This is a genomic window from Rathayibacter sp. VKM Ac-2804 (genome assembly GCF_009866655.1).
In the GTDB taxonomy this organism is placed as follows: domain Bacteria; phylum Actinomycetota; class Actinomycetes; order Actinomycetales; family Microbacteriaceae; genus Rathayibacter.
Map to the genome: position 1 here is coordinate 1293313 of NZ_CP047420.1, position 451445 is coordinate 1744757.

Sequence of the window (451445 nt, forward strand, 5' to 3'; positions counted from 1 at the left end):
CTTCTGCGGCGCGCCGTCCTGGTCTTCGCGTCGACGGTCATGATCCTCGTCGCGTCGGGTCAGCTCCTCCGCGGCGGCGGGGACGACTGGCCCGCCTGGGCGTTCTACTTCGACCAGATCGTGCTCTACTTCGTCATCGGCATGGTGATCGGCGGGATCGTCCTCCGGCCCGACGCGCGCCGACGGCTGCTCGTCGCGCTCGGAGTCGCCCTCGCCGTGGCCGTCCTCGGCGCCGTCGCCTCGGACGGGCCCGCCTGGCAGCACGACGGGCTCACGCGCAAGGGGATCATCGCCGCCGTCTTCCTCGCCGTGCTCCTGGCCGAGCCGCTCCTCCGAGGGCTACGACGGAGGCCCGCGGTCCACCGCTTCCTTCTGCGTCCCCTCCTCTACCTGGGTGACGCCTCCTACAGCCTCTACCTCTTCCACCCGCTGGTGGGGCCCGCCGTGCCCGCTCTCCTCGCCGTCCTCGGTCTGCGCTCCGGCGCGGTCTCCGTCGTCGGCTCCGTGCTGCTGGCGGTCACCGCGGGCGCGCTGATCCACCGCTTCGTCGAGAAGCCGATCACCCGCCGGCTGCGGGGGATGCGCTACGCCGGACTGCCGTCAAGTCCGCGCCGCTAGGGGAGGAGCCCACCATGACGAGACCGCCGCTCTTCGAGGGCGTCCAGGTCCTGCGCTTCGTCGCGGCTCTGCTCGTCGTCGTCACGCACGCCACGTTCTACGCACGGGAGCGCCTCGACGGCTCGATCGCCGTCTGGGACGGGGGCACCGCGGGCGTCGACGTCTTCTTCGTCGTCTCCGGCTTCGTCATGGCGGTCACCGCGGGTCCCTTCGAGGTGAGGGGCGGATGGCGGTTCTTCGCCGTCCGCCGCGTGATCCGGATCGTCCCGCTGTACTGGATCGCCACCACCCTCAAGATCGCGTCGATCCTCGTCCTGCCCGGGGCCGTCCTGCACGCCGCCCTCACTCCGTGGTCGGGAGTCGCGTCCTACCTCTTCCTCCCCAGCCGCAACCCGGACGGCGCGGTGGAGCCGCTCCTCGGCGTCGGGTGGACCCTCACGTTCGAGGCGGCCTTCTACGCGGTCTTCGCCCTCGGACTGCTCCTGCGGCGGAACGTCCTCGTCTTCGCCTCGGCGATCGTGCTGCTCGTCGCGTCGGGCCACGCGTTCCGGCCCGCGGAGGACTGGCCCACCTGGGCGGTCTACTTCGATCCGATCGTGCTGTACTTCGCGATCGGCATGGCGATCGGGAGGATCGTCGCTCTGCCGAACGCGCGCCGAGCCCTGCTCGTCGCGCTGGGCCTCGCCGCAGCGATCGCCGTCGTCGCGAGCGTCACGCCGGGCGGCGTCTCCTGGCAGCGCGACGCGCTCTTCCGGAAGGGAGTCGTCACCGCCGCGTTCATCGCCGTGGTCCTCGCCGAACCGCTCCTGCGGCGGCTCGCGCGGCGGCCCGGCGCCGACCGCGTCGTCCGGAGACCGCTGCTCGCCCTGGGTGACGCGTCCTACAGCCTGTACCTCTTCCACCCCATGATCGGGCCGGCCGTGCCCGCCGTCCTCGCGCTGGTCGGACTGCGATCGGGAGTGCTCTCCGTGGCGGGCACGATCGCCGTCTCGCTCGTCGCCGCGACCCTGATCCACCGCCTCGTCGAGAGGCCGATCACGCGGAGGCTGCGCGGACTGCCGTACGCGGGCCTGCCGCCGGACGGCTGGGAGCGCCGCAGTGCACGGGCGGAGGGAGCGGTCGATCGAGGGCGCGAGAGACCGAGACGGAGCCGACGACGGGACTTGAACCCGTAACCGCCCGATTACAAGTCGGGTGCGCTACCAATTGCGCCACGTCGGCAGGTGCGTCGCCGCACCGGGCCACCCTATCGCGGGGCCGAGAGCCGCTCCGGCCCCGGCCCGCGCCGCGGGATCACGGCTCGAGGATGCTCAGATGCCGCTCGGCCGGCGTCGGCCGCTTCGGGCCGCCGATCTTGCCGTCGGGCCGCCCGACGTAGAGCCAGCCGAGGAGCTCCTCGCCCTTCTCGAGGCGGTGCGCCTTCCGCACGGCCTTGGCGCGGGTGTAGGAGCCGGTGCGCCAGAAGACGCCCCAGCCCGCCTCGTCGAGCAGCAGGCTGAGCAGGTGCGCGACACCCGACGCGACGGCCTCCTGCTCCCAGGCCGGCACCTTGGACTTCTTGACGCTCACGACGACCGCGAGCAGGAGGGACGCGCGGTGGGTCTTCTCGACGTGCTTGCGCGCGTCCCTCTTCTCTCCGGACGCGGCGGCGAAGCTGCGGCCGATGCGGTCGCGGGCCGCCCCGCGGATCTCGATGACCCGCCAGGGCCGGAGCGAGCTGTGATCGGCGAGCCGCGAGGCGGCCGAGACGTACGCCGCGATCTCCTCGTGCCCCGGCGCCTCCGCGGTCACCTTCGAGCGGGAGCGCCGAGCCAGGACGGCGTCGAGCACGGGAGTCGCGGACACGGTCACTCGCCCTCGGTGGTGAAGTTCATCGCGATCGAGTTCATGCAGTACCGGTCTCCGGTCGGCGTGCCGAAGCCGTCGGGGAAGACGTGGCCCAGGTGCGAGCCGCAGTTGGCGCAGCGCACCTCGGTGCGGACCATGCCGAGGGTGCTGTCCTCGATCAGCTGCACCGCGTCCGGGCGGATGGACTCGTAGAAGCTCGGCCAGCCGCAGCCGGAGTCGAACTTGGTGCCGCTCTTGAACAGCTCGGCGTGGCACGCCGCACAGGTGTAGAGCCCCTCGCGGTGCTCGTCGAGCAGCTCGCCGGTCCACGGGCGCTCGGTGGCGGCCTGGCGCAGCACGGAGTACTGCTCGCGGTCGAGCTCCTCGCGCCACTCGGCGTCGGTCTTGTTGACGGAATACGACGACATGGGTCTCCCTAGGAATCCTGGTCAGTGTACGGGGGAGGATCCTCCCCTCTGCTCTCGTAAACTCTCCGCCGTGCAGCTGAATTCCGTGATCTCGAAGGTGTGGAGCGAACTCACGACCGAGGAGGTCTACGGCATCGCGCGGCTGCGGACCGACGTGTTCCTCCGCGAGCAGCGGGTCGACGACGAGGAGCTCGACGGCCGCGACCTCGAGCCCGCGACGCGGCACTGGTGGATCGCGGACGAGCGGGGCGTCGCCGCCTACCTCCGCACCCTCCTGGACGAGCGCGCCGAGCACCGCGACGCGCACCGCGTCATCGGACGCGTGGTGACGCGTGCCGACCGCCGCGGAGAGGGCCTCGCCGACCGCCTCGTGCGCGCGGTCGTGGAGCGGCACGGCGACGAGGCCCTCCTCCTGCACGCGCAGACCTACGTCGCCGGTCTGTACGCGCGCTCGGGCTTCGAGACGTTCGGCGACGAGTTCGAGGAGGCGGGCATCCCGCACATCGGGATGCACCGGAGCGCCTCACCGGCGCCCGGGGCGGCCCTGCCTACTCTGGAGGCATGAGCGGCACCACGGGCTTCGAGCGGACGACCGGCTCCGCCCTGTCCGAGCGGGACCGCCGCGTCCTCGAGTTCGAGGGCGAGTGGACGGCCCGCTCCGGAGACAAGGACGACGCGATCCGCGAGCGGTTCGGCCTCTCGGTCGCCCGCTACTATCAGGTGCTCAGCGCGGTTCTGGCCTCACCGGCCGCCCTCGCTCACGACCCGATGCTCGTCAAGCGGCTGCAGCGCATCCGCGACGGGCGCGCCGACGCCCGCGCCGCGCGCCGCCTCGGGCGTCCCGAGTAGACGAGCTGCTCGGGCCCACGAACGGAAGGCCGGCCGTACCGACGATGACCACCACCGCTCCGAAGGACCGCTTCGACGAGATCCCGGCCACCGAGGGGCGCGTGGGCGCCCATCGACGGCCGCCGGCCCCGCACGCTCGAGCGATCGCTCTGGCCTGGGCGGCGCTCGCCACCGGAGTGATCGTGCTGCTCGGGTTCATCGGACTGCTCGTGATCGACAACCGGGTGCAGTTCAACGACGTCTTCACGGCGCCGACCGGCATCGTCGACACGGAGGCGACCCCCGCGGTCACCCCGACCGTCGACCCGACCCTCGCACTCGCGGTCCTGAACGGGACGGCGACGGAGGGCCTCGCCGCGAGCGCGGGGGACGCGCTCGCCGCAGCGGGCTGGAGCGTGCCCACGGTCGCCAACGCGAACACCGAGGACGAGGCGGCCACGACCGTCTACTACACCGACCCGCGGCTCGAGGGCGCGGCGCTCGGCGTCGTCCAGTCGCTCGGCGTCGGGACGATCGTGCTGACCGCCGACTTCGTCGAGACCGGCGCCGTGGTCGTCGTGCTCGGATCGGACTACCCGACGCAGTAGCTCGGGACCCCGGAGGGCCCTCGGAGCGCGGCGGTCGAGCCGCTCCCCGGGGGCGCTCTGTTTCCGGCACGTTTAATTCATGTTGAATCCCGGACAACTCTTTCCCACGGGCGCATTCCGCCCCATTCCGGGCCGAAACGCTGGCTTATGCTCCCTAATCAGGCACCTGCGCATCGCTCGTGTCGCAGGCAGCACAGCACTTTGGGAGTGAGAGATGGCGAACGGAACCGTCAAGTGGTTCAACTCTGAGAAGGGCTACGGCTTCATCACGGTCGACGGCGGCGGACAGGACGTGTTCGTCCACTACTCCGCCATCGACATGTCGGGATACAAGGTCCTCGAAGAGGGCCAGCACGTCGCGTTCGAGGTCGGCACCGGGTCCAAGGGCCCGCAGGCCGAATCGGTGCGCGTGGTCTGAGGCCCCCGCCCTGCACTGGAGCCGTCGTCCGCCTCGCGCGGGCGGCGGCTCCTCGCGTTGCGCCAGGCGCCGGCGTCACTTGCACTCCTCCCGGGTGAGTGCCAGAATCGCTGTTGGCACTCGCTCCAGTCGAGTGCCAACGACGGAATTCCCCTGACGTCCGGGAGGGACGAAGAACACACATGGCCAAGATCATTGCTTTTGACGAAGAAGCCCGCCGCGGCCTCGAGCGTGGACTCAACACCCTGGCCGATGCGGTCAAGGTGACCCTCGGCCCGCGCGGCCGCAACGTCGTGCTCGAGAAGAAGTGGGGCGCCCCCACCATCACGAACGACGGCGTCTCCATCGCCAAGGAGATCGAGCTCGACGAGCCGTACGAGAAGATCGGCGCCGAGCTCGTCAAGGAGGTCGCCAAGAAGACCGACGACGTCGCCGGCGACGGAACCACCACCGCGACCGTCCTCGCCCAGGCGCTCGTCCGCGAGGGCCTGCGCAACGTCGCAGCCGGCGCCGACCCGATCAGCCTGAAGAAGGGCATCGAGAAGGCCGTCAAGGCCGTCACCGCCGAGCTCGTCGCGGGCGCGAAGGCGATCGAGACCAAGGAGGAGATCGCGGCCACGGCCTCCATCTCCGCCGCGGACCCCGAGATCGGCGCGATCATCGCCGAGGCGATCGACAAGGTCGGCAAGGAGGGCGTCGTCACCGTCGAGGAGTCGAACACCTTCGGCACCGAGCTCGAGCTGACCGAGGGCATGCGCTTCGACAAGGGCTACCTGTCGCAGTACTTCGTCACGGACCCCGACCGCCAGGAGGCCGTGTTCGAGGACCCGTACATCCTGATCGTCAACTCCAAGGTCTCGAACATCAAGGACCTCCTCCCCGTCGTCGACAAGGTGATCCAGGCGGGCAAGCAGCTGCTGATCATCGCCGAGGACGTCGACGGCGAGGCGCTGGCGACCCTGGTCGTCAACAAGATCCGCGGCATCTTCAAGTCGGTCGCCGTCAAGGCCCCTGGCTTCGGCGACCGTCGCAAGGCGCAGCTCCAGGACATCGCGATCCTCACCGGCGGCCAGGTCATCTCCGAGGAGGTCGGCCTCAAGCTCGAGAACGTCACCCTCGACCTGCTCGGCTCGGCCCGCAAGGTCGTCATCACCAAGGACGAGACCACGATCGTCGAGGGTGCCGGCGACGCCGAGGCCATCGCCGGTCGCGTCGCGCAGATCCGCGGCGAGATCGAGAACACCGACAGCGACTACGACCGCGAGAAGCTCCAGGAGCGCCTCGCGAAGCTCGCCGGTGGTGTCGCGGTCATCAAGGCCGGAGCCGCGACCGAGGTCGAGCTCAAGGAGCGCAAGCACCGCATCGAGGACGCCGTCCGCAACGCGAAGGCCGCCGTCGAGGAGGGCATCGTCGCCGGTGGTGGCGTCGCCCTCATCCAGGCCGGCAAGCTGGCCTTCGAGAAGCTCGAGCTCGTCGGCGACGAGGCGACCGGAGCGAACATCGTCCGCGTCGCCATCGACGCCCCGCTCAAGCAGATCGCGCTGAACGCGGGCCTCGAGCCCGGCGTCGTCGCCGCCAAGGTCCGCGAGCTGCAGACCGGTTGGGGCCTCAACGCCGCGACCGGCGAGTACGTCGACCTGATCGCCGCCGGCATCATCGACCCGGTCAAGGTCACGCGCTCCGCTCTGCAGAACGCCGCCTCGATCGCCGGTCTGTTCCTCACCACGGAGGCCGTCGTCGCCGACAAGCCCGAGCGGAACCCCGTCGCCGCGGGCGGAGACCCCACGGGTGGCATGGACTTCTAGTCCGACCCGAACGACGCAGAAGGCGGTTCCCCTCCGGGGGAGCCGCCTTCGGCGTTCCACGGGTCGGCGTCGGCGTCGGACCGGCGGCACCGGGGGAGCCGTCGCAGGCCTGCCGGGCGTGATCCCGGCCGTCGGCGGAGGGCCGGCCGGGATCACCTCCGCCGGGTCAGAACGCGAACAGCCGCGCGTTGGCCTCCTCGGTCTCGGCGTACTGCTGGCCTGCCGTGGCGAGCGCGAGCGCGATCGACTCGAGGCCGTCGTCGACCTGCCCCTGCGTGGTCCGCCAGAGGCCGACCACCCCCTGGAACGCGGTCGAGGCCTGGCCCGTCCACGAGCTCTCGAGACTGGTCAGCAGGCCGAGGAGGCCGGCGACCTCGGCGCGGATGCGGTCCGCGTAGCCGTGCATGGATCCGCTCGCGGTGCTGATCGCGTCGATGTCGGTCTGGAAGTGGGTCACTGCAGGTCCTCTCGCTGAGTGCGCCGGTCGGCGCGTGCGAGAGAACCTACGGCGGACCGGGAGGGCCGCGGGGGCCGTCAGACCGAAGCTGGGGAGGACTCGCCGTTCTGGTCGACGGTGAGGAGAGGCAGCGCGACGCGGAAGGTGGCGCCGCCGCCCGGGGTCTCGACGACGTCGACGCGGCCCTTGTGCGCGGCGACGATGGACGACACGATCGCCAGCCCCAGACCGCTGCCGCCCGTCTCGCGCGTGCGCGAGGTGTCGGCGCGCCAGAAGCGCTGGAAGATCTTCTCGCGGATCTGCGGCGGGATCCCCTCGCCGTGGTCGATGACCTCGAGGAACGCGAGGCGCCGCGCGCGGTCGACGGCCACGCCGACCTCGATCGGCGTGTCCTCGGGGGTGTACCGGACGGCGTTGCCGATCAGGTTGGTCAGCACCTGGCGGATCTTGTTCTCCTCCGCCATGACGAGCGCGGGGACCCCGACCTGCTCGGGCTCGGGCGCGGTGCCGGCGGCGATGTCCTCGGCCATCACGCGGCGCGGGCGGCGGCGGAAGCGCGCCAGTCGCGCGCCGGCGGCCGCGATCGGTCCGGTGAGGCCGGCGGGAGCGATCTCCATCGTCTGGGTCGGCGTGCCCGTCGGGTCGTCCATCTCGAGGGCCGGGGTCTCGACCGGGGTGTCGTCGCGGGTCTCGACGCCGAAGTCTCGATCGGGCCAGGAGGCCATCGCGTCCATCGCGGCGTCGCGGGCGAGCGGCATCAGGTCGACGGGGGAGAGCGCGAGCGGCTTGGTCTCGTCGAGGCGGGCGAGCTCGAGGAGGTCCTCGACGAGGCCGCCCATCCGGATCGCCTCCTTCTCGATGCGCTCCATCGCCTGGCCGACGGCCTCGGGGGTCTGCAGCGCGCCCATCCGGTAGAGCTCGGCGTAGCCCCGGACGGAGACGAGGGGAGTGCGCAGCTCGTGGCTGGCGTCTCCGACGAAGCGGCGCATCTGGTCGATCGTGCGCGCGCGGTCGCGGAAGGCGCTGTCGATCCGCACGAGCATCGCGTTGAGCGAGCGGTTGAGCCGGCCGACCTCGGTGTTGGGGGTGGTGCCGTCGAGCCGCTGGCTGAAGTCGCCGTCGGCGATGGCGGCGGCGGTCTGCTCCACCTGGCGCAGCGGTGCGAAGGTGGTGGTGACCAGCAGCCGTGTCAGCATCGCGCCGATGACCACGATCGCGACGCCGAACCCGAGGAAGATCGTCAGGTAGATCGTCATGATGTTGTCGATGTCGCGCGTCGACGTGGCGAGCAGCAGCGTCGTGATCTTGTTGCCGTCGGAGTACGTCGTCGCCACGTAGTGGTACTCGATCTTGCCGCTCGCGCTGTAGAGCGTCGCGCTGTCGTCGCCCAGCTTCAAGGCCTCGTCGATGGAGAAGGTGCCGGGGAAGACGGGGTCGCTGGGATCGATCGCGGTCGAGGCGAACTGCCTTCCGACGGCGTTGTACAGGGCGCCGACGTACTCCTTGTCCGAGTCGTCCATCGCCGCCTCACCCTCGTTGACGAGGATGTTCGCGGTCTCCTGCGCCTTCGCGCGCAGATCCACGTCGAGCTGAGTGACCAGCTGCGGTTTCAGCAGCGTCATCGTGCCGATGCCGGAGACCAGCAGGCCGAGCGTCAGCAGGAGGACGGTGACGGCGGTGATCTTCGTGCGCAACGAGATGGAGTTCCACCGCTCGGCCAGACCCTGGTGCATGGCGGTGGAACTCCCTCGAAGTCGTGCGGGCGCCCGCCCCCTCGCGGGGCCGGCACCGGGGCGGCGGAGGTCAGACCTTCGCGACCTTCAGCATGTATCCGAATCCTCGCTTGGTCTGGATGAGCGATTCCTCCGAATGCGTGTCGAGCTTACGTCGGAGGTACGAGATGTAGGACTCGACGATGCCCGCATCGCCGTTGAAGTCGTACTCCCAGACGTGATCGAGGATCTGCGCCTTGCTGAGCACCCGGTTGGGGTTGAGCATCAGGTAGCGCAGCAGCTTGAACTCGGTCGGGCTGAGCTCGACGGGCTCGTCGCCGACGAGGACCTCGTGGGTGTCCTGGTCCATCGTGAGCTCGCCGGCCCGGATGACCGCGTCCTCCTCGGCGTGCATCGTGCGGCGGAGGATCGCCTTGATGCGCGCGACGATCTCGTCCAGGCTGAACGGCTTGGTGACGTAGTCGTCGCCGCCGACGGTGAGGCCGGTGATCTTGTCCTCGGTGTCGTCCTTCGCCGTGAGGAAGAGGATGGGCGAGGTGTAACCGGCCGAGCGCAGGCGCTTGGTGACCCCGAAGCCGTTCATGTCCGGCAGCATCACGTCGAGGATGATGAGGTCCGGCTCCTCCTCGAGGACTGCGGAGATGGCCTGAGCGCCGTTGCCGACCGCGCGCACGGCGAAGCCGGCGAAGCGGAGGCTCGTGGTGAGCAGGTCGCGGATGTTGGGCTCGTCGTCGACGATGAGAATGCGGGGTCCGTCCATGCGGACAGTATCTGCGCGTGGCCTGGGTGGAGTCTGGGAGTCGCGTGACCGGCCGCTCGTCGCGGCCTCGGTGCCGCCGGAGAGGTCGGTGCGGGTCCGCGCTACGAGGCGCGGCGGCGGCGGACGCCGACCACGAGCATCGCGATCATCATCAGGAAGGCGATCGGCAGACCGACCAGCGGCAGGGCGATGACGAACTGCCAGAGGCCGCCGCTGTAGTCGCGGACGCCCATCATGGGCGCCACCAGGACGGCGATGAACGCGAGCACCGTCACGACGATGATCGCGACGAACATGTAGGCGAGCGTGCGCTCCGCGCGTCCGATGCCCGCAGGCTGCTGTGGCTTCACGGGTCAAGGATAGGGCGGGCGCCGTCCACTAAACTGATGGCTGCTTCATTTCCAGGAGGGGTTCCGCATGCCTACCGGCAAGGTCAAGTTCTACGACGAGGAGAAGGGCTTCGGCTTCATCAGCACTGATGACGGCCAGGAGGTCTTCCTGCACGCTTCCGCGCTGCCCTCCGGGACCGCGGTCAAGGCCGGCACCCGCCTCGAGTTCGGCATCGCCGACGGCAAGCGCGGTGCGCAGGCGCTCTCGGCCCGGATCATCGACACTCCTCCCAGCATGGTCAAGCTCAATCGCAAGTCCGCCGACGACATGTCGGTCATCGTCGAGGACACGGTGAAGCTGCTGGACGGGATCGGCACGGGCCTCAAGCGCGGCCGCTACCCCGACAAGGCGCACGGGCGCACGATCGCGACGCTGCTGCGCCGGGTTGCGGACGAGCTGGATGCCTGACGCCGACGAGACGACCGGCGACCCGTCGCCCCGGAACGACGCTCCGGCTCCCGAGTCCGAGCGGACGGCACCCGCGAGGGGCGCTGCCGACGACGTCCTGTTCCAGGACGGCACCGCCGAGGAGTCCGCCGTTGAGGAGACCGCCGCCGCGGACGCGCCGGCCGCCGACGCTGCGGCGGAGCGCGACACCGAGCCGTCGAAGCCGGTCTCGTCGCCGGTCTGGAGCGACGAGATCGACGAGGACGACGAGTCGGACGACGACGAGGCCGCCGAGGCGGGCGTGGATCCGGAGGCGGGGCCCGCAGCGGACGCCGGAGAGCCGGAGCCCCAGCCGGTCTACGAGCTCGACCCCGTGCTCGCAGGCTCCGAGGACCGTGCGCGCGAGGCGCTCCTCGACATCACGACCGCCGACACGATCGGCACCCTGGTCGCGACGATCGCCCAGGGCGAGCACGTCGTCTCGCTGCAGTTCACGAATCTGATGCGCGGCTACCCCGGGTGGCTCTGGACGGCGACGCTGTCGAGGATCGACGAGTCCGAGGGCGTCAACGTGCTCGAGGTCGAGCTGCTGCCGGGCGAGGGCTCCGTGCTCGCGCCCGACTGGGTCCCGTGGTCGGTCCGGCTCGCGGACTACCGCGCGGCGCAGGACGCCAGCGGTGAGCGCGACGAGACCGAGGACGACGAGTACGACGACGACATCGTCGTCGACGGCGACGCGGTGGCGGACGAGGACGAGATCCTCGACGACGACGACGAGGCGGACGACGACGACGTCTCCGACGACGACGAGGACGCCGACGACGACTCGGACGAGGACGACCCCGACTCCGACACCGACTCCGACGACGACACCGACTCCGACGAGGACGACTCCGATGACGACGACTCCGAGGGCGAGGACGCCGTCGCCGGCGCCTCGAACGACCGACGACGGGGCGGCAGCGGCCGCGGACGTCGGCGCCGCCGCCGCTGACGGCACTCGGCCGAGCGGGAACGCCCTCGCTCGGCCCGGGCGCTGAGGCGACGACGCTCCGCGCGGTGACGGATGTCGAGGCTCAGCGGCGGTTGCGGCTGTAGAAGAGGCCGATCGTCCCGAGGACGAGGCCGATCACGACGGTCGACAGGACGAGCGGCGCCACCGACGCGCCCGCCGCCGCGGCGATCAGCACGCCGATCAGGGCGAGCAGCCACACGACGCACCCCACGAGGAGCGCCGTCGCGTCGTCGGAGGCGTACGGCGGGGGAGCGGGGCGGCGCCCGTCCGGACGGAGCCAGAGCCTCACCGCGCGCCTCCCCGATCCGCCCGGTCGATCAGTCGGCCAGGCGCTCGACGACGTAGTCGATGCAGCGGAGCAGCGAGCGGACGTCGTCCGGGTCGATCGCGACGAAGGTCGCGACCCGCAGCTGGTTGCGGCCGAGCTTGCGGTACGGCTCCGTGTCGACGATGCCGTTGGCGCGCAGGATCTTCGCGATCAGCGCAGCGTCGACCGAAGCGTCGAAGTCGACGGTGGCGACGACCTGCGAGCGGTGCTCGGGCACCTCGACGAACGGGGTCGCGATCGGCGAGGCCTCGGCCCAGTCGTAGATCGCCGACGAGGACTCGAGCGTGCGCGCCGACGCCCAGGCCAGGCCGCCGCTCGTGTTCATCCACTCGAGCTGCGACTCCATCAGCAGCAGCGTCGAGAGGGCGGGGGTGTTCAGCGTCTGGTTCAGCCGGGAGTTGTCGACCGCGTTCTGCAGGCTGAGGAACTCGGGGATGTAGCGGCCGCTCGCCGCGATCCGCTCGATCCGCTCGATCGCGGCCGGCGAGAAGAGGCCGAACCAGAGGCCGCCGTCCGAGGCGAAGTTCTTCTGCGGGGCGAAGTAGTAGACGTCGGCCTCCGTGGCGTCGAAGTCGATCCCGCCCGCGGCGCTGGTCGCGTCGATCACCGTGAGGGCGCCCTCGTCGCCGTGCACGCGCCGCACCGGTGCCATGACCCCGGTGGAGGTCTCGTTGTGCGGCCAGGCGTAGACGTCCACGCCCTCAAGGATCTCGACCTCGCTGCGCGAGCCGGCCGGGGCCGACACGACGTGCGCGGGTTCGAGGAACGGCGCCGAGGCGGCCTTGGCGAACTTCTGGCCGAACTCGCCGAACGTCAGGTTCTCGGCGCGGCGGTCGATCAGCGAGAAGGCGGCGGCGTCCCAGAAGGCGGTCGAGCCGCCGTTGCCGAGCAGGACCTCGTAGCCCTCGGGGATGCGGAACAGCGTCGCGAGGTGCTCGCGCACGGAGCCGACCAGGTTCTTCACCGGGGCCTGCCGGTGCGAGGTGCCGAGGAGGTGCGCGCCCTGCGTCGCGAGGTGCGCGAGCTGGTCGTGCCGCACCTTGGACGGGCCGCAGCCGAACCGCCCGTCGTGGGGGAGGAGCTCGCGAGGAATGGTGACGTCCGGCATGCGTTAATACTAGGGTTCCCGGCCCGCCCCGCCTTCGACCATCGGAGGCCCTGCGCCCTGCCCCGTCGCCGATGACGGGACACGGTGCCCAGTAAGGTTGTGCGCGCTGAGACCGGAAGGCTGAGATGACGGATCTGATCGACACGACCGAGATGTACCTGCGCACCATCCTGGAGCTGGAGGAGGAGAACATCATCCCCCTCCGGGCCCGCATCTCCGAGCGGCTCAGCCACTCGGGCCCCACCGTCTCGCAGACCGTCGGCCGGATGGAGCGCGACGGCCTCGTCGTCGTCTCCGGCGACCGCCACCTCGAGCTCACCGGCGACGGGCGCCGCAAGGCGATCCACGTCATGCGCAAGCACCGCCTCGCCGAGCGCCTCCTCCACGACGTCATCAAGCTCGACTGGGAGTTCGTGCACGAGGAGGCCTGCCGCTGGGAGCACGTGATGAGCGAGCAGGTGGAGCGCCGCCTCCTCGAGATGCTCGACCACCCCACCGAGTCGCCCTACGGCAACCCGATCCCGGGGCTCGACGAGCTGGGGGACACCCCCGCCTCGCGCTTCGCGGACGGCGTCATCAGCATCCCCCGCTTCGTCGCCGGCTCGGCCGAGCCTCAGCGCGGCGTCGTGCGCCGACTGGGCGAGCCCGCGCAGGTGGACCCGGAGCTGCTGCTGCAGCTCAAGCAGGCGGGCGTCGTCCCCGGAGCCGAGGGCGAGTTCTCGGCGCTCAACGGCTACGTGCTCGTGCGCATCGACGGCGTGGAGGCGGGCATCGAGCTCCCCAACGAGGTCGCTGCGCACATCTTCCTCGTCAGCTGAACGTCCGCTCCACGCGTACTACTGCATCCGCGGGGTGGGTCGGGACACGATCCGGTCTCCGAATGGTGACAAATCGGTAACGGTCGCTTACGCTCTGTGGAGCCCTGCGGCCGAACCCCGGTCGTGAGGCGCGGAGTCCGACGTCCCTTCCCGTCTCGGGCCCCGTGAACACCGATGCTTCGCGCACGTGAGACGGGACAGCTGCCTGGGCTGACGGGACGTCGGAGGTCCTCCCCCTTGCCCCAGAACCCCGCCGGCCCCGCCGGTTCCCCCGATCGGTTCCGCTCCACCCACCCGGACAGCCCCCGCAACACGTCCTCCCTCGAGAACCGCCCGCCGGTCGTCCGCGCCCGCTACACCGACGAGGCGCCCGTCGCCCGCCGGGCCGTGCCGACGGCGCCGTCGCGCCAGGCCGATGTCACCGACTTCGTCCCGACGCCCGCGGGCTCGCCCCGCCGACGCAGCCGCGGTCGCACGATCGGCAAGGTCGCCATCGTCGGATTCGCCGGTGCCCTCGTCGCCACCATGGCGCTCCCCGCCTACGCCTTCTCGCCCGGCACCGAGAGCGACGGGCTCTTCGCCGCCTCGCAGGCCGACCTCCTCCGGCAGGGCGACGCGCAGACCGTCGCCGTCGCCGGGGGAGTGGTCCAGGCCGCGATCGCGCGCGACGGCTTCACCGCCGAGGCCGCGCCGCCGCCCCCGCCGCCCGAGCCTGAGCCGGTGGTCGAGCCCGTCGTCGACACCACCGACGTCGCCGAGGCCCGCGCGGAGACCGCGGAGAGCTTCAACTCCTACGAGGGCGCCTCGGCCAGCGAGCTCGCGGCCACCGCGCCGAGCACGAGCTACAGCCTCTCGGCCGTCTTCAACACGGCGCTGCAGTACCAGGGCGTGCCGTACGTCTTCGGCGGCGCCGACCCGAGCGGCTTCGACTGCTCCGGCCTCGTCATGTACGTCTTCGCGCAGTACGGCATCTCGATGCCGCACTCGGCCGCGGGTCAGGCGGCCATGGGCACGCAGATCCCGCTGTCCGAGGCGCAGCCCGGCGACCTGGTGATCATGCCCGGCCACGACGGCTTCTACGCGGGCAACGGCAACATCCTGCACGCGCCGTACGAGGGCGCGAGCGTCCGCGTGCAGCCGATCTGGACGAGCAACTACACGATCGTCCGCATCTCCGGCTGACGCCTGCGCGTCCGCTCCGCGAGAGCCCGTCCCGAGCAGGGGGCGGGCTCTTCCGCGTCCCGCGTGCGTCGTTCCGCGGCTGCGCGTGTGAAATGGTGATGACGAATAGCCGCCATCCCCTGGTGTTCCGTGCGCGAAGGGTTAATCTGAACCTCAGTCCGCTCGCGTGGCGAGCGGAGGATTCGTCGAGGGACGGAGTGCCGGAATGGCCGAGCGGGACGGGCACCACTGCGTGGGGCTGCGTTCGCGCGTGCGGCGCACCGACGCGATCCGGGCGGGGATCCTCCTCGCCGCACTCCACTCCGCCGACACTCGGATACGGCACCACGTCACCGCGCGGCTCCACGCCGCGGCCTCGAAGGGCGCCGTCATGACGACGGCGCCCTTTCGCGTGGTCGCGGCGTCTCCGCACGACGGCGTGCGACAGCACGGAGGTCACTGATGCGCACACTCGTCCTCAACGCCGGCTACGAGCCGCTCGCGGTGGTGTCCTTCAAGCGGGCGCTGGTGCTGCTGATGTCCGAGAAGGCGATGATCATCGTCGCCGACGAGGAGCACCCGGTGCACGGCGCGACTGGCGACTACGTCCGGCCCTCGGTGATCGTGCTCACGCGCTACGTCCGCATCCCGAGCTCGCGCAGCGTGCCGGTCTCGCGCCGCGGGGTGCTGCGGCGCGACAACCACCGCTGCGGCTACTGCGGTCAGCACGCCAACACGATCGACCACATCCAGCCGAAGTCGCGGGGCGGGCGGGACACCTGGGAGAACCTCGTCGCCTGCTGCCACCGCTGCAACAACCTCAAGAGCGACCGGACGCCGCTCGAGATGGGCTGGCAGCTGCGCTCGGTGCCGCGGATGCCGCGCGCCGGCTCCTGGCTCGTGCGCGGCGCGGAGCGCACCCAGCCCGAGTGGGACGACTACCTGACCGCTGCGGCGGCCTGACCCCTGCCGCGAGATGCCACGTGTGCACGCTCGACACGGCGTGTCGCGTGCACAAGTGGCATCTCGCGGAGAGCGGGCTACTCGTTGTCGCCGCCCGTGGCCTCCGAGGCGTTGCCCGAGCGGGAGCCGGACCAGGTCCAGTTCGCGACCTCGGGGATGTCCTCGCCGTGCTCGCGGGTGTACGCGCGGGCACGGATCCGTGCGTCCTGCATCTCCTGGCGGAGGCCCGCCGCCTTCGCGCCGAGGCCGGGAGTGCGGTCGATGACGTCCATCACCAGCGAGTAGCGGTCGAGATCGTTCAGCATCACCATGTCGAACGGTGTGGTCGTCGTGCCGTTCTCCTTGTAGCCGCGGACGTGCAGGTTGCCGTGACCGGTGCGCTTGTAGGTCAGGCGGTGGATCAGCCACGGGTAGCCGTGATACGCGAAGATCACCGGGCGGTCGGGCGTGAAGACCGCGTCGAACTCGCGGTCGGACAGGCCGTGCGGGTGCTCGGACTCCGACATCAGCCGCATCAGGTCGACGACGTTGACGGTGCGGATCGCGAGGTCGGGCAGCGCCTCGCGGAGGATGCTGACGGCCGCGAGGGTCTCGAGGGTCGGGACGTCGCCGGCGCAGGCCAGCACGACGTCCGGCGACTCGCCGCGGCGCTCGCTGCTCGCCCACTCCAGGATGCCGAGGCCGCGGGTGCAGTGCGCCACCGCCTCCGCCATGGTGAGCCAGGCGGGGGCGGGCTGCTTGCCGGCGACGACGACATTGACGTAGTCGACGCTGCGGAGGCAGTGGTCGTAGACCGAGAGCAGCGTGTTGGCGTCGAACGGCAGGTAGACCCGCACCACCTCCGGTTTCTTGTTGACCACGTGGTCGATGAAGCCGGGGTCCTGGTGGCTGAATCCGTTGTGGTCCTGGCGCCAGACGTGGCTGGAGAGCAGGTAGTTGAGGCTCGCGATCGGGCGGCGCCACTCGATGTCGCGGGTGCCGTCGAGCCACTTCGCGTGCTGGTTGAACATCGAGTCGATGATGTGGATGAAGGCCTCGTAGCAGGTGAAGAGCCCGTGGCGGCCGGTGAGCAGGTAGCCCTCCAGCCAGCCCTGGCACTGGTGCTCGGAGAGCACCTCCATCACGCGGCCGGCGCGGGCGAGGTGGTCGTCGAGCGGGCTGAGCTCGGCGTTCCACTGCTTGTCGGTCGCGGCGTAGACGCTCTGCAGGCGGTTGCTCGCGACCTCGTCGGGGCCGAAGATCCGGAAGTTCGTCGGGTTCTCGCGGATGACGTCGGCGAGCCACTCGCCGAGCACCTTCGTCGCCTCGGCGATGGTGCCGCCCGGCTCGTGCACGACGACCTCGTAGCGGCGGAAGTCCGGCAGCCGGAGGGTCTGGCGGAGCAGGCCGCCGTTGGCGTGCGGCGTCGCGCTCATCCGCAGCTCGCCCTCGGGCGCGAGCGAACGGACGCGGTCGGCGATGCCGCCCTCCTCGGTGAAGAGCTCCTCGGGGCGGTAGGACCGGAGCCACTCCTCGAGCAGGCGGGTGTGCGCCTCGGTGTCGCGGGCGTTCGCGAGCGGCACCTGGTGGGCGCGGTAGGTGCCCTCGACCTGCACGCCGTCGATCTCCGCGGGGCAGGTCCAGCCCTTCGGGGTCTTCAGGATGATCATCGGCCAGGCGGGGCGGGAGAGGTCGCCCTCCGCGGCGCGCGCCTTGATCGCGGCGATGCGGTCGAGCACGGTGTCGAGCACCGCGGCGAAGCGCTCGTGCACCCGCATCGGGTCCTCGCCGTCGAAGCCGCCCTCGACGGTGAACGGCTCGTGGCCGTAGCCGCGCATCAGGCTCTCGAGCTCCTCGTGCGGGATGCGGGCGAGGACGGTCGGGTTGGCGATCTTGAAGCCGTTGAGGTGCAGGATCGGCAGCACGACGCCGTCGGTCGCGGGGTTCACGAACTTGTTGGAGTGCCAGCTGGTGGCGAGCGGGCCGGTCTCGGCCTCGCCGTCGCCGACCACGGCGGCGACCAGCAGGTCCGGGTTGTCGAACGCGGCGCCGTAGGCGTGGCTGAGCGAGTAGCCGAGCTCGCCACCCTCGTGGATGCTGCCGGGGGTCTCGGGGGCGGCGTGGCTCGGGATGCCGCCGGGGAAGCTGAACTGGCGGAAGAGGCGGCGCAGGCCGTCCTCGGTCTCGTCGATGTGCGAGTAGATCTCGCTGTAGGTGCCGTCGAGGTAGGCGTTGGCGACCATGCCCGGTCCGCCGTGGCCGGGGCCGGTGATGTAGAGGGTGGGCTGCGCGCGCTCGGTGATCGCGCGGTTGAGGTGCGCGTAGATCAGGTTGAGGCCGGGGGTCGTGCCCCAGTGGCCGAGCAGGCGCGGCTTGATGTGCTCCCTCGCGAGGGGCTCGCGCAGCAGCGGATTGGCGAGGAGGTAGATCTGGCCGACCGCGAGGTAGTTCGCGGCGCGCCACCAGGCGTCGATCGTGTCGAGGGTGGCGGGGTCGAGCGGACTGTCGTCGCGGGCGGCCCAGACGTGCTGAGCAGCGGCGGTGGTGAGGGATGCGGCCATGCTGCAACGCTCCCAGGCGAGCGGGCGGGGCGGAAGGGCCTTGCGGGCGGCGGGGCGCCGTCGGCACGGGGCTGCTCGCCGCAGAACATCGGCTGAGAAGGGAGGGCATCGCTCCTCAGCGGAGGCCCCCCTCTCTCAGCTGTTGTTCTGCAGCGGGTCAGCCGCGCGGGGTGGCCCGGCGGAGGATCAGGGCGCCGAGGACCGCGGACAGGGCTGTCGGGACGAGCAGCAGGGCGAAGGCGCCGGTGAAGCCGATGGCCTGGAAGGCGAGCCAGACGGAGTCCCAGCTCTCGGTGAGGGTGAACAGGGCGATCAGGCCGACGATCAGCGCGGCGAGGGCGAGGAAGAAGACGGTCATCCCCGTGGCCCGCCAGCGGACGTAGACCGCGGCGACCGCCGAGCCTGCGAAGAAGAAGAAGAGGAACAGGCTGAAGGTGGCGAAGGTCTGGGCGAGCCAGGAGACGTCGCCGTAGGCGGCGGCGCGGAACATGTAGCCGCCGAGCCCCCAGCCGTTCGTCGCCTGCTCGAGCGCGGACATCGTGGAGTAGAGGACGGTCCAGGCGGCGGACAGGCCGACGAAGGTCATCGCCGTGCCGAGGGAGTAGTCGCGGCGGGTCGAGCCGTAGCCCAGCGCGAGGGCGAAGGTGACGTTGGTGGCCTGGACGGCGACGACCAGCATGTAGATGAAGATGAAGGTCGTGCCGCCGGTGATCTGCACGCCGGAGTCGCCGCCGGCGGCCGGGACGCCGACCATCCGCAGCACGAGCAGCCAGATGATCAGGCTGCCGACGAAGATCGCGCCGAGGATCGCGAGCGGAGTGACGAGCAGCGTCGCCGGGTTCGCGAGGTGCAGGCGGACGATGCTGAGCAGGCGGTGGCGCGCGACGGAGCGCTGCGGGGCGAGGGCGGTCATGAGGCGGCCTTTCCGGTGGTCAGCTGGACGACGAGCTGCTGGAGCGAGACGGGCTCGAGCTCGAGGCCGCGGTGGCGGGCTTCGTCGCGGTCGGCGGTGCCGAGGTGGGGGAGCGTCGCGGTGGCGAGGCCGCCGACTCCGCTGCGGGAGAGGACCTCGCGGCCCTCGGTGAAGGAGTCGACCGCGGCACGGCTGCCGGTGACGGTCGCGGCGGCTCCGCGGAGCTCCTCGGTGTCGCTGTCGACGAGGAGGCGGCCGTCGTCGATGACGAGGACGTGCTCGAGGAGGCTGCTGACCTCGTCGATCAGATGGGTGGAGAGGACGACGGTGCGCGGGTGCTCGCCGAAGTCGGCGAGCAGGCGGTCGTAGAAGAGCTGCCGGGCGACGGCGTCGAGGCCGAGGTACGGCTCGTCGAAGAAGGTCAGCGGGGCGCGGGAGGCGAGGCCGACGATGACGCCGATCGCGGAGAGCTGGCCGCGGCTGAGCTTCTTGACGCGGCGATCGAGCGGGAGGCGGAAGTCGACGATGAGCTCTTGGGCGAACTCCTCGTCCCAGCCCTCGAAGAACCAGCGGGCGCTGCGGAGGACGTGCGTGACCTTGAAGTCCTCCGGGTACTTCTGGCTCTCCTTGATGAAGCAGGTGCGGGAGAGGACGGCGGCGTTCTCGACGGGCGTCTCGCCGAAGACGCGGATGCTGCCGGTGCTGGCGAACTCCTGGCCGGTGAGCAGCGACATCAGGGTGGTCTTGCCGGCGCCGTTGCGGCCGAGGAGGCCGTGGATCCGGTTCTCCTCGAGGGTGAAGCTGACGTCGGAGACGGCGTGCATGCTGCCGTAGTGCTTGCTGAGGCCGGCGACCTCGATGACCGCGCTCATCGCGATCCCCCTTCGATGTCGGTGATCATGGCGGTGAGCTGCTCGCGGGTGAGGCCGAGCTTGGCGGCCTCCGCGAGGAGCGGTGCGACGAACTGCTCGCGGAACTGCGTGCGGCGCTTCTCGACCAGGCGGTCGCGCGCTCCCTCGGCGACGAACATGCCGATCCCCCTCTTCTTGTACAGGACGCCCTCGTCGACGAGCAGGTTCACGCCCTTGCCGGCCGTGGCCGGGTTGATGCGGTGGAACGCGGCGAACTCGTTCGTCGACGGGACCTGGTCCTCCTCGGGCAGCGCGCCCGCGATGATGTCGTTCTCGATCTGCTCGGCGATCTGCAGGAAGATCGGGCGGGAGTCGTCCATGGGGCTCCTTCCCTCGGTCTCGGGTGGTTCGTGGTGTGTTGGTTAGTTGGTGCAGTAGCTAACCAACCATGCGCTTTATACCGTGTCAAGGGCGACGGCTCCGGGCGATCGGTACACTGGACGACACCGGCCTCTGTAGCTCAATGGAAGAGCGACTCCGTCCTAAGGAGCAGGTTGGGGGTTCGAGTCCCTCCAGGGGCACCACTGCTCTTCTTTCGGCGATGTGCGTCCGGTCGTCCGGCGGCCCCCCGCCCGTCGGCTCGCCCTTTGCGTTCGTGGCGCTCAGGCGGCCACGGTCGATCTGGCAGCGTGAGGCGACGCCGTGCGCCAGTCCGGCGTACCTGAGGGAAGCTCGCCTACTGTCGTCCGCAGAGACAGCGGGTTCCTCGGTCAGTGGTGCGCCGTCCGCGGTCGGCGGAGGTGCGGATGCGCTGGACGGGGTGCGGCAGGAGTCGGCGGGCGTGCGGTGGGCGTCTCGCGTGGCTCCGGTCGCCGATCGTCCCTCTCGCGCTCCTCGCATTCGCGGTGTACTCGGTCTACTCGATCTCCCGGGCCGACCAGCTGCTCACGGCGGGGTACGACCTCGGCATCTTCGACCAGGGGGTGCGGGCGTACTCGCAGTTCCGTCCGCCGCTCTCGCCGCTGAAGGGCGATGACTTCACCCTGCTCGGCGACCATTTCCATCCGATCCTCGTCGTCCTCGCTCCGCTGTACTGGATCTGGGACGACGCGCGGGTGCTGCTCGTGGCGCAGGCCGCGCTGGTCGCCGGTTCCTCCGTCTTCGTCTGGCGCGTCGCGCGCCGGCGTGTGGGAGTGGGGGCGAGCTGCCTGCTGGCCGTCGGGTATCTCCTCGGCCGCCCGCTGCAGTCGCTGGCCGACTTCGATTTCCACGAGGTCGCATTCGCGGTGCCGGTCCTCGCCTGGGCGGTCGACGCCTTCGACAGGAGGAGTGATCGACAGCTCGTCGCGGCGTCGGCGGTCCTCCTCCTGATCCGGGAGGACATGGGGGCGGTGGTGCTGATCCTCGGCCTGCTGCGAGTGGCGAGGAGACCCAGGATCGTCGGGGTGCTGCTGGCGTGTCTGGGGGCAGCGGCGTTCGCGGTCGTCGTCGGGGTGGCGATCCCCTCGATCGGCGGACGCGGGTACGCCTACTGGGACTACGGAGCGCTCGGAGCCGACGGGGGCGAGGTGGTCCGGACGATGCTCGGGCGGCCGTGGATCGCGATCGGGCTCTTCTTCACGCCGATCGTGAAGACGATGACGCTTCTGGGGCTGCTCTCACCCCTCCTCCTGCTTCCGCTGCTCTCGCCGGTGTCGCTGCTCGCGCTGCCGCTCCTGGCCGAGAGGTTCCTCTCCGACCGGCCCGCGCTCTGGACGAGCGGGTTCCACTACGACGCGCCCGTCTGGGTCGTGCTGGTCCTGGGCGCTGTCGACGGCGGGGGGCGGCTTCTGCGGCGGCTTCCGTCCTCCGTGTGGAGAGCTCGGGTGGCGCTGGTCGTCGGCGCGGTCGTCTGTGCCGTGCCGGTGATCGGGACGATCGTGTGCCACGACGACGAGGTTCTCCCGCTGGCGCGGATGGTCACCGGGGAGGCGTGGTCGCGGACGGCGCACCGGAGAGATCAGGTCGCTGCGGTCGAGAGGGTGCCGGCGAGCACGTGCGTCGCGGCCGACGACCGGCTCGCGCCGCTGCTGACGCGGAGCAACCGGGTGTCGCTGCCTGGCGTCCTCAGCCGGCCGCCCGACTTCGTCCTCCTGGACCTGAGCCAGGAGGAAGCGGGATCGGTGCGCGGGCTGGAGCTGCGGACGACCACCATCCGCGACGACGCGCTGGCGGACGGGTATCGCGTCGTCGCGAGGTTCGGCGAGGTGGAAGTCCTCGAATCGGCCGAGTACCGGGCGCCGTCAACTGAGTGCGCCCGCTGACGCGTGGGGGCACCCGGCGCTGCCCGTGTCGGGTGAGGCCGATTCGTCGGCAGCCCGGTCACTCGTCGACTTTGTAGCCGGCGATCTGGTCGACGGTCACTAGGTGGTAGGTGTCGAGCTGCTCCTCGACGCCGTCGGGGCACTGTCCGTCGACGACGCGGACCCTCTTCGAACCGAGTTCACCGAGATAGCGGATGCAGAGGAGAACGCTCGCCGACCTCGAGCCGAAGATCTCCCCTGAGGAGGAGCCTTCGATGATGATGAGCGCGTCTGCGGTGATATCGGTCTTCGTCACACCCTGCTCGATGCCGATGATCCAGTTCCCGCCCCAGTTGATGTTCTGTTCATCGTCCTTCCACAGGCGGGCTTCTCCTGTCTCCGTTGAGGAGTAGTGCCCGACCTGGTCTTCGACGCCTGGAACGTCACTCCGAGCTTTGAAGATACGGCCGAGGTATTCACCGAGGAGCTGCACGCGCACAGCAGCTCTGTAGTAGACGAAGTCCTCGACCTCGCTCGATGCGCAAGCGCTGAGCCCGAAGAGGGTTGCGACGGTGACCGCCGCGGAGACGGTTCTTCGCCAGCGTTCCGCTCGTCGTGACTTCCGATCGGTCACTCGTCGACCTCGTAGTCGGCGAGCTGGTCGACGGTCACTCGATGGAAGGAGCTGAGCTGCTCCTCGACGCCGTCAGGGCAGTATCCGTCGACGACCTCCACCTTCTTCGAACCCAGCTCCCCGAGGTAGCGGACGCAGAGTAGGACACTTGCGGGTTCCCTTGAGAAGGGCCCGCCCGATAACTTGCCGGGGATGGTGATGAGCGCGTCCGCGGTGATGTCGGCGCTCGCTGCGAAATAGTCGAGGCCGGTGATCCAGTTGCCGCCGAAGGAGATGTTCGACTCTCCCTTCACCCAGAGATACGCTCCGCCGTACGCGGACTCAGCTTCGTTCTCCACCTGCTTCTCGACGCCCGCCAACGCATTCTGCTCGGCGAAGACCTTTCCCATGTAGTCACCGAGATGATCCACGCGATAAGCGGCGCTGAGATAGACGAAGTCTTCGACTTCCGTTGAGGTACAGGCTGATAGGGCGAGGAGAGTGGCGACACCAATAGACGAAGCCGCGATGGTGATCAGGGCGTCAGCGACGATGTGGGTCTCCGATGAGCCCTGGTCGATGCCTGTGATCCAGTTCCCGCCCCACGCGGCGTGCTGTTCGGTGTCGTCCCAGAGTCGGGCACGGGGGACCTCTGCTTCTGATTCGCGCCTGAGTTGCAGTTCGACGCCAGCGAAGTCGCTCTGTTCGGCGTAGACGTCGCCGAGGTACTCAGCGACGGTATGGACTCGGCGCGCTGCTCTGCCGAAGACGAAGTCGTCGATCTCGGTCGGTGCGCAGCCGGCGATGAGGAGCAACACACTCCCGACGGCGGTCGCGCTTGCGATCCTGCGTCGAAGCGGTGCTCTTCGATCCATCGGCCGTGGTACTTCTCGCGTCATCGCCTCCGCGGAGATGTCGTCGACGCCGTCGCCGTCGTGGGTCACGTTCGAGAGCGAGACCTTCGGAGTACCGGCGAAGTCCCAGCCGATGGAGGTCGATCCTGCCGAGGTACTGGCCCAGGGTGGACCGGACGCCCGGCGCGAGGGATGCGAGAGGACGCGCATCGAGATCTCCTGATCGATCGGCCGGCCGAGATGCGGCGATTCGGCAAGGGTCCGGCGCGCGACCAGGGGTACGGAAGGGAACGGGAGAGCGCCTGAGGGGAACTGCAAGAAGCACGGTGCCACGCGGTGGTGTCGCGGGGATCATTCGAGGCGGAAATGCATCACTGTGGCAGTTCGCCGCAGTATTGGCGGATTTCGTCGAATCTGTCGTCCGTCGACGAGATTCAGGGTCTCCCTGCGCGGGCGCTCCTTGCTTCCGGGTCGCGGAGGAGGTGGCGTTGATCGTCGATCGAAATGCACATCGGCTGCCAGAACATTGATCGGCGCCGCTTCTGCGATGATCGGGCACCATCGGATGTACGGTGTCCGCACCACGCAGAGTCCGCTCACAGTGCCGTTCGCGCTCGACGCGATGTCGAGCTCCTGGCGGCGTGCGGGCACGATCAAAGTGGCCGAATAGTCACTGGCAGACTTCCGGGAGCTTCGATGTCAATCGCGAAACGAATCATTGCTGTCTTCGGCATAGCAGGCGTTCTCGTGGCGTGTGCCGTCGCCGGTGTTCAGGTCGCCTTTGCCGGCCAGCAGGCGACTGGCGCGCGGTCCAGCGAGACCGTGAATCGCGTACCAAGGGCTGTTGCTGAGGACGAATCGGCTCCTGCTCCGAACGTCGCGCATCCTCCGGCAGCAGCGAGCAGCGCAAGCGCGGAGGACGGCGTGCCCCACTACGACGCCTCCAGTGACATCTCGCTGATCGCCTACCCCACGTCGTTCGACTCCGTCGAACTGGCGGCTGCGCGGGAGTGGGTCGAAGTTCAGTCCGAGACGGCGGGGTGCATGCGCGACAAGGGGTTCGATTACGACTTCGTGCTCTGGTGGGATCGACCGCTCTCTCAGAACGGAGAGGGTCTGCCCTCGTCCGACGAGAAGTACGGCTCGCCGGAATTCGAGGCGCTCTACGGCGACGTGAGCAGCGGCGCGGGTTGTCGCGGACAAGTCCTCGCGAGGAGAGACGGGTAGGAAGAGAACATCCGCGACCGGTTTGTGCGATGTCCCTGCAGCCGCGAGCGAAGTGGCGAGGGAGGGGGCTTTCAGCGCAGCGCCTCGCCGTGGAACTCGGCGCGGTACTCCGAGGGGCTCGTGCCGTTGATGGCGCGGAACTGGCGGGAGAAGTAGAAGGCGTCGGAGTAGCCGACGGCTCGGGCGATGTCGGCGATCGAGGCGTCGGTGGTGATCAGGAGCTCGCGGGCGCGGGCGCTGCGCAGGCGCTTGACGTACTCGACGGCGCTCATGCCGGCGGCCTTCTTGAAGAGGGCGGAGAAGTGCGAGGTGCTCATGCCGGCCAGCGTCGCGAGCTCAGTGATGCTGGTGGGGGAGTCGAGGTGCTCGCGGAGGTGGTCCTGGGCCATGCGGATCCGGTCGCCCGACTCGAGGGTGCCGCGGGCGCGGTCGGAGGCGAGCTGGGCCAGGAGGTTCCAAGCGGCGCCGCTCGCGGCGTAGAGGCTCGAATCGGTCTCGTCGCGCTCGAGGGCGGCGACGGCGTGCTCGATCAGGGCCTTCGCCGAGAAGGCGTCCCGCGCGGTGACGACGGGGGACGTCCGCTCCTCGATGACGGCCGACACCAGGGCAGCGGCGTCGGCTCCAGCGACGTGCAGCCACCAGATCGTCCACGGGTCGTCGAAGTCGGCCCAGTACCGGTGCGGGACGCCCGGGGCGATGATCGCGACCTCGCCGGTGCCGACCGGGGCCGTCGAATCGCCCGTGTCCACCCAGCCCCGGCCGGCGGTGCAGAGGATCACCACGGCCTCCCGCGTGCCCTCGGGGCGGCTGCGGCCGTGAGCGGCAGCGTGCGGGAAGTGTCCAGCATCGGTCACCAGCAGGCGCTCGGTGATCGGGGCCGCGAGCGCCTCGGCGACCCGCGGTTTCGGGAGGACATGCAGGCGCTGGCCGAGGAAGCCGTCGGGGATCAGCATGCCGACGAGTGTAGGTCAGAGCAGAGAATCGTCCAGCTAATGGCGTCCAACGCTTCATTGGTCGGCGCTGGGTGCGTGCCTAGGCTGGCGCCATGCTCACTGCGGAGTACTCCTCGACCCCCTATCAGCCGGTGCCGCTCGCGGATCGCCTCCCCGAGCGCCTCACCATCACCCTCTGGGACTTCTCCTGGTACGTCCGCACCGGACCGGGCGAGCCGTTCGAGGACCTCGACGCCGCCCTCGCCGGTGCCGTCGAACGGGGGTACAACACCATCCGGATCTGCGCGATGCCGTTCCTGCTCTTCGGGTCCGGACTCGACGCCCGGGAGCTGCGGCTCGGGCCGCTCGGCGGCCCCTACGCGCAGCGGGTGCGTTGGTACGACGTGGCCGGGCCGACCGTCCTCGACGGCCGCGCCCACCTCCTCGACCTGTTCGCCGCGGCGCAGCGGCACGGGGTGTTCGTCATCGTCTCGTCCTGGGAGTACCAGCAGTCCTCGTCCTTCGCGCTCGAGCGGGACTGGTTCGACGCTCTGATGGCGGTGCCGCCGGAGGACCGGGCCGAGAGGCTGGCGGAGGCGCACGCGGAGCTCGTCGGGTTCCTCGCGGAGCACGACCTCGACGACCGGATCGCCTTCGTCGAGCTGCACAACGAGGTGCAGGCGGGGCACCTCACCGAGGGGCTCGACTACGACCGCGCCGACCTCGACGCGGCGACGCTCGCCCTCACCCCGCGCCTCACCCGCGGCATCGACCGGTTCCACGAGCTGACCGACGGCGTCCCGTGCTCCGTCAACTACGCGCACGTGCCCGTCGGCGGGATGCGCGGGATCCCGTGGAACTCGGACGTGCTCGTCCTGCACCCCTACATCTACGGCGTGCTCAACGAGTTCATCGCCGACTTCGCGCTGCGCAGTCCGATCGAGGAGTTCGAGCAGGACCTCGCCGCCGAGACCTTCCTGCTCGAGGGGGCGCCGCCGATCGCCGAGTGGACGCTCCCCGCCGAGGACCAGTGGAAGCTGACCGCGACGATCGTCGGCAAGGGCGAGATCTACGCGCACGACTGGGGCGACGCCGAGCAGATCGACCGCTGGCTGTACGAGCGCTACGGCGCTCACCACCTCGAGATGCGCTCGACGTTGAAGATCTGGATCGCCGTCGCCGCCGACCACGCCGCCCTGCGCGGGGTGCCGCTCGTCTTCGGCGAGGGCTGGGTCGGCTACACGCCGCTCGAGGGCCGCTTCGAGGAGGGGCCGATCGGCGCCGAGTACTGCCGGCTCGCGATGCGCGAGTCGCGGCGGGTCGGCGCCCGGGGATCGATCGTCTGCTCGAACGGCGCACCCCAGCACCCGATGTGGGACGACATCGCCCTGCAGCGCGAGTGCAACGCGATCTTCGCCGCGCCCGCCTAGGCGGACCCGGCGACGGCACGACCGGCACGATCCACCACCAGCACGATCCACCACCAGCACGATCCACGACCAGCACGACGGCACGACCAGCACCGCAGCACGACCGGCCCCGCAGCACAGCACGGCCCCCCGGTTTCACGGAGTCAAGGAGGACACCATGACCACTGATCAGCGATTCCCGAACCTCACCCGACGAGGCTTCCTGTACGGCGCGACCGCGCTCGGCAGCACCGCGCTCCTCACCGGCTGCATGGGCGGTGGCGGCGGGGGCGGCGGCGCGGGCGGCGGCGGGATCGTCCTGCAGTCCTCCCTCTCCGACCCGGCCCCGAAGGCGGCGCTCGAGGCGCTCGTGAAGAGCTACTCGAGCGGCTCCGTCACCCTGAACACCGTGGCGATCGAGCAGTTCCGCGCGCAGCTCTCCACCTACCTCACCTCGGGCAACCCGCCGGACGTGCTCACCTGGTACGCCGGCTCGGTGGCCCGCGACTACGCCGCGCAGGACCTGCTGCTCGACCTCTCCGACCTCTGGACCGGCGACGGCGCCGCGGCCGGCTACTCCGCCGCGCTCAAGGACCTCTCGACCGACGCGAGCGGCAAGCAGATCTTCCTGCCGACGAACTACTACTGGTGGGGCGTCTTCTACCGCAAGTCGGCCTTCGAGGAGTGGGGCGTGGAGGTGCCCACCACCTGGGACGAGTTCATGGCCCTCTGCGAGACGCTGCAGGGCCAGGGGATCGTGCCGCTCTCCAACGGCATCGGCTCGACGCCGTGGATGGCGTCCGGCTGGTTCGACATCCTCAACCTCCGCGTGAACGGCGCGGACTACCACAAGGAGCTCCTGGCCGGGAAGTCGTCGTTCGACTCGACCGAGGTGAAGAACGTGATGAAGTACTACGCCGACATCGTGCCGTTCATGGATCCGAACGCCCCCTCCTACGCCTGGCAGGACGCGGTCACGCCACTGGTGCAGAAGAAGAACGCGATGTACCTCGTCGGCGCCTTCATCAGCCAGAACATGCCGGAGGGCGAGGGCGACGACCTCGACTTCTTCTCCGTCCCGGTCATCGACGCGAGCATCCCGACCGCGGAGGAGGCGCCGACCGACGGCTACTTCGCCAGCGCGAAGACCAAGGACGCGGACGCGACCAAGGCATTCCTCGCCTACCTCGCGGGGGCCGAGAGCCAGTCCGCCTACATCGAGGCCTCGCAGTCCTCGAACCTGCCGACCTCGCCCGACGTCGACACCTCGGTGTTCTCGCCGCTGGTGCAGAAGGGCGTCGCGCTGCTGGCCGGCACCGAGCAGATCACCCAGTTCTTCAACCGCGACTCCTCCGACGACCTGCAGACCACGGCCGATGCGGCGCTCACCAAGTTCATCGCCCAGCCGGGCGAGGTCGACAGCATCCTGAAGGAGTGGCAGACGGCGGCCGACAAGGTCTTCAACCCGTGACCGGGACGACCAGGGCGGCCGCTGTGGAGCGGCCGCCCGCTCCGGCGCCGGGGACTCCACCGGTGCCGCCGGCCCGCCCGCTGGTCCGATCGGGGAAGGGGCGCCGGATCACCCGGGTGCCCGCGGTGGTCTGGCTCTTCCTGCTCGTCCCGCTCGCGGTCGAGCTGGCCTGGGTCTTCTGGCCCGCGATCAACTCCTTCTACCTCTCGCTCACCCGGTGGAACGGGATCGGCGAGCCGGAGTTCATCGGCCTCGACAACTTCGTCGACCTCGGCTCCGACCCGATCTTCGCGACCGCGCTGGTCAACAACGTCATCTGGGTGATCGGCTTCGGCGGTCTCTCCGTGGCGATCGGGCTGGCGCTCGCCGTGGCGCTGAACAAGCCGAGGCGCGGGGTCGGGATCTACCGCAGTGCGATCTACCTGCCGATGGTGTTCTCGCTCGCGGTGACCGGCCTGTTCTGGCGGGTGATCTACCAGCCGGACGGCGTGGTCAACAGCTTCCTCGGCGGGATCGGCCTGGGCGACCTCGAGCGGCAGTGGCTCGCGGATCCGACGCTCGCGCTCTACGCGGTGCTGGTCGCCGCGGTCTGGCGGCAGTGCGGCTACATCATGGTGCTCTACCTGGCCGGGCTGAAGGGCGTGGACCCGAGTCTCGAAGAGGCCGCCCAGGTCGACGGCGCCTCGCGGACGCAGCGCTTCTGGCGGATCGTGATGCCGCAGCTGAAGGGCGTGAACGGCGTCGTCTTCGCGGTCACCGTGATCGACTCGCTGCGCACCTTCGACATCGTCTGGGCGATGACCCGCGGCGGTCCGTACAACTCGACGCAGCTGCTCTCGACCTACATGTTCCAGGAGAGCTTCACCGTGCTGAACCTCGGCTACGGCTCGGCGATCGCGGTCGTCATCTTCCTGCTCGCGATCGTCTTCATCATCAGCTACCTCGTGCGCGCCACGAAGGAGGAGGACTGACATGGCCGTCATCGCTCCGGTCGCGCCCGGTCTCGCCGCGCCGACCCTCCCGCGCCGCCGGGTGAAGGGCTCGTGGATCTTCCACGCGATCATGGCGCCGGTCGCGCTGCTCTGGGTGCTGCCGATGCTGTTCGTGCTCTTCGTGGCCGTCCGCAGCTTCGACGACATCACCGGCAACGGGCTCGGCGCCCTGCCGGCGAGCTTCAGCCTCGACGGCTTCGTCACGGTGTTCACGGCCGGGCTGGTCGGCGAGGCGCTGGTGAACAGCCTGATCGTCACGGTCTTCACCGTGTTCCTCTCGCTGCTGCTCGCCTCGTGGGCGGCGTTCGCGCTCAGCCGCTTCCACATCCCGTTCCGCCGGGGGATCCTGCTGCTGATGCTGGCGGGCAACCTGCTGCCGCCGCAGATCCTGCTGATCCCGGTCTCGCGGATCACCGAGAGCCTCGGCATCTACGACACGCTCTTCGCGCTGATCGTGGTGCAGGTCGGCTTCGGGCTGGGCTTCTACACCTTCGTGCTGCACGGCTTCATGCGGTCGATCCCGGCCGAGATCTTCGAGGCCGCGCAGGTCGACGGCGCGGGAGTGCTCCGCACCTACTGGCGGATCCTGCTGCCGCTGTGCCGGCCGTCGCTCGCGGCGCTCGGGGCTCTGGCGACGACCTGGATCTGGAACGACCTGATCTGGGCGGTCACCGTGCTGCGGACGGAGACGAACTTCCCGATCACGGCGGCGCTGCTCAACATCCAGGGCGGCTACGTGAGCCAGTGGAACGTGGTCGCCTCGGGGGCCGTGGTGGCGGCGATCCCGACCGCGATCGTGTTCTTCGCGTTCCAGAAGCAGTTCGTCTCGGGGCTGATGGTGGGCTCGAGCAAGTAGGGGGACGCGCGAGGAGAGGGCCGGCTGTTCGCAGCCGGCCCTCCTTCGTGTGCGCGGTGCGCGCTGCCCCGCTCAGTCGCGGTGGAAGAGCAGCAGCGCGGGCAGGCTCGTGGCGAAGTAGTCGGTGGAGCCGTCGTCGAGCGTCGCCTGCGGGGCGTCGTAGCGGGGACGCGCCTCGCCCAGCGAGGCCGGGGGAGTCGCCGTGCCGAGACCGAGTGCCGCCCGCGCCGCGTCCCAGGCCGCGAGGGTGCAGCCCTCGCCGCCCTCCCAGGGCTGGAAGCGGCGCGATTCCAGGAGCGAGAGCGCCTCCTGCGCGCGCCCCGCCTCGATCAGCAGGCCCGCGTACTCGACGGTCAGGTCGTCGCGGGCGAGTAGGAGCTCGCGCTCGCTCTCGAGGCGGGCGAGGCGGTCGGCGGCCGAGTGGCCGAGGCGCGCGGCGAGCTGGTCGAGCTCGTAGAGCAGGCGGGCGTCGCGCGGGGCGAGCTCGCGGGCGCGGAGGTAGTGCGTCCAGGCCGCGTCGTCGTCCGCCTCGTCGTTGTAGGCGGCGAGGCCCGCGTTGCGGTGGGTCACGGCGTCGCCGTCGCCGTCCGCGATCGCGCGGCGCCAGTGCTCGGCGGCCTCGGCACGGCGGCCGGCGTCGTAGAGGAGCATGCCGAGCAGCGACCGCGCGGTGCTGTCGGCGGGGTCCGCGGCGACCGCGGCCGTCAGCGCGTCGTGCGCGTCGAGGCCGGCGGGGAAGGCGCGGGTGAGGTCGAGCGCGCGGGTGTCGACGGGCTCGCCGAGCCGGGCCAGGAGGTAGGCGGCGGTCGGCGCGGCGTTGCCCGCTCCGGCGGCACCGCCGTCACCGTGCGCCACGGCGCGGAGCAGCCGGCGGGCCTCGCCGGTCTCGCCGAACGAGGCGAGGTCGAGTGCGACGTCGATGCTCTCGTGCGCGTCGGCGGGGTCGGTGCCGGTCAGCGTGCGGGCGAGCTGGTCGAGCGGATCCAGGCGCAGGGTCTCGTGCAGGATCCGCTCGGCGTCGACGGTGCGGCCGAGCGCGCGCAGGCAGACCGCCTGCAGGGCGCGGGCGCGGAGGTCGTCGGTGTCGAGGCGGAGCGAGGTGGCGAGATCCTCCAGGGCCGCTGCGCGGTCGCCGGCGGCGGCGGACAGCCGGGCGCTCTCGAAGAGCGCGGCGTGCGCCCACTTGCCGTCCCAGGCGGCCTTGCCGAACGCCGCGGCGGCCTCGGTCGTGCGGCCGAGGCGGCGCAGGATCAGGCCGCGCAGGTAGAAGGCCTCGGTGTCGGCCGGGTTGCCGTTGCGGGCGGTGAGCCGCCGGATCGCGGCGTCGGCGTGCACGAGCGCGTCCGCGTACTCGCCACGGCGGTAGGCGTGGTCGGCGAGGGCGAGGTGGACCCGGGCGTCGCCGGGATCGCGGCGGAGCGCCTCCCGCCAGTAGGGCAGCGGCGAGCGGGTCGGGTGCCGGTACTGCGCGAGGTGCACGCCGACGAGGTACAGCTCGTCGACCGACGCGGTCTCGGCGGGCGGGAGCGGCTCGGTCGCGACCTCGGGCTCGGTGTCGTCGAACTCCGTCGGCACCGTGTAGGCGAGGACGGTCGCACCCTGGGCGACGAGGGTGACGCCGAGTCCCTCCGGACCGACGCGAGCGGTCGGCAGATCGGCGAGCAGCGGCTGCCCGGGCTCGAGGTCGACGGTCCACTCGTGCAGGACGGTGCCGTCGGCCCGCAGCGTCACGGTCGCCCCCGGGAAACGACGCGTCGTCGCGACGCCGAGCCGGAGGCTCCCGGCCTCGACGTCGAGGTGCACGGCCACGTCGCGGGTCGCCTGGTGCGCCACTCCGATGCCGCTGATCGGGTACCAGTACTGCGAGAAGGTCTTGGTCTCGCCGGGCATCAGCCAGGAGAAGTCGGGCTGGTTGTCGGTGTAGACGCCGGCCATCAGCTCGACGTAGGGGCCGTCGGCGTCGGTGAGCTGCGCGTCCCAGGCGTGGCCGAACGGGGCGTCGCCCCAGGTCCACTGCTTCTTGCCGGGGGCGAAGCGGCGGTCTGCCCAGTGCACGAAGCCCGCGCCGGCGCGGTGGTCGTAGCCGCCGAAGAACGAGTCGTCGGTGCGGACGACCATGTACGAGGTGGGGACCGGGATGTTGCGGTACCAGTCGATGCTGTCGGCGGGCGGGCCGTCGGTGCTCTCGGCGGCGAGGGCCGGGTAGTCGACGCCGTAGTAGGGGCGGTCCGCCGCGGGGAAGGCCGTGATCGCGCGGCGGGCGTGATCGGCCACGTAGCGGACGTCGCGCGGGAAGAACGACTGGTAGTCGTCGTGCACCCGGGCCGCGACGTTCGCCCACCAGAGGAAGGTGTGCCGCTCGCTGGTGCGGTTGTGCAGGCGCACGTCGAGCTCGACGAGGCTGGACCCCGGGCGCAGGCGCACGCCGTGCAGGCCCTTCATCCGGCTGAACGGGTCGTGGTCGCTGCACCAGACGACGACCGAGCCGTCGTCGGCGCGCTCGAGGCTCCAGGCGGTGGGCAGGTAGGTGCCGGGGCGGTGGTGCTGCGGCCAGTTGAACTCGACGCCGCCGCTGATCCACGGGCCGGCCAGGCCGACGAGCGCCGGCTTGATGACGGTGTTGCGGTAGAAGAAGTCGTAGCCGGTGGTCTTGTCGTAGCCGGAGTAGATCCGGCCGCCGAGCTCGGGCAGGACGACGACCTGGACGAACTCGTTCTCGAGCACGACGACGCGCCACTCCTGGTCGACGGCGTCGGAGGCGATCCGGTCGATGAAGGGCAGCGGATACACCCGCCCGCTCGAGCCCTGGTAGACCCGGCGGTCGAGGAACATCGGCAGCTGCACCGGCTCCTCGGGGGTGTAGGTCGGGAGGGTGATCGTCGTCTCCCACACGGCCGCCGCGCCCCGCGCGAGGAGGTCGGCCGCCGCCGGCGGGGGCGCGATGAGCTGCGAGGCTTCTGCGATGACTGCCATGGGTCGAGGGTACGGAGCGCGGCGCGCGTGAAGGAATGGGCGATCTGCCGCGTCACCTGGACGATTCGCGGGCGGCCTCTCCCTCCGCCGACTGCTCCACCGGGTGTTCCGTGCGGCGGCCTGAACGAACCTGCTCAGTCGGAGTGGATGCCCCAGCGGAACTCGGCGCGCTCGCCCGGCTCCAGCCAGCGGAGCCCCTCGCCCGAGTTCAGGGCGTCGGGCGGGGCGGTCATCGGCTCGATCGCGATCGCGGGCGGGCGCCGGTCGCGGTCGATGTAGAGCTGCAGGGCGGTGAAGGACGCGTCGGCCCAGAGCGTGGTGCGGCCGTGGCCCGGAGCGCTGAGGTCGGCGCGGACCGTGCCGTCGGGGTCGCGGTCGAGGGCGGTGAAGCTCGCGTGCCAGGGCGCGTCCCGCTCGAGGACGCCGGCGCGGAGATCGAAGGGCGTGCCCGAGACGGGGCGGCGCTCACCGGTGGGGAGGTGGCGCTCGTCGAGGACGAGGCGCTCGCGGGCGGGGAAGCGGATCGTCGGCTCCTGCGCCTCACCGGCGCGGAGGTAGGGGTGGACGCCGAGTGCGACCGGGGCGCTACGGCCCGATTCGTTGACGAGGACGTGCCGGGCGTCGATCCCGGCGGGGCGCAGCCGGTAGCGGACGCTGGTGGCGAGCGCGAAGGGGTAGCCGGGCGGGGAGGCGAGGCGGGCGTGCAGGACGACGCTGTCGGCGGTGCGCTCGCCGACGCGGTAGCGGGTCGTGGCGAGGAGGCCGTGGTTGGCCGAGTGCGTCGCCGGGTCGGTGATCGCGAGCTGCTGGACGGCGCCGTCGAGGAGCCAGCGGCCGTCGCGGACCCGGTTCGGCCAGGGGGCGAGCACCGCGCCCGCGGCGCCGGGCGGCTGGTCGCCCGCGTAGGGCTCGACGAGGGCGCGGCCGCGCACCGCGAGGGTCCGGATGCTCGCGGCGACGGGGTTGATCGAGGCGCGGACGGAGCCGTCGGCGCTGACGAGCTCGATGTCGGGCATCAGACGGCTCCGTTCGGGAGCTCGACGATGAGCGCGGCAGGCATGCTCGCGAGTGTACGGGCGGCTCGCTCGGCGGGGTGGATCCCGGTGCTGAAGGCGCCGACGCCTTTCGAGGATTCGGTAGGAGCCTTCCGACCGGTGCGGTGCGGTGATCCTCTGTCGCGCGCACGATCTCGCGCCAGAACAGCGGCATCAATTGCCCGCATCAGCCGTCTTCGACTTCAATACGCGTATGGCGTTCACGACGGAAGTGGACCCTTCACAGATGGAGTCACCGACATGAAGAGATCGACGAAAGCACTGGCGACCGGCGGTCTCGTGGCCGCGCTGATAGTCGGAGCGACCGGCACCGCGTACGCCGGAACCAAGAACATCGCCTTCAACGAGACCCTTCCCCGCTTCCAGATCGCCGGGTGGACGAACAGCCAGACCAAAGAGGTGTCGAATCTCGCCGGCCATGTGAACGTCGGAACTGTCGGTGACGACTACTCCGTCGACGTCGAACTGTGTCAGAGCCTGCTTCTGGTCTGCAGTGAGAAGGTGCACGGTCTCCGCGATCGGGACGACACGGACCTGGCCAACAGCTTTCGAGCCGGCGCCGAAGTCAGGCTGCAACTGCGCGTCGGAAGCGGCAACGTCGTGCATGTCCAAGTTCAAGGAGCATGGCGCAGCAATTAGCGCCCGGCATCGTGAGAACTGCCGACTCGCCTCAACGACGTTCAGTTCGACGTGGAGCGGAAGGATTCGATCAGTGATTCCTCAGGGAGGGCGATCCGCTCGCGTTCTGGTCGGGCTGGTTCAGCGAGAGCTCGTCAGACGGCGTTGGCGCCTCACACTGTGCTTCGCGGGAAGCGTGGGGACGGCGGTCATCGTCCAGAGGATCTCCGCGAACGCGCGCTCGGTCTTCCGCGACGACGGTGATGTTCTGAGTTCACTGCTCGGCTCGCCGATAGGGATCGTCTTCCCCTTGCTCGTCACCCTGGTGGGCTCGCTGCCGTTCACGAGAGACGTCGCGAATCGCGGTGTCGTCAACGAACGTCCGCGACAGTCCTACTCGACCCTCGTCTCGAGCAAATTCATCGCTGCGGGGCTTCTCTCCTCGGTCGTCTTCTTCCTCTACGGTCTAGCGCTGACCCTCATCGCTTCGGTCGCGTGGCCCCTTCTCGGACATCCAGGGGTCAAGCCCTCCGTGTACTCGAACGTCACTCCGTTCCAGCAGCGGGAGACGTTCGCCGATCTCAGCGGTGGGAACGTCCTCGTGTTCGGGCTGCTGATGTCGCTCTGGTTCGCTTTCGCGGCGGCGGTCTACTCGGTGCTCACGTCGGCGAGTCTGGTCCTCGTCCCGAACAGGGCCGTCGCCCTGCTTCTGCCGTTCGCGTTCTATCTCGGGCTGACCGTCGTGCTGTCCGTGCTCCATGAACCGGCCTTGACGCCGATGTTCTCCGTCTTCCCCGCGGGTCTTGAGCAGTCCCCGTGGTTGATCGCGGCGTCCCCGACCCTCCTCACCGCTCTCCTGGCGGCCGCGCTCTGGGTGTTCGTCGTGCGGCGGCCGAGCGAGAGCAGGCACCTCCTGTGACGGGGCGGAGACTCACCGCGCTGGTCTTCCTCGGTCTCACCGGGGCGTACGCCCTCTACTCGCGCTTCTTCCAGGAGACGGCGACCGGCCGATCACCGGGGGTCTGGGACGTCCTCCTCGACGTCGCCGCCGATCCCTATTACCTCGGTCTCGTCGTCGTGCCCCTGTGGTCGGTGATGTCGGCGCTGCAGGTGACGCGGACCGGCTCGCCCGGAGCGCTGCTGCGCTACGGCTCGCTCCTGCGAGCGTGGGCCGGGACCCTCGTGATCCTGGCGAAGCTCTCCACGAAGGCGGCGGCGGGTGCCCTCGCCGTCTGCCTCGTCTGCAGCGCGGGTCTGCAGCCGACGGCGTTCGCCCGTCCCGAGAGCGTCGCCGCCGTCTTCCGAGAGCAGGGATTCGCTCCCGTCGCGGCTCTGGTCGCTCAGGTCGCTCTGCTGGGAGCGTCACTCTGCGCGGTGGCCGCTGTCGTGGTGTCCGTCCGGCTGCTCTCCGGCAGGGCCGCCGTCACCTGGGCAGCGGTCGGCGGCATCTTCCTCTGGGTCGTCCTCTCAGTGCTCGCTGTCGTGCCGCCGAGTGCGCCCCTCAGCGCCGCCGCCTTCCTCGACCTGGCGGTCGGCATGGAGAGGACGTCCCTGATCGGGACGGCGCTGAGGCCGCTGATCGTCCTCATCGGCGTCGGACTGGTGGTGCGGCTCGCCGCACGAGCCTCGAGCTGTGCGGACCGGGTCGCCGTCTCCGCTCTCCTGGCCGTCTCGACGCTGCTCGTCGTCTTCTCCTTCCTGCAGGCGTCCGCCGGCCGCGACCTGCTCGAGGTCGCAGGTCTCCTGGTGCCCAGTCCGCTCGGATCGATCGCGGAGTCGATGCAGTACCTGCTCGTCTTCCTCCCGTTCCTCCTGGTCGGCCTGATCGGCCGGGGGTCGCCGACACCTCAGCGCGAGCATCACGAGCTCATCAGATTCGGGAGTCGGGCCTCCCGGCTGCGACGCGAGGTCGTCCGGGGCTCGGTCGGCTCGTTCGCGGCGTGGACGGTCGCGGCTCTGCTCGTGCTCGCCGGCGTCCTCGGCGCGGCGCACGCGGTCGTCCCGCCCTCGCCGGAGTGGATCGCGGTGGCGGGTGCCGTCGCCGCGGGAGGAGTGTGCGCGGCCCTGTACGGCAGCGTCGGGGTTCTCCTGCGCTGCTCGATCGCGAGCGTCCCGTCGAGGTTCGTCGCGGTCTGCCTCGTCGCCGTCGCCGTCGTCCTGTCCCGCTCGATCTCCCCGGACAACCCCTTCCTCCTCGGCAGCCTCGCCGACGGCGGCCTCGGCGGTGATCGGGTCCTCCGGCGGATCGTTGTCCTCCTGGCGTCCCTGCTCGCCCCGCCGCTGCTCGGAAGCATCGGCTTCCTGGCCCTCACTGCACGAAGAAAGGTCGTGGTCTGGTGGACGTGATCACCCTCGCCGAGGTCGGCAAGAGCTTCGGCCGGAAGGAGATCCTGCGGGACGTGTCCCTCCGGATCGAGGACGGGCGGACCTACGGCCTCGTCGGGCCGAACGGCGCCGGCAAGTCGGTGCTGCTGCTCCTGATGTGCGGCCTGCTGCGACCCTCGGGCGGCACCGTGACGATCGATCCGGCCTACCTCTCCCGGGGTCGGGACTACCCCGATCGATTCGGCGTCTCGATCAACGGCCCGGGCTACCTGGCCGGCAGGAGCGCTCGCCAGAACCTCGCCGACCTGGCCTCGATCCGGAAGCAGGTGGGCGAGGACCGCATCGACGAGGTCCTCGAGCAGGTCGGTCTCTCGCCGACATCGCCGCTGAAGGCCCGGAACTTCTCGCTGGGCATGCTGCAGAAGCTCTCGCTCGCGCAGGCGCTGCTCGAGCACCCCGCTGTCCTCCTCCTCGACGAGCCGTTCAACGCCCTCGACGCGGAATCGGTCGAGCGCCTGCGGGAGATCCTCGTCGCGGAGAAGGCGAAGGGGACGACCATCGTGTTCACCAGTCACCGCGACAGCGACATCGAGATGCTCAGCGACGAGGTGCTGAGGGTCGAGGGCGGCCGGGTGACGGACGGGTGACGACCGTCTGATCGTCGGGCGGCTCGGTGGGCGACGTCCTCTTGGTCTCGGGCGGCCGGATCCGGGCGGCTAGGACCGCAGGATCGCCTCGAGCTCGGCGACGACGAGGTCGGGTCGGGAGAGGAAGGGGTGGTGGCCGGTCGGCAGGTCGATCGAGCGGGTGGCGCGCTCGGCGTGGACGCGCTGGAGGCCGACCGAGGTGCTGCCGTCCTCGGTGCAGACCAGGTACGTGGACTCGACGCCCTGCCAGCCGGCGACGGAGGTCGGGGTGGTGAAGGCGGCGATCGACTGAGTCGTGACGCGCTCCCAGGCGGCCCGCTGGGTCGTCTCGTCGGCGTCCTGAAGGAAGCGGCGGCCGAACGAGGCGGCGTCGTAGCCGGCGACGCCGAGCGTGCCGTCGTCGCCGGGCGCGATCGAGACGGGGTCCGTCTCCCCGGCCATGATGCCGCCCTGGGCCGAGCCGATGTCCGGGAGGTAGGAGGAGATGTAGACGAGGCGGGCGACGGCGGCGTGCGCTCCGGCCTCGGCGATCACCGTGCCGCCGTAGGAGTGGCCGACGACGATCGCCTCGTCGTCCTCGATGTCGTCGAGCGCGGCGCGCAGGGCGGCGGCGTCCTCGACCAGCCCGGCGCCGGCGCGGTCCGCCGCCGACTCGCCGCAGGAGGGCAGGGCGACGGCGCGGCTCGCGACACCGGTGCGCTCGAGGAGCAGCTCGGCGGTGCGGTGCCACCACCAGTCGCCGTCGCGGACCAGGGCGCCGTGCACGAAGAGCAGTTCCATGGCAGGAGTCTGCCTCCGATCGCCCGCCGTCGCCTCCCCGGAGGACCCGAGTCCGCTGACAGCGGAGCGCGGGGGCGACCCCTGGTCGGAGCGGGCGCTCTCGGCGTCCGGAGGGCGTTCCACCGGGCTTCGCTCAGGAGGGCCCGCCACTATCGAACCTGTTACCCGACGGAAGGTCCCCTGTGAGCACTCTCAAGCGCATCCTCAGCATGGCGTCGAAGGCGCTCGACTCCAAGAGCTCGTCGAGCTCCTCCTCGCGCCCCGCGACCGGTGGCGGCACGGACTGGCGCGACATGGTCCGCTCGGCCGCGAACGCGGTGACGGGCGACTCCCGATCCGCGTCCTCGAGCACGGCCGCGCCCAGCGCTCCCGCCTCGCGGACGCCCGGCCCCGCCCCCGCCTACGGCTCGCCGCACCCCTCGGCCCGTCCGCAGGACGCCCGACCGGCGGCCGCCATCGCGCCGGAGGACCGCGCGGCGATCGCCCGCTACGACTATCTGCTCCGCACCGCCGACCCCGAGCAGCTGGAGCAGGTGCACCGCGACGCGTTCGCCAAGCTGACCCCGGCCCAGCGCGCTCAGGTCGAAGGGCGCCTGCGCGACGAGCTGCCCGCGAACGAGCAGCCGCGCTCCTCCGCGCCCGACGATCTCGCCCGCGCGGCGACCAGAGGCGAGGCGCACAACCCCGGCTTCCTCAAGAAGATGTTCTCCAAGCCCGGGACCAAGGGTGCGCTGGCCGGTGCCGGAGTGGGCGCCGTCGCCGGCGTCGGCCTCGGTGCCGCGGGCGGACTGCTCGCGGCGGTCGCGGGCGGCGCGGTGCTCAGCGGAGTGGCCGGTCCGCTGCTCGCACAGGCGGCCGGGATGGGCGTGGACTTCGAGAACCTGGCCGGCGGGCTGGGCGAGTTCGGCGACCTCGGCGAGTTCGGCGACATCACCGGCGGCGTGGGCGAGTTCGTCTCCGGTGCCGGCGAGCACGTGTCGGGGCTCGGCGAGCAGGTGTCGGAGTTCGGCTCGAACTTCGAGATGCCCGACCTCGGCGGACTCGGGAACCTCTTCGACCGCTGAGTCAGCGGGCGCGGCGCCGCACGAGGAGTGCGAGCGCCGTGCCCACCACTCCCAGCAGCGCGAGTGCGGCGCCGGTGATCGCGACGGCGGTGGTCGACCAGTCCGGCGCGGAGTCGACGACGGTGCCGTCGAGCAGCTCCCAGCGGCAGGTGCCGCCGAGCGGCCACCAGGACCAGGAGCCGGCGACGAGCGAGCCCTCCTCGGCGGGCACGCGGCCGACGCTGGCGAGGCAGACGTCGTCGAAGCCCTGCGCGGCGAGGGTCGAGTACTGCAGCGCCACCAGGCCGAGGAGTGCCAGACCGACGACGAGTGCGGTCAGCGCGGCGATCAGCGCCACGCGGCGCGGGGTGAGGAAGCGGCGTCTCGCGGGGGCGGGGATCGGCGCGCTCATCCGTCGATGGTGTCACGCGGCGGCTGGGAGGCGGGTACGTCGTGCAGGTGGCTGTTCGTTCTGCAGGCGATCACGAGGCGAGAGCGCGTTCCGCCGCGTGGAGGTTTCCGGAACGCTCGGATCACCTGCAGATCGAACCGGTGGTGGTCGGGCGGAGGTGGTCGAGTGGGGCTCAGAGCCGGTGGCCCGCGAGCCGCAGGGCGACCGTGAGCAGCAGTGCCGTCGCCGCCAGGCCGACGGCGAGCAGGAAGATCCGCGGGTCGTAGCCGGTGACCGCGAGCGGGAGCAGGGCGCCGAGGACCGTGCCGATCTGCACGACGGCCATGTAGGCGCTCGCCCCGGCGCCGGGTCCGCCGCCGCTGGTCCGCTCGAGCAGGAGCAGGCCGATGCTCTGGTAGCCGGCGGCCGCGACCGCGTAGAGGGCCTGCGAGACGAGCAGCGCCGGATAGGACTGCGTGCTCGAGAGGATCGAGAACGCCAGGACCCCGGCGAGTGCGACGACGGCGAGCGTGAGCACGCTGCCGCGGGCGCTGCTGAGCCGGCTCAGTGCGGGCAGCGCCGCGAGCTCGAGGACCGCGGAGGCGAGGAGCACCGGCGCGACGAGCGCGGCGGGGACACCGGAGGAGACGGCGAAGAGCGGCAGGTAGATCGCCCGGAGCGTGTCGACCGACTTCAGCAGCGCGACCAGCGCCAGCGCAGCGAGGAAGACGAGGGCGAGGCGCGGGCGGGTGGAGCCGTCGCTGCGCGGCCCGTCCGGCGCCGCGAGGCGGGTCGACCGGCAGCCGGTCGCGCAGACCGCGGTCACCACGGCGGCGGCGACGGCGGCGAGCAGCGGATCGAGCCCGGCCTGCGCGAGCAGCGCGTAGAGGACGAGCCCGAGGATGTAGCCCGAGATCAGGACCGCGCGCATCCGGGCGATCGACGCCTCCTGAGTGTCGCCACCCCGCGCGGCGACGCGGCCGAAGAGCTGGGGGACGAGTGTGCTGACGAACAGCATCAGCGCCCCGCCCAGGTAGAGCACGACGACGTGGCCGCCGCTGGCGCGCACGAGGAGCAGCCCCACCGGGACGGCGAGCGAGGTGGCGACCAGGGCGGCCCTCGGGTAGCCGGCCCGGCGGATCCGGGGCACGAGGAGGGTGTTGTACGCGATCGCGATCGCGGCGTTCACGACGAAGAAGACCGCGATCTGCACCTTGGCGAGTCCCGCGGCATCGAGCGCGACGGGCACGCCGACGGCCGTGATGCCGCCGAACACCGCGTTGCTGAGCAGCGCGCCGGCGACCGGCCGGGGGAGGCGGATCGCGAGGGCCGTCGTCGTGCGGTCGTCGCTGGTCACTCGCACTCCTCCGGACGCGCCGGATCCCCTCGACGCGGCAGCAGCATCGGGTCTGCAGGCGTGATCGGGGATCCTCCGGTCGGCGGATGCCGACCCTCGGCTCGGGAGGAGACGCTAGCCGCGACCGCGCCCTGCTCGGAGGCCGCTGGCGCGCGGTACGCGGTCACCGCGGGACTCGAGGTGCACCGCCGCGGCGCCGGGCACGTCGGAACGGCGACTGCGAGGATCCTCAGGGGTTCGGCGACGTACCCTCGGACGCATGGGGTTTCTGTTCTCGCTGCTGACCGTCGTGCTGATGGTGCTGGCGCTCGTGGATGTCGTGCGTCAGCCGGACAACGTGGTCCGCAATCTGCCCAAGATCGTCTGGATCCTGCTGATCGTCTTCATCCCGCTGATCGGCGTGACGATCTGGTTCCTGCTCGGGCACGACTGGAAGAAGGGCGAGGGCGCCTCGTTCGTCCCGGGCGGGCGCACGAAGCGGCCGCGCCGCTCGAAGACGCCGCCCCCGCCGACGATGGTGGTGCGGCCGCCGACGAAGAGCACCGAGGAGCAGCTCGCCGACCTCGAGCGCGAGGAGGCGCACTACGCGCGGCTCGCCGAGGAGCAGCGCCGGCTCCGCGAGGGCGAGCGGCCGCAGGACGCCTGAGGCGTCGCGCGGCCGCTCCGGGCGCTAGCCCGCGGCTCCGAAGTTCGACGCCGTCCACTGCACCGAGGCGATCTTCGCCTGGCCCGCGATGCTGGGGTGGAAGTAGTCGGTGGTGCCGATCAGCGCCTTCGTGACGGGAGTCGCGGTGAGCGCGCCGCCGTCGTAGTCGCAGAGGGTTCCGGCCGCCGTGCAGGCCTTCTGCAGTGCGGTGTTGTACTGCGTCGTCCGGGTCTTCGCGGCGGTGGCCGAGGCCGAGGCGGCGGTGGTGCTGAGGCGGCCGCCGGTCGCGCTGACGCCGCGGGTGGTGCGGCAGAGGTTGCCCGAGGCCCAGACGACCGAGCCGAAGCCGCCCTTGACGACCGCCCACTCGGCGGCGACGTTCGGCATCGAGGAGAGGACGATCTTGGCGGCGGGCCAGGTGCTGCGGATCTTCGTGATCGCGGCGCTCGCTCCGGTGCTGAAGGCGGCGGCCGTGGTCATCGTGTAGCCGTCGGCGGCGACCGGGTTCTTCGCGGAGCAGAGGTCGTTGCCGCCGATCAGCAGGGTGACGACGTCGGGGCGGACACCGGCGGCGACGGCGGCGTCGATCCGGGCGGGGACGCCGGCGACGAGGTCGCCGGTCTGTGCGAAGTTGGCGGTGGTCACCGTGGTGCCGGGGTTGGCGGTGCGCAGGCGGCTCGCGAAGGAATTGACGGTCGTGTTCGTGCCGGTCGACCAGTTGTTGCGCGGGCAGTCGGCGAACTGGCCGCAGGTGCCGTAGGCCTGGGTGATCGAGTCACCGAGGCTGAGCATCGACAGGGTGGGGGTCGCGGCGGAGGCAGCGCCCGCGGGCACCACCGCCGCAGCGAGGGCGAGCACGGCGCCGACGGCGAGCGCGCGCACGCGGCGGCTCCCGGGACGGCGCGGGCGGAGGGAGGTGGGGAGGCGCATGAGGGGGAACCGCTCTCGGTCGGGGGACAGCGGTGGGGGCCGCCGATCCTGACGTTAGGCCTGCGGGGTCTCCGGCGGTCCTGCGCGCGTGGCCCCAGAACGGGGCCCGAGACGTCCGGCTCGATTCACTCGCGTCGGGCGCCGGAGGCCTGCAGGCGGCTGAGCGCCCAGACCACGGCGCCCGAGAGGACGAAGACGGCGGCGACGACCAGGACGTAGACCGCGACCCGGTCGTAGCCGATGCTGGGGCTCAGGAAGGGGTACGGCACCCAGCCGTCGGTCGCACCGCGGATCAGCACCACGACCAGCCAGACGATCGGGTAGATCGTGACGACCCAGAGGCGGCGCCAGGGCAGCGGCGGCCGGTCGGTGAAGAAGATCCAGTCGAGGAGGCCGTAGACCGGGAAGAGCAGGTGCATCACGGTATTGGCCCAGGGCAGCGTCACTCCGCCCGCGAGGCCGACGAGCAGCGTGTTGTAGACGAGGCCGACGACGATGATGTAGCTCGTCGTCGCCCCGCGGACCAGTGCCATGGTCCCGCTCTGCGCCCGGCCGGCGAGGGACAGCGCGGCGGTGATCAGGAGGACCGCGGCCATCAGCAGGTTGCCCTGGATCGTGAAGTAGCCGAAGAAGTTGACGGGGATCAGCGGCGTGCGCGAGGCGGAGTCGATCGCGGTGGCGGTGACCGCGGCGAGCACCGTGAGGGCGACCGCGATGCGCAGGACGGCGAGGAGGATCCGCAGCGCGCGGGTCCCTCGTGCGGGGGAGATCGGCGTCATCGCACGAGCGTAGCGAGCCGGCGGGAGGGGCGCGCCCGGCGGGTAGCCTGACCTGATGCTCACGATCGGTGTCGACCTCGCCGCGGAGCCCGTGCGGACGGCGGTCGCCGCGCTGGAGTGGAGCGGCGGCGAGGCGGTCGTCCGCTCGCTGGTGCTCGGCGCCACCGACGAGGACGTGATCGCCGCGTCGCGGGAGGCGACGACGATCGGCATCGACTGCGCGTTCGGCTGGCCGCTGGAGTTCGCGGCGTTCGTGTCCGCGCACACCCGCCGGGAGATCGCGCCGCGGACGCTCGCCGGGCGCGACTGGCGGCGGCGGCTCGCCTACCGGGAGACCGACCGCGCCGCGCGCGAGGTCACGGGGCGCTGGCCGCTGAGCGTGTCGACCGACCGGCTCGGCATGACGGCGATGCGCTGCGCCGAGCTGCTGGACGCCTTCGCGGCGGCGGGCGAGGACGTCGACCGATCCGGCGGCGGCCGGCTGGTCGAGGCCTACCCGGCGGCGGCGCTCCGGCTCTGGGGAGTCGACACCACGGGCTACAAGACGCGGCCCGAGGCGGTGGCGCTCGCCGTCGAGGCGCTGCGCCGGGCGGCGCCGTGGCTCGTGCTGCCGGTCGGCGCGGCGGCGCTGATGGCGCGCTCGGACGACGCCTTCGACGCGGTGATCGCGGCGCTGAACGCCCGCGCGCACGCCCTCGGGCGGACGGTGCCGGTTCCGGAGGAGCTCCGGGAGTCTGCGCTGGCCGAGGGCTGGATCGCGCTGCCGACGTGCGGGCTGGACGAGCTCGCCGGCTGAGGCGTCAGGCGGACAGCTTGCGGTCGGCGGCCGAGGTGATCGCCTCGGCGGCGCGCTCGGCCTCCTCGACGGTGGCGAAGGGGCCGGTGAAGGCCCCGGTCAGGACGGCTCGTCCGGGTTCGATCTCGAGTCGGAAGCGGGGCAGCTCCGCCCCGGGAACGACGACGATCCGGACTCCGTTGCGACTCCATCGTGCGGGCTGAAGAATGGGGATCTGGGTCATTGGTGCTCTTTCGCGTGCATCGTGCTCGGAAGGCTTCCGCCTCGACCGTGCGTCCTCACGCTAGGTCCGCGGGCGCCCTTCCCGAACGGGGTTGACCTCCCAGGTGCGCGGAGGTAGTCACCGACGGGACACCGTGTCCTGCCTCTCGGCGGCGAGGGCGGACTCGAGCTCCGCGTCGAGGGAGGAGTCCTCGTCCGGCTCGCCGCGACGGGGGAGCGGGGCGGTGAGACCGCGCTGCACGCGGAACCGGTGACCGAGCACGATCCCCAGGAGCGCGACCAGGAAGACGGCCAGACCGGTTCCCGCGATCGGGATCGCGACCGTGCCGAGCGCGCCCGGGACGGCGTCGCCCTCGTCGGTGACGGTGAGGGTGACGCGGATCGACTCCGGGACGCCCTGGGCGTCCTGCTCCCGCGCGATCCGGTCGAGGAGGGCCGTGGTGGCGGTGCGGGAGAGCTCGACGGCGCGAGCGGGATCGAACGAGGTTCCGATCACCGAGAGGAACGGCAGGGTGAAGCGGCCGCCGTTCGACTCGTCGCCGCGCGGCTGGGTGGTGCGGCGGACGGCGCCGACGCCGTCGCCCTCCTCGAGCGGACCGGCCTGCTCGGCGACGGCGGCGCGCACCTCCTCGCCGCTGGCGAGGTAGGCGTAGATCACCGCGGTGCTGCTGAGGTCGCTGACCTGGTCGTCCTCGACGCCGGGGACGCGCTCGACCCCGGGGATCTGGGCGACGAACGGGTTCTTCGGGCCGCCACCGAGCAGCACGGTCACGGCGGCGCTGTGCTCGCGGTCGCCGCGGAGGGTGAGCCCCTCGTCGGTGACGGTGAAGTGCACGGCGGTCGCGACGATCACGGCGAGGGCGGCGCTCGCGACGACGAGGAGCTTGCAGCGCCAGAGGACGAGGAGGTAGGTCGGCATTTCCACTGCTTCAGGGTGACCGTCGGGACCTTTCGCCAGCCTGAACAGCCTCGATGTCCCGCGGTCAGCCGGGAGCCGGCAGGCGGATCTCGAGCCGTGCGCCGCCGAGCGGGGAGTCGAGCAAGCGGGCGCTGCCGCCGCCGGCCCGCGCCGCCTCGGCGACGATCGCGAGGCCGAGCCCTGAGCCGCCGGTGTCGCGGGCGCGGGCGTCGTCGCGGCGCTCGAAGCGGAGGAAGACCCGCTCGCGGTCCCCGGCCGGCACACCCGGACCGTCGTCGTCGACCTGCACGACCGCGGTGCCCTCCTCCTGCCGGACCGTGAAGGCGACGGCACTCGTCGCGTGCCGCCGGGCGTTCTCGGCGGCGTTGCGGACCGCGCTGTGCAGCAGCGGCTCGTGCCCGTGCACTTGAGCGGGTCCGACGCCCTCGGTGCGCACGTCGACGCCCAGCGCGCGGAGCCGCGCGGCCTCGGCGAGGACGAGGTCGTCGAGGTCGACGTCCTGCTCCGCCACCGCCTCGCGCTCGTCGACCCGAGCGAGCAGGAGGAGGCTCGAGACCAGCTGCTGCATCCGCTCGCCCTCGTCCTCGACGACGCGGGCGAGGTCGGCGAGCGGCACCGCGGCCGGATGCTGCAGCGCGACCTGGGCGTGCTGCCGGATCGCCGCGACGGGCGAGCGCAGCTCGTGCGAGGCGTTGGAGACGAAGCGGCGCTGAGCGGTCTGCGAGCGCTCGAGGCGGCCGAGCAGTCCGTTCATCGTGCGGGCCAGGCGGGCGAGCTCGTCGCGGCCGGGCGGCTCCTGCACCCGCCGCTCCAGGTCGGCGGCCTCGATCGCCTCGACGTCGGCGCGGATCCGCTCGACCGGCCGGAGCGAGCGGCCGACGACGAACCAGACCAGCGCGCCGACGACCGCGGTGACGAGCGGGACGGCGACCGTGAGCAGCCGGACGGCCGAGCCCGCGGCGTCGTCGGCGCCGGCGAGTGTCCGTGCGACGACGACGGTCTCGCCCGGGTCGCCGCCGAGCTGGAGGCTCTCGGAGCCGACGACGAAGCGGGCGCCGTCGATCGAGGTGATCTGCGGCTCGTCGGAGACCGGCAGCGGCACGGCGTAGACGACGTCGTCGTCCGCGACCGCGACGACCGATCCCTCCCGCTGCAGCTGGATCACGACCTCGTCGGTGTTGAACGGCGGCAGCCGCCCGGCGCTCTCGGTGTCGGTCGCGATCTGGCGGGCCTGCTGGTTCGCGGTGAACGCCTCGGCGTCGACGAGGGACTGCTCGAGCAGGGCGGTGAAGGCGACGGAGCCGGCGACCAGGACGGCCAGGATCGCGGCGGAGACCAGGGCGGTCAGCCGCACGCGGATGCTCCAGGGCGGGCGGGGAGCCATCGGTCCTCAGCCTTCGACGAGCCGGTAGCCGGCGCCGCGGAGCGTGGTGATCGACTCCGTGCCGAACGGGCGGTCGAGCTTGGCGCGCAGCCGCGCCACGTAGACCTCGACGATGTTGAGGTCGCCGTCGAACGCGTCGTCCCAGACGCCCTCGAGGATCTCGCGCTTGGAGACGACCCGGTCGCGGTGGCGGGCGAGGAAGTCGACGACGGCGAACTCGCGCGAGGTCAGCCGGACCGGGACGCCGCCGCGATGGACCTCGCGCAGCGCCGGGTCGATCAGCAGCTCGCCGAGGCGGTGGACCACCGGCCGCTCCGGGCGTCCGCGCCGCACCAGCGCCCGGAGTCGCGCCACCAGCACGGAGTACTCCAGCGGCTTCACGACGTAGTCGTCGGCGCCGGCGTCGAGGCCCTCGATCTGGTCGTGGTCGCCGTCCTTCGCGGTCAGCATCAGGACCGGGGTCCAGTCGCCCTCGTCGCGGAGGGTGCGGCAGAGGGCGGAGCCGCTCAGGCCGGGCATCATCAGGTCGAGGACGATCGCGTCGTAGACCGTCTCGCGGGCGCGCCACAGCCCGTCCACGCCGTCGTGCGCGACGTCGACCGAGAAGCCCTCGGCCTCGAGACCGCGGCGGACGCCGTCGGCGAAGACCGCCTCGTCGTCGACCACCAGAATCCGCATCCCGTCGAGTATCGCCGGTGCGGGGCGGCCCGTGCACGGAGGCCGGGCGGTCAGTCCAGGCGGTCGAGCGTCGCGCTGATGGTGCGCAGGCACTCGATCAGGACGCCGATCTGGCGGGAGTCGAGGTCGGCGAGGACCTCGCCCTCGGCCGCGACGAGGTGGCGCATGGCGTCGTCGACGCGCTTCGTGCCGCGCGGGGTGAGCGAGACGATCTTGCTGCGCGAGTCGGCGGCGTTCTGCTCGCGGACGACGAGGCCGCGCGCGCCGAGCCGGTCGACGCGGCTGGCGAGGTTGCCGCTCGAGATGCCCAGGCGGGTGGACAGGACGGACGGGGTCATCGTGCCGGCCGGGTTCTGGCGCAGCAGCGAGAGCAGCTCGAACTCCCACGGGGCGAGCTCGCCGGCCGCGAAGGAGAGGCGCCGCACCTCCTGCACCCGCGGGCTGAGCCGGCGCAGGCGGGAGAGGACGTCGAGCGGGGCGAAGTCGAGATCGGGCAGGGCGTCGGCCCACGCGTCGATCACCAGATCGACATCGTCGTCTTCACGCATCCCCCGATTATCGTCGGCCCCGGCGGTGCCGGGCGACGGCTGGCCGCGGCGGCGCGGGAGGCCTACCCTGCCCGCCGCGGCGCACCTGCCGCTAGCCTGGTCGGGTCGGAAGGACTCCTGTGCGCGCGCACCTCGAGCAGCTCCTCGCTCTGCTGAGCGGGACGTTCCTGCTGCTCGCGCTCGTGTCGAGTCCCGACGCCGCGGTCGTGCTGGTCGTCACCACCACCGCGGTCGCCGCCCTGGTCCTCGGGGCGCGCTACCTGGCCGTCGGCGCTCGCCGGCCCGTGCTGTCGATCGGGAGGCGGGCCAGGGAGCACCGGCTCGGCCTCGCCGCGCAGCCCTCGCCGCAGCACCCGTGCACGCGGGGGCGCGTGCGCTCGCGGGCACCGGGCCTGCCGGGACTGGTCGCGTAGCCCGGAGCTCTGCCTCGGGAGGCGCGACCGTTCGCGACCGCGCTCACCTCCCGACGACAGGACTCCCATGAACTTCTACGACTTCCCGCCCATCGCGGCGGCGCTCGACGCCGCCTCCCACCTCGTCACCGGCCTCGCCTCGGCCCTGGAGCCCCTCGCGGGCGGCGCCTCGGCCGCCGCCGCGATCGTGCTGGTGACCCTCCTCGTCCGCGTGCTGCTGATCCCGGTCGGGATCTCGCAGGGCCGGGCCGAGATCACCCGCCGCCGCCTCGCCCCGCTGCTGCGCGAGCTGCAGCGGAAGCACGCGAAGAATCCGGAGGCGCTGCAGCGCGCCACCATGAAGCTCTACGCCGACGAGAAGGCCTCGCCGCTCGCGGGCTGCCTCCCGGTGCTGCTGCAGGCGCCCGTGGTCTCGCTGCTCTACGGGCTGTTCGTGCACCCGGACATCGCCGGTCACGGCAACGCACTGCTCGACGCGCGGCTGCTGGACGTGCCGCTCGGCCGGTCGTTCGTCACGGCGCTCGGCGGCGGCGACCCTGCGCAGCTCGGCGTCTTCGCGGTGCTCCTCGGGGTGATCGCGCTCGTCTCGTGGCTGGCGCGCCGGGTCGCGCTGCGCCAGGCGGCGCTCACCCCGGTGCCGGAGGGGACGCCCGCGGCCGTCGCCCAGCTGATGGGGGTGCTCAGCTGGATGCCGTTCCTCACGGTGGTGTTCGCGGCGTTCGTGCCGCTCGCGGCGACGCTCTACCTGACGATCACGACGACCTGGACGCTCTGCGAGCGCGTGATCGTGCGGCGGGCGCTGACGAGCGCGGCGCGTCCGTGAGGCGCCCGCTCACCAGCCCGTCGTCAGCACCTCGTCGAGCTGGTCCGCGAAGAAGTCGGCGCTCTCGACGGTGAAGCAGAGCGGCGGCTTGATCTTCAGCACGCACTGGCGATCGGAGGTGGGCTGCACGATCACGCCGCGCTCGCGGAGCCGCTCGCAGATCGCGCGCGTCTGGGCGGTCGCCGGCTCGAGCGACACCCGGTCGCGGACCAGCTCGAGGCCGAGGTACAGCCCGCTGCCGTGCACGGCGCCGATCAGCGGGTGGCGCTCGGCGAGCTCCTCGAGTCGGCGGCGGAGGTGCGCGCCGGTGGTCCGCGCGTTCTCCTGCAGCCGCTCGCCGGCGAGCACGTCCAGCACCGTCGTCCCCACGACGGAGCTGACCGGGCTGCCGCCCGCCGAGGAGAAGAACGAGCCCTGCGAGCGGTAGCGGTCGGCGATCTCCCGGGTGGTCACGACCGCGCCGAGCGGGTGTCCGTTGCCCATCGCCTTCGCGACGGCGACGACGTCGGGCACGACGCCCTGCTGCTCGAAGCCCCAGAACCACTCGCCGAGCCGGCCGTAGCCGACCTGCACCTCGTCGGCGATGCAGAGGCCGCCGTGGGCGCGGACGGCCGGGTAGACGGCGGCGAGGTAGCCGTCGGGCAGCGGGATGCCTCCGGCGTTGCCGTAGAAGGTCTCGGCGATGAAGCCGCCCGGGGGAGTGCCGGCCGCGGCCAGCTCCTCGATCCGGGCGACCGCCTCGGGCGCGTAGCGGTGCGCCTCGGCCCCGCGGTGCGTGCCGCGGTAGCTGTTGGGGGCGTCCAGAGTGTGGACCCAGGCGGGCCGCGTCGCGAGCGCGTCGGGGTTGTCGGCGACGGAGGTGGAGACCGCATCCGACAGGCCCGACCAGCCGTGATACGCCTCGCGCACCGCCAGCACGTCGTCGCGGCCCGACCAGGCGCGGGCGATCCGCAGCGCGAGATCGGCCGCCTCCGTGCCGCTGTTGACGAGCAGCACGGTGTCGAGCCCCTCCGGCAGCAGGGCCGCCAGCCGCTCGCAGAACGCGCCGATCGCGGGGTAGGAGAAGCGCGAGTTGGTGTTGAGCAGCCGCCACTGCCGCTCGACGCGCTCGACGAGCAGCGGGTGCGCGTGGCCGATCGAGGTCACGTTGTTGAGCACATCGAGGTGCACGCGGCCGGAGTCGTCGACGAGGTGCTCGCGCCAGCCGCGCAGCATCGTGGGCGGGTCCTCGAAGTAGTGCTCCTGGGCCTCGGCCAGGTGCGCGAGCCGCCGCTCGAGCACCTCGGGGTCCGGGCGCGGGGCGGGGAGGGCGCGCCCCAGGAGCAGCGGAGTCGGGTCGAGGAGGACGTCGAGCCAGGCGTCGGCCCAGCGCGCGCGCGCGAACGGCGGCAGGTCGGCCGCGTCGAGCAGGCGCGGCGCGGCCTGGGCGCGCAGGAGTCCGCGGGCGGTGCCGAGCGGGTCGCCCGCGGTGACCCGGGTGCCGGGCGCGGGCGGCTCGTCGACGCCGTCGAGACGCAGCCGGACGCCGTCGGCGAGCAGCGTGACTCCTCCAGGGACGCCGCCGCCCACCTCCGCGTCGAACGGGGCGCTCAGGGAGGTCCGCGCGGCGAGGTGGACCTCCACGACCAGCGCGGTCGTCTCGGGCTCGTGCGCGGTGTGCGGGCGGCCGCGGGTCAGGCGGCGCTCGCCGTAGCGCAGCACCGCGCCCCGGCGCCGCCCGCGAGCGCCGCGCGGGCGAGGGCGGGCTCGGCGTCGTCGTCGAGCCAGCGGCCGGCGTCGAGCGCCGGGCTCTCGGGCGAGAGGTCGACGACGACGGCGTCGAGGCCGCCGAGCACGGGGGCCGCGGCGGGCAGGGCGGCCGGTGCGCTCGGCCGGCCGAGGGCGCGCCGGACCAGCGCCTGGAGCACCGGCAGCGGCGCGGCGGTCGCCCGGTCGAGGATCAGGCGCTCGTGCTCGAGGTTCTCGCGGGCGTAGTCGTTGCCCGGGTCGCCGGCCAGGACGTCGTGGGCGCTGACGACGAGCACCGCCGCGCGGAGCACCACCAGCGGCCAGAGCGCCTCGACCTCGGCCTCGGCGAGCGGGCGCACGGCGTCGTAGGCGGTGGCGGCGCGGAGCACCGTGGCCGCGTCGGCGTCCGCGTGGTGCAGGAGCGAGGACAGCGTGATCGCGAGCTCGCCGACCGCCCAGCCCGCGCCGAGATCGCCGAAGTCGATGACGCCGTCGGGGAGGACACCCGCGTCCACCACCACGTTGTCGTCGGTGAGGTCGCCGTGCACGAGCTGCACCGGGAGCGCGGCGGCGAGCGGATCGACGACCGCCAGCGCCGCACCGACGGCCGTCCGGATCGCCCGCGCCGAGCGACGGGGCACCCGGCCGATCAACGCGTCGACGACCCTGCCCGCCCGGCGCAGGTCCCACTGGTCCGTGTCCTCGAGGCCGTCGAGCGGCTGCTCGGCGAGCGCGACGTCGACGCGGGCGGCGAGGTCGCCCATCGCCCGGACGACGGCGGGGGAGAGGTAGCCGGAGCCGGAGAGGGTCCGGCCGGGGACGAAGTCGAGGACCCGCGCGACGGCGGTCGTGCCGCCGAGGTCGAACTCGTGCAGGGTGCGGCCCTTGCGGTCCGGCCGGACGCGCGGGAGCCGGACGCCCTCGAGCCGGTCCGCCAGGCGGGCGACGGCCTCCGTCTGCGCCTCGATCCGCCCGATCGGTGTCGCGGGGTTCGCGATCTTGAGCAGCAGCCGCTCGTCGCCGCTGTCGACGAGGACGTTGCGGTCCTGATTGCTGCCCAGCTCGCGCAGCGCGCCGTGCAGCCCGTAGCGCTCGCGCAGCAGTGCGGCCGCGACCTCGTGGTCGAGCGCGGGCGGGGGCGGCGGTGCGGCGTCGGACGGCATGGCGAGGGTCCTGTCGAGCGGGGGATCGGGTGCATCCATGATCGCGCGTCGTCGCGGCGCCGCGTGTCCCGTCGGCCGCCGCTGCATGCTGGTCGAGGAGCCCCGGAGGGACGTATGGAGACCTGCCGTCCTCAGCAGTGCGGGCAAGCAAACCGGCTTCCGGCGATGGTGGATCTCGATACGCCCGCTGCGCGAGCTACTCGATCAGCATGCACTCCCTGCGGAGGACGCTCTCTGCGTGCTGGTCGAGGAGCCCCGCAGGGCGTATCGAGACCTGCCGTCCTCAGCAGGGTGGGTCTGCAGACTCGGCTTCTGCCGCTGGGGGATCTCGATGCGCCCGCCTCGCGGGCCACTCGATCAGCATGACTGCGCGAACGGACCCGCAACGGGCCCCGCACCCGGAGCAGCGCCCCGCCCGCGTCCAGTCGGAAGGGAGGACGCGCGCGAGTGGACCCGGACAGGGCCCTGGAGCTCCGCTGGGCACCGCCGCGCGTCCAGTCGGCCGCCGCTGCATGCTGGTCGAGGAGCCCCGCGGGGGCGCATCGAGACCGGCCGTCCTCAGCAGGGCGGGACTGCAGATCCCTCTTCTGGCGGTGGTGGATCTCGATACGCCCGCTGCGCGAGCTACTCGATCAGCATGATCCCGCGGGCGATCCTGCGAAGGGCCGAGTCCAGGGGCTCACCCGTGCATGGTGGTCGAGTAGGCCCGGAGGGGCGTATCGAGACCCGCAGTCCTCAGCAGAGGGCCGCCCGCTCCGCGGATTGCTCGATCAGCATGGTCAGTGCGCGTAGGCCGACGGGTCGAAGCGGCCGAGCTCCTCGCGGAAGGCGAAGGCGAAGTCGGGCCAGAGCAGGGTGAGGCGGTGGGAGGCGGCGTCGACGTACCAGCTCTCGCAGCCGCCGTTCGTCCAGACGGTGTCGGCGCTGAGCGCGTCGAGGCGGGCGAGGGAGGCGGCCTCGGCCTCGGCGGTGACCTCCAGGACGTCGACCCCGGCGCTCGAGCGGTGCTCGAGCGCGGCGAGGACGTAGTCGATCTGCGACTCGATCATGTGCACGGCGGAGTTGTGGCCGAGGCTCGCGTTCGGCCCGTTGATCACGAAGAGGTTCGGGAAGCCGTGCACGGCGGTCGAGTCGTAGGCCGACATCCCGTCGCCCCAGCGGTCGGCCAGCAGCTCGCCGCCGCGGCCTCGGATCCGGCGGGCGAACGGCGGGCGGGTCGCGAGGAAGCCGGTCGCGAGGATCAGCGCGTCGATCTCGTGCGGGACGCCGCCGTCGCCGATCGCCGCCGAGCCCTCGACCCGGCGCAGCGGGCCCGGCACGACCTGCACGTGCGGCTGCGCGAGCGCGGGGTAGTAGTCGTCCGAGAGCAGCACCCGCTTGCAGCCGATCTCGTAGTCCGGCGTGAGCACGGCGCGCAGCTCCGGGTCGGCGACCTGCGCGGCGAGGTGGCCGAGCGCCTCCGCCCGCAGCCGGTCGATGGCCTCGGGCACGCCGACCCGGCCGGCGAAGCCGAGCTCCGCGCGCCAGAACAGCTCGGAGCGCAGCCGCTCGACGGCGCCCGGAGCGCGGGCGAGCGCCCGGCGCTCCGCAGGCGGGTAGGCGCGGTTCCGGCGCGGGACGACGTACGGCGCCGAGCGCTGGAAGAGCACGACCTCGGCGGCGCGCTCGGCGAGGTGCGGCAGGATCTGCACCGCGGAGGCGCCCGAGCCGACGATGCCGACCCGCGCTCCGTCGAGGTCGACGTCGTCGCGCCAGCGGGCGGAGTGGAAGACAGGCCCGGCGAAGCCGTCCAGCCCCGGGACGTCGGGCAGTCGCGGCTCCGACAGCCGCCCGGCGCAGACCACGAGGACGGCCGCGTCGAAGTCCCCCCGCGAGGTGCGGACGCGCCAGCGACCGGCGAGCTCGTCGAAGGTCATCTCGAGCACGTCGGTGCCGAGATGCAGCTGCGGCGCGAGCCGCTCGCGCTCGACGACCCGCTCGAGATAGGCCTGGATCTCGGCGCCCGGTGCGTAGAAGGCCGACCAGTCGGGCTCGGGCGCGAACGAGTACGAGTAGAGGTGCGAGGGGATGTCGCAGGAGACGTTCGGATAGCGGTTGTCGCGCCAGGTGCCGCCGACGCGCTCGGCCCGCTCGAGCACCGCGAAGGAGACGCCGCCGCGGCGGGCGAGGCGCGCCGCCGCTCCGATGCCCGCGAAGCCCGCGCCGACCACGACGACGTCGACGGAGGTCGCCATCAGACGATCGTCCGGGGGAGCGTCGACCCGGCCGGGTCGCGGTGCGGGTCGGCGATGAAGCGCTCGACGAGCGCGAGCAGCTCGGCCGACCGCTCGGCCAGCACGCAGTGGCCCGCGTCGATCACGGCGTAGCGGGCGTCGTCGATCGCCCCGAGCAGCGCCTCCGCCCCCTCGACGCCGACGACGGCGTCGGCGGTGCAGCCGACGACCAGCGCGGGGACGCGCAGGCGGGCCGCGGCCTCGGTCGCGTCGGCGCGGGCGGCCGCGGTGAGGAGCGCGGCGGTCGCGGCGTCGGCGGCCAGGGGAGTCTCGCGCCCGGGTCCGAGGTCGGCGAGCGTGCGGACGCCGATCACGCGCGCCAGGTCCGCGCGGGCGTCGGGGAGGTCGGCCAGCGACTCCCACAGCCGGGCGACCGCGACCAGGCGCTCGGTGGGGTGCAGCCAGCCGGCGGCCAGCACCAGGGCGCCCACCCGCGGATCCGCCTCGGCGGCGGTGATCGCGGCCCAGGCGCCGAGGGAGACGCCGACGACGACCGCCCGCTCGGCGCCGAGCCGGTCGAGCGCGGCGGAGACGGCGCGAGGCGCGTCGCGCAGCGGATCCCGCAGGTCGGCGAGCTCGACCGCCGCCACCCGGTGCCGGCGAGCGAGCATCGGCAGCAGCAGCGCCCCGTCGGCCCGGGCACCGCGCCCTGGCCCGGTCGCGAGCAGGACGACGTCCGTCGCCGGCTCACCACCGGAGTAGAGGCGGACCGTGTCGTCGCCCACCGTCAGCGAGGACTCCTGGATCAGCGCGGCCTGCCGCTCGAGGTACGCCGACGACCGCGTCACGAGACGCGGCCGGCCTCGCGCACCGGGAAGCGCAGCCGGCGGGTCGCGGTGCTGCCGGGCGCCGGCACCGTCATCGCGCGCTCGGCGGCGACGTGTCCGTAGTCGGTGGTGCGCTGGCGCCAGGGCCGGCCGATCTCGCCGGTGAGGCGCGCGATGGTCGCGATGTCGAGCGAGCGGTGCGCCTCGGCGCCCGACTCCGGACTCATCGCGCCGTCGAGCAGCAGCCCGCCGAGGTCGTCCGCGCCGCCGCGCAGCAGCTCCTGCGAGAGCTGCAGTCCGAGCTTCGTCCAGGCCGTCTGCACGTGGTCGATCCGCCCGTGCAGCAGCAGCCGCGCCACGGCGTGCACCGCGCGCGTCTCACGCCGGGTCGGCCCGCCGCGGGTCTGCGCGACGACCGTCGCCGGCGCCTCGGCCGGCACGAACGGCATCGCGATGAACTCGGTGAAACCGCCCGTCTCGTCCTGGATCGCGGCCAGCGCACGGAGGTGGTCGATCTGCTGCTGCGGCGTCTCGACGTGCCCGTAGACCATGGTCGCGGTCGAGCGCAGGCCGCCGCGGTGCGCGGTCGTCACCGACTCCCGCCACTCGGCGACGCTCGGGTCCGCGCCCTCGCTGAGGAGCGCGCGCACCCGGTCGTCGAGGATCCGCGCCGCGGTCCCCGGAACGGAGTCGACGCCCGCCTCGCGCAGTGCGGCCAGCATCTCGGCGGGGGTGCGCCCGGTGCTCACGGCCGCGTCGAGGATCTCGCCCGGCCGGAACGCATGCAGGTGCAGCGTGGGGTGCCGCGCGTGCAGGGTGCGCACGATCAGCAGATGGTCCTCGCCCGGGGTCGCGAGCGGTCCCTGGAGGCACAGCTCGGTGGCGCCGAGCGCGACGGCCTCGTCGGCGAGCTGCTCCAGGGTCTCGACGGTGAGCCCGCCGGCGCCCCAGAGCGCGGTGTCGATGTTGCGGTTCGCCACCACGGTGACGGTGTCGCCCACGGCCGAGCGGCGGATGTCGTCGGCGAGGGCGGCCAGCGCGTCGAGGTCGTCGCCGTCGGCCGCGAGCAGGGCCAGGTAGTCGGCGTCGTCGAGGCCGGCCGGCTCGGCGGCGGCGCGCTCGAGGACGGCGGCGAGGGTCGGGGCCGCCGGGCGCGGGGCGGGCTCGAGCTCCTCCCGGTACGGGCGCGCCACGATCGGCGCGGACTCGTCGGCCAGCCACGACTCCCGATCGGCGAGCGCGAGCACGTACGGCGCGACCCGCGGGTCGATCCAGGTCTCCGCGTCGCTCAGGTACCGCGGGTGGGCGGTGAGGCGCTCGTGCAGCCGGTAGCCGGAGTCGGCGGTCAGTCGCGCGAGGTCGTCGATGTTCGGCCACGGCCGCTCGGGGTTCACGTGGTCCGCGGTCAGCGGGCTCACCCCGCCCCAGTCGTCGATCCCGGCGCGGAGGAGGAGCCCGAGCTCCTGCTCGTCGGTGAGGTTCGGCGGCACCTGGATGGTCATGTCGGCGCCGAGGACGAGGCGGGCGACGGCGACGTTCGCGACGTACTCCTGCAGCTCGAGGTCGACCTCGTTCTGCATCGCGGTCCGCGGCTTGGCGCGGAAGTTCTGCACGATGCACTCCTGCACATGGCCCCAGAGCGCGTGCGAGTCGCGGATCGCGAACAGCGCGTCGGCTCGCTCCGCCGTGTTCTCGCCGATGCCGAGCAGCACGCCCGTGGTGAACGGGATCCGGCTGCGCCCGGCGTCGTCGAGCACCCGCAGCCGCAGCGCCGGATCCTTGTCGGGCGAGCCGTAGTGCACCCCGCCCTTCTCCGACCACAGCCGTTCGGCGGTCGTCTCGAGCATCATCCCCATCGAGGGCGCGACCGGGCGCAGGCGCTGCAGCTCGGCCCAGGACATCACACCGGGGTTGAGGTGCGTGACCATGCCGGTCTCGGTCATCACGAGCACGGCCATCGCCCGCACGTACTCCAGCGTCGACGCGTAGCCGTGCTCGGCGAGCCAGGCGCGGGCGACGGGCCAGCGGTCCTCCGGGCGGTCGCCGAGGGTGAACAGCGCCTCCTTGCAGCCGAGCGCGGCGCCGGCGCGGGCGACCTCGAGGATCTCCTCCGGCTCCATGAAGGTCGACTCGCGCTTGAGGGCGAGGCCGCCCGGCGTCTCGACGAACACGCAGTAGTGGCAGCGGTCGCGGCAGAGCTTGGTCAGCGGCACGAAGACCTTGCGGGAGTAGGTGATCACTCCCGGCCGGCCGCGCCGGGCGAGCCCCTCGTCGCGCAGCCGCCCGGCCGCCAGCAGCACCGCGTCGAGGTCGTCCCCGCGCGCCTCGAGGAGCACCTCGGCGCTCGCGCGCGTGATCGGCTCGCCCTCGGCGAGGCGGGCGAGGAGGGTGGGCACGGTCATGCGGAGGCGGCTCTTCCGGAGGGGTCGGTCGGCGGGCGCCGACGGGTCGGGGCGCGGGAGGGTCGGACGGCCGACGGCACTGCGCCGGCCGGTCGCGACGGAATCAGAGGGCGCGCAGGCGCGGCGCGAGGTCGCGCTCGAACCCGTCGAAGAAGCGCTGCTGGTCGTCGCCCGGCGCGTGGAACACGAGGTGGTTGAAGCCGGCGTCGACGTAGGGCTTGATCTGGGCGACCGTCTCGTCCGGGTCCGAGCCGACGATCCAGCGCTTGGCGACCTGCTCGATCGGCAGCTCGTCGGCGGCGCGCTCCATGTCGACCGGGTCGGTCAGCGAGTGCTTCTGCTCGGGAGTGAGCGAGAGCGGCGCCCAGAAGCGCGTGTTCTCGAGCGCGAGCGCCGGGTCGGGGTCGTAGGAGAGCTTGATCTCGATCATCCGGTCGAGCGCGGCGGAGTCGCGCCCGCCCGCCGCGATGCCCTCCTCCACGGCGGGGAGCAGCTTCTCGGTGTAGAGCTCCATGCCCTTGCCGGAGGTGCAGATGAAGCCGTCGCCTGCGCGCCCGGCGTACTTCGCGACGACGGGTCCGCCCGCGGCGATGTAGACGGGGACGCCGTTCTCGGGCTTGTCGTAGATGGACGCCTCGTGGGTGGAGTAGTACTCGCCGTCGAAGGAGACGCGGTCGCCGGCCCAGAGGGCGCGCATGAGGCGCACGGCCTCGCGCAGGCGGGCGAAGCGCTCCTTGAAGTCGGGCCAGCTCTGCTCGCCCGCGCCCTGGTAGCCGGTGGCGACCTCGTTCAGCGCCTCGCCGGTGCCCACGCCGAGCATGATCCGGTCGGGGTAGAGCACGCCGAGCGTGCCGAACGCCTGCGCGATGACGGCGGGGTTGTAGCGGTAGTGCGGCGTCATCACCGAGGTGCCGAGCCGGATGGTCGAGGTGCGCTCGCCGGCCGCGGCGAGCCAGGCGAGCGAGAACGGCGCGTGGCCGCCGGTGTGGCGCCAAGGCTGGAAGTGGTCGGAGACCACGGCGCTCTCGAAGCCGTGCCGCTCGGCGCCGACGGCCAGCTCCACGAGCTCGCGCGCCCCGAACTGCTCCGCCGATGCCTTGTACCCGAGCGTGATCGTCATAGTGCCGCCTTCGTCAGAGGGAGGGGACCGCTCCGGACACCGGGCGGTCCCTCCATTCTGCGCCCGCGCGGGCGGCGATCGGGACGCTCAGGCGGACGCGCCCGAGATGTTGACCATCCAGTGCACGCCGAAGCGGTCGGTCAGCATCCCGAACCGGTCGCCCCACGGCGACGTGGTCAGCGGCTCCTGGACCGAGCCGCCGGCGGCGAGCCCGTCCCAGTAGCCGCTGAGCTCGGCGTCGTCGTCGCCGAAGAGCGCCACGGTGATGCGCGCCCCTTCCTCGAACGTCATCGAGCTCGGAGTGTCGGACGCCATCAGGATCAGGCCGCTCGGCGTGGTGAGCTGCGAGTGCATGAGCAGGTCCTGCTCGGCCGGATCCTCGCTCGCGTGGAAGTCCGCGAAGGTGCTCGACACCAGCTCCCCGCCGAAGACCGAGTGGTAGAACTCCATCGCCTCGCGAGCGTTGTCGCGGAAGCCGATGTAGGGGCTGAGACTCGTGGACATGACGGCGCCTTCCTGTCGAGGAGGGCCCCAGTATCGACCCGCCGGCGATCTCGCTGCAACGGCCTCCCTCCTGCTGATCGAGTAGCCCGCGCAGAGGGCGTCCCCCTGCTGATCGAGTAGTCCGCGCAGCGGGCGTGTCGAGATCCACGCGTCCAGCAGGGGCGGGTCTCGATACGCCGCCTTCGGCGGCTACTCGACCAGCATGAATGCCGCCACCTTCTGCTGATCGTCCCCGCATGCTGATCGAGTAGCCCGCGCAGCGGGCGTATCGAGATCCACCAGCGTCAGAGGCCGAGTCTGCAGACTCGCCCTGCTGATGCCGCGGGGCTCGACACGCCCCTGCGGGGCTGCTCGACCAGCATGTCTGCGCGCGTCTCTTCCCAGTAGATCCCCGTGTCCGGCAGGCGCGGACGGAGCGCCCCCTACAGTTCCGCGCGGGTCGGGGGGTTCGCGCCCGAGCGGGAGGTGGTGACGCCGGCGACGCGGGCGGCCCAGTGGCCGATCGCGCGCAGGGACGGCTCGTCGAGGAGCAGGCCGTTCGGGGCGCCGAGGCCCTGGCGGAAGGCCTCGTCGAGGATCGCGCCCATGGCGGAGTCGCCCGCGCCGATGGTGTCGGCGACGACGATGCGGGCGGCGGGGACCGTGGCCCGGGCGACGGCGGAGGCGAGCAGCAGGCCCTCGCCGCCGCGGGTCACGACGGCGAGCTGGGCGCCCAGCTCCAGCAGGCGGGTCAGCACCTCGTCGAGCTGCATCGTCGGGTAGAGCCACTCGGCGTCCTCGTCGCTGAGCTTGACGATCTCGCAGGCCGCGGCGACCCGCTCGAAGCGGGCCAGTGCGTCGTTGTGCTCGCCGACGAGCGCGGGGCGGATGTTCGCGTCGACGCTCGCGGTGACGCCGGCCGGCAGGGCCTCGAGCAGCTCGACGATCGCGGAGCCCCCCGGCTCGAGGTAGACCGCGATCGAGCCGGTGTGCACGTGGGTCGCGCTCGAGGGATCGGCGGCCGGCGGGTTCCAGGAGAGGTCGAAGTCGTACTCGGCGGAGCCGTCCTCCTGCAGGCGGGCCCGGGCGGTCGAGGTGCGCTCGGCGTCGCCGTGCAGCACGGTCACGCCGGAGGCGCCCAGGTGCTCGGCGATGCGCCGACCGCGCTCGTCGTCGGCGATGTCGGTGACGAGGGTCGCCTCGCGGCCCAGCCGGGCGAGAGTCAGGGCGACGTTCGCGGGCGAGCCGCCCACGTGCTCCGTGCTCGCGCCGTCGCGCTCGACGATGTCGATCAGGGCTTCGCCGATGACCAGGATGCGGGGCGCCGCGCTGTCGCGGACGTCGGTGGAGGACATCCCGCCATCATGCCGGTCCGCGCGGCGTCGTCGCGAGACCTCCCGGGCCTCGTCAGGCTCCCGTGCCGGAGACGGCCAGCACCTCGTCGACGGTGGTGAGGGTGATCAGGGGCGCGAACAGCGCCATCGCGTCGAGCGCGCGGGCGTGATCGGCCTCGGAGGCGCCCGCACAGGCGTCGGTCACGACCCGGACCTGCACGCCGGCGTCGGCCGCGGCGAGCGCCGTCGCGATCACGCAGCAGTCCGTCGAGACGCCGGTGAGGACCAGGGAGCGGGAGTCGTCGAGGAGCGCCTCGAGCTCGGCGCCCCACTTGCCGAAGGTCGGCGCGGTGATCGTGCGGTGCCCCTCGAAGCCGGGGACGAGCGCGTAGAGCGGATCGGCATCGGGCACGAGCGCGAACGGCCACTCGCGGTAGTAGGGGATCCACGCGCCGCTGGGCTCGGCCGGCGCGACGAAGCGGGTGGTGACCACTCGCTCGGCGAAGTGCGGGAGCAGCCGGGTCGTCCCCTCCGCCGCACGGGTGAACTCCGCCGACGCCCACGGCGAGGACGCGTCGGCGAAGACGTGCTGCAGGTCGACGGCGACGAGCAGGCTCACGCGTCGGCCTCCTGGCGACGCACGGCCGAGCGGGAGAGCACGAGCGTGCCGGCGAAGCCGATCACGAGGGCGACCAGCACGCCGAGGTTGGCTCCGGCCCACTCGCCGTCGCGTCCGCCGATCGGGCCGAGCAGATAGCCCTCCCACTCGAAACCGGGGGAGTAGTTGACGACGAGGCCCCAGCCGATCACGGCGCCGATCACCACGAGCAGCACCGGCGCGAGCGAGACGCTGCCGTAGCGGCCGCGCGAGGTGTAGAGCGCCTCCTGGTCGTAGTCGCGGCGGCGCAGGAGCAGGTCGGCCAGGAAGACGCCGAGCCAGCCCGCGATCGGCACGCCGAGGGTGATCAGGAAGCCCTGGAACGGGCCGAGGAAGTCGCCGGCGACGAAGACGACGTAGATCGCGCCGAGCACCATCAGCACGCCGTCGATGCCGGCCGCGACCGGCCGCGAGACCTTGAGGCCGGTGCTGAGCAGCGCGAGCCCCGAGGAGTAGATGTCCATCACGGCACCGCCGATGAGCCCCAGCAGGGCCACGACGATGAAGGGGAGCAGGAACCAGGTCGGCAGGATGCTTGCGAGCGCGCCGATCGGGTCGGCCGCGATCGCGTCGGACAGCTCCGTCGAGGAGGCGGCGAGCAGCAGGCCGACCACCACGAGCACGACGGGCGCGACGGCGCCGCCGATCGTGGTCCAGCCGATGACCCCGGCGGTGCCGGCGGTGCGCGGCAGGTAGCGCGAGTAGTCGGCCGCCGCGTTCACCCAGCCCAGCCCGAAGCCGGTCATCATGAAGACGAGTCCGCCGATCACGGCCCCCGCCGATCCCGAGGGCAGGCTGCCGACGGCGGCGAGGTCGATGCGGTCGAGCACGAGCACGACGTAGACCACGGTCAGCACGGCGGTCGCGATCGTGATCGCGAGCTGGAGCCGCATGATCAGCCGGAAGCCGGCGATCCCGGCGATCACGATCAGCGCCGCGACGACGATCAGCGCGACGACCTTGGTCAGCACGCCGCCGTCCCAGCCGAACTCCTCGAAGACGGTCGCGGTCGCGAGCACGGCGAGGGAGGCGAGCACCGTCTCCCAGCCCACCGTGAGCAGCCAGGAGATCACCGCGATCAGCCGGTTGCCGTCGACGCCGAAGGACGCGCGGCTGAGCACCATCGTCGGGGCCGAGCCGCGCTTGCCGGCGACGGCGACGAAGCCGCAGAAGAGGAAGGAGACGACGATGCCGATCACGGCCACCGCGGTCGCCTGCCAGAACGAGAGGCCGAAGCCGAGCAGGAACGAGCCGTAGCTCAGGCCCAGCACCGAGACGTTGGCCGCGAACCACGGCCAGAACAGGTCGCGGGGGCGGCCGTGCCGCTCCGACTCCTGGATGGTGTCGAGACCGTTGAGCTCGATGCCGCCGGCGGGGCGGGTGGTCGGTTCGGGAGAGGTCATGGCATCCCTCGTTCTCGCGCGGAAGGCCCGGGCGAACGCCGGATCCTGTCGAATGTAGTGCAGGATCGGCGCCCTATCGCGGCGGCGGAGAAGACCGGTGGACGGCATCGCGCGACCCGCTGCTGGGGAGGAGCTCCCCGGCCTCCGCCCGTCAGTCGTCCGCGCGCTCCAGCAGCCCCCGCAGCGTCTCGAGGTCCGCCGCGACCCGGTCGCAGTCCTCGTCCCATTGCTCGAGCGTCATCCCGTCGTGCCGGCGGACGGTGAAGGCGACCTCGGCGCCGTCGCCGTTGGCGAGGATCCGGAGCGGGTTGTCGAAGACCCGGCCGCTCTCGGTGATCACCCGATGATCCGCCACGCCGTAGGGGTTCCGCGGCGCGAAGACGATCTCGACCCGGCCCATCGGCGAGTCGGCGAACCAGTGGCCGTCCACCTCCTCGACGGACGCCTGCGCCAGCCCCGCCGCCCAGAGCGACAGGTTCGAAGGATCGACGACGAAGGAGTACACCTCGTCCGCCGGCGCGTCGATCACGACGCCGACCGGGCGCGACTCGTACAGGACCATCTCAGTCTCCCTCCGCGGCGAAGCTCGCCACGAGCAGCGCCGCGAGCGCGGTCCGCTCGAGCATCCCCTCGATGCTCACCGATTCTCCCCGGGCGTGCGCGCCCTCGCCAGGGGCGCCGAGCCCGTCGAGCACGGGGATCCCGAGCGCGGCGATCAGGTTGCCGTCGCTGGCGCCGCCCACCGCGGTCTCGGTCAGCGGCAGGTCCATCGTCTTCGCCACTCGCTCGGCCCGGCGGTAGAGCGCGCCGACGGCGGCCGTCCGCTCGAAGACGGGCCGCTGCCACGAACCGCGGACCTCGAACCGGATCCGCGGGTCCGACGCTTCGAGCGCGTTCATCTCGGCCTCCACCCGCGCCGCCTCGGCCGCGCCGCGGATCCGCACCTCGAGCTCGAGCCGCACCTTCGCGGTCGTCACGTTCACCCGGCTGCCGCCCTTGACCACGCCGATGTTGACGGTCGTGCCCGCCTCCGGCCGGGCGATCCCGAGCACCCGAGGGATCAGCGCGCCGAGCTCGTGGATCGCGCTGGCCCCCTTCTCGGGCTCGACGCCCGCGTGCGCCTCGATCCCGACGACGTCGACGACGAAGTTGCCGATGCCCTTGCGCGCGGTCTTCACCGCGGTGCCGATCGCCCCCTCGAACACGAGCGCCGCCTCCGCCCCGCGGCTCTGGTGCTCGAGGAAGCTGCGCGAGGCGAGGCTGCCCACCTCCTCGTCCCCGTTCATCACCAGGCGGACGGCCGGGTGGGCCAGGCGGGCGTGCCGCAGCGCGAGCACCAGCCAGACCATCTGCACGAGGCCGACCTTCATGTCGTAGCTGCCCGGTCCGCTGAGGCGGTCGCCGTCGACGGCGAACGGCCAGCCGCGGGTCGTGCCGAGCGGCCAGACGGTGTCGTAGTGCCCGACCAGCGCCACGAACGGCCGGGACCCGCGCGGTCCGCGCCCCGCGGCGCTGCCCGGGAAGGTCCAGCTCGAGGCGCTCGGGCAGTCCTGCTCGCGGAGGTGCTCGGCCTCGCCCGCGTGCCCGAGCCGCTCGCCGACCCAGTGCACGAGGAACGCGTGCAGCTCGTCGAGCGCGTCCAGCGAGTCGCTCGGGCTCTCCATCATCACGAGGTGCCGGACGTCGTCGAGGATGCGCGCGCGCTGGTCGCGGAGGAAGGTGCGGACGCGGGCGGCGTCGGCGGCATCGGGGAAGGTCACCGCTCCGGAGTACCAGAGTGCGGCGCCGCGCGCGAACCGGGAGCCGCGGTGAACCGGACGCCGCGCCTCTACGTTGAAGGAAGGAAGAGGTGGAGATGTCCGAGGATCAGGCCGAGATGCTGCGTGCGCTGCACGACGAGCACTCGGCGGCGCTGTGGCGGTTCGTCCTCCGGCTCACGGGCGATCGCCAGCTGGCGGAGGACGTGGTGCAGGAGGCGCTCCTGCGCGCCTGGAAGCACCCGGAGATCCTGGCGCAGGGCGAGGCCGCGGCCCGCTCCTGGCTCTACACGGTGGCCCGCAACATCGTCATCGACGACCGCAGGAGCGCCCGGCACAACCGCGAGTTCGGCACCGACGAGGTGCCCGAGCGCGCGCACGGCGACCGCACCGACCAGGTGCTCGACGCCTGGCTGCTCTCCGAGGCGCTGAGCACCCTCAGCCACGACCACCGTGCGGTGATCGTGCACGCGTACTACGGCGGGCGCACCGTCGGCGAGATCGCCGAGCTGCTGGGCATCGCGCCCGGCACGGTCAAATCGCGGATGCACTACGGAATGCGGGCGCTCAAGCTCGCCCTGGAGGAGAAAGGCGTGACCGAGCCGTGAGCACCGATCCGACCCGCGACGACGCCTTCCGCGACGACGCCTTCCGCGACGACGCCTTCCGCGACTGGGACGCGGCGTACCTCCTCGGCGCGCTCGCGCCCGCCGACCGCCGCGCCTACGAGCAGCACCTGCGCAGCTGCCCCGGCTGCCGCGAGGCGCTCGGCGAGTTCGTCGCGATCCCCGGCCTGCTCGCCCACCTGCCGAAGGAGGACGCGCTCGGCCTGCTCGAGACGGAGCAGCGCGCCGAGGAGTCCGCTCCGCCCGCCCTGCTCCCGCGGCTCGCCCGCGCCACCGATGCCGTGCGCCGCCGCACCCGGTTCCGGATCGCGGGGCTCGTGCTCGCCGCCGCCGGAGTATCGGCCGCCGCGGCCGTCGCCCTCCCGCTCGTCGTCGGCGCACCGCCCGCGGTCGTCGAGAACACGGTGGCGCTCGCCGCGGCGCCCGGCGTGCCGGTCGAGGCGTCGGTCCGGTTCGTGCCGGAGCAGTGGGGCACGCGGATCGAGATGGACTGCAGCTGGGGGGACGGCGGCCAGGAGGACGCAGGCCAGGATCCGGCCGGCGGCACGTCGCCCGCCGGCAGCGCGTCCGTCGGCACCGCGTCCGTGGGGTACGTCATGTACGTGACCGACACCGCCGGGTCCTCGGAGGCGATCGGCTCGTGGACGAGCACGCCCGGCTCGACAGTGGAGCCGAGCCTGTCGACCGGCCTTCCGCTCGCCGAGATCGCCTCGGTCGAGGTGCGTCTCCAGGGCTCCGACCAGGTCGTCCTCACCGGCAGCCCCTGACGCGGGGTCCGGTGCCGACCCCGATCTCCCAGGTGCGGGGCCACTGGACTGAGTAGCTTCTCAGTCATGACGATCGCGACCCTCGCCCTCGCCCCTGCCTCCGTGACGGCGGCCTCCTCCACCGACAGCATCGACGAGCTCTCCGGTCTCGTCGGCGTCGCCGCCCGCGTGATCGCGGCGCTCGGCGAGGCCGGTGTCGGACTGCTGACCCTGATCGAGACGGTCTTCCCGCCGATCCCGAGCGAGCTGGTCCTGCCGCTGGCGGGCTTCCTGGCGCAGCAGGGCCGGATGAACCTGGTCCTCGTCGTGATCACGGCGACCCTCGGCGCCTACCTCGGCGGGCTGGTCCTCTACTGGCTCGGCTTCCGCATCGGCACGGAGCGCTCGATCCGGCTGCTCTCGAAGCTGCCGCTCGTCGACCGCGAGGACTTCGAGAAGGCCGTCGGCTGGTTCCGCCGGCACGGCACCTGGGCGGTCCTCTTCGGCCGGCTGATCCCCGGGGTCCGGAGTCTGATCTCGCTGCCCGCGGGGGCCGAGCGGATGAACCTGCTGCTGTTCTCCGGGCTGACGATCCTCGGCTCCGGCGTCTGGAACGGCCTGCTGATCGGCCTCGGCGCGGCTCTCGGCACGCAGTACGAGCTCGTCGACCAGTACGCGGGCGTGCTCGACGCGATCATCTACGGCGCGATCGGCGTGGTCGTGCTGCTGCTCGTGATCCGCAGCATCCGCCGGCACCGCGCCGCCCGCGGCACCGGCGCGCGTCGCCGGCACTGATCCCGGACGGGGTCGGAGGGTAGCGCGCGCTCGCGTCGAGCGCGACGCCCCCCGTGTCCCGACCGCTGCGGCGCGGATGTGCCCTAGCGTTCGAGGGGTCAGCCCCCGACGCGAAGGAACGCCATGCCCGAGAACACCGTCGAGAACGGCGCCGCCACTCCCTCTCCCGCTCTCTCCCGCACCGCTGTCGAGCGCAGCTGGATCATCGGCGTCTCGCTGATCGCCATCGCGCTCGGCGTGATCGCGGTGCTGATCCCGGGCCCGACCCTGCTCACCGTCGCGATCGTCTTCGGCATCCACCTGATCGCCGCAGGCGTGTTCCGCCTCCTGCTGGCGTTCACGGCCACGCGCCTGCAGACGCGGGTGCGCTGGCTCGCCGGGCTCCTCGGCGCGCTGATCCTGGTCGCGGGCATCCTCTGCCTGTCGAACCCGTTCGAGTCGCTGAGCATCCTCGGCCTCGTGATCGGCCTGGGCTGGATCCTCGACGGCGTCTCGAGCATCACCAGCGGGCGCACCGTCGCCGGGCCGTCCTGGCTGCCGATCGCCGCGGGCATCGCCTCGGTGATCGCCGGCGTCCTCACGATCATCATGCCGGTGCTCGCGCTGTCCGCCTTCGTGACCGTCGCGGCGATCCTGCTGATCGTCGTCGGCGTCTCCGGCCTGCTGCTGCTGCCGGGCCGTACGAAGCCGACGCAGGAGAGCGCCGCGACGCACTAGGCGCCGGGCCAGAGACCGAGCATCGGCACCGTGATCGCGTAGGCGAACCAGGAGAGCGGTGCGAGGATCCAGGTCGCGAGGATCCGCCGACGGCCGTCCGCATGCGCGAGCACCACGGCCACCTCGGAGCGCGCGATCCGCGGCGAGTAGAGCAGCGGTGCGTTCACCACGATCGACAGCAGCGCGCCGAGGAGCACGGGCCCGCCGGCGAGGACGGCGATCCCCGGCACGATCTGCAGGGCGAGCGCCAGGGCGGCGACCAGCCAGATCGCGAGCAGGGTGACGGCGCTCGCCCTGGTCGCCCGCTGAGCGAGGCTCCGGCCGGAGGCGATCACCGGGTCGAGCGGCTCGGCGCGGTCCCGGCGCACGGCCGGCACGGCGCTGATCCGGAGCACGGCGGCGACGGCGAGCGCCAGCACCGCGTAGGGCAGCCCCGCCCGCGACAGCGCCAGCGGCAGCCAGGGCGTGCCGAGGAAGAGGACGGCGCCGAGGAGCGAGCCGGCCACCAGCAGGACCACCGGCACGACGACGGCGAGGCTGAACGGGAACCGCGGGGGACCGTCGAGCCCCGGGCGGAGGTGCTCCCGGCCCGCATGGCTGTTCGGGCGCTCGCCGGTCGCCTGCGGGGCGTCCGCGTCGTTCCCGTCGTCCCCGATCCCCGTGCTCTCCGCCCCCATGCCGTCGACCCTAGTCCGGGCCCCGCGCCGCTGCGCCGTTGCGGACCCGTGGCACGATGGCGCCGTGAGCGCCGCTGATCAGGTCCCCGACCCCGCCTTCGAGCCCGACCTCGTCCCCGAGCTCCTCGTCGAGGACCTCGAGCGCAGCCTCGCCTTCTGGTGCGGCCCCTGCGGCTTCGCGGTCCGCTACGCGCGGCCGGAGGAGGGCTTCGCGTCTCTCGTCCGCGGCAGCGCCCACGTCATGCTCGACCGGATCGGCAGCACCCGCGACTGGATCACCGCGCCGCTGGAGCGCCCATTGGGGCGGGGTCTCAACCTCCAGATCGACGTCGACGACGCCGACGCCGTCGCGACGGCCCTCGCCGAGGCGGGAGTGGCGCTGTTCGCCCCTGCCGAGACCCGCTGGTACCGGGTGGGGGAGGAGGAGGCGGGTGTCCGCCAGGTCCTCGTCACCGACCCCGACGGCTACCTGCTGCGCTTCCAGTCCTCGCTCGGGCGGCGCCGCGCGACGTGAGCCGAACGGCGCGCGCCATCATGCCAGCGGAGGACGCAGGAGACGGCCGCCGACTGGTTCCATCGGTTCCATGTCCACTCCGTCCACCGGCACCCTCGCGCTGCCGACCACCGATCCGGCTCCCGCCGCGCCCGCCGCTCTCCCCGACGACGACGAGGTCCTCCGCCCGGCCGATCTCGTCACCGCGCTGACCGGGATCACCCTCGGCTTCTTCGCCGTCTTCGTGCACGGCCTCGCCCAGTGGTCGTACGTCGGCCCCGCCGTCGAGCGGGCGAGCGTGCTCGGCTGGCTCGCGCCCGCGCTGGTCGGGCTGATCTGCGTGGTCACGGCCGCGGCGTCCGTCGCCGTCCGGGCCGTGCGCCGGGAGAGTCGCCGCCGGGAGAGCCGCCGCCGGGCGTCCGCGCCGGCCGGAGCCGACTCGTGACCGCCGTCCTCGCCGTCCCGTCCGCCGCCGCCCCCTCGGTCGCCCTCGCGCAGGAGCTGCTCCGGCGCACCGGCTGCGCCCGGCCCGGGCTGCCGTGGGTCGTCGGGACCGACGCCGGTCCGGTCGTCGACCTCGTGCTCCTCCGGTGCGGCGTGCACCTGCTCGACCTCTCCGAGGAGGCCGTCGCCAGGATCGCGCTGTCGATCGCCACCGGCCGCCCGGTCGACCTGCGCTCGGCCTTCGCGCATCTGACCCGCGACCACGCCGAGGCCGTGATGATCGCGGTGGCCTCGGCCGGCGGGCACGACCGGGTCGAGAGCCGCATCGTGCTCGTGGACGGCGAGCGCCGGGTCGAGAGCGTACCTCCGCTCGGCGTCTGGCCGGACCGGGGAGGCAGGGCCGGCCGCGACACCCGCGCGAGCCGTTCCTTCTAACCTGAGCCCGGCACCCCCCCCCCCAGACGCGGGTGGCACCGCGGTCGTCCGGCCGGTCCGCGTCGCTACGGCCTTTCGCAGATCCCCGGCTTAGGGTGTCCGTGTGCAACGTGTCGACGATTTCCCAGGAGCCGGACCGGTGGCGACCTCCCCCGAGTCCGGTGACCCGCGCGAGGCGTCCGCCCTCCAGCTCCCCTCCAACGCCGCGACGCCCGTCCAGGTGACGAGCGGCGAGGCCGGCTACCAGGGCGGCAACGCGGCCGACCCGGTCTGGCAGTCCTGGCGGGAGGAGCTCGCCAAAGTCGGCGGCCCCTCGCCCCTGCTGCACTTCGTCGACTCGCCGCGCACCCGCATCGAGCTGTCGACGACGCACCCCGGCGGGCTGCCGCCGTTCATCTCGGGCAAGACGACCCTGCTCTCCTCCCTGATCCGCGACGAGCTGGCGCTGCGCACGGCGAAGAACGCCGCCGCCGCCATCACCGACAAGGGGATCGAGCTGCGCTCGGTCCGCGGCATCGAGGGCGTGCACCTCGCGATCGGGCTCGCGCAGTGGCGCGCGGGCGAGACGGAGTTCACCGCTCCCGTCCTGCTGCGCCCGCTCGCGATCCGCCGCTACGGCCGCGACTTCGAGCTCAAGCTCAAGGGCCAGCCCTACTTCAACCCGCAGCTCGCGCGCGCGCTCAAGCAGCAGTTCGGCATCACGATCGACCCGGAGCAGTTCGTCGAGCTCGCGGTGCAGAACGGCGTCTTCAAGCCGCAGCCGGTGATCGACCAGCTCCGCGGTCTCACCTCGCACCTGCCCTGGTTCGCGGTGCACCCGCGCCTCGTGGTGTCGAGCTTCGCCGACGTCGCGGGCGACATGCTCCGCGACGCCCGGATGCTCGAGCACCCCGTCCTCGACGCGGTCGCCGGCAACCCGGCCGCCAAGCGCGCGCTGCAGCAGTCGCAGAAGGTGGCGTCGATCATCCCGCAGGACGAGCGTCCGCCGGCGACCGACAACCTCCTCCTCGACGCCGACGCCGAGCAGGAGCAGGTCATCGCGAACATCGCGGCCGGCAACTCGCTCGTCGTGAAGACCCTGCCCGGCACGGGCGGCACGCAGACGATCGTCAACGCGATCGGCGCGCTCGCCGCGCAGCACAAGCGCGTCCTCGTGGTCGGCGCCCGCCGCTCCAGCCTCGACAGCATCCACCAGCGCCTGCTCTCCGCCGGCCTCGGCGGCATCGCCGTCAGCCCGCGGACGCTCCGCCGCGACCTGATCCAGTCGATCGGCCGCAACGAGAAGGCCGCGCGCCCGTCCGTCAGCGAGATCGACGACGCGCTGCTGCGCCTGCGCAAGGTGCTGCTCGACTACCGCGGTGCCCTCTCCCGCCGCGACCCCAGCTTCGGCGTCTCGGCGCTGCAGGCCCTCGAGGAGCTGGCGCGCCTCTCGCAGCTGCGCACGCCGCCGTCGACCGCCGCCCGCCTCGACCGCCGTGCCGTCACCGCCCTCGCGCACAGCCGGCCCGAGGCGACCCGGATGCTGATCGAGTCGGCCCGCCTCGGCGAGTTCCGCTACGGCCCGGGCGACTCGCCCTGGTACGGCGCGCAGTTCGACTCCACCGCCGACGCCGAGGCCGCGCACGAGCTGGCCAAGCGCCTGCACCTGCGCGATCTGCCGCGCCTGCTCGACCGCGCCCAGGACGTCATCGCGCAAACGCGCATGCGTCCGTTCGAGTCGGTCGCCGAGCTCGGCATCTACCTCCGCCTGCTGCAGGACGTCCGCGAGACGCTGGACAAGTTCCAGCCCGCCGTCTTCGATCGCTCGATCCAGGACCTCATCGTCGCCACCTCGCCCCGCCGCGAGGCAGCCGAGATGTCGTCGACGAACCGCCGCCGCCTGAAGAAGCTCGCCCGCGAGTACATGCGGCCCGGCGCGCACGTGACCGACCTCAACGCGTCGCTGCGCCGCGTGCAGCAGCAGCGCACGCTCTGGCAGCGCTACGCCGTCGCGGGCACCGTCCCCGAGGTGCCGGTCGGCGTCGCCGATGTGCAGGTCGCGTTCCAGCAGGTGTCCGATCAGCTCGGCCGGCTCGACGAGCCGCTGGGCCGTCGCGGCGGCAGCACGCCGCTCGCCTCCCTCCCGCTCGCCGAGCTCGTCTCGATGGTCTCCGGGCTCGCCGAGGACAGCGAGGTGCTCGCCAACCTGCAGGAGCGCACGACGCTGCTCTCGACGCTGCGCGAGTGGGGGCTGGACCCGCTGCTCACCGACCTCTCGCGCCGCCACGTGCCGGCCGAGCTGGTCGCGATCGAGCTGGACCTCGCCTGGTGGCGCTCCGCGCTCGAGATCATGCTGACCGACGAGCGCGCCCTGCTCGGCGGCAACACCAGCGTGCTCGACCGGCTCGAGGCCGACTTCAAGCTCGTCGACGAGGCGCACGCCGCCTCGAGCGCCGAGCTGCTCGCCTGGAAGCTCTCGGAGACCTGGAAGATCGGCCTGGTCGACTGGCAGCTCGAGCGCGACGCGCTGCGCGCGCTGCTGCGCTCCGAGGCCTCGACCACGCCGCAGGAGCTGCAGAAGGCCGCGCCGCACCTCTCGCGCGTGCTCGCCCCGGCCTGGCTCGCCTCGCCGTACGAGGTGCACCGCATCGGCACCGAGACCACCTTCGACGCGGTCTTCCTCGTCGACGCCGGAGCCACGACACTCGCCGAGAACGTCGGAGCGATCCGCCGCGCCAAGCAGGTCGTCGCGTTCGGCGACCCGGTGACGCAGACGCCGACGCCGTTCTCGCTGCGCGTCGACGAGACCGTCGAGTTCGGCAGCGCCGCCTCGCGCACCGACGTCGAGGCGCTGCACGCGCAGTCGGCGCTGGCCCGCCTGGGCGAGCTCCTGAACACCGTCACGCTGACTCGCAGCTACCGCGCGGGCGGCGAGGACCTCGCCGAGCTGGTGAACCGCCGCTTCTACGGCGGCCGCATCGACTCGCTGCCGTGGGCCGGCTCGTTCCTCGGGCACGACTCGCTGCGCTTCCACTACATCGCCAGCGGTCACGGCATGCCCGAGAACGACTCCGGAGCGGTCGAGTCGGTCGACGCCGAGGTCGCGAAGGTGGTCGAGCTGGTGCTCGAGCACGCGGTCATCCGCCCGCGCGAGTCGCTGATGGTGATCACCGCGAGCCCGCGGCACGCCGTCCGGGTGCAGCAGGCCGTGCTCACCGCGTTCGCCAAGCGCGCGGACCTCAACGACTTCATCCTCGGCGACCGGCCCGAGCCGTTCGCCGTGGTGACGCTCGAGCAGTCGGTGGCGCAGAGCCGCGACCGGGTCATCTTCTCGATCGGCTACGGCCGCACCCCGCACGGGCGACTGCTCTCGAACTTCGGCGCGCTGGCCGAGCCGGGCGGGGAGCGCCTGCTCGCCGTGGGCATGACCCGCGCCCGCCGCTCGATGGACATCGTCTCCTGCTTCCGCCCCGGCGACATCGACGAGTCGCGGATGCGCTACGGCATGGTCGCGCTCGCCCAGGTGCTGCAGGAGGCGGAGGACCGCGTCCAGCCGAGCGACCGCGACGACTACTCCGAGCCGATGCTGGTCGACCTGGCCGCGCGCCTCGAGCGCCGTGGTCTGCGCGTCAACATCGGCCACAAGGGCAAGCTCGCGCTGGTCGCGGCGCACGGCACCCGCGCCGTCGTCGTCGAGACCGACCGCGACGTCAGCACGCAGAGCCTCCGGGTCTCGCTGCGGCTGCGACCCGAGCTGCTGCGCCGACTCGGCTGGCACTACCTCCGCGTACACAACTTCGAGCTGTTCGCCGACCCCGAGGCCGTGGCCGCGCGGGTCGCCGGGCTGATCGGCGCTCCGCAGGACGAGACGTCGACCGGTCCGATCGAGGTGCCGGTGGGTGCCGGCGCGCCGATCGTCGAGGACGCCGCTCCCGCGTCGAACGAGACGCAGCCGATCACGCCCCTGCCCGCCGACTGAGCGTGCCCGAGGACTCCCGGGCCGCCGCGCCCGCCGGCGCCGACCGACCGCTCCGGCGCTCGCGCGGCGGCCGGCGGGCGACCCTCCCCGCGAAGCCGGGCACCGACCCGTCCCCCCACGACGCCGTCGTCCCCGACCCCGAGGCTGCGCCCGCGCGCCCCGACACGGGCCCGAACGACGCCCGCCTCCGAGAGGACGTCCCCCCGCACTACTGACCCCCTCCGCGAGATGCCACTTGTGGACGCGACACGCCGCGAAAGGTGTGCACAACTGGCATCTCGCGAAAGGGGTCAGCAGGGCTCCCCGACACGGGAGCGGCCCGCCGCGCCGGAGCGCGACGGGCCGCCGTCAGGGCGTTCCCCGGCTCAGCCGCAGGTGCGGGCCGCGTAGGGGGCCTTCACCGTCGAGGTGACCGTCGTGCCGCCGACCGTGGCGGTCGCCGTCACCGTCGCCTCGCCGGCCGCGAGCTGGGCGGCCCGGACGGTGAAGGCGGCGGAGGCGTTCGAGCCCGCCTTGACGCCGGCGAAGGACTTCGTGCCCGCCGTCGAGGTGACGGTGACGTCCATCGGGACGGTGTCGCCGTTGGTCGCGACGACCGTCAGCACCACCTTGCCGGCGACGCAGCGGGTGGTCGCTGCGGCCGTCAGCTTCAGCGACGACTGGACGGTGACCGTGGCGGTCACCGGCATCCGCGAGTCGTCCTGCGCCACGCCGCGCACCGTGAAGGTGCCGGCGGCGGCGTAGGAGGCGGGGGCGACGGCGTCCCAGGTGACGGCGACGGTGCGCTTCGCGCCGTCCACCGTCGTGAGCTCCGCGCTCGGCAGCACCGGGGCGACGCCGACGGCGGTCGAGACCGCGATCGGAGCGACCGAGGTGACGGCGATGGCCGGAGCGTAGGCCTCGAGCATCCGCTGGTACTCGGCGCGGGTCACCGGGATGACCGTGCCGTGGCGGGGCTTGCCGCCGTCGGAGTTCTGCGGCAGGTTCTCCCGCAGCTTCGCTCCGAGCGGCTGCCAGGCGTCGGCGGCCAGGTCGTCGGTGCCGAACGGGATGTAGTGGTTCGGTCCCGCGTGGTAGTCCGGCTGGTCGATGAAGAGGAACCAGTCGAGGCCGTTCACGTCGCCCTCGTTCGCGGGGAAGACGTTCGGGCCCTCACCGCTGGTGAAGGTGCCGTTCGGCTCGCCGTTGGGCAGGCCGGAGGCGACGCGCTCCTTGACCAGGGTCCACTCGTCCGCGGGTCCGGAGGTGCCGGGCAGCGAGCCGCTGATCGTGGCGAGCAGGTCGGTGCTCTTCTCCTCGCGCAGCGTCATCGACGCCTCGTCCTTGGTGAAGCGGTAGTAGGTGTCGCCGTCCTTCGCGATGGTCGAGTCGATCGTGCCGCGGCCGGTGCCGCGCTTGACATCGATCCACGGCTTCGCCTCCGAGAAGGTGACGAAGTCGTCGGTGGTCGCGTACATCATCTGGTTGTAGGTGACGGCGGTGCGGTCGGCCGCGTTCGTCGTCGGGTACATGTTCGAGGCCCAGAACACGACGTAGGTGTCGAGCTCGTCGTCCCAGTACGCCTCGGGCGCCCAGGTGTTGCCGGCGAAGTCGGTCGAGACCTTCACGTGACGCTGCGCCGACCAGTTCACCAGGTCGGTCGACTCCCAGACCTCGATGTACGTCGAGCCCGACTTCTGCGCGGTGTCGAAGCCGCCGGCGAGGCCGTCGATCTTGAGGTCCGTCGCGAGCATGAAGAACTTGTCGCCCTCGTGCGAGCGGATCACGAACGGGTCGCGCAGGCCCTTGGTGCCCTGGTCGGAGGTGAAGACGGGCTGTCCGCCGTTCAGCGTGTTCCAGTCGAGGGCGTCGTTCCCCTTCGAAGCCGCGAGGCTGACGCGCTCGGCGCCCGCTCCCTCGCCGGTGAAGAAGGCCCAGACGTAGGCCTCGGTGTCGTCCTTGCCGGTGGGGAGCGGCTGGAGGCGGAGGGTGAAGTCGCGGGTGCGCGTCACCGATCCGCTCGTCGCGGTCGCGCGGACCGTCACGTCGACGGCCGGGCTGCCCGCGGCGGGGCGCTCGACGACGATGGTGCGGCTGTCGGCGGTGCTGCCGTCGCGGATCGACGCGGCGCTCGAGCCGACGACGCTCCAGGCGATGCTCGAGCCGAGCGCTCCGCGGGCCGGCACCGAGATGTTGGTGCGGACGTCGCCGGCCTGGGCGACGGTCACGGCGTCGAGGTCGCGCTGCACCTTGTCCGCGTCGGCGAGCTCCGCGGTGACGACCACGGGGTAGTCGACGGTGCGGGTGTCGCTGCCGGAGGTGAAGGTCGCTGTGAGTGTCACGGCGGCGTCGGGGGAGCCGGCGCCCGGTCGCGTGACGACGGCGCTGCCTCCGGAGACGGCGATGGCCGTGCTGTTCGAGCGCCAGGTCACGGCGACGCCGGCGCTGCTGGCGGGCAGAGCGAAGCCGGCGGTCGCGGTCGTCGGGATGCTGACGGAGGCGACGGCGCGGTCGATCGCCTGCGACGAGTACAGCGCGGTGACGGCGTCGGCGGTGAGCGCGCTGTCGTAGACCGCGAAGTCGTCGACGAGGCCGTTCCAGCCGGCGTCGTTGTAGGTCGAGCGCCCGAGGTAGCCGACCAGCGAGGCGCCGAAGGAGGAGACGTTGCGCGCGATCGCGTTCTGGCCGATGCGGCTGCCGTTGACGTAGACCGAGAGGGTGCCGTTCGTGCCGTCGATGACGGTCGTGTAGAGCGAATAGCCGGCAGGGGTGCGCAGGCCGGTGCTGGCGGCGTTCGTCGAGCCGGGGCCGACCTCGGTGCTCCACGGGGCGCCGGCGTTGGTCGCGTTGGTCACGACCGACTTGACGTAGCCGGCCGGGTTCGTCGGGTTCAGCAGGAAGTAGCCGGAGGAGAAGGAGGCTCCGGCCGCGACGGGGGCGCCGAGGAAGGCGGCCGCGGTGTTCGCGGGCCCGGTCCGGTTCGACAGCCAGGTGGAGACCGTGATGTCCTTCTTGCCGACCAGGCCGGCCGTCGGGATGTCGACGTAGGGGGCCGCGGCGGCGGAGCCGCCCGGCAGGCTGAGCGCGCCCGCGGCCACGGTGGCGCCGGTGCCGCGCAGCGTGCCGTTGTAGCCGTTGCCGCTCGTGTCGGCCACGGTGGTGCCGGTCGGGGCGGTGTCGAAGCTGTAGTGGAGCAGCGGCTGAGCCGTCGCTCCGGAGGCGGAGACCGGGAGGGCGGCTCCGAGCAGCGCGGTGGCTGCGATCGTCGTGGTCGCCAGAGCGGACCGCAACGTCGATCGTGATCGTCTCATGCAGGGTTCCTCGTCGTCGAGAGGGCGACGAGGCCGCGGACCCTCGGGCGAGGGCGCCGGTGCTCCGTCGCACGGGTGGTGAGGAACCACACACTAAAGGCTCGCGAGGGCGACACGCGAGCAGATTGTTACCGTTAACAAGATGTGCCTCGGAAGCGGCGGCGGGAGTGCGCTCCGCGGACATCGCCCGACGCGCGGAGAGGGGCGGCGACCTCGCGATCGCCGCCCCTCTCGCCGTGCCGGAACGTCAGTCGACGTGCTTGCCGGAGTTCGCGGTGGTCGCCGTGCCGCCGTTGGCGAGCAGGTCGCGGATGTCGGCGAGGAGCTCGAGCTCGGTGGGCGCCTTGTCCTCGGCGGCGGGCGCGTCGTCCATCTTCTTCTTGAACGCGGCGTTCTTGAGGTGGTTGATCGGCAGGACGAACGCGAAGTAGAGCACGAACGCGACGATCACGAACTGGATCAGCGCGGAGAGCACAGCGCCCCAGGCGAGAACGGTGTCGGGCTCGCCGTTCTCTCCCGTGCGCAGCGTCCAGCCGATCCCCTCGAGCGAGGAGGCGTCGAAGATCACGCCGATCAGCGGGTTGAAGATCCCGGTCACGATCGCGTTGACGATCGTGGTGAACGCGGCGCCGATGACCACGGCCACCGCCAGGTCGATGACGTTGCCGCGGAGGATGAACTCCTTGAAGCCGTTGATCATGGTCTGTTCCGTTTCTGCCGGCGGGCGGGGTGAGGTGCGCGGAGGCGGGTCGGCTCCCGGAGGAGTGGCGGCCCTAGGAGGAGGAGGAGGAGCCCGACCCGGAGGACGAGGGCTTCGAGGAGGAGGAGCCCGAGGACCCGGACGAGCCGGACCCCGAGGACGAGGAGCCGGAGGAGCCGGAGCCGGAGGAGCCCGAGCCCGAGGAACCCGACGAGGAGCCCGAGCCGCCCGAGGACGACCCTCCGGATCCCGAGCCGGTCGCGGCAGGTGCGGACGACCCTCCGCCCGACTCGCCCTTCGACTCCTTCGAACCGGAACCGGAACCGGAACCGGAGCCCGACGCCCGCGAGTCCGTCCGGTAGAAGCCCGACCCGTTGAAGGTCACGCCGACCGCGCTGAAGACCTTGCGCAGCGCGCCCTGGCAGCTCGGGCACTCCGTGAGGGTGTCGTCGGTGAACTTCTGCTGGATGTCGAAGGCGTTGCCGCACTGGGTGCAGCGGTAGGAGTAGGTGGGCACTGGTGCTCCTGAGGCGGGTGGCGGCGGCGGGGGAGGAGGAAGAGGAGAGCGGATCAGCGGCGGATGTCGACGATGCCGGAGGGGGTGACGACTCCGTCGACCGCCTGGTCGTGCACCTCGCTGGGCACGTGCTCGACGAACTCGCTGTCGAAGATCACCGCGTAGACCGGCGGGCACTTCTCCATCGAGCCCAGCGTCTTGTCGAAGTAGCCGCGTCCCCAGCCCATCCGCATGCCCGAGCGGTCGACGGTGGCGGCGGGGACGATGATCAGGTCGACGTCGTTGATCGCGATGGGGCCGAGCAGCTGCCCGACCGGCTCCGGCATCCCGAACAGGCCCTGCGTCTCGGTGTGGCCGTCGCCGACCGCCCAGTCGAGCAGTCCGTCCTGGCGGGAGATGGGGAAGAGGACGCGGATGCCGCGGCCCTCGGCCCAGCCGAGGAACGGCCGGGTGCTCGGCTCGTCCGGCGCCGACAGGTAGCAGGCGATCGAGCGGGCGCCGACCCGGGTCGCCAGCTCCTCGAGGTGCTCGGTGAGGTGCAGGGTGGCCTGCTCGCGGGCGGTCGCGGTCTGCGTGCGTCGGCGCTCACGGAGCTCGGCGCGCAGCGCCCGCTTCTCGTGGGTGATGTCGGCTGGCATGGAGCCCAGTCTAGATCCGGGGTGTCCGGCGGCTTCCCCGGCCGGAATCGCGCTCGCGAGGAGTGCCGGACCGCGATCGTGAGGAGTTCTTCGGCGGCTCTGTCCGCGAGCGGGGTACACGGCGGTCAAGCCCCCGATCCGGCCGAAACGTGCCGGACCACAGCCGCCGCTAGTATGGCGCCCCATGGGCACTCGAATCCGCAAAGCCGTCATCCCCGCCGCCGGTCTCGGCACCCGCTTCCTGCCGGCGACCAAGGCCATCCCCAAGGAGATGCTGCCCGTCGTCGACAAGCCGGCGATCCAGTACGTGGTCGAGGAGGCCGCGGACGCCGGACTCCAGGACGTCCTCGTCATCATCGGGCGCAACAAGAACGCGCTCGCCAACCACTTCGACTCGGTCCCCGAGCTCGAGCAGAACCTCGCCAAGAAGCTGGACGACGCCAAGCTGGCGCACGTCCAGTACGCGAGCGACCTCGCCGACGTGCACTTCGTCCGCCAGGGCGAGCCGAAGGGCCTCGGCCACGCCGTCTCCCGCGCGCAGCGCCACGTCGGCGACGAGCCGTTCGCCGTCCTCCTCGGCGACGACCTGATCGACGCGCGCGATCCCCTCCTCACCCGCATGATCGACGTCGCGGAGCAGCGCGACACCACGGTCGTCGCCCTCCTCGAGGTCGACCCCGACCAGATCCACCTCTACGGCTGCGCCGCGGTCGAGACCACCGATGAGGACGACGTGGTGCGCATCACCGGCCTCGTCGAGAAGCCCTCCAAGGAGGACGCGCCCTCCAACCTCGCGATCATCGGCCGCTACGTCCTCAAGCCCGACGTGTTCGGCGTGCTCGAGGACACCCCGCCCGGCAAGGGCGGGGAGATCCAGCTGACCGACGCCCTCGAGCGCATGGCGCAGGACCCGGCCGAGTTCGGCGGCGTCTACGGCGTCGTCTTCCGCGGCCGCCGCTACGACACCGGCGACAAGCTCGACTACATCAAGGCGATCGTGCAGCTCGCCTCCGACCGCGAGGACCTCGGCGTCGACCTCAAGCCCTGGCTGAAGGACTTCGTCGCGGGTCTCTGAGCGAGGAGCCCGCGGGGCGGGCGCTGCACTTCGAGCAGCCCGCTCCGCGGCCCGCACACGCTGATCGAGTAGCCCGCCCAGCGGGCGTTTGTTCCATGCTGATCGAGTAGCCCGCCCAGCGGGCGTATCGAGATCCACCGTCGCCAGCAGTCGGGCCTGCAGTGCCGCTCTTCTGGCGGACGTGGGTCTCGATACGCGCCGTAGGCGCTACTCGACCAGCATGCGGCTCGGCGTTGCTCGACCGGCATGCGTGCGGCTCCGGTCGCCGATGCCCCTGCCGCTTTCCGGCGCTCCGGTCCACCCCCTTCGACCGCCACTACCGCGCAGTAGGGTCAGCACATGCCGCTGCCGATCCCGACGCTCACCGAGGGTCGTGTCACCATCCGCCCGATCCGGGTCCGGGACGCCCGCCCCCTCGAGCGCGAGCTGATCGCGAATCGCGCCTGGCTGCGGCAGTGGGAGGCGTCCGACCCCCGCGGCGGCGCGGCCTTCGACGTGCGGGCCAGCATCCGCTCGCTGCAGCAGAACGCGCGCGCCGGCGGCGGCGTGCCGTTCCTGATCGACTGGGACGGCGAGCTGGCCGGCCAGCTCAACATCTCGAACATCGGCTACGGCTCGCTCTCCTCGGGCTCGATCGGCTACTGGGTCTCCGAGCGCTACGCCGGCCGCGGCATCACGCCGGTCTCGGTGGCGCTCGCCACGGACCACGCCTTCTTCGACCTCGGGCTGCACCGGATCGAGATCTGCATCCGCCCCGAGAACCGGCCCAGCCTGCGCGTGGTCGAGAAGCTCGGCTTCCGCTACGAGGGCCTGCGCCGCCGCTTCATCCACATCAACGGCGACTGGCGCGACCATTTCTGCTTCGCCCTCGTCGCGGAGGAGGTGCCGCGCGGCGTCCTGCGCCGCTACCTCGAGGGCCAGGTGCCGAGCGACGTCGGCGTGCCGACCGACGCCGACCAGCGCGCCTCCCGCCGATCGGGCCTCTCCGGGCCGCCCGACGGCGCCGGTGTCCCCCCTACGGGGAGCCGATTGATCCGCGATCCGCACGGACACACCTACCCGTAATCACGGACGGGAGCGCCCCGTGCTCCTAGCGTTGGTCGCATGAGTAGCGACTGGCTGGGCGGGGGCGTCGTCTGGGCGCTCGCCGCTGTTCTGTGGGTCGCCTACCTCATCCCCGCGTGGATGCGCCGGCGGTCGTTCTACGCGACCGAGCGCAACGCGGTGAGGCTTCAGCAGACCCTGCGGATCCTCGCCGAGACCGCCGAGGTGCCCGAGCACGTACGTGCGGAGGCGACGGCCCGCGAGGTCGCGCTGCAGCAGCGCACCCTCCGGGCGACCGAGACCAAACAACGAGCCGAAGAGAAGGCACAGGCGATGGAGCTGGCACAGGCGGAGAAGGCGGCGCGCGAAGCGCTGCGGCGAGCGGCCGCGAGCACGCGGCAGAGCACGCGGACGGCTCCCGGCGCGATGCGCTGGCGCCAGGGTGCGGCGCTGGCGGTGCTGATCGGCCTCGTCGTCGCCCTCGTCGGGCTGGTCATGCTGCCCTTCGGCGGCGCGGGCGTCGTGCCGCTGGTCGGCGTGCTGGTGCTCGCCGCCGGGCTGGGCACCCTCATCCTGCTCGCTCCGGGCCGGCAGCGCAGCGCCGCTCCCGCCTCGGTCTCGACCAGCACCGCCGAGGTGGCCCGCCGCCGCGCCGAGGTCTTCGAGGCCGAGCTCGCCGAGGAGGCCGCCGCCCCCGAGGAGGAGGCCGCCGCCGCCGAGGAGACGCGCTGGACGCCGCAGCCGCTGCCCAAGCCGCTGTACCTGTCTCGCGGAACCGTCGCGGCCAGCGCGATGGCCTCGATCGACGCCGTGGAGCGCCTCCGCGCCGCCGCCGCGGACGCCGAGATCGCGCAGCGCGCCGCCGCCGCGGCCCCCGAGGTCGCGCCGATCCGCTCGCCCCGTGCGACCGGCCCGGTCCCCGTCCCCGAGGCACCCCGCCCGTCCTCGCGCTTCGCCTCGATGGGCGTCGTCGAGGGCGTCGACGCGATCGACCTCGACCAGGCCCTGCAGCGCCGCCGCGGAGCCTGAGCGTTCCGACGCCCCCTTGGCCACGTGCTAGTGTGGACGAGTTGTTCGGGCCGGTGACGGCTCGGAAGGCACGGGTCCGTGGCGCAGTTGGTAGCGCGCTTCGTTCGCAATGAAGAGGTCAGGGGTTCGAATCCCCTCGGATCCACCACCACACGGAAGGCCCGCTCGGAAGAGCGGGCCTTCTTCGTTCTCCGGACCCGCGTGGTCTGATTCGGCCCGTTCTGTCGGTGGACCAGCCGCGGTGCGCGACTGCACCTCGCGCCAGATCGAACCCTCGGCACCATACTGGTATTTACTCTGCTATGAGCCGTTCGCTCGAACGGCTTCGAGATTCGGAGGGCGACGTCATGGAGAGAACAAGGTCGGGAACGGTCGCGCATCGTCGCCTCGCAAAGGGAGTCATCGCTGCTCTGGGGACACTGATCCTCGTCGTGGTACCGGTGGTTCCGGCGAACGCCGAGGCGACGGAGAGCGCCGCGCTCCTGGCTCCGGCGGACGACACCGCGGCCCTCATCGAGCGCGTGGCACCCGATCATGGGGGCGTCGAAGGTCTTCTCGAGCGCGACGACGGATGGACGGGATCCGATCGAGCAACGACCGTCCCGCGCGATTCCCACGACCCCCTCCTTCTCTCGACAAGCAGTGGCGGTGCTCTCAAGATCTCCCTCCCCAGCGATGTCGCCGTCGGAGCCGGGCAGGAAGCGGCCGATGGAACGGTCGTCTACTCCTCGCTATCGGGTGACGCGGATCTGGCGGTCCAGGTCTTGGAGAGTGGAGCGACGCGAGTGCAGTCCGTGATCAGAGGTGCGGGGAGTGCGCACGAGTTCAGCTACGCGGTCGGCGGTGATTTCGTCCCGGTTGAAGCCATGGACGGCACTTTCTGGGCAGTCGGCTTCTACGCTGAGGGACGTTATCAGGTGTACTCGATCGGTGCGGCATGGGCACAGGATGCGCGCGGTCAGGCCGTAGAGACGCACTACGAGATTCGCGGCAACGACTTGGTTCAAGTCGTCACACCGAGTCCGTCCACGGCTTACCCCGTCGTCGCCGACCCTACGTGGCAGTGGTACAGCGCGGCGTATGGAGCTGGATTCAGCAAGTCGGAGACTCGCGATCTCACCTCGTACGGCGCGATCACCGGCTTCTGCGCGGCGCTGCCAGGTCCGTTCGGCGTCGCTTGCGCCGTTCTGGGTGCCCAGTGGTTCCTTCAGGCGCAACTGGCTGCTGACGCGGATTCGTGCGTTTTCATCTCGGTCGTTCCGGCGCCCATCGCCCTGCGGTGGAGCTCGCCGGAGTGCCAGTGATCTCCACGTTAGGGACAACATGGTGACCGCCGCAGCAATGCTCATAGGACTCTTCGCCGGCCTGCTGGTAGGAAGAGGGCGCGCTCCGAGACGGCGGCCGGGCTTTCTCATGGCGGGCTGCGGCCTCCTTGCTGTGCTCATCGGAATACTCGCTCTCGAGGCCTTCGCCCTGGGGAACGCCCTGCTCGCGGGCGTCGCCGCGACCCTCGGCGCGACGGCCTATGCCGCCTCCGTCTGGAAGCGGCGCATCCCGGACCCGGAGATCTCCTGGGCAGGCTGGGCCTGGCGTGAGCTCATCCACCCGCGTTACGTCCGGGAGCAGTTCGAGCAGGTCGGCAGACGGTGATGCGTCTCTTCGCCCGTGCCGGTTCGCGCATTTCTGCTTCGACAGCGACTCCTGGCCTCGACTCGCAGAGGCAGCCCGGCCGAATGATCAGGAAGACGCTCCTCGTCCTGAGCGCCACGTTGCTCCTCGGCCTGACCGCATGCTCGAGTCCCACTGCTTCTGAGAGGCAGTCCGAACCGGCTCTCGAAAGGCCTGCCTTCAGCGGCCCGTGGGCCTCGGAGTTCGCCGCCTCCTACGACCGGGCGACGGACGACTTCACCAGGTCCGTCATCGAGGACGGGACCGTCTCGGAGGAGGAGCGCGCGGAGATGATCGACCGCTTCACCAGGTGCGTGGCGGATCTCGGCTACGGCATCGACGAGTACGCGCTCGACGGGTCTTTCCACTTGACGTTCGCTCCGGATACGGATGCCGATGCCGCCAACGAGGATGTGAAGGGCTGCTCCCGCAGTTCGGGCGAGACCGAGATCGGCGCCCTCTACAGCTGGACCCATCGCAACCCGGATCGGGCTGACGAGACCACGCTGATCGTGGAGTGCCTGATCCGCTTCGGGGTCGTGCCGCCCTCGTACTCGACATCCGACTACGCGAACGACGTCTCGAATGACGACTACCCCTTCGCCGAAGAGGACGCGGGCCGGGCGGCGCTGGAGGGCTGCCGCTTCGATCCGCTCGGAGGCGGCACCTGAGACGGATTCGTACGAGGCCTCCTCCTGTCGTCGTGTCGGAACGGCGGACGGGTGGACGACCGCTCAGCGGGCCGCCGCGTCCGGATCGCGCCAGTTCTCGACGGTCTGCAGGATCCAGAAGGCGGTGAAGAGGGCGAGGGCGACCGCCTCCACGATCAGCAGCCACTGCTCGCCGAGGAGCGCCGAGGCATGGCCGGTCAGCAGCAGGACGATCGCGGCGGCGTCGACCGCCGCCAGGAGGACGGCGAGCGCGGAGTAGGCGAGCGAGTAGGCGCGGAGCGAGCCCGGTCCGCGGACGCCCTGCGAGCGCACCGCGTGGGCGTGGATGCCGGCCACGGTGGCGATGAGCAGGAAGAAGAGCGCGGCGGCGGCGTAGTGGCCGAGGTCGGCGAAGGCCGCGGTGGTCGAGAACACGGCGAGGCCCGCGAGCAGCACGGCGGCACCGCCGGCGCGCAGCCAGGCGCCGCGGTCGAGCGCGCGGTCGACGGCGAGGAAGGCGAGCGAGGCGACCAGGGCCGCCGCGGCGACGACGAGGTAGGCGAGCATCCCGACGGCGATCGCGTCCTCCGTGCCGGGGGCGACGCAGCGCGCGACGCCCGCCGGGCAGCCGGTGCCCGTCAGCAGCTCGAGCTCGTCGGAGGGGATCGGTGCGGGCACCAGGGCGATGACGGGAGCGGTGAAGCCGGCGATCACGAGCAGCGTGCGGCGGAGGCTGCGCCCGGCGAGGACCACGAGGCCGACGGCGACGGCGAAGAGGGAGCCGACGAAGATCGAGCGCACGGGCGTGTAGTAGGCGGCGCTGATGGAGCGCAGGGGGCCGAGCGTGGCGAGGTGCCACGTCACTCCGACGCCGAGGAACAGCACGGCAGCGACGAGTGACACCCGGACGTAGCGGTAGGTCCGCAGCGACGAGACGGTGCCGTCGGCCCTCAGCGCGTCGGGGGAGTGCACGGGGCTACTCCGCGCGCAGGCCCGAGGAGGCGAGGGCGAAGTCGACGTCGATGCGGATCGCGACGCGGAGCGGGTTCTCGCGGGGCGTCCGGTAGCGCTGGGAGTACAGCTCGACGGCGTGCGCGACGGCATCCGGGTCCTCCTCGATCGAGGCCGGGCCGCCGAGGCTCAGCCAGCGGATGCCGTCGACCTGGCTGACGGTCGCGGTGCCGCCGCGGCGGACGTTGAGCACCTTCTGGCTCTCGCGCGAGGTGATCACGCGCACGACGCCGTCCTCGTAGGTGAAGCCGACGGCGACGACGTGCAGGCGGCCCTGCTGCCACGGGGTCGACAGGGTGGCCAGGTGCCGCTGGGTCACGAACTCGAGGCCGTCCGCGCTGAGGATGCTCATCCCGCGAGCGTAGCCGGGCGGGCTGACCCTCCCCGCGAGATGCCACTTGTGCACGCGACACGCCGTGGAAGGCGTGCACAAGTGGCATCTCGCGGGGGGCCGTCAGGCGCGGAGGAGGAGGGCCTCGCCCTGGCCGCCGCCGCCGCAGAGGGCCGCGGCGCCGAGGCCGCCGCCGCGACGGCGGAGGGCGAGCGCGAGGTGCAGGGCGAGGCGGGCGCCCGAGGCGCCGACGGGGTGGCCGAGGGCGATGGCGCCGCCGTCGAGATTGACGGACTCGGGCGGCACGCCGAGGTCGTCGGCGGACTGCAGGACGACCGAGGCGAAGGCCTCGTTGATCTCGATCAGGTCGAGGTCGGCCACGGTGCCGCCGCGACGGGCGAGGGCACGGAGGATCGCGGCGGACGGCTGGGAGTGCAGCGAGTTGTCGGGGCCGGCGACCTGGCCGTGCTCGGCGATCTCGGCGAGCCAGGGGAGGCCGCGCGCCAGGGCCCAGCCCTTGCTCGCGACGACGAGGGCGGCCGCGCCGTCGGTGATCGGGGAGGAGCTGCCCGCGGTGATCGTCCCCTCGGGGCTGAAGGCGGGGCGGAGGCCCGCGAGGATCTCGACCGTGGTCTCGGGGCGGATGCCGTCGTCCTCGGAGACCAGGAGGTCGGGGCCGCGGCGGTGCGGGACCTCGACCGGCACGATCTCCTCGGCGAGGACTCCGGAGTCGCGGGCCGCGGCCGCGCGCTGGTGCGAGAGCGCGGCGTAGGCGTCCTGGCGCTCGCGGCGGATCCCGCGCTCAGCGTTGCCGTCGTCGGTGACGCGGCCCATCATCCGGTCGTCGAAGGGGTCGAGGAGGCCGTCGTGCAGCAGCGCGTCCTCGAGGGGCCGCGCGCCGACGCCGAGGCCGGCGCGGGCGCCGAGCAGGAGGTGCGGGGTGTTCGTCATCGACTCCTGGCCGCCGGCGACGACGACCGACGCCTCGCCGGTGCGGATCAGGCGGGCGGCGTCGATCACGGCGGTGAGGCCGGAGAGACAGAGCTTGTTGATCGTGGTGGCGGGGACGTCCCAGCCGAGGCCGGCGCGGATCGCGGTCTGCCGGGCGGGGCCCTGGCCGGCGCCGGCCTGGATGACCTGGCCGAGGATCACGGCGTCGATGTCGGAGGGGTGCGCGCCGGAGCGCTCGAGGGCCGCGCGGACGGCGGCGGCGCCGAGCTCCACCGCCGAGAGCGGGGCGAAGGCGCCCTGGAAGCGGGCGAAGGGGGTCCGGGCGCCGCCGAGGATGACGGGGGTGGTGTCGTCGGTGGTCATGGCGGGACTCCTTCGTCGGCGGGGATCTCGATACGCCCGTTGCGCGGGCTACTCGATCAGCATGGGGTGCGCAGGTCGCTCGATCAGCATGAGGTGCGCGGGTCGCTCGATCAGCATGAGGTGCGCGGGTCGCTCGCCGCGGGTCAGGGGACGAGGAGGATCTTGCCGCGGGGGTGGCCGTCCTCGCTGAGGCGGTGGGCGTCGGCGGCGGCGTCGAGGCCGAAGCGCGGGCCGAGCTCGAGGGAGAAGCGGCCGTCGGCGGCGAGCTGGGCGGCGCGGGGGATGCCCTCTCGGCGCAGCGCCTTCTCCTCGTCGGTCAGCGGGACGGGGCTGCCGCCCATCCAGGCGCGGACGCCCAGCTCCGCCGCCCGCGCGCCGACGACGACGGTGCCGACGTGCTGCGGGTCGCTGACCAGCGCGAGGGAGGCGGCGAGCGCCTCGTCGGTGCCCGCGGCGTCGAGCACGCGGTCCACTCCGCCGGGCGCCGCCGCGCGCAGCCGCTCCTCGAGGCCGGGTCCGTAGGCGACGGGCTCGGCGCCGAGCTCGCGCAGCCGCTCGTGGTTGGCCGGACTCGCCGTCGCGATCACCCGCGCGCCGCGCTCCACCGCGAACTGCACCGCGGCCTGGCCGACCGCTCCCGCCCCCGCGTGCACGAGGAAGACCGAGCCCTCCGCGACGCCGAGCGAGACGACCGCCTGGTACGCCGTGCTGATCGGGACGCCGAGCGCGGCGGCCTCCTCGAAGCCGAGGCTCGCCGGCTTGCGGTCGAGGCTCTCGGGCGAGACGACGACGGACTCGCCGTAGGTGCCGACCGCGCTGCTCACGATCACCTCGTCGCCGACGCTCCAGCCGGAGACGCCCGCGCCGACGGCGGTGACGACACCGGCGCCGTCCGAGCCGAGGCGGCGGGGGAAGGGCGGACCGGGGCGGATGCCGGAGCGCATCTTCCACTCGATCGGGTTCACGCCGGCCGCGCGGATCGCGACGACGACGCCGCCCTCGGGGGCCTCGGGCTCCGGCGCCTCGACGACCTCGAGCACCTCGGGGCCGCCGTTCTCGGTGTACTGCACGAATCGCGTCATGTCGTTCTCCTTCATCGAGCCTTGTGGAGCAGCGGGGGCAGCGGGCCGGCTCAGCCCAGCAGCGTCTCGCGCACCTCGCGGCGCAGCACCTTGCCGATCAGCGAGGTCGGCAGCGCGTCGACCGTCACCACCCGCTTCGGCACCTTGTAGGCCGTCAGGTGCAGTCGGCAGAAGTCGCGCAGCGCCTCCGCCTCGACGACCGTCCCGGCGCGCAGCACGACCGCGGCGGCCACGCTCTCGCCGCCCTCCGCTCGAGGCAGGCCGACGACCGCGGCGCGCACCACGTCCGGGTGCGACTCGAGCACGCCCTCCACCTCGGACGGCGAGACGTTGAAGCCGCCCGTGATGATCAGCTCCTTCGCCCGGTCGACGATCGTGACGAAGCCGTCCGCGGAGACCGTGGCGATGTCGCCGGTGCGGAGCCAGCCGTCGGGCAGGAGCGTCGCCGCCGTGTCCTCGGGGCGCTTCCAGTAGCCCTGGAACACCTGCGGGCCCTGCAGCAGCAGCTCGCCCGACTCGCCGGGGCCGCGGTCGACGGAGGGGTCGTCGGGGTCGACCAGACGGATCCGCGTGCTCGGGAACGGGACCCCGACGGTGCCGGGACGGCGGCTCGGGCCCACCGGATTGCCCAGCGCGACGGGTGAGCTCTCGGTCATCCCGTAGCCCTCGACCAGGAGTCCGCGGCTCGCGCGCTCCCAGCGGTCGACGGTCGCGACGGGCAGGCTCATCGCTCCCGAGATCGCGAAGCGGATGCCGCGCAGGTCGAGCTCGTGCCGCTCGGAGGCTCGGGCCAGCGCGTCGTAGACCGGCGGCACGGCGGGCAGGAAGGTGGGCGGCGACTTCTTCGCGGCGGCCTTCACCAGGCCCACGTCGAAGGTCGGGAAGAGCACGACCTTCGCGCCGATGCTGATCGCGAAGGTGAGGCAGAGCGTCAGCCCGTAGGCGTGGAACAGGGGGAGGACCGCGTAGAAGGTCTCGTCGCCCTCGCGGAGCCCGGGTACCCAGGCCTGGCCCTGCAGCGCGTTGGCGCGGAGGTTGGCGTGCGAGAGGATCGCGCCCTTCGGCGTGCCCGTGGTGCCGCTCGTGTACTGGAGCAGGGCCGTGTCGGTGAGCGCCGGTCGCGGGTGCGAGCGGGCGATCCTGCGGCCGCCGAGGAGGCGGTCGAAGGGGATCAGCGAGCGGGTGCGCGGAGCCGTGGTCAGCTTGGCGCGCGCCTCGCGGATCTTCGGCAGTGGCAGCCGCAGGGCGAGGCGCTTGCCGAGCGGGAACGACGCGGTGAGGTCGACCGAGACGACCCGCTCGACGCCCAGGTCGGCGGGCAGGGCGGCGATGACGTCGGCCGTCTTGTTCCAGACCACCGCGACGCGGGCGCCGTGGTCCTCGAACTGCCGGCGGAGCTCGCGGGGTGTGTAGAGCGGATTGTGCTCGACGACGATCGCGCCCAGGCGCAGCACCGCGTAGAACGCGATCACGTGCTCGGGGCAGTTCGGCAGCACGAGGGCGACGCGGTCGCCGGCCTGCACGCCGAGGCGGCGCAGGCCCTCGGCGGCTCGAGCGACCTTCTCGCCCAGCTCGGCGTAGCTCGTCTCGGCGCCGAAGAACTCGAGCGCGATACCGCGCTTGTAGCGGGCCACCGAGTCCTCGAGCAGATCGACGAGGGTCTGCGTGGGCGGGTCGATCTCGGCCGGGACGCCCTCCGCGTAGGAGGTCAGCCAGGGCTTCATCGCCAGGTTCGGGGTTCCGGGGGTCACGCTGCGAGTATCCGGCACCTGCCTCCGGGGATGCTCTGAGCGCTCTCAGGGGGTGCCGCTCGACGAGTGCGACGACGAGACTGGCGGGATGACTGCAGCCATCGACCTCCTCCGCGACGCCTTCGACCGAGTGCACGGGACGGTGCACGCCGTCCTCGAGGACAGCACCCCCGAGCGGCTCGGGTTCCGCGCCGACGCGCAGGCCAACTCCGCCGCCTGGCTCGTCTGGCACCTGACCCGGGTGCAGGACGACCACCTCGCCCCGCTCGCCGACCGTGAGCAGATCTGGATCTCCGGCGGCTTCCACGAGCGCTCCGGGCTGCCGTTCCCGGCCGAGACCAACGGCTACGGGATGGAGTCGGCCGAGGTGGCGGCGCTCGCCGCGGTTCCGGCCGAGCTGCTCGCCGAGTACTACGACGCGGTGCACGAGCAGACGCTCGCCTACCTCGACACGCTCGAGGACGCCGATCTCGCCCGGGTGGTCGACGAGGACTGGGACCCGCCGGTGACGCTCGCGGTCCGGCTCGTCTCGGTGATCGACGACGACACCCAGCACGCGGGGCAGGCCGCGTTCTCAGCCGGCCTCGCGGAGCGCACCGGGCTCTGAGCCGGCCGGGCCGCCCCTACGGTGGGACGGTGCGGTGGGTGAGGGAGATCAGGGCGGACTCGATCCCGGCGAGCGCGTTCCTCGTCGCCGCGACGCTGCTGACCCTGATCGGCTCCTGGATCCCCTCCTACTGGAACGACGAGGCCGCCACCCTGCGCCTCGCCCGGCTGCCGCTGCCCGAGCTGCTCGCCTTCGCGCAGCAGAAGGACGCCGTGCACGTCGTGTACGCGCTGCTGATGCACGGCTGGATCGCGATCGCGGGGGAGTCGGAGCTCGCGGTGCGGGCGCCGTCCGCCCTCGCGGCGGGGGCGGGTGCCGCGGGCGTGCTGGTGCTCCTGCGCGCGCTGGGACGGCCGCGGGCCGCGCTGCCCGCCGCGATCGTGTTCGTTCTGCTGCCCAGGACGTCGTTCAACGGGACGGAGGCGCGCTCCTCCGCTCTCGCCACCGCCCTGGTCGTGTGGGCGGCGGTGCTCGTGGTCCGCGCCGCGCGGGACGGCGGGGCACTGCGCTGGGTCGCGTTCGTCGCGGTCGCGGGGCTCGCGAACGCCGTCTTCCTCTACTGCGTCCTCGTGCTGCCCGCCCTCGTCCTGCTCGCCGCGAGTGCCGCCCCGCGGCGCTCCCGGGGCTCCGGTGCCGGCTTGCTCGGCGCGGTGCTGTCGATCGGCGTCGCGAGCCCGGTGATCCTGACGGCGGCGGGCCAGAGCGGGCAGATCGGCTGGCTCCGCTCGCAGCCGGTCAACGCCTACACGGTGGTCGTCGAGTCGTTCTTCGGCGCGGCGTGGTGGCTGGCGGCGCTCGCCGTGGGGCTGCTGGTCGTCGCGGCGGTGCGCGCGCGGGCGATCCGGCCTCGAGCGACCGGAGCGCGGGCGGACTCGCCGCTCGTCCTCGTGCTGGCCGTCTGGCTGCTCCTGCCGGCCGCGGTGCTGCTCCTGGGCACCGCGCTGATCGAGCCGATGTTCACCCCGCGCTACCTCAGTCTCAGCTCGCCAGCACTGGCGACGGCGCTCGGGCTGGCGCTCGCCTCGTGGCGCCCGGTGACGGCGGGGGTCCTCGTCGGTGCCCTCGCCGTCGCGGCGCTGCCGGCCCTCGTCCTGATGCGCACGGAGACCGGGAAGCCGGCCGGTCAGGATCTCCGCGCCCTCGCGCAGACGGTTCGCGACGGCGCTCTCCCGGGAGACGCGTTCCTGCTCGGCGACAGCGGGACCGTGTCGCTGCGGCCGCGGATCGCCCTCGCGGCCTACCCGGAGGCGTTCGCCGGACTCGACGACGTCGCCCTCGAGCGCTCGTACGCCGAGACGGGCACCTACTCCGACGTCCTGCTCGAGGACGACGCGCTGCGCACGGCCCTCGCCGGCGAGCAGCGGGTCTGGACCGCCGCCCCCGCCGCCGACCCGGGCGCCTTCGACTGGCTCGCGGCGGAGGGCTTCGAGGCCGGCCGGAGCTCGACCGTGCCGACCGCGACGATCACGCTGTGGGAGCGGCGCTGACACGTCCGCGCCGCACCGAGCCGTTACCCTGGTCCCCGGCACCGTCGCTGAGCGGCGGGGCTCGCGGTGCGAAGACCGCGCCACCGGAAGGACCTGCTCACGTGACGCTGCCCACCACCCCCGCCACCTCCGGCGAGACCGGCCTCAAGCGGAAGGGGCGCGACGTCGCCCCCGAGATCGCCCGCTCCTGGCTCCTCGTCAACGCGACCCGCACCGACACCTTCGACGCCGCGCACGCCTCGCGCGCCGACCAGGTCGTCCTCGACATCGAGGACGCGGTCGACCCGAAGGCCAAGCCCGAGGCCCGTGCCGACGTCGCCGCCTGGCTCAGCGGCGAGAAGCGCGCGTGGGTGCGCATCAACGACCACTCCACCCCGTTCTGGTCGGACGACGTCGACGCGCTGAAGGGCCTGCCCGGCCTGGCCGGCGTCATGCTCGCCAAGACCGAGGCCGGCGAGCACGTCACCGAGACCTTCGACCGCCTCGGCGGCGCGACCCCGGTGCTCGCCCTGGTCGAGTCGGCCCTCGGCATCGAGGAGGCGGTCTCGATCGCCCGCGCCCGCGGCACCTTCCGCCTCGCCTTCGGCAGCGGCGACTACCGCCGCGACACCGGCACCAGCGCCGACGACCTGGCGATGGCCTACCCGCGCTCGCGCCTCGTCGTCGCCTCGCGCATCGGCGACCTGCCCGGCCCGATCGACGGCCCGACCGTGTCGAACAGCCACCCCGTGCTGCGCGAGCAGTCCGCGCTGACCGTGTCGCTGGGTCTCACCGGCAAGCTCTGCCTCGACACCGAGCAGCTCGCGGTCATCAACGAGGTCATCAGCCCGACCCCGTCCGACGTGGCGTGGGCGCGCGACTTCCTCGACGACTTCGAGGCCCGCGGCCGGGTCATCCGCGACGGCAGCGACCTGCCGCGCCTGGGCCGGGCGAAGAAGATCGACAAGCTCGCGACCGCGTTCGGCGTCAACCCGCTCTGACCGCTCCGGCCCGCGGCACGGCACACTGGGGATCGACGAGGAGGCCGGCATGGGTGCAGTCAGCACGTTCCTGTGGTTCGACGACCAGGCGAAGGAGGCGGCGGAGTTCTACACCGAGCTCGTGCCGAACTCGCGGATCCTGAGCACCGAGGTGCTGCCCGAGGGCTCGCCCGCGCCGGGCACCGTCACCGTCGTGACCTTCGAGCTCGACGGGCAGCTCTTCCGGGCGATGAACGCCGGCCCGCGCTTCCCGTTCACGGAGGCGGTCTCGATCGAGGTCTCGGTCGAGGACCAGGCCGAGGTCGACCGGCTCTGGGACGCGCTGATCGCCGACGGCGGCGAGGAGAGCCGCTGCGGCTGGCTCCGCGACCGCTGGGGGCTGTCCTGGCAGATCGTGCCGACCGCGCTCGCGACCGTGCTCGGCGGTGCGGACGCGGAGGGAGCTGCCCGGGCGCTCCAGGCGATGCTCACGATGACGAAGCTCGACATCGCCGCGCTCGAGGCCGCCTATGCCGGCGAGTGAGCGGGGGCGCCTGCGGCGCTCCTCCGCCTCGCTGCGCGCGGCCTACCTGCGCGACTACCGCTACGCCTACGGGTCGCGCTTCACCCATCTGCGCGAGGGCTGGGACGTCTCGAGCTACGCCTCGGGCGACGGCGCACCTGTCCTGCTGATCCCCGGGATCTACGAGACCTGGCAGTTCCTGCGGCCGATCGCCGACCGGCTGCACGCGGCCGGGCACCCGATCCACGTGCTGCCGGCGCTCGGCTACAACACCCGGCCGATCGTCGCCTCCGCCGCGCTCGGCCAGGAGTACCTGCGCGAGCACGACCTGCGCGGGGTCGTCGTCGTCGCGCACAGCAAGGGCGGCCTGATCGGCAAGCACATGATGGTCGTCGACGACCGCGACGAGGGCAGGATCGACCGGATGATCGCCGTCTCGACGCCGTTCAACGGCTCCCCGCTCGCCCGCATCGCGCCGGCCCGCGCGCTGCGCGAGTTCGGCCCGCACCGCCCCGTGATCCGGACGCTGCTCGCCGAGCGCGACGCCGACCGGCGCATCGTCTCGATCTACGGGATGCGCGACCAGTACATCCCGGGCGGCAGCCGGCTCGCCGGGGCGCGCGAGAACATCGCTGTCTCGGTGGTGGGGCACTTCGTGCTGCTGTCGCACCCGCGGGTGCTGGCGCTCATCGCCGCGCGGGTGGATCCGGAGGACGCTCCGGAGACGGAGGACGGCACTCCGGAGACGACCGTCGTCGCTCCGGAGTGACGGGCGGCCGGGTCAGGACCAGGGCGTGAGCAGAACGAGCGGGATCTGCCGGTCGGTCTTGGTCTGGTACTCCGCGTAGTCGGGCCAGGCCGCGACCGCGCGCTCCCACCAGGCGGCGCGCTCGTCGCCCTCGAGGACGCTCGCGGTGTAGTCCTTCTTCACCGGACCGTCCTGCAGCTCGACGTGCGGCTCCTTGACCATGTTCAGGTACCAGACCGGGTGCTCGGGCGCGCCGCCCTTCGAGGCGACGACGACGTAGGAGCCGTCGTGCTCGACGCGCATCAGTGCGGTCTTGCGCAGCTTGCCGCTGCGGGCGCCGACCGTGGTCAGGACGATGATCGGCTTGCCGCGGAGGAGGTTGCCCTCCGCGCCGCCGGTGGCCTCGTAGAGCTCCGCCTGCTCGCGGGCCCAGGCGGACGTGCTCGGTTCGTATTCTCCGGTGAGGGGCATGCCTCGATCGTATTGCGCGCAGAACATCAGCTGGGGAGGTCCTTCCTCGGCGATGAGCGATGAGCCCGGCTCTCGGCTGATGTTCTGCAGGGCCGCCGCGTCGTGCGCGCTCGAGGCGTGCACGAGGATGGAGCGGTGCAGCCAGCAGACCAGCTCGACCGAGCCCGCATCGCGCTCCTCGGCGACGACCTCTCCCGTGCCCGCTACCGCGTCGACGCCGTCCGCGAGCTCTGGGGCGAGGCCGCGGGCGAGGCGCTGCACCGCGGCGACCGCGTCCCCGCCCGGCGCGCCCTCGAGCGGGGCGGCGACGGCGGGCCCCTGGCCGCGCTCGCCCGGCTCTTCCTCCTCGCGGATCCCGTCTCGACCGAGCAGGCTGAGGCGGCGTTCCCGTCGCTCGGTCTCGACGGCGCCCTCGAGCTGGGGCTCGTGCGCTCCGAGGCGGGCGCGGTCGTCACCGCCGCGCTCGACCTGCGGCCCTACGACCTCGTCGACCTGCACGGCGCCGCCTCCTGGTGGATCGCCTCCGACCTCGGTGAGCTCGCACTCGGTCGGCCGCTCGACAATGACCACGTGCTCGGCGTCGGCGGCGCGAGCCTCACCCTGGCCGGGCTGATGATCCAGCGGCGGGTCGGCAGCGTGCTCGATCTCGGCACCGGCTGCGGGATCCAGGCGCTGCACGCCTCCCGGCACGCCGACCGCGTCGTCGCGACCGACATCTCGCACCGCGCGCTGGCGATCGCCGCCTTCAACGCGGCGCTCAACGGGATCGACTCGATCGAGTTCCGGCACGGCAGCCTCTACGAGCCGGTCGCGGGGGAGCGGTTCGACCAGATCGTCACCAATCCGCCGTTCGTGATCACCCCGCGCAGCGCGGGCGTCCCCTCCTACGAGTACCGCGACGGCGGCCTCGAGGGCGACGAGATCGTCCGCCGGGTGATCGTCGGCGCCGCCGAGCACCTGGTGCCGGGCGGCGTCGCGCAGCTGCTCGGCAACTGGGAGTACCGGGCCGACGCCGACGCGTTCGACCGGGTCCGCGCCTGGCTGGCCGACGGCCGCAGCCCGCTCGAGCAGGCGCTCGAACCCGGGCACGCGGGGCTCGCCGCGTGGATGGACGGCACCGCCTCGCCTCTCGACGTCTGGATCGTCGAGCGCGAGCAGCAGGACCCGGCGATCTACGCCGAGACCTGGATCCGCGACGGCGGGACCACCCGCGGCGCGGAGTCGGACGCGCTCGTCGACGCCTGGCTCGAGGACTTCGAGCGGCGCGGCGTGACCGGCGTCGGCTTCGGCTACGTGACGCTGCGGCTCCCCGCGACGCCCCGGCCGCCGATCCGGCGCCTCGAGCGGCTGGACGGCGCGGTCGCGACGGCCGGGCTGGGCGGGCACCTGGCGCACTGCCTCGAGGCGCTCGACGCACTGTCGGTGCTCGACGACGCCGACCTCGCGCGGCAGGCGCTCGTCGTCGCCGGCGACGTGACGGAGGAGCGGCACTACTGGCCGGGCAACGACGACCCGACCGTGCTCCGGCTGCGCCAGGGCGGCGGCTTCGCCCGGGTGGAGGAGGCGGACACGGCTCTCGCCGCGGTCGTCGGGGCCTGCGACGGCGAGCTGTCGATCGCGGCGATCACGGCCGCGGTGGCCTCGCTCCTGCACGTCGAGGAGGCCGCCGTACTGGACTCCGTGCTGCCGCGCGTGCGCGAGCTCGTCGCGACCGGGATGCTGCGGCTGCCCTGAGCGCGGGGTGCGCCCCCTCGGGTCAGAACAGGGTCGCGGGGGCGTCCTCGGTGTCGACGGCGGGGGTCACGGCGGGGGCGGCTCCCGGCCAGCCCGGACCGGCGTCGACGGCCGTGCGGCGCTGGTAGGCCGTCGCGGCGGCGCGGGCGCGCACGTCGGCGGCCTCGTTCATCCGGTGATTGGCGTGCCCCTTGACCCACTCGAAGGTGACGGCGCGGCCCTGCAGCTCCTCGTCGAGCGCCTTGATGATCTCGACGTTCATCACCGGCTTGCCGTCGGCCTTGCGCCAGCCCTTCCGCTTCCAGCCCGGCAGCCACTCGGTGCAGGCCTTGATGGCGTACTGGCTGTCGCAGAGGATGTGCACGGGCTCGCTCTCCTGCGCCGTGGCGCGGAGCAGCTCGAGCACCGCGGTGAGCTCGCCGATGTTGTTGGTGCCGTGCGACCAGCCGCCGGCCGCCCAGCGCTCGTCGTCGACGTACCAGGCCCAGCCTGCGGGGCCGGGGTTGCCCAGCGCTGATCCGTCTGCGGCGGCGATGATGCTCACGTGCGGTCCTCCTCGGAATCGGTGCGCCCTCGCGAGCGCCCTTCGAGGGTAGTCGCCCGCACAGACGCCGGTCGTCGGGCGCAACCGGGTACCCGGTGTCGGGGGCCGCTGGCAGGGTGGAGGGATGATCAGCATCCCCACCCTCACCCTCAACGACGGCACGAGCATCCCGCAGCTCGGGTTCGGCGTCTTCCAGGTCGACCCCGCCGAGACGGAGCGCATCGTCTCCGAGGCGCTCGAGGCCGGCTACCGGCACATCGACACCGCCGCGATCTACGGCAACGAGGAGGGCGTCGGGCGGGCACTCGCCTCCTCCGGGATCGCGCGCGACGAGCTGTACGTGACCACGAAGCTGTGGAACGACGACCAGGGCCGCGACACCGCGGCCGGGGCGCTCGACGCCAGCCTCGAGAAGCTCGGTCTCGACGCCGTCGACCTCTACCTCATCCACTGGCCGAAGCCGAAGCAGGACCGCTACGTCGAGAGCTGGGAGGCGATGCAGGAGCTGCAGGCCGCCGGCCGCACCCGCTCGATCGGCGTCTCGAACTTCCTCGTGCCGCACCTGGAGCGCCTGCTCGGCGCCACCGAGGTCGTCCCCGCCGTCAACCAGATCGAGCTGCACCCGTACCACCAGCAGCCGACGGTCACCGCGTTCGGCGCGCAGCACGGCATCGCGACGGAGGCGTGGGGCCCGCTCGGGCAGAACAAGTACCCGCTGCTCGAGCTGCCGGTGATCACCGGCGCGGCGGAGGCGCACGGAGTGACGCCCGCGCAGGTCGTGCTCCGCTGGCACCTCGACCGCGGCCACATCGTCTTCCCGAAGTCGTCGACCAAGGCCCGCATCGTGGAGAACATCGACGTCTTCGGCTTCGAGCTCACCTCCGACGAGCGCGACGCGATCACCGCGCTGGAGCGGGCCGGCCGCGTCGGCGGCGACCCGAACGAGGTCTGACGCGCGGTCTCCTGGGAAAGATCGCCTCGTACGCAGGGGGCAGCCATGCTGATGGAGTAGCCCGCGCAGCGGGCGTATCGAGATCCACCGTTCTGCAGACGCGGGTCTCGATACGCCGCTGTCGCGGCTACTCGACCAGCATGTTCTGCGCCCGCCGTGACGCCCGGCGGAGCAGGAGCGGCATCCCGCTAGGAGGCGCGGCGGGCCATCGTCACGCGGGTCGCGTAGGGCATCGCGACGCGGTCGCCGGGGAGCGCGTCGACGACCTCGGCGACGGCGGCGAGCACCGCGGCGCGCTCCTCCTCGGGCATCGCGATCACGTAGCTGCGGGAGGCGAACATGTCGAGCAGCGCCGGCCGGTCGAGCTCGTACTTCCAGTCGAACTCGGCGTAGGCGACGCGCTCGAGCGCGGAGCCGAGCGGCGGCTGCACGGTCTCGAAGCGTTCGGCAGCGGAGGAGCCGGCGACCTCGCCAAGGCGCCGCACCCACGGCACGGATTCGTCGCGGATGTTCCAGACCAGCGCGAGCAAGCCGCCCGGGACCAGCACCCGCGCGACCTCCGCGCTCGCGCGCTCGGGATCGACCCAGTGCCAGGACTGCGCCGCGGTGACCAGCTCGACGGAGGCGTCGGGCAGCGGGATCTCCTCGGCCGTTCCCGCGAGTGCCCGCACGGTCGGCAGCTGCGCCACCAGTCGCTCGAGCATCGCCGCGTCCGGCTCCACGGCCGCCACATCGAGACCGCGGGCCACCAGCGATGAGGTGAACTTGCCCGTGCCGGCCCCGAGGTCCGCGACTCGCACCCGATCGGAGGCGTCCGCCCCGGCTGCCCGCGCGCGCTCGGGCACGAAGGCACCGGCCACCCGGGCGGGAGCGTGCCCGACGAGCCAGTCCACCGCGTCGTCCGGGTAGCCCGGCCGGCCGCGATCGTAGGCGTCGACAGCGGAGCCGAAGGAGCGGCCGAGCTCGGCGGGAGAGGCGGAGGGTGTCGCGTCGGAGGGCGTCATGCTCCCGACGCTACGCCCCGGCGACTCGCCCCGGAGCTACGCGTGCGGAGCCGTCGCCCCCAGGGTCCGCGCGAGGACGTCGACCGCGTAGCCGTAGCCCGCGATGCCGGCGCCGACGATCACGGCGACCGCGATGTCCGACAGGTAGGAGTGCCGGCGGAACTCCTCGCGCCGGTGCACGTTGCTCACGTGCACCTCCACCAGCGGCAGCTCGGTCGCGAGCACGGCGTCGCGGATCGCGATCGAGGTGTGGGTGTAGGCGCCGACGTTGAGCAGCAGACCGGCGGCCGTGCCGCGCGCCTCGTGCAGGCGGTCGATGATCGCGCCCTCCGAGTTGCTCTGGAAGAACTCGATGTCGAGGCCGAGCCGCTCCGCCGCGCGGGTGGCGAGCGCCTCCGCGTCGGCGAGCGTGTCGGAGCCGTAGACCGCGGGCTCGCGGGTGCCGAGGAGGTTCAGGTTCGGGCCGTTCACGACGAGGATCTTCACGCTCCGACCCTAGCGACCCGGGAGTGCGGACCGGTCAGGCGAGCGTCGCCGCGATGCCGACCGGCAGCGCCGGCAGCTCGGCGCGCAGCCGGATCAGCTCGCGCGCGTGCTCGTCCAGCCGGCGGTCCTCGTCGCTCCGCGGCTGCAGCGCCGGCACCGCCTCGGCCGCTCCGTCGTCGCCGCGCACGACGAAGACGCTCATGCACTGCGTGGTCAGCTCGAGCTCGCCGGTCCGCGGGTCGCCGGAGCGCACGTGGATCGCGAGGTGCATCGAGCGCGGTCCGGTGTGGATCAGCCGCGCCTCCACCTCGACGAGGTGCCCGATCCGCACCGGCCGGTAGAAGTGGATGCCGCCGGAGTAGACGGCGACCGCGTCGCGCCCGCTCCAGCCCTGCGCGACGGCGTTCGCGGCCTCGTCGATCCAGCGCATCACGATGCCGCCGTGCGCGTTGCCGCCCCAGTTGACGTCGCCGGGCGCGGCGAGGAAGCGGAAGACGATCCGCGGGCCGGTCCCCGCCTCCGTGTACTCCTGCGCGCGCATCACCTCGTGCAGCGCGCGCCGGCCGTCGATGCGGGCCGCGGCGCCCTCGGCCAGGGCGAGGTCCTCGATCGTGCGCGGGGTCCACTCCGGCACCGGGCGCGGCCGCTTCTGCTCGTCGACCGCGACGAAGATGAGGAGGCAGTGCGTCGCGTCCTCGTAGCGCCCGGTGCGCGGGTCGGCCTGGGCGACGCGCACCAGCACGTGCATGCTCGTGCGCCCGGTGTGGATGACCTGCGCGGTCGCCTCGATCAGGTTGCCGACGGCGATCGGCCGGGTGAAGTGCACGTTGCCGACGTAGGCCGTGACGCAGTAGCCGCCGCTCCAGCCGACGGCGCAGGCGTAGCCGGCCTTGTCGATCCACTCGAGCACGCGGCCGGCCTGGGCGCTGCGGCCGTCGGCGGTGGCGTCCTGCGGAGCGGCGAGGAAGCGGAGGGTGATGCGGTCGTCCATGGTGCCCGTCTGGTCGTGCGGTCGGTGGGGGTCCCTGCTTGCTGGTCGAGTAGCCGCGGCAGCGGCGTATCGAGACCCACGTGCCCGGAGACGGTGGATCTCGATACGCCCGTGCGGGGCTACTCGATCAGCATGAGGGCGGCGGCGCGGGCGCTGCCGCGCGGAGGAGGGAGTGGACCCGCGGAGGGGGATGCGAAGAAGGGGATGATCCCCTCCGCGGGCCACAGGGGCGCCGGCGCGGGGCCGGCGGGATCGGGGGTCAGGCCGCGTGCGCGGCCGGCAGCTCCTCGGCGAGCAGCCGGAGCCGCAGCGCCCGCAGCTCGGCGGTCAGCTCGGGCGGCAGCCGGTCGCCGAAGCGGGCGAAGAACGCCTCCGTCAGCGCGCACTCGTCGAGCCACGCCTCCACCGGGACCGAGAACAGCTCCTCCTTCACCGCGGCGGAGAGGTTCAGCCCGTGCGTGTCGATCGACAGCGGCAGGTCGCCGATCGCGCTGGGCCGCGCCTGCGCCGACCCCTCCAGCCGCCGGACCAGCCACTGCAGCACCCGGGCGTTGTCGCCGAAGCCGGGCCAGAGGAAGGAGCCGTCGGCGCCCTTGCGGAACCAGTTCACCTGGAAGATCGCTGGCGCCTTCTCGCCGAGATCCGCGCCGACCGCGAGCCAGTGCGCGAAGTAGTCGGCCATGTTGTAGCCGCAGAAGGGCAGCATCGCGAACGGGTCGCGGCGCAGCTCGCCGACCGTCCCCTCCGCCGCGGCCGTCTTCTCGGAGGCGATGGTCGCGCCGAGGAAGACGCCGTGCTGCCACGAGGTCGCCTGGGTGACCAGCGGCACGTTGCTCGCCCGGCGCCCGCCGAAGACGATCGCGTCCAGCGGCACGCCCTCGAAGGCGTCCCACTCCCGCGAGAGCGTCGGGCACTGCTCAGCCGGCGCGGTGAAGCGCGCGTTCGGGTGCGCGGCCGGGGTCCCGGAGGCGGGCGTCCACGGCTCGCCGCGCCAGTCGGTCAGCCGCTCGGGCACCTCGTCGGTGAGTCCCTCCCACCAGACGTCACCGTCCTCGCGGAGCGCGACGTTGGTGAAGATCGTGTTGCCCCAGAGGGTGTGCACGGCGTTCGGGTTGCTGCTCTGCCCGGTGCCGGGGGCGACGCCGAAGAAGCCGGTCTCGGGGTTCATCGCCCAGAGGCGGCCGTCCTCGCCCTTCTTCATCCAGGTGATGTCGTCGCCGAGCGTCTCGACGCGCCAGCCGGGGATGGTCGGCTGCAGCATCGCGAGATTCGTCTTGCCGCAGGCGCTCGGGAAGGCGGCGGCCACGTGGTAGCTGCGGCCCTCGGGCGAGACGATCCGGATCAGGAGCATGTGCTCGGCGAGCCAGCCCTCCTCCCGCCCCATCGTCGACGCGATCCGCAGGGCGAAGCACTTCTTCGCCAGCAGGGCGTTGCCGCCGTAGCCGGAGCCGAACGACCAGATCTCGCGCGTCTCGGGGAACTGGGTGATGTACTTCGTCGGGTTGCACGGCCAGGCGACGTCCTCCCGGGTCGCGCCGTCGGCGTCGCGGAGCGGGAAGCCGACCGAGTGCACGCCGCGGACGAAGGCGGTCTCCTCGGTGAAGGCGGCGAGCGGCTCGGCGCCGACGCGGGCCATGATCCGCATGTTGAGCACCGCGTAGGCGGAGTCGGTCAGCTGCACGCCGAGCTGCGAGAGCGGACCGCCGACCGGGCCCATCGAGAACGGGACGACGTACAGCGTGCGCCCGCGCATCGAGCCGGCGAAGTGCGGCGCGAGCTCGGCCTTCATCGCGGAGGCCTCCCGCCAGTTGTTGGTCGGGCCGGCGTCGGCCTCGTCGGTGGTGCAGATGAAGGTGCGGTCCTCGACGCGGGCGACGTCGTCGGGGTCGGTGCGGGCGAGGAACGAGCCGGGCCGCCACTCCGGGTTGAGCGCGATCAGCTTCCCCTCGTCCACCATCCGGGCGGTGAGGCGGTACCACTCGGCGGGGGAGCCGTCGCACCACTCGATCGCGTCGGGCTGGAGGATCGCGGCCGTCTCGCGCACCCAGCGGCGCAGCGCGAGGGGAGCGGGCGGGACGACCGGTGCGTCGACCGGGGTCGGGGCGGTCATCGTGGTCGTCTCGAGAAGGAGGGTGTTGCTGTAGATGCTCATGCTGGCTCCGCTTTCAGTGCAGTCGTCGTCGACGGGGTGGGGAGTCGGTCCTCGCGGCGGTCGTGTCCGGACTCTCGAGGGGCGCTCTCTGGCGCCTGAAGCCAGGATGGAGGAGGATCGAGGGGTATTTGCGAGGCCAGATCCGTCAAGAAGTGCGGTTTTTGCGCCTCCGTCACAACCGATCGCTGGAGCTCGCCGTGACCGACACCACCGTCCCCGCCGCCGTCCCTGCTTCCGGGACCGATGCCGCCCTGCTCGGGCAGCGCATCCGCCACTTCCGGACGCGCCGCGGGCTGACCCTGGGGCAGCTCGCCGAGCGCGTGGGCGTCTCGGGCAGCCAGCTCTCGCTGATCGAGACGGGCCGCCGCGAGCCGCGGCTCTCGCTGATGCAGGCCCTCGCCACGGCGCTGGGCGTCGAGCTCGCCGCGCTGCTCTCGGACGAGCCGCCGAGTGAGCGCGCCGCCCTCGAGATCGAGCTGGCGCGGGTGCAGAAGGGGTCGCTCTACCGCTCGCTCGGGCTGCCGGAGTTCAAGGTCAACAAGAGCCTGACCACTCCCGTGCTCGAGGCGTTCCTCGGCGTCTACCGCGAGCTGGCGCGCCGCAAGAGCGAGGCCAGCGCGACACCGGAGGAGGCGCGGCGCGCCAACACGGCCCAGCGGCTCCAGCTGCGCGAGCGCCACGCCTATCTCCCCGAGATCGAGGCGGTCGCCGGCGAGATGCTCCGCACGGTCGGGCACCGCGGGGGAGCGCTGACCCACAGCTCGGTCTCGAAGATGGCGCGGCACCTCGGCTTCGAGATCATCCACGTCGGCGACCTGCCGCACTCGGCCCGCTCGGTGATCGACCTCGCGAACGGGCGGATCTACCTCCCGCCCGCCTCGATCCCCGGCGGGCACGGGCTGCGGGCGCTCGCCCTGCAGGCGATGGCGCACCGGCTGCTCGGCCACGAGCGCCCGGTCACCTACGCCGACTTCCTCCGGCAGCGGCTCGAGATCAACTACTTCGCGGCCGCCTGCCTGATGCCGCTGGAGCCGGCGGTCGCGTTCCTCGAGGAGGCCAAGCGCGAGCGCGACATCACCGTGGAGGACTTCCGCGACGGCTTCGGCGTCACGCACGAGGCGGCGGCGCTGCGCTTCACCAATCTGCTGACCTCGCACCTCGACATCCGGATGCACTTCCTCCGCGTGCTCGGCGACGGCTCGATCCAGAAGGCCTACGAGAACGACGGCCTGCCGCTGCCGACCGACGTCACCGGCGCGGTGGAGGGGCAGATCGTCTGCCGATACTGGTCGGCGCGCTCGGCCTTCAGTCGCACCAACCGCACGACGGAGTACTACCAGTACGTGGACACTCCGGCCGGCACCTTCTGGTCGGCCTCGCAGACCGGCACCACCGCAACGGAGGAGTTCTCGATCACCGTCGGCGTCCCCTTCGCCGAGGCGCGCTTCTTCCGCGGCCGCGACACCGACCGCCGCGAGCAGTCCCGCTGCCCCGACGAGTCCTGCTGCCGCCGCGCCCCCGCCGAGCTCGCCCAGCGCTGGGACGGCAACGCCTGGCCGAGCGCCCGCCTGCACGCCCACGTCCTCGCCCCGCTGCCCTCCGGCACCTTCCCCGGCATCGACGACGCCGAGGTCTACGCCTTCCTCGACACCCACGCCCGCGAGTCCTGACCCTCCTCCCCAGCCCTGCCCCCTCTCCGCGAGATGCCACTTATGAGGTGATTCCTCGGCGTGTCGTGCTCACAAGTGGCATCTCGCGGGAGGGGGCTGTGGAGAACGCGCACGGGGTAGCGCGGGGTGCGGCACCCTCCTCGCATGCAGGAGTACACAGAGACCCGGATCGTGAACGCGTCGACGAGCGAGCTCGCGCGGCATCGGCTCGTGGCGGAGTATCCGGTCGGCGTCTTCCGGGGTGCTCGTGCCGCGGTCGAGCCGGTGACGTACAGCGAGAGGATCGCGGCGTTCGCGGCGGTGATGCGGCCGGGCGAGTTCTTCTCGCACGCCACCGCCGCTCACCTCCTCCGACTGCCCGACCGGCGGGCCACGGAGACCACGCCGCTGCACGTCTCAGTCGCGCCCCCGATGCGCGCCGCTCGACGGGTCGGCGTGACGTCGCATCATCTCTGGGACGAGGCGGTCACCGTCGTCGACGCGGGTCACCCGGTGACCGATCCCGCCTCCACCTTCTGCCACCTCGCCGACTCGCGGTCGCTCGACGAGCTCGTCGTCCTCGGCGACGCGCTCGTGCGGCCCGATGAGGAGCTCGGTCGCCACGGCCTCCGCGTCGATCTGGAGATCCTCGCGGTGCGGGCGGCGCAGTACCGAGGTCGGGGCGGCCGGCGCGCTAGGGAGGCGGTCGGACTCGTGCGCGTCGGCTCCGAGTCGCCGAAGGAGACACTGCTCCGGCTGCTGCTGATCCGTGCGGGGCTGCCCGAGCCGGAGCTGAACGTCGAGCTGTACGACGCGGACGGTGTCTTCGTCGCGCGGGTGGACCTGCTCTACCGGGATCAGTGGGTCGTCGTCGAGTACGACGGTGATCAGCATCGGACCGATCAGAAGCAGTACGAGCGGGACATCGCGCGCAGCGAGGCGATCCAGGCGCTCGGCTACCGCCACCTCCGCGTGCGCCTCTCCGGCCTCGTCGGCCACCCCGAGGCCACGGCCGCCCGAGTCCGCCGCGCCCTCGGCCTCTGACCCACGCCGCGAGATGCCACTTATGACGAGTTTCTGCGGCGTGTCGTGCTCATAAGTGGCATCTCGCGGGAGGGGAAGGGGAGGGCGGGGTCAGCCGGAGATCAGGGCGCGGGCCGTGCCCTCGTCGAGGATGAGGTCGGTGAGGAGGCCGGCGGCGAGGGCGCCGCGCAGGCCCGGGAGCTTCGAGGCGCCCGAGACGACGCAGATCCGGCGGGAGGCGCGGCGCACGGTGGAGAGGTCCGGGCCGCTTGCACGTTCGTTCATGGGGATGTCGTCCCAGGTCCCGTCGGCACGGTAGAACACGGTGGCGACGTCGCCGACGACGCCGGACGCGCTGAGCGAGGTGAAGTCGCTCGGCTCCAGGTAGCCGCCGATGTAGACCTTCGAGGGCACCGCCGCGAACGGCGAGCCGAGGCCGAAGAGCGCGACGTCCATCCGCTGCTGCAGCTCGAGCACCCGCTTGGTCGACCGCTCGCGCCAGACCGCCTTCTTGGTCATCGGGTCGTCGAAGAACGCCGGCACCGGGAACTGCTGCACCTTCGCGGCGTACGCGTCGCCGAAGCGGCGCAGGATCTCGCTCGAGTAGTTGATGCCGGTGGTCTCGGTGTTGCCCGCGCCGTTGAGCTGCACGATCTGCGTGTTGTGCGTCTCCTTGGCGATGAGGTGCCGGCTCATCGCGCTCATCGTCGAGCCCCAGGCGATGCCGACGATCATGTTCGAGTCGATGAACGGACCGAGGATCCGTGCGGCCGACAGGGCGACGCGCTCGAGCCGGTCGATCTCGCTGGTGTGGTCGGGCACCGGGACGATGTGCGCGGTGATGTCGAAGTGCGCGCGCACCTCGGCAGACAGCGCGCTCGCCCGGTCGAGCGGCGAGCGGATCTGGATGTCGACCAGCCCCGTCGCCCGGGCGTGCGAGAGCAGCCGCGACACCGAGGAGCGCGAGGTGTGCAGCTCGTGCGCGATGGCGTCCATCGTCAGGTCCTGCATGTAGTACAGCTGCGCGGCCCGGAGCGCATCGCGCGTCTTGTCGGGGTGGGTCGCGTGCGTCGTCTCGTCCAGTTCGACGACCGGTCGGACAGGGGTCATAGCCACTCCTTGCACGTATTTCCACCCGTCTTGACCGGATGTGTTGTCGGGTCAAGGATGGCTGTATTCCCTCGCGATATCAACCGTCCATCTGGGGCGGTCACACTCGCACGAGGCACTCGACGCAACACCTACGACACGAAGGCGAGTACGAAGTGGCACAGTCTGTCGGAACTCCCGGAAGCTCCTCTCTCCGCGAGAGCGTCTCCGCCCTGCGGGACACCCCCCGCGCGACCGTCCTGGTGATCGGCGGTGGGATCAACGGCATCGGGACCTTCCGCGAACTCGCGCTCAACGGCGTCGACGTCGTCCTCGTCGAGCGCGGCGATTACGTGTCCGGCGCCTCCAGCGCGTCGAGCCACATGATCCACGGCGGCATCCGCTACCTCGAGAACGGCGAGTTCCGCCTCGTCAACGAGGGCGTGCACGAGCGCAACGGCCTGCTCAAGATCGCTCCGCATTACGTGAAGCCGCTGCAGACCACGATCCCGATCTACTCGACGTTCTCGGGCATCCTGGCCGCGCCGCTGCGCTTCCTCACGCACAAGTCGGGCAAGCCCCAGGAGCGCGGTGCGCTGCTGATCAAAGTCGGCCTCACCCTGTACGACTTCTTCTCCCGCGACGGCGGCGTCGTCCCGCGCCACCAGTTCCACGGCCGCAAGCGCTCGCTGAACGAGCTGCCGAAGCTCGACCCGAAGATCAAGTACACCGCCACCTACTTCGACGCCTCCGTGCACGAGCCGGAGCGCCTGGCGCTCGACGTGCTGCGCGACGCACTCGTCGGCGGGAAGAAGGCCCGCGCGGCCAACTACGTCGAGGCCGTCGGCACCTCGGAGGGCGGCGTGCTGCTGCGCGACCGCGAGAGCGGCGAGGAGTTCGCCTTCCAGGCGGACGTCGTCGTCAACGTCTCCGGACCGTGGACCGACTTCACCAACACGGCGCTCGGCACCACCACGAAATTCATGGGCGGCACCAAGGGCTCGCACATCGTGCTCGACAACCCGGAGCTGGTCGAGGCCTGCGAGGGCCGCGAGATGTTCTTCGAGCACAGCGACGGCCGCATCGTCCTGATCTACCCGCTCAAGGGCCGGGTCATGGTCGGCACCACCGACATCGAGGCCGACCCGAACGAGCCGGCCGTCTGCACCGAGGAGGAGATCGACTACTTCTTCGAGCTGGTGAACCACGTGTTCCCCTCCATCCCGGTGACCCGCGAGCAGATCGTCTTCAAGTTCTCCGGCATCCGCCCGCTGCCCCGTCACGACGACGAGACCCCCGGCTTCGTCTCCCGCGACTACCGCATCGAGCCCTCGACCCTGCCCGGCGGGAAGACCCCGGTGCTGAGCCTGGTCGGCGGCAAGTGGACGACCTTCCGCGCCCTCTCGGAGCACCTCTCCAACGAGGTCTTCAAGCGGATCGGCGTGACCCGCCGCGTCTCGACGGTCAAGACCGCGATCGGCGGCGGCAAGGGCTTCCCCCGCACGGACGCCTCGCGCGCCCAGTGGATCAGCCAGCACCGCTCCGGTCTGTCCTCGGCCCGCACCGGCCAGCTGCTCGAGCGCTACGGCACCCGTGCGCAGGAGGTCATCGAGGCCCTGGCCGACGGCCACGACGAGGCGCTCGACTTCGACAAGGACTTCACCACCGGTGAGATCCGCTACCTCGCCCAGCGCGAGAGCGTCGTGCACCTGATCGACCTGGTCATGCGCCGCACCAACCACGCCTTCACCGGCGGCCTCAGCCGCGAGCTGCTCGAGGAGCTCGCGCAGCACACCGGAGAGGTCCTCGGCTGGGACGAGGCCAAGCGCGCTCAGGAGGTCGACGCGACGATCGAGCACCTCAAGACGTACAACGGCGTCGATGTCGGCGGCACCGCGGTGCAGGCGCCGACGGCGGTCGCAGCCTCCTAGGCGGCAGGCGCGGATCGACGGGAGTCCCGGTTCGAGGAGAGATCTCGAGCCGGGACTTCCGTCGTGACAACGCACAAACGTGCACGCGGCGTTCCTTGTCGCCGGGACAGGGCGCCGATAACTTCACACTCGTCGGGCATCGATGCCCGACGCGGACGCGCTCGCGCGTCCGTCTGACGAAAAGGAAATGGTCAACGTGGACAATCTCGGAGTGGTGTTCCTCGCGGAAGTCGTGGGAACGGCGATGCTCGTGCTCCTCGGCTGCGGCGTGGTCGCCAACGTCGCGCTCGTGAAGAGCAAGGGTCTCAACGGCGGGACCCTGATGGTCAACATCGGCTGGGGCTTCGCCGTCTTCGCCGGTGTGATCGTCTCCTACAACTCGGGTGCGCACCTCAACCCGGCCGTCACGCTCGGCCTCGCGGCCAGCGGAGCGACGGAGTTCGGCTCGGGCGTCCCGGTCAACATCGTCTCGATCCTGATGTACATCCTCGCCCAGATGATCGGTGCCATCCTCGGCGCCGTCTTCTGCTGGCTCGCCTACAAGCAGCACTTCGACCAGGAGCCCGACCCGGCCAACAAGCTCGGCGTCTTCTCCACAGGTCCTGCGATCCGCAGCTACGGCTGGAACTTCGTCACCGAGGTCATCGGCACCTTCGTCCTCGTCTTCGTCGTCATCGGCTTCGGCGGCGGACGCCAGGGCGACGGCGGCCTCGCGGCGCTCGGCGCCCTGCCCGTCGCCATCCTGGTGATCGCGATCGGCGCCTCGCTCGGCGGCCCGACCGGATACGCCATCAACCCCGCCCGTGACCTCGGCCCCCGCATCGCCCACGCGCTGCTGCCGATCAAGGGCAAGGGCTCCAGCGACTGGAGCTACGCCTGGGTGCCCGTCGCGGGCCCGATCGTCGGCGGTGTGCTGGCCGGCCTCCTGTCGACCGCGCTGCTGCCGATCCTCTAGCCGCCGATCCTCCGGGCTCCGGCCCGGGTCGCACTCCACTTCACCCCGTTACGAAGGAGTAATCATTCATGGCTGACTACGTCATCGCTATCGACCAGGGGACCACGTCGTCCCGCGCGATCATCTTCGACAAGAAGGGCTCGATCGTCTCGACCGGCCAGAAGGAGCACGAGCAGATCTTCCCGCGCGCGGGCTGGGTCGAGCACGACCCGATCGAGATCTGGAACAACGTCCGCGAGGTCATCGGACAGGCGCTCTCCCGCGCCGACCTGACCCGCCACGACATCGCCTCCGTCGGCATCACCAACCAGCGCGAGACCGCGGTGGTCTGGGACAAGACCACCGGCAAGCCCGTCTACAACGCCATCGTCTGGCAGGACACCCGCACGCAGTCGATCGTCGACCGGCTCGCCGGCGACGAGGGCGCGGACCGCTTCAAGTCGATCGTCGGGCTCCCGCTCGCGACCTACTTCTCCGGCACCAAGATCGTCTGGATCCTCGAGAACGTCGAGGGCGCCCGCGAGAAGGCGGACGCCGGCGATCTGATCTTCGGCACCACCGACACCTGGGTCCTCTGGAACCTGACCGGCGGAGTCGACGGCGGCGTGCACAAGACGGACGTCACCAACGCCTCGCGCACTCTCTTCCTCGACCTCGAGACGCTCGAGTGGCGCGACGACATCCTCGAGGCCTTCGGGGTGCCGAAGTCGATGCTCCCCGAGGTGTGCTCCTCCTCCGAGGTCTACGGGCAGGTCGAGTCCTCCTCGCTGCTGCGCGAGGTCCCGATCGCCGGCATCCTGGGCGACCAGCAGGCCGCGACCTTCGGCCAGGCGGCGTTCGATCCGGGCGAGGCGAAGAACACCTACGGCACCGGCAACTTCCTGATCTTCAACACCGGCACCGAGATCGTGCACTCCAAGAACGGGCTGCTGACGACCATCGGCTACAAGCTCGGCGACGGCGAGGTGCACTACGCGCTCGAGGGCTCGATCGCGGTCTCCGGCTCGCTGATCCAGTGGCTGCGCGACAACCTGGGCCTCATCGGCTCGGCCCCCGAGGTCGAGGCGCTGGCAGCGACGGTCGAGGACAACGGCGGCGCGTACTTCGTGCCCGCGTTCTCCGGCCTGTTCGCGCCGTACTGGCGAGCGGACGCGCGCGGCGCGCTCGTCGGCCTCACCCGCTACGTCAACAAGGGCCACATCGCCCGCGCCGCCCTCGAGGCGACCGCCTTCCAGACCCGCGAGGTCCTGGACGCGGTCAACGCCGACTCCGGCGTCCCGCTGCAGGAGCTCAAGGTCGACGGCGGCATGATCGCCAACAACCTGCTGATGCAGTTCCAGGCCGACATCCTCGGCGTCCCGGTCGTCCGGCCGGTCGTGGCGGAGACCACCGCCCTCGGCGCCGCGTATGCCGCGGGCCTCGCGGTCGGCTTCTGGGAGAACCTGGACGACCTGCGCCAGAACTGGCAGGAGGACTCGCGCTGGACCCCGCAGATGGACCAGGACGAGGCCGCGCGCCAGTACCGCCTCTGGAAGAAGGCCGTCACGAAGACCTTCGACTGGGTCGACGAGGACGTGCAGTAGCACCGCATTGCTGAACGACGAGGGCCCGCGCACGCAGAGTGCGCGGGCCCTCGTGCGTGCTGCGCCAGACCGCTCTCCTGATCAACTCCGCGGTGGTCGCCGGCATTCTGGGCTCCTTCGGCTGGACGGCCGATCTCGAGCGCGGGGTCATCGCGCGACAGCTCGGCTTCCTCGCGCGGCTGCCCCTCCTGGGGATGCGAGCGGTGACGGCGACGCTGGCAGGCGCCGTGCTCGCCCTCGTCGCCGCGGGCTCCGGATCACTCGCCTTCGGAGTCGACGCCGGTCTCGCGGTGAGCGCGGCGGAGATCGCGGGCCCTGCAGCGACCGTCGGTGCAGCCGCGGGGTTCCTGGGTATCGCGGTGGGCGCCGTGGTCGGACGGCATCTGCTCGCGCTGTTCGCGGTTCCGATGCTGCTGGCCGGCGCGCTGCCGGTCGCCGGAATCCTGCCGTGGGCGCTCTGGGCGTCACCGCTCGGCACGTGGCTCCTGGCCCTGGACTCCGCTCCGTCGGGCTCCGGCGGTGCCGGCGACACGTCCGCTGGTGTTCTCGCCGGAGCGATCTGGCTGATCGTCGCGGCCGGCCTCGCGTCTCTCGCGGTCGTACGCAGGGACATCAGGTGAACGCATGCCGGAGCATTGCAGGGTCATACGAGTATGATCGACTCGTTTCGATGGATGCAGGGAGAGGGACAGCTATGGACGACGGAGGGACCCGGTCGGAGGAGGAGGCAACCAGCGGCACGGGAGATCGGCCGCGTCGACAGCCGCGGCGGTTCTGGTCTCTCGCGCTGGGAGTCGTGATGATCGTCGGCGCCGCCGTGGGGCTGACGACCTCGGGTCCGACCCCCGGCGCGGTCGCTACGGCAGCGGTGTGCGGCGTCTGCGCCGTCGTGGCGTTCGCTGCGGCGATCATGCGTCCGTGACCCCGGGTCCCTGCTGGTCGGTCTGCGTCGCGCGTCTCACGACCCTCGTCAAGATCCTGCGCCGGTACTCGGGTGTTCCGCGCCAGTGGGCGCCGGGCGCCGTACGGTATGAAACGGCCTCGGCATGACCGGCTCGAAAAAGGATGACGACCGCGCCCGCCGGAACATGATCGTCCTCCTTGGAGTGGGTGTGATTCTCGTCGGCGGGTCGACACTCGTCGGGGGGCTCGACGAGCCGTATGCGATCGTGTCGCTCCTCGTCTGCTGCCTCTGCGTCTCAGTGATGCTCGGCCTCTTCCTGGAGGACCGGTGATCGGCACCGCTGCGCGCCCGAAGGAGTAGCAACCCCCGCGTCGAGCTGCGAGCCAGGCCGCCGAGAGGTCAGCGCAGCCCCGCGAGCTCGTCCAGCTCGTCCAGCGACCCGATCCGCCGCACGCGGAGCTCGACGGCCTTCCGTAGCAGTCATCGCCCGTGCTTCGGACCACCGACGCGGTCGAGTCACACTTGCGGTGGCTGCCGTGAGATGCGGCTCGACCGCCGCCGCCCAGTCGGGCCGAGAGGCCGGCGACGCGCAGTAGAGCCGGAGGCGTCGGCCCGCGGCAGTGCCCACCGCGCGTCGACTCCCTCCATGCTGGTCGAGTAGCCCCGCAGGGGCGTATCGAGACCCACCGTCTTCAGAAGGGCGGTTTGCAGGCTCGTCCGCTGATGCAGGTGGCTCTCGATACGCCCGCTGCGCGGGCTACTCGATCAGCAAGGACACTGCTGGGCGGGCGGCGGACCGCTCCGCATGTTCCGAGACGCCCGACCGCGGCCGCTCAGCCGGTCAGCCCCGCGATCGCATCCAGCTCGTCCAGCGACCCGATCCGCACCACTCCGAGCTCAACGGCCTCCGGCGGCAACTCGCGCCCGTGCTCCGGCCCGCCGACGCGGTCGAGCCACACCCCGCGCAGCCCGGCGCGCGCCGCACCGATCGCGTCGGTGCCCAGCCGGTCGCCCACGTACAGCGCGTCGGCCGGTGCGACGCCGAAGCGCTCGCACGCCACGTGGAAGATCCGCGCGTTCGGCTTCGTCACGCCGACCTCGCCCGACGCCACGAGGTGCTCGACCCGCTCCGTCAGACCGATCGCGTCCGTCTTGGTCGTCTGGAAGTCCACATCGCCGTTGGTGATGACACCGATCCGGACACCCGCCGCGTCGAGCCGATCGAGCACCGGCAGGGCGTCGTCGTGCAGCGTCCACGCCGCGACGTAGTGCCCCAGGTAGGCGGCGAACCACTCGCTCGCCTGCTCCGGCGTCAGCTCGACGCCCGCGTCCGCGGCGAAGGCGACGGCGCGGGCACGGCGCTGCCCCTCGTAGTCGAGCTCGCCGGCGAGGTACCGGTGGTAGTGCTCCTCCTCCAGGGCGTACCAGCGCCGCTGCAGCGCGCCCGCCTCGCCCGCGTACGCGTCGCCGAGCGTGGCCGCGTACGCGACGATGCCCTCGCGCACCGCGCGGGCATGCGCGAAGAGCGTGTCGTCGAGGTCGAAGAGGGCGAGCCGGATCATCGAGGACTCAGCGGCTGCGGCGCAGGAAGCCGACGCGCTCGTACACGGTCGCGAGCGTGCGCTCGGCCGTCTCCGAGGCGCGGTCCGCCGCGCGGGAGAGCACCCGGTCGAGCTCGGCCGGGTCCTCGAGCAGCTCCGCGGTGCGCGCGCGGATCGGATCGAAGGTCGCCGCGACGACCTCGACCAGGCCCTTCTTCAGGTCGCCGTAGCCGCGGCCGGCGTACTCCTGCTCGAGCGACTCGATCGTGCGGCCGGCGAGGACGGAGTAGACGGTGAGCAGGTTCGAGACGCCCGGCTTGGCCGCGCGGTCGAAGCGCACCTCCGACTCGGTGTCGGTGACGGCGCGCATGATCTTCTTCGCGGTGACCTTCGGCTCGTCGAGCACGCTCAGCAGGCCCGCGTCCGACTCCGCGGACTTCGACATCTTCGCGCCGGGGTTCTGCAGGTCGTAGATCTTCGCGGTCTCCTTGGCGATGTACGGCTCCGGCATCGCGAAGGTCCTGCCGAAGCGGGTGTTGAACCGGCCCGCGAGGTCGCGGGTCAGCTCGAGGTGCTGGCGCTGGTCCTCGCCGACCGGCACTGCGTCGGTCTGGTAGAGCAGGATGTCCGCCGCCATCAGGATCGGGTAGGTGAAGAGGCCGACCGAGGCCGCCTCCGCGCCCTGCTTCGCCGACTTGTCCTTGAACTGCGTCATCCGGCTGGCCTCGCCGAAGCCGGTGACCGTGTTGAGGATCCAGGCCAGCTCGGCGTGCGCCGGGACGTGCGACTGGATGAACAGCGTCGAGCGCTCCGGGTCGATGCCGGCCGCGATGTACTGCGCGGCGGTCGCGCGGGTGCGCTCGCGCAGCTCGGCGGGCTCCTGCGGCACGGTGATCGCGTGCAGGTCGACGACGCAGAAGTACGCGTCGAAGTCGTCCTGCATCGCGACCCACTGCGTGAGGGCGCCGATGTAGTTGCCCAAGTGCAGCGAGCCCGAGGAGGGCTGCATGCCGGAGAAGATGACGGGCTTGGCGCCCGGAGTGCTGGGGGTCATGGTGAGGCCTCGTGTGCGATGGCGGCGCGGTCGGCGCCGGGGGAGAGAGGGGTCAGAGCTCGTAGTCGACGACGACGGGCGCGTGGTCGGACCAGCGCGTGTCCCACGCGCTCGCCCGGTCGATCTCGTAGCTGCGGGCCAGGGCGGCGAGCTCGGGCGTCGCCAGCTGATAGTCGATCCGCCAGCCGGTGTCGGTGTCGAAGGCCTGGCCGCGCTGCGACCACCAGGTGTAGGGCCCGGGCACCTCGCCGGCGAAGCGGCGGCCGAGGTCGACCCAGCCCATCCCCGCTCCGGCGTTGTAGCCCTCCTCGCCCTCGGCGCCGACGAAGCGGTCGAAGTAGGCGCGCTCCTCGGGGAGGAAGCCGGCCTTCTTGACGTTGCCCTTCCAGTTCTTGATGTCGAGGGTGCGGTGGCCGACGTTGAGGTCGCCCATCACGACGGCGAGCGGGTTGTGGGCTTGGAGCTGGGGGAGGCGCTCGATCATCGCGTCGAGGAAGCGCATCTTCTCGTCCTGCTTCGGCGTGCCCACGCCGCCCGAGTGCACATAGGTGGAGACGACGGTGACGGTGTGGCCGTCGCCGACCTCGTAGTCCGCCTCGAGCCAGCGGCCCGCGGAGTCGAAGTCGTCGGCGCCGAGCGCGACGCGGTGGATCGTGGCCCGCCTGCGCGAGGCGAGCGCGACCCCGGCGCGGCCCTTGGCGGTCGCCTCGTCGTGCAGCACGTCCCACTCGTCGCCGAGCAGGCCGGTGAGATCGTCGGTGGAGGCGCGGACCTCCTGCAGGGCGAGGATGTCGACGTCGCGGGCAGCGAGCCAGTCGCCCATGCCCTTGCGGAAGGCGGCGCGGACGCCGTTGACGTTGACGGAGGCGATGCGGAGCGGCTTTCGAGTCACCGGAGCAGTCTACGGAGGACCGCCGACAGCGCGCGGCGCACGGGGAGCGGCGGATCGGCGCACCCCGGACACGCGGAAGCCGGCGGCCCCGCCCCGCGCCGCCCCCTCGGAGGAGAGGGGCGACGCGGAGACAGGACCGCCGGCGGGACCGCTCAGGACGGTCGGTCGGTGCGGGTCAGACGGCGACGGGGCGGGCCGTGGCCGGCTCCGGGACCTCGGCGACGACCGGCGCGCGCTTGATGCTCTTCGCGATGATGACGCAGACCGCGGTGACCACCATGCCGACCAGGATCGCGACCAGGTAGAGCAGCGGCTGCCCCACCAGTCCGGTCACCCAGACACCGCCGTGCGGGGCGCGGAGCGTGGAGCCGAACAGCGCGACGAGCGCGCCGGTGACGGCCGAGCCGACCATGGCGGAGGGGATCACGCGCAGCGGGTCGACCGCGGCGAACGGGATCGCTCCCTCCGAGATGAACGAGGCGCCCAGCAGGTAGGCCGCCTTGCCGTTCTGGCGCTCGGCATCGGTGAACAGGCGCTTGCGGAGCGACGTGGCGAGGGCGAGGCCCAGCGGCGGCGTCATGCCGGCCGCCATCACGATCGCCATCACCTTGAACTGCACCGAGTTCGGGTCGCCGTCGGCGGGTACCGAGGCGAGCCCCGTGGTCGCGAAGGCGTAGGCCACCTTGTTGACCGGACCGCCCATGTCGAACGCCATCATCAGGCCGAGGATGATGCCCAGGATGATCAGGTTGCCGCCGGTGAGGCCGGAGAGCCAGGCGGACAGTCCCTCGCTCAGCGCGCGGAGGGGCGCTCCGAGGACGACGAACATCAGGAAGCCCGTGATGAAGGTCGCGATCAGCGGGATGATGACGACCGGCATCAGCGACTTGAAGGCCGCCGGCAGCTTGATCCGCGAGATGTAGAGCGCCGCGTAGCCGGCGATGAAGCCGGACGCGAGGCCGCCGAGGAAGCCGGCGCCGACGGTGACCGCCACGGCGCCGCCGAGGAAGCCGGGCGCGATGCCGGGGCGGTCCGCGATGCCGAAGGCGATGAAGCCCGAGAGCACCGGCACCAGGAAGGCGAAGGTCGCGCCTCCGATCAGGAACATCACTCCGGCCCAGTCGGTGATGTTCGCGATGTTGAAGCCGTTGTCGATGATCTGCTGCGGCGTGTAGCTGACGATCTGGTAGCCGCCGAAGAGGAACGACAGCGCGATCAGCAGACCGCCCGCCGCGACGAACGGGATCATGTACGAGACGCCGGTCATCAGGTTCTGGCGGATGCGGGTGCCGACGCCGACCTTCTTCGGGGCGGCGGGCGCCGCGGCCGGAGTCGAGCGGGCGGCGGACGGAGCCGTGCCGGTGCCGCGCAGGGCGAGCGCCCGGTCGAGCACCTCGTCGGGCTTCGAGAGCGCCTCGGCGACGCCGACCTGGAGGATCGGCTTGCCGGCGAAGCGGTCCTTGCCGCGGACCTCGAGGTCGGCGGCGAGGATGACGACGTCCGCGGCGGCGATGTCGCCCGCGGTCATCTCGTCCGAGCCGGCGGCGCCCTGGGTCTCGACGTGGATCGGGTAGCCGCGCTTCTTCGCGGCCTGCTCCAGCGCCTCGGCCGCCATGTAGGTGTGCGCGATGCCGGCGATGCAGCTCGTCACCGCGACGAAGCGCGGGGCGCCCGTCGAGGCGGCGGCGGGTGCGTCCTGGACCTTCGCCGCGGCGCGGTCGATGACGTCCGCGGCCTTGGCGAGCGCCTCCGAGGTGCCGACCTCGAGGGTCGGCTTGCCGGCGAAGCGGTCCTTGCCGCGGACCTCGAGGTCGGCGGCGAGGATCACGACGTCGGCGTCGGCGATCGTCTGGTCGGACATCGGGTCGGAGCCGGCCGCGCCCTGGGTCTCGACCTGGATCTCGTACCCCTTCTTCTTCGCGGCCTGCTCGAGGGCTTCGGCCGCCATGTAGGTGTGCGCGATGCCGGCGATGCAGCTGGTGACGGCGACGATCTTCACGAGACGACGACCTCTCGGGCGATGATGTCCGCGACTTCCTGGCCGCTGCCGGCGGCGCGGAGGGATCCGGTGAAGGACTCGTGGATCAGCTTGCGGGCGAGCTGGGCGAGGATCTTGAGGTGGGCCTGGTCGGCGCCGTCGGGGGCGGCGATGAGGAAGATCAGGTCTGCGGGGCCGTCCGGGGCGCCGAAGTCCACGCCGGACTTCGCGATGCCGACGGCGACGCTGGGGGAGACGACGTGGGACGAGCGGGCGTGGGGGATCCCGATGCCGCCGGGCATGCCGGTGGCCATCTGCGACTCGCGGTCGCGGACGTCGGCGAGGAAGCCGTCGAGGTCGGTGACGCGGCCGGCGTCGGCGAGCGTCTTCGCGAGCTGCGCGGTGGCGTCGTCCTTCGTGGCGGCGGTGAGGTCGACGATGACCGTCGACGCCTCGGTGAGAGCAGTCATGCGCTCAGTTCTCCAATCGGGAGGGTGGGGTCGGGGTTCTCGACGACGGAGACGTCGTCGAGGCGGAGGGAATCGGGACCCGGGGCTTCACTGCCCGGGAGGGTGACGGCGGCGGTGCCCCAGGCGACGGCCGTCCGCAGACGCTCCGCCTCCGAGGCGTCGGTCGCCGACAGGTAGCCCGCGAGGGTGCTGTCGCCGGCGCCGACGGTGCTGAGGGGCACGACGGGGGGCGCGCCCGCCCACCACGACGAGGTCGCCGTGACGAGGAGGGCACCGTGCTCTCCGAGGCTCACGAGCGCTCGCGCGTCCGGGAGGCGGAGGAGTGTGCGGGCTCCGTCGACGACGTCGCCGACGGTCGCGAGGGAGCGGCCGAGGAGCTCCTCGAGCTCCTCGAGGTTGGGCTTCACCAGCGTCGCAGTGCCGGCCGCGATGATCGCGGTCAGCGGTGCTCCGGAGGTGTCGACGGCGAGGGGGACGCCGAAGTGGGTGGCGAGGCGGCCGAGCGCCGGGTAGAAGTCGTCGCCGAGCCCGGGCGGGACGCTGCCGCAGGCGACGAGCCAGCGCGGGGCGGAGACGACGTGGTCGCAGATCAGATCGGAGAGCGCCGTCGCCTCCTCCGGGGTGACGGCCGGGCCGGGCTCGTTGATCTTGGTGGTCCGGCCGGTCGCGTCGTCGACGACGGTGATGTTGGTGCGGATCGGCTCCGCGATCGCGGCGCTGGCCGAGGCGACTCCGGCCGCCTCGAGCATGGTGCGCAGGTCGAGGCCGGTGGAGGCGTCGGCCGGGTAGATCGCCGTGGCCTCGACGCCGTTGCGGGCGAGGGCCCTGGCGACGTTGACGCCCTTGCCGGCCGGGTCGCGCCGCACACCGTGGGCGCGGTTGACCTCGCCGACGGCGAAGCCGCTCGTCGAGAGGGTGACGTCGATGCTGGGGTTGGCGGTGACGGTGACGATCATGCGCGGACGACCTCCGGGCCGGCGGACTCGATGTCGTCGGCGAGCTCGTCGTCGACATCGGTATCGGTGATGACGGTGTCGATCGCGGACAGCGGGGCGACGTGCCCGAAGTCCTGGCGGCCGAACTTGGAGTGGTCGGCGAGGACGACGACCCGGCGCGCGGCGGCGATGAGCGCGGTCTTGACGACGGCCTCGTCGAGGTCGGGGGTGGTGAGACCCCGCTCCCGGCTGATGCCGTTCGTGCCGATGAAGGCGACGTCCACCGAGACGGTGGGGATCACCTGGGCGACCCAGGGCCCGACGGCGGCCTGCGTCACTCCGCGCAGATGCCCGCCGAGCAGGTGGAGGTCGATGTTGGGCCGGCCGACGAGCGCCACCGCGACAGGGAGGGAATGGGTGACGACCGTCAGCCGGCGGTCCAGGGGGAGCAGCTCCGCGAGGCGGACCGTGGTGGTCCCGGCGTCGATGGCGATCGAGCCGCCGTCGGGGACCTCGGCGAGTGCCGCGGTCGCGATGCGGTCCTTCTCGGCCGCGAGGTGGCCCTCGCGGGCAGCGACCTCGGGCTCGATGCCCAGGCGCTCGACCGGGATGGCCCCGCCGTGGGCCCTGCGCAGCAGGCCGCGCTTCTCGAGGCTAGTGAGATCGCGGCGGATCGTCTCGGGCGTGACCGCGAGGGACTGCGCGAGGTCGCGGACCTCGACCCGCCCGTCGGTGCGGGCGCGATCCAGGATCGCCTGGTGCCGCTCCGGTGCGTACATGTGGACTCCGTCGTCTCGCGAGATGCTACGCCTCGTCCGCGGTGTCGGTGCCGACCTCGGATCTGCGTTTACATCTTTTTAGCCCCGTTCGTGTCCGATGTCAACAGAAACGGACATGTTCGACAGTCGTCGTTCCGCCTCGCGCCCGTCGGGGCGCGGGCAGGCTCGACTCGGGAGCGCCGCCGCGTCAGGCGGCGGACTCCTCCAGCTCGTCCTCGAGGCGGGAGAGCTGCTTCTCCAGACGCCGGCGCTTGAGCAGCGAGGCGTCCGGCAGGGCGGCGCGCAGGCGCTCGCGCTCCGCCTCGGCGAGCGTGCGGCGGGCGCGGCGCAGCTGCTCCTCGCGCTCCTTCTCCAGCTCGTCCGGCGTGAGCTTCCGCGCCGAGATGCCCGCGTCGCTCATGCCCACCGAGATCCAGGAGGCGACGATCAGGATCACCTGGCAGACCAGGTTGAACCAGATCAGCAGTCCGATCAGGACGGCGAAGGAGGCCAGCAGCGGGTTGCGCGAGGCGCCGCCGAGCAGCTGCGTCCCGAGCACCTTCAGCGCCCCGAGGGCGATGCCGCCCATCAGCGCGCCGACCCAGAGGTTCTTCCACGGGATCGGGATGCCGCTGAGGATCCGGAACGAGCCGGCGAGCGTCGCGGTGTCGAGCGCGAGCATGATCAGCAGGCCGACCACGGTTCCGGTGACGCGAGCGAGGGTGGAATCGCTGCCGATCCCGAGGACGTCGAACGCGACGTCGACGAACGAGGTCGAGAAGACCGAGAGCGCCGCCGAGACGACCAGAACGGCGCCGAAGACGAGGGCCAGCCCCGCGTCCTTGAGCTTGAGCAGCACGAACAGGACGGTCGGTCCCGGCAGGGAGAACAGGATCCGGACGGCCTGGCGGAGGCTGCCGAGGAAGTTGAGCGCCGTCCAGAGCAGTCCCGCCGCGGCGATCGCTCCGGTCCAGCCGAGGATCGAGGAGTCGAGCAGCGTGTCGATCGAGACCAGCGAGTTCTTCTCGCCGATCAGCCCCGGCACCGAGCTGGTGAGCAGCTGCAGCAGCGAGTCGCGCAGCGCCGCGTTGTCCCGCAGCACGAACCCGAAGACCGCGAAGAACACGAACAGCGCCGCGAAGATCGCGAACAGCGCCTGGAACGCGAGCCCCGACGCGAACAGCGGCCCGCCGCTCTCGGAGTAGTGCAGCATCACCCGCACCGGCCGCGTCCGCATGATCCGCTCGAACAGCGCCGGGATGCCGCGCGGAGCCTCGGTCGCCGCCTCCGTCATGCCCTCCAGCGTAGAGGCGCCGGGCGGCCGTCGTGCCCACCCCTTCCCGTCACGACGGCCCCGGGGACGACGAACGGCCCGCCGGATCCGAGGATCCGACGGGCCGAACAGGGGAAGAAGGGTCAGGCGCGGCCGCGGATGACGGCCTGCTTCACCTCGGCGATCGCCTGGGTGATCTGGATGCCGCGCGGGCAGGCCTCGGTGCAGTTGAAGGTCGTGCGGCAGCGCCAGACGCCCTCCTTGTCGTTGAGGATGTCCAGGCGGGCTCCGCCGGCGTCGTCGCGCGAGTCGAAGATGAAGCGGTGCGCGTTCACGATCGCGGCGGGGCCGAAGTACTGCCCGTCCGTCCAGAACACCGGGCAGGACGACGTGCACGCGGCGCAGAGGATGCACTTGGTGGTGTCGTCGAAGCGGGCGCGGTCGGCGACCGACTGCACGCGCTCCTTGCCCTTGGTGGGCGGGGTGTTCGCGATCAGGAACGGCTGCACCTCGCGGTAGGAGGCGAAGAACGGCTCCATGTCCACGACGAGGTCCTTCTCGAGGGGCAGGCCCTTGATCGCCTCGATGTAGATCGGCTGCGAGATGTCGAGGTCCTTGATCAGCGTCTTGCAGGCCAGGCGGTTGCGGCCGTTGATCCGCATCGCGTCGGAGCCGCAGATGCCGTGAGCGCAGGAGCGGCGGAAGGTCAGCGAGCCGTCCTGGTCCCACTTGATCCGGTGCAGCGCGTCGAGGACGCGGTCGGTCGAGAACATCTCGACGTCGAAGTCCTGCCAGCGCGGCTCGGTGTCCTGCTCGGGGTCGAAGCGGCGGATGATGAACGTGACGGTGAACGCCTCCGGGGCCGCGGGGGCGGCGGGGGGCTGCTCGAGAGTGGCGGTCGACACGGCTAGTACTTCCTCTCCATCGGCTGGTACCGGGTGATCACGACGGGCTTCCAATCGAGGCGGATGTGGTCGCCCGCGTCGGAGGAGTGCGCGTCTCCGGAGAGGTACGCCATCGTGTGCTGCATGTAGTTCTCGTCGTCGCGCTTGGGGAAGTCGTCGCGCATGTGGCCGCCGCGGCTCTCCTTGCGGTTCCGCGCGGAGTAGACGACGACCTCGGCGAGGTCGAGGAGGAAGCCGAGCTCGACCGCCTCCAGGAGGTCGGTGTTGAAGCGCTTGCCCTTGTCCTGCACCGAGATGTTGCGGAACCGGTCGCGCAGGCGCTGGATGGTGCCGGTGACCTGCTCGAGCGACTCGTCGGTGCGGAACACCTGGGCGTTCTTGTCCATCTCGTCCTGCAGCTCCTTGCGGATCGAGGCGATCCGCTCGGTGCCGGTCGCGCCGCGGAGCGAGGCGAGCATGTCGCGGATCGCGCCGGCGGGGTTCTCGGGCAGGGGGGTGAAGTCGACGGTCTGCGAGTAGTCGGCGGCGTTGTTGCCGCTGCGCTTCCCGAACACGTTGATGTCAAGGAGCGAGTTGGTGCCGAGGCGGTTCGAGCCGTGCACCGAGACGCAGGCGCATTCGCCGGCGGCGTAGAGGCCGGGGACCACGGTGCTGTTGTCCGAGAGGACCTCGGCCTTGACGTTGGTCGGGATGCCGCCCATCGCGTAGTGCGCGGTCGGCATGACCGGCACCGGCTCGACGACCGGGTCGACGCCGAGATAGGTGCGGGCGAACTCGGTGATGTCGGGGAGCTTCGTCTCGAGCACCTCGGCGCCGAGGTGGGTGCAGTCCAGCAGCACGTAGTCCTTGTGCGGGCCGGCGCCGCGGCCCTCCGCCACCTCCTGGACCATGCAGCGGGCGACGATGTCGCGCGGCGCGAGGTCCTTGATGGTGGGCGCGTAGCGCTCCATGAAGCGCTCGCCGGATGCGTTGCGGAGGATCGCTCCCTCCCCTCGCGCTCCCTCGGTGAGGAGGATGCCGAGACCGGCGAGGCCGGTCGGGTGGAACTGGAAGAACTCCATGTCCTCGAGGGGGAGGCCCTTGCGCCAGATGATGCCGACGCCGTCGCCCGTGAGGGTGTGCGCGTTCGACGTCGTCTTGTAGATCTTGCCGAAGCCGCCGGTCGCGAAGATGATCGCCTTGGCCTGGAAGACGTGCAGCTCGCCGGTGGCGAGCTCGTAGGCCACCACTCCGGAGGGCTTGTTCACGCCGTCGACCTCGGTCATCACCAGGTCGAGCACGTAGAACTCGTTGTAGAAGTTGATGCCGAGGCGGACGCAGTTCTGGAACAGCGTCTGCAGGATCATGTGGCCGGTGCGGTCGGCCGCGTAGCAGGCCCGGCGCACGGGCGCCTTGCCGTGGTCACGCGTGTGACCGCCGAAGCGGCGCTGGTCGATCTTGCCGTCCTCGGTGCGGTTGAACGGGAGGCCCATGTTCTCGAGGTCGATGACCGCGTCGATGGCCTCCTTCGCGAGGATCTCCGCCGCGTCCTGGTCGACGAGGTAGTCGCCGCCCTTGACCGTGTCGAAGGTGTGCCACTCCCAGCTGTCCTCCTCGACGTTCGCGAGGGCGGCTGCCATGCCGCCCTGTGCTGCACCGGTGTGCGAGCGCGTCGGGTAGAGCTTCGAGATCACGGCGGTCCTCGCCTTGGGCCCGGCCTCGATCGCGGCGCGCATGCCCGCTCCGCCGGCTCCCACGATCACCACGTCGAACTGGTGGTAGTGGACGCCGTCGTCTCCGACGGTCTTGGTGAAGGCGCTCTGTTCTGCGCCGCCGCTGTGGACGTGGCCTGGTGTGCTCACTGGGTGACTGCTCCGTTGAACGGGGTGGAAGGGCGGGAGTGGGGGAGGTGCGCTCCCGGGGCGTGACGGTGCCGCGCGGACGGACCGCGCGGCACCGGGCGCCTAGGCGGCGCAGAAGGAGGGAAGCAGGCTCGGGTCCGCGTCGGTGGGGCAGGGGTTGAAGCCGAAGACCACGTAGGTGCCGAGCGCGATCAGCGCGACGACCGAGACGAGGATGCCGCCCTTGAACACGCGGGCCAGCAGCGGCGAGGTCGCGTAGTCGTTGACGAGCGTCCGCATGCCGTTGCCGCCGTGGATGAGCGCGAGCCAGAGCATCGCGACGTCCCACCACTGCCAGAACGGGTTGGCGAGCTTGCCGCCGACGAAGCCGAAGTCGATGGCCTTGATGCCCTCGCCCAGCAGCAGGTTGAAGATCAGGTGCCCGAAGATCAGGACGATCAGCACGACGCCGGAGGCGCGCATGTAGATCCAGCCCCACTTCTCCCAGTTGGTGCCGGAGGAGCGGGTCGGGACGAGCGGAGTCCGCGGTGCGGCGACGGTGCTCAATGGGCACCTCCCTCGCTGAAGACGTTGATGAGATGGCGGGGCGCGAAGCCGAGCATCAGCACGACCCACAGGCCGATGACGACCCAGAAGAGCACGCGCTGGTTGCGGGTGGCCCAGCTCCAGAAGTCGACCAGGATGATGCGCAGGCCGTTCAGGGCGTGGAACGCGATCGCGCCCACCAGACCCGTCTCGCCGAGGCCCATGATCGGATTCTTGTACGTGCCGATGACCGCGTTGTACGCCTCGGGGCTCACCGCGATGAGCGCCGAGTCGAGGACGTGCACGAGGAGGAAGAAGAAGATGGCGACACCGGTGATCCGGTGCAGCACCCACGACCACATGCCTTCGCGACCGCGGTAGAGGGTTCCGGCCGGACGGCGGATCTTCCCCTGCTTCCGGGGTGCGAGGGTTTGAGCAGTTGAAACTGACACGAACAACCCTCCCTGGTTGACTGCTCCGTCGGCCTGACCTGACCCGCGACTCGTGGACGCGGGCGGGGCGGAGGAGCGGCGAGAACACTCGCTCGACGATTCTAGGCACCGGGCGGGATCGCCGCGGCTTAGGCGAGCCTTAGCTGCCGCGGGCCATCGAGACGGGTGCGCCGACCGTCGCGTAGTGGGCGAGGAGCTCGTCGGTGAGCGCGCTCCAGGTGCGGTGCAGCACGCGGCGCCGGCCCGCCTCGCCCAGCCGGGAGCGCAGTCCCGGATCGTCCAGCAGCCGCTCGACCTGGCGGCGCAGGTCGGAGTCGCTCTCCGGCGCGTAGAGCAGTCCGTCGACGCCGTGCTCGATCAGATCCGTCGGTCCGCCGGCATGCGGCGCGACGACGGCGGTGCCGGACGCCTGCGCCTCCTGCACGGTCTGCCCGAAGGTCTCCTCGGTGCCGGTGTGCACGAAGACGTCGAGCGCGGCGAAGACCGCGGGCAGGCGCTCGCCGTCGAGTCGCCCGAGCATCCGCGCCCGGGAGCCGAGCGCCGCTGCGACCCGGGAGGAGGAGGGGCCGTAGCCGCCGACGACCAGGTCCACCCCGGGCAGAGAGGAGAGGGCGCCGAGGCGCTCGACCCGCTTCTCGGGCGAGACGCGGCCGATGTAGCCGACGAGCGCGTCGCCGTCGCCGAGCGGCGCCCGCACCTCGGCGGCGTAGGGGGAGGAGCGCATCCGCGGGTGGAAGCGGTCGCTCTGCACGCCGCGCCCCCAGAGCGCGGTGCGCTCGATCCCGGCTGCGGCGAGGTCGTCGAGCGCGCTGGACGAGGGGGCGAGCGTGAGGTCGGCGCCCGCGTGGATCTGGCGGATCACCCGCCAGGCGAGGGCGCGAGCCCCGCGGATGCCGTAGCGGGCGGCGAAGCGGGCGACGTCGGTCTGGTAGATCGCGACGCTCGGCACCCCGAGCCGGTTCGCCGAGGCGATGGCCCGCGCCCCCAGAAGGAAGGGCGAGGCGACGTGCACGACGTCGGGCTCGAAGGCGGCCAGCTCTCGGGTGAGGGCCAGCGTCGGGATCCCGACGGGGAAGTCGCGGTAGGCGATCGCCGGATGCTCCACGACGCGGTGGCCGGCGTAGTGCCCGGGCGCACCCGCGGCGGGGCAGACGACGAGGGCCTCGATCCCCCGCGCCGCGAACTCGTCGAGGACCCGGAGGACGCTCGTGGTGACACCGTTCAACGACGGGAGGAAGCTCTCCGTGACGACCGCGACTCTCACCCTCCGGACGCTACGGGCGCCGTGTGAACGCGGGAGCGCACCCGGGTGAACGGACGGACACGTGCGGGCTCCCTTGTATCCTGCGGACATGACATCACCTGAGACCGATGGCCGCGCCCCGCTCGACCGCTTCTACAGCGTGATCCCGGCAGGCGGGATCGGCTCGCGGCTGTGGCCGCTCTCGCGGGCGGACGCCCCGAAGTTCCTGCACGACCTGACCGGCTCGGGCCAGACCCTGCTCCGCGACACCTGGGACCGGCTCGCGCCGATCTCGGGCGCCGACCGCATCATGGTCGTCACCGGTCGCGCGCACCGCGCCGCCGTCGAGCGCCAGCTGGAGAGCCTCGAGGACCTCAACGTCGTCCTCGAGAGCGAGCCGCGCGACTCCTCCGCCGCGATCGGCCTCGCCGCCGCGATCCTCGAGCGCCGCGAGCCCGGCGTGATCATCGGCTCGTTCGCCGCCGACCACGTGATCAGCGGTCAGCACCTCTTCCACGACGCCGTCGCCGAGGCGGTCGTCGCCGCCGACGCCGGCTACATCGCGACCATCGGCATCACGCCGACCGAGCCCGCGGTCGGCTTCGGCTACATCCGCACCGGCGCCCACCTCGGCATCGAGGGCGCCGCGCACACGCTCGCCGTCGACTCCTTCGTCGAGAAGCCCGACGCCGACACCGCTCGCACCTACGTGCAGAGCGGTCAGTACCTCTGGAACGCCGGCATGTTCATCGCCCGCGCCGACCGCCTGCTCGAGGAGCTCGGCCGCTCGAAGCCGAAGCTGCTCGCGGGTCTGCTCGAGCTCGCGGAGGCGTGGGACACTCCGGAGCGCGGCGCGGTCGTCGACCGCATCTGGCCGGGCCTCGAGAAGATCGCGATCGACTACTCGGTCGCCGAGCCGGCCGCCGCGGAGGGCAAGCTCGCCGTCGTCCCCGGCCACTTCTCCTGGGACGACGTCGGCGACTTCGCCTCGATCGCGAAGCTGCACGCGAGCGGCCTGCGCTCCGACCTGGCGATCCTCGGCGAGGACGCCCGCGTCCTGGCCGACTCCGCCACCGGCATCGTCGTCAGCGGCGGCAATCGCACCATCGCGCTGATCGGCGTGAAGGACATCGTCGTCGTCGACACCCCCGACGCCCTCCTCGTCACCACCACGGAGAACGCCCAGAAGGTCAAGGGCGTCGTCGACGCCCTCCGCCTCTCGGGCCGCACCGACGTCCTCTAGCCGATCGTCGAGAGATCCGTCCTCCTGGAACAGGTGGATCTCGAGACGCCCTCTGCGAGGGCTCCTCGATCAGCATGCCGAAAGGCCCTGCGGACCCCGTCATGCTGATCGAGCAGCCGCGCAGCGGCCCATCGAGACCGCCGTCCCCAGCGGGGAGCTCTGCAGACTGAGGTTCTGGAGCGGGTGGATCTCGATACGCGCGCTCCGCGCGCTGCTCGGTCAGCATGTGGTGGGTGCGCGCCCGAGGGAGTCGTGCCCTCACCTGCTGGTCGCGGAGCCGTCCGGGGGCGCCGCCCCCCCGGACGCCCTCGCCCGAAGGGTCGAGGGCCGCGAGCCGGAATCGCGAGCCAGCGATTCCGGTCAGCCCGACGCGACACGCTCTGCGGAACGCACCACTCCTGGTGGCCGACCGCGGGGGAGGAGCCGCTCGCGGCTCCTCCCCAAGATCAACACTGTGTAACGCTTCCTGACCTCGACCCTCTGGGCGGCTGAGGGTTCCGACACCTTGGGTAACGTGAGGTCATCGATGTCCTGCAGCGCCGATCGTGCGCGCGGGGCCGAATCTTGGAGGACGAATCTTGACTATCACCACGCGTAAGGCCGCGTTCGGCGGTCTCGCCGCTCTGGGCGTCACCGCGCTTCTCGCCGGTTGCGCCTCCGCCCCCGAGGAGGGCGGCTCTTCCGCCGCCGCCGGTGGCGACTTCCTGCCCTGCATGGTGTCCGACGCGGGCGGGTTCGACGACAAGTCGTTCAACGAGCTGGGCTACAACGGTCTCGTGAAGGCGTCCGAGGACCTCGGCGTCACCCCGAAGACCGTGACCTCGGAGTCCGAGACGGACTACGCCCCCAACCTGACGAGCCTCGTCGACCAGGGCTGCAACCTGATCATCACCGTCGGCTTCGCCCTCGCCGAGGCCACCTCGGCCGCGGCGGAGGAGAACACCGACATCGACTTCGCCATCATCGACGACGCGTCGATCGACCTGCCGAACGTCAAGCCGATCACCTTCGACACCTCGCAGTCGGCGTTCCTCGCGGGCTACGCGGCCGCGTCGTACTCGAAGACCGGTGTCGTGGGCACCTACGGCGGCCAGCAGTTCCCGACCGTCACCATCTTCATGGACGGCTTCGCGGACGGTGTGGCGTACCACAACGAGCAGAAGGGCACCGACGTCAAGGTCGTCGGCTGGGACGTCGCGGCGCAGACCGGCTCGTTCACCGGAGGCTTCGCGGCCGGTGTCGAGGCCAAGTCGGCCGCGCAGTCGCTGATCGACCAGAACGCCGACGTCATCCTCCCGGTCGGCGGCCCGATCTTCCAGTCGGCCATCGAGGCCATCCGCGACTCCGGCAAGGACATCGCGATGGTGGGCGTCGACGCCGACCTGTACGAGACCTACCCCGACGGCGGCGACCTGTACCTGACCTCGATCCTCAAGGGCATCGAGGCCGGAACGACCGACGTCACCGCCACTGCGGGCGCCGACGCGTTCGACGCGACCCCGTACGTGGGCACGCTCGAGAACGACGGTGTCGGCATCGCGCCGTTCCACGACTTCGAGTCGAAGGTCTCGGCCGACCTGCAGGGCGAGCTGGACACCATCACGGAGGGCATCATCGACGGCTCGATCACCGTCGAGTCGCCGTCCGCTCCCGCCGCGTCCTGATCTCCGGATCGATCGCAGCGCACTGACGAAGAGGCCGGTGGGCCCGAGTTCTGCTCGGGCCCACCGGCCTCTCGTCCGCTGTCCCGCCGGTCCTTGCGCGCTGGCACGCCGCACCGAAAGTTAGATTGGACCCATGAAGCTCGAACTGCGGGGCATCACGAAGCGCTTCGGCGCTCTCGTGGCCAACGATCACATCGACCTCACCGTCGAACCCGGTGAGATCCACTGCCTTCTCGGCGAGAACGGCGCGGGCAAGTCCACGCTGATGAACGTGCTGTACGGCCTCTACCAGGCGGAGGAGGGCGACATCCTGCTGGACGACGTGGTCCAGCGCTTCTCCGGCCCCGGCGACGCCATGAAGGCGGGCATCGGGATGGTGCACCAGCACTTCATGCTCGTCCCGGTCTTCTCGGTCGCCGAGAACGTCATGCTCGGCCACGAGGAGACGAAGTCGGGCGGCCGACTCGACCTGGCCGCCGCGCGCGCCCGCGTCCGCGACATCTCCGACCGCTTCGGCTTCGACGTCGACCCGGACGCGATCGTCGAGGACCTGCCCGTCGGCGTGCAGCAGCGGGTCGAGATCATCAAGGCGCTCTCCCGCGATGCGAAGGTCCTCGTCTTCGACGAGCCGACCGCGGTGCTGACCCCGCAGGAGACCGACGAGCTGATCGCGATCATGCGGCAGCTGCGCGCCTCCGGGACCGCGATCGTCTTCATCACCCACAAGCTCCGCGAGGTCCGCGAGGTCGGCGACCGCATCACCGTCATCCGCCTCGGCCAGGTCGTGGGCGAGGCGGCGCCGACGGCGAGCAACGCCGAGCTGGCCTCGCTGATGGTCGGCCGCGCCGTGGAGCTCACCGTGCAGAAGGAGCCGGCGCGCGCGGGCGACGAGGCCCTCGTCGTCAGCAACCTCACGGTCAGGGACGCGAACGGCCAGGCCGTCGTCGACGACGTCTCGTTCGAGGTCCGCCGCGGCGAGATCCTCGCGATCGCCGGCGTGCAGGGCAACGGCCAGACCGAGCTGACCGAGGCGATCATGGGGCTGCAGGAGCGCGTGGAGGGCACGGTGACCCTCGACGGCCGCCGGCTCGACGGCCTCTCCGTCCGCCGGGTGCTCGACGCCGGCGTCGGCTTCGTCCCCGAGGACCGCACCGAGGACGGCCTCGTCGCCGAGTTCACGATCGCCGAGAACCTGATGCTCGACCGCAGCGACAGCGGCCCCTTCGTCAAGGGCCTCGGCCTGCAGCTGAAGGCGCTGGAGACGTTCGCCGAGGAGCGGGTGCGCGAGTTCGACGTGCGCGCCCAGGGCATCACCACGCACGTCGGCCGGCTCTCCGGCGGCAACCAGCAGAAGGTCGTCCTGGCCCGGGAGCTCAGCCGCGAGCTGCGGCTGTTCATCGCCGCCCAGCCGACCCGCGGCATCGACGTCGGCTCGATCGAGTTCGTGCACAAGCGCATCGTCGAGACCCGCGACACGGGCGTGCCCGTCATCGTCGTCTCCACCGAGCTCGACGAGGTCGCCGCGCTCGCCGATCGCATCGCGGTCATGTACAAGGGCGGCATCATCGGGATCGTCCCCGCCGACACGCCCCGGGAGGTCCTGGGGCTCATGATGGCCGGGCAGTCGCCCGCCGAGAAGGGTGCGGCCGCATGAGCGACGCGCAGTTGCCCGCCGTCGATCCGGACGCCGAGTCCGAGAGGGCGACCGGCCTGGAGCCGGGCCAGAAGCCGGGTCAGGAGGCGCGGCCCGGTCCGATCGAGAGCGGGGCGTCCCGCGTCCTCCGCGAGATCCTCTCCGGCACCGCTCTGATGTCGGTGCTCGCCGTGCTGCTCTCGCTGATCGCGGGCGGCGTGCTGATCGCCGCGACCGATCCCGAGGTGCAGTCGGCGGCGGGCTACTTCTTCGCGCGGCCGCTGGACACGCTGCAGGCGATCTGGCAGTCGGTCGCGGGCGCGTACTCCTCGCTCTTCCAGGGCTCGGTCTACAACTTCCGCCGCGAGGGCTTCGCGAACGGCATCAAGCCGCTGACCGACACCCTCGCCTTCGCGACGCCGCTGATCGCGGGCGGCCTCGGCGTCGCCCTGGCGTTCCGGGTCGGGCTCTTCAACATCGGCGGCCGCGGCCAGATGCTGATCGCCGCCGCCTGCGCCGGCTGGGTCGGCTTCTCCTTCGACCTGCCGTTCGGCGTGCACTTGATCATCACGCTCGCCGCGGGGATCCTCGGCGGTGCGCTCTGGGGCGGGCTGGTGGGCCTGCTGAAGGCGCGAACCGGCGCGCACGAGGTGATCCTCACGATCATGCTCAACTACGTGGCGTTCTACTTCGTCTCCTACCTGCTGCGGACGCCGGGCGCGCTCCAGGCGCCGGGCTCGAACAACCCCAAGTCACCCGGGATGAAGGACACGGCGGTCTTCCCCGACCTCCTCGGCTCCGGCTACTCGCTCAACCTCGGCTTCGTCTTCGCGATCCTCGCGACCGTCTTCGTCTGGTGGCTGCTCAACCGCTCGAGCATCGGCTTCAAGTTCCGCGCGGTGGGCGAGAACCCGCACGCGGCCCGGGTCGCCGGCATCGACGTCAAGAACAGCTACGTCTCCGCCATGCTGCTCTCCGGCGGTCTGCTCGGCCTCGCCGGCAGCGCCCAGGTGATGGGCACCGTCACCACCGGCTTCACCGCCGGGATCGACGCCGGCATCGGCTTCGACGCGATCACCGTCGCGCTGCTGGGCCGCTCGCGGCCGTGGGGCGTCTTCTTCGCCGGCATCCTCTTCGGCGCGTTCAAGGCCGGCGGCTACTCGATGCAGGCGGCCGAGGGCGTGCCGATCGACGTGGTCCTCGTCGTCCAGTCGCTGATCGTCCTCTTCATCGCCGCGCCGCCCCTGGTGCGCGCGATCTTCCGCCTCCCGACGCCCGGGGTCGCCCCGAAGCGCCGCACGCGCCGCACCACGGAGGTGTCCGCATGACCACCGCAGTCTCCCGTGCCCCCGGGACGGCGTCCCGGGTCGCCGTCCGCAGCTGGAAGGCCCCGATCGCGTTCGGGATCTTCGCGCTGCTGGCCGTGATCCTGTTCGTCGCCCTCGGCCGCGACGGCACCAGCTCGTTCCGCCTCGCCTCCGGCAGCGACTTCTTCGCCCTGCCGGACCTGCCGTTCCCGACCCGCGCCACCGGCGTGGTCGTGGCCGTGGTCCTGGTCGGCCTCACAGCGGTCGCCGTGGGGTTCACCCGCTCGGCCCGGCGACTGCCGCTCTGGCTCTCGGCGCTCTTCGCGCTCGTCTTCCTGGTCGGCTTCCTGGTCTGGGCGTCCGCGGGCGCGACGCTGCCGCTGCCGGGTCTGCTGCTGGGCACCGTCGGCCTCGCGACCCCGCTGATCTTCGGCTCGCTCGGCGGGGTCATCTCGGAGCGGGTCGGCGTGGTCAACGTCGCGATCGAGGGCCAGCTGCTCGCCGGCGCCTTCACCGCGGCGATGGTGGGCTCGCTCACCCGCCAGCCCGTGCTCGGCCTGCTCGCGGCGATGATCGCGAGCGTGCTGGTGTCGTTCGTGCTCGCCGCCTTCGCGATCAAGTACCTGGTCGACCAGGTGATCGTCGGCGTGGTCCTCAACGTCCTCGTCACGGGGCTGACGAGCTTCCTCTACTCGCAGGTGCTCACGAGCGACGCCGCCGTCTTCAACTCGCCGGTCAAGTTCGAGCGGCTGCCGATCCCGGGGCTCAGCCAGGTGCCGATCCTCGGCCCGGTGCTGTTCAACCAGACGGTCATCGTCTACCTCATGTACCTCGCGATCTTCGCGGTGTGGTGGGGGCTGTTCAAGACCAAGTGGGGCCTGCGGCTCCGTGCGGTCGGCGAGCACCCGCAGGCGGCCGACACGGTCGGCATCAACGTGGCCAGGACGCGCTTCTGGAACGTCTCGCTCGCCGGTGCGATCGCCGGCATGGGCGGTGCCTACTACACGCTCGACGCGGTCGGCGCGTTCGGCAAGGAGATGACGGCGGGCGCGGGCTTCATCGCTCTGGCAGCGGTCATCTTCGGCCGCTGGGACCCGATCAAGGCGACCCTCGCGTCGCTCCTGTTCGGCTTCGCGACGAACCTGCAGAACGTGCTCGGCGTCATCGGCTCGCCGGTGCCGAGCGAGTTCATGCTGATGCTGCCCTACGTGGTGACGATCTTCGCGGTCGCCGGCCTGGTCGGGCAGTCGCGCGGGCCGGCCGCCGCCGGCAAGCCCTATCTCAAATCGTGAATGCAGTCTGAAATCGTGAGGACGGATCCGATGACCGACATCGACTGGGACGCGCTGCGCACCGCCGCGCTCGAGGCCATGGGCAAGGCCTACGTGCCGTACTCGAAGTTCCCCGTGGGCGTCGCCGCGCTCGTCGACGACGGCCGGGTGATCTCGGGCTGCAACGTCGAGAACGCCTCCTACGGGCTGACCCTCTGCGCCGAGTGCGCGCTGGTCTCGTCGCTGCACATGACGGGCGGCGGCCGGCTCGTCGCCTTCACCTGCGTCGACGGCAGGGGCGGCGTGCTGATGCCCTGCGGGCGCTGCCGCCAGCTGCTGTTCGAGCACTCGGCCGACGGGATGCTCCTGCAGACGGTGTCGGGCGTGAAGACGATCGACGAGGTCATCCCCGACGCGTTCGGCCCGCGCACCCTCGAGGCCTACGCGGCCGAGTAGCCCCGACCGTGCGCTCTCGCCCCGCCGCCTCCCGCTCCCACTCCTGAACCGAGGACCCCGCATGACCCCGTCCACTCCCGTCGAGGCGTTCGACGCCGTCGACGTCATCCGCACCAAGCGCGACCGCGGCACGCTCTCGACCGCGCAGATCGACTGGCTGATCGACGCCTACACCCGGGGCTACGTCCAGGGCGAGCAGATGGCCGCGTTCGCGATGGCCGTGCTGCTCAACGGCATGGACCGCGACGAGATCCGCGATCTGACGCTGGCGATGATCGCGAGCGGCGAGCGGATGAGCTTCGACGGCCTCGGCAAGCGGACGGTCGACAAGCACTCCACCGGCGGGGTCGGCGACAAGATCACGCTGCCGCTGATGCCGCTGGTCGCCTCCTTCGGCGTCGCGGTGCCGCAGCTCTCGGGCCGCGGCCTCGGCCACACCGGCGGCACGCTCGACAAGCTCGAGGCGATCCCCGGCTGGCGCGCGGACCTCAGCAACGAGGAGATGTTCGAGCAATTGCGGACCGTCGGCGGCGTGATCTGCGCGGCGGGCTCCGGGCTCGCTCCCGCGGACAAGAAGCTCTACGCCCTGCGCGACATCACCGGCACCGTCGAGGCGATCCCGCTGATCGCCTCCTCGATCATGTCGAAGAAGATCGCGGAGGGGACCGACGCCCTGGTGCTCGACGTCAAGTTCGGCTCCGGTGCGTTCATGACCGACATCGAGCGCTCGCGCGAGCTGGCGCGGGCGATGGTCGACCTCGGCAACGACGCCGGCGTGCGCACCACGGCACTGCTGACCAACATGAACGTGCCGCTCGGCCTCGCGATCGGCAACGCGAACGAGGTCCGCGAATCGGTCGAGGTGCTCGCCGGCGGCGGACCCGCGGACGTGCGCGAGCTGACCCTCGCGCTCGCTCGCGAGATGCTCGCGCTGGCCGGGCTGCCCGACGCCGACGTCGAGGGTGCGCTCGACGGCGGCGCGGCGATGGACACCTGGCGCGCGGTGATCCGGGCGCAGGACGGCGACCCGGACGGCGCCCTCCCCGTCGCCCGCGAGACGCACGTCGTCGTGGCCGCGCGCGACGGCGTCCTGGTCGAGCAGCAGGCGCTGCCCTTCGGCGTCGCGGCCTGGCGCCTGGGCGCGGGGCGCGCGCGCCAGCAGGACGCGGTGCAGCACGCGGCCGGCATCGACCTGCACGCGAAGCCCGGCGACCGGGTCCGCGCCGGGCAGCCGCTGTTCACGCTCTCCGCCGACGAGCCGTCGCGCTTCGACCGTGCGCTCGAGTCGCTCGAGGGCGCCTACCGGATCGGCGACGAGGGCGACGCCGTCCTCGACGGCGGCCCGCTGGTGGCGGAGCGCATCGCCTGACCCGTGCCGGGGCTGTTCCCACGTGCCGGAGGCCGGCCGCCCGTCGCCCGTCCACCGCGCGACCCGGACGGGGTGGTGGACGCGGCCGAGGGCGGCGCGGGCGGCACCGTAAGGTGGTCGGCGAACCGTCGTCCGACCCGAGGAGCACCGTGACCGACAGCACCGAGATCGGCAGCAGCCACGAGGAGTACCTCCTCCCGGGCGAGGGGATCCTCATCGACGACCTGCCCAAGGTGTCGCTGCACGACCACCTCGACGGCGGACTCCGCCCCGAGACCATCGTCGAGATCGCCGCGCAGACCGGTGTCGCCCTCCCCGCCGAGGACCCGGAGGCCCTCGAGCAGTGGTTCACGAGCACGGCCGACTCCGGCTCGCTCGAGGACTACCTCGCGACCTTCGAGACCACGATCGCCGTCATGCAGACCGCCGCGTCGCTCGAGCGCGTCGCCCGCGAGTTCGTGCTCGACCTCGCCGCCGACGGCGTCGTGCACGGCGAGATCCGCTGGGCGCCCGAGCAGCACCTCCGCTCCGGGCTCACCCTCGACGCGGCCGTCGAGGCCGTGCAGGAGGGGCTCGAGCAGGGCGTCCAGGAGGCGGCCGCGCACGGCTCCCGCCTCGGCGTCGGCCAGCTGATCACCGCGATGCGGCACACCGACCGCTCGCTCGAGATCGCCGAGCTCGCCCTGCGCCATCGCGAGCGCGGCGCGATCGGCTTCGACATCGCCGGTGCGGAGGCGGGCTTCCCCGCGTCGCGGCACCGCCCCGCGTTCGAGCTCCTCGCCGCCGCGCACTTCCCGACGACCGTGCACGCGGGCGAGGCCGACGGCCTCGACAGCATCCGGTCGGCGCTCCTGGACGGCCGCGCGCTGCGCCTCGGCCACGGCGTCCGGCTCGCGGAGGACATCCGCGTCGAGCGCCAGGACGACGACGCCAGCTACGTCACCCTCGGCGAGCTCGCCGAGTGGGTGAAGGACCGCCGGATCGCCCTCGAGCTGAGCCCGTCCTCCAACCTGCAGACCGGGGCGATCGCCGCGTGGGGCACCGAGCTCGCCGACCACCCGTTCGACCTGCTCTACCAGCTCGGCTTCCGCGTCACCGTCAACACCGACAACCGGCTGATGAGCGGCACGACGCTCAGCCGCGAGCTGGCACTGCTCTCGGACGCGTTCGGCTACGACCTCGACGACCTCGAGGCGTTCCAGATCAACGCCGCCGAGGCGAGCTTCCTGCCGCTCGACGAGCGCCGCGAGCTGATCGACACGATCAGCGCCGGCTTCGAGGCGGCCTGAGCATGCCCCTCGACCCGCTCTCCGACGCCGCGGTGGCCCTGCGCCACCCCGCCGCCAGCTGGCGCGAGGCCGTCATGGAGGCGGGACGCGCCCTCGAGCGCAGCGGCGCGGTGGACCCCGCCTACTCTCGCCGGATGGTCGAGCAGGTCGACGTGCTCGGTCCCTACATCGTGATCGCCCCCGGCCTCGCCCTCGCCCATGCCCGACCGGGCAACGACGTCCTCGCGGACGGGATCTCGGTGGTCACCCTCGCCGACCCCGTCGCCTTCGGCCACAGCACCAACGACCCGGTCTCCGTGGTCATCGGCATCGCCGCCACCCAGGCGCACGGCCACGTCGGCTTCGTCTCCGGCCTCGCCGACGTCCTCAGCAAGCCGGACGCGGTCGCGGCCCTCGCCGCCGCCCGCACCGTCCGCAGCATCAACGCCGTCCTCACCGACGACACCCCGCACCACGGAAGAAGCGCATGAAGATCGTCACCCTCTGCGGCGCCGGAATCGGCACCTCCGCCATCCTCAAGCTCGGCGCCGAGCGCGCCCTCGAGGCGCTCGACCTCGAAGCCGACGTCGTCGCCTCCGACCTCGCCTCCGTCGACGCCCTCGCCGCCGACGCGCAGGTCATCCTCACCTCCAGCGAGCTGATCGACAAGATCGGCAAGACCTTCGCCGAGGTCGTCGTCATCGACAACTACCTCGACCAGACCGAGATCACGGCGAAGATCGAGCGGGCGCTGGGTTGATCCGCCGATAGGCGGATCAACCGAGTGCCGTTTTCTGAGCCGCTCCCCGCGCGGCTCAGCGCGGTCGGTTTGTCGACGTGGGGCGTTCCGCAGAGCGGATTCCGTCGCGCTCCCGAATCGCTGGCACGCGATTCTCGATCGCGCGCTCTGCCCTGAGGGTGCTCGAGCACGTGTGGGTGGTTGTCCGGTTCAGGTCGCGAGATGCCAGTCGGGTACGCGACACGCCGGGGGAGGCGGGCGCACGTGGCATCTCGCGAGGAGGGGCGGTGGGTCAGGGCGCCAGGAGGGTGAGAGTCCGGGTGATCAGGGCGCGGGCGCGGGTGGGGGAGAGGCGGGGCGACTGCTCGGCGGCGCGGGCGACGGCGATGCCGTCGAGGACGGCGAGGAGGAGCGCGGCGTCGTCGGGGGAGAGCGACGCCGAGGGACGGGCGGCACGCAGCAGCTCCAGGACGACGTCCTCGGTGTGCGACCAGGCGGCGGTGTGCAGTGCGCGGATCTCCGGATCGGTGCCGGCCCGCGAAGCGAAGGCGGTCCAGACGACGGCGTCGGCGACGTCGGCGTCCTCGACGCAGGCGATCGCCTCGCAGAAGACGCGCAGCCGCGCCTCGGGTGACGGCTCCTGCTCGAACCGGGCCTGCAGGCGCAGCCGGAACCGCTCCTCCACTCGCGCCATCGCGCCCGTCAGCAGCGCCTGCTTGGTCGGGAAGTGGTGCTGCACCGCGCCCACCGAGACGCCCGCCTCGGCGGCGACGGTCCGGATGCTCAGCTGATCGGCGCCGCGGGTGGACAGCACCGTGACGACCGCCGAGAGGATGTCGCTCCTGCTCTCGCGCCGATCGGCCATCCGCGCTCCTTCCGATCCGCCCCTCGAGCAGGCTACGCTCTCGAGCATGACCAATACGACCGTATTGCCCGATCGATCGGAAGCCGGTCCGCGCATCGACTCCCTGGACGTCATCAGGGGCGTCGCGATCATCGGGACCCTCGGCACGAACATCTGGCTGTTCTCGCACCCGTGGGGGCTGCTCGGGCTGCTGACGGAGCCGGTGACCGCCGGGACCTGGCCGGGGGAGCGGACTGCGCAGCTCCTCCTGATGGCGCTGGCGCAGGGGAAGTTCCTCGCCCTGCTCTCGCTCACGTTCGGCATCGGCCTGGCGATCCAGCACGCGTCCGCCGTCCGCCGGGGGCGGCGCTGGCCCGGCCGCTATCTCTGGCGGGCGACCCTGCTCCTGCTCGACGGCGCGGTCAACTACGTGCTGATCGCCGAGTTCGACGTGCTGATGGGCTACGCGGTGACCGGGGCGGTGGTGGCCGGGCTGCTGCTCACCCGCCCGCGGGTGCAGTGCCGGACCGTGATCCTCCTCGGAGCGCTGCACGTCCTGCTGATCTCGGCGCTCGTGGCGCTCGTCGCGACTCAGCCGGACTCGACCGGACAGGGCCCCACCGGTCGCAGCCCCTACGCGGACGCCTCCTTCCTCGGCCTCGCGCTGTTCCGCCTGCAGAACGCGGGCCCCTTCCGGGCGGAGCCGGTGCTGATCGGGTTCCTGAGCCTGGCGATGTTCCTCCTCGGCGCCCAGCTCCTGCGCGCGGGCCTGTTCGCGCGGGAGGGGTGGTCGCTGCGGCGGCGGCTCATGATCCTCGGCGCGGTGGCCGCTCCGGCCGACCTGGCGCTCGGACTCACCGGGAGCGCGGCCGGCCTGCTGGCCGAGCGCTACCTCGTCCCTCCGCTGGTGGCGCTCGGCCTGCTCGCGCTCCTCGCCGAGCTGGGGCGGCGCCGGGGCGGCACGAGCTGGATCTCGCGACGCGCTCGCGAGGTGGGCCGCGTCGCCCTGAGCGCCTACCTGCTGCAGAACCTCCTCGCCGGCGCGCTCTTCTACGGCTGGGGACTCGGGCTCGCGGAGACCACAGCTCCGTGGCGAGTGCCGGTCACGATCGGCGCCTTCGTCCTCGTCGCGGCGGTCGTCGTGCTCGCCGCGCACCTCTGGCTCCGCCGGTTCCCGCTCGGCCCGGTCGAGTGGCTGTGGCGGCGCGGCGAGCGCATCGGGAGCGATCGCTCCCGCTGACGACGTCCGACGCCAGGCTCTGCGCCACGACCGCGTGCTCGTCTCTCTCGTGCGATTCTCCGATCCGGCTCCGATGAGGAGCCTGTTCTCCGAATCGATTGGATTGACATGCGCACTCGAATCCGCTGCACCATCGCCGGGCTCACCGCCCTCGGCCTCCTCTCGGGAGGCGCGGTCCTCGGAGCAGGGCCGGCCTCCGCCCGCGAGACCCTTGCGGCCGCCTCGTCGTCCTCCTCCGCGCCGCCGGCGTGGAGTGCGACGGCGACCCGCACCGCATCGGATCCCTTCCCCGGAGTCGCGGAGTGGAGCGCGACCGCGACGTACACAGGTGGCCAGCAGGTGGTGCGCGACGGGAGGCTCTACACCGCCGGCTGGTGGACCCGCGGCGCTGATCCCCGCGAGAACTCCGGGGCGATCGGCTCCGGCAGGGTGTGGCAGCCCGCGACCGCGGTGACGCCGACGCCGGCCTCCACGATCACTCCGGCCCCGGCGAGGACGGCGGTCCCGACCCCGGCACCCACGCCGGTTCCCGCCACGGACCCCGCCCGGGCCCCAGGGACCACGACACCCGACACCGGAACGGCACCCGCCGTCCTCCGCTCGGGCTACAAGGACATCACGATCAACATGGACTGGAACACCCACCAGCTGCGCACGATGCTCGACGGGAAGATCGTCCCGCTCGCGGGGCCCGACTCCTGGGCCAGCCGGACGGGCAGCGGCGCGGTCACCCTCGCGTTCGCCTCCGGCACCGGAGACGCCCCGAGCTGGGCGGGCGTGACGGCGGACGAGTTCCGCCACTCGATCGACCAGCTCGTCGACGCGGACGTCGACTACGTGCTCGCCACCGGCGGCGCCTCGGCGACGTTCACCGCGAACGCCGCTCAGCTCGACTCGTTCATCAGCCGGTACGCCTCGAAGAACCTGATCGGCATCGACTTCGACATCGAGCAGGGGCAGACTCCCGCGCAGATCCGGGAGCTCGCGGAGGCGGCCGCTGTCGCCGAGGGGAAGTACCCCGGCCTCCGCTTCTCCTTCACCCTCCCCACCTCGGCGGGATCGGACGGCCGGAAGGCCAGCCTGAACGCGACCGGCGTGGAGACCGTCGCCGCGATCGAGGCCGCGAAGCTCCGGAACTACACGGTCAACCTGATGGCGATGGACTACGGCCGGTCCGCCTCCGACGTCGCGGTCCTCGGGCCGGACGGCGCACCCGACATGGGCGCGTCCGCCGTGCAGGCCGCGCGCAACGTCCACGAGACCTTCGGCATCCCCTACTCGAAGCTCGAGCTGACGGTGATGATCGGCGTCAACGACACCCCGGGTGAGGTCACCACGGTCGCGGACCTCGAGCACGTCGCGGAGTTCGTAAAGACCCAGGGCCTCGCCGGTCTCCACCTCTGGTCCGTCGACCGCGACACCCCCTCGGCGACAGGGACGCTGTCCCCGTCGAGCTCGGGGACGAGCAACGCCTCGGGCGCCTACTCCGCGGTCGTCAACCGAGCCGGCTGACCCTCGCCCTGACGACACGGCCCCGGTCGCGGCGATCACGGCGACCGGGGCCGTGCTCCGCGCCGAGGCCGCACCCGGCCCGCACTCGGCGGGTCGACCGCGGCGCTGCCTCCCTGTGCGCCCGGCCGCGACGGCACGAGTCCGTCCGCCCGTGCACGGCACCGCCCTTCCCTCACCACCCACCTCGCCTCACATCCCCTTTCAGGAGTCCTCCCCGCCATGCCCGAGAACCCGCCCGTCCTCTCCACCCCGGATCTCCCCGCCCGCCCGTCACGCCCGAAGCGGGTCCTCCGCCGCGTGCTGACGGCGCTCGCGTCCGCGGCCGCCGTCCTCCTCGGCCTCGCCGGCTCGACGATCGCGGCGGCGTTCGCGCTGACCGTGTCGCTGCCGTTCGCGATCGCCGTCTGGATCGTCCTCTCCCTGCTCCTCGTCCTCCTGCTCGTCGCCGGGGTGCAGCGACTTCTCCCGCGCCGGCTGCGGCCGGTCCGGCGGTCGGTGCGGTGGCGCACCCCGCTGATCGTCGCCGCAGTCTCGACGGCCGTCGTCGGCGCGCTCGCCGGCGGGACCGTCCTCGCTCCGGTCGGCGGATCGTCCGTCGGCTCCACCCCCGTCGCTCCGCAGTTCTGGGACCTCTCCACCGGCTCGCACGTCGCGTACTGGAAGACCGCCGCGCCCGCCCCCGGCGGGTCCGACGTCCCGATCGTGTACCTCCACGGCGGCCCGGGCGCGTTCGTCGGCCCCACGGACTTCGACTCGCTGCCCACCCTCGCGGAGACCGGTCACGACGTGTACATGTTCGACCAGGCGGGCGCCGGCTACTCCTCCGACCTGCCCCTGCGCGAGTACACCTTCGAACGGTCCCTCGCGGACATCGACGCCGTCCGGGAGCAGACCGGCGCGGACCGGGTGATCCTCGTCGGCCACTCCGCGGGTGGCTTCCTCGCGGCCGCCTACGCTGCGCAGCACCCCGAGCACGTCGAGAAGGCGATTCTCATCGCCGCTGGCACCTTCGACCCGTCCGAGGACGGGCATCGCGCGGCCGACGCGGCGCGGGCGGTGGCCGACGCGCGCATGAGCGAGGACCCGAGCGCCGACCGGGCGACCCCTCTCTCCCTCGGCACTCAGCTGAGAATGACCGCCGGCCTGGGGCTCCTGCAGACGGTCGGCCCCGACGCGGCCGCGAACCTGCTCTCCCAGGACGACGGCAGACGGGCGACGGCGACGCTGACGGGCGGCCCCAGCGGTCTCAACATCTTCTCGAACACGCTGCTGAACGCCGACTTCGAATCCCACTGGGAGACGACGCTCGCCGAGCTCGGTGCTGTCCACGTGCCCACGCTGCTCGTCCGACCGCAGTACGACCACGTCGACTGGCGCGGCCAGCATCTGCTCGCTCGGGCGATCCCGGGTTCGCAGACGGTCTACGTCGCGGGCGCCGACCACGACCCGTGGGCCGCGGCGTTCGAGCGGACGCACGCCGCCGTGTCCGACTTCCTCCTCGACCGGGAGCAGCCGCTCTACACCGGAGACGCCGACCCGGGGCTCGGCGGGGCTCGCGACAACGGCTGACCTCGGTCAGCGCAGCAGCTCGGCGGCTCCCGTCCGCAGCGCGTCGAGGCGGGCGGCCACCGCCGACCGCCGGGCGTCGGCGTCCGCCTCGTGCGACCACGCGTCGAGGTAGAGCTTCACCTTCGGCTCGGTGCCGCTCGGCCGGGCGATCAGCCGGGCACCGTCGAGGGTGAACCGCAGCGCGTCCGTCGGCGGGAGCGCCCCGTCCGCCGCGAGCAGGTCCTCCGTGCGCTCCACGGCGAGACCGCCGATCGTGGCGGGCGGGGCGCTGCGCAGCCCCGCCATGATCCGGCCGATCTCCGAGAGGTCGGTCACCCGGAGCGAGATCTGCTCGGAGCCGAAGAGGCCGAAGCGCTCGGCGAAGGCGTCGAGCTGGTCGGCGATCGTGCGGCCGTCGCCGGCGAGCGACGAGGCCAGGTCGAGGAAGGCGAGCGCCGCCGAGATCCCGTCCTTGTCGCGGACCGTCTCCGGGTTCACGAGGTAGCCGAGCGCCTCCTCGTAGCCGAAGACGAGGTCCGGGACGCGGGAGATCCACTTGAAGCCGGTCAGCGTCTCGGCGAAGTCCAGCCCGTAGTCGCGGGCGACCGCGCCCAGGGCGGGGGAGGAGACGATCGAGCAGGCCAGCGCGCCGCCCGTCCGTCCCGCGGTGCGGGCGCGCTCGGCGGCGCGCCAGCCGAGCAGCGCGCCCACCTCGTTGCCGGAGAGGCGGCGGAAGCCCTCCTCGAGAGACGCGTCCGGGATCGCGGCGGCGAATCGGTCGGCGTCGGGGTCGTTGGCGACGATCAGCTGGGCGCGACCCGAGCGGGCCGTCGCGAAGGCGAGATCGAGGGCGCCGGCCTCCTCCGGGTTCGGGAAGGCCACCGTCGGGAACGCGGGATCGGGATCGATCTGCTCGACGACCACGGCCGGCTCGTCGAAGTCGGCGGCCGAGAGGACCCGGTGCGCCGTCTCCCAGCCCACGCCGTGCATCGCCGTGTAGACGACGCGCAGCGGCTCCGACTGCCGGCCGACGGCGGCCGTCGCGGCGATGTAGGCGTCGACGACCGACTCGTCGGCGACGCGGTACTCGCCGCGGGGCAGCTCGGTGACGCGGCGCTCCTCGGCGACCGCGAGGATCCGCTCGGCGATCGCGGAGTCGACCGGCGGCACGATCTGCGAGCCGTCGTCGTCGCCGCCGAGGTAGACCTTGTAGCCGTTGTCCTGCGGCGGGTTGTGGCTCGCCGTCACCATCACGCCGGCGGCCGCGCCGAGGTGGCGGACCGCGAAGGCGAGCACCGGGGTCGGCAGCAGCCGGGGGAGCAGCACGGCGTCGGCGCCCGCACCGGCCATCAGCGCGGCCGAGTCCTCGGCGAAGACGCGCGAGTTCTTCCGTCCGTCGTAGCCGATGACGATCAGCGGGCGCTCGAGGCCCTGCGCGCGCAGGTGGTCGGCGAGCCCGACGGCGGCCTGCGAGACGAGGACGCGGTTCATCCGGTTCGATCCGGCCGCGATCGCCCCGCGGAGCCCCGCCGTGCCGAAGGCGAGCCGCTCGCGGAATCGGTCCGCCAGCTCGGCCGAGGCGGCGGGATCGCCGGCCGCGTCGGCGGTGAGCAGGTCGACGAGCTCCTGCCGGGTCTCCGGGTCGGGGTCCTGGGCGAGCCAGTCCTCGGCGCGCGCGCGGACGTCCGCGGTCACAGGGTGCCCGTGATCCCGGTGAGGAGGCGGGCGAGGTCGTCCTCCGCGTTCCGCCCCGCCTCGAGGACCTCCTCGTGGCTCAGCGGCGTCTTCTGGATGCCGGCCGCCAGGTTCGTGATGAGCGACATGCCGAGCACCTCCATGCCCGCCTCGCGCGCGGCGATCGCCTCGAGGGCGGTCGACATGCCGACGATGTGGCCGCCGATGATCCGCGCCATCTGCACCTCGGCCGGGCTCTCGTAGTGCGGGCCGCGGAACTGCACGTAGACGCCGTCGTCGAGGTCCGCGCGGGTCTCGCGGGCCAGCGCGCGCAGCCTGGCGGAGTAGAGATCGGTGAGGTCGACGAACGTCGCGCCCTCGAGCGGGGAGTCGGCGGTGAGGTTGATGTGGTCGCTGATCAGGACCGGAGTGCCGGGGGTCCAGTGCTCCTTGATGCCGCCCGCGCCGTTGGTGAGGATCATCACCGAGGCGCCGGTCGCCGCGGCGACCCGGACGCTGTGCGCGACCCGGCGCACGCCGTAGCCCTCGTAGTAGTGGGTGCGGGCGCCGATGATCAGCGCGCGCTTCCCGGACGGCAGCAGCACCGAGCGGAGGCTCCCGCCGTGGCCGTGCACGGCCGACTTCGTGAAGCCGACGATGTCGGTCGCCGGGACCGTGGCCGTCGTCTCGCCGATCGCGTCGGCGGCCTTGCCCCAGCCGCTGCCGAGGGTGAGGGCGATGTCGTGCTTCTCGACGCCGGTCGCCTCGGCGATCTGGGCGGCGGCCTCGGCGGCGATCGCGAACGGATCGGCGTCGGCGGAGTCGAGCGGATTGGGGGTCTGGTCAGCCATTCCCCCACCCTATCCACGCGCGGTGCGAGGCCGGGCGAGGGCCGCCGACCCTCCCGGACGGCCGTCGATTGGGCGAACTCCCAGCACAGGGGGACAATGGAGGAATGCCTTACGAGTTCGAGCGCACGCAGCGGATCGCCGTCCTCGGAGGGGGACCGGGCGGCTACGAGGCCGCCCTCGCCGGAGCCCAGCTGGGCGCCGAGGTCACCCTCGTCGAGCGGGTCGGCGTCGGCGGCTCGGCCGTCATCACCGATGTCGTGCCGTCGAAGTCGCTGATCGCGACCGCCGAGGCCACCAACGCCATCGGCGAGGCCGCCGACCTGGGCGTGCAGTTCTTCACCCGCCACGAGCAGACCAACAAGCCGGTCCGGCCCGAGGTCGCGGTCAACCTCGCCACCGTGAACAAGCGCCTCCTCGGACTCGCCCGCCAGCAGTCGGAGGACATGCGCGCGAACCTCGTGCACCACGGCGTGCGCATCGTGCAGGGCGACGGACGCCTCGACGGCTCGAACGCGCTGATCGTCGCGACCGCCCCGGGCGACGAGGGCATGGACTTCGACCGGATCGAGGCCGACACCATCGTCGTGTCCGTCGGCGCCAGCCCCCGCGTCCTGCCGTCCGCCGCGCCCGACGGCGAGCGGATCATGAGCTGGACGCAGCTCTACAACCTCAAGACCGTGCCCGAGCACCTGATCGTGGTCGGCTCCGGCGTCACCGGCGCGGAGTTCGCCTCCGCCTACCGCGCCCTCGGCGCCAAGGTCACGCTGATCTCCTCCCGCGACCAGGTCCTCCCCGGCGAGGACGCCGACGCCGCCGCCGTGATCGAGAACGTCTTCAAGCGAAACGGCATGGTCGTGCTGTCGAAGTCGCGCGCCGACCGCGTCGAGCGCACCGAGACCGGCGTCCGCGCCGTCCTCTCCGACGGCCGCGTCGTCGAGGGCTCGCACTGCCTGATGGCCGTCGGCTCGATCCCCAACACGGCCGGCATCGGCCTCGAGGAGGCGGGCGTGCAGCTCACCGAGTCGGGGCACATCCGCGTCAACCGCGTCGCCCGCACCAGCGTCCCCTCGATCTACGCGGCCGGCGACTGCACCACCTTCCTGCCGCTCGCCTCCGTCGCCGCCATGCAGGGCCGCACCGGCGTCTTCCACGCCATGGGCGACGCGGTGAACCCCACCGAGGTCCGCAACGTCGCCGCCAACATCTTCACCCAGCCCGAGATCGCGACCGTCGGCTGGAGCCAGAAGGAGATCGAGGAGGGTCTCGCGCAGGGCGAGATCTACAAGCTCCCCCTCGCTGCCAACCCGCGCGCCAAGATGATGGGCATCCGCGACGGCTTCGTGAAGGTCTTCGCCCGCACCGGCTCCGGCACCGTCATCGGCGGCGTCATCGTCGCCCCCAAGGCCAGCGAGCTGATCTTCCCGCTCGCCCTCGCCGTCGAGCACCGCCTCACCGTCGACCAGGTCGCCCGCGCCTTCACCGTCTACCCCAGCCTCACCGGCTCCATCTCGGAGGCGGCGCGCGCCATGCACATCGTCGGCTGAAAGCCGACGATGTGCTCGCCTCTTTCTGAGCCGCTCCCTGCGCGGCTCAGCGCGGTCGGCTTCTCGACGTGGTGCGTACCGCAGAGCGTGTTGCGTCGCGCTGCCGAGAAACGCTGGCACGCGTTTCTCGGTCGCGGCGCTCTGCCTTGCGGGCGAGCGGCTCCGGCGGGTGCCCGCCTCATGCTAATCGAGTAGCGCGCGGAGCGCGCGTATCGAGATCCGCCCGAGCAGGGGACTGGAGCTATCAGGGTGTGCGGCGGTGGCGGGGCAGATCGGTGGGTGGGTCTCGATACGCCGCTGCGCGGCTACTCGACCAGCAGGAGGTGGCTGCGACGTGGCTTCCTGCGGCCGCGCGTCGGCCGTCCATGCTGATCGAGTAGCGCGCGGAGCGCGCGTATCGAGATCCAGCTCCGCCTGAAGCGCGGCGTCAGCTGTGGTGGTGGGAGCGGCATTCGACCGCACTGCTGGTCGAGGGCGGGTCTCGATACGCCGCTGCGCGGCTACTCGACCAGCATGAGTACGCCGCTGCGCGGCTGCTCGACCAGCATGTTCCGGAGCAGCCCGGAGCGGTGCAGTGTCAGGCAGAGCGCGTGAGCGAGAAACGCGTGTCAGCGTTTCGAGGCAGCGCGACGCGACCCGCTCTATGGAACGCACCACGCAAACGGGCCGACTGCGCTGAGCCGCGCAGGGAGCGGCTCAGAAAAAAGCTCAGCTCTCGATAGAGAGCAGCACGTGGCCCGAGGAGACCGTGGTGCCGGCTTCCGCGTTCAGGGAGCGGACGACGCCGTCCTTGTGGGCGGTGAGGGGCTGCTCCATCTTCATGGCCTCGAGGACGACGACGAGGTCGCCGGTGACGACGGTGTCGCCCTCGGCGACGGCGACCTTGACGATCGTCGCCTGCATCGGCGCGGTGACGGAGTCGCCGGTGACGGTGCTGACGGAGGCGGAGCCGCGGCGCTTGGGGGCGGCGGCGGCGGGACCGCGGGAGGGGCCGGAGCCGACGAGGTCGCCCGGCAGGGTGACCTCGACGCGGCGGCCGTCGACCTCGACCACGACGCTCTGGCGCGCGGCCGGGCCGTCGATCGCGCCGGGCTCGCCGCTCCAGGCCTCGATGGTGTTGTCGAACTCGGTCTCGATCCAGCGGGTGTAGATGGAGAACGGCTCGTCGCCGGCGGGCGCGAACGCCGGGTCGTCGACGATGGCGCGGTGGAACGGCAGCACGGTGGGCAGGCCGGTGACCTCGAACTCGGCGAGGGCGCGGCGCGAGCGCTCGAGCGCCTCGGCGCGAGTGGCACCGGTGACGATCAGCTTCGCCAGCAGGGAGTCGAACGAGCCCGAGATCACGTCGCCGGCGACGACGCCGGAGTCGACGCGGACGCCCGGTCCGCCGGGCGCCTTGAAGACGTGCACGGGGCCGGGGGCGGGCAGGAAGCCGCGGCCGGCGTCCTCGCCGTTGATGCGGAACTCGAAGGAGTGGCCGCGAGGCTGCGGGTCCTCGTAGTCGAGCAGGCCACCCTCGGCGAGACGGAACTGCTCGCGGACGAGGTCGATGCCGGTGACCTCCTCGGAGACGGGGTGCTCGACCTGCAGGCGGGTGTTCACCTCGAGGAAGGAGACGGTGCCGTCCTTGCCGATCAGGAACTCGCAGGTGCCGGCGCCGACGTAGCCGACCTCGCGGAGGATCGCCTTCGACGCCCGGTAGAGCTCGGTGTTCTGCTCGTCGGTGAGGAAGGGCGCGGGCGCCTCCTCGACCAGCTTCTGGTGGCGGCGCTGGAGCGAGCAGTCGCGGGTGGAGACGACGACGACGTTCCCGCTCGAGTCGGCGAGGCACTGGGTCTCGACGTGGCGCGGCTGGTCGAGGTACTTCTCGACGAAGCACTCGCCGCGGCCGAAGGCGGCGATCGCCTCGCGGGTGGCGGAGGCGAACATCTCCTCGACCTCGTCGCGCTCGCGGGCGACCTTGAGGCCGCGGCCGCCTCCGCCGAAGGCCGCCTTGATGGCGACGGGGAGTCCGTGCTGGTCGACGAACTCGAGCACCTCGGCGGCGCCCGAGACGGGGTTGAGGGTGCCGGGGGCGAGCGGAGCGCCGACCTTCTCGGCGACGTGGCGGGCCGAGACCTTGTCGCCGAGGCGCTCGATGGCCTCGGGCGACGGGCCGATCCAGATCAGCCCGGCGTCGATGACGGCGCGGGCGAAGTCGGCGTTCTCGGCGAGGAAGCCGTAGCCGGGGTGCACGGCGTCCGCGCCGGAGCGGCGGGCGACCGAGAGCAGCTTCTCGATGACGAGGTAGGTCTCGGCGCTGGTCGTCCCGCCGAGGGAGTAGGCCTCGTCGGCGAGGCGGCTGTGCACGGCGTCGCGGTCCTGGTCGGCGTAGACGGCGACGGAGGCGATGCCGCTGTCACGGGCGGCCCGGACGACGCGGACGGCGATCTCGCCTCGGTTGGCGATGAGCACCTTCGTGATACCTGGCATGGTCCCCAACCCTAGAGGGCGGCCCGCGGATGCCCGGCGCGGCTCACCACAAAGAAGAGCGAGCGCTTCGTCGGTTCCGCACAAGCCGGCGTCACCGCGCCGCCAGCACCGCGGGGCGCGAGGACGGCGTCAGCGGTTCCAGAGCGACGGCCAGGCGACCCCGAGCTCGCGCACCAGCGAGCGCAGCGCCGGCACGGACATCCCGATCACCGTCGACGGATCGCCCTCGATCGCCGTGATGAAGCCGGCGCCCCGCCCGTCGATCGTGAACGCGCCCGCCACCTCGAGCGGCTCGCCGGTGGCCACATAGGCGTCGATCTCGTCGTCGTCGATGTCGGCGGCGAAGGAGACGGCGGCGGAGGTGACCACCCCGGTCTCGGCGACGATCCGCCCGCCGCGGTGGTCGATCAGCCAGTGGCCGGAGTGCAGGCGCCCGGTGCGGCCGCGCTGCGCCCGCCAGCGCGCGCGGGCCCGCTCGGGCTCGTGCGGCTTGCCGTGCACGACGCCGTCGAGCACGAAGGCGGAGTCGCCGCCGAGGACGAGGCCGTCGACGTCCGGCCCGAGGACGGCCGTCGCCTTCGCCCGGGCGAGCAGCGCCACGGTCGCGTCGGCGTCCAGCGCCGCTCCGCGCTCCTGCTCGGCCCGGGCGACGGCGGCGGGCTCGTCGACGGAGGAGGGGACGACGACGGGCTCGATCCCGGTGGCCCGCAGCAGCGCGAGGCGGGCGGGGGAGGTGGAGGCGAGGTAGAGGCGCACGAGGGCTCCCTGCGATCGGGCCCACGCTGTGGGATGCTCGACGGATGGCACAGACCCCGCCCCGCGCATCCGACCCGGCCGCGGAGTCCGGCGGAGCACTCGGGACCGAGATCGAGCTCGACATTAGCAACGTGGCCCACGGCGGCGTCTTCGTCGCCCGGCACGAGGGCCGCGTCGTCTTCGTCCCGGACGTCCTCCCCGGCGAGCGGGTCCGCGTGCGGATCAGCGAGGTCCGCCACGACAGCTTCTGGCGGGGCGAGGCGCTCGAGGTCCTCCAGGCCTCGCCGCACCGCGTCGAGCACGTCTGGGCGCAGGCCGGCATCGACCGGCGGCCCGAGGAGCGCGTCGGCGGCGCCGAGTTCGGTCACGCCGCGCTCGCCTACCAGCGCGAGCTCAAGCGCGACGTGCTCGTCGACTCCTTCTCCCGCTTCGCCCGCCGCGAGGTCGACGTCGTCGTCGCGCCGGTCGCGGGCGACGACGAGTCCGGCGGCCTCGGCTGGCGCACGCGCAACCGCCTGCACGTGGACGACTCCGGCCGCGTCGGGCCGTACGCCGCGCGCAGTCACCACGTCGTCGACGTGGAGGGACTGCCGCTCGCGACCGCCGCCTCCTCGGCCGCGGCCCCGCTCGACCAGCGGCTGGCCCCGGGTTCCGTCGTCGACCTCGTCGACGCCGCCGGCTCGGACGGCGCGGCCGTGCTCGTGCACGACCCGTCCGACAAGCGCGCGAAGAGGGACCGCACGGTCGTCTCCGAGTTCGTCGCCGACCGCACCTTCCGCGTCGACCGCTCCGGCTTCTGGCAGGTGCACCGCGGAGCCGCCGCGACGCTGTTCGACGCGGTCCAGACCGCCGTCGACCCGTCGCTCGCCGACGTCCGCGCCGCGAACCACGACCTCTACGGCGGAGTGGGGCTGCTCGCCGCCGCGCTGGCCGACCACCTCGGCGCCGGCGTCCGCGTCACCAGCGTCGAGAGCGACTCCCGCGCGACCGAGCACGCCCTGGAGAACCTCGCCGACCAGGTCGGTGCCCGCGCGGTCACCGCCCGGGTCGACCGCTACCTCCGCGACGCGCTCGCCCAGGCCGACGCCCGCGAGCGCGAGCGCTGGCGGGCCGCGACGGTCGTCCTCGACCCGCCCCGCGCGGGAGCGGGCCGCTCGGTCACCGACGCCCTCGTCGAGCTGGCACCTGCGCAGCTGGTCTACGTCGCCTGCGATCCGGTCGCGCTCGCCCGCGACGTCGGCGCCCTCACCGCGGGCGGCTACGAGCTCGAGCGGCTCGACGGCTTCGACCTCTTCCCGCACACCTCGCACGTGGAGGCCGTCGCCCGGCTCGTGCGCCGAGACACCTGAGCGCGGCGTCGCCAGCATGAGCCCGAGGGAGACCACCGATGACCGCTGAGTCCGCAGCCGCGCCGAAAGTCCGGGTCGCCATCGTCGACGACCACGAGTCCGTCCGACTCGGCGTCGCCGCCGCGATCGAGGCCGCGGGGATGCAGGTGGTCGCCGCGGCCGAGACGGTGCGCGCGCTCGAGCAGGTCCTCGACGGCACCGAGATCGAGGTGCTCGTGCTCGACCTCTCCCTGAACGACGGCTCGAGCATCACCGCGAACGTCAAGTGGGGCCAGGTGCACGGCTCCGCCGTCCTGGTCCACAGCATCGCCGACCGCGTCGTGGCCGTGCGCGAGGCGCTCGCCGCCGGAGCGGCCGGCGTCATCCCCAAGTCCTCGCCGATGTCGACCGTGATCGCCGCCATCCGCACCGTCGCCCGCGGCGAGGTGCTGAACAATCTGGAGTGGGCCTCGGCGATCGACGCCGACGACGACTTCGCCCGGGCGGTGCTCGGCCGGCGCGAGCGCGACGTCCTGCACCTCTACGCCTCCGGTCTGCCGCTCAAGCTGGTCGCCGACCGCCTGCAGATCTCGGTCTCGACGGCCAAGGAGTACCTCGACCGGATCCGCGACAAGTACGTCGAGATCGGGCGGCCGGCGCCGACGAAGGTCGACCTGCTGCGGCGCGCCGTCGAGGACGGCATCCTCCCGGGCATCGATCCGGACGACGGCGATGCCGGCCGCTGAGATCGTCCCGGCCCGCGCCCCCGCGAACCGCGAGCGCATCGACCGGATCATCAGCACGGTCGTCTCCTTCTTCGGCTTCGGCTTCGCACTGCAGACCGTCCCGCCGATCCTCGGCCAGCTGCCGGTCCTGCGGCCCGAGGTCGCGTGGCCCGTGCTGGCCGTCGTCTTCGGAGCACTCGGGGCCTCGGTGGTCACGGCGGTGCTCCGCCGCGGCACGCAGGTCAGCGGGGCCGTCGTGGCCGCGTCGCTCCTGCTCGCGCTGCTCACCTGGCCGCTGACGATCCGCACCGGCGCCGCCCCCGAGGAGACGCCGTGGATCTGGTACCTGCTGACCATCGGCACGGCCTTCTGCACGATCGTCGCGCCGCTGCGGCTCGCCATCGCCTACGCCGCTGTCACCACCCTCCTGTTCGGCGTCCTCCGCGTGCTGCCCTCGGGCGGCGGCGCCTCGCCGACCCGCGCGGCCCTCGACGCCGTCTACGTGGGCATCGTCGGCTTCGTGATGCTGGTGCTGATCACCGTGCTCCGGCAGTCGGCGGACCGGGTGGACCGCGCGCAGCGCACGGCGATGGAGCAGTACGAGGGGGCGATGCGCCAGCACGCCGGCGAGGTCGAGCGCGTCGAGGTGGACGCCCTCGTGCACGACAACGTCCTGGCGACCCTGCTGGCCGCGGCGACGGCCGAGTCCGGCGCCGAGCGCGCGCTGGTGTCCTCGATGGCGCGGAAGACGCTCTCGGTGCTGCTCCCGGACGAGGAGTCCGACCTCGACGCGGGCGAGGTGCCGCTGGAGCTGCTCGAGCGCCAGCTGTCGCACGCGGCCTCGACGTTCGTCGCGGACTTCGAGGTGGTCGTCGACGAGGCGGCGGATCCGCGGACCACCACGATGCCGCGGCCGGTCGCCGAAGCGGTCCTCGGCGCGGTCTGGCAGGCCCTGACCAACAGCGTCCAGCACGCCGGGCCGAGCGACGCCGTCCGCCGGTCCGTCCACGGTCGCCTCTCCGCCTGCTCCGTCGAGGTGGTCGTCGAGGACGACGGCCGCGGCTTCCTCCTCGCCGACGTCCCGCGCGAGCGGCTCGGCATCCGGCTCTCGATCCTCGACCGCGTGCACCAGGTCCAGGGCTCGGCGCAGGTCCACACGGTCCCGGGCGAGGGCACCCGGGTCGTCGTCGTCTGGCCGGCCCCGCGGGGCGCCTCGTGATCACCTACCCGCGACCGCTCCTCTACGCCCTGGGCGGCGGATTCTCGCTCTACCACGTCGTCCTCGCCTTCTTCTCCTACCGCCTCGCGCCCGCGACGCCCGCCGATCTGCTCGCCGTCGGCCTCTACGTCGTCGCCACCGTGATCGCGCTCCTGCCGGGCACGGCCGCGCGGATGAACGCGGTGACCGCCTGGGCGATGGCGGGAGTGGCGGTGGCACTGCCGCTGCTCGTCTCGCCGTCGCTGGACCCCGGCGCCTCCAACGGCTACTCCACCTGGTACATCGCGGCCGTCGGCACGCTGATGACGATCGTCTGCGCGTGCCGGCGTCCGCTGGCGGCGTGGACAGGGATGGCGTTCCTGATCGTGCACACCAGCGTCTGGGCGGGCCCGGTCGCCCTCGCCACCCTCGGCGTCGTCGGCGGCATCGCCTGGGTCGGCATCGCGCAGCTCCTGATCATCGAGCTCGGCCGCGCCGGCTCCGAGGCGCGCGTGCTCGAGGCCGCCGAGCGGGCCGCCGCGTCCTGGCGGGCGGCGGAGGAGGCGCATCTCTCGGAGCGCGAGGTCCGGCTCGAGCAGACCCGTGCCATCGCCTCCGAGATGCTGCTGCGGATCGCCACGAGCCCGGTCGGCCTCAGCGACGAGGAGCGCCGCGAGTGCGCCCTGCTGGAGGCGTCGGTCCGCGACGAGATCCGGGGCAGGCGGCTGCTCGACGACGACGTCCGTCGGATCGTGCTCGAGGCGCGCCGCCGCGGCGTGACCGTGTCGGTGCTGGACGACGGCGGCCTCGACCGGACCACGGAGGCGGAGAGCCGCCGGGTCCTGGGCGAGCTCGCCCACGCGCTCAGCGGCATCGGCGAGGGAGTCGACCGGGTCGTCGTCCGCACCGCCTCGCCCGACTCGCCGTCCGCGGTGACGGTCGTGGGGCTGCGGACCGCCGGCGACGGCAGCGCGGGCGCCCTCGGCTCGGACGACGCGGGCGACGAGGTGGACGCCTGGGTCGAGATCCGCCGCGACGAGCAGCGCGTCCTCGAGGACTGAGCGTCCCCGGCCGAGTGGTGTGCGGGCGACCGCGAGCCGGACCGGTCGGACACGTCCGATCGTCCGGTGACACCGGACCTGGCACACACAGCAGATCGACCGGTTAAAAGAGTGCGGCGGGCTGTCCACTCCTCCGAAGAGGGGGCCCAGCCCGCCGTCAAACCCCGAGTGAGGGTGACAACCCGAATGTCACCCTCACTCGCCCCCAAAACACCCGCCTGCTTACCCTGGTCGGCGAGTGATTGGCGATGCCCCCTCCGAGGAGTGAACACCTAACACGGATAATCATGCCCAGGACCGGGAGTGGCAGGTAGTCGGCACTTTAGGGGACTAATCGGGGGACAAAATCCGCGTTCCGGTGGATCGTTCCCGGTGCGGCCCGCCCGGAGGGGTGGAAGCGCTCTCAGCCGGAGAACGAGCGCCAGGCCCCGGGCGCCGGCTGCAGGGGCGCACGGACGGCCGCGGCGCGGTCGCTCCAGCCGCCGCTGGGCATCACCGGCACCTCGGCGACGGGATGCGACTGCGCGGCGAGGGCGGTCACGACCGCGGTCACCGCGGCGATCTCGCGCGCGTCGAGTCCCGGGGTGCCGATGACGACGGCGGGCGAGGTGACGACGGAGGGGGCGGAGTCGGCTGCGCTCATCCCGCGACGGTACCGCATGCCGTTCACGGTCCCGCGCCCGAGCCGGTGACTATGCTGACGCCGGACGCCGCCGGAGCGACGCCCGTCCCGTCCCGAACAGGAGTGTTCCCGCATGCCGTCGTGGTCCCTCAAGCGCGGCCGCGCCTCCGTCCACCGCGTCGCCGCGGTGGTGCGCTCCTCTCCCGCGGCCTTCGCGACGACACTGGTCATCCTGCTCGCGAGCGCGGTCGCCGGCACCCTCGCCGGCCCGGCGAGCGGGGAGACCGGCTCGTGGTGGGCGGCGAGCGCCGGCACGATCCTCGGCGGCCGCCCCTGGGCCGCGGTCACCGGTCTGCTGATCGCGTCGGGACCGCCCGCGCTCCTGCTCGTCCTGCTCCTGCTGCTGCCGCTGCTGATCGCCGCCGAGCACCGGCTGGGCGCGCGCCGGCTGGTCGTCGCCTTCCTGCTCACCGGGGCGATCGGCACGGCCCTGGGCGCCGCCCTGCAGAGCATCGGCGCGTCGGTGGGCGAGTGGTGGGCGGGTGACACGGTGGGCGACCTCACCTTCGACCCGCTGATCGGCGGCGTCGGCGCACTCCTGGCCGCGACGGCCTTCATGGGCGGTCTCTGGCGCCGCCGGCTCCGGGTCACCGTGTTCGCGGTGGTGCTGATGTTCGTCCTCTACGCGGGCGACTCCGCGGACGTCTACCGCCTCCTCGCGGGCGCGGCGGGCCTCGCGATCGGCGCGGTGATGGCGCACGGGGTGAGCGGCCTGCGCCCGCGGCGTCCTGCGCCGAGCTCGCACCGGGAGTCGCGCGCCCTGCTCGCCTCGGTGGTCGCGGTGACCGCCCTCGGTCCGCTCGTCGCCGTGCTCTCGGACTCGGGCTACGGGCCGTTCTCCTTCCTCGGGCGGCTGCTGCAGAGCGCCTTCACCGGAGGCGGGGATCTCGACGATCCCTGCGGTGCGACGGTGCGGCACTGCGCGCACCACGTGCGGCTCAACCTGATCTCGCCCGGACCGATCCTGCTCACCTTCGTCCCGATGATCCTGCTCCTCGTCGCGGCCTCCGGGCTGCGCTCCGGGCGCCGCCTCGGCCTGCTGCTCGCGATCGGCGTGAACGCCGCCATCGCGATCCTCGACGTGGTGCTGCTGCAGCGCGCGGCACGGCACCCGGACTTCCAGTACTACGCCGAGTACCTGCTCTGGGTCGCCACCACGGTGATCGTGCCGGTCGGGGTGATCGTCCTCCTGGCGGTCAGCAGCCGGCACTTCACGATCCGGGCGCCGCGGGCGTCGGCGCGCCGCTGGTCGCTGGTGGTGGCGATCGGCTTCGTCGTCTCGCTCGGCGGCTACCTCGCGCTCTCCGCCTCGACGCGGACCAGCTTCGAGCCGGTGCTCGGGATCGGCCGGCTCCTGCTCGACGGGCTGCTGCGCTTCGTGCCGTCGAGCTTCCTCGGCGGTCACGGCCTGCTGGCGGTGCCGCGCGAGCCGCTCGCCAGGATCGGCTTCGAGTGGGTCGGGCCGGTCTTCTGGCTCCTGGTCGTCGTCGCGGTGATCTCGCTCCTGCGGGCGACCGACGTGCAGGGCGTGCGCGGCGACGAGGCCGTGTACCGCCGCCTGCTGGTGCGCCACGGCGCCGGCAGCCTCGGCCACCAGGGCACCTGGCAGGGCAACGAGCACTGGATCGCCCCCGACGGCGAGGGCGGCGTCGCCTACCGCGTCGTCGGCGGCGTCGCCATCACGCTCTCCGACCCGGCCTGCGCGCCCGAGCGGCGCGAGGAGGTCGTGGCGGGGTTCGTCGCGTTCTGCGACGAGCGCAGCTGGACGCCGGTGTTCTACAGCGTCCACGACGAGCTGCTGCCGGTCTTCGACGGCCTCGGCTGGTCGCGGATCTCGGTGGGCGAGGAGACGATCATCGAGCTCGGCGGCTTCGAGCTGACCGGGAAGCGCTGGCAGAAGGTGCGCTATCCGCTCACCCGCGCGATCAAGCTCGGCATCGAGCCGGTCTGGACGACCTGGCCGGAGCTGTCGCTCGGCATGGCCAGCCAGATCGTCGACCTGTCCGAGAAGTGGGTGTCCGAGAAGGCGCTGCCCGAGATGGGGTTCACGCTGGGCGGCATCGACGAGGCGCGCGACCCCGACGTCGCGCTGCTGCTGGCCGTCGGTCCGGACGGCGTGCTGCAGGGGGTGACCAGCTGGCTGCCCGTGCACCGCGACGGCCGGATCATCGGCTGGACGCTCGACTTCATGCGCCGCTCCGACGAGGCGATGCCCGGGATCATGGAGTTCCTGATCGCCTCCGCCGCTCTGCGCGCGCAGGAGCAGGGCGCGGAGTTCGTCTCGCTGTCAGGCGCACCGCTCGCGACGGCGCCGGTGCCGGAGGGGGAGCAGCCGCCCGAGCCGACCGCGCTCTCGGGCCTGCTCGAGTTCCTGGCGCGGACGCTGGAGCCGGCCTACGGCTTCACCTCGCTGTTCCGCTTCAAGGCCAAGTTCCACCCGCGCTACGAGGGGCTCTGGATGGCGTACCCGGACGCGCTGCAGCTGCCGCGGATCGGCGCGGCGATCGGGCGCGCCTACCTGCCGGACGTGTCCCCGCGCGAGGCGCTCGCCTTCGCGCGGGCACTGGGCGCCCGGCCGGAGGAGAAGGCGCCGCCCGCCGGGAAGCCGGCGGTGCAGGAGAAGCCGGCGCCGAGCGAGCCGACGGCGCCGGCGCACGAGAAGGCGCCGACGGCTCGCTGAGCGCGGCTCAGAGCGGGATGTTGCCGTGCTTCTTGGCCGGCAGGTTCGCGCGCTTGGTCCGCAGCGCGCGCAGGGCCTTGATCACCGACACGCGGGTCGCCGACGGCTCGATGACCCCGTCCAGCTCGCCGCGCTCGGCGGCCAGGAACGGGCTCGCCACGTTGTAGGTGTACTCGTTCGCCAGCCGGGTGCGGACGGCGGCGACGTCCTCGCCCGCCTCCTCGGCCTTGCGGATCTCGTTGCGGTAGAGGATGTTGACCGCGCCCTGGCCGCCCATCACCGCGATCTCGGCCGTCGGCCAGGCGAGGTTGATGTCGGCGCCGAGCTGCTTGGAGCCCATCACGATGTAGGCGCCGCCGTAGGCCTTGCGCAGGATGACGGTGACCAGCGGCACGGTCGCCTCCGCGTAGGCGTAGAGCAGCTTCGCGCCGCGGCGGATGACGCCCGTCCACTCCTGGTCGGTGCCGGGCAGGTAGCCGGGGACGTCGACCAGGGTGAGGATCGGCAGCGAGAACGCGTCGCAGAAGCGGACGAAGCGCGAGGCCTTCTCACCGGCCTCGATGTTCAGGGTGCCCGCCATCGCGCTGGGCTGGTTGGCGATGATGCCGACCGAGCGGCCCTCGACCCGGCCGAAGCCGATGACGATGTTGGGCGCGAACAGCGGCTGCACCTCGAGGAAGTCGCCCTCGTCGACGATGTGCTCGATCACGGCGCGCATGTCGTACGGCTGGTTCGGGCTGTCGGGGATGACGGTGTCGAGGAAGCGGTCGGAGTCCGTGGTCTCCAGGTCGACCTCGTTGTCGAACACCGGTGCCGGCGAGAGGTTGTTGTCCGGCAGGAAGGAGAGCAGGGTGCGGGCGTAGTCGAGCGCGTCGTTCTCGTCGCTGGCGAGGTAGTGCGAGACGCCGGAGATCTTGTTGTGGGTGAGCGCGCCGCCGAGCTCCTCCATGCCGACGTCCTCGCCGGTGACGGTCTTGATCACGTCGGGGCCGGTGACGAACATCTGGCTGGTCTTGTCGACCATGATCACGAAGTCGGTGAGGGCGGGGGAGTAGACCGCGCCGCCGGCCGCCGGGCCGCAGATGATCGAGATCTGCGGGATGACGCCGCTGGCCGCGGTGTTGCGGCGGAAGATCTCGCCGTACTTGCCCAGGGCGACGACGCCCTCCTGGATCCGCGCTCCGCCGGAGTCGAGGATGCCGATGATCGGGACGCCGGTCTTCAGCGCCAGGTCCATCACCTTGATGATCTTCTCGCCGGCGACCTCGCCGAGCGAGCCGCCGAAGATCGTGAAGTCCTGCGAGTAGACGGCGACCTGGCGGCCGTGGATGGTGCCGGTGCCGGTCACGACGGCGTCGCCGTAGGGGCGCTTCTTCTCCATGCCGAAGGCGTGGGTGCGGTGGCGCACGAACTCGTCGAGCTCGACGAACGAGCCGGGGTCGAGCAGCGTGTCGATCCGCTCGCGGGCGGTCATCTTGCCCTTGGCGTGCTGCTTCTCGATCGCGGCCTCGCCGCTGGCGGTGACCGCCTCGTGGTAGCGGGCCTTCAGGTCCGCGATCTTCCCCGCGGTCGTGAAGAGATCGGGCGCGGGACGTTCGATGTTCGCGGTCACCCGCCCACCCTATCGGCGCGGATGGACCCCTCCGTTGTCGCACCCGCACAGGGAGCGGGCGCTGCGGTGGGAGGGTCCGCACAAGCCGCGGCGCTCGCGTGCCGCCCCGGGTCTTCTCGCGGGGCCCGCCGGTAGCGTGGCCCCATGCAGCTCCCGCTCTCCCTCTCCGTGTCGCCGCAGGTCCTCTGGCTCGAGAGCGCCGGCTCGACGAACGACGAGCTCCGCGAGCGGGCGACGGCCGAGCCCGCGGCCTGGCCGCACCTCTCCGTCGTGGCGACCGACGACCAGCGCGCGGGCCGGGGACGCCTCGGGCGCGTCTGGCAGGCGCCGGCCGGCCGGACGCTCGCCGCCTCGACGCTCGTGGCCGCGGCGGCTCTGCCCGCCGGCGCGGTGGGCTGGCTGCCCCTGCTCGCCGGTGCGGCCCTGGCCCGGTCGCTCGCCCCGCTGGTGGACGGCTCCGTCGAGGTCAAGTGGCCCAACGACGTGCTGATCGAGGGGTGCAAGACGGCGGGGATCCTCGCCGAGCGCCTCCCGGACGGCCGCGTGATCGTGGGCGCCGGGATCAACCTCCTGCTCGCAGAGGAGGAGCTGCCCGTGCCGACCGCGACCTCCCTCGCCCTCGCCGGCGCGTCGACGACGGGCGCCGACGCCGTGCTCGCCGGCTTCCTCACCGAGTTCTCGGCGCTGCTCGCGCCGCTCCTCGCTCTCGGCGACGCCGAGTCCTCCGGGACCGCCGCCGTGGTGCGTGCGCACTGCGGCACGCTGGGCCGCACGGTCCGGGTCGAGCTGCCGGACGGCTCCGTGGCGGAGGGCACCGCGGTCGCGCTCGACGCCGGCGGCTCGCTCGTGCTCGAGCAGGACGGCGCCCGGCGCTCGTTCTCGGCGGGCGACGTCACCCACCTCCGCCAGTGAGGGCCGGGGCCCGGGACCGGCTCGCGGACGGGGACCGGGAGCTCGCCCGGCTCACGCCGCGCGCTCGACGCGCCGTCGCCCCGGTCGCCGGGTTCCTGCTGCTCACCTGGGCGGGCTTCTACTTCGCGGCCCAGTTCGAGCTGGAGCTGCAGCGCTGGATCATCGCCCTCGGCACCGCGGTGCTCGTGCACCTGCTCTGCGTCCCCGGCGTCGCGGGCTGGGCGAGCATCCGCTACCGGATCACGCAGCGCGGGCTGCACGCCCGCCGCGGCGTCCTGTCGGTGCGCCACGCCGACCTCGACTTCGACCGGCGGATGGCCGTCAGCGTCTCGCGGAGCCTCGGCCAGCGCATCGCCCGCTGCGGCGACGTGCGGATCACCCTGGACGGCGCCGAGTCGTTCGTGCTGCGCGACGTCGAGGACCCGGAGCTCGTCGCCGAGCTGCTGCAGGACGCGATCGCGTCGGCTCCGCTGCCGGAGTGGCCCGCGCCCGATCCGCTCTGAGCACGTCGTCACGGCTCTGAGCGCCCCCGGCGCGCCACCCGAGCGCCCCGCCCGCGCCACCCGAGCCCCGCCGCGGCGGCGCCCCTCGCTACCATGGAGCCGCCCCGCGCCCGCGGGCGGAACCAGGAGGAGCGCCATGCGCGTCGGTGTGATCGGAGGCGGCCAGCTCGCCCGGATGATGATCCCCGCGGCGGTCGAGCTCGGTCTCGAGATCGCCGTGCTCGCCGAGACCGAGGGCGCCCCGGCGGGCCTCGCCGCGACGCGCGTCGGCGACTACCGCGACGAGGAGACGGTGCTCGGGTTCGCCCGCACCGTCGACGTCGTCACCTTCGACCACGAGCACGTGCCCCAGGCGATCCTGCGCCGGCTCGTCGCCGAGGGCGTGGCGGTGCACCCGGGTCCGGACGCGCTCCTCTACGCGCAGGACAAGCTGATGATGCGGCAGCGCCTCACCGAGCTCGGCGTCCCCGTCCCCGACTGGGCCGCGGTCTCCTCCTCCGCCGAGCTGGCCGCGTTCCTCGACGAGCACGGCGGCCGCGGTGTGGTCAAGACCGCGCGCGGCGGCTACGACGGCAAGGGGGTCCGCGTCGTCAGCGGCGCGCACGAGGCCGACGACTGGTTCGCGGCGCTCGCCGAGGACGGCCGCGGCGGCGCGCTGCTCGTCGAGGAGCTGGTCGGCTTCCGCCGCGAGCTGGCGCAGCTCGTGGCGCGGCGGCCCTCCGGCGAGAGCATCCTGTGGCCGGTGGTCGAGTCGATCCAGCGCGACGGGGTCTGCGCCGAGGTGCTCGCACCGGCGCCCGCGTCGGCGGGCCGCCTGGCCGCCGCCGCCGCCGACATCGCCGAGACCATCGCCGAGAGCCTGGGCGTGACCGGCGTGCTGGCCGTCGAGCTGTTCGAGACGACGGACGACCGGCTGCTCGTCAACGAGCTGGCGATGCGCCCGCACAACAGCGGCCACTGGACGATGGACGGCTCCACCACCTCGCAGTTCGAGCAGCACCTGCGCGCGGTGCTCGACCTGCCGCTCGGCGCCACCGGCTGCCGCGATCCGTGGACCGTGATGGTGAACGTGCTGGGCGGCCCCGTGGGGGAGTCGCTGACCGACCGCTACCCGCTCGTGCTCGCCGCGCACCCCGCGGTGAAGGTGCACAACTACGGCAAGGAGCCGCGGCCGGGGCGCAAGGTCGGGCACGTGAACGCGACCGGCGACGACCTCGAGCTCGTGGTCTACGAGGCGCGTGCCGCGGCGGCCGTTCTCACGGACTGAGACGTACCATGGTGGCCGTGACCCGCCCCACGCCCTCCGCCACCCCCGCCGGTACCGCCCCGTGAGCGCCGACGCGCTCGTCAACGGACCGTCTCCGCTCGTCGGTGTCGTCATGGGCTCGGACTCCGACTGGACGGTCATGCAGGCCGCGTCGACGACCCTCTCGGAGTTCGGAGTGGCCCACGAGGTGCGCGTCGTCTCGGCGCACCGCACCCCGCAGGCGATGATCGACTACGGTCGCGGGGCCCGCGCGCGCGGTCTGCGCGTCGTGATCGCCGGTGCCGGCGGCGCGGCCCACCTGCCCGGGATGCTGGCCGCGGTCACCTCCCTCCCCGTCGTCGGCGTGCCGGTGCCGCTCGCGCGCCTCGACGGCCTCGACTCCCTGCTCTCGATCGTGCAGATGCCGGCCGGTGTCCCCGTCGCGACCGTCTCGATCGGCGGCGCCCGCAACGCGGGGCTGCTCGCGGTGAAGATGCTCGCGATCGGCGACGACGCGCTGTCCGAGCGCCTCGACGCGTTCGCGGCCGATCTCGAGGCGCAGGTCGCCGCCAAGAACGAGGCCCTGGTGGCCGGCCTGTGACGACGATGACCCTGCCGCTGCGGCACCCCGACGTCCGCTCGAGCACGGTGATGACCCGCCGCGCCTGGTGGCTCCTCATCGGCAACCTGCTCGTGCCCGGCTCCGCGCAGGTGCTCGCGGGCAACCGCCGTCTCGGCCGCCTCGGTCTCGGCTTCACCCTCGGGCTGTGGACGGCGCTGCTCGTCGGCGTGATCCTGTACTTCGTCTTCCCGACCGGGCTGTACACGCTCGCGACCTTCGACCTCTCGATGCTCGCCCTGCAGGCGGCACTGGTGGTCTACGGCGTGGTCTGGCTCGTGCTCACCCTGGACACGCTCCGGCTGATCCGCCTGGTGCGGGCGCGGCCGAGGATGCGGGCGGTGCTCGCCTTCGCGACCATCGCCCTGATGGCGGTCTCGGTCGGCTCCACCGCCTACGGCACGTACCTCATCGGGATCACCCGCGGCACGCTGTCGTCGATCTTCGGCGGCGGGGCGATGGAGCAGCCGATCGACGGCCGCTACAACATCATGCTGCTGGGCGGCGACGCGGGCGAGGACCGCGACGGCCTGCGCCCCGACAGCATCTCGGTCGTGAGCATCGACGCCTCCACCGGCGCGGCCACCACCATCGGCGTCTCGCGGGAGTTCGTGAACATCCCGTTCCCCGAGGACAGCCCGATGCACGAGCTGTACCCGGACGGGTACACGACCGACAACTGCGCCGTCGACGTCTGCAAGCTCAACTCGATCTACACCGAGGTCGAGCTGAAGCACCCGGAGCTCTACCCGGACGCGGTCGCCGAGGGCAGCGAGCCCGGCATCGAGGCGACCCGCGACGCGGTGGAGGGGATGCTCGGCGTGCCCATCCAGTACTACGCGCTGATCGACATGGAGGGCTTCGCCCAGCTGATCGACTCGCTCGGCGGCATCGACGTCGACTACCAGGGCACCGAGCCGCTGCCGCTCGGCGGGCTCCCCGGCGCGGACGGCACGATGCAGGGCGTCAACCAGTGGATCGATCCCGGGCCCTGGCACTTCAACGGCGAGCAGGCGCTCGCCTATGCCCGCTCTCGCTACACGACGAGCGACTACGACCGGATGGCGCGCCAGCGCCAGGTGCAGACCGCGCTGCTCGAGCAGTTCGAGCCGGCGAACGTCCTCTCGAAGTTCCAGGACGTGGCGGCGGCCGGCTCGCAGGTGATCAAGACCGACGTCCCGCAGGGCATGCTCGGCTACTTCGTGCAGCTGGGGCTGAAGACGAAGGCCCAGCCGGTCGGCGTCGTCGAGCTCGTCCCGCCCGCGGTCGACGTGGACCGCGACCCGGACTACGACGTCGTCCGCTCCCTCGTGCAGCAGGGCCTGTTCCCCGACGCCGCGGCGCAGTAGCGGGCAGTCCCTGCTGATCGAGTGGCCCGCGCAGCGGCCGTATCGAGATCCACCGGCATCAGGAGACGGGTCTGCGGACCCCCCCCCGCGGCTCAGAGGTCGGCGTGCAGCGCCCAGACGCGCTCGGCGGAGTCGCGCCAGCTGAAGGCGCGGGAGCGGTCGCGGCCGGCGACGGAGAGGCGCTCGCGGAGCCCGGTGTCGGAGAGGACGCTGCTCATCGCGAGCGCGAGCCGCTCCGGGTAGTGCTTCGCGTCGCCGCGCTCGACGGCGACGCCGGCGTCGGCCGCGACCTCGAGCAGCGCCGGGTCGTCCGAGTGCACGACCGGCACGCCGAAGTGCATGGCCTCGAGCACCGGGAGGCCGAAGCCCTCGGCGATGCTCGGGTAGACGAACAGCGTCGCTCGGCTGAGCACGAGCGCGAGGTCGGAGTCGCTGAGGACGCCGAGCGCGCGGACCCGCTCCTCGCCGAGGCCCTGCTCGTCCGCGACGGAGGCGATGTCGAGCTCGCCCCAGCCGGTCGGCCCGACGATCAGGAGCGGGATCTCCGGGGCGGACGCCTCGCCGAAGGCGGCGATCAGCGAGACCAGGCCCTTGCGGGGCTCCAGCGTGCCGACGCTGAGGACGTACTCGGCGGGCAGCCCCAGGGCCTCCGCCCGCTCGTCCGCGTCGTCGGGCAGGACGAGTCCCGAGCCGACGGCCCCGCCGATCACGCGGATCCGGTCGCCGAAGTCGAGCACCTGCGAGAGCTGCTGCGCGACCGCGTGCGTCGGGACGACGACCGCATCGGCGAACTTCTGCGCGCGCTTCGCCATCGCCCGGTGCCACTTGGCGCCGTGCGGGGTGAGGGTCTCGGGGTGCGTCCACGGCACCGTGTCGTGGATCGTGACGGCGATCTGCTCGCCCTCGCGGCCCTCGTGGTTGCGCAGCGGAGCGAACAGGCTGGGGGCGTGCATCATGCCGCCGCCGGAGGGGATGCCGATGCCGTACTGCCAGGCGCGGGAGAGCTCGCGGCGGCCCAGGTGCAGGCGGTGCAGGCGCGCGAGGCCGGGCAGCCGCTGCCGCAGCTCCTCCTCCTTCTCGGGCGGGTGCGCCGAGAGGACGGCCTCGACCTCGCAGTCGCGCGGGGCGGTGCGGATCAGCTCGCGGGTGAGCTCCTCGGTGTAGCGGCCGATGCCGCCCGGGACGCGGGCGAGCATCTGGTCGACGACCACCCGGAGCGTGGTCGTCACGGCGTGACCGCCTCGAGCGGAGCGGCGGCCAGCGCGTCCTCCCAGGAGCGCATCGGCGCGAGGCCGGCCGCGGCCCAGGCGTCGTGGCCGAGCACGGAGTAGGCGGGCCGCGGCGCCGGGCGGACGAAGCTGCCGCTGTCGGTCGGCCGGATGCGCTCGGGATCGAGGCCGGCTTTCTCGAACACCGCGCGGGCGAAGCCGAACCAGGTCGTCTCGCCGGCGTTCGTGCCGTGGTAGACCCCGGCCGGAGCTGCGGCGTCCACGAGCTCGACCAGGCGGGCGGCGAGATCGCCGGTCCAGGTCGGCTGGCCGCGCTGGTCGTCGACGACGGTGAGGGTGGGGTGCGACCCGGCGAGGCGGACCATCGTCTTGGCGAAGTTGCCGCCGTGCGCGCCGTAGAGCCAGGCGGTGCGGACGACGTAGCCCCGTCCGGGGTTCGCGGCCAGGACGAGCTCCTCACCCTCCGCCTTGGTCCGGCCGTAGGCCGAGATCGGCCGGCGGGGGTGCGACTCGGCGTAGGGGCTCGTCGCCGAGCCGTCGAAGACGTAGTCGGTGGAGACCTGGACGATCGCGGCGCCGATCTCGGCGGTGGCGATCGCGAGGTTCTGCGCGCCGAGAGCGTTGACGCGGCGCGCCTCCTCCTCGTCGCTCTCCGCGTCGTCGACGCGGGTGTAGGCGGCGCAGTTGAGCACCGCGTCGTGGCCGGCGACGGCCGCGCGGACGGCGTCGAGATCGGTCACGTCGAGGTCGCCGCGGCCGAGCGCCGTGACGGCTCGATCGCCGAGGGAGGAGCGGAGGTCGGTGCCGAGCATGCCGGAGGCGCCCGTGAGGAGGAAGGTCACCCGCTCATCATGCCGGAGGCCCCCGGCGCGCGGCCCCCGGCGCACCGGCGGCGACGGCGGGCCGCCGCACGCTCAGTACACTCGTGACCGTGCAGATCAGAGAGCTCGAGATCCCCGACGCCTACGAGGTCACGCCGCGGCAGTTCCCCGACGACCGGGGGGTGTTCTACGAGTTCTACCGCTTCGACCGCCTCGCGGAGACGGTCGGGCACCCGCTGTCGCTGCAGCAGGGCAACACCTCGGTCTCCAAGCGCGGCACCGTCCGCGGCATCCACTTCGCGCAGATCCCGCCGTCGCAGGCGAAGTACGTCTCCTGCTTCTCCGGTGCGGTGCTCGACTACATCATCGACGTCCGGGTCGGCTCGCCGACCTTCGGCCGGTGGGACTCGGTGCTGCTCGACGGCGTCGACCGCCGCTCGGTCTACATCGGCGAGGGCCTCGCCCACGCCTTCGTCGCGCTGACGGAGGGGGCGGTCGTCTCCTACCTCGTCTCCTCGACCTACGACCCCATCCGCGAGAAGGGCATCGACCCGCTCGACGAGCAGATCGGCCTCCGCTTCCCGGCCGAGGCGGGCGAGCCGCTGCTGTCGCCGAAGGACACGGACGCGCCGACCCTCGCCGAGGCCGAGGCGCAGGGGATCCTGCCCACCTGGGCCGAGGCGAAGGCGCTCTACGCCCAGCTGGACGGAGCGCACTCGTGAAGGGCATCATCCTGGCCGGCGGCTCCGGCTCGCGGCTCTGGCCGATCACCAAGGGCATCTCGAAGCAGCTGATGCCGATCTACGACAAGCCGATGGTCTACTACCCGCTGTCGACGCTGATGATGGCCGGGATCGACGAGGTCCTGATCATCACGACCCCCGAGTACAACGACCAGTTCCGCGCGCTGCTCGGCGACGGCTCGAGCCTGGGGATGACCCTCTCCTACGCGGTGCAGGAGTCGCCCGACGGGCTGGCGCAGGCGTTCCTGATCGGCGAGGAGTTCATCGGCGACGACTCCGTCGCGCTGGTGCTCGGCGACAACATCTTCCACGGCACGGCGCTGGGCACGGCCCTCGCGTCGAACACCGCCATCGAGGGTGCGGTGATCTTCGCCTACCAGGTGGCGGATCCCCGCGCCTACGGCGTCGTCGAGTTCGACGACGCGTTCCACGCGCTCTCGATCGAGGAGAAGCCGGCGAAGCCCAAGAGCAACTACGCGGTGCCGGGGCTCTACTTCTACGACAACTCCGTCGTCGGCATCGCGAAGACGATCGAGCCCTCCGCCCGCGGTGAGCTCGAGATCTCGACCGTGAACGAGCGCTACCTCGAGGCGGGGACGCTGAACGTGCAGGTGCTGGACCGCGGCACCGCCTGGCTCGACACCGGGACGTTCGACTCGATGATCGAGGCGACCGAGTTCGTCCGCGTGATCGAGCAGCGCCAGGGCTTCAAGATCGGCTGCATCGAGGAGATCGCCTGGCGCAACGGCTGGATCGACGACGCGGCGCTGGCGGAGCTCGCCGCCCCGCTCGTCAAGAGCGGCTACGGCGCCTACCTGCAGCGCCTGCTCGAGCTCGGTCGCTGACGCGGCGGGTCTCGAGACGCCGCTCCGCGGCTACTCGACCAGCATGTTCTCCTTGCTGAGCGAGTAGCCCGCGCAGCTGGCGTCTCGAGACCCCGGCGTCAGCGGCTGGGCCGCAGGCGCATCAGCGCGACGCGCACGCCCAGGCCGAGGCGGACCGCCAGGCGGACGGGCGCCTGGTACCAGGCGTCGTACTTCTGCGCGAGGTAGAGGTAGGCGCTGCGGTGGTGCACCGCGAGCATCCGCGCCGAGGCCAGCCGCGTCGAGTGCCCGCCCAGGTGCGACACCACGGCGTCGGCGAGGTAGACGTTCGACCAGCCGCGCTGCCCGAGCGAGTCGCCGAGCTGCACGTCCTCGAAGTACATGAAGTAGCGCTCGTCGAAGCCGCCGATCTGCTCGAACGCCGTGCGCCGCACCATCACGCAGGCGCCGGAGAGCCAGCCGGCCGTCATGCTGCCGTGCTGCATCGTCTCGACGGCGCGGGAGCGGCGGTAGCGGCGAGACCAGGGATTGCCGGGCCAGACGTGCGCGAGCAGCGCGTGGCCGACGCCCGTCCCTAGCGAGGGCAGCGCGCGGGCGGAGGGGTAGATCGTGCCGTCCGAGTCGAGGATGCGCGGGCCGATCGAGCCGATGCCGGAGTCGGCGGTGGCCGCGGCGTAGAGCGCGTCGATCGAGCCGGGCAGGAACACCGTGTCCGGGTTCGTCACCAGGATCCACTCGATCTCGGGGCCGAGCCGGTCGACGGCGTAGTTGATCGCCCTGCCGTAGCCGAGGTTCTCGCCGGTCTCGTGGAAGAGCACCTCGGGCCGGCGCTCGACGACGCGGCGGACGGAGTCGTCGGTGGTCGCGTTGTCGACGACGACGACGCTCACGTCGTGCTCGGTCGCCTCGGGGATCGACTCGAGGCAGGCGCGGAGGACCTCACCCGAGAAGTGGGTGACGACGACGACCGCGATGGGCAACGTCGAACGGGCGATGAGAGCCTCCGGGGGAGCGGCGTCGACGGGCGGGGGCACCGTCGGAAGAACTCGACGAGGCTAGCACGGGCCCCGAGCGGGGCTCCGGCGCTCAGCGCGCGGCGGACTCCACCTCGTCGACGACCTCGCCCAGCTCCGGGGCGATCGCCGCGGACGGCGCGCGGAACACGACGAACTTGTAGAGGCAGAAGTTCCAGACCAGGCCGACCATCACGGCGACGGCCTTCGCGGCGTTGATGGCGAGGAACGCCTTCTCGCCCGCACTGGGGAGGAAGAGGAGGGAGGTGCCGAAGCGGGTGTCGAAGAAGACCTCGAAGCCGTAGATGATCAGCGACTGCAGCACCAGCGAGCTGAAGCCGGTCACCAGGAAGAACTGCGCGAAGGTGCGCACCGTCGGCCGGTCGGGGTGCCGGAACACGAAGAAGTGGTTCAGGAAGTACGAGATCGAGATGCCGACGGTCACCGAGGCGACGTTCGCGACCAGGGTGGGCAGGCCGACGAGCAGGGCGAGCGCGTTGAGGATGAGGAAGTCGAGCGCCGTGTTCAGCGACCCCGCGACGAGGAACCGCACCTTCTGCGACTCCAGCCAGCGCGACGACCGCCACGGCGACGACGCCGGCGGGGCCGTCCTCGACGGGGACGACGTCGACCGGGCCGTCTTCGACGCGGACGAGCTCGACGGACGCGACACGGTGCTCCTCGGGGTCCTCGCGGCCCGGGCGGGAGCGATGAGGGCGACGGTACGCGACCGATCTGAACTCCAGCCCCTGATCGGGGGAACTGAATCTGAGAACGACGACGCGATGTCCCGGTTCCTCTCACACAGGACGGCATGGTGCACGCTGATACTGTTCCACCGCCTCCGCCCCGGCGGACCGTCCACGTCCCCGCCCGAATCGGAACCAGATGCTCTCGCTCACCATCGTCACCCCCACGTACAACGAAGCGGACAACATCGGCGAGCTGCTGCGCCGGGTCGCCGCCGCCGTGGCCCGCGAGTCCGACGTCGTCGTCCGCTCGGTCGTCGTGGACGACTCGTCCCCGGACGGGACGGCGGAGAAGGCGCGCGCTCTGGCGGCCGAGCTGGAGACCCCGGCGTTCTCCGTGCAGGTGCTCGAGCGCGCGACGAAGGAGGGTCTGGGCGCGGCCTACCTCTGGGCGTTCGAGCGGATCCTCGAGGCCGACGACGCCCCGGACTGCATCCTGCAGATGGACGCCGACCTCTCGCACGACCCGAAGTACCTCGCCGACTTCCTCCGCGAGGTGCGCGCGGGCGCCGACCTCGTCGTCGCGTCCCGCTACATCCCCGGCGGCGGCACCCCGGACTGGACGCTGGACCGCAAGATCCTCAGCCGCGGCGGCAACGTCTACGCCCGCGCGATCCTCGGCTCGCGCCTCACCGACTGGACCGGCGGATTCAACCTCTTCAGCCGCGAGCTGCTCGAGCGCATCCACTTCGAGACGGTGGACGCCACCGGCTACGGGTTCCAGATCGCGCTGAAGCACCGCGCCCTGACCGCCGCGCGGCAGGTGCGCGAGATCCCCATCGTCTTCCTCGACCGCACCGAGGGGACCTCGAAGATCCCGGGCAACACCCTCCTGCGCAGCCTGCTGCTCGTCCTGCGCATCCGCCTCGGACGCGACGGGTCGCGATGACGGCTGCCGCCACCGTCCCCTCCCGCCGCTGGGCCGTCGTCCTCGAGGCGTCGGGACTGCTGCTCGTCCTCGCGGCGACGCTGCTCGTGCTCGGCCGGCTCTCCTCGACGCCGTGGTGGGAGTACCTGCTCTCGGACGGCGACTCGCTCGCGCTGCCGCTCCTGGTGCGCTCGGTCGCCGAGGGCGAGCCGTTCCAGTGGGTGATGACGAGTCAGCTCCTGCTGTTCCCGGAGCTCCCGCTCTACCTGGTGAGTCTCGCGCTGGCCGGCGGGTCGGTCGTCGGCGCGCTCGTGGTGAACGCGTTCGTCAACGCCGCCGCGCTCTACGGCTGCGTCCGCTGGCTCGCCGCCCGCGTGCTGGCCGGGCGCACCCGGCCGTGGCGGGTGAGCGCCGCCGCGCTGGCGACGGGCGTCGTCGTCGTGCTCGCGGCCACCGAGGGCCGGGGCCTGATCAACTCGGGCGCCTTCGCGAGCGGGATCCTGCTGACCACCTACTACTCCGGCGTCGCGCTGGCCGCCGTGCTCGCGCTCGCCCTGATGGCGGAGGCCAGCGGCGGCTTCGATCCTGCGCGGCCCCCGTCGCGGGTCCGCACGACGGGAGCGCTGATCGGGGCCGTCCTGGTGTCGGCGGCGACGACGCTCTCCAATCCGCTGTTCGCGCTCCAGTTCACCGCGCCGGCCGTCGTCTCGCTGCTGGCGGTGGTCGTGCTGCGGCGGATGTCCTGGCGGCGGGCGCTGCTGATCTCGGCCGTGCTGGTCGCCGGGGCGGGGATCGGCTACGCGGCGCGGGACGCGGTGGCGCGGTTCGTCGCCGTCGACGCCGCGACCTATCTGCACCTCGAGCGCGCGGGCGCCGCGGTGGACGGGTTCGTCCTGCAGCTGCGCGACGTCGGATCGGCTCCCACCGGCAAGCTCGAGATCCTGATCGTCGGCGTGCTCCTGCTGGCCGCGCTGCTCACTCTGGTCCTCGCGGTCGCGACCCAGGTGCGGCCGGAGACGCCGTGGGCGGTCGCCGACTCGAGCGTGGTCCTGGCGACCTTCGTGCTCGTCGCCTCCGCCTCGCTGGTCCTCGGGCAGATCCTCACCGGCAGCCTGGTCAGCCGCTACCTGCTGCCGCTCGCGGTCTTCCCCGCACTGATGCTGCTGCCCGCCTCGCAGGACTGGATCCCGCGCAGGATCGCCGCACGCGTCCGCCTGCTCCGGCCGCGGACGTTCTCGACCCCCGTGCGCGCGGTGCTCGCCGGGGCCGTGGCCCTCGTGGTCGTCTCCTCGGCCGTCGTCGCCGGCCCGGCGGTCGGCGCGGCCGCGGCGCGGGCCGGCAGCACGCCGGAGCGCGCCTGCCTCGAGCAGTGGATCGACGGGCGGGACGTCTCGGGCGTCGGCTCGTTCTGGAGCACCCGGCCGCTCGAGCTGTACGGGGACGCTTCCGTCGACGTGCAGCAGGTGAACTTCGACTTCACCGCGCAGCTCTGGATGAACAACGCCGCCTCCTACCGCGACCGCGACTTCAGCTACGTGCTCGCCGACCGGGAGCCGGACTGGGCGGAGCTCGCCCTCGGCCACCTCGGCGAGCCCGCGGGGATCACCGCGTGCCCGACCTTCGACGTCTACGACTACGCGGGCACCCCCGGCGAGACCGAGCTGAACCGCATCGTCGGCGCGAGCATCGAGAAGGCGAGCGCCGAGCGTGGCTTCTGAGAACCGCGAGGCGGAGCGCCCCCGCCTGCGCCGGATCGGCCGTGAGCTGGCCTGGGCGGTGGCGGCCTCGCTCGTCAGCGTGCTCGCGGCGATGGTCGCGCTCGGCGCGACGCCCGGCTCGCTCGCTGAGCGCTGGCGGGCGGGCGGCGACGACCAGATCCTGCACTACCTGCTGTTCCGGAGTGCGACCCAGGTCTTCCCGTTCGCCGAGAACGGCGCGCTCGGCTTCCCCTCCGGCTACAACTCCTTCTACACCGCGCAGTTCGACGTCGCGTCGGCGCTGACCGCGTCGGCCCTCGCGCTGATGATCCACGACGGCTTCGCGCTGCTCAACGTGTTCTACCTGCTCACCTTCGCCTTCGTCGCGCTCACCGGCTACGCCTTCTTCCGCTGCCTGCGGGTGCCGGCCTGGTCGGCCGCCCTCGTCGCCGTCGTCTTCAGCCTCGCGCCGTACCACTTCCAGCGGATCGGGGCCGGGCACGCCTTCCTCGCGAACTACTGGGCGATCCCGCTGCTGGGCATCCTGATCCTGGTCGTCGCGGGCGAGCGCACCGATCCGTTCCTGGCCTGGCGGCGGCGCGGGGCGACCCGCCGGGCCCGCCTGCTGCGCGGCGCCGTCCCCGTGATCGTCCTGCCGCTGCTGGTCGCGACGACCGGCGGCTACTACTACGTCTTCAGTGTGCTGGTGCTCGGCGGCGTCTGGCTGCTCGGCGCCCTGGCCGGGCTCGCGAGTCGCGTCCCCCTGCGCGCGGTCCTCGCGCGCGTCCTCCCGCTCGGGGTGCTCGGCGTGCTCGTGGCGGGGGAGCTGGTCCTGCTCGGCGGCGACTGGGGGGAGCGCTACGCGCCCTACTTCGAGAGCCGCGGGGTGGGGGAGTCGGAGGACTTCGCCGGCAAGATCCTCTCGCTCTTCCTGCCGTGGCAGGGCACCGAGGTGCCGAAGATCGGTGCGCTGACGAACATCTACCAGGTGACCACGGCGGTGGCGGTGAACACCGAGCCGCCCGGGCTGCCGCTGATCGCGATCGCGGGGCTCTGCCTCCTGCTGGTCAGCCTGCCGATGCTCGGGCTGGTCGGGGGGCGCGCGCTCCGGGTCACCGCCTTCGGCCGCTTCGCCTCGGACGAGCACGTGCGGCTGCTCGCGGTGGCGGCGCTGTGGACGCTGCTGTTCTACGTGGTCACCGGGTTCGGGATGGCGGTCGCGCTGATCGCGGGCTCGACCATCCGGGCCTGGTCGCGGCTGTCCATCGTGCTGGCGCTGCTCGCGCTCGGCGTCGTGGCGATCGGGCTCGCGCGGATCGGCCGGCGCTGGATCCGGATCGCGGCGGTCGCCCTGATCGTGGTCGTCGGCGTGCTCGACCAGCTCGCGGGCGTGGCGCGGATGGTCCCGATCGCGCCGACCGAGGACGCCGAGATGACCTCGTTCGTCGCGCAGGCCGACGCCGCGCTGCCGGACGGCTGCGGCGTGGTGCAGCTGCCGATCAAGAGCTTCCCCGACAGCGGGTCGGTCGGGCGGATGGCCGACTACGACGAGGCGCTGCCGTACCTCTACACCGAGGGGGAGAACCTGGAGTGGAGCTACGGCGCGGTGCGCGGCACGACCGGCTTCGACGTCTTCGGCGGGGTCTCCACCCCCGAGGAGTTCGCCGCCGCCGTCGAGGCCAGCGGCGCGTGCGCCGTGTACGTCGACACGGCGGCCTACGTCGGCCGCGAGGGCGCCTGGTACGGCGACGTGCTGGCGGCGAGCGGCTCGCTCACGCCGGTCGCGCAGTCCTCGTCGGGGCGCTGGCTGGTCTTCGCGGTCGCGGGCTGACGGGGCGGGTCTCGAGACGCCGCTGCGCGGCTGCTCGACCAGCAGGAGAGGGGCAGGCATGCGCCTGCGTGCTGATCGAGCAGCCCGCGGAGCGGGCGTATCGAGATCCGCCGTCGTCAGGACTAGTACAGGCCCCAGGGCTGCGACGTGACGGCGAAGGGCTCGTCGTAGAAGTAGACGGTGTAGCCGCCGCGGACGATCCGCTCGTGCGGGGGCAGCAGGGTCGAGGTCCGCAGCTCCTGGTCGTTGTAGTCGCCGGTCGTGACGACGATCACCGGCGGGCCGTCGGCCTGCGCCAGGGCGTCGTAGCCCGGGTAGCGGCGGGTGACGAGGGCGGCGACGGTGACCTCCTCGTTCGTCGAGGCGGTCATCGCGTAGCTGAGCCAGTAGTCGCCCCAGACGTGCTCGGCGCCGCGGCGCTCGAGCAGCTCGACCACCGCGCGGTAGCCGCCGTCGAAGCGGTTCGAGGTGTCGCTCCGGAATCCCTCCGACCGGTCCCAGACCCCGGAGACGGTCAGCGCCGCCGCGACGAGCACCGCGACCAGGGCGACCGGTCGCCAGCGCGCGAGCAGCCAGGCGCCCGCGAGAGCGAACGCGGGCATCAGGAAGACGCTGTAGCGCACCGAGTCGTAGTCGAGGTCGAGTCCGGCGCCGAGGATCAGCACGGCGCAGAGCAGCATCGTGCCGGTGCCGACCAGCACCGGTGCGAGCCGCCGGCGGACGGCCCCGAGGACGACGAGTCCGGCGAGCAGGACGACCGCGATCCAGCCGACGATCGAGTCGGCCGGCTCACCCGGGGCGACCGCGAACGCGACGGGGAGCATGTCGTGGAAGAGCGCGGTGACGCTGTCGATCGTCGGCTCCCAGTCGCTGGTGCCGGCGCCGAGCGGCGCGGTCGCACTCGAGCTGCGCAGCGCCTCCAGGAGCCACGGCGAGCCGGCGACGACCGCCGTGCCGATGCCCAGCAGCCAGTGCAGCGGCCGGCGGATGTCGCGGACCACCAGCGCGAGGACGGCCGGAGCGGCGAGCGCGACGCTCATCGGCGAGGTCCAGAGCGCGAGGCCGCTGAGCGCGCCCGCGGCGATCCAGGAGAGGAGCGGTCGCCGCAGCGACGCGGTGGCGACGGCGACGACGCCGAGCGCGACCACGATGCTCGGCCCGTAGAAGCCCGGGTCCCTCGTCGACACCTGGAGCAGGACGACGCCGGGGAACCAGAACAGCAGCCCGGCCGTCGCACCCGCCACCGGACCGGCGAGCCGCCGGGCGATCACCCGCAGCAGGACGGCCGCGGCCAGGAACCACAGCGAGGACACGATCGCGAGCACCTCGATGTGCGCGCCGAAGACGAGCATCACGAGCCCCGCCGTGGTCTGCAGCAGGGTGCCGCCGTAGGACTGGCCCCAGAAGAAGGCCGGGAGCTCCCCGTCCGCGACGTGCTTGGCCATCAGGTAGACCACCGCGTGGTCCGCGTCGAAGGTGTGCGCGGGGCTGAGGATGAAGAGGACGCGCAGGGCGAGTCCGACGGCCGCCAGGATCCAGAAGGCGAGGCCCGCCGAGTGGGCGCCGATCCACCGCAGCGTCCGGGTGCCGCGACCGGGAGACGGCGTGTCCTCGGTCGTCATCGTCAGCTCCCTGGGCGCCCGGGCCGACGGATCGCAGCCGCAGAGAATCTAGTGCATCCGGGTGAGCGGCACCCTCGCCGGGCGCCGGCCTCAGGGCCCCCGGACCGGCCCCGTGCTAACCTCTCCGATTGCCCGGCAGACGGGCGACATCCCCCTCCCCCTCATCGAAAGGCAGCCGTGCCCGCATCGCGTCGCTTCCTCCTGGCCGGCGGGGCGGGCTTCCTCGGCTCGAACCTCGCCGCCGAGATCCTCCGCCGGGGCGACGAGGTCGTCGTGATCGACGACCTGATCACCGGCTCCACCCGCAACATCGGCTCGCTGCTGGCCCACCCGTGCTTCAGCTTCGTCCAGGACGACGCCGCGAACGCGCTCGCCGTGCCCGGGCCGTTCGACGTGGTGCTGCACTTCGCGTCGCCGGCCTCGCCGCCGCGGTACCTGGCGCACCCGATCGAGACGCTGCACGCCGGCTCGACCGTGACCGAGGCGCTGCTCGAGGTGGCCAAGCGCGACGGCGCCCGCTTCGTCGTCTCCTCCACCTCGGAGGTCTACGGCGACCCGCACGTGCACCCGCAGCACGAGGAGTACTGGGGGAACGTCAACCCGAACGGGCCGCGCAGCGTCTACGACGAGGCCAAGCGCTACGCCGAGGCGATCACGTTCGCCTATCGCCGCTACTTCGACGTCGACACCGGCGTGGTGCGGATCTTCAACACCTACGGCCCGAACATGGACATCGACGACGGCCGCGCCGTCCCCGCGTTCGTGAAGGCCGCTCTGGCCGGCACGTCGATCCCGATGCACGGCGACGGCACCCAGACCCGCTCGCTGCTCTTCGTCGACGACCTCGTCGACGGGATCCTGCGGATGGCCGACTCGAAGGACGCGGGCCCGATCAACCTCGGCAGCGTCGACGAGCTCGAGCTGGGCGAGATCGCCCGCCGCATCGTCGCGCTCGTCGGCAGCGACTCGGAGATCCACTACGAGCCGCGCCCGATCGACGACCCGGAGCGCCGCAAGCCCGACATCACCAAGGCGCGCGAGATCCTCGGCTGGCAGCCGACGGTGCCCCTCGAGGACGGACTGGCGCGGACCATCGCTTGGTTCCAGGCCACCGTCGTCGCCGCGCCGTAGCCCGAGAGCCCGCCGCACCCCGCACCCCACCGCGCGCCGCAGCCCGCCGGGCGCCGTACGAGAGAGAATCCCGACGTGAAGCTTTCCATCCTCATGCCCGTCTACAACGAGCAGGCGACCCTCCAGAAGGCGGTCGACCGCGTCCTCGCGATCGAGTTCCAGGACGGCGTCGAGATCGAGTTCGTCATCGTGAACGACGGCAGCCGCGACCGCACGAAGCAGATCCTCGACGCCCTGGAGGACCCGCGCATCCGCGTCTTCCACCAGAGCGTCAACCAGGGCAAGGGCGCCGCGATCAGCCGGGCCGTCCAGGAGGCCACCGGCGACTACGTCATCATCTGCGACGCCGACGAGGAGTACCGGCCCAGCGAGATCCCGACGCTGCTGCAGCCCGTCCTCGACGGCGAGGCGCAGCTGGTCTACGGCAGCCGCACCTTCGGCAGCCACACCTCGTTCTCCTACTGGTACGTCATCGGCAACAAGGGCGTGAACCTGATCACGAACGTCCTCTTCAACGCCTACGTCTCCGACGTCGAGACCTGCTTCAAGCTGATGCCGCTGAGCCTGTACCGCTCGCTCGAGATCAAGGAGAAGGGCTTCGGCATGGAGGCGGAGGTCACCGCGAAGCTCCTCGCCCGCGGCTACCGCCCCTACGAGGTCGGGATCAGCTACAAGGCCCGCACCCGCGAGGAGGGCAAGAAGATCACCGTCAAGGACGGCTTCGAGGCTCTCTGGATCCTGCTCAAGATCCGCGTCCGCGAGGGCTCCCGCACCCGCCCGCCGCAGACCGCGGGGATCTGACCCCATGGCAGGCAAGGGCCCCGTCGCTCTCGCGAGGGCGCTCTACAGCGGCCTGATCTCGTACGTGCTGAAGTTCGGCGTCGTCGGGATCCTCGGCCTCGTCGTCGACGTCACCGTCTTCAACCTGCTGCGCGTCGGCGGGATCGGCGGGGAGCACGTCCTCTCCGGGCCGATCGGGGCCAAGGTCGTGGCGGTGGCCGCCGCGACCGTCGTCACCTGGTTCGGCAACCGCTACTGGACCTTCCGCGAGCACCGCCGGGCGAACTACCTGCTCGAGCTCGCCGAGTTCAGCGTGGTCGCGGTCGCCGGCATGCTGGTCAACCTGCTGCCGCTCTACATCTCGCACTACGTGCTCGGCTTCGACAACCTCGTCGCCGACAACATCTCGGCCAACGTGATCGGCCTCCTGCTCGCCACCGCGTTCCGCTTCGTGCTCTACCGCTTCTGGGTCTTCGGCCACCACCGCTCCGGCGGCGTCGTCGAGAAGCGCGAGGCCGAGATGGCGGCGGCGGCGCTGTTCGAGGACGACGCCGCGGCGGCGAGCGACACCGCGGCGATCAAGCTCCGCTGACGTGCCCGCCTACAATGGCGGGGTGCCTGAAGAGACGACTGCCCTCACGCCCGCCGGCGACGGTCCGGACACCGCGACCGCGGCCGCCACGACTCCGGACGCCGCGACTCCGGACGCCCGGACCGAGACGCGGACCCCGGAGACCGTCGAGGAGCTCCGCGCCCGCCTCGACGAGCTGCTGAACGACCCGCTCGACGAGTGGGCCGCGAACATGCACTTCGGCGGTGGCGCCCACTACGTCGCCGACTTCGAGAGCACGCTCTCCTGGCGGGTCACCCGCCCGCTGCGCGCGGCGCGCACCTTCCAGATCCGCGTGGGCCAGCTCGGTCTCCCGGGAGCGGTGCAGCACTCGATCCGCTACGCCCAGCGCCGTTTCGGCGGTCGCAGCCGGTGAACGCCGCCGACCTCGCGGGCCGCGACGCCCGCCGCGCCTTCGTGGTGCAGCGACTCGAGCAGATCGCGCCGTTCGTGCTCGAGGACCCCGAGCAGGCGGCCGACCTCGCTCTGCGCGGGCCCGGCCCCTTCCTCGACGAGATCGCGCGCACCGTCCAGCGGCGCGACTCCGACGACCTGACCTGGCTGTCGCTCACCGCCTTCCTCGGCGTCTACCCGGTGCCGCACCTGTTCAGCTGGTTCAAGCGCTCGCTGCAGCTCGCGAAGCCGCACGAGGCGATGCGGGTGTTCCTCGTCGCCGGCACACGCGCCTCCACGGGGTACCACGACCTCTCGACCACGCTCTCCGTCGTCACCGGCGCCGTCGTCGTCGACGTCGACTTCTGCGCGCGCAACTCGCACGCCACCGGCATCCAGCGCGTCGTCCGCCAGACGATGAAGCGCTGGCACCGCGACTACGACCCGATCCTCACCGCCTGGGAGCACGGGTCGATGGCCCTGCGCCGCCTCGGCGAGGGCGAGCTCGAGCGCGTGATCGACTTCGAGAAGAGCAGCACCCGGGAGTGGGATCCGGGCCGCCCCGAGCAGGTCGACTTCATCGTGCCGTTCCGCTCCACGCTCGTCCTGCCCGAGGTGCCGGTGATGGGGATCTGCGCGCCCCTCGCCGCGCTCGCCGAGTTCTCCGGCAACACGGTCAGCCTGATCGGCTACGACGCCATCCCCGTCGTCAGCGCGGACACCGTGCCGCCGCAGGAGAGCCTGCGCTTCGTCAACTACCTCACGGTCGTCAAGCACTCCAGCCGCGTCGCGGGCATCAGCGAGGCCGCGACGCAGGAGTTCGAGGGCTTCAACGCCGCGCTCCCCGCGCAGGGCCTCGAGGGCCCCGAGCTCTCGACGGTGTCCCTCCCGGTCGAGGCGCCCCCGCTGGACGGCGAGCACATCGAGGAGGAGGACGACCTCCCGCTCGTGCTCTCGGTCGGCAGCCACGAGCCGCGGAAGAACCACCTCGCGATCCTCTTCGCCGCCGAGGTGCTCTGGCGCGAGGGCAGGAGGTTCCGTCTGCGCTTCATCGGCGGCGGCAACCCGTGGGCGACGCAGGTCTTCGACGTGCGGATCCGCGAGGCCCAGCGCCGCGGTCGCACCGTGGAGGTCGTCCGCGGGGCCGGCGACGACGTGCTGCTCTCCTCCTACCGCAACGCGCGGTTCTTCGTCTTCCCCTCGACCCACGAGGGCTACGGGCTCCCTGTCGCCGAGGCGCTCGCCCTGGGGATCCCCGCCATCACCTCCGACCGCGGCTCGCTGGCCGAGATCGCGGCCGACGGCGGCTGCATCACCGTCGACCCGTACGACGACGACCAGCTCACCGCCGCCATGCGCGAGCTGCTCGACTCCGACGAGCGGGTCGCCGAGCTCACCGCCGAGGCGCACGCGCGCCCGAAGCGGACCTGGAACGACTACTCCGCCGAGCTGTGGACGGCCCTCGTGCCGTCCGCCTCGAGCGAGCAGGAGGAGAACGATGCGTGAGTCCACCGCCCTGGAGCGCCTGACGCTGCTGCTCGAGACGCTCGAGCCCACCACCGCGCCCGCGCGCGAGGTGCCGGCGCTCGTCCAGCAGGTCGCCGACGCGGTCGGCGAGCCGAGCTTCGCGCAGACCTGGCTGCTGCTCGCCGTGGTGAGCGCCGAGCTGCCGGTCCGCGAGCAGGTCGTCGAGTCGCGCCGCAGCGCCCGTCTCGACGGCGTCGCCGCGCTGCTGACCGGTCTGGTCAAGCCGACGCCTGCCTCCCGCGTGCTGGACGCCGTCCGCGCGCCGAGCACCGTCGTCATCGCCCGGCACGCCGTGCTGGTCGACGTGCACCACACCGCGCGCACGGGACTCGCGACCGGCATCCAGCGGGTCGTCCGCAACACGATCGTCGAGTGGAACAGCCGGCACGACATCGGCCTGATCGTCTGGGACGACGCGATGACGGGCTTCCGCGAGGTCGGCAACGAGCTCCGGACCAACGCCCTCTACGGCTCCGCGCCGGACGCCAAGCTCGACGCCCACGCACCCGTGGTCGTCCCGTGGGAGTCGCTCTACGTCCTCCCCGAGCTCGCGATCGAGGACGAGCGCAGCGGCCGTCTCGCCGCCTTCACGGAGTTCAGCGGCAACGCGACCACGATGATCGGCCACGACTGCGTGCCGCTGACCACCGCCGAGACCGCGCACGGCGGCATCAGCGGCCAGTTCCCGCGGACTCTCGTCGCCGTCTCGCACATGGACCGGGTCACCACCGTCTCCCGCGCCTCCGAGACCGAGTACCGCGGCTGGCGCGGCATGCTCGAGGGCGAGAAGGGGCCGGAGATCGACGCGATCCAGCTGCCCGCCTCGGCCGGCGGCGACGACGACTTCGACGAGTCCGCGACCCGCCTGTCCCTCGGGGCCGTGGGCGACGAGCCGCTGGTGGTCTGCATCGGCAGCCACGAGCCGCGCAAGAACCACCTCGCCGTGCTGCACGCGGCCGAGCTGGCCTGGCGCTCGGGCGTCGAGTTCACGCTGGCCTTCATCGGCGGCAACGCCTGGAGCAGCGAGGAGTTCCAGGGGCGGATGCACGCCCTGCAGGACGAGGGCCGCCACGTCGACTCCTTCTCGGCGATCACCGACGAGCTGCTCTGGAGCGCCTACCGCAGCGCGACCTGCACGGTCTTCCCCTCGCTGAACGAGGGCTTCGGACTGCCCGTCGCCGAGTCGCTCGCCGTCGGCACGCCGGTGATCACCTCGGGCTTCGGCAGCATGAGGGACATCGCGGAGCAGGGCGGCGCGCTGCTCGTCGATCCGCGCGACGACCACTCGATCCGCGACGCGCTCGTCTCGCTCCTCACGGACGACGAGGTGCACGCCCGGCTCAGCGCCGAGGCGCGCGCCCGGGTCAACCGCACCTGGACCGAGTACGCCGACGAGGTCTGGACGTATGTCACGGCCGTCGCACCGGCGGGCGTCTCCACCCTCTGAGCGCGGGCTCGCGGGCGCTGGGCCGTCCGCGGGCTCAGCGGTCCTCGAGCTCCCGGGCGGCGCGCATCAGCGCCTCCGCGGCGTCGCTCCACGGGGCGATCGGGCCGGGCTCGATCCGCCGGGGCCGCGCGAGAGCGGTCTCGATCGCCCCTCGGAGGGCGTCCTCGTCGCCGACCGGGACGAAGGTCGCCGCCGCCTCGTGACCGCGCAGTGCGTCGTGGATCCCCGGGATGTCGGAGACGAGGACGGGCGTCCCGGTGGCGACCGCCTCGAGGGCGGGCAGACCGAAGCCCTCGTGCAGCGAGACCAGCGCGAGGGCGTCCGCGCCGGTCATCAGCGCCGGCATCTCCTCGTCCTCGACGAACACCGGGGAGAGCCGCACGTCGGCTCCCGCTGCGCGGGCCTGCGCGACCGCCTCGCGGACGTCGTCGTCGTCCCAGGCCGTCGCGCCGACGATCAGCAGCGTGCAGCCGGCCGGGCGCTCGGCGGCCGCGAACGCGCGGATCAGCGCCGCGACGTTCTTCCGCGGCTCGACGGCGCCTACGTAGAGCAGGTAGCGCTCGGCGCCGACGCGCGCGGTGACCGCGGCCACCTCGTCGGCCGGCCGCGGGCGGAAGTCGGCCGAGTCCACCGTCGTCGGCAGGATGCGGAGCCGCTCGGCCGCGACACCGAGGTGCCGCTCGATCTCACCGGCGGCCGAGGGGGTCCCGGTGGCGACCAGGTCGGAGCGGGCGAGCCAGCCCGGCATCAGGGCGGTCAGCAGCGCGCGACGTGCCGCGGGGACGAGGTCGGGGCGGACGGCGAAGCACGCGTCGTGGACGAAGGTGATCGCCCTCGAGCGGGAGCTGAGGGCCCAGTTGCGGTAGTTGGGGAAGAAGTACACCCCGCGGCCGAGCAGCGGGTCGATCGGCAGCCGCGTCCGGGTCAGCAGGCCGACCAGGCGCCGGGGGAGCGGGATCCCGCGCACCCGGAAGCCGAGTCCGTGCCGGGCGATCGCCGCGGTCTCGGACGCGGGGGCGAAGAGCACCACCTCGACCTCGCGGCGGAACCGCTCCTCGCCGAGGGCGCGGAGCGTCTCGAGCAGCACGTGCCCGACCCCGGTGAGCCGCCCGGCCGCGAGCGGGCTCGCGTCGACGAGCAGCCGCACCCGGCGCGCGGTCACGCCCGGGTGACGCCGTCGACGGTGGCCGAGGCGGCGACGCTCACGAGGCCGACGCGCTTGTCGCTGCGCTCGACGGTGAAGCGGGCGCCGACCGGCACGCGGACGAACTCGCCGTTGCCGAGCGTCGATGCGGAGGCGTGCACCGCGTAGGTGCCACCGCCGAAGCGGATGTCCGGGAGGGAGAACGTGATCGTGGTCTCCTCCGTCAGCGGCGGGTGCTCGAAGCCGAGGCGCATGGTGTTGGTGCCGAAGACCACCTGGCCGAGCGGGGTGTCGACGCCCATGCCCACGAACCAGTTCTCGACCGGGGCGCCGCTGAGCGGCCGCAGCGTGACCGACACCGTCAGGTCGTCGCCGGGGCGGAGGGTGCGGTTGCCCTCCTCGAGCGTCCCGCCCTCGAGCTCGACGCTGACGATCTCGGCGGCGGGCAGCGGCTCGGGCTCCTCGCCGGCCTCCTCGGCCTCGACGATCGCCTCGGCCGTCTCGCGCTCGACGCGCTCCTGACGGGAGTTCTCGAAGCCGTTGCGCAGCACCTCGAGGCCGCGCGCGGTCTCGCCGTCGTAGATGACGTTGCCGTGCTGGAGGACGACGGTGCGGTCGCAGAGCTCGCCGACCTGCTCGAGCGAGTGGGTGACCAGCACGATGGTCTTGCCCGCGCGCTGGAAGGCGCGGATGCGGTCCATGCACTTGCGCTGGAACGGCTCGTCGCCGACCGCGAGGACCTCGTCGACGAGGAGGAGGTCCGGGTCGGTGTGGATGGCGATCGCGAAGGCGAGCCGCACGTACATGCCGGAGGAGTAGAACTTCACCTGGGTGTCGATGAAGTCGACGATCTCGGAGAACTCGACGATGGAGTCGAACTTGTCCTCGAGCTCCTTGCGGGAGAGGCCGAGGATCGCGCCGTTGAGGAACACGTTCTCGCGCCCGGTGAGGTCGGGGTGGAAGCCCGCGCCGAGCTCGAGCAGCGCCGCGAGCCGGCCGCGGCGCTCGACGGTGCCGGTGGTGGGCTGGATGATGCCGCCGATGAGCTTGAGCAGCGTGCTCTTGCCCGAGCCGTTCGCGCCGATCAGGCCGACCGTCGAGCCGAGCGGGATCTCGAGGTCGATGTCGCGCAGCGCCCAGAAGTCGTCGCGGTGCTGCTTGCCGCGCCCGAAGTTGACGATGCGCTCCTTGACGCTCTTGTCCTTGCGGATGACGAAGCGCTTGGAGGCGTTCTGGACGCGGATGATCGTCGGCATCTCGACCGACTCGGGAAGGGCGACCTCGGACTCGAGCGTCATGGGATCAGATCTCCTGTGCGAAGTTGCCCTCGAGGCGGCGGAAGACGCGGTGGGCGAGCCACACGAGCACGACCCCGACGAGGAAGACGATGAAGAGGTGGAGGGCCATGTCGGCCGGCCACGGCTGACCGGCGACGGTGTTGAAGCTGCCGTCGGCCTGCTCGACCTGGGTCTCGCGCGAGCCCGGACCCCAGATCGCCCGCTGGAAGGCGAGCATCGCGTTGGTCATCGGGTTGAGCAGGTAGATCTGCTCGAGCCAGCCCGGAACGGTCTGCACGACGAAGGACCACGCGTAGGTGATCGGCGAGAGCCAGAAGAAGATCAGGAGGCCGACCTCGACGAGGAACTGGACGTCGCGGAGGTAGACGTTGAGCGCCGAGAGCGCGAGGGCGAGCGCCAGGCCGTAGACCAGGGTGACCGCGAGCGCCGGGATGATGAAGAGCAGCTGCCAGCTGACGTTGAGCGCCCCGAGCGCGACGGCCCCGACGATCAGCACCAGGAACTGCACGGCGAAGTTGAACAGCGCGGCGCCGATGGTGGCGACCGGGAAGATCTCGCGCGGCAGGTAGACCTTCTTGATCAGTCCCGCGTTGGCGAGGATCGAGGTCGTGCCGGTCGCGACGATCTCGCTGAAGAGGTTCCACAGCGTCAGGCCGCAGAAGACGAAGATCGCGAAGACCGGGATGCCGCGGGCCGCGCCGAGGAACTGGCCGATCGCCACGTAGTAGATCATCAGCATCACGAGCGGGCGGATGAGGGTCCAGACGAAGCCGAGGCTCGAGTCCTTGTAGCGCGCCTTCAGCTCGCGGTTGACGAGCAGGCGGAGCAGCTCGCGGTGCCGGAAGATGTCGATCAGCGACGAGACGAAGCCGCCGGAGCGCTGACCCGGCTGGGTCCCGCTCTGGTGGAACGGCTCCTGTGCGATCGCGTCGACGCGGTCGGCCGCGCGCGTGATCGTCGTTTTCCTGCTGCTCATCGGACTCCCAGCCCTAGCACTGCCGGGGCGGCAGCCAGATCATTGTACGTAACCCCTGCGCCGCCGTACCTCGACGGGCGCGGGACGGGTCGAGGTGCTCAGCCCGCGGCGCGGGCGAGCTCGAGGTCGTGCTCGACCATGCGGGCGACGATCTCCTCGAAGGCGACCGTCGGCGCCCAGCCGAGCTCGGTCCGGGCCTTCGACGCGTCGCCGCGCATCTCGGGGGCGTCGACGGGGCGGGCGAAGCGCGGATCGATGCGGATCCGGTCCTCCCACTCGTCGATGCCGACGGCCGCGAAGGCGGCGGCGACGAACTCGCGGACCGAGTGCGCGACGCCGGTCGCGACGACGTAGTCGCCGCTCGCCTCGGCGCGCGAGGCGCGGACGAGCGCGTCGACGTAGTCGGGCGCCCAGCCCCAGTCGCGGCGGGCGTCGAGGTTGCCGAGCGAGAGCTCCGTGGCGGTGCCGGCGGCGATCGCGGCGGCTCCGGCCGTGATCTTCCGGGTGACGAAGCCCTCGGGTCGGCGGGGCGACTCGTGGTTGTAGAGGATCGCGGACGACGCGTGCAGCCCGCGGCCGCGGTAGACGCCGACGAGGAGGTGCGCGAACGCCTTCGCTGCGCCGTAGGGGGAGACGGGGCGGATCGGCGTCGACTCCGTCTGCGGGTTGTCGGTCGCCGCTCCGAAGATCTCCGAGGAGGAGGCCTGCACGAAGCGCACCTCGCGGCCCGCCGAGTCCTGCAGGGCCAGCGAGGCCTCGAGCAGCGCGGCGACGGCCGTGCCGGTCACCTCGGCGGTCAGCACCGGCTCCTGCCAGGACTGCGCCACCGAGGAGATCCCCGCGAGGTGGAAGACCACGTCGGGTCGCGCCTCGGCGACCACCCGGCCGAGGCCGGCGGCGTCGCGGAGGTCGCCCTGGAACGGGCGGACGGCGGCGGGCAGGGACGCGTCCTCGTCGCGGACGAGCGCGGAGACCTCCCAGCCGTCGGCGAGCAGACGCTCGACGAGGTAGCCCCCGTCCTGTCCGCTCGCCCCGGTGACGAACGCTGCGGGCACGGCGGCTACTTGATCAGCGCGGACTGCTCGGCGAGGTCGTTCTCGACCATCATCGAGACCAGCTCCGGGAAGGAGACCTTGGGCTGCCAGCCGAGCACGTCGCGCGCCTTCGCCGGGTCGCCGATGAGCAGGTCGACCTCGGCCGGGCGCATGAACGCGGGGTTCTGCGTGACGTAGGGGGTCCAGTCCTCGATGCCGACGTGGTTGAAGGCGATGTCGAGGTACTCGCGGATCTCGTGGGTCTCGCCGGTGGCGACCACGTAGTCGTCGCCCTCGGGCTGCTGCAGCATCCGCCACATCGCGTCGACGTAGTCGCCGGCGAAGCCCCAGTCGCGCTTGGCGTCCAGGTTGCCGAGCTCCAGCGTCTCCTGGAGGCCGAGCTTGATGCGGGCCACCGCGAGGCTGATCTTGCGGGTGACGAACTCCGGGCCGCGGCGGGGCGACTCGTGGTTGAAGAGGATGCCCGACGAGGCGTGCATGCCGTAGGACTCGCGGTAGTTGATGGTCATGTAGTGACCGAAGACCTTGGCGACGCCGTAGGGCGAGCGCGGCCAGAGGAGCGTCTCCTCGCTCTGGGGGACCTGCTGGACCTTGCCGAACATCTCGGACGAGGACGCCTGATAGAACTTCACGCGCGACATGTCGTCGCCGGCGTAGAGGCGGACGGCCTCGAGGATGTTGAGCACGCCCTTGCCGGTCACGTCGGTCGTGAGCGACGCGTTCTCCCACGAGTAGGCGACGAACGAGATCGCGCCGAGGTTGTAGACCTCGTCGGGCTGCGAGGCGGCGAGCACGCGCACGAGGCTCGACACGTCGGTCAGGTCACCGGTGAGCAGCGTCACCTCGGGGACGGTGCGGCGGACGAGCTCGTACTTGGGGTTGTTCTGCCCTCGGACGAGCCCGAAGACCTCGTAGCCCTTCTCGAGCAGCAGCTCGGCGAGGTAGAGGCCGTCCTGGCCGGTGATTCCGGTGATCAAAGCGCGGGGCACGTGGTGGTCCGTTTCGTCGGGGTCGGTGACAGCGGGCTACATACTACCCACCGGCCTCTGCCGGGCCGGGGAGCGACGCCGCCGAGGGTCCGCGGGACGGCACCCGGGCGCGGGTATCCTGACCCGGCCCGCACCTCGACAGTGCCTCGACCCGATCGGACGCCATGCCGGAACGCCTCGCCGTCACGCTCGCCGTGCTCACCGTCGACCCCGGGGGGATGGGCGGCGGCGAGACCTACGCCCGCGCGCTGACCCGGCTGCTCGTCCCGAGGCCGGGGGAGGAGGGGCTGCGCGTGCAGGCGCTCGTCCCGGAGAACGCCCGCGGCTTCAGCGAGGGCGTGCCCGAGATCGTCGCCGAGGGCGTCGTCAGCGGGGCCGGCCACCGCCGCCGCGCGACCGGCATGCTGCAGGCGCTCGCCCGCACCGTCCGGCTCCGTCGGCTGCTCGGGCCGGACGAGATCCTCTACTTCCCCTTCACCGTCCCGCTGCCCTGGCCCTCGCGCCGGCAGGGGCACGTGCAGATGGTCTTCGACCTGCAGCACCGCGATCTGCCGCAGCTCTTCCCGCGCGTCGAGCGCGTCTTCCGGCGGATCGCCTACGAGGCCACCGCCCGCCGCGCCGACGCGATCATCACCATCAGCGCCTTCACCAAGGGGCGGATCGTCGAGCTGCTCGGGATCCCGGAGGAGCGGATCCACGTGTCGCACCTCGGTGTCGACACCGAGCGGTTCCGCCCGCACCTGGGCGAGCGCGAGGACTTCGTCTTCTACCCGGCGCGCGCCTGGCCGCACAAGAACCACGCCCGGCTGTTCGAGGCGATGCGGCTGCTCCGCGCCGACGGCCACGACCTGCGCCTAGTGCTCACCGGCGGCGACCTGGACAGGCTCGGCCCGCTGCCCGACTTCGTCGAGTGGCGCGGGCACGTGGGCGCCGAGGAGCTGGCGGAGATCTACCGGCGCGCCGCGGTCCTCGCCTTCCCGAGCCTCTACGAGGGGTTCGGCTTCCCGCCGATCGAGGCGATGGCCTCGGGCTGCCCGGTGGCGGCCGCCGACTCCGGATCGCTGCCCGAGATCTGCGGCGACGCCGCCGTGCTCGTCGATCCGCTCGAGCCGCGCTCGATCGCGGACGGGATCCTCGAGGCGATCGAGCGCTCCGCCGAGCTCGGCGCGAAGGGCGTCGAGCGAGCGGCCCGGTTCAGCTGGGAGCGCTGCCGCGAGGAGCACCTGGCGGTGCTGCGGGCTGTCGGGGGAGCCCGCCGGGCCGGTCCCCGGGGTGCAGGAGCCGCCGCCAGCTGAGACCCTGCGCGGCCCGCATCGCGCAGATCACCAGCAGCAGCCAGCCGGCGTCGACCAGGAGCGCGCTCTCGGCGAGCGAGGTGACGACGAGGACGCTCAGCACCATCACGGGCCAGACGTGCACGACGGCCTTGCGCTCGGAGGCGATGATCCACGAGCGCCAGAGGGCGAGGCCGACGAGCACGAGGAAGAGCGCGACCCCGACGACGCCCACCTGCAGCGCGAGGTCGAAGAGCGCGTTGAGGCTCGAGGAGTGCGGCCGGCCGGAGAGGAAGTCGATCGCGTTGAACGGGTAGAGGTCGGTCCGCCAGTAGCCGACCCAGCCCCAGCCGATGATCGGGGCGAGATCGGTGAAGCGCCAGACCTGCTGCCAGAGGGTGATCCGGAACTCGAACTCGCTGCCGGCGTTGAGCAGGTCGACGATCCGGAAGCGGAAGAGCCAGGCGGTGAGCGCGGAGGCGGCGACCACCGCGAGCGTCGCGTACTGCCGGCGCCGGCGCTGGTCGCCGGTGCCCCGGCGCACCCAGCGGAGGATGAGCGCCACGACCGCCGCGACGACGAGGACGCCGGCGCTGACCGCCGAGCGGGTGAGCACCAGCGTGACCACCGCGAGGGCCAGGGAGGCGAGCGCCGGGCCGCGCGCGACCGACCGGGTCATCAGCTCGACCGAGAAGGTGACGATCGCCAGGAGGCAGACCAGCCCGAGCTGGTTGCGGGTCCCGACGAGGCCCTGGATCGGGCCGCCGGCGGCGAGCAGGCCCTCGACGCCGAGGAAGCGCAGCGGCCGGTCGATCAGGACTCCGGAGAGCACCTCGACCGCCAGCGAGCCGATCAGCACGACGCGCATCACGTCGCCGACCGCGCGGATCACCTGGATGATGTCGCGGGTGAGCCCGATCGCGATCGCGAGGAAGGCGAGGGCGAGCTGGTAGAGCACGCTCGAGGCGGTCGCCCACTGATATCCGCTCCAGAGCGTGCTGAGGGCGATCCAGCCGAGGAAGACCAGGATGCTGGTCGGCAGCAGCCCCTCCCAGTCGAGCAGCTCGCGCCGCAGCACGAGCATGACGGCGGCGAGGGCGGTGAGCGTGGCGATCGCGGCGATGTAGCCGGGCCAGCCGATCATCCCCCGCACCGCGGGGGCGCAGAGCACGACGACGAGGGACGTCTGCGCGAGGGCCGCCGCGAACTGCGGGGACGCCAGCGCGTCCGCCAGGGCGGCGGGCAGAGCGGACGGCCGTCCGCCCGTCATCGGGCCGTGCGCTGGCCGGCGAGGGGGATGGGCTCGGCGGCGAGCGCGTCCTCCTCCTCGTTGGCGGGCTGCTTGGTCAGGACCGCCAGGGCCACCAGGAGGAGCCAGCCGCTCTCGATCAGGAGCCGGCTCTCGAACAGCGCCTGCGCGAGCAGGGCGACGATCAGCAGGAGCGGGGCGAGCGAGACGGCCGAGTAGGGCAGCGCAGCCGTCGCGCTGCGGCGGGGGCGGTCGACGGCGCGGAACCAGGCGCGCCAGAGGGTGGAGACGACGAGGGCGCTGAAGAGCACCAGCCCGACGATCCCGAGCTGGAACCAGACGTCGAGCCAGGCGTCGTGCGCCTGCAGGTACAGGACGCCCTTGCGCTCGGCGAGGGTGTCGAACGGCGCGGCCCAGGGCGCCCAGTAGCTGACCCAGCCCCAGCCGAGGACGGGCCGCTCGGCGGCCAGGGCCGAGACCGAGCGCCAGATGTCGAGGCGGCCCGTCGCGTCCTCGCTCTTGCCGAGCAGTCCCAGCAGGGTGCCCCAGCCGGCGAGCGCGCCGCCGGCGAGGACGACGGCGGTCGCCGCGGCCGTGACGTAGACGGGCCGCCGCTCCGACTCGCCGCGGCGCCGCGCCCAGAGTGCGAAGGCCGCCGCGGCCGCCACGGCGACGACGCAGAGCAGCACGGTGGCGGAGCGGGTGAGCAGGAGCGCCGCCGCGAACAGGACGATCCAGACGACGCCCCAGCGGGGACGGAGGCTGCGGGCGGCGAGCTCGATCAGCACGACGATCAGGCCGAGCAGGGCGAGGAAGCCGAGCAGGTTGCGGTTGCCGACGAGGCCCTGGATCGGCTCGCCGGTGAAGAGGGCGGCCTGCGACCAGTAGAAGGCGTCCGGGATGCGGCCGGCCGGCAGATCGATGACGAACGGCAGCACGGGCGCGCGGACCACGACGGCGACGACGAGCTCGAACAGGAGCGAGGCGCCGACGGTGATCCGCAGCGCGCGGCCGAGGGCGCTCACGAACTGCGCCGTGCTGAGCGTCAGAGCCAGCGCGACCGCGCCGAGGGACGTGGCGAGCTGCGCGACGACGCCGATGGCGCTCGCTCCGGGGTAGGCCGACCAGAGCAGCGAGAGCACGGCGAGGGCGAGGAACCCGAGGAGCGCCTTCGGGGTGCGGCTCCAGCGCAGGCGCGGCCGGACGCGGACCAGCACGACGACGACCCCGACGAGCAGCGCCGCGACGACGACGCCCCAGCCCCACCAGCCGGCGAGGTTCCGCAGCGCCTGACCGCCGAGCATCACGGTGAGCACGGCCACCGCGAGCGCTCGGGGAGCGGCGGGCGCGGCGCGTCGGATCATGGCGAACAGTCTAGGGAGCGGGGGGCCGGCGAGCGGGCGGGCCGCCGCTCAGACGAACGCCGCGCTGCCCGTGATCGCGCGGCCCACGATCAGCGTGTTCATCTCCCGGGTGCCCTCGTAGGAGTAGAGCGCCTCGGCGTCGGCGAAGAACCGCGCCACCCCGTAGTCGAGGACGATGCCGTTGCCGCCCATCACCTCGCGGCACCAGGCGACCGTCTCGCGCATCCGCGCCGTCGTGTACGCCTTCGCGAGCGCGGAGTGCTCGTCGCGCTGCTCGCCGGCGTCGAGCATCTCGGACACCCGCGTGGCCAGGGCGATGCTCGCGGTGATGTTGCCGATGCTCTTGACCAGCAGGTCCTGCACCAGCTGGTGGCCGACCAGCGGCTTGCCGAACTGCACCCGCTCGCGGGCGTAGCGCAGGGCGGCGTCGTAGGCGCCGATCGCGACGCCGATCGCCTGCCAGGCGACCTCGGCGCGGGTCAGCCGCAGGACCTTCGCGGTGTCGCGGAACGAGTTCGCGCCCTGCAGGCGCAGCGACTCCGGCACGCGGACCCCCTCGAGCACGATGTCGGCGTTCTGCACGGTGCGCAGGCTCTGCTTGCGGGCGATGGCCGTGGCGCGGTAGCCCGGCGTGGAGGTGGGGACGAGGAAGCCCTTCACCTGGCCGTCGGCGACGTCCTTCGCCCAGATGACGGTGACGTCGCTGAAGGTCGCGTTGCCGATCCAGCGCTTCTCGCCGTCGAGGATCCAGGTGTCGCCCTCGCGGCGGGCCGTGGTGCGCAGGCCCTGCGCGGAGTCGGAGCCGGAGTGCGGCTCGGTCAGCCCGAAGGCGCCGATCACCTCGCCCGAGGCGAGCTTGGGCAGCCACTCGGCGCGCTGCTCCTCGGAGCCGGCGACGCCGACCGTCCCCATCACGAGGCCGTTCTGCACGCCGACGTAGGTGGCGATGCTCGCGTCGACCCGGCCGAACTCGAGCGCGACCCAGCCGCGGAACACCGACGAGTTCTCGATCGCCCGGGTCTCGGGCCAGGAGAGGCCGATCACTCCGGTGGCGTGGATCCCGGGGATCAGCTGGCGCGGGAACTCCGCGCGCTCCCAGTACTCGTCGGCGATCGGCCGGACCTGCTCCTCGAGGAACGCGCGCACGCCGACCAGGAGCTCCTTCTCTGCGGGGGTGAGCCGCGCCTCGAAGCCGTAGAAGTCGGCGTCGAGCAGTTCGAAGGTCGTGCTGTCCATGGTTCATCGCTCCATCGCTCGGGCGCGCAGCGACTCGGCCCGCAGGAGCGGCGGCGGTGCGGCTCCTCCCAGCGTACGAAGGGGGTGCCCGGGCGGCACGGACGCTGGCGATCGGCGCCAAGCGGCGGCCGCTCCTCCGGGGCCGCTCTTGTAGATCCTGCTAGCGTCGGGCCCGGCCCGCCCCGGCAGGATCCGGACGGTGCCGCCTCGCACACCGCCCCCGGAACGGAAGGCCCTCGCCGTGTTCATCCCGATCGGCAACACCCCCCGCGACTACGCCTGGGGCTCGCTCACCGGCATCTCGGACGCCCTCGGCACCGCGGCGTCCGGCCGTCCCGAGGCGGAGCTCTGGCTGGGGGCGCACCCGGGCTCGCCGGCCCGCATCCTCGACCCCGCCTCGGTCGGCGCGTCGACCCTCGCCGAGTGGATCGCCCGCGAGCCCGAGACGGCGCTCGCCGGAGTGGCGGGGTCGGTCGACCCCGTGTCCGGCGCCCCGCGGCTGCCGTTCCTGCTGAAGATCCTCGCGGCCGGTGCGCCGCTCTCGCTGCAGGCGCACCCGTCGTCGGAGACGGCGCAGCGCCGCTTCGTCGAGGAGGACGAGGCCGGCGTCCCGCGCGACGCGGCCGAGCGCAACTACAAGGACCCGTTCCACAAGCCGGAGCTGATCTACGCGCTGACGGAGAGCTTCGACGCGCTCTGCGGCTTCCGCGAGCTCGTCGGCACGCGGGCCCTCCTGGCCGAGCTGGCCGGCCGTGCGACGGGGGAGCAGGCGGCGGCGATCGAGCGGTTCTCCGCGGAGCTCGACGGCGAGCCGGCGGTCGTCCTGCGCCGGGCGGTCTCGTGGCTGCTCGCCGACGGCGACCGCGACGAGGTCGCGGCGCTGATCGCAGCGGTGGTGGCGGCGTCCGAGGGTGACGACCGGCTCGAGACCGCGACGGTGCGCTCGCTCGCCGAGGCATACCCGGGCGACCCGGGCGTCGTGCTCTCGCTGCTGCTCAACCGCGTGCGTCTCGCCCGCGGCGAAGTGCTGTACCTGCCCGCCGGCAACATCCACGCCTACCTCGCGGGCACCGGGGTCGAGCTGATGGCCGCCTCCGACAACGTCCTGCGCGGCGGGCTGACCCCCAAGCACATCGACGTGCCCGAGCTGGTCGACGTGCTCGAGTTCTCGCCGCTGCCGGTGCCCTATCTGCAGGCCGAGGAGCCGGCGCCGGGCCTGCGCGTCTACCGGCCGGACGTGCCGGACTTCCTCCTCGCCGTCGTCGAGCCGGCCACGGACGAGCCGGTGCGCGTCGAGCTCGACGGGCCGGCGATCGCGATCGCCACCGCCGGGTCGTTCACCGTGCAGGGCGCGGAGGGCTCCGTCACCGTCGAGCGCGGCGGCAGCGTCTACATCACGCCGGCCGAGCGCGCCCTCTCGGTCGCCGGCAGCGGCACCCTCTTCGTCGCCACGGTCTGACCGGCGGCGGTCAGGAGGCGGCGGCGGCCGCCGGCGCGAAGGTGCGGCGGTAGGCGGCCGGCGTCGTCTGCAGCACGCGGGTGAAGTGGTGGCGGAGGACGGCGGCGGTGCCGAAGCCGACGCGGACGGCGATCGCCTCGAGCGTCAGGTCGGACTCCTCCAGCAGATGCTGTGCGCGGAGGAGGCGCTGGCGGTTCAGCCACGCGAGCGGCGTCGTGCCCAGGTCGGCGCGGAAGCGGCGGGCGAACGTGCGGGGCGACATCAGCGCGCGCCGCGCCAGGACGTCGATGCTCAGCTCCTCGTCGAGGTGGCGCAGCATCCACTCGGTGACCTCGGCGAGCGAGTCCGCGCGCGCCTCCGGCATCGGCGTCGGGATGAACTGCGCCTGGCCGCCGTGGCGCTGCGGCGGCACCACCATGCGGCGTGCGACGACGTTCGCGGCCGCGGCGCCGAGCTCCTCCCGGACGACGTGCAGGCAGGCGTCGATCCCCGCCGCGGTGCCGGCGCCGGTGACGATCCGGCCCTCCTGCACGAACAGGACGTCCGGGTCGACGTCGACGGCCGGGTAGCGCCGGGCGAGCTCGTCGGCGTGCATCCAGTGCGTCGTGGCCCGCCGCCCCTCGAGCAGACCGGCCTCGGCGAGCACGAAGGCGCCGCTGCACACGCTCAGGATCCACGCTCCCCGCTCGTGGGCGCGCCGCAGGAGGGCGAGCACCCGCTCGTCGACCGGGCCGAGCGGATGCGCGGGCACGGCGATCAGGTCGGCGTCCTCGGCCGCGTCGAGTCCCTCGGAGATCACCAGGTCGAAGCCGAGGGAGGTGCGCACCGGCCCCGGATCCGCGGTCGCGATCCGGAAGTCGAAGACCGGTCCGCCGTGGTCGCGACGATCGATCCCGAAGACCTCGCAGACCACGCCGAACTCGAACGGGGCGACACCGGGCAGGGCGAGGACGGCGACGGAGCGGAGCATGGCGGCAGGATATCCCCGCACCGCGAGATCCCGCCACCTGTGCGCCTCCGCCCCGCCGCTAGGGTTGCGTCGGTGCGCGCGCGGCGCCCCGTCATCGAGGAGGATCCACATGGCATGGCTGGTCACCGGCGGCGCCGGGTACATCGGAGCGCACGTGGTGCGCGCGTTCGCCGAGCAGGGCATCGACCCCGTCGTCCTCGACGATCTGTCGTCCGGCCACGAGGGGTTCGTCCCCGAGGGAGTGCCGTTCCACCGCGGCTCGATCCTCGACGAGGCGCTGCTGGACGAGGTCTTCGCGCAGCACGACATCGAGGGCGTCGTCCACGTCGCCGGCTTCAAGTACGCGGGGGTCTCGGTGCAGCGCCCGCTGCACACCTACGAGCAGAACGTCACCGGCACGATGCGCGTGCTCGCCGCGATGGAGCGCGCCGGCGTCCGCTCGATCGTCTTCTCCTCCAGCGCCGCGGTCTACGGTGCGGTCGACGTCGAGCTCGTCACGGAGAGCACCCCGAAGAGCCCGGAGTCGCCCTACGGCGAGTCGAAGCTGATCGGCGAGTGGCTGCTCGCCGACGCCGGCCGGGCGCACGGGGTGCGCCACGCCTCCCTCCGCTACTTCAACGTCGTCGGCTCCGGCTACCCCGACCTCTACGACACCAGCCCGCACAACCTCTTCCCCCTCGTCTTCGAGGCGCTCCTGGCCGGCCGCACGCCGCGGATCAACGGCGACGACTACCCAACCCCGGACGGCACCTGCGTCCGCGACTACATCCACGTCGCCGATCTCGCCCTCGCCCACGTCGCGGCCGCCCGCCGGCTCTCCGCCGGCGAGCCGATCGACCCCGTCTACAACCTGGGCAGCGGCTCCGGCGCCTCGGTCGGCGAGATCATGACGGCGATCGCCGACAGCACCGGCATCGCCTTCACCCCCGAAGTGGCTCCGCGCCGCCCGGGCGACCCGCCCCGCATCGTCGCGTCGGGGGAGACCGCCGCCCGCGACCTCGGCTGGGAGATGCGCCACACGGTCGCCGAGATGGTCGAGAGCGCCTGGCGCGCCCGCAGCGCCGCGACGTCCTGACGCCCGCCGGGAGCTTCGACACGGTCGCGACACGCCGGTGTGTCGTGAACCCTCCACGGCGGGTTGAGGGTTTATGGTCCGCGACTTGACCTCAGCGAATGACACCGATGTAATTACTGAGGCAGCCGCTCCGGGAGGAGCCGGTCGCCGATCATGTTCGTGGGCGGGGTAGGAGACGGTATGGCGATTCCCGACAGCGTCTCCGGACGTGACATCGGCGGCGGCAGCGGCTCCGAGATGCGGGCGGTCCCCGAGGACTGGTTCGTCGATCCGGTCCGGCTCGGCGTGCCCGGTGTCCGCCAGAGCATCGACTCCGACAGCCAGGCGCCCGGCGGCGTGCTGTCGTGGCAGGTCGACTCGCTCTGCGCCCAGACCGACCCCGAGGCGTTCTTCCCCGAGAAGGGCGGATCGACGCGCGACGCGAAGAAGATCTGCACCTCCTGCGAGGTCCGGGCCCAGTGCCTCGAGTACGCCCTGGAGAACGACGAGCGCTTCGGCATCTGGGGCGGTCTCTCCGAGCGCGAGCGTCGCAAGCTGCGCCGTCGGGCGTGACGACCGCCGCTCGCCGGGTGCGGCGAGCCGCCGCGGGGCGCCGCGCGCCCATCGCTTAGGGTGGTCCGCGATGTATCCACGAGTCACCGCCGTCCTGGTCGCGCACAACGGCGCGGCCTACCTGGAGCGAACCCTCGCGGCGCTGCGGGCCCAGACCCGTCAGCCCGATGCGACCGTGTTCGTCGACGGCGGCTCGAAGGACGCGACCGGCGAGCTCCTCTCCGGCTGGGGTCCGACGCAGTTCGTGCAGGTCGCCGAGAACCTCCCGTTCGGCCAGGCCGTCGCCCGCGCCGTGCGCGTGATGCAGGCGCCGACGGGCGAGGACGAGTGGCTGTGGCTGCTCGCCGCCGACTCGGCTCCGGAGCCGGGCGCGCTCGCCGCGCTCCTCGGCGCGGTCGAGGTCGCTCCCTCCGTGGCGGTCGCCGGGCCGAAGGTGATGGACTGGACCCGCTCCGGCTACATCCGCAGCTACGGCGAGTCGATCACCAACTACGGCACCACCGTCCACCTCGTCGAGGACGAGCTCGACCAGGGCCAGCACGACGCCACGCCCGACGTGCTCGCCGTCGCGGCCGGCGGCATGCTCGTCCGGCACGCGCTCTGGGAGGAGCTCGGCGGCTTCGACCCCGGGCTGCCCGTCGTCGACGACGCCCTCGACTTCTCGCTCCGCACCCGCCTCGCCGGGCACCGGGTGAGCCGCGTCCCGGACGCCCGGGTGACCACTGCCCGCATCGGCCTGCAGCGCCCCGACGGCCGCCGGATCGACAGCGGGGAGCGCCGGCGCGCGCGTCAGCACCGCACCGCGCAGCTGCACCGCCGCCTGGCCTACGCCCCGGTCGCCCTGCTCGTCGTGCACTGGCTGTCGCTCGTGCCGCTGGCCGTCGGCCGCGCCGCCGTCCGGCTCCTGCGCAAGCAGCCGGGGCTGGTGGGCGGCGAGCTGCTGGCCGCGTTCGTGGTCGCGTTCGGCGGCACCAAGGTCCTCCACGCCAGGAAGGTCCTGCGCTCGTCGAAGAACGTGGGCTGGAAGGCGATCGCCCCGCTGCGCATCCCGCTCGACGTCGTCCGACAGCTCCGCTCGGTCCGGCACGACGCCGTCCGGGTCCAGGCCAGCCGCGAGCGGCACCCGCTGCACTTCTTCCAGGGCGGTGGAGTCTGGATCGTGCTGGTCGCGGCCCTCGCCGGCCTGATCGTCTACACGCGCCTCCTCGCGGCCACGGCGATGGGCGGCGGCGGTCTGCTCACCCTCTCGCCCACGGTCGGCGAGCTGTGGCGCAACGCCGCCTACGGCTGGCGCGATCTCGGCTCCGGCTTCATCGGCGCGGCGGACCCGTTCGCCGCGGTGCTCGCCGTGCTCGGCTCGCTCACCTTCTGGGCGCCGAGCTTCTCGATCGTCCTGCTCTACCTGACCGCGCTGCCGCTGGCGACGATGGGCGCCTGGATGATGATCGCCCGCCTCACCGCGCGGCCGATCGCGCGCGGCGCCGGCGCCTTCGTCTACCTGCTGGCCCCCGCCTTCTTCGCCGCGCAGTCCGAGGGCCGCCCGGCCGCGATCCTCGTGCACGTCCTGCTGCCCTGGCTCTTCTTCGCCGGGTTCGGCGCCTACCGCTCCTGGTCCTCCTCGGCGACCGCGTCGATCCTCGCGGCGGCGATCATCGCCTGCGCCCCCGTGCTGGCCGTGCCCCTCGCGCTGATCTGGATCGTCGTGCTGGCCACCTCGGGTCGCCGCATCGGCCGCTTCGCCGGTCTGCCGATCCCGGCGCTCGCGCTGCTCTTCCCGATCATCGTCGCGCACGCCCAGCGCGGCGACTGGTTCGCGATCCTCGCCGATCCCGGGGTGCCGCTGCCCTCCGCCCACGCGGACTTCTTCTCGCTCGTGGCGGGCTTCCCGTCCGGCTTCACGACGGACTGGCTCGGGTTCCTCAGCGGTCTCGGCATCCCCGCCTCGGCGGCGGGCCTCGCCACCGCGGTGCTCGTCCTGCCGCTGGTCGTCTCGGCGCTCGCGGCGCTGCTGCTGCCGAACAACCTCTCGGCACTCGGGGGAGTCGGCGTCGCGGCGGCCGGTCTGCTCACCGCCGCGCTCGCCCAGGGCCTGCAGGTCACCACGGCCGGCTCGGAGACCGTCGCGGTCTGGAGCGGGACCGGTCTGAGCCTCTACTGGCTCGGCCTCGTCGTCGGCTTCTCGCTCTCGGTCGCCGCCCTGCCCTCCTACCGGACCGTGCCCGCGCTGGTCGTCACGGCCGCCGCGGTCGTCCTCGTCGCCCCGCTGGCCGTCCTCTTCCCGACGGACGCGAGCTCCGTCACCACCGCCGGCTCCGACCGCTCGCTGCCCGCCTACGTCGCCGCGGAGGCGCTCAACGAGCCGCGCGTGGGGACGATCGTCCTGGTGCCGCAGTCCGACGGCGGGATCCTCGCGCGCCTCGAGCGCGGCGCCGGAGCGACCCTCGATCAGCAGTCGACGCTCGCGGCCACCGGCACCGAGCAGACGGACGCGATCGACGAGCTCGCCGGCAACCTCGTCTCCCGCACCGGCTACGACGTCCCCGCGGCGCTGCAGGAGCTCGGCGTGCGCTTCGTCGTGCTCGCTCCGCCGGCCGGCGACGACGCGGGCGACGCCGCCTCGGCCGTCAGCGCCCGCGCCGCGGTGTCGCTCGACGGCAACGCCGCCTTCTCCGCGGTCGGCGACACCCAGTACGGCCTGCTCTGGACCGCGGTGGACGCCGAGGGCACCCGGATCGACGCCGCGCCTCGGGGCGTGGTCGGACCGTTCGGCGTCGCCTACACGATCGCCCTGCTCATCGTCTTCCTGGTCGCGCTCCTGCTGGCCGTCCCGACCGGCCTCTCGCTCGAGCGGTCCCGCTCGGGTGCCGCCGTCGCGGGGATCGACGACGAGCCCGGCGAGGCCACCGGCCAGTTCGACGACGGGACCGACGATGCCTGACCCCGTGGAGCCCGGATCCGCGACGCCTGATCCCGCCGACCAGGAGACGCGCATGACGCAGCCCCCGCCCCGCCCCTCGCGCGCCGACCGGCGTGCCGGGCGCGCCACCGCGGCAGCTGCTCCGGCTCGCCAGCCGGCGACGCGCGACCGCACCGTCTCGGCCGCCCGCCGGCGCCGCAGCGCACTCCCGCGGTGCGGCCGGTGCCGCGGGACTGGCTCTGGCGGCCGCCGCCGTCGTGCTGCCCCAGCTCCTGCCGTCGCCGCTCGCGAGCCGCGCCGCCGACGGCGTCGTCGTCACCCCGGTGGCGGCCGACAGCGCGCTGGTCTGCGCCGGCAGCCTGATCGACGCGAGCGACCCCGAGGAGCTCCGCGCCCTCGCCGACTCCGGCACCTCGCTCTGGCCCCGGGACGCGACGGGCGACCAGTCGGTCCTCGACGAGGCCGACGTGGCGGCCCCGGGGACCGGGATCACCCGCCTCGACGTCCCCGCGGAGTCCGACCCGACACCGGGCGGCGTGACGACGCAGTCGATCGCGACCGAGCAGCTGTCCGGGCTCTCCGCGCTCGGCTGCGCGGAGCCGTCGGCCGACAGCTGGCTCGTCGCCGGGTCGACCGACGTCGGCCGCACCTCGGTGCTCGTCCTCGCCAACCCGAGCGAGGTGGCCGCCACCGTCGACCTCTCGCTCTACGGCGAGAACGGCGTCGTCCCGGCGACCGGCGCCACCGGCATCGTCGTCCCCGCGGGCACCGTCCGCGCCCTCCCGCTCGCCGGGCTCGCCCCCGACGTCGTCCAGCCCGTCGTCCGGATGACCGCGCGCGGCGGCGAGATCGCGGCGAGCCTGCAGAGCAGCGCCATCTCCGGGCTCACCCCGCAGGGCGTCGAGACCACCGGACCCGCGGCCGCCCCGTCGACGCTCACCGTGATCTCCGGCTTCACCGTCGCGTCGCCTCCGGCGGACACCGCCGGCGACGACGGCACCGGCGGCGAGGGCACCCCTGTCCTGCGGATCCTCGCGCCCGGCGAGGCGGACAGCACCGTCTCGATCGAGGTCGCCAACGAGGACCCGAGCGGCATCGGCACCTCGACCCAGGTCGTCGTCCCCGCCGGCCGCGTCGGCGAGGTCCCGCTCTCCGGCCTCGCGGACGGCTCCTACCGGGTCACGCTCACCTCGGACCAGCCCGTCGTCGCAGCGGGCCGCACGACGTCGACCGGCCCCGCCGGGACCGACTTCGCCTGGTTCGTCTCGGGGACCGCCACCGAGGTGCCGTTCGGGGTCGGCAACACCGGCGAGGCCGGGGCCGTCCTGCACCTGGCCAACGGCAGCGACACCTCGGCGTCGGTGCAGCTCGAGTCGGAGGCGGGCAGCCGCACCCTCGACATCGGTCCGTTCGCGTCGGTGTCGGCCGAGCTGGGCGTCGACGCCGTGGTCGTCACGAGCGACCAGCCCGTGCAGGCGTCCGTCTCGATCGCGAACGAGGGTCGGATCGCGGGCTACGCGATCGTGCCGCCCGGGCCGCTGTCCTCGCCGGTCACCGTCTACTCGCACTGAGCGGCTCGCCCACGGCCCGCCGTGCGGGGCGGGTCAGTGGTGCCGGAACCGGTCCGGGGAGATGTCCCACGGGTCGCGGCCGAGCAGCTCGGCGACGGCGCGGAAGACGTAGCTCTCGATCATCATCCGCTGGTGCCACTCGTCGCGGCGGTGCAGCTTCGCCAGCCGCTCGATGGGGACGCGGTAGAGCGTGATGCGCCGGGCCGCGTGATCCACGCGCCAGCGGGCGATCCCCGTGCCCTGCAGCCGCGCCGGATCGACGTCCGGCGTGGAGGCGAGGTCGACGCGGATGCCGGCCAGCTCGTCCGGCCAGGCGCCGCGGAGGTAGTCGAAGGCCGAGCCGATCGTGGTCTCGAAGAAGTCCGCCCGGGTCTGCAGCGGCGGCAGGTGCGGACCGGTGACCGCTCCGCGGATGCCGCGGCCGTGCCGGTCGCGCGAGCCGCCGCGCACCGAGCTCGACTGACGAGCGGTGGAACGGCGTGCGCGGGGCATTGGACCAGCTTATTGCCCCGGAGCCTGTTGCTACTGTGGCGCGATGGACCGACGGCAGTGCTCGCGCACCGGGTGCAGCCTCCCCGCGGTCGTGACGCTGACCTACGACTACCGCGACTCGCTCGTCGCCGTCGGGCCGCTCAGTCCGCAGCCCGATCCGCACGGCTACGACCTGTGCGCCGAGCACGACCGGCGGCTGCTGGTGCCCCGGGGCTGGGAGACGGTCCGCTACCTCGAGCCGCCGCTGTCCTGAGCGGGCCGAGCGGGCTGAGCCCGCCGCGCCTCCTCGCGCACGGGGAAGCCTCGCGGCGCGTCCGCGAGCACCGGCGCGAGCCTGGTGATGTGCCGGTCGACGAGCTGCAGCGCGCGCTCCTCGCGCCGCCGGCGGAGTGCCGCGACGGCGAGCAGGAAGTCCTCGGCGGGGGCGGTCGGCAGCGGCGAGACGAACGGCGCGGCCTCCTGCGCGCGAGCGCGGCGGCGAGCTGCGACCGCGAGGGCTCGGTCATCCCGGAGCGCTGGCGGAGGAACTGCGCGAGGCGCCGCGCGAGGGCGTCCGGCAGGCGCGCCGCGTCCGCGGTCGCAGCCCAGCCCGCGAGCGGTGCGGGGACCTCGACGACCAGCGGAGGAGCGGCGGGCACGCGCTCGAGCCGGCTGTGGGTGCCGGCGAGCACGTCGCCGAGGCGGCGGGAGCGGCTCGACAGCAGACCGACCACCGCGGCGAGCCCGCCCGCCGTCATCACGATCTCGAGCACCCCGGTCAGCCCGCGGACGAGCGCGTGCCGGAAGCCGATCGACCCGCCGTCGTCGCGGACCACGCGGGCGCCGACGGCGAGCTTGCCGAGCGAGCGCCCGCGCGTGGCGGTCTCGACGGCGACGGGGACGAGCACGATCGAGACGACGAGGGCGGCGATCGCGACGGCGGCCGTGGCGGCGGGGTCGAGCCCGCCGTCGCCCGCGAGGACGGCGACGAGGTAGAAGAGGCCGAAGGCGAGCAGGACCTCGGCGGCGAGGTCGATGATCGCGCCGGCGGCCCGCAGGACGAAGGAGGTGACGGGGATCTCGAGGGCGATCGCCTCGCCGGTCACGAGGCCGGCGCTGTCGAAGGCGGCGTCGTCGCGGTCGTCGGACATGCAGCAGCTCCCTCGATCGTCGGCCCCGGCTATCATCTCAGCAGATGGACATCGACGCTCTCTCGGCCGCGCGCAGCGCCCAGTGGACCCGCCTCGACGAGCTCGCCCGGAAGCGCCGGCTGACCGGCGGCGAGGCCGACGAGCTCGTCGAGCGCTACCAGGCCGCCTCCGCCGACCTCGCCGCGATCTCCTCCACCGCGGGCTCGACCGCCGTCGGCACCCGCCTCGCCGTCTCGCTCTCGCGGGCGCGGGGCAGGCTCACCGGCACGCGGGAGGAGCCGCTCGCGGCCGTCGCCCGCTTCGCGGTCGTCTCGCTCCCCGCCGCCCTGTACCGGATCCGCTGGCTGACCCTGGCCGTCGCACTCGCCACCGTGCTGGTCGCCGGCCTCTACGCGGTGTGGATCCTCGGCGATCCGCGCCTGCTGGCCGCGCTGGGCGACGACGAGCAGCTGCGCCGCTTCGCCCAGGAGGACTTCGTCGACTACTACTCGGAGAACCCGGCGGCGTCCTTCGCCGGCCAGGTCTGGACGAACAACGCCTGGATCGCGGCGCAGTGCGTCGCCTTCGGCATCGTCGGCGTCTACGTGCCGTACATCCTGCTGCAGAACGCGCAGAACCTCGGCACCTCGGTCGCGGTGATGTTCCACGTCGGCGAGGGCGACACGTTCTTCCTCTACATCCTCCCGCACGGCCTGCTCGAGCTGACCGCGGTGTTCGTCGCGGCGGCGGCCGGTCTGCGGATCTTCTGGGCGTGGATCGCGCCGGGTCCGCGCACCCGCGGGCAGGCGCTCGCGGAGGACGCGCGGAGTCTGTTCACCGTCGCGATCGGGCTGGTCTTCGTCCTGCTCGTCTCGGGCGTGATCGAGGGCTTCGTGACGCCGGCGCCGTGGCCGTGGTGGCTGAAGATCGGCATCGGCGCGCTCGCGCTGGGCGGCTTCCTCGCCTACGTCCTGGTGCTCGGCCGCCGGGCCGTTCAGGCGGGCGAGACGGGCGACCTCGGCCGCTTCGACGCTGGCTCGCGCAGCATCAGCGAGGCCTGAGCGCGAGGGATCCGGGTCGATGCGCCGACGTCAGAGCCGGCCGGCCGCCTTCAGCGCGAGGTAGCGGTCGGCCAGGGCGGGCGGCAGCTTCTCGGGCGAGGCGAGCACCACGTCGCCGCCGAGCCGTCGCACGGCGGCCGCGAGCCGGTCCGCGTCGGCGAGCGCGCGCTCCGCGGCGGCGGCCGCGTAGACCGCGCCGCGGTCGCGGCGATCGGCGGCCATCCGCGCCAGCTCCGGGTCGAGCGCGCAGGCGACGACCACGGTGTGCCGCCGGGTGAGCTGGGGCAGGACGGCGAGCAGGCTCTCCGCCGCTCCCACGGAGTCGAGCGCGGTGAGCAGCACGACGAGCGAGCGCTGCGACACCAGCGTGCGGACCTGGCCCGGCACGGCCGACCAGTCGGTCTCGATCAGCTGCGGCTGCACGGGGGCGAGCGCGTCGACGACGCGGCTCAGCACCTCGGTGCCGGTCGCGCCGTGCACGCGCGCGCGCCGGGCGCGGTCGAAGGCCAGGACGTCCACGCGGTCACCGGCGGAGGCGGCCAGCGCGGACAGCAGCAGGGACGCCTCGATCGCCGTGTCCAGGCGCGGCTCGTCGTCGATCCGGGCGGCGGAGGTGCGGCCGGTGTCGAGCACGACCACCACTCGCCGGTCGCGCTCGGGGCGCCAGGTGCGGACGACGGGCTCGCGGCGCCGGGCGGTGGCGCGCCAGTCCAGCGAGCGGACGTCGTCGCCGCGGACGTACTCGCGCAGGCTGTCGAACTCGGTGCCCTGGCCGCGGATCATCACGCTGGTCCGCCCCTCCAGCTCGCGGAGCCGGGCGAGTCGGGAGGGCAGGTGCCGACGGGAGCGGAACGGCGGCAGCACCCGCACGACCGCGGGCGCGGCGATCGTCGCCTGCCTGCCGGCCAGCCCGAGGATCCCGTTCGAGCGGATCGTCGCGTGCAGCGCCCGGCGCTCGCCGCGGCGGCGCGGCTCGAGCACGGTGCGGACCGCTCGCCGCTCACCGGGGGGCAGCCGCAGCAGGGAGCGGGTCGAGACAGCACCGGCGGACGGCTCCCAGGCGTCGCGGACGACGCCGGTGATCCGGCGCCGCCCTGTGTTCGTGATCAGGAGGGTCGCCTCGGCGCGCTCACCGAGGCGCACCCGGTCGGGCGTCCGCCGCTCGAGCACGACGGCACGGGCGGAGCCGGCCACGGCCAGATCGATGCCGACCAGGACGAGCCAGACCAGCAGCCAGAGCCCGAGCACGGCGAAGGCGACCCCGGCCCGGCGCCCCAGCAGGACGACCGGCACGAGGCCGACGAGGAGGACGAGGACGGAGCGCCCGGTGAGATGCACGGCTCAGACCGGGACGCGGACCTGCTGCAGGATGCCGCCGAGGACGGCCTCCGTGCGCACGCCCTCGAGCTCCGCCTCGGGCTGGAGCTGCATCCGGTGCCGCAGCACGGGCAGCACCATCGCCTGCACGTGGTCGGGAGTGATCGAGCCGTAGCCGTTCAGCCAGGCCCAGGCGCGGCTCGCGGCGAGCAGCGCCGTCGATCCGCGCGGGCTGACACCGAGCTTCACGCTCGGGCTCTCGCGGGTCGCGCGGGCGACGTCGACGATGTAGCCGAGCACGTCCGGGCCCGCCCCGACCCGGCGGACGGAGGCCTGCGCCGCACGCAGCCGACCGGCGTCGAGCACGGGATGCACGCCGGCGGCGGCGAGGTCGCGCGGGTCGAAGCCCGCCGCGTGGCGCGCGAGCACCTCCACCTCGACGTCGCGCGGCGGCACGTCGAGCACCAGCTTGAGCAGGAAGCGGTCGAGCTGCGCCTCGGGGAGCAGATAGGTGCCCTCGTACTCGACCGGGTTCTGCGTCGCAGCGACCAGGAACGGGTCGGGGAGGCGCAGCGTCCGGCCGTCGACGCTCACCTGGCGCTCCTCCATCGCCTCGAGCAGCGCGGCCTGCGTCTTCGGCGGGGTGCGGTTGATCTCGTCCGCGAGCAGCAGGTTGGTGAAGACCGGTCCCTCGCGGAAGGCGAAGCCCGAGGTGGAGGCGTCGTAGACGAGGGAGCCGGTGATGTCGCCGGGCATCAGGTCGGGGGTGAACTGCACGCGCCGGGTGTCGAGGCCGAGCGAGACCGAGAGGGCGCGCACGAGCAGGGTCTTGGCGACGCCGGGGACGCCCTCGAGCAGGACGTGACCGCCGGCCAGCAGGGCGATCAGCAGCCCGGAGACGGCGCCGTCCTGCCCGACGACGGCGCGGCCGACCTCGGTGCGCACGCGGTCGAGCTCGCGGCGGAGCTCGTCGTCCGCGATCGGAGGGAGGGAGGAGTCGCTCATCGGAGGGGGCCTTCCGGTCGTTCGTGGTCGGGTCGTTCGGCGTCGGGTCGTTCGGTGTCAGGACGTTCGGCGTCGGATCGTGCGGGGTCGAGGCGGGGCGCGCGGGCGGCCCGGAGCGCGCGCTCGAAGCGCAGGAGCTCGTCCGAGGCGGCGACGAGGGCCGCGTCGTCGGCCGGCTCGTCGTCGACGAGGAGCCGGCGCAGGGCGCGCGGGTCGCGCTCGAGGAGCGCGGCGGCGCCCGCGACGACCTCGTCCACTCCGCTCGACGGAGCGAGGCCGAGCACCGCGGCGGCGCGGTGCAGCGTGCCGATGCGCAGCGCGTCGAGCGCGCGCACGCGGGTGGCGCCGGGCGTAGAGGCGGGCGCGCCGCGCGCCGTCTCGCTCGCGTGCACGACGACGGGCAGCGGCTCGACGGCGAGCGGCCCGAAGCGCCGGCCGCGCCAGACGGCGGAGGCGACGAAGACGCCCACGAGCAGCAGCAGCGCCGGCGTGACCCAGCCCGGGGCGAGATCGGCCGGGTCGACGGTCGCGGTCGCCGCGTCGGCCGCGCCGGCGCGGTACCAGACGAGGCGGTCCTCGGCGCCGAGGAGGCCGAGGGCGAGGGCGGCGCGCCCCTCCTCGGCGATCGCGCCGTTGCGCAGGAGGTCCGCGTCGCCGACGGCGACCACGTCCGGACCTGCGGCGGGGGAGTCGGCGACGAGCGCGAAGGCGTCGTCACCGGACGGGAAGCAGCCCACCGCCCCGCCCTCGAGGACGCGGAAGGTGCTGCCGCCCGCGGGGATCCCGCCGGCGCGCTCCGCGGCGGGCAGCGCGCAGGAGGCGGCGAGCACGCCGTCGTCCTGCGGAGCGCCGGCGAAGGCGACCCCGGGCAGGAGCGCCTCGAGCGCCGCGCCGGTCGGCTCGACGAGGACGACGGTGTCGGCCTCGTCCGCGAGCCGGGCGTACTGCTCCTCGTCCAGGGCGGACCCCGGGTCGTCGATCAGGAGGGTGCTGCCCGGGCCGAGCGCGCGGAGGGCCTCGTCGAGCCCGTCGGCGCGCACGACGTCGATCCCCTCGCCGCGCAGGACCTGGGCGAGGGCGCGGCCGCCGTCCGGTGCCGCACTGTCGACGTCGAGGTCGTCCGCGGGCACGGGCGAGCCGGTCGCCACGGTGAGCAGCACCGTGCCGACGGCGACGATCAGCGCGAGGAGCGCCCAGACGCGGCCCCGGCGCAGCAGGGCGCCGAGGGTGGGGGACGAGACGGTGTCGACGGGCCCGCCGGAGCCGGTCGGCGCGGTCATCGGAGCACCTCGAGCGGGACCGCCGCGGCCGAGAGCGCGCGGTCGAGCTCGGCGACGCGCTCGTACTCGGCGGGTCCGCTGGGCAGGCCCAGGTAGCGGACCCGGTCGAAGTCGTCGGCCGAGCGCCGCAGCGCGTCGGCCGAGGCGGGGAAGGCGGAGGCCGCCCGGCGGGAGAAGCCGTGCGCGGTCGTCCCGGGCGAGACGGTCAGGATCGTGCGCTCGTCGAGGGCGCGCACCAGGGCTCGGAACCGCTCCACCAGCGCCTCGTCCCAGGCGCCGCGCGCGGCCGCCGCCTCGGCGAGGGCGCGGAGGTCCGCGGCCGAGCGGCCGTCGTCGTCGGCCAGGACCGCTCCGGCCCCGCGACTGCGCTGCCGCAGTCGCGGGCGTCCCGCGAGGACGAGGGCCACCACGACGAGCGCCCCGAGGACGAGCACGCCGATCACCGCCGCGAGCGGCACGCCGACCCCGTCGCCCGGCAGGGTGAGCGAGGTGAACCAGTCGCGCACCGCCTGCACCAGGCGGTCGAACCAGCTCGGCTCGGCGGCGCGGTAGCGCGGATCGGCGAGCTCCTCGAGGAGCAGGCGCCGGGCCTCCTCGGCGTCGGGGTCGAGCGGAGCCGCAGCGAGGGCGAGTCGGATCACGGCGCGGTCCGCTGCGGCGCGGGGAAGGGATCGGGGGAGTCGCGCCCGGCGGCGCGCTCCTCGACGTGGCGCAGCAGCACGAGGTCGAACCCCTCGCGGCGGATCCGCCGGTCGAGGTAGACCAGCCCGGTGACGGCCGACTGCAGCACCGTGCCCACGGCGCCCACGACGAGGCCGACGGCGACCGAGAGGAGGGCGACCACGACCGAGGCGACGATCTGGGCGTTCGGATCGGTCGGCGCGACCAGGGCCCCGCCGATCGGGATCAGCAGGCTGAACGGCGTCGAGACGACCTGGCCGGCCGCCTGGATGATGACCACCATCAGCGCGAGCGCGCCGAACGTCCGCCAGAACCCGCCGGTGACGAGGCGCCACGAGCGCGCCACGGCCCGGCGCAGCGGCAGCCGCTCGAGCACCACCAGGCTCGGCACCAGCGCGAGCTTCGTCGCGAGCCACACGCCGACGGCGGTCGCGGCGAGACCGGCGAGCACGAGCACGATGATCCCGCCGATCACCGCGCTCGTCCCCGCGTCCTGCGCGCCGAGGAGGAAGAGCGGGACCGAGAGCCCCGCCGCGGCGACGACCAGCACCAGCACGCCGACGCCCTGGAGCACCGTCCAGCCCACCAGCGCCCAGAAGCGCCCGCGGAGCCGGCCGAGCAGCGCACGGAGCGTCGGCCGCTCGCCGAGGACGGCGCGCGACACCTCCAGCACGACGACGCCCTGCACGAGCGCGCCGGTGGCGAGGGTCACGGCGAGCGGGATCAGCGCGGCGAGCACGACGATCGCGAGCGATCCCGCGCCGACGGCGTCGCGGTCGGCGACCTCGGCCTGGGCGACCCGGCCGACGGCGAGCAGGGCGATCACGCCGTAGAGCACCAGCGCGACCAGCGACCCGACGCCCTGCACGAGCAGCGCGACGCCGAGCGTGGTGCGCGGGCTCCGGCGGAGCACGGCGAACGGCGCGCCGAGCAGGGTGCCGAAGCCGAGCGGCCGCAGCGGGACGAGCCCCGGCTTGGGCGGGGGAGTCCAGCCCTGCGGAGCCCGCGGTCCGGCGGGCCCCGCGAGCGGCTGCCAGGAGACGGGTGCGACCGGAGCCTCGGGAGGGACCGGGGAGACGGGCGCGATCGGCGCGGCGGGCGGCCGCACGTCGGCGCCCTCCGGAGCCCCGGCGGGCGGTGGCCACTGAGCTGCGTCGGTCATCCCTCCCATGCTGTCACAGCCCCGCCCGGGCACGACCGTCCCGGCGCGGCGCTGCTCCCACCCGCGTCGGTTAGCCTGAGCCCCATGAGCGCGCGAATCCTGGTGGTCGACGACGATGCGGCCCTGGCCGAGATGATCGGCATCGTCCTGCGCGCGGAGGACTGGGACGTCTCCTTCTGCGCCGACGGCACGGGGGCCCTCGAGGCCTTCCGCCGAGCCCGGCCGGACCTGGTCCTGCTCGACCTGATGCTGCCCGGCATCGACGGCATCGAGGTCTGCCGCCGGATCCGCGCCGAGTCCGGCGTCCCGATCATCATGCTGACCGCCAAGTCCGACACCTCCGACGTCGTGCAGGGCCTCGAGTCCGGCGCGGACGACTACATGGTCAAGCCGTTCGACCCGAAGGAGCTCGTCGCGCGGATCAAGACGCGCCTGCGCCCCTCCCAGGTCGCCGCCAACGCCGTGCTGCAGGTCGGCGATCTCAGCCTCGACGTGGCCGGGCACGAGGTCCGCCGCGGCGAGACCCGCATCGGCCTGACGCCGCTCGAGTTCGACCTCCTCCTGGCGCTCGCCTCGAAGCCGCAGCAGGTCTTCACCCGCGAGATGCTGCTCGAGCAGGTCTGGGGCTACCACTACAAGGCCGACACCCGGCTCGTGAACGTCCATGTGCAGCGACTGCGCGCGAAGGTCGAGAAGGACCCGGACGACCCGCGGATCGTGATGACCGTGCGCGGCGTCGGCTACCGCGCCGGCTCCGTGCTCTCGAGCTGACGTGAGCCTCGCCCGCCGCTTCCGGATGCCGTCGGTCCGGCGCTGGCCGCGGAGGGTGCTCCGCGCCTGGCGGAGCTCGCTGCAGTTCCGCGCCGTCGCCATCACCGTGCTGCTCAGCGGCATCGCGATCGGCTCGACGGGCGCGTACCTCTCCTACAGCATCAGCGACAACCTCTTCCAGTCGCGGCTGAACCAGGTCACCGGGGACACCTCCCGGGCGACCCGCGCCGCGCAGGGCTACCTCGACGCGGCGACCGTCTCGACGCGCCAGGACATGGAGGAGGTGATGAACTCGGTGCGCACCGCGGTGCGCGACGCCTCCTCCTCCGCGCTCATCGCCGTGGTGCGCGCCCCCGACCAGGAGCCGTCCTCGCTCGCCCCGCAGGACAGCTACAACCGCGAGCTGCAGAACGGCGTGATCAGCGACGACCTCCGCGAGCGCGTGCAGGCCGGTGCGGACGGGCAGTACTGGCAGTCGGTGACCCTCGGCGCCTCCGGGCAGCAGCTCCCCGGCATCGTCGTCGGCTCGACGATCGAGCTGCCCAGCTCCGCCGGGCGCTACGAGCTCTACATCGGCTACTCCCTCGCCGACGCGGAGCGGACCCTGCAGTTCGTGCAGCAGGTGCTCAACATCGCCGGCATCCTGCTGATCCTCCTGATCGGCGCGGTCAGCTGGGTGGTGGTGCGGATCGTGGTCGCCCCCGTGCGGGTGGCGGCCGAGACCAGCCAGCGCCTCGCCGCCGGCGACTTCGACGTGCGCATCCCGGAGAGGGGACAGGACGTGATCGCGACCCTCGCCCGCTCGTTCAACGGCATGGCCGACAGCCTCCAGGAGCAGATCAGCGAGCTCGCGACGCTCAGCCGGGTGCAGCAGCGCTTCGTCTCGGACGTCTCGCACGAGCTGCGCACCCCGCTGACCACGATGAAGCTCGCCGGCGACGTGCTCTACGACCAGCGCGAGGGCTTCCCGCCGGTCGCCGAGCGGACCGTCGAGCTGCTGCACGGCCAGATCGGCCGCTTCGAGAGCCTCCTCGCCGATCTGCTCGAGATCTCCCGCCACGACGCCGGCTCGGCCGAGCTCGAGCTCGAGCCGGTCAACCTGGTGCGGCTCGCGAGCGAGGAGATGGACGGCATGCGCGGGATCGCCGAGGCGAACGGCTCGCAGCTCACGCTCTCCGCCCCCGGCGGCTACTTCGACGCCGAGATGGACGCCCGCCGGATCCGCCGCATCGTGCGGAACCTGCTCGGCAACGCGATCGAGCACGGCGACGGCCGCGAGATCGTGGTGACCGTCGACAGCAACGCGACGGCGGTGGCGCTCGCCGTCCGCGACTACGGTCACGGGATGAGCTCCGAGGAGGTGGTCCGCGTGTTCGACCGGTTCTGGCGCGCGGACCCGTCGCGCCGCCGCACCCTCGGCGGCACCGGCCTCGGCCTCTCGATCGCGCAGGAGGACACGGCGCTGCACCACGGCTGGCTGCAGGTCTGGTCGATGCCCGGTCGCGGCGCCTGCTTCCGGCTCACCGTCCCGCGCCGCCGCGGTGAGCGGATCGACGCCTCGCCGCTCCCGCTGCCGCCCGTCGACGCCGGCGAGCAGGAGTTCACCGGCCCGATCGTCCTGCCGCCGCTGCCGCCGCTGCCGGTCGACGGCGTCCCCGAGCACGGGGTCGTCCAGTGAGGCGCGTGCGGTCCGCCGCGGCGGCGGTCCTGCTGCTGGCCGCCCTGGTCGGCTGCGCGGGCATCCCGCGCGGCGGCGACGTCGGCGTGGGTCAGCCCGACACCGCGCCGCAGGACCTGCAGTACGACTTCCTCCCCTCCGGCCCCGCCGAGGGCGCCGACCAGTTCGAGATCCTCACCGGCTTCATCGACGCCGCGTCGAGCCCGCAGAACAACTACAAGATCGCCCGCGAGTTCCTCTCCACCGGAGCCGACTGGACGCCGAGCGAGCACGTCACCGTCGACGAGGGCCAGCGCTCCTCGACCCAGCCGGGCGCCTCGACGCTCTCGCTCACGATCACGCCGGTGGCGGAGGTGGACGCGACCGGCGTCTACTCCGAGGTCGCCGCCGCCGCCGCGCTCGAGCTCGACTACGGCTTCGTCCAGGAGAACGGCGAGTGGCGGATCAGCGCGCCGCCCAGCGGCGTCGTCATCGACCGGACCACCTTCCAGCAGGTGTTCTCCACCTACGCCCTCTACTTCTTCGACCCCAGCTACAGCTACCTGGTGCCGGACCTGCGCTGGTTCGCCTCGCGCGCGGACAGCTCGACCAGCACCACGATCGTCACCGAGCTGCTGCGCGGGCCGACCCCGTGGCTCCGCGACTCGTCCGCCGTCGTCTCGGCCTTCCCGACCGGGACGGCGCTCGCCGCGGAGACGGTGCCGGTCGAGGCGCAGCGCGCCGTGGTCGATCTCAACTCGGCGGCGCTCGAGGCCGACGAGCGGCAGTGGCGCCGGATGGCGCTCCAGCTCGGCCGCAGCCTCGCCAACGTCTCCAATGTCACCGGAGTCTCGCTCTCGGTGCAGCAGAACCCGATCGAGATCCCGACCGAGGTCACGGGACTGCCGACCTCGCCGCGGGTGGACACCCGGCCGCTGGTGCTCACGGACGGCGAGTTCGGCTTCCTCGGCTCCTCCGGGCTCGCCGAGACCGCGGTCTCCGACCGGATCGCCGCGCTCGGGCCCCGCGCCGCAGTGCTGGGGGAGCAGCGGGGCGCCGACTCCAGCGCATCCGCGGCCGTCCTCACGGGGGCCGGGGTCTCGCTGGTGACCCCCGGGGTCGACGACGTGCTGCTCGACGCCCGGAGCGGCCTCGCCGCCCCCGGGATGGACCCCTTCGGCTACGTCTGGTCGGTGCCCACCGCCGCGCCGAACCAGCTCGTCGCCTACTCGTCCGACGGCTCCCGGTCGCTGCAGGTCGCCACCGCCTGGCCCGAGATCGAGTCGATCGCCTCGTTCGCGCTCTCGCGGGACGGCACGCGGATGCTCGCCCTCGCGCAGGACGGGCAGCAGGCGACGGTGCTCGTCGCCGGCGTCACCCGCTCGGCCAACGGCGATCCGATCGCGATCGGCGAGCCGGTCGTGCTCCGGTCGACGCTCGGCACGGCGGTCGCCGCCGCGTGGACCGACGAGCTCGACGTGGTCTCGGTCGTGCGCGGCTCCACGGGCGAGGACACCGTGACGACGAACCAGCTCGGCGGGGCGGACACCCCGCTCGGCACGACGACCGGCACCGTCCAGATCGCGGCCGGCAACGCCTCGACCCAGATCCGGATCCTCGCGGAGGGCGGCGAGCTGCGCCAGCAGCGCGGCTCGGCCTGGCAGACGGTCGCGACGGGCATCGGTCTTCTCGCGACGCAGACCGGCATGGGGTCCTGACACCGGGCACACTCGCCCGATGCTCCGCGATCACCTCCTCGACGCCCTCGCCGTGCTGCTGCCGGTGGACTGCCCCGCCTGCGGGCTGCCGGCGACGCGGGTGCCGTGCGCGGACTGCGCCTCGGCGCTCGCGGGGGAGGCGCGACCGCACCTGCGCCGGCTGGGCCCGGACGACGACCCGCTCGAGGTGCTCGTCGGCGCGGAGTACTCCGGCACGGTGCGCCGCCTCGTCCTCGCGCTCAAGGCGGAGGGACGGGTCGCCGCGGCGCGACCGCTGGGCGCGCTGCTGCGGCCCGTCGTCCTGGGGGCGCTCGACGGCGCTCCGGCGCTGCTGGTCGCACCGCCCCGATCGCGCCTGCGGCACCTGCGGCGCGGCTTCGACCCCGTCGACCTGCTGGTGCGCTCGGCCGGCGGGCGCCTCGCCCGGCCGCTCGCGCGGACGCGGCTCGCCCTCGACCAGGTCGGCCTCGCCCGGGCCGAGCGGCGCGCGAACCTCGACGGCGCGTTCCGCGCCAGGCGTCCGCTCGGCGGTGAGCGGATCCTGCTGGTCGACGACGTGGTCACCTCGGGCGCCACGCTGCTCGAGCTGCGCCGTGCCGTCCGCGCGGGCGGAGGAGCGGTCGCCGGCGCCGTCGCTCTCGCGGGCACTCCCCGGCGGCGGAGCGCGACTTCCTGATGAACTCCCGATGACGATCCGGCGACAGCGGGTCTACGCTCGGGGGACGGCGTGAACGGTCCGCCCGGAGAAAGGCGGCACGCCGTACTCGACTGGGAGGTTGTCATGGACATCGACATCACAGGCCGCAACATGGGCATCACCGATCGCTTCCGCGCCTACGCGACGGAGAAGTCGGAGAAGATCGCCCACCTCGCCGACCGGGCGCTTGCGCTCGAGATCAAGGCGAGCCGTCACAGCGAGGGCAAGGGCGCCGCCGCCGGCGACCGGGTCGAGCTCACGCTGATCGGCAAGGGGCCCGTCGTGCGGGCCGAGGCGAGCGGAGCCGACAAGTACGCCGCCTTCGACGTGGCCCTCGGGCGCCTGCTCGAACGGGTGCGGCGGGCCAAGGACCGCAAGAAGGTGCACCGGGGCCAGCATCGGCCGACCTCGCTGCGCGACGCGGCGGCCGACGACTTCAGCGTCGTCGCGATCCAGCCGGCCGACGCCGAGGTGCTGGAGCGCCTGAGCACGGGCGTGATCCCCGTGCAGGAGGAGCCGGCGCCGGTCGACGCCGCCGTCGACGAGGACGACGTGGAGGAGCCGTACTGCCCCGTCGTCATCCGCACCAAGGTCTTCCCCTCCGTTTCGATGAGCGTCGACGACGCCGTCGACTACATGGAGCTGGTCGGCCACGACTTCTACCTCTTCATCGACGCCGACACCGACCGCCCGAGCGTCGTCTACCGCCGCAAGGGCTGGGACTACGGCGTGATCGGCCTGGGCGACGAGGCGGACGCGCAGCCGGAGGCCGCGGCGGTCTGACCGTGCCCTCCGCGTGACGGAGAGCCCCCGGCGGAGGATCGCCGGGGGTTCTTCACGCCCTGTCGGACCGCGCACAGCCCGCCCCGGCTAGTGTGGAGCAGTCCGCGCTGTGCCGTCGGGCACCTGTCTTCTACGTTTTGGAGTACCCCGTGGCCTCAGTTCTCGAAAAGGTCCTTCGCGTCGGGGAGGGCCGGGTCCTCCGCCGCCTCGAGAACTACGCGAAAGCCGTCAACGCCCTCGAAGAGGACTTCACGCACCTCAGCGACGAGGAGCTGAAGAACGAGACCGTCGAGCTGCGCGAGCGCTACTCGAACGGCGAGTCGCTCGACGACCTGCTGCCGGAGGCGTTCGCCGCCGTCCGCGAGGCGTCGCGCCGCACGCTCGGCCTCCGCCACTTCGACGTCCAGCTGATGGGCGGGGCAGCGCTGCACCTCGGCAACATCGCCGAGATGAAGACCGGCGAGGGCAAGACCCTCGTCGCGACCCTGCCGGCGTACCTCAACGCGATCGCGAGCCGCGGCGTGCACATCGTCACGGTCAACGACTTCCTCGCGAACTACCAGTCCGAGCTGATGGGCCGCGTGTTCCGCGCCCTGGGCATGACGACCGGCGTGATCCTCTCCGGCCAGACCCCCGAGCAGCGCCGCGAGCAGTACGCGGCCGACATCACCTACGGCACGAACAACGAGTTCGGCTTCGACTACCTCCGCGACAACATGGCCTGGCAGGCGCAGGACATGGTCCAGCGCGGCCACTTCTTCGCCGTGGTCGACGAGGTCGACTCGATCCTCATCGACGAGGCGCGCACCCCGCTGATCATCTCCGGCCCCGCCTCGGGCGAGGCCAACCGCTGGTTCGCCGAGTTCGCGGGCCTCGCCAAGCGCCTCGTCGAGGGCGAGGACTACGAGGTCGACGAGAAGAAGCGCACCGTAGGCGTCCTCGAGCCCGGCATCGAGAAGGTCGAGGACTATCTCGGCATCGACAACCTCTACGAGTCCGCGAACACCCCGCTGATCTCGTTCCTCAACAACTCGATCAAGGCCCGCGCCCTGTTCAAGAAGGACAAGGACTACGTCGTCCTCAACGGCGAGGTGATGATCGTCGACGAGCACACCGGCCGCATCCTCGCCGGCCGCCGCTACAACGAGGGCATCCACCAGGCGATCGAGGCGAAGGAGGGCGTGCAGGTCAAGGCCGAGAACCAGACCCTCGCCACCGTCACGCTGCAGAACTACTTCCGCCTCTACGGCAAGCTGTCCGGGATGACCGGAACGGCCGAGACCGAGGCCGCCGAGTTCATGTCGACCTACAAGCTCGGCGTGGTCTCCATCCCGACCAACCGCAGGATGCAGCGCATCGACAACGCCGACCTCGTCTACAAGAACGAGCAGGTCAAGTTCGAGCAGGTCGTCGAGGACATCGTCGAGCGCCACGCGGCGGGTCAGCCCGTGCTGGTCGGCACGACCAGCGTCGAGAAGAGCGAGTACCTCTCCCGCCTGCTCGCCAAGAAGGGCGTGCGGCACGAGGTGCTCAACGCCAAGAACCACGCCCGCGAGGCCGCGATCGTCGCGCAGGCCGGACGCCTCGGCGCCGTCACCGTCGCGACCAACATGGCCGGTCGCGGCACCGACATCATGCTCGGCGGCAACGCCGAGTTCCTCGCGGTCACCGAGATGTCGACCAAGGGCCTCAGCCCGGTCGACACCCCCGACGAGTACGAGGCGGCCTGGGACGACGTGTTCGCCGGCGTCAAGGCGAAGGTCGCGGAGGAGGCCGAGAAGGTGCAGTCCGCCGGCGGCCTCTACGTGCTCGGCACCGAGCGCCACGAGTCGCGCCGGATCGACAACCAGCTCCGCGGCCGCTCCGGCCGCCAGGGCGACCCGGGGGAGAGCCGCTTCTACCTCTCGCTCACCGACGACCTGATGCGCCTGTTCAACTCCGGTGCCGCGGAGGCCCTGATGGGCCGCGGCAACGTGCCGGACGACATGGCGATCGAGTCCAAGGTCGTCTCGCGCGCCATCCGCAGCGCGCAGTCGCAGGTCGAGGCGCGCAACGCCGAGATCCGCAAGAACGTGCTCAAGTACGACGACGTCCTCAACCGCCAGCGCGAGGCGATCTACTCCGACCGCCGTCACATCCTCGAGGGCGACGACCTGCACGAGCGGACCCAGAAGTTCCTCGTCGACGTGATCGACGAGATCCTCGAGGTGCACACCGGCGAGGGCAACGGCGACGACTGGGACTTCGACGCGCTCTGGACCGAGCTCAAGACGCTCTACCCGGTCAGCCTCTCGATCGACGAGGTGGTGCAGGAGGCCGGCAGCCGCGGCCGGATCAACAAGGAGTTCATGCGCCGCGAGATCCTCTCGGACGCGAAGCTCGCCTACCAGGGCCGTGAGGAGCAGCTCGGTGCGCCCGCCATGCGCGAGCTCGAGCGCCGGGTCGTGCTCTCGGTGATCGACCGCCGCTGGCGCGACCACCTCTACGAGATGGACTACCTCAAGGACGGCATCGGCCTGCGTGCGATGGCCCAGCGCGACCCGCTGGTCGAGTACCAGCGCGAGGGCTTCACGCTGTTCCAGCAGATGATGGGCCAGATCCGCGAGGAGACCGTCGGCTTCCTCTTCAACCTCGAGGTCGAGGTCACCCAGAAGCAGGGCGAGGTCGCCGGTGTCGCCGCGAAGGGCCTCGCCGAGCCGGTCGCCCCGGTCGAGAAGCTCAGCTACTCCGCGCCGAGCGACTCGGGCGGTGTCGAGGTCCGCGACCAGCGCGGCCGCGTGCAGCAGGCGGCGACGGCCAAGGCCAGCGCCGCGGCCGCCCGCGAGGCGCGCCCGGACGACGCCGAGGACGCCTCGACCACCGGCGCCTTCGGCCAGCAGACCGGCGGCTCGGACGAGACGCCGAACAACCGCCAGGAGCGTCGCGCGCAGACCAAGCGCCGCTGATCCAGCGCCGACTGCACACGACGAAGGCCCCGGCTCCGGCCCTGACCCTGCTCGAGCGGGGTGCAGGATGCGGGGCGCGGGGCCTTCGCCGTCGACGGGGCCGGTCAGGCGCGGGAGCGCACCAGCGCCGAGACGAAGCCGCCGGCGAAGGTGTCGCCGAGTCCGATCGTGGTGGGGCGGTCGGTCTCGAGGACGAGGCCGGGGGTGCAGACCGCCGGCAGCCGCGCCGCCACCGCGGCGCAGACCGCGACGCCTCCGGGTTGCGGGGACAGCTGCGCGACGCGGTCGTAGTCGGCGGCGGTGATGCCGTCGCCGAGCAGGTAGCGGGTGCTCGCCATCGTGACCCCGCCGACGAGCGCCGCGCGGAACCGCTCGGCCTCCGCTCCGACGGCCGTCGACCAGTGCCGGGTGTGCACCACGAGCACGGGGCCGGGGAGCAGCGCGGCCGCCGTCGCCAGCGCCTCGGCCACCGCCTCCGGATCGAGCAGGTCGAGCCGGTCCCCGAGCAGGGCCTGCAGCTCGTCCTCGTTCATGCTGACGACGTCGACGCAGCCGAGCAGGGCCGAGCGGGCCCGGTCCTGCAGCGCGGGCAGGTGGAATCCCGCGTCCTCGTAGACGACGTCGGCCGATGCCGGGAGCGCCGCGAGGTGCCGCTTCAGCGTCTTCAGCCGATCCGCCAGCACCGCCTCGTCCTGGATGCTGTTGAAGCCGGAGACCAGGAAGACGCCCGCTTCTGCCAGCACGCCGCCGAGTCCCTCCGCCAGCAGCAGCTCGCGGTTGGGCGGGTCGTTCGCGAAGATCACCCGGTTCGGGTGCGGCGCCACCAGCACGCGGTCGCCGAGGCGGACTCGGGCGCCGCGCGGGAACTGCACGATCAGGTGCGGGTCGGTGGTGTCCGCGGTCGCGCTCGAGACGTACTCGGTCCCGGGAGGCAGGAGCCGGCGGACGTGGTCGTCGATGCTCACCAGATGCTGGGTGGCGGTGAGGCCGTGCACGGCGAGCGCGTAGCCGGCGCGCACCCCTGTCCCACCGAGGGTGATGCGGCGCGGGAAGCGCTGCGCGAACTCCTCGACGATGCGGGAGGAGGAGGCGAATCTCTCCCCTCCCGCACCGTCGACGAGGAACGCGAGGAGCGCCACGAGGAGCTCGCGCTCGGTGGTGACCGGCGCCGTCCTCGTCAGCTCGGCCGCGCGGATCCCGTGCTCCTCCGCGAGCGCCTGGACGACCGCGTCGTCCCAGTCGATCTCGTAGTCGACGGTCCCGCCCAGGCCGAGCACGATCCTCTCGCTCACGTCGCGCGCCGGGCCTAGTAGAGCTCGGCCTTGCCGGCGGAGCCGAACAGGTCGATCTTCTCGGCGGCCGTCTGCTTCATCGCGGCGATGGAGGGCGGCTGGATGGTGTTCGGCTCGCGGACCGAGGGGTCGGCGAGCACCTCCCGCATCTTGTTGTGGTACGAGGCCTTGATGTCGCTCGAGATGTTGATCTTGTTCACGCCGCGCTTCACCGATTCCGCGATCTCGGCGTCGGGGTTGTTCGACCCGCCGTGGAGGACCAGCGGCACCGCGACGCGCTTCTTGATCTCGGCGAGCAGGTCGAGCTTCAGCGCCGGCTTCATCGACGCCGGGTACAGGCCGTGGCTGGTGCCGATCGCGATCGCCAGGCTGTCGACCCCGGTCGAGGCGACGAAGTCGACGGCCTCCTCGGGCTCGGTGTAGATGATGTTCGCGGCTCCGTCCTCCGCCTCGTTGTCCGTCTTGCCGATGGTGCCCAGCTCGCCCTCGACCGAGACGCCGACGGCGTGCGCGGCGTCGACGACGCGCTTGGTGATCGCGACGTTCTCGTCGTAGGGGAGCATCGAGCCGTCGATCATGACGGAGGTGAAGCCCGACTTGATCGCGAGCAGCACCTGCTCGTAGGTGCCGCCGTGGTCGAGGTGGATGGTCACGGGGACGCTGGAGCGGTGGGCGCGGGCGATGATCGCGTGCAGGATGTCCACTCCGGTGTGGCTCAGCTCGTCGGGGTGGATCGCGATGAGCAGCGGGGAGTCCTTCTCCTCGCTGATCTCGAAGAGGCCGTTCATCATGGCGTAGTCGCTGACGTTGAACGCGGGGACGGCGAAGCCGTTCGCATTGGCGACGTCCAGCAGATCTTTTCCGGAAACAAGCATTCTCTGACTGTCCTTCTCGTGGTGGTGGTGGTGTTCCGGACGCGCGGACGCGCGCCTCAGCTCTTGACGGCCCCGGCGGTCATGCCGCCGATGAAGTACCGCTGGAAGAAGAGGAAGAGGAGGAGGACGGGAACGCATCCGAGGATGCTCATCGCCATCATCTCGTTCCACTCGTAGGAGTTCTGGCCCATCAGCAGCTGGATGCCGATCGGCACCGTGCGCATGTCGTCGGTGCGGGTCAGGGTGAGCGCGAAGAGGTACTCGTTCCACGCGATCATGAAGGTGTAGACCCCCACCGAGACGATCCCGGGGATCGCGATCGGAACCAGGATCCGCCAGAGCACCGTCATCGGGCCGGCCCCGTCCATCCGCGCCGCCTCATCGAGATCGCGGGGGAGGGTGTTGAAGTAGCCGGTCAGCATGATGATCGCGTAGGGCAGCGTGAAGACCAGATAGGTGAGGATCAGCCCCTGGTAGGTGTTGTAGAGCCGCAGCGTCACCATCAGCCCGAAGAACGGGATCAGCAGGGTGATCGGCGGCACCGCCTGCACGCTGACGATGATGATGTTGATCGGCCGCTTGAAGCGGAACTCGTAGCGGCTGAACGCGTAGGACGCGAGGATCGCGACCACCAGCGTCAGCGCGACGACCGCGAGGGCGACGACGTAGCTGTTGATGAAGAAGCGGACCTTGGTCGGATCATTCAGGATCCCGGCGTAGGCCGCGAACGAGAACGTGTCGGTGATCAGCCGGGGCGGGTACTCGAAGATCTCGGTGTTCGACTTGAACGAGCTGGCGGCCATCCAGACGATCGGCAGGCCCGCGAAGGCGGCGCCGATCAGGAGGAGGAGCCAGACCCCGGCCTTCGCGGCGAGGAGCCGCGGCGTGCGGACGGCCGGGCGGGTGGCGGTGGCAGTCACGTCAGTCCCTGGCTTTCTGGTTCCGCACGTAGAAGAACGCGAGGACCATGGTGAGGAGGAGGATCAGGACGGCGCTCGCCGAGGCCACCGAGAACTCGTAGCGGCTGAACGCGAGCTTGTAGGTGTAGGTGCTGAGCATCTCGGTCGCGTCGATCGGGCCGCCGCCGGTCGTCATCCAGATCAGCGCGAACTGCTGCGAGGTCCAGATGATGTCCAGGACCGACATGCTGATGATGATCGGCTTGAGCTGCGGGATCGTGACGTTCCAGAAGCGCTGCCAGGCGCTCGCCCCGTCGACCTTCGCCGCCTCGTAGAGGTCGTGCGGGATGCCCTGCAGACCCGCCAGCAGCGTGATCATGTAGAACGAGTAGCCCGCCCAGATGTTGATGAAGGTGACCGAGAGCAGTGCGGTCGCGGGGGAGGCGAGCCACTCGACGCCCTTGTCGGTGAGCCCGAGAGAGATCAGCGCGTAGTTGATGACGCCGTTGGGGTTGAGCAGCAGCCGCCAGAGCACCGCGATGATCGCGACGGTGAACAGCCACGGCAGGACGTAGACCACGCGGAAGAGCGACTTGGCGACGGTCGGCACGAGCGGCGAGTTCAGCAGCATCGCGAAGCCCAGGCCGAGCACCAGGTGCGCGGCGACGCTGACGCCGACGAAGACGACCGTGTTGCCGGTCGCCGTGCGGAACTTCGGATCGCCGAGGACCTCGAGGTAGTTCGCGAGGCCGACGAAGGCGGGCTTCGGGTTCGTGATGACGTTGTCGAAGAACGAGTACCCGATCACCAGCAGCACCGGCACGAGCATCAGGACGAGCATCACGATCGCCGTGGGAGAGAGGTAGAGGTAGGGCGCGAGGTCGCGGCGCTTCCGGCGCGGCGCACCGGCGGGGGCGGGGCTGCCGGCGGCGGGACGCTGCGGCGTGCTCAGCAGTGCGACCACGACGGTCCTCCTTGGATCGGGGGTGGGGTGAGGGGCGATCGCGCCGCGGGAGAGGACTCCCGCGGCGCGATCGGGGACGGACGCGTCACGGCTCAGAACTCGCCGAGCCAGGCTTCCTGGGACTTCTCCAGCGCCTCGTCGACGCTCTGGTCGCCGTTGAGGGCGGCCTGCAGCTGCTCGTCGAAGTCGCGCATCAGCTGCTCCGCGACGGGCAGGCCGACGAACTCGTTCGCCGGGTAGCCGGCGGAGTAGATGTCGAAGGCCTCCTGGTACAGCGGATCGCTGTCCGAGAAGTCCGGCGTGGAGGCGGTGTTGCCGGGGAAGGCGTTCGCCAGCGTGGACAGCTCCGAGTTGGTGTCGGCGCTCATCAGGAACGACACGAGCTTCGCGGCCTCGGCCGGGTGCTCGCTGCTGGCCGAGACCCCGATGCCCCAGGAGGCGAAGGGGATGCCGCGCTCGCCGCTGAAGCCGTCCTCGGCCGGGATGGCCGAGATGCTGAACGTCAGGTCGGGGTTCGACTCCCGGATCGTGGCGATGTGCGAGAGGGAGTCGATCATCATGCCGACGCGCCCGTTCGTGAACTCCTCGACCTTGTCCTGCTCCTTCATCGTCGCGGCACCGGGGGCGATCACACCGTCGGCGTCGAGCTGCGCGATGTAGTCGACCGCGCTGGTGACGGCGTCGTTGGTGAGGTCCGGCTTGCCGTCGTCGAGCATGCTGCCGCCGGAGGCCCAGACCCAGGACATGACGTCGTTCTGGATCCCGTTGGGGGCGTCGCTCGAGAGCGGGAGCACCCAGCCGCTGGTGTTGTCGCCGAGCGCCGTGATCGCCTTGGCCGCCGACTCGAACTCGCTGCGGGTCGAGGGGGGAGCGGCGACGCCCGCCTCGGAGAGCAGCGCGTCGTTGGTGAAGAGCGGGTAGACGAAGTTGACGACCGGGACCATGGCGGTCTTGCCGTCGACGACGACGGTCGAGGAGAGCTGGCTCTCGTCGAAGCCCGCGTCCGAGAGCAGCGGGCCGAGATCGGCCAGCGCACCCTGCTTCGCGAAGTCGCTGATCCAGGCGCCGTCGAGACCGACGACGTCGGACATCGTGCCGGCCGCGGCACCCGCGAAGAGCTGCTCCTTGGTCGAGGCGTACGGGCCGCTGAGGAGGTCGACCGTGATGCCGGGGTTCGCGGCCTCGAAGTCGTCCATCAGGCCGCGGAGGGCGCCGTCCGAGAGCTCGGGCTCCCACCACTGCGCGAATTCGAGGGTGATGTCTCCGCCTGCCGCGGAGTCGCCGCCACCCTGGCTGCAGCCGGTCAGCGTCGTCGCGGCGAACGCCGCGCTGACGGTGAAGACGACGGCTCTCTTGATGCGAGCACCTTTGCTCATGTCACTCCCTGCAACTCTGCAGTTATCTGCTGTTGTGTGCGCATTCTTGCGCTTGTGTTCTGCGAATGTACCTGGCGGTGCGTGGACTTGCAAGAACCGGCACGATATTGCTGAGTTGTGCGACAAATGCGCCCCAGTTCGCACGATCTGCGGCGATCCGGGCGCGACAAGTTGCAGCATCCGGCACGGCGGTGTTAGACAACCCCCATGCCCGACACCGACGACGCCCCCTCCGCGAACGACGCTCCGCTCCGTCTGCCGGCCGGCCGGAAGGCCGACCTGGCCGCCTACGTCGCCGAGGCGGGGGAGGTCACGGTCACCACGCTGGCCCGCCGCTTCTCGGTCTCCGCCGACACCGTGCGCCGCGATCTCGACCAGCTCGACGCGGACGGCTACCTCGTCCGCACGCACGGCGGCGCGGTGAGCCTCGCGGTGATGCCCGCCACCGAGAAGCGCCTCGACGTGCGCCTGGGGATCCAGCGCGGCGCGAAGGAGAAGATCGGCGCGCTCGCCGCCGGCCTCGTCGACAACGGGGCGGTGGTGATGCTGAACGCCGGCACGACCTCGCTCGCCGTCGTCCGGCACCTCAACGACCACCGTGAGCTGACGATCGCGACGAACAACCTGCGCGTCCCCGCCGAGATCGGCTCGAAGACCTGCCGCGACCTCTTCGTCTTCGGCGGCGCCGTCCGCCTCGGCGGCCAGTCGACGGTCGGCCCGGTGGGCTTCGCGGTCGCGGAGCAGGGCGCCGCGGTCGATCTGCACTGCGACATCGGCCTGATCTCGGTCGGCGCCGTCTCGGCCGAGAACGGCTACTCGACCAGCAACCTGGCGGAGGGCGTGATGATGAGCGAGATGATCGCGCGCTGCGAGCGGGTGGCGATCCTGGCCGACCAGACCAAGTTCGGCCGGACCCTCTTCGCGCAGGTGGCGGAGCTCGGACGGGCCGACTACCTCGTCACGGACGCCCCGCCGCCGCCGGAGCTCGAGGAGGCGCTGCGGGAGAAGGGCGTGCGCGTGGTGCTGCCGCCGGTGGCCGCCGCCCGCGAGCGCTGACCCCGAGCGCTGACCCGCGCGCTGACCCTTGCGCTGAGGCGCCCTACAGCACGTTGATCGCCGTCGCCCGCCAGCGGGCGTCGGTGCCCTCCAGCCGGATGGCGACCGCGCGGGTGCGCACCCGGTTGTGCACGAGGACGACGGCTTCGACGATCCCGTCCCGCGGCTCCGTGACGACGACCCGGCCGACGGTGAACGGGATGCGCTGCGCCGAGCGGCCCTTGACGCTCCGGGCGCGCGCGGCCATCACCACCCGCTTCTGCAGGTGCCGGTACACGTCGTCGCTCAGCCAGCGGGCGAGCTGGTCGATCTCACGCGAGCCGCCCAGGACCTCGACCACCAGCAGCGTCAGGCAGGCCAGGATCGGCTCGGGATCGGGCAGCTCCGCCCGCGTCGCCGGCTGGGGGGCGAAGAAGGCGGCGGCGGGCGTCGCGGGGATGATCGCGTCCGCCTCGAGCGGCAGGGTGCGGTAATCGAACGCATCGGTGGGGTGCATCATGCGGCGTGCTCCAAAGGCAGGACGAGCGACTCACGGTTCGGGTCACCTCTCGGCTCGGAAGGTGCGGGTCGTGCCGGGAGGGCACGACAGATGCCCTCATCGAAGCAGCCGAGCGATGCTCACGTCGGATCGAGCGCCGGTCTGTGGATAACCGGGCGCGGGGCACCGCAGGTGCGGTGCGCGCGACGACGGCGCCTAGGCTTGTCGGGTGTCGACCCTCAGTGATCTCGTCCTCTCCCACGGCCGCTCCACGGACGCGGACGTCGAATGGCTGCACCTCCTGGTCGGCGATCTGCAGCTCCTCGCCGACCTCGCCTTCGCCGACATCGTGCTGTGGGTGCCGACGGCGGAGGGCGGCTTCGTCGCGGTCGCGCACGCCCGGCCCTCGAGCGCGGCGACGCTCTTCTACCGCGACTTCGTCGGGCAGAAGATCAAGGCGGAGTGGCGCGCCCAGGTCGCCGAGGCCTTCGAGAGCGCCCGCATCGTCGACACCTCCGCGCCGGACTGGTTCGAGGAGACCCCGACCCGGGTGCGCGCCGTGCCCGTCATCCGGCGCCTCGGCGGCTCCGACAGCGCGACCACGGACCAGCCGATCGCGGTCGTCACCCGGCACACCAACCTCAGCGAGACGCGGACCCCCAGCCGCCAGGAGCTGACCTTCAACGACTGCGCGAACGACCTCTTCTCGATGATCGCCTCGGGCGACTTCCCCGATCTCGGCGCGCCGACCGGCCCCCGGCGCGGCGCCCCGCGTGCCTCCGACGGCCTGATCCGCCTCGACGTCGACGGCATCACCACCTTCGCGAGCCCCAACGCGCTCTCGGCGTTCAACCGCATCGGCTTCGCGGACGAGCTCGAGGGCGAGTCCCTCGCCGAGGTCACCACCGGCCTGGTCGCCGGCAAGGTCGTCATCGACGAGTCGCTGCCGCTGGTCGTCACCGGCCGGGCGCCCTGGCGCACCGACATCGAGGCGCGCGGCGTCACCGTCTCGCTGCGCGCGATCCCGATCCGCGACCGCGGCGAGCGCGTCGGCGCCGTCGTGCTCTGCCGCGACGTGACCGAGCTGCGGCACCAGGAGCGGGAGCTGATCACCAAGGACGCGACGATCCGCGAGATCCACCACCGGGTGAAGAACAACCTGCAGACGGTCGCCTCGCTGCTGCGCATCCAGGCCCGGCGGACCCACTCGGACCTCGCGCGGGAGGCGCTGACGCAGGCCATGCGCCGCGTCGCCGCGATCGCGGTCGTGCACGACACGCTCTCCGAGGGGCTCGCGCAGAACGTCGACTTCGACGCGGTGTTCGACCGCGTACTGCTGCTCATCGCCGAGGTCGCCTCGACGCACAACACCACGGTGCACCCCACCTTCACCGGCAGCTTCGGCGACCTGCCGAGCGAGTACGCGACTCCGCTCGCCCTCGCGCTGACCGAGCTGGTCACCAACGCGGTCGAGCACGGGCTGGCCGGCCGCGAGGGCGACGTCGAGATCGTCGCGACCCGCGGCGACGACGAGCTGACCGTCAAGGTGCGCGACACCGGCGTCGGACTGCCGGAGGGCAAGGTCGGCTCGGGCCTGGGCACGCAGATCGTGCGCACCCTGATCCAGGGCGAGCTCGGCGGGACGATCGACTGGCACACGCTGGTCGGCCGCGGCACCGAGGTCACCATCGAGGTGCCGCTGCGCTGGCTCAAGGGCCCGCGGGTCTGATCGCGGTCGTCGCCCCCCCGAGACGACGCGACCCCCGCTGCCGAGGGCGAGCGGGGGTCGGGGTGGGGCTGCTGCCGGACGGTGCCGGCGCGGGCGCTACGAGGCGCGGCGGGCGCGGGCGGCGCGGCGCTTGAGGGCGCGGCGCTCGTCCTCGCTGAGGCCGCCCCAGACGCCCGAGTCCTGGCCGGTCTCGAGGGCGTACTGGAGGCAGACCTCCGTGACGGTGCAGCGACCGCAGACCGTCTTCGCCTTCTCGATCTGGTCGACGGCGGGTCCGGTGTTGCCGACCGGGAAGAAAAGCTCGGGGTCAGCGGTGAGGCAAGCGGCCTTGTCGCGCCAGTCCATGCAGGTGCTCCTTGTGTGACAGCGTGCGTGGAGGAACCACGCAGTGTTCGGGTGGGATGATCGAGTCACACCGACGGTTCTGACCATCGGCATGCGCCGGGCACCTGCACCGGCGCACGCCACGAGACCTCACGCAGCTGCGCGAGGCGGTTCAGGGCGGGACCGGACGGTGCTCGGTTCTTCCCGATGGGAGATCGCTCCGATCGCAGTCGCGCCTCGCGGCGCAGCAGGATCGGAGAGTTCACATCGGCGGTAACCCACGACCCTGTGAGCGGTGAAACGAACTGCACTAGCCTGTCACGGAGGCAGGCTCGAATCAAGAGTGCTGGATGGGATGCAGCTGTGATCATGGACGGGAACCGGCCTCCGACCAGGCCGGGAAGCGGCTCGCGGCCCCTCGGCCTGCTCCTGCTCGTCGCTGTTCTGGCGCTGGAGACCGCCGCCGTGGCGTGCGTCACCGGGTGGCTCGTCCTCGAGCTGGTGACGACGCGCGCCGGTTCGGTCGGCGGCGGGATCGCCATCGTCGTGCTCTCCTTCATCGCGCTCGCCTGGGTCGCCGCGACCACCGTCGGCACCGCCCGGCGCCGCAGCTGGATCCGCGCCTCCGCCCTCACGATCCAGCTGGTGCTGATGGCCGTCGCCCTCGGCGCCTTCCAGGGGCAGTACGCCGTCCCGGACATCGGCTGGGCTCTGCTCGCACCGGCCCTGCTCGCCGTGGTGCTGCTCTTCCTGCCGAGCACGGTCGCCGCGACCCGTCGGGACCCCGGGCTGGGCTGAGTCCACCCTCGGCCCGACCGGCCCGGCCGGGACCCGGGTCGGCTAGCGTCGGAGGATGGACTCCACCCGACTCGGCCTCAGCGGCCTCCAGGTCTCCTCGATCATCCTCGGCTGCATGAGCTTCGGCGCCCCCGACCGCGGTGCGCACGGCTGGAGCATGGGGGAGGAGGAGTCGCGGCCCTTCCTCCGCCGCGCTCTCGAGCTCGGCATCACCACCTTCGACACCGCCGACGTCTACTCCGACGGCACGAGCGAGGAGTTCGTCGGCCGGGCCCTCGCCGACTTCGCCGTGCGCGAGGAGGTCGTCATCGCGACCAAGGTGCACGGCACGATGCGTCCGAGCGCCAACGGCGGCGGACTCTCGCGCCGGCACATCCTCAGCGCCATCGACGACAGCCTCCGCCGCCTCGGCACCGACTACGTCGACCTCTACCAGATCCACCGCTGGGACCCGCTGGTGCCGATCGAGGAGACGATGGAGACCCTGCACGACGTCGTCCGCTCGGGCAAGGCGCGCTACATCGGCGCATCGAGCATGTGGGCGTGGCAGTTCGCGAAGGCGCAGTACACCGCGGACCTCGGCGGCTGGACCCGCTTCGTCTCGATGCAGGACCAGTACAACCTCATCCAGCGCGAGGACGAGCGCGAGCTGCACCCGTTCTGCCTCGACCAGGGCGTCGGGGTCATCCCGTGGTCGCCGCTGGCCCGCGGGCGCCTCACCCGCGACTGGGACGCGACCACGTCGCGCACGGAGACCGACCTCTACGGCAAGACGCTCTACCACCAGCAGGAGGAGGCCGACCGCCGCACAGCGGGCACGGTCGAGCGCATCGCGGCGGAGCGCGGCGTCCCGCGCGCGCAGGTCGCCCTCGCCTGGGTGCGCCAGCAGGAGGCGGTGACCGCGCCCATCGTCGGCGCGACGAAGATGCAGCACCTCGAGGACGCGGTCGCCTCCGTCGACCTCGAGCTGACGCCCGAGGAGCTCGACGCGCTCGGCGCCGACTACGCCCCGCGCTTCAACGAGGGCTTCTAGCGGCGGCGGGACTCGATGCGCCCGCTGCGCGGGCTGCTCGACCAGCATGGACCGCCGGAACGGCGGGCGGCCGCCCTCCGTGGACCGCTGGAACGGCAGGCGGCTGCCCTGCATGCTGGTCGAGCAGCCGCCGGAGGCGGCGTATCGAGCCCCGGCGCCTCAAGCCAGCTTGAGCTTCTTCCGCAGCGCCTGCACGTGTCCGGTGGCGCGCACGTTGTACTGCGCGAACTCGAGGTCGCCCTCGGGCCCGACGACGAAGGTCGAGCGCAGGACGCCGACGACCGTCTTGCCGTAGCTGTTCTTCTCGCCCCACACGCCGTAGGCGCGGTGGACGGTCATGTCCGGGTCGCTCAGCAGCGGGTAGGCGAGGCCGTGCTCGTCCGCCCAGCGGCGCAGCGCCTCCGGGGTGTCGCGCGAGACGCCGAGCACCTCGTAGCCGGCCGCCTGGAGCGCCGCCGTGCTGTCGCGGAAATCGCACGCCTCGGTCGTGCAGCCGGGGGTGTCGGCCTGCGGGTAGAAGAAGAGGATGACGCGGCGGCCGCGGAGATCGGCGAGGTCGACCGGTCGGCCGTCCTGGTCGGGCAGAGAGAAGGCGGGCGCGGCGTCGCCGGCGGAGAGGCGCGCGTCGGCGGGGATCGGGGGGACTGCGGTGTCGGTCATCGTCTGCTTCCGTCGGTGGTGGCGAAGGTGGTCAGGAGGCGCTGGAGCGAGTCGAGGCGCTCCGGCCCGCTCGCCCCGAGCAGCCCGCCCTCGACGGCCTCGATGATCGCGCAGTCGGGGGAGTCGGGCAGGTGCGTGCAGCCGCGCGGGCAGTCCTCGGCGAGCACGGCGAGCGTCGTGAAGGCGCCGAGGATGTTGTCGGTGTTCACGTGGCCGAGGCCGAAGGAGCGCACGCCCGGGGTGTCGATGACCCAGCCGTGCCGGTCGCCGCGCTCGACCCTCAGCGAGACGGTGGAGGAGGAGGTGTGCCGGCCGCGCCCGGTCACCGTGTTGACCCGGCCGATCGCCCGGTGCGCGTCGGGGACGAGCTTGTTCACGAGCGTCGACTTGCCGACTCCGGAGTGGCCGACGACGACGGTCTCGTGACCGAGCAGCGCCTCGGCGATCTCGTCGACGGGCGGCTCGTCCTGGCTGGAGAGGAACACCCGGAGGTCGAGTCCCTCGAAGTTGCGGAGGAAGGGCGCGGGATCGGCGAGGTCGGTCTTGGTGATGCAGAGCATCGGGGTGATGCCGGCGTCGAAGGCGGCGACCAGGTAGCGGTCGACGAGGCGGGTGCGCGGCTCCGGGTCGGCGGCGGCCACCACGCAGACCATCTGGTCGGCGTTGGCGACGATCACGCGCTCGATCGCGTCGGTGTCGTCGGCGCTGCGGCGCAGCAGCGTGGAGCGCTCGCGGATCCGGACGATGCGGGCGAGGGTGCCCTCGTCGCCGCTGGAGTCGCCGACCACGTCGACGCGGTCGCCGGGGACGATCGCCTGCTTGCGCAGCTCCCGGGCGCGCGCCGCCGTGAACTCGTGCTCCTCGGGCGTGCCGTCGCCGATCATCACCGTGTAGCGGCCGCGGTCGACGCCGAGGACCATCGCGATCTCGGCGTCCTCGTAGGCCGGCCTGTTCTTCGTGCGCGGCTTGGTCCCCTTCGGGTTCGGCCGCACCCGCGCGTCCGACTCGTCGTAGCCGTCGAAGTCGTCGAGCACACCGTCGGCGTCGAGGCCGCTGTCCGTCCACCACGACACGGGTCAGACCCCGCCCGCGAGTGCGGTCCAGAGTTCGGGGAACTGCGGGAGGGTCTTGGAGGTCGTCGCGATGTCCTCGATCGCGACGCCCGGCACGACGAGGCCGATCAGCGCGCCGGCGTGCGCCATGCGGTGGTCGGAGTAGGTGCGCCAGCGGCCCCCGTGCAGCGGGGCGGGCTCGATGCGCAGGCCGTCCTCGAGCTCGGTGACGGCGCCGCCGAGGCCGTTGATCTCGGCCGCGAGGGCGGCGAGGCGGTCGGTCTCGTGGTGGCGGATGTGGCCGATGCCGGTGAGGGTGCTCGGACCGCTCGCGAGGGCCGCGAGGGCCGCGAGGGCGGGGGCGAGCTCGCCGCCCTCCGAGAGGTCGAGGTCGACGCCGAGGATCTCGTCGCCGCCGCGGACGACGAGGTCGTCGCCGTCGCGCTCGACGCTCGCGCCGAACATCGGCAGGATGCGCTCGAGGTGCGCGCCGACCTGGGTGGTCTCGGCCGGCCAGTGCCGGAACCGCACGGTGCCGCCGGTGACGAGCGCGGCGGCCAGGAACGGAGCGGCGTTGGAGAGGTCCGGCTCGATCAGGACGTCGGCCCCGGCGATCGGCTGCGGAGCGATCGTCCAGGCGCCCGGTGTCGAGGCGTCGACGATCACGCCGCGGGCCTCGAGGGCGGCGATCGTCATGTCGATGTGCGGCTGGCTGGGCAGCGCGCCGCCCTCGTGCCGCAGGCGCAGGCCCTCGTCGAAGCGCGCCCCGGCGAGGAGCAGGGCCGAGACGAACTGGCTCGAGCGGGTGGCGTCGACCACGGCGTCGCCGCCGCGGATCGAGCCGGAGCCGTGCACGGTGAAGGGGAGCGAGCCGCGGCCGTCATCGGCCACGTCGACGCCGAGCGAGCGGAGGGAGGCGATGGTGGCGCCCATCGGGCGCTTGTAGGCGTAGGCGTCGCCGTCGAAGGTGGTAGGCCCGAGCGCGAGACCTGCGAGCGGCGGCAGGAAGCGCATCACGGTGCCGGCCAGACCGCAGTCGATCGTCGTGGAGCCGAAGAGCTCCTCCGCCGGCTCGACGACGAGATCGGCGCCGAAGGAGCCGGTGGCGCCCTCCTCGCGGATCGTCGTGCCGAGGGCGCGCAGGCCCTCGATCATCAGCGCGCTGTCGCGGGAGTGCAGCGGTGCGCGCAGCACGGACGGGGCGTCGGCGAGCGCGGCGAGGACGAGCTCGCGGTTCGTCAGCGACTTGGAGCCGGGCAGCTCGACGACGGCGTCGAGGGCGCCGGCGGCGGCAGGCGCCGACCAGTCCTCCTCGCCGGGGAGCGCGCGGGCGTCGCCGTACGGATCGAACTCGGGAGCGGAATAACGCGAGAAGACCATCGGTTGTCAGAGTAGTCGGCGAACGGACCGACGGCAGGATCAGGCGGGAGGCGAGGCATGACGGCAGCGACGATCGACCTCGCGCGACCCCGGCCGGCGCGACCGGCTGCTGTGCGGCGGCGCGGCTTAGAATCGCGTGTGATGACTCGCGACGACAGCACACGCCCCAGCACCGCCGACGAGGCGCCCGCGACCGAGGAGGCCGAGACGATCGAGGAGACCGTCGAGGAGTCCCTCGACGACGTCGCTCCCGACGCCCCGGTGGATCTCCGCGCGCTGTTCGAGCAGCAGGCGCTGCCCTTCATCGACCAGCTGTACGCCGCCGGTCTGCGGATGACCAAGAACCCCTCCGACGCCCAGGACCTCGTCCAGGAGACGTTCGCGAAGGCGTTCGGCGCGTTCAAGCAGTTCGAGCAGGGCACGAACCTCAAGGCGTGGCTCTACCGCATCCTCACGAACACGTTCATCAACTCGTACCGCAAGAAGCAGCGCGAGCCCTACCAGAGCGCGATCGACGAGCTCGAGGACTGGCAGCTGGGCGGGGCCGAGTCGACTACCGCGACCTCGAGCCGCTCGGCCGAGGCCGAGGCCATCGACCACCTCCCCGACACCGCCGTCAAGGAGGCCCTGCAGGCGATCCCGGAGGACTTCCGGCTCGCCGTCTACTTCGCCGACGTCGAAGGCTTCTCCTACCAGGAGATCGCCGACATCATGAAGACCCCCGTCGGGACCGTGATGAGCCGGCTGCACCGCGGCCGGCGCATGCTGCGCGAACGACTCACCGACTACGCACGCGAGCGCGGGATCCGCGCCGCTTTCACCACCGGGAGCACGAAATGACCGACTGCGGCTGCACGAAGGCGAAGGCCGAGCTCGAGGAGTACCTCCACAACGAGCTGTGCAAGGAGGACGCCGCCGACATCCGTGAGCACATGGCGAACTGCCCCGACTGCTCCGGTGAGGCGAAGGTCGGCGTCGTGCTGACCGTCGCGGTCCAGCGCGCCTGCAAGGAGACGGCGCCGGAGGACCTCCGCGCGCAGGTGCTCGGCATGCTGCGCGACGCGCAGGCGAGCCACACGGCGGCTCCGGCGCGCGTCTAGCGCTCCGTCCCACCCGCTCGACGACCTCCGGCTCGCCCGAACGCGCTCGGCTCTCAGGAGCCGCCCGTTCCGGCGAGCCGGAGGTCTTTCCGCGCGCCGGAGCCGCCCGGTGAAGGGCGGCTCCGGGCGTCGTCAGCGCTGCAGCGCCCTGCCCAGCAGGTCGGCCTGCTCGGCGGCGTGGCGCTTGGCCGAGCCGGCGGCGGGGGAGGCGGCGGCCGGCCGCGAGACGACGCGCACGGGGCGGTCGAGCTGCGGAGCGACGTTCAGCGCGATGAACGGCCAGGCGCCCTGGTTCTCGGGCTCGTCCTGCACCCAGACGAACTCCGCGTCCGGGTAGCGCGCGGCGATCGCGCGCAGCTCCTCGATCGGGGCCGGGTAGTACTGCTCGACGCGCACCAGCGCGACACCGTCGTCCGGCTTCTTCTCCAGCTCGGACCGGAGGTCGTAGTGCACCTTGCCGGCGTGCAGCAGCACGCGGGTCACGGCTGCCGCGTCCTGGATCCGCGCGTCGTCGATCACCGGCTCGAAGCGGCCCGAGGTGAAGTCCTCGACCGGGCTCGAGGCCCCGCGCAGGCGCAGCATCGCCTTCGGCGTGAAGACCACCAGCGGGCGGCGGGGCCGCGAGTACGCCTGGCGGCGCAGCAGGTGGAAGTACGACGCCGGGGTCGACGGGCGCGCGACGGTCATGTTCCGCTCGGCGCACATCTGCAGGTAGCGCTCGATGCGAGCGGAGGAGTGGTCCGGGCCCTGGCCCTCGTAGCCGTGCGGGAGCAGGAGCACGAGCGACGAGCGCTGGCCCCACTTCTGCTCGGCAGAGGAGATGAACTCGTCGATGACGATCTGGGCGCCGTTCGCGAAGTCGCCGAACTGCGCCTCCCAGAGCACGAGCGAGTCGGGCCGCTCGACCGAGTAGCCGTACTCGAACGCCATCGCGGCGTACTCCGAGAGCAGCGAGTCGTAGATCCACAGGCGGGCCTGCGAGTCCGACAGGTTCATCAGCGGCAGCCACTCCTGGCCGTTGTCGCGGTCGTGCAGCACCGCGTGGCGCTGCACGAACGTGCCGCGGCGGGTGTCCTGGCCGACGAGGCGCACCGGGGTGTCCTCGAGCAGCAGCGAGCCCAGTGCGAGCAGCTCGCCGAACGCCCAGTCGATCGAGCCGGTGCGGCTCATCTCCTGGCGCTTGGTGAGGAGCTGCTGCAGCTTCGGGTGCACGGTGAAGCCCTCGGGCGGCGAGGTGAACGCGTCGCCGATGCGGGTGACGACCTCGACCTTGACCCCGGTCACCTCGGGCTCGCCGGGGTAGTCCTCGCCCTGCTGCGCGTCGGGCAGCTCGAGATCGGCCACGGAGTCGCCGTCGGCGCTGATCACCGGGATCGCGCCGGTCTGCGCGGCGTGCGTCTCGGCGAAGGCGCGCTCGAGGCGGTCCTGGAAGTCCTGGTGCGCCCGGTCGTACTCCTCCTCGGTGATGTCGCCGCGGCCGACGAGCGCCTCGGTGTAGAGCTTGCGCACCGAGCGCTTGGCCTCGATCAGGCTGTACATCAGCGGCTGGGTCATCGAGGGGTCGTCGCCCTCGTTGTGACCGCGGCGGCGGTAGCAGATCAGGTCGATGACCACGTCGCGGTTGAAGCGCTGGCGGTACTCGAACGCGAGCTGGCCGACGTGCACGACGGCCTCGGGGTCGTCGCCGTTCACGTGGAAGATCGGCGCCTGGATCGTCTTCGCCATGTCGGTCGAGTAGATCGAGGTGCGGGCCTCGTGCGGCGGGGTGGTGAAGCCGACCTGGTTGTTGATGTTGATGTGGATCGTGCCGCCGGTGCGGTACGCCCGCAGCTGCGACATCTGCAGCCCTTCGACGACCACGCCCTGACCCGCCATCGCGGCGTCGCCGTGGACGAGGATCGGCAGGGTGGTGAAGGTGCCGATCGGCTTGCGGTCCTGCTTGGCGCGGACGATGCCCTCGAGCACGCCGTTGACGGCCTCGAGGTGCGAGGGGTTCGCCGCGAGGTAGACGGGGATCTCCTCGCCGCCCGCGCCGCGGAAGGTGCCCTCGGTGCCGAGGTGGTACTTCACGTCGCCGGAGCCCTGGACCGTCTTCGGGTCCTGGGTGCCCTCGAACTCGCGGAAGATCTGGCCGTAGGTCTTGCCGGCGATGTTGGTCAGCACGTTGAGGCGGCCGCGGTGGGCCATGCCGATGGCGACCTCGTCGAGGTCCGCGTCCGCCGCGCCCTGCAGGACGGCGTCCAGCAGCGCGATCAGCGACTCGCCGCCCTCGAGCGAGAAGCGCTTCTGGCCGACGTACTTGGTCTGCAGGAAGGTCTCGAAGGCCTCGGCCTCGTTGAGGCGGCCGAGGATGCGCAGCTGCTCGTCGTGGCCCGGCTTCTCGTAGCCGCGCTCGAGCTTCTGCTGCATCCAGGCGCGCTGCTCCGGGTCCTGGATGTGCATGTACTCGACTCCGACGGTGCGGCAGTAGGAGTCGCGCAGGATGCCGAGGATGTCGCGCAGCTTGAGCTGGCGGGAGCCGCCGAAGCCGTCGGTGACGAACTCGCGGTCGAGGTCCCAGAAGGTGAGGCCGTGGCTCTCGATGGCGAGGTCGGGGTGCGAGCGCTGGACGTACTCCAGCGGGTCGACGTCGGCCATCAGGTGGCCGCGGACACGGAAGGAGTTGATCAGCTCCTGCACGCGCGAGGTCTTGGAGACGCGCTCGGCGAGGTCGACGGCGATGTCGGTCGACCAGTGGATCGGGTCGTAGGGGATGCGCAGCGCGGAGAAGATGTCCTCGTAGAAGCCGCGCTTGCCGAGCAGCAGCTCGTGCACGATCTTGAGGAACTCGCCCGAGCCGGCGCCCTGGATGACGCGGTGGTCGTAGGTGGACGTCAGCGTGATGGTCTTGCCGATGCCGAGCTCGACGAGGGTCTTCTCCGACGAGCCCTGGAACTCCGCCGGGTACTCGAGGGCGCCGGCGCCGATGATGCAGCCCTGGCCCTTCATCAGGCGCGGCACGGAGTGCACGGTGCCGATGCCGCCGGGGTTGGTCAGCGAGAGGGTCGTCCCGGCGAAGTCGCCGGCCGCGAGCTTGTTGCCGCGGGCGCGCTTGACGAGGTCCTCGTAGGCGGCGAGGTAGGCGGTGAAGCTCAGCGTGTCGGCGCGCTTGATGCTCGGGACGAGCAGGGCGCGGGTGCCGTCGGGCTTGGGCATGTCGATCGCGATGCCGAGGTTGACGTGCGCCGGGGCGACGACCGAGGGCTTGCCGCCCGGCTCGTCGTAGTAGACGTTCTGGCTCGGGAAGTCCTTGAGCGCGCGGATCAGCGCCCAGCCGATCAGGTGGGTGAAGGAGACCTTGCCGCCGCGCGTGCGGCGCAGGTGGTTGTTGATGACGATGCGGTTGTCGATCATCAGCTTCGCCGGGATGGTGCGCACGCTCGTGGCCGTCGGGATCGACAGGCTCGCGTCCATGTTCGTGGCGAGGCTCTTCGCCATGCCGCGCAGGGGCGAGACGACGTCCTCCTCGACGGCGGCGACGTCCTCGGCCGGCGTGCCGACGGGCGCGTCGGCCGGGATGGGCTGCGGCTTCGGCTGCTTGGAGGTCGTCTTCGACGTGGAGGTCGCCGACGTGGCGGGGTGGCTCACCGCACCGCCGGCACTGGTCGAGACGCGCTCGGCGACGGACTCCTTCGCGGGGGCGGCGGGGGCTGCGGCAGCGGGGGTCTCCGCGGCGGCGGAGGGCGCGGCACCGCCGAGCTGCTTGCCGTAGCGCTCGAGGATCGGCCACCAGGACTCGTCCACCGAGGCCCTGTCGGCGCTGTACTGCTCGTACAGCTCCTCCACCAGCCACTCGTTGGCTCCGAAGTCCTCCGAGCCCTGATCTGTTCCCGCTCCGGTCAACTGGCTCGACACAGCCGATCGCCCACTCTCTCCGTTGATTCGTTCTCGATCATCCGGACGGCACCGTCGCATCCGACACGCATCTGGGCGTCGTCGCCCGGTCCCGTCCCGGTCGTCAAGCCTAGCCCGGATCCTCCGGCGAACGTCCCCAGCCGGGCCGGAGTAGCGTCGTCTCCATGCGCTTCTACGGTGGAACCCCCTCCGGCGACCTCACCTACTCGGACGTCTTCCTCGTACCCGGCCGGTCCTCCGTGACCAGTCGGCTCGACGTGTCGCTCGCCCCCGGTGACGGCACCGGAGCCAGCATCCCGATCGTCTCCTCGAACATGAACTCGGTCACGGGGCCCCGGCTCGCGGCGACCCTCGCCCGGCGCCGCGGCCTCGGCGTGCTCCCGCAGGACATGCCGCTGCAGCAGCTCGACGCGGCGATCCGCTGGGTGAAGGACCAGCCGGTCGCCTTCTCCGGTGCGCTCACCGCCTCGCCGTCGACGACGGTGGAGGAGGCGCTCGCGATCCTGCCCGCCGTCGCGGGCCACGGCTTCGTGGTGCAGGAGGAGGACGGCACGATCCTCGGCTGCGTGCCGGCCTCGCGGCTCGCCGCGGCTCTGGAGGACGCCACGCTGGGGGACCTCGTGCACGGCGCGTCCGCCTCGATCGACGCCGACGACGTGCCCTCCGCGCGAGCGGCGTTCGACCTGATGATCGAGGCCGACCTCGAATTCGCCCCGGTGCTGCACCACGGCGCGCTGGTCGGCACGCTGTCCCGCACCGGCGCGCTGCGCTCCACCATCTACGATCCCGCCCTGGACGCGGACGGCCGCCTCCGGGTCGCCGCGGCGGTCGGCATCAACGGCGACGTCGCGGGCAAGGCGCGCGCCCTCGTCGCCGCCGGCGTCGACGTGCTCGTGCTCGACACGGCGCACGGCCACCAGGAGGGGATGCTCCGGGCGCTGCGGACCGTCTCCGCGCTGAAGCTCGGCGTGCCGATCGCCGCGGGCAACATCGTCACGGCCGACGCGGTGCACGACCTCGTCGACGCGGGCGCGGACATCCTCAAGGTCGGCGTCGGCCCCGGCGCGATGTGCACCACCCGGATGATGACCGCGGTCGGGCGCCCCCAGTTCTCGGCGGTGCTCGAGACGGCGGAGCGGGCCCGCGAGCTCGGCGCGCACGTCTGGGCCGACGGCGGCGTGCGCTACCCGCGCGACGTGGCGCTCGCGCTCGCGGCCGGTGCCGCCTCCGTGATGATCGGCTCCTGGTTCGCCGGCACCATCGAGGCGCCGGGGGAGCTGCGCAGCGACGCGTCCGGCCGGGTCTACAAGGAGAGCTGGGGGATGGCCTCGGCCAAGGCGGTGCAGGAGCGCTTCGACCGCCTCGACGCCTACGAGCTCGCCCGCAAGCGGCTCTTCGCCGAGGGCATCTCGTCGTCGAAGATCTACCTCGACCCGCTGCGCCCCTCGCTCGAGGACCTGCTCGACATGATCACCTCGGGTGTGCGCTCCTCCTTCACCTACGCGGGGGCCCGCAGCGTCGCCGAGTTCCACGAGCGCGCGCTGGTCGGCCTGCAGTCGGCTGCGGGCTACGAGGAGGGCAAGGCGCTGCCGGTCAGCTGGTGACCGTCAGCCGGTGACCGGAGCGGGCGTGCTAGAACCGAGCCCATGACGATCGTCGACAACGCCGTGTACGTCGGCGGCCACCGCATCCGCAACCCGGACTCGCTCGAGGACACCTTCGAGCTGATGCGCGACGAGCACGGCATGGCGTGGATCGGGCTCTACCGCCCGAGCCGCGAGGAGGTCGAGGCGGTCGCCCAGGAGTTCGGCCTGCACCCGCTCGCCGTCGAGGACGCGCTGAGCGGGCACCAGCGGGCCAAGCTCGAGCGCTACGACGACGGGCTCTTCGTGGTGCTGCGGCCCGCCCGCTACGTGGACTCGGCCGAGACGGTCGTCTTCGGCGAGCTGCACGTGTTCGTCGGGCCGGACTTCGTGGTCACCATCCGGCACGCCGATTCGCCGGACCTGGCGGCGGTGCGCAAGCGACTGGAGGAGGACCCTCGGCTGCTCGCCCGCGGGCCGGAGGCGGTGCTCTACGCGATCCTCGACCAGGTCGTCGACGAGTACGCGCCCGTCGTGCACGGCGTGCAGGGCGACGTCGACGAGATCGAGGACCAGCTCTTCGGCGACGACTCCGACGACGGCCTCTCGGAGCGCATCTACCGGCTCTCCCGCGAGGTCATCCACTTCCAGCGCTCGGTCCAGCCGCTGACGGCGCTGCTGCACGAGCTCGCCGAGGCGCCGGACGCGGCACCGGGCGCCGACGCCACGGTCGACCACGTCGAGCTGCACCGCTCGCTCCGCGACGTGCTCGACCACACCATCCGGGTGACGGAGGCGGTCGACGCGCTGCGGGCGATCCTCGACAAGGCGCTCACGGTGCACTCGACCCTGGTCTCGCGCCGGCAGACCGAGACCGGGCTGGCCCAGAACGACGTGGTCCGCAAGATCTCCTCCTGGGCCGCGATCCTCTTCGCGCCGACGCTCGTGGCCGGGATCTACGGAATGAACTTCGACGACATGCCGGAGCTGCACTGGCGGCTCGGCTATCCGTGGGCGATCGGGCTGATGCTGGTCTTCGGCTTCGTCCTCTACGCCGTGTTCAAGCGCAAGAAGTGGCTCTGAGAGCAGTTCTGCCGGAGCCCGGCTGCCGGTAGACTCGACGCCACAATGGACGACCCCCCTTCTGCGCATCCGCCCTCGCACCGGCTCGTTCGGCACTCCTCGATGCTCCCGCTCCTGCTTCCGGTGAGCGGGGGTGGTCTCCGTGGGCACTGAGTGGCTCCTGCTCGGCGTCGGCCTGCTGCTGACGCTCGGCACCGGCGTGTTCGTCGCCAGCGAGTTCGCCCTGGTCAACCTCGACCGCGCCGATCTCGAGGCCCGACGCGACCGCGGCGAGACCCGCCTCGGCATGACGATCGCCGCGCTCCGCGTCACCTCGACGCACCTCTCCAGCGCGCAGCTCGGCATCACGCTGACGACGCTGCTCACCGGCTACACGATGGAGCCGGCGCTCTCGTCGCTGCTGCGGGGCCCGTTCGGCGGACTCGGGATCCCGGACGAGGTGCTGACGCCGATCATGACGGTGCTCGCGATCGTCATCGCGACGCTGCTGTCGATGATCCTCGGCGAGCTGGTGCCGAAGAACTTCGCTCTGGCGCTGCCGCGCGCGACGGCGAAGCTGGTCGTGCCGATCCAGACCGCGTTCACCACCGTCTTCCGCCCGGCCGTCGCGCTGCTCAACGGCAGCGCCAACGCGCTGCTCCGCCTGGCCGGCATCGAGCCGAAGGAGGAGCTCTCGGGCGCCCGCAGCGCCGAGGAGCTCTCGAGCCTCGTCCGCCACTCCGCGAGTGCCGGGCTGCTCGAGGAGGACACGGCTGACCTGCTCGGGCGCACCCTGCGCTTCTCCGCCCTCTCCGCGGGCGACGTGATGACGCCGCGGCTGCGGCTCTCCACGCTCGAGCGCTCCAGCACGGCGCAGGACGTCCTCGATCTCGCCCGGACCACCGGGCTCTCGCGCTTCCCGATCACGGACGACGACATCGACGACATCGTCGGCGTCGTGCACGTCAAGCAGGCGGTCGCCGTGCCGCGCGGCAAGCGCTCCGAGGTGCCCGTCACCGCGCTGCGCTCGGAGCCGCTCCGGGTGCCCGAGACGATGAAGCTCGACGTGCTGCTCACCGAGCTGCGCGGCCGCGGCTTCCAGCTCGCCGTCGTGGTCGACGAGTACGGCGGCACCGCGGGTGTCGCGACGCTCGAGGACCTCGTCGAGGAGCTCGTCGGCGAGGTGGCGGACGAGCACGACCGCTCCCGCCCGGACGTCGTCAAGCTGCCCGGATCCACCACCTTCCCGGGCATGCTCCGCCCCGACGAGGTCCGCGATCGCGCCGGCGTCGTCATCCCCGAGGAGGGGCCCTACGAGACGGTCGCCGGCTTCGTGATGAGCGAGCTCGGCCGACTGCCCGCCGTCGGCGACGAGGTGCCCGTCGAGGGCGGCTCGCTGCGCGTCGAGCGGCTCGACGGCCGCCGCATCGACCGGCTCCGCTTCACCCCCGACCCCGACGCGGCGGGCGAGGGCATCCCCGATCCGCTCGCCGACGTCGGCCGGCCGCACCGAGGACGCCAGGAGGCCGACCATGAGTGACTGGGCAGGCATCGCCTGGCTCGTGGTGCTGCTCGCCGCGAACGCCTTCTTCGTCGGAGCGGAGTTCGCGGTGATCTCCGCGCGCCGCTCCCAGATCGAGCCCCTCGCCGAGGGCGGTCGCCGCAGCGCGATCACCGCGCTCGCCGCGATGGAGCACGCCACGCTGATGCTGGCGACGACCCAGCTGGGCATCACCGTCTGCTCGCTGCTGATCCTCAACGTCAGCGAGCCGGCGATCCACCACCTGCTCGAGGTGCCGCTGCACGCGGTCGGCATCCCGGACGAGTTCTCCGGCACGGTCGCGTTCGTGATCACGCTGGTGATCGTGTCGTTCCTGCACGTCGTGCTGGGCGAGATGGTGCCGAAGAACATCTCGTTCTCGATGCCCGACCGCGCCGTCCTGCTGCTCGCGCCGCCGCTCGTGGCGATCGCGCGCGTCATCAGCCCGATCATCGTCGCGCTCAACGCGATCTCGAACGCGGTGCTCCGGCTCTTCCGGGTCGAGCCGAAGGACGAGGCGAACAGCACCTTCACACTCGAGGAGGTGCAGACGATCGTCGACCAGTCGACCCGCGAGGGCACGCTGCGCAGCAACGGCACCCTCCTCGCCGCGTTCGAGTTCACCGAGAAGAAGGTGCACGACGTGGCGCTGCCGCTCGACGGCATCGTCAGCCTCCCCGCCGGGGCGTCGCCCGCCGACGTCGAGCGGGCCGTCGCCAAGCACGGCTTCTCGCGCTACGTCGTGCTCGGCGAGGACGGGCAGCCCGAGGGGTACATCCACCTCAAGGACGTGCTCGACCTCGACGGCGACACCGAGGGGCCGAAGTTCCGCCTGCCGATCCCGGCGAAGCGCATCCGCCAGCTCGCCTCGATCTTCGAGGCGACCGACCTCGAGGACGCCCTCGCGATCATGCGCCGCACCGGCGCCCACCTGGCCCGCGCCTTCGACGAGCAGGGCCGGGCGACCGGCGTCCTCTTCCTCGAGGACATCATCGAGGAGCTCGTCGGCGAAGTCGACGACGCCACCCGCCGCTGAGGCGCGGGCCGGGGAGGCGGCGCTCGCGGCGTTGTCGTCGGTCGCGATACCGCCGGTATCGCTCCCTCCTCCGCCTTGCGATCACCACCTCCCCGGCCCGCGCCTCCACTTCTGACGAGGGGGGGGGGGGGCAGCGGCTTCGCCGGCTGTGGAGGGGGGCAGCGGCTTCGCCGACTGAGGGGGCAGCGGCTTCGCCGACTGAGGTAAGCAGCGGCTTCGCCGACTGAGGTGGGCAGCGGCTTCGCAGACTGGGCTTCACGGCGGCAGCTTCGCCGGCTGCGGGGGCAGCAGCGGCGGCCCTTCATGCTGGTCGAGTAGTCCCGCAGGGGCGTATCGAGACCCACGGTCTCCAGCTGGGGCGGGTCTGCAGACTCGGGTGCTGACGGTGGTGGATCTCGATACGCCCTCTGCAGGGGCTACTCGATCACCATGCAGCGGATGCAGCGGATGCAGCGGATGCAGCGGATGCAGGGGCCCACATGCTGGTCGAGTGCCCGCAGGGGGTGTCGAGACCCGCCGTCATCAGGCGCAGGGCTGCCGACGTTCGGCTGGGGGCGGATCTCGATACGCCCTCTGCGAGGGCTGCTCGATCAGCAGAGGTGGCGGGGTCAGAGCGGCAGAGTGCTGTCGGGGGTGCGATCTAGGCTGGCCGGATGACGGATGGGCAGAGGGAGTTCGGACTCGCGGAGGCGGCGCTGGCCGTGCGGGTGCCGCGCGGCGACGACGACAAGTACAGCCGCGGGGTGCTCGGGATCGCGACAGGATCGGAGCGCTACCCGGGGGCGGCGGTGCTCGGCGTCGAGGCGGCGGTGCGCACCGGGCTCGGCATGGTGCGCTACGTCGGGCCGGAGCGGCCCTCCGCGCTCGTGCTCGCGCGACGGCCGGAGGTCGTCACCTCGGCGGGGCGGGTCCAGGCCTGGCTCCTCGGCTCCGGCACGAGCGCGGACGACCGCTCGGGAGACGAGCGCGCCGCCCTGCTCGAGCAGCTGCACTCGGGAGTGCCCGTCGTGCTCGACGCCGGCGCGCTCGATCTGATCGACGAGGCCCGCGGGCCGGTCGTCGTGACTCCGCACTACCGCGAGCTCGCCGGCCTGCTCTCCCGCGCCGGAGTGGACGTCGATGCGGCCGCGATCGCGGCCGACGCGAGCGGCTGGGCGCGGCGCGCGGCCGAGCGCTTCGGGGTCTGCGTGCTGCTCAAGGGCAGCACGACCCACGTGGTCTCCGGGAGCGTCGCCCACGAGGTCAGCGGCTCGACGCCCTGGCTCGCGACGGCGGGCAGCGGAGACGTGCTCGGGGGAGTCCTCGGCGCGCTGCTGGCCGGCCGGGCCGCGGACGCCGAGACCCGGGGAGCGACGCTGGAGGACGAGGACCTCGCGGCGGTCGCCGCCGCTGCCGCCGTCCTGCACGCGCAGGCGGGCGCCGCGGCCTCCGGAGGCGGGCCGATCGCGGCCCTCGACATCGCCGAGCAGCTGCCGGGCGTCGTCGCGCGACTGCTGAACTGACCCGCCTTCGACCTGACCCGCCTGCCGCACTGAACCGATCGCGCCCCCGCGCCGTTGTCCCAGGAGAGGCGTCCTCCCCGCGATCCGGGCATCGGAGCCGCACAGTCGCCTCATCGGAACCCCATAGCTCCCGGCCCTAGCGTCGGTGGCGACAGCCGCGTCCGCCCCCCACACAGGAGAACAGACATGACCGCGAAGACCACGACTCCCGTCCGCTACTCCCTCACCCTCCTCGCCGGAGCCGGCACCCTCGCCGCCCTCGCCGCCTGCTCGAGCACCGCCACCGCCGGGACCGAGGACGCCGGATCGAGCGCCGCCGCGACCAGCGCGCCCGCCGCGACCTCGAGCGCCGCCGCCTCCGAGTCGACCGGGGCCGCCGCGACCGGCGCCTACGCCGACGGCACCTACGAGGCCGACGGCTCCTACACCTCGCCCGGCGGCAACGAGTCCGTCGGCGTCGAGCTGACCCTCGAGTCGGGCGTCGTCACCGCCGTCACCGTGACCCCCGAGTCCGAGAACCCCACCGGCCAGGAGTACCAGAGCCGCTTCGCCAGCGGGATCTCGGGCGAGGTCGTCGGCAAGAGCCTCGACGAGCTCGACGTGACCAAGGTCTCCGGCTCCTCGCTCACCTCCGGCGGCTTCAACGACGCCGTCGAGACGATCAAGGCCGATGCCGCGGCCTGACTCGACGCACCCTGAGGCGGCGGCCCCCGGCACTGTGCCGACCGCCGCGCGGCGCGTCCTCGAGAGCGCCTGGACCTTCGACGCGATCGGCACCACCTGGCAGATCGACACGGACGCACCGCTCGACGCGGCCGTGCGCGAGCGTGTCGCGGCCCGCATCGAGGCGTACGACCGCACCTGGTCGCGGTTCCGCGGCGACTCCGCCGCGTCCCGGTTGCGCGGCACCCCCGGCGAGCACGTCTTCCCGGAGGAGTCGGTCGAGCTGTTCGCGCTCTACGACGCGCTCTTCGCGCTGACCGGGGGCGGCGTCACGCCGTTCGTCGGCGACGCGCTGGAGCAGCTCGGCTACGACCCGGCCTACTCCCTGGTGCCGCGCGGCCCAGTGGCGCCCGCACCGTCCTGGGCCGAGGCCCGCGGCGGCGGGGGAGCGACGCTCCGCACCGTGGCAGGGGTCGTCCTCGACGTCGGCGCTGCCGGCAAGGGGCAGCTGGTCGACCTCGTCCTCGACGAGCTCGCGAGCGCAGGCGTCGAGCGCGCTGTCGTGGATGCGAGCGGAGACCTGCGGGCCCGCGGTGCCGGCGCCTACCGCGTCGCGCTCGAGCACCCCTTCGACCCGACCCGGGCGATCGGCGTCGCCGAGCCGGGGGAGCGCGCGCTCTGCGCCTCGGCCGGCAACCGCCGGGTCTGGGGCGACGGACTGCACCACGTCCTCGACGGCCGGACCGGCCGCCCGGTCGACACGGTCGTCGCGACCTGGGTCGTCGCCGACAGCACCCTCGTCGCGGACGGGCTCGCGACCGCGCTCTTCGTCTGCCCGCCCGAGGTGCTCGCCGAGCGCTTCGACTTCGAGTTCGTCCGTGTGCTCAGCACCGGCCGGCTCCATTACTCGCCCCGCTTCCCCGGAGAGGTCTTCTGATGATCGGCACCCTCGATCGCGCCCTCGGTCGCATCACCATGTACCGGCTGGTCTGGCTGACGCTCGCCGCGCTCCTCGTCGTCGCGCTCGGCTACTCCGCCGCCGGGCTGATCTTCTTCACCCCGATCGAGATCGCGGCGACGGCCGTCGTGGCGATCGCCTCGACCACGGGGGCGACCTGGCTGATCGCGCGCCTGGTCCGCTCGCCCGCGCATCTCGAGTCCTCGCTGGTCACCGGTCTGCTGATCGCGTTCCTGCTCTTCCCGACCGCGGAGCCGCGCGCGCTGCTCGTCGTCGCGCTGATCGGCGTGATCGCCGCCGCCTCCAAGTACCTGCTGGTCTGGCGCGGGCGCCACCTCTTCAACCCGGCCGCCGTCGCCGTCCTCATCGTCGGCATCGCGCAGGGCCTGCTGCAGGACACGCCGTTCGCCGGCTCGCTGACCGCCGCGGCCTGGGCCCTGCCCACCGGCGCGCTCTGGCCCTGGGTGCTGCTGGGGGCGCTCGTCGTCGTCGCGCGGATGCGCCGCTGGGCGATCGTCGTCGTCTTCATCGCGGTCGCCGGCGCGGTCTCCGTGCTGAACTCGGTCATGAACGGCCAGGAGCCGGCCGCCGCGCTGTCGCTCGTCCTCACCGCGTACCCGTTCGTCTTCGCCGGCGCCTTCATGCTGACCGAGCCGCTCACCCTCGCGCCGCGCCGCTCGCAGCAGCTGATCGTCGCGGTCGTCGCGGCCCTGCTCACGACGGTCCCGTTCTCGCTCGGCCCGCTGCACGCGAGTCCCGAGCTCGGCCTGGTCGCCGGCAATGCGATCGCGTTCTTCTTCGGCCAGCGCCGCCGGCTCTCGCTCGAGCTGCGCTCCTCGAGCGTCATCGCGCCGGGCATCACGGAGTACCGCTTCGCCCCGCGGACCCCGGTGCGCTTCGAGGCCGGCCAGTGGCTCGAGCTCGACGTGCCGCACCGCTCCGACGGCCGGGGGAGCCGGCGCACCTTCTCGATCGCCTCCGCGCCCGCCGACGGCGAGATCGCCGTGGCCATGCGGCTGCCCGAGAAGGCGAGCAGCTTCAAGCGCGCGCTCGCCGGGCTCGAGCCCGGCGCCGTCGTCCGCGCGACCAGCGTCGGCGGCGACTTCGTGCTGCCGGCCGATCCGGCGACGCCGCTGCTCCTGGTCGCGGGCGGGATCGGCATCACGCCGTTCGCGAGCCAGCTGACGGCGATCGCCGCCGGACCGCAGCGGGACGTCGTCGTCGTCTACGCGGCGCCGCGGCTCGAGGACGTGGCCTACCGCGAGCTGCTGCGCGCCTCCGGAGCCCGCGTCGTGCTGGTCTCGCCCGAGGCGCCGACCCGGCTGCCCGAGGGCTGGACCCACGTGGCCGGCCGGATCACCGCCGAGCGCCTCGCCGACGCCGTCCCGGACGCGCCGCGTCGCGTCGGCTTCGTCTCCGGCTCGCCCGCGTTCGTGGATTCCGTCCGCGGCGCCCTGCGCTCGGCCGGTGCGAAGAAGGTCCGCACCGACGCCTTCGCCGGCTACTGATGCCGCCCGGGGGCGTTCAGGGGCGCGATCGAGAGGCCCTCTACACTAACGCGGTGCCGACCCCCGCCGCCTCCGAGACCGCCGCCCCCCGGGCCTCCTCGCGCCCGATCGCCTGGCTGCGCGAGAACCGCGACTCCGCCGCCGTGCTCTGGGGCGGCTTCGCCCTCGTGCACGTACTGCTCTCCCTGCTCGCTCTGTTCGCCCCGGGTCTGCCGATGGGCGACGTCAGCATCGTCTACAAGGGCTGGATGCGGACCGCCGTCGAGGGCGGCGGGCTCGTCGGCTTCGACACGGGCTGGGTCTATCCGATCCTCGCCCTCGTGCCGATCAGCGCCGCCTGGCTCTTCGGCGAGGCGGGCTACGACCTGACCTGGCTCGCCGGTGTGATCGCGGTCGACGCTGCAGCCTTCGCGCTGCTCCTGCACCGGGGGATCCCGGCCCGGCTCGCCGCGGCGCGCTGGTGGCTGCTCTTCCTGGTGCTCCTCGGTCCGATCGCCGTCGGCCGGATCGACGCGTTCACCGTTCCGCTCGCCATCGCCGGGCTGCTCTGGGCCTCGAGCCGCCCGGTGATCGCCGCGCTCGCGCTCACCGTCGCGACCTGGATCAAGGTCTGGCCCGCGGCCCTGCTGGGCGCCGCCGTCCTGGTGCTGCGTGGTCGCCCGCGGCTGGTGGCCGTCGGCGCCGGTCTCTCGGTCGCGATCATCGCCGGCGTGTACGCGCTCGGCGGCGGCGAGTACGTCTTCAGCTTCGTCACCGACCAGACCACCCGCGGCCTGCAGATCGAGGCGCCCGTCAGCACGATCTGGATGTGGCTCTCGATCGGCGGCTGGGCCGGCAGCTACGTCTGGTACGCGGCCGACATCAACACCTTCGAGATGCACGGCCCGTTCACCGACGTCGCCGCGGAGCTGATGAATCCGGCGCTCGCGCTCGCCGTCGTCGGCACCGTGCTGCTCGGCCTCCGGGCGCTGCGGGCCAAGGCGTCCCCGGTGCGGCTGCTGCCGCTGCTGAGCCTCGGACTCGTGCTGGTGCTGATCGACATCAACAAGGTGCTCTCGCCGCAGTACATCGTCTGGCTCGCGCCGCCGGTGATCGTCGGGCTCGTCGTCGCCGGTCGCGACTTCGCGACGCCGGCCAAGCTGACGCTGGCGATCGCCGTCTTCACGCAGATCGTCTACCCCTACCTCTACCTCTTCCTGCTCTACTCCAACGCGGGGATGGTGCTGGCGCTCACGGTGCGCAACGTCCTGCTGCTCGTGCTGCTCGGCTGGGTGCTCCGCGAGCTGTGGCGCACGGGCAGCCGCACGCCTGCCGCCGGCCTCGCCCGCGCCTAGGCTGGTCGGCGGGCCCGGTGGTCGGACCCGCTGGGAGGTCCCTCGTGCTCGTCGCATTCTCCGTCGCTCCGTCCGGTGGTGAGGCCCCCGACGCCTCCGTCCACGACGCCGTCGCCGCCGCCGTCCGCATCGTCCGCGACTCCGGCCTGCCGAACCGCACGACCTCGATGTTCACCGAGATCGAGGGCGAGTGGGACGAGGTCTTCGACGTGATCAAGCGTGCCACCGAGGCGGTCGGCGCCTACGGCTCGCGGGTCTCGCTGGTGCTGAAGGCCGACATCCGGCCCGGCTACTCGGGCGAGATCGACGCCAAGATCGAGCGTCTGGGTCGCGCGCTGGAGGAGTGATCCGCGCGGGAGCGCTCTCCGAGTCGAATCGTTTCGAGTCGCCTCTATTCCTCGCTATCGTGGTCCGGTGACCCACTCCCCGGCCCGGACCCGCCTCGCCCTGCTCGCCCTCGCGATGGGAGGCTTCGGCATCGGCTCGACCGAGTTCGTCGCGATGGGGCTGCTGCCGCAGCTCGCCGCGGACCTGCTCCCGGACGTCTACGCGGTCAGCTCCGAGCAGGCCAACTCGCAGGCCGGGCTGCTCATCTCGGCGTACGCGCTCGGTGTCGTCGTCGGCGCCCCGACCATCGCCGCGGCGGCCGCGCGCTGGCCGCGCAAGCGCCTGCTGCTGATCCTGCTCGCGGCGTTCACGATCGGCACCGTCGCCTCGGCCCTGCTGCCGACCTTCCCGCTCGTGCTCGCGGCGCGCTTCGTGGCGGCCCTGCCGCACGGCGCCTACTTCGGCATCGCGTCGCTCGTCGCCGCCGATCTGATGGGGCCGGGCAAGCGCGGCAAGGGCGTCGCCTTCGTGCTCTCCGGGCTCACCATCGCGAACGTCGTGGGAGTGCCGGCCATCACCTGGGTGGGGCAGAACGCGGGCTGGCGCAGCGCCTACCTCGTCGTCGCCGCGATCTTCGCGGCCACCGTCGTCGCGGTGTGGCTGCTCGTTCCGCTCCAGCAGGGGAACCCGGCGGCGACCATGCGCAACGAGCTGAAGGCCTTCGGCCGGCTGCAGGTGTGGATGACCCTCGCGATCGGCGCGATCGGCTTCGGTGGCCTCTTCGCGATGTACAGCTACATCACCCCGCTGTCGACGGAGGTGACCGGCGTTCCGCTGGGCGCGGTGCCGTGGATCCTCGTCGTCGTGGGCCTCGGGATGACGGTCGGCAACCTCGTCGGCGGCTGGGCGGCGGACAAGAACGTGCGGCTCGCCCTCATCGTGCTGTTCTGCGGGGTGCTCGTCTCGCTGACCGGACTGGCACTGACGGCGACCTCGATCGTCGGCCTCCTCGTGTTCGCGTTCCTCGCGGCCGGATGCTCGGCCGGCGCGTCGCCCGCGATCCAGACCCGGCTGATGGACGTCGCCCGCGACAGCCAGACGATCGCCGCGGCGCTGAACCACTCCGCCCTGAACATCGGCAACTCCGTCGGCGCGGCGCTGGGCGGCGTGACGATCGCCGCCGGCCTCGGCTACGTGTCGCCGATCTGGGTCGGCGTCGTCCTCACCGTCGCGGGCATCCTGCTCGCCTTCGCCAGCCTCGCCATCGACCGCGCCCGCGGCACCGTCGACCCCCTGCGCGACCCGTCCCGTCCCGCGACGGGCGGCGTCCCCGTCAACGCCCTCTAGGGCGGCGCGGCCGCACCTGCCGGCACCGGAGGGGGGGTCTGCAGGCCGCCCCGCTGACGCCGGTGAGTCTCGATACGCCCCTGCGGGGCCACTCGACCAGCATGATTGCGGCGCTGCTCGAAAGGTCTTGCCTGCAGACGAGCCGACCACGGAGCGGCGCCGTCGGAAATCCGCGTGCGAGCGGATTCTCCGCAGCCGCCGTATGACGCTCTGCGGGACGCGCCCACTTCGCGAAGCCGACCGCGGCGCGGCGGGCGGGGACCGCCGCGCAATCGAACTCAATCCGTTTCGATCAGAATCCCGTCGTGGATCGCGCGCTTGCGCAGGGCGACCTTGGTGCCGACGTCGATGCCGACGACGCGGTACTTCTCGCGGATCCGCTTGAGGTAGGACTTGGCGGTCTCCTCGGAGATGCCGAGCTCGAAGGCGACGGACTTGACGGGCTCGCCGCCGCCGTAGAGCGCCATCACGCGGCGCTCCTGCGCGCTGAGCTTGGGTGCTCCGTCGGAGTCGCCGGTGGAGAGCGCCATGTCGAGCTCGTGCGAGATGTAGGAGTGGCCGTCCTTGGCCGCGCGGATCGCCTCGACGATCATGTCGGCGTCCTCGGTCTTGACGAGGTAGCCGAGCGCGCCCGAGGCGAGCGCCTCGCGGACCACGGCCGGCTCGGAGTAGGTGCTCATCAGCACCGTCTTCACACCGGTGGTCTTCAGGGTCGACAGCTTGACCGAGATCGGGATGTTGTCCTTGAGGTCGAGGTCGAGCAGGACGACGTCGACGGGGAACTCGGGGTGGGTGAGCAGCTCCGGCCAGGAGGCGACCGCGGCGACCAGCTGGATGTCCGAGGCGGCGCCGCGGATCCACTCCGTGAGGGCACCGAGGAGCATCTTGTGATCGTCGACCACGGCGAGCGTGATCTTCGGTTCGGCGGTGGAGGTCATCGGTGTCCTTCGGCTCGGCGGGAGGGCGGGGCGGTCGTCACTGCTCAGCGGTCGGCCGGATTCTCGACGTGGCAGTCGATCTCGATCCGGAGCGCGTCGTCGTGGGAGGTGTCGCGGAACGATCCGACCTGTGCGATAGCCTCCCACGTCGCGGGATCGACTCCGCGCACGGGCACGCCCTCGGACTGCAGCGTGAGCGGCACCAGCAGTGTGCGCGGCGGTGCGCCGTCGCCGGGCTCGCGCGGTGCGCCGGCGTCCACGTGCAGGACGACGGTCAGTCCGGAGGCGCCGTCGAGGATCAGCCAGATCGCGGAGAGCAGGCCGTCGCGCTGCCGGTGGCTGAGGAGCCCCGCCGTCCCGTCGGGGTCGTGCAGCTCGACCAGCGGCGCGAGCAGCTCGGACTCCTGGATCGCGTGGTGCAGCCAGGTCTCGCGGCGTCCCTCGATCAGGTGCAGCCGGAGGCTGGTGGCGAGCGCCGCCGCGTGAGCGGCGCGCTGGGGATCGAGGGGGAGGACCGTCGTGCCGTCGCCGACCTCGGCGAGGAGGCGCTCCGCGGCGAGGTCGAGGCGGGCGAGCTCCTCCGAGGCGAGCATGCCGACCGCGTAGCGCGGGCCGAGGGTGGTGCTCTGCACGAGGGCGCGGTCGATCTCGAGCTGGACCATCCGCCGGAAGCCGCGCATCATTACCACCGCGACGACGGCGGGTGCCAGGGTGACGGCCATCGCGCTGACGCGCGCCGAGAACGAGGTCTCGTCGCCGGAGCCCATGGCGCTGTAGGCGACGAGCTCGGCGACCGCGATGACGAGGGCGACGGCGAGGATCTCGATGCTGCGGCGGTGCACGATCATCGCGGCGTGCGCGACGGCGGCGGCCACCGCGGCGGTGGGGACGGCGGAGGACGGGCCGTGCCCGGCGACGGCGATCAGATCGAGCACCACGGCCCCGGCGATGCCGACGAGCAGGGCGAGGTAGGCGGCCCGGGGCAGCCGCTGACCGCTGACGTGGATGGCGACGACGGTCGCGGTGAAGGAGGCCACGAGGAGCAGCCAGGCGAGGACGACCAGCCCGGGCCGGTCGTACTCCTCGACGGTGACGAGGAAGACCAGGAGCTCGTAGACCATCAGCGCCGCCGCGATCCCGTTCAGACCGCTGCCGAGGTAGCTGGTGCCCAGCGTCTCCTGCTGCCCCTTCCTCGCCCCCGCTGCCCGCGGCGAGCGACTGCGAGGCGCCGAACCGACACCGGTCCCGCCGAGGAGCGGTGACGCGTTCTCGGTGCCGGCGCTCACTTCGGCACCTCCAGCACCACGGTCGTGCCCGAGCCGGGCGAGCTGAACAGCCGGGTGCGGCCGCCGACGTCCGCGAGCCGGGCGACGACCGACTCCTTGAAGCCGAGCTTGGTCGCGGGCACGGTGGCGATGTCGAAGCCCGCGCCGGCGTCCGTGACCATCGCGCGGACGGTCTGCTCGTCCTCGGTGATCGTCACGTCGGCCGAGTCGACCCCGGAGTGCCGGCGCACGTTCTCGAGGCACTCGGCGAGGGCGAGCAGGAAGGAGTCGAGTGCGGCGCCCTCGAGGACGACCTCGCCCGAGCCGTGCAGGACGACCTCGAGTCCCATCCGCCCGAACCGGTCGCGGACGTCCTCGAGGGAGTTCGCGGCCGGCGACGCGGTGACGCTGGTGAGCTGGTACGAGCCGGACGCGCTCGGCGTCGGCGTCCCGCCGAGGCGCAGCTGGCGCAGCAGCTGGGCGTCCTGCGCGGCCTGGCGGCGCAGCGCGTCCTCGGAGACGCCGCGGCCGGAGTGGGCGAGCAGGGTGAGCGTCGCGAGCACCGTGTCGTGCAGGAGCCGCGCTCCCTGGCGGCGCTGCGCCTCCGTCTCGCTGGCCTGCCGCTCGACGCGGTGCGCGTTGCCGATGCTGTCGATGCGCCGGACGACCCGCGGGACCGCCGTGCTGATCCAGAGGGCGAAGCCGCAGAGCGTGCCCCAGGGGAGCAGGGTCTGCACGAGGGCGTTCGAGAGCATCGCGTCCGCCGCAACGATCGTGGAGACGAGGACGCTCGGCACGAGGACGGGCAGGAGCAGCAGCAGTCGGCGGACGGAGGTGGTCACCACCACGGCGACGGTGCTGGTGACGGCGTTGGCGGTGCCGACGAGCACGTAGCCCTCGAAGCCGGCGCCGGTGCCGACCGCCACGGCGAGGCCGACGCTCAGCAGCAGGCCGCCGGCGGCGAGGAGGAGCACCCAGAGCATCCGCCCGCTGCGGCCGAGCTGCAGGTGGACGACGGCGAGCCCCAGGATCAGCGCCACGGCGAACGGCACGGCGTCGGCCTGCAGGGCCGCGGGGCCGAGGACCAGCGCGAGCGCCGTCGCGTCGATGAGGAGGCCGATGCCGCACGCGGACTGGCGCAGGAGGCGGTCGCGCTCTCGAGCGCTGCGGACCAACGGCACGGGCACGCTCCTTCCGGTGGGCGGCGCGGGGCGGACCCCCTCCTCACGATAGTCACTGCCCGGGGAGCCGCCGGGAAGAGGGAGCGGATCGGCTAGACCGCGAGCAGCCTCGCCAGGTGCCCGCCGACCGCGTCGTCCTCGATCAGGAAGCCGTCGTGGCCGAACGTCGACGTGATCACCGCGACCTCGTCGCCGTCGATGTTGCCGCGAGCGTGGGCCGCGATGATCCGCTGCCCCTCGACGGGGAAGAGGCGGTCGCTGTCGATGCCCAGCACGAGCGTCGGGCTGGTGATCCGCTCGAGCGCCTCGGCCTCGCCGCCGCGACCGCGCCCGACGTCGTGCGAGTTCATCGCCTCGACGAGGGTGATGTAGCTGTTCGCGTCGAAGCGGCGGGTGAACTTGTTGCCGTGGAAGTCGAGGTACGACTCGACCGCGAACCGGCCGCCGCCGCCGAGCGGGCTGAGTCCGGACTGCCAGCTCCGCTCGAAGCGGTCGTTGAGCTCGGACGGGCTGCGGTAGTTCAGCAGCGCCATCCGGCGGGCGAGCGCGAGGCCGTGGTACGGGCCCTTGCCGTCGCCGGCGTCGTAGTAGGCGCCGCCCGCGAAGGCGGCGTCGTTGCGGATCGCCTCGAGCTGGACGAAGTTGAGCGCGATCTGATCCGAGGTGGCGCGCGGGGGAGCGGCGAGGACTGCGAGCCGGGCGACCCGCTCCGGGTGGTCGATGCCCCATTCCAGGGCCTGCATGCCGCCCATCGAGCCGCCGATGACGGTGTGCCAGCGGTCGATGCCGAGCCGGTCGGCGAAGAGGGTCTGCACGCCGACCTGGTCGCGGATCGTCGTGTACGGGAAGCGCGAGCCCCACTCGTGCCCGTCGGGGGCGAGGGAGGCGGGGCCGGTCGAGCCCTGGCAGCCGCCCAGCATGTTGGGGGCGACGACGAAGTAGCGGTCGGTGTCGATCACGAGGCCCGGGCCGACGAGTCCGGACCACCAGCCGTCGGTCGCGTGCCCCGGGTCGCCGCGGCCGATCAGGTGCGAGTCGCCGGTGAGGGCGTGCAGGACGAGGATCGCGTTGTCGCGCGCGGGGGAGAGCTCGCCCCAGCTCTCGTAGGCGACGCGGACGTGCGGGAGGCGACCGCCGGCCTCGAAGGCGAACGGGCCGATCTCGACGAAGCGGCGTCCGCCGGGGTGGTCGCCCTCGCGCCAGGCCCCGGTGGCGGGCGGCTTGCCGATCACCGAGCGGAGCTGGCGCTCGGTGACGAACGCCGAAGGGACGGTGTCCTCGAGTGTCTGCTGCCAGTCCATAGCGGTGTCCATCGTGGCAGAGTGCGGTGCGGGCCCGGCCTTTGTTACGCGGGGGTGACGCTCCGCTGCCGATCGAGTAGGCGTCGGCGGCAGCCGTGCGCCCCCTCGTGCTGATCGAGGAGGACGCGGAGCGGCCGTATCGAGATCCACCGTCCTGCAGAGGGTGGGTCTCGATACGCCGCTGCGCGGCTACTCGACCAGCATGAAGCGGCTACTCGACCAGCACGTGTCGGCCGTCAGGCGTTCGCGCGGGAGGCCTCGACCACGCTGCGGGCGGCCTGGAGCGCCTGCGCGAGGTCGGCGCGGAGGTCGTCGATGTTCTCGAGGCCGACCGAGAGGCGGACGAGCCCGGGGGTGACGCCGGCCGTGAGCTGCTGCTCCGGGGTGAGCTGCGAGTGCGTGGTCGACGCCGGGTGGATCACGAGCGAGCGGACGTCGCCGATGTTCGCCAGGTGCGAGAACAGCACGAGCGAGTCGACGAACGCGCGGCCGGCGTCCACCCCGCCCTTGAGCTCGAAGGAGAGGACCGCGCCGACGCCCTTCGGGGCGTAGTGGTTCGCCGCCGCGTACCAGGGCGAGGTGGGCAGCCCCGAGTAGTTGACCGTCGCGATGTCGGAGTGGTTCTCCAGGTACTCCGCGATCTCCTGCGCGTTCTGCACGTGGCGCTCGATCCGCAGCGACAGGGTCTCGATGCCCTGGATGAGCTGCCACGCGCTCGCCGGGGCGATCGACGCACCGAGATCGCGCAGCAGCTGGACGCGGGCCTTGATGATGTACGCCAGCGAGTCGCCCACCGCGGCGGTGTAGACCGCGCCGTGGTACGAGTGGTCGGGCGTGGTCAGTCCCGGGAACTTCGCGGCGTTCGCGGTCCAGGAGAAGGTGCCGCCGTCGACGATCGCGCCGCCGATGACCGTGCCGTGACCGCCGAGGAACTTGGTCGCCGAGTGCACGATGATGTCGGCGCCGTGCTCGAACGGGCGGATCAGGTACGGGGTCGCGATCGTGTTGTCCACGATCAGAGGGACGCCGGCCTCGTGCGCGACGTCGGCGACGGCGCGGATGTCGAGGATGTTGATCTTCGGGTTGCCGATGGTCTCGGCGAAGAAGAGCTTCGTGTTCGGGCGGACCGCGCGGCGCCACTCCTCCTGGTCGTCCTGGTTCTCGACGAAGGTCGTCTCGATGCCGAGCTTGGCCAGCGTGTACTTGAAGAGGTTGTAGGTGCCGCCGTAGATCGACGAGGACGAGACGAGGTGGTCGCCGGCCTGCGCGATGTTGAGGACCGCCGCGGTCTCGGCCGCCTGGCCGGAGGCGAGCAGGAGCGCCCCGGAGCCGCCCTCGAGTGCGGTGAGGCGCTCCTCGACGACGGCCTGCGTCGGGTTCTGGATGCGGGTGTAGATGTTGCCGAACTCGGCGAGCGAGAAGAGGTTCTTCGCGTGCTCGGCGTTGTCGAAGACGTAGGAGGTGGTCTGGTAGATCGGGGTCGCGCGCGCCTTGGTGACGGGATCGGGCGCGGCTCCGGAGTGGATCTGCTTGGTCTCGAACTGCCACTTCTCGGAGTCGGTCATGGTGCATCCCATCGCATCGTCGGTTCGGAACGGAGGCCGTTCCCCGTCGCGACGAGCCTAGGTGCGGGCCCTCGGCGCAGCCAGGGCGCTCGACACACGGGGTAACCGCGCCGGATCAGCGGCCGGTGCGGATCCCGGAGGTCGGATGCGGGTCGCGCTTGGACCCGGTCGGGTCGGCGCGGTCGGGCCGCTCGGGCCGCTCGTCGGCGACCGGCGCGAACAGCCACGTCGCACTCGGCTCGACGATCGTGTGGAAGACGGTGCGCGTCCAGCCGAGGGAGAGCACGATCGCGACCACGATGCAGAAGACGATCATCAGCACGAGCGCGAGCGTGCTCTCGGTCGCCGTCAGCAGCCCGGACTCGCGCAGCGGATAGAGGACGAAGCTGTGCAGCAGGTAGACGTACATCGTCGACTGCCCCCACGCCGTCATCGCCGTGCGGCGGCGCGGGATCAGGCTGAACAGCGCGAGCGAGAGCACGACCGCGGTCGCCATCAGCGCCAGCCGGACGAGCCCGGCCCACCAGGCGGTCTCGCCGAGTGCGTCGTACGGCCGGTCGTAGAAGAACCAGTAGCGCAGGTCCGCCGCGCGGAAGGCGTCGATGTTCACGGTCATCACGACGACCGTCGCCGCGAAGAGCGCGACCGCGATCACCCGGGAGAGCAGGATCTGCCGCGGCGTCAGATCGAGCCAGCGGTCCACGAGCAGCCGCGAGCCGGCCTTCCAGCTGCGCAGCCGCCAGCCGAAGACGAAGAACGGCAGGATCCCGATCGCGCGGGCCAGCGAGAACGTCGAGTCGATGTTGTCGTAGTAGCTGACGCCGACCGCGAGGACCACGCTGATCAGCAGCGGCCAGCGCAGCAGTGCGAGGTAGGGGAGGACCAGCCGGAAGATCCCGAGCGCGAGCAGGAACCACAGGGTCCAGCTCGGCTTGGTCGGGTTGAACTCCTGCTTGCCCTCGACGGCGAACTGCACCAGCGTCCAGATCGTCTCCATGATCAGGTAGGGCAGCAGGATGTCGGTGAGCACCCGGCGCATCGCGCGGGCGTTCGGCGCTCCGCCCTTGGAGAAGTAGCCGGAGATGATCGCGAAGGCCGGCATGTGGAAGGCGTAGATCGTCAGATAGACGATCAGCGACGTGTCGGAGTTGGCGGTGAGCCGCTGGATCCCGTGCCCGATCACGACGAGGGCGACGCAGACGAAGCGGGCGTTGTCCCAGAGGGGCACGCGGCGCTTGGGAGGAGTGGGCGACCCGGCGGTGGCGGGAGCCGGGTCGGCGGGCTGCATGCGGCCAGGCTAGCGTTGGCTCCGACGACGGAGTCGATGGTGTCCGAGGCTTGACGGAAAGAGGACGAGCGTGGTTCGACGCGTCGTGGTGACAGGAGCGAGTTCGGGGATCGGTGCGGCGACGGTCCGCCTGTTCCGCGAGCACGGCTGGGACGTGGTGGCGGTCGCCCGCCGCCGGGAGAAGCTCGAGGCGCTCGCCGCGGAGACCGGGGCGAGCGTGTTCGTCGCCGATCTCACCGACGCGGCCCAGGTCGACGCGCTGCGCGACCACCTCGCCGCCACCGGCGCGGTGCACGCCCTCGTCAACAACGCCGGCGGCGCGCTCGGCCTCGACTCGGTCGAGGCGTCCGACCCCGCCGACTGGACCCGGATGTTCGAGATCAACGTGCTCTCGGTCAAGCTCGTCACGAGCGCCCTGCTGCCGCTGCTGCGCGAGGGCATCGCCGACGGGGGCTCCGAGGGCTCGGCCGACGTCGTCACCGTCACCTCGATCGCCGGCCACGTCGCCTACGAGGGCGGCGGCGGCTACAACGCCGCCAAGTTCGCCGCGCACGCGCTCGTCGCGGTCCTCCGCCTCGAGCTCGCCGGCGAGCCGATCCGCGTGATCGAGATCGCTCCCGGCATGGTGCACACCGAGGAGTTCTCTCTCGTCCGCTTCGGCGGCGACAAGGAGCGCGCCGACAAGGTCTACGCCGAGGTCCCCGGCCCGCTGGTGGCGGAGGACGTCGCCGCGGCGATCGTCTCCTCCGTCGAGCTGCCGCCGCACGTCAACCTCGATCTGGTGACGATCAAGCCGGTGGCGCAGGCCGCTCCGCACAAGGTGATCAAGGGCGCGCTCACCCCGAAGGCGTGACAGGCACCGTTCGCGAGGCCCCGTGATGTGACGCGGGGCCTCGCGACGCTCTAGCCTGTCCCTCATGGTTTCCGACGCCGACGACTCCGCCGCCCTCCTCGCCGCCACGGAGAAGGAGGTCCTCGGCTGGCTCGAGTTCGGTGACGCCGCTCGCCATCTCGCCGACGACGTCGTCGCCTCCGGCTACCGCCCGGAGCTGGTCGTGGCCATCGCGCGCGGCGGTCTGCTGCTCGCGGGCGCGGTCGCGTACGCGCTGGGCATCAAGAGCTGCGGCGCGCTGAACGTCGAGTTCTACACCGGCGTCGAGGCGCGACTGGCCGCCCCCGTCGTGCTGCCGCCGCTGCTGGACGAGGCGTCGGTGCGCGGCAAGCGCATCCTCCTGGTCGACGACGTCTCCGACTCCGGCCACACCCTCGCCCTCTCGGTCGACCTGATCCGCGCGATGGGCGCGGAGGTGCAGACCGTCACGCTCTACACGAAGCCGCGCACGGTGCTCGAGCCGGACTTCTTCTGGCGGCGCACGCCGCGCTGGATCGTCTTCCCCTGGTCGGCTCTGCCCCCGGTGGCGGGAGCCCTCGCGGAGGACGACGAGTGAGCGTCCACCTGATCGGCGGCGGTGGCGGTGTCGAGCACGACCAGCAGCTCTACGGCGCGTTCCTGACCGAGGCGCACGACCGCGCCGTCGACGCCGGCCGCATCGAGGGCCCGCGGATCGCCATCGTCGTCGTGCACGACGGGCTCGGGCCCGAGGTCTACGCCGGCTGGGCCGCGACGCTCGCGACCGCCGGCAAGCTCCTCCCCGTGGCCGTGATGAAGCCCGAGGGCGGCCGGATCGACCCGGCGGTCTTCGACGACGTCGACGGGATCTTCGTCGGCGGGGGTCTGACTCCCGCCTACCGTGACGCCCTCGAGGCGTCGTTCCCGCGCCTGCGCGACCTCGTCTCCTCCGGAGTGCCCTACGCCGGCTACTCGGCGGGCGCCGCGGTGGCCGCCGACCGCGCGATCGTCGGCGGCTCGCGGATCGGCGGAGTCGCCGTCGCCCCGGAGCACGCGGCCGAGGAGCTCGACGAGGTGACGGTGCTCGAGGGCATCGGCCTGGTCGACGTCTCGATCGATGTGCACGCCGCCCAGTGGGGCACGCTCGGCCGGCTGGTCGCGGCCGTCGAGGCGGGGCTGGTCGACGGCGGAGTCGCGATCGACGAGTCGACCGTCCTCACCGTCGGCACGGGCGCGCTGCGCGTCCGCGGCGCCGGCTCGGTGTGGCGCGCGAGCGCGGGCGAGGCCGGAGTGTCGGTCGCCACGCTCGCCGCGAGCTGAGCGTGGACCTGCAGGAGCTGGCCGGTGCCGGCCTGATCGACGGCGGCTGGGCGGAGGCGCTCGCCCCGGTCGCCGGCGACATCGCGGCGATGGGCGACTTCCTCCGCGCGGAGACCGCGGCCGGGCGCCCCTACCTCCCGGCCGGCGCGCAGGTGCTCCGCGCGTTCGCTGCGCCGCTGGAGGAGGTGCGCGTGCTCATCGTCGGGCAGGACCCGTACCCGACGCCCGGGCATCCGATCGGGCTGTCCTTCGCCGTCGACCGGCACGTCCGGCCGCTGCCGCGGAGCCTGCAGAACATCTACCGCGAGCTCCGGGACGACCTCGGCGTCGCGCCGCCCGAGCACGGCGACCTCAGCGGCTGGACGCGCAGCGGCGTGCTGCTGCTCAACCGCGTCCTCACCGTCGCGCCGGGCGCTCCCGCCTCGCACCGCGGCAAGGGCTGGGAGCGGGTGACGGAGCACGCGATCCGCACCCTCGTCGCCCGCGAGCAGCCGCTCGTCGCGATCCTCTGGGGACGCGACGCGGCGAACCTCCGGCCGCTGCTCGGCGACTCCGGGATCGTCGAGAGCGCCCACCCCAGCCCGCTGTCCGCGTCGCGCGGCTTCTTCGGCTCGCGGCCGTTCAGCCGCGCGAACGAGCTGCTGGCCGAGCGCGGCGCCGAGCCGGTCGACTGGGCGCTCCTGGACTGACCCGCGCGCGGTCAGCCGCGCGTGCGGCGCTCCTCCGCCCCGGCTACGCTGGCCCGGATCCCGGCCGTCGCCCAGGAGCGCAGACGCCGACCACCACCGCTGAGAAGGAGCGAGATGCTCGAGGAAGAGTACGAGCAGCGCCGGACCCTCCCGCCGCACCTGCGGCGACGGCCCGCCCCCGAGCCGGAGTTCTCCTTCGAGATCCGCGAGGCGCGGGACGCCGATCTGCCGGACATCCAGGAGATCTACAACCACTACGTCCGCAACACCGTGGTGACCTTCGACGAGGACGACTCGACGCTGAAGGAGTGGCGCTCGAAGTTCGCTCGGAACCAGAAGCTCGGGCTGCCGTTCATCGTGGCCGTCTCGCCGTCGGGTCAGATCCTGGGCTACGCGATGGTGTCGCCGTGGTCGTCCAAGCGCGCCTACCGCTTCACCGTCGAGAACTCGATCTACCTCCGCGCGGCCTCGACCGGCAAGGGCCTCGGCAAGGCGCTGATGACCGAGCTGCTCGACCGCGCGAAGGCGGTCGGCATCCGCCAGGTCATGGCCGTCATCGCCGACAAGGGAGCGGAGGCGTCGCTCACGATGCACGCGAAGTACGGCTTCGTCGAGGTCGGCCGGATGGGCCGCGTGGGCTTCAAGTTCGAGCGCTGGCTGAGCACCGTGCTGATGCAGAAGACGCTGAAGTAGCGCCCGGCCGCCTCTCTGCGAATGCGCCGGACTGCCGAGGACGGCGCGGAGTCCTTCCCTACACTTGTCGGCATGGAATGGCTCGTCCCGCTCATCGTCGTCGTCGTGCTCGTGGTGATCCTCGGGATCTACCTCTGGGCGACCTACAACTCCCTCGTCACGCTGAACGTCCGCGTGGACGAGGCCTGGAGCGACATCACCGTCCAGCTGAAGCGGCGGGCGGATCTGATCCCGAACGTCATCGACTCGGTGAAGGGCTACGCCTCGCACGAGCGGCAGGTCTTCGACTCGGTGACCCGCGCCCGCGCCGAGACGCTCTCCGCGCAGGGGCCCGCCGAGGCGTCCGCTGCCGAGGACCACATGCAGAAGGCGCTGAAGTCGATCTTCGCCGTCGCCGAGGCGTATCCGCAGCTGCAGGCCAGCCAGAACTTCCTGCAGCTGCAGGGCGAGCTGGTCGACTCGGAGGACAAGATCCAGTCGGCCCGGCGCTTCTACAACGGCGGCGTCCGCGAGATGAACACCAAGGTCACCGTCTTCCCCAACACGCTCTTCTCCCGCCGCCTCGGCTTCTCCGAGCGCGAGTTCTTCGAGGTCGGCGACCTCGCCGCCATCTCGGAGCCGCCCCGCGTCCAGTTCTGACGCGACCGACCGCCGGTCGAGCAGCCCCGGAGGGGCGCCCCCTCATGCTGGTCGAGTAGCCGTGCAGAGGCGTATCGAGAGCTGCCGTCAGCGCGCCGCCGGGGCTCCGGCCGCGAGCGGGCCGCCGTCGAGCGTCGTGAGGTAGTCGTCGAACACCGGTGCCGGGTCCGTGCCGGTCGCGACGGCGTCCACCAGCGCCCGCCGCACCAGCGCCAGCACGACCGTCGCGAGCACGGCCGCGCGCGGCTCGTCCGCCGCCGGGAGGCCCATCCGCTGCGCGATGCTCGGCGTGAGCGCGGCCTCGCCGTCGTGCAGCGACTGCGCCCAGACCGCGCGCATGCCCGGCGTCTCGGTGAGCAGCGGCATCAGCCGCAGCGTGCGCTCCAGTTGCGGACCGGAGGCGGCCGCGGCGAACGCGGCACCCAGCGCGGTGTTCAGCGACTCCGACTCCGGCCGCGCCACGAGCTCGCGCCCCATGGCCGCGATCGCCGCGTAGAGCACGGGCCGCACGCAGTCCTCCTTGCCGCCGAGGTAGCGGTGGAAGGTGCGCAGCGAGATGCCGGCGGCGTGCGCCAGGTCGATCGAGCTGACGCCCTTCGTGGTCCCGCGCTCCAGCAGCAGGGCGACGCACTTCTCCGAGAGCGCCAGCGCGATCGGACCCTGCCGCTCCTGGGGGACGCTCATGCGAGGACCTCGCGGTGCCCTGCGGTGAGCGCGACGAGGAGCTCGGGCGCGAGGGTGCCCCGCCCGACGACGTCGACCGACTCGAGCCCCTGCCAGTGCGCGGCGGCGACGAGCAGCGCGGCGAGGCGCTCGGCGGTGTCCGGCGGCGCCCCGGGCTCGCGCCAGGCCGCCTGCACGCGCAGCACGCCGTTCTGGCGATCGCTCTTGAGGTCGACCCGCGCCGCCAGGACGTCGTCGAGCAGCACGGGCAGCACGTAGTAGCCGTGCACGCGCTGCGCCGCCGGCGTGTAGATCTCGATCCGGTAGTGGAAGTCGAAGAAGAGCTCGGCGCGCGGGCGGTGCCAGACCACGGGATCGAAGGGGGAGAGCAGCGCGTCGGCGCGGAGCTCCCGCGGCCGCCGCGCCGCGGTGTGCCGCCAGAGCGGCAGCGGGCGACCCGAGCGCTCCCAGCCGCGGACCTCGACGGGCACCAGCTCGCCGGCGTCGACCAGGTCGTGCACGGCCGCGAGCGTCGGCGCCTTCAGCAGCCGGTGATAGTCGGCGAGATCGCCGAGGGTGCCGACGCCGAGGGCGAGCGCGGAGCGGCGCACCAGCTCGCGGACCGCGTCCTCCGCGGAGACCTCGGCCGCCAGCACCTCGCGGGGCAGCACCTGCTCGGCGAGTGCGTAGGAGCGCTCGAAGCGCGTGCGCCCGGCGGAGACGACCTCGCCCCAGCGGAAGAGCACCTCGAGCCCGCGCTTCATGTCGGACCAGCCCCACCACGGACCGGTGCGGGTGTTGGCCTCGTGCTCGATCTCCGAGGCGCGCAGCGGGCCGTCCGCGAGAGCCGCGCGCAGCCAGTCCAGCGTGGAGCGGTTCTCGGCCGCCCAGCCCTCGTGCTCGGGCAGGCGCACGCGGCGGTAGTGCTCCATCCGCCAGCGGTAGAGCGGCAGGTCCGCGCGGCGGATCAGAGCCGCCTCGTGCGCCCAGTACTCCAGGTAGTGCCCCTTCGGCGAGAACGCGACGGCGTCGAGGAGGCCGCGGTCGTAGGGGCCGAGGCGGGCGAGGACGGGGAGGTAGTGGCTGCGCTCGAAGACGTTGACCGAGTCGAGCTGCAGCGGCCGGATCCGGTCGATCACGCCGAGGATCTGCCGCGTGCCGACGCTCGGCGGCGGCGCGGCGCCGAAGCCCTGGGCGGCCAGGGCGATGCGGCGCGCGAGCGCGGGGCTGAGCTGCTCGGTCATGGTGCCCCCACGCTAGCGAAGGCCGCCGACATCGGCCGATCCTGTCCCGCCGCCGAGTGTTCCCGTCCGGTTCATCGCAGCGGCCCCGGGACGTCGGGAGCAGCCCCTACGTTTCCCGAGGCGCCCGCAGGGGCCCACCCACCCGACTCCTGGAGGACTCTTGACGACCCAGCGCTTCCCCCGCGCCGGCGTGCTCGCCGCCGCGACCGCCGCTCTCGCTCTCACCCTGACCGCCTGCTCCGGCGACGCCGGCGCCTCGTCGGGGGACGCGTCCGTCGACGCCTCGACCGCGACCTCCGCCGCCGACCTCGGCGGGCTCGACGCCCTGATCGAGGCCGCGAAGGCCGAAGGCGAGCTCAACGTGATCGCGCTGCCCGACAACTGGGCCAACTACGGCGAGCTCATCTCGGGCTTCGAGGACGAGTACGGCATCACCGTCAACTCGGCCGACCCCGACGTCTCCTCCGCCGAGGAGATCAGCACCGCGCAGAACCTGGCCGGCCAGGACACCGCTCCGGACGTCTTCGACCTCGGTGCCGCCGTGGCCCTCGCCAACACCGACCTCTTCGCGCCGTACAAGGTCGAGACCTGGGACGACATCCCCGAGGGCAACCGCGAGGAGACCGGCCTCTGGGTGAACGACTACACCGGCCTGATGTCGATCGGCTACGACGCCGACGCCGTGCCCGCGCCCGAGGCGCTCGACGACCTGCTCGGCGCCGACTACCGCGGCTCCGTCGCGATCAACGGCGACCCGACCCAGGCCGGAGCCGCGGCCGCCGCCGTGCAGCTCGCCGCCCTGCAGTCGGGCGGCTCGGCCGACGACGTCCAGCCGGGCATCGACTTCTTCGAGAAGCTGAACGACGCGGGCAACTTCCTGCCGCTGGACCCGACCGACGCGACCATCGCCTCGGGCGAGACCCCGGTCGTCTTCGACTGGAGCTACAACAACCTCGCCGCCGCGACGGCGAACGAGGGCACCCGCGAGTGGACGACGACGGTGCTGCCCGGCACCGCGGTCGGCAGCTACTACAACCAGGCGATCAACGCCGACGCGCCGCACCCGGCCGCCGCGCGCCTCTGGCAGGAGTACCTCTACTCCGACGCCGCGCAGAACCTCTACCTCGCGGCCGGCGCCTACCCCGTGCGCCTGGCGGCCATGGTCGACGCGGGCACGGTCGACCAGCAGGCCCTCGACGCGGTCGGCGCCGCCCCCGAGGACCTCGTCCAGTTCACCTCCGAGCAGACCGAGGCCGCCTCGGCCCTGCTGGCCGAGAAGTGGGGCGCGGCGATCCAGTGACGACCGCCGCCGTCCGCGCCGTCCCCGAGGCCCGTGCGCCCCGGGGACGGCGCGGTCTCCCCGCAGCGCTCGGCGTCGCTCCGTTCGCGGTCTACGTCCTGCTCTTCCTCGCCGTGCCGACCGTCCTCGCGGTCGGCACGGGCTTCGTGGACGGCGACGGCCGGCCGACGCTCGCGAACGTCGCGGCGCTGGGCGATCCCGTCGTCCTGTCGGCCTTCGGCGCCTCGCTCGGTCTGTCGGCGCTCACCGCCGTCGTCGGCGCGATCCTCGGCGGGATCGTCTGCCTGGCCCTGCTCGGCGCCGATCCGCGCGGTCCGCTGCGCACGATCGTCGACGCCGCCGCGAGCGTGCTCGCCCAGTTCGGCGGCGTGATGCTGGCGTTCGCGTTCATCGCGACGATCGGCGTGCAGGGCCTCGTCACGACCCTCCTGGCCGGCGCGGGTGTCGACCTCTACGCCGACGGGGTCTGGCTCTACCAGCTGCCCGGGCTGATCCTGCCCTACCTCTACTTCCAGATCCCGCTGATGGTGCTGACCTTCCTGCCCGCCCTCGAGGGCCTGCGCCCCGAGTGGGCCGAGGCGAACGCCGTGCTCGGCGGGGGAGGGGTGAGCTACTGGTGGCGGGTCGCGGTCCCCGTCCTCGCGCCCTCCTTCCTCGGCTCGGTGCTGCTGCTGTTCGCCAACGCGTTCTCCTCGTTCGCCACGGCCGCGGCGTTGATCAGCCAGGGCGCGCAGATCGTGCCGCTGCAGATCCGCGCCGCCCTCGTCAGCGAGACGGTCCTCGGCCGGGAGAACCTGGCCGGCGCGCTCGCGCTCGGGATGCTCCTGGTGATGATCGTGCTGATGTCTGGCTACGCGCTGCTGCAGCGCCGCGCCCGGCGGTGGCAGCGATGACCCGCGCCCTCTCGCGCACCGTCCTGGTCGTCACCGGCCTCGCCTTCGCGGTGCCGCTGATCGCGATGGCCGAGTTCACCCTCCGCGGCGCCGGCGGCTACGACCTCTCGCACTGGACCGCGATCCTCGACCCGGAGAACGAGCGCGGCTACCGCGCGCTCTTCCAGGGCATCGGCAACTCGCTGGTCCTCGCGGTCGTCACCGCCCTGATCGTGCTCGTGCTGCTCGTGCCGACGATGCTCCTCGTCGAGATCCGCCTGCCGCGCCTGCGCCGGGCGCTCGAGCTGGTCTGCCTGCTCCCGCTGACCGTCCCCGCGATCGTGCTGGTCGTCGGGCTGGCCCCGGTCTACTCGGTGATCACCCGGCTCGTCGGATCGTCCCCCTGGACGCTCGCGCTCGCCTACGGCGTGCTCGTGCTGCCCTACGCCTACCGCGCGATCGCCGCCGACCTCGCGGGGCTGGATGCCATCACGCTCTCGGAGGCCGCCCGCTCGCTGGGCGCCGGCCCCGTCGGCGTGCTCACCCGGGTGCTGCTGCCGAATCTGCGCCGCGGTCTCGTCGCCGCCGCGCTGATCACGGTCGCGGTGGTCCTCGGCGAGTACACCATCGCCTCGCTGCTCAGCCGGACCACCCTGCAGACCGGTCTCGTGCAGGTGTCGAAGCAGGACGCCTACGTCGCCGTGATCTTCTCGCTCCTCTCCCTCCTGTTCGCCTTCGCCCTGCTGCTCGGGATCGGCCGCCTCGCGCGGATCGGACTCGTCGCCACCGGGCGCCGCGCTTCGAAAGGCACGCCGTGACCGCTCCTCTCTCCCCGGGCGCTCGCGTCCGCTTCCTCGACGTCGCGCGGCACTACGGCGCCGCCCGCGCCCTCGACGGCGTCAGCTTCGACGTCGCACCGGGGGAGTTCATCGCCCTCCTCGGCCCGTCCGGCTGCGGCAAGACCACGGCGCTGCGCGCGCTCAGTGGGCTCGAGCGGATCGACTCCGGCCGCATCCTGGTCGACGAGCGCGACGTCGCCGGCCTGCCGGTCGCCCGCCGCGACATGGGCATGGTCTTCCAGTCGTACTCGCTCTTCCCGCACCTGCGCGCCCGCGAGAACGTCGAGTTCGGCCTGCGCACCCGCGGTGTCGCGGCGAAGGAGCGGCGGACGGCCGCGCAGGACGCGCTCGACCTGGTCGGCCTCGGCGCTCTGGGCGACCGCTACGCGCATCAGCTCTCCGGCGGGCAGCAGCAGCGGGTGGCGCTCGCCCGGGCGCTCGTGACCCGTCCGCGGGTCCTGCTCCTGGACGAGCCGCTCTCCGCGCTGGACGCGAAGGTCCGCGTGCAGCTGCGCGACGAGATCAAGCGGCTCCAGTCCGAGATCGGCATCACCACGTTCTTCGTCACCCACGACCAGGAGGAGGCGCTCGCCGTCGCCGACCGGGTCGCCGTGATGAGCGCCGGGCGCATCGAGCAGCTCGGGGCACCGGAGGACCTCTACGCGCGGCCCTCGACGCCGTTCGTCGCGCACTTCGTCGGCCTCTCGAACGTCGTGCCGGGAGTCGTGTCCGCGGGCGGCGTCTCCGTGCTCGGGGCACGCCTGCCACTGGTGGATCCGGCGACGGGGGACGGCGCGGTGTCGGCGTTCCTCCGGCCGGAGGACATCGAGATCGTGCCGGGCGGTGCCCCCGGCGCCCTGCCCGCGGTCGTCGTCGCGACCAGCTTCCTCGGCCCGGTGCGCCGCTCGACGGTCCGGACCGAGCAGGGCGACGAGCTCGTCGTGCAGCACGCCGCCGGGATCCGGCTCGCACCGGGGGAGCGCGTCGGTCTCGCACTGGCGCTGCGGCCGGTGGCGGTCCGCGCCGCCGCGTGAGTCGTCGCGGATTCCGCCCGCGGAATGCGGCGGGGATTAGTCTGGGCGGATGAGACTCGGCCGGTCCCGCCGCACGTCCGGCGCCCGCGACGCCGCCCGCATCACCGCGGCTCCCGAGCGTCCGCCGCAGCCCCGCCCGCTCGACCCGGATGCGGCCTTCGTCAGCACCGGGATGCGCATCGCCGGGGCGTGGGCCTGGCGGATCCTCGTGGTCGCCGGCGCTCTCGCCGTGATCGGCCTGCTCGTGATCGAGCTGCGGCTGATCGTCATCCCCCTGCTGCTCGCGATCGTCATCGCGGCGCTGCTCGTGCCGTTCTCGACGTTCCTGCAGCGCCACCACTGGCCCAAGTGGCTCGCGATCGTGGTGGCCGAGCTCGGCATCGTCCTGGTGATCGGCGGGCTGCTCTTCCTCGTCGTCACCCAGGTCTACTCCGGCTTCGACGATCTCAGCCGCCAGACGGTGGAGTCCTACGACGACCTCAAGACCTGGCTGCTCGAGGGCCCGCTGCACCTGACCGAGACCGACATCAACCAGTACGCGCAGCAGGCGCTCGCGGCGGTGCAGCAGGACTCGGGGATGCTGGTCAGCGGCGCCCTCAGCGTCGGCTCGACGGTCGGGCACGTGCTCACCGGTGTGCTGCTGACGCTGTTCTCGACGCTCTTCATCCTGATCGACGGCCCGAACATCTGGCGCTGGGTGGTGCGGCTGTTCCCGCACCGCGCGCGCGGCGCCGTCGACGGCGCCGGCCGGGCGGGCTGGGTCACGCTGACCAACTTCGTGAAGGTGCAGATCCTGGTCGCCTTCGTCGACGCGGTGGGCATCGGTCTCGGCTCGTTCTTCCTCGGCGTCCCGCTCGCGATCCCGATCGGCGTGCTGGTCTTCCTCGGCTCCTTCGTGCCGGTCATCGGAGCCGTCGTCACCGGAGCGCTCGCCGTCTTCATCGCCCTGGTCTACAACGGCCCGGTCATCGCGCTGATCCTGCTCATCGTCGTCCTCGGCGTGCAGCAGCTGGAGGGGCACATCCTCCAGCCGCTGATCATGGGCTCCGCCGTCAAGGTGCACCCGCTCGCCGTCGTCCTCGCGGTCGCCGGCGGTTCGATCGTCGCGGGCATCGCGGGCGCCTTCTTCGCGGTCCCCGTGGTCGCGACCCTCAACGTCATGGTCAACTACGTCGCGAGCGGAGCCTGGCGCTCGCCGACCCGAACCCCCGAGAGAGTTGCCGAAGAGCATGCAGACTAGCCGCGTCGTCGGACCGACCCTGAGCGAGTTCGAGGCGGCCCGAACCGTCCTCGCCCCCGTGATCGCCAACACCCCGATGGAGACGAGCAGCTTCCTCGCCGAGGTGCTCGGCTCGCCCGTGTTCCTCAAGTGCGAGAACCTGCAGCGCACCGGCTCCTACAAGATCCGCGGCGCTGTGTTCCGGCTCTCGCACCTCTCGGCGGAGGAGCGCGAGCGCGGCGTCGTCGCCGCCTCAGCCGGCAACCACGCGCAGGGCGTCGCCTTCGCCGCGCGCGAGCTCGGCATCAAGGCGACCATCTTCATGCCCATCGGCGTCGCCCTGCCCAAGCTCGCGGCGACCCGCGACTACGGCGCGGAGGTGGTGCTGAGCGGGCACATCTTCAACGAGGCCCTCGCCGCGGCGGCCGAGTTCGCCGAGCGCACCGGCGCGGTCTTCGTGCCGCCCTACGACCATCCGGACGTCATCACGGGCCAGGGCACGATCGGCCTCGAGATCCTCGAGCAGGCGCCGGGAGTCGAGACCCTCGTCGTCCCGATCGGCGGCGGAGGGCTCATCGCCGGCGTCGCCTCCGCGGCGAAGCAGAAGGCGGCCCAGGAGGGGCGCACGCTGCGGGTCATCGGCGTCCAGGCGGCGAACGCGGCGCCGTATCCGCTCTCGCTCGCGGCGGGGGAGCCGATCGCGATCACGATCTCGCCCACCATCGCCGACGGCATCGCGGTCGCGAAGCCCGGGCAGCTCAACTTCGAGATCATCCGGGAGGTCGTCGACGAGGTCGTCACCGTCGAGGACGACGACACCGCGCGGGCGCTGCTCGTGCTGCTCGAGCGCGCGAAGCTCGTCGTCGAGCCGGCCGGCGCAGTCGGCATCGCCGCGATCCTCACCGGCAAGATCCGGAACGCGGGCCGCACCGCTGTCATCCTCTCCGGCGGCAACATCGACCCGCTGATGATGGAGCGCGTGATCAGCCGGGGGCTCGCCGCCTCCGAGCGCTACCTCAAGATGAGCATCGGGCTGCCCGACCGGCCGGGTCAGCTCGCGCGGATCGCGGACCTGATCTCGGAGGCGAACGCCAACGTCGTCGAGGTGCTGCACACCCGGCACGGCCGAGGCCTGCAGATCAGCGAGGTCGAGCTCGAGATCAGCGTCGAGACCCGCGGTCCCGAGCACGCCGACCGCGTCCTCCAGGTCCTCCGCGACGCGGGCTACTCCCCGCGCCTCTCGAACGGCTAGCCCGCCTGTCAACGCGAGATGCCACTTGTGACGGCCCGACACGGCATGTCGGGCGCACAAGTGGCATCTCGCGGAGTGCGTCAGCGCTGAGGGTCAGTGGCCGTTCCAGGTCTCGACGTTCGTGACCTTGACCGTGATGTTCCGGCCGTTGGGGGCCTCGAAGGTGGTGGAGTCGCCGACCTTCAGGCCCATGATGGCGCCGCCGAGCGGGCTCTGCGGGCTGTAGACGTCGAGGTCGCTCTCGCCCGCCATCTCGCGGTTGCCGAGGAGGAAGCGCGACTCATCGCCGGCGATCTCGGCGGTGATGATCGTGCCCGCCTCGACGACGCCGTGGCTCTCGGGCGGCGTGCCGATCTCGGCCTCGCGCAGCAGCGCGGTCAGCTGGCGGATGCGCGCCTCGATCTTGCCCTGCTCGTCCTTCGCGGCGTGGTAGCCGCCGTTCTCCTTGAGGTCGCCCTCCTCGCGCGCGACCTCGATGCGCTTGGCGATCTCGAGGCGGCCGTTGGTGGACAGCTCGGTGTGCTCCGCCTGGAGGCGGTCGTACGACTCCTGGGTCATCCAGGTGACCTGAGGCTGGTCGGCCATGGTGGGCTCCTCACATGACGGCCGCGCGCGACCGACGGTGCTGTCGGACGCCTGCGCCCGGCGACCGGATCGACCGAGGGCGTGCGGCGGGGGAAAAGACAAGGCCCCGACGAGTCCGTCAGGGCACCCCGACACCCTACGGGAGCCAGCAGGAGGAGATCAAACCTGTCGTGGCGAGCTCCGTGGTCCGCACCGTCTCGGTGTAGGAGCGGAAGCGCTCGGTCGACGCGGGGTACTCGACGACGAGCCAGCCGACGACGGCGGACTGCTCGTTGAGCGCCTGGACAGCACAGGCGGCGTCGCGGCCGGTCGGGACGGTCAGATCGAACGACACCTCGACGGTGCGGTCGTCGACCACCTGGTGCGCGGTGTCCTGCACGTCGACGCCGTCGCGGGCGCCGTCGAGGCCGGCCCAGATCACCCAGGCGGCGAAGACGGCGACGAAGGCGACGGCGACGAGGGCGAACAGCCGGCGGTCGCCGCGGCGGCTGCGGGGCGTCCTCCCGTAGCGGGAGGCGAGCGGGCCGGCGGCGCGGACGGCGTCCGGATCGAGGGCGGGGTCGCTCGCGCGCTCGTCGCTCTCGGACGTTCGGGCGGCCACGGAACTCCCTGGGTGAAGCGACTATTCTGGCGGGTGACGTGCGCCGGAGAGAACCCGGCGACGTCCCCCATTAAACCCCGAGGAATCGAGAGATCGTGTCCCAGGCCGTCCAGGTCTCCGCAGATTCAGAGGCGCACGCCGACGCTGCGCCGCGCGAGGTCCCGCGCCTGCTCGCCGTGCACGCCCACCCGGACGACGAGTCCAGCAAGGGCGCCGCGACCCTCGCCTCCTACGCCGACCGCGGCGCCGAGGTCATGGTCGTCTCCTGCACGGGCGGCGAGGCCGGCTCGATCCTGAACGAGGCGCTCTCGGCCCGGGCTCACGCCGAGCGCGACATGGGCGGCCTCCGCCGCTACGAGATGGCCGCCGCTCAGCGGGCGCTCGGCGTCGAGCACGCCTGGCTCGGCTTCGTCGACTCCGGGATGCCCGAGGACGGCGCCGTCGCCGCGGACTCCTTCGCCGGCCTGCCGCTGCCGACCGCGGCCGCGCCGCTGGTGCGGCTCGTCCGCCGCTTCCGCCCGCACGTGATCATCAGCTACGACGAGAACGGCGGCTACCCGCACCCGGACCACATCCGGGCGCACCAGGTCGCGGTCGAGGCCTTCCGCGCCGCGGGCGAGGCCGACGAGTACCCCGGCACCGGCGCCGCCTGGTCCGTCTCGAAGCTCTACTACGACCGCGTCTTCAGCTCGCAGAAGCTGCGCGCGATCGCCGAGCACATCCGCTCGATCGACCCGGAGGACCCGCTGCTCGCCTCGTTCGAGGAGATGAAGCGCTGGAACGAGGAGACGCCCTACCTCGCCACCACGAAGATCGTCGTCTCCGGCTTCCACGACCGCCGCGACGCGGCCCTGCTCGCGCACGCGAGCCAGGTCGCTCCCGACAACAAGTTCTTCTTCCTCCCGCACTCGGCGATCGACGCCGCGTGGCCGACCGACGACTTCCAGCTCGTGCAGAGCCGGGTCGACGCGCCGACCCCCGAGACCGACCTCTTCGCCGGGATCGACGTCGCGCTGCCGGCCGACTCCGCCGCCGCTGAAGACGCCGCCCCCGTCCCCGAGGAGCAGACCGCATGATCACCGCGACCGTGCTCGAGGCCGCCCACCTCGCGCTGATCCGCGCCGCCGAGGCGACGCCCGTGCCGACGACCGCGCCGGAGTTCAACGAGGACACGGTGACGCCCGGCCTGTTCGGCTTCATCACCATGTTCGTGATCGCGCTCGCCGCGGTCCTCCTGGCGCTCGACATGGTGCGCCGGGTGCGCCGGACGACCTACCGCGCCCAGGTGAACGAGCAGCTCGACGCCGAGGAGCGCGAGAGCGCGGACGGCGCCGCGGGGCGCTGAGCCCGCCGCGCTCAGCCGACGTTGTAGGTCGGGTGCAGGCAGACGATCAGCGCCGCCGTCCAGTGGCAGAGGAAGGCCACCGCGGTCAGCGCGTGGAAGATCTCGTGGAAGCCGAAGACTCCGGGCAGCGGATTGGGCCGCTTGATCCCGTAGATCACCGCGCCGACGGAGTAGCAGAGGCCGCCGACCAGGACGAGCACCATCATCGCCGCGCTCGCCTCGAACAGCGGTCCGAGATACATCACGGCCGCCCAGCCCAGCAGCAGGTAGAGCGGCACGTAGAGCCAGCGCGGCGCGGAGATCCAGAACACCCGGAAGCCGATCCCGAGCAGCGCCCCCGCCCAGACCAGCACGAGCAGCAGCGACCCCTGCGCGGGCGGCAGGGCGAGCGCGGCCAGCGGCGTGTAGGTGCCGGCGATCAGCAGGAAGATGTTCGCGTGGTCGATCCGCTTGAGGATCATCTTGGTCCGCGGCGCCCAGTCGAAGCGGTGGTAGAGCGCGGAGTTGCCGAAGAGCAGCAGCGACGAGACGGCGAACACGGTGGCCGCCCACTTCGCCGGAGCGCCGTCGGCGACGCTGACCAGGACGATGCCCGCCGCGATCGCCAGGGGGAACAGGCCGGCGTGGATCCAGCCGCGCCAGGTCGGTCGCGCCTCCGTCGCCGGGCCGTGCTCGATCTCGTCCTCGACGAGCGGCAGGGCGGGCAGCGGCGGATGCGCCGCCTCGTCCCGGGCCAGGGCGCGCGCGTCCGGATCGGGCGTGGGGGAGGTCGGCCGCTGGCTCATACGGACGAGGATACGACCCGCCGCCCGGCACGGACCCGGAGACGACGCTCGGACGGGTGAGCGGCCGAGGTCCGCTGACCGGTCCCGTCTTCGACTACCGTGGCAGGGTGCCGAAGCCGAGACTGCCTGTGGGAAGGGACCTCCTCTACGGCGTCTACAAGAAGCGCCTGCGCTCGAGTCTCGAGGGCGCCGCGCTGCCGAACCACGTCGCGATGATCATCGACGGCAACCGCCGCTGGGCCCGCCAGCGCGCACTGGAGACGGCCGCGCACGGTCACCGGGCGGGCGCCGCGAAGGTGCACGAGTTCCTGCAGTGGTGCGACGAGCTCGGCGTCCGGCACGTCACCCTCTACCTGCTCTCGCAGGACAACCTGGTCGGCCGGGACAGCTCCGAGCTGACCGAGCTGATCGCGATCATCGCCGACCTCGCCGAGGAGGTCTCGCAGCAGCCCGAGTGGCGGGTGCAGCACGTGGGCTCCGACGACGGGCTGCCGGAGTCGCTCGTCTCGGCGCTCGACCGCGCGGAGGAGCGCACCGCCGCACACACCGGCCTGCACGTGAACCTCGCTGTCGGCTACGGCGGACGGCACGAGATCGCGCAGGCGGTCCGCAGCATCCTGGACGAGCACGGCAAGCGCGGCTCGTCGATCGAGGACGTCGCGGGGCTGCTCACTCCCGAGCTGATCGGCGAGCACCTCTACACCAGCGGCCAGCCCGACCCGGATCTCGTAATCCGCACCTCGGGCGAGCAGCGGCTCTCCGACTTCATGCTCTGGCAGAGCGCGCACAGCGAGTTCTACTTCATGGAGGCGCTCGGGCCCGACATCCGCGAGGTCGACTTCCTCCGGGCGCTGCGCGACTACGCCGGCCGGCACCGCCGCTTCGGCAGCTGAGCCGCCCTCCCGCGCGCGCTGTTCACATAGCCGTTACACGTTCGTCTCGGCAAGAACCACACGGCTGTCATTTCCGGGATTAGGTTCGGATCATCAGGTGACGCACCTGGTCGAGTCGGCCACAGAAGTACGGCTCGAAGACCTGCCAGTGAAGGAACTGAGCGGTGCTGACACGCACCACCGGCCGACTCGCAATCCTCTGAAGTGAGTCGGGGGCTCCGGCCCCCGGAATGTGGAGAGTCGACGTGACAGTTCCCCAGGGTACGGATCCGCAGAACGGCACGCAGGGCGCGGTCCACCGCCGCGCGCAGCACGGCGCCTCGGATCGCACCGAGCAGCTCCAGCGCACCTACGTCCTCGACACCTCGGTGCTGCTGTCGGATCCCTCCTCGATGTTCCGCTTCGCGGAGCACGCCGTCGTCCTGCCGATCGTCGTGATCAGCGAGCTCGAGGGCAAGCGCAACGACCCCGAGATCGGCTACTTCGCCCGCCAGGCGCTGCGGCACCTCGACGAGCTGCGGGTCAAGCACGAGCGGCTCGACTTCCCGATCCGGGTCGGCCGGGGCGGGACCCTCCGCGTCGAGCTGAACCACTCGAACATGTCGGTGCTCCCCAGCGGGCTGCAGCTCGGCGACAACGACTCGCGGATCCTCGCCGTGGCGATGAACCTGCAGAGCGAGGGCGCCCTCGTCACCGTCGTGTCGAAGGACATGCCGATGCGCGTGAAGGCCGCCTCGATCGGCCTCGCCGCCGAGGAGTACCTCGCCGAGCTGGCCCCCGAGTCGGGCTGGACGGGCATGGACGACGTCACCCTCCGGGGCGACCAGATGAGCGAGCTGTACGACCGCGAGCGGCTCTTCACCGACGAGGTCGCCGACATCCCGATCAACACCGGGCTGGTCGTGCACTCGGACCGCGGCTCCGCGCTCGCCCGGGTGACCGGCAAGCGCCAGATCACGCTCGTGCGCGGCGACAAGGACGTCTTCGGGCTGCACGGCCGCTCGGCGGAGCAGCGGCTCGCGATCGATCTGCTGCTCGACCAGGAGGTGGGCATCGTCTCGCTCGGCGGCCGGGCCGGCACCGGCAAGTCGGCGCTCGCCCTCTGCGCCGGTCTCGAGGCCGTGCTGGAGAAGCGCCAGCATAAGAAGATCATGGTGTTCCGGCCGCTCTACGCGGTCGGCGGCCAGGACCTGGGCTTCCTGCCGGGCGACGCCGCGGAGAAGATGAACCCCTGGGCCCAGGCGGTCTTCGACACTCTTGGCGCGCTGGTCTCGCAGAACGTGCTCGACGAGGTGATCGAGCGCGGGATGCTCGAGGTGCTGCCGCTGACGCACATCCGCGGCCGCTCGCTGCACGACGCGTTCGTGATCGTGGACGAGGCGCAGTCGCTCGAGCGCAACGTGCTGCTGACGGTGCTGTCCCGGGTCGGCCAGAACTCGCGGGTGGTGCTCACGCACGACGTCGCCCAGCGCGACAACCTGCGCGTCGGCCGCTACGACGGCGTCGCCTCGGTGATCGAGACGCTCAAGGGGCACCCGCTGTTCGCCCACGTGACGCTGACCCGCTCGGAGCGCTCGGCGATCGCGGCGCTCGTCACCGAGATGCTGGAGTCGAACGAGTCGGCCTGATCCGCCATGCCGGAGGCGCGCGTCTGAGCGGCCTCCGGCTCGGGGAACCCGCTCCGGCTCGCCGGAGTCGCCGGTTCCCGCGAGCCGGAGGTCGTTCGGCGTGCCGGAGGTGCTCCGGGGGCGGGGTGCTCCACGACCGGGGCGCGTAGCGTGGGGCGGGTGAGCATCCTCGACGACGCGCTCCTCGAGCGCTTCCGCCTCCGCGCGGCCGACTACGACGCGCGCAACGTCTTCTTCGCCGAGGACCTCGAGGAGCTGAAGGCCGTCGGCTACCTGACGATGCTCGTCCCGGAGGAGCTCGGCGGCGGCGGGCTCGGTCTCGAGCAGGCGTCGGCCGAGCACACCCGGCTGGCGACCGCTGCTCCCGCCACCGCGCTGGCGACGACGATGCACCTGGTCTGGACCGGGATCGCGAAGGCTCTGCGCGCCCGCGGCGACGCCTCTCTCGAGCACGTGCTCGTCGACGCGGCCGCCGGGCACGTCTTCGCCTTCGGCAACAGCGAGCCCGGCAACGACCTCGTGCTCTCGGACTCGCTGACGCGCGCCGAGCCGCTGGGCGACGGCGGCTACCGCTTCACCGGCACCAAGATCTTCACTTCGCTCTCGCCGGCCTGGACGCGCCTGGGCGTCTTCGGCCGCGACGACAGCGGGCCGGAACCGCGGCTCGTGCACGGCTTCGTCGACCGTCCGTCGCCGGACGCGCCGGTGCCGGGACTCACCGTGCACGACGACTGGGACACCCTCGGGATGCGCGCCACCCAGAGCCGCACCACCGTGCTCGACGGCGTCGAGGTGCCGGCTGCGCGGATGTTCCACTCGCTGCCGGTCGGCCCGACGGCGGACCCGCTGGTCTTCGCGATCTTCGCCGACTTCGAGCTGCTGATCGCCTCGGTCTATCTCGGGGTCGCCCAGCGCGCCCTCGACCTCGGCGTGGCGTCGGCGCGGAAGCGGACCTCGCTCCGGGCGGGCGGACGACCGCTGTCCGAGGACCCGGACATCCGCTGGCGCCTCGCGGACGCGGCGATCCTGCTCGACGGGCTGCGGGCTCCGCTCGCGAGCGCGGCGGCCGACGTCGACGCGCTCGTGGACCGCGGGGCCGCCTGGTTCCCGTCGCTCGTCGGTGTGAAGATCCGCACCACGGAGGCGGCCCTGCGCATCGTCGAGAGCGCCGTCCGCGTCTCGGGCGGCTCGTCCTACCGCCGCGACTCCGAGCTCTCGCGGCTCTACCGGGACGTGCTCGCGGGGCTCTTCCACCCCTCGGACGACGAGTCCGCGCACGGGCTCTTCGCGAACGCGCTGCTCGGGCCGGTGCCGCCGCGGGAGTGAGGCGCACGCTCGCCGCCTGTGGACAACTCCGGCGGGGGCGGGGCGATCCGCTCTAGGGTCTCCGGATGCATGGCCTCCACGACCTCCCGGCGGCGCTCGGCGCGGCGGTCCTGCTCGGCGCGATCGGACTCACCCGCGTCGAGGGGCGTCCGGTGCTGGTCGTCCTCGTCGTCGCTGCGGCGACGGTGCCGCTCGTCCTCGCGGATGTGCGCGAGCGGCGTCTGCCGAACGCGCTGACGGGGCCGATCCTGCTGGCGGGGCTCGCGACGACGGTCGGCGGGGCGCTCGCCGGCCGGATGCCGGGGGAGCTGCCCGCCGTGCTCCTCACGGCCCTCGCGCTCGGGGTGCTGCATCTCGCCGGCGGGCTGGGGCTGGGGGATGTGAAGCTCGGGACGGGGCTGGCCCTCCCGCTCGCGGCGGTCGATCCGGCGCTCGCCCTCCAGGCGCCGGTGCTCGCGTTCGTCCTCGCCGGGGCGTGGAGTCTGCCGTCGGCGCTGCGGGGCGGGGGAGAGCGGATCCCGTTCGGGCCGTTCCAGCTCGCCGCGTTCTGGGTCGTGCTCGCTGCATCGTGAGGGGCGGGACCTCGACGCTGGCCGGGAGAGCCGCGGGGGTGTAGACCGGGTGCCGAGCGAGGAGGCGGACGTGGCGCACGGCGACGGAGACGACGGGGTGGCCGGCGGGAACGCGACACCGGAGCGGCGGACGACCTGCGCGATCGTGGGCGGCGGTCCGGCGGGGCTGGTGCTCGGTCTGCTGCTGGCGCGGGCCGGCGTCGAGGTGACGGTGCTGGAGAAGCACGCCGACTTCCTCCGCGACTTCCGCGGTGACACGGTGCACCCGACGACGCTGGGGCTGCTCGAGGACCTCGGCCTCCTCGACCGGTTCGAGGCGATCCGGCACTCGCGGGTGGAGCGGGTGACGATCCCGGGCCGCGACGGACGCGACGTGGTGATCGCGGACTTCGCGCGGCTGCCGGTGCGCCACCCGTACGTCGCGATGGTGCCGCAGTGGGACCTGCTCGCTCTTCTCTCCGAGGCCGCGCAGACCGAGCGCGGCTTCACGCTGCTCACCGAGCACGAGGTCACCGGAGTCGTCCGCGAGGGCGGGCGGGTCGTCGGCGTCGAGTACCGCTCGCCGGCCGGGGAGGGACGGCTGCTCGCCGATCTGACCGTCGCCTGCGACGGCCGCTGGTCGGCGGTGCGCCGGGCGGTCGGGCTGCGGGTGCACTCGCTGCCGGTCGGCTTCGACGTCTGGTGGTACCGCCTGCCGACGGCGCGGGCGGTGGGCGAGTCGCTCCTGCCGCGGATCGGGCGCGGGCGGGTGGCGATCGCGATCCCGCGCGACGGCTACCTGCAGATCGCGCGGCTGGGTCTGAAAGGCACCGACGCGGCGGTGCGGGAGCGGGGGATCGAGGCGTTCCGGGCGGAGGCGGCCGAGCTGCTCCCCGAGGTCGCCGAGGACGTGGCGGGGATCGGGTCGATGGACGACGTGAAGCACCTCGACGTCCGGCTCGAGCGGCTGCCGCGCTGGCACGCTCCGGGGGTGCTCTGCCTCGGCGACGCGGCGCACGCGATGTCGCCGGTGGGCGGGGTCGGCATCAACCTGGCCGTGCAGGACGCGGTGGCGGCCGCGCGGCTGCTGGCGGGGCCGCTGCGCCGCGGCGTGCTGCGGACGGCGGCGGGCGAACGGGTGCTCGCGCAGGTGCAGCGCCGGCGCGCGCTGCCCGCGGTGCTGATCCAGTCGCTGCAGGTGGTCCTGCACGCGCGCCTGATCCTGCCGGCGCTGGCCGGGCGGCTCTCGGGACCGCCGCGGGCGCTGGCCGTGCTGCTCCGGCTGCTGCCCGGGCTCGCCGTCGTGCCGGCGGCGCTGGTCGGCATCGGTCCCCGGCCCGAGCGCGCGCCGTCGTGGGCGCGGCGGCGGGCCGCGCGCTGACGGCCGACGTTCCGGCCGCGGTGGGTCTCGATACGCGCCTGCGGCGCTGCTCGACCAGCGTGCAGGGGGGCCCCGTCGCGCGGCGGCGGACCGCTCGTGTCGATCGAGTGGCCCGCGGAGCGGGCGTATCGAGATTCACCGGCGTCAGGACGTGAGTCTGCAGACCCGCCCTGCTGAGCACGGTGGGTCTCGATGCGCCCCTGCGGGGCCACTCGACCAGCGTGGAGGCGGGGCTCAGCCCGGGCGGGTCATCGACATGACGTCGAGGGCGCTGTCCAGCTGCGCCTCCGTCACCTCGCCGCGCTCGACGAAGCCGAGGTCGACGACGGACTCGCGGACGGTGATGCCCTTCGCGACCGAGTTCTTCGCGACCTTGGCGGCGGCCTCGTAGCCGATCACCTTGTTCAGCGGCGTGACGATCGAGGGCGAGGACTCGGCGAGGGCGCGCGCGTGCTCGACATTGGCCTCGAGGCCGTCGATCGTCTTGTCGGCGAGCAGGGTCGCGGAGGCGGTGAGCAGGCGGATCGACTCGAGCAGCGCAGTGCCCATCACGGGGATGGCCACATTGAGCTCGAAGGCACCGGAGGCGCCGGCCCAGGCGATGGTCGCGTCGTTGCCGATCACGCGGGCGCAGACCATCAGGACCGCCTCCGGGATCACCGGGTTCACCTTGCCGGGCATGATCGACGAGCCGGGCTGGAGGTCCGGGATGCTCAGCTCGCCCAGACCGGTGTTCGGGCCGGAGCCCATCCAGCGCAGGTCGTTGTTGATCTTGGTCAGGCTGACCGCGAGCACGCGGAGCGCACCGGACGCCTCGACGAGCGAGTCGCGGGCGCCCTGCGCCTCGAAGTGGTTGCGCGCCTCGGTGACGGGCAGGCCGGTCTCCTCGGCGAGGCGGGCGATGACCTTCGCCGGGAAGCCGGCGGGCGTGTTGATGCCGGTGCCCACGGCGGTGCCGCCGAGCGGGACCTCCGCGACGCGGGGGAGGGCGGACTGCACGCGCTCGATGCCGAGGCGGATCTGCGCGGCGTAGCCGCCGAACTCCTGGCCGAGGGTGACGGGCGTCGCGTCCATCAGGTGCGTGCGGCCGGCCTTGACGACCTCGGCCCACAGCTCGGCCTTCGTCTCGAGGGCCTCGGCGAGGTGCTCGAGAGAGGGAACCAGGTCCTGGATCAGCGCGCCCGTCACGGCGACGTGCACCGAGGTGGGGAAGACGTCGTTCGAGGACTGCGAGGCGTTGACGTGGTCGTTCGGGTGCACTGTGCGGCCGAGCGCGGTGGTCGCGAGGGTGGCGAGCACCTCGTTCATGTTCATGTTCGACGACGTGCCGGAGCCGGTCTGGTAGACGTCGATCGGGAAGTGCTCGCCGTAGCCGCCGCCGACGACCAGGTCGGCCGCGTCGGCGATCGAGCGGGCGATCTCGCCGTCGAGGACGCCGAGGTCCGCGTTCACGAGGGCCGCGGCCTTCTTGATCCGGGCGAGGGCCGCGATCTGGGCGGGCTCGAGGCCGGCGCCGGAGATCGGGAAGTTCTCGACCGCGCGCTGCGTCTGCGCGGCGTAGAGCGCGTCGCGCGGGACGCGGACCTCGCCCATGGTGTCGTGCTCGATGCGGAAGGCGTCGGTCGCGCCGGAGTCGGTCGGGGAGGTGTCCACCACGCTGTGTTCGTCCTGTTCTGTTCGGTTCATCGGTTCGGTGAGGTCGGGTCGGTCGTCCGCGGCCGGCTACTCGGCGGCCGGAGCGGTCGCGTCGGGGCTCGAGACGCTCTGGAGCGGGCTCGAAGTGCGCTCCTGCTCGGAGCGGTAGGGGCTCATCTGCGGCGGGTCGATGCCGAGGACCACGTCGGAGTCGACGGTGCCGTCGGACAGGCGGTAGTTGGCGCCGACGACGGCGAGCTCTCCCGCGGCGACCGCGTCGGCGATGAGCGGGGAGCGCTGCAGCAGCTCGGCGACGGTGTCGCGGAGGTGCTCGCGGCCGACCGCGAGGGTGTCGGTCGTGGACGGGTCGACGAGCACCCGGCCGTCGGGCTGCGGGCCGACGATGCGGCGGACGGCCGGGATGATCGGCTCAATCAGGTGCTCGATGTGCGGGGGGAGCCGCTCGGCGCCGGGCGCCTGCGACTGGATCGCGGCCTTGACCGCTCCGCACTCGTCGTGCCCGAGGACGAGGATCAGCTTCACGCCGAGCACGGCGACGCCGTACTCGAGCGAGCCGATGATCGAGTCGGCGATGACCTGGCCGGCGTTGCGGACGACGAAGAGGTCGCCGAGGCCGAGGTCGAAGATGATCTCGGCGGCGAGACGGGAGTCGCTGCAGCCGAAGAGCGCGGCGAGCGGCTTCTGCTCGGCGGCGAGCTCGTTGCGGCGCTCGACGTCCTGGCGGGGATGGCGGGGCTCACCGGCGACGAAGCGCTGGTTTCCGCGCAGCATCTCCTTCCAGACCCACGACGGCGGGCGCGATTCGCGCGCGACGGCGATGCTCTGCGGGACCTCGTGCTGGGGGCTCGACGGATCGAAGCTCAACGGGACTCCTCCTGGCCGATCTGCGGGGTGATGGCGTCGACGACCTGGCGGATCTCGTCCGTCGGCGCCGTGCCGTAGACGAGGTAGGTGCTGCCACCGGCCGTCGTCTCGAGAGCGTAGGGGCTGTTGCCGGTCTCGCCCGCCCCGTCGCGGTGGTCGTAGACCGTCCACTCGCGGCCGTCGATCTGCTCGACGCCCGTCGCGGCGGCGCTGTCGAGCTGGCCGGAGACCCAGCGCTCGTCGGCGTCGAAGCCCTGGCTGACGCCGATGTAGCCGTTCTTCGGCGTGATCAGGCCGACGTACCAGTACTCGACGCCGGCGTCCTCGCGCAGCTCGGCCGCGTTCGAGGACCAGGAGTCGGGCATGTCGGGCGCGGCGAGCGTCTCGCTCTCGCCGAGCTGGAACTGGGCGGCGACCGCCGGCACGTCGACCGGGTCGCGCACGGTGCCTTCGCCCCGGGGGACGATCAGGACGATCAGCGCGACCACGCCGACCGTCGCGAGCAGCGAGAACACGAGGTTGTTGACGGTCTTGCGCTGGCGGTAGAGCCGGCTGTTCTCGGCTTTGCGGGCCGCGGTCTCGGCGGCGGTCTCGGGCCGGCCGAGCTCGGCGACGACGCGGGGCGGCTTCTGGCGGCTCATCCGGCGCTCGATCCGCCGGCGGCCGACCCGCCCGAGCGGGCGGCGTCGAGCCGGGCGCGCGCGCCGATCAGCCACTCCTCGCAGCGGGCCGCGAGCGCCTCGCCGCGCTCCCAGAGGGCGAGCGAGCGCTCGAGGGTGGAGCTGCCCTGCTCGAGCTCGGAGACGACGCGGACGAGCTCGTCGCGCGCCTGCTCGTAGCTGAAGCCCGAGACGTCGCTCTCGCCGGACGGGGCGGGGTCGCTCGACTGCACGGCGGGGGAGTCGGTGCGGGCGTCGGCCATGGGGGTGATCCTATCGATCGGGGCTGCGAGGAGGGGCGCGGGAGGGTGGGTGCGGGCTGCTCAGCCGCGGCCGGCGGGATCGGCCGCGGGGCCGGTCGAGCGGGCGGCGACGGCGCCCTCGGCGAGCGTGAGCACGAGCGCCTCGCCCTCCGCCGCGTCCTGCGGCGCGCGGACCACGTGGCCGGCGCCGTTCTGCACGATCGCGTAGCCCCGGTCGAGGGTGTGCTGCGGCGAGAGAGCGCGGAGGTGCCCGTGCAGGCGCTCGACCTCGAGGTGGGCGCGCTCGATCCGCCGCTCGACCAGCTCCGCGCCGCGGGCGACCCAGCGGGTCAGCTCTTCCGAGCGCTGGTCGACGAGGACGCGGGGCTGCGCGAGGACCGGCCGGGAGCGCAGCTGCGAGAGGCGGTCGATCTCGTGCGAGACGAGCCCGCTGACCCTGGTGGTCATCCGCAGGCGCGCCTGCTGGACCCGGAGCAGCTCGTCGGAGACGTCCGGGACGACCCGCTTCGCCGCGTCGGTCGGGGTGGAGGCGCGGAGGTCGGCGACGTCGTCGAGCAGCGGGCGGTCGGCCTCGTGCCCGATGGCGCTGACGACGGGCGTGGCGCAGGCGGCGACCGCGCGCACCAGCGACTCGTCGCTGAAGCCGAGCAGGTTCTGGAAGTCGCCGCCGCCCCGGGCGATCACGATCACGTCGATGCTCGCGTCGGCGTCGAGGGTGCGCAGGGCCGAGGTCACCTCGGACACCGTGCGCTCGCCCTGCACGGCGGCGTGCACCACCCGGAAGCGGACGGCCGGCCACCGCAGCTGGGCGTTGCGGAGGACGTCCTTCTCGGCGTCGGAGTCCTTGCCGGTGATCAGGCCGATGCCGTGCGGGAGGAAGGGCAGCCGCTTCTTGCGCGCGGGCTCGAACAGACCCTCCGAGGCGAGCTGCCGGCGCAGGCGCTCGAGCTTCTCGAGCAGGTCGCCGAGACCGACGTGCCGCATCTCGAACACCTGCATCGAGAGCGTGCCGCCCTTGACCCAGTAGTTCGGCTTGACCAGCGCGATCACCCGGTCGCCCTGCTTGAGGTCCGCCGGGAGGCGGGCCCGGACCGAGGACCAGACGGTGAAGCCGACCGTCGCGTCGCCGGAGAGGTCCTTGAGCTTGCCGTAGACGTTGCCGCCGGAGACGCCCCACTGGGTGATCTCGCCCTCGACCCACGCCGTGCCGAGGCGCTCGATCCAGCCCTTGATCTTGCTCGCGAGCAGACCGACCGGCCAGGGAGCATCGGCGGTGGGAGGGGCGTCTGTCATCGGTGCCTTCGCGGGAGCGGGCGGGCGGGGGGAGCGGGTGGCGGACCCGCGACGACAACGGTACGGGATGCCTCCGACACCTCGGCGGCGTCGGCGCCGGGGGGCGCGCGGAGGCGTCCGCCGACCGGTCGGCACCGGATCCGGCTCATCCGCGGGGAGCACAGGATGCACCGCGTAGAATCGCGGGGTGAGTGAAGCCCCGATCAGCCTGCCCATGCCGCGCATGCCCCGCGCTACCGGGCGCCTGCGCGACGAGCCCGTCGACGGAGCCAAGCGAGTGCTCCTTGCCGCTCCCCGCGGCTACTGCGCCGGCGTCGACCGCGCGGTCGTCGCCGTCGAGAAGGCCATCGAGCACTACGGCGCCCCCGTCTACGTCCGCAAGCAGATCGTGCACAACGTGCACGTCGTCTCGACGCTCGAGAGCCAGGGCGCGATCTTCGTCGAGGAGGTCGACGAGGTCCCCGAGGGCTCGCACATCGTCTTCAGCGCCCACGGCGTCTCGCCGGCGGTCGTGCAGGGCGCGGCGGACCGCAACCTCCAGGCGATCGACGCGACCTGCCCGCTCGTCACGAAGGTGCACCGCGAGGCCGTCCGCTTCGCGCGCGACGACTTCGAGATCCTCCTGATCGGCCACGAGGGGCACGAGGAGGTCGAGGGCACCGCGGGCGAGGCCCCCGATCACGTGACCCTGGTCGGCAGCCCCGACGACGTCCCGAACATCGTGGTGAAGGACCCGGACAAGGTCGTCTGGCTCTCGCAGACCACGCTCTCGGTCGACGAGACGATGGAGACGGTCCGCCGCCTCCGCGAGCGCTTCCCGAACCTGCAGAACCCGCCGAGCGACGACATCTGCTACGCCACCCAGAACCGCCAGGTCGCGATCAAGAAGGTCGCCGAGCACGCGGAGCTGGTCATCGTGGTCGGGTCGGCCAACTCGTCCAACTCGGTCCGCCTCGTCGAGGTCGCCCTCGAGTACGGCGCCAAGGCCGCCTACCGGATCGACTACGCCAGCGAGATCAAGCAGGAGTGGCTCGACGGCATCCGCACCGTCGGCGTCACCAGCGGCGCCTCGGTGCCCGAGGTCCTCGTGCGCGAGGTGCTCGACGACCTCGCCGCCGCCGGCTACGGCGACGTCGAGGAGGTCAAGACGGCCGAGGAGGACCTGATGTTCTCGCTGCCGAAGGAGCTGCGCAAGGACGTCGCCGGCAAGCGCGACGCCCGCGGCGCCGGCGGACGCGTGAGCGCCCCCGTCCGCGCCTGACGCTCCGCACGCCGAACGCGGAGAAGGCCGCCGCTCCCGAGGGAGGGCGGCCTTCTCGCGTGTGCGGGTGCTGCGGCTAGACGTCGGTGCCGGTCCCGGCGGACATCCGCGAGACGTAGTCGGCGAAGGTCGGGTCGCCGAGGATCGCGATGGCGGCGACCGTCAGCGAGAGCACGACCGTCGCCGCGATGCCGAGGATCGGCACGAGGACGGCGCGCTTGCCGGCGCGGAGCCGGCGGACGGCGATCCAGACCGCGAACGCGACGATGAGCGCCTGCGCCAGCGCGACGACCAGTCCGAGGGTGCGGGCGAGCTCGGGCGAGGCGTAGGTGCCGATGCCCTGGCTCGTGTACAGCTCTGAGAGCGTGGTCGCGAAGCTCGACGGATCGAGCAGCGTCGGCACGGCGAAGAAGACGCCGAGCGCCAGCAGGATGATCGTGATCAGCCGGTCGACGGGGTGCGCCACGGTCTTCGCGGCCGGGGCGCTCGCGGGCCGCGGATCCGTCTCGGACCCTCGCGGGTCCGGGACGACGACGGCGTCCTCCGGAGGCGTCCACGACCAGCCGGGCGGCGCGTACTCGCCGTACTGCGGTTCCGGGCGCGGGGAGCCGCTCGGCTGGTCGTGTGCGTTCGTCACGGAGCGGTGCCCTACTTCCCGGAGTGGCCGGCGGAGCCGAGCTGGCGGGTGGCCTCGGCGACGCGGACGGCCATGGCGGACTCGGCGATCTTGCCCCACGAGCGCGGGTCGTAGACCTTCTTGTTGCCGACCTCGCCGTCGACCTTGAGGAAGCCGTCGTAGTTCTTCAGCACCGTGTCGGCGACCGAGCGGCTGAAGGCGTACTGGGTGTCGGTGTCGATGTTCATCTTCACGACGCCGTTGCGGACCGCCTCGGCGATCTCCTCGTCGGTCGAGCCGGAGCCGCCGTGGAAGACGAGGTCGAGCGGGAGCGCCTCGGTGCCGTACTTCTTCTGCAGGCCGTCCTGGATCTCGCGGAGCAGCTCGGGGCGCAGGCGCACGTTGCCGGGCTTGTAGACGCCGTGGACGTTGCCGAAGGTCAGCGCGGCCATGTAGCGGCCCTGCTCGCCGAACCCGAGGGCCTCGACGGTCGCGATCGCGTCGTCGAGCGTGGTGTAGAGGTGCTCGTTGATGTCGTGCGAGACGCCGTCCTCCTCGCCGCCGACGACGCCGATCTCGACCTCGAGGATCGCGTTGATCGCCTTCACGCGCGGCAGGATCTCCTGGGCGATCTTCAGGTTCTCGTCGAGGGGCACGGCCGAGCCGTCCCACATGTGCGACTGGAAGAGCGGCTCGCGACCGGCCTTGACCTCCTCCTCGGAGGCGGCGATCAGCGGGTAGACGAAGCCCTCGAGCGCGTTCTGCGGGCAGTGGTCGGTGTGCAGCGCGACCGTGACCGGGTAGTTCTTGGCGACCTCGGTGGCGAACTTCGCGAAGGCGATCGCTCCGGCGGCGCGGTTCTTGACCGTGTGGCCGGCGAAGTAGTCGGCGCCTCCGGTCGTGACCTGGATGATGCCGTCCGAGCCGGCCTCGGACAGGCCCTGCAGCACCGAGTTGATGGTCTGCGAGGAGGAGACGTTGAACGCGGGGTACGCGAAGCCGCCCTTCTTCGCCTTGTCGAGCATCTCTGCGTACTGGTCCGGGGTAGCGACGGGCATGGCATCTCCTTTGACGGATGAACGGGAGGGGGTCGGGCGAGGCCCGCGTCGGCGTCGAGTCTAGCGAGGCGGCTGCGGGGCGTCCCCCGGGCGCGGGGCGGGCCTCGGATAGACTCCGCTCCGGGATGGGGATCCGCTCCGCGGGTCCTGCGACGACGCCGTCTGCACGAACTCGAACGCGAAGGACTCCGCGCTGTGACCGATATCGACCACGACTCGCTCTACCTCCACCCGGACCGCAACCTCGGCATGGAGCTCGTCCGAGCCACCGAGGCGGCGGCGATCCGCGCCGTCCCCTTCATCGGCAAGGGCGACAAGAACGCCGCCGACGGCGCCGCCGTCGACGCGATGCGCACCTTCCTCGGCACCGTCAACTTCGACGGGGTCGTCGTCATCGGCGAGGGCGAGAAGGACAACGCGCCGATGCTCTACAACGGCGAGCACGTCGGCAACGGCTCGGGCCCCGCGGCGGACATCGCCGTCGACCCGATCGACGGCACCTCGCTGACCGCCGCCGGCCGGCAGAACGCGCTGTCGATGATCGCCGTCGCCGACCGCGGCGCGATGTTCGACCCGTCCGCCGTCTTCTACATGGAGAAGATCGTCACCGGGCCCGAGGGCGTCGGGATCATCGACATCGAGCGCCCCATCGGCGAGAACATCCGCGCGCTGGCGCGGGCCAAGCGCAAGCCCGTCGACGAGATGCGCATCGCGGTGCTCGACCGCCCGCGGCACGCGCAGCTGATCGACGACATCCGCGCGGCGGGTGCCGGGACGCGGCTGCTGCTCGACGGCGACGTGGCGGGCGGCATCAACGCCGCTCGGCACGACTCCCGGGTCGACATGTGCGTCGGCACCGGAGGCACGCCCGAGGGCATCATCACCGCGTGCGCCATCCGCGCGCTCGGCGGCGTGATCCAGGGCATCCTCCGCCCCAAGGACGACGACGAGCGCCAGCGCGCGATCGACGCCGGCCACGACCTCGACCGGGTGCTGCACGCGAACGACCTGGTCCGCAGCGACAACACCTACTTCGTCGCCACCGGCGTCACCAACGGCGGTCTGGTGAAGGGCGTCCGCAAGGAGGGCCACATCATCACCACCGAGTCGATCGTCCTGCGCTCGCGCTCGGGCACGATCCGCCGCGTGACGGCCCAGCACCTCGCGGAGAAGTGGGTCTAGGCAGCCGCTGACTCGTGCTGGTCGAGTAGCCGTGCAGCGGCGCACCCATGCTGGTCGAGTAGCCGCGGAGCGGCGTATCGAGATTCGGTGTCCCCGCGCGGGTGGATCTCGATACGCGCCCTGCGGGCGCTACTCGATCAGCATGTACGGCGCGCTCGGCCGCTGCAGGCACGGCGCGTGCGGCCGTACGACGCCGACGCGTTCCCTGCTGGTCGGGCAGCCGCGCAGCGGCGTATCGAGACCCGGCGCTCAGGCCGTGCGCTCGTCCGGGCCGAGGAGCTCGACGGCCGTCAGCCGCCGCGGGGACACCGTGACGCCGTCGGCGGGCGCGATCACGCGGGACTCGTCGAGGGTGTCGAACTGGCGCGCGGTGACGAGGACGCGGGTCTCGAGCGAGCCCGCGAACGCGTTGTAGGAGTCGACCGTCCTCTCGATCGAGCGTCGGAGCCCCTCGGCGTGATCGGCGAGCGTCGCGAGGCGCGCGTAGAGGGTCTTGCCGAGGTCGAGCAGGCGCTTCGCGTCGTCGGTCAGGACGTCCTGCTGCCAGGTGTAGGCGACGGTCTTCAGCACCGACCAGAGCGTCACCGGCGAGGCGAGGGCGACCCGCTTGCGGAACGCGTACTCGAGCAGCGTCGGATCGGCGTCGAGCGCGCTCGCGAGCAGCGGCTCGCTGGGGATGAAGGCGATCACGAACTCGGGGCTCGCCGGCAGCCCGGTCCAGTAGGCGCGGCCGGCGAGGGCGTCGATGTGCCCGCGGAGGGCGCGCACGTGCGCCCGCAGCAGGCCGGCGCGGCGGGCCTCCTCCTCGGCGCCCGCCCCGGCGGGGATGGCGCTCGCCTCGAGGTACGCGTCGAACGGCACCTTCGCGTCGACGGCGATCGCCTTGCCGCCGGGCAGGCGCACCACCATGTCGGCGCGGCCCTTCCCGCCCTCGCCCTCGAGCCCGAACTGCACGTCGAAGTCGACCCGCTGGGTCAGCCCGGCCGCCTCGACCACGTTGCGCAGCTGCGTCTCGCCCCAGGCCCCGCGGCTCGCGCTCGAGCGCAGCGCGGAGGCGAGGGTCTCGGTCGTCGACCGCAGCCGCTCGCCGGCGAGCCGCTGCCCCTCGAGCTGCTCGGTGATGGCGCCGAACTGCGCGGCGCGCTCGCTCTCGAGGCGGCGCACCGACTCCTGCATCCCGCGCAGGCTCTCGGCGACGGGGGAGAGGGTCTGCAGGATCCGCGCGTCGTGGCGCTCGCGCTCGGCGACGACGCGCAGCTGCTCCTGCAGCTCGCGGATCTGATCGCGGGCGGAGCCGAGATGCTCGCGGTGCTGCTCGACGACGGACTCGTGCCGCTCCTCGAGCCCCTCGGCGCGGGCCTGAGCGGTGGCCAGCTCGAGGGCGAGCGCGGTGTCGGGAGTGCGGGCGCGGGCGAGCAGCACCGCGACGACGGCGGCGAGGAGCGCGCCGACGACGAGGCCGAGGACGAAGCTGAGTTCCATGCGCCGAGGAGACCACGGACCTCCGACATCCGAGCGGCGGCGCTCCGGTAGGGCGCGTCTGACCCTCGGACGGGTGGCCGGAGCGGGAGGAGGCGGAGTCGGCGGTTGCCTCTAGGCTTCGGGACCATGGGGAATCACCGCCGTCCTTCGCGCCTGCTCACCGCCGCGCTCGCCCTCGCCGTCGGTCTCGGCACCGCTCTCGTCCCGGTCGCCGCGGCGTCCGCCGCCGACGAGACGCTGCCGTCCGCGACCGTCCTCGTCGATCCGGGAGCGGGGGAGGCTCAGGTCACCGCTGCCGACGGCTCCGTCCTCCCCGACGTCAAGGTCCAGTACGAGGCGAGCAGCACCAAGAGCTTCCGCGCCGGCTACATCTTCAGCGACGCGAACTTCTTCGACAGCGACGCCCGCTCGGCGCAGCAGATGCAGGCGCTCCTGGACGACAAGGGCCGCAACTGCTCCGGCACCCCCAACGGCGTGCCCTGCCTGAAGGCCTTCAGCCAGGTCACGCCGTCGAAGGCGGCCGACCCGATGTGCAAGGCGTACCGCGGCGGTGTCCTCGAGTCCGCGGCGTCGATCTTCGCCGGCGTCGGCGAGGCCTGCGGCATCAGCCCGCTCGTCCTCGCGGTCCTCGTGCAGAAGGAGACGAGCCTCGTCTCGACGACGAGCCCCACCGAGCGCCTCTACAACCGCGCGACCGGCTTCAACTGCCCCGACAGCACCGGCTGCGACAACGGCTCCGCCGGCTTCTTCACCCAGGTCTACGGCGCGGCCCGCCAGTTCAAGAAGTACGCGAACCCGCCCGGATCCGGCTCGAACTTCACCGCCTACGCCGCGGGAACCACGCCGAACATCCTCTTCAACCCGGACACGTCCTGCGGCTCGTCGCCGGTCGCCATCCGCAACCAGGCCACCGCGAACCTCTACTACTACACGCCGTACCAGCCCAACAGCTACGCGCTGACGAACACGGGCAACCAGGCCTGCGCGACCTACGGCAACATCAACTTCTGGTACATCTTCAGCGACTGGAACGGCTCGCTCGCCAACGCCGGCGTCGCCCCGGCCGGCCGCGTCGACGCCCCGAGGATCTCGGGCGGCACGCTGACCGCCTCCGGCTGGGCCGTCGACCCGACGACGCAGCGCGCGCAGCTCGCCACCACCGTCACCATCACCGCGCCGGACGGCTCCAAGACCGTCCGCACCCAGACCGCGACCGCCTCCCGCGGCGACATCCCGGGCGAGTACCCGGCCGCCGGCGGCAACCACGGCTTCTCCGCGACCGCCCCCGCCTCGGCCGCCGGCACCTACACGGTCTGCGCCAGCGCCGCCTCGGTGGACTGGAACCTCTGGACCGGCTCGGGCGACGCGAAGGCGCCCGGCACCAAGGATCTCGGCTGCACGAGCGTGTCCAACGGCACCACCGTTCCCGTCGAGCGCATCGCCGGCACCGACCGCCAGGACACGGCCGTCCGCGTCTCGAAGGCGACCTTCACGGCGAACGTCCCCGTCGTCTACGTCGCCACCGGCTCCGCCTTCCCCGACGCGCTGAGCGCCGCGCCCGCCGCGGCCAAGCAGGGCGGCCCGCTCCTGCTCGTCGACCGCGACTCGATGTCGCAGCCGGTCCGCACCGAGCTGACCCGCCTCAAGCCCGCGAAGATCGTCGTGGTCGGCTCCACGCTGAGCGTCAGCGACGCCGTGCTGCAGGATCTCAAGCAGTACGTGCGCGGCGGAGCGACCCCCACCCGCCTCGGCGGCGTCGACCGCTACGACACCGCGAAGAAGGTCGTCCAGTACGCCTTCTCCGACGGGTCGAGCCGGGCCTGGCTGGCCACGGGCGAGAAGTTCCCGGACGCCCTGGGCGCCAGCGCGGCGGCCGGCTCGGTGGACGCTCCCGTGCTCCTGGTCAACGGGACCCTCGCGACCGCCGACGCCACGACGAAGAGCCTCGTCTCGCAGCTCGGCGTCCGCTCGCTCACGATCGCGGGCAACGCGCTCTCGGTGAGCGACGGCATCGAGCGCTCGCTCGCCGTCGCCTCGAAGACCCGCATCGCCGGCTCGGACCGCTACGACACCTCGGAGAAGCTGAACAAGGCGGCCTTCCAGCGGGCCAACACGGTCTACCTCGCGACCGGTGAGAACTTCCCGGACGCGCTCGCGGGAGCGACCGCCGCCGGCTACACCTCGAGCCCGCTCTTCGCGGTCCCGCGGGACTGCGTGCCGCAGGCGGTGCTGAACGACATCACCGCGTTCGGTGCGAAGAAGGTCGTCCTGCTCGGCGGCCCGAACACGCTGTCGGACGCGGTCGCGCGACTCACGCCCTGCGGCTGATCGGCTCCGGCACGGCCGCTAGCGTGGAGGGATGAGCCCGGCCGATCCCTCCCCGGCTGCCGCCGCCGCCCCGTCCGTCGTGCGACGTCGACGGGGAGGGGCGGCGGCCCTCGGAGCCCTCGGGGTCGTGCTGCTGCTCACCGGCGCGACGGACCTCGGGGCAGCGGCCGCCCCCGCGACCGAGGTGCCGAGCATCCGGATGTGGACCGACCTGGCCGGCGGCGTGGACGGGTCGGGCTTCGATCCCGGCGACATCGTCTCGGACGAGCTCTTCTTCGACGGCGACGCCCTCGGCCCGCTGACGATCCAGGCGTTCCTCAATGCGCGGGTGCCCTCCTGCGCGGGGACCGACGTGCCGTGCCTGCGCGACTACGCCGAGGACACCGGCGACGTGGCCGCCGACGAGCAGTGCGCCGCCTACACCGGCGATGAGGACAGCTCCGCCGCGGAGATCATCGCCTTCGTCGCGGGCGCCTGCGATGTCAGCCCCGCCGTGCTGCTGACGCTGCTGCAGAAGGAGCAGTCGCTCGTCACCGACAGCGCGCCGAGCGAGCGCCAGTTCCGCAGCGCCACCGGCTACGGCTGCCCGGACACGGCCGACTGCGACACCGACTACTTCGGCTTCTTCGGCCAGGTCTACGGCGCGGCCTGGCAGTTCCAGCGCTACCGGAACCCGGAGAGCAGCTTCGACTGGTACCCGGTGGGCGAGACCAGTGCGATCCAGTACTCGCCCGACGCCGCCTGCGGGACGGCTCCGGTGCGGATCGAGAACGCGGCGACGGCGGGGCTCTACTACTACACGCCCTACCAGCCGAACGCGGCGGCGATGAGCGACCTCTACGGCTCGGGCGACGCGTGCTCGGCCTACGGCAACCGCAATTTCTGGCGCATCTTCAGCAACTGGTTCGGCGACCCGCGCGCGGGGGAGTGAGCGCGCAGGCTCCCGGATCGCCGCCCCGGGCGTCAGGCGGCGACCGGCGCCTTCGGCCGCAGGCGCTTGACCGACACTCCGGCCAGCTCACCGAGCTCGGCCAGGCTCCCGGCTCCGTGCCGGCGGGCGGCGTGCACGACGATCGCGGCGCAGGCCTCGGCGTCGGCCGATGCGTCGTGGTGGCGGAAGTCGTCGTAGCCGGCGGCGAAGGCGACGGACGGCAGGCGGTAGGACTCGAGCTCGTAGGTCTTGCGGGCGAGCTGGAGGGAGCAGAGGTAGTCGTAGGCGGGGAGCTCGAGCGCCGTCGCGGCGCAGGCGGCGCGGATCACGCTCATGTCGAAGCCGGCGTTGTGCGCGACGAAGACGTCCTGGCCGGCGAAGGTGACCAGGTCGTCGAACTGCTCGACCCAGGAGGCGGCCGCGTGCACGTCGTGCTTGCGGATGCCGTGGATGCGGGTGTTCCACTCGAGGAAGTCGTCGTAGCCGTACGGCGGGCGGATGAGCCAGCCCGCGCGGTCCACGACGCGGCCGTCGCGGACCTTCACGAGCCCGACCGAGCAGGCGGAGGCTCCGTGCGAGTTGGCGGTCTCGAAGTCGATGGCGGTGAAGTCGATGGGCACGCCCTCACCCTCTCACGCACCTCCGACGCCGCCCGGACCGGCACGCGGCGCCCCCGCGACCACGCCGTAGGATGGATGCCCGTGGCTCTCACTATCGCAATCGTCGGACTCCCCAACGTCGGCAAGTCGACGCTCTTCAACGCGCTGACCAAGAACACGGTGCTCGCCGCGAACTACCCGTTCGCGACGATCGAGCCCAACGTCGGGGTCGTGAACCTGCCCGACTCCCGCCTCGAGGTGCTCGCCGGCATCTTCGGCTCGGAGCGCATCCTCCCCGCGCCCGTCTCCTTCGTCGACATCGCCGGCATCGTCCACGGCGCCTCGGAGGGTGAGGGCCTGGGCAACAAGTTCCTCGCCAACATCCGCGAGGCCGACGCCATCGCCCAGGTCATCCGCGGCTTCGAGGACGCCGACGTCGTGCACGTCGACGGCAAGGTCGACGCCGCGAGCGACATGGAGACGATCAACACCGAGCTCGTCCTCGCCGACCTGCAGACCCTCGAGAAGGCCGAGGCGCGCTACGAGAAGGAGCTCAAGGGGAAGAAGATCGAGCCGATCGTGCTCGAGACGGCGAAGAAGGCGCGCGAGTTCCTCGACACCGGCAAGCCGCTCTCGGCGTCCTCGATCGAGCTCGAGCCGATCCGCGAGCTGGGCCTGCTCACCGCGAAGCCCTTCATCTACGTCTTCAACGTCGACGAGGCCGTGCTGACCGACGAGGCGCGCAAGGCCGAGCTGGCCGCGCTGGTCGCCCCCGCGCACGCGATCTTCCTCGACGCCAAGATCGAGTCCGAGCTGATCGACCTCGACGAGGCCGACGCCGCCGAGATGCTCGAGTCCACCGGCCAGACCGAGTCCGGCCTCAACCAGCTCGCGAGCATCGGCTTCGACACCCTCGGCCTGCAGACCTACCTGACGGCGGGCCCGAAGGAGACGCGCGCCTGGACGATCGGCAAGGGCTGGACCGCCCCGCAGGCGGCCGGCGTGATCCACACCGACTTCCAGAAGGGCTTCATCAAGGCCGAGATCATCTCGTTCGACGACCTCGTCGAGACCGGCTCCATCGCCGAGGCCCGCGCCAAGGGCAAGGCCCGCATCGAGGGCAAGGACTACGTGATGCAGGACGGCGACGTCGTGGAGTTCCGCTTCAACGTGTGACGGTCCGCCGGGTTCCGGCTCGCGGAACGGCCTCCGGCTCGCAGGATCCCCACGATCCGGCGAGCCGGAGGTGATTCCGCGCGCCCGAGGGCCGCGTCGGCCGACGTGCCGAGCCTCAGTTGAGGACGTCGCCGATGATCCAGCTGGAGAGGCCGACCAGCGTGCAGACGCCGACGACGACCCAGGCGACCGTCCGGCGGGTCGAACGGGCGACGGCCTCCGAGGTGCGCGGGGTCGGCCGCAGCGGCGCGACGTAGGCGGGTGGCGCCTCGGTGGCCCCCGGGACCAGCCGGGGGAGCGTCACCGGCCGGCCGTCGACCCAGTCCGCCGGCAGCTCGGCGGCGCGCGCCGCCTGGAGGGTCAGCTCGGCCTTCAGGGGCGAGCCCTGGAGCGAGCAGTAGGCGACGGCGGTGAGGCCGAGGCCGGCCAGGTGGCGGAGGGTGGGCGCGAACTGCTCGGACGTCGCGGTGGTCAGCTCGCCCACGCGGTCGCCGTCGAGGCGCACCTCCACGAGACCGCCGTCGAGGTGGAGCGTCACGAGGAGGAGGCCGCGGCCGCCCTGGGGGACCACGCCGGCCAGGCGGACGAAGTGCTCGTCCTCGCGCTGCACCTGCAGGGCGCGACCCCACGGCAGGATCGAGTAGCGCTCCTGAGGCGGCGCGTTGAGCGGCACGAGGAGCTCGGGGGCGACAAGGGCGACCTTCACCGAGGCGCGCAGGCCCTCCTCCGTCCGCTCGGCGCGCAGCCGGGCGGACGTCGTGGGGGCGGCGCGACCGGCGACGACGCGGGAGAGGCCGGTGAGCGCGGGGGCGCGGCGGTAGGCGTCGGGGAGATAGCCGATCACGCGGCCGCCGGCACGGACGGAGACGGCGGGAGTGCCGGTGGGGTGGTCGGGCTCGGGGACGAGGACGACGTCGAGGATCCGGTCGGAGATCTCGCCGACGCGCAGCGGGCGGCCGACGACGGCGGCGATCTCCTCGATCCGCTCCGCCTCGTCCGTGGCGTCGACGGTGGGGGTCCCGGCGGAGTTCGGGAGGCGGTACTCGACGTGCTCGGGGGCGGTGTCCGGGAGCCTGCGCTGCTCCTGCTCGTCCGGGTCGCCGGGCGCCGAGTCCTCCGCGGAGCGGCGGGCGTCGGTCCAGGCGGTGCCGTCCCACCAGCGCATCGACCCCGGGCGGGCGTCATCGCGGTACCAGCCCGCAGGTGCGGCGCGTTCGTCGTCCACCGGGTCCCCGTTCTCTCGGCCCGTCGAGTCTACGAGGGGCCCGCGGCGTCCCTCCGCTCGGCGGGGGAGGCCCCGACTCCGCAGAAGCCGCGGTAGTCGCGCTCGACTACCGCGACTCTCGGGGAGTGGAGCGAGGCCGGGAGGCAGAGGCACCTCCGAGTCCGCGGAAGTCGCGGTACTCGCGCTCGACTACCGCGACTTCTGAGGAGTGGGGCGAGGCGGTGAAGTGCCGGGTGACGCGGTGGCGGTCGGGGCGTTCAGAGGGCCGGGTTCTCGTCCGCCGGGTCCTCCGACGCGAAGGCGACGAGCTGGGCCGGGGCGCCGGCGCAGTCGCTGAGGGCCGGGGCGGAGTCGAGGGCGCCGGCGAGCAGTCCGCTCACGTGCCGGGCGTGCCCCGGGTTGATCGGCGCGGGGTCCTCGAGGACCTCCACCAGTCGGTGGAGCACGGCACAGGTGTCCGGACGCGACATGCCGACAACCGTATTGGCGCTCCTCGCGTCCCGGTAGAGGCGATCCGCGCCAGACCCCCCGTCTAGGCTTCCGGGATGACACGTTTCGAAGGCTCCGTCGTCCTCGTCCTCGGTGCCTCCGGCGGGCTCGGGCGCCTGCTCGCGGACGAGCTGGAGCGCTCCGGCGCGACGGTGGTCCGCTCGGGCCGGGACGGCGCCGCACTCGGCGACGCCCCGCTCGTCGCCGATCTGCTCGGCGAGGACGCTCCGCAGCGCCTCGTCGACGAGGTCCTCCGCCGTCACGGGCGCCTCGACGGCGTCGTCGTCGCGGCCGGCGTCGTCGCCTTCGGGCCGTCGGCCGAGCTCGACCCTGCGGTGCTCGAGGAGCTCGTCGACGTGAACGCGCTGGCGCCGATCCGCGTGCTGACGGCGGCGTTCTCCGCACTGTCCGCCTCTGAGCGCCGGCCCTTCGCGGTGACGATCAGCGGGGTGGTCGCCGAGGCGCCGACCGCCGGTCTCGCGGCCTACTCCGCATCGAAGGCGGCGCTGTACTCGTTCGTCCGGGCGTCGGCGCGGGAGTACAAGAAGGCGGGGATCCTTCTCCTCGACGCGCGGCCCGGCCACACCGAGACGGCACTGTCCCAGCACCCCCTCGCGGGCACGGCGCCGCGCTTCGGCGCGGGTCACTCCCCGGAGTCGGTCGCCGTCCGCATCGTCCGCGCGATCGAGGACGGCGAGACGGACCTGCCGCCCGCGGCGTTCGACGCCTAGGCGCCGCGAGGAGCTCCCCGCCTTCCACCTGCCGCCCTCCACAGGTGCCAGAACTCCCGCGCTCTCCACGGATGCAGCCATCGAGCGCCCGAGGGAGGAGCGTGCTCGGCAGCATCGACGCATGGGAATCCGTTATCACGCCTACGCGTTCGATGCCGACCAGACCGAGCGCGCGCTCGCCGATCCGCGGAGCGTCCTCAGCGACGATCCGCTCGCGGACGCCTGGGGGATGCCGAACGGTGCCGTCACCGCGTGCACCGACTTCCGGCGCTCCGTGCCGGAGGGCGACATGCTCCATCTCGACAAGGCGTGGTCGGCGCTGCAGACGCTGACCGCTCCGCGATCACCGGGGCAGCCGCCGCGCCCTGCGCATCGGATGGTGGAGGGGCGGGTCACCGTGCGCGGCATGGGCTGGGACCCCTGCGTGCGCGCCGTCCCTCCGGACGAGGTCGCCGAGATCGCCGACGATCTGATCGCTCTCCGGGCGGAGGTGGAGGAGCAGCTGGCGGAGCATCCCGAGGGGGAGTACGCCCGCCAGTGCCTCGACCGCGCCGTGGAGTTCACGACGGAGGTCGCGCGCTCGGGTCGCGGCTTCGCCTACCTGATCGGCTAGGCGCGTGCTCGTGAGGGTCAGGCCGTCGCGAAGCGCTTCGCCGAGCGCTCGCGGGCCTTCGCCGCCTCGACCTCGCGGTCCTTCGGCGGCGCGGTCGTCACCAGGTCCTCGAGGAGGTGGCCCGTGATGTGGGCGATCTCGGACACGGCGCGGTCGAAGGCCTCCTGATTCGCCTTCGACGGACTGGTGGCCCCGCTGATCTTGCGGACGTACTGCAGGGCGGCGGCGTGCACCTCCTCGTCGGAGGCGGCGGGCTCGAAGTTGTGGAGGGTGTGGATGTTCCGGCACATGCGACGAGGGTACGACCGGCCCGGCCCGGGCGCGAGAGGAGCGGACACCCGCCGTTCACCGGAGCGTCGTGCGGGCGCTCTAGCGTCGCTCCGTGCCCTCCGCCTCCGATCGTTCCCACCGCTCCGACGCCGTCCTCGATGCCGCTCCGGGCACTGCTCCCGACGGCGCGCTCGTGCCCTCGCCCGAGCTGCTCCGCTCGCTCACCCCCGAGGACGCCCGCGACCTCGTGGTGCTCGACGAGGACGACGACGATCCGGTGCTGCTGCGCCGCGACGGCACGCAGATCGACACCTGGCGCGAGGGCTACCCCTACGACGAGCGGATGTCGCGCGAGGAGTACGAGGCCGGCAAGCGGCTGCTGCAGATCGAGCTGCTCAAGCTGCAGAACTGGATCAAGAAGCACGGCCGGCGCCTCGTCGTCGTCTTCGAAGGGCGCGACGCCGCGGGCAAGGGCGGCACCATCAAGCGCTTCACCGAGCACCTCAACCCGCGCGGCGCCCGGGTCGTCGCGCTCGAGAAGCCGACCGAGCGGGAGGGCACGCAGTGGTACTTCCAGCGGTACGTCTCGCACCTGCCCGCCGCGGGCGAGATCGTGCTGTTCGACCGCTCCTGGTACAACCGGGCGGGGGTCGAGCGCGTGATGGGCTTCTGCACTCCGGAGCAGTACGACGAGTTCGTCCGGCAGACGCCGCTGTTCGAGAGCATGCTCGTCGGCGAGGGCATCGACCTGGTCAAGCTCTGGTTCTCGGTCTCGGCCGAGGAGCAGCGCACCCGGTTCACCATTCGGATGATCGACCCGGTGCGGCAGTGGAAGCTCTCGCCCATGGACCTCGCCTCGCTGGACAAGTGGGACGACTACACGGCGGCGAAGGAGGCGATGATGGCGGCGACCGACACGGCCGACGCCCCGTGGACCATCGTCAAGAGCAACGACAAGAAGCGCGCCCGCCTCGAGGCCATGCGCTACGTGCTGAGCCTGTACGACTACGACGGCCGGGACGACGAGGTCGTCTCGCCGCTCGGACCCGACCCGCTGATCGTCGGCTCGGCGGCGGACGTCTACGAGCGCGGCGAGCACGCGGCGACCGCGCGGGCGTCGGACTAGCGCGGGACCGGCAGAGGGAACAGGGGGACGGGATCATGGGGGACGGGACGAGGACGGTCGACGCCGTGCACGACCTGCCGGGGGTGCATCTGCGCTGGCTCGCGCTCGACGAGCAGAGCCTCGGCGCCGAGCGGCTGCTGCCGCTGCTCGGCCCAGCCGAGCGGGAGCGCTACCGCGCGACGGGGTCGGCCGCGGTGGCCGAGCGCTTCGTCTTCGGCCGGGTGCTGCTGCGGATGCTCGCGGGCGAACTGCTCGAGCGGCCGGCGACGGCGGTGCAGGTGACCGCCCGCTGCCTGCGCTGCGGCGGAGCGCACGGGCGCCCCTGGATCGAGGGCGCCGAGCACCTCTCCGTCAGCATCGCGCACTGCGCGGGCGCCGTCGTCGTCGCGGCGAGCAGCGCGGGAGTCGTGGGGGTCGACGTCGAGCCCGTCGAGGGTCCGGCCGAGCGCGGGATCGCGATCACGCGGATCGCCGGCGCCCCCTTCGCTACGGGCGGGTTCCGGGCAGCCGATCCGATCCTGCACTGGACCCGCATCGAGGCGGCGCTCAAGGCGGACGGCCGCGGGCTGGACGTCGATCCGCGGCGCGTCCGCATCCACGAGTCGCGCTTCGCCGCGGAGGCGCGGATCGACGAGTCGCGCTTCCGTCTCGCCGAGCCGCGGATCGACCCGGCGCTCCGCGTGAGCGTCGCGCTGGGTGACGCGGTGGGCGGCGCCGGTCCGATCATCGGCTGGCGCCGCGAGCACGGCGACGCGCTCGAGGACTCGCTCGCCTCAGTGGGCGGGCGGTAGCGGCGGCAGCCGCACCTCGATCAGCCACGCGTCGAGCAGAGCCTCGACGCCGGCGACCCCGGCGTCACCGGCGGCCTCGGCGCAGAGCGCGCGGAAGTCGTCCTCGGTGGCGGTGCCGCCGGCGTGCCGACCGGTCCAGGTGCGCAGCAGCCCGAAGAACGCCGCATCCCCGAGCCGGAGGCGCAGCGCGTGCAGCGCGAGGGCCCCGCGCTTGTAGACGCGGTCGTCGAAGAGATCGACCGGCCCCGGGTCGCCCAGCACGAGGTCCTGGGGCTGGAGCCGGAGCAGCGCGTGGTGGCGGCGCGCCTGCGCGTCGGCGGTGGGCCCGCCCGACTCCTCGGACCACAGCCACTCGGCGTAGCAGGCGAAGCCCTCGTTCAGCCAGATGTGCCGCCAGCGGGCGAGGCCGACGCTGTTGCCGAACCACTGGTGCGCCAGCTCGTGGGCGATCAGCCGCTCCGAGCCGCCGCGGCCGTCGACGTGGTTCGCGCCGAAGACGGCCATGCCCTGCGCCTCGAGCGGGATCTCCAGCTCGTCGGCCGTCACCACGACGGTGTACTGCCGGAACGGATACGGGCCGAACACCTGCGAGAAGAACGCGAGCATGCCGCCGAGCGGAGCGAAGTCGCGCGCGACGCGCGAGGCCAGGGCGGCCGGGCGCGCGAGGGTGACCGCGACTCCGGAGAGCAGGCGGTCCTCGAGCACGTAGCGGCCGATCTGCACCGACGCGAGGTAGCTCGCGGTCGGCTCGAGCTGCTCGTAGAGCCAGGTGCGCCGGCCCGAGCGCTCGCTCGTCTCGAGCAGCACGCCGTTCGCGAGCACGGAGTAGCCCTCCTCCGCGCTCACCCGGATCCGGTAGGTCGCCTTCTCGGCGACGTCGTCGTTGCAGGGGTACCAGGTCGACGCGCCGGAGGGCTGCGAGGCGACGAGCACGCCGTCGGCCAGCTCCTCCCAGCCGAGTTCGCCCCAGTGACTGGCGCGGGGACCCGGGTGGCCGCCGTACTCGATCTCGACGAGCGCGCTCGCGCCGGCCTCGAGCGGTTCGGCCGGCGTGATCCGGAGCTTGTGCGCGCCCTGCTCGGCTCGCGCCTTGCGACCGCCGACCCGCACCCGGGTCACTCGGAGGCGGCTGAGGTCGAGCGAGAAGCGGCGCAACGGCTGCAGCGCGAGGATCCGCAGGGTCGCGCGACCGGCGAGCCGGTTGCTCGACACCCGGTAGTCGAGATCGAGGTCGTAGGACTCGACGCGATACCCGGTGTTGCCGATCCCCGGCAGGTACGGGTCGCCCGCCGACTCCAGTCCGGTCTGCGCGGGGGTCACGCGACGGGCGCGTGGTAGTCGCCGACGCGCACCTCCCGCCACGGGCCGATCGGGTTGCCGCTCCAGCGGCTGCCGGCGGGCACGAGCTCGCCGCGCATCACGAGCGAGGCGGGGCCCACCGTGCCGTGCGCCGCGATCGTCGCCGCGGGGAGGATCACGCTGTGCGGGCCGAGAGTGGCGCCGGCGTCGAGACTCACGAGATCCATGCTCATGATTCGATCATGGAACAGGTGCGTCTGCACGACGCAGCCCCGGTTCACGGTCGCTCCGTCGCCCAGATCGACGAGATCGGCCTCGGGGAGCCAGTAGCTGTCGCACCAGACGCCGCGGCCGATCCGCGCGCCCAGGCTCCGCAGCCACCAGACCAGCGCGGGAGTGCCGGCCGCGGCGTGCGCGAACCAGGGCGCCGCGACCATCTCGGTGAAGGTGTCGGCCAGCTCGCTGCGCCAGACGAAGGACGACCAGAGCGGGTGCTCGCTCGGGCGCACGCGCTGGATCAGGAGCCACTTGGCCGCCGTCGAGACGCCCGCCGCGACTGCGCCGGCCGCGAGCAGGACGACCCCGCCGACCACCGCCGTCGCGAGCGCCCCGATCACCGGCACCAACGCCAGCAGCGCCACGACGACGCCGAGGCCGATCGCGATCGAGACGACGACCGGGACGAAGCGCAGCAGCTCCCAGACGATCCGGGCGGCGCGGAGGCGCGCGGCCGGCCGGAACGTGCGCGCCGACTCCGCCTCGACCACCGTGCGCCGCAGCCGCACCGGCGGCGAGCCGAGCCAGGACGAGCCCGCCTTCGACTTCCGCGGGGCGGAGGAGAGGACCGCCACCAGTCCGCCCGCCGGCACCGTGTGGCCGGGCGCGGCCATCCCGGAGTTGCCGAGGAAGGCGCGCTCGCCGATCTCCGCGCGGGCCAGCCGCATCCAGCCGCCGCCGAGGGCGTAGGAGGCGACGAGGGTGTCGTCGGCGAGGAAGGCGCCGTCGCGGATCGTCGTCATCGCGGGCAGCAGCAGCACGGTCGAGGCCTCGACGTCACGGCCGACCCTCGCGCCGAGCAGCCGCAGCCAGACGGGAGTGAAGAGGCCGGAGTAGAGCGGGAAGAGCAGCGCGCGGGCGTGGTCGAGCAGGCGCTCCGTCGACCAGACCTGCCAGCCGATCCGGCCGCGCACGGGGTGCGTGCCGGCCTGGACGCCGAGGCCGAGCAGGCGCACGAGCACGACGACGAGCCCGCCTAGCACGACGCCGGTGACGGCGACCGCGGGGACGAGGGCGGCGAGGGCGCGGGGGAGTGCCTCCGCGAGATCGGCGGAGCCCTGCGTGGCGAGGGCGAGCACACCCAGGCCCACCGCGAAGGAGACCACGGGCACGGCGGCCAGTCCCACCGCCGAGACGGCATAGGCCCAGACCCACGGCGTCGCGCGCGGCGGGCGCTCGGCGGGGAAGCCCGCGCTCGCCTTGCCGAGGCGCTGCGCGGGCGAGCCGCCCCAGCGCTGGCCGGCGGGCACCCGGCCGAAGACGGCGGAGCCGGGCTCGATCTGCGCGTTCTTGCCGATCCGCGTGCCGGGCAGCAGCGTGCTGCGGGCGCCGACCGTGCTGCCGGCGCCGACGCGGACCGCGCCGACCCGCAGGACGTCGCCGTCGATCCAGTAGCCAGAGAGGTCGACCTCGGGCTCGATGGCGGCGCCGCGGCCGAGAGTGAGCATCCCGGTGAGCGGCGGGAGCGAGTGCAGGTCGACGTCGTCGGCGATCCGGGCGCCGAGGGCGCGGGCGTAGAGCGCGACCCAGGGGGCGCCGGCGAGGCTGACGGCGCCGAGCTGGTGCGCGATCCGCTCGGCGAGCCACAGCCGCAGGTGCACCCCGCCGCCGCGCGGATGGTCGCCGGCGCGCACGCCGCGCAGCAGCGAGCGGGCGGCGAGGACGGTGAGGCCCATCCGGCCGAACGGGGTGCAGAAGAGCGCGAAGGCGACGACGAGCCCGGGCAGCGGCACTGTCGGCAGCCAGCCGAAGCCGGGCAGCAGGTCGAGGAGGGCGCAGACCGTGAGCACCACCGTCGTCCAGCGGGCGCCGCCGAGCACCAGCAGCGGGGCGCCGAGCAGGGTCTGCAGCACCTGCATCCGGCGCGGGACCGGCGCGATCCGGTGGGTCGAGACCTCGCCGGCACCGGTCGCACGGCTCGTGATCTCGGCCGACATCGCGGCGAGCCGTGGGTGCGCGTAGACGTCGGCGACGGTGAACTCCGGGTCGCGCTCGCGGATCCGGGCGACGAGCTGGGCGGCGGCGAGCGAGCCGCCGCCGAGGTCGAAGAAGTTCGCCCTCTCGTCGACCGGGACGCCGAGGACCTCGCGCCAGAGGCCGGCCAGCCAGGCCGTCTCGGCGTCGAGCCCCGGGTCCGCCGAGGTGCTCTCGGGCAACGGCCACGGCAGGGCCGCGCGGTCGACCTTGCCCGACACCCGGGTCGGCAGCTCGTCGACGACGGCCAGCAGCGGGACGAGGGCGGCTGGCAGCTCCTCGCGCAGGCGCGTCAGGGCGGCGTCGCGGTCGAGCTCGCGTCCACCGGCCAGGGCGAGGTAGCCGACCAGGACCTGGATCCCGGCGCCGGTGGTGCGGACCGCGGCCGCGGCGCCCGAGACTCCTGGCAGGCCCTGCAGCGCCGCCTCGACCTCGCCGAGCTCGATCCGCCGACCGCCGAGCTTGACCTGGTCGTCGGCCCGGCCCTGGAAGACGAGCCCGGCGCTCTCGAAGCGGACCAGGTCGCCGGAGCGGTAGGCGCGCTCCCAGCCGAGGGTCGGTGCGGGCGCGTACTTCTCGGCGTCCTTCGCCGGGTCGAGGTAGCGGGCCAGGCCGACGCCGCCGATGATCAGCTCGCCGACCTCGCCCTCGCCGACACGGCGGCCCTCCGGATCGACGACGGCCAGCCGCCAGCCGTCCAGCGGCAGACCGATGCGCACCGGGCCGGGCCCGCCGAGGGGAGCGGCGCAGGCGACGACGGTCGCCTCGGTCGGACCGTAGGTGTTCCAGACCTCGCGGCCGTCGACGGCCAGGCGCTGGCCGAGCTCCGGCGGGCAGGCCTCGCCGCCGAAGATCAGCAGCCGGACGTTCTCCAGCGACTCCGCGGGCCAGAGCGCAGCGAGGGTCGGCACGGTGGAGACGACCGTGATGCCGTGCGTGGTCAGCCAGGGACCGAGGTCCATCCCGCTGCGCACGAGCGAGCGCGGGGCGGGCACGAGGCAGGCGCCGTGCCGCCAGGCCAGCCACATCTCCTCGCAGGAGGCGTCGAACGCGACGGAGAGGCCCGCCAGCACGCGGTCTCCGGGCCCGAGCGGCTCGGCCTGGAGGAAGACGCGCGCCTCGGCGTCGACGAAGGCGGCGGCCGAGCGGTGGCTGACGGCCACGCCCTTCGGCGTGCCGGTGGAGCCCGAGGTGAAGATGATCCAGGCGTCGTCCTCGAGGGTCGGCGGCTGCAGCAGCGGGATCGAGGCGGTGCTGGGATGCGGCGCCGAGCCGGTGAACAGCCGCGCGGGTTCCGCATCGACGCGCTCGAAGCGGCCGGAGCCGGTGACGACGCCGCGGACGGCGGCCTCGCCGAAGACGAGTCGCGCCCGCTCCTCGGGGTCGTCGGCGTCGACCGGGACGTAGGCCGCGCCGGCGGCGAGGATGGACAGGATCGCGAGGTACAGCTCGCGCGAGCCGCTCGCCATCCGCACGCCGACCCGATCGCCGCGGCGGACCCCCGCGGCGGTCAGCTCGCCGGCGGCGGAGACGACGCGGGCGAGCAGCTCGCGATAGCTGAGCGCGCCGGCCGGGTCCTCGAGCGCGGAGGCGTCGGGGTGGCGCTCGGCGGTGTCTCGGAGCACGTCGATCAGGGTGCGCGGTGCCGGGGCGAGGGTGCCGGCGTCGAGGGGGTCCTGGGCATGCGCGGCCGTGCTCACGAGTGCTCTCCGTCCCGGTCGCGCCTCCGGGAGCGGGTCGACCGGGGCGCCACGGTAGGGGCACCCGGTGACGCGGAGGTGAACAGCCGGTGCCCCGCGCGGAGGCGGAGCACCGGCACGGGGGCTAGTGCGCGACCACCGGACGCGGCACGTCCGACTCGGCGGGCCGCTTCACGAAGAAGGCGGCGACGATCGCGGCGGTGGCGATGGAGGCGCCCCAGACGAACGCGGAGTGGATGCCGCCCGCCGTGGCGACGACCTCGTCGACGCCCTCGCGGGCGAGCGCGGCCGACTGGACCGACAGCACGGTGACGAACAGCGCCGTGCCAGCCGCGCCGCCGAGCTGCTGGACCGTGCCGATGATCGCGCTGCCGTGCGAGTAGAGCGCGGGGCGCACCGAGCCGAGGCCCGCGGTGAACAGCGGCGTGAAGACCAGCGCGAGGCCGAGGCTCAGCACCACGTGCAGGGAGAGGATGAACCAGGAGACCGAGTTCTCGTCGAGCGTCGTGTAGCCCCACAGCGCACCGGCGACGATGATCGAGCCGGGCACCAGCAACACCCGCGGGCCGAAGCGGTCGTAGCCGCGGCCGACGAACGGCGCGAGCAGACCCATCAGCAGCCCGCCGGGGAGCAGCAGCAGGCCGGTCTCGAGCGGGGTGAGGCCGAGCACGTTCTGCGTGTAGAGCGGGAGCAGGATCAGCGTGCCGAAGAGCGCCGACATGCTCACCGCCATCATCACGATGACCACGGTGAAGTTGCCGGAGGAGAAGGTGCGGAGGTCCAGCAGGGCGCGGTCGGTCTTCTGCAGCAGCAGCTGGCGGACGATGAACGCCGCGAGGCCGACACCGGCGACGACGAAGGGCACCCAGGGCGCGACGATCGCTTCGCCGCCCTCGCCCAGGCTGCTGAGGCCGTAGACCAGGCCGCCGAAGCCGAAGACCGAGAGCACGACGGAGAGCGAGTCGATCGGGATCTTCCGCGGCTCGGTCACGTTCTCGACCTTGCGGAGGCCGAGGAGGAGCGCGCCGACCGCGATCGGCAGCACGATCCAGAACATCCAGCGCCAGCTGAGGAAGTTGAGGATGACGCCCGAGATCGTCGGGCCGACCGCGGGGGCGACCGAGATGACGATGGAGATGTTGCCCATCATCCGGCCGCGGATCGCCGGCGGGACGAGGGTCATCACGGTGGTCATCAGCAGCGGCATCATGATCGCCGTGCCGCCGGCCTGCACGACGCGCGCGGCCAGCAGGACCTCGAAGGTCGGCGCGAGCGCGGCGGTCAGCGTGCCGATGCTGAACAGCGTCATCGCGGCGGCGAACAGCGTGCGGGTGTGCAGGCGCTGGATCAGGTAGCCGGTGATCGGGATGACGACCGCCATCGTCAGCATGAACGCGGTCGAGAGCCACTGGCCGACGTGCGCCTCGACGCCGAAGTCGCGCATGAGGTCGGGCAGCGCCACGCTCATGATCGTCTCGTTGAGGATGACGACGAAGGCCGACACCAGCAGGAGGCTGATGACGAGGCGGCTGCGCGGGTCGAGCGCCGTGGAGGGCTTGTCGGCCGCGGCGGCGGGCCGGGTCTCGGGAAGGGTGCGCTCGGTCACAGGTGCGTCTCCGGTCGTGAAGGGGATCGTCGTGAGGGGGCGCATCGCCAGGGTGACGTCGATGCGACGGGTCGTACGAGTCCCAGAACACTGCCGGTGACCTCCGACATTCCCGATCGGCCGACATCCGTCGCGCATCCGGCGTGTCGGGAGCGGGGTGAGCGGCGGCGAGACGGCGTGCCGCCGCCGCTTCGGGATCGCCGCCGCCCATCATGCTGGTCGAGTAGCCCTGTCGGGGCCTGCCGCGACTGCATGCTGGTCGAGTAGCCCTGCAGGGGCGTATCGAGACCCACCGTCCCCACCTGGGCGGGTCTGCGGCCTTCTCGTCTGCCGTCGGTGGATCTCGATACGCCCGCTCTGCGGGCTACTCGATCAGCATCACACCCGCGCGATCATCACTCGACGGGAACCGGGTCCCCGATCAGGCACCGACCGGTCGCGAGCGGCGCGACGACCGACCCGAGGTACCTCGGGCCGCCGTCCTCGCCCGAGGCCTTGTGCCGGTACTGACCCACGAGGCAGGAGTCGCCGACCCTCACCACGACGAAGACCGCATCGGCCCTCTTGTCGGCGGCCGTGATGTCGGCCGTGATCTCCAGACCGGCCCGGTTCACGCCACCGGCGATCAGCGCCCGGGTCAGATCCGCCCCGCTCGGATCGCCGATCGAGGCGACCGTCTCCCGGTTGATCGCATCGAACGCCTCGAGATCGAGAGGAACGGCCGGACCGGGTCCGTCGACACTCGGGACGGCGCTCGGAGCGGGCGGCGGCGGTGCGGATCCGTCGATCGGCGGCAGTCCGAGAGCGCAGCCGCTGAGGACCGCGGTCACGACCGCGAGGACGGTTGCCGCCCTGACGCCGGACCGGGAGGACGACTGCGTCCGCTCGCGCATCACCATCTGCACACCGACCGATCGTCCTTCTGCAGGATCGTCGTCGTCCTGGTCCGTAGAGGACCCTAGGCACGATCGACAGCCAGAGCCTTCCCGGCGCAAGAACTCGAGGACATCGGCGCGCTCTGTCCGGTCGTCGGCCCGCTCTGCGCTCCGTCGCCCTGGCGATCGAGCGCTGCTGAGCGCGCACCGGCCAGCTCGCTTCCAGGGCTCGTCTCCCGCTGCGCATCCGACGAGCCGGTCAGACGTCCTGGCAAAGACACCATCTGCGTATTGTCATTCAGACGGAAGTGAAGTATCTTCGCTTCCAAGAAGTGACCGACGAGACGGTGGGCCGTCATGGCTCTCGTCGAGTGCAACGATGCCAGGAGGTTCACGTGGAGGATCGTGATCGGTCGAGCTCCGTCAGGAGTAGTAGGAAGTCCCGACGCCTCCCTCAGGAGGAGGGCGTCTCCTCCGATCGCGATGACCTCGTCGTCGCTACTGGTCGGGTTCGGGCGGACGGCGGGCGCATACGCCTCGCGGCGATCGGCCGAGGGCATTACGACCACGTTCTGCAGCACGCGGCCGGCATCGAAGTCCTGACCGACCTTCCACTCGGCTTCCAGCGGGAGGGCGTCACCACCCTGCAGGGCTACTGGGACGGCCAGCAGATCTCCGACGCTCGAGTAGTCGCGGCGCTCGATCCCGTGCGTCTTCCGGAGCACCTCGGCGATCGGATCGATCGCTCGATCATTCCCACCGGGCGCGTCTCCCACTCCGATGCGCTCGCTCCTGATCTCCTCGCCGCCCTCGATCGGCTGCGAGCCGACGTTCTCGTCTCCTATGTCGCACATCAGCTGCCGGACGGTTGGGTCGGCGTCGCGAGTGCGACCGATTCGACAGCAGCCCGAGACGCGCTTCAGCCGTTCCTCGGTGACGCCTTCGCTCTCACACGGTCGCCCTGGGGGGAGGCCGATCTCGATGCCATCGACGAGATCTTCGAGTCGGGGGCTCTCCGCGACGAGCTGCTCGACATCGGTCGCTTCGTCGATCCCTTCGGACGTCTCCGGGTGTGCGCGCTCGTCCGCGCCCTCTCCGCGGATGCGGCGGCAGAGCTCGACATCGAGCACGCGGACGCAGTCGTCGTGTCCAGCTGGATGCACCCGATCGCCGGATCGACAGAAGTCGACCTCGGAAAAGAAAAGAAGAAGGAGATCTCATGATGAAAGGCGATCCACGCTCCCGGCGGGCGCGAGGGCTGACGCGTGTCGTGGTCGGAACCGCAGCACTCGTCGTCGTTGCGCTCACATCGACACTCCCGCCCTCCGCTGGTCCCGGTCGAGACGCTGCCGTCCTGGTATCGGCCGCAGGTAACGTCGTCGAACCGCCGGGCGGCACGGAAGTCCAGCTCGCGGCCGTCTACTACCACGGGTTCTATCCGACGAAGAAGGAGTGTGAGGCCGCGGTCAAAGCCAAGCTGGCAACTCGTCTCTACCGACTCGGTGGATGCACGCTCTTCAACCAGGCTCCGCACAAGGGTGAATGGCAGCTCTGGCTCGACGAGAAGGACTGCACGGATCGCGTTCTGAGAGCGCTGGAGGCAGTGAACGGTCGACCTGAGGTTGTCCTCTGACGGTGTCGCCCTTGAAGAGCAGACGAATGCTTCGTATCTTCACTATCTCCGTGTCGCTGTCGGCAGTTCTCTGTGGTTGCTCGCCGGAGTCCTCAGCCGTCCCACGATTCGAGGACGTGAGGATCGACGTCGATGGAGTCGAGCGTCACGTTGCACTGCACCGCCAGCAGGACGGCGTCGTCGCCCGTGCGCTCGTTCTGATCGCGGGCGGCGGCCCAGGGAGCGAGTTCGTCGAGGAATCGGCAGCGGAACTGTCAGCGAAAGGATACGCCTCCCTCGTCATCGACGATCCCGACGTGACGACGCCGGAGCAGATCAGGGCCGTCTTCGATCATGTCGCTGACAGCAGTGAAACGCCCGTGCCGCAAGCGATTCTCGGCTTCTCACCGGCCGGCCCCGACGTCTGGCGATTGATGGAGAGTGACGCTGAGCGCATCGACATGGCGTTTCTGGTCTCATGCGCCCTACCTCGAGGCGAGTTCGATTTTCAGCAGTTGCGTGCAACCGGCGTGCGTGCTGTCTTCGCCGAGGGCGGCGAGGTCTATCGCAGTAGTTATCAGCGGGCGCACGGTCCGATGAGCTCGATTCCCACACCTCACGACTTCCTCGTCTACGGGAACGGCATCACGGACATCTACTATGACCGTGCCTCGCAGGCTTTCCATGATGAGACGTGGAGGGCAACACTCGAATCCTTGGCGGACTGGTTCGATATCTGGGCGCCGGGATCGGCGTCAGCGGGAGCGCATCCCGACCACTGATGACGCCGTCGGAGATCAGCGAAAGAGGTCGACCAGGTTGACATCGGCAGGTGTCACGCCCGCGCGAGCACCGCCGCGAATGCGTCCGCCGCGGCAGCCGCGTCGGCCGGCGTCGACTCCGCGCCGAAGCTGAAGCGCACCGCCGTCTGCGCGACGGCCGGCTCGAGCCCGAGCGCCAGGAGCGTCGGGGACGGCTCGTCCCGGCCGGCGGCGCACGCCGAGCCGCTGGACACCACGACGCCGCGCTCCTCCAGCGCCAGCAGGATCGACTCGCCGCTGCGCCCCGGCACCACGAACGACGCGATCGACGGCAGCCGGTGCTCCGCCGACCCCAGCGGCACGGCCCGGGGCACCTCCGCCGCGACCCGCGCCGCGAAGGCGCCGCGCACCGCCGAGACGCGGTCGCCCCGCGCCGGATCCACCAGCTGCACCGCGACGCCGAGCGCCACCGCGAACGCCACGTTCTCGGTCCCCGAGCGCCGCGCCCGCTCCTGCCCGCCGCCGTGCACGAGCGGCTCGAACGGCACCCGGCTGCGCAGCAGCAGGGCCCCCACGCCCTTCGGCGCCCCGAGCTTGTGCCCCGAGATCGACACCGCGTCCGCACCGAGTCCGGCGAGATCCACCCAGCCCGCCGCCTGCACGGCGTCCACGTGCAGCGGGATCCGCAGCGGCCGGCACAGCGCCGCGATCGCCGCGACGTCCTGCACCGTCCCGATCTCGTTGCTCGCCGCCATCACCGAGACGAGCGCCGTGTCCGGCCGCAGCAGCGCGGCGAGCGCGTCGAGGTCGAGCCGCCCCTCCGCGTCCACCGGCGCGACCGAGATCTCGACGCCGTGCAGCCGGCGCAGGTGATCCGCGGACTCGACCGTCGCCTCGTGCTCGATCGCCGAGATCACGACGTGCCGATGGGACGGATCGAGCGCCAGACCGCCGAGAGCGATGCCCTTGACCGCCGTGTTGATCGACTCGGTCCCGCCCGAGGTGAAGAGGACCTCCGAGGCGCGCCCGCCGAGGAAGCGCGCCACGTGCCTCCGCGCCTCCTCCAGCGCCCGCGCCGCCGAGTCGCCCAGTGCGTGGCTGCTCGACGGATTGCCGTACTCGCTGGTAAGGAACGGCCACATCGCCTCGAGCACCTCGCGGCGCACGGGCGAGGTCGCGGCGTGATCGAGGTAGATCACGCCGCCGGAGCCTCGATCGCGATGTCGAGGCCGAGATCGAGCGAGCGGACGCTGTGCGTCAGCGCCCCGACGGAGATCACGTCGACACCGGCCTCGGCGATGGCGCGCACCGAGTCGAGGTTCACCCCGCCGCTGGCCTCCACCACGGCCCGGCCGCCGATCAGCGCGACGCCCTGCGCCAGCTGCTCGGACGTGAAGTTGTCGAGCATGATCGTGTCGGCGCCGCCGGCGAGGGCCGCGCCGATCTGCTCCAGCCGGTCGACCTCGACCTCGATGTGCGTCGTGTGCGAGACGGCCGCGCGGGCGGCGAGCAGCGCGTCCGTCAGGTCGAGACCGCGCTGGGCGAGGATCGCGAGGTGGTTGTCCTTCGCGAGGATCGCGTCCGAGAGCGAGAAGCGGTGGTTGTGCCCGCCGCCGCTGCGCACCGCGTGCCGCTCGAGGGCGCGCAGTCCCGGAGTGGTCTTGCGGGTGTCGACGATGCGCGCGCGGGTGCCCGCCACGGCCTCGACGTACCGCGCGGTCAGCGTCGCGATGCCGCTCATCCGCTGCACGAGGTTCAGCGCCACGCGCTCGCCGCGCAGCACTCCGCCGGCCGGACCGTCGATCCGCGCGAGGACGTCGCCGGCCGCGAAGACCGTGCCGTCCGGGACGACGTCCTGCACGCGGATCCGCGAGTCGGCCTGCAGGAAGGTGCCGAGCAGAACCGCGCCGCCGCTGAAGACGCCGGGCTCGCGCGCGACGAGCGCCGCGGAGGCCGTCGCGTCGGCGGGCAGCAGTGTGTCGGAGGTGAGATCGCCCCAGGGGGCGTCCTCCTCCAGGGCCAGGGTGACGATGCGCTCGATGCTCTGACGGGTCAGCACGGGACGGCGACCTTTCTCGTACCGGCGACGCGGTAGGCGCTCGCCGAGGGGTGGGGGTGGTCGGTGCGGTGGTGGGCGCCGCGCGACTCGGCGCGGGCCAGGGCGGCGTCGATCAGGGCGAGACCGCAGGCGCGGAGGTTCGCGTCCTCGAGGGTCGCCCGGGTCAGCGGCGCGGGGGAGCCGGCCGCGGCCAGCGCGGCGCGGGCCGACTCGAGGCCTGCGGCGTCGCGCGAGAGCCCGGCGCCCGTCCAGAGCGTCTCCTGCAGGAGCGCCCGGTCGAGGGCGAGCGGCACGAGGGCGGTGGGCGGCGCGGAGTCCGAGGCGGAGGAGGCCCGAGCCCCGTCGTCCAGCGCCGCAGCGACCCGTCGCGCGAAGACGACGCCCTCGAGCAGGCTGTTCGACGCCAGACGGTTCGCGCCGTGCACGCCGGTGCAGGCGACCTCGCCGACGGCGAAGAGCCCGGGGAGGCTGGTCCGCCCGTCGAGGTTGGTGGCGATCCCGCCCATCCAGTAGTGCGCGGCCGGCGTCACCGGGATGAGGTCGTCGGCGAGCGAGAGCCCGCCCGCGCGGCAGGCGGCGGAGATCGTCGGGAAGCGGTGCGCGAGCACCTCGGCAGGGATCGCCCGCGCGTCGAGGTGCACCGGCAGTCCGCCCTGGAGCCGCATCCGGTCGGCGATCGCGCGCGCCACCACATCGCGCGGCGCCAGCTCGGCGTCCGGGTGCACGCCGACGAGGAAGCGCTCGCCCGCGGCGTCGCGCAGCACCGCGCCCTCGCCGCGGACCGCCTCCGACACCAGGAACCCGCCCGGCAGGGCGAGCGAGGTGGGGTGGAACTGGTAGAACTCCAGGTCCGCCGTCTGCGCACCGGCCCGCAGCGCCGCCGCGAGCCCGTCGCCGGTGGCGACCGCGGGATTCGTCGTGTGCAGGTAGAGCTGCCCGGCGCCGCCGGTGGCGAGGACGACCGCGTCGGCGTCGATCCGCTGGACCCGGCCCTCCCTCAGCACGTCGACGCCGGTGACCGCGGCACCCGCCCGCACGAGGTCGACCAGCACGGTCTCCTCGAGCACGGTGACGGCGGCGGCGCGCACCGCGGCGACGAGCGCCTCCTCGATGGCGGAGCCGGTCGCGTCGCCGCCCGCGTGCAGGATCCGCGGCCGCGAGTGCGCGCCCTCGAGTCCGCGCGCCAGCCGGTCGCCGTCGCGGTCGAAGCCGACGCCCCACGCCACGAGCGCGGCGACCGCCGCCGGCCCCTCGGCGCAGAGCACCTCGACGGCCGAGCGCGAGCAGAGCCCGGCGCCGGCGGTCAGGGTGTCCTCGACGTGCAGCGCGACCGAGTCGTCGTCCGTCGTGACGGCCGCGATCCCGCCCTGCGCGGCGCGTGTGCTCGACTCCGCGAGCGCGCCCTTGGTGACGAGGAGCACCTCGTGCCGGCGCGAGGCCAGCAGGGCGACGACCAGGCCGGCGATCCCGCTGCCGACCACGACCGTGCGGGTCACGTCAGACCCCCGCGGCGGGAGTCGGGGCGACCGGACCGGCCGGCGGCACCGCGGCGAGCATGCGCTCGAGCGCCACCCGCGCCTGGTCCTGCACGGCGTCGTCGACCGAGATCCGGTTGTGCACCGTCCCGGCGACGAGCCCCTCCAGCACCCAGGCGAGGTACCCCGGGTGGATCCGGTACATCGTCGAGCACGGGCAGACCACGTCGTCGAGGCAGAAGATGGTGTGCTGCGGATACTGCACCGCGAGGCGCTGCACGAGGTTGATCTCGGTGCCGATCGCGAAGGTACTGCCCGCCGGCGCGGCCTGGATCGCCTTGACGATGTAGTCGGTCGAGCCGTACTCGTCCGCCGCGTCGACGACCGCCATCGGGCACTCCGGGTGCACGATCACGCGGACGTCCGGGTGCTGGAGGCGCGCGCGCTCGATCTGCGCGACTGTGAAGCGCTTGTGCACCGAGCAGAAGCCGTGCCAGAGGATGACCTGCGCGTCGAGCAGCGTCGCCTCGTCCGAGCCGCCGCCCGGCTTCCGCGGGTTCCACATCGGCATCCGCTCGAGCGGCACGCCCATCGCCTTCGCGGTGTTGCGGCCGAGGTGCTGGTCGGGGAAGAACAGGACCCGCTGCCCGCGCGCGAACGCGTCCTCGAGCACGGTGGTCGCGTTCGACGAGGTGCAGACCACGCCGCCGTTGCGCCCGCAGAACGCCTTGAGCGCCGCGGAGGAGTTCATGTAGGTCACCGGGATCAGCGGCACCCGGCCGTCGGCGTCCGGCTCGGTGCCGTAGAGCTCGGTCAGCTCGGCCCAGGCGTCCTCGACGGAGTCGATGTCGGCCATGTCCGCCATCGAGCAGCCGGCGGCGAGGTTGGGCAGGATGACCGCCTGGTCGGGGCGGGAGAGGATGTCCGCCGTCTCCGCCATGAAGTGCACGCCGCAGAAGACGATCGCCTCGGCGTCCGGCCGGTTCGCGACCGCTTTGGCGAGCTGGAAGGAGTCGCCGACGAAGTCCGCGTACTGCACCACCTCGTCGCGCTGGTAGAAGTGGCCGAGCACGACGACGCGCTCGCCCAGCGTCTCCTTCGCCGCGAGGATGCGGCGGTGCAGCTCGTCGGCGCTCGCCGCGGTGTACTCGTCGGGGAGGCGGCCCTGGACGGGCGACGCCGCCGGGATCGGGTCCGCCTGCGAGGCGCCGGGACCGTACGCGGGGACGCCGAGGTCGAACGACCAGGGCGCGTCGGCGAGCTCGGGCGCGCAGGTCTCGCCGGGGGCTGCTCCCCGCTCGATGAGCTGGATGGTGCTGTCGACCGATGTCACGGTGTCTCCTCGATGGTGCGGTTCGGACGGGGGCGGCGGCCGGTGCTAGACCGGCAGCGGCCCGTTGTCGACGAGTGCCACGGACCCGTCGTAGCGGTACAGCCGGGGCGGGCGGTGACGGGTGCCCGTCAGCCGCTGCTCGGTCGGCACCACGGTCTTGGAGGCCTCGATCGTCCGGCGGAAGTTCGCCGGGTCGAGGGGCTTCTGCAGGACGGCCTCGTGCACCTCGCGCAGCTGGGCGAGCGTGAACGTCTCGCCGAGGAAGGCCTGCGCGATGCGGGAGTACTCCATCTTGTTGCGCAGGCGCCAGAGCGCGTAGTCGACGATCAGCCCGTGATCGAAGGCCAGCTCGGGCATCAGATCGGTGCAGAGCCAGGCGACGTTCTCGTCCACGATCGCGGCGTCGGCCTCGGAGGTCCGCACCAGCGCCCAGTAGACGATCGAGACGACGCGGCGCTCGCCGCGGGAGCGCTCGGTGCCGCCGACGGCGTAGAGCTGCTCGAGGTAGCGCGGAGCGAGGCCCGTCGTCTCGCGGAGGGTGCGGCGCGCCGCCTCGGCGAGGTCCTCGTCGGGGCGGAGCGGGCCGCCGGGCAGCGCCCAGAGCCCCTGGTAGGGATCGCGCAGACGGCGGACGACGGGGATCCAGACGGCGGCGGCCCCGGTCTCCGGGTGCGGGCGCAGCGCGAAGATCACGGTCGACACCGCGAGCTGCGGCGCTGCTGCGTCCACCCGGACCCCCTAAAAGTCACTCTGACCCTAACGACTCCCTCGAGCTTAGTGTCACCCCGACCCGAACACCAAGTCCCTCCGCCGTCCGCGCCCGCGCCCGTTCCCCGCCGCGAGATGCCACGTGCGGACGCGACACGCCGAGAAAGCCGTGCACAAGTGGCATCTCGCGGCGGGGGACAGGACGTGCACCCGCCCGCTAGGGTGAGCGGACAACCGAATACCGGGCCGCATACGCGACGCGGGAGAGCCGACTCCGGTCGGCACCGAAGGAGCAAGCCTCCCCGCCAATCTCTCAGGTCTTGTACCGCGTCGAACTGGCCACTCTGGAAAGCGATCCGCACGAGGATCCGCCGATGGTGAAAGCGATCGCCCCGCGAGGGACGGCGTGAATCTCTCAGGCACCACGACAGAGGGGGAGTTCCCACGGCACTGCTGTGCCACGCATCACCGACCTGTGCGGGCGCGTGCGCAGCACTGCGACGAATTGGAGAACTCCCACATGTCCGAAGAGAACTCAATCGACGAGAACCCTGTCGACGAGAACGCTGTCGAAGGCACCTCTGCCCAGACGGCCCCCGCCGAGTCCGGCGCCCCCGAGACCGGCGGCATCGAGATCGACTCGCCCGACGCCACCGCGCCGAGCACCGAGCCCCGCCGCTCGCCGCTGCACGACGTGCACGTGGCCGCCGGCGCCTCCTTCACCGACTTCGCCGGCTGGTGGATGCCCGTCCGCTACACCGGCGACCTCGCCGAGCACCACGCCGTCCGCACCGCGGCCGGCCTGTTCGACCTCTCCCACATGGGCGAGATCCTCGTCGTCGGCCCCGAGGCGGTGGACGCCCTCGACTACGCGCTCGCGAGCGACCTCTCCGCCGTCGCCGTCGGCCGGGCGAAGTACACCCTCCTGCTCGACCGCACCGGCGGCGTGATCGACGACCTCGTCGTCTACCGCACCGGCGAGGACCGCTTCATGGTCGTGGCGAACGCCGCCAACCGCCACGTGGTCGCCGAGCAGCTGCGCGACCGCACCGCGATGTTCGAGTGCGAGCTCTACGACGAGAGCGACGACGTCGCGCTGATCGCGATCCAGGGCCCGCGCTCGCTCGAGATCCTGCAGAACCTCCAGGGGCTCGCGATCGAGGTCGACCGGGGCGAGGAGTCGGTGCTCGACACCGACGACGCGGCCCGCCTGCTCGAGGAGCTGCGCTACTACCGCGCCGTGCCCGCCAGCTTCGAGGCGCACCCGATCCTGATCGCGCGCACCGGCTACACCGGTGAGGACGGCTTCGAGATCTACGTCGCCCCCGACACCGCCCCCGCGCTCTGGGAGGCGCTCGCCGAGACCGGCGCCGGCGCGGGCCTCGTCCCCGCCGGGCTCGCCGCCCGCGACACCCTCCGCCTGGAGGCGGGCATGCCGCTCTACGGCCACGAGCTCTCCCGCGACGTCTTCCCCGCGCAGGCCGGCCTCGGCCGCGTCGTCGCGCTCGGCAAGCCGATCGACTTCGTCGGCCGCGCGGCCAGCGAGGAGGGTCCCTCCGGCGATGCGCCCGTGCTCGTCGGCCTGATCGGGGAGGGCCGCCGCGCCGCCCGCGCGGACTACAGCGTCCACGGCGCCGACGACGACGTGATCGGCGTCGTCACCAGCGGCGTCCTCTCACCCACCCTCGGCGTGCCCATCGCGATGGCCTACGTCGCGCCGGCCTCCGCGCAGCCCGGCAGCGTCGTCTCCGTCGACATCCGCGGCAGCCGGCTCCCGATGACCGTCACCGAGCTCCCCTTCTACTCCAGAAAGAAGAACTGACATGGCCGTACCCACCGAGCTCCAGTACACGTCCGACCATGAGTGGATCCTGGTCGAGGGCGGGACCGCGACCGTCGGGATCACCGCGTACGCCGCCGACAAGCTCGGCGACGTCGTCTTCGTCGAGCTGCCCGAGGCGGGCAGCCGGGTCGAGGGCGGCTCCGTCGTCGGCGAGATCGAGTCGACCAAGTCGGTCGGCGAGCTGTTCGCGCCCGTCGACGGCGAGGTCCTCGAGACCAACACCGCCGTCGTCGACAGCCCCGAGCTGGTCAACTCCGACCCCTTCGGCGACGGCTGGCTGATCAAGGTGCGCTTCGACGCGCTGCCCGACGGCCTGCTCGACGCGGCCGCCTACGACGAGCTGGTGGGCGAGTAGATGGCGGCCCGCACCCCCGGAGAGTTCGAGTCCCGCCACATCGGGACCGACGCCGACGCCCAGCGCACCATGCTCGCGGCACTCGGCTACGACTCGGTCGACGCGCTGGTCGAGGCCGCCGTCCCCGAGTCGATCCACGTCCGCGACCTCGCGCCCGTGCTCCCCGCGCCGGCCACCGAGACCGAGGCGCTGGCCGAGCTGCGCGCCCTCGCCGCGCGCAACACCGTGCGCCGCCCGCTGATCGGGCTCGGCTACCACGGCACGCTGACCCCCGCCGTGATCAAGCGCAACGTCCTCGAGAACCCGAGCTGGTACACGGCCTACACGCCGTACCAGCCCGAGATCTCTCAGGGCCGGCTCGAGGCGCTGATCAACTTCCAGACCATGGTCGCCGACCTCACCGGTCTCGACACCGCCGGCGCCTCCATGCTCGACGAGGGCACCGCCGTCGTCGAGGCCATGCTGCTGGCCCGCCGCGCCTCGAAGGCGAAGACCGACGTCTTCGTCGTCGACTCCGACGCGCTGCCGCAGACCCTCGCTCTGCTGCGCGGCCGGGCGGAGGCGGTGGGCATCCGCATCGTGGAGCTGCCGCTCTCGCGCACCGACGCGGACGAGGTGCCCGAGTCCTTCGGCGCCCTCGTGCAGTACCCCGGCGCATCCGGCCACCTCTGGGACCCGTCCGCCGTCCTCGGCGCGGTCAAGGCGCACGGCGGCCTCGCGATCGTCGCGGCCGACCTCCTCGCGCTCACCCTCGTCCGCTCGCCGGGCGAGCTCGGCGCCGATGTCGCCGTCGGCACCACCCAGCGCTTCGGCGTCCCGATGGGCTTCGGCGGACCGCACGCCGGCTACCTCGCCGTCCGCAAGGGCCTCGAGCGCCAGCTCCCCGGCCGCCTCGTCGGCGTCAGCCAGGACGCGGCGGGCAACCCCGCCTACCGGCTCTCGCTGCAGGCGCGCGAGCAGCACATCCGCCGCGAGAAGGCGACCTCGAACATCTGCACCGCGCAGGTCCTGCTCGCCGTGATGGCGGCGATGTACGCGGTCTACCACGGGCCGGACGGCCTCGCCCGGATCGCCGAGCGGGTGCACTCCCGCGCGGCGCTGCTGGCGCGGCTCCTGCTCGACCGCGGCCACGCGCTCCGGCACGCCGACTTCTTCGACACCGTCGCGGTCGTCGTGCCGCAGGGAGCGGAGGCGGCCGTCGCCCGCGCCCGCGAGGCCGGCTTCGACCTGCGCCTCGTCGACGCGGACACCGTCGCGGTGGCCCTCGACGAGACGGTCACCCCGGAGGAGGTCGTCGCGGTCGCCGTCGCGATCGGCGACCTCGACGCCCAGCACGGCGTCCTCGCCGGCGCCGCCCGCAGCATCCCCGGCGCTCTGGAGCGGACCACCCCGTTCCTGGTGCACCCCGTCTTCAACACGCACCGCAGCGAGACCTCGATGATGCGCTACCTCAAGCGCCTCGCCGACGCCGACTACGCGCTGGACCGCGGCATGATCCCGCTGGGCTCCTGCACGATGAAGCTCAACGCCGCGGCCGAGATGGAGGCGGTCAGCTGGCCCGAGTTCGCCGACCTGCATCCCTTCGCGCCCGAGGCCGACGTCCAGGGCTCGCTCGCCCTGGTCGACCAGCTCGAGCGCTGGCTCGCGCACCTCACCGGCTACGACTCCGTCTCGCTCCAGCCGAACGCCGGCTCGCAGGGCGAGCTCGCCGGGCTCCTCGCGATCCGCGGCTACCACCGCTCGCGCGGCGACGAGGCGCGCACCGTCTGCCTCATCCCCTCCAGCGCCCACGGGACGAACGCGGCCAGCGCCGTCCTCGCCGGCATGCGCGTGGTGGTCGTCGCCTGCGACGAGCTCGGCAACGTCGACCTCGACGACCTCCGCGCCAGGATCGCGGAGCACGCCGAGGGCCTCGCCGCCCTGATGATCACCTACCCGTCCACCCACGGCGTCTACGAGCACGAGGTCGCCGAGATCTGCCGGCTCGTGCACGAGGCCGGCGGCCAGGTCTACGTCGACGGCGCGAACCTCAACGCGCTGCTCGGCTTCGCCCGCTTCGGCGACTTCGGCGGCGACGTCTCGCACCTCAATCTGCACAAGACGTTCTGCATCCCGCACGGAGGAGGCGGCCCCGGCGTGGGCCCCGTCGCCGCGAAGGCGCACCTCGCGCCGTTCCTGCCGGGCCACCCGCTCGCGCAGCGGCTCGAGCACTCCGTCGGCCAGCACGGCGAGACGGTCGTCCACGGCGGCGCACCCGTCTCGGCGGCGCCGTACGGCAGCCCCGGCATCCTGCCGATCTCGTGGGCCTACGCCCGGATGATGGGCGAGGAGGGCCTGCGCGCCGCCACCGGCGCCGCGGTCCTCTCGGCGAACTACGTCGCGGCCCGCCTGCGCGAGCACTACCCGGTGCTCTACACCGGCGGCAGCGGCCTCGTCGCGCACGAGTGCATCCTCGACATCCGCCCGCTCACCGCGGCGACCGGGGTGACCGTGGACGACGTCGCCAAGCGCCTCGTCGACTACGGCTTCCACGCGCCGACGATGAGCTTCCCCGTCGCGGGCACGCTGATGGTCGAGCCGACCGAGAGCGAGGACCTCGCCGAGATCGAGCGCTTCATCGACGCGATGATCGGCATCAAGGCAGAGGCCGACCGCGTCGGCGCGGGGGAGTGGCCGGTGGACGACAACCCGCTGCGGGGCGCCCCGCACACCGCGGAGTGCCTCGTCGACGCCGAGTGGTCGCACCCGTACAGCCGCGAGGAGGCCGTGTACCCGGTCCGCTCGCTGGTGCGCGGCAAGTACTGGCCGCCGGTCCGCCGCGTCGACCAGGCCTACGGCGACCGCAACCTGGTCTGCGCCTGCCCGCCGATCGAGGCCTTCGCCTGATCCGCGCCTGACGCCCGCCGACGATCCGTCGCGAACCGTCGTGTCCGCTCCCTCGACACGACCGCTCGCGACGGACCGTCCGCTCGGCGTCGGCGTCGGCGTCGGCGGGGAGTCAGGGCGTCGGAGCGACCGTCGGCGTCGCGGCCGGCGTCGGCGCCGCGAAGAGCTCCGGCCAGAGGGCCACCGCCAGCGGGTAGCCCACGAACGACACGATGTCGATGATCGAGTGGGCGATCACCAGCGGCAGCGTGCGCCCGAAGCGCTGGTAGAAGAGCCCGAAGACCACGCCCATGATCACGTTGCCGATGAACGGCCCGATGCCCTGGTACAGGTGGTAGCTGCCCCGCAGCAGCGCGCTCGCGAACAGGATCTTCCAGCGACCCCAGCCGAGGTCGCCCAGGCGCGCGAAGAGGTAGCCGATCATGATGACCTCCTCCTGCACCCCCGCCCGGATCGCCGAGAGCACCAGCACAGGCACCGTCCACCAGTAGGCGTCCAGCGGCGAGGCGACCACCGCGACCGTGATCCCGAGCGCCCGGCCGAGCGCGTAGAGCCCGATCCCGGGAGCGCCGATCGCCACCGCGAGCACGACTCCCGTGCCGAGGTCCGGGAGCGGCCGGCGCCGGTCGAGCCCGAGCCGCCCGAGCGGACGCGGACCGCCCTGCCAGAGCAGGAAGACGCAGAGCAGCACCGGCACCAGGTCGAAGAACAGCGCGAGCAGCTGGTAGATCAGGTCGAAGGCGGGCCGGTCGCTGAGCGCCCCGTTGATCGTCGTGGACTGCTGCCCGAGCGCGACCGACCGGGTGAGCTTGTTGGTGATCGACACCACGGAGTAGACCGCCGACGCGCCGAGCGAGAGCCCGAGCACCAGGAGGACCTCGGCCCCGATCCGCCGCCGGGACTGGGTGGACGCTGGGGGAGCGGTGGACACGCGGGAGCTCCTTCCTGGATTCGCTACCGTGCGTGGAACGACACGCAGACGCACGTTTCGTGCACATCCGCGCAAGGATTCCACCTCCCGGTTACCGCTGTGTAACGGTTTCCCCATCGTTTTGTGGCGATAGGCAGTCGATACATAGTCTCGTCGGAGGCACTCGCGCGGTGGCCACCAGTCTCGCGCGCCGACGTCGTCGCCACGCGCACGGCACTCCACGCGTCAGGGAAACCACTTCTCGCGCGCCCCCACACCACTGGAGGAATTGTGAAAATCAGACGTTTCGGCCTCGGAGCTCTGGCGCTCGTCGCCGCGAGCACCCTGGTCCTGGCCGGCTGCAGCAGCTCGGGCGACACCGGCGGGGGTGACGCGGGAGGCGACTCCGGCGCGATCATCACCACCAACGGCTCCGAGCCGCAGAACCCGCTGATCCCGACCAACACCAACGAGGTGGGCGGCGGCAAGATCCTCGACGAGATCTTCGCCGGCCTCGTCTACTACGACGCCGAGGGTGCGCCGCAGAACGACGTCGCCGAGTCGATCGAGTCGGACGACGCGCAGAACTACACCATCACGATCAAGCCGGACCTCACCTTCACGAACGGCGACCCGGTCACGGCGAGCTCGTTCGTCGACGCCTGGAACTACGGCGCGAAGCTCTCGAACAACCAGCTGAACAGCTACTTCTTCGAGGACATCCAGGGCTTCAGCTACGACGAGGACTCCGAGCTCACCGGCCTCGCCGTCGTCGATGACACGACGTTCACCGTCGCGCTCAGCGAGCCCAAGTCGGACTTCCCGCTGCGCCTGGGCTACTCGGCCTACTACCCGCTGCCCGCCGCCGCGTTCGAGGACATGGACGCCTTCGGTCAGAACCCGATCGGCAACGGCCCGTACATGCTCGCGGGCGATGACGCGTGGCAGCACAACGTGCAGATCGACCTCGTCGTGAACCCCGACTACACCGGCGGCCGCACCCCGGTCAACGGCGGCCTCACGGTCACCTTCTACGCCACGCAGGACGCGGCGTACTCCGACCTCCAGGGCGGCAACCTCGACGTCCTCGACGCCATCCCGGACTCGGCCTACGGCACCTACGAGAGCGACCTGGGCGACCGTGCGGTCAACCAGCCCGCCGCCGTGTTCCAGTCCTTCACCATCCCGGACCGCCTCGCGCACTTCGGCGGTGAGGAGGGCCAGCTGCGACGCCAGGCCATCTCGATGTCGATCGACCGCGCGCAGATCACCGACGTCATCTTCGAGGGCACCCGCACCCCCGCCTCCGACTTCACCTCCCCGGTGATCGACGGCTGGAGCGACTCCCTCGAGGGCGCCGAGGTGCTCGAGTTCAACGCCGACGAGGCGAAGGCGCTCTGGGCTCAGGCCGACGCCATCAGCCCCTGGGACGGCACCTTCAAGATCGCCTACAACGCCGACGGCGGCCACCAGGGCTGGGTCGACGCCGTGTCGAACTCGATCAAGAACACGCTCGGGATCGACGCCGAGGGCGAGGCCTACCCGACCTTCGCCGAGGCGCGCACCAAGATCACGGACCGCACCATCGAGACCGCGTTCCGCACCGGATGGCAGGCCGACTACCCGGGTCTGTACAACTTCCTGGGCCCGCTGTACGCGACCAACGCCTCGTCGAACGACGGCGACTACTCGAGCGCCGAGTTCGACCAGCTCCTCGCGGAGGGCGCTGTCGACACCGACCTCGACTCGGCCAACGAGAAGTTCCAGCAGGCGCAGGAGGTCCTCCTGAAGGACCTGCCCGCCATCCCGCTGTGGTACTCCAACGTGACCGGCGGCTACGGCGAGACCGTGTCGAACGTCCAGTTCGGCTGGAACTCGGTGCCGCTCTACTACGAGATCACCAAGAACTAAGCTGCTAGAAACCGGGGCGCTTCGCCCGTGCGGTCGACTTCGGTCTTCGGTACGGGCGAAGCGCCCTGTTTCGGTCCGAATCGAATGAGGTCTCCCACCATGCGACACCGGAATCGGCAGGGCTGAGATGCTCGCCTACATCGTCCGACGCATTCTCCAAGCCGTCCCCGTGCTCATCGGCACGACGTTCCTCATCTACTTCATGGTCTTCGCCATGCCGGGGAACCCGCTCCTCTCGCTCTTCGGCGACAAGACGCCGAACCCGGCGCTCCTGGCCCGCCTCGAGGAGCAGTACCACCTGAACGACCCGTTCTTCGTCCAGTACCTCTACTACCTGGGCGGCGTCGTCCGCGGCGACTTCGGGATCTCGTTCTCGGGTCAGTCCGTCAACGACATCCTCGCCCGCACCTTCCCGGTGACGCTGACCCTCGCGATGATGGCGATCATCATCGAGATCGTGCTCGCGCTGACCATCGGCCTCATCAGCGGCCTGCGCAAGGGCTCGTTCTTCGACGCCAGCGCGCTGGTCGTCAGCCTGCTGCTGGTCTCGGTGCCGATCTTCGTGCTCTGCTTCATCGCGCAGACGTTCTTCGCCGTGCAGCTCGGCTGGTTCCCGCCCACGGTCGGCGGCCAGGCGACGTTCGAGCGGCTGCTGCTGCCGGCCATCGTGCTCGCGCTGTTCGTGGTGGCCTCGGCGATCCGCCTCACCCGCGGCTCCGTCATCGAGACCGCCGGCTCCGATTTCGTGCGCACCGCCTACGGCAAGGGGCTCTCGCGACGACGCGTCATCCCCGTGCACATCCTGCGCAACTCGCTGATCCCCGTCACGACCCAGTTCGGCGCCGACTTCGGCCTGCTGATCGTCGGCGCGACGGTGACCGAGGGCATCTTCAACGTTCCCGGCGTCGGGAACACGCTCTACCAGGCGATCATCCGCGGCGAGCGACCGACCGTCGTCTCCTTCGTCACGGTCATGGTGCTGTTCTACCTCGTGGTGAACATCCTGGTCGACCTGCTCTACGCCGTACTCGACCCGAGGATCCGCTATGCCAAATGAGTTCTCCGGCGGCGCGCAGAAGGCCCGCCGCATCGACCACTTCGTCGCCCCGCTCGAGGAGACGCCGATCGCCACGATCGACGCCGTCTCGCTCGACGACAAGCCCAGCAACCTCTGGACCGACGCCTGGCAGGACCTGCGCAAGCGCCCGATGTTCTGGATCTCGGGGGCGCTGATCCTGCTGATCATCGCCGTCGCGCTGATCCCGTCGCTGTTCACCTCCGTCGACCCCCGCGCCTGCGACCTCGGTCTCAGCAACCAGGGTCCCGGCGACGGCAGCGTCCTGGGCTACACGAAGCAGGGCTGCGACGTGTACTCCCGGATCATCCACGGCACGTCGACCTCGCTCTCCGTCGGCCTCATCGTGATCCTGATCACGACGCTCACCGGCGTCGTCGGCGGCGCGCTGGCCGGCTTCTTCGGCGGCTGGGTCGACACCGTGATCATGCGCGCGGGCGACATCTTCTTCTCGATCCCCTACATCCTCGCCGCGGTCGTCATCATGTCGGTCTTCTCGGCGCACCGGAACGTGTTCGTCATCGCCCTGGCGATCGGCGCGTTCGCGTGGCCCACCACCGCCCGCGTCCTGCGGTCGGAGGTCCTCCGGGTGAAGCAGTCCGACTTCGTCGGCGCCGCGACGGCCACCGGCCTGTCGAGGATGGCGATCCTGTTCCGCCACGTGCTGCCCAACTCCATCGCCCCCGTGATCGTCGTCACGACGATCTCGCTCGGCGCGGCCATCACCGCGGAGGCGACGCTGTCGTTCCTCGGCGTCGGTCTGCCGGGCTCGGTGATGTCGTGGGGCAACGACATCAGCCAGGCGCAGCGCGACCTGCGGACCAACCCGCAGACGCTGATCTACCCGTCCGCCGCGCTGACCATCACCGTGCTGAGCTTCATCCTGATGGGTGAGGCCCTGCGCGACGCGCTCGACCCGAAGGCGAGGGCCCTCCGATGACGAACACGACTCCCACCACGCCGAAGGGCCCGCTGCTCGAGGTCACCGACCTCGAGGTGGGCTTCCAGACCGGCAGCGGACTGGTCAAGGCCCTGCGCGGCGTCAGCCTGACGATCGAGCACGGCCAGACCGTCGCAATCGTCGGCGAGTCCGGCTCCGGCAAGTCGACGACCGCCGCCGCGATCATCGGTCTGCTCCCCGGCAGCGGCAAGGTCACCGCGGGCTCCGTGCTGTTCGACGGCAAGGACCTGGCGAAGGCGACCAGGACCGAGCTCGAGGACATCCGCGGCCGACGCATCGGCTACGTGCCGCAGGACCCGATGTCCAACCTCAACCCGGTCTGGTCGATCGGCTTCCAGGTCGAGGAGACGATCAAGGCCAACGGCCTCGCCTCCGGCCGCAAGGAGGTCCGCGCCAAGGCGATCGAGGTCCTGCAGAACGCCGGACTCGCCGATGCCGAGAAGCGGCTCAAGCAGTTCCCGCACCAGTTCTCGGGCGGCATGCGCCAGCGCGTGCTGATCGGCATCGGCCTGGCCGCGTCGCCGCAGCTGCTCATCGCGGACGAGCCGACCTCGGCGCTCGACGTGACCGTGCAGCGGCGCATCCTCGACCACCTCGAGACCCTGACGAAGACCGACGGCACCGCGCTGCTCTTCATCACGCACGACCTGGGCCTCGCCGCCGAGCGCGCCGAGAAGCTCATCGTCATGTACAAGGGCCGCATCGTCGAGTCCGGCGCCTCGGTGGAGGTGCTGCAGAACCCCCAGCACCCCTACACGCAGCGCCTGATCGCGGCGGCACCGAGCCTCGCCTCGCGGCGCATCCAGTCGACGGCCGGCAGCGCCACGGAGTCGGTGCCCGGCGAGTCCGCGGCCGTCCGCGAGGTCGACCTGGTCGGCGCGGCCGGCGCCCACCACGGCGGCGCGACCACCACCGCGCGGCCGATGATCGAGCTCGACGGCCTCACCAAGGTCTTCAAGATCCGCCGCGGCGGGCTGAAGGCCGAGGACTTCACCGCCGTCGACGACGTGTCGTTCGCGATCCCCAAGGGCACCACCACGGCGCTCGTGGGGGAGTCGGGCTCGGGCAAGTCGACGATCGCCCGCCTCGTGCTGGGGCTCGAGACGGCGACCAGCGGTGCGATCACGATCGACGGCCGTCGCACCGAGAAGCTCAAGGGCAAGGAGATGCTGGCGCTGCGCCGCTCGATGCAGCCGGTGTTCCAGGACCCGTACGGCTCGCTCGACCCGCTGCACAACATCGGCAACACCATCTCGGAGCCGCTGCGCGTGCACAAGGTCGGCGACCGCACCTCGCAGCGCGAGCGGGTCTTCGAGCTGCTCGACCAGGTGTCGCTGCCGCGCGTGATCGCGGGACGCTACCCGAACGAGCTCTCCGGTGGCCAGCGCCAGCGCGTGGCGATCGCCCGCGCACTCGCGCTCAAGCCCGAGATCGTGGTGCTCGACGAGGCGGTGTCGGCCCTGGACGTGCTCGTCCAGGCGCAGATCCTCCGCCTCCTCGCCGATCTGCAGGCCGAGCTCGGGCTCACCTACCTGTTCATCACGCACGACCTGGCGGTGGTCCGCGTGATCGCCGACGACGTCTGCGTGATGCAGAAGGGCCGGATCGTCGAGCACGCCTCGACGGACACCGTGTTCGAGTCGCCGGAGCAGGAGTACACCCGCGAGCTGCTCGCCGCCATCCCGGGCGCCGGCATCGAGTTCGCGGTCTGATCCGCTGAGGACACCCCGCTGAGGGCCCCGTTCCGGAGCCGGCGACACCCGATGTTCATCGGGCCGCCGACCGGAAACGGGGCCCTCCGTCGTCGCGGCGCGCGCCTGCGGTACGATGGAGGGTCCCCCTTACTGCACGAGAACACGAGACGAGTCCGTTCACATGGCAAGTGCCACCCGCTCCGACCTGCGCAACGTCGCGATCGTCGCCCACGTCGACCATGGCAAGACCACCCTGGTGGACGCCATGCTCAAGCAGACGAACTCCTTCGACGCGCACGCCCACGTGGACGAGCGCGCGATGGACTCGAACGAGCTCGAGCGCGAGAAGGGCATCACGATCCTCGCGAAGAACACCGCTGTGTCCTACAGCGGCAAGCACGCGGTCGACGGTCCCATCACCATCAACGTGATCGACACCCCCGGCCACGCCGACTTCGGCGGCGAGGTCGAGCGCGGCCTGTCCATGGTCGACGGCGTCTGCCTCCTCGTCGACGCGTCCGAGGGCCCGCTCCCGCAGACCCGCTTCGTGCTCCGCAAGGCGCTCGAGGCGAAGCTCCCCGTCATCCTCCTGGTCAACAAGACCGACCGTCCCGATGCCCGCATCGACGAGGTCGTCGCCGAGAGCCAGGACCTCCTCCTCGGCCTCGCCTCCGACATGGCGGACGACGTCCCGGACCTCGACCTCGACGCGATCCTCGACGTCCCCGTCGTCTACGCCTCCGGCAAGGCCGGCCGCGCCTCCGCGAACAAGCCGGAGGACGGTACGCTCCCCGACGCCGAGGACCTCGAGCCGCTGTTCGAGGCGATCCTCAAGCACATCCCGGCGCCGACCTTCGACGACGAGGCGCCCCTCCAGGCCCACGTCACCAACCTCGACGCGTCGCCGTTCCTCGGCCGCCTCGCCCTCCTCCGCGTCTTCAACGGCACGATCAAGAAGGGCCAGACCGTCGCCTGGGTCCACCACGACGGCTCGCACACCAACGCGCGCATCACCGAGCTGCTGATCACCAAGGCACTCGACCGCTACCCGGCCGAGACCGCCGGCCCCGGCGACATCGTCGCGATCGCGGGCTTCCCCGAGATCACCATCGGCGAGACCATCGCCGACCCGGAGGACATCCGCCCGCTGCCGGCCATCACGGTCGACGACCCGGCGATCTCGATGACCATCGGCACCAACACCTCGCCGCTGGTCGGCAAGGTCAAGGGCCACAAGCTCACCGCGCGCATGGTGAAGGACCGCCTCGACCGCGAGCTCATCGGAAACGTGTCGCTCAAGGTCCTCGACATCGGCCGTCCCGACTCGTGGGAGGTCCAGGGCCGCGGCGAGCTCGCGCTGGCCATCCTCGTCGAGCAGATGCGCCGCGAGGGCTTCGAGCTCACGGTCGGCAAGCCCCAGGTGGTCACCCGCCAGGTCGACGGCAAGGTGCACGAGCCCTTCGAGCACCTCACCATCGACGCTCCGGAGGAGTACCTCGGCGCGATCACGCAGCTCCTCGCCGCCCGCAAGGGCCGCATGGAGAACATGGCGAACCACGGCACCGGCTGGGTCCGCATGGAGTTCACCGTCCCCTCGCGCGGCCTGATCGGCTTCCGCACCGAGTTCCTCACCACCACCCGCGGCACCGGCATCGCGAACGCGATCCTGCACGGCTACGAGCAGTGGGCCGGCGCCATCGTCACCCGCAACAACGGCTCGATCGTCGCCGACCGCACCGGCGTCGTGACGCCGTTCGCGATCATCGCGCTCCAGGAGCGGATGACCTTCTTCGTGAACCCCACCGAGGAGGTCTACGAGGGCATGGTCATCGGCGAGAACTCGCGCAACGACGACATGGACGTGAACATCACCAAGGAGAAGAAGCTGACCAACATGCGTCAGTCCACCTCCGACACCTTCGAGTCGATGACGCCCTCGCGCCAGCTGACGCTCGAGGAGTGCCTCGAGTTCGCCCGCGAGGACGAGTGCGTCGAGGTCACCCCCGAGATCGTGCGCATCCGCAAGGTCGAGCTGGACGCGAACGCCCGCGCCCGCGCGACCAGCCGCCTCAAGAAGCAGGCCTGATCCCCGGGCGCCCCAGCGGCGCCCGCCACGACGCACGACCGGCCGGAGCCCGCTCCGCCGGTCGTTCGTCGTTCCGGCCCTTCATGCTGGTTGAGCAGCCGCGGAACGCGGCGTATCGAGACCGAGGTCCTGCAGAGCGTTGGTCTCGATACGCCCTCTCCGAGGGCTACTCGACCAGCATGGGCTGCAGCATGCTGGTCGAGTAGCCGCGGAGCGGCGTATCGAGACCACGGGCCTGCAGAGCGTCGGTCTCGATACGCCCTCTGCGAGGGCTACTCGACCAGCATGAAGCGCAGCGCCGTCGCAGACGGCTCGGCCGGCGTGGAGTGCAGCGCCCTCGCATGCTGGTCGGTCGGCCCAGCGCGGGGCCCGCTTCCTGCTGGTCGAGCAGCCGCGGAGCGGCGCATCGAGACCCGTCGTCAGCCCGCCGGCGTCGGCGCGGGCGTCGCGCCCTCCGCCTCCAGCGTCGCGGTGATGAACGCGACGAACGCGTCGGCGTCGTCCGGCTTGCCGGTGTACTGCTCGCCGTTGACGAGCACGGTCGGCGTCGAGCTCAGCTTCGCGACCGAGGAGTTCGCCAGCGCGCCGCTCGTCGCCCGCTTCGTGGCCGCCGCCACCCAGGGCCGGAACTCGCCGCTCGTGATGCACGCCAGCACGTCGTCGTCGGTCACTCCGGCCTCGGTCACCAGCGCCCGCAGCTCGTCGTCGCTCAGCCCGGTCGTCCCCTCGGCCGGCTGCTTCGCGAACAGCGCCTCGTGCACCGCGAGGAACCGGTCCGGATCCTCGTCCGCGACGCAGGCCGCGGCGTTCGCCGCGCGGCTCGAGTACTCCGATCCCGCCGAGGAGGAGTCCAGGATCGCGACCGGATGGATCTCGAGCGTGATCGCCCCCTGCGTCAGCCACGACTGCAGGTTCGCCGCGTTCGCCGTCTCGAACTGCCCGCAGTACGGGCACAGGTAGTCGACGTACAGGTCGACCGTGACGACGCCGCCGGCGCGCGTCGCCGCCTCGTCGGTCGGGACCGGCTCCTCGCCCGCCTCGAGGGGAGCGGTCGTCACCGGCGTGACCGCCGACTCCGCCCCCGCGAGCACGATCCCGTCGCTCAGCATGTTCGCCGGCCCGGTGCTCGCGATCTCCTGCTGCGACCACATGTTCCACGCCACAAGCGCCACGACGGCGAGCACGCCGACCGCCGCACCGCTCTGGCCGAGCACCCGGTTCCGCCGCTTCCGACGCCGCTCCTGCTCGCGCCGCTCCCGCGCCTCGAGGCGGGCGAGCTCCTGTCGCTCGCGCTTCGTCGGCTGGTTCTTCGCACTGTTCCCGGACATCGCCGTCGAGGCTAGGGAGCCGACCTTGCCGCGCTCGGAGAGGCAGCCGCCGACGAGCTGTGCCGGTATGGAGATCCCCTCAGGAACGCCGAGGGCTCAGGCGAACAGCCCCGAGCCGACGAAGTCGCCCTCGTCGCGCACCCCCGGCGGGACCGCGAAGACCGCCGAGCCGACGTGCTTGATGTACTCGTTCAGCGCGTCGCCGGCGAGGTTCTTCTGGATCGCGATGAACTGCTCCGGCGACCGCTGGAACGAGAGGAAGAACAGCCCCGCGTTCAGCCGCCCGAGCTCGTCGTTGCCGTCGACGAAGTTGTAGCCGCGGCGCAGCAGCCGGACCCCGTTGTTCACGGTCGGGTGCGCGAGCCGCACGTGCGACTGCTCGTCGACGAGGGGAGCGCCGGTCGCGCCGGCCGCCGCGAAGTCGGGCTCGGTGAACTCGCCGCCGCCCGAGAGCGGCGCACCGGAGCCTTTGCTCCGGCCGATCACGCGCTCCTGCTCGCCGAGCTGGCTGCGGTCCCAGGTCTCGATGATCATCCGGATCTTGCGCGCCACGAGGTAGCTGCCGCCCGCGAGCCAGGCCGGCCCGTCGGCGTCCTGCACCCAGACGTGCTCCTGCACGGCGTCCGGCTCCTCCGACTTGACGTTGGCCGTGCCGTCCTTGAAGCCGAAGAGGTTCCGCGGAGTCGCCTGCGCCGTCGAGGTGGAGGAGGTGCGGCCGAAGCCGAGCTGCGACCAGCGCAGCGAAGCGCGCCCGAAGGCGATCCGGCTGAGGTTCCGGATGGCGTGCACCGCGACCTGCGGGTCGTCCGCGCAGGCCTGGATGCAGAGGTCGCCGCCGCCCGCGGACGGCACCAGCGCGTCGCCTCGGAAGCGGGGGAGCGCCGCGAGCTCGGCCGGTCGCCGGTCGGCGAGGCCGAAGCGGTCGGCGCCCGACTCGTCGGTGAAGAGCGTCGGACCGAAGCCGAAGGTGAGCGTCAGCGAGGACGCGTCGAGACCGAGCGCCTCGCCCGTGTCGTCGGGCGGAGCCGTGTCCGGTCCGCCGACCGCGCCCTCCTCGCTGACGTCGAGCCCCTGGGTGAGGCGGGCGGCCGCGAGCGTCCAGTCCTGCAGCAGCTCGATCAGGTCGTCGCGCGTGACGCTGGAGGCCAGGTCGAACGCCGCGAAGTGCAGCCGGTCCTGCGCGGCCGTCGTGATGCCGGCCTGATTCGCGCCGAAGAACGGCACGACGCGGGTCGCCGCGGAGGAGGCGGTCGCGCTGGTCGCCGAGGTGACGGCGACCGTCCCGCCGATGCCCGCGGCCAGTCCTGCGGTGCCCGCCGAGACGAGCCCGAGCAGCCCGCGCCGCGAGAGGCGGCGGGGCTGCTCGTCGGGCCGGCCCGACTCGTCGGCGGCGCCGACGGTGTTCTGCTCGGGCTCCACTACTCCGCGGGCTCCTCGACGCCGAGCACCGTGTGCGTGAGCTGGGAGAGCGGCTCGGACAGGGCGTTCACCTGGTCGGAGAGCTCCTTCTTCTGCTCGGCGGTGACGCTCGAGTAGGCGACGAAGCCGGAGTCGATCGAGCCGTACTGCGCGAGCATCGCGTCGAGCTCGGCGAAGCGCCGGCCGATGTCCGCGGTCAGCGCCGCGCCGTCCTCGCCGGTGGCGGTCGCGATCGGCTCGACGTTGCCGAAGGCGACCTCCGCGCCCTGCACGTTGGCGGCGAAGTCGGTCAGGTCGGTGCCCGACCACCAGTCCTCCTCGCCGGTGATCTTGCCGGCGGCGACCTCGTCGAGCAGGCCGATCGCGCCGTTCGAGATGTCGCCGACCGAGACGGTGAAGTCGGGCGCGGCGACGAGGTCGTAGAGGTCCTGCACGTCGGAGACGAGACCGTCGGCGAACGCGGTCCGCTGCTCCGGGGTGGACCGCGCCCAGTCGAGCCAGGCGCTCGTGCCGTCGGAGTTCAGCGCGTCGGCGGCGGGGACCCAGAGGTCCTTCTCGATGCGGTGGAAGCCGGTCCAGTCCAGGCCCTCGGCGACGGCGTCGACCTCGCGGTAGTCGATCCTCGGGTCGAGGTCGCCGAAGGCCTCGGCGGTCGGCTCGATGCGCTCGTAGAAGACGCGGGTCGCGGCGAAGAGGCTGCGGGCCTTCTCGTCGTCACCGGCCGCGTAGGCGTCGGCGAAGGCCGTCACGGCGGGCAGCAGCTCGCCGGACTGCGACTGCACGTAGGAGACGTAGTTGGTGACGGCGGCCTCGGTCGCGGCCTGCTCGTCGGCCGACTGCTCGGTCGCCTCGCCGGTCACGGTGAACTCGGCGAGCCCGACGGGCGCGCCGACCTGCTGGAACTTGCAGGCCGTGTAGTAGGTGCCGGGCTCGAGCTGGGCGACGTAGGAGACGCTCTGCCCGGGGGTCACGTTCTCCTTCTCGCCGACGATGCGCAGCTTGTCCTCGGCGAGGATCTCGAACTCGTTGACGTCCGAGCCGGTGTTCTCGAGCGCGAAGGTCACCGCACCCGCCTCGGCCGTCGCGGCGGACACCGCGCAGGCGCCGTCGTCGATCGCGACCTCGAGGGCCGCGGCGGAGGAGGCGGCCGGGGTGTTCGGCACGCAGCCGGCGAGGAGCAGGGCGAGAGCGCCGGCACCGGCGAGGCCGGTGGCGACGCGGGGGAGGCGGGGTCGAGTGCGCGAGGGCATGGTTCTCCTGGTGGTGGGAGGTCGTTCCGGCGGCGCCGGAGCGGGATCAGACGGAGGTGGCGACGGGCGCGGCGACCGGGGCCGCGCTGCCCCGTCGCGGCCGGCGGGAGCGGACCTGGCGGACGAACAGGGACCCGACCACGACGAGGTAGAGCAGCCAGGCGGAGAACTGCAGCGCCGTCGGCTCGGGGGTGTAGTTGAAGAGGCCGCCGAGGATCGCGGCGACCGTGGCGGGCAGGATCGGGCCCAGATCGAACAGCGGGGTGCCCCAGCCGGGCAGCAGCGCCGCCTCCTGCAGGTCGCCGACGCCGTAGAGCAGCACGCCGGCCGCGACCACGATGAGGAACCCGCCCGTCCACGTGAAGAAGCGGCCGAGGTCGATCCGGACGAAGCCGCGGAAGATCAGGTAGGAGGCGACGACCGCGCTGAGGATGCCGAGGAAGGCGCCGATCGTGCCGACCCAGGCGTCCGAGCCGGAGGAGGCGCTGCTCGAGGACACGCTCGCCCAGACGAACAGCGCGGTCTCGATCCCCTCGCGCCCGACGCTGACGAAGCCGAGCACGACGATCCCGAGGGCGGAGCCGCTGACCGCGGCGTCGAGCTTGGACTCCAGCTCGCCCTTCAGGCTGCGAGCGTTCGCGCCCATCCAGAAGATCATCCAGGTGACGAGTCCGACGGCCAGCAGCGAGAGGCCGCCGCCGAGCAGCTCCTGCGCGGTGAAGCTGAGCCCGTAGGGGCCCCAGGTCAGGATGGCGCCGGTGACGAGGGAGAGGACGACCGCGGCGGCGATGCCGGTCCAGAGCCGGGGGAGGACGTCGCGGCGCTGCAGCTTCGTCAGGTAGGCGACGAGGATGCCGACGACGAGTCCGGCTTCGAGGCCTTCGCGGAGGCCGATGAGGTAGTTTGCGAGCACGTGTGTTCTCTTCGTCGTCAGCGCGGGAGGACGGGGCGGTTCCCGCCCCCGGACCGCATCCTCAGGTAAGCCTTGCCTAACCCGAGGACGACTGTAGTGGCCGTCCGCTCGGCTGTCCAGACATGACGCCGCGCGCCCGATGTGCGGGCGCCGGGCGGACGATCCGGGGCGCTCCGGGCGAGGGCCCGCGGCGCACGAGAGCACACGACGGACGAGAGGCGGAGAGTGGACGCGAGTCGAGACGGCGCAGGCGAGCGGGTCGTGGCGGTGCACGCCCATCCCGACGACGAGACGATCACGATGGGCGGAACGCTCGCGAGACTCGTCGCGGACGGTGCCGCGGTCACCGTCGTCACCGCGACCCGCGGCGAGTGCGGCGAGGTCATCCCGACCGATCTCGCGCACCTCGAGGGCTCGGACGAGCTCGCCGCGCACCGCACCACCGAGCTGGTCGTCGCCCTCACCGCGCTCGGCGTCGCCGACCACCGCTTCCTCGGCGACCCCGCCGCCCGCGCGGCCGGCCTCGCCCCGCGGATCTACCGCGACTCCGGCATGCAGTGGGGCCCCGGACGCGTCCCGGTCCCGCTCGAGCCGGCGGACCCGCGCTCCTTCACCTCCGCACCCGAGGAGGAGGCGATCGCCGACCTCGTCGCCGTGCTCCTGCAGACCGGTGCGACCCTCGTCCTCTCCTACGACGCCGGCGGCGGCTACGGGCACCCCGACCACATCCGCGCCGCCCTGATCGCCTCGACGGCGGCCGAGCGACTCGGACTGCGCTGCCTCGCCGTGCTGCCCGAGTCCGCCCCGGCGGAGCCCGGCGACGTCGCGATCGAGCTGGACGAGGACGACTACGCGCGCAAGCGCGCCGCCCTCGAGGCGCACCGCACCCAGCTGGTCGTGGAGAGCGACGAGCTCCGCCTCTCCAGCGGGCCGCCGTTCGCGATCGGCCGCCTCGAGCGCTTCCGCCCCGAGGGGGCGCCGGTCCCGCCCGAGCCGGTCGCCGAGGAGCGGCCCGATCCGGTCACCCGCATCGTCTCGGGCGTGCTCTCCGTCGTCACCGGGGCGGTGGTCGGCGCGATCACGACCGTCGCGCACCAGAGCACGGTGAGCGTCGGCGAGGCGGTGATCCCGGTCGGCCTGGCCGTCTCGCTCGCGGCGGTGCTGCTGCTCCTGCTCGGTCTGCGTCTCGTGATGGTCGACCGCTTCGTCGCCTTCTGCACCGCGATGGGCCTGCTCGGCGCGATCGGGCTGCTCGCGCTGCGCAGCACCGGCGGCTCGGTCCTCGTGCCCGCCAACGGGCTCGGCGTCGTCTGGACCTTCGCGCCCGCGCTGATCGCCCTCGTGGTGATCGCCTGGCCCCGGGTCCGCACGCCGGCCGCTCCTGCTCCGGTGGAGCCCGCGGCCGACAGCACCGCCCCGCCGCTCCCCGTACGATAGAGACCACTGTTCGAAGGGACGTCCACGACCGTGACCTACGTGATCGCACTTCCGTGCGTCGATGTCAAAGACCGCGCCTGCATCGACGAATGCCCGGTCGACTGCATCTACGAAGGCGAGCGCTCGCTCTACATCCACCCCGACGAGTGCGTCGACTGCGGGGCGTGCGAGCCGGTGTGCCCCGTCGAGGCCATCTACTACGAGGACGACCTCCCCGAGGAGTGGTCCGACTACTACAAGGCCAACGTCGAGTTCTTCGACGAGATCGGCTCCCCGGGCGGAGCCGCGAAGATCGGAGTGATCGCGAAGGACCACCCCGTCATCGCCGTCCTCCCGCCGCAGAGCCACTGAGCGCGCGTCCGTGGCACTCGGACCGCTGCCGGACTACCCCTGGGACCTGATGGGTCCCGCCACCCGGGTGGCCTCGGCCCACCCCGGCGGCATCGTCGACCTCTCGATCGGCTCGCCGGTCGACCCGACGCCCGCGCCGATCCGCCAGGCGCTCGCGCGGGCGACGGATGCGCACGCGTACCCGACCACGGTCGGCACCCCGGCGCTGCGCGAGGCGATCGCCGCCTGGTACGCCCGTCGGCGCGGCGTCCCGGGTCTGGGCCTCGACGAGGTCCTGCCCACGATCGGCTCGAAGGAGCTCGTCGCCTGGCTGCCGTTCCTGCTCGGCCTGGGCGAGGGCGACGTCGTCGTCCATCCGCGTGCCGCCTACCCGACCTACGCGATGGGCGCCGCGATCGCCGGCGCCTCGGTGCTCGCCTCCGACGACCCCGGCGAGTGGCCGGCCGAGACGCGGCTGGTGTGGCTGAACTCGCCGGGCAACCCGGACGGCGCCGTGCTCGACGTGGACGCGCTGCGGCGCGCGGTCGAGCGGGCGCGCGAGCTGGGCGCTGTCGTGGCGGGAGACGAGTGCTACGCCGAGCTCGGCTGGGACGGCCGCTGGGCCGCCGAGCCGATCCCGAGCGTCCTCGACCCCCGGGTGGCCGGCGAGGACCGCCGGGGCGTGCTCGGCGTCTACTCCCTCAGCAAGCAGTCCAACCTGGCCGGCTACCGCGCCGCCTTCATCGCGGGCGACCGCGAGCTGATCGCGCGGCTCGTGACCGTGCGCAAGCACGCCGGGATGATCGTCCCCGCGCCGCTCCAGGAGGCGATGGTCGTCGCGCTCGGCGACGACGGCCACGTGGCGGAGCAGAAGGAGCGCTACCGCGCCCGCCGCGACCTCCTGCGCCCGGCGCTCGAGTCCGCCGGCTTCCGGGTCGACCGCAGCGAGGCGGGCCTCTACCTCTGGGCGACGGAGGGCCGGCCGGCCTGGGAGTCGATCGACCGCCTCGCGCGCCGGGGGATCCTCGCGGGCCCCGGCGTCTTCTACGGCGACCACTTCACCGAGCACGTCCGGCTCTCGCTGACCGCGACCGACGAGCGCATCGCGGCGGCCGCCGAGCGGCTCGCGCACGGGCTCTGACCCGCCGCGCGCCCCGATCCTGAAGCATCTCCACAACGGACGGGGACGAGCACTGGGCGATGTCACAGTGCCCCCGCTTTGCCCATAGGCTGTATGCGGTTCGGTCAGCGTCGCCACAAACGGCCCTGGGTCCGGCCAGTTCCAGCCCCCGGCGCCGCCCGCTCCGCGCGAGCGCACCCGGGTGCGACCGATGACCTGGGAGGCGTTGTGACCGAATCCGGCACGCAGAGCGACGGAACCGCGACGGTGGAGACACCCGAGCCCGCCACGGAGAGTGCGCCGGCCGCGGCCGAGGTCCTGCCCGAGAAGGTGACGCTCACGTTCGGCGAGCGCACCGCGGAGTTCCCGGTGCTGCGCAGCGTCGACGGCTCCTCGAGCATCGACTTCTCCACGCTCTCCAAGCAGACCGGTCTGATGTCGCTCGACTACGGCTTCGTCAACACGGCCGCCACCAAGTCGAGCATCACCTACATCGACGGCGACCAGGGGATCCTGCGCTACCGCGGGTACCCGATCGAGGAGGTCGCGACCAATGCGACGTACCTCGAGGTGGCCTGGCTGCTGATCTACGGCGAGCTGCCCACCGCGGACGAGCTCGCCGGCTTCGACGAGCGCATCCGCCGGCACACGCTGCTGCACGAGGACCTCAAGCGCTTCTTCGACGCCCTGCCGCACAGCGCGCACCCGATGTCGGTGCTCGCCGCCGGCGTGTCGGCCCTGTCGACCTACTACGAGGACAGCTCGAACCCGAAGGACCCGGAGGCGGTCGAGCTCACCACCATCCGCCTCCTGGCGAAGCTGCCGGTGATGGCGGCGTACGCCCACAAGAAGGCGATCGGCCAGGCGTTCCTCTACCCGGACAACTCGCTGAGCTTCGTCGACAACTTCCTCCGGCTGAACTTCGGCACCATGGCCGAGCCGTTCGAGGTCGACCCGGTGCTCTCCAAGGCGCTCGACCGCCTGCTGATCCTGCACGAGGACCACGAGCAGAACGCGTCGACCTCCACGGTCCGCCTGGTCGGCTCGACCGAGGCCAACCTCTACGCGTCCGTCTCGGCCGGCATCAACGCCCTCTTCGGCCCGCTGCACGGCGGCGCGAACGAGGCCGTGCTCACGATGCTCGGCCGGATCCGCGAGTCCGGCGAGAGCGTCCAGACCTTCGTCGAGCGGGTGAAGAACAAGGAGGAGGGCGTCCGCCTGATGGGCTTCGGCCACCGGGTGTACAAGAACTACGACCCGCGCGCCAAGCTGGTCAAGGAGAGCGCGTCCGAGGTGCTGCAGGCGCTGGGCGTCAAGGACCCGCTGCTCGACATCGCGATGGAGCTCGAGGCGCTCGCGCTGGAGGACGACTACTTCAAGGAGCGCCGCCTCTACCCGAACGTCGACTTCTACACCGGCGTCATCTACAAGGCCATGGGCTTCCCGACGCGGATGTTCACCGTCCTCTTCGCCATCGGCCGCCTGCCCGGCTGGATCGCGCACTGGCGCGAGATGAACACCGACAAGCAGACCAAGATCGGCCGCCCCCAGCAGCTCTACACGGGCGCCCCCGAGCGCCACTGGCCGACCGACCGCTGACCCGGCCCGAGGAGCCCGTTCCGCGGGCCCGCACTGCCCCGCTGTGCGGGCTCTCTGCTGGTCGAGCAGCCCGCTTGCGGGCGTATCGAGACCCGGCGTCCGTCGGCGGGTGGGTCTCGATACACCGCGTCCCGCGGCTACTCGACCAGCATGTGCCCCGCCCCCGCGTCAGGCGTGCAGCGCCGTGTTCAGCTCGATGCCGGCGCCGGTGCGGGGGAGCACCTCGACCGCGCCGGTGAGCGAGTTGCGGCGGAAGAGCAGGTTCGGCACCCCCGACAGCTCGACGGCCTTGACCGTCTGCGGCTGCCCGTCGGCGCGCGGGGCGCCGCCGACCACGACGACCTTCGTCCCCGCCGTGACGTAGAGCCCGGCCTCGACGACGGTGTCGTCGCCGATCGAGATGCCGATGCCCGAGTTCGCGCCGAGCAGAGCGCGAGCGCCGATCGACACGCGCTGCACGCCGCCGCCCGAGAGCGTCCCCATGATGGAGGCGCCGCCGCCGATGTCCGAGCCGTCGCCGACGACGACGCCCTGAGAGATCCGGCCCTCGACCATCGAGCTGCCGAGCGTCCCCGCGTTGAAGTTGACGAAGCCCTCGTGCATGACCGTCGTCCCCGGAGCGAGGTGCGCACCCAGGCGCACCCGCGAGGTGTCCGCGATGCGCACCTTCGCCGGGGTGACGTAGTCGGTCAGCCGCGGGAACTTGTCGATCCCCGCCGCCTGGATCCCGTGGCGCCGCAGCGACGGCCGCAGCCGCGTGAACGAGTCCGGAGCGACCGGCCCCGCGTTCGTCCACACGACGTTCGGCAGGTGCGCGAAGATCCCGTCGAGGTTCACCGTGTTCGGCTGCACCAGCAGGTGCGAGAGCAGGTGCAGCCGCAGGTACGCGTCCGACGTCGACGCCGGCGCGGTCCGCAGGTCGATCTGCAGCGTCACCACGTCGATCCGCACCTCGCGCCGCGCGTCCTCGCCCGCGAGCGCCTCGAACTCGGCCGGCACGATCCACGGATCGCGACCCGCAGGGATCGAGCCGAGGCGCGGCTCGGGGAACCAGGTGTCGAGGACGGTGCCGTCCGAGGCGATCGTCGCCAGCCCGTAGCCCCAGGCGGAGGCGGGCGCGGGCACGGCGGAGTCAGCGGTGTTCTGGAGGCTCATGTCGCCCAGGGTAGCGCGCACGATCCGGCCGGTACCCTGGGCGCATGGCCGTTCCGACCTCCGCCCCGGCGCCCGTCGCGCCCCTCGATCTGCGCTCCGATCCGATCGCCCTGACGCGGGTGATCTGCGACGTCCCCTCCGTCTCCGGAGACGAGCTGGCGCTGGCCGACGCGGTGCAGCTGGCCCTCGAGCAGTACCCGCACCTGGAGGTCCTGCGCGACGGCCACACCGTCGTCGCCCGGACGAATCTCGGCCGCGAGCAGCGCGTCGTCATCGCCGGCCACCTCGACACGGTCCCGATCAACGAGAACCTGCCCGTGCGCGAGGAGACGATCGACGGCGTCGAGCACCTCGTCGGCCGCGGCACCACCGACATGAAGGCGGGCGTCGCGGTGCAGCTCGTCCTCGCCGCCGAGCTCGTCGATCCGGTCGTCGACATCACCTGGATCTGGTACGACAACGAGGAGGTCGCCTCCGACCTCAACGGACTCGGCCGTCTCTCCCGCCACCGCCCGGACGTCTTCGCCGCCGACTTCGCCGTGCTCGGCGAGCCGACCCGGGGCGAGGTCGAGGGCGGCTGCAACGGCACCCTCCGCGTCGACGTGATCACCCGCGGCCTCCGCGCGCACTCCGCCCGCAGCTGGGTCGGCGAGAACGCGATCCACGCCGCCGCGCCGATCCTGGACCGGCTGGCCGCCTACGAGCCGCGCGAGGTGGAGGTCGAGGGTCTCGTCTACCGCGAGGGCGTCAACGCGGTCCGCATCAGCGGGGGAGTGGCGGGCAACGTGATCCCCGATCTCTGCACCGTGCACGTCAACTACCGCTTCGCGCCGAGCCGCACCGGCGAGGAGGCGGTCGCGCACCTGCGCGAGCTGTTCGAGGGCTTCGAGGTCGAGGTCGTCGACCTGGCCGAGGGCGCGCGCCCCGGGTTGGACGCCCCGCTCGCGCAGGCCTTCATCGCCGCCGTCGGCGCGGAGGCGAAGCCCAAGTACGGCTGGACCGACGTCGCCCGCTTCTCGGCGATGGGCATCCCGGCGGTGAACTACGGCCCCGGTGATCCGCTGAAGGCCCACGCCGACGACGAGCACGTCGCCGTGCACGAGATCACCGCGTGCACCGACGGCCTCCGCCGCTGGCTGAGCGCCTCCGCGTGAGCGCCGTCCTGAGCGGCCGGCTGCCGGTCCGCCGCCGCGCGCAGCTGCGCCTCGTCCCCTGGTGGGCCCGCGTCCTCGCGGTCTTCGTCCTCACCCGCATCGTGACGACCGTGATCATGCTCCAGTTCGCCGCGAACCAGCAGGCGAACTCCTGGACCGGCCCGTCGCCCGCCTACGTCGACTTCGCGACGATGTGGGACGGCCGCTGGTACGAGATCATCGCGACCGCCGGCTATCCGACGGAGCTGCCCGTCACCGACGCAGGCGAAATCGGCGAGAACGCCTGGGCGTTCATGCCGCTCTACCCCGTCGTCGTGCGCCTGCTGATGGTGCTCACCGGCCTCGGCTGGGCCACCGCCGGCGTCGCCGTCTCGGTGATCTGCGCGGCGGTCGCCTGCCTCGTGCTCTACCGGTTGATGCGGCACTCGCTGAGCGAGTCGCAGTCCCTCGTCGCCGTCCTCTTCTTCTGCGTGGCGCCGACCTCGCCGATGCTGCAGATCGCCTACGCCGAGTCGATGGCGATGATGCTCACCGCGATCGTCCTGCTCCTGCTGGTCCGGCGCCGGTTCGCCTGGGTCTTCCCGGTGGTGCTCGTGCTCGGTCTGACGCGGCCGAGCGGGCTGGCGTTCGCCGCGGCGATGGGCCTCTACGTCGTCTACCGGTTCGTCCGGCGCGCGAAGGAGCCGTTCCCGCGGGCCGACGCCGTGCCCGCCGTCGCGCTCACGGTCTGGGGCCTGGTCGTCGGCTTCCTCTGGCCCGCGGTGGCGTGGGCGGTCACCGGCTCGCCGACGGCCTACACCGACACCGAGCTGGCCTGGCGCTCCTCCTACATCGGCTACCAGGAGCTCTTCCCCTTCACCTCGTGGTTCCAGGGCGGCGCGTGGTGGGGCGGCTGGTGGTTCGGCGCGCCGATGCTCGGCATCGCGCTGGTCGTCGTCCTGGTGCTGCTGTTCGTCGGCATCCTGGCCTCGCCGTGGACGCGGCGGCTCGACCTGTTCAGCCGCGCGTGGGTCGCCGGCTACGGCGTCTACCTCTTCGCCTTCTTCTTCCCGCAGTCGAGCACGTTCCGCCTGCTGGGCCCGATGTTCCCCCTCGTCGGGGCGCTCGCGGTGCCGCGCTCGCCCCTCTTCCGGAGCGCGCTGGTCGTCGTCTCGATCGCTGGTCAGATCGGCTGGATCACCATCGGCTGGGCCGTCGACGGCTACGACTGGACGCCGCCGTGATCGACGCCGCGTTTCCGAGGAAGGCGTCCGATTTCGTCCCTGGCGCGGATGCACGATAATAGACGGATACGTCACGAAAGGGGAACTCTATGGCGGCCATGAAGCCGAGGACCGGAGACGGACCGATGGAGGCTGTTAAGGAGGGGCGACTCATCGTCGTGCGCGTTCCGCTCGAAGGCGGCGGACGCCTCGTCGTCTCGGTCAACGATGCAGAGGCGAAAGAACTCCACGACGCACTCGCGTCGGTGGTGACTCCAGCCTGACCCACCAGCACCGTCGAGAACGCCCGCCGCATCCGATGCGGCGGGCGTTCCCTCGTTCCCGGGGCCGGTGCGACGCGGCCGGCGGTGCGGCTAGGCGCGGCGCTTGTTCGCCTGGAGCAGCCCGTCGCCGATCGGCGACAGCACGCTGACCACGGCCGGCGAGCCGCAGACCTCGGCGACCAGCGTCCGGAAGGCGGAGGCGATCTCGTCGCGCTGAGCGGGATTGGAGACGCGGCCGCGCCAGAGGGCGTGCGGCACGAGCACGGTGCCGCCGGGGCGCACCAGGCGCAGCGCGTGCTCGACGTTCTCGATGACCTGCAGCGGATCGCCGTCGACGAAGACGATGTCGTAGGAGTTCTCGTTCATCCGGGGGAGCACCTCGAGGGCGCGGCCGGGGATGAGGCGCAGGCGGTTGGGCGAGATGCCGGCCTCGTGGAACTGGGCCCGGGCGTGCTGCTGGTGCACCGCCTCCGAGTCGATCGAGGTGAGCATGGCCTCGGGGGCGCCGTCGATGAGCCAGAGTCCGCTGACGCCGGTGCCGGTGCCGATCTCGATGATCGACGTGGCCCGGGCGGCGGCCGCGACGAGGGCGGATTGCGCGCCGATCGAGGGCGCGATCGCGTCGATGCCCAGCTCGACGGCGAGCCGGCGGGCGGAGGCGATGGCCTCGGGCTCGACGACCGCGTCCTCGGCGTACTTCCAGTTGGCATCCTTGTCGGACACGGGCGGGCTCCTCTGGTGGTGGTCGCGGCGGGCGGATCGCGCCTGCGCATCGCCAGGGTACGGGGGTGCGCGGGGTCGTCGGCGCAGGCGCGGCGGGTTAGTGTTGTCCCGTGTTCGGTTTGACGTTCGACAAGCTCCTCATCATCGGAGTCATCGCCGTCTTCGTGCTGGGCCCTGACCGCCTCCCCTACTACGCCTCGCAGCTCGCTGCGCTGGTGCGGAAGGTCCGCGGATTCGCCACGCAGGCGCGCGAGCGCGTGAAGGACGAGATGGGCGACGAGTTCGACGAGGTCGACTGGCGCAAGCTCGATCCGCGGCAGTACGACCCGCGGCGCATCATCCGCGACGCCCTGCTCGAGGACGAGCCGGCCCCCACGGTGAAGCCGCCCTCGGCGGTCTCCGCTCCGGTCACGGCCGGCGGCGGCGCCTCCACCGCGGACAGCTACTACACGACGATGAAGCGATCCGCCGGTGCCGGCGAGCTCTCGACGGTGGCGCCCCCGCCCATCGACCTCGAAGCCACCTGACCCGCGCCCGAACCGGGCAGCGCGCGGAGCGGTCGCTGCATGCTGGTCGAGTATGCCGCCGAGCCGGCGTATCGAGACCCACCACCGCCCGAGCATGCGGCGGAAGGCTCAGCCGACCGACATCGGCAGCCGGCGGCCCGTCAGCCCGCGCGGGCGCGACGCGAGCGTCCGTGCCAGCTCCGTGATCGCGACGGCGGCCGGATCCTCCGGGTCGCCGATGACGACCGGCAGCCCGTCGTCGCCGCCCGAGCGCAGCGCCACGCTGATCGGCAGCCTGGCGAGCAGTGGCACGTCGTCGCCGCTCGCGCTGAGCCGGCGGGCCACCTCGGCGCCGCCACCGCTGCCGAAGAGCTCGAGCACGGACCCGTCGGACTGCGGCAGCCCGGACATGTTCTCGACGACGCCGATGATGCGCTGGCCGGACTGACGGGCGAGCGCACCGCTGCGCTCCGCCACATCGGCGGCGGCCGGCTGCGGCGTCGTCACGATCAGCACCTCCGCGTGCGGCAGGAGCTGGCCGATCGAGATCGCGACGTCGCCCGTGCCCGGCGGCAGGTCGAGCAGCAGCACGTCCAGGTCGCCGAAGTACACGTCGGTGAGGAACTGCGAGATCGTGCGGTGCAGCATCGGACCGCGCCAGGAGACGGCTGCGCCCCGGGTGTCGCCCTCGAGGAACATCCCGATCGAGATCACCTTCACGCCGTGCGCCACCGGCGGCAGCATGAGCTCGCCGACCCGAGTGGGCCCCGCGACCCGGCCGTCGTGCATCAGGCCGAGCAGTCCCGGGATCGAGAAGCCGTGCACGTCCGCGTCGACCAGCCCGACCGCGAGCCCGCGCCGAGCGAGGGCCACCGCCAGGTTCGCGGTCACGGTCGACTTGCCGACGCCGCCCTTGCCGCTGGTCACCGCGTAGACGCGGGTCAGCGAGTCCGGACCGAACGGCATCTCGCGCCGCCCGCCCCTCAGCCGCTCCGTCAGCGCCGTGCGCTGAGCCGGCGTCATCACGCCGACGTCGACCTGCACGGAGCCCACGCCCGCCGCCGACTCCGCGGCCGCGCGCACATCGCGCTCGATCGCGGACGCCGCAGGGCACCCGACGATCGTCAGGCGGATGGCCACGGTCACCGCGCCGTCATCGCCGACGGTCACCGAGTCGACCATGTCGAGCTCGGTGATGGGCTTCCGGATCTCGGGGTCGATGACGCGAGCGAGCGCCGCGAGCACGGCGCTCTCGAGGGCGGCGGGATCGACCGGGCCGGTCGTCCCGGCGTCAGGCATCGCGCCGCTCGCTCGCGATCGACTCCGCCCGGTCCTTCTCGAGCTCCTCGACGAGGCTGCGCAGCTCGGAGCGGATGAAGTCCTTGCTCGCCATGTCCCGGATCGCCAGGCGGAGCGCGACGACCTCACGGGCCAGGTACTCGGTGTCCGCGAGGTTGCGCTCGGCGCGCTGACGGTCCTGCTCGATCTGCACGCGGTCGCGGTCGTCCTGGCGGTTCTGCGCGAGCAGCAGGAGCGGTGCCGCGTAGGAGGCCTGCAGCGAGAGGATCAGCGTGAGCACGGTGAAGCCGAGGGCCTGGGAGTCGAAGCGCGACTCCTCCGGGCCGTAGGTGTTGAACAGCAGCCAGAAGACGCAGAAGATCGTCATGCCGACGAGGAACCACGGCGTGCCCATGCCGCGGGCGAACGACTCGGTCAGGCGGCCGAAGCGGTCGCTGCTCTGCCGGTTGCGCCGGGGGAGCACCCGCGTGCGCAGGCCCTTGGGGGCGTCGAGCCGTCGATCCTGCTTGGTGTCCCTAGCCACGCGCACCCCTCCGTCCTCGTCGTCCTGCCTTGAACCTGCCCGCCGCCGCCACCGGCGCGGCGATCGGTATGCCCTGGGTCGTCGTGCTCAGCGGCACGCGCGGTTCGTCGTCGCCGTCGTGGCTGCGCCAGTCGTCGGGGAGGAGGTAGTCGAGCACGTCGTCGATCGTCACGACGCCGACCAGGCGGTGCGACTCGTCGACGACCGGCACCGAGACGAGGTTGTAGCTCGCGAGGATGCGGGCGACCTCGGCCGCCGATGTGTCGGGCGTGATCGGGTCGAGGCTCTGATCGAGCAGGGTGCCGAGGCGCTCGTGCGGCGGGTAGCGGAGCATCCGCTGGAAGTGCACCATGCCGAGGAAGCGGCCGGTCGGCGGCTCGTACGGCGGCAGGGTCACGCAGACCGCGGCGCCGAGTGCGGGGGCCAGCTCGTGCCGGCGGATCATCGCGAGGCCCTCGGCCACGGTCGCCTCGGACGAGACGATGATCGGCTCGGTGGTCATCAGTCCACCGGCCGACTCGGGCGCGTAGGAGAGGAGCATGCGGACGTCGTCCGCCTCCTCCGGCTCCATCAGCTCGAGCAGGGCCTCGCCGCGCTCGTCGGAGAGCTGCGCGATCAGGTCGGCCGCGTCGTCGGGCTGCATCTGGTCGAGGACGTCGGCGGCACGGTCGTCGTCGAGGCGGCCGAGGATCTCGACCTGCTCGCTCTCGGGCATCTCCTCGAGGACGTCGGCGAGCCGGTCGTCGGAGAGCTCGCCCGCGACCTCGAGCATCCGCTGCTGCGGCAGGTCGAGGAGGGTGCTGGCGAGGTCGGCGGGCTTGAGCTCGGCGAGGCTCGCCACGTACTGCTCGGCGGACTGCGCCTCGGTGGACACGCTCTCGCGCACCTCGCGCCAGCCGGCGAACGTCGTCGCGCCCTTGGCGAAGGGGGAGGGGCTGGTCTTCGGGCGCCGGACGAAGAGCTGCGCGAGCTCCCACTCGCCCGGGCCGACCTCCTCGATCGCGACGTCCTCGACGATCGCGTCGCCGGAGCCGTCGACGAAGGTCATCCTCCGGCCGAGCAGCTCGGCGATCACGCGGACCTCGCCGCCGCGCTGCTCGAAGCGGCGCACGTTGATCAGACCGGTCGTGATGATCTGCCCGCTGCCGATGCTGGTGACCCGCCCGATCGAGACGAACACCCGGCGCCGGCCGGGGATCTCGACCACCAGGCCGACGACGCGCGGAGCGTCGTTCTGACGGGGGACGAGGAGGACGTCGCGGACCTTGCCGACGCGATCGCCCGCCGGGTCGAAGACGCTGCAACCGGCCAAGCGCGCTACGAAGACTCTGGCGGAACTCACGGCTACCAACCTAGACCCGGCCGCCCTCGCGGAAGCCGAGCGCGGAGCCTCCATGCTCTCGGCCCGCGCACGGGAAGCTCTCGATCCGCACCCAGAAGGCTCCAAGTCGGCTGTGACAGCCTGAACGGGTGACTCAGCAGATGCCCATGAACAACCGCCGGGGCGCCGCCTCCCCGACGATCCCGCGCGGCGAGATCCTCGCCACCTTCGACACCTACGAGAAAGCGCAGAAGGCCGTCGACGTCCTCGCGCGGGCCGACTTCCCGGTCAAGCAGCTGGCCATCCTCGGCAACGATCTGAAGAGCGTCGAGCGCGTCACCGGCAAGCTCACCTGGGGCCGGGTCGCCCTGGCCGGCGCCGCGTCCGGCGCCTGGCTCGGTGTCTTCCTCGGTCTGCTGCTCATCATCTTCTCGCCGACGACCGAGTTCTCCTTCCTGATCGCAGCCGTCCTGCTCGGCGCCGGCTTCGGCATGCTCTTCGGTCTGGCCTCCTACGCGGTCAACCGCCGCCGACGCGACTTCACCTCGACGATGCAGGTCATCGCGACGAGCTACTCGGTCCTCGTCGATCCGGAGGTGGTCAACCGCGCGCGCAACCTCCTCGACGGCACCCCCGCGGAGTCCGAGGCGCCGGTCTGGTCTCCGCCGCCCGCGAACGCGGAGCCCGTGCCGATCCGTCCCGAGGACGAGCGGCGCTGATCTCCTCGAAGGCCCCCGGAGCAGTCCGGGGGCCTTCGTCGCGCCGGGGGGAGTGCGACGTGGTGTCAGCGGGCCGCGGAGCCGACCGGCGGCAGGACGATGTCGACGGCGAGCCCGTGCGGCTCCCGATTGGACAGCGCGACGGTGCCGCCGCCGGAGAGCACCGTCGTGTGCACCAGGGCGAGGCCGAGTCCGCTGCCGCCCGAGGCGATGGTGCGCGAGTCGTCCGGGCGGGAGAACCGGTCGAAGGCGACGGGGATGAACTCCGCCGGCATGCCGGGGCCGTCGTCGGACACGGTCAGCAGCAGCCGGCCGTCCTTCTGCGCGAGCGCCGCGACGATCGTCCCGCCGCGGCCGATCGCCTGGATCGCGTTGCGGACGAGGTTGTCGATCACCCGGCCGAAGTCCTGGGTGGCGACCGCGTAGAGCCGAGCGGGCTCGCGCTCGTCGATCTCGTAGTCGATCTCGACGTCCGACTCGGCCGCGAGCAGCCGGGTGCGGTCGACCGCGCCGACCAGCTCGTCGACCAGCTCGGCGAAGGGCGACGCGGGCCGGGCCGACCGGCTCTCGATCCGGGAGATGTCCAGCAGTGCGGAGGCGAGACGGACCAGGCGGTCGACGCTCTTCTGCGCGTCGAGGATCACGCGGTCGACGGCGACCGGGTCCTCCACGCGGTGGTGCGCGATCTCGAGCTGGGCCGAGAGCGCCGCGAGCGGCGTCCGCAGCTCGTGGCTGGCGTCCGAGACCATCTGCTTCTCCCGCGCCAGGGAGGCCGTCTGCTTGGCGAGGAACGCGTTGAGCGTCTCGGCGAGCTCGTCGATCTCGTCGCGGGTACCGACGACCGGCAGCTGATCGCCGGGAGTGGGGTCGGCGGCGATCTGGTCGGCGCGCGCGCGCATCCGCCGGACGGGAGCGAGGGCCGCTCCGGTGAGGATCCAGGAGGCGAGTCCGAAGGTGACGACGAGGAAGATCGCGGCGTAGACGAGCACGTGCGCGAAGTCGTCGAGCACGAGCTGCGAGGCCGCCTGATCGCGTGCGGTGGCGACGCTCCAGGTGCCGTCCTCGCCGTCCACGGCGGCGATGCGAACGAGGTAGCGCGTGGTCGCGGTGGCGACCTCGGTGTAGCGGGGAACCGCGTCGGCCGCGCGATCGCGCAGCTCCGCCTGCACGGAGCGGCGCACCTCCGTCGGCATGGTCGTCGCGTCGACCGCGCCGTCCGGGGTGATCGCGAGGTAGAGCTGCCCGGTGGACGAGTCACGGACGCGCGGGACGTCGCCGGCCGCGATGTCGCGGCGGATCTCGTCCTCGATCGAGACCAGGATCGTCCGCTCGCTGCGCTCGACGATGCCGGTGACGACCTGGTAGAAGAGCATCGCGGCGAGGGCGAAGAGCACGGTCGCCACAGCGACCGAGCCGATCGTGATTCTGGCGCGGATCGACAGAGCACCCGAGCGCCGCCTCGCGGCGCGCGCCGCGGCGAGCGGGCTCGAGGCGGCCACGCGGCTACTCGACCGGGCGGAGGAAGTAGCCCTTGCCGCGCACCGTCACGATGCTGACGCCGGTGTCCTCGGCGGGCAGCTTCTTGCGGAGGTAGCTCACGTACTGGTCGACGATGTTGTTGTCGACGATCTCGCCGCCGCCCCAGATCTCGGAGAGGATGCGCTGGCGGGTGACCACCGAGCCGACCGGGGAGATCAGCAGCTTGAGGAGCTCGAGCTCCTTCGGGCTCACGTGGATGCGCGTGTTGTCGGCGGTGCGGCGGATGCTCGACCCGTCCACGGTGATGCGCCCGACCTCGATCGACGTCGACATCAGCGAGGGGCTGCGCCGCAGCAGCGCCCGCAGCCGCGCGTTGAGCTCGGTGAACGCGAACGGCTTCGTCAGGTAGTCGTCGGCGCCGGCGTCCAGGCCGAACACCCGGTCCTCGACGGAGTCGCGCGCGGTCAGCAGCAGGATCGGCGTGGAGCGGCCGAGCTCGCGGATGCGCCGGCAGATCTCGAAGCCCGACATCGCGGGGAGCATCACGTCGACGATGGCGGCCGAGAACTCGGCGTTGCTGAACGCGACGAGCGCGTCGATGCCGTTCGTCGTCAGCTCGGCCTCGTAGCCGGCGTCTTCTAGGCCGCCCACGAGCGCTTCGCCCATGGCTGGATCGTCTTCGACGACAAGGATCTTCACGCGCTCACCCTACGACGCCGCTCTCAGGAACGGCGTGCGCGCCGAGCGCGTTTCGGAGCAGGAGGGGCGGGAGCGTGCACCGCCGTCGACGCGATCGACCGCTCGCTCCAGCTCGACGGGCCTCGGCTGTCGCGGATGAACGGTGCGCGGACGCCGGTTCCTGCCAGTAGCTGCACGGGATTCCACTCTGTTCGGACCCCTACGGGGGTCGTAGAATACGTCGAAACGCGACGACCCGAAAGTCGCGTAGATACGGTGCGCTGATGCTCATGAAGATCTCTCGACCGCGCTCGATCCTGGCCAGGATCGTCGGCGCTCTCGTCCGACGGCCCTGCGAGTACTGCGGGGCGGTGACCCCTGCGGCCGAGCCCTACTGCTCGACCACGTGCGCTCGCCGCGCGCAGAGGTTCGACCTCAACCCCTGACGATCGCACGGGATCCTCGGGCGTCCGGCCGCGCCGGGCCGGGTCTCAGCCCAGGATCCTGACCCGGTCGAGTCTGCCGTCGGAGAAGGCGAGGTCGTCCGACGTGTCCGCGTCGTAGTACCACAGCGCGAGGTACGCGGTGATCACGCTGGCGGAACTCGCGTCGGGCAGGAAGCCGATCTCGAAGCGGCGCTCGACTCCGTCCGGCGCGAGCCAGCCGTTCCAGAGCAGGGGAGCCGCCGCGCCGGCGGCGATCGCTCCCGTCCAGCCGTCCGGCGAGGACAGGACGGCGATCCCCGTCTGCGGCGCGCCCGTCATCTCCCGCGGATCGTCGCCGACGCCGAGGAAGATCGATGTCCGGACGACGCGAGCTGCCCGAGCGCCTGACCGCCAGTACCGCCGTCCGCTCACCCGAGGCGAGCAGGTTCGGCCGCCACTGCACGAGCTCCACGGGCGCCTCGGGCTGACTCGCCGCTGCTCGCGGCGCGCCGACCGCCGAGCGCACCGTCGGAGACGCCCATGCCGGGCCGGTCCGGTCCAGCGGGAGTGCCGAGACGACGGCACCTGACGCGAGCGCCGCGGTCCCCGCGACGAACAGTCGCCTAGACCCCGGCCATGGTCGCTCGCCCATCGTGTCGCTCCTCGCCTGCCGATCGCCTCCGCTGCCGAACGTACTCCGCCGCAGCGCGGATCCTGCCCCTCTCCGCGACCACTCGTCGTCGTAATGCGACAGCATCCCGCAGCACGGAGTGAAGGGTCCGCCCGCTCGGCCCTCCTCGGCTAGCGTGTGCCGGATCCATGAGGGGGACGCCATGACGACGCACGCACCCGCTGGTAGCGCACGAGCAGCGACGACGCGACGACGGACGGACATCCAAGGGCTCCGCGCGTTCGCGGTGCTCGCCGTATTCCTCGAGCACCTGCTCGGCTGGCCCGCCGGCGGTTTCGTCGGAGTGGACGTCTTCTTCGTGATCTCCGGATTCCTGATCACGGGACTCCTGCTGCGCGAGTACAGCGCCACGGGCACGATCTCGTTCTCGGGCTTCTACGCGGCACGCATCAAGCGGATCATCCCCGCTGCGACCCTCGTCCTCGTCGTCACCGCGATCGCCGCGCATGCGCTGCTCCTCGCGAACCGCGCAGCGGCCATCACCTGGGACGCGGTGTGGGCGTTCCTCTTCTCCGCCAACTGGCGGTTCGCGGCCGAGGGCACCGACTACTTCGCGCAGGGACAAGCGGTCTCCCCGCTGCAGCACTTCTGGTCGCTGTCGGTCGAGGAGCAGTTCTACTTCGTCTGGCCCTGGCTGCTGCTCGCGATCCTCTGGGTCTACGCGCGACTCCGCGCCGCCCACACCGATCGCACCCTCCGCTTCACTGCGGGCGCCGCGATGCTCGTCATCATCGTCGCGTCCCTCGCATGGGCGTTCGTCCAGAGCGCGACCGGACCCACGATCGCCTACTTCTCCACCTTCACTCGGGCCTGGGAGCTCGGGGTGGGCGCGCTGCTCGCCGTCATCGCCCCCCTGTTCCTGCGGATGCGGCAGCCGGCCCGCGTCGTGCTGGCGTGGACCGGGCTCGCCGGAATGACGGCGTCGCTCTTCCTCGTCGACGGTGGTACAGGGTTCCCTGCGCCGGGTGCGATCCTGCCCGTCCTCGCGACGGTGCTCGTCCTCGCCTCGGGGATCGGCGAGCAGGCGCGCGGGCTCGTTCCGCTGGCGAACCCCGTCGCGAAGTACCTCGGCGACATCTCCTACAGCCTCTATCTCTGGCACTTCCCGACGGTCGTCTTCGGCGCCGCGCTGTTCCCGAACTCGGGCAGTGCCGGCTACATCGGCGTGCTCGTCGTGGGCTTCGGCATCGCGGCCCTCGCTTACCATCTCGTCGAGAGACCCCTTCACCGATCGCCTCTCCTCATCCCTCACGACGGCGCATGGGAGCGCCGGGAGGCGTGGGGGAGCTGGGCGAAGGAGCAGCTCGAGGTGCTGAAGCTGGCGCGCTGGTTCGGTCTCGGCGCCGCCGGTCTTGCGACCGCCGTCCTCCTCGGCTTCGCCTTCCTCGTCCCTGCCGACACCGCCAATCAGATGCTGTACGGCACCCGCGAGGCCGTCTCCGCTCTGCCTGCACCGACCGGCACGCCCGGTGCAGCCCTCGACGAGACGCCCGGTCCGGCCGCACCTGCCGTCGGTCCGGCGCAGAGCGAGCTCACCGCGAAGATCACCACCGCCCTCCGCTCGGCGGCCTGGCCCGAAGGCTTCGAGGACTCGTTCAGTCAGGGCGGCTGGCCGGCGGAGATCGAGGAGTGCGCCGACCCTGTCCGCATCTCCGGCACCGAGTGCACCTGGGGGGACGGGGACAAGCTCGCCGTCGTCGTCGGCGACTCCACCGCCGTCGCCTACACGGCTGCGCTGCGGACCGTCCTCAACAAGGCGGGCTACCGCGTCCAGGGCTTCGCGATGAACGGCTGCGAGTACTCGGACACCGTCATCGGCAACGCGAGCGTCGCCGACTCCTGCCCCGTCCGGAAGCAGGACGCGGTCGACGCGATCACCGAGCAGACGCCGGAGCTCGTCTTCGTGACGAACGCCTATCAGCAGCACACGCCGATCGGCGCCGACGATCCGCTCACGGGGCCCGAGTGGATCTCGAGCCTGCAGACCGCTGTCGAGCGCTTCAGCCCGGCCGCCGGTCAGGTCGTGTTCCTCTCTCCGCCGCCCTCCGACGTCAATGTCGGTGAATGCTTCACCGCGGTCTCGACCCCGACCGACTGCGTCGGCGCGATCACGGCCTCACACGAGAAGTACCTCGCCGCCGACGGGACGGTGGCCGGTGCCGTCGGCGGCGTCGTCGTCAGCTCGGTCCCCTGGTTCTGCGCCGAGGACCTGTGCCCCGCCTACGTCGAGGGCACCCCGACGAAGGGCGATCGTCTGCATGCGGCCCCCCGCTACCTGGACCTCATCGAATCGTCCATCGCGGAGTCGCTCCGGACGGCCGGAGTGCTGCAGTAGCGGCAGCACGCGTCCATCGACAGGCCTCAGGTCGCGCTCGGGACGATCGCCTTCTGGTGGCTGGTGAGGAAGTGCCGCTCCACGAGGCGGAAGAAGACCCACCCTGCGAGCCAGGACAGGGGCAGGACGAGAAGGAGCATCACGGCGAGACGGGCCGGGTAGGGCAGGTCGGCGTCGAGGAGTGCGATGTTGCCGGCGGCGAGGACCGGGCTGTGCACGAGGTAGAGGCTGTAGGAGCCGGCACCGATGCGGACGAGTGGGCGCGAGCTCAGCACGCGGCCGACCTGCGACGGCCGCTTCTCGCGCGCCCGGATCGTCAGCCAGTGGAGCAGCAGCGCGATCGCGATCCCGAAGGCCGACTCGTACACCCACGAGAGGCGGACGGCGACTGTCAGCGCCAGGGCGATGATCCCGGCGAGGCTCGCCCACAGACCCGCGCGCGGGAGCTCGATGTGCTGCGTCATCCACGCGGCGCCGGCCCCCATCGCGAAGAGTCCGAGGAACCACGGGTGAGCGCCGGCGATCGCCGGGAGCAGCAGCACGGGAACGACGCCGAGCAGGACCATCGTGCCGACGGCGACCGCCGGACCGAGCCGGCGCCACAGCGGCAGGAGGACGAGCGGGAACAGGAAGTAGATCTGCCATTCCGTCGCCACCGACCAGGCCGGACCGTTGATCTGGTAGATCCACGCCGGATTGAGGTTGTGCACGAGGAACAGGTGCGAGATCAGGCCGCCCGGGGTGACGGGGACCTTGCTGTCCCACTCCGTGCCGTGCCCGGTCTGCATCGCGGGGACGAACAGGATCATCGCGGCGATGATCGCGAGTGAGGCGAAGTAGGGAGGGAGGATGCGCCTCGCCCGCCGGCGGAGGTAGTCGCGGAAGCCGCCGCGCAGTTCGAGCGCTGCGCTGCGGGCGACGGGCAGCATCAGCACGAAGCCGGAGAGGACGATGAACACGGGCACCGCGAGCGTGCCGAAGCCGATCAGCCGACCCGCGATCGGGAAGGTGGAGAGGAATTCGCCGCTGCCGCCCGTGAAGAGCGCCGCGTGATAGACGGTCACCGCGATCGCGGCGAGGGCGCGCAGGCCGTCGGCGAAGCCCGACTTCGGTCGCACGACGGAGGGCTCCACGCGCTCAGCATGGCGTCCTCGCGCTGCCCCTCTCCGCCAGGAGGGAGGTTCTCGCCGACTCGTGGCGCAGATCGGCTGGCGGAGCGCTCCGACGGCGGCGAGCGTGACGTGTGGGACTGCTCGCCTCCGCGGCCGTCGCGCACGACGGCGCGGCGACCGGTCCGACGATGATCTCGACCGGATCTCAGCGGCCCTCGATCAGACCGTCGAGCGTGCGAGCGCTGCCGGACCGTCGCGCCGGAGGAGGTCCGGACGCCTCCGCTCACGCGGGGTTCCTGGCCTGTCGAGATGGTGCCCCCAGTAGGATTCGAACCTACGCCCCTGCCTCCGGAGGGCAGTGCTCTATCCCCTGAGCTATGGGGGCCAGGAGTGCCTGTCAACATTAGCACCCGGGGTGAGCGTCGCCGGACGCCCTGGCGGGTCACTCGGCCGTGCCACGATGGGGGCATGCTGCGCACCGTCTCCGCCTCGCTGGGCCTGCGACTGAACGGGCCGACCGACCTGATCTTCCTCGTGGCGGCGACGCCGACGGGGGACGCGTTCGAGGACTCCTTCACCGTCACTCTCGACGGCGAGCCCGTCCCGGTCCGCGAGTTCCCGGCGCGGCACGGTGCCCGCGTGCACCGGGTGGCGGCGAACGCCGGCGCGATGCAGGTGGAGTACCGCGCCCGCGTCTCAGGTCGCGGTGCACCGGACGAGCCGAGCGAGCTGGAGCTGGTCGAATACCTGCGGCCGAGCCGCTACGCGGAGACCGACGCGCTCGGCGGGATAGCGCGGCGCGAGTTCGGCCGGGCGAAGGGCTTCGAGGCGCTCGTCGCCGTCGAGGAGTGGGTGCACAGCCACCTCTCCTACGTCTACGGCTCCACGGTCGCGACCGGGGGAGCGGCGCAGGTGATCGAGAGCGGTCAGGGCGTCTGCCGCGACTTCGCGCACACGGTCGTCGGGCTGCTGCGCGCGCTCGACGTCCCGGCGCGGGTGACCGCCGTCTACGCTCCGGGGCTCGAGCCGCGCGACTTCCACGCGGTGTCGGAGGCGTGGGTCGACGGAGCGTGGCACGTGGTCGACGCGACCCGGCTGGCTCCGCGGCCGTCGATGCTCCGGATCTCCTCCGGCCGCGACACCGCCGACACGGCGTTCCTCAGCAGCTACCTCACCGACCTGCGGCTGGAGACGATGAGCGTCGAGGCGACCTGCGACGAGGTCGTCGAGGACGATCACGTCTCGCCGGTGCGCCTGGGCTGAGCGGGCCCGCCCGGTCGGCGCCGGTCAGCCCGCCAGGGCGTCGAGCGCCGCGCGCACGAGCGGCTCGGGATCGCCGGGCTCGACGAAGGACGCGCTCGACGCCTCGATCCAGTAGTCGCCGATGAAGGCGTCGGCCACGCCGCGGCCGTTCGCGATCTCGTAGTAGCCCTCGATCTCCGGCGGTCTGCCGTAGGTCGGCACAGCCGCGCTCGTGGTGAAGTACTCGTTCTTGAGCGCCTCGATGATCGCTGGATCCAGCTGCGCGACGGCGATCTGGAAGTCGGCGCCGTCCGGGCCGGACCAGCCACACACCTGTCCCTGGTAGCCGGCGATCTCGGTGGAGACCGCGGTCGGCTCGACGGCGTCGCTCGGGGTGAAGCCGGACCAGAGTCCGGTGAGCGCGGAGGCGGGGACCAGGTCGTCGCAGGCGATCTCGACGGGGGTGCCTGTGACGGCCTCGCTCGCGCTCGGCGCCGGCTCCGCGGCCGGTGCGCAGCCGGTGAGGGCGCCGACGGCGACGAGCAGGGCGAGGGCGACGGGTCGGCGCATGCGCTGCACCCTAGCAATCGCCGCGGGTGGGGCGGCTGCTCGATCAGCAGGGGAGGCGGGGCGATCGGCAGGAAGGAGGGGGTGGCGGGACGGCCGGTAGAATCGTGCCCCGTGACTCCCGAACAGCTCGCCGCCTCCCTGCACGCCCTCGTCCTCGACGCCGTGCAGCGACGAGGGAGCGACGCCGAGGTCGCGCTGGGCGAAGTCGTGCTCGAGCGGCCCAAGAACCGCGACCACGGCGACTGGGCCTCGAACATCGCGATGAAGATCGCCAAGAAGGCCGGCGCGAACCCGCGCGAGCTCGCGACCGAGCTCGCCGAGGGCCTGGGCGCCGTCGACGGCGTCGCCTCGGTGGAGGTCGCCGGCCCCGGGTTCCTCAACGTGCGGCTCGACGCCGCCGCCGCGGGCGCGCTCGCCGGCGCGATCGTCGACGCGGGCGAGGCCTACGGCACCGGCTCCGTCTACTCCGGTCTGAAGATGAACCTCGAGTTCGTCTCGGCCAACCCCACCGGCCCCATCCACATCGGCGGCACCCGCTGGGCGGCCGTCGGCGACAGCCTCGCCCGCGTGCTGATCGCGCAGGGCGCCGAGGTGACCCGCGAGTACTACTTCAACGACCACGGGGCGCAGATCGACCGCTTCACCCGGAGCGTCCTCGCCGCCTACCGCGGCGAGCCGACCCCGGAGGACGGCTACGGCGGCGCCTACATCGCCGACATCGCCGACCGCGTCGTGGCCGCCTACCCGGGCGACCTGTCGGTCCTCCCCGAGGCCGAGCTGAACGAGACCTTCCGCTCCATCGGCGTCGACCTGATGTTCGGCGAGATCAAGCAGAGCCTGCACGAGTTCGGCGTCGACTTCGACGTCTACTTCCACGAGAACTCGCTGCACGAGTCGCGCGCCGTCGAGCGCGCGATCGAGCGCCTCCGCGAGCTCGGCCACATCTTCGAGGCCGACGGAGCCACCTGGCTGCGCACCACGGACTTCGGCGACGACCGCGACCGCGTCATCATCAAGAGCGACGGCGAGGCCGCCTACATCGCGGGTGATCTCGCCTACTACCTCGACAAGCGCGAGCGCGGCTTCGACCGGGCGATCATCATGCTCGGCGCGGACCACCACGGCTACATCGGCCGGATGATGGCGATGTGCGCGGCCTTCGGCGACACCCCGGGCGTCAACCTCGAGATCCTGATCGGCCAGCTCGTCAATCTGCTCCGCGACGGCCAGGCGGTCCGGATGTCCAAGCGCGCCGGCACCGTCGTGACGATGGAGGACCTGGTCGAGGCCGTCGGCGTCGACGCCGCGCGCTACTCGCTCGTGCGCTCCTCCGCCGACTCCTCGCTCGACATCGACCTCGACCTGCTCACCAAGCGGAGCAACGACAACCCCGTCTACTACGTGCAGTACGCGCACGCCCGCACCCGCCAGGTGGCGGCGAAGGCGGAGGCGTCGGGCGTGCCGCGCGAGCCGTTCGCGCCCGAGACGCTCGTGCACCCGACCGAGTCGGCGCTGCTGGGCGGGCTGCAGGAGTTCCCCCGGATCGTCGCCCTGGCCGCGGAGCTGCGCGAGCCGCACCGCGTGGCCCGCTACCTCGAGGAGATCGCCGGCCTGTACCACCGCTGGTACGACAACTGCCGCGTGGTCCCGCAAGGCGAGGACCCGATCGAGGCCGTGCACTCGACCCGCCTGCGCCTCAACGAGGCGACCGCGCAGGTCCTGCGCAACGGGCTCACGATGCTCGGCGTGACCGCTCCGGACCGGATGTGACCGCCGCCGATGCCGGTGCGCCGCACCGCGGCCGCCGGATCGCGCTCGTCGCGGTGATCCTGATCGTGCTGCTGGCCGTGGCCGCCGTCGTCGGCGACGTGCTCGCCCGGCGCGCCGTCGCCGACACCGCGGCGTCGAGCATCCGGGAGGCGCTCTCGCTCCCCGCGGACCACCCCGTCGACGTCGAGGTCGCCGGCTGGGCCGTCCTGCCGCAGCTGATCGGCGGGTCGCTCGACCGGCTCGACATCCGCAGCGAGGACGTCGCGTTCGGCGACCTGAACGGCGACCTCGACGCGACGCTCGAGGGCGTCCCGGCGAGCGGCAGCGGACCGATCGACGCCGGACAGGCGACGGTGGCGCTCGACCCGGATTCGGTGAGCACTCTCGTCGCCGCGCGGAGCGAGGTGCCGATCGACGGTGTGACGCTCGACCCGCCGCTGGTGCGCGTGAACACCTCGGTGGACGTGCTCGGGCTCACGCTCGCCGCGGGGGTCGGCATCGAGCTGGGCGCGGCCGACGGCGCGATCGAGCTGACTCCGTCCGAGGTGACGGCGGGCGGCACGACGATCAGCGCCGCCGATGTCGAGGACCGCTTCGGCGCCGTCGCCGAGGGGCTGCTCGCCGCGCGCTCCGTCTGCATCGCCGACGCGCTGCCGCGAGGGCTCGCGCTCACCGACGTCGACGTGACGGCCGACTCGCTGAACGCCTCCTTCGACTTCTCTCCGACGCTCCTCAGCGACCCGGCGCAGCAGGAGACCGGCGTCTGCTCCTGACCCGAGACGGCCGAGGCGCGACCGACCGGTAGGATCGGAGCCCTGTGCCCGCGTGTCCCGCGGGCCGAACGCCGGCAGTGCGCGCACCGACAGCACTGTCATCGACAGCACTTCCAAGGATCTTGCTGGCTTCAGGGGTCAATCCGGACTCGCTCGCCACGCAGTGACGCTCCCACTCTCTCCTGTGAGGTCTCACCCGTGGCACACGCCGACGCACCCGTCCGCGCCCCCCGTCATCCGCTCGCTCCGGAGTGGCTCCACCGGCCCGACGACGCGAACGGGCTCGCCGACGGCGTCTGGTCCGGCGGCACCGTCCGCGCCGCGGACGGCGGCCTCGAGGTCGCCGGTGTCGCGGCGGCGGAGCTCGCCGCGCGCTTCGGCACGCCGCTCTACGTGGTCGACGAGGACGACGCCCGCCGCCGCGCGGTCGCGACCCGGGAGGCCTTCGAGCGCGAGCTCGGCCGGATCGGCACCGGCGTCACCGTCTACTACGCGGGCAAGGCGTTCCTCTCCACCGAGGTCGCGCGCTGGATGCGCGCCGAGGGCCTGAACATCGACACCTGCAGCGGGGGAGAGCTCGCGGTCGCGCTCGCCGCGGGCGTCGAGCCCGAGCGCATGGGCCTGCACGGCAACAACAAGTCGCTCGCCGAGATCGACCGGGCGGTCGAGGTCGGCATCGGGGCGATCGTCATGGACAGCGTGCTCGAGATCGACCGCGTCGCCGCCGCGGCCGAGCGCCACGGCCGAGTCCAGCCGGTCCGGCTCCGGGTGAACAGCGGCGTGCACGCGCACACCCACAGCTTCCTCGCGACCGCGCACGAGGACCAGAAGTTCGGCATCACGCTGGAGGACTGCCCGGCCGCCGTCGCGCGCATCCGCTCGCACGCGAGCCTGCGCTTCCTCGGCCTGCACTGCCACATCGGCTCGCAGATCTTCGGCTCGGCCGGCTTCGCCGAGTCGGCGTCGCGCCTGCTCGCCGTGCACGCGGCGCTCCTCGCCGACGGCCCCGTCCCGCAGCTCAACCTCGGCGGCGGCTTCGGCATCGCCTACACGAGCGCCGACGACCCGACCCCGATCGACGAGATCGCCGCGGCGATCGCGGACGCGGTCGGCGAGCAGTGCGCGACCCGCGGGATCCCGGTGCCGCACATCGCCATCGAGCCGGGCCGCTCGCTGATCGGGCCCGCAGGGCTGACCCTCTACGAGGTCGGCACCATCAAGGACGTCGCGGTCGGCACGGACGGCGTGCGCCGCTACGTGAGCGTCGACGGCGGGATGAGCGACAACGCCCGGCCGGCCCTCTACGGCGCCGACTACACGGCCCGGATCGCCAACCGCGTCTCCGACGCCGAGCCCGCCCTCGTCCGCGTGGCCGGCAAGCACTGCGAGTCGGGCGACATCGTCGTCCACGACGACTTCCTCCCCGCCGACGTGCAGCCGGGCGACCTGCTGGCCGTCGCCGCGACCGGCGCCTACTGCTGGTCGCTGTCGAGCAACTACAACTACCTGGGTCGCCCCCCTGTCGTCGCTGTGCGGGACGGAGTCGCGCGCGTGATCGTGCACGGCGAGACCGAGGACGACCTCCTCCGCCGCGATGCCGGCATCGAACGAAAGGCCATCCTCCGATGATCGAGTACCGCAGCCTCCGCGTCGCCCTGCTGGGCGCCGGGTCCGTCGGTGCCCAGGTCGCGCGCCTCCTGCTCGACCACGGCGACGAGCTCGCCCAGCGCGTGGGGGCGCCGCTGGAGCTCGCCGGCGTGGCCGTCCGGGACCTCGACGCGCCGCGCACCGCGGACATCCCGAAGGAGTACTTCACGACCGACGCCGAGGCGCTCATCCTCGGCGCCGACATCGTCGTCGAGCTGATCGGCGGGCTGGAGCCGGCGCGCAGCTACATCCTCAAGGCGATCTCCTCGGGCGCCGACGTGATCACCGCCAACAAGGCGCTGCTCGCCGCGCACGGCAACGAGCTGTTCGAAGCGGCCGACCAGGTGGGCGCCCAGCTGAACTACGAGGCCGCGGTGGCCGGGGCGATCCCGATCATCCGCCCGCTGCGCGACAGCCTCGCCGGAGACCGCGTGCACCGGATCCTCGGCATCGTCAACGGCACCACGAACTTCATCCTCGACCGGATGGACACCGAGCACTCCACCCTCGAGGAGGCGCTCGCCCTCGCCACCGAGCTGGGCTACGCCGAGGCCGACCCGACCGCCGACATCGAGGGCTACGACGCCGCGCAGAAGGCGGCGATCCTCGCCCGGCTCGCCTTCCACACCGACGTCCCGGTCTCGCTGGTGCACCGCGAGGGCATCACCGGCGTCACGCCGGAGCAGGTCGAGCAGGCCCGCGCCTCCGGCTACGTGATCAAGCTGCTCGCCATCTGCGAGCGCCTCGTCGACGCGAAGACGGGGGAGGAGGGCGTCTCGGCACGCGTCTACCCCGCACTCGTGCACCGCTCGCACCCCCTCGCCGCCGTGCACGGCGCCAACAACGCCGTCTTCGTCGAGGCGGAGGCCGCCGGCAGCCTGATGTTCTACGGCGCGGGCGCCGGCGGCGTCGAGACCGCCTCGGCCGTGCTGGGCGACGTGGTCTCGGCCGCCCGCCGCCACGTCGTCGGCGGGCCCGGTCTCGTCACCAGCGCGAGCTCCGGACTCCCGGTGCTGCCGATCGGTCACGTGACCACCCGCTACCAGGTGACGCTCGAGGTGCTCGACCGGCCCGGCGTGCTCGCCCAGATCGCCGGCGTCTTCGCCGAGCACGGCGTCTCCGTCGAGACGCTCGTGCAGACGCCGCCCGTGCTCGACCCGCTGGCCGAGGCCGGTGCGGAGCGGCGCGAGCCGACCGCTACCCTGGTCATCGGCACGCACGCCGCGGCAGAGTCCGATCTGGCGGCCACCGTCACCGCTCTCCAATCCCACGGGTTCGTCGGCGCCGTGACGTCCGTTCTACGAGTTGAAGGAGCCTGAGATGGCCAAGCAGTGGCGCGGAGTCCTGCACGAGTACGCGGACCGCCTGGATGTCACCGAGGCGACCCCCGTCATCACGCTCGGCGAGGGCGGCACCCCGCTCATCCCGGCGGCGGCTCTCTCGGCCCGCACGGGCGCGAAGGTCTGGGTCAAGTACGAGGGCATGAACCCGACCGGCTCCTTCAAGGACCGCGGCATGACCATGGCGATCTCGAAGGCCGTCGAGCACGGCGCGAAGGCCGTCATCTGCGCCTCGACCGGCAACACCTCCGCCTCGGCCGCGGCCTACGCGACGCACGCCGGCATCACCGCCGCGGTGCTCGTCCCCGAGGGCAAGATCGCGCTCGGCAAGCTCAGCCAGGCCATCGCGCACAACGCGCAGCTGCTGCAGGTGCAGGGCAACTTCGACGACTGCCTCGACATCGCTCGCGATCTCGCGAAGAACTACCCGGTGCACCTGGTCAACTCGGTGAACCCCGACCGCATCGCGGGTCAGAAGACCGCGGCCTTCGAGGTCGTCGAGGTCCTCGGTGACGCGCCGGACTTCCACATCGTCCCGGTCGGCAACGCCGGCAACTACACCGCCTACTTCCGCGGCTACTCCGAGGAGCTCGAGCGCGGCGAGTCGACGAAGCTGCCGCGCATGTTCGGCTTCCAGGCCGAGGGCTCCGCGCCGATCGTCCACGGCGCTCCGGTCCGCCACCCCGAGACCATCGCCAGTGCGATCCGGATCGGCAACCCCGCCTCGTGGGAGCTCGCGCTCAACGCGCGCAGCGTGAGCGACGGCTACTTCGGCGCCATCAGCGACGCGAAGATCCTCGAGGCGTACCGCATCCTCGCGGGCGAGGTGGGCGTCTTCGTCGAGCCCGCCTCCGCGATCAGCGTCGCCGGCCTGCTCGAGCGCGCCGAGGCGGGGGCGATCCCCAAGGACGCGACCGTCGTGCTGACCGTCACCGGCCACGGCCTGAAGGACCCGCAGTGGGCTCTGCGCACCGCGGACGGCGAGGACATCACTCCGACCGTCGTGCCCGTGGACACCGCCGCGATCGCCGACGTGCTGGGGCTGGCCGGCGCATGACCTCGGCGGTTCCCGTCGGCCGCACCGTGCACGTCAAGGTCCCGGCGACCTCGGCGAACCTCGGCCCCGGGTTCGACACGCTCGGCCTCGCGCTCTCGTCCTACGACGAGCTCGACGTCGTCGCCGTCGCGGCGACGGGCGCCCGGGTCGCGGTGCACGGCGTGGGCGAGGGCGAGGTGCCGACCGACGAGACGAACCTCGTCGTGCAGGCCATCGCCTACACCTTCGCCGACCAGCGGCAGGAGATGCCGGGCATCGACGTGACCGCGCGCAACATCATCCCGCACGGCCGCGGGATGGGCTCCTCGGGAGCCGCGATCGTCTCCGGGATCATGGCGGCCAAGGGGCTGCTCGACGGCATCGTCGAGCTCGACTCCGACGATCTGCTCCGCATCGCGACCGAGATGGAGGGGCACCCCGACAACGTCGCGCCGGCGCTCTTCGGCGGTCTCACCATCGCGTGGGTCGAGCCCGGTGCCGAGGGCGGACCCGAGGCGCCGCTGCGGCCGCGCTCCAAGAAGCTGATGGTGCACCGCGGCGTCTCGCCGGTCGTCTTCGTGCCCGAGCACACCATGTCGACCCGGCTGGCGCGCTCGCTGCAGCCGATCAGCGTGCCGCACGAGGACGCCGTCTTCAACGTCTCGCGCTCGTCGCTGCTGATCGCGGCCCTCATCCAGAGCCCCGAGCTGCTGTTCGCGGCGACCGAGGACAAGCTGCACCAGAACTACCGCGCGGCCGCGATGCCGCAGACCTCCGAGCTGATCGCGCTGCTGCGATCGCACGGCTACGCGGCCGTCGTCTCCGGCGCCGGACCGAGCGTCCTGGTGCTGTGCAGCGACCCCGCGCAGCGCCTCGCCGCCGCGGATCTGGTCGCGAAGGAGGCGCACACGCCCTGGCGCGCCCACATGCTGGCCGTCGACTTCAAGGGTGCTACAGTGGGGATCGCATCCCGAGGAGCCGCGTAACGAGCGGAATCTGTCCGACGGATCGTCCCGATAATCACGGCCATCACATCGTGTGAAGGGCGCCCCTGCTTCTCGTGCAGACCAGCGCCTGGTCGCTCGTGCCCTCTCTGCGCTTCCCAGGCAGGTCGAGCCGGCGACCGAGAGCATCGCGTGGATCAGAACTCGCGATGGACCCGCACGGCTGATGTGCTCTCCCGGTGAGCGATCGCTCCCGGGGGGAAGGAACCCCTCTCCAGTGACAGATGTCAACACCCGCGGCACCGCCGCGGACAACGCCGATCTCGCCGGCCTCCGCGTCGCCGAGCTGCAGGCTCTCGCGACGAGCCTCGGCATCGGCGGAGCCTCCAAGCTCCGCAAGGGCGAGCTCGTCTCGGCCATCTCGGACCTCCGCGCCGGCGCGGACTCCGAGGTCGCCGCCGAGCCCGCTGCTCCCGCCGAGGAGCAGGCGCCCGCCGAGCCCTCGGTCGCCGAGCAGGCCTTCGCCGAGCCGGCCGAGGCCGAGCCCGTCGTCGACGGCACCAGCGTCGAGGCCGAGCCCGCCGATGTGGCCGAGCAGAGCGCCCCGGTGCTCGAGGCCCCCGCCGAGGTGCCCGCGCCCGCCGAGAGCACGGAGGCGGACACCGCCGACGTCCTCGAGCAGGCCGCCGCCACGGTCGAGGAGCCCGCGCCCGTCGCCGCCGAGGCGGCTCCGGTCGAGCTCGAGCTCCCCGTCGCCGCCGAGCCGGTCGCCGAGCCCGCCGAGCGCACGCCGCGTCGCCGCGGCTCGCGTCGCGCCTCCAGCGGCACGGTCGCCGCCGGCGAGCACGTCAACATCCCGGCCGGCAGCGGTGTCGAGTCGCTCATCCCCGAGCTCCCGCCCGTCCTCGAGCAGGCCCCCGACGCCGAGCAGGCGCCGCGACCGGTCATCGAGATCGAGCTGCCCAACGGCCCGGAGTCGGACGACTCCTCCCGCGAGGGCGGCCAGCGCGAGCGTCGCGGACGCCGTCGCAGCCGCGGCGGCAGCGCCGAGCAGAGCGAGCAGCCCGAGACGACCGAGGCCGTCGAGTCCTCCACCGAGGACGCCGGCGACGAGTCGGACTCGGGCGACCGCCAGGACGACCAGCAGGGCTCCGGCGAGCAGCAGAACGGCGGCGACCAGCAGGGCACCGGCCGCGGCCGCAACCGCCGCAACCGCAACCGCCGCGGCGAGGACCGCCAGTCGAACGACGGCCAGCAGAACGGCCAGGGCGGCAGCGCTCAGGGCGGCAACGGCCAGAACGGCGGCGCGCAGAACGGCAACGGCCAGAACGGCGGCGGCCAGCACGCCGCCGCGCAGAACGGCAACGGCCAGGCGCCGTCGAACCAGGGCGGCCAGAACCAGGGCGGCAACGGCCAGAACGCGCAGGGCCCCTCGCAGAACGGCCAGCAGGCCGACGGCGAGGACGGCCGCCGCAGCCGCTACCGCGACCGCAAGCGCCGCGGGGGAGCGGTCGGCGACGACTTCGAGCCCGAGATCAGCGAGGACGACGTCCTCATCCCGGTCGCCGGCATCCTCGACGTCCTCGACAACTACGCCTTCGTGCGCACCACGGGCTACCTGCCCGGTGTCAGCGACGTCTACGTCTCGCTCGGCCAGGTCAAGAAGTACAACCTGCGCAAGGGCGACGCGGTCGTCGGCGCCATCCGCCAGCCCCGCGAGGGCGAGGGCGGCGGACGCCAGAAGTACAACGCGATCGTCCGCGTCGACTCGATCAACGGCCAGACCGTCGAGGAGGCCGCCGCGCGCGTCGAGTTCCACGACCTCACGCCGCTGTACCCGACCGAGCGCCTGCGCCTCGAGACGGAGCCGGGCAAGCTGACCCAGCGGATCATCGACCTCGTCGCCCCGATCGGCAAGGGCCAGCGCGGCCTGATCGTCGCGCCGCCCAAGGCCGGCAAGACGATCGTCCTGCAGCAGATCGCGAACGCGATCGTGCAGAACAACCCCGAGGTCCACCTCATGGTCGTGCTCGTCGACGAGCGCCCCGAGGAGGTCACCGACATGCAGCGCACCGTGCGCGGAGAGGTCGTCGCCTCCACGTTCGACCGCCCAGCGGAGGACCACACGACGGTCGCCGAGCTGGCCATCGAGCGCGCCAAGCGCCTCGTCGAGCTGGGCCACGACGTGGTCGTGCTCCTCGACTCGATCACCCGCCTCGGCCGCGCCTACAACGTGACCGCCGCTCCCTCGGGCCGCGTGCTCTCGGGTGGCGTCGACGCGTCGGCGCTGTACCCGCCGAAGAAGTTCTTCGGCGCGGCGCGCAACATCGAGAACGGCGGCTCGCTCACCATTCTCGCGACGGCGCTTATCGAGACCGGCTCGAAGATGGACGAGGTGATCTTCGAGGAGTTCAAGGGCACCGGCAACATGGAGCTCCGTCTCTCGCGTCACCTCGCCGACAAGCGGATCTTCCCCGCCGTCGACGTGAACGCGTCGGGCACCCGCCGCGAGGAGATGCTCCTCAGCTCGGACGAGGTCAAGATCACCTGGAAGCTGCGCCGCGCCCTCGCCGGTCTCGACCAGCAGCAGGCGCTCGAGATCATCCTGTCCCGCCTCAAGGAGACGTCGTCGAACGTCGAGTTCCTGATGCAGGTCTCGAAGTCCGCCGTCGGCCCGACCACCGCGAACCACGGCAACGGCCACCACTAGCTGCCCCGACGTCCGCGGTCGCCCCTCACCGGGCGGCCGCGGGCGTTTTCGCGTCCCGAGGCACCTGCGGTGCGGCTCCGCAGTCGAGAAGCCCGTGCAGCGGGCCGCCCTGTTCTTCATACAGCCCGCGAAGCGGGCCGCTCATGCTGGTCGAGCAGCCCGCGCAGCGGGCGTATCGAGACCCGCCCCGCCGAGCACGTCGGTCTCGATACGGCGCCTGTCGCACCTACTCGACCGGCAAGCACTGCCCACCACCCCAGACGATCCCCGGAAACCAGGAACCCCATGTTCGAATCCGTCAGCGTCCTCTTCGCCGAGCACGAGGACCTCCAGACGCAGCTGTCCGACCCCGCCCTGCACGCGGACGCCGCGCGCGCGAAGAAGGTCAACCGCCGCTACGCCGAGCTGAGCCAGATCAAGGCGGCCCACGCCGCCTGGATCCAGGCGGGCGAGGACCTCGAGGCCGCCCGCGAGCTCGCCCGCGAGGACGACGCCTTCGCCGAGGAGGTCCCGGAGCTCGAGGAGTCCCTCCGCGTCGCGCAGGAGAAGCTGCGCCGCCTGCTCATCCCGCGCGACCCTGACGACGGACGTGACGTGATCATGGAGATCAAGGGCGGCGAGGGCGGCGCCGAGAGCGCGCTGTTCGCGGCGGACCTGCTCCGGATGTACCTGCACTACGCGGAGGCGAAGGGCTGGAAGACCGAGATCCTCGATCGCGACGAGTCCGACCTCGGTGGCTACAAGAACGTCCAGGTCGCCATCAAGAGCAACGCGACCGACCCGTCGCAGGGCGTCTGGGCGCACCTGAAGTACGAGGGCGGCGTGCACCGCGTGCAGCGCGTCCCCGTGACGGAGTCGCAGGGCCGCATCCACACCTCGACCACCGGCGTGCTCGTCTTCCCCGAGGTCGACGCCCCCGAGGAGGTCGCGATCAGCCAGAACGATCTCAAGATCGACGTCTACCGCTCCTCGGGCCCCGGCGGCCAGTCGGTCAACACCACCGACTCCGCGGTGCGGATCACCCACCTCCCGACCGGCATCGTCGTCTCGATGCAGAACGAGAAGAGCCAGCTGCAGAACCGCGAGGCCGGCATGCGCGTCCTGCGCGCCCGCATCCTCGCCCGCCAGCAGGAGGAGATCGCCGCCGCCGCATCGGACGCGCGCAAGACGCAGATCCGCACGATGGACCGCTCCGAGCGCATCCGCACCTACAACTTCCCCGAGAACCGCATCGCCGACCACCGCACCGGCTACAAGGCCTACAACCTCGACGGCGTGATGAACGGAGCGCTCGACCCCGTCGTCGAGAGCGCGATCCAGTTCGACGAGGAGGCCCGCCTGGCCGACATCGGCTCCGACGAGTCGTGAGCACGGTGACGACGGATCTCGACGCGCGTGCGCTCCTCGCGGACGCCGTCGCCCGGCTGACCGCGGCGCGCGTCCCCACCCCGGACGTCGACGCCGAGCTGCTGCTCGGCCATCTGCTCGGCCTCGGCCGCGGGACGCTGCAGGCACGGCTGATCACCGGTCTGCCGCTCGACGAGTCGACCCGGGACGCCTTCGACCACGCCGTCGAGCGCCGGGCCTCGCGCGAGCCGCTGCAGCACATCACCGGCGTCGCGCCGTTCCGCTCGCTCGAGCTCGCGGTCGGCCCCGGCGTCTTCGTGCCGCGTCCCGAGACGGAGGGAGTCGCGCAGCTCGCCATCGACGCCCTCCGCGCCGTGGCCGACGAGTCGCCGATCGCCGTCGACCTCGGCACCGGCAGCGGAGCGCTGGCGCTCGCGCTCGCGCACGAGGTCCCGCACGCGCGGGTCGTCGGCGTCGAGAACTCCGTCGACGCCTTCCTCTGGGCGCGCGGCAACCGCGACCGCCTGGGCCTCGAGAACGCCCGGATCGTCTTCGTCGACCTCGCGGACGCGCTGCCCGAGCTCGACGGCACGGTGTCCGTCGTCGTCTCCAACCCGCCGTACATCCCGTCGGCGGCGATCCCGCGCGACATCGAGGTGCAGCGCTACGACCCGCCGGCCGCGCTCTACGGCGGCGAGGACGGGCTCGACGTCGTGCGCGCGCTCTCGCGGACGGCGCTCCGGCTGCTGCGGGCCGGGGGAGTGCTCGTGATCGAGCACGGCGAGCTGCAGGGGGCGGAGATCCGCGCGCTGCTGACGGCCGACGGCTGGCGCGGGGCGACGACGCAGCGGGATCTGACCGGGCGCGATCGGTCGACGGTGGCGGTGCGCTGAGGCTTCTCGCCGACATCGCGGCCCGCCCGTCCACCGCGACGGGAAGACCGCGGACTGCGGCAGGGGTTCAGACGAGGACGCCGTCGGCGGTGCGCCAGCGCGACCCGTCGGAGAACAGCGGCTTCTTGAGCACGGTGTCGTAGAACATCGACCCGGTGCCGGCGACGGCAGCGTCGGGACGAGTGCTGCCCGAGGTGATCTGGAGCAGCGCGTTCATGGTCACCCGGCCGTCGCTCCGGCGAGCCGTGAACGAGGGCGCGAGGGTGCCGTCGTCCTTGGCGTAGAAGAGCTGCAGGTCCGAGCCCTTGTCCGCGCCCGTCTCGGCCGCCGTGTTGGTGGCGAGGCGCCACCTCGGCGCGCCGGCCGCGGTGAACTCGAGGGCGGACTTGCCGCCGACCACCTTGTCGATCGTCAGGCTCGAGGAGAAGCTCGTCGCGTCGCCGACCGTGATGTACGGGCCGAGGCGCCGCGGCGTGACCTCGATGTGCCGCTGGCTCGCGCCGGCGACGATGTTGTCCCAGGAGTACCAGGTGTCGCTGCCGCCGGGGCGATGGATGCCGAAGCCCATCGAGGCCGGTTCGTTCACCGAGCCGTTCGACAGTCGCGAGCCCGACGGGGCGGACGTGCCGTCGCGATCGTCGATGACCATGTTCTGGGTGACGTAGACGTTCGACGTCTGGGTCGACGTCCCCGGCGTCGAGATGCCGAAGTTCTCGCCGCCGTACTGGACGTCCGCGGGTGCGCCGTTCGGCTTGGCGACTCGGCCCGGGCGGAGGATCAGGTTCGAGGTCACCAGGATGTTCGCGCAGCCCTCGTCGATCAGGATCCCGCCGCGGTCGCAGTCGATGAGGGTGTTGCCGGTGATCGTCGCGTTGGCGGTGAAGCGGTCGTCGTCCGTCTGGCCGTCGCCGTCCTCGTCGACGACGGTGGTGCCGTCGAGCTTCGCGAGGAAGATCCCGCAGCCCTCCCACCACTCGCGGACGCGCTCGACGCGGGTGACCGTGTTGCCCGTGATCGAGAGCGACTTGCTGCCGCCGGCGGCCCAGATCCCGTGCCGGGCGCTCCGGTCGATGACATTGCCGGAGACGACCACTCCGGCGGGGCCGGCCTCGCCCTCGTAGCCGCCGACCCAGACGCCGTTGTAGAAGCTGCCGATGAAGGTGTTGCCCGAGCAGTTCACGCGCTGAGTGCCCCGGGAGATCGAGACGCCGTTGTCAGCGCTGTACTCGACCTTGTTCCCGGTGAAGGTGACCGTCTCGTCGTCCCGGAACCCGAGATCGAAGCAGCGGAAGGCGGTGCAGTCCACCATGCGGGTCTCGCCCGAGATCCCGTAGAGCTGGACGGGCATCGATCGGAGTCCCCAGAACTCCACGCCGTCGACGGTCACGTTCCGCACGACCGGATAGGCACCGGTCTGGTACCTGCTGCCGAGGATGACGAGTCCCGACTGGAATCCCCGCGTGCCTCCCGTGCCCGTCGCGATCAGTCCCGCGGCGATGGTCCAGTTCGAGACGAACTCGCGGGACTCCCGCGAGTACGTGTCGGCGAGAGCGTCGGCGTTGGTGAGGGCGCCCTTGATGGTGAAGTCCTTGAAGACGATGTTGCTGCTCGCGACGCTGCCCGTCCGGAGGACGAAGGGTGCCGCGAGAGTCACGTGCAGCATCCCGGAGAGGATCGTCCGCCCCGCCCCGGCGCCCTCGATGGTCAGGTTCGAGTGGCCCTCGAGGGAGCACTGCTTGCTCAGCACGTACTCGCGGGCTCCGGCGCGGACGACCTTGGGCCGAGGGTCGGCCTTCGCCGCGGCGAGGGCCCGGTCCCAGCAGTACCAGTCCGAGGCGTCGCCGGCTTTGACGTAGTCGTCCACGTAGTAGATCGCGGTCCCGCCGACGAGCGCGTTGTTCGACTTGCTCGTCGGGTTCGCGAGGAGGGTGCTGACCTGGTTGTCCAGGTCCGTGCTGTCCACGGGCGCGGCCGATGCTCCGGGCGCGACCGCGATCGCCGCCGCGGACGCCATCCCGGCGGTCAACAGGAAGGAGCGGCGGTTCGAGGGCGCTGATGTCTTCGTCACGCGCTCATCGTCACCGGCCGGCGGGTCGTTCTCGCAGGAATGACGTTTTCTCCGGGACGGCGATACGCCCACGGGGGACATTCCGCCTCCACGTGCCGGCGGGCGGTGTCCCACTCCGAGGGACAGGGCCCGTGAGCCGTCCTACAGGAAGAGATGGCGTGTCGCGACGGACTCGCGAGCGCGGCCCGCCCGACGGGCGATCCGCTCGACGGCGATACGGCGCGCGTTCGCCGGCCCGGTGACGAGGCGGAGGAGGGAGTGCACCCAGACGCCGACCACCTTGACCGGCCGGTCGCGCGGCATGCCCAGCGCGGCGAGCTTGGTGTGCAGCCGCACGCTGCCCTGCCCGTACCGGAAGTTCTGCGAGTAGGCGCCTCGGGCGCTGTCCCGCTGCCGGTAGAGGATCGACGCCTCGGGGACGTTCCGCAGCTCCGCGCCCGCGGCGGTCGCCCGGTAGAAGAAGTCGATCTCGTCTCCGCCGCCGATGAAGCCCTCGTCGAAGCCGCCGAGCTCCGTGTGCAGCTCGCGGACGAAGCCGCAGTTCGCCCCGGTGGGGGACCCCACGGTGATCCCGGCCCCCGGCCAGCTGCGGAAGTGCACTCCCTCGGCCCGCTCGAGCACTCGGCCGTCGGGGTAGACCCGGTCGAGGGGCCCGCCGACGCACTGCGCTCCGCTGCGGAGGGCGCCCACCAGTGCGGAGACCCAGGTCGGCGACACCACGTCGTCGCAGTCGCAGAGGAGGATGTACGTCGCCTCGCTCGCTCGGACGCCGACGTTCCGGGCGTGGTTGATGCCCTTCGTCGCGCTCGAGTCGACGACCCGGAGGCGGAGTCCGCAGGCCTCGGCAGCAGCGACGGCGACGGCGGCCGAGCCGTCGTCCGACCCGTTGTCGCTGAGGATCACCTCGACCGAGGAGTCCACTTGAGCGCCGATCGCGGCGAGCTGCTCGGGCAGGAAATCGGCGCCGTTGTAGCAGGGGATGACGATCGAGGTCTCGACCGGGTCGTTCTGCGCGCGCGTGGGCGCATCAGGATCCTGGGGCACGACGCGATGATAACGGACGCTGTCATCGCGGGGACGGGCGGCGGTCCGGCCCGGCTTCGCGACCGCGGCGGGCCGTGGGGCCTGCGCTATGCTGACGCGAAATCCCGCTCCCGACTGGCGTCGGACGTCGGGTCAATCGACCACGTCCGGTCGCCTCGCGACCGCGTCTCCGCTGGCGAGCGCAACCGGCGTGACCCATCGTGGAAGGTGACATGGCTCTCTCGAGCAAGCTGCCGTCGGAGGTCCCCTCCGTCCGGCGCGGCCGCGACCCGCTCCGCTCACCGGCCGCTGCGCAGCGCGAACCGGTGTGGTCGACCCTCGTCTTCCTCGCGGTCGTCACCGTGCCCTTCCAGTACGCGCTCACCATCGACGTCGGCTCGCCGGTCAAGGTGTCCGAGATCCTGCTCGTCCTCGCGCTCGCGGCCCGGCTGCTGAGCCCTGGTTCGACGCGGACCCGGGTGCCCGGGCTCGGCTTCGTCGTGCTCCTGGCGGTGGCACTGGTCGTCTCCGGGCTCTACTGGCTGGGCTTCGCCGGTCCGGTCCGGGGGCTCGACTTCACCGGCTACACGCGCTCGCCGAGCACGGACCTGCTGTTCTACACCGCCTTCGGGCTGTTCGCCCTCCTCGGCTGGTGGATGTTCTCCCAGCTCGGGCGGGACCGCTTCGAGCGGGCGATCATCCTCTCGATCTGGCTGGCCGGGGCGGCGACCCTGCTGCAGTTCGTGGGCGCGCTCCTGGGCCTGGAGACCCTGCTCGCCGACCTCGGATTCCGGTCGACGGGCGGCAGCAACCTCAGCGTCACCGGCGTGAACCTGCGCAGCGGTCCGTTCCTCGAGGGGCAGCACCTCGGCTTCTACGCGGGGGCAGCGCTGCTGATCGCGCTGAAGCGCCGATCGTGGCTTCCCGCGATCGTCGCCGCTCTGCTCGTCTTCTACTCCCAGTCGACGACCGCCGTCCTCGGGATCGTGGTCGCCGGGGCGATCCTGTTCCTCCTGCGTCCGCACGTCCGCGTGCTCGCCGCGATCCTCTCGCTCACCCTCCTGGTCGGAGGGCTGGCGGCGTTCGTCGCGCCGGTGCGCCAGTTCGTGATCAACCAGGCGGCGAAGCTCGGTCTGGTCTCGCAGACGGCCGAGTTCCGCTTCGCCGGTCTCTCCTTCGACGTCCGAGAGGAGAAGGCCTCGATCGGCGCGCAGATGGGGATCGATCATCTCGCGCTCGGAGTGGGCCCCGGCCGCTTCGGCGCCTGGTTCTCCCAGTACGCGGACTACACCGTGCTGCCGGCGTACTACCGGACGACCGACCTCCGGCCCATCGCCGAGAACGTCTACCTCCAGATCTTCGCCGAGATGGGAGTGCTCGCGCTGATCGGACTGATCGGGCTCCTCCTCGTCCTCCTGGTGCGCGCGCTGCGCGCGACTCCCATCGTGTTCGCGATCGGGGTCTGCGTCGCGGTCGGCCTCTGGACGCAGTCGTCCTGGACGTTCCTCCCGATCTGGGTCTTCCTGGCCTACGTCGGCGTGGCGGCGTCCGACCCCGACGTCGACCGGAAGGCAGCCGTCGCGGTTCCGGAGCGCCCGAGCAGGGTGCCCTCGGACCGGCTGTGGCGCAGCGGCTCGTCCGCCGCGCGTCGACCGTCCCGCTGACGAGAAGGATCCTCCGCAGGTGCTCAAGAACATCCTGACGACCTACGCTGCCCGTTTCGCCGGGATGATCGCGACCGTGGCGATCCTGCCGATCGTCACGGCCGGCGTCGGAGCAGCCGGATTCGGCCTCTACTCCCTCACGGTCTCGATGGGACTCCTGTTCCAGCAGGACCTCGGGATGACCGCCGCGACGGTCAAGTTCGTGGCGGAGTCCCGCGCCCGCGGGAACCTCGAGCGGATGCGCCGGGTGATCGCGACGAGCGAGGCGTTCTTCGCCGTCCTCTCGGTGGTCGCGGCGGCGCTCCTCGCGCTCGCGTTCTCGCTGACAGCGCCGACGCTGTCGGTGCCCTCCGAGTTCGGCCCGCAGCTCGGTCTGCTCTTCGCCCTGGGCACCGCGAACGTCTTCTTCGCACTCCTCTTCGCTCCCGTGCGCCAGACGCTCACCGGGCTCGGAGCGCTGAACATCGTCAACGGATTCCTCACGCTCCAGGCTCTCGGCCGGGTCGTCCTCGCGGCCGTGGCCATGGCGCTCGGGATGCCGCTCTGGGTCGTGAGCGCCATCGACGTCTCCGCGATGCTGCTCGGCGGCATCGGCATGTACGTCTTCCAGCACGTGCGCTTCCCGGAAGCGACGACCTCGCTCCTGCGGGCGGAGTGGAGCGTCTTCCGCGACATCTTCGCACTGAGCTCCCAGCTGCTCGTCCTGAGCCTCGCGGGGGTCGTCATCCTGCAGTTCGGCTCGATCGTCGCGGGTGTGCTCCTGCCGCTGACCGCCGTCGCGGCCTACGCCGCCGCTCAGCGGGTCTACTCCCTGGTCAAGGAGGTGACCGCGTCACTGTCCTCCGCCGTGCTGCCCGCGGTGACCGAGCGCCAGGTCGAGGGCGGCTCCTCGGCCAACGGACGCGTCTACATCGGCGGCACGAAGTACGCGAACACCCTGATGCTCCTCGTCTTCGTCCCGATCATGGCGATGGGGCCGCAGCTGATCGACGTCTGGTCCGGCGGGCGACTGGAGGGCGCCGGTGCTGCAGCGCAGATCCTGGTGCTCTCGCTGCTCGCCAACAACAACCATCTGCTGGCGATCCCGGTCCTGACGGCGCAGCAGAACATCCGGCGGTTCGCCGTCCTGCACGTGATCTGGGCGGTGACGGCGGTGGGGTCGTCCTTCGTGCTCGCGCCGATCCTCGGTGTGGCAGGCATCGCGCTGGCCGTCTGCCTGCCCGTCGTGCTGCTCGAGTACTTCTACGTCCGCCACACCCTGCGCGCTCTCGGGCAGCCGTGGCGGTCCTTCCTCCTCGAGTGCCTGGCCCGGCCCTACGGGTCGCTCGCGGTGCCCGGCATCGTGGTCGTGCTCGTGGGGACGCACCTGCCGGCGAGCCTGCTCGAGATCGGCCTGCTCACCGGCGCCTGGCTGGTCGTGGCGCTTCCGCTGATCTACTTCCTCGCCCTCACCGCGGGCGAGCGCTCCCGCATCCGGCGGATCATCGGCCGTCGCTGACGGTGCCGCGAGGAGCGCGGGTCACACCTCGACGATGAAGCCGAGCGCGTGGAGGTGCTCGACGAAGACGGAGACGGCGTTCTGAAGACCGTGGACGTCGGTCCCGACGATCGACTCCATCCGGGCGATGACGTCCTCGGTGGACCGCTCCGGGAGGGCCCGCCAGATCTCGGCTCCGGACCCCTCCAGCAGCACGACTCGGCCCTGCGGATCGATCAGCGAGAGGCAGTAGACGCTCTCCGCCGATTCGACGAAGGCGACGTCGCCGCTGTACTGCCACACGCTGCGGATCCTATCGAGTTCCACCGCGGGGAACGGTGACGCGCTCCGCGGGCGACGTGCGGCTCAGAGCCACGTGATGTCGGCGCCGGTGTCCGAGAGCCAGGTGTCGTAGTACTTGCGCAGCTTGCCGATGCTGTTGTCCTTGACGACCACTCGGCGCCCGATCTGCAGAGCGATCAGCATCGCGTGCAGGCGGTCGGTCACCACGGTCTCGCCCCGCGAGAGGATCTCGACGCCGCGCTGGAGGCGCCGGGCGGATCGTCCCGACCAGAGCGCCGGGGTCGTCGGGATCACCGATCGCAGGGCGGGCAGCTCCTTCGTGCGGTGGGTCAGCCATGCCGTCGCGCGGTCGAGGGGGAGGTCCTTCGGCCAGTCGACTCCGTCCCCGAGCGAACCGGTCGCCTCGGGGTCGCGGCGCACGAGTCGGACCTCGCGCGCCACGGGATCGGGGGCGGGGAGGAGGCCGAGGTGATGCACCGCGTCGGGGGACAGGACCAGGTTCTCGACGTCCTTCTCGAGGGCCTCGTACGACTCGTGGTCCCGGACGGCGATCCGGAGACTCGACCTGCCGGCCATCCTGCGGCGGAACTCCTCGCGGTCGGCGTCCGACCTCCAGTGAACGGACTGCGGCCCCTGCAGCAGCAGCGTCGAGGAGGGCAGGCGCTCGGCGAGCGAGTGCCGGTGAGCACTGTGGACCGGGTAGAGGCCGCCGAAGTTCCCGCCGCCGTTGATGAACACCGGGTCCGCCGCGTCGTACACCCGAGCGGGCATCGTGTGGAAGCTCGAGACGCCGCGGACGCGGATCCCGGCGTCCTCCCAGAACCGGAACTGCCCGGCCGCGATCGCGGCGTCGCCGATGTTCGCGTGGTCCGGGAAGTCGGTGGCCTCGACGCTCTGCACGCCGTCGTGGAGTCGGCGGAACGCCTCGCCGGCACGCTGCTTCATGATCTCGATGTAGCCCATAGGAGTTCCTCTCGTGCCGACCCGCGGCCCCCGGTCGATCGGGAGCGTGCGGGTGGTCGGTGCGTCCGCGTCATGGCGATCGGCAGCAGGGCCGGGGACGACGGGAGGTCGACCGGCGGGAAGACGGGGACGGCGCCGTTAGGCTCATCGCATGCCGAGCTCGGACGTCCCTCAGGAGGACACAGTACAGGCGAAGCTGCCGCAGACCGTCGCGGTGCAGCTCGGGGCCGCGCTGGTCCAGTCGCTGTCGGACGCACTGCAGGTGCGGGCCCTGATCCTCAAGGGATCGGCGGCAACGATCCACGGATTCCGGCCGGTCCTGCAGTCGAGCGACGTCGACGTGCTGCTCTCCCGGGCGGACGCCGGCCGTCTCATGGCCGCGCTCGAGGGACGGGGCTGGCGCCGTCGGCGCACCGCACCGGCCCCGCGTCAGTTCGAGCTGCACTCCGAGACGCTCTTCCACCCCGAGTGGCCCTGCGACATCGACATCCACTGGCGGTATCCGGGACTCTTCGCCGCGCCCGAGGTCGTTCTCGACCGGCTCTGGGAGACGTCGACGACCGCGCGGGTCGCCGGACGGGACGTGCGGATGACCGATGCGACCGGAACGGCGCTGATCCTCGCCGTCCACGCCCTCCGCGATCCGAATCGTCCCCGGAGCGAATCGGATCTCGCCGCGGTCGCCGCTCGGCTCGAGGACCCGGACTTCGCGCGGCGGTTCCGGCACGAGGTCGTCCGACTGCGAGCGCAGTACCCGCTGCGGGCGCTGTTCGTCCGGTCGGGGGCGACGCCGCCCGGGCACGATCTGACGCCCGAGGAGCGGGGGAACTGGGACCTCGAGGTGCAGAGCTCGGGGTCGACCACTCTGCACTGGTACGTCGCGTTCGTCCGCGCTCCGCTGCTGCGCAAGCCCCGGCTGGTGCTCTCGCTGTCGAAGGCCCTCCTGCTCGCGCTGACGGCGTCACGGGCGGGGTACCCGAACGGGGGGACGCCGCCGAGCCGCAAGCTCCGGGAGGCCCTCGCCGAGATCGGCCGCCTGCGCCGAGCGCGGGCTCGCGGGGTCGAGTGATCCGCTCCGCTGGCGTACCGCGTAGGGGGGTCCTGAGCCTCCTCGGGGCGTTTCCGGCGTGCGTTAGTGTGACCGAGGGCGGTACAGAAGGCGTCCTCCGGCTCGTGCGGAGCGACCGCTGTTCTGCTGCCAGCTTCGCTCGCCGGGTGCCCCCTCCGCACAGACAACGAAGGATTTCAGCTTGGTCTTCTCCGCGCGTCGAGCCTCCGGGCGAGCACGTCCCGCCGGTCGCCCCGCGGTCGTGCACATCGCGGAGAGCTTCGGGGGAGGTGTCGCCGCCGCCATCCACGACTACGTGCGGAATCTGCCGGACGCTGAGCACCACCTCCTGTACTGCCCCCGCGAGGACGCACCGCTCGCCCCCTCCGATCTCGAGGGCTTCGCCGGCGTCACCGCCCTTCCGTCCGGGCTCCGTCAGCGCTTGAAGGCGATCCGCCGGGACGTCGATCTCATCGACCCCGAGGTCGTGCACGCCCACTCGAGCTTCGGCGGCGCCTACGCGAGACTGGCGCTGCGCTCCTCCGCTTCGCGGCCGATCGTGTACACGCCGCACTGCTACTCGTTCGAGCGGGGCGATCTCAGTGCCTCGCGGCGCACGGCCTACTGGATCATCGAGCGCGTGCTCTCGTTCAACACGGCGGTCTACGCGGGCTGCTCGTCCCGCGAGGTCCGGCTGTCGCACTGGCGCGGCAGCTCCGCCGCCACGGAGCTGCTGCCCAACGTGCCGCCGCACGACCTGCCGGCCCGGCGCGCACCGCGGTCGTCGGACGGTCCGCTGCGCGTCGTCGCCGCCGGCCGGTTCGGGCCGCAGAAGGACCCGGCGTTCTTCGCCGCCGCGATCCAGCAGCTCAAGGACGACGGCCGCGACGTCGACGCCGTCTGGATCGGCGGCGGCGACGGCCCGTACGCCGAGCTCCTCGTCGCCGCCGGCGTCCGCATCACCGGCTGGCTCGGTCGCGAGGGCGCTCTGCGCGAGCTCGCCGAGGCCGACCTCTACGTGCACGTCGCGAAGTGGGAGGGCTTCCCGATCGCCCTCCTCGAGTCGGACGCGCTCGGCATCCCCACCGTGGTGCGCGACATCCCGGCCTTCGAGGACGTCGACGTCCCGCTGCGGATCGGCGAGCCGCGCGAGCTCTCCGAACTGTGGGACCGGCTCCTCGACACCTCGTTCAGGACGGACCTCGTCCGCCGGCTCGAGGCGGTGCTGTCGGAGTACATCGACGAGCGCCAGCAGGAGGCGCTCCGCCGCGTCTACGGGATATCCGCACTGAGCCGAGAGGGAGAAGCCGCGTGACGCGAGTGCTCGTCTCCGCCCGCGTCCTCGACAAGCAGGTCGGCGGCAACACGCGCTACGCGCGGACCATCTACTCGGGCCTCGCCCGGCACGGCGTCGAGCACACGCTCGGCCGACCGCCGCTGGCCACGGGCCGGGTGCGCAGCGCGGTCTATGCGGGCTGGGAGGGCGTCGTCTGGCCGCTCGCTCCCGGCAAGGGCGTCGACGTGCTGCACTTCCCCGCCGACACCGGAGCGATCCTCCCCGGCCGGGTCCCCGTCGTGTCGACGGTGCACGGGCTGGCCACGCTGCACATGGAGGGGGTGCGCTCACCCCGCGCCGACCGGCTGTGGCGTGCCAGGGTCAGCCGTCTGGTCGACGTGAGCGACGAGATCATCACCATCTCGAACTCGTCCGCCCGGGACATCGACACCATCGTGCCCGGCGCGATGTCGAAGATCACGGTGATCCCGCACGGCATCGACCATCGGACCTTCACGCCGACCGCGGGCTCCGCGGACGAGGCGGAGCGCGCCCGCTTCGAGATCGACGGACCGTACTTCCTCTACCTGGGCAACCTCGACCCCCGCAAGAACGTCATCGAGCTGTGCCGGGCCGCCGAGCAGGTCTTCGCCCGCACCGGCGTCCCGCTGCTCATCTCCGGCGCGCCGGCGTGGGAGAGCGAGTCGATCATGGGGGTCGTCGAGAGCACCCCCGGCGTCCGCTACCTCGGCCGGGTCTCCGACGAGGCGCTGGTGCCGCTCCTCCGCGGTGCCCTCGCCTTCGTCTTCCCCTCGAAGTACGAGGGCTTCGGCTTCCCGGTCGCCGAGGCGATGGCCTGCGGAACCCCTGTGATCTGCTCCGATCGCGGCTCGCTCGGCGAGGTCGCGGGAGACGCCGCGCTGATCGTGCCGGGGCTCGACGCCGACTCGATCGCGCAGGAGATGCTCCGGCTGGTCGAGGACGAGCCGCTGCGCGCCGATCTGCGCGAGCGGGGACTGAAGAACGTGCAGCGCTTCGTCTGGGAGACGTCGATCGCCGAGCACGCCCGCGTCCTCACGAGAGCGGCGTCCCTGCGATGAAGGTCACGCTCATCCACGCGTACAGCACGACGAACTCGGGCGACGGCCTCCTCGTCGACGAGGCCGCCGAGATCGTCCGCGAGGCGCATCCGGAGGCGGTCCTCACCCTGGTGGCGATCGATCCCGACAGCTTCGACGCCTCGCGGTTCGCCGACGTGATCCATCCTCTGACGGGGCGCAGCGGCGGGATCGGCAGCCTCGAGACCCTGGCGAGAGGAACCGTCGCGTTCCTGCTGGGACGCAGGTCGGCGGGGTACCGAGCCGCGGTCGAGGACGCCGACCTGGTCGTCGCGGTCGGCGGCGGCTACCTCCGCGGCAAGGCGCCGGTCGAAGCACTCAAGATGGTGCTCGCGCATGTCACTCAGATGCCCGTGCGCGCGGACACGGTCCCGTTCGTCTTCCTGCCGCAGAGCATCGGGCCGCTGAGGGTCGGCACTCTGCCCATCGTCTCGCGCCGGCTGCGGAACGCGAAGGCCGTCGTGGTCCGCGACGACCGATCGGTGCAGGAGCTCGCCGCCCTCGGCAACGTGCGCCGGGCGCCGGACATGGCGCTCCTCGGGCTTCCCGCGGAGTGGGACCCGCAGTCGACGGTGCGGGTCGGTCAGGGCGGCCCGATCGGACTGGTCGCGCGCGAGCTGACCTCGACCCGGGCGCGGGTGAAGCAGTACCGCGAGCGCATCGACGCCCTCGCAGGGGCTGAGGGCGTCGAGCTGCTCGCGCAGGCCACGGCGAGGGGCAACAACGATCCGGATTTCTACGAGTCCCTCGGGCGTCGCGGACCGTTCCGCACGCTCCGCGAGGTGGTCGCCCTCGGCGCCGCCTCCCGACCCGATGTGGTCGTGTCGGTCCGCCTGCACGGCTCGATCCAGACGATCAGGAGCGGGGTGCCGAGCGTGCACCTCAGCTACGAGCGCAAGGGCTTCGGCGCCTACGCGGATCTGGGGATCGACGAGTTCGTCCACAACGTGTTCGACTTCGACCCGGCGCTGGTGCTCGCGCAGGTGGCGAGGCTTCGCGAGGACCCGTCGCCGTACTGGGCGGCCGTCGAGGCGTCCGTCTCGCGGCTCACCGCTCACCGGTCCGAGCTCGTCGCTCTCCTCCGTGCTCCGGAGGGCGCTCTGCTCCCTGCTCCGGGGCGCTGAGCCCGCTCAGCAGACTCCCCGCAGCAGCTCCTTCGTCGTGGCGATGAGCTGGTAGAGATACGCGTAGGTCCAGTCGCTCGGGCTCGAGGGGGAGCTCGCGGAGATCGCCGCGACGTCGAGCGTGGTGCACTGCTCCATCACCCGGCGGGCCCGGCTGACGTGGGGCAGGGAGGTCACGAACGCGACCCGGTCCCAGCTCTCCTCGGTCGCCAGGGCCTGCACCGCTGCGGCCTCCCCGGCCGTCGTGAACGGCACGGCGGCGAAGCACAGCACCCGGACCGGATCCGTCGTCCCGCACCGGTCGTCGACGAACCGGTCGTTCCTCACCGAGGACGAGAGGACGACGGTGAGGGTCGGCGCCTCGTCCGCAGCGCGCAGGGCGAGAGCGATCCGCACCGGCTCCGCCGGGCCGAGGACGACGACGGCGTCGGACTGCTCGACCGCGGCCATGCTCTGCTGGAGGGGGAGGACCAGGAAGGGGACGCCGATCAGCGCGACGGCGGACGCGGTGGCGGCGGCCGCCCCGACCAGCACCAGCTGCGTCCTCCCGAGCCGCGCCGCGAGTGCGGGCCCTCTGGAGGGCGGTCCCGGGGACGGCCGCCGCGGGTCCGATCGTCGTCGAGCGAAGAGGAGGGGGACCGAACCGAGGATGTGGCCGGCGACGATGCCGGCGGCGGCGGTCGGAGCACCCCAGAGGGGCTTGTCGAAGAGGATCGAGAGCGACAGGCCGAGCGCCGCGATCGCAGTCGCCGACACGACGATGAGGAGAGGCCGCAGCCGCTCGGGGAGCAGGAGGGGGATCGGTGCGCAGAGGAGGGCGAGCCCGGTCATCTGCAGCACGAAGGGATGGAACAGGCCGCCCGCCAGGAACGGCAGCACCCCCGCGCCCAGCGCACGGAACTGGATGATCCGGGCGATGTCGAGCGGGTCGAGCATGACCATCACGACGACCACGACAGCCAGGTGGACGAGCAGCGACCGGGAGCGCAGTCTCATGTCGACGTCGTGGTGTCGGCGGGGAAGGCGGCTCCGCCCCCGATCAGCTCGCAGCCGCCGCGTACTTCGCCTCGGTCGCCGCCTTCTGCGGCCGCCACCACTCCTCGTTCTCGCGGTACCACTGCACGGTCGCCGCGAGGCCGGACTCGAAGTCGGTGTAGCGCGGCTCCCAGCCGAGCTCGGTCCGCAGGCGCTTCGAGTCGATGGCGTAGCGGAGGTCGTGGCCGGGCCGGTCGGTGACGTGGTCGAAGGCGTCCGCGCCCTGGCCGAACTCCTCGAGGATCAGGGTGACGACCTCGAGGTTGTTCTTCTCGCCGTCCGCGCCGATCAGGTACGTCTCGCCGATCGCGCCGCGCTCGATGATCGCCCAGACGCCGCTGTTGTGGTCGTCGACGTGGATCCAGTCGCGGACGTTCTCGCCGGCGCCGTAGAGCTTGGGGCGGATGCCGTCGATGACGTTGGTGATCTGCCGGGGGATGAACTTCTCGACGTGCTGGTACGGGCCGTAGTTGTTCGAGCAGTTCGAGATCGTGGCCTTCACGCCGAAGGAGCGGACCCACGCGCGCACGAGCAGGTCGCTGCCGGCCTTGGTCGAGGAGTAGGGGCTCGAGGGGTTGTACGGGGTCTGCTCGGTGAACTTCGCCGGATCGTCCAGCTCGAGATCGCCGTACACCTCGTCGGTCGAGATGTGGTGGTAGCGGACGTCGTACTTCCGCACGGCCTGCAGCAGCGTGAAGGTGCCGATGATGTTGGTCTCGAGGAACGGAGTCGGGTCGTTCAGCGAGTTGTCGTTGTGCGACTCCGCAGCGAAGTGCACGACCAGGTCGGCGTCGGCGACCAGCCGATCGACCAGCTCGGCGTCGGCGATGTCGCCCTCGACGAAGGCGATCCGGTCGGCGACCGGCGCGAGAGAGGCGCGGTTGCCCGCATAGGTCAGCTTGTCCAGCACGGTGATCTGCGCGTCGGGGCGCTCGCGGAGGGTGAGGTGGACGAAGTTGCTGCCGATGAAGCCGGCTCCGCCGGTGACGAGGATTCGCACGAGTGCTCCTGCTGTGAGTGGGAGGGACGGGGACAGGGGCGTCCAGCAGGGACGTTACCGCACCCCGGGCGGCCGCCTGGACGGCGCCGGAGCGCCCGCTCGCCGTGAGCGGGTCCCGCTCCGCGGGCGACGTCCCGCGCAGGCGGACGCCGATGCCGCGCCCGAGCGCTCTTCTTCGGCCGTCCGCTCCTACCGTGTTCTGCGGTGCGGATCCGCGCCGCCGACGGAGAGGGGCAGCAGGCACCGTGCGACCCACCGCTCACCTCCCGCTGCACGCCGCCGTCGGGCTCGCCCACGCGCTGGTCGACGACGTCGCCCGGAGAGCCCGGGTCCGCGCGCTCTTCATCAAGGGCCCGATCGCCGATGCGCATCGGATCCGCCGCCCCCATCCCTCCAGCGACGCGGACGTGCTGGTCGACCCGCGCGAGGCGGACCGGCTCCTCGCGCTGCTCGCCGAGCGCGGCTGGTCGGTCCGGCCGGGATCCGCGGCGCACCGCGCGTTCGTCACCCACTCGGTGACCCTCCTGCATCCCTCCTGGCCGTGCGACATCGATGTGCACACGAGCTGGCCCGGCTTCTTCACCGACCCGCAGCACGCCTTCGAGGTGCTCTGGCGGACCCGCTGCGAGATCGAGGTCGCCGGAGTGCCGGTCCGAGCGAGCGGAGTCGACGCGGCGGTCGTCGTCTCGGCCCTGCACAGCCTCCGCTCGCCGCACCAGCGGCGCAGCGAGGAGGAGCTGGACGAGCTCGTCGCGGCGGTCGCGGCCCAGCACCGGGAGGGGGCGGTGGCGGCACTGGCCGCCGAACTCGGCTGCCTCGAGCCGATCGCACCCTTCCTCGCCCGGATCGGGGCGTCCGTCGCGCTGCCCGCCCGCCCGAGTCAGCAGTACGCGCTCTGGCGGCTGCGCACCCGTCGACCGAGCCGGACGGCGGACTGGCTGCTGGCGGTCGCGGAGGCGCCGACGCTCGCGGAGCGACTCGTCCTGCTCCGGCGGGCGCTCCTCCCCACCCGTCGGGACCTCGTCGTCGATCACCCGCTGGCGCCCCGGACCGCCGTCGCTCGGCTGGGGCTCCGCGGGCGGCGGTTCGCGGCGGCGGCCGGCGCCCTCCCGGTCGCCGTCCGGGATCTCGTCGCCGTGCGTCGCGCTCGCACCGAGGTGCGCGGTGCCCCGGACCCGCGAGAGCGGACGGCCGAGCCTCGTCGATCCGATGCTCCTCCCGCCCCGGCGCCCGGCGGTCCTGCGGCCTCGAGCGTCGGCGGTGTCGACGGCGCGTCGGCGGAGACGACCGGCCACGCCGTGAGCGCGTCGTCCCGGCGTCCGCGGACCCGCGCAGGAGTGGCGACCATGGCGACGGCCGACGGCCTCTACCTCCTCCCGCTCGGCGCCGGCGGGCCGGCTCGGCCGTACCTTCTGCAGGGGGCCGCTCGGCTGCTCTGGGAGCTGTTCTCGGAGCAGGGATGCTGCACGCGTGCCGAGGCGGCCGCTGTCGTCCGCGACGCCGACGACCTCGAGGCTCTCGTCGCCGCGGAGGCACAGGCCGACCTCGACCGGCTGCTCGACGAGCTCGTCGAGCTCGGACTCCTGACGGGTTGATTCCAGCCGGCCCGCAGGCCGCCTCAGCGTGCGGACAGGAAGCGCCCCCGGCTGCCCGCGACGACGCCGCGGAGGATGGTGCCGGTCGTCGCGACCCGCCCCCATCGGAGGCCCCGGGCCGCGAGCGCAGCGCAGTACAGACCGCGATTGAGGGCGAACGCACGACGGCCGCGGCGTCCTGCCGTGCGGGCCAGCTCCAGGTCCAGGTACGTCCGGTTGCGGACGGCGAGGTAGAGCTCGCGCGTGTCGGAGGAGAGGAGGAGCGCGTCCGTCGCCGAGACGCGCTCCGCCGCCGATCGTCTCGAGTCGAGATCGTCGATCCGGCTCAGGGGGTGGAGGGTGATCGCGAAGCCGGCCCGCGTCAGCCGTCGCGTCCACTCCCGGTCGTCGCCCTTGAGCACGAACTCCTGACGCGGCGGTTCCACGTCCGTGAGCGCGGCCCGCGAGACGAGAAGACCGCCGTAGGGCGCGACCGGAATCACGATCGGCTCCTGCGGCCGACCTCCGCAGCGACCGCCGGCGCGTCGGTCGAGCAGCCGGCGGACGTCGTTGTCGAGGAAGCGGCCGGGGCTCGGGAACACCTCGGCGGCGGGCCGACCCGAGACGAGCTGGGACTGGTAGACGTCGGTCTCGCGCAGGCTCGCGTGGCAGGCCCTCGGATCGAGCGCCAGGGGCGAGGCCAGCAGCACGGCGAGGGCGTCCGGCCGCGGGACGGTGTCGTCCTCGAGCAGCCAGGCGTAGTCCGGCTCCTGCGTGCGGCAGTACTCGATCGCCGCCCGGAAGCCTCCGGCCGTGCCGAGGTCGTTGGGCAGGACGGTGCAGCTCACGCGCGCGTCCACGTCCGCCGGGAGCAGCTCGCGCAGCACGCGCTCCTGCCCGCCGTTCCCGCTGAAGACGACGTGCACCGATTCGGCACCCGCCTCCAGCGCCGCCTCGACGACGCGGGCGAGCATCACGCTGCGCCTGCCGGAGGTCACGGTCACGGCGATGACCCTGGGTGCGGTGCCGTCGAGGCGTCGGAGCATGGCGGTGGTCTCTTCTTCAGTCAGGGGCGGGAGCGCGGGGCGGACCGCCGTTCTACCGTACACGAGAACATGAGCCCGACTCGCGTATGCAGGAGAATCCCTCAGCTCCGTGTCCGTCGAGTCGCTTCTCCCGCCCGGTCCCGCCCACAGGGAGCGCCCTCCTCGGCGAGGACGACGTCGAGCACGCGCTCCGCGTACGCGCTCCAGTCCGTGATCGACGTCGCTGCGGAGCGCGCCGCCTCCGCGACCGCCCGCCGGGTCGTGCGATCGAGCAGCGGCACCCGGCCGAGCGCCTCCTTGAGCGCCTCGACGTCTCCGGCGGGCAGGACCGTGCCGGGCAGCGCACCGAGGAGAGCGGAGGCGCCGTTGGCGTCGGTCGTGATCACCGGGAGCCCGGAGGCCGCGGCTTCGGCGACGACCAGCGAGCAGGCGTCCTCCAGCGTCGGGAGGACGAACGCGTCGGCGGCCCGGAACTCCCGCGCCAGCTCGTCCGCGGACAGCGGTCCGGCGACGATCACGTTCGAGGGGGCGCCGCGCAGGATCCGCCGATCGAAGACGCCGCCGGCGAGGACGAGGTCCACCGGCAGTCCTCGGACGGCGTCGAGGAGCTGGGGGATGCCCTTCCGGCGGGAGACGTGGGCCGCGCAGACGAGCCGTGGCCGCTCGAGGTGGCGTTCGACCGCCGGCCCCTCGGGGGTGAAGCCTTCCAGGCTCACGCCGTAGGGGATCTCGACGATCTTCGCGCGATCGACGCCGTAGCGCGCCATCTGCGCCGAGACGATCGCCGACGGCGTGAGGACGACGTCGGCGAGCCGCAGCTCCTTCTCGATCCGGCGCACCAGGCGCGCGGGGTAGCGCTCGTCCCAGCTCCGACGACGGGAGAAGTGCCGGAGGAGCTCACGGTTGTGCGCGCGCGGATGCGCGTCGACGGCGTGGAAGACCCGCCGGGCGCCGGGGTGGGCGCGGAAGAGCGCGAGGCAGGCGCCGGGGAAGCCCAGCACGACCCGGGCCTCCGCGAGGTCGACGGACGCCGCCGCCCGGTCGAAGAGGATCTTGGAGAGGTAGGAGGCCCGCAGTGCGAGGCCGGGACAGGGCAGCCGGAGACCGGCCCGGAGCACCACCTCCGCCAGGTGCGACACCCGCTCGACCCGGTGGGCGGGGCGGGACGCGTAGCCGTCCCGCAGCGCGCGCATCCGCCGCCCGAACGGCGTGCCGGCCGCTGCGGACGGAAGGGGGATCGAGGCGGCGCGAGCGACCAGTCCCGTTCGAGGCAGGATCTCCGCGGCCAGGGCGTCCCGAGCCGCCGCTCCGGCGACCAGGGCTCTCGCCGCTCCCTCGGAGTACGGACTCGCGACAACGAGTGCACGGCTCGACGCCGTCATCGCAGCACCGCCCGGAGCTCCTCGCCGATGCGCCGGACGAACTCGGCCTGGGAGAAGGTCACCGCGCAGTGCTCGTGCGCAGCGCGTCCGAACGATGCGACGGAGGCGCGATCCAGGGCCTCGAGGACGGCGACCCACTCGTCGACAGCACCGGGGGTGATCGTGCGCCCCGTCACTCCGTCCAGCACGATCTCCGGGAGCCCGCCCGAGCGGCTGACGAGCGCTGCGCGTCCGGCTCCGGCGGCTTCCAGGGCGATCGTCGGCAGGGGATCGGGCGCCGTGCTCGGCACGACGACCACGTGGGCCGCGTCCAGCACGCTCCGCACGTCCTCGCACTCGCCGCGCACCTCGACGGACTCGCCGTTCCGCATGCCGGCGACGATCCCGGGGACGTCCACGCCGGCTCCGCAGAGCGGCGGCCCGCCGAGGACGATCAGCCGCACGTCCCGACGCTCGAGTCGGCTCCACACCCGGAGGAAGTGCTCGTGGCCCTTCCACGTGTTCCACCGGCTCGCGAGAACGAAGACGAGGTCGTCTCCCTCGGGGAGAGGGACGGGCGGGGCGCTCTCGAAGCCGTTGTAGACGACGCTCGACCGTCTCCGGTTGGACGGGTCCAGCGTGTCCGCGACCGCCCGGCTCACGACGACGACGCGGTCCGCGCAGCGGAACAGCAGATTGAGGACTCGCCGCTCGATCCCTCGGCTGTGCTCGTGCAGATGCAGGAGCGTCGGCGCACCGAGGAGGCGCGCGACGGGCAGTGCGAGCGCGAGCGCTGCGGTGTTCACGTAGACCAGTGCCGGGTCGAGGTCGCGGAGCGCCCGACCGGTCGCCCTGATCCGCCGGAGGAACGCGGGGAGATGGCGCGGGCGGAGGTACGCGCGGCGCAGCACGGGCAGCGGCATGCGGCGCACGGTGATGCCGCGCCCCTCGAGCAGGCACGAGAGCGGGCGGGCCGGGTAGTCGAGGTCGTCCGGCAGCCAGACCTCGGCCGTCGTTCCCTCGGGGACCGCTCGCACCGCCTCGAGGAGGACGCGATCGGCGCCGTACGCCTCGTCCGAGGGATGCAGGAACAGGACCGTCGGCGGGCGCGACGCCGCTGCCGGGAGACCGCCTCTCCCGTCGGCCGCCCTCCTCACCGGCTCGCCTGCGGCCGACGCAGCGTGCGCGGACGGGTCGAGTGCGGCGCTGCGCCGTCGGCGAGCGCGGCCAGCGTCTCCTCGTAGCCGGAGCAGACGGCCTCCCAGGTGTAGTGCTCCCGCGCGCGCGCGAGGGCCGCTCGGCTCGCCGCGCACTGCCCGTCGGCGAAGAGGAGCATCCGCCGGACCGCCGCGGCGATCGACGCGGCCTCCGGTGCGACGAACACGCCGCCCTCCCCGAGCACCTCGCGGTTGTAGACGGTGTCGCGGGCCACGACCGGGGCGCCGCAGGCCATGGCCTGGACGAGCGCCGGGTTGGTGCCGCCCACGCTGTGCCCGTGGAAGTAGGCGCCGGCGTGCTGCCAGAGCGAGAACAGCCGGGCGTCGTCGCGGAGGTGGCCGAGGTAGTGGATGCGCTCGTGCGCCGCCGCGAGGCGCTCGGCCCGCACGTCCAGCACGCCGCTGCAGCCGGTCGACCCGACGATGACGACGTCGTGGGTGCGCGCGATCTGGGGAGCGGCGGCGAAGAACTCCGCGATGGTGTTCTCGGGCACGAACCGCGCGACGACGAGGGCGTAGGACCGGTGACGGAGTCCGGGCTCGACGGGCAGGGCGGGCGGGACGTCGCCGCCGTAGGGCAGGAAGACGCCGTCGCGCTGGAAGTCGGTGCTCCACCGCCGGGCGATCTCGTGCGCGTCGAAGGCGAGCTCGGTGGCGTGCGCGGCGGTCATCCGCGCGCCCGTGCGGAAGACGGACCGTGCGAGAGGACCCCACTTCTCCCGCTCCCACTCCATGCCGTCCACGTTGACGAGGGTGGGAATGCCGGCCCGGGCGAGCAGCGGGAGGAAGAGGCCGTTCGCGGCGTTCATGACCAGGGCGACGTCGGGGGCCCGTCGCACCGCGTCCCGGGTCGCGCTGAGTCCGTGGCTCAGCGTGCTCAGCGACCGGGTGTCCCAGCCCGAGGTGACGACGGTGCGGACCCGGGGGTCGCGGTCGGCGGCGTCATCGACGGTCGCTCCGGGGCGCCCGTAGACGGTGACGTCCCAGCCCGCGTCGACGAGGTGGGGGGCGAGTCGGCGGACCGCGGTCTCGTAGCCGCCGTAGTAGCTGGGGTAGCCGCGCGTCCCGAGGACGGCGAGGGATCTGGGCATGGCGGGGACGTTAGCCGCGGGCCCGCGGGCACCCGCCCGAGGGCGGGTGTTCGTCGGGTGACTGGCGCGCGGCGTCCCTTCGACCGTGTCAGACGCGCCGGAATCGACGCAGAAGGCGCAGGATGCGGGTCGTGGTCGATCGACGGCGGAGGCCCACGTAGGCGGACGGCGCCACGGCGACGAGCACCAGCGCGGCGGCGACGGCGAGGTGCCCGTCGCGGGCCGTGCGGACGATGTCGCTCGCCCGGACATCGGCCGCGACCTCCCGCTCGAGCGTCCGGCCCACGTCGTCCGTGGACGGGAGCTCGGCGACGCGGTGCAGGGCGGACAGGTGGGCGACCCGGGCCGTGTAGGCGCTCGCCGAGGGGTGCGCGGCGAGCCGCGGGAACTCCGCCTCGAGCAGGCCCACGACGTGACGGACGTTCCTCGACAGGTCGAGGAGGTCGACGCTCAGGCCGTCCGTGATGGCTCCCTGACGGACGGAGTAGACGTAGAGTTCGCGATCGATGAAGGAGACCGTGCGCGCTCGAGCGAGCAGGACGGCCATCAGCGCGGTGTCCTCGTAGGAGCGGGAGCGCGGGAAGCACAGGCCGTCGTAGAGCTCGCGACGGACGAGCTTGTTCCAGAGGGAGGCCCAGAGCCGGAACTCGAAGAGCTCCACCACGGCGTCGCAGCCCGTCCAGAGCCGTGGCCCCGTGCGGGGCATCGTCGCGACGGCGAGGCGCTCACCCGACTCGCCGATCGCGAGCACTCCGGTGACGACGACGCCGACGTCGGCGGTCATCGCCTCGATCATGGCGGCGAGCATGTCCGGGTCGACGCGGTCGTCCGAGTCGACGAACCAGAGCACCTCTCCGCGGGCGTGCTGGAGGATCGTGTTCCGCGCCTCGGCCAGGCCGCGGTTCGTCTCGTGGACGACGACCTCGACGGCGAACGCCGGGGGAGCGTGCTCGATCGACGCCGACGCCTTGGCCATGGAGTCGTCAGGACTCCCGTCGTCGACGAGGACCACCTGCACGGCGCATCCGGCGGGGAGCCGGAGCGCCCAGAGCGAGGAGAGGCAGCGCTCGACGTAGGCCGAGACGTTGTAGACGGGGACGCCGATCGTGACCGAGCGGGGCCTGGTCGCGGGGCGGGCGGTCATCGGCGGCCTTCCCCGCCCTGGTTCTCCCCGCCGCTCATCGGCTCCCGTCCCAGCAGGCGGTCCGCGGCCGCGAGCAGATCGGGCGCCACCGCGTCCGCTGTGAACGCGTCGATCCCTCGCGACGCGTTCTCGGTCAGCCGCTCCCTCAGCTCGGGCTCCTCGAGCAGACGCGCGATCGCACTGCCGAGGACGGCCGGATCGTCGCGCGGCACCATCAGCGCATCGACCCCGTCCTCGCAGAAGTCGTCGAAGCCGCTCCCCGTGGTCACCACGAGCGGGGTGCCCACGGCCTTGACCTCGAGCGCGGCGTTGCCGAAGCCCTCCCAGCGCGAGGGGCAGGTCACGATCGTGGCCGCACGGATCGCCGCGTAGACCTCTCCGCCGGCGACGTGGCCGAGGAAGGTGAAGCGGTCCTGGTGCTCCTCGGCGATCAGGGCGAGCAGCTCCTCCTCGGTCGGCTCGAGGAAGCAGAACGACCCCGCGAAGACGAAGGAGACGTCCGGGCGGGCCGCGGCCAGTTCGTCGAACGCCCGCATCGCGGTCAGGACGCCCTTCCGCCGCTCGATGCGGCTGAGGAAGAGGACCACGGGCCCCGGGCCCGCCGGCCAGCCGCCCGGGAGGCCGCTGGTCAGCGCGCTCCGCTGCACCGCCGGCACGTCGATGCAGTTGCGCACCACGACCGAGGGCGGGAGCGCCGGGATCCGGGCCGCGTACCAGTCCCGGACGGCTCGGGAGATGGGGATGAGGCCTCTGGATCTCGTCATCTGGCGCTTCTCGAGGCGCTTCTGGAGGGCGATGACGAGGCGCGTGCGGAGGGTGCGGCCCCGTGTCGAGGCGCCCGCGATCCAGTCCGCGATGTGGAACCCGGTCGCGAGGTTGGTCAGCAGCGGCGCACGCCGGGGGAGCAGCGCGCCGAGCCCCTCCCACTCGGCGAGGAACACCGCGTCGTAGCGGGAGCGGCGCACGAGCGCTCGCAGGTGCAGCGCCCGCCCGACGAGCGGCCAGACGGCGGGCCGGCGCCGCAGACGGACGTACTCGAGGATCCGGACGCCCTCCGGATCGAAGCCCTCGAGGGGAGGATCCCAGTGGTAGACCACGAGATCGACCTGCACGCCCGCTCGCACGAGTGCTGGCAGCAGGGAGGCGAAGCCGCGCCCGATCCCGCCGGTGAAGGGCGTCAGCCCCGCGTACTCGGTCGTGGCGACCAGCCAGCGACGCTTCGATTCCATGGGCACTCCTCGGGACGGCCGAGGACTCGGTGTCCAGCGGCGCGCAGGACGCTATCAAGCAGGCGGGGAGCCGGGTGCTCCGCGGCGCGGGCCTCTCCCTGGTTGGCGCGGCAGCACCGCAGCTCGTTCTCCGGTCGACGGGTTCCGGGTCCTGGCGGCGAGTGGTTCCCGTCGCGGTCGGGACCCGGTCGGGGGGCGCGGAGAGGCCGGTTCTCGAGTGAGGGATCCACCGGGGAGGGAGGACGCGGCAGGTGCGAGACGCACCGGCCGGGCTCTCGCCTCGGCGAGAGTGAGCGCGATCGCGGAGGCCGGGACGATCAGCGCGGCCGGTACCGATTCGAGGAGATTGAAGGCGGAGGCGGAGACCGCCCACGCGACCAGCATCGCCGGTCCTGCGATCGCGCCCCGGGCGATCGAGCGCGTGAGCACGATCAGCAGATGACCGAGGAGGAGGACCGCGCCGATGACGCCGTAGCTCAGGATCAACTGCCAGAGACTGCTCTCGAGCACGTAGTGCCGCCCGCCGTTCTCCTGGAAGACGGTGCTCGAGAGGCCACCCCCCGACCCGAAGATCCCCGACTCCGTGGGCAGCAGCCTCAGTCCGATCCGCAGGACGAGGTCGCGGACCTCGGCGGAGAGCCTGCCCTCCTGGGTGGAGGACCGCGAGTCGAGCGCCTCCGGTCCGATGACGGCCACGGTCACGGCGAGCGCCGCGACGACGAGAGCGAGCCGGACGAAGCGGCTCCCCGTGAGCCGCAGGACCGTGAGGCCGCAGGCGATCGCCATCCCGGTGCCGATCGCCGCCACTCCACTGCGGGACCCGGTGAGGAGCACGGCGGTGCAGCAGGCCGCGAAGGCGACGAGTGCGCCCGGACGGCGCCCGGAGAGGAACAGGCCGAAGGCGAGCGAGCCGACCGACGCGAAGAACGTGCTGTTCACGAGCGGATGCCCCAGCGTCGTGAGGATGCGGTACTCGCTCCACTCCTGGGTCAGCGGGAAGGGACTCGCTTCGTAGAGCGCGGCGTAGACGTTCGACTGCGTCCCGGCCTCGACCATCCCGAGCACGGCCAGGACGACGGAGACCAGGAGGAGCGCGGCGCTGAGCGGCCGGAAGACGGAGGCGTCGCTCAGGCACAGCGGCAGCGCGATCAGAGCGAGGATCAGGACGGAGGTCGTCGCCAGGACGGTCTCGAGCTGCCCGTGCGGTCGGAGGCCCGGGAGGATCAGCGTGTACGCCGCGAAGACGATCGCGGGCAGCAGCGGGAGTCCGCGGAGCCACGGGGGCGGCGCACCGCCGGTCGCGACGGCGAGGAGTGCCGCGAGGACGATGAGCGGACTGAGCAGGTTCAGGGGCTGCGGTGCCGACAGGTGATCGAAGGGGATCGCCGCGTAGAGCACGATCACCACGATCCAGGCGGCGGCGGGGGAGAGCCGCCGTGCGACGACGAGCACGACCGAGGCGGCGGCCGCGAGCAGCGGGATCTGGCGAGAGCCCGAGACGATCCAGAAGACCGCCCCGCCGAGGAGGAGGGCGGTGAGGGCGAGGTACCAGACCGCGGTGGATCGCGGCGTCGGCGTCCCTCGGCGGGGAGGAGCCGGGGGTGCGGCCATGGGTGTCCTTCCGGGTCAGCGGGTCGAGGGGTCAGGGGGTCAGGGGGTCAGGGATCGGTGGGTCGGTGGGCTCGTGGATCCGGGCGCGGCCGGCTCACCCGTACTGCAGGAGCGCGAGGCCGTAGCCCGCTGCTCCGAGGAGTGCGCCGATCGCACTGCAGATCGCGATGCCGAGGACGAAGGCGCGGCCGAGGTCGCGCGCGACGAAGGGCAGTCGACCCGCGAGGGCGATCGCGTCCCGCACCACGGCCGAGCACGCACCGAGCAGCAGATCGTGAGCGAGGCCTGCTCCGACCCCGATTCCCAGCCCGAGGCCGATCCAGTGCCAGGGCAGGAGCACGTTCGCCCGGCCCTGGACGATCAGGAAGGAGGACACGCACCAGACGCAGGCCAGAGGAACGGACGAGGCGGAGAGGACCGGCACGATCAGCAGTGCCGGATGCCAGGCGGGGTCGAGGATCCGCCCGAGTGCGAGGACGTCGATCGCGACCATCGTCGTCTGGACGGCCAGGGCGGCGCCGATCGCCTGCGACAGGATCGAGCGCAGCACCGCCCTGCGCTCCGTCTGCGTTCCCGCCGTGGCCAGCCGCGACCGGAGCACGTTCGTGAGCCCGAGGACGACGGCGTCCGCGACGGCGCGGGCGACCTGGCTCGCGATCGAGTAGAGACCCAGCGTCGTGGCGCCCGCCAGCGCGGTGATGATGATCCGCTCGGACTGGCCCTGCAGCCAGCCGAAGAGGTTGCTCTGCGCGGTCGGCAGCACGTAATCGCGCAGGACCGGTCGTCGAGGCTGGTCGGGGACGGGCGTCGTCGTGGTCCGCAGGAGCAGGAGGAGCAGGATCCCCTCGGTGATGCAGGTCTGCAGAGAGCCGGCCGCGATGCCGATGACGGGCGCGAGGGGTACGCAGACGAGGACCGAGGCGACGCTGCCGACGGCCTGACTCCGGGAGATCGAGGCCCAGCGCCCGTCGTACTGGGCACGGGTCAGCGCGGGGATGCTCGCGCCCTGGAGCGCCGCGACGGCGACGAACGGCACGAGGGCCGAGGCCTGGGCGGGGGACGCGGCCGAGGTCGCCAGCAGGGTTCCGACGACGGCCGACATGATCGCCGCCCCGCCGCAGGAGATCAGCACGGCCGAGCGCCGGACCAGGTCCGCCCCGCCGTCCATGCGCCACAGTCCGACGCCGAGCTGGCGCATCGTGTTCTCCCCGACCTCCTGCAGCAGGGAGAGCGCGAGGAACGCCATCGCGTAGACGCCCGCCTCGGCGGGGGAGACGTGGACGGCGACGACGAGGCCGACCACCGCACTCGTGCCGCGCGAGACCAGGCGCTCGAGCGCGGCGTTCGAGGAGTTGCGCACCGTCGGAGACCGCAGCAGCGCGAGGACCCGGCCGATCATCGAGCGCCGGGGTGGGGAGCTCCGGACGCCCGAGCAGGGCAGGACGTACCGTCCATCGAAGGAGCCTCCCGATCGGGATCACGACGGCAGGCGAGCCGCCGGAACACCGTAGGACGGCCGTTCCTCGTCGCCTCGCCTGGCGCGTACGGGGGCGCGGATCGCCTGCTTCCGCTCCTCGCGCCCGCCTCTCGGCGCGGTTCGACGGCGTTCGGGCCGTCTGCCGGAGCGGTGTGCGCGCCCTCCGGGCGGTCGCGACCGGCGGTCCCGTATCATTGCGGCGTTATGGCACGCATCTACGACTGCTCCGTCGACACGGACCTCCTGACCGGCACCCGTCTCGCGCGAACGGCGATCGGCCGGGGCGAGCTCGTCGTCCTCCCGACCGACACGGTGTACGGGATCGCGGCCAACGCCTTCGACGCCGCCGCGGTGCAGCGCCTGCTCGACGCGAAGGGACGGACCCGGCAGTCGCCGCCCCCCGTTCTGATCGGCGACGTCGCCGCGCTCGACGCCCTCGCCGAGAACGTCCCCGAGGCGGTCCGCGAGCTCGCGAAGGCCTTCTGGCCCGGCGGCCTGACCATCGTGCTGCATGCGCAGCCCTCCCTCGTCTGGGACCTGGGCGAGACCCGCGGCACCGTCGCCCTGCGCATGCCCGACAACCCCGTCACCCTCGAGCTCCTCGCCGAGACGGGGCCGCTCGCGGTCTCGTCCGCGAACCGCACCGGCCGTCCGTCCGCCACCACCGCGCAGGAGGCGTTCGACCAGCTCGGCGACTCCGTCGACGTCTACCTCGACGCGGGCGCCGCGGGCCGCCGCTACACCGACCGCCCGGTCGGCGCGAGCGAGTCCTCCACCATCGTCGACGCGACGGCGCTCAGCTTCGAGGGCGGCACCCTCCGCATCCTCCGCCAGGGCGTCGTCTCGGCCGAGAGCATCCGCGAGGTCGTCGGCGCCCTGCTGCTCGACGGCGTCGCCACGGCCGAGGAGCCCGAGGTCCCCGCCACGAGCCCGTCCTACGACGCCTCGACCGAGCTCAGCGATCCGACCGTCGAGGACGACGAGCCCGTCGCCGCGGAGGAGCAGCCCGCTCCCACGGCGCGACCGGACTGGGCGTCGCGCGCCCAGGTGCAGGACGAGCCGGCGGCGAGCGGCACCGCGCGCCCCGACTCCACCCCGGGTGAGTAGCCGATGATCACCTTCGTCCTGGTCTCGCTCGCCGTCGCGGTCGTGACCTGCGGGCTGTCGTGGGTCATCTGGAAGCTGAGCCTGAGGTTCAAGCTGTACCCGGCGATCCGGGTGCGCGACATGCACACGCGGCCCACTCCGCGCCTCGGCGGGATCGCGATGTTCCTCGGCATCCTCGTCGGGTTCGGCATCGCCTCGCAGCTGCCCTACTTCCGGCTGGTGTTCGCGAATCCCGAGCCGATCCTCGCGATCCTCGGCGCCAGCCTCCTCATCGTCCTGATCGGCGTGGCCGACGACATCTGGGACCTGGACTGGACGACGAAGCTCGCCGGGCAGATGATCGCCGCAGGCCTGATCGCCTGGAAGGGCGTGCAGATCGTCTCGCTGCCGATCGGCGGCCTCACCGTCGGCTCGCCCTGGATGTCGCTGATCATCACCGTGCTGGCGATCGTGCTCGTGACCAACGCGCTGAACTTCATCGACGGCCTCGACGGCCTCGTCGCCGGCGTCGCGCTGATCGCCAACGGCGTCTTCTTCCTCTACAGCTACCTGCTGGTGCAGCAGACGTCGCCGACCGACTACTTCAACCTCGCGTCGCTGATCGCGGTCGTCCTCGTCGGGGCCTGCGCGGGCTTCCTGCCGATCAACTGGCGTCCGGCGAAGATGTTCATGGGCGACGGGGGAGCGCTGCTCGTCGGCATGCTGATGGCGACCTCGGCGATCGCGGTCACGGGCCAGATCGACCCCTCGCAGCTGGCGGCGAAGGAGCTGCTGCCCGCGTTCATCCCGATCATCCTGCCGTTCGCGATCCTGGTCGTCCCGCTGATGGACTTCGGCCTCGCGGTGATCCGACGGCTGCGGGCCGGCAAGTCGCCGTTCAGCGCCGACCGCAAGCACCTGCACCACCGGCTGCTCGACATGGGGCACTCGCACCTGCACGCCGTGCTGATCTTCTACGCCTGGACGGCGGTCGTCGCCTTCAGCTGCCTGCTGATGTTCGTCGTCGACGTGCTCTGGGTGCCGCTGGCCTTCCTCGCCGTCGGTCTCCTGGTCTGCACGGTCGTCACGCTCCTCCCGCTCAGCCGCCGCAAGCGGCTCGAGGCCGCGGCGCAGTCGGCGGAGGCGTCCCCCGTCCTCGACCCCCTCGACCGCGCGTCCGAGACCGACACGCGCCGTCCGCCGATCGGGCTCCCGCTCGGTCGCGACACGACAGCGCCGCATCCGGCGCGGAAAGAAGCATCATGACCGGAGCCTCCCCGGCCACCCCCCGCCCCCAGCCCGCCTCGGTGCCCGTCCTCCGGCGCACGCTCGCGATCGGCGGTGTCTTCGTCCTCGTCCTCGCCGTCGTCGGCACGCTGATCGGCTTCCTCGCGGCCGGCGGCGAGGGCGCGATCGGCGCCCTGATCGGCGCCGTCGTCGGCGGCGTCATGGTGGCGCTCACGGCCGCCAGCATCCTCGTCGCCAACCGGATGGACATCGGTGGCTTCTTCGCCGTGGTGCTCGGCACCTGGCTGGCCAAGTTCGTCCTGTTCGTGATCGCGGCGCTCGTGCTGCGCGACCAGCCCTGGCTGAACAGCACCGCGATGTTCGTGACGATCATCGCGGCGGTCCTCGGCTCGCTGGTCATCGACGTCCTTGTCGTCTCGCGCTCGCGCATGGCGAACGTCAGCGACATCGCCCGATGAGCACCGGCCGAGCGCCGTCTGAGAGGATCACGATTCGGCTCTCAGGCCGTTCTGTTGCTACAGTAGGGTCCAATCCCCGCAGGCGACGTGTGCCCGTCCTCAGGTCGTCTCATCGTTGATGTCGACCGCCGAGTGCGAACGCCGTCCGAGCGGAATACCCCACCTTTCGTCGTCGCGAGAGCGTTGTGTCCGAACGATTCACGTCGTCCGTCTGCCACGTGCCACGCCCCGAATTCCAGGAGCTAGCGCTGTTTGCTAACGCTGTGACCCTGTTGGTCTCGTCCTCGACCGGTGAGAGTGACTTCCACACCCCGTCGATCTCCGAGTTCTTCCCGCCCGGTTTCCTCTTCGAGGGAACCCCTTTCGAGATCAACCGCGTCATGCTGGTCCGCTTCATCGCGGTCATCGCACTGATGCTGTTCTTCTACCTCGGGACGCGCAAGATGCGCATCGTCCCGGGACGCTTCCAGAGCGTCGTCGAGATGGCCTTCGACTTCGTCCGCGTGACGATCGCCAAGGACATCCTCGGCGAGAAGGACGCGCGCCGCTTCCTGCCGATCCTGGTGACGATCTTCTTCGCGATCATCGCGATGAACCTCACCGGCATCGTGCCGTTCCTGAACATCGCGGGAACGTCGGTCGTGGGCATGCCGCTCTTCCTCGGTCTGGTGGCCTACGTCACCTTCATCTACGCCGGCATCAAGGACCGGGGGATGGGCTTCTTCAAGAACGCCCTGTTCCCGCCCGGAGCCCCGTTCCTGATCTACTTCATCCTCACGCCCATCGAGCTGCTGCAGACGTTCATCATCCGTCCGCTCTCGCTCGCGCTGCGGCTCGTGATGAACATGATCGTCGGGCACCTCCTCCTGGTGCTGTGCTTCTCGGCCACGCAGTTCTTCCTCTTCAGCTCGCAGATCGACCCGGGCTTCAAGCTCTTCGGTGTCGTGACCTTCGCCTTCGGCGGCGCCTTCACGCTCTTCGAGCTGCTGGTCGCGGTGCTGCAGGCCTACATCTTCACCCTCCTCGCTGCGGTCTACATCCAGTTGGCCGTCGCCGAGGAGCACTGACCCCACTACTCACGGGCTCCCGCCCGTTCACACGATCACCCCACTGAAAGGACCCACTCGTGGACTCAGTCACCGTTCTCGCCGAACTCACCGGCAACATCGCGACGGTCGGTTACGGCCTCGCAGCGATCGGCCCCGGCATCGGTGTCGGCATCGTCGCGGGCAAGACCGTCGAGGCCATGGCGCGCCAGCCCGAGATGGCCGGCCGCCTCCAGACCACGATGTTCCTCGGCATCGCGTTCACCGAGGTGCTCGCGCTCATCGGTCTCGCCACCTACTTCATCTTCGCGGCGTAGTCGTGTTCAGCACCGCTGTGAACATCGCTGCGGAAGAAGGTGACGTCCCCGCGGTCATTCTGATCCCGGAGTTCTACGACTTCTTCTGGTCGGGGGTGATCTTCCTCATCCTGCTGTTCTTCTTCTGGAGGCTGGTCCTGCCGCGCATCCAGACGATGCTCGACGCGCGCTCCGCCGCCATCGAGGGGAACATCGCGAAGGCCGACGAGGCCCAGCGACAGGCTGAGATCGCGCTCGAGAAGTACACCGCTCAGCTGGCCGAGGCCCGCGCCGAGGCCGGAGTGATCCGCGAGAAGGCGAACGCCGACGGCAACGCGATCGTGGCGGCGAAGAAGGAGCAGGCGCAGGCCGAGGCCGAGCGCATCCTCCACAACGCGCACGCCCAGATCGAGGCGGACCGTCAGGCCGCCGTCGTCGCCCTGCGCTCCGAAGTCGGAACCCTCGCCATCGATCTCGCCTCCGGCGTCATCGGCGAGAGCCTCAACGACGACGCGAAGGCGTCCGCGATCGTGGACCGCTTCCTCGCCGACCTCGAGGCCTCGGAGAAGGCGAACAGCTGATGGGCAGTGCGTCACGACAGGCTCTGACCGCCGCGAAGGCGGAGCTGTCCGCGTTCGGCGGTCATGTCCCGCTCGAGGCGGCTCAGCAGCTCTTCGAAGCGGCCCGGGTCATCGACTCCCAGGCGCAGCTCCGCTCGGCCCTCTCGGACCCGAGCGTGGAGGCGGCGAGCAAGCGTGCCCTCGTGGCCCGCGTGTTCGCCCCCTTCGACGTGGCTGCCAAGCGCCTGCTCACCGTCATCGCCGGCCACCGCTGGTCGAGCCCGAGCGACCTGGTCGCCGGGATCGAGGAGGTGGGGGTCCGCGCGATCGCGTCCTCCGCACCCGAGGGCGTCTCGATCGAGCGCGAGCTGCAGATGTTCGGCGCGGTCGTCTCGTCCGACGCCGGCCTCGAGCTGGCGCTCGGCAGCAAGCTCGCCGCCGCCGACTCGAAGGTGTCGCTCATCCAGCGCCTCCTCGAGGGCAAGGCGTCGGCGGAGACGCTCGCCATCCTCCGGCAGCTGATCGCGCACCCGCGCGGTCGCCGCGTCCCCGAGCTCGTCCGCTTCGCAGCGGGCGTCGTCGCCGACCAGGGCGGCTTCACCATCGCCACGGTCTCGGTCGCGGCTCCGCTGCACCCCGAGCAGCTCGACCGGCTCCGCTCGGCGCTCACGCGCCAGTACGGCCGCCCGGTCTCCGTCAACGTGCTGGTCGATCCCTCCCTCCTGGGCGGCATGCGACTGAACGTCGGCGACGAGGTCATCGACGGCACCGTCTCGGCGCGGCTGTCCGACCTGAAGCTCCAGCTCGCGTCCTGACGGACGCACGTATCCTCAGGGAGCGGCTCGCGCCGCCTCCGACCTCCGCACCACCCAGGTCAGGCCCCGACGACCGCTTCGGCTCGCACGGACCCAACGAATAGGAATTCCCATGGCAGATATCACCATCAGCCCGGATGAGATCCGCGACGCGCTGAAGGACTTCGTCTCGTCGTACGAGCCGGGCAAGGCGTCCACCACCGAGGTCGGCTACGTCATCGACGCCGCCGACGGCATCGCCCACGTCGAGGGACTCCCCGGCGTCATGGCGAACGAGCTGATCCGCTTCTCCAACGGCGTCCTGGGCCTCGCCCAGAACCTCGACGAGAACGAGATCGGCGTCGTCGTCCTCGGCGAGTTCTCCGGCATCGAGGAGGGCATGGAGGTCACCCGCACCGGCGAGGTCCTCTCCGTCCCCGTCGGCGACGGCTACCTCGGCCGCGTCGTCGACCCGCTCGGCAACCCCATCGACGGACTCGGCGACATCGCCTCCGAGGGCCGCCGCGCCCTCGAGCTCCAGGCCCCCGGCGTCATGTCGCGCAAGTCGGTCCACGAGCCGCTGCAGACCGGCATCAAGGCGATCGACGCGATGATCCCGGTCGGCCGAGGCCAGCGCCAGCTCATCATCGGCGACCGCCAGACCGGCAAGACCGCGATCGCGATCGACACGATCATCAACCAGAAGGCCAACTGGGAGTCGGGCGACACGAACAAGCAGGTCCGCTGCATCTACGTCGCGATCGGCCAGAAGGGCTCCACCATCGCCTCGGTGAAGGGCGCGCTCGAGGACGCCGGGGCGATGGAGTACACGACGATCGTCGCGTCCCCCGCGTCGGACCCCGCCGGCTTCAAGTACCTCGCCCCCTACACCGGCTCGGCCATCGGCCAGCACTGGATGTACGGCGGCAAGCACGTCCTGATCATCTTCGACGACCTGTCGAAGCAGGCCGAGGCCTACCGCGCCGTGTCGCTCCTGCTGCGCCGCCCGCCGGGACGCGAGGCCTACCCCGGCGACGTCTTCTACCTGCACTCCCGTCTGCTGGAGCGCTGCGCGAAGCTGTCCGACGAGCTCGGCGCCGGCTCGATGACGGGCCTCCCGATCATCGAGACCAAGGCCAACGACGTCTCGGCGTACATCCCGACCAACGTGATCTCGATCACCGACGGCCAGATCTTCCTCCAGTCCGACCTGTTCAACGCCAATCAGCGTCCGGCGGTCGACGTGGGCATCTCGGTCTCGCGAGTCGGCGGTGACGCCCAGGTCAAGTCGATCAAGAAGGTCTCCGGAACGCTGAAGCTCGAGCTGGCGCAGTACCGCTCGCTCGAGGCCTTCGCGATGTTCGCCTCCGACCTGGACGCCGCCTCGCGCCGCCAGCTCGCCCGCGGCGCCCGCCTGACCGAGCTGCTCAAGCAGCCGCAGTACTCGCCGTACCCCGTCGAGGAGCAGGTCGTCTCGATCTGGGCCGGAACGAACGGCAAGCTCGACGAGGTGCCCGTCCCCGACGTGCTGCGCTTCGAGCGCGAGCTGCTCGACTACCTGGGCCGCAACACGCAGGTCCTCTCCACGCTGCGCGACACCAACGTGCTCTCCGACGACACGGTCGCCGAGCTGCACCGTGCCGTCGACGGCTTCAAGCTCGAGTTCCAGACCGGTGAGGGCAAGCCGCTCGCCTCGGTCGGGCGCGAGGAGCACAAGGCGATCTCGGCGGACGAGGTCGGCCAGGAGAAGATCGTCAAGGGCCGTCGCTAACAGCGACCCCTCGACGATTCAGAGAAGGACTACAGGAGACACATGGGAGCGCAACTCCGGGTCTACCGGTCGAAGATCCGTTCGGCCCAGACGACCAAGAAGATCACCCGCGCCATGGAGCTGATCTCGGCCTCGCGCATCCAGAAGGCGCAGAACCGCGTCGCCGCCGCGGCTCCGTACTCGAACGCCATCACGCGCGCCGTGTCGGCCGTCGCGACCTACTCGAACGTCGAGCACCCGCTCACGACCGAGCGCGAGAAGCTCGACACGGCCGCGATCGTGATCTTCACCTCCGACCGCGGCCTCGCGGGCGCGTTCTCCTCGAGCGTGCTCAAGGAGGCCGAGGAGCTGGCCTCGCTGCTGCGCAGCGAGGGCAAGGAGGTCGTCTTCTACCTGGTCGGCCGCAAGGCGAACGCGTACTTCTCGTTCCGCCGGCGCCCGAGCGTCCGCATCTGGACGGGCGGCACCGACCAGCCGGTGTTCGAGACCGCGAAGGAGATCGCGGACGCGGTCGTCGACTCGTACAACCTCGACGACGAAGAGGGCGGAGTGGATGAGATCCACCTCGTCTACAACCGCTTCGTCAGCATGGTCACGCAGCAGCCGACGGTCGTCCGTCTCCTGCCGCTCGAGGTCGTCGAGGGCGCTGAGGATCAGAACACCGATCTGTACCCGCTCTACGAGTTCGAGCCCGACCCCGAGACGGTGCTCGACCGCCTCCTGCCGGTCTACGTCGAGAGCCGCATCTTCAACGCGATGCTGCAGTCGGCGGCGTCCGAGCACGCGGCGCGCCAGAAGGCGATGAAGTCGGCCAGCGACAACGCGGACACCCTCATCAAGACGTACACCCGGCTCGCCAACAACGCGCGCCAGACCGAGATCACGCAGCAGATCGCCGAGATCGTCGGCGGCGCCGACGCCCTGTCGTCCTCGAAGTAGACGGCGCACCTCCCCGACACGAAGCCTCCGCCCTCCGGGTGCGGTGAGACCACAGAAGGAAGAAGCAATGACACTGACCGCACCTGAGGCGGCGACCGGGACTCCGGGCGGGGCCGTCGGCCGTATCGCCCGCGTCACCGGCCCCGTCGTTGACATCGAGTTCCCCCACGACGCGATCCCCGAGGTCTACAACGCGCTGTACACGCACGTCGAGGTCGAGGGCGTCTCGTCCAAGCTGACCTTCGAGGTCGCGCAGCACCTGGGCGACGACCTCGTCCGCGCCATCTCGCTCAACCCGACCGACGGACTCGTCCGCGGCCAGGAGGTCCACGACACCGGCCTGCCGATCTCGGTCCCGGTCGGCGACGTGACCAAGGGCAAGGTCTTCAACGTGATCGGCGAGGTGCTCAACGCTGACGCCGACGGCACGATCAACGGCCAGGCGTTCGAGATCACCGAGCGCTGGCCCATCCACCGCAAGCCCCCGGCGTTCGACCAGCTGGAGTCGAAGACCGAGCTCTTCGAGACCGGCATCAAGGTCATCGACCTCCTCACGCCGTACGTCCAGGGCGGCAAGATCGGCCTCTTCGGCGGAGCGGGCGTCGGCAAGACCGTCCTCATCCAGGAGATGATCCAGCGCGTCGCGCAGGACCACGGTGGAGTGTCCGTGTTCGCCGGCGTCGGCGAGCGCACCCGCGAGGGCAACGACCTCATCGCCGAGATGGAGGAGGCGGGCGTCTTCGACAAGACCGCCCTCGTCTTCGGCCAGATGGACGAGCCGCCGGGAACCCGCCTCCGCGTCGCGCTCTCCGCGCTGACGATGGCGGAGTACTTCCGCGACGTGCAGAAGCAGGACGTGCTGCTCTTCATCGACAACATCTTCCGCTTCACGCAGGCCGGCTCGGAGGTGTCGACCCTGCTGGGCCGCATGCCCTCCGCGGTGGGCTACCAGCCGAACCTCGCCGACGAGATGGGTGTGCTCCAGGAGCGCATCACCTCGACGCGCGGACACTCGATCACCTCGCTGCAGGCGATCTACGTCCCCGCCGACGACTACACCGACCCGGCGCCGGCCACCACGTTCGCGCACCTCGACGCGACGACCGAGCTCTCCCGTGAGATCGCGTCGAAGGGCCTCTACCCGGCCGTCGACCCGCTGACCTCGACGTCGCGCATCCTCGACCCCCGCTACCTGGGTGCCGACCACTACCGTGTGGCCACGAACGTCAAGCAGATCCTGCAGAAGAACAAGGAGCTCCAGGAGATCATCGCCATCCTCGGTGTCGACGAGCTCTCGGAGGAGGACAAGATCACGGTGTCGCGTGCGCGCCGGATCCAGCAGTTCCTCTCGCAGAACACCTACATGGCGAAGAAGTTCACCGGTGTCGAGGGCTCGACCGTTCCGCTGAAGGACACCATCGAGTCGTTCGACGCGATCGCCCGCGGCGAGTTCGACCACGTGGCCGAGCAGGCGTTCTTCAACGTCGGCCCGATCACGGACGTCGAGGAGAAGTGGGCTCAGATCCAGAAGGAGAACGGCTGATCATGGCCGGGACCCTGAAGGTCAGCGTCGTCTCCGCCAACGCGGAGGTCTGGTCGGGCGAGGCGAAGCAGATCTCCGCTCGCACGGTCGAGGGCGAGATCGGCATCCTGGTCGGTCACGAGCCGATGCTCGCGATCCTCGCCTCGGGCGAGGTGCGCGTCACGGCCGCCGACGGCAGCCGGATCACCGCCCAGGCGGACGACGGCTTCCTGTCCGTCGAGAACGACGTCGTCACCGTCGTTGCCCGCGAGGCCGCGCTGGTCTGACGACCCGCCGCCTCGAGCGGCGACCGGAGGGGCCGGGTGATCATCGCGATCGCCCGGCCCCTCCGTCGTGCGCGGTGCAGCGGCGCCGCGCGTCACTCGCGTGCCTCCGGGCGCGCCGTCCTTCCCGAGGAGACCCGTGCACGTCCTGCTTCCCCCGTCCGAGACGAAGCGCGACGGCGGCTCCGCCGCGTTCCGGGTCGAGGAGCTGTCCTTCCCGGGCCTGATCGAGCGACGTCTCGCCCTGCGCGACGCGCTGATCTCACTCGCGGGTGATCGGGAGGCCTCCGCGCGGGCGCTGAAGCTCGGTCCGCGGCAGCTCGGCGAGATCGAGCGCAATGCCGCTCTGCCGACCGCACCGGCGATGCCCGCGGTGGATCGCTTCGACGGCGTGCTGTTCGACGCGCTCGACGCGGCCTCGCTCCCGGCCGGGTCGAGGGACGTCCTCGGCCGGGTCGTCGTGGTGCAGTCGGCGCTCTGGGGGCCGGTCCGCGGGCTCGACGGCATCCCCGCCTACCGGCTGTCGCACGACTCGCGGATCCCGGGCCTGCCGTTGAAGCGCTGGTGGGCGGCCGAGGCGGGTCGCGAGCTGTCGGCCCTCGAGGGCCTCGTCCTCGATCTGCGGAGCGAGTCGTACGCCGCGCTCGGGCCGCTGCAGCCGGGGGAGGGGCGCTTCTTCGTCCGGGTGCGGTCCCGCGACGCGTCGGGGCAGCTGCGGAACCTCAATCACTTCAACAAGCAGGGCAAGGGTCGCTTCGTCCGCGCGCTGGCGGAGGACGGCGTCGAGACCTCGTCGCTCGAGGAGCTCGCGCGCTGGGCGGCGGGCCGGGGCTTCGAGCTCGCTCCGAACGCCGGCAGCGGCGAGCTCGATCTCGTCGTGCCCTCGGTCTGATGCTCAGGAGCGGGCGCGGAAGCAGCCCGTGAGGTGGTCGTCGACCACGCCGGAGGACTGGAGCAGGGCGTACATCGTCGTCGGACCGACGAAGCGGAAGCCGGCCTTCCGCAAGGCCTTCGAGAGCGCGAGAGAGGCCGGAGTCGACGCGGGGACGTCGCCGGGGCGGACGACGCGACCGGCGGGCACGTCCTCCTCGAACGACCAGACCAGGCGGTCCAGTGCGCCCTCACCGTCGCGCTCGCGCAGTGCGAGGGCCGCTTGCGCGTTGCCGATGGTCGCGAGGATCTTGGGGCGGCTGCGGATGATGCCGGCGTCGTCCATCAGGCGGTCGACGTCGTCCGCGCCCATCGCCGCCACGGCGTCGAGGTCGAAGCCGTGGAAGAGCTCGCGGAACCGCGGCCGCTTGCGGAGGATCGTGATCCAGGAGAGTCCTGCCTGGAAGCCCTCGAGGCAGATCTTCTCGAAGAGCGGGCGATCGCCGTGCAGAGGCACGCCCCACTCCTCGTCGTGATAGCGGCGGTACTCGACGTCGTCGCCGCTCCAGGCGCAGCGGACGGTGCCGTCGGCGCCGGTGATCAGCCCGTCGTCGGCGGTCATCGGTGGGGGATCCCCTCGTGATCGAGCAGCCAGGCCTTGGTGGCGATCCCCTCCCCGGCGCTGAAGCCCGTGATCCGGCCGTCGCCGGCGAGCACCCGGTGGCAGCCGACGAAGAGGGGGATCGGGTTCGCGCCGACCGCTCCGCCGATGGGGCGCCCGGAGCGGAGCCGGCCCGTCGCCTGCCCCAGAGCGCCGTAGGAGGTGATCTCGCCGAAGCCGATGCCCTGCAGCGCTCCCCAGATCTCGAGCTGGAACGGAGTCCCGCGCAGGAGGAGCGGGAGGTCGAAGGTGCGCCGCTCGCCGGCGAAGTAGGCGTCGAGCTGGTCGACGGCGGCGTCCAGGACGGGGAGGGAGCCGACGGGCAGGTGGTCGTGCGGGAGCGTTCCGCCGTTCTCGATCGCGAGCGAGACGATCGACTCTCCGTCGCTGCCGACCTCGATCCGGCCGAGGGGGCTGACGGTGCGGCGCACGTGCAGGGGAGTCGTTCTCATGCCACGAGAGTATCCGCGGTGCGCGAGGGCGACCGGCGGGAATCGGACATCGGTGGACGGCTGCGCAGCTCGCCGGCCTGGGGAGGACTCGTGCTGATCGAGCAGCCCGCGCAGAGGGCGTCTCGAGAGCCACCCGCCGAGCGACGCCGGGACCGGTACGCCCCTGCAGGGGTGCTCGACCAGCGGGTGCGCCGGCGTCGGCCTCCTCCACAAGCGGCGATCCGGCGATCTGTCTTCCGACCGCTCCGGATCGCGCTCCGGAGCGCCGCCGCGGCCGCCACCGTTGCCGCATGACATCCACTGCATCGCTTCCGGTCCGCACCCTCGATCCCAGCGCCGTGCTCGCGGCGATCCCGCGCCTCGTCGGCCACCCGCCGCAGGAGAGCGTCGTGCTCGTCCCGATGCGGGACGGGACGCCCACGGGAGCGCTCCGCTTCGACCTCGCCGTCGGTGATCCCGCACGAACCGCTCAGGCCTGGATCGGGGCGCTCGGGCGCTTCGGACGCGTCGAGCGCCTGGTGATCGTCCTCTACTCCCGCCGCGGACGCACTCCGTCCGCGGTCGCTCTCGTCGACGCGCTGAGCAGCCGGGCTGACGGCATCGGACTCCCCGTCGAGGTGCTCGTCCCCAGCGGTTCACTCCGACCGGTGCCGCTCAGCAGTGTCCCTCCGGCCGTCGCGACCGCCCGGCACGTCACCGCCGGCCGTCTCCTGCCCGACATCGCCCGAGGGGAGGCGCTGGCGGTCGCGGCGGAGGTCGACGCCCTCCTCGACCGGCACCCGCGCGCTCGTCTCCCCGAGGCCCTCGCCGTCGATGCCGAGTCGCTCCTGCTGCGTGCGGAGTCGGGACGCCCCTGGCAACCGCGGAGCCACGCCCTCGCCGTGCTCATCGTCTGCGCGCAGCGGAGCGACTGGCGAGAGCGGGTGCTCGGCCTTCTCGCTCGTCCCGACCACGTCGCCGAGACCTCCGTGCTCGAGCTCGTCGCCCGGGCGGCGGCCACGGCCCCGGCGACCGAGCGGAGTCCGCTGCTCGTCCTGCTCGCAACTCTGCACTGGTGGTCGGGGCTCGCTCCCTCGGCGATGATCCTGGCGCGCGAAGCGGTCCGCCTCGACCCGCACGATCACCACTCGCGGCTCCTCGTCGCAGCCCTCGACCGTGGTGAGCGGTGGCCGTCGGCCGTCGACGGGAATCGCGCCGCGTGAAGGGAGCCTGTGCGCGCCGACGGATCGATCGGCGGCGCGCGCGGGGCTCAGAGGCGGGCCCAGGCCTCGGTCAGGACCGAGCGGAGGATCTGCTCGATCTCGTCGAACTCCTTCGGTCCGATCGTGAGGGGCGGGGCGAGCTGGACGACGGGGTCGCCGCGGTCGTCCGCCCGGCAGTACAGTCCGGCGTCGAACAGCGCCTTCGAGAGGAAGCCGCGGAGCAGGCGCTCGGACTCCTCCGCATCGAAGGTCTCCTTGGTCGTCTTGTCCTTGACCAGCTCGATCCCGAAGAAGTAGCCCGCACCGCGGACGTCGCCGACGATGGGCAGGTCGAGCAGCTTCTCGAGGGTCGAGCGGAACAGCGGCGAGTTCTCGCGGACGTTCTCGTTGAGCTTCTCCTCCTCGAAGATGTCGAGGTTCTCCAGCGCGACCGCTGCCGAGACGGGGTGACCGCCGAAGGTGTAGCCGTGCGGGAAGGAGACCTCGCCGTGCCGGAAGGGCTCGTAGATGCGGTCGCTGACGATGGTCGCGCCGATGGGGGAGTACCCGCTGGTCATACCCTTCGCACAGGTGATCATGTCCGGCACGTAGCCGTACTCGTCGCAGGCGAACATGTGCCCGATCCGGCCGAAGGCGCAGATCACCTCGTCCGAGACGAGGAGCACGTCGTGCCGGTCGCAGATCTCGCGCACCCGCTGGAAGTAGCCGGGCGGCGGGGGGAAGCAGCCGCCCGAGTTCTGCACCGGCTCGAGGAAGACGGCGGCGACCGTCTCGGGACCCTCGAACTCGATCATCTCCTCGATGCGGTCCGCCGCCCAGACGCCGAAGGCCTCCAGGTCGTCGCCGTGCTGCGGCGCGCGGTAGAAGTTGGTGTTCGGCACGCGGAAGCCGCCGGGGACGAGCGGCTCGAACATCGACTTCATCGCCGGGATGCCGGTGATCGCCAGTGCGCCCTGCGGGGTGCCGTGGTAGGCCACGGAGCGCGAGACCACCTTGTGCTTGCCCGGCTTGCCCTGCAGCTTCCAGAAGTGCTTGGCCAGCTTGAAGGCCGTCTCGACGGCCTCGCCGCCGCCGGTGGAGAAGAACACGCGGTTGAGGTCGCCCGGGGCGTGATCGGCGAGGCGGTCGGCGAGCTCGATCGCCGACGGCGTGGCGTACGACCAGAGCGGGAAGAACGAGAGCTCGGACGCCTGCTTGGCGGCCGCCTCCGCGAGCCGCCGTCGGCCGTGGCCCGCGTTGACGACGAAGAGCCCGGAGAGCCCGTCGAAGTACTTCCGGCCCGTGCTGTCCCAGATGTGGTGGCCCTCGCCGCGGGTGATGATGGGCACTCCGGCGCCGGAGTCCATCACCGACTGCCGGGTGAAGTGCATCCAGAGGTGGTCCTTGGCCTTCTTCTGCAGCGCCGCGTCGTCGAATCCGGCCGGGGCGTCCTCGCCCTTCACCGGATCGCCGGACGCGAGGCCCTGGCTCGAGAATGCTGTCTCTGTGGTCATCGGTTACCGCGTTCCCCAGTTGTAGAACTGCTTGTGGAGTTTCAGATAGACGAAGGTCTCGGTGGAGAGGACCCCCGGGAGCGAGCGGATCTCCTGGTTGAGCAGGGCGATCAGGTCGTCGTCGTTCTCGCAGACGACCTCGGCGAGGATGTCGAAGGTGCCCGCCGTCAGCACGACGTAGTCGACGGCCGGGATCGCCGCGAGGCTGTCCGCGACGACCCGGGTGTCGCCCGTCACGCGGACCCCGATCATCGCCTGCCGGTAGAAGCCGAGCTGCATCGGGTCCGTCACGGCGACGATCTGCATCACGCCCGACTCGGTCAGCTTCTGCACCCGCTGCCGGACCGCCGCCTCGCTCAGCCCGACCGCCTTGCCGATCTCCGCGTACGAGCGCCGGCCGTCGGCCTGCAGCTGCTCGATGATCGCCTTGGAGACGTCGTCGAGCTGGAGCGGGCGCTGTGCAGGAGGGCGGGAGGGGCTCATGCGATGATCCTCGCAGCCCCGGCGGGCTCCGGCAAGTGAATCCGCATCCGGGAGGCCCCGGCGATGACGGAATGCGCCGTGCTGCAAGCGCTCTCCTCCGGCGGGCCAGGCGCAGCGGAGCGTCCGTGAGCGGCCATCGAGGTGGCCGCCGAGCGGGCGTCTGCGGTCCTCGCGCAGCCGATAGCATCGGAGGGATCGGCCCCGCACGCGCGGAGCCGGCGGAGGCGAGGAGACGCGATGACGCAGATCGGCCGCAGCCGAGCGTCGGTGACCGTCCCCGTCTCGGCCTGGTCCTCGGACACGCCCTCCGCAGTGGTCACGCTCGGCTGGGCGGCGCGCACCGAGGTGGGCCTCGTGCGCAGCGCCAACGAGGACAGCTACCTCGCGAAGACACCGATCTTCGCCGTCGCCGACGGGATGGGCGGTCATGCGGCCGGGGAGGTGGCCAGCGACGCCGTCGTGTCCCGGCTCTCGCTCGCCGCGACCGGTGCCACCGTCGGGGCGGAGGAGATCGACCGCGCGCTCCGCGAGGCCGTCGACGACATCGCCCGGCAGTCGCAGACCGCCGACGGAGGCACCGGCACCACCGTGACCGGCGCCGCGCTGACGGTCGTGGGCGGCGAGCCCTACTGGTCGGTCTTCAACATCGGCGACTCGCGCGTCTACCTCTGCGTCCAGGGGGCGCTGGTCCAGCTGACGGTCGACCACTCGATCGTCCAGGAGCTCGTGGACGCCGGGCTGATCACCCGGGACGAGGCGGACGTGCATCCGCACAGCAACGTGATCACCCGGGCGGTCGGCTTCCACGAGCCGCCCGTCCCGGACTACCGCCTGGTCCCCGTGATCGCCCCGTCGCGGCTGCTGGTCTGCTCCGACGGGCTGACGAAGGAGCTCACAGACGCGGGTCTCGAGCACGTGCTCTCGACCGCGGGAACCGCGCAGGAGGCGGCGGACGAGCTGGTCGAGGCGGCGCTCGGCAACGGCGGACGCGACAACGTGACGGTCATCGTCGTCGACGTGCTCGCCGTCACCGGCGACGGCGACTGAGCGAGCACCCGGGAGCCGCGGCGGGGCCCCGGGTACCATGGACGGAGGAGGGGTGGTCTCGGTGATCTGCAGCACGTGTGGCTCCACCCTCGCTCCCGGGGCGATCCTCTGCGGAGAGTGCGGCACCTCGGTGGCCTCGCACGCGACTCCCGGCGCCTCCCGCCCCGCCTCCTCCGGGGACACCACCGTCCTCGATCCCGCGCGCCGCGCCTGGCTGCCGGGCCTCGCCCCGGGCCGGCACCGTCGGCCCGCGCCCGGGGCGCCGATGGCGCCGCCGAGCCAGGGGCTCGTGCGGCTGATCTTCGCGTCCGGCCAGCACGCCATCGTCACCGGCAACGGACTCATCGGCCGCCAGCCGCTGCCGGATCCGGGCGAGACCTTCCGGCACATCCTCGCCGTACCCGACCCGTCTCGCTCGCTGTCCAAGACGCACCTCGAGTTCGGCTTCGACGAGGGCGGGCTGTGGGTCAGCGACCGCTGGTCGGCGAACGGCTCCGTGCTGGTCGCCCCCACGCAGGCTCCGCTCCCGCTCGAGGCGGGCCGCCGCTATCGCGCGAAGATCGGCAGTCGGCTGCTGCTGTCGTCCGTCGAGATGGCGGTCGAGCGGGTCGAGGGCTCCTCCACAGCGTCGAACCGTCCACCGATCACGCGCTGACCCGCCACGCGGCCCGGGCGTCCGCTTCGCTGGTCGCATGACGATCCAGCGCCCCGGAGCGAGGCTCCTGCCGCCGACGCCGCCGGCCGTGCCGCCGCGCCCGTCCTTTCCGTGGATCGCGGCGCTGGCCCCGGTGCTGACGTCGCTCGTGCTGTACGCGCTGACATCGTCGCCGTACACGCTGGCTCTCGCCGCGCTCGGGCCGGTCGTCGCGGTCGCGTCCTTCCTCGACTCGCGCCGTCTCCGCCGCCGGACCGCGCGTCGAGAGGGCGAGCGCTACGCGCGGGAGCTCACCGCCTACACGGCCGCAACGGCGCTGGCGCGTGCGGAGGAGCTCGACGCACTGCGCCGCGCGTCGCCCCGTCCGCTCGACGTCCTCGAGCACCGGGTGCCGGTGGACGCCCGCTGGCGGCGCGCCGCCGCGGGGCTGGAGATCGTGCTCGGGCAGAGACCGGCAGCGGGGGAGGACTCCACGGACGGCGGGGCTCCGCTGCCGGCGGCGCTCTCCTCGGGGATCGGCGTCGTCGGACCGCCGGTCCTCGCCCGGGCGCTGGTGCGCGGGCTCCTGGTGCAGGTGGCCGAGCTCGTGGCACCGGACTCCCTCCGGATCGAGCTGCCGAGCGGAGCCGGGTGGAACTGCCTCCGCGCCCTGCCGCACCTCCGCGCGGTCACGGCGCCGCTGGGCCTCGCCGTTCTGCAGGGGGACGGAGTGAGCGATGCCGACGCGGTCGTCGCGCTGGCCGGCAGCGCGGACGAGCTGCCGAAGCGGTGCCGCTGCATCGTGCAGGTCGGCGGCGCGGGTGCCGCGAGTGTGGTCGGCCGGGCCGGAGCCGGCGTGCTGGAGCCGCTGGTCGCCGACTACGTCTCGGTCGAGCAGGCGCGCGGCTACGCCGAGTCCCTCGCCGCGGCCCACGGCCCGGGAGCGGAGGAGCTGCCGGACACCGTCCTGCTCTCCGAGCTCGGCGAGCCGGCTCGGCTCGGCGGCGGCGGAGGCCTTCCGGTGCTGCTCGGGAAGGCCGCGGACGGCCCGGTCGAGATCGATCTGGTCCGCGACGGACCGCACGCCGTCATCGGCGGGACGACGGGGAGCGGCAAGAGCGAGCTCCTGATCGCCTGGGTGGTGGCGCTGGCGGCTCGGTACCCGCCCGCCGCCGTGACGTTCCTGCTCGCGGACTTCAAGGGCGGCGCGGGGTTCGGGGCACTCCGGCGGCTCCCGCACGTCACGGGCGTGATCACCGATCTCGATCCCGAGGGAGCGGTCCGCGCCTTCGCCAGCATCGCGGCCGAGCTGCGCCGGCGCGAGGTGCTGCTCGCCGAGCACGGAGTCCCCGACATCGCCCGGCTGCCGCCCGGGCTGCTCGCGCGCCTGGTGATCCTCGTCGACGAGTGCGCGGTCGTGCTCGAGCGCGCTCCGGAGCTGCACCGCACCTTCGCCGACATCGCCGCGCGCGGGCGCTCGCTCGGCCTCCACCTCGTGCTCTGCACGCAGCGGCCCGTCGGCGTCGTCCGCGACGCGGTCGCGGCGAACTGCGGCCTGAGGATCGCGCTCCGGGTGCACGATGCGGCCGACTCGCGAGCGCTGATCGGCTCGGACGCCGCCGCCCGGATCCCGCACCGAGCGGCCGGCCGGTGCGTCGTCTCGATCGGCGGTCAGGGGAGAGTCGTCCAGGCGGCTCTCGCGGGGGAGGACGACATCGCCACGGTGCTCCGCAGGGGCGGCCGGGACGCCTCCGTCCACCGGCCCTGGCTCGATCCGCTGCCGGCCCGGATCCCGCTGCCGGAGCGTGGGCGACCGGGTCGCGTCGCGCTCGGGCTCGTGGACCGCCCCGCCGAGCAGCGGCAGGACGTCGTCCACCTCGATCGCCGCTCGATCCTCGTCCTCGGCGCGGCGGGCTCGGGCAGGAGCGGCGTGCTCCGGACGCTCGCGGCGCAGCTCGAGGGAGCCCGCATCGTCGGCCCGCTCGACGCGGAGGAGGCCTGGGAAGCGGTCGTCGCCGACGAAGGGCCGGGCGGTCTGCTTCTGCTCGACGACCTCGATCTCCTGCTCCGCCGCTGCGGCGACGACGAGCGCCGTCGGCTGCTCGACGCCCTGCAGACCGCGCTCCGCTCCGACGGCGCGCCGATCGTCGTCACGGCCCGCCGGGTGACCGACGGCCTGGCCGCGCTCCGAGACGCCTTCGACGACGTGCTCCTCCTGCGCGCCGCGCACCGCCAGGAGCACCAGCTGCTCGCGCTGCACGGGGAGCCGTACCGCGGCGACCTCCCGGCGGGCGGGGGGTGGTGGCGCGGCGAGCGGATCCAGGTCTTCGCGCCGCCGCCGTCGCCTCCCGCGCGTCGCCGTGCCGCCGTGCCGGTCGTGCCGACGGGAGAGCGGCCGTTCGCCGTCCTGACGAACCGTGCGAACGCGCTGCGGGCGAGGCTCGCCGACGCTCGGATCCCGGCCGTCCTCGTCGGAGAGGCCGCGGACGTGCCGCCCCCGCCAGGTGCCGCGATCCTCGGAACGGTCGTGGAGTGGTCGGCCGCCAGGGGACTCCTTGCGCGGCTCCGCGCGGGCGCCCCCGTCGTGCTCGAGGTGCCGGCGGGCGAGGCGCGGGTCGTCCTGGGGCCGCTCCCGCCGGCACCCCTCTGCGTCGGAGAGCGGGTCCTGCTGGAGGCGGACGGCCGCCTCCGCCGCGCGCGCTGGCCGGACGCGAGCGCACGCTGAACGGGAGGAATCCGCGGTCGATACGCGTCTGGAACGCGGATTTCGTGACGATCATGTTTCCAGATGGCCGATCTCGTCGGTCCTTCATCGACAGACGTCCGAGCTCTGTGCCAGTATTTCCCCACGTTCACGCCGGTGGGCCCGAGCACCGACGCAGTCAGGAGCCGCAGCCATGACCCGTCCTCTCCCGAGGGACCCCGTACTCCGCGAGGCCATCGCCGTCGCGCGCTCCCGAGAGCGGGAACGGCGGGCGATGCTCTCGCGGCGCGCCGTCCTCGGCGGTCTCGGTCTCGGGGTCGGAGCACTGGCGCTCGCCGCCTGCGCGCCGGTCTCGCGCGCCGCACCGACCGCCGCCGTCGACGACTCCGCCGCAGACCCCCGTCTCGTCTGGGACAACTGGCCCGCCTACCTCGACGAGGACGACGACGGCGGCTACCCGACGCTGATGGCGTTCGAGGAGCAGACCGGGATCTCCGTCACCTACAACGTCGCGGTCGACGACAACAACTCGTACTACGGCAAGGTGAAGGACCAGCTCGCCCTCGGCCAGTACATCGGCGCCGACACCGTCTGCCTGACGGAGTGGATGGTCTCCCGCCTGGCCCGTCGCGGCTACATCCAGGAGCTCGACCACGCGAACATCCCGAACATCGCGAATCTCACCCCGTCGCTCGCGAATCCGGACTTCGATCCGGGGCGCCACCGCTCGCTCCCGTTCCAGGCCGGCTTCGCCGGGATCTGCTGGAACAAGGAGAAGCTCCCCAACGGCCTCGCCAGCGTGGACGACCTCTGGGATCCGGCGCTGCGCGGGCGGGTCGGCGTGCTCAGCGAGATGCGCGACACGATCGGGCTGATCATGCTCGCCCAGGGCACCGACATCGCCGGGGCCTGGGGGGACGACGAGTACATGAACGCGATCGACGTCTTCCGGAAGCAGGTCGACGAGGGCCAGATCCGCAACATCAAGGGCAACGCGTACCTCAACGATCTGCAGAACGAGGACACCCTCGCCGCTATCTGCTGGTCGGGCGACATCACGCTGATCAACACCGAGGCCGGCGACAAGTGGGAGTTCGCGCTCCCCGACTCGGGCGGCACCCTGTGGAACGACACGTTCGTCGTGCCGATGGGCTCGCAGCGCAAGGCCAATGCCGAAGCGCTGATGAACTACTACTACGAGCCGGAGGTCGCCGCCGAGGTGGCCGCCTGGGTCAACTACATCACCCCCGTCGACGGAGCGAAGGACGCCATGGAGAGCATCGACCCGGAGCTGGCCGAGAACCAGCTGATCTTCCCCGACGAGGACACGCTCGCGCAGTCCCACATCTTCCGGACGCTCACCGCGGACGAGGAGAAGGACTATCAGGCCGAGTTCCAGAAAGTGCTGCTGGGCATCTGATGGCCACCGGAACCTTCGCCGAGCGCGGCGCCGACCTCGAACTGGTCGGGATCAGCAAGCAGTACCCGGGCTTCACCGCCCTCGACTCGCTGGACCTCACGATCCCCGCGGGATCCTTCTTCGCTCTCCTGGGGCCCTCCGGCTGCGGGAAGACGACCACCCTGCGGCTCGTCGCCGGTCTCGAGGAGCCGAGCGCGGGCCGGATCCTGATCGGCGGGAAGGACGTCACGGCCACCAAGACGTTCCAGCGCCCGGTGAACACCGTCTTCCAGTCCTACGCGCTGTTCCCGCACATGTCGATCCTCGAGAACGTCGCCTTCGGCCTCAAGCGCCGCCGGATCGACGACCCGGTGGGCAAGGCGCACGAGGCGCTCCGGCTCGTCGAGCTCGACCACCTCGCCCAGCGCCGTCCGGCGCAGCTCTCCGGCGGGCAGCAGCAGCGGGTCGCCCTCGCCCGGGCGATCGTGAACCGGCCCGCTCTCCTGCTCCTGGACGAGCCCCTCGGTGCGCTCGACCTCAAGCTCCGCCGGCAGATGCAGCTCGAGCTGAAGTCGATCCAGGAGGAGGTCGGCCTCACCTTCCTGCACGTCACCCACGACCAGGAGGAGGCCATGACCATGGCCGACACCGTCGCGGTGATGAACAAGGGCCGGATCGAGCAGATGGGCGCTCCCGAGGCGCTCTACGAGCTCCCGCGGACGGTCTTCGTCGCCAACTTCCTCGGCCAGTCGAACCTCTTCACCGGCGAGGTCGTCGCCTCGACCGGCACCGCGCTGACCGTCGCCGCCGGCGACGCCCGGATCGTCGTGCCCACCGCCCGTGCGGCCCGCGAGTCCGGCGAGATGACGATCGGCGTCCGCCCCGAGAAGCTCCTGCTGCTCACCGAGGCGCCCGCCGACTCCCCGGACCGCAACGTGCTCGGGCCGGGGCGCGTCGTCGACGTCTCCTTCAGCGGCGTCAGCACGCAGTACACGATCGAAATCCCCACGCTCGGCTCGATCGTCGTCTTCGCCCAGAACATGGTCTTCGGGCCGGTCGTCGGCGAGGGTGCGCAGGTCTGGGTGAGCTGGAGCATCGAGCACGGCTTCGGGCTGGCCGACGAACCGGGCACCGTGCCGCGCTTCGCCGCCGACGACTCCACCCGCTCGATCGCCCTGCAGAAGCGCGGGCTGCTCGCCGGCCGCTCCGGAGGAGCGTAGGCATGGCCTTCGCTGCGTTCGCGTCCGGCTCGACCGACACGCTCGATCCGCCGGTCCGCCGGCGGTCGACGATCGCCCTGGTGCTCCTGCTGCCGGGCATCGTCTACATGCTGCTGTTCTTCCTCACGCCGCTGATCTCCCTCGTGCTGACCTCGTTCCAGGTCGAGGTGCCGGACGGCGACATCGGCGAGTACGCGCCGGGCTTCGCCTGGCAGAACTACCTCGTCGTGATGGCCGACTACTGGCCGCACGCGATCCGCTCCTTCGGCTACGCCCTGATCGCCACGGTGCTCGCGCTCGTGATCAGCTATCCGCTCGCCTACTTCATCGGAGTGAAGGCGCGGCCCTGGCCGCTGCTGCAGAACCTGCTGCTGACGCTGGTGATCGCGCCCTTCTTCATCAGCTTCCTGCTGCGCACGCTGGCCTGGAAGCAGATCCTCGCGGACGAGAGCCCGCTCGTGCAGGCCCTCAAGACCGTCGCGATACTGCCCTCCGACGGGCACCTCACGGGCACCCCGATCGCCGTCGTCTTCGGCATCACCTACAACTTCATCCCCTTCATGACGCTGCCGCTCTACACGACTCTGGAGCGGCTCGACACCCGGCTCCTCGAGGCCGGCTCCGACCTCTACGCGCACCCCGCCTCGGTGTTCTGGAAGGTGACCGTGCCGCTCTCGATGCCCGGCATCGTCTCCGGCACGCTGCTCACCTTCATCCCGGCGGCGGGCGACTACATCAACGCGAGCCGCGACTTCCTCGGCTCGTCGCGGACCTCGATGGTCGGCAACGCGATCGAGGCGAACTTCCTCACCCTCGAGAACTACCCGGCCGCGGCCGCGCTCTCGATCGTGCTGATGGCCGTGATCCTGGTCATCGTCGGCTTCTACGTGAAGCGCAGTGGAACGGAGGACCTCCTGTGACCGCCACCGCCGACCGTCCCGTCGCGAGCGCCCAGGAGGCTCTGGGAGCACCGCCGCCCGCGCCCGTTCGAGGTCCGCGCCGCTTCCAGGGCCTCGGGCTGGGGATCTACACCGCCCTCGCGCTGATCTTCCTGCTGATCCCGATCGGCTACACCTTCGTCTACTCGTTCAACGACTCGGGCAAGAGCAATCTCGCCTGGCGCGGCTTCACCTTCGACAAGTGGGTCTCGGCGTGGACGAGCGAGGAGGTGATGACGGCCTTCGGCAACAGCCTCCTGGTCGGTGTGGTCGCGACCGTCCTGGCGACCGCGCTCGGCACGATGATCGCCATCGCGCTCGTCCGGTTCCGCTTCCGGTTCCGCTCCGCGATCAGCCTGCTGCTGTTCCTGCCGATGGCCACCCCGGAGGTGGTGCTCGGCGCCGGTCTGGCCGCCCAGTTCCTCGCGGTCGGCACCGAGAAGGGCCTGGTGACGATCATCCTGGCGCACACGATGTTCTGCATCAGCTTCGTCGTGGTGACGGTCAAGGCCCGCGTCGCGAGTCTGGACCCGCGGCTCGAGGAGGCGGGGCGCGACCTCTACGCCTCGCCGAGCCAGGTCTTCTGGCGGATCACCTTCCCGCTGCTGCTGCCCGGCATCCTCGCCGCCGCGCTGCTCTCCTTCGCGCTGAGCTTCGACGACTTCATCATCACGAACTTCAACTCCGGCTCGGTCACCACGTTCCCGAAGTACATCTACATCGCGGCGGCGCGCGGCATCCCTGCGGAGGCCAACGTCATCGCGTCGGCGGTGTTCGTGCTGGCGATCCTCATCGTCGTCGTCACGCAGGTGTCCTCGGCGGCGCGGGCGAAGCGGCTGGCGAGGACGCAGTAGCCGGCGAGGACGTCGTCACCGGCGAGGACGCAGGAGCGGCGGTGCCGCGCCTCAGACGTAGGAGGCGCGGATCGCGCCGACGGGCTGCCCGCCGCCGGTGACCACCGGGTTGAGGCGCACGAGCACCTCGTTCGCCGCGGTGCGGTCGACGCTGCCCGCCTCGACCAGCAGCTTCAGCGCCACGACGGTCGCGGCGCGCAGGCTCCCGTCCAGGATCTTCAGCGCGACGGTCGTGCCGTCCGGCGACGCCATCACGAGCACGCCCTCCGCGCCGAGCTTCGCGACCAGGCCGAGCCGCTCGATCACGACGGTGTTGTCGCGACCCGGTCCGTCCAGGGCCCAGGCGTTCTCGAGGATCGCCTCGGTGAGGACGCCGGCCTGACGGTAGAGCCCGAAGGGCGAGGCGGGGGAGGAGGAGACGATCCGCGAGATCCCCTTGGCCAGAGCGGTGAGGGGCAGCGCGTGCACCGGAGCGCCGCAGCCGTCGATGCCCGAGGCGACGATCCGCTCTCCGGTGAGCCGCTCGATGGTGTCGACGATGTGCTGCTGCAGCGGGTGCGAGCGCTCGAGGTAGTCGTCGGTGCTCCAGCCGTTCTGCACGCAGGCGAGCAGCATCGCGGCGTGCTTCCCCGAGCAGTTCATGTAGAGCGGATCCGCGCTCGCGCCGGCGCGCAGCAGCTTGGCGCGCGAGGCCGAGTCGGTCGGCCAGTCGGCCGGGCACTGCAGTGCCGAGTGGTCGAGCCCCGCGCGGAAGAGCAGGTTCTGCACCAGGGCGACGTGCTGCGGGATGCCGGCGTGGCTCGCGGTCGCGATGACCGCCTCCGCTCCGCTCAGCTCGACGCCGGCGGTCATCACGGCGAGGGCCTGGAAGGGCTTGAGGCAGGAGCGGGGGAAGACCGGCGCCGTCGGCGTGCCCAGGGTGCGGGCGACGCGGCCGTCGGAGTCGAGGAGCACGGCCGATCCGGCGTGGCGCGACTCGATGAAGCCGGAGCGCTCGACCACCGCCAGTTCGACGGACTCGGCGAGGGTGAAGGTACCTGCGGACATCCCCCCATCTTGCCCGACGGCCCGGCGCCTCCTGAGCGGAGGGGCCGGGCCGTCGGTGGTGGAGGCGGCGCTCAGAGGGTCGCGAAGGCCTCGGCGAGGACGGCGACGGCCTCGTCCAGCAGCTCGTCCGTCAGGGCGAGGCTGGGCAGGAAGCGCACCACGTTGCCGTAGGTGCCGGCGCTGAGCACGAGCACGCCGTGCTTCGCCGCGTAGTCGATGATCGCGCCGACGGCGGCAGTGTTGGGCTGCTTGGTCGTCTGCGCCGTGCCCGGCTCGACCAGCTCGATCGCCATCATCGCGCCGATCCCGCGGACGTCGCCGATGATGTCGTACTGCTCCTGCAGCGCGCGGAGCGCGGCGCCCAGCCGGGCCCCGATGCGGTCGGCCTCGGCGAGGAGGCCCTCCTGCTCGATCCGCTCGAAGACCGCGACCGCGGCGGCGGCCGCCACGGGGTTCCCGCCGAAGGTGCCGCCGAGGCCGCCGGCCTGAGCGGAGTCCATGATCTCCGCGCGGCCCGTGACGCCCGCGAGCGGCAGGCCGCCCGCGATGCCCTTGGCCGAGAGCACCATGTCCGGGACGAGCCCGAAGTGCTCACTGGCGAACCAGGCGCCGGTGCGGGCCATGCCCGACTGGATCTCATCGGCGACGAAGACGATGCCGTTCGCGGTGCACCACTCCTGCAGCGCGGGCAGGAAGCCCTGCGCCGGGACCATGAAGCCGCCCTCGCCCTGGACGGGCTCGACGACGAGGCAGGCCAGGGCCGAGGCGCCGACCGTCTTCTCCAGGTAGGAGATGGTGCGCTCGGCCGCCTCGGCGCCCGAGAGGCCGTCGTGATACGGGTACGAGCTCGGCGCGCGGTGCACGTCGCTCGCGAAGGGACCGAAGCCGAGGCCGTAGGGGAGCGCCTTGAAGTTCATCGCCATCGTGAGGTTCGTGCGACCGTGGTAGGCGTGGTCGAGCACCGCGACTCCGGGGCGGCCGGTGTGCTTGCGGGCGATCTTGACCGCGTTCTCCACGGCCTCGGCGCCGGAGTTGACCAGCACGGTCTTCTTCGCGTGGTCGCCGGGGGTGTGCTCGCCGAGCAGCTCCGCGACGCGGATGTACGGCTCGTAGGGCGTGACGGTGAAGAGCGTGTGGGTGAGGCGGCCGAGCTGCGCGGTGGCGGCCGCGACGACCGCGTCGTCGGTGTGGCCGATCGTCGTCACGCCGATGCCGGCGCCGAGGTCGATGAACTGGTTGCCGTCGACGTCGACCAGGATCGCGCCGTGCGCGCGGTCGATGTAGACGGGCAGCGCGGTGCCGACGCCGGTGGGCACGACGGCGAGGCGGCGCTCGTGCAGGGCCCTCGATCGCGGCCCCGGGATCTCGGTCGCGACGCGACGCTCCTGGGGGACGGCCGACGTGGGAACCTGGGGGGCGAGCGTGTCTGTCATGGTCCCCCGAGTCTACCTTCGGGCGTCGGAGGACCAGGGGTCCAGACCGTCGAGACCGGCCTGAACCACGGCCGAGAAGGAGGGATCCGATGAAATCGGAGCACGATTACGCTCTTTCCGTCGTCTGGGAGGGCAATCGCGGCACCGGCACCAGCGGCTACCGGGACTACGGGCGCCAGAACGTCCTCGTCGCCGAGGGCCCGCCGCCGATCCTCGGCTCGGCCGACAAGCCCTTCCGCGGCGACCCGGACCGCTGGAACCCCGAGCAGCTGCTGCTCGCCTCCCTCGCGCAGTGCCACCTGCTCTCGTTCCTGCACGTCGCCGTCAAGAACGGGGTCGTCGTGACCGAGTACGTCGACGACGCCATCGGGCGCATGGTGCAGGAGGGCGAGGGCGGTCGCTTCGTCTCGGTCACCCTCCGACCGCGGGTGCGGGTCGCGCACGAGTCGATGGTCGAGCTCGCGCAGTCGCTGCACGGCGAGGCGTCCCGGCTGTGCTTCATCGCGAACTCGGTGAGCTTCCCGGTCGGGCACGAGCCGCAGACCTCGGCGGCCGACGCGCGCTGACCCGCGCGGACCCGGTGGGTGCGGCGGCAGGAGCGGTCAGCGCCGCTCGTGCGGCAGCGCGCGCTTGATCTTCTCGACCGTGGTGACCGGCGGCGACTCGTTGTAGACACCCGCCGCCTCCTGGCCCGACAGCGCGTGGATGGCGGCCATCACCTCGTCCGTCGCGTGCCGGCGCGCGCGGCCCGAGTCGGCGGAGCCGTGCCGGGAGAGATCGAGCGGATCGCCGAAGCGCACCGTGATCCGGTGCAGCCGCGGGATCTTCGAGCCCACGGGCTGCAGCTCCTGCGTGCCGACGAGCCCGACCGGGACGACCGGCGCGCCGGTGGTGAGTGCGAGCCACGCCACTCCGGTGCGGCCGCGGTAGAGGCGGCCGTCGCGCGAGCGCGTCCCCTCCGGGTACACGGCGAACGCCTCGTCGCGCTCGAGGATCGCGCGCCCGAGATCGAGCGCCTCCTGCGCGGCCTGGCCGGCGCCGCGCTCGACCGCGACCGCTCCGACCGCCGTGAAGAAGGAGCGCGACAGGGCGCCGCGCGCGCCGGTGCCGGTGAAGTAGTCCGACTTCGCGAGGAACTGCACGGGCCGGGGCGCCAGCAGCGTCAGCACGGGCGAGTCGATGAACGACAGATGGTTGCTGGCGATGATGACGCGGCCGGTGCGCGGCACGTTGTCGCGGCCCTCGACGATCGGCCGGTAGATCATCCGGCCGAGCCGGCTCATCGTGAAGCGGGCCACGCGAGCGGAGACGCCGATCCCCGGCGGCGTCGGCGGTGTCGGAGCGTCGTCGGTCGGCATTCGCCCGACGCTACCGGCGGCTGCATGCCGCTCGGGTCATGCCCTGCCGGGCGCTCCGCCGACCACACCGCCGGGTGCCGCGGCGGACGACCGCGGGCCGCCCCTCGTCGAGAGGAGCGGCCCGCGAGGGAGAGCGGAGGGAGCGACCGCTCAGCCGAAGGTGGCGAGCGCCTCCTCGATGACACCCGCGGCGTCGTCGATCAGCTCCTCGCTGATGACCACGCTCGGCATGATGCGCAGGACGCTGTCCCAGCTGCCGGCGTCGAGGGCGATGACGCCGTTCGTCGTGACGTGCTTCAGCACGGCGGAGAGCGCCTCCGGGTTCTGCTTCTTGGTGCCGGGGTGGACGAGCTCGACGCCGAACATCGCGCCCTTGCCGCGGACCTCGCCGACCACGGCGAAGCGCTCGGCCCAGTCGCCGATGCGGGCCTGCAGGGCGCGCTCGACGCGCTGGGCCTCGGCGAGCAGGCCCTCGGACTCGATCGCCTCGAAGGTGGCGAGCGCGGCGGCGGTGGAGACGGGGTTGCCGCCGAAAGTGCCGCCGATACCGCCGGGCTGCACCGCGTCCATGATCTCCGCGCGGCCGGTGACCGCGGCGAGCGGGAAGCCGCCGGCGATGCCCTTGGCCGTGGTGATGAGGTCGGGGACGACGCCGAAGTGCTCGATCGAGTACCAGGCACCGGTGCGGGCGATGCCGGCCTGGATCTCGTCCGCGACGAAGACGATGCCGTTCTCGGTGCAGAACTCGGAGAGGCGCTCGAAGTAGCCCGCCGCGGGGATGATGATGCCGCCGTCGCCCTGGATGGGCTCGACGAACAGCGCCGCGAGCTCCTCGGCGCCGATGTGGGTGCGGATGTAGTCGATGGAGCGCTCGGCGGCCTCCTCGCCCGTCATGCCCTCGGGGTCGCGGAACGGGTAGCTCATCGGGAGGCTGTAGATCTCGCCGGGGAACGGGCCCATGCCGGCGCGCTCGGGCCAGGGGCGGTAGGTCATCGCCATCGTGAGGTTGGTGCGGCCGTGGAAGGCGTGGTCGAGCGAGGCGATGGCGCGGCGTCCGGTGTGCTTGCGCGCGATCTTGACCGCGTTCTCGACCGCCTCGGCGCCCGAGTTGACGAGGATCGAGTGCTTCTCGAAGTCGCCGGGGGTGATCTCGCCGAGCTTCTCGGCGACCCGCACGTAGTTCTCGTAGGGGGTCACGGTGAAGAGGGTGTGGGTCAGCTTCTCCGCCTGGGCGGCGGCCGCGGCCGCGACCGCGGGGTGGGCGTGGCCGATGGTGGTGACGCCGATGCCGCAGCCGAGGTCGATCAGGCGGTTGCCGTCGACGTCGACGAGGACGGCGCCCGAGGCGTGGTCCATGTAGATGTTCGCGAGGGTTCCGGCGCCGCGGGAGACGCTGGCGACGCGGCGCTCCTGCAGCGCGATCGAGCGAGGGCCGGGGAGCTCGGTGACGAGCGCGCGGGACTGGGGGACCGAGAATTCACGCATTCCTCCATGCTAGGCGCGGCTCCCGGGAGCGAGCCGGAGACGCTCCGTGCCCGCTCGTCCGCGGACCGGTGCAGGGGGATCGTTCAGCCGGGGCGGAGGCGCAGCCCTCAGGATGGAAGGATCCCCCCGACGTCGTCCCGCTCCCTGCCGGGCAGGAAAGGTGCACCCGTGCGCAGAACCCTCGCGATCCTCGCCGTTCTCGGCGCCTCCCTCGGCCTCGCGGCCTGCACGCCCGGCACCCCCGAGGCGTCGCCGAGTGCGACCCCGACTCCGCTCTCCTGCATCTCCTCCGGGGAGGCGTCCGACGCCGTGGACGCCGCCGGCGACTTCGCGACGAAGCCGGTCACCGTCTTCCCGACCCCGATGAGCGTCGAGGCGACCGAGGGCAGCACCGTCATCGAGGGCACCGGCGAGGCGGTCGCCGAGGGCGACACCGTGCTGGTGGACTACACCCTCTACAACGGCACGAGCGGCGCCGAGTTCTCCGCGAGCAGCTACGCCTCCGGTGGGCGCGCCGCCTTCGAGGTGGACACCGATCAGTACCTCGCGGGCCTCGTCAAGGCGGTCAACTGCGCGACGGTCGGCTCGCGCGTCGTCGCTGTCGTCCCTCCCGCCGACGCGTTCGGCGACGCCGGCAGCACCGATCTCGGGATCGCCGCGGACGACTCCATCGTCATGGTGATCGACGTCGAGGGCATCGTCCCCTCGGCCGCGACCGGTGAGCCGCAGGCGCCGGTCGACGGGCTGCCGACGGTGGCGCTCGCCGAGGACGGCGCCCCGACGGTGACCATCCCCGCGACCGACCCGCCGGCCGAGCTGCAGCTCGAGGTGCTGAAGAAGGGCGACGGGCAGACCGTCGCCGACGGCGACTCGCTGATCGTGCAGTACCAGGGCGTCGTCTGGGGCACCGGCGAGGTCTTCGACCAGAGCTGGGGGAACGGCACACCCGCGTCCTTCGGCACCGGCGACGTGATCGAGGGCTTCAAGGAGGCGGTGGTCGGCCAGACCGTCGGCTCGCAGGTGCTCGTGGTCATCCCGCCGGACAAGGGCTACGGCGAGGCCGGCAACACCAACGCGGGCATCAGCGGCACCGACACCCTGGTGTTCGTCGTCGACATCCTCGCGGTGAGCTGACCCGCTCCGCTCCGCACCCCGGGAGGGCCGAGGGCCGCCGTGCCAGGATGGGCGGATGCGCAGGGTCATCATCCTCGGCTCGACCGGGTCCATCGGCACGCAGGCCCTCGACGTCATCGGCGCGAACCGCGACCGCTTCGAGGTCGTCGGCCTCGGGGCCGGCTCCAACCGCGAGGTCGTCGCCCAGCAGGCGCGCGAGTTCGGCGTCGAGCACACCGCCTTCGGCGCGGCGGAGGCCGAGCAGCTGATCCGCTCCGTCGACGCCGACGTCGTCCTCAACGGCATCACCGGGTCCGTCGGGCTCGGCCCGACGCTCGCCGCGCTCGAGGAGGGCCGCACCCTCGCCCTCGCGAACAAGGAGTCGCTGATCGTCGGCGGCGAGCTGGTCACCTCGCTCGCCGCTCCCGGGCAGATCGTCCCCGTCGACTCCGAGCACTCGGCGATCGCGCAGGCGCTGCTCGCGGGGGAGCACCGCGAGGTCCGCCGACTGGTGCTGACCGCGTCGGGCGGCCCGTTCCGCGGGCGCGACCGTTCCTCCCTCCGCGACGTCACGCCGGCCGAGGCCCTCGCGCACCCGACCTGGGACATGGGGCTGGTCGTCACCACGAACTCGTCCACGCTGGTCAACAAGGGTCTCGAGGTGATCGAGGCGCACCTGCTCTTCGACGTGCCCTACGACCGGATCGACGTGACCGTGCATCCGCAGTCGATCGTCCACTCGATGGTCGAGTTCGTCGACGGCTCGACGATCGCCCAGGCCTCGCCGCCCGACATGCGCCTGCCGATCTCGCTCGGTCTCGACTGGCCGCACCGCGTCGCCGGCGTCGGCGTGCCGCTGGACTGGACCCGCGCGCAGTCCTGGACGTTCGAGCCGCTCGACGAGGAGGCGTTCCCCTCCGTCCGGCTCGCCAAGAAGGTCGGCGCCGCCGGGGCGTCCTACCCGGCCGTCTTCAACGCGGCGAACGAGCAGGCCGTGCAGGCGTTCCACGCCGGGCGGATCGGCTACCTGGACATCCTCGCGACGGTCGAGGCCGTCGTCGACGTGCACTCCGTCGAGGGCGCGCTGACCCGCGAGTCGCTGGCCGAGGCCGAGACCTGGGCGCGCCGCACGGCGGATGCACGGATCGCCGCCGCCTGACCGGCCCCCAGGAGCGCCGACGCGCTGATCGGACGCTCATCGCGTTCCTCCAGCGCCTCTCCAGCCGAGGGGTACCCCCGCGGCCTACAGTGACCGAGTGGAATCCGTGCTGCTCTTCGTCCTCGGCGTCGTCATCATCGCCGTGGGCGTCGCCCTGTCGATCGCGCTGCACGAGGTCGGGCACCTCGTGCCGGCGAAGCTCTTCGGGGTCAAGGTCACGCAGTACATGATCGGCTTCGGCCGCACGATCTTCTCCGTCCGCCGCGGCGAGACCGAGTACGGCGTGAAGGCTCTGCCCCTCGGCGGCTACATCGCCATGATCGGGATGTACCCGCCCAAGCACCCGGGCGACCGCGTCGGCGAGTCGAGCACGGGCTTCTTCAACGGATTGAACGGCAACGAGTCGGCGCCCGACCCCGAACCCCGCCGCGGCGGCTACGCGACGATGATCGACGAGGCGCGCGCCGCCAGCGCCGAGACCATCGGCGAGGGCGAGGACCACCGCGCCTTCTACCGGCTCGCGGTCTGGAAGCGCGTCGTCGTGATGTTCGGCGGCCCGTTCATGAACCTCGTGATCGCGACCGTCCTCTTCACCGTCCTGCTCTGCGGCATCGGGGTCGCCCAGAACACCTCGACGATCTCGACCGTCTCGCAGTGCGTGGTCCCGGCGAGCGACACGACCGCCGAGAGCTGCTCCGCCGACGACCCGCTCGCGCCCGGCGCCGCGGCCGGCATCCTGCCCGGAGACACCATCACCGCGATCGACGGCACGCCCGTGTCCTCCTGGAACGACCTCACCCCGATCATCCGCGCCTCGGCCGGCGTCCCGCTCAGCGTCGCCGTCGACCGCGACGGCCAGAGCCTCACCCTCACGATCACCCCCGCCGAGAACGAGGTGGCCGTCACCGACGCCGCCGGCGACGCGGTGCTCGACGCGTCCGGCGCCGTCGAGACGCAGACCGTCGGCTTCATCGGCATCTCGCCCACTCAGGCGCTCGTCCAGCAGCCGATCACCGCCGTCCCCGGGACGGTCGGGGAGAACGTCGCCAGCGTCGCCCACGTCATCCTCAACCTGCCGCAGCGCCTCATCGACGTGGCCCAGGCGGCCTTCGGCACCGAGGCGCGCGACGCGAACGGCCCGATCAGCGTCGTCGGCGTCGGCCGCATCGCCGGCGAGATCGCCGCCTCCGACCAGCTGCCCGTCGTCTCCAAGGTGCAGACCATGGTCGGCGTCCTCGCCTCCCTCAACGTCGCGCTCTTCGTCTTCAACCTCGTCCCCCTCCTGCCGATGGACGGCGGCCACATCGCCGGCGCGCTCTGGGAGGGCCTGCGCCGCCGCATCGCCAAGCTCTTCGGCCGCCGCGACCCGGGCCCCGTCGACATCGCCAAGCTGCTGCCGCTCACGTACGCGGTCGTCCTGCTCCTCGGCGGGATGAGCGCCCTGCTGATCTACGCCGACATCGTGAAGCCGATCCAGCTGTTCTGAGTCGTCTTGCACGCCGGTCCCTGCCCGGCGTGCCGCGGTCGGCTTCGCGACGGGTCGGGCTGGGAGGAGCGGGTTGCGGTCGGCTGGCGCGAATCGCTGGCACGCGATTCTCGCTTTCGTCTTCGAGGTGGTGCCGGTCCCTGCCCGGCGTGCCGCGGTCGGCTACGCGACGGGTCGGGCTGGGAGGAGCGTATCGCGGCCGGCTGAGCTCGGTTCGGTGTGCAGGAGATGTGCCGGAGGCTGCTCGCGGGGACGGGGGTGTGCACGCGATCTGCCGGAGATCGCCTGCAGATCGGACGTCGGCGGTTCCGGAATGCGGTCGAGGAAGGCGTGGCACGGACCGTGGAGATCGGCGGGACCTGGGAACCGGGGGAGCGGCGGCGTCCGGCCGGGCGGCGCGCGTACGATGGGGCTCGTGCCTGCTGTGAATCTGGGTTTGCCCAAGGTCCCCGTGACCCTCGCCCCCCGCCGGAAGACCCGTCAGATCAAGGTGGGGAAGGTGCTCGTCGGCGGTGACGCTCAGGTCAGCGTCCAGTCGATGTGCACCACGCCGACCACGAACATCAACGCGACGCTCCAGCAGATCGCCGAGCTGACCGCCTCCGGCTGCGACATCGTGCGCGTCGCCGTGCCGAGCCGCGACGACGCGGAGGCGCTGCCGATCATCGCGAAGAAGAGCCAGATCCCGGTCATCGCGGACATCCACTTCCAGCCGAACTACGTCTACGCCGCGATCGACGCGGGCTGCGCGGCCGTCCGGGTGAACCCGGGCAACATCCGCAAGTTCGACGACCAGGTCGGCAAGATCGCCGCCGCGGCGAAGGCCGCCGGCGTCTCGATCCGCATCGGCGTCAACGCGGGCTCGCTCGAGCCCAGCCTCCTGCAGAAGTACGGCAAGGCCACCCCCGAGGCGCTCGTCGAGAGCGCCGTCTGGGAGGCCAGCCTCTTCGAGGAGCACGACTTCCACGACTTCAAGATCTCGGTCAAGCACAACGACCCGGTGATCATGGTGCAGGCCTACCGCCAGCTCGCCGAGCGCGGCGACTGGCCGCTGCACCTCGGCGTGACCGAGGCCGGCCCCGAGTTCCAGGGCACGATCAAGTCGGCGACGGCGTTCGGCATCCTGCTCGGCGAGGGCATCGGCGACACCATCCGCGTGTCGCTCTCGGCGCCGCCCGCGCAGGAGGTCAAGGTCGGCCTGCAGATCCTGCAGTCGCTCAACCTCCGCGAGCGCAAGCTCGAGATCGTCTCCTGCCCGAGCTGCGGCCGCGCTCAGGTCGACGTCTACACGCTCGCCAACGACGTCACCGCGGGTCTCGAGGGCATGAGCGTGCCGCTGCGCGTCGCCGTCATGGGCTGTGTCGTCAACGGACCGGGCGAGGCCCGCGAGGCCGACCTCGGCGTCGCCTCCGGCAACGGCAAGGGCCAGATCTTCGTCAAGGGCGAGGTCATCAAGACCGTCCCCGAGTCCGAGATCGTCAAGACGCTGATCGAGGAGGCCAACCGCCTGGCCGCCGAGATGCCCGCCGACGACACCTCGACCGGCTCCCCGGTCGTCGTCGTCTCCAACTGACGCGGGCGGCGGACGGGGACACCACCCGTCCGCCGCCTCACCGGCGGCCGCGGGACACCCCGCCGTGGACTCCGGATAGGATCGTCCCTCGTGGTTACCCGTCTCTCGCACCTGTTCGTCCGCACCCTCCGAGAGGATCCGGCCGACGCCGAGGTCGCGAGCCACCGCCTCCTCGTCCGGGCCGGCTACATCCGCCGCCAGGCGCCCGGCGTCTTCGCCTGGCTGCCCCTGGGGCTGAAGGTGAAGCGGCGCATCGAGGCGATCATCCACGCCGAGATGGCGGCCGCCGGCGCGCAGGAGGTCCACTTCCCCGGGCTGCTGCCCCGCGAGCCCTACGAGCTCTCCGGCCGCTGGACCGAGTACGGCGACGGCGTCTTCCGCCTGAAGGACCGCAAGGACGCGGACTACATGCTGGCGCCGACCCACGAGGAGTTCTTCACCCTCCTGGTCAAGGACCTCTACTCGTCCTACAAGGACCTGCCGCTCTCGCTCTACCAGATCCAGGACAAGTACCGCGACGAGGCGCGCCCCCGCGCCGGCCTCCTGCGCGGCCGCGAGTTCACGATGAAGGACGCCTACTCCTTCGACTACACCGACGCCGGCCTCGACGCGAGCTACCAGCTGCAGCGCGACGCCTACGAGCGGATCTTCCAGCGCTTCGGCCTCGAGTACGTGATCGTGCAGGCCGACGCCGGTGCGATGGGCGGCTCGCGCAGCGAGGAGTTCCTGCACCCGACCCCGGTCGGCGAGGACACCTTCGTGCGCTCGGCCGGCGGCTACGCCGCCAACGTCGAGGCGTACCGCACGCCCGTGCCCGAGGCGCTGCCGCTCGAGGGGCTCTCCGCGGCGCGCATCTTCGACTCGCCCGGCACCCCGACCATCCAGACGCTCGTCGACCTCGCCAACAACCAGGAGCCGCGCGCCGACGGCCGCGCCTGGACCGCCGGCGACACGCTGAAGAACGTCGTCCTCGCGCTCACGGCGCTCGACGGCACCCGCGAGCTCGTCGTCGTCGGCCTGCCCGGCGACCGCGACGTCGACCTCAAGCGCGCCGAGGTCGCCTTCGCCCCCGCCGAGGTCGAGGCCGCGACCGAGGAGGACTTCGCGAAGCACCCCGCGCTGGTCAAGGGCTACATCGGCCCGTGGTCCGCCGAGGGCGCCGTGCTGGGAGAGGAGTCGGCGAGCGGGATCCGCTTCCTGCTCGACCCCCGCGTCGTCGAGGGCACCTCCTGGATCACCGGCGCCAACGTCGCCGGGAAGCACGTGCTCGACCTCGTCGCCGGTCGCGACTTCTCCGGCGACGGCGTCGTCGAGGTGGCCGATGTCCGCTCGGGCGACCCCGCCCCGGACGGCTCCGGCCCGATCGAGACCGCGCGCGGCATGGAGATCGGCCACGTCTTCCAGCTCGGCCGCAAGTACGCGGACGTGCTCGGCCTCAAGGTCCTCGACGAGAACGGCAAGCTCGTCACCGTCACCATGGGCTCCTACGGCATCGGCGTCACCCGCATCCTCGCGATCATCGCGGAGAGCAACCACGACGACCGCGGGCTGATCTGGCCCGAGAACGTCGCTCCGTTCGATGTGCACGTGATCGCGACCGGCAAGGACCCGGCGGCGCTCGCGCTCGCGGAGTCCGTCGGCGCCTCGCTCGAGGCGGCGGGCCGCGACGTGCTGATCGACGACCGGCCGAAGGTGTCGCCGGGCGTGAAGTTCGGCGACGCCGAGCTGATCGGGGTGCCGGTGATCGTCATCGCCGGCCGCAGCGCCGCCGACGGCGTCGTCGAGCTCTGGGACCGCCGCACCGGCGAGCGCGAGCAGCTGCCCGCCGCCGAGGCGCTGGCCCGACTCGGCGCCTGACCGGCGCCGCCCTCCGTCCGCGTCCGGCGCGGTCGGCTATGCTCAATGGTCCCGACGCGCGGGCCCGGCTCCGTGCCGTGGCGCCGCCGGCGTCGGGCCGGACTTCGACGTGGTCGCGCTGCGCCGCCACGCCACCCAAGTGAATAGAGAGAAAGGCCCGCCCGTGGACATCGACCTGAGCGTTCTGCGCCTGCTGGAGCGCGAGCGCGAGATCCCCTTCGAGGAACTCGTGCAGATCATCGAGCAGGCGATCCTCACCGCCTACCTCAAGCACATCGGACAGGCGGACGACGCCGACACGGCGACCGCCGTGGACGCCCGCGTGCACCTCGACCGCAAGACCGGGCACGTCAGCGTGTTCGTGCCCGAGATCGACGAGGAGGGCGCCGTCGTCGGCGAGTCCGAGGACTCGCCGCGCGACTTCGGCCGCATCGCGGCCTTCGCCGCCAAGCAGGTCATCAACCAGCGGCTGCGCGACATCGGCGACGAGAAGATCCTCGGCGAGTTCAAGGGCCGCGAGGGCGACATCGTCGCCGGCGTCATCCAGCAGGGCCCGAATCCCAAGATGATCCACGTGGACCTCGGCTCCATCGAGGCGATCCTCTCGCCCGAGGAGCAGGTGCCGGGCGAGGACTACAGCCACGGCCGCCGGATCCGCGTCTACGTCACGAGCGTCAGCCGCGGCACGAAGGGCCCCTCGGTCCAGGTCTCGCGGACGCACCCGTCGCTGGTCCGCAAGCTCTTCGCCCTCGAGGTCCCGGAGATCGCCTCCGGCGTCGTCGAGATCGTCTCGCTCGCCCGCGAGGCCGGCCACCGCACCAAGATCGCCGTGCGCGCGACCGAGCCGGGCGTCAACGCCAAGGGCGCCTGCATCGGCGAGCTCGGCCAGCGCGTGCGCGCGGTGACCGCGGAGCTGAACAACGAGAAGATCGACATCGTCGACTACTCCTCCGACCTGCCGACCTTCGTCGCCAGCGCGCTCTCGCCCGCCAAGGTGACCAGCGCCTTCGTGATCGACCAGAGCCTCAAGGCCGTCCGCGCACTCGTCCCGGACTACCAGCTCTCGCTCGCCATCGGCAAGGAGGGCCAGAACGCCCGACTCGCCGCCAAGCTCACCGGCGCCAAGATCGACATCCAGCCCGATTCGGTGATGGACGGGGAGTGATCCCCGCCGTCGGCGGTGCGGGGAGGCGCTCCCGGGAACGAGGGAGTACAGTGGAACCCGTCAGAACGTGCGTCGGCTGCCGTCTGCGCGCCCCAAGGGCCTCACTTCTGAGGCTCGTCCTCCCCTCGAACGTCCTCGTGGTAGATCCGCGGGGTGTCCGTGCTGGGCGGGGAGCGTGGCTGCACGACGCGTACGACTGCTACGAGCTCGCGGTGAAGCGCCGCGCGTTCAGCAGGGCGTTCCGGACGCGCGAGAGCGTGGACGCGAGCGCCGTGGAGCAGTACGTCACCCGTGACCTGACCGGCTCGGCTCCTCACCCTGAGGAACCGGCCAGGCGAACGATCACACCGCAGAGAGAACAGGCAGAACGGCCCGTGAACTGATCATGAGCAACGACTGATGAGCGGCTCGAAATGAGATCCGTCCGTTTGTGATGGCCTGCCCCGTCTTGGGCGCAGGTCCGAGACAGGAGAGAAGTGGCTAAACCACGCGTGCACGAGATCGCCGCCGAACTCGGCGTCGACAGCAAGGTCGCACTTGCGAAGTTGAAAGAACTGGGCGAGTTCGTCAAGGGACCGTCGTCCAGCATCGAACCCCCCGTCGCCCGCAAGCTCCGCCAGGCCCTTCAGGGCAGCGCGAGCACGGGCGCCTCCACAACCCCGTCGGCGCCCGCCGCCGGCACCGCCCGTCCCGGGGCCCCGCGCCCCTCGGGCGCCCGCCCCTCCGCGCCGATGCCCGGCCCGGCCAAGCCGCCCGCTCCGGCGCCGGCTCCGCCGATGTCGGTCGCCGAGCGTCAGGCTGCCGCTCAGGCCGCCCAGGAGGCCGCGGCCGCGGCTCGCGCCCAGGCCGCCGCCGACGCCCCCGCCGCTCCGGCTCCGACCGAGGCCGCCGCTCCGGCGCCCGCGCCCGAGAAGCCCGCTGCAGCGACCCCCGCCGCCTCGCCCGCCACCCCCGGCGGACCGAAGCCGGCGACCCCCGTCCGGCCCCGGCGGCAGCTCCGCCGAAGTCCGGCGGCACCTCCGGCCCCGGCGGCTCCAGCCGTCCCGGTGGCGCACCGCGTCCGGGCAACAACCCCTTCGCGAGCAACCAGGGCATGGGCCAGCGTCCCGCGACGCCCCCGCGTCCGGGCAACAACCCGTTCGCCAGCTCGCAGGGCATGGGCTCGCGCCCGACGCCCAGCAACATCCCCGTCCCGCGGCTCCCCGCCCGGGTGCGCCCCGACCCGGTGGACCCGGCATGGGCCAGCGCCCCGCCGGCTTCGGCCAGCGTCCCGGCGGTCCCGGTGGCGGAGCCGGTCGTCCCGGCGGCCCCGGCCGTCCGGCCGGCGGCGGCTTCCAGCGTCCCGGCGGCGCCCCGGAGCGGGTGGCGGCTTCGCCCCTCGTCCCGGTGGCGGCGGCGGTCGCGGTCGCGGCCCCGGCGGTGGCACCGCTGGTGCCTTCGGTCGCGGTGGCGGCAAGAGCAAGGCCCGCAAGTCGAAGCGCACGAAGCGTCAGGAGTTCGAGCTCAGGGAGGCCCCGTCGCTCGGCGGCGTCAGCGTCCCCCGCGGCGACGGCAAGACGGTCATCCGTCTGCGCCGCGGCGCGTCGATCTCGGACTTCGCCGACAAGATCGAGGCCATGACCGGCGTGCCGGTGCCCCCCGGCAACCTGGTCACCGTCCTCTTCGCCCTCGGCGAGATGGCGACGGCGACCGAGTCGCTCGACGAGGCCACCTTCGAGGTGCTCGGCGGTGAGCTCGGCTTCAAGATCCAGGTCGTCTCGCCCGAGGACGAGGACAAGGAGCTCCTCGAGGGCTTCGGCCTCGACCTCGAGCAGGAGCTCGAGGACGAGACGGACGAGGACCTCCAGATCCGTCCCCCCGTCGTCACCGTCATGGGTCACGTCGACCACGGAAAGACGCGCCTGCTCGACGCGATCCGCAACGCCAACGTCGTCGCCGGCGAGGCGGGCGGCATCACGCAGCACATCGGTGCGTACCAGGTCGTCGCGGAGCACGAGGGCATCGAGCGCCCGATCACCTTCATCGACACCCCGGGTCACGAGGCGTTCACCGCCATGCGAGCCCGTGGTGCCCAGGTCACGGACATCGCGATCCTCGTGGTCGCGGCGGACGACGGCATCATGCCGCAGACCATCGAGGCGCTGAACCACGCCCAGGCGGCCAACGTGCCGATCGTGGTCGCGGTCAACAAGGTGGACAAGCCCGACGCCAACCCGGCCAAGGTGCGTCAGCAGCTGACCGAGTTCGGCCTCGTCGCCGAGGAGTACGGCGGAGACGTCATGTTCGTCGACGTGTCGGCCCGCGCGAACACCGGCATCCAGGACCTCCTGGACGCCGTGCTGCTCACCGCGGACGCCGGTCTCGACCTGCGCGCCAACCCCGACAAGGAGGCCCGCGGAGTCGCGATCGAGGCCAAGCTCGACAAGGGACGCGGTGCCGTCGCGACGGTCCTCATCCAGTCGGGAACGCTGCGCGTCGGCGACGCGATCGTCGCGGGAACGGCCTACGGCCGCGTCCGTGCGATGGCCGACGAGAACGGCGTCGCCGTGCTCGAGGCCGTGCCGTCGCGACCGGTTCAGGTGCAGGGACTCTCGTCCGTGCCCCGCGCCGGCGACACCTTCCTCGTCACCGAGGAGGACCGCACCGCCCGCCAGATCGCGGAGAAGCGCGAAGCCGCTCAGCGCAACGCCCTGCTGGCCAAGGCCCGCAAGCGCATCTCGCTCGAGGACTTCACCCGTGCTCTCGAGGAGGGCAAGGTCGAGTCGCTCAACCTCATCATCAAGGGCGACGTGTCCGGTGCCGTCGAGGCGCTGGAGGAGTCGCTCGTCAAGATCGAGGTCGACGACTCGGTGCAGCTGCGCATCATCCACCGCGGTGTCGGTGCGATCACGGAGTCGGACGTCAACCTCGCGACGATCGACAACGCGATCATCGTGGGCTTCAACGTCCGCCCCGACCCGAAGGCCCGCGAGCGCGCTGCTCGAGAGGGAGTGGACATCCGCTTCTACTCGGTCATCTACAACGCGATCGAAGAGGTCGAGAACTCGCTCACGGGCATGCTCAAGCCCGAGTACGAGGAGGTCCAGTCCGGTATCGCCGAGATCCGCGAGGTGTTCCGCTCCTCGAAGGTCGGCAACATCGCGGGTGTCATCGTCCGCTCCGGCACGATCACCCGCAACTCGAAGGCGCGCGTCATCCGCGACGGCGTCGTCGTCGGGGACAACCTCGCCATCGAGTCGCTGCGTCGCTTCAAGGACGACGTCACGGAGGTCCGTACGGACTACGAGGCCGGTATCGGTCTCGGCAAGTACAACGACATCCAGATCGGCGACGAGATCGAGACGATCGAGATGAAGGAGAAGCCGCGAGGCTGACCCTGAATTCTCACTGGAAGGCCCGGGTCCGCCCGGGCCTTCCGGCGTTCAGGGAGTCTCCGGTCCTCAGGGCCCTCGTTCTGACGAGGGATCGGGAGCTCACTCCCGCCCTCGCGCGACTTCCCGCGGGCCTGCGGCCCGCCCGCCAGACCCGAGCCAGTCGCGCGAGGACGGGAGTGAGCTCCCTCCCTGCGGGAGGTTCGGTTCGCCAGAAGTGGGGTGGTCCAGAACTCCGAGGCACGGGGCGTCGGTACCGGGACCTGCAACTGCACGGTGGGGGTGGGGCGCCTGTGCGGGAGGGGGACCGGGAGTACGGACTTCTGCCTCTACAGACGGGAGGTGCGGGTGGGGTGTCTCGTCGCGGCTCCTGGCTCGGGTCTGGCGGGCGCGGCGCAGCCGCGCGGGAAGGAGCCGCGGCGAGGCACCCCACCCGCGCCGGCAGCGCCGCGCACCACTGCAGCGAAGACGACGACCCGGGGTGTGCTCGGGAGAGCAAGCCCCCAGCAAGACGACCGGCGGGACTGCCGGGGAGTGGTTAGATGGCGAGCTGAACGGTTCGTCGAGAGAGATGAGGACCAGCCATGGCAGATCCGGCACGGGCGAGGAAGCTCGCCGAACGGATTCAGGTGATCGTCGCCAAGCGGCTCGAGCGCGGACTCCGCGACCCCCGACTCGGCTTCGTCACCATCACCGATGTGCAGGTGACCGGTGACCTGCAGCACGCCTCCGTGTTCTACACGGTCTACGGCACCGACGAGGAGCGCGCCGACTCGGCGCTGGCTCTGAAGGCGGCGACCGGCATGCTCCGCACGGAGGTCGGCAAGAACATCACGGCGCGGCTGACGCCGTCGCTCGAGTTCATCCTCGACGCGATCCCGGAGAACGCGAAGCACATCGAGGACCTCCTCGCGACGGCGCGCAACCAGGACACCCAGGTGCAGTCGCTCGCCGCGAAGGCGGACTACGCCGGCGACGCGGACCCGTACGTGAAGCCGCGCGAGGACGAGGACGAGGACTAGGCAGCAGGCCTGAACACCGCGGAGCCCGTGGCGACGTCGACCGATTCGAGGACGACGACGACACGGGCTCCCGGCGTCTGCGGGGTCGGCACGTCGACCGTGATCTCGGGGTCGAGCAGCTGGACCTGCGAGCGGGTCCTGGCGGAGGTGACGACGACGCCCTCGAAGGAGGAGCCCTCACGGCCGCGGAGGATCGCGGCCTCGACGACGGCGGTCGCGGCGCGGGAGGCGGCTCCGGAGCGGCGGTCGCTCGCGGTCATCAGGGCCGGGATCTCGGGCAGGGCCGCGCGGAGCCAGGGCTCGAGCTCTTCGCCGGTGGAGATCGCGTGGCAGGTCGCCAGGGCGAAGCGGTCGACCAGGCGGCGGAGCGGCGCGGTGACGTGCGCGTACGGGGCGGCCAGGGCGGACTGCTCGGGCTGCTCGGGGGCGGCGCCGTCGAAGGCGGTGTAGCCGGCGCCGCGGAAGAGCGTCGCAGCGGCCGACATGATCGCGAGCTGGGCGGGGTCCGCCGTGTCGAGGCGGCGGAGGTAGGCGCCGTAGGGCTCGTCGGCGGCCCAGGGGACGCCGAGGGCGTTCGCGCGGGCGCGGAAGGCGGCGACGGTGTCGTCGTCGGCGGCGGGCATCGTGCGGAGGATGCCGACGCCGGCGCCGAGCATCATCGTCGCCGCGGCCATGCCGGTGAGGAGCGAGACCTGGGCGTTCCAGCCCTCCGAGGCGAGGGGTGCCCGGCGCTCGATCCGGTAGCCGCCGTCGACGGCGACGATCTCCTCGTCGGGGAGGGCGAGGCTCGCTCCGCCGCGCTCGGCCTCCCGGGCCTGGCGCTCCGTGCCGAACCAGGGGAGCAGCGCGATCGACGGGTGCGGGACGCCGGCGTCGACGCTGTGCTGGACACCGGCGTAGTCGAGGCGGGCCGTGCTGCGGACGAGAGCACGCTCGAGGCGGACCGCTCGGGGCTCGGCGGCGTCGTCGAGCTCGAGGGTCCAGACGAGGGCGCGGCGCTCGAGGTCGGGGAGGAGGGAGGCGGTGCCCTCGGAGAGGACCGGCGGGTGCAGCGGGACGCGGCCGTCGGGGAGGTAGTAGGTCTGGCCGCGGCGGCGGGTCTCGGCGTCGAGGGCACCGCCGGGTCGGACGACGGCGGGCACGTCGGCGATGGCGTAGCGGAGCACGACTCCTGAGCCGCGCCGCTCGAGGTGCACGGCCTGGTCGAGGTCGAGGGAGCCTGGCGGGTCGATCGTGACGAAGGGGATGCCCGTGAGGTCGATCCGCCCCGCGTCGTCGGCGGCACGGTCGGCCTGCTCCGCCTCGGCGAGGGCCTCGGGCGGGAACGCGCCCGGGAGGTCGTTCGCGGTGCGGACGGCGGCGAGCGCGCTGTCGAGCTCGGCGTCGGGGCGGGGGAGTCGGAGGCGGCGACCGGTCACGGCGCCACGCTACCGGGCCTGTCCGACACCGGGCGCACGGTCAGGAGTGGGGGAGCAGGTAGCCGTCCTCCGGGGTGCCGGTGGCGAGACCGTCGGCGAGGAGGCCGGCGAGGGCGCGGTCGCGCTGCTCGGCGTCCGGCCAGAGCGAGGCGATCTCGGCGGCGGTCACCGGGCCGTGCGCGGCGCGCAGCTCGGCGAGGACGAGGCCGCGGACCTGACGGTCGGAGCCCTCGTACTTCTTCTGCCGCGCCTTGACCGGGCCGTCGTAGGCCGGGTAGCCGGCGGCCCGCCAGGCGCAGGCGTCCCGGATCGGGCAGGCGTCGCAGCCGGGAGCGCGCGCGGTGCAGACGATCGCGCCGAGCTCCATGGTGCCGGCGTTGAAGGCGGCGGCGTCGGGGAGGTCGTCGGGGAGGAGCGCGTCCATCGCGGCGAGGTCGGCCTTCGCGCGCGGCGGGCCGGGCTCGGCCGCGCCGTCGATCGCGCGGGCGATCACGCGCCGGACGTTGGTGTCGACGACGGGGTGGCGGTGGCCGAAGGAGAAGACGGCGATCGCGCGCGCGGTGTAGTCGCCGATGCCGGGGAGGGCGAGGAGCGTCTCGACGTCGTGCGGGACGACGCCGCCGTGCTGCTCGGTGATCGCGACGGCGCAGGCGTGCAGGCGCAGCGCCCGGCGCGGGTAGCCGAGCGACTGCCAGGCGCGCACCGCCTCGCCCGGAGGGACGGCCGCCAGATCGGCCGGGGTCGGCCAGCGCTCGAGCCACTCGGCGAGCCGCGGGATCACGCGGACGACCGGGGTCTGCTGGAGCATGAACTCGCTGACCAGCGTGCCCCACGCGGGGAAGCCCTCGCGGCGCCAGGGCAGATCGCGGGCGTTGTCGCGGAACCAGTCGACGATCGCCGCGGCGAGTGCGGGCATCGGTGCGGTCGGCATCGGTCCGGTGGGCATCAGGTCACCCTAGGCCGTCCCGCGTATCGTGGGCGAATGACCAAGTGGGCTCCGCAGAAGGCCGATGTGCTCGACGCTCTCGCGGCGGAGGTGCTGCACAACTACGGGCACGGCCGGGTGGCGGTCGGGATCGACGGCGACGACCCGGAGGTGTCCGGCGCGTTCGCGCTCGCGCTGGCCGAGGCGGTGCGCCGGGCGGGCCGCGACGCGGTGGTCGCGCACCTGGCCGACTTCCGGAAGCCTCGGGCCGAGCGGGAGGATCCCTCGATCCCCGAGGCGCAGCGCGCCTACCTCGCGGGCTACGACTACGAGCTGCTGCGGCGGGTGCTGCTCGACCCGTTCAAGCTGGGCGGGAGCACCGGCTTCGTCCTCGCCGGCTACGACGGGGTGCGCGACGAGGCGCGGCAGGCGCGCTGGCGCACCGCCGGCCGCGACGCTCTGCTCCTCGTCGACGGGCCCTTCGCCCTGCGGCCCGAGCTGCGCGGCGCGTGGAGCGCGTCGATCCGGCTCGACACGCAGGAGCCGCCGGTCGACGCGTCCTACCGGGCGAGCACGGATCCGAAGCGGATCGCGGGGATCCTGGTCGATGTCCGCGACCCGGAGCACCCGCGGCGGCTCTTCGCCGACTCCTGCTGAATCGTCCAGGGCTCCTCCGCTAGACGGAGGACGCCCGCCGGACCACGTCGTCCGCCGGCAGGAACGCCCCCGAGCGCTCGACCTCGTGCACGAGCTCGACGAGCAGCTGGTTGACCGGTGCCTCGCGGCCGAGGCGGTGGGCGGTGCGGACGACGGCGCCGGCCAGGTGGTCGATCTCGCTCGGGACCCCGCGCCGCACGCTCTGCAGTGTGGAGCCCGGGTTCGGCACGTCGCCCATCCGGGTCGCCATCCGCCGCGGCAGCAGCTCGACCACGGGCAGCGGCGCCGCCGCCAGGGCGCGGATCCGGGCGTCGGAGAGACCCTGCAGCGCGCCGAAGCGGACGCCGGAGGCCAGGCCGGTCCGCGCCGCCTCCCGCATCGCCCGCGCGAGCAGCCGGCGCAGACCCGGGTGCGCGATCGTCTCCTGCACCGAGAGGCCGGTGATCGCGGGCAGCGCGTTGACCTCGTTGATCAGCAGCTTCGTCCACTGCGCCCCGAGGAAGTCGTCGGTGGTGGCCGTGGGCACCGCCTCGCCGAGGATCGCTGCGGCGCGGCGGACGTCGTCGTCGGCCGGGCGGCCGGGGACGCCGAGAGTCGTCGTCGCCGGCGCGGTGACGGTGACGCGGCCGGGCTCGAGATGGCTGGCCGCGAAGAGCGCGAGGGCGCCGACCAGGCGCGCGTCGCGGACCTGGCGGGCGGCGGCCTGCAGTCCGTCGAGCCCGTTCTGCACCACGACGAGGAGCGTTCCGTCGACGGTGCGTCGGTTCGCGCGGAGCGCGTCCTCGGCGTCCTGCGCCTTCGTGCAGAGCACAGCGAGATCGGGGACGAGGTCGAGCGTCTCGCCGCAGCGGACCCAGGCGGTGTGCTCGCCCCAGGCGCCGTCGAGACGGAGCCCCTGCCGCCGGATCGCCGTGAGGTTCTCGCCCCGGGCGGTCACCTCGACGTCGTGTCCTGCGCGGTCCAGGAGGGCGGCCACGGTGCCGCCGACGGCGCCCGCTCCGAGTACGGCGATCCTCATCCGGACAGCCTAGAACCGCGGCGAGCGGCGGCCGTGCCGGGCGCGGGCTCCGCGGGGCCGACTCCCGAACTGCGCGTGTATCCTCGCACCCGTGCACGAGACTCCCAGCCCTTCTGCGGCGGCTCCGAACGGGATCCTCCTGCTGGACAAGCCGGGCGGGATCACCAGCCACGACCTCGTCTCGAGGACTCGCCGCCGCGCCGGAACGCGCAAGGTCGGGCACGCCGGGACGCTCGATCCGATGGCGACCGGGTTGATGATCCTCGGGCTCGGCCCCTCCACCCGGCTCCTCACCTACCTGGTCGGGCTCGACAAGGAGTACGAGGCGACGATCCGCCTCGGCGCCGCGACGAGCACCGACGACCGCGAGGGCGAGACGCTCACCACCGCCGAGCCCGGCGCCGCAGCGGCACTCGGTCCCGAGGCGGTCGACGCCGTGGTCGCGACCCTCACCGGAGCGATCGAGCAGATCCCGAGCGCCGTGAGCGCCATCAAGGTGGACGGCCGGCGCGCCTACGCCCGGGTGCGCGACGGCGAGGAGGTCGTGCTGGCCGCACGACCGGTCACCGTGAGCGCCTTCGACGTGCTCGCGCGCCGCGAGATCGACGGCTTCCTCGACCTCGACGTCCGGGTCACCTGCTCCTCCGGCACCTACATCCGGGCGCTCGCCCGCGACCTGGGCGCCGCGCTCGGCGTCGGCGGCCACCTCACCGCGCTCCGGCGCACGGCGGTCGGCCCGTTCCGGGTCGCCGCGGCCGGCGTCATCGACGAGCTGGACGTCCCGGCGGCGCTCCTCTCGCCCACCGCCGTCGCGGGCGAGCTGTTCCCGCTCCTGCATCTCGACGCCCGCGAGGCGGTCGACCTCGCCAACGGCAAGCGGATCCCCGTGCCCGAGGCGTTCGCGGGCGCCAAGGGACTCCTCGCCGCCGTCGGCCCGGGGGAGCGCCTGGTGGGGCTCGCCGAGCGCCGGGGCGCCGCCCTGAAGAGCGTGGTCAACTTCCCCACCGAGGAGCTCCGGGTGGGCGCGCCGTGATCGACTGGTTCACGACGCTCCAGGTCGGCGTCGCCGTCGCTGCCGGGCTGCTCTGCCTGGTGCTCGGGATGATCGGGCGGCGCCCCTCCGACGTCACGGTCGGGGCCACCGCGATCGTCGAGCTGCTGCTGATCGTCCAGCTCGCCGTCGCGATCGTCTCGCCGCTCGTCGGCAACCGGCCCACGGGCAGCCTGCCCGAGTTCTACATCTACCTGGTCTCGGCGCTGATCCTGCCGCTCGCCGCCGGCTTCTGGGCGCTGATCGAGCGCAGCCGCTGGAGCACGGTGATCCTCGGCGTCGTCTGCCTCGCGATCGCCGTGATGGTCTACCGGATGCACCAGATCTGGTTCGTCCAGGGCGTCTGAGCCCCGCGATCCGCGGTCGCAGCGGAGTGGGCGCGGCGAGCGCCTACCATTGACCCTGCGATGTCGAACGAACCCAGCGATGCGCCCGGACGGGCGGCCCAGGACCCAGCTCTGCCGAACCCGGATCAGCGCCCCGCGCGCTCGGCGCGGTCCCGGGGGATCGGCAGCCTCCTCGTGGTCGTCTACGGGATCCTCGCTCTCGCCGCGACCGGCCGCTCGGTGTTCCAGATCATCGACCGCTTCGACGAGGCGCCGCTCGCGTTCTCGCTCTCGGCGCTCTCCGCCGTCGTCTACATCCTCGCGACCATCGCCCTCGTGGCTCCCGGCCGCGTCTGGCAGCGCATCGCCTTCGTGACGATCACCTTCGAGCTGGTCGGCGTGCTCGTCGTCGGCGCGATCAGCGTGCTCGCGCCGCAGCTGCTCGGCCTCGCCAGCGCGGATCCGTTCGGCCGGCAGTCGACGGTCTGGGCGGCCTTCGGCGCCGGCTACCTGCTCATCCCGCTGGTGCTGCCGGTGCTCGGCCTGTGGTGGCTGCGGGTCCAGGGGCGCCGGGCGGCGGCGGGAGCGGCGGCCTGATGCGCGTCGAGCAGCGCGCGGCCGATCTCACCGGCATCGGCCCGTCCGCCGTCACCATCGGCAAGTTCGACGGGGTGCACACCGGCCACCGCGCCGTGATCGACACGCTCCACGCCCGGGCCCGCGAGCGCGGGCTCGCCGCGGTCGTCGTCACCTTCGACCGCAACCCGCTCAGCGTCATCGCGCCGGAGAAGTGCCCGCCGGCGCTCGTCGGCAACGAGCAGAAGCTCGAGCTGCTGGCGGGGACCGGGATCGACGCGACGCTGCTCCTGGCCTTCGACGCGCAGTTCCGCTCGCTCACGGCCGAGGAGTTCGTGCGGCAGGTGCTCGTCGACGCCCTGGAGGCGCGCGTGGTGCTGGTCGGCTCCGACTTCCGCTTCGGCGCACACGGCGCAGGGGACGTCGCGATGCTCCGGGCGCTCGGCGAGGCGCACGGCTTCGAGGTCGAGCTGATCGACGACGTGCGTCCCGAGCACGGGCGCCGCGTCTCCTCGACCTGGATCCGCGAGCTGCTCGCCGAGGGCGACGTCGAGCACGCGACCTGGCTGCTCGGCCACGAGCCGGTGGTGCGCGGCGTCGTCGTGCATGGCGCCAAGCGCGGCCGCGAGCTCGGCTTCCCGACCGCGAACCTCTCGCCGGAGTCGCAGGGCCTCATCCCCGCCGACGGCGTCTACGCCGGCCGCTTCGTCACCGAGGGCCGCAGCTACCCGGCCGCGATCTCCGTCGGCAGCAACCCGACCTTCGTCGGCGTGCCGCCCAAGCAGGTCGAGGCCTACCTGCTGGATGAGACGATCGACCTCTACGACCGCGTGGTCGACGTCGCCTTCGTCTCGCGCATCCGCGGCCAGGTCGCCTACGAGGGCGTCGAGCCGCTCATCCGGCAGATGAACGACGACGTGGAGAAGGTCCGCACGATCCTCGGCGCGGAGCGACCGGCCGGCTGAGTCTGCGCGCCGGGGTCCTTCCGGGCCTGCGACGGCGCCCTAGCAGCGGCCGTGCCCGCGCACCAGCGGGAGAGCGCCCAGGGGCGGCGGCGTACCGTGGCCGCATGAGCGAATCCTCACCCGCCCCGTCGCGCCCGCTGGCGCTCGTCACGGGGGCGACCGGCTACATCGGCGGCCGCCTCACCCCGCGCCTGCTCGAGGCCGGCTACCGCGTCCGCGTGCTGGTCCGCGACCCGCGCAAGCTCGCCGAGGTCCCGTGGGCCGGCGACGTGGAGGTCGCCCAGGGCGATCTGAGCGATCCGGAGTCGCTGGCCGCTGCGTTCGAGGGCGTCGGCGTCCTCTACTACCTCGTGCACTCGATGGGCTCGGGCGCCGATCACGCGCGCTTCGAGCAGGTCGAGAGCCGGGCCGCGAGGAACGTGGCCGAGGCCGCACTCGCCGCGGGCGTCGAGCGGATCGTCTACCTGGGCGGTCTGCACCCGGATGTGGAGACGCTGTCGCCGCACCTGCGCTCGCGGGCCGAGGTCGGCCGCATCCTGATGGCCTCCGGCGTGCCGACGATCGCGCTGCAGGCCGGCGTCATCATCGGCTCCGGCTCCACCTCGTTCGAGATGGTGCGCCACCTCACCGACGTCCTGCCCTACATGCCGGCCCCGCAGTGGGTGCGCAACTTCATCCAGCCGATCGCCGTCCGCGACGTGCTGCACTACCTGCTCGGCGCCGCCGCCCTCGAGGACGCGACGCTGAACCGCACCTTCGACATCGGCGGGCCGGACGTCCTCCGCTACGGCCAGATGATGAACGGCTACGCGGTCGAGGCGGGGCTCGCGCAGCGGCCGATCGCCTCGCTGCCCGTCTTCACCCCGTGGCTCGCGTCGCAGTGGGTCAACCTGGTGACGCCGATCCCGCGCTCGCTCGCGGTGCCGATCATCGCCTCGCTGCAGTACGACTGCGTGGTGCGCGAGGACGACATCCGCGCGCTGATCCCGGACCCCGAGGGCGGACTGACGCCCTACCGCCGCTCGGTGCGCCTCGCGCTCGGCAAGATGCAGGCCGGTGAGATCGAGACCAGCTGGCAGAACGCCGAGGTCGTCGGCGCCCCCAGCGACCCGCTGCCGAGCGACCCGGAGTGGGCCGGCCACACGGTCTACGTCGACCTTAAGGTGCGCCGGACCGACGCCGATCCGGCCAAGCTCTGGCGGGTCATCGAGGGCATCGGCGGCACCAACGGCTGGTACTCGTTCCCGCTGGCCTGGGCGATCCGCGGCTGGATGGACAAGCTCGTCGGGGGAGTGGGCCTGCAGCGCGGGCGCCGCGACTCCGAGCGGCTGCACGCCGGTGACGCGCTGGACTTCTGGCGCGTCGAGGCGATCGAGCGGCCGACACTGCTGCGCCTGCGCGCCGAGATGAAGGTGCCCGGCGGCGCCTGGCTCGAGATGCGCGCGGAGCCCGGCGAGGACGGCGGATCCGTGTACACCCAGCGCGCCGTGTTCTTCCCGCAGGGGCTCGGCGGCCGGCTCTACTGGTTCGCCGTCCTGCCCTTCCACGGCGTGATCTTCAACGGGATGGCCAACCGCATCACGGCCACCGCGACCGACCTCGCCGACGCCGGCGAGGAGCGCTCCCCTGGTGGGCGCAGGGCGCAGCGGTGACAATGGAGGGGTCCGCGGGCGGCGACACCGCCTCGGACACGAACGAGAGGAGCACGATGAGCGAACGATCGGACACGGACGCGGGGCGCGATCTCCAGCTGGGAAAGGTCGCCTTCATCGGTGACAGCATCATCCAGGGCGGGTCCTGGGACGAGTGGTTGACCGCGTCGACGGTCGTCGACGAGGGGATCGGCGGAGCGACGAGCGACGACGTCGTCGAGCGGCTGCCCGAGCTCGTCGAGGCGGCGCCCGACACGGTGGTCCTGCTGGTCGGCACGAACGACCTGGCCTACCACCGGACGACCGAGCACATCGTGCGCAACATCGAGACGATCGTTGCGACCTTCCGCCGGGACCTGCCCGACGTGCGGATCCTGGTGACGTCGATCCTGCCGCGAGCGCGCGAGTTCGGCACGCAGATCCGCGAGGTCAACCGGCACCTCTGGCAGTTCGCGCCGACCGCGCACGCGGGCTACCTCGACCTCTGGCCGGTGCTCGCCGGCGAGGACGGCGCCCTGCTGGAGCAGTACTCGCCCGACGGCCTGCACCTCAACGAGGCCGGCTACGCCGCCTGGCGCGAGGCCCTCGGCCCGGCCCTCGACTCCGTGCTGCGGATGCCGCCGCGCACCCGGCCGATCACGCTGCCGTACGACGAGTTCGCGCGGCCCAAGACGGCCTAGCGCCGTCTGCGCGGCGACGCGCCGCGAGCCGAGGGGAGCCGAGACCGAGAGGTCCGGCTCCCTTCGTCGTTCCCGGGTGCGCGGGACGATGCGCGGCGCGGAACTGCACAGCTCTTCGGGGATCGATCAGCGGCTCTTGCCGGGGGTATAGGCGGTGGCGGCACTCTCGATCGTGCACCCGGCCGGGTGCGAAGGAGAGCCGGAGGCGCAGCATGAGCAGCACGATCGAGAATCAGGGAGCGGTGGCGGCGGAGTGGCCGCCACCGACGGCGGGGACCGCGGCGCCGAGTGCGGCGGAGCCGGCGCAGTCGCGTCAGCCACTGTGGCGACAGCGACGCGTCCGCTGGATCGCGCTCGCCGTCCTCGCCGGTCTGCTGCTGCTGGGCGGCGGCTTCGGGATCGGCTACGCCGTCGGGAACTCGGCCGGGCCCTCCGCCGTCGGCGATTTCGACCCGTCGCAGCGGGGCGGGATGCCGGACGGCGGCTTCCCCGGCGGTGGCGGACCCGGGTCGTCCGGCGGCCAGGGGAGCGGCACCGGGACGGACTCGGGGACGGACTCCGGCACCGGAGCCGACTCGGGCACCGGAGCCGCGACCGGGACGGCGAGCTAGCCGAGCGCCTCGCGGAAGGCGGCGAGGGCGTCGTCCGAGAAGAGGACGAAGCGGACCTCGTCGAGGGCGCCCGGGCCGTCCTCGGCGGCGGCGAGCCGGACGGAGTCGACGGCGATACGGGCCGCGCTGGCCATCGGCCAGCCGTAGACGCCGGCCGAGACGGCCGGGAAGGCGACGGTGCGGGCGCCGAGGGAGCGGGCGACGCGGATCGACTCGGTGTAGGCGGAGGCCAGAACGGCGGAGCGGTCGTCGCTCCGCGAGTACACGGGGCCGACGGTGTGCACGACCCAGCGGGCGGGCAGGCGGCCGGCGGTGGTCGCGACCGCGGAGCCGGCGGGGAGTCCGTCGCGCAGCTCACCGGCGCGGAGGGTCCGGCACTCCTCGAGGATCTCGGGGCCGCCCGCGCGGTGGATCGCGCCGTCGACCCCGCCGCCGCCGAGCAGCGACGAGTTGGCGGCGTTGACGATCACGTCGACCTGTTCGCGGGTGATGTCGCCGCGGACGGCGGTGACCGCGGTCACGAGCGGTTGTTGGAGAGCTCGAAGATCTTCACGAGCTCGGCGATCGCGGCCTCGCGCGCGTCGCCGCCCTCGTCGAACATCGCGGTGACGTGGGTGCGCAGGTGGTTCTCGACGATCAGCTTGTTCAGCGAGCCGAGCGACTTCTGGATGGCGAGCGACTGCGTGACGATGTCGACGCAGTAGTCCTCGTTCTCGATGGCCTTCTCGAGGCCGCGCATCTGGCCCGCCAGGATGCGGGCGCGGTGCAGGGAGCGCTTCTTCAGATCCTCGATCACCCGCCCAGTTTACGCCGGAGCGCCGATACCCGGCGGGGGTATCAGCCCGCGAGACGACGCCGACTGTGACACGAGATCGCGTCGGCGCCCGTCCCGGGTCGTCTCGATCGGGGTGCGGAGGTCGACTGGACGCGTGCTGGGGTGTGTCGGCCTGTCCGGCCCGATTCGCGTCCGTTCGCTCACGAGCAGGGCCGCGGGCCATCGAGTCGACGCTCGATGGGCTCTACGGCCGCACAAGCGCCCCGTCCGGGTCGATTCGCTCGGGGCGAGGAGGCCGAACGGACAGCTGCTGGGGTCTGCGGGTGGGTCAGGACCCGATCCGGGTCCGTTCGTGACGGCGCGGGGGCGTGGCTCTGCGAGTGGACGTGTTCTGGTGCCTGTGCGCGGGCGTGCGCCCGGATCGGGTCGGTTCGCGCGAGGGGCGGGAGCCGAACGGACCCGTGCGGGGTTCGGAGCGGATCGGGCGGGACCGCCCCGTACGATCGACGGGTGAACGCTGAGAAGTCCGGCCCCCCGCGCGGCGGCACGACCGCCCGCTACCCGTCCCGCTCGAGCGCGCGGATGGCGCTGGCGCCGGGGATCCTCGCGGCGATCATCCTGCTCGCGGGGCTCGCACTCGTCGGCGGCGACGCCTACGACTTCGTGCGCTACCCGGTGGCGATCCTCGCGGCGGTCATCGGCTGGTTCGCGATCCAGGCGAAGGCCTACTACTGGCTGATCGGGCTCGCGCCGATCGTCGTGCTCTGGAACCCGGTCTTCCCGTTCTCCTTCCCGGACGCCGTCTGGTCCTCGCTCCACCTCGCCGCGGTCGGCGTCGTGGTCGCGGCCGGCCTGATCATCCGGGTGCGCGTCGCGGAGTGATCCCGTGGGCGCCGGACGCGCCCGCAGGCGCCGGGTGCCGCTGATCCGGCGCTGAGGAGTAGACTCGACGCGCACCCGCACGCCGGGGATGCTGCGACCGGGTCTCAGACCCGTTGCTCGGAGCTCCCGACGGCCACCGGGTGCATCGGTGCCCGTCTCGTCCCCGACGCGACGCGGCCAGTGCAAGGCAGTGCAACACCAGCACGGTGACGAACCAGCACAGTGCAATGCGACGGCAGAGCGCGGGAACCCCTCCTCCGCCCCCGTCCACGTCGAGGAGGAGCATGGCTCGCAGCGGCCAGCGTCAGTCCGGTCAGTCGCGTCGTTCGACGAGCGCGAGCCCGGGGACCCGCCCGCGCTCGCGTCCGCGCGGCGTCGACAACTCCGGGATCATCCCGATCCTCGCCCGCCGCGTGCGCGAGGTCGAGGCCAAGGCCCAGACCGGCAAGGTCGGGCCCACCAACCGCACGAAGTTCCTGGTGATCGCCCTGCTGATGCGCGAGGAGCGCAAGCGGGTGAAGACCGACACCGAGCTCAGCGACTCGCAGCGCGCGGAGGAGATGAAGCGCCTCGACGGCATCGCGACGATCCTCGCGAAGACCGCGGCGCGCGACACCAGCCTGATCGCCCTGCTCGAGTCCGAGGCCGGCATCACCGCGGCCGCGCAGAAGCTGCGCCGCGACTGGCTGCTGGAGGCCGGCGCCGAGCTGAGCCCCGACGAGCTGCTGATCGTGACCGAGCCGGAGCCCAAGCCGGAGGTGCCGGTCAACCAGGTCGTGCCGCCATCGGTGCGTGCGCGCCAGCTCGCCAACCCCTTCCTCCCGCCGGACTTCTCGATCGCGAGCGCGCCGACCCCCGCCCGCCGTCGCCTCGACGACTGGGAGCTGCTCGGACCGCTGTTCAAGGCGTTCGAGTACGGCGCGGGCGGCCGCGCCGCCAGCATGGAGCTGCCCGAGCCGCCGAAGATCGACCGGGTCACCCCCCGCGGTCGCGACCTGATGCCGCACCAGGCCCGCTTCATCGAGGGCGCGCGCGAGGGTCACCGCAGCTTCCTGCTCGCCGACGAGCCGGGTCTCGGCAAGACGGCGCAGAGCCTGCTCGCCGCCTCCGTCACCGGCTCGTACCCGCTGCTCGCCGTCGTGCCCAACGTCGTGAAGATGAACTGGGCGCGCGAGGTCGAGCGCTGGACCCCTCAGCGCCGCGCGACCGTCATCCACGGTGACGGCGGCACGCTCGACGCGTTCGCCGACGTCGTGATCGTCAACTACGACATCCTCGACCGGCACATCGGCTGGCTCGGCAGCCTCGGCTTCCGCGGCATGGTCGTCGACGAGGCGCACTTCATCAAGAACCTGCGCTCGCAGCGCTCGCAGAGCGTGCTGGCGCTGGCCGCGAAGATCCGCGAGACGACGCCGGGCCACGACCCGCTGATGATCGCCCTCACCGGAACGCCGCTGATCAACGACGTGGACGACTTCCGCGCGATCTGGCGCTTCCTCGGCTGGATCGACGAGACCAAGCCCGGGCCCGAGCTGATGAGCCTGCTCGAGGACACCGGGCTCACCCCCGCGGACACCGGCTTCTACCCGGAGGCGCGCGAGGCGGTCATCGACCTCGGCATCGTCCGGCGCAAGAAGATCGACGTCGCCGCCGACCTGCCCTCGAAGCGGATCGTCGACCTGCCGGTCGAGCTGGACGACGACCTCGGCCGCTCCATCCAGAAGGCGGAGCGCGAGCTCGGCGCCCGGATGCTGCAGCGCTACAAGGCCGTGACCGCCTCGATCACGCACGAGCTCGACGACGACGAGCGCGAGCGGTTCGTCCGCATCGTGGCGCAGAGCGAGCTCGAGGAGTCGAAGTCGGCCAAGACCGGCGAGAACGTCTTCACGATGGTGCGCCGGATCGGCCAGGCCAAGGCGGCCCTCGCCGCGGACTACGCCTCGCAGCTGGCCCGCTCGGTCGGCAAGGTCGTCTTCTTCGCCAAGCACATCGACGTGATGGACCAGGCCGAGGACACCTTCGAGAAGCGCGAGCTCACCTCCGTCTCGATCCGCGGCGACCAGTCGGCCACGTTCCGCCAGGCGCAGATCGACGCGTTCAACGAGGACCCCGACGTCTCGGTCGCGGTCTGCTCGCTCACCGCGGCCGGCGTCGGCGTCAACCTGCAGGCGTCGTCCAACGTCGTCCTGGCCGAGCTGTCCTGGACCTCGGCCGAGCAGACGCAGGCGATCGACCGCGTGCACCGCATCGGCCAGGAGGAGCCGGTCACGGCCTGGCGCATCATCGCGGCGCACACGATCGACGCCAAGATCGCCGAGCTGATCGACGCGAAGGCCGGCCTCGCCGCCCGCGCGCTCGACGGCGCGGACGCCGAGGTCGCCTCGGCCGACACGGTTCAGCTGGACGCGCTCATGCACGTCCTCCGCGAGGCGATCGGCTGAGCGGAGCCGCGAAGAAGTCGCGCTCGAAGAGACTCGAGCGCAGGAACGCGTCGCCCATGGCGGCGCGTTCCGCGTTCGTGCCGCGGGCGGCGGCCTCCTCGGTGATCGCGAGCGCCCGCTCGGTCGCGGCAGCGAAGGCAGGATCCGCGTAGGTGACGAGCCAGTCCGCGTAGGCATGGCCGGGCCGGTTCGCCGCGGCGAGGCGCTCGCCGATGTCCGCGTAGAGCCAGAAGCACGGCAGCAGCGCGGCGACGATCTCGCCGTAGCCGCCGCGCGCGCCGACGGCTAGCAGGTGGTCGACGTAGCCGCGGGTGGTGGCGGAGGCCGTCGTCGTGCGCTCGCCGAGGCGGCCGCGGTGCAGCTGCGCCTCCGCCGCGAGGGCCGAGGCCGACGACTCCGACCAGAAGACCTGCTCGGCGGTGCTCGGTGCGCGCTGCGCCGCGATCGCGAGGACCCGCGCGTACTCGGTGAGGTAGAGCGCGTCCTGCTCCAGGTACCACTCGAAGTCGTCGCGGGCGAGGGAGCCGTCGCCCAGGGCCGTCACGAACGGCAGCGCGTCGATCTCGGCGCGGAGCTGCTCCGTCCCGGCCCACATCCGGGCGCAGAACGCGGGGGCGTGCAGCCGGTGGAAGTGGTCGATCGGGCCGTTGCCCTCGCCGACCCGGAGCGCGTCGGCGCCGCGGAGGGCGCCGTTCAGCCAGTCCTTCGCCTCGGTCAGCGCCTGCGCGAGGGTGTCCGGAGTCGCCTCGTCACCGGCGAGGAGCGTCGCCATCGCGGAGGAGAGCGAGCAGCCGGTGCCGTGGGTGTTCCGGGTGGCGACCCGCTCGCCCGGCACCTCGCGCACACCGCCGTCCACGGTGACGATCGCGTCCGGCGTCGCCGGGCCGTCGAGGTGCCCGCCCTTCACCAGGACGGCGGTGCCGAGATCCCGGGCCAGGGAGCGGGCCTGCTCGAGCGCGGCGGACCAGTCGGCGGCCGGCTCCGCTCCGGCGAGCACGGCCAGCTCGGGGAGGTTGGGCGTGACCAGATCGGCGCGGCGGACGAGCGCGCGGACCGCCTCCTCCGCCTCGTGGTCGAGGAGGCGGTGGCCGCTGGTCGCGACCATCACCGGATCCACGACGACGAGCGGCGGGCGGACGTCGTCCAGCCAGGCGGCGATGATCCCGCCCAGCTCGGCGTTCGCGATCATGCCGATCTTCACCGCGTCGATCTCGACGTCGTCGCTGACCGCGTCGAGCTGCTCGCGGAGGAACGCAGCGGGCGGCAGGTGGATCGAGCGCACGCCGCGGGTGTTCTGAGCGACGAGTGCGGTGACGACCGCCATCCCGTAGCCGCCGAGCGCCCCGATCGACTTGAGGTCGGCCTGGATCCCGGCCCCGCCTGTCGGGTCGGTGCCGGCGATGCTGAGCACCCGGGGGATCGGGCGGGGCTGCGGGAGCGCGGCGCTCATCGGTCCCACTCCGACCGGAAGGCGCGAGCCGCGGACTCCGGATCGTCTGCGGCGCAGATCGCGGAGACGATCGCGAGGCCGGCTGCTCCGGCTCGGCGCAGCGCTGCGGCGTCGTCGGCGGTGACGCCGCCGATGGCGACGCAAGGGAGCGGCGTCGCGACGGCGAGGGCGGCGAAGCCGTCGATGCCGAGCGGGACCGGGTGGTCGGGCTTGGTAGCGGTGGCGCGGATCACGCCGACGCCGAGGTAGTCGACGGTGCCGACGGGCAGGGCGTGCGCGGCGGCGAGGTGGGACGGGGTGTTCGCGGTGAGACCGATCACCGCGTCGGCGCCGAGGATGCTCCGTGCGGCGAGAACAGGGAGGTCGGACTGGCCGACGTGCACGCCGTCGACACGGGCGCCGGCCAGGCGGGCGGCGAGGACGACGTCGACGCGGTCATCGACCAGCAGGGTCGTGCGCTCGTCGAGGACGGCGGCGACGGCGCAGGTGAGGGCGACGAGCTCGGCGGCGGTCGCCTCGTGGTCGCGGACCTGGACGATCCGGACGCCGCCGGCGACGGCCGCGGCGACGACGGCAGGGACGCCGCGCGGGCCGCAGAGACGGGTGTCGGTGACGAGCTGGAGCGAGAGGTCGATCATGCGATCTGCGCTCCGCTCTCGACGTCGGCCGCGGTGAGGGCGGCGAGGGCGTCGAGCAGGCCGACCGCGAACGAGCCGGGGCCGGCGGCGGTCTCGGCGGCGCGCTCGGCGGCGAGCCCCCAGACGACGGACGCGGCGACCGCGGCCCCGAGCGCGTCGGAGCCCGGCACGCCGAGGAAGGCGGCCATGACGGCGCCGAGCGCGCAGCCGCCGCCGGTGACGCGGGTGAGCAGCGGATGCCCGCCCGTGACGCGCACGACGCGCTCGCCATCGGTGATCACGTCGACCGCGCCCGAGACGGCGACGACGGCGCCCGACCGATGGGCGAGAGCCACGGCGGCCTCCAGCGCCTCCTCCGGCCCGTCGACGGCGTCGACCCCGCGACCGCCGGTGCCGAGGCCGGCGAGGGCGAGGATCTCGGAGGCGTTGCCGCGGATGATCGCGGGTCGCGCCTCGAGCAGCTCCGCCGCGAGGGCGGTGCGCACGGGCAGCGGGCCGACGGCGACCGGGTCGAGCACCCACGGGGTGCCGGCCGCGTTCGCCGCCGCGACGGCCTCGCGGGCGCCGTCGCGCTGCTCCGCGTGCGGGGTGCCGAGGTTCACCAGCGTCGCGGAGGCGATGCCCGCGAAGACGCCGGCCTCACCGGGCAGGTCGCACATCGCGGGGCTGGCGCCGAGCGCCAGCAGGCTGTTGGCGGTGAAGCCGGTGACCACCGCGTTGGTGATGCACTGCACGAGCGGCGCGGCGGAGCGCAGCCCGTCGAGGTCTCGGGCGACGGCTGCGCCGTCGAGGAGGGTCGGGTGGGCAGGCGTGCGAATGCTCATTCGCGACATCCCTTCGCTAGTACGAACTAGATCAGGTTCGACGGGTCTCATCTCAGCCCTGGCGGGCACCCCGTGTCACTGCCGACGACCCTAGCGGGTCGTGCCGTCACGCCGTGAGGATCCTGCTGTCGCCGCGATCGCTGACGACGACCTTCAGCCCGGTCGGCAGCCGCTCGCGCATCGCGTCGACGTGGCTGATCAGGCCGATGGTCCGCCCGCCGGAGCGCAGCGCGTCGAGCGTGCCGAGCGCCGTCTCGAGCGTCTCCGCGTCGAGCGAGCCGAAGCCCTCGTCGATGAACATCGTCTCGAGCGAGACGCC

The 451445-nt window shown here is 72.3% G+C and carries 411 protein-coding genes, 4 tRNA genes, 3 pseudogenes and 2 riboswitches (2 of these 420 only partly in view); of the genes and pseudogenes, 230 read left to right on the forward strand and 188 right to left on the reverse strand.

Going from position 1 to position 451445, the window contains the following annotated elements; genetic code table 11:
* Both GTU73_RS06060 and GTU73_RS06065 read left to right on the forward strand, forming a co-directional pair.
* Positions 1 to 618, forward strand: partial view of an acyltransferase gene (locus tag GTU73_RS06060; RefSeq protein ID WP_160087808.1) — the 3' portion only. The gene continues 495 nt to the left of window position 1, outside the view; only the last 618 of its 1113 coding nucleotides appear in the window; its start codon lies beyond the left edge, outside the window; the stop codon is at positions 616 to 618.
* Between the two features lie 14 nt (positions 619 to 632).
* Positions 633 to 1793 carry an acyltransferase gene (locus GTU73_RS06065; RefSeq protein WP_160087810.1) on the forward strand — a complete coding sequence of 387 codons (1161 nt, stop codon included), beginning with the start codon at positions 633 to 635 and terminating at the stop codon, positions 1791 to 1793.
* Here the strand turns inward: GTU73_RS06065 and GTU73_RS06070 are convergent.
* The 3 genes from GTU73_RS06070 to msrB all read right to left on the reverse strand — a co-directional run bounded on the left by GTU73_RS06070 (position 1767) and on the right by msrB (position 2873).
* Positions 1767 to 1839, reverse strand: a tRNA-Thr gene (locus tag GTU73_RS06070). The genes GTU73_RS06065 and GTU73_RS06070 overlap by 27 nt on opposite strands.
* Positions 1840 to 1911: 72 nt before the next feature.
* Positions 1912 to 2469, reverse strand: coding sequence for a nitroreductase family protein (locus tag GTU73_RS06075; protein WP_160087812.1), 558 nt, complete (start codon positions 2467 to 2469; stop codon positions 1912 to 1914).
* Complete coding sequence (msrB, locus tag GTU73_RS06080; protein WP_123445164.1) at positions 2466 to 2873, reverse strand: peptide-methionine (R)-S-oxide reductase MsrB; 408 nt, start codon at positions 2871 to 2873, stop codon at positions 2466 to 2468. The genes GTU73_RS06075 and msrB overlap by 4 nt, the downstream gene beginning before the upstream one ends.
* Positions 2874 to 2943: 70 nt before the next feature.
* Here msrB and GTU73_RS06085 point away from each other — a divergent pair, with 70 nt between their 5' ends.
* The 5 genes from GTU73_RS06085 to groL all read left to right on the forward strand — a co-directional run bounded on the left by GTU73_RS06085 (position 2944) and on the right by groL (position 6532).
* On the forward strand, positions 2944 to 3438 hold the full coding sequence (locus GTU73_RS06085) for a GNAT family N-acetyltransferase (protein ID WP_244231789.1): 495 nt from the start codon (positions 2944 to 2946) through the stop codon (positions 3436 to 3438).
* Positions 3435 to 3722: a DUF3263 domain-containing protein gene (locus GTU73_RS06090; protein WP_160087814.1), complete on the forward strand. Its 288-nt coding sequence runs from the start codon at positions 3435 to 3437 to the stop codon at positions 3720 to 3722. The genes GTU73_RS06085 and GTU73_RS06090 overlap by 4 nt, the downstream gene beginning before the upstream one ends.
* A 44-nt stretch (positions 3723 to 3766) precedes the next feature.
* Positions 3767 to 4309 (forward strand): LytR C-terminal domain-containing protein, encoded by a 543-nt coding sequence (locus GTU73_RS06095; protein WP_160087816.1) that lies wholly within the window; start codon positions 3767 to 3769, stop codon positions 4307 to 4309.
* Positions 4310 to 4523: 214 nt separating this feature from the next.
* Positions 4524 to 4727, forward strand: a complete 204-nt coding sequence (locus GTU73_RS06100; protein ID WP_123445168.1) for a cold-shock protein — start codon at positions 4524 to 4526, stop codon at positions 4725 to 4727.
* Positions 4728 to 4909: 182 nt separating this feature from the next.
* Complete coding sequence (groL, locus tag GTU73_RS06105) at positions 4910 to 6532, forward strand: chaperonin GroEL (RefSeq protein ID WP_123702372.1); 1623 nt, start codon at positions 4910 to 4912, stop codon at positions 6530 to 6532.
* A 166-nt stretch (positions 6533 to 6698) separates the two neighbouring features.
* Here the strand turns inward: groL and GTU73_RS06110 are convergent, their stop codons facing one another.
* From GTU73_RS06110 to GTU73_RS06125, 4 genes are all read right to left on the reverse strand, one after another.
* A complete protein-coding gene (locus tag GTU73_RS06110) occupies positions 6699 to 6989 on the reverse strand; it encodes a WXG100 family type VII secretion target (protein ID WP_160087818.1) in 291 nt (96 codons plus the stop codon).
* A 77-nt stretch (positions 6990 to 7066) separates the two neighbouring features.
* Positions 7067 to 8722: an ATP-binding protein gene (locus tag GTU73_RS06115; RefSeq protein ID WP_160087820.1), complete on the reverse strand. Its 1656-nt coding sequence runs from the start codon at positions 8720 to 8722 to the stop codon at positions 7067 to 7069.
* A 70-nt stretch (positions 8723 to 8792) separates the two neighbouring features.
* A complete protein-coding gene (locus tag GTU73_RS06120) occupies positions 8793 to 9482 on the reverse strand; it encodes a response regulator transcription factor (protein ID WP_085475163.1) in 690 nt (229 codons plus the stop codon).
* A gap of 101 nt (positions 9483 to 9583) precedes the next feature.
* On the reverse strand, positions 9584 to 9832 hold the full coding sequence (locus GTU73_RS06125) for a hypothetical protein (RefSeq protein ID WP_244231790.1): 249 nt from the start codon (positions 9830 to 9832) through the stop codon (positions 9584 to 9586).
* A gap of 67 nt (positions 9833 to 9899) precedes the next feature.
* Here GTU73_RS06125 and GTU73_RS06130 point away from each other — a divergent pair, with 67 nt between their 5' ends.
* Both GTU73_RS06130 and GTU73_RS06135 read left to right on the forward strand, forming a co-directional pair.
* Positions 9900 to 10280, forward strand: coding sequence for a cold shock domain-containing protein (locus GTU73_RS06130; RefSeq protein ID WP_160087822.1), 381 nt, complete (start codon positions 9900 to 9902; stop codon positions 10278 to 10280).
* Positions 10273 to 11253, forward strand: coding sequence for a DUF3027 domain-containing protein (locus GTU73_RS06135; RefSeq protein WP_160087824.1), 981 nt, complete (start codon positions 10273 to 10275; stop codon positions 11251 to 11253). The genes GTU73_RS06130 and GTU73_RS06135 overlap by 8 nt, the downstream gene beginning before the upstream one ends.
* A gap of 82 nt (positions 11254 to 11335) precedes the next feature.
* Here GTU73_RS06135 and GTU73_RS06140 read toward each other — a convergent pair whose 3' ends face one another.
* Both GTU73_RS06140 and serC read right to left on the reverse strand, forming a co-directional pair.
* Entirely contained in the window at positions 11336 to 11563 is a 228-nt protein-coding gene (locus GTU73_RS06140; RefSeq protein ID WP_160087826.1) for a DUF2530 domain-containing protein, read from the reverse strand.
* Positions 11564 to 11591: 28 nt separating this feature from the next.
* Positions 11592 to 12710 (reverse strand): phosphoserine transaminase, encoded by a 1119-nt coding sequence (gene serC, locus GTU73_RS06145; protein ID WP_160087828.1) that lies wholly within the window; start codon positions 12708 to 12710, stop codon positions 11592 to 11594.
* Between the two features lie 125 nt (positions 12711 to 12835).
* Here serC and GTU73_RS06150 point away from each other — a divergent pair, with 125 nt between their 5' ends.
* From GTU73_RS06150 to GTU73_RS06160, 3 genes are all read left to right on the forward strand, one after another.
* Positions 12836 to 13528, forward strand: a complete 693-nt coding sequence (locus tag GTU73_RS06150; RefSeq protein ID WP_160087830.1) for a metal-dependent transcriptional regulator — start codon at positions 12836 to 12838, stop codon at positions 13526 to 13528.
* A 237-nt stretch (positions 13529 to 13765) separates the two neighbouring features.
* Positions 13766 to 14710 carry a C40 family peptidase gene (locus GTU73_RS19470; RefSeq protein WP_279630806.1) on the forward strand — a complete coding sequence of 315 codons (945 nt, stop codon included), beginning with the start codon at positions 13766 to 13768 and terminating at the stop codon, positions 14708 to 14710.
* Between the two features lie 441 nt (positions 14711 to 15151).
* Positions 15152 to 15652, forward strand: a complete 501-nt coding sequence (locus GTU73_RS06160) for an HNH endonuclease (protein ID WP_160087832.1) — start codon at positions 15152 to 15154, stop codon at positions 15650 to 15652.
* 77 nt (positions 15653 to 15729) lie between these two features.
* On the opposite strand, the gene GTU73_RS06165 is transcribed toward GTU73_RS06160, so the two are convergent.
* From GTU73_RS06165 to GTU73_RS06180, 4 genes are all read right to left on the reverse strand, one after another.
* A complete protein-coding gene (locus tag GTU73_RS06165; RefSeq protein WP_160087834.1) occupies positions 15730 to 18192 on the reverse strand; it encodes a phosphoketolase family protein in 2463 nt (820 codons plus the stop codon).
* Positions 18193 to 18349: 157 nt separating this feature from the next.
* Positions 18350 to 19105, reverse strand: coding sequence for an ABC transporter permease (locus GTU73_RS06170; protein ID WP_160087836.1), 756 nt, complete (start codon positions 19103 to 19105; stop codon positions 18350 to 18352).
* Positions 19102 to 19977, reverse strand: a complete 876-nt coding sequence (locus GTU73_RS06175; protein ID WP_160087838.1) for an ABC transporter ATP-binding protein — start codon at positions 19975 to 19977, stop codon at positions 19102 to 19104. The genes GTU73_RS06170 and GTU73_RS06175 overlap by 4 nt, the downstream gene beginning before the upstream one ends.
* Complete coding sequence (locus GTU73_RS06180) at positions 19974 to 20336, reverse strand: GntR family transcriptional regulator (protein WP_160087840.1); 363 nt, start codon at positions 20334 to 20336, stop codon at positions 19974 to 19976. Before GTU73_RS06180 ends, GTU73_RS06175 begins: the two co-directional genes overlap by 4 nt.
* 129 nt (positions 20337 to 20465) lie before the next feature.
* Between GTU73_RS06180 and GTU73_RS06185 the strand changes: the two genes are divergently transcribed.
* Both GTU73_RS06185 and GTU73_RS06190 read left to right on the forward strand, forming a co-directional pair.
* Positions 20466 to 20540: transfer RNA gene (locus GTU73_RS06185), tRNA-Arg, on the forward strand.
* A 321-nt stretch (positions 20541 to 20861) separates the two neighbouring features.
* A complete protein-coding gene (locus tag GTU73_RS06190; RefSeq protein ID WP_160087842.1) occupies positions 20862 to 22259 on the forward strand; it encodes a DUF2079 domain-containing protein in 1398 nt (465 codons plus the stop codon).
* Between the two features lie 58 nt (positions 22260 to 22317).
* Here GTU73_RS06190 and GTU73_RS06195 read toward each other — a convergent pair whose 3' ends face one another.
* Positions 22318 to 22872: a hypothetical protein gene (locus GTU73_RS06195; protein WP_160087844.1), complete on the reverse strand. Its 555-nt coding sequence runs from the start codon at positions 22870 to 22872 to the stop codon at positions 22318 to 22320.
* Positions 22869 to 23915, reverse strand: a complete 1047-nt coding sequence (locus GTU73_RS06200; RefSeq protein WP_160087846.1) for a hypothetical protein — start codon at positions 23913 to 23915, stop codon at positions 22869 to 22871. Before GTU73_RS06200 ends, GTU73_RS06195 begins: the two co-directional genes overlap by 4 nt.
* Before the next feature lie 486 nt (positions 23916 to 24401).
* Here GTU73_RS06200 and GTU73_RS06205 point away from each other — a divergent pair, with 486 nt between their 5' ends.
* A complete protein-coding gene (locus GTU73_RS06205) occupies positions 24402 to 24932 on the forward strand; it encodes a hypothetical protein (protein WP_160087848.1) in 531 nt (176 codons plus the stop codon).
* 71 nt (positions 24933 to 25003) lie between these two features.
* Here the strand turns inward: GTU73_RS06205 and GTU73_RS06210 are convergent, their stop codons facing one another.
* On the reverse strand, positions 25004 to 25885 hold the full coding sequence (locus GTU73_RS06210) for an AraC family transcriptional regulator (protein WP_244231791.1): 882 nt from the start codon (positions 25883 to 25885) through the stop codon (positions 25004 to 25006).
* A gap of 92 nt (positions 25886 to 25977) precedes the next feature.
* On the opposite strand from GTU73_RS06210, the gene GTU73_RS06215 reads away from it, so the two are divergent.
* From GTU73_RS06215 to GTU73_RS06230, 4 genes are all read left to right on the forward strand, one after another.
* A complete protein-coding gene (locus GTU73_RS06215) occupies positions 25978 to 27294 on the forward strand; it encodes a cellulase-like family protein (RefSeq protein WP_160087850.1) in 1317 nt (438 codons plus the stop codon).
* Between the two features lie 157 nt (positions 27295 to 27451).
* A complete protein-coding gene (locus tag GTU73_RS06220) occupies positions 27452 to 28744 on the forward strand; it encodes an ABC transporter substrate-binding protein (protein WP_160087852.1) in 1293 nt (430 codons plus the stop codon).
* A gap of 116 nt (positions 28745 to 28860) precedes the next feature.
* Positions 28861 to 29715 (forward strand): sugar ABC transporter permease, encoded by an 855-nt coding sequence (locus GTU73_RS06225; RefSeq protein ID WP_160087854.1) that lies wholly within the window; start codon positions 28861 to 28863, stop codon positions 29713 to 29715.
* A 1-nt stretch (position 29716) separates the two neighbouring features.
* A complete protein-coding gene (locus tag GTU73_RS06230) occupies positions 29717 to 30592 on the forward strand; it encodes a carbohydrate ABC transporter permease (protein WP_173250506.1) in 876 nt (291 codons plus the stop codon).
* A gap of 72 nt (positions 30593 to 30664) precedes the next feature.
* On the opposite strand, the gene GTU73_RS06235 is transcribed toward GTU73_RS06230, so the two are convergent.
* Both GTU73_RS06235 and GTU73_RS06240 read right to left on the reverse strand, forming a co-directional pair.
* Entirely contained in the window at positions 30665 to 33565 is a 2901-nt protein-coding gene (locus tag GTU73_RS06235; protein WP_160087856.1) for a DUF5107 domain-containing protein, read from the reverse strand.
* A 134-nt stretch (positions 33566 to 33699) separates the two neighbouring features.
* Entirely contained in the window at positions 33700 to 34581 is an 882-nt protein-coding gene (locus GTU73_RS06240) for a galactose mutarotase (RefSeq protein ID WP_160087858.1), read from the reverse strand.
* Between the two features lie 279 nt (positions 34582 to 34860).
* Here GTU73_RS06240 and GTU73_RS06245 point away from each other — a divergent pair, with 279 nt between their 5' ends.
* From GTU73_RS06245 to GTU73_RS06260, 4 genes are read left to right on the forward strand one after another with little or no spacing between them, the layout of a single operon-like run.
* Positions 34861 to 35259, forward strand: coding sequence for a hypothetical protein (locus GTU73_RS06245; RefSeq protein WP_160087860.1), 399 nt, complete (start codon positions 34861 to 34863; stop codon positions 35257 to 35259).
* Positions 35225 to 36157, forward strand: coding sequence for a hypothetical protein (locus GTU73_RS06250; RefSeq protein ID WP_160087862.1), 933 nt, complete (start codon positions 35225 to 35227; stop codon positions 36155 to 36157). The genes GTU73_RS06245 and GTU73_RS06250 overlap by 35 nt, the downstream gene beginning before the upstream one ends.
* Positions 36154 to 37584: a hypothetical protein gene (locus GTU73_RS06255; RefSeq protein ID WP_160087863.1), complete on the forward strand. Its 1431-nt coding sequence runs from the start codon at positions 36154 to 36156 to the stop codon at positions 37582 to 37584. Before GTU73_RS06250 ends, GTU73_RS06255 begins: the two co-directional genes overlap by 4 nt.
* Entirely contained in the window at positions 37575 to 38210 is a 636-nt protein-coding gene (locus GTU73_RS06260) for an ATP-binding cassette domain-containing protein (protein ID WP_160087865.1), read from the forward strand. The genes GTU73_RS06255 and GTU73_RS06260 overlap by 10 nt, the downstream gene beginning before the upstream one ends.
* Before the next feature lie 69 nt (positions 38211 to 38279).
* Here GTU73_RS06260 and GTU73_RS06265 read toward each other — a convergent pair whose 3' ends face one another.
* Positions 38280 to 38990, reverse strand: a complete 711-nt coding sequence (locus GTU73_RS06265) for an alpha/beta hydrolase (RefSeq protein ID WP_160087883.1) — start codon at positions 38988 to 38990, stop codon at positions 38280 to 38282.
* A gap of 182 nt (positions 38991 to 39172) precedes the next feature.
* Between GTU73_RS06265 and GTU73_RS06270 the strand changes: the two genes are divergently transcribed.
* Positions 39173 to 40054 (forward strand): cation-transporting ATPase, encoded by an 882-nt coding sequence (locus GTU73_RS06270; protein ID WP_160087885.1) that lies wholly within the window; start codon positions 39173 to 39175, stop codon positions 40052 to 40054.
* Between the two features lies 1 nt (position 40055).
* Here the strand turns inward: GTU73_RS06270 and GTU73_RS06275 are convergent, their stop codons facing one another.
* Entirely contained in the window at positions 40056 to 40445 is a 390-nt protein-coding gene (locus GTU73_RS06275) for a hypothetical protein (RefSeq protein ID WP_160087887.1), read from the reverse strand.
* Positions 40446 to 40617: 172 nt separating this feature from the next.
* A complete protein-coding gene (locus tag GTU73_RS06280; protein ID WP_160087889.1) occupies positions 40618 to 41781 on the reverse strand; it encodes a hypothetical protein in 1164 nt (387 codons plus the stop codon).
* 259 nt (positions 41782 to 42040) lie between these two features.
* Between GTU73_RS06280 and GTU73_RS06285 the strand changes: the two genes are divergently transcribed.
* Positions 42041 to 42427: a PLD nuclease N-terminal domain-containing protein gene (locus GTU73_RS06285; RefSeq protein ID WP_160087891.1), complete on the forward strand. Its 387-nt coding sequence runs from the start codon at positions 42041 to 42043 to the stop codon at positions 42425 to 42427.
* Between the two features lie 24 nt (positions 42428 to 42451).
* On the opposite strand, the gene GTU73_RS06290 is transcribed toward GTU73_RS06285, so the two are convergent.
* Positions 42452 to 43357 (reverse strand): GDSL-type esterase/lipase family protein, encoded by a 906-nt coding sequence (locus GTU73_RS06290; RefSeq protein ID WP_160087893.1) that lies wholly within the window; start codon positions 43355 to 43357, stop codon positions 42452 to 42454.
* 125 nt (positions 43358 to 43482) lie between these two features.
* On the reverse strand, positions 43483 to 44136 hold the full coding sequence (locus GTU73_RS06295) for a Pr6Pr family membrane protein (protein ID WP_160087895.1): 654 nt from the start codon (positions 44134 to 44136) through the stop codon (positions 43483 to 43485).
* Positions 44137 to 44191: 55 nt separating this feature from the next.
* Here GTU73_RS06295 and GTU73_RS06300 point away from each other — a divergent pair, with 55 nt between their 5' ends.
* Complete coding sequence (locus GTU73_RS06300) at positions 44192 to 44932, forward strand: DUF429 domain-containing protein (protein ID WP_160087897.1); 741 nt, start codon at positions 44192 to 44194, stop codon at positions 44930 to 44932.
* Between the two features lie 4 nt (positions 44933 to 44936).
* Here GTU73_RS06300 and GTU73_RS06305 read toward each other — a convergent pair whose 3' ends face one another.
* The 5 genes from GTU73_RS06305 to GTU73_RS06325 form a co-directional block, all read right to left on the reverse strand.
* Positions 44937 to 45155 carry a hypothetical protein gene (locus tag GTU73_RS06305; RefSeq protein WP_123445207.1) on the reverse strand — a complete coding sequence of 73 codons (219 nt, stop codon included), beginning with the start codon at positions 45153 to 45155 and terminating at the stop codon, positions 44937 to 44939.
* A gap of 117 nt (positions 45156 to 45272) precedes the next feature.
* Positions 45273 to 46073, reverse strand: coding sequence for a hypothetical protein (locus tag GTU73_RS06310; RefSeq protein WP_160087899.1), 801 nt, complete (start codon positions 46071 to 46073; stop codon positions 45273 to 45275).
* Positions 46074 to 46137: 64 nt separating this feature from the next.
* Positions 46138 to 47457, reverse strand: a complete 1320-nt coding sequence (locus GTU73_RS06315) for a HAMP domain-containing sensor histidine kinase (RefSeq protein ID WP_160087901.1) — start codon at positions 47455 to 47457, stop codon at positions 46138 to 46140.
* A gap of 6 nt (positions 47458 to 47463) precedes the next feature.
* Positions 47464 to 48135, reverse strand: coding sequence for a response regulator transcription factor (locus tag GTU73_RS06320; protein ID WP_160087903.1), 672 nt, complete (start codon positions 48133 to 48135; stop codon positions 47464 to 47466).
* A gap of 50 nt (positions 48136 to 48185) precedes the next feature.
* Positions 48186 to 48683: a MarR family transcriptional regulator gene (locus GTU73_RS06325; RefSeq protein ID WP_123445211.1), complete on the reverse strand. Its 498-nt coding sequence runs from the start codon at positions 48681 to 48683 to the stop codon at positions 48186 to 48188.
* A 119-nt stretch (positions 48684 to 48802) separates the two neighbouring features.
* On the opposite strand from GTU73_RS06325, the gene GTU73_RS06330 reads away from it, so the two are divergent.
* Positions 48803 to 49096 carry a hypothetical protein gene (locus tag GTU73_RS06330; protein WP_160087905.1) on the forward strand — a complete coding sequence of 98 codons (294 nt, stop codon included), beginning with the start codon at positions 48803 to 48805 and terminating at the stop codon, positions 49094 to 49096.
* A gap of 67 nt (positions 49097 to 49163) precedes the next feature.
* Positions 49164 to 49919, forward strand: a complete 756-nt coding sequence (yidC, locus tag GTU73_RS06335) for a membrane protein insertase YidC (RefSeq protein ID WP_160087907.1) — start codon at positions 49164 to 49166, stop codon at positions 49917 to 49919.
* A 9-nt stretch (positions 49920 to 49928) separates the two neighbouring features.
* Here yidC and GTU73_RS19040 read toward each other — a convergent pair whose 3' ends face one another.
* The 12 genes from GTU73_RS19040 to GTU73_RS06390 form a co-directional block, all read right to left on the reverse strand.
* Positions 49929 to 51620: an aminotransferase class III-fold pyridoxal phosphate-dependent enzyme gene (locus tag GTU73_RS19040; protein WP_244231792.1), complete on the reverse strand. Its 1692-nt coding sequence runs from the start codon at positions 51618 to 51620 to the stop codon at positions 49929 to 49931.
* A complete protein-coding gene (locus GTU73_RS19045) occupies positions 51593 to 52810 on the reverse strand; it encodes a phosphotransferase (protein ID WP_208543741.1) in 1218 nt (405 codons plus the stop codon). The genes GTU73_RS19040 and GTU73_RS19045 overlap by 28 nt, the downstream gene beginning before the upstream one ends.
* Positions 52811 to 53589: 779 nt before the next feature.
* On the reverse strand, positions 53590 to 55044 hold the full coding sequence (locus tag GTU73_RS06345; protein WP_160087909.1) for an NAD(P)/FAD-dependent oxidoreductase: 1455 nt from the start codon (positions 55042 to 55044) through the stop codon (positions 53590 to 53592).
* Complete coding sequence (locus GTU73_RS06350) at positions 55044 to 55871, reverse strand: alpha/beta hydrolase (protein ID WP_160087911.1); 828 nt, start codon at positions 55869 to 55871, stop codon at positions 55044 to 55046. The genes GTU73_RS06345 and GTU73_RS06350 overlap by 1 nt, the downstream gene beginning before the upstream one ends.
* Positions 55868 to 58252: a 7,8-didemethyl-8-hydroxy-5-deazariboflavin synthase CofG gene (cofG, locus tag GTU73_RS06355; protein WP_160087913.1), complete on the reverse strand. Its 2385-nt coding sequence runs from the start codon at positions 58250 to 58252 to the stop codon at positions 55868 to 55870. The genes GTU73_RS06350 and cofG overlap by 4 nt, the downstream gene beginning before the upstream one ends.
* Positions 58253 to 58355: 103 nt before the next feature.
* Positions 58356 to 59372 carry a glucose-6-phosphate dehydrogenase (coenzyme-F420) gene (fgd, locus tag GTU73_RS06360; RefSeq protein ID WP_160087915.1) on the reverse strand — a complete coding sequence of 339 codons (1017 nt, stop codon included), beginning with the start codon at positions 59370 to 59372 and terminating at the stop codon, positions 58356 to 58358.
* Positions 59373 to 59459: 87 nt separating this feature from the next.
* Entirely contained in the window at positions 59460 to 59876 is a 417-nt protein-coding gene (locus GTU73_RS06365; RefSeq protein WP_160087917.1) for a VOC family protein, read from the reverse strand.
* A 422-nt stretch (positions 59877 to 60298) separates the two neighbouring features.
* The gene (locus tag GTU73_RS06370) at positions 60299 to 61210 is read right to left on the reverse strand and encodes a carbohydrate kinase (RefSeq protein ID WP_160087919.1); all 912 of its coding nucleotides are present in this window, start codon (positions 61208 to 61210) and stop codon (positions 60299 to 60301) included.
* 52 nt (positions 61211 to 61262) lie between these two features.
* Complete coding sequence (locus GTU73_RS06375; RefSeq protein WP_160087921.1) at positions 61263 to 61808, reverse strand: isochorismatase family protein; 546 nt, start codon at positions 61806 to 61808, stop codon at positions 61263 to 61265.
* On the reverse strand, positions 61805 to 63250 hold the full coding sequence (locus GTU73_RS06380; protein ID WP_160087923.1) for a cytosine permease: 1446 nt from the start codon (positions 63248 to 63250) through the stop codon (positions 61805 to 61807). Before GTU73_RS06380 ends, GTU73_RS06375 begins: the two co-directional genes overlap by 4 nt.
* Positions 63251 to 63401: 151 nt before the next feature.
* Positions 63402 to 63812, reverse strand: a complete 411-nt coding sequence (locus tag GTU73_RS06385) for an SRPBCC family protein (RefSeq protein ID WP_160087925.1) — start codon at positions 63810 to 63812, stop codon at positions 63402 to 63404.
* Between the two features lies 1 nt (position 63813).
* The gene (locus GTU73_RS06390; RefSeq protein ID WP_208543742.1) at positions 63814 to 65010 is read right to left on the reverse strand and encodes a M20/M25/M40 family metallo-hydrolase; all 1197 of its coding nucleotides are present in this window, start codon (positions 65008 to 65010) and stop codon (positions 63814 to 63816) included.
* Positions 65011 to 65105: 95 nt separating this feature from the next.
* On the opposite strand from GTU73_RS06390, the gene GTU73_RS06395 reads away from it, so the two are divergent.
* The 4 genes from GTU73_RS06395 to GTU73_RS06410 all read left to right on the forward strand — a co-directional run bounded on the left by GTU73_RS06395 (position 65106) and on the right by GTU73_RS06410 (position 67891).
* Positions 65106 to 65615, forward strand: coding sequence for a sigma-70 family RNA polymerase sigma factor (locus tag GTU73_RS06395; protein ID WP_160087927.1), 510 nt, complete (start codon positions 65106 to 65108; stop codon positions 65613 to 65615).
* Complete coding sequence (locus GTU73_RS06400) at positions 65612 to 66400, forward strand: anti-sigma factor (protein WP_160087929.1); 789 nt, start codon at positions 65612 to 65614, stop codon at positions 66398 to 66400. The genes GTU73_RS06395 and GTU73_RS06400 overlap by 4 nt, the downstream gene beginning before the upstream one ends.
* A 66-nt stretch (positions 66401 to 66466) precedes the next feature.
* Positions 66467 to 67174, forward strand: coding sequence for a DedA family protein (locus GTU73_RS06405; protein ID WP_160087931.1), 708 nt, complete (start codon positions 66467 to 66469; stop codon positions 67172 to 67174).
* A 123-nt stretch (positions 67175 to 67297) separates the two neighbouring features.
* The gene (locus GTU73_RS06410) at positions 67298 to 67891 is read left to right on the forward strand and encodes a DUF308 domain-containing protein (protein WP_160087933.1); all 594 of its coding nucleotides are present in this window, start codon (positions 67298 to 67300) and stop codon (positions 67889 to 67891) included.
* On the opposite strand, the gene GTU73_RS06415 is transcribed toward GTU73_RS06410, so the two are convergent.
* Entirely contained in the window at positions 67888 to 68568 is a 681-nt protein-coding gene (locus tag GTU73_RS06415; RefSeq protein ID WP_160087935.1) for a hypothetical protein, read from the reverse strand. The genes GTU73_RS06410 and GTU73_RS06415 overlap by 4 nt on opposite strands.
* 64 nt (positions 68569 to 68632) lie before the next feature.
* Here GTU73_RS06415 and GTU73_RS06420 point away from each other — a divergent pair, with 64 nt between their 5' ends.
* From GTU73_RS06420 to GTU73_RS06440, 5 genes are all read left to right on the forward strand, one after another.
* Positions 68633 to 69082: a VOC family protein gene (locus tag GTU73_RS06420; RefSeq protein ID WP_160087937.1), complete on the forward strand. Its 450-nt coding sequence runs from the start codon at positions 68633 to 68635 to the stop codon at positions 69080 to 69082.
* 70 nt (positions 69083 to 69152) lie between these two features.
* Positions 69153 to 69506, forward strand: a complete 354-nt coding sequence (locus GTU73_RS06425; RefSeq protein WP_160087939.1) for a hypothetical protein — start codon at positions 69153 to 69155, stop codon at positions 69504 to 69506.
* Positions 69503 to 69940: a hypothetical protein gene (locus GTU73_RS06430; protein ID WP_160087941.1), complete on the forward strand. Its 438-nt coding sequence runs from the start codon at positions 69503 to 69505 to the stop codon at positions 69938 to 69940. Before GTU73_RS06425 ends, GTU73_RS06430 begins: the two co-directional genes overlap by 4 nt.
* Positions 69941 to 70079: 139 nt before the next feature.
* The gene (locus GTU73_RS06435) at positions 70080 to 73898 is read left to right on the forward strand and encodes an AAA family ATPase (RefSeq protein ID WP_244231793.1); all 3819 of its coding nucleotides are present in this window, start codon (positions 70080 to 70082) and stop codon (positions 73896 to 73898) included.
* A 2-nt stretch (positions 73899 to 73900) separates the two neighbouring features.
* The gene (locus GTU73_RS06440) at positions 73901 to 74113 is read left to right on the forward strand and encodes a hypothetical protein (protein WP_160087943.1); all 213 of its coding nucleotides are present in this window, start codon (positions 73901 to 73903) and stop codon (positions 74111 to 74113) included.
* A 150-nt stretch (positions 74114 to 74263) separates the two neighbouring features.
* Here GTU73_RS06440 and GTU73_RS06445 read toward each other — a convergent pair whose 3' ends face one another.
* The 4 genes from GTU73_RS06445 to GTU73_RS06460 all read right to left on the reverse strand — a co-directional run bounded on the left by GTU73_RS06445 (position 74264) and on the right by GTU73_RS06460 (position 79043).
* Positions 74264 to 77188, reverse strand: coding sequence for an immunoglobulin-like domain-containing protein (locus GTU73_RS06445; protein ID WP_160087945.1), 2925 nt, complete (start codon positions 77186 to 77188; stop codon positions 74264 to 74266).
* 247 nt (positions 77189 to 77435) lie between these two features.
* On the reverse strand, positions 77436 to 77888 hold the full coding sequence (gene mscL / locus GTU73_RS06450; RefSeq protein WP_160087947.1) for a large conductance mechanosensitive channel protein MscL: 453 nt from the start codon (positions 77886 to 77888) through the stop codon (positions 77436 to 77438).
* Positions 77889 to 77961: 73 nt separating this feature from the next.
* Positions 77962 to 78405, reverse strand: coding sequence for an FmdB family zinc ribbon protein (locus tag GTU73_RS06455; RefSeq protein WP_160087949.1), 444 nt, complete (start codon positions 78403 to 78405; stop codon positions 77962 to 77964).
* 53 nt (positions 78406 to 78458) lie between these two features.
* Positions 78459 to 79043 carry a 5-formyltetrahydrofolate cyclo-ligase gene (locus tag GTU73_RS06460; RefSeq protein WP_160087951.1) on the reverse strand — a complete coding sequence of 195 codons (585 nt, stop codon included), beginning with the start codon at positions 79041 to 79043 and terminating at the stop codon, positions 78459 to 78461.
* Positions 79044 to 79227: 184 nt separating this feature from the next.
* Here GTU73_RS06460 and galU point away from each other — a divergent pair, with 184 nt between their 5' ends.
* From galU to GTU73_RS06495, 7 genes are all read left to right on the forward strand, one after another.
* Complete coding sequence (galU, locus tag GTU73_RS06465) at positions 79228 to 80118, forward strand: UTP--glucose-1-phosphate uridylyltransferase GalU (RefSeq protein WP_160087953.1); 891 nt, start codon at positions 79228 to 79230, stop codon at positions 80116 to 80118.
* A gap of 339 nt (positions 80119 to 80457) precedes the next feature.
* A complete protein-coding gene (locus tag GTU73_RS06470) occupies positions 80458 to 81183 on the forward strand; it encodes a GNAT family protein (protein ID WP_123445236.1) in 726 nt (241 codons plus the stop codon).
* A 39-nt stretch (positions 81184 to 81222) separates the two neighbouring features.
* The gene (locus tag GTU73_RS06475) at positions 81223 to 82191 is read left to right on the forward strand and encodes a hypothetical protein (protein ID WP_160087955.1); all 969 of its coding nucleotides are present in this window, start codon (positions 81223 to 81225) and stop codon (positions 82189 to 82191) included.
* A gap of 72 nt (positions 82192 to 82263) precedes the next feature.
* Positions 82264 to 82339, forward strand: a tRNA-Ala gene (locus tag GTU73_RS06480).
* 154 nt (positions 82340 to 82493) lie between these two features.
* On the forward strand, positions 82494 to 83495 hold the full coding sequence (locus tag GTU73_RS06485; RefSeq protein ID WP_160087957.1) for a hypothetical protein: 1002 nt from the start codon (positions 82494 to 82496) through the stop codon (positions 83493 to 83495).
* 19 nt (positions 83496 to 83514) lie between these two features.
* Complete coding sequence (locus tag GTU73_RS06490) at positions 83515 to 83841, forward strand: hypothetical protein (protein WP_160087959.1); 327 nt, start codon at positions 83515 to 83517, stop codon at positions 83839 to 83841.
* An 83-nt stretch (positions 83842 to 83924) separates the two neighbouring features.
* The gene (locus tag GTU73_RS06495) at positions 83925 to 84530 is read left to right on the forward strand and encodes a hypothetical protein (protein WP_160087961.1); all 606 of its coding nucleotides are present in this window, start codon (positions 83925 to 83927) and stop codon (positions 84528 to 84530) included.
* A 63-nt stretch (positions 84531 to 84593) separates the two neighbouring features.
* Here GTU73_RS06495 and GTU73_RS06500 read toward each other — a convergent pair whose 3' ends face one another.
* From GTU73_RS06500 to GTU73_RS06520, 5 genes are all read right to left on the reverse strand, one after another.
* Positions 84594 to 85481, reverse strand: a complete 888-nt coding sequence (locus tag GTU73_RS06500; RefSeq protein ID WP_160087963.1) for a hypothetical protein — start codon at positions 85479 to 85481, stop codon at positions 84594 to 84596.
* Between the two features lie 4 nt (positions 85482 to 85485).
* The gene (locus GTU73_RS06505) at positions 85486 to 85872 is read right to left on the reverse strand and encodes a pyridoxamine 5'-phosphate oxidase family protein (protein WP_132435910.1); all 387 of its coding nucleotides are present in this window, start codon (positions 85870 to 85872) and stop codon (positions 85486 to 85488) included.
* Between the two features lie 102 nt (positions 85873 to 85974).
* Complete coding sequence (locus GTU73_RS06510) at positions 85975 to 87165, reverse strand: acetyl-CoA C-acyltransferase (RefSeq protein WP_160087965.1); 1191 nt, start codon at positions 87163 to 87165, stop codon at positions 85975 to 85977.
* 143 nt (positions 87166 to 87308) lie between these two features.
* Positions 87309 to 88247, reverse strand: a complete 939-nt coding sequence (locus GTU73_RS06515; protein ID WP_160087967.1) for an NADP-dependent oxidoreductase — start codon at positions 88245 to 88247, stop codon at positions 87309 to 87311.
* 50 nt (positions 88248 to 88297) lie between these two features.
* Positions 88298 to 89971: a long-chain-fatty-acid--CoA ligase gene (locus GTU73_RS06520; RefSeq protein WP_160091247.1), complete on the reverse strand. Its 1674-nt coding sequence runs from the start codon at positions 89969 to 89971 to the stop codon at positions 88298 to 88300.
* A 115-nt stretch (positions 89972 to 90086) separates the two neighbouring features.
* Here GTU73_RS06520 and GTU73_RS06525 point away from each other — a divergent pair, with 115 nt between their 5' ends.
* The 5 genes from GTU73_RS06525 (at position 90087) to GTU73_RS06545 (ending at position 94343) form a co-directional block, all read left to right on the forward strand.
* Positions 90087 to 90605: a DUF664 domain-containing protein gene (locus GTU73_RS06525; protein ID WP_160087969.1), complete on the forward strand. Its 519-nt coding sequence runs from the start codon at positions 90087 to 90089 to the stop codon at positions 90603 to 90605.
* A gap of 38 nt (positions 90606 to 90643) precedes the next feature.
* Positions 90644 to 92092 carry a glycosyltransferase family 39 protein gene (locus GTU73_RS06530; protein WP_160087971.1) on the forward strand — a complete coding sequence of 483 codons (1449 nt, stop codon included), beginning with the start codon at positions 90644 to 90646 and terminating at the stop codon, positions 92090 to 92092.
* Between the two features lie 101 nt (positions 92093 to 92193).
* Positions 92194 to 93072: a CoA ester lyase gene (locus GTU73_RS06535; RefSeq protein ID WP_208543743.1), complete on the forward strand. Its 879-nt coding sequence runs from the start codon at positions 92194 to 92196 to the stop codon at positions 93070 to 93072.
* A 49-nt stretch (positions 93073 to 93121) separates the two neighbouring features.
* Positions 93122 to 93595, forward strand: coding sequence for a VOC family protein (locus tag GTU73_RS06540; RefSeq protein ID WP_160087973.1), 474 nt, complete (start codon positions 93122 to 93124; stop codon positions 93593 to 93595).
* On the forward strand, positions 93582 to 94343 hold the full coding sequence (locus GTU73_RS06545; protein WP_160087975.1) for an alpha/beta hydrolase: 762 nt from the start codon (positions 93582 to 93584) through the stop codon (positions 94341 to 94343). Before GTU73_RS06540 ends, GTU73_RS06545 begins: the two co-directional genes overlap by 14 nt.
* Before the next feature lie 12 nt (positions 94344 to 94355).
* Here the strand turns inward: GTU73_RS06545 and GTU73_RS06550 are convergent, their stop codons facing one another.
* The gene (locus GTU73_RS06550; protein ID WP_123445252.1) at positions 94356 to 94793 is read right to left on the reverse strand and encodes a nitroreductase family deazaflavin-dependent oxidoreductase; all 438 of its coding nucleotides are present in this window, start codon (positions 94791 to 94793) and stop codon (positions 94356 to 94358) included.
* A 135-nt stretch (positions 94794 to 94928) separates the two neighbouring features.
* Here GTU73_RS06550 and GTU73_RS06555 point away from each other — a divergent pair, with 135 nt between their 5' ends.
* Positions 94929 to 96527 carry a methyltransferase gene (locus tag GTU73_RS06555; protein ID WP_160087977.1) on the forward strand — a complete coding sequence of 533 codons (1599 nt, stop codon included), beginning with the start codon at positions 94929 to 94931 and terminating at the stop codon, positions 96525 to 96527.
* A 22-nt stretch (positions 96528 to 96549) separates the two neighbouring features.
* Here GTU73_RS06555 and GTU73_RS06560 read toward each other — a convergent pair whose 3' ends face one another.
* Positions 96550 to 97071, reverse strand: coding sequence for a ribonuclease H (locus tag GTU73_RS06560; RefSeq protein ID WP_123445254.1), 522 nt, complete (start codon positions 97069 to 97071; stop codon positions 96550 to 96552).
* Between the two features lie 124 nt (positions 97072 to 97195).
* On the opposite strand from GTU73_RS06560, the gene GTU73_RS06565 reads away from it, so the two are divergent.
* Complete coding sequence (locus GTU73_RS06565; RefSeq protein WP_160087979.1) at positions 97196 to 98023, forward strand: aldo/keto reductase; 828 nt, start codon at positions 97196 to 97198, stop codon at positions 98021 to 98023.
* A gap of 188 nt (positions 98024 to 98211) precedes the next feature.
* On the opposite strand, the gene GTU73_RS06570 is transcribed toward GTU73_RS06565, so the two are convergent.
* The 4 genes from GTU73_RS06570 to GTU73_RS06585 all read right to left on the reverse strand — a co-directional run bounded on the left by GTU73_RS06570 (position 98212) and on the right by GTU73_RS06585 (position 102614).
* On the reverse strand, positions 98212 to 99027 hold the full coding sequence (locus GTU73_RS06570; RefSeq protein WP_160087981.1) for a class I SAM-dependent methyltransferase: 816 nt from the start codon (positions 99025 to 99027) through the stop codon (positions 98212 to 98214).
* A gap of 36 nt (positions 99028 to 99063) precedes the next feature.
* On the reverse strand, positions 99064 to 99513 hold the full coding sequence (gene aroQ / locus GTU73_RS06575) for a type II 3-dehydroquinate dehydratase (protein ID WP_160087983.1): 450 nt from the start codon (positions 99511 to 99513) through the stop codon (positions 99064 to 99066).
* Positions 99514 to 99547: 34 nt separating this feature from the next.
* Positions 99548 to 100504: a hotdog domain-containing protein gene (locus GTU73_RS06580; RefSeq protein ID WP_160087985.1), complete on the reverse strand. Its 957-nt coding sequence runs from the start codon at positions 100502 to 100504 to the stop codon at positions 99548 to 99550.
* A 259-nt stretch (positions 100505 to 100763) separates the two neighbouring features.
* Positions 100764 to 102614 (reverse strand): phosphoenolpyruvate carboxykinase (GTP), encoded by a 1851-nt coding sequence (locus tag GTU73_RS06585; RefSeq protein ID WP_160091249.1) that lies wholly within the window; start codon positions 102612 to 102614, stop codon positions 100764 to 100766.
* A 239-nt stretch (positions 102615 to 102853) separates the two neighbouring features.
* Here GTU73_RS06585 and GTU73_RS06590 point away from each other — a divergent pair, with 239 nt between their 5' ends.
* Both GTU73_RS06590 and GTU73_RS06595 read left to right on the forward strand, forming a co-directional pair.
* A complete protein-coding gene (locus GTU73_RS06590) occupies positions 102854 to 104326 on the forward strand; it encodes an XRE family transcriptional regulator (RefSeq protein ID WP_160087987.1) in 1473 nt (490 codons plus the stop codon).
* 144 nt (positions 104327 to 104470) lie between these two features.
* Positions 104471 to 105349, forward strand: a complete 879-nt coding sequence (locus GTU73_RS06595) for a DUF559 domain-containing protein (protein ID WP_160087989.1) — start codon at positions 104471 to 104473, stop codon at positions 105347 to 105349.
* Between the two features lie 90 nt (positions 105350 to 105439).
* Here GTU73_RS06595 and GTU73_RS06600 read toward each other — a convergent pair whose 3' ends face one another.
* Positions 105440 to 106438: a sugar-binding domain-containing protein gene (locus GTU73_RS06600; RefSeq protein ID WP_123445261.1), complete on the reverse strand. Its 999-nt coding sequence runs from the start codon at positions 106436 to 106438 to the stop codon at positions 105440 to 105442.
* Between the two features lie 242 nt (positions 106439 to 106680).
* Between GTU73_RS06600 and GTU73_RS06605 the strand changes: the two genes are divergently transcribed.
* The 5 genes from GTU73_RS06605 (at position 106681) to GTU73_RS06625 (ending at position 112121) form a co-directional block, all read left to right on the forward strand.
* Positions 106681 to 108348, forward strand: coding sequence for a glycerol-3-phosphate dehydrogenase/oxidase (locus tag GTU73_RS06605; protein ID WP_244231794.1), 1668 nt, complete (start codon positions 106681 to 106683; stop codon positions 108346 to 108348).
* A gap of 187 nt (positions 108349 to 108535) precedes the next feature.
* Positions 108536 to 109303: an MIP/aquaporin family protein gene (locus tag GTU73_RS06610; RefSeq protein ID WP_160087993.1), complete on the forward strand. Its 768-nt coding sequence runs from the start codon at positions 108536 to 108538 to the stop codon at positions 109301 to 109303.
* A gap of 68 nt (positions 109304 to 109371) precedes the next feature.
* A complete protein-coding gene (gene glpK, locus GTU73_RS06615; RefSeq protein ID WP_160087995.1) occupies positions 109372 to 110886 on the forward strand; it encodes a glycerol kinase GlpK in 1515 nt (504 codons plus the stop codon).
* A gap of 56 nt (positions 110887 to 110942) precedes the next feature.
* Entirely contained in the window at positions 110943 to 111506 is a 564-nt protein-coding gene (locus GTU73_RS06620) for a hypothetical protein (RefSeq protein ID WP_160087997.1), read from the forward strand.
* A gap of 426 nt (positions 111507 to 111932) precedes the next feature.
* Entirely contained in the window at positions 111933 to 112121 is a 189-nt protein-coding gene (locus GTU73_RS06625; RefSeq protein WP_160087999.1) for a hypothetical protein, read from the forward strand.
* Positions 112122 to 112623: 502 nt separating this feature from the next.
* On the opposite strand, the gene GTU73_RS06630 is transcribed toward GTU73_RS06625, so the two are convergent.
* From GTU73_RS06630 to GTU73_RS06695, 13 genes are all read right to left on the reverse strand, one after another.
* The gene (locus GTU73_RS06630; protein WP_160088001.1) at positions 112624 to 113352 is read right to left on the reverse strand and encodes an HAD family hydrolase; all 729 of its coding nucleotides are present in this window, start codon (positions 113350 to 113352) and stop codon (positions 112624 to 112626) included.
* Between the two features lie 7 nt (positions 113353 to 113359).
* On the reverse strand, positions 113360 to 114385 hold the full coding sequence (gene trpS, locus GTU73_RS06635) for a tryptophan--tRNA ligase (RefSeq protein WP_160088003.1): 1026 nt from the start codon (positions 114383 to 114385) through the stop codon (positions 113360 to 113362).
* A gap of 52 nt (positions 114386 to 114437) precedes the next feature.
* Positions 114438 to 115277, reverse strand: a complete 840-nt coding sequence (locus tag GTU73_RS06640) for an exodeoxyribonuclease III (RefSeq protein ID WP_160088005.1) — start codon at positions 115275 to 115277, stop codon at positions 114438 to 114440.
* Between the two features lie 175 nt (positions 115278 to 115452).
* The gene (locus GTU73_RS06645) at positions 115453 to 117276 is read right to left on the reverse strand and encodes a PTS fructose-like transporter subunit IIB (RefSeq protein WP_208543744.1); all 1824 of its coding nucleotides are present in this window, start codon (positions 117274 to 117276) and stop codon (positions 115453 to 115455) included.
* A complete protein-coding gene (locus tag GTU73_RS06655) occupies positions 117273 to 117725 on the reverse strand; it encodes a PTS sugar transporter subunit IIA (RefSeq protein WP_123445279.1) in 453 nt (150 codons plus the stop codon). Before GTU73_RS06655 ends, GTU73_RS06645 begins: the two co-directional genes overlap by 4 nt.
* Positions 117722 to 118681: a 1-phosphofructokinase family hexose kinase gene (locus tag GTU73_RS06660; protein ID WP_160088007.1), complete on the reverse strand. Its 960-nt coding sequence runs from the start codon at positions 118679 to 118681 to the stop codon at positions 117722 to 117724. The genes GTU73_RS06655 and GTU73_RS06660 overlap by 4 nt, the downstream gene beginning before the upstream one ends.
* Positions 118678 to 119439 (reverse strand): DeoR/GlpR family DNA-binding transcription regulator, encoded by a 762-nt coding sequence (locus tag GTU73_RS06665; RefSeq protein WP_160088009.1) that lies wholly within the window; start codon positions 119437 to 119439, stop codon positions 118678 to 118680. The genes GTU73_RS06660 and GTU73_RS06665 overlap by 4 nt, the downstream gene beginning before the upstream one ends.
* 187 nt (positions 119440 to 119626) lie before the next feature.
* On the reverse strand, positions 119627 to 120712 hold the full coding sequence (locus GTU73_RS06670; protein WP_160088011.1) for a YihY/virulence factor BrkB family protein: 1086 nt from the start codon (positions 120710 to 120712) through the stop codon (positions 119627 to 119629).
* A 122-nt stretch (positions 120713 to 120834) separates the two neighbouring features.
* Positions 120835 to 121596 (reverse strand): succinate dehydrogenase iron-sulfur subunit, encoded by a 762-nt coding sequence (locus GTU73_RS06675; RefSeq protein ID WP_160088013.1) that lies wholly within the window; start codon positions 121594 to 121596, stop codon positions 120835 to 120837.
* 2 nt (positions 121597 to 121598) lie between these two features.
* Entirely contained in the window at positions 121599 to 123341 is a 1743-nt protein-coding gene (sdhA, locus tag GTU73_RS06680; protein WP_244231903.1) for a succinate dehydrogenase flavoprotein subunit, read from the reverse strand.
* Between the two features lie 198 nt (positions 123342 to 123539).
* A complete protein-coding gene (locus GTU73_RS06685; protein ID WP_160088017.1) occupies positions 123540 to 123983 on the reverse strand; it encodes a succinate dehydrogenase hydrophobic membrane anchor subunit in 444 nt (147 codons plus the stop codon).
* Positions 123980 to 124366, reverse strand: a complete 387-nt coding sequence (gene sdhC, locus GTU73_RS06690; RefSeq protein WP_268788348.1) for a succinate dehydrogenase, cytochrome b556 subunit — start codon at positions 124364 to 124366, stop codon at positions 123980 to 123982. Before sdhC ends, GTU73_RS06685 begins: the two co-directional genes overlap by 4 nt.
* 187 nt (positions 124367 to 124553) lie before the next feature.
* The gene (locus GTU73_RS06695) at positions 124554 to 125678 is read right to left on the reverse strand and encodes a glycosyltransferase family 1 protein (RefSeq protein ID WP_160088019.1); all 1125 of its coding nucleotides are present in this window, start codon (positions 125676 to 125678) and stop codon (positions 124554 to 124556) included.
* 88 nt (positions 125679 to 125766) lie between these two features.
* Between GTU73_RS06695 and GTU73_RS06700 the strand changes: the two genes are divergently transcribed.
* The 10 genes from GTU73_RS06700 (at position 125767) to GTU73_RS06745 (ending at position 136628) form a co-directional block, all read left to right on the forward strand.
* Positions 125767 to 126900 carry a mannose-1-phosphate guanylyltransferase gene (locus GTU73_RS06700; protein ID WP_160088021.1) on the forward strand — a complete coding sequence of 378 codons (1134 nt, stop codon included), beginning with the start codon at positions 125767 to 125769 and terminating at the stop codon, positions 126898 to 126900.
* 578 nt (positions 126901 to 127478) lie between these two features.
* Entirely contained in the window at positions 127479 to 128564 is a 1086-nt protein-coding gene (locus tag GTU73_RS06705) for a BMP family ABC transporter substrate-binding protein (RefSeq protein WP_160088023.1), read from the forward strand.
* Positions 128565 to 128697: 133 nt separating this feature from the next.
* Complete coding sequence (locus GTU73_RS06710) at positions 128698 to 130218, forward strand: ABC transporter ATP-binding protein (protein WP_160088025.1); 1521 nt, start codon at positions 128698 to 128700, stop codon at positions 130216 to 130218.
* Entirely contained in the window at positions 130215 to 131525 is a 1311-nt protein-coding gene (locus GTU73_RS06715; protein ID WP_160088027.1) for an ABC transporter permease, read from the forward strand. The genes GTU73_RS06710 and GTU73_RS06715 overlap by 4 nt, the downstream gene beginning before the upstream one ends.
* Entirely contained in the window at positions 131522 to 132796 is a 1275-nt protein-coding gene (locus tag GTU73_RS06720; protein ID WP_160088029.1) for an ABC transporter permease, read from the forward strand. Before GTU73_RS06715 ends, GTU73_RS06720 begins: the two co-directional genes overlap by 4 nt.
* 30 nt (positions 132797 to 132826) lie before the next feature.
* Entirely contained in the window at positions 132827 to 133231 is a 405-nt protein-coding gene (locus GTU73_RS06725; protein WP_160088031.1) for a cytidine deaminase, read from the forward strand.
* Positions 133232 to 133292: 61 nt separating this feature from the next.
* Entirely contained in the window at positions 133293 to 134600 is a 1308-nt protein-coding gene (locus GTU73_RS06730; protein WP_160088033.1) for a thymidine phosphorylase, read from the forward strand.
* Positions 134601 to 134767: 167 nt separating this feature from the next.
* On the forward strand, positions 134768 to 135889 hold the full coding sequence (locus tag GTU73_RS06735) for an adenosine deaminase (RefSeq protein ID WP_160091251.1): 1122 nt from the start codon (positions 134768 to 134770) through the stop codon (positions 135887 to 135889).
* 2 nt (positions 135890 to 135891) lie between these two features.
* A complete protein-coding gene (locus GTU73_RS06740; RefSeq protein ID WP_123735202.1) occupies positions 135892 to 136359 on the forward strand; it encodes a PTS sugar transporter subunit IIA in 468 nt (155 codons plus the stop codon).
* On the forward strand, positions 136356 to 136628 hold the full coding sequence (locus GTU73_RS06745; RefSeq protein ID WP_160088035.1) for a PTS sugar transporter subunit IIB: 273 nt from the start codon (positions 136356 to 136358) through the stop codon (positions 136626 to 136628). The genes GTU73_RS06740 and GTU73_RS06745 overlap by 4 nt, the downstream gene beginning before the upstream one ends.
* 271 nt (positions 136629 to 136899) lie before the next feature.
* On the opposite strand, the gene GTU73_RS06750 is transcribed toward GTU73_RS06745, so the two are convergent.
* Positions 136900 to 137472, reverse strand: coding sequence for a TetR/AcrR family transcriptional regulator (locus tag GTU73_RS06750; protein WP_160088037.1), 573 nt, complete (start codon positions 137470 to 137472; stop codon positions 136900 to 136902).
* 46 nt (positions 137473 to 137518) lie between these two features.
* On the opposite strand from GTU73_RS06750, the gene GTU73_RS06755 reads away from it, so the two are divergent.
* From GTU73_RS06755 to GTU73_RS06765, 3 genes are all read left to right on the forward strand, one after another.
* Positions 137519 to 138691, forward strand: a complete 1173-nt coding sequence (locus GTU73_RS06755; RefSeq protein WP_160088039.1) for a DUF418 domain-containing protein — start codon at positions 137519 to 137521, stop codon at positions 138689 to 138691.
* Positions 138692 to 138799: 108 nt separating this feature from the next.
* Entirely contained in the window at positions 138800 to 140203 is a 1404-nt protein-coding gene (locus GTU73_RS19475) for a carbohydrate-binding protein (protein WP_160088041.1), read from the forward strand.
* Positions 140204 to 140422: 219 nt separating this feature from the next.
* Complete coding sequence (locus GTU73_RS06765; protein WP_160088043.1) at positions 140423 to 141772, forward strand: alpha/beta hydrolase; 1350 nt, start codon at positions 140423 to 140425, stop codon at positions 141770 to 141772.
* 6 nt (positions 141773 to 141778) lie between these two features.
* Here the strand turns inward: GTU73_RS06765 and GTU73_RS06770 are convergent, their stop codons facing one another.
* Both GTU73_RS06770 and GTU73_RS06775 read right to left on the reverse strand, forming a co-directional pair.
* A complete protein-coding gene (locus GTU73_RS06770; RefSeq protein WP_160088045.1) occupies positions 141779 to 143446 on the reverse strand; it encodes a phospho-sugar mutase in 1668 nt (555 codons plus the stop codon).
* Positions 143443 to 144276, reverse strand: coding sequence for a purine-nucleoside phosphorylase (locus tag GTU73_RS06775; RefSeq protein ID WP_160088047.1), 834 nt, complete (start codon positions 144274 to 144276; stop codon positions 143443 to 143445). The genes GTU73_RS06770 and GTU73_RS06775 overlap by 4 nt, the downstream gene beginning before the upstream one ends.
* 104 nt (positions 144277 to 144380) lie before the next feature.
* Between GTU73_RS06775 and GTU73_RS06780 the strand changes: the two genes are divergently transcribed.
* Positions 144381 to 145820 (forward strand): NAD(P)H-quinone dehydrogenase, encoded by a 1440-nt coding sequence (locus GTU73_RS06780; RefSeq protein WP_160088049.1) that lies wholly within the window; start codon positions 144381 to 144383, stop codon positions 145818 to 145820.
* Between the two features lie 708 nt (positions 145821 to 146528).
* On the opposite strand, the gene GTU73_RS06785 is transcribed toward GTU73_RS06780, so the two are convergent.
* Positions 146529 to 148292 carry a biotin carboxylase N-terminal domain-containing protein gene (locus GTU73_RS06785; protein ID WP_160088051.1) on the reverse strand — a complete coding sequence of 588 codons (1764 nt, stop codon included), beginning with the start codon at positions 148290 to 148292 and terminating at the stop codon, positions 146529 to 146531.
* A 129-nt stretch (positions 148293 to 148421) separates the two neighbouring features.
* The gene (locus GTU73_RS06790; RefSeq protein WP_244231795.1) at positions 148422 to 149048 is read right to left on the reverse strand and encodes a Maf family nucleotide pyrophosphatase; all 627 of its coding nucleotides are present in this window, start codon (positions 149046 to 149048) and stop codon (positions 148422 to 148424) included.
* A 44-nt stretch (positions 149049 to 149092) separates the two neighbouring features.
* Here GTU73_RS06790 and GTU73_RS06795 point away from each other — a divergent pair, with 44 nt between their 5' ends.
* The 4 genes from GTU73_RS06795 to GTU73_RS06810 are packed head-to-tail and all read left to right on the forward strand — an operon-like array spanning position 149093 to position 153360.
* On the forward strand, positions 149093 to 150397 hold the full coding sequence (locus GTU73_RS06795) for a TRAM domain-containing protein (RefSeq protein WP_160088055.1): 1305 nt from the start codon (positions 149093 to 149095) through the stop codon (positions 150395 to 150397).
* Between the two features lie 38 nt (positions 150398 to 150435).
* Positions 150436 to 151122 (forward strand): response regulator transcription factor, encoded by a 687-nt coding sequence (locus GTU73_RS06800; protein WP_160088057.1) that lies wholly within the window; start codon positions 150436 to 150438, stop codon positions 151120 to 151122.
* Positions 151109 to 152320 (forward strand): ATP-binding protein, encoded by a 1212-nt coding sequence (locus GTU73_RS06805; RefSeq protein WP_160088059.1) that lies wholly within the window; start codon positions 151109 to 151111, stop codon positions 152318 to 152320. Before GTU73_RS06800 ends, GTU73_RS06805 begins: the two co-directional genes overlap by 14 nt.
* On the forward strand, positions 152317 to 153360 hold the full coding sequence (locus GTU73_RS06810) for a hypothetical protein (RefSeq protein WP_160088061.1): 1044 nt from the start codon (positions 152317 to 152319) through the stop codon (positions 153358 to 153360). The genes GTU73_RS06805 and GTU73_RS06810 overlap by 4 nt, the downstream gene beginning before the upstream one ends.
* A gap of 403 nt (positions 153361 to 153763) precedes the next feature.
* Here the strand turns inward: GTU73_RS06810 and GTU73_RS06815 are convergent, their stop codons facing one another.
* A complete protein-coding gene (locus tag GTU73_RS06815; protein WP_160088063.1) occupies positions 153764 to 154003 on the reverse strand; it encodes an acyl-CoA carboxylase subunit epsilon in 240 nt (79 codons plus the stop codon).
* A 112-nt stretch (positions 154004 to 154115) separates the two neighbouring features.
* Between GTU73_RS06815 and GTU73_RS06820 the strand changes: the two genes are divergently transcribed.
* Positions 154116 to 156722, forward strand: coding sequence for a DUF2156 domain-containing protein (locus tag GTU73_RS06820; RefSeq protein WP_160088065.1), 2607 nt, complete (start codon positions 154116 to 154118; stop codon positions 156720 to 156722).
* A gap of 7 nt (positions 156723 to 156729) precedes the next feature.
* Here the strand turns inward: GTU73_RS06820 and GTU73_RS06825 are convergent, their stop codons facing one another.
* Positions 156730 to 158334 carry an acyl-CoA carboxylase subunit beta gene (locus GTU73_RS06825; RefSeq protein ID WP_243582397.1) on the reverse strand — a complete coding sequence of 535 codons (1605 nt, stop codon included), beginning with the start codon at positions 158332 to 158334 and terminating at the stop codon, positions 156730 to 156732.
* 144 nt (positions 158335 to 158478) lie between these two features.
* On the opposite strand from GTU73_RS06825, the gene GTU73_RS06830 reads away from it, so the two are divergent.
* The 5 genes from GTU73_RS06830 (at position 158479) to GTU73_RS06850 (ending at position 162963) form a co-directional block, all read left to right on the forward strand.
* Positions 158479 to 159246: a biotin--[acetyl-CoA-carboxylase] ligase gene (locus tag GTU73_RS06830; RefSeq protein ID WP_160088067.1), complete on the forward strand. Its 768-nt coding sequence runs from the start codon at positions 158479 to 158481 to the stop codon at positions 159244 to 159246.
* Positions 159243 to 159749 carry a PH domain-containing protein gene (locus GTU73_RS06835; protein WP_160088069.1) on the forward strand — a complete coding sequence of 169 codons (507 nt, stop codon included), beginning with the start codon at positions 159243 to 159245 and terminating at the stop codon, positions 159747 to 159749. Before GTU73_RS06830 ends, GTU73_RS06835 begins: the two co-directional genes overlap by 4 nt.
* Before the next feature lie 136 nt (positions 159750 to 159885).
* The gene (locus GTU73_RS06840; protein WP_160088071.1) at positions 159886 to 161016 is read left to right on the forward strand and encodes a 5-(carboxyamino)imidazole ribonucleotide synthase; all 1131 of its coding nucleotides are present in this window, start codon (positions 159886 to 159888) and stop codon (positions 161014 to 161016) included.
* Positions 161017 to 161128: 112 nt separating this feature from the next.
* Positions 161129 to 161596: a 5-(carboxyamino)imidazole ribonucleotide mutase gene (gene purE / locus GTU73_RS06845; protein WP_160091252.1), complete on the forward strand. Its 468-nt coding sequence runs from the start codon at positions 161129 to 161131 to the stop codon at positions 161594 to 161596.
* 5 nt (positions 161597 to 161601) lie between these two features.
* Entirely contained in the window at positions 161602 to 162963 is a 1362-nt protein-coding gene (locus GTU73_RS06850) for an LCP family protein (RefSeq protein ID WP_244231904.1), read from the forward strand.
* 92 nt (positions 162964 to 163055) lie between these two features.
* Here GTU73_RS06850 and GTU73_RS06855 read toward each other — a convergent pair whose 3' ends face one another.
* Both GTU73_RS06855 and rfbD read right to left on the reverse strand, forming a co-directional pair.
* A complete protein-coding gene (locus tag GTU73_RS06855; protein WP_244231796.1) occupies positions 163056 to 164192 on the reverse strand; it encodes a glycosyltransferase family 1 protein in 1137 nt (378 codons plus the stop codon).
* A complete protein-coding gene (gene rfbD / locus GTU73_RS06860; RefSeq protein ID WP_160088073.1) occupies positions 164189 to 165034 on the reverse strand; it encodes a dTDP-4-dehydrorhamnose reductase in 846 nt (281 codons plus the stop codon). Before rfbD ends, GTU73_RS06855 begins: the two co-directional genes overlap by 4 nt.
* Positions 165035 to 165123: 89 nt before the next feature.
* Between rfbD and rfbC the strand changes: the two genes are divergently transcribed.
* Both rfbC and rfbA read left to right on the forward strand, forming a co-directional pair.
* Positions 165124 to 165735 carry a dTDP-4-dehydrorhamnose 3,5-epimerase gene (rfbC, locus tag GTU73_RS06865; RefSeq protein ID WP_160088075.1) on the forward strand — a complete coding sequence of 204 codons (612 nt, stop codon included), beginning with the start codon at positions 165124 to 165126 and terminating at the stop codon, positions 165733 to 165735.
* Positions 165732 to 166601, forward strand: coding sequence for a glucose-1-phosphate thymidylyltransferase RfbA (gene rfbA, locus GTU73_RS06870; RefSeq protein WP_160088077.1), 870 nt, complete (start codon positions 165732 to 165734; stop codon positions 166599 to 166601). Before rfbC ends, rfbA begins: the two co-directional genes overlap by 4 nt.
* 98 nt (positions 166602 to 166699) lie before the next feature.
* Here rfbA and GTU73_RS06875 read toward each other — a convergent pair whose 3' ends face one another.
* Positions 166700 to 167560, reverse strand: coding sequence for a glycosyltransferase family 2 protein (locus GTU73_RS06875; RefSeq protein ID WP_217274389.1), 861 nt, complete (start codon positions 167558 to 167560; stop codon positions 166700 to 166702).
* A gap of 106 nt (positions 167561 to 167666) precedes the next feature.
* A complete protein-coding gene (locus tag GTU73_RS06880) occupies positions 167667 to 168266 on the reverse strand; it encodes a GtrA family protein (protein WP_160088078.1) in 600 nt (199 codons plus the stop codon).
* A 215-nt stretch (positions 168267 to 168481) separates the two neighbouring features.
* On the opposite strand from GTU73_RS06880, the gene GTU73_RS06885 reads away from it, so the two are divergent.
* Genes GTU73_RS06885 through GTU73_RS06895 form a run of 3 tightly spaced genes read left to right on the forward strand, consistent with a single transcriptional unit; the run spans position 168482 to position 172738 of the window.
* Entirely contained in the window at positions 168482 to 169231 is a 750-nt protein-coding gene (locus tag GTU73_RS06885) for a polyprenol monophosphomannose synthase (RefSeq protein ID WP_160088080.1), read from the forward strand.
* Positions 169228 to 170928, forward strand: coding sequence for a hypothetical protein (locus GTU73_RS06890; protein ID WP_160088082.1), 1701 nt, complete (start codon positions 169228 to 169230; stop codon positions 170926 to 170928). Before GTU73_RS06885 ends, GTU73_RS06890 begins: the two co-directional genes overlap by 4 nt.
* Positions 170918 to 172738: a hypothetical protein gene (locus GTU73_RS06895; protein WP_160088084.1), complete on the forward strand. Its 1821-nt coding sequence runs from the start codon at positions 170918 to 170920 to the stop codon at positions 172736 to 172738. The genes GTU73_RS06890 and GTU73_RS06895 overlap by 11 nt, the downstream gene beginning before the upstream one ends.
* Before the next feature lie 122 nt (positions 172739 to 172860).
* Here GTU73_RS06895 and GTU73_RS06900 read toward each other — a convergent pair whose 3' ends face one another.
* Positions 172861 to 174360, reverse strand: coding sequence for a glycosyltransferase family 39 protein (locus tag GTU73_RS06900; protein ID WP_160088086.1), 1500 nt, complete (start codon positions 174358 to 174360; stop codon positions 172861 to 172863).
* Positions 174361 to 174537: 177 nt separating this feature from the next.
* Between GTU73_RS06900 and GTU73_RS06905 the strand changes: the two genes are divergently transcribed.
* The 6 genes from GTU73_RS06905 to GTU73_RS06930 all read left to right on the forward strand — a co-directional run bounded on the left by GTU73_RS06905 (position 174538) and on the right by GTU73_RS06930 (position 180248).
* Positions 174538 to 175491: an NAD-dependent epimerase/dehydratase family protein gene (locus tag GTU73_RS06905; RefSeq protein WP_160088088.1), complete on the forward strand. Its 954-nt coding sequence runs from the start codon at positions 174538 to 174540 to the stop codon at positions 175489 to 175491.
* Between the two features lie 75 nt (positions 175492 to 175566).
* Complete coding sequence (locus GTU73_RS06910) at positions 175567 to 176292, forward strand: glycosyltransferase family 2 protein (protein ID WP_160088090.1); 726 nt, start codon at positions 175567 to 175569, stop codon at positions 176290 to 176292.
* Between the two features lie 4 nt (positions 176293 to 176296).
* Positions 176297 to 176863, forward strand: a complete 567-nt coding sequence (locus GTU73_RS06915) for a GtrA family protein (protein WP_160088092.1) — start codon at positions 176297 to 176299, stop codon at positions 176861 to 176863.
* Between the two features lie 22 nt (positions 176864 to 176885).
* Complete coding sequence (locus GTU73_RS06920; protein WP_160088094.1) at positions 176886 to 177257, forward strand: hypothetical protein; 372 nt, start codon at positions 176886 to 176888, stop codon at positions 177255 to 177257.
* Complete coding sequence (locus GTU73_RS06925) at positions 177254 to 178780, forward strand: glycosyltransferase family 1 protein (RefSeq protein ID WP_160088096.1); 1527 nt, start codon at positions 177254 to 177256, stop codon at positions 178778 to 178780. Before GTU73_RS06920 ends, GTU73_RS06925 begins: the two co-directional genes overlap by 4 nt.
* A complete protein-coding gene (locus GTU73_RS06930) occupies positions 178773 to 180248 on the forward strand; it encodes a glycosyltransferase family 1 protein (RefSeq protein WP_160088098.1) in 1476 nt (491 codons plus the stop codon). Before GTU73_RS06925 ends, GTU73_RS06930 begins: the two co-directional genes overlap by 8 nt.
* Before the next feature lie 34 nt (positions 180249 to 180282).
* On the opposite strand, the gene GTU73_RS06935 is transcribed toward GTU73_RS06930, so the two are convergent.
* The 5 genes from GTU73_RS06935 to GTU73_RS06955 form a co-directional block, all read right to left on the reverse strand.
* Positions 180283 to 181410 carry a glycosyltransferase family 1 protein gene (locus GTU73_RS06935; RefSeq protein ID WP_160088100.1) on the reverse strand — a complete coding sequence of 376 codons (1128 nt, stop codon included), beginning with the start codon at positions 181408 to 181410 and terminating at the stop codon, positions 180283 to 180285.
* Positions 181407 to 182690: an ABC transporter ATP-binding protein gene (locus tag GTU73_RS06940; RefSeq protein WP_244231797.1), complete on the reverse strand. Its 1284-nt coding sequence runs from the start codon at positions 182688 to 182690 to the stop codon at positions 181407 to 181409. The genes GTU73_RS06935 and GTU73_RS06940 overlap by 4 nt, the downstream gene beginning before the upstream one ends.
* A 4-nt stretch (positions 182691 to 182694) precedes the next feature.
* Positions 182695 to 183666, reverse strand: coding sequence for an ABC transporter permease (locus GTU73_RS06945; protein WP_160088102.1), 972 nt, complete (start codon positions 183664 to 183666; stop codon positions 182695 to 182697).
* 98 nt (positions 183667 to 183764) lie between these two features.
* On the reverse strand, positions 183765 to 184721 hold the full coding sequence (locus tag GTU73_RS06950; protein ID WP_160088104.1) for a GDP-mannose 4,6-dehydratase: 957 nt from the start codon (positions 184719 to 184721) through the stop codon (positions 183765 to 183767).
* 5 nt (positions 184722 to 184726) lie between these two features.
* Positions 184727 to 185710, reverse strand: a complete 984-nt coding sequence (locus tag GTU73_RS06955) for a GDP-mannose 4,6-dehydratase (protein ID WP_160088106.1) — start codon at positions 185708 to 185710, stop codon at positions 184727 to 184729.
* A gap of 164 nt (positions 185711 to 185874) precedes the next feature.
* Here GTU73_RS06955 and GTU73_RS06960 point away from each other — a divergent pair, with 164 nt between their 5' ends.
* On the forward strand, positions 185875 to 187005 hold the full coding sequence (locus tag GTU73_RS06960) for a glycosyltransferase family 1 protein (protein WP_160088108.1): 1131 nt from the start codon (positions 185875 to 185877) through the stop codon (positions 187003 to 187005).
* Here GTU73_RS06960 and GTU73_RS06965 read toward each other — a convergent pair.
* From GTU73_RS06965 to GTU73_RS06975, 3 genes are read right to left on the reverse strand one after another with little or no spacing between them, the layout of a single operon-like run.
* Positions 186905 to 188254 (reverse strand): O-antigen ligase family protein, encoded by a 1350-nt coding sequence (locus tag GTU73_RS06965; protein WP_160088110.1) that lies wholly within the window; start codon positions 188252 to 188254, stop codon positions 186905 to 186907. The genes GTU73_RS06960 and GTU73_RS06965 overlap by 101 nt on opposite strands.
* Positions 188251 to 189597, reverse strand: coding sequence for an O-antigen ligase family protein (locus GTU73_RS06970; protein WP_160088112.1), 1347 nt, complete (start codon positions 189595 to 189597; stop codon positions 188251 to 188253). The genes GTU73_RS06965 and GTU73_RS06970 overlap by 4 nt, the downstream gene beginning before the upstream one ends.
* Positions 189598 to 189645: 48 nt before the next feature.
* Positions 189646 to 190833: an acyl-CoA dehydrogenase family protein gene (locus GTU73_RS06975; RefSeq protein ID WP_160088114.1), complete on the reverse strand. Its 1188-nt coding sequence runs from the start codon at positions 190831 to 190833 to the stop codon at positions 189646 to 189648.
* Between the two features lie 241 nt (positions 190834 to 191074).
* On the opposite strand from GTU73_RS06975, the gene manA reads away from it, so the two are divergent.
* The gene (manA, locus tag GTU73_RS06980; RefSeq protein WP_160088116.1) at positions 191075 to 192292 is read left to right on the forward strand and encodes a mannose-6-phosphate isomerase, class I; all 1218 of its coding nucleotides are present in this window, start codon (positions 191075 to 191077) and stop codon (positions 192290 to 192292) included.
* Positions 192293 to 192302: 10 nt separating this feature from the next.
* Here the strand turns inward: manA and GTU73_RS06985 are convergent, their stop codons facing one another.
* Entirely contained in the window at positions 192303 to 193262 is a 960-nt protein-coding gene (locus tag GTU73_RS06985) for a helix-turn-helix domain-containing protein (RefSeq protein ID WP_160088118.1), read from the reverse strand.
* Between the two features lie 109 nt (positions 193263 to 193371).
* Here GTU73_RS06985 and galE point away from each other — a divergent pair, with 109 nt between their 5' ends.
* From galE to GTU73_RS07005, 4 genes are all read left to right on the forward strand, one after another.
* Positions 193372 to 194337, forward strand: a complete 966-nt coding sequence (galE, locus tag GTU73_RS06990) for a UDP-glucose 4-epimerase GalE (protein WP_160088120.1) — start codon at positions 193372 to 193374, stop codon at positions 194335 to 194337.
* Positions 194338 to 194574: 237 nt separating this feature from the next.
* Entirely contained in the window at positions 194575 to 194889 is a 315-nt protein-coding gene (locus GTU73_RS06995; protein ID WP_160091257.1) for a WhiB family transcriptional regulator, read from the forward strand.
* A gap of 70 nt (positions 194890 to 194959) precedes the next feature.
* Complete coding sequence (locus GTU73_RS07000; protein ID WP_160088122.1) at positions 194960 to 197827, forward strand: glycosyltransferase family 2 protein; 2868 nt, start codon at positions 194960 to 194962, stop codon at positions 197825 to 197827.
* A 236-nt stretch (positions 197828 to 198063) separates the two neighbouring features.
* Complete coding sequence (locus tag GTU73_RS07005; RefSeq protein WP_160088124.1) at positions 198064 to 199377, forward strand: DUF5719 family protein; 1314 nt, start codon at positions 198064 to 198066, stop codon at positions 199375 to 199377.
* A 33-nt stretch (positions 199378 to 199410) separates the two neighbouring features.
* Here GTU73_RS07005 and GTU73_RS07010 read toward each other — a convergent pair whose 3' ends face one another.
* Positions 199411 to 199869, reverse strand: a complete 459-nt coding sequence (locus tag GTU73_RS07010) for a metallopeptidase family protein (RefSeq protein ID WP_160088126.1) — start codon at positions 199867 to 199869, stop codon at positions 199411 to 199413.
* A 43-nt stretch (positions 199870 to 199912) separates the two neighbouring features.
* Here GTU73_RS07010 and GTU73_RS07015 point away from each other — a divergent pair, with 43 nt between their 5' ends.
* Entirely contained in the window at positions 199913 to 200122 is a 210-nt protein-coding gene (locus GTU73_RS07015) for a DUF3499 family protein (protein ID WP_160088128.1), read from the forward strand.
* 466 nt (positions 200123 to 200588) lie between these two features.
* On the opposite strand, the pseudogene GTU73_RS19560 reads toward GTU73_RS07015, so the two are convergent.
* A pseudogene (locus GTU73_RS19560) lies at positions 200589 to 201035 on the reverse strand (RDD family protein); the annotation flags it as partial.
* A gap of 8 nt (positions 201036 to 201043) precedes the next feature.
* Here GTU73_RS19560 and GTU73_RS07025 point away from each other — a divergent pair.
* Positions 201044 to 202039 (forward strand): stage II sporulation protein M, encoded by a 996-nt coding sequence (locus tag GTU73_RS07025; RefSeq protein ID WP_160088130.1) that lies wholly within the window; start codon positions 201044 to 201046, stop codon positions 202037 to 202039.
* Positions 202040 to 202069: 30 nt separating this feature from the next.
* Here the strand turns inward: GTU73_RS07025 and GTU73_RS07030 are convergent, their stop codons facing one another.
* Genes GTU73_RS07030 through GTU73_RS07050 form a run of 5 tightly spaced genes read right to left on the reverse strand, consistent with a single transcriptional unit; the run spans position 202070 to position 207484 of the window.
* Positions 202070 to 203377, reverse strand: coding sequence for a DUF58 domain-containing protein (locus GTU73_RS07030; RefSeq protein WP_160088132.1), 1308 nt, complete (start codon positions 203375 to 203377; stop codon positions 202070 to 202072).
* 3 nt (positions 203378 to 203380) lie between these two features.
* Positions 203381 to 204361 carry a MoxR family ATPase gene (locus tag GTU73_RS07035; RefSeq protein WP_160088134.1) on the reverse strand — a complete coding sequence of 327 codons (981 nt, stop codon included), beginning with the start codon at positions 204359 to 204361 and terminating at the stop codon, positions 203381 to 203383.
* Positions 204358 to 205641 (reverse strand): DUF4350 domain-containing protein, encoded by a 1284-nt coding sequence (locus GTU73_RS07040; protein WP_160088136.1) that lies wholly within the window; start codon positions 205639 to 205641, stop codon positions 204358 to 204360. The genes GTU73_RS07035 and GTU73_RS07040 overlap by 4 nt, the downstream gene beginning before the upstream one ends.
* Entirely contained in the window at positions 205638 to 206282 is a 645-nt protein-coding gene (locus GTU73_RS07045) for a DUF4129 domain-containing protein (RefSeq protein WP_160088139.1), read from the reverse strand. The genes GTU73_RS07040 and GTU73_RS07045 overlap by 4 nt, the downstream gene beginning before the upstream one ends.
* Entirely contained in the window at positions 206279 to 207484 is a 1206-nt protein-coding gene (locus GTU73_RS07050; protein WP_160088141.1) for a hypothetical protein, read from the reverse strand. The genes GTU73_RS07045 and GTU73_RS07050 overlap by 4 nt, the downstream gene beginning before the upstream one ends.
* A gap of 84 nt (positions 207485 to 207568) precedes the next feature.
* Between GTU73_RS07050 and mtrA the strand changes: the two genes are divergently transcribed.
* The 6 genes from mtrA (at position 207569) to secA (ending at position 216055) form a co-directional block, all read left to right on the forward strand.
* Complete coding sequence (gene mtrA / locus GTU73_RS07055; protein ID WP_160088143.1) at positions 207569 to 208255, forward strand: MtrAB system response regulator MtrA; 687 nt, start codon at positions 207569 to 207571, stop codon at positions 208253 to 208255.
* A 1-nt stretch (position 208256) separates the two neighbouring features.
* Positions 208257 to 209933 carry an MtrAB system histidine kinase MtrB gene (gene mtrB / locus GTU73_RS07060; RefSeq protein ID WP_347877752.1) on the forward strand — a complete coding sequence of 559 codons (1677 nt, stop codon included), beginning with the start codon at positions 208257 to 208259 and terminating at the stop codon, positions 209931 to 209933.
* Between the two features lie 5 nt (positions 209934 to 209938).
* Positions 209939 to 211630, forward strand: coding sequence for a GerMN domain-containing protein (locus GTU73_RS07065; RefSeq protein ID WP_160088145.1), 1692 nt, complete (start codon positions 209939 to 209941; stop codon positions 211628 to 211630).
* A gap of 19 nt (positions 211631 to 211649) precedes the next feature.
* Positions 211650 to 212306 carry a ComF family protein gene (locus GTU73_RS07070; protein ID WP_160088147.1) on the forward strand — a complete coding sequence of 219 codons (657 nt, stop codon included), beginning with the start codon at positions 211650 to 211652 and terminating at the stop codon, positions 212304 to 212306.
* Between the two features lie 105 nt (positions 212307 to 212411).
* Positions 212412 to 213110 carry a ribosome-associated translation inhibitor RaiA gene (raiA, locus tag GTU73_RS07075; protein ID WP_160088149.1) on the forward strand — a complete coding sequence of 233 codons (699 nt, stop codon included), beginning with the start codon at positions 212412 to 212414 and terminating at the stop codon, positions 213108 to 213110.
* Between the two features lie 149 nt (positions 213111 to 213259).
* Positions 213260 to 216055 carry a preprotein translocase subunit SecA gene (secA, locus tag GTU73_RS07080; RefSeq protein WP_160088151.1) on the forward strand — a complete coding sequence of 932 codons (2796 nt, stop codon included), beginning with the start codon at positions 213260 to 213262 and terminating at the stop codon, positions 216053 to 216055.
* 104 nt (positions 216056 to 216159) lie between these two features.
* On the opposite strand, the gene GTU73_RS07085 is transcribed toward secA, so the two are convergent.
* The 5 genes from GTU73_RS07085 to GTU73_RS07105 form a co-directional block, all read right to left on the reverse strand.
* Positions 216160 to 217347: an ADP-dependent glucokinase/phosphofructokinase gene (locus tag GTU73_RS07085; protein WP_160088153.1), complete on the reverse strand. Its 1188-nt coding sequence runs from the start codon at positions 217345 to 217347 to the stop codon at positions 216160 to 216162.
* A 14-nt stretch (positions 217348 to 217361) separates the two neighbouring features.
* On the reverse strand, positions 217362 to 218222 hold the full coding sequence (locus GTU73_RS07090) for a ketose-bisphosphate aldolase (RefSeq protein WP_160088155.1): 861 nt from the start codon (positions 218220 to 218222) through the stop codon (positions 217362 to 217364).
* A 56-nt stretch (positions 218223 to 218278) separates the two neighbouring features.
* Positions 218279 to 219142 (reverse strand): carbohydrate ABC transporter permease, encoded by an 864-nt coding sequence (locus GTU73_RS07095; RefSeq protein WP_208543745.1) that lies wholly within the window; start codon positions 219140 to 219142, stop codon positions 218279 to 218281.
* A 1-nt stretch (position 219143) separates the two neighbouring features.
* Entirely contained in the window at positions 219144 to 220085 is a 942-nt protein-coding gene (locus tag GTU73_RS07100) for a sugar ABC transporter permease (protein ID WP_244231799.1), read from the reverse strand.
* 92 nt (positions 220086 to 220177) lie between these two features.
* Positions 220178 to 221461, reverse strand: coding sequence for a sugar ABC transporter substrate-binding protein (locus GTU73_RS07105; protein WP_160088157.1), 1284 nt, complete (start codon positions 221459 to 221461; stop codon positions 220178 to 220180).
* 207 nt (positions 221462 to 221668) lie between these two features.
* Here GTU73_RS07105 and GTU73_RS07110 point away from each other — a divergent pair, with 207 nt between their 5' ends.
* Entirely contained in the window at positions 221669 to 222517 is an 849-nt protein-coding gene (locus tag GTU73_RS07110) for a DeoR/GlpR family DNA-binding transcription regulator (RefSeq protein WP_160088159.1), read from the forward strand.
* Positions 222518 to 222560: 43 nt separating this feature from the next.
* On the opposite strand, the gene GTU73_RS07115 is transcribed toward GTU73_RS07110, so the two are convergent.
* Positions 222561 to 223016: an Rv3235 family protein gene (locus tag GTU73_RS07115; protein WP_244231800.1), complete on the reverse strand. Its 456-nt coding sequence runs from the start codon at positions 223014 to 223016 to the stop codon at positions 222561 to 222563.
* 208 nt (positions 223017 to 223224) lie between these two features.
* On the opposite strand from GTU73_RS07115, the gene GTU73_RS07120 reads away from it, so the two are divergent.
* The gene (locus tag GTU73_RS07120) at positions 223225 to 224724 is read left to right on the forward strand and encodes a PAS domain-containing sensor histidine kinase (RefSeq protein WP_123702681.1); all 1500 of its coding nucleotides are present in this window, start codon (positions 223225 to 223227) and stop codon (positions 224722 to 224724) included.
* Between the two features lie 96 nt (positions 224725 to 224820).
* Here the strand turns inward: GTU73_RS07120 and GTU73_RS07125 are convergent, their stop codons facing one another.
* On the reverse strand, positions 224821 to 225069 hold the full coding sequence (locus tag GTU73_RS07125; RefSeq protein ID WP_056045195.1) for a WhiB family transcriptional regulator: 249 nt from the start codon (positions 225067 to 225069) through the stop codon (positions 224821 to 224823).
* Between the two features lie 348 nt (positions 225070 to 225417).
* On the opposite strand from GTU73_RS07125, the gene GTU73_RS07130 reads away from it, so the two are divergent.
* Together GTU73_RS07130 and GTU73_RS07135 are read left to right on the forward strand one after the other, a co-directional pair.
* Positions 225418 to 225846 carry a hypothetical protein gene (locus tag GTU73_RS07130; protein WP_160091262.1) on the forward strand — a complete coding sequence of 143 codons (429 nt, stop codon included), beginning with the start codon at positions 225418 to 225420 and terminating at the stop codon, positions 225844 to 225846.
* Positions 225847 to 225901: 55 nt separating this feature from the next.
* Positions 225902 to 226879, forward strand: coding sequence for an aldo/keto reductase (locus tag GTU73_RS07135; RefSeq protein ID WP_160088161.1), 978 nt, complete (start codon positions 225902 to 225904; stop codon positions 226877 to 226879).
* A 159-nt stretch (positions 226880 to 227038) separates the two neighbouring features.
* Here the strand turns inward: GTU73_RS07135 and bcp are convergent, their stop codons facing one another.
* Genes bcp through aroA form a run of 3 tightly spaced genes read right to left on the reverse strand, consistent with a single transcriptional unit; the run spans position 227039 to position 229971 of the window.
* Positions 227039 to 227539 (reverse strand): thioredoxin-dependent thiol peroxidase, encoded by a 501-nt coding sequence (bcp, locus tag GTU73_RS07140; protein ID WP_160088163.1) that lies wholly within the window; start codon positions 227537 to 227539, stop codon positions 227039 to 227041.
* Positions 227536 to 228612, reverse strand: a complete 1077-nt coding sequence (gene rsgA / locus GTU73_RS07145) for a ribosome small subunit-dependent GTPase A (protein WP_173250401.1) — start codon at positions 228610 to 228612, stop codon at positions 227536 to 227538. Before rsgA ends, bcp begins: the two co-directional genes overlap by 4 nt.
* A gap of 3 nt (positions 228613 to 228615) precedes the next feature.
* Positions 228616 to 229971, reverse strand: coding sequence for a 3-phosphoshikimate 1-carboxyvinyltransferase (aroA, locus tag GTU73_RS07150; RefSeq protein WP_160088165.1), 1356 nt, complete (start codon positions 229969 to 229971; stop codon positions 228616 to 228618).
* A gap of 141 nt (positions 229972 to 230112) precedes the next feature.
* On the opposite strand from aroA, the gene GTU73_RS07155 reads away from it, so the two are divergent.
* Both GTU73_RS07155 and GTU73_RS07160 read left to right on the forward strand, forming a co-directional pair.
* Positions 230113 to 230811, forward strand: a complete 699-nt coding sequence (locus GTU73_RS07155) for a sigma-70 family RNA polymerase sigma factor (RefSeq protein WP_160088167.1) — start codon at positions 230113 to 230115, stop codon at positions 230809 to 230811.
* The gene (locus tag GTU73_RS07160; protein ID WP_160088169.1) at positions 230808 to 231071 is read left to right on the forward strand and encodes a zf-HC2 domain-containing protein; all 264 of its coding nucleotides are present in this window, start codon (positions 230808 to 230810) and stop codon (positions 231069 to 231071) included. Before GTU73_RS07155 ends, GTU73_RS07160 begins: the two co-directional genes overlap by 4 nt.
* Before the next feature lie 132 nt (positions 231072 to 231203).
* On the opposite strand, the gene GTU73_RS07165 is transcribed toward GTU73_RS07160, so the two are convergent.
* Positions 231204 to 234965 carry a multifunctional oxoglutarate decarboxylase/oxoglutarate dehydrogenase thiamine pyrophosphate-binding subunit/dihydrolipoyllysine-residue succinyltransferase subunit gene (locus GTU73_RS07165; protein ID WP_208543746.1) on the reverse strand — a complete coding sequence of 1254 codons (3762 nt, stop codon included), beginning with the start codon at positions 234963 to 234965 and terminating at the stop codon, positions 231204 to 231206.
* Between the two features lie 164 nt (positions 234966 to 235129).
* Between GTU73_RS07165 and GTU73_RS07170 the strand changes: the two genes are divergently transcribed.
* The 11 genes from GTU73_RS07170 (at position 235130) to GTU73_RS07220 (ending at position 247825) form a co-directional block, all read left to right on the forward strand.
* Positions 235130 to 236569, forward strand: a complete 1440-nt coding sequence (locus tag GTU73_RS07170) for a GuaB1 family IMP dehydrogenase-related protein (protein WP_160088173.1) — start codon at positions 235130 to 235132, stop codon at positions 236567 to 236569.
* Between the two features lie 42 nt (positions 236570 to 236611).
* Positions 236612 to 237631, forward strand: a complete 1020-nt coding sequence (corA, locus tag GTU73_RS07175; RefSeq protein ID WP_160088175.1) for a magnesium/cobalt transporter CorA — start codon at positions 236612 to 236614, stop codon at positions 237629 to 237631.
* A 133-nt stretch (positions 237632 to 237764) separates the two neighbouring features.
* Complete coding sequence (locus GTU73_RS07180; RefSeq protein WP_160088177.1) at positions 237765 to 239150, forward strand: hemolysin family protein; 1386 nt, start codon at positions 237765 to 237767, stop codon at positions 239148 to 239150.
* Positions 239143 to 240186 (forward strand): hemolysin family protein, encoded by a 1044-nt coding sequence (locus GTU73_RS07185; protein WP_160088180.1) that lies wholly within the window; start codon positions 239143 to 239145, stop codon positions 240184 to 240186. Before GTU73_RS07180 ends, GTU73_RS07185 begins: the two co-directional genes overlap by 8 nt.
* Positions 240187 to 240839: 653 nt before the next feature.
* A complete protein-coding gene (locus GTU73_RS07190) occupies positions 240840 to 241688 on the forward strand; it encodes an ADP/ATP-dependent (S)-NAD(P)H-hydrate dehydratase (RefSeq protein ID WP_160088182.1) in 849 nt (282 codons plus the stop codon).
* A 186-nt stretch (positions 241689 to 241874) separates the two neighbouring features.
* Positions 241875 to 242372: an FMN-binding protein gene (locus tag GTU73_RS07195; protein ID WP_160088184.1), complete on the forward strand. Its 498-nt coding sequence runs from the start codon at positions 241875 to 241877 to the stop codon at positions 242370 to 242372.
* The gene (locus tag GTU73_RS07200; protein WP_160088186.1) at positions 242359 to 243288 is read left to right on the forward strand and encodes an FAD:protein FMN transferase; all 930 of its coding nucleotides are present in this window, start codon (positions 242359 to 242361) and stop codon (positions 243286 to 243288) included. Before GTU73_RS07195 ends, GTU73_RS07200 begins: the two co-directional genes overlap by 14 nt.
* Positions 243288 to 244817 (forward strand): RnfABCDGE type electron transport complex subunit D, encoded by a 1530-nt coding sequence (locus tag GTU73_RS07205; protein ID WP_160088188.1) that lies wholly within the window; start codon positions 243288 to 243290, stop codon positions 244815 to 244817. Before GTU73_RS07200 ends, GTU73_RS07205 begins: the two co-directional genes overlap by 1 nt.
* A 53-nt stretch (positions 244818 to 244870) precedes the next feature.
* Positions 244871 to 246151: a glycosyltransferase 87 family protein gene (locus tag GTU73_RS07210; RefSeq protein ID WP_160088190.1), complete on the forward strand. Its 1281-nt coding sequence runs from the start codon at positions 244871 to 244873 to the stop codon at positions 246149 to 246151.
* A 44-nt stretch (positions 246152 to 246195) separates the two neighbouring features.
* Positions 246196 to 246498: a thiamine-binding protein gene (locus GTU73_RS07215; protein WP_160088192.1), complete on the forward strand. Its 303-nt coding sequence runs from the start codon at positions 246196 to 246198 to the stop codon at positions 246496 to 246498.
* Positions 246499 to 246613: 115 nt separating this feature from the next.
* A complete protein-coding gene (locus tag GTU73_RS07220) occupies positions 246614 to 247825 on the forward strand; it encodes an MFS transporter (RefSeq protein ID WP_160091263.1) in 1212 nt (403 codons plus the stop codon).
* Between the two features lie 278 nt (positions 247826 to 248103).
* On the opposite strand, the gene GTU73_RS07225 is transcribed toward GTU73_RS07220, so the two are convergent.
* The 6 genes from GTU73_RS07225 to GTU73_RS07250 form a co-directional block, all read right to left on the reverse strand.
* Entirely contained in the window at positions 248104 to 248763 is a 660-nt protein-coding gene (locus GTU73_RS07225) for a response regulator (RefSeq protein WP_123445394.1), read from the reverse strand.
* A 44-nt stretch (positions 248764 to 248807) separates the two neighbouring features.
* Complete coding sequence (locus GTU73_RS07230; protein WP_160088194.1) at positions 248808 to 250049, reverse strand: hypothetical protein; 1242 nt, start codon at positions 250047 to 250049, stop codon at positions 248808 to 248810.
* The gene (locus GTU73_RS07235) at positions 250046 to 251209 is read right to left on the reverse strand and encodes an ATP-binding protein (RefSeq protein ID WP_244231801.1); all 1164 of its coding nucleotides are present in this window, start codon (positions 251207 to 251209) and stop codon (positions 250046 to 250048) included. Before GTU73_RS07235 ends, GTU73_RS07230 begins: the two co-directional genes overlap by 4 nt.
* 92 nt (positions 251210 to 251301) lie before the next feature.
* Positions 251302 to 252510 carry a homoserine O-acetyltransferase gene (locus tag GTU73_RS07240; RefSeq protein ID WP_160088196.1) on the reverse strand — a complete coding sequence of 403 codons (1209 nt, stop codon included), beginning with the start codon at positions 252508 to 252510 and terminating at the stop codon, positions 251302 to 251304.
* 236 nt (positions 252511 to 252746) lie between these two features.
* Positions 252747 to 254075, reverse strand: coding sequence for a bifunctional o-acetylhomoserine/o-acetylserine sulfhydrylase (locus GTU73_RS07245; RefSeq protein ID WP_160088198.1), 1329 nt, complete (start codon positions 254073 to 254075; stop codon positions 252747 to 252749).
* Positions 254076 to 254190: 115 nt separating this feature from the next.
* On the reverse strand, positions 254191 to 255363 hold the full coding sequence (locus GTU73_RS07250; RefSeq protein ID WP_160088200.1) for an acyltransferase family protein: 1173 nt from the start codon (positions 255361 to 255363) through the stop codon (positions 254191 to 254193).
* Between the two features lie 70 nt (positions 255364 to 255433).
* Between GTU73_RS07250 and GTU73_RS07255 the strand changes: the two genes are divergently transcribed.
* From GTU73_RS07255 to GTU73_RS07280, 6 genes are all read left to right on the forward strand, one after another.
* A complete protein-coding gene (locus tag GTU73_RS07255) occupies positions 255434 to 256216 on the forward strand; it encodes an SDR family NAD(P)-dependent oxidoreductase (protein WP_244231802.1) in 783 nt (260 codons plus the stop codon).
* A 64-nt stretch (positions 256217 to 256280) separates the two neighbouring features.
* Positions 256281 to 256811: a phosphoribosyltransferase gene (locus GTU73_RS07260; RefSeq protein ID WP_123445400.1), complete on the forward strand. Its 531-nt coding sequence runs from the start codon at positions 256281 to 256283 to the stop codon at positions 256809 to 256811.
* Positions 256808 to 257533, forward strand: coding sequence for a Type 1 glutamine amidotransferase-like domain-containing protein (locus tag GTU73_RS07265; RefSeq protein ID WP_160088202.1), 726 nt, complete (start codon positions 256808 to 256810; stop codon positions 257531 to 257533). Before GTU73_RS07260 ends, GTU73_RS07265 begins: the two co-directional genes overlap by 4 nt.
* A complete protein-coding gene (locus tag GTU73_RS07270; RefSeq protein WP_160091266.1) occupies positions 257530 to 258222 on the forward strand; it encodes a uracil-DNA glycosylase in 693 nt (230 codons plus the stop codon). The genes GTU73_RS07265 and GTU73_RS07270 overlap by 4 nt, the downstream gene beginning before the upstream one ends.
* Before the next feature lie 114 nt (positions 258223 to 258336).
* Positions 258337 to 258915, forward strand: a complete 579-nt coding sequence (locus GTU73_RS07275) for a GNAT family N-acetyltransferase (protein WP_160088204.1) — start codon at positions 258337 to 258339, stop codon at positions 258913 to 258915.
* Positions 258916 to 258987: 72 nt separating this feature from the next.
* On the forward strand, positions 258988 to 259554 hold the full coding sequence (locus GTU73_RS07280; protein ID WP_123702724.1) for a LemA family protein: 567 nt from the start codon (positions 258988 to 258990) through the stop codon (positions 259552 to 259554).
* An 87-nt stretch (positions 259555 to 259641) separates the two neighbouring features.
* Here the strand turns inward: GTU73_RS07280 and GTU73_RS07285 are convergent, their stop codons facing one another.
* Positions 259642 to 260238 carry a TetR/AcrR family transcriptional regulator gene (locus GTU73_RS07285; RefSeq protein ID WP_160088206.1) on the reverse strand — a complete coding sequence of 199 codons (597 nt, stop codon included), beginning with the start codon at positions 260236 to 260238 and terminating at the stop codon, positions 259642 to 259644.
* A complete protein-coding gene (locus GTU73_RS07290; protein ID WP_160088208.1) occupies positions 260235 to 261461 on the reverse strand; it encodes a crosslink repair DNA glycosylase YcaQ family protein in 1227 nt (408 codons plus the stop codon). Before GTU73_RS07290 ends, GTU73_RS07285 begins: the two co-directional genes overlap by 4 nt.
* A gap of 160 nt (positions 261462 to 261621) precedes the next feature.
* Here GTU73_RS07290 and GTU73_RS07295 point away from each other — a divergent pair, with 160 nt between their 5' ends.
* From GTU73_RS07295 to ilvA, 6 genes are read left to right on the forward strand one after another with little or no spacing between them, the layout of a single operon-like run.
* Complete coding sequence (locus GTU73_RS07295; RefSeq protein WP_208543747.1) at positions 261622 to 262761, forward strand: extracellular solute-binding protein; 1140 nt, start codon at positions 261622 to 261624, stop codon at positions 262759 to 262761.
* A complete protein-coding gene (locus GTU73_RS07300) occupies positions 262758 to 263654 on the forward strand; it encodes an ABC transporter permease (RefSeq protein ID WP_160088210.1) in 897 nt (298 codons plus the stop codon). The genes GTU73_RS07295 and GTU73_RS07300 overlap by 4 nt, the downstream gene beginning before the upstream one ends.
* Complete coding sequence (locus tag GTU73_RS07305) at positions 263651 to 264451, forward strand: ABC transporter permease subunit (RefSeq protein WP_160088212.1); 801 nt, start codon at positions 263651 to 263653, stop codon at positions 264449 to 264451. The genes GTU73_RS07300 and GTU73_RS07305 overlap by 4 nt, the downstream gene beginning before the upstream one ends.
* Positions 264448 to 265506: an ABC transporter ATP-binding protein gene (locus tag GTU73_RS07310; RefSeq protein WP_160088214.1), complete on the forward strand. Its 1059-nt coding sequence runs from the start codon at positions 264448 to 264450 to the stop codon at positions 265504 to 265506. Before GTU73_RS07305 ends, GTU73_RS07310 begins: the two co-directional genes overlap by 4 nt.
* A gap of 49 nt (positions 265507 to 265555) precedes the next feature.
* Complete coding sequence (locus GTU73_RS07315) at positions 265556 to 266746, forward strand: AI-2E family transporter (RefSeq protein ID WP_160088216.1); 1191 nt, start codon at positions 265556 to 265558, stop codon at positions 266744 to 266746.
* A complete protein-coding gene (gene ilvA / locus GTU73_RS07320) occupies positions 266736 to 267977 on the forward strand; it encodes a threonine ammonia-lyase (protein WP_160088218.1) in 1242 nt (413 codons plus the stop codon). Before GTU73_RS07315 ends, ilvA begins: the two co-directional genes overlap by 11 nt.
* A 93-nt stretch (positions 267978 to 268070) precedes the next feature.
* Here ilvA and greA read toward each other — a convergent pair whose 3' ends face one another.
* On the reverse strand, positions 268071 to 268562 hold the full coding sequence (gene greA, locus GTU73_RS07325) for a transcription elongation factor GreA (RefSeq protein WP_123702741.1): 492 nt from the start codon (positions 268560 to 268562) through the stop codon (positions 268071 to 268073).
* 136 nt (positions 268563 to 268698) lie between these two features.
* Positions 268699 to 269163: a DUF4307 domain-containing protein gene (locus GTU73_RS07330; protein ID WP_160088220.1), complete on the reverse strand. Its 465-nt coding sequence runs from the start codon at positions 269161 to 269163 to the stop codon at positions 268699 to 268701.
* Between the two features lie 95 nt (positions 269164 to 269258).
* On the opposite strand from GTU73_RS07330, the gene mca reads away from it, so the two are divergent.
* Positions 269259 to 270239, forward strand: a complete 981-nt coding sequence (mca, locus tag GTU73_RS07335) for a mycothiol conjugate amidase Mca (RefSeq protein WP_208543748.1) — start codon at positions 269259 to 269261, stop codon at positions 270237 to 270239.
* The gene (locus tag GTU73_RS07340) at positions 270236 to 270508 is read left to right on the forward strand and encodes a hypothetical protein (RefSeq protein ID WP_160088222.1); all 273 of its coding nucleotides are present in this window, start codon (positions 270236 to 270238) and stop codon (positions 270506 to 270508) included. Before mca ends, GTU73_RS07340 begins: the two co-directional genes overlap by 4 nt.
* 11 nt (positions 270509 to 270519) lie before the next feature.
* Here the strand turns inward: GTU73_RS07340 and GTU73_RS07345 are convergent, their stop codons facing one another.
* Complete coding sequence (locus GTU73_RS07345; RefSeq protein ID WP_160088224.1) at positions 270520 to 271293, reverse strand: hemolysin III family protein; 774 nt, start codon at positions 271291 to 271293, stop codon at positions 270520 to 270522.
* 128 nt (positions 271294 to 271421) lie between these two features.
* Between GTU73_RS07345 and GTU73_RS07350 the strand changes: the two genes are divergently transcribed.
* The 5 genes from GTU73_RS07350 (at position 271422) to GTU73_RS07370 (ending at position 277072) form a co-directional block, all read left to right on the forward strand.
* The gene (locus GTU73_RS07350) at positions 271422 to 272186 is read left to right on the forward strand and encodes an isoprenyl transferase (protein ID WP_279630807.1); all 765 of its coding nucleotides are present in this window, start codon (positions 271422 to 271424) and stop codon (positions 272184 to 272186) included.
* A 245-nt stretch (positions 272187 to 272431) separates the two neighbouring features.
* Positions 272432 to 273814 (forward strand): PhoH family protein, encoded by a 1383-nt coding sequence (locus GTU73_RS07355; RefSeq protein WP_244231803.1) that lies wholly within the window; start codon positions 272432 to 272434, stop codon positions 273812 to 273814.
* Between the two features lie 150 nt (positions 273815 to 273964).
* Entirely contained in the window at positions 273965 to 275140 is a 1176-nt protein-coding gene (locus GTU73_RS07360; RefSeq protein ID WP_160088230.1) for an acyl-CoA dehydrogenase, read from the forward strand.
* 65 nt (positions 275141 to 275205) lie between these two features.
* The gene (locus GTU73_RS07365) at positions 275206 to 275712 is read left to right on the forward strand and encodes a prepilin peptidase (RefSeq protein ID WP_160088232.1); all 507 of its coding nucleotides are present in this window, start codon (positions 275206 to 275208) and stop codon (positions 275710 to 275712) included.
* Positions 275713 to 275782: 70 nt separating this feature from the next.
* Positions 275783 to 277072, forward strand: a complete 1290-nt coding sequence (locus GTU73_RS07370; RefSeq protein ID WP_244231804.1) for an FAD-dependent oxidoreductase — start codon at positions 275783 to 275785, stop codon at positions 277070 to 277072.
* Positions 277073 to 277306: 234 nt separating this feature from the next.
* Here GTU73_RS07370 and GTU73_RS07375 read toward each other — a convergent pair whose 3' ends face one another.
* From GTU73_RS07375 to xseA, 5 genes and pseudogenes are all read right to left on the reverse strand, one after another.
* Entirely contained in the window at positions 277307 to 278728 is a 1422-nt protein-coding gene (locus GTU73_RS07375; RefSeq protein ID WP_244231805.1) for a class II fumarate hydratase, read from the reverse strand.
* 66 nt (positions 278729 to 278794) lie between these two features.
* On the reverse strand, positions 278795 to 279499 hold the full coding sequence (locus tag GTU73_RS07380; RefSeq protein ID WP_127888435.1) for a carbonic anhydrase: 705 nt from the start codon (positions 279497 to 279499) through the stop codon (positions 278795 to 278797).
* 89 nt (positions 279500 to 279588) lie between these two features.
* Positions 279589 to 280233 (reverse strand): DUF4245 domain-containing protein, encoded by a 645-nt coding sequence (locus tag GTU73_RS07385; RefSeq protein ID WP_160088236.1) that lies wholly within the window; start codon positions 280231 to 280233, stop codon positions 279589 to 279591.
* The gene (locus tag GTU73_RS07390; protein ID WP_244231806.1) at positions 280230 to 280514 is read right to left on the reverse strand and encodes an exodeoxyribonuclease VII small subunit; all 285 of its coding nucleotides are present in this window, start codon (positions 280512 to 280514) and stop codon (positions 280230 to 280232) included. The genes GTU73_RS07385 and GTU73_RS07390 overlap by 4 nt, the downstream gene beginning before the upstream one ends.
* A gap of 14 nt (positions 280515 to 280528) precedes the next feature.
* Positions 280529 to 281807: pseudogene (gene xseA, locus GTU73_RS07395) on the reverse strand (exodeoxyribonuclease VII large subunit); the annotation flags it as partial.
* A gap of 214 nt (positions 281808 to 282021) precedes the next feature.
* Between xseA and GTU73_RS07400 the strand changes: the two are divergent.
* A complete protein-coding gene (locus GTU73_RS07400) occupies positions 282022 to 283068 on the forward strand; it encodes a 4-hydroxy-3-methylbut-2-enyl diphosphate reductase (RefSeq protein ID WP_160091271.1) in 1047 nt (348 codons plus the stop codon).
* A 76-nt stretch (positions 283069 to 283144) separates the two neighbouring features.
* Here the strand turns inward: GTU73_RS07400 and GTU73_RS07405 are convergent, their stop codons facing one another.
* Both GTU73_RS07405 and fbaA read right to left on the reverse strand, forming a co-directional pair.
* A complete protein-coding gene (locus GTU73_RS07405; protein ID WP_160088240.1) occupies positions 283145 to 283705 on the reverse strand; it encodes a DUF6264 family protein in 561 nt (186 codons plus the stop codon).
* An 11-nt stretch (positions 283706 to 283716) separates the two neighbouring features.
* On the reverse strand, positions 283717 to 284742 hold the full coding sequence (fbaA, locus tag GTU73_RS07410; protein ID WP_123445424.1) for a class II fructose-bisphosphate aldolase: 1026 nt from the start codon (positions 284740 to 284742) through the stop codon (positions 283717 to 283719).
* A gap of 249 nt (positions 284743 to 284991) precedes the next feature.
* Here fbaA and glpX point away from each other — a divergent pair, with 249 nt between their 5' ends.
* Entirely contained in the window at positions 284992 to 285924 is a 933-nt protein-coding gene (gene glpX, locus GTU73_RS07415) for a class II fructose-bisphosphatase (RefSeq protein WP_123445977.1), read from the forward strand.
* A gap of 249 nt (positions 285925 to 286173) precedes the next feature.
* On the opposite strand, the gene GTU73_RS07420 is transcribed toward glpX, so the two are convergent.
* Positions 286174 to 287406, reverse strand: coding sequence for a DNA recombination protein RmuC (locus GTU73_RS07420; protein ID WP_160088242.1), 1233 nt, complete (start codon positions 287404 to 287406; stop codon positions 286174 to 286176).
* A 126-nt stretch (positions 287407 to 287532) separates the two neighbouring features.
* Between GTU73_RS07420 and GTU73_RS19480 the strand changes: the two genes are divergently transcribed.
* A complete protein-coding gene (locus tag GTU73_RS19480) occupies positions 287533 to 289734 on the forward strand; it encodes a cell wall-binding repeat-containing protein (RefSeq protein WP_160088244.1) in 2202 nt (733 codons plus the stop codon).
* 31 nt (positions 289735 to 289765) lie between these two features.
* Entirely contained in the window at positions 289766 to 290665 is a 900-nt protein-coding gene (locus tag GTU73_RS07430) for a hemagglutinin (protein ID WP_160088246.1), read from the forward strand.
* A gap of 32 nt (positions 290666 to 290697) precedes the next feature.
* Here the strand turns inward: GTU73_RS07430 and GTU73_RS07435 are convergent, their stop codons facing one another.
* Positions 290698 to 291285 (reverse strand): exonuclease domain-containing protein, encoded by a 588-nt coding sequence (locus GTU73_RS07435; RefSeq protein WP_160088248.1) that lies wholly within the window; start codon positions 291283 to 291285, stop codon positions 290698 to 290700.
* Between the two features lie 81 nt (positions 291286 to 291366).
* Here GTU73_RS07435 and ychF point away from each other — a divergent pair, with 81 nt between their 5' ends.
* Positions 291367 to 292440 carry a redox-regulated ATPase YchF gene (gene ychF, locus GTU73_RS07440; RefSeq protein ID WP_160088250.1) on the forward strand — a complete coding sequence of 358 codons (1074 nt, stop codon included), beginning with the start codon at positions 291367 to 291369 and terminating at the stop codon, positions 292438 to 292440.
* Between the two features lie 115 nt (positions 292441 to 292555).
* Here the strand turns inward: ychF and GTU73_RS19050 are convergent, their stop codons facing one another.
* The gene (locus GTU73_RS19050) at positions 292556 to 293665 is read right to left on the reverse strand and encodes a DUF2510 domain-containing protein (RefSeq protein ID WP_208543749.1); all 1110 of its coding nucleotides are present in this window, start codon (positions 293663 to 293665) and stop codon (positions 292556 to 292558) included.
* A gap of 257 nt (positions 293666 to 293922) precedes the next feature.
* Positions 293923 to 294135: a hypothetical protein gene (locus GTU73_RS07450; protein ID WP_160088252.1), complete on the reverse strand. Its 213-nt coding sequence runs from the start codon at positions 294133 to 294135 to the stop codon at positions 293923 to 293925.
* Positions 294136 to 294210: 75 nt separating this feature from the next.
* Here GTU73_RS07450 and GTU73_RS07455 point away from each other — a divergent pair, with 75 nt between their 5' ends.
* Together GTU73_RS07455 and GTU73_RS07460 are read left to right on the forward strand one after the other, a co-directional pair.
* A complete protein-coding gene (locus GTU73_RS07455) occupies positions 294211 to 294885 on the forward strand; it encodes an SDR family oxidoreductase (protein WP_160088254.1) in 675 nt (224 codons plus the stop codon).
* Between the two features lie 121 nt (positions 294886 to 295006).
* Positions 295007 to 295498: a DUF1877 family protein gene (locus GTU73_RS07460; RefSeq protein WP_160088256.1), complete on the forward strand. Its 492-nt coding sequence runs from the start codon at positions 295007 to 295009 to the stop codon at positions 295496 to 295498.
* 17 nt (positions 295499 to 295515) lie between these two features.
* Here the strand turns inward: GTU73_RS07460 and GTU73_RS07465 are convergent, their stop codons facing one another.
* Positions 295516 to 295788, reverse strand: coding sequence for a DUF2277 domain-containing protein (locus GTU73_RS07465; protein WP_160088258.1), 273 nt, complete (start codon positions 295786 to 295788; stop codon positions 295516 to 295518).
* 227 nt (positions 295789 to 296015) lie between these two features.
* On the opposite strand from GTU73_RS07465, the gene ppk2 reads away from it, so the two are divergent.
* A complete protein-coding gene (gene ppk2, locus GTU73_RS07470) occupies positions 296016 to 296894 on the forward strand; it encodes a polyphosphate kinase 2 (protein ID WP_244231908.1) in 879 nt (292 codons plus the stop codon).
* A 35-nt stretch (positions 296895 to 296929) separates the two neighbouring features.
* Positions 296930 to 297685, forward strand: a complete 756-nt coding sequence (locus tag GTU73_RS07475) for a hypothetical protein (protein ID WP_160088260.1) — start codon at positions 296930 to 296932, stop codon at positions 297683 to 297685.
* Here the strand turns inward: GTU73_RS07475 and GTU73_RS07480 are convergent.
* The 4 genes from GTU73_RS07480 to GTU73_RS07495 form a co-directional block, all read right to left on the reverse strand.
* Complete coding sequence (locus tag GTU73_RS07480) at positions 297668 to 299005, reverse strand: M1 family metallopeptidase (protein ID WP_244231807.1); 1338 nt, start codon at positions 299003 to 299005, stop codon at positions 297668 to 297670. The two genes, GTU73_RS07475 and GTU73_RS07480, sit on opposite strands and share 18 nt — an antisense overlap.
* Positions 299002 to 302934 carry a Pls/PosA family non-ribosomal peptide synthetase gene (locus tag GTU73_RS07485; protein WP_160088262.1) on the reverse strand — a complete coding sequence of 1311 codons (3933 nt, stop codon included), beginning with the start codon at positions 302932 to 302934 and terminating at the stop codon, positions 299002 to 299004. The genes GTU73_RS07480 and GTU73_RS07485 overlap by 4 nt, the downstream gene beginning before the upstream one ends.
* Before the next feature lie 124 nt (positions 302935 to 303058).
* Complete coding sequence (locus GTU73_RS07490; protein WP_244231808.1) at positions 303059 to 304540, reverse strand: DHA2 family efflux MFS transporter permease subunit; 1482 nt, start codon at positions 304538 to 304540, stop codon at positions 303059 to 303061.
* Positions 304541 to 304935: 395 nt separating this feature from the next.
* A complete protein-coding gene (locus tag GTU73_RS07495) occupies positions 304936 to 305370 on the reverse strand; it encodes a hypothetical protein (protein ID WP_160088266.1) in 435 nt (144 codons plus the stop codon).
* Between the two features lie 440 nt (positions 305371 to 305810).
* On the opposite strand from GTU73_RS07495, the gene GTU73_RS07500 reads away from it, so the two are divergent.
* The 3 genes from GTU73_RS07500 to GTU73_RS07510 all read left to right on the forward strand — a co-directional run bounded on the left by GTU73_RS07500 (position 305811) and on the right by GTU73_RS07510 (position 307809).
* Positions 305811 to 306638, forward strand: a complete 828-nt coding sequence (locus GTU73_RS07500) for a hypothetical protein (protein WP_160088268.1) — start codon at positions 305811 to 305813, stop codon at positions 306636 to 306638.
* On the forward strand, positions 306635 to 307048 hold the full coding sequence (locus tag GTU73_RS07505; RefSeq protein WP_160088270.1) for a hypothetical protein: 414 nt from the start codon (positions 306635 to 306637) through the stop codon (positions 307046 to 307048). Before GTU73_RS07500 ends, GTU73_RS07505 begins: the two co-directional genes overlap by 4 nt.
* A gap of 116 nt (positions 307049 to 307164) precedes the next feature.
* Positions 307165 to 307809, forward strand: a complete 645-nt coding sequence (locus GTU73_RS07510; protein WP_160088272.1) for a hypothetical protein — start codon at positions 307165 to 307167, stop codon at positions 307807 to 307809.
* 53 nt (positions 307810 to 307862) lie between these two features.
* On the opposite strand, the gene GTU73_RS07515 is transcribed toward GTU73_RS07510, so the two are convergent.
* Genes GTU73_RS07515 through GTU73_RS07535 form a run of 5 tightly spaced genes read right to left on the reverse strand, consistent with a single transcriptional unit; the run spans position 307863 to position 313384 of the window.
* On the reverse strand, positions 307863 to 308987 hold the full coding sequence (locus tag GTU73_RS07515) for a cysteine desulfurase family protein (protein WP_160088274.1): 1125 nt from the start codon (positions 308985 to 308987) through the stop codon (positions 307863 to 307865).
* Positions 308984 to 309847 (reverse strand): carboxylating nicotinate-nucleotide diphosphorylase, encoded by an 864-nt coding sequence (nadC, locus tag GTU73_RS07520; protein ID WP_160088276.1) that lies wholly within the window; start codon positions 309845 to 309847, stop codon positions 308984 to 308986. Before nadC ends, GTU73_RS07515 begins: the two co-directional genes overlap by 4 nt.
* Complete coding sequence (nadB, locus tag GTU73_RS07525) at positions 309841 to 311343, reverse strand: L-aspartate oxidase (protein WP_160088278.1); 1503 nt, start codon at positions 311341 to 311343, stop codon at positions 309841 to 309843. Before nadB ends, nadC begins: the two co-directional genes overlap by 7 nt.
* Position 311344: 1 nt before the next feature.
* Positions 311345 to 312655: a quinolinate synthase NadA gene (nadA, locus tag GTU73_RS07530; protein WP_160088280.1), complete on the reverse strand. Its 1311-nt coding sequence runs from the start codon at positions 312653 to 312655 to the stop codon at positions 311345 to 311347.
* A gap of 45 nt (positions 312656 to 312700) precedes the next feature.
* Positions 312701 to 313384 (reverse strand): NUDIX domain-containing protein, encoded by a 684-nt coding sequence (locus tag GTU73_RS07535; protein WP_160088282.1) that lies wholly within the window; start codon positions 313382 to 313384, stop codon positions 312701 to 312703.
* Between the two features lie 229 nt (positions 313385 to 313613).
* Positions 313614 to 313701: riboswitch (glycine riboswitch) on the forward strand.
* 182 nt (positions 313702 to 313883) lie between these two features.
* On the opposite strand from GTU73_RS07535, the gene gcvT reads away from it, so the two are divergent.
* From gcvT to gcvP, 3 genes are read left to right on the forward strand one after another with little or no spacing between them, the layout of a single operon-like run.
* Positions 313884 to 315185, forward strand: coding sequence for a glycine cleavage system aminomethyltransferase GcvT (gene gcvT, locus GTU73_RS07540; protein ID WP_160088284.1), 1302 nt, complete (start codon positions 313884 to 313886; stop codon positions 315183 to 315185).
* Between the two features lies 1 nt (position 315186).
* Positions 315187 to 315561 carry a glycine cleavage system protein GcvH gene (gcvH, locus tag GTU73_RS07545; protein ID WP_160088286.1) on the forward strand — a complete coding sequence of 125 codons (375 nt, stop codon included), beginning with the start codon at positions 315187 to 315189 and terminating at the stop codon, positions 315559 to 315561.
* Positions 315562 to 318447, forward strand: a complete 2886-nt coding sequence (gene gcvP, locus GTU73_RS07550) for an aminomethyl-transferring glycine dehydrogenase (RefSeq protein WP_160088288.1) — start codon at positions 315562 to 315564, stop codon at positions 318445 to 318447.
* A gap of 112 nt (positions 318448 to 318559) precedes the next feature.
* Here the strand turns inward: gcvP and GTU73_RS07555 are convergent, their stop codons facing one another.
* Entirely contained in the window at positions 318560 to 319378 is an 819-nt protein-coding gene (locus tag GTU73_RS07555; protein WP_244231809.1) for a CPBP family intramembrane glutamic endopeptidase, read from the reverse strand.
* A 270-nt stretch (positions 319379 to 319648) separates the two neighbouring features.
* Here GTU73_RS07555 and GTU73_RS07560 point away from each other — a divergent pair, with 270 nt between their 5' ends.
* The 5 genes from GTU73_RS07560 to typA all read left to right on the forward strand — a co-directional run bounded on the left by GTU73_RS07560 (position 319649) and on the right by typA (position 327084).
* Positions 319649 to 321268, forward strand: coding sequence for an ABC transporter substrate-binding protein (locus GTU73_RS07560; protein ID WP_160088292.1), 1620 nt, complete (start codon positions 319649 to 319651; stop codon positions 321266 to 321268).
* 127 nt (positions 321269 to 321395) lie between these two features.
* Positions 321396 to 322325, forward strand: a complete 930-nt coding sequence (locus GTU73_RS07565) for an ABC transporter permease (protein WP_159985443.1) — start codon at positions 321396 to 321398, stop codon at positions 322323 to 322325.
* A complete protein-coding gene (locus GTU73_RS07570; protein ID WP_160088294.1) occupies positions 322315 to 323283 on the forward strand; it encodes an ABC transporter permease in 969 nt (322 codons plus the stop codon). The genes GTU73_RS07565 and GTU73_RS07570 overlap by 11 nt, the downstream gene beginning before the upstream one ends.
* The gene (locus tag GTU73_RS07575; protein WP_160088296.1) at positions 323280 to 325016 is read left to right on the forward strand and encodes an ABC transporter ATP-binding protein; all 1737 of its coding nucleotides are present in this window, start codon (positions 323280 to 323282) and stop codon (positions 325014 to 325016) included. The genes GTU73_RS07570 and GTU73_RS07575 overlap by 4 nt, the downstream gene beginning before the upstream one ends.
* A 163-nt stretch (positions 325017 to 325179) precedes the next feature.
* Positions 325180 to 327084 carry a translational GTPase TypA gene (gene typA / locus GTU73_RS07580; protein ID WP_160088298.1) on the forward strand — a complete coding sequence of 635 codons (1905 nt, stop codon included), beginning with the start codon at positions 325180 to 325182 and terminating at the stop codon, positions 327082 to 327084.
* Positions 327085 to 327503: 419 nt separating this feature from the next.
* Here the strand turns inward: typA and GTU73_RS07585 are convergent, their stop codons facing one another.
* The 4 genes from GTU73_RS07585 to efeU form a co-directional block, all read right to left on the reverse strand.
* Positions 327504 to 328412, reverse strand: a complete 909-nt coding sequence (locus GTU73_RS07585) for a thioredoxin domain-containing protein (RefSeq protein ID WP_160088300.1) — start codon at positions 328410 to 328412, stop codon at positions 327504 to 327506.
* Positions 328413 to 328508: 96 nt separating this feature from the next.
* A complete protein-coding gene (efeB, locus tag GTU73_RS07590; protein WP_160088302.1) occupies positions 328509 to 329831 on the reverse strand; it encodes an iron uptake transporter deferrochelatase/peroxidase subunit in 1323 nt (440 codons plus the stop codon).
* Complete coding sequence (efeO, locus tag GTU73_RS07595; RefSeq protein WP_160088304.1) at positions 329831 to 331081, reverse strand: iron uptake system protein EfeO; 1251 nt, start codon at positions 331079 to 331081, stop codon at positions 329831 to 329833. The genes efeB and efeO overlap by 1 nt, the downstream gene beginning before the upstream one ends.
* 46 nt (positions 331082 to 331127) lie before the next feature.
* The gene (gene efeU, locus GTU73_RS07600; protein ID WP_160088306.1) at positions 331128 to 331994 is read right to left on the reverse strand and encodes an iron uptake transporter permease EfeU; all 867 of its coding nucleotides are present in this window, start codon (positions 331992 to 331994) and stop codon (positions 331128 to 331130) included.
* A 225-nt stretch (positions 331995 to 332219) separates the two neighbouring features.
* On the opposite strand from efeU, the gene GTU73_RS07605 reads away from it, so the two are divergent.
* The 4 genes from GTU73_RS07605 to GTU73_RS07620 all read left to right on the forward strand — a co-directional run bounded on the left by GTU73_RS07605 (position 332220) and on the right by GTU73_RS07620 (position 336480).
* Positions 332220 to 333431, forward strand: coding sequence for a PIG-L family deacetylase (locus GTU73_RS07605; protein ID WP_160088308.1), 1212 nt, complete (start codon positions 332220 to 332222; stop codon positions 333429 to 333431).
* 30 nt (positions 333432 to 333461) lie between these two features.
* Positions 333462 to 333782 carry a ferredoxin gene (gene fdxA, locus GTU73_RS07610; RefSeq protein ID WP_160088310.1) on the forward strand — a complete coding sequence of 107 codons (321 nt, stop codon included), beginning with the start codon at positions 333462 to 333464 and terminating at the stop codon, positions 333780 to 333782.
* Between the two features lie 10 nt (positions 333783 to 333792).
* The gene (gene dapC / locus GTU73_RS07615; RefSeq protein WP_160088312.1) at positions 333793 to 334902 is read left to right on the forward strand and encodes a succinyldiaminopimelate transaminase; all 1110 of its coding nucleotides are present in this window, start codon (positions 333793 to 333795) and stop codon (positions 334900 to 334902) included.
* 297 nt (positions 334903 to 335199) lie between these two features.
* Positions 335200 to 336480, forward strand: coding sequence for a citrate synthase (locus tag GTU73_RS07620; protein WP_160091274.1), 1281 nt, complete (start codon positions 335200 to 335202; stop codon positions 336478 to 336480).
* Positions 336481 to 336648: 168 nt separating this feature from the next.
* Here GTU73_RS07620 and dapD read toward each other — a convergent pair whose 3' ends face one another.
* Positions 336649 to 337635: a 2,3,4,5-tetrahydropyridine-2,6-dicarboxylate N-succinyltransferase gene (gene dapD / locus GTU73_RS07625; RefSeq protein WP_160088314.1), complete on the reverse strand. Its 987-nt coding sequence runs from the start codon at positions 337633 to 337635 to the stop codon at positions 336649 to 336651.
* 44 nt (positions 337636 to 337679) lie between these two features.
* Between dapD and dapE the strand changes: the two genes are divergently transcribed.
* From dapE to GTU73_RS07640, 3 genes are all read left to right on the forward strand, one after another.
* Positions 337680 to 338789, forward strand: coding sequence for a succinyl-diaminopimelate desuccinylase (gene dapE / locus GTU73_RS07630; RefSeq protein WP_160088316.1), 1110 nt, complete (start codon positions 337680 to 337682; stop codon positions 338787 to 338789).
* Positions 338786 to 340012 (forward strand): hypothetical protein, encoded by a 1227-nt coding sequence (locus GTU73_RS07635; protein ID WP_244231810.1) that lies wholly within the window; start codon positions 338786 to 338788, stop codon positions 340010 to 340012. Before dapE ends, GTU73_RS07635 begins: the two co-directional genes overlap by 4 nt.
* Positions 340013 to 340101: 89 nt before the next feature.
* Positions 340102 to 340275 carry a DUF3117 domain-containing protein gene (locus GTU73_RS07640; RefSeq protein ID WP_077221916.1) on the forward strand — a complete coding sequence of 58 codons (174 nt, stop codon included), beginning with the start codon at positions 340102 to 340104 and terminating at the stop codon, positions 340273 to 340275.
* Between the two features lie 90 nt (positions 340276 to 340365).
* Here GTU73_RS07640 and GTU73_RS07645 read toward each other — a convergent pair whose 3' ends face one another.
* Positions 340366 to 340998 carry a class I SAM-dependent methyltransferase gene (locus GTU73_RS07645; RefSeq protein ID WP_160088318.1) on the reverse strand — a complete coding sequence of 211 codons (633 nt, stop codon included), beginning with the start codon at positions 340996 to 340998 and terminating at the stop codon, positions 340366 to 340368.
* Positions 340999 to 341108: 110 nt separating this feature from the next.
* Between GTU73_RS07645 and GTU73_RS07650 the strand changes: the two genes are divergently transcribed.
* Positions 341109 to 341525: a Sec-independent protein translocase TatB gene (locus GTU73_RS07650; protein ID WP_123445460.1), complete on the forward strand. Its 417-nt coding sequence runs from the start codon at positions 341109 to 341111 to the stop codon at positions 341523 to 341525.
* Between the two features lie 108 nt (positions 341526 to 341633).
* Here GTU73_RS07650 and GTU73_RS07655 read toward each other — a convergent pair whose 3' ends face one another.
* Genes GTU73_RS07655 through GTU73_RS07665 form a run of 3 tightly spaced genes read right to left on the reverse strand, consistent with a single transcriptional unit; the run spans position 341634 to position 344668 of the window.
* Complete coding sequence (locus GTU73_RS07655) at positions 341634 to 342803, reverse strand: Mrp/NBP35 family ATP-binding protein (protein ID WP_160088320.1); 1170 nt, start codon at positions 342801 to 342803, stop codon at positions 341634 to 341636.
* Positions 342796 to 343326 carry a DUF1003 domain-containing protein gene (locus tag GTU73_RS07660; RefSeq protein ID WP_123445981.1) on the reverse strand — a complete coding sequence of 177 codons (531 nt, stop codon included), beginning with the start codon at positions 343324 to 343326 and terminating at the stop codon, positions 342796 to 342798. Before GTU73_RS07660 ends, GTU73_RS07655 begins: the two co-directional genes overlap by 8 nt.
* Positions 343319 to 344668, reverse strand: coding sequence for a CBS domain-containing protein (locus GTU73_RS07665; protein WP_160088330.1), 1350 nt, complete (start codon positions 344666 to 344668; stop codon positions 343319 to 343321). The genes GTU73_RS07660 and GTU73_RS07665 overlap by 8 nt, the downstream gene beginning before the upstream one ends.
* A 128-nt stretch (positions 344669 to 344796) precedes the next feature.
* Between GTU73_RS07665 and GTU73_RS07670 the strand changes: the two genes are divergently transcribed.
* Positions 344797 to 345366, forward strand: coding sequence for a general stress protein (locus GTU73_RS07670; RefSeq protein ID WP_244231811.1), 570 nt, complete (start codon positions 344797 to 344799; stop codon positions 345364 to 345366).
* 65 nt (positions 345367 to 345431) lie between these two features.
* On the opposite strand, the gene GTU73_RS07675 is transcribed toward GTU73_RS07670, so the two are convergent.
* The 3 genes from GTU73_RS07675 to GTU73_RS07685 form a co-directional block, all read right to left on the reverse strand.
* A complete protein-coding gene (locus GTU73_RS07675) occupies positions 345432 to 346865 on the reverse strand; it encodes a HAMP domain-containing sensor histidine kinase (RefSeq protein WP_160088332.1) in 1434 nt (477 codons plus the stop codon).
* A gap of 4 nt (positions 346866 to 346869) precedes the next feature.
* Positions 346870 to 347544: a response regulator transcription factor gene (locus GTU73_RS07680; protein WP_260300519.1), complete on the reverse strand. Its 675-nt coding sequence runs from the start codon at positions 347542 to 347544 to the stop codon at positions 346870 to 346872.
* A 470-nt stretch (positions 347545 to 348014) separates the two neighbouring features.
* Positions 348015 to 348287: a hypothetical protein gene (locus tag GTU73_RS07685; RefSeq protein WP_160088334.1), complete on the reverse strand. Its 273-nt coding sequence runs from the start codon at positions 348285 to 348287 to the stop codon at positions 348015 to 348017.
* A 494-nt stretch (positions 348288 to 348781) separates the two neighbouring features.
* Between GTU73_RS07685 and GTU73_RS07690 the strand changes: the two genes are divergently transcribed.
* A complete protein-coding gene (locus GTU73_RS07690; RefSeq protein ID WP_279630808.1) occupies positions 348782 to 350974 on the forward strand; it encodes an acyltransferase family protein in 2193 nt (730 codons plus the stop codon).
* 26 nt (positions 350975 to 351000) lie between these two features.
* On the opposite strand, the gene GTU73_RS07695 is transcribed toward GTU73_RS07690, so the two are convergent.
* Together GTU73_RS07695 and GTU73_RS07700 are read right to left on the reverse strand one after the other, a co-directional pair.
* A complete protein-coding gene (locus GTU73_RS07695; RefSeq protein WP_160088337.1) occupies positions 351001 to 352107 on the reverse strand; it encodes an acyltransferase in 1107 nt (368 codons plus the stop codon).
* 289 nt (positions 352108 to 352396) lie between these two features.
* Positions 352397 to 352471, reverse strand: a tRNA-Arg gene (locus GTU73_RS07700).
* 83 nt (positions 352472 to 352554) lie between these two features.
* On the opposite strand from GTU73_RS07700, the gene GTU73_RS07705 reads away from it, so the two are divergent.
* Positions 352555 to 353349 (forward strand): transglutaminase family protein, encoded by a 795-nt coding sequence (locus GTU73_RS07705; protein WP_160088339.1) that lies wholly within the window; start codon positions 352555 to 352557, stop codon positions 353347 to 353349.
* 24 nt (positions 353350 to 353373) lie between these two features.
* Here the strand turns inward: GTU73_RS07705 and GTU73_RS07710 are convergent, their stop codons facing one another.
* Positions 353374 to 353898, reverse strand: a complete 525-nt coding sequence (locus GTU73_RS07710) for a hypothetical protein (protein WP_160088341.1) — start codon at positions 353896 to 353898, stop codon at positions 353374 to 353376.
* A 111-nt stretch (positions 353899 to 354009) separates the two neighbouring features.
* Between GTU73_RS07710 and argS the strand changes: the two genes are divergently transcribed.
* The 9 genes from argS (at position 354010) to prmC (ending at position 366358) form a co-directional block, all read left to right on the forward strand.
* Positions 354010 to 355668, forward strand: coding sequence for an arginine--tRNA ligase (gene argS, locus GTU73_RS07715; protein WP_160088343.1), 1659 nt, complete (start codon positions 354010 to 354012; stop codon positions 355666 to 355668).
* Positions 355665 to 356441: a DUF2993 domain-containing protein gene (locus tag GTU73_RS07720; RefSeq protein WP_160088345.1), complete on the forward strand. Its 777-nt coding sequence runs from the start codon at positions 355665 to 355667 to the stop codon at positions 356439 to 356441. The genes argS and GTU73_RS07720 overlap by 4 nt, the downstream gene beginning before the upstream one ends.
* A gap of 198 nt (positions 356442 to 356639) precedes the next feature.
* Positions 356640 to 358070: a diaminopimelate decarboxylase gene (lysA, locus tag GTU73_RS07725; protein ID WP_160088347.1), complete on the forward strand. Its 1431-nt coding sequence runs from the start codon at positions 356640 to 356642 to the stop codon at positions 358068 to 358070.
* A complete protein-coding gene (locus GTU73_RS07730) occupies positions 358067 to 359407 on the forward strand; it encodes a homoserine dehydrogenase (protein ID WP_160088349.1) in 1341 nt (446 codons plus the stop codon). The genes lysA and GTU73_RS07730 overlap by 4 nt, the downstream gene beginning before the upstream one ends.
* Position 359408: 1 nt before the next feature.
* Complete coding sequence (thrC, locus tag GTU73_RS07735) at positions 359409 to 360485, forward strand: threonine synthase (protein ID WP_160088351.1); 1077 nt, start codon at positions 359409 to 359411, stop codon at positions 360483 to 360485.
* Positions 360482 to 361450 carry a homoserine kinase gene (thrB, locus tag GTU73_RS07740; RefSeq protein ID WP_160088353.1) on the forward strand — a complete coding sequence of 323 codons (969 nt, stop codon included), beginning with the start codon at positions 360482 to 360484 and terminating at the stop codon, positions 361448 to 361450. Before thrC ends, thrB begins: the two co-directional genes overlap by 4 nt.
* 235 nt (positions 361451 to 361685) lie before the next feature.
* Positions 361686 to 364118, forward strand: a complete 2433-nt coding sequence (rho, locus tag GTU73_RS07745; RefSeq protein WP_244231812.1) for a transcription termination factor Rho — start codon at positions 361686 to 361688, stop codon at positions 364116 to 364118.
* Between the two features lie 285 nt (positions 364119 to 364403).
* Positions 364404 to 365486: a peptide chain release factor 1 gene (gene prfA / locus GTU73_RS07750; protein ID WP_160088357.1), complete on the forward strand. Its 1083-nt coding sequence runs from the start codon at positions 364404 to 364406 to the stop codon at positions 365484 to 365486.
* A gap of 5 nt (positions 365487 to 365491) precedes the next feature.
* Positions 365492 to 366358 (forward strand): peptide chain release factor N(5)-glutamine methyltransferase, encoded by an 867-nt coding sequence (gene prmC, locus GTU73_RS07755; protein ID WP_244231911.1) that lies wholly within the window; start codon positions 365492 to 365494, stop codon positions 366356 to 366358.
* 67 nt (positions 366359 to 366425) lie between these two features.
* On the opposite strand, the gene GTU73_RS07760 is transcribed toward prmC, so the two are convergent.
* On the reverse strand, positions 366426 to 368426 hold the full coding sequence (locus GTU73_RS07760) for a right-handed parallel beta-helix repeat-containing protein (RefSeq protein ID WP_160088360.1): 2001 nt from the start codon (positions 368424 to 368426) through the stop codon (positions 366426 to 366428).
* A 141-nt stretch (positions 368427 to 368567) separates the two neighbouring features.
* Positions 368568 to 369470, reverse strand: coding sequence for a glycosyltransferase (locus tag GTU73_RS07765; protein ID WP_160088362.1), 903 nt, complete (start codon positions 369468 to 369470; stop codon positions 368568 to 368570).
* Between the two features lie 212 nt (positions 369471 to 369682).
* On the opposite strand from GTU73_RS07765, the gene GTU73_RS07770 reads away from it, so the two are divergent.
* Together GTU73_RS07770 and GTU73_RS07775 are read left to right on the forward strand one after the other, a co-directional pair.
* Positions 369683 to 371113 carry an O-antigen ligase family protein gene (locus GTU73_RS07770; RefSeq protein ID WP_160088364.1) on the forward strand — a complete coding sequence of 477 codons (1431 nt, stop codon included), beginning with the start codon at positions 369683 to 369685 and terminating at the stop codon, positions 371111 to 371113.
* A gap of 19 nt (positions 371114 to 371132) precedes the next feature.
* A complete protein-coding gene (locus GTU73_RS07775; protein ID WP_160088366.1) occupies positions 371133 to 372611 on the forward strand; it encodes an oligosaccharide flippase family protein in 1479 nt (492 codons plus the stop codon).
* Between the two features lie 21 nt (positions 372612 to 372632).
* Here the strand turns inward: GTU73_RS07775 and GTU73_RS07780 are convergent, their stop codons facing one another.
* Both GTU73_RS07780 and GTU73_RS07785 read right to left on the reverse strand, forming a co-directional pair.
* Positions 372633 to 372893, reverse strand: a complete 261-nt coding sequence (locus GTU73_RS07780) for a PqqD family protein (RefSeq protein WP_160088368.1) — start codon at positions 372891 to 372893, stop codon at positions 372633 to 372635.
* Between the two features lie 63 nt (positions 372894 to 372956).
* Positions 372957 to 373856: a polysaccharide pyruvyl transferase family protein gene (locus GTU73_RS07785; RefSeq protein WP_160088371.1), complete on the reverse strand. Its 900-nt coding sequence runs from the start codon at positions 373854 to 373856 to the stop codon at positions 372957 to 372959.
* 151 nt (positions 373857 to 374007) lie between these two features.
* Between GTU73_RS07785 and GTU73_RS07790 the strand changes: the two genes are divergently transcribed.
* The 4 genes from GTU73_RS07790 (at position 374008) to GTU73_RS07805 (ending at position 378422) form a co-directional block, all read left to right on the forward strand.
* Entirely contained in the window at positions 374008 to 374925 is a 918-nt protein-coding gene (locus tag GTU73_RS07790) for a nucleotidyltransferase family protein (protein ID WP_160088373.1), read from the forward strand.
* Positions 374926 to 375106: 181 nt separating this feature from the next.
* The gene (locus tag GTU73_RS07795; RefSeq protein ID WP_160088375.1) at positions 375107 to 376219 is read left to right on the forward strand and encodes a glycosyltransferase; all 1113 of its coding nucleotides are present in this window, start codon (positions 375107 to 375109) and stop codon (positions 376217 to 376219) included.
* A complete protein-coding gene (locus GTU73_RS07800; protein WP_160088377.1) occupies positions 376216 to 377280 on the forward strand; it encodes a glycosyltransferase family 1 protein in 1065 nt (354 codons plus the stop codon). Before GTU73_RS07795 ends, GTU73_RS07800 begins: the two co-directional genes overlap by 4 nt.
* A complete protein-coding gene (locus GTU73_RS07805; protein ID WP_160088379.1) occupies positions 377277 to 378422 on the forward strand; it encodes a polysaccharide pyruvyl transferase family protein in 1146 nt (381 codons plus the stop codon). The genes GTU73_RS07800 and GTU73_RS07805 overlap by 4 nt, the downstream gene beginning before the upstream one ends.
* 6 nt (positions 378423 to 378428) lie before the next feature.
* Here the strand turns inward: GTU73_RS07805 and GTU73_RS07810 are convergent, their stop codons facing one another.
* Together GTU73_RS07810 and rfbB are read right to left on the reverse strand one after the other, a co-directional pair.
* Entirely contained in the window at positions 378429 to 379418 is a 990-nt protein-coding gene (locus GTU73_RS07810) for an ElyC/SanA/YdcF family protein (RefSeq protein ID WP_160088381.1), read from the reverse strand.
* A gap of 43 nt (positions 379419 to 379461) precedes the next feature.
* Positions 379462 to 380457, reverse strand: coding sequence for a dTDP-glucose 4,6-dehydratase (rfbB, locus tag GTU73_RS07815; protein ID WP_160088383.1), 996 nt, complete (start codon positions 380455 to 380457; stop codon positions 379462 to 379464).
* 245 nt (positions 380458 to 380702) lie between these two features.
* On the opposite strand from rfbB, the gene GTU73_RS07820 reads away from it, so the two are divergent.
* Positions 380703 to 382052 carry a nucleotidyltransferase family protein gene (locus GTU73_RS07820; protein WP_160088385.1) on the forward strand — a complete coding sequence of 450 codons (1350 nt, stop codon included), beginning with the start codon at positions 380703 to 380705 and terminating at the stop codon, positions 382050 to 382052.
* A gap of 23 nt (positions 382053 to 382075) precedes the next feature.
* Here the strand turns inward: GTU73_RS07820 and GTU73_RS07825 are convergent, their stop codons facing one another.
* From GTU73_RS07825 to GTU73_RS07860, 8 genes are all read right to left on the reverse strand, one after another.
* The gene (locus GTU73_RS07825; RefSeq protein WP_160088387.1) at positions 382076 to 383077 is read right to left on the reverse strand and encodes a glycosyltransferase; all 1002 of its coding nucleotides are present in this window, start codon (positions 383075 to 383077) and stop codon (positions 382076 to 382078) included.
* 101 nt (positions 383078 to 383178) lie between these two features.
* A complete protein-coding gene (locus GTU73_RS07830; protein WP_160088389.1) occupies positions 383179 to 384270 on the reverse strand; it encodes a glycosyltransferase in 1092 nt (363 codons plus the stop codon).
* Positions 384271 to 384455: 185 nt separating this feature from the next.
* The gene (locus GTU73_RS07835) at positions 384456 to 385595 is read right to left on the reverse strand and encodes a glycosyltransferase family 4 protein (RefSeq protein ID WP_160088391.1); all 1140 of its coding nucleotides are present in this window, start codon (positions 385593 to 385595) and stop codon (positions 384456 to 384458) included.
* Positions 385592 to 386746, reverse strand: coding sequence for a glycosyltransferase (locus tag GTU73_RS07840; RefSeq protein ID WP_160088393.1), 1155 nt, complete (start codon positions 386744 to 386746; stop codon positions 385592 to 385594). The genes GTU73_RS07835 and GTU73_RS07840 overlap by 4 nt, the downstream gene beginning before the upstream one ends.
* A gap of 88 nt (positions 386747 to 386834) precedes the next feature.
* Positions 386835 to 387890 carry a glycosyltransferase family 2 protein gene (locus GTU73_RS07845; protein WP_160088395.1) on the reverse strand — a complete coding sequence of 352 codons (1056 nt, stop codon included), beginning with the start codon at positions 387888 to 387890 and terminating at the stop codon, positions 386835 to 386837.
* Positions 387887 to 389119 carry a glycosyltransferase family 4 protein gene (locus tag GTU73_RS07850; RefSeq protein WP_160088397.1) on the reverse strand — a complete coding sequence of 411 codons (1233 nt, stop codon included), beginning with the start codon at positions 389117 to 389119 and terminating at the stop codon, positions 387887 to 387889. The genes GTU73_RS07845 and GTU73_RS07850 overlap by 4 nt, the downstream gene beginning before the upstream one ends.
* Before the next feature lie 54 nt (positions 389120 to 389173).
* Positions 389174 to 390730: a hypothetical protein gene (locus tag GTU73_RS07855; protein ID WP_160088399.1), complete on the reverse strand. Its 1557-nt coding sequence runs from the start codon at positions 390728 to 390730 to the stop codon at positions 389174 to 389176.
* A gap of 94 nt (positions 390731 to 390824) precedes the next feature.
* Positions 390825 to 392129, reverse strand: a complete 1305-nt coding sequence (locus GTU73_RS07860; RefSeq protein ID WP_160088401.1) for an oligosaccharide flippase family protein — start codon at positions 392127 to 392129, stop codon at positions 390825 to 390827.
* Between the two features lie 282 nt (positions 392130 to 392411).
* Between GTU73_RS07860 and GTU73_RS07865 the strand changes: the two genes are divergently transcribed.
* The 12 genes from GTU73_RS07865 (at position 392412) to yaaA (ending at position 403103) form a co-directional block, all read left to right on the forward strand.
* On the forward strand, positions 392412 to 393314 hold the full coding sequence (locus tag GTU73_RS07865) for an L-threonylcarbamoyladenylate synthase (RefSeq protein WP_160088403.1): 903 nt from the start codon (positions 392412 to 392414) through the stop codon (positions 393312 to 393314).
* A 3-nt stretch (positions 393315 to 393317) separates the two neighbouring features.
* Positions 393318 to 394559, forward strand: coding sequence for an MraY family glycosyltransferase (locus GTU73_RS07870; RefSeq protein ID WP_160088405.1), 1242 nt, complete (start codon positions 393318 to 393320; stop codon positions 394557 to 394559).
* Positions 394556 to 394999, forward strand: a complete 444-nt coding sequence (locus GTU73_RS07875; protein WP_160088407.1) for a hypothetical protein — start codon at positions 394556 to 394558, stop codon at positions 394997 to 394999. Before GTU73_RS07870 ends, GTU73_RS07875 begins: the two co-directional genes overlap by 4 nt.
* A gap of 263 nt (positions 395000 to 395262) precedes the next feature.
* Positions 395263 to 396066, forward strand: coding sequence for a F0F1 ATP synthase subunit A (gene atpB / locus GTU73_RS07880; protein WP_123445503.1), 804 nt, complete (start codon positions 395263 to 395265; stop codon positions 396064 to 396066).
* 59 nt (positions 396067 to 396125) lie between these two features.
* The gene (locus GTU73_RS07885; RefSeq protein WP_055794702.1) at positions 396126 to 396362 is read left to right on the forward strand and encodes an ATP synthase F0 subunit C; all 237 of its coding nucleotides are present in this window, start codon (positions 396126 to 396128) and stop codon (positions 396360 to 396362) included.
* A gap of 2 nt (positions 396363 to 396364) precedes the next feature.
* A complete protein-coding gene (locus GTU73_RS07890) occupies positions 396365 to 396922 on the forward strand; it encodes a F0F1 ATP synthase subunit B (protein ID WP_244231813.1) in 558 nt (185 codons plus the stop codon).
* Entirely contained in the window at positions 396922 to 397716 is a 795-nt protein-coding gene (locus GTU73_RS07895) for a F0F1 ATP synthase subunit delta (RefSeq protein WP_160088409.1), read from the forward strand. The genes GTU73_RS07890 and GTU73_RS07895 overlap by 1 nt, the downstream gene beginning before the upstream one ends.
* Before the next feature lie 112 nt (positions 397717 to 397828).
* Positions 397829 to 399466, forward strand: coding sequence for a F0F1 ATP synthase subunit alpha (gene atpA / locus GTU73_RS07900; RefSeq protein WP_123702905.1), 1638 nt, complete (start codon positions 397829 to 397831; stop codon positions 399464 to 399466).
* Positions 399467 to 399508: 42 nt separating this feature from the next.
* The gene (locus tag GTU73_RS07905) at positions 399509 to 400405 is read left to right on the forward strand and encodes a F0F1 ATP synthase subunit gamma (RefSeq protein ID WP_123445506.1); all 897 of its coding nucleotides are present in this window, start codon (positions 399509 to 399511) and stop codon (positions 400403 to 400405) included.
* Positions 400406 to 400472: 67 nt separating this feature from the next.
* Complete coding sequence (atpD, locus tag GTU73_RS07910; RefSeq protein ID WP_160088411.1) at positions 400473 to 401948, forward strand: F0F1 ATP synthase subunit beta; 1476 nt, start codon at positions 400473 to 400475, stop codon at positions 401946 to 401948.
* Positions 401949 to 401950: 2 nt separating this feature from the next.
* Entirely contained in the window at positions 401951 to 402214 is a 264-nt protein-coding gene (locus GTU73_RS07915; protein ID WP_160088413.1) for a F0F1 ATP synthase subunit epsilon, read from the forward strand.
* Between the two features lie 136 nt (positions 402215 to 402350).
* The gene (gene yaaA / locus GTU73_RS07920) at positions 402351 to 403103 is read left to right on the forward strand and encodes a peroxide stress protein YaaA (RefSeq protein WP_160088415.1); all 753 of its coding nucleotides are present in this window, start codon (positions 402351 to 402353) and stop codon (positions 403101 to 403103) included.
* Between the two features lie 3 nt (positions 403104 to 403106).
* Here the strand turns inward: yaaA and GTU73_RS07925 are convergent, their stop codons facing one another.
* Both GTU73_RS07925 and GTU73_RS07930 read right to left on the reverse strand, forming a co-directional pair.
* On the reverse strand, positions 403107 to 403703 hold the full coding sequence (locus tag GTU73_RS07925) for a DNA-3-methyladenine glycosylase I (RefSeq protein ID WP_160088417.1): 597 nt from the start codon (positions 403701 to 403703) through the stop codon (positions 403107 to 403109).
* Complete coding sequence (locus tag GTU73_RS07930; protein ID WP_160088419.1) at positions 403700 to 404194, reverse strand: methylated-DNA--[protein]-cysteine S-methyltransferase; 495 nt, start codon at positions 404192 to 404194, stop codon at positions 403700 to 403702. Before GTU73_RS07930 ends, GTU73_RS07925 begins: the two co-directional genes overlap by 4 nt.
* A gap of 290 nt (positions 404195 to 404484) precedes the next feature.
* Between GTU73_RS07930 and GTU73_RS07935 the strand changes: the two genes are divergently transcribed.
* Positions 404485 to 405396 carry a DUF4192 family protein gene (locus GTU73_RS07935; protein ID WP_160088421.1) on the forward strand — a complete coding sequence of 304 codons (912 nt, stop codon included), beginning with the start codon at positions 404485 to 404487 and terminating at the stop codon, positions 405394 to 405396.
* Positions 405397 to 405443: 47 nt separating this feature from the next.
* Here the strand turns inward: GTU73_RS07935 and GTU73_RS07940 are convergent, their stop codons facing one another.
* Complete coding sequence (locus GTU73_RS07940; RefSeq protein ID WP_160088423.1) at positions 405444 to 406889, reverse strand: aspartate aminotransferase family protein; 1446 nt, start codon at positions 406887 to 406889, stop codon at positions 405444 to 405446.
* A gap of 3 nt (positions 406890 to 406892) precedes the next feature.
* Positions 406893 to 407372 carry an Lrp/AsnC family transcriptional regulator gene (locus GTU73_RS07945; protein ID WP_160088425.1) on the reverse strand — a complete coding sequence of 160 codons (480 nt, stop codon included), beginning with the start codon at positions 407370 to 407372 and terminating at the stop codon, positions 406893 to 406895.
* Between the two features lie 237 nt (positions 407373 to 407609).
* Between GTU73_RS07945 and GTU73_RS07950 the strand changes: the two genes are divergently transcribed.
* The 7 genes from GTU73_RS07950 to GTU73_RS07980 all read left to right on the forward strand — a co-directional run bounded on the left by GTU73_RS07950 (position 407610) and on the right by GTU73_RS07980 (position 416168).
* Positions 407610 to 408419: a protein phosphatase 2C domain-containing protein gene (locus tag GTU73_RS07950; protein WP_160088427.1), complete on the forward strand. Its 810-nt coding sequence runs from the start codon at positions 407610 to 407612 to the stop codon at positions 408417 to 408419.
* 130 nt (positions 408420 to 408549) lie between these two features.
* A complete protein-coding gene (locus GTU73_RS07955; RefSeq protein WP_160088429.1) occupies positions 408550 to 409074 on the forward strand; it encodes a hypothetical protein in 525 nt (174 codons plus the stop codon).
* Between the two features lie 37 nt (positions 409075 to 409111).
* Positions 409112 to 411778, forward strand: coding sequence for an FtsK/SpoIIIE domain-containing protein (locus GTU73_RS07960; protein ID WP_160088431.1), 2667 nt, complete (start codon positions 409112 to 409114; stop codon positions 411776 to 411778).
* A gap of 172 nt (positions 411779 to 411950) precedes the next feature.
* Positions 411951 to 413177 carry a spermidine/putrescine ABC transporter substrate-binding protein gene (locus GTU73_RS07965; RefSeq protein WP_160088433.1) on the forward strand — a complete coding sequence of 409 codons (1227 nt, stop codon included), beginning with the start codon at positions 411951 to 411953 and terminating at the stop codon, positions 413175 to 413177.
* On the forward strand, positions 413177 to 414376 hold the full coding sequence (locus tag GTU73_RS07970; protein ID WP_160088435.1) for an ABC transporter ATP-binding protein: 1200 nt from the start codon (positions 413177 to 413179) through the stop codon (positions 414374 to 414376). Before GTU73_RS07965 ends, GTU73_RS07970 begins: the two co-directional genes overlap by 1 nt.
* Before the next feature lie 2 nt (positions 414377 to 414378).
* Positions 414379 to 415296 carry an ABC transporter permease gene (locus tag GTU73_RS07975; protein ID WP_160088437.1) on the forward strand — a complete coding sequence of 306 codons (918 nt, stop codon included), beginning with the start codon at positions 414379 to 414381 and terminating at the stop codon, positions 415294 to 415296.
* Positions 415297 to 415394: 98 nt separating this feature from the next.
* A complete protein-coding gene (locus GTU73_RS07980; RefSeq protein ID WP_244231913.1) occupies positions 415395 to 416168 on the forward strand; it encodes an ABC transporter permease in 774 nt (257 codons plus the stop codon).
* A 51-nt stretch (positions 416169 to 416219) separates the two neighbouring features.
* Here GTU73_RS07980 and GTU73_RS07985 read toward each other — a convergent pair whose 3' ends face one another.
* Both GTU73_RS07985 and gabT read right to left on the reverse strand, forming a co-directional pair.
* A complete protein-coding gene (locus tag GTU73_RS07985) occupies positions 416220 to 417215 on the reverse strand; it encodes an asparaginase (RefSeq protein WP_160088439.1) in 996 nt (331 codons plus the stop codon).
* A gap of 71 nt (positions 417216 to 417286) precedes the next feature.
* Positions 417287 to 418648, reverse strand: a complete 1362-nt coding sequence (gene gabT / locus GTU73_RS07990; RefSeq protein WP_160088441.1) for a 4-aminobutyrate--2-oxoglutarate transaminase — start codon at positions 418646 to 418648, stop codon at positions 417287 to 417289.
* Positions 418649 to 418737: 89 nt separating this feature from the next.
* Here gabT and GTU73_RS07995 point away from each other — a divergent pair, with 89 nt between their 5' ends.
* The gene (locus GTU73_RS07995; protein ID WP_160088443.1) at positions 418738 to 419214 is read left to right on the forward strand and encodes an OsmC family protein; all 477 of its coding nucleotides are present in this window, start codon (positions 418738 to 418740) and stop codon (positions 419212 to 419214) included.
* Between the two features lie 36 nt (positions 419215 to 419250).
* Here the strand turns inward: GTU73_RS07995 and GTU73_RS08000 are convergent, their stop codons facing one another.
* Positions 419251 to 419931: a lysophospholipid acyltransferase family protein gene (locus GTU73_RS08000; protein WP_244231914.1), complete on the reverse strand. Its 681-nt coding sequence runs from the start codon at positions 419929 to 419931 to the stop codon at positions 419251 to 419253.
* Between the two features lie 225 nt (positions 419932 to 420156).
* Positions 420157 to 421491, reverse strand: coding sequence for an aminotransferase class III-fold pyridoxal phosphate-dependent enzyme (locus GTU73_RS08005; RefSeq protein ID WP_160088447.1), 1335 nt, complete (start codon positions 421489 to 421491; stop codon positions 420157 to 420159).
* A 168-nt stretch (positions 421492 to 421659) separates the two neighbouring features.
* Here GTU73_RS08005 and GTU73_RS08010 point away from each other — a divergent pair, with 168 nt between their 5' ends.
* The 9 genes and pseudogenes from GTU73_RS08010 to rbfA all read left to right on the forward strand — a co-directional run bounded on the left by GTU73_RS08010 (position 421660) and on the right by rbfA (position 434237).
* On the forward strand, positions 421660 to 422625 hold the full coding sequence (locus tag GTU73_RS08010; RefSeq protein WP_244231814.1) for an FKBP-type peptidyl-prolyl cis-trans isomerase: 966 nt from the start codon (positions 421660 to 421662) through the stop codon (positions 422623 to 422625).
* Between the two features lie 55 nt (positions 422626 to 422680).
* Positions 422681 to 423763 carry a 1-deoxy-D-xylulose-5-phosphate reductoisomerase gene (gene dxr / locus GTU73_RS08015; RefSeq protein WP_160088451.1) on the forward strand — a complete coding sequence of 361 codons (1083 nt, stop codon included), beginning with the start codon at positions 422681 to 422683 and terminating at the stop codon, positions 423761 to 423763.
* A gap of 97 nt (positions 423764 to 423860) precedes the next feature.
* A complete protein-coding gene (locus tag GTU73_RS08020) occupies positions 423861 to 425249 on the forward strand; it encodes a site-2 protease family protein (protein ID WP_208543750.1) in 1389 nt (462 codons plus the stop codon).
* A gap of 415 nt (positions 425250 to 425664) precedes the next feature.
* Complete coding sequence (ispG, locus tag GTU73_RS08025) at positions 425665 to 426822, forward strand: flavodoxin-dependent (E)-4-hydroxy-3-methylbut-2-enyl-diphosphate synthase (protein WP_160088453.1); 1158 nt, start codon at positions 425665 to 425667, stop codon at positions 426820 to 426822.
* Between the two features lie 90 nt (positions 426823 to 426912).
* Positions 426913 to 428679 (forward strand): proline--tRNA ligase, encoded by a 1767-nt coding sequence (locus tag GTU73_RS08030; protein ID WP_160088455.1) that lies wholly within the window; start codon positions 426913 to 426915, stop codon positions 428677 to 428679.
* A 163-nt stretch (positions 428680 to 428842) separates the two neighbouring features.
* A complete protein-coding gene (gene nusA, locus GTU73_RS08035) occupies positions 428843 to 429844 on the forward strand; it encodes a transcription termination factor NusA (protein WP_160088457.1) in 1002 nt (333 codons plus the stop codon).
* Positions 429845 to 429894: 50 nt separating this feature from the next.
* Positions 429895 to 430227, forward strand: a complete 333-nt coding sequence (locus GTU73_RS08040; RefSeq protein WP_123702952.1) for a YlxR family protein — start codon at positions 429895 to 429897, stop codon at positions 430225 to 430227.
* A 93-nt stretch (positions 430228 to 430320) separates the two neighbouring features.
* Positions 430321 to 433218 (forward strand): annotated as a pseudogene (gene infB, locus GTU73_RS19485) (translation initiation factor IF-2).
* 581 nt (positions 433219 to 433799) lie between these two features.
* Complete coding sequence (gene rbfA, locus GTU73_RS08050; RefSeq protein ID WP_123445535.1) at positions 433800 to 434237, forward strand: 30S ribosome-binding factor RbfA; 438 nt, start codon at positions 433800 to 433802, stop codon at positions 434235 to 434237.
* On the opposite strand, the gene GTU73_RS08055 is transcribed toward rbfA, so the two are convergent.
* The gene (locus GTU73_RS08055; protein WP_160088459.1) at positions 434234 to 435655 is read right to left on the reverse strand and encodes an RNB domain-containing ribonuclease; all 1422 of its coding nucleotides are present in this window, start codon (positions 435653 to 435655) and stop codon (positions 434234 to 434236) included. The two genes, rbfA and GTU73_RS08055, sit on opposite strands and share 4 nt — an antisense overlap.
* A gap of 40 nt (positions 435656 to 435695) precedes the next feature.
* A complete protein-coding gene (locus tag GTU73_RS08060; RefSeq protein WP_160091280.1) occupies positions 435696 to 436571 on the reverse strand; it encodes an A/G-specific adenine glycosylase in 876 nt (291 codons plus the stop codon).
* 66 nt (positions 436572 to 436637) lie between these two features.
* On the opposite strand from GTU73_RS08060, the gene GTU73_RS08065 reads away from it, so the two are divergent.
* Entirely contained in the window at positions 436638 to 437237 is a 600-nt protein-coding gene (locus GTU73_RS08065; protein ID WP_160088461.1) for a hypothetical protein, read from the forward strand.
* 19 nt (positions 437238 to 437256) lie between these two features.
* On the opposite strand, the gene GTU73_RS08070 is transcribed toward GTU73_RS08065, so the two are convergent.
* A complete protein-coding gene (locus GTU73_RS08070; RefSeq protein WP_160088463.1) occupies positions 437257 to 438255 on the reverse strand; it encodes a 2-dehydropantoate 2-reductase in 999 nt (332 codons plus the stop codon).
* Between the two features lie 91 nt (positions 438256 to 438346).
* Here GTU73_RS08070 and truB point away from each other — a divergent pair, with 91 nt between their 5' ends.
* The 7 genes from truB (at position 438347) to GTU73_RS08105 (ending at position 444116) form a co-directional block, all read left to right on the forward strand.
* Positions 438347 to 439288, forward strand: a complete 942-nt coding sequence (gene truB / locus GTU73_RS08075) for a tRNA pseudouridine(55) synthase TruB (protein WP_160088465.1) — start codon at positions 438347 to 438349, stop codon at positions 439286 to 439288.
* Positions 439285 to 439653 carry a hypothetical protein gene (locus GTU73_RS08080; protein ID WP_160088467.1) on the forward strand — a complete coding sequence of 123 codons (369 nt, stop codon included), beginning with the start codon at positions 439285 to 439287 and terminating at the stop codon, positions 439651 to 439653. The genes truB and GTU73_RS08080 overlap by 4 nt, the downstream gene beginning before the upstream one ends.
* A gap of 60 nt (positions 439654 to 439713) precedes the next feature.
* Positions 439714 to 440229 carry a hypothetical protein gene (locus tag GTU73_RS08085; RefSeq protein WP_244231815.1) on the forward strand — a complete coding sequence of 172 codons (516 nt, stop codon included), beginning with the start codon at positions 439714 to 439716 and terminating at the stop codon, positions 440227 to 440229.
* Positions 440229 to 441173, forward strand: a complete 945-nt coding sequence (locus GTU73_RS08090; RefSeq protein ID WP_160088469.1) for a bifunctional riboflavin kinase/FAD synthetase — start codon at positions 440229 to 440231, stop codon at positions 441171 to 441173. The genes GTU73_RS08085 and GTU73_RS08090 overlap by 1 nt, the downstream gene beginning before the upstream one ends.
* Before the next feature lie 104 nt (positions 441174 to 441277).
* Entirely contained in the window at positions 441278 to 442825 is a 1548-nt protein-coding gene (locus tag GTU73_RS08095) for an SDR family oxidoreductase (RefSeq protein ID WP_160088471.1), read from the forward strand.
* 56 nt (positions 442826 to 442881) lie between these two features.
* A complete protein-coding gene (locus GTU73_RS08100) occupies positions 442882 to 443505 on the forward strand; it encodes a GDSL-type esterase/lipase family protein (RefSeq protein WP_160088473.1) in 624 nt (207 codons plus the stop codon).
* Positions 443506 to 443717: 212 nt separating this feature from the next.
* A complete protein-coding gene (locus GTU73_RS08105) occupies positions 443718 to 444116 on the forward strand; it encodes a hypothetical protein (RefSeq protein ID WP_160088475.1) in 399 nt (132 codons plus the stop codon).
* Here the strand turns inward: GTU73_RS08105 and GTU73_RS08110 are convergent.
* Positions 444113 to 444637, reverse strand: coding sequence for an O-acetyl-ADP-ribose deacetylase (locus GTU73_RS08110; RefSeq protein WP_160088477.1), 525 nt, complete (start codon positions 444635 to 444637; stop codon positions 444113 to 444115). The two genes, GTU73_RS08105 and GTU73_RS08110, sit on opposite strands and share 4 nt — an antisense overlap.
* Positions 444634 to 444912, reverse strand: coding sequence for a metal-sensitive transcriptional regulator (locus GTU73_RS08115; RefSeq protein WP_123445545.1), 279 nt, complete (start codon positions 444910 to 444912; stop codon positions 444634 to 444636). The genes GTU73_RS08110 and GTU73_RS08115 overlap by 4 nt, the downstream gene beginning before the upstream one ends.
* A 489-nt stretch (positions 444913 to 445401) precedes the next feature.
* Here GTU73_RS08115 and GTU73_RS08120 point away from each other — a divergent pair, with 489 nt between their 5' ends.
* Positions 445402 to 445773 (forward strand): DUF6804 family protein, encoded by a 372-nt coding sequence (locus tag GTU73_RS08120; protein ID WP_244231816.1) that lies wholly within the window; start codon positions 445402 to 445404, stop codon positions 445771 to 445773.
* Positions 445774 to 446057: 284 nt separating this feature from the next.
* Positions 446058 to 448214: a DEAD/DEAH box helicase gene (locus tag GTU73_RS08125; RefSeq protein ID WP_160088479.1), complete on the forward strand. Its 2157-nt coding sequence runs from the start codon at positions 446058 to 446060 to the stop codon at positions 448212 to 448214.
* On the opposite strand, the gene thiD is transcribed toward GTU73_RS08125, so the two are convergent.
* From thiD to GTU73_RS08145, 4 genes are all read right to left on the reverse strand, one after another.
* Positions 448183 to 449664: a bifunctional hydroxymethylpyrimidine kinase/phosphomethylpyrimidine kinase gene (gene thiD / locus GTU73_RS08130; RefSeq protein WP_160088481.1), complete on the reverse strand. Its 1482-nt coding sequence runs from the start codon at positions 449662 to 449664 to the stop codon at positions 448183 to 448185. The two genes, GTU73_RS08125 and thiD, sit on opposite strands and share 32 nt — an antisense overlap.
* Positions 449661 to 450302, reverse strand: a complete 642-nt coding sequence (gene thiE, locus GTU73_RS08135; RefSeq protein ID WP_160088483.1) for a thiamine phosphate synthase — start codon at positions 450300 to 450302, stop codon at positions 449661 to 449663. Before thiE ends, thiD begins: the two co-directional genes overlap by 4 nt.
* A complete protein-coding gene (gene thiM, locus GTU73_RS08140) occupies positions 450299 to 451126 on the reverse strand; it encodes a hydroxyethylthiazole kinase (protein ID WP_160088485.1) in 828 nt (275 codons plus the stop codon). Before thiM ends, thiE begins: the two co-directional genes overlap by 4 nt.
* Positions 451118 to 451209, reverse strand: a riboswitch (TPP riboswitch). Its footprint overlaps the gene before it by 9 nt.
* A 23-nt stretch (positions 451210 to 451232) precedes the next feature.
* Positions 451233 to 451445: the final stretch of an SMC family ATPase gene (locus GTU73_RS08145; protein ID WP_160088487.1), read on the reverse strand. The gene runs 2739 nt beyond the window's last position; only the last 213 of its 2952 coding nucleotides appear in the window; the start codon falls outside the window, past its right edge — the gene reads right to left on this strand; its stop codon occupies positions 451233 to 451235.

What these genes read in the sequence shown, in the direction of transcription:
- GTU73_RS06345 (WP_160087909.1), bottom strand. Translation starts at nt 55,044, where the DNA reads ATGGCGACCTCCGTCGACGTCGTCGTGGTCGGCGCGGGCTTCGCGGGC.
- glpX (WP_123445977.1), top strand. Translation starts at nt 284,992, where the DNA reads ATGGAGCTCGTCCGAGCCACCGAGGCGGCGGCGATCCGCGCCGTCCCC.
- GTU73_RS07585 (WP_160088300.1), bottom strand. Translation starts at nt 328,412, where the DNA reads ATGTCCGGGAACAGTGCGAAGAACCAGCCGACGAAGCGCGAGCGACAG.
- GTU73_RS07000 (WP_160088122.1), top strand. Translation starts at nt 194,960, where the DNA reads ATGTATCCACGAGTCACCGCCGTCCTGGTCGCGCACAACGGCGCGGCC.
- GTU73_RS06210 (WP_244231791.1), bottom strand. Translation starts at nt 25,885, where the DNA reads ATGCTGATCCCCGACGGCTTCCTCGGCCAGCGCCTGCATGTCCTCCCG.
- GTU73_RS07785 (WP_160088371.1), bottom strand. Translation starts at nt 373,856, where the DNA reads ATGGGCTACATCGAGATCATGAAGCAGCGTGCCGGCGAGGCGTTCCGC.
- GTU73_RS07220 (WP_160091263.1), top strand. Translation starts at nt 246,614, where the DNA reads ATGGGAGGCTTCGGCATCGGCTCGACCGAGTTCGTCGCGATGGGGCTG.
- aroA (WP_160088165.1), bottom strand. Translation starts at nt 229,971, where the DNA reads ATGGTCTTCTCGCGTTATTCCGCTCCCGAGTTCGATCCGTACGGCGAC.
- GTU73_RS06100 (WP_123445168.1), top strand. Translation starts at nt 4,524, where the DNA reads ATGGCGAACGGAACCGTCAAGTGGTTCAACTCTGAGAAGGGCTACGGC.
- atpA (WP_123702905.1), top strand. Translation starts at nt 397,829, where the DNA reads ATGGCAGATATCACCATCAGCCCGGATGAGATCCGCGACGCGCTGAAG.
- GTU73_RS08070 (WP_160088463.1), bottom strand. Translation starts at nt 438,255, where the DNA reads ATGAGGATCGCCGTACTCGGAGCGGGCGCCGTCGGCGGCACCGTGGCC.
- GTU73_RS07280 (WP_123702724.1), top strand. Translation starts at nt 258,988, where the DNA reads ATGGAATGGCTCGTCCCGCTCATCGTCGTCGTCGTGCTCGTGGTGATC.
- GTU73_RS08000 (WP_244231914.1), bottom strand. Translation starts at nt 419,931, where the DNA reads ATGAGCCGGCTCGGCCGGATGATCTACCGGCCGATCGTCGAGGGCCGC.
- GTU73_RS07115 (WP_244231800.1), bottom strand. Translation starts at nt 223,016, where the DNA reads ATGATGCACCCCACCGATGCGTTCGATTACCGCACCCTGCCGCTCGAG.
- GTU73_RS06265 (WP_160087883.1), bottom strand. Translation starts at nt 38,990, where the DNA reads ATGGAACTGCTCTTCGTGCACGGCGCCCTGGTCCGCGACGGCGACTGG.
- GTU73_RS07960 (WP_160088431.1), top strand. Translation starts at nt 409,112, where the DNA reads ATGACGATCCAGCGCCCCGGAGCGAGGCTCCTGCCGCCGACGCCGCCG.
- GTU73_RS07185 (WP_160088180.1), top strand. Translation starts at nt 239,143, where the DNA reads ATGAGTGACTGGGCAGGCATCGCCTGGCTCGTGGTGCTGCTCGCCGCG.
- galU (WP_160087953.1), top strand. Translation starts at nt 79,228, where the DNA reads ATGGGCACTCGAATCCGCAAAGCCGTCATCCCCGCCGCCGGTCTCGGC.
- GTU73_RS06095 (WP_160087816.1), top strand. Translation starts at nt 3,767, where the DNA reads ATGACCACCACCGCTCCGAAGGACCGCTTCGACGAGATCCCGGCCACC.
- GTU73_RS06365 (WP_160087917.1), bottom strand. Translation starts at nt 59,876, where the DNA reads ATGTCCACGAGTCTCAGCCCCTACATCGGCTTCCGCGACAACGCTCGC.
- GTU73_RS06315 (WP_160087901.1), bottom strand. Translation starts at nt 47,457, where the DNA reads ATGGCTCCCCGCCCGCCCTGGAGCATCCGCGTGCGGCTGACCGCCCTG.
- galE (WP_160088120.1), top strand. Translation starts at nt 193,372, where the DNA reads ATGGCATGGCTGGTCACCGGCGGCGCCGGGTACATCGGAGCGCACGTG.
- dapE (WP_160088316.1), top strand. Translation starts at nt 337,680, where the DNA reads ATGGCCGTTCCGACCTCCGCCCCGGCGCCCGTCGCGCCCCTCGATCTG.
- thrC (WP_160088351.1), top strand. Translation starts at nt 359,409, where the DNA reads ATGGCCAAGCAGTGGCGCGGAGTCCTGCACGAGTACGCGGACCGCCTG.
- GTU73_RS07345 (WP_160088224.1), bottom strand. Translation starts at nt 271,293, where the DNA reads ATGAGCCAGCGGCCGACCTCCCCCACGCCCGATCCGGACGCGCGCGCC.
- GTU73_RS06570 (WP_160087981.1), bottom strand. Translation starts at nt 99,027, where the DNA reads ATGACGCCCTCCGACGCGACACCCTCCGCCTCTCCCGCCGAGCTCGGC.
- GTU73_RS06595 (WP_160087989.1), top strand. Translation starts at nt 104,471, where the DNA reads ATGCAGGAGTACACAGAGACCCGGATCGTGAACGCGTCGACGAGCGAG.
- GTU73_RS06720 (WP_160088029.1), top strand. Translation starts at nt 131,522, where the DNA reads ATGACCACCGCAGTCTCCCGTGCCCCCGGGACGGCGTCCCGGGTCGCC.
- GTU73_RS08100 (WP_160088473.1), top strand. Translation starts at nt 442,882, where the DNA reads ATGAGCGAACGATCGGACACGGACGCGGGGCGCGATCTCCAGCTGGGA.
- GTU73_RS07855 (WP_160088399.1), bottom strand. Translation starts at nt 390,730, where the DNA reads ATGGCCGCACCCCCGGCTCCTCCCCGCCGAGGGACGCCGACGCCGCGA.
- GTU73_RS06290 (WP_160087893.1), bottom strand. Translation starts at nt 43,357, where the DNA reads ATGCGCCTCCCCACCTCCCTCCGCCCGCGCCGTCCCGGGAGCCGCCGC.
- GTU73_RS06505 (WP_132435910.1), bottom strand. Translation starts at nt 85,872, where the DNA reads ATGAGCATCCTCAGCGCGGACGGCCTCGAGTTCGTGACCCAGCGGCAC.
- GTU73_RS07935 (WP_160088421.1), top strand. Translation starts at nt 404,485, where the DNA reads ATGACATCCACTGCATCGCTTCCGGTCCGCACCCTCGATCCCAGCGCC.
- GTU73_RS19480 (WP_160088244.1), top strand. Translation starts at nt 287,533, where the DNA reads ATGGGGAATCACCGCCGTCCTTCGCGCCTGCTCACCGCCGCGCTCGCC.
- GTU73_RS07050 (WP_160088141.1), bottom strand. Translation starts at nt 207,484, where the DNA reads ATGACCGACGCAGCTCAGTGGCCACCGCCCGCCGGGGCTCCGGAGGGC.
- GTU73_RS07125 (WP_056045195.1), bottom strand. Translation starts at nt 225,069, where the DNA reads ATGGACTGGCGCGACAAGGCCGCTTGCCTCACCGCTGACCCCGAGCTT.
- GTU73_RS07865 (WP_160088403.1), top strand. Translation starts at nt 392,412, where the DNA reads ATGGCACGCATCTACGACTGCTCCGTCGACACGGACCTCCTGACCGGC.
- GTU73_RS06475 (WP_160087955.1), top strand. Translation starts at nt 81,223, where the DNA reads ATGAGTAGCGACTGGCTGGGCGGGGGCGTCGTCTGGGCGCTCGCCGCT.
- GTU73_RS07710 (WP_160088341.1), bottom strand. Translation starts at nt 353,898, where the DNA reads ATGCGCCGACCCGTCGCCCTCGCCCTGCTCGTCGCCGTCGGCGCCCTC.
- GTU73_RS07810 (WP_160088381.1), bottom strand. Translation starts at nt 379,418, where the DNA reads ATGAGACTGCGCTCCCGGTCGCTGCTCGTCCACCTGGCTGTCGTGGTC.
- GTU73_RS06960 (WP_160088108.1), top strand. Translation starts at nt 185,875, where the DNA reads ATGCCGGAACGCCTCGCCGTCACGCTCGCCGTGCTCACCGTCGACCCC.
- GTU73_RS06520 (WP_160091247.1), bottom strand. Translation starts at nt 89,971, where the DNA reads ATGAAGCCCTGGCTGACCTCCTACGCGGAGGGCGTCCCGGCCGAGATC.
- mtrA (WP_160088143.1), top strand. Translation starts at nt 207,569, where the DNA reads ATGAGCGCGCGAATCCTGGTGGTCGACGACGATGCGGCCCTGGCCGAG.
- GTU73_RS07225 (WP_123445394.1), bottom strand. Translation starts at nt 248,763, where the DNA reads ATGACCTCCACCGCCGAACCGAAGATCACGCTCGCCGTGGTCGACGAT.
- GTU73_RS07105 (WP_160088157.1), bottom strand. Translation starts at nt 221,461, where the DNA reads ATGAGCAAAGGTGCTCGCATCAAGAGAGCCGTCGTCTTCACCGTCAGC.
- GTU73_RS06410 (WP_160087933.1), top strand. Translation starts at nt 67,298, where the DNA reads ATGCCCGAGAACACCGTCGAGAACGGCGCCGCCACTCCCTCTCCCGCT.
- GTU73_RS07365 (WP_160088232.1), top strand. Translation starts at nt 275,206, where the DNA reads ATGCATGGCCTCCACGACCTCCCGGCGGCGCTCGGCGCGGCGGTCCTG.
- GTU73_RS06425 (WP_160087939.1), top strand. Translation starts at nt 69,153, where the DNA reads ATGTCCACTCCGTCCACCGGCACCCTCGCGCTGCCGACCACCGATCCG.
- GTU73_RS07460 (WP_160088256.1), top strand. Translation starts at nt 295,007, where the DNA reads ATGGGAATCCGTTATCACGCCTACGCGTTCGATGCCGACCAGACCGAG.
- GTU73_RS06180 (WP_160087840.1), bottom strand. Translation starts at nt 20,336, where the DNA reads ATGGACGACTCCCGCCCGATCTTCCTGCAGATCGCCGAGCAGATCGAG.
- GTU73_RS06975 (WP_160088114.1), bottom strand. Translation starts at nt 190,833, where the DNA reads ATGGACAGCACGACCTTCGAACTGCTCGACGCCGACTTCTACGGCTTC.
- GTU73_RS07010 (WP_160088126.1), bottom strand. Translation starts at nt 199,869, where the DNA reads ATGCCCCGCGCACGCCGTTCCACCGCTCGTCAGTCGAGCTCGGTGCGC.
- GTU73_RS07945 (WP_160088425.1), bottom strand. Translation starts at nt 407,372, where the DNA reads ATGAGCCCCTCCCGCCCTCCTGCACAGCGCCCGCTCCAGCTCGACGAC.
- GTU73_RS06840 (WP_160088071.1), top strand. Translation starts at nt 159,886, where the DNA reads ATGCGCGTCGGTGTGATCGGAGGCGGCCAGCTCGCCCGGATGATGATC.
- GTU73_RS07200 (WP_160088186.1), top strand. Translation starts at nt 242,359, where the DNA reads ATGCCGCGGCCTGACTCGACGCACCCTGAGGCGGCGGCCCCCGGCACT.
- serC (WP_160087828.1), bottom strand. Translation starts at nt 12,710, where the DNA reads ATGCCGGACGTCACCATTCCTCGCGAGCTCCTCCCCCACGACGGGCGG.
- GTU73_RS07830 (WP_160088389.1), bottom strand. Translation starts at nt 384,270, where the DNA reads ATGCGCGCGCTGCGGGACGGCTACGCGTCCCGCCCCGCCCACCGGGTC.
- GTU73_RS06730 (WP_160088033.1), top strand. Translation starts at nt 133,293, where the DNA reads ATGACCCCGTCCACTCCCGTCGAGGCGTTCGACGCCGTCGACGTCATC.
- GTU73_RS07170 (WP_160088173.1), top strand. Translation starts at nt 235,130, where the DNA reads ATGCGCTTCTACGGTGGAACCCCCTCCGGCGACCTCACCTACTCGGAC.
- GTU73_RS06525 (WP_160087969.1), top strand. Translation starts at nt 90,087, where the DNA reads ATGACTGCAGCCATCGACCTCCTCCGCGACGCCTTCGACCGAGTGCAC.
- GTU73_RS06405 (WP_160087931.1), top strand. Translation starts at nt 66,467, where the DNA reads ATGACGATCGCGACCCTCGCCCTCGCCCCTGCCTCCGTGACGGCGGCC.
- GTU73_RS07025 (WP_160088130.1), top strand. Translation starts at nt 201,044, where the DNA reads ATGGACATCGACGCTCTCTCGGCCGCGCGCAGCGCCCAGTGGACCCGC.
- glpK (WP_160087995.1), top strand. Translation starts at nt 109,372, where the DNA reads ATGGCTGACTACGTCATCGCTATCGACCAGGGGACCACGTCGTCCCGC.
- GTU73_RS06215 (WP_160087850.1), top strand. Translation starts at nt 25,978, where the DNA reads ATGCTCACTGCGGAGTACTCCTCGACCCCCTATCAGCCGGTGCCGCTC.
- GTU73_RS08005 (WP_160088447.1), bottom strand. Translation starts at nt 421,491, where the DNA reads ATGCGTGAATTCTCGGTCCCCCAGTCCCGCGCGCTCGTCACCGAGCTC.
- GTU73_RS06565 (WP_160087979.1), top strand. Translation starts at nt 97,196, where the DNA reads ATGATCAGCATCCCCACCCTCACCCTCAACGACGGCACGAGCATCCCG.
- rbfA (WP_123445535.1), top strand. Translation starts at nt 433,800, where the DNA reads ATGGCAGATCCGGCACGGGCGAGGAAGCTCGCCGAACGGATTCAGGTG.
- GTU73_RS07305 (WP_160088212.1), top strand. Translation starts at nt 263,651, where the DNA reads ATGACCCGCGCCCTCTCGCGCACCGTCCTGGTCGTCACCGGCCTCGCC.
- GTU73_RS06775 (WP_160088047.1), bottom strand. Translation starts at nt 144,276, where the DNA reads ATGGCTGACCAGACCCCCAATCCGCTCGACTCCGCCGACGCCGATCCG.
- GTU73_RS06740 (WP_123735202.1), top strand. Translation starts at nt 135,892, where the DNA reads ATGCCCCTCGACCCGCTCTCCGACGCCGCGGTGGCCCTGCGCCACCCC.
- GTU73_RS06090 (WP_160087814.1), top strand. Translation starts at nt 3,435, where the DNA reads ATGAGCGGCACCACGGGCTTCGAGCGGACGACCGGCTCCGCCCTGTCC.
- GTU73_RS08090 (WP_160088469.1), top strand. Translation starts at nt 440,229, where the DNA reads ATGCGCGTCGAGCAGCGCGCGGCCGATCTCACCGGCATCGGCCCGTCC.
- gcvT (WP_160088284.1), top strand. Translation starts at nt 313,884, where the DNA reads ATGTCCGAAGAGAACTCAATCGACGAGAACCCTGTCGACGAGAACGCT.
- GTU73_RS06165 (WP_160087834.1), bottom strand. Translation starts at nt 18,192, where the DNA reads ATGGCCGCATCCCTCACCACCGCCGCTGCTCAGCACGTCTGGGCCGCC.
- GTU73_RS07040 (WP_160088136.1), bottom strand. Translation starts at nt 205,641, where the DNA reads ATGACCGCGCCGACCGGCTCCGGCGGGCCCGTCGACACCGTCTCGTCC.
- GTU73_RS06715 (WP_160088027.1), top strand. Translation starts at nt 130,215, where the DNA reads ATGAGCGACGCGCAGTTGCCCGCCGTCGATCCGGACGCCGAGTCCGAG.
- GTU73_RS08105 (WP_160088475.1), top strand. Translation starts at nt 443,718, where the DNA reads ATGAGCAGCACGATCGAGAATCAGGGAGCGGTGGCGGCGGAGTGGCCG.
- GTU73_RS07160 (WP_160088169.1), top strand. Translation starts at nt 230,808, where the DNA reads ATGACCGACTGCGGCTGCACGAAGGCGAAGGCCGAGCTCGAGGAGTAC.
- thiD (WP_160088481.1), bottom strand. Translation starts at nt 449,664, where the DNA reads ATGAGCGCCGCGCTCCCGCAGCCCCGCCCGATCCCCCGGGTGCTCAGC.
- ilvA (WP_160088218.1), top strand. Translation starts at nt 266,736, where the DNA reads ATGCAGACTAGCCGCGTCGTCGGACCGACCCTGAGCGAGTTCGAGGCG.
- GTU73_RS07380 (WP_127888435.1), bottom strand. Translation starts at nt 279,499, where the DNA reads ATGCTGCGCGGAAACCAGCGCTTCGTCGCCGGTGAGCCCCGCCATCCC.
- GTU73_RS07315 (WP_160088216.1), top strand. Translation starts at nt 265,556, where the DNA reads ATGAGACTCGGCCGGTCCCGCCGCACGTCCGGCGCCCGCGACGCCGCC.
- fbaA (WP_123445424.1), bottom strand. Translation starts at nt 284,742, where the DNA reads ATGCCCGTCGCTACCCCGGACCAGTACGCAGAGATGCTCGACAAGGCG.
- GTU73_RS07805 (WP_160088379.1), top strand. Translation starts at nt 377,277, where the DNA reads ATGAAGGTCACGCTCATCCACGCGTACAGCACGACGAACTCGGGCGAC.
- GTU73_RS07035 (WP_160088134.1), bottom strand. Translation starts at nt 204,361, where the DNA reads ATGAGCGACTCCTCCCTCCCTCCGATCGCGGACGACGAGCTCCGCCGC.
- GTU73_RS06665 (WP_160088009.1), bottom strand. Translation starts at nt 119,439, where the DNA reads ATGTACGCACCGGAGCGGCACCAGGCGATCCTGGATCGCGCCCGCACC.
- GTU73_RS06150 (WP_160087830.1), top strand. Translation starts at nt 12,836, where the DNA reads ATGACGGATCTGATCGACACGACCGAGATGTACCTGCGCACCATCCTG.
- GTU73_RS06305 (WP_123445207.1), bottom strand. Translation starts at nt 45,155, where the DNA reads ATGACCCAGATCCCCATTCTTCAGCCCGCACGATGGAGTCGCAACGGA.
- GTU73_RS08060 (WP_160091280.1), bottom strand. Translation starts at nt 436,571, where the DNA reads ATGCCCGCACTCGCCGCGGCGATCGTCGACTGGTTCCGCGACAACGCC.
- typA (WP_160088298.1), top strand. Translation starts at nt 325,180, where the DNA reads ATGGCAAGTGCCACCCGCTCCGACCTGCGCAACGTCGCGATCGTCGCC.
- GTU73_RS06755 (WP_160088039.1), top strand. Translation starts at nt 137,519, where the DNA reads ATGACCAATACGACCGTATTGCCCGATCGATCGGAAGCCGGTCCGCGC.
- GTU73_RS06115 (WP_160087820.1), bottom strand. Translation starts at nt 8,722, where the DNA reads ATGCACCAGGGTCTGGCCGAGCGGTGGAACTCCATCTCGTTGCGCACG.
- GTU73_RS07570 (WP_160088294.1), top strand. Translation starts at nt 322,315, where the DNA reads ATGCCAAATGAGTTCTCCGGCGGCGCGCAGAAGGCCCGCCGCATCGAC.
- GTU73_RS06325 (WP_123445211.1), bottom strand. Translation starts at nt 48,683, where the DNA reads ATGCGTGAAGACGACGATGTCGATCTGGTGATCGACGCGTGGGCCGAC.
- GTU73_RS07090 (WP_160088155.1), bottom strand. Translation starts at nt 218,222, where the DNA reads ATGCTTGTTTCCGGAAAAGATCTGCTGGACGTCGCCAATGCGAACGGC.
- msrB (WP_123445164.1), bottom strand. Translation starts at nt 2,873, where the DNA reads ATGTCGTCGTATTCCGTCAACAAGACCGACGCCGAGTGGCGCGAGGAG.
- GTU73_RS07015 (WP_160088128.1), top strand. Translation starts at nt 199,913, where the DNA reads ATGGACCGACGGCAGTGCTCGCGCACCGGGTGCAGCCTCCCCGCGGTC.
- GTU73_RS07985 (WP_160088439.1), bottom strand. Translation starts at nt 417,215, where the DNA reads ATGTCCGCAGGTACCTTCACCCTCGCCGAGTCCGTCGAACTGGCGGTG.
- GTU73_RS07340 (WP_160088222.1), top strand. Translation starts at nt 270,236, where the DNA reads ATGATCACCGCGACCGTGCTCGAGGCCGCCCACCTCGCGCTGATCCGC.
- GTU73_RS06915 (WP_160088092.1), top strand. Translation starts at nt 176,297, where the DNA reads ATGGCAGGCAAGGGCCCCGTCGCTCTCGCGAGGGCGCTCTACAGCGGC.
- GTU73_RS06985 (WP_160088118.1), bottom strand. Translation starts at nt 193,262, where the DNA reads ATGCTCCGCTCCGTCGCCGTCCTCGCCCTGCCCGGTGTCGCCCCGTTC.
- GTU73_RS07840 (WP_160088393.1), bottom strand. Translation starts at nt 386,746, where the DNA reads ATGCCCAGATCCCTCGCCGTCCTCGGGACGCGCGGCTACCCCAGCTAC.
- GTU73_RS06200 (WP_160087846.1), bottom strand. Translation starts at nt 23,915, where the DNA reads ATGCGCGTCCTCTCGCATCCCTCGCGCCGGGCGTCCGGTCCACCCTGG.
- GTU73_RS07930 (WP_160088419.1), bottom strand. Translation starts at nt 404,194, where the DNA reads ATGAGAACGACTCCCCTGCACGTGCGCCGCACCGTCAGCCCCCTCGGC.
- bcp (WP_160088163.1), bottom strand. Translation starts at nt 227,539, where the DNA reads ATGACCGACACCGCAGTCCCCCCGATCCCCGCCGACGCGCGCCTCTCC.
- GTU73_RS07905 (WP_123445506.1), top strand. Translation starts at nt 399,509, where the DNA reads ATGGGAGCGCAACTCCGGGTCTACCGGTCGAAGATCCGTTCGGCCCAG.
- GTU73_RS07250 (WP_160088200.1), bottom strand. Translation starts at nt 255,363, where the DNA reads ATGCAGCCCGCCGACCCGGCTCCCGCCACCGCCGGGTCGCCCACTCCT.
- thiE (WP_160088483.1), bottom strand. Translation starts at nt 450,302, where the DNA reads ATGATCGACCTCTCGCTCCAGCTCGTCACCGACACCCGTCTCTGCGGC.
- GTU73_RS06580 (WP_160087985.1), bottom strand. Translation starts at nt 100,504, where the DNA reads ATGGACGACCGCATCACCCTCCGCTTCCTCGCCGCTCCGCAGGACGCC.
- GTU73_RS06510 (WP_160087965.1), bottom strand. Translation starts at nt 87,165, where the DNA reads ATGACCACCGACGACACCACCCCCGTCATCCTCGGCGGCGCCCGGACC.
- GTU73_RS06890 (WP_160088082.1), top strand. Translation starts at nt 169,228, where the DNA reads ATGACGGCTGCCGCCACCGTCCCCTCCCGCCGCTGGGCCGTCGTCCTC.
- GTU73_RS06445 (WP_160087945.1), bottom strand. Translation starts at nt 77,188, where the DNA reads ATGAGACGATCACGATCGACGTTGCGGTCCGCTCTGGCGACCACGACG.
- GTU73_RS06765 (WP_160088043.1), top strand. Translation starts at nt 140,423, where the DNA reads ATGCCCGAGAACCCGCCCGTCCTCTCCACCCCGGATCTCCCCGCCCGC.
- thrB (WP_160088353.1), top strand. Translation starts at nt 360,482, where the DNA reads ATGACCTCGGCGGTTCCCGTCGGCCGCACCGTGCACGTCAAGGTCCCG.
- GTU73_RS06170 (WP_160087836.1), bottom strand. Translation starts at nt 19,105, where the DNA reads ATGACCGCCCTCGCCCCGCAGCGCTCCGTCGCGCGCCACCGCCTGCTC.
- GTU73_RS07475 (WP_160088260.1), top strand. Translation starts at nt 296,930, where the DNA reads ATGGGGGACGGGACGAGGACGGTCGACGCCGTGCACGACCTGCCGGGG.
- GTU73_RS06610 (WP_160087993.1), top strand. Translation starts at nt 108,536, where the DNA reads ATGGTCAACGTGGACAATCTCGGAGTGGTGTTCCTCGCGGAAGTCGTG.
- GTU73_RS06490 (WP_160087959.1), top strand. Translation starts at nt 83,515, where the DNA reads ATGGTGACCGCCGCAGCAATGCTCATAGGACTCTTCGCCGGCCTGCTG.
- gcvH (WP_160088286.1), top strand. Translation starts at nt 315,187, where the DNA reads ATGGCCGTACCCACCGAGCTCCAGTACACGTCCGACCATGAGTGGATC.
- GTU73_RS07195 (WP_160088184.1), top strand. Translation starts at nt 241,875, where the DNA reads ATGACCGCGAAGACCACGACTCCCGTCCGCTACTCCCTCACCCTCCTC.
- GTU73_RS06485 (WP_160087957.1), top strand. Translation starts at nt 82,494, where the DNA reads ATGAGCCGTTCGCTCGAACGGCTTCGAGATTCGGAGGGCGACGTCATG.
- GTU73_RS06220 (WP_160087852.1), top strand. Translation starts at nt 27,452, where the DNA reads ATGACCACTGATCAGCGATTCCCGAACCTCACCCGACGAGGCTTCCTG.
- GTU73_RS08095 (WP_160088471.1), top strand. Translation starts at nt 441,278, where the DNA reads ATGAGCGAATCCTCACCCGCCCCGTCGCGCCCGCTGGCGCTCGTCACG.
- GTU73_RS07970 (WP_160088435.1), top strand. Translation starts at nt 413,177, where the DNA reads ATGGCCACCGGAACCTTCGCCGAGCGCGGCGCCGACCTCGAACTGGTC.
- GTU73_RS07850 (WP_160088397.1), bottom strand. Translation starts at nt 389,119, where the DNA reads ATGGAATCGAAGCGTCGCTGGCTGGTCGCCACGACCGAGTACGCGGGG.
- GTU73_RS06245 (WP_160087860.1), top strand. Translation starts at nt 34,861, where the DNA reads ATGAAGAGATCGACGAAAGCACTGGCGACCGGCGGTCTCGTGGCCGCG.
- GTU73_RS06135 (WP_160087824.1), top strand. Translation starts at nt 10,273, where the DNA reads ATGCCTGACGCCGACGAGACGACCGGCGACCCGTCGCCCCGGAACGAC.
- GTU73_RS06460 (WP_160087951.1), bottom strand. Translation starts at nt 79,043, where the DNA reads ATGCCAGCCGACATCACCCACGAGAAGCGGGCGCTGCGCGCCGAGCTC.
- GTU73_RS07870 (WP_160088405.1), top strand. Translation starts at nt 393,318, where the DNA reads ATGATCACCTTCGTCCTGGTCTCGCTCGCCGTCGCGGTCGTGACCTGC.
- GTU73_RS06655 (WP_123445279.1), bottom strand. Translation starts at nt 117,725, where the DNA reads ATGACTGCTCTCACCGAGGCGTCGACGGTCATCGTCGACCTCACCGCC.
- GTU73_RS06395 (WP_160087927.1), top strand. Translation starts at nt 65,106, where the DNA reads ATGTCCGAGGATCAGGCCGAGATGCTGCGTGCGCTGCACGACGAGCAC.
- GTU73_RS07975 (WP_160088437.1), top strand. Translation starts at nt 414,379, where the DNA reads ATGGCCTTCGCTGCGTTCGCGTCCGGCTCGACCGACACGCTCGATCCG.
- GTU73_RS06850 (WP_244231904.1), top strand. Translation starts at nt 161,602, where the DNA reads ATGACCCTGCCGCTGCGGCACCCCGACGTCCGCTCGAGCACGGTGATG.
- GTU73_RS07895 (WP_160088409.1), top strand. Translation starts at nt 396,922, where the DNA reads ATGGGCAGTGCGTCACGACAGGCTCTGACCGCCGCGAAGGCGGAGCTG.
- GTU73_RS06600 (WP_123445261.1), bottom strand. Translation starts at nt 106,438, where the DNA reads ATGACCCCTGTCCGACCGGTCGTCGAACTGGACGAGACGACGCACGCG.
- GTU73_RS06625 (WP_160087999.1), top strand. Translation starts at nt 111,933, where the DNA reads ATGACCGGCTCGAAAAAGGATGACGACCGCGCCCGCCGGAACATGATC.
- gcvP (WP_160088288.1), top strand. Translation starts at nt 315,562, where the DNA reads ATGGCGGCCCGCACCCCCGGAGAGTTCGAGTCCCGCCACATCGGGACC.
- GTU73_RS07845 (WP_160088395.1), bottom strand. Translation starts at nt 387,890, where the DNA reads ATGACCGCCCGCCCCGCGACCAGGCCCCGCTCGGTCACGATCGGCGTC.
- GTU73_RS06545 (WP_160087975.1), top strand. Translation starts at nt 93,582, where the DNA reads ATGCCGGCGAGTGAGCGGGGGCGCCTGCGGCGCTCCTCCGCCTCGCTG.
- GTU73_RS06235 (WP_160087856.1), bottom strand. Translation starts at nt 33,565, where the DNA reads ATGGCAGTCATCGCAGAAGCCTCGCAGCTCATCGCGCCCCCGCCGGCG.
- corA (WP_160088175.1), top strand. Translation starts at nt 236,612, where the DNA reads ATGACGATCGTCGACAACGCCGTGTACGTCGGCGGCCACCGCATCCGC.
- GTU73_RS06885 (WP_160088080.1), top strand. Translation starts at nt 168,482, where the DNA reads ATGCTCTCGCTCACCATCGTCACCCCCACGTACAACGAAGCGGACAAC.
- GTU73_RS08125 (WP_160088479.1), top strand. Translation starts at nt 446,058, where the DNA reads ATGGCTCGCAGCGGCCAGCGTCAGTCCGGTCAGTCGCGTCGTTCGACG.
- GTU73_RS06800 (WP_160088057.1), top strand. Translation starts at nt 150,436, where the DNA reads ATGACCGCTGAGTCCGCAGCCGCGCCGAAAGTCCGGGTCGCCATCGTC.
- GTU73_RS07860 (WP_160088401.1), bottom strand. Translation starts at nt 392,129, where the DNA reads ATGATCGGCCGGGTCCTCGCGCTGCTGCGGTCTCCGACGGTGCGCAAC.
- groL (WP_123702372.1), top strand. Translation starts at nt 4,910, where the DNA reads ATGGCCAAGATCATTGCTTTTGACGAAGAAGCCCGCCGCGGCCTCGAG.
- GTU73_RS06370 (WP_160087919.1), bottom strand. Translation starts at nt 61,210, where the DNA reads ATGTCCTCCACCGACGTCCGCGACAGCGCGGCGCCCCGCATCCTGGTC.
- GTU73_RS07655 (WP_160088320.1), bottom strand. Translation starts at nt 342,803, where the DNA reads ATGCCTGACGCCGGGACGACCGGCCCGGTCGATCCCGCCGCCCTCGAG.
- GTU73_RS06175 (WP_160087838.1), bottom strand. Translation starts at nt 19,977, where the DNA reads ATGAGCGCGGTCATCGAGGTCGCCGGCCTCAGCAAGCACTACGGCAGC.
- GTU73_RS07565 (WP_159985443.1), top strand. Translation starts at nt 321,396, where the DNA reads ATGCTCGCCTACATCGTCCGACGCATTCTCCAAGCCGTCCCCGTGCTC.
- GTU73_RS06065 (WP_160087810.1), top strand. Translation starts at nt 633, where the DNA reads ATGACGAGACCGCCGCTCTTCGAGGGCGTCCAGGTCCTGCGCTTCGTC.
- GTU73_RS07940 (WP_160088423.1), bottom strand. Translation starts at nt 406,889, where the DNA reads ATGACCACAGAGACAGCATTCTCGAGCCAGGGCCTCGCGTCCGGCGAT.
- dapD (WP_160088314.1), bottom strand. Translation starts at nt 337,635, where the DNA reads ATGAGCCTCCAGAACACCGCTGACTCCGCCGTGCCCGCGCCCGCCTCC.
- greA (WP_123702741.1), bottom strand. Translation starts at nt 268,562, where the DNA reads ATGGCCGACCAGCCTCAGGTCACCTGGATGACCCAGGAGTCGTACGAC.
- GTU73_RS06585 (WP_160091249.1), bottom strand. Translation starts at nt 102,614, where the DNA reads ATGACCGCCCCGACCCCGGTCGACGCACCGGTCGTCCCGCCCGCTCCC.
- GTU73_RS07770 (WP_160088364.1), top strand. Translation starts at nt 369,683, where the DNA reads ATGGCTCTCTCGAGCAAGCTGCCGTCGGAGGTCCCCTCCGTCCGGCGC.
- GTU73_RS06900 (WP_160088086.1), bottom strand. Translation starts at nt 174,360, where the DNA reads ATGACGACCGAGGACACGCCGTCTCCCGGTCGCGGCACCCGGACGCTG.
- GTU73_RS06275 (WP_160087887.1), bottom strand. Translation starts at nt 40,445, where the DNA reads ATGAGCGCGCCGATCCCCGCCCCCGCGAGACGCCGCTTCCTCACCCCG.
- GTU73_RS07240 (WP_160088196.1), bottom strand. Translation starts at nt 252,510, where the DNA reads ATGGACTGGCAGCAGACACTCGAGGACACCGTCCCTTCGGCGTTCGTC.
- dxr (WP_160088451.1), top strand. Translation starts at nt 422,681, where the DNA reads ATGCGCAGGGTCATCATCCTCGGCTCGACCGGGTCCATCGGCACGCAG.
- GTU73_RS06160 (WP_160087832.1), top strand. Translation starts at nt 15,152, where the DNA reads ATGCGCACACTCGTCCTCAACGCCGGCTACGAGCCGCTCGCGGTGGTG.
- GTU73_RS07420 (WP_160088242.1), bottom strand. Translation starts at nt 287,406, where the DNA reads ATGGAACTCAGCTTCGTCCTCGGCCTCGTCGTCGGCGCGCTCCTCGCC.
- fgd (WP_160087915.1), bottom strand. Translation starts at nt 59,372, where the DNA reads ATGACGATCACGCTCGGGTACAAGGCATCGGCGGAGCAGTTCGGGGCG.
- GTU73_RS08065 (WP_160088461.1), top strand. Translation starts at nt 436,638, where the DNA reads ATGACCAAGTGGGCTCCGCAGAAGGCCGATGTGCTCGACGCTCTCGCG.
- GTU73_RS06930 (WP_160088098.1), top strand. Translation starts at nt 178,773, where the DNA reads ATGCGTGAGTCCACCGCCCTGGAGCGCCTGACGCTGCTGCTCGAGACG.
- mscL (WP_160087947.1), bottom strand. Translation starts at nt 77,888, where the DNA reads ATGATCAACGGCTTCAAGGAGTTCATCCTCCGCGGCAACGTCATCGAC.
- GTU73_RS06205 (WP_160087848.1), top strand. Translation starts at nt 24,402, where the DNA reads ATGTCAATCGCGAAACGAATCATTGCTGTCTTCGGCATAGCAGGCGTT.
- GTU73_RS07950 (WP_160088427.1), top strand. Translation starts at nt 407,610, where the DNA reads ATGACGCAGATCGGCCGCAGCCGAGCGTCGGTGACCGTCCCCGTCTCG.
- GTU73_RS07575 (WP_160088296.1), top strand. Translation starts at nt 323,280, where the DNA reads ATGACGAACACGACTCCCACCACGCCGAAGGGCCCGCTGCTCGAGGTC.
- GTU73_RS07070 (WP_160088147.1), top strand. Translation starts at nt 211,650, where the DNA reads ATGCTCCGCGATCACCTCCTCGACGCCCTCGCCGTGCTGCTGCCGGTG.
- GTU73_RS07155 (WP_160088167.1), top strand. Translation starts at nt 230,113, where the DNA reads ATGACTCGCGACGACAGCACACGCCCCAGCACCGCCGACGAGGCGCCC.
- thiM (WP_160088485.1), bottom strand. Translation starts at nt 451,126, where the DNA reads ATGAGCATTCGCACGCCTGCCCACCCGACCCTCCTCGACGGCGCAGCC.
- GTU73_RS08085 (WP_244231815.1), top strand. Translation starts at nt 439,714, where the DNA reads ATGTCGAACGAACCCAGCGATGCGCCCGGACGGGCGGCCCAGGACCCA.
- GTU73_RS06780 (WP_160088049.1), top strand. Translation starts at nt 144,381, where the DNA reads ATGCCTTACGAGTTCGAGCGCACGCAGCGGATCGCCGTCCTCGGAGGG.
- GTU73_RS06965 (WP_160088110.1), bottom strand. Translation starts at nt 188,254, where the DNA reads ATGACGGGCGGACGGCCGTCCGCTCTGCCCGCCGCCCTGGCGGACGCG.
- GTU73_RS06320 (WP_160087903.1), bottom strand. Translation starts at nt 48,135, where the DNA reads ATGCGGATTCTGGTGGTCGACGACGAGGCGGTCTTCGCCGACGGCGTC.
- GTU73_RS06815 (WP_160088063.1), bottom strand. Translation starts at nt 154,003, where the DNA reads ATGAGCGCAGCCGACTCCGCCCCCTCCGTCGTCACCTCGCCCGCCGTC.
- GTU73_RS07450 (WP_160088252.1), bottom strand. Translation starts at nt 294,135, where the DNA reads ATGTCGCGTCCGGACACCTGTGCCGTGCTCCACCGACTGGTGGAGGTC.
- GTU73_RS07505 (WP_160088270.1), top strand. Translation starts at nt 306,635, where the DNA reads ATGATGAAAGGCGATCCACGCTCCCGGCGGGCGCGAGGGCTGACGCGT.
- atpD (WP_160088411.1), top strand. Translation starts at nt 400,473, where the DNA reads ATGACACTGACCGCACCTGAGGCGGCGACCGGGACTCCGGGCGGGGCC.
- trpS (WP_160088003.1), bottom strand. Translation starts at nt 114,385, where the DNA reads ATGACCCCCAGCACTCCGGGCGCCAAGCCCGTCATCTTCTCCGGCATG.
- GTU73_RS07190 (WP_160088182.1), top strand. Translation starts at nt 240,840, where the DNA reads ATGACGGATGGGCAGAGGGAGTTCGGACTCGCGGAGGCGGCGCTGGCC.
- GTU73_RS07965 (WP_160088433.1), top strand. Translation starts at nt 411,951, where the DNA reads ATGACCCGTCCTCTCCCGAGGGACCCCGTACTCCGCGAGGCCATCGCC.
- GTU73_RS06385 (WP_160087925.1), bottom strand. Translation starts at nt 63,812, where the DNA reads ATGGTCCTGTACGAGTCGCGCCCGGTCGGCGTCGTGATCGACGCGCCG.
- GTU73_RS07245 (WP_160088198.1), bottom strand. Translation starts at nt 254,075, where the DNA reads ATGACCGACTCCGAGAAGTGGCAGTTCGAGACCAAGCAGATCCACTCC.
- gabT (WP_160088441.1), bottom strand. Translation starts at nt 418,648, where the DNA reads ATGACAGACACGCTCGCCCCCCAGGTTCCCACGTCGGCCGTCCCCCAG.
- GTU73_RS06805 (WP_160088059.1), top strand. Translation starts at nt 151,109, where the DNA reads ATGCCGGCCGCTGAGATCGTCCCGGCCCGCGCCCCCGCGAACCGCGAG.
- GTU73_RS07685 (WP_160088334.1), bottom strand. Translation starts at nt 348,287, where the DNA reads ATGACGGGCGCGCCGCAGACGGGGATCGCCGTCCTGTCCTCGCCGGAC.
- GTU73_RS06495 (WP_160087961.1), top strand. Translation starts at nt 83,925, where the DNA reads ATGATCAGGAAGACGCTCCTCGTCCTGAGCGCCACGTTGCTCCTCGGC.
- GTU73_RS07135 (WP_160088161.1), top strand. Translation starts at nt 225,902, where the DNA reads ATGGACTCCACCCGACTCGGCCTCAGCGGCCTCCAGGTCTCCTCGATC.
- GTU73_RS06745 (WP_160088035.1), top strand. Translation starts at nt 136,356, where the DNA reads ATGAAGATCGTCACCCTCTGCGGCGCCGGAATCGGCACCTCCGCCATC.
- GTU73_RS06550 (WP_123445252.1), bottom strand. Translation starts at nt 94,793, where the DNA reads ATGCCCCTCACCGGAGAATACGAACCGAGCACGTCCGCCTGGGCCCGC.
- GTU73_RS07205 (WP_160088188.1), top strand. Translation starts at nt 243,288, where the DNA reads ATGATCGGCACCCTCGATCGCGCCCTCGGTCGCATCACCATGTACCGG.
- GTU73_RS07390 (WP_244231806.1), bottom strand. Translation starts at nt 280,514, where the DNA reads ATGGCCGACGCCCGCACCGACTCCCCCGCCGTGCAGTCGAGCGACCCC.
- GTU73_RS06660 (WP_160088007.1), bottom strand. Translation starts at nt 118,681, where the DNA reads ATGATCGTCACCGTCACCGCCAACCCCAGCATCGACGTCACCCTCTCG.
- GTU73_RS07400 (WP_160091271.1), top strand. Translation starts at nt 282,022, where the DNA reads ATGCCGCGCATGCCCCGCGCTACCGGGCGCCTGCGCGACGAGCCCGTC.
- GTU73_RS06750 (WP_160088037.1), bottom strand. Translation starts at nt 137,472, where the DNA reads ATGGCCGATCGGCGCGAGAGCAGGAGCGACATCCTCTCGGCGGTCGTC.
- GTU73_RS19045 (WP_208543741.1), bottom strand. Translation starts at nt 52,810, where the DNA reads ATGCCGTCCGACGCCGCACCGCCGCCCCCGCCCGCGCTCGACCACGAG.
- cofG (WP_160087913.1), bottom strand. Translation starts at nt 58,252, where the DNA reads ATGACCGTGCCCACCCTCCTCGCCCGCCTCGCCGAGGGCGAGCCGATC.
- GTU73_RS06785 (WP_160088051.1), bottom strand. Translation starts at nt 148,292, where the DNA reads ATGCCAGGTATCACGAAGGTGCTCATCGCCAACCGAGGCGAGATCGCC.
- GTU73_RS07915 (WP_160088413.1), top strand. Translation starts at nt 401,951, where the DNA reads ATGGCCGGGACCCTGAAGGTCAGCGTCGTCTCCGCCAACGCGGAGGTC.
- GTU73_RS06130 (WP_160087822.1), top strand. Translation starts at nt 9,900, where the DNA reads ATGCCTACCGGCAAGGTCAAGTTCTACGACGAGGAGAAGGGCTTCGGC.
- GTU73_RS06630 (WP_160088001.1), bottom strand. Translation starts at nt 113,352, where the DNA reads ATGATCCGGCTCGCCCTCTTCGACCTCGACGACACGCTCTTCGCGCAT.
- GTU73_RS06250 (WP_160087862.1), top strand. Translation starts at nt 35,225, where the DNA reads ATGTCCAAGTTCAAGGAGCATGGCGCAGCAATTAGCGCCCGGCATCGT.
- GTU73_RS06120 (WP_085475163.1), bottom strand. Translation starts at nt 9,482, where the DNA reads ATGGACGGACCCCGCATTCTCATCGTCGACGACGAGCCCAACATCCGC.
- efeO (WP_160088304.1), bottom strand. Translation starts at nt 331,081, where the DNA reads ATGCCCTCGCGCACTCGACCCCGCCTCCCCCGCGTCGCCACCGGCCTC.
- GTU73_RS07875 (WP_160088407.1), top strand. Translation starts at nt 394,556, where the DNA reads ATGACCGGAGCCTCCCCGGCCACCCCCCGCCCCCAGCCCGCCTCGGTG.
- GTU73_RS07995 (WP_160088443.1), top strand. Translation starts at nt 418,738, where the DNA reads ATGAAATCGGAGCACGATTACGCTCTTTCCGTCGTCTGGGAGGGCAAT.
- GTU73_RS06725 (WP_160088031.1), top strand. Translation starts at nt 132,827, where the DNA reads ATGACCGACATCGACTGGGACGCGCTGCGCACCGCCGCGCTCGAGGCC.
- purE (WP_160091252.1), top strand. Translation starts at nt 161,129, where the DNA reads ATGGGCTCGGACTCCGACTGGACGGTCATGCAGGCCGCGTCGACGACC.
- GTU73_RS06540 (WP_160087973.1), top strand. Translation starts at nt 93,122, where the DNA reads ATGGGTGCAGTCAGCACGTTCCTGTGGTTCGACGACCAGGCGAAGGAG.
- GTU73_RS07455 (WP_160088254.1), top strand. Translation starts at nt 294,211, where the DNA reads ATGACACGTTTCGAAGGCTCCGTCGTCCTCGTCCTCGGTGCCTCCGGC.
- GTU73_RS07285 (WP_160088206.1), bottom strand. Translation starts at nt 260,238, where the DNA reads ATGAGCGTCCCCCAGGAGCGGCAGGGTCCGATCGCGCTGGCGCTCTCG.
- GTU73_RS06230 (WP_173250506.1), top strand. Translation starts at nt 29,717, where the DNA reads ATGGCCGTCATCGCTCCGGTCGCGCCCGGTCTCGCCGCGCCGACCCTC.
- GTU73_RS06300 (WP_160087897.1), top strand. Translation starts at nt 44,192, where the DNA reads ATGCTCACGATCGGTGTCGACCTCGCCGCGGAGCCCGTGCGGACGGCG.
- GTU73_RS06820 (WP_160088065.1), top strand. Translation starts at nt 154,116, where the DNA reads ATGCCGTCGTGGTCCCTCAAGCGCGGCCGCGCCTCCGTCCACCGCGTC.
- GTU73_RS07385 (WP_160088236.1), bottom strand. Translation starts at nt 280,233, where the DNA reads ATGAGCCGCCAGAAGCCGCCCCGCGTCGTCGCCGAGCTCGGCCGGCCC.
- GTU73_RS06310 (WP_160087899.1), bottom strand. Translation starts at nt 46,073, where the DNA reads ATGCCGACCTACCTCCTCGTCCTCTGGCGCTGCAAGCTCCTCGTCGTC.
- GTU73_RS06295 (WP_160087895.1), bottom strand. Translation starts at nt 44,136, where the DNA reads ATGACGCCGATCTCCCCCGCACGAGGGACCCGCGCGCTGCGGATCCTC.
- GTU73_RS06795 (WP_160088055.1), top strand. Translation starts at nt 149,093, where the DNA reads ATGGCACAGACCCCGCCCCGCGCATCCGACCCGGCCGCGGAGTCCGGC.
- GTU73_RS07130 (WP_160091262.1), top strand. Translation starts at nt 225,418, where the DNA reads ATGGACGGGAACCGGCCTCCGACCAGGCCGGGAAGCGGCTCGCGGCCC.
- GTU73_RS06710 (WP_160088025.1), top strand. Translation starts at nt 128,698, where the DNA reads ATGAAGCTCGAACTGCGGGGCATCACGAAGCGCTTCGGCGCTCTCGTG.
- yidC (WP_160087907.1), top strand. Translation starts at nt 49,164, where the DNA reads ATGAACTTCTACGACTTCCCGCCCATCGCGGCGGCGCTCGACGCCGCC.
- GTU73_RS07705 (WP_160088339.1), top strand. Translation starts at nt 352,555, where the DNA reads ATGCTGCGCACCGTCTCCGCCTCGCTGGGCCTGCGACTGAACGGGCCG.
- GTU73_RS06945 (WP_160088102.1), bottom strand. Translation starts at nt 183,666, where the DNA reads ATGAGCAGCAGGAAAACGACGATCACGCGCGCGGCCGACCGCGTCGAC.
- GTU73_RS06940 (WP_244231797.1), bottom strand. Translation starts at nt 182,690, where the DNA reads ATGACGCTCGAGTCCGAGGTCGCCCTTCCCGAGTCGGTCGAGATGCCG.
- GTU73_RS06700 (WP_160088021.1), top strand. Translation starts at nt 125,767, where the DNA reads ATGACATCACCTGAGACCGATGGCCGCGCCCCGCTCGACCGCTTCTAC.
- GTU73_RS06285 (WP_160087891.1), top strand. Translation starts at nt 42,041, where the DNA reads ATGGGGTTTCTGTTCTCGCTGCTGACCGTCGTGCTGATGGTGCTGGCG.
- GTU73_RS07465 (WP_160088258.1), bottom strand. Translation starts at nt 295,788, where the DNA reads ATGTGCCGGAACATCCACACCCTCCACAACTTCGAGCCCGCCGCCTCC.
- GTU73_RS19475 (WP_160088041.1), top strand. Translation starts at nt 138,800, where the DNA reads ATGCGCACTCGAATCCGCTGCACCATCGCCGGGCTCACCGCCCTCGGC.
- GTU73_RS06830 (WP_160088067.1), top strand. Translation starts at nt 158,479, where the DNA reads ATGCAGCTCCCGCTCTCCCTCTCCGTGTCGCCGCAGGTCCTCTGGCTC.
- GTU73_RS06670 (WP_160088011.1), bottom strand. Translation starts at nt 120,712, where the DNA reads ATGACGGAGGCGGCGACCGAGGCTCCGCGCGGCATCCCGGCGCTGTTC.
- GTU73_RS07290 (WP_160088208.1), bottom strand. Translation starts at nt 261,461, where the DNA reads ATGACCGAGCAGCTCAGCCCCGCGCTCGCGCGCCGCATCGCCCTGGCC.
- GTU73_RS07640 (WP_077221916.1), top strand. Translation starts at nt 340,102, where the DNA reads ATGGCGGCCATGAAGCCGAGGACCGGAGACGGACCGATGGAGGCTGTT.
- prfA (WP_160088357.1), top strand. Translation starts at nt 364,404, where the DNA reads ATGTTCGAATCCGTCAGCGTCCTCTTCGCCGAGCACGAGGACCTCCAG.
- GTU73_RS07430 (WP_160088246.1), top strand. Translation starts at nt 289,766, where the DNA reads ATGAGCCCGGCCGATCCCTCCCCGGCTGCCGCCGCCGCCCCGTCCGTC.
- raiA (WP_160088149.1), top strand. Translation starts at nt 212,412, where the DNA reads ATGGACATCGACATCACAGGCCGCAACATGGGCATCACCGATCGCTTC.
- GTU73_RS06415 (WP_160087935.1), bottom strand. Translation starts at nt 68,568, where the DNA reads ATGGGGGCGGAGAGCACGGGGATCGGGGACGACGGGAACGACGCGGAC.
- GTU73_RS07260 (WP_123445400.1), top strand. Translation starts at nt 256,281, where the DNA reads ATGGTTTCCGACGCCGACGACTCCGCCGCCCTCCTCGCCGCCACGGAG.
- GTU73_RS06515 (WP_160087967.1), bottom strand. Translation starts at nt 88,247, where the DNA reads ATGACGCGATTCGTGCAGTACACCGAGAACGGCGGCCCCGAGGTGCTC.
- GTU73_RS07275 (WP_160088204.1), top strand. Translation starts at nt 258,337, where the DNA reads ATGCTCGAGGAAGAGTACGAGCAGCGCCGGACCCTCCCGCCGCACCTG.
- GTU73_RS07790 (WP_160088373.1), top strand. Translation starts at nt 374,008, where the DNA reads ATGCCGAGCTCGGACGTCCCTCAGGAGGACACAGTACAGGCGAAGCTG.
- GTU73_RS06470 (WP_123445236.1), top strand. Translation starts at nt 80,458, where the DNA reads ATGCCGCTGCCGATCCCGACGCTCACCGAGGGTCGTGTCACCATCCGC.
- GTU73_RS07925 (WP_160088417.1), bottom strand. Translation starts at nt 403,703, where the DNA reads ATGACCGCCGACGACGGGCTGATCACCGGCGCCGACGGCACCGTCCGC.
- GTU73_RS07730 (WP_160088349.1), top strand. Translation starts at nt 358,067, where the DNA reads ATGATCGAGTACCGCAGCCTCCGCGTCGCCCTGCTGGGCGCCGGGTCC.
- GTU73_RS06380 (WP_160087923.1), bottom strand. Translation starts at nt 63,250, where the DNA reads ATGACCTCTCCCGAACCGACCACCCGCCCCGCCGGCGGCATCGAGCTC.
- GTU73_RS07110 (WP_160088159.1), top strand. Translation starts at nt 221,669, where the DNA reads ATGCCCGACACCGACGACGCCCCCTCCGCGAACGACGCTCCGCTCCGT.
- GTU73_RS06970 (WP_160088112.1), bottom strand. Translation starts at nt 189,597, where the DNA reads ATGATCCGACGCGCCGCGCCCGCCGCTCCCCGAGCGCTCGCGGTGGCC.
- GTU73_RS07825 (WP_160088387.1), bottom strand. Translation starts at nt 383,077, where the DNA reads ATGCTCCGACGCCTCGACGGCACCGCACCCAGGGTCATCGCCGTGACC.
- GTU73_RS07690 (WP_279630808.1), top strand. Translation starts at nt 348,782, where the DNA reads ATGACGACGCACGCACCCGCTGGTAGCGCACGAGCAGCGACGACGCGA.
- GTU73_RS06995 (WP_160091257.1), top strand. Translation starts at nt 194,575, where the DNA reads ATGCGGGCGGTCCCCGAGGACTGGTTCGTCGATCCGGTCCGGCTCGGC.
- GTU73_RS06240 (WP_160087858.1), bottom strand. Translation starts at nt 34,581, where the DNA reads ATGCCCGACATCGAGCTCGTCAGCGCCGACGGCTCCGTCCGCGCCTCG.